Genomic DNA, 459,289 nt, shown 5'->3' with positions numbered 1-459,289 from the left:
CGGGCCTGGCGCCTGGCCAACGAAGGCTACCGGGCCTATGCACGCGGCCGCTACGAGCGCGCCCTGCAGCGCGCCGATGCGGCGCTGCAGTTGCGCCCGGACGTCGCGCGGCTGCAGTTGCTGCGCGTTTATGCACTGCAGAAGCTGGGCCGCAACGAGGATGCGCTGCGCGCCGCGGAGCAGGCGGTGGCCCGCGGGGCGTCCAGCCCCGAGCTGGAAGCGGCCGTGGCCAACCTGCGGCCCCAGCCCGCGGCGCAGGGGGTAGCCACAACGGAAGCGTACCGGCGCGGTTTTCCGGTCGCCACGCAGGCTTACGAACAATACAACCGGGGCGACTACGCCCAGGCTGCGCGCACCGCCGAGGCCGCCGTGCGGCTGGACCCGAGCCAGGGGCCCTGGGTGCTGCTCTGGCTGGATGCACTGCAGGACGGGCAGCGCTACGAGGACGCCATCCGCGCCGGGGCCGAAGCCATGGCGCTGGGCGCGCCGAACCGGGGCGACATCGAGGCCCGCGTGCGGCTCGCGCGTCAGGCCATCGCCAACCAGCACGCGCAGAAGGCCTACGACGCCATCGCCCGGAACAAGCCGCTCGAGGGCGTGGCAGATGCCCGGGAGGCCGTCCGGCTGGCCCCGGACGTGCCCAGCCACCAGATGCTGCTCATCGGCATCCTGCAGAGCACCCAGGACATCGCAGGGGCGGAGCAGGCCGCCACCGCGGCGCTGCAGGTGGACGAGGAGAACACCGCCGTGCAGCTGCTGCGGGCCTACCTGCGCCAGCAACTGGGGCGCTCCGATGCCGCCCAGGAAGACATCCAGGCGGTGCTCGGGCACGACTGGATCGACGATGCGCAGCGCCGCGATACGCGGCTGATCGGTGCGGACCTCGCCCTGGCTGCGGGGCGGCCCGCGCAGGCGCTCGCGCTACTGGATCCGCTGCCCGCGGACGATGCGCAGGCAGCCGCCCGGCGCTCACGTGCCGCGGAGGCCACGCGCTGGGGCCGGTCGGCCGTGCCGGGCGACGTCACGGCCTATGCGCCGCTGCAGATGTGCCGCGAAACGCCTTACGGCACCACCTGCGAACTGCAGCCCTGGGACGCGCCGGGCACCGACAATCCCGCCGCGCGCGCCTATGCGGCCTACGGGCAGAAACGCTATGCGGACGCCATCGTGCTCGCGCGCAAGGCCGTGGCGGAACAGCCGGCCAACGCGGCCAACCAGAACCTGCTGACCATCGCGCTGGCCGCGGGCGACCGCGCAGAGCGCCAGGAGGCGCTGCAGCGCCTGGATGCCGCCCTGCAGTCCACCCCTGCGGACGCCACGCTGCTGCGGCAGCGCGCGTACCTGTACCTCGCCGAAGACCGGCCGCAGCTGGCGCTGCAGGATTTCGTGGCCGCGCGCAGCACCGGCGAGGCCCCGGCCACCAACGTGCTGGACGAGGCCTACGCCACCGCTGCCACCGGCAACCGGCCCGCGGCCGCCGCCATGCTGCGGCAGGCCATCGACGACGCGGATGCCGGCAAGCTGCCGCTGGATGCCCAGCAGCGGTTCGACACCCGCAGCGCCGTAGGCAATTTCTCGCGCGAATGGGGCGTGAACGCTTCGGTGGGCTACCGCGGCGCCCGTTCGGCATCCAATGCCCTGGTCGGGCAGCCGGTGTCGGTGCCCGGCGATTCGGTCTTCTCCACCACCGAGGTGTACTGGAGGCCGCCGCAGTTCCTCAATTCGAGCAACACCACCTTCGACGTCTATGGCCGGGTGTCGAATACGCTGCGCAGCGGCACGGACGTGACCGGGGCCCAGGTGGTAAGCAATCCCTGCGGTGGCACGATCGATGTCGCCGAGACCCGCTCGCGCGGCGTGTCGGGCCTGCCGTCCACCACGGGGGCGATCGGCGCGCGGCTGACTCCTTCGGCCTCCACCAACCTCACCTTCGGTATCGAGCGGCAGTTCCTGCTGGGCCGTGCGTCACGCAGCGGAGCGCTCAACCCCGCGGCGGACGACGTGCGCTGCCAGCTGAACAACCAGGCCAGCGCCGTCAACTACGAGTCAGGCCGGGGCTCCGGCGGCTGGCAGGCCTACATGCTCTACGGCTTCTACGACGGCACGGGCCTGCGCCTGGATGCGAGCGACTGGTTCACGATGGAAGGCTACCTGCAGGCCGGCTACACCCTGCTGGACACGCCCGTGCGCTACGCCGTGCGCAACACCTCGGGCGATGTCCTGGCCGCCGGCGAAGGCCGCCTCAAGCGGGGGCAGGGCTTCGTCGCCGGGGAGGTGCGCGCCGGCCGCAGCTTCCTCACGCCCTACAGCGACCGCCTGGTCATCTTCCCGCACCTCAGCGTGGCCGCGGACTGGTATTCCAACCGCAACCGTGCCTCCGGTGTTCCGGTGGCGGGCTTCGGCTCCTTCGACCTGGCGGGCAACGGCCGCTCCTGGTCGGTGTCGGCCGGCCCCGGCGTGAATTTCCGCTACTGGCTCGCGGGCGACCGCTATACCGCCCAGCGCTCCCACATCGACTGGAGCCTGCAGTACCGCGCCAACCTCGGCGGCGGCGACGCGAGCCGCGCGCGCGGCGTGTTCATGAACCTGTCCTATTCCTACTGAGACCTTCTCCATGACGACGATCCCGTCCGCTTTCCCGGTGCGTGCCATGGGCCGATCCCTGCGCCGGCGCTCCCTGCTGGCCTGGCCGCTGGCGCTCGCGCTGCCCGTCGCAGCCCAGCAGCAGACGGCGACGCTGGCCGTGACGGGCAAGGACAACTACCTTTTCGCAGGCTGGGGCAATGCCGCCACGCCGGACTGGGCCGGCATCGATGCCACGGTCGCGCGGGTGGCCGACGTGCGGCGCAGGCTGGCGGCGAAAGGCATCCTGCTGGTTGCGCCCGTGCTTCCCGACAAGATGGTGATCTACGAGGACAAGCTGCCCGACGGCATGGCCCTCGTGCCCGAAATGCGCACCCGCTATGCGCGCATCGTCGAGAAAATGCGCGCCGCGGACATCCCCACTTTCGACGATGAAACACCCCTGCGCGCGCTGCGCGCGGCGGGCCAGCCCGTCTATTACCGTACCGACCAGCACTGGGCCCAGCCCGCGGCGGACGCCACGGCCCAGGCCACCGCCGACCTGATCCGCAGCCTGGTGCCGAAGCTGGCCGGCGATCCGGGCACGGGCTTGCCGCTGGGCAGCCTGTCCAACGAACGCCGCTACGGCGACCTGGCGGACCGCTTCCTCTCGCCGGAGCAGCGCAAGGCCGTCGGGCGGGAGACCTTCACCGTGCGCCGCGCGGTGGAAGCCGACAGCCTGCTGGCCGACATTCCGGCGCCGGTGCATGTGACGGGCAACAGCATGGTGCAGCCGTACTTCGGCTTCGCCCAGAAGCTCTCGAACCTGCTCGACCGGCGCGTCTCGGTGAACTGGAAGCCGGGCGACGTGGGGTTCTGGTCCGTCCTGATGGAATACCTGGAATCGGAAGGCTTCCGCAAGCAGCCGCCGCAGGTGCTCGTCTGGCAGCTGTTCGAGCCCAACTTCCACCTGGGGCCGGATGCCCGCGGGCTCTGGGACGGCCCGGCGCTCATCAGCGACGCGGACTGGAACCGCAGGCTCCAGGCCGCGCTGGGCGGCTGAGCCATGGATGGACCCAAGACGCCGCCGGGCGGCGACCGCTGGGCCGGCCACCGGTGGTTCGCCATCGCGGTGGCCCTGGTGCTGGCCGCGGGCTGCGCCTGGAGCGCGGCGCGCCTGGCCCGGATGCAGATCGATCCTTCCGAATGGCAGCCGGACCACTGGGTGGACGGCCGGGCCGGCAACCAGCTCAACCGGGCGCTGGGCACGCTGCCGGGGCAGGGCCGCATCGACCTGTGGAGCGCGGCACTGCGCTACCGGCTCCTGGGCGACCTGGGGCCGCAGGTGCGGGAAGGCTGCCCGGGCTGGCTGTTCTACCGCGACGGCCTGCAGCCGCAGCCCGGCCAGGGCGATGCCTTCTCGCAGCGCCTGAAGCTCATGCGCCACTGGACGGGGCGGCTCGGCCAGGCAGGCATCCGCACCGTGGTCGCTGTCGTGCCCGACAAGTCGCGCATCGAATCCGCGCACCTGTGCGGCCTGGAGGTGTCCCGGCCCCTGCAGGCCCGGCTGGACGCCTGGCAGCAGGCGCTGGCCGCCGGCGGCGTTCCCTACGCAGACCTGCGCCCGGCGCTGTCCAGCCTGCCCCAGGCCTTCTACCGCACCGATGTGCACATGGCGCCCCCGGGCGCGGAAGCCGCGGCGGCCCGCGCGGCCGAGGTGGCGCTGCCGCTCCTGGGAGGGCCGGGCGGCCAGGTGTTCGAGGCGCAGCGGGGCACGGCGCCGGAGCCGCGCATGGGCGACCTCATCGTGCTGGCCGGCCTGGAGCATGCGCCGGACGGCTGGCGCCCGCCTGTGGAGCGTGTCGTTCCCGAGCACGTGCGGCCCGTGCACGCGGGCGGCTTGCTGGACGAAGGCCCGCAGGCCGAGGTGCTGCTGCTGGGCGACTCCAACGGCCTGCGCAGCGACTTCGCGGAACGCCTGGGCCGCCGGCTGGGGCGGGAGGTGTGGAACCAGAGCCAGGACGGCGGCTATTTCGCGGGCGCGATGCTCTCGGCGCTGGCCCGGCAGGAGCGCTGGCCCGCCAGCGTCCGGCTGGTGGTCTGGCAGTTCTCCGAGCTCTCGCTCTCGCTGCCACTGAGCGCCGAGGAGCGTCGCGCGCTGGCGGCGCTGCCCTGACCGAGCCGCCATGCTGTTCAACTCCTACCTGTTCCTCTTCCTCTTCCTGCCCGTGGCGCTGGCGGGCTATTACGCGCTGGGCGCCGTCCGCCTGCGGTGGGCGGCCCTGTGGCTCTGCGTGGTGTCGTTCGTGTTCTACGGCTGGTGGAACCCGCGCTTCGTGGTGCTGCTGGCGGCCTCCATCGCCTTCAACTACCTGGTGAGCCTGCTCATCGTGCGCAGCGCACACCGGCCCCGCATGCAGTGGTGGACGGTGGCCTTCGGCATCGCCTGCAACCTGGCGCTGCTGTTCCACTACAAGTACTTCGCCGCGCTGCTCGGCCTGCTGCGGGAGTGGGGCGTGGGGCAGGGCCCGGTGGAGGACATCCTGCTGCCGCTCGGGATTTCCTTCTTCACGTTCACCCAGATCGGCTACCTGCTGGATTGCAAGGCGGGCATGGTCAAGTCGCCCAGCCTGCTCAACCACACGCTGTTCGTCACCTTCTTCCCGCACCTGATCGCGGGGCCGGTGCTGCACCACAAGGAAATGATGCCGCAGTTCGCCGATGCGCAGAACTACCGCTTCCGGGCGGAGAACCTGTCGATCGGCGGCACGCTGTTCGTGATCGGCCTGGCCAAGAAGGTGCTGCTGGCCGACACCATCGCGCCCTATGCCGATGCGGGGTTTGCCGCGCCCGCGCAGCTGGGGTTCTGGGGGGCGTGGGGTACCAGCCTGGCATATGCCATGCAGCTGTACTTCGACTTCTCGGGCTATTCGGACATGGCCCTGGGCCTGGCGAAGATGTTCGGCATCCGCTTTCCGCTGAACTTCAATTCGCCGTTCAAGGCCCCCTGCATCATCGAATACTGGTCGCGCTGGCACATGACGCTCACGCGCTATCTCACCGCCTACCTGTACTATCCCATGGCCATGCAGCTGTCGCGGTGGCGCAACCGGCGGGGCCTGGCCGTGGGCTCCGCGGGCAGCCGCACGCCGGGCGGCTTCGCCATGATGATCGCCGTGCCCACGCTCTACACCATGGGCCTGGCCGGCATCTGGCACGGTGCGGGCCTGCAGTTCTTCATCTACGGCCTGCTGCATGGTAGCTACCTGTGCGTGAACCACGCCTGGCGCATCGTGGTGGGCGGGCGCATCGCGCCCTCCAGGGCATGGAGCCGCTGGCTGTGGCGCGCCTTCTGCGTGCTGCTGACCTTAGTGACCGTGATGGTGGCGCATGCGTTCTTCCGCGCCGCCCATGTGCAGGATGCGCTGGACCTGCTGCGCGGCATGGCCGGCGTGCGGGGCGTGGAGCCGCTGGGCAGTGTCCTGGGGCTGGCATGGACCGGTGAACTGCCGTGGCGGGTGCTCGCCGGCCGGCACCTGCAGGCCGTGTACCTGGTGCTGCTGCTGGCGATCGTGTGGCTGGCCCCGAATTCGCACCAGATCCTCGGGCACTTCTCGCCCGCGCTCGCGCGCCCGCAGGAGGCCTGGCCGGCGTGGATGCGCTGGCGGCCGAATGCCGCATGGCTCGCCGCCACCCTGGCCCTGCTGTTCCTGTGCCTGGCCAACCTGCACCGGGAAACGCGCTTCCTCTACTTCCAGTTCTGACCCACGGACCCGCACATGCCTGCTTCTCCTTTCTTGCTTCGCCGACTGGCCACCGCCTTGTCCCTCGGCCTCGCCGCGGCGGGGGCAGGCGCCCAGGAAGGCGTGCTGTCGCAGCTCTATGCCGCCCGCCCGCCGGCCGGCGCTGCCTTCGTGCGGGTGGCCAATCCCTTGCCCGGCACGCTGCTGGTGCGCGTGGCCGAGGGAGAGGCCCAGCGCATCGGTGGAGAGACACCCGCCACCAGCTACGCCATCGTGGGAGGTGGCAAGGCATTCGCGGTGGTGGTGGACGGGCGGCCCGCGGCCAGCCTGGAGGTGCGGCCCGGCAGCTTCACCACGCTCGTGCTGCGCCGCGAGGGCGACAAATACGCCCTCGCTCCCATCGATGACACGACCGACACGCAGGATGCCCTGAAGGCGGAACTGCGCTTCTACAACCTCGCGCAAGGCTGCGGCACGGCGCAACTGGTGCTGTCGCCCGCGGGCACGCCGGTCTTCCGCGACGTGGCCCCGAACACCTCGGCTGCGCGGCAGGTGAACCCGGTGCAGGCCCAGCTGTCGGCCCGCTGCGGCGACGCGGCGGCCACGGCCGCCCGGGCGCTGCCGCCGCTGCAGGCCGGCGACCACCTCAGCCTCTTCCTGACCGGGCCGGCGGCCCGGCCCGTGCTCGCCATGCAGCCCAGCCGCACAGACAGCGTCAGGCGTTGAGCGCCTGGTACATCTCCGCCAGCTTCGCGCGATCGATCTTGTAGTTGACCGACACCGGCAGGCGCGCGCAGGGCAGCAGTTCGGTGGGCAGCATGTAGTGCGGCAGCCGCACGGCCAGCAGCTCCTTCCAGCCTTCCAGTTCCGCCGGCAGGCCGGGCGCGCCGTCGCCCGTTTCCACGAAGGCGACCAGGCGCGCCACCGTGCCGTTCGGCCGGCGCAGGGCCACGGCGGCCCCGGCGCGCGCGCCCGGCAGCGTGGCGAGCGCTGCATCCACCTCCAGCAACTCCAGCCGGTATCCGTTGAGCTTGATCTGGTCGTCGATGCGGCCCTGACAGAACAGCATGCCGCCGTCCGCCTCCGTGCCCAGGTCTCCGGTGCGGAAGCCACGCTGGCCATCGCGCATGAACATGCGCGTGGCATTGAGGTCCGGCCGGTTGATGTAGCCCCGCATCACGTGCGGGCCCACGATGCAGAGCTCGCCGCCATCGCTGTACACACGCGAATCGCGCTTGGCATGCCCGATCGGCATCACCGCATCGGTGGCCAGCAGCGCATCGTCCACGCGCAGCAGCGTGGTGGCCACGGTGGCCTCGGTCGGGCCGTAGGTGTTGAGGATCGGCACGCCGGGAAAGCGCTTGCGCAACTGGCGCGCCAGCGGCACCGGCAGCGGTTCCCCGCAGAAGAGGAAGGTGCGCAGCGAGGGCAGGGCGGCCTGGGAGAACGCGGGATTGATCAGCTGCTGCTGCGCGAACGATGGCGTGGAGACCCAGGTCGTCGCCCGGTGGCGCGCGATGAGCGCCGAGACCTCCTGCGACGAGGCCGCGCGCCCCCGGTCCAGCATCAGGATGCTGCCCCCCAGCGCCAGCGTGCCGAACACGTCGTAGAGCGACACGTCGAAGCTGAACACCGTGTGGTTGAGGAAGACCGGCGCCGGGCCGAGATCGAAATCCAGCCGCATCCAGTCGATCAGTCCCTGCACTCCCTCGCGCCCGATCTGCACGCCCTTGGGCTGCCCGGTCGTGCCCGAGGTGAACATGATGTAGCCCAGATCCTTCTCCGCCAGTTCAGGGGCGGGGCCGGGGCGCAGCACCTCGAAGCGGCCAGCGGCGGCGTCGAACATGAGGTGGGCGTCGAGCGTGGCGATGATGCTGTGCAGCCGCTCGGCCGGATAGACGGCATCGACCGGCACGAACGGGGCCTTCAGCATCAGCGCGCCGGCCAGGGCCACCATGAACGCGGCCTCCTTGTGGCCGCGGATGACGATGGGCGCACCGGCCCTCAGGCCCAGGGCCCGGGCTTCCTGGCACCAGGCCGTGGCTTCGGCCTGCAGCGCCCGCCAGCTCAGGCTGCGGTCGTGGGCGATCACGGCCAGCGCGTCGGGCCGCACGGAAGAGTCCCGGAATTCCCCGGCGTCGAAATCGAAATGCATGGCGGCCGGCGGCTGCGTTCAGCAGTGGGCCGCGACGTAGTTGGACAGCGTGCGCAGTGAGCGCAGGTGCTCCTCCACCTCGGTGATCGGCACCGTGCAGCCGAAGCGCCCCTCGATGGCCAGCATGAGATCGACGGCAGCGACCGAGTCGAGCAGGCCGGACTCCAGCAGCAGCGTATCGGGAGCGACTTTCTTGAGCACGGCTGCCTGGATCATGTCGGCCAGTTGGGCTTCGATTTCGGAGTGGGTCATGGTGGAAAAGGGCGGTATCGGTGGACGGAGCAGGGAGGAGTAAAGGCGGCGGGCTCAGATGTCGCGCCCGAGCGGCACGCCCAGCGCGACGGGGGCGATGTTGCCGAGAATGCGGTCGTCGTTGACCATCACCATCGCGGAATGGGCGTCGCGGATGTGCCGGCTGAGATAGAACTCGCCGGCATCGTCCATGTACCCCTGGATGCCGCAGATGCGCAGCGCGATGTCGGTGATGCGCACGACCAGTTCGGACGCGCCCACCTTCAACGCGTTGTAGCTCACCAGCCGTTCGTGTGCCGTGGCCTGGGTTGCCGCATCCTCGTACAGCGCGACATTGGTGGCCAGCAGGGCGCGGAACTGCTGGACGAGGCTCTCGCCCTCGGCCAGCCGCAGGTTGGCGACGGGGTTGGGCGGCTGGCCGCTGCGGTTGCGCATGCGCAGGAAGGCCCGGGCGCGCGACAGTGCGGACACCGCGATGCCCAGCCAGACGGCGCCCAGCAGGATGTGCGATGTCGGGAGCATCGCCTCCGACATCGCCTTGGCGAAAGGCCCGTCGAAGACCTGCTCCACGCCGCATTCCGCATGGAGATCGAACCGGTCGGTGCAGGCGCCGCGCATGCCCATCGGATTCCAGCGCCCCTGGGGCGTGAGCCGGAACTGCCCGCGCATGACCGCGACCAGCTGCTGGTCGGAAGGAGCGGCGTCTTCCTCGCGCCGCGCGGACACCAGGATCACGTCGGCGGCACGGGCGTAGGAAATGACCGAGCCCTGCTTGTCCAGGTGCAGGGCGTCGCCACGGCGGTCCAGGAAACAGGCGCTGGTGCGGATCGAGCCTCCCGTCGCGCCCTCGGTGGTGGCGGACGCGACCACGTATTGCTCCCGTGCCATGCGCTGCAGCAGTTCCTGGTGCCAGGCGCTTTCGCCCGCTTGCCGCACCGCCACGGCCGCCTGCGAATGGTGCATCGCGAAGATCAGGCCGGTGGACGCACACGACTCCGACAGTTCGCGGCAGAGGTTCGCCACCGCGCGCAGGGACCATTCCGGGCCGCCATACCGGCGCGGCACCAGCAGGCCCAGCCACTCCCGGGCGCGCAGGCTGTCCAGTGCCTCGGTGGGCAGGCGCCCCTCCCGGTCCACGGCATCCGCATGGCGGGCCGCGATGGCGCAAGGCGAATGGCTGTCCGGCGCGCCGGGCGCGGCATTGGCGGGGGTGTCTGCGAGGCCCATTGTTTATCAATTTCTGCGTTCTATCGATTTTCGATAGTTTTTATTGATAAGACAATAGCCTGATGGCCGACGGCCCCCTTGTTTGCGTCAGCTCAACGGCCCTGTTGCCATTCCTGCCACAGCTGGCGGGCTTCCGGGGTGTCCCCGAGCATCCAGGGATCGATCGCGAAGGCGATGACCCGCTCCGCGCCATACGTCCGCGCGACGTCCATCTGCGCCCGCACCCGCGCGGCCGTGGCAGCGCGCGCGCGGAAGGCATCGCCCGTGCCCGGCTCGGGGGGCAGCTGCTCGAACAGCTCGATGATCAGGTCGAAGGGCACGCCGCGCTGGCGCAGCAGTGCGCGCAGCGGTTCGAGCCCCGCATAGTTGCCCATGCCGGCCACGCCGACCCCGTCCTGCAGCATGGGCCGCAGCGCCACCTTTTCGAGGATGTCCGTCCACAGCGCGGTCAGGGTGCCCGGCGTCTGCAGCTTGCTGAAGAACGTGGACACCGCCAGCGGCGCGTGGCTGCCAGCCCCCGCGGCGATGGCCTGCAGCCAGGGCACGAGCAGCGCCCGGCGTTCGGCGGTGGCCCAGTTGTACTGGTCCAGCTCATAGGGCAGGTACCAGCCACGGAAACCCTGCTGGCGGGGCCAGGGCGCTGCCGCCAGGTACTGCAGGCAGCGCGCCTGCGTGGCCGCGAGGAAGGCCGGCAGCGCGCCAGGATCGCGTGACGCGAGCACGGTCCACCACCGCTCGTCGTAGGGCACGCCCACGCGGATGCCCATGCCCTCGCGCCCGGCCTCGTCGAACAGCATCGCGATGAGCGCCTCCGGCAGCGCCCAGGGGTGCGCGCCGCCTTCCGTGGCGCTCCACTGCAGCACGATTTCGTCGCAGCCCAGGGCCCGGGTGGCCCGCAGGCGGCGGCGCCATTCCTCGGGCGACAGGGATTCGTAGCTTTTCCAGGGCTGCAGGAACGTCCCCTGGAAACGATCCGGGGACGTGGTGCAGGCGGTGGCCAGGGCAGAGGCCGCGAGCAGCAGCCAGGTGCGCCGTCCGAGCGGCGGCAGGGGGGCGGAAGAGGGCATCCAGGACTCCGGAAGAAGGAGATCCGGCACAGCATATCCTCGCCGGGCCGCATGCATCCGGGCCGCCCCCCGGCAAACCTCAGTTCGCCGTGATGCCGTTCGTCTTCACCACCGTGTCCCAGCGCTTGCGCTCCGCATTCACGAAGTTCTGGAATTCCGCGGAGGAACTGCCCACCGGCGTCAGTCCCAGCGCGTCCAGGCTGCTGCGCACGTCCGGCAGTGCCAGGGCCTTCTGCGACAGCTCCTGCAGGCGCGCGATCACCGCCGGCGGCGTGCCCGCGGGCACGAACAGGCCGTTCCACTCCATCACCTGGTAGCCCTTGATGCCCGCCTCCTGCACGGTGGGCACCGAGGGCAGTTCCTTCATGCGGGTGGCCGAGGAGACGGCCAGGGCCTTGAGCTTGCCGCTTTTCACGTAGCTGAGGCTGGATGCCGCGTTTGCGAAGTACACATCGACCTGCCCTCCCATCACGTCCATGATGGCCGGCGCGCCGCCCTTGTAGGGTACGTGCACGGCTTCGAACTTCGCGTCGATCCGCAGCAGTTCCACGGCCATCTGCGCGAGGCTGCCCGGTCCGTAGGAAGCGTAGGTGAGCTTGCCGGGCTTCGCGCGTGCCGCGGCCAGGAAGTCCGGCAGCGTGTTGTAGGGCGAGGAGGGCGCCACCACGAGGATGTTGGGCACGCTGATGATCTGCGACACCGCCACCAGGTCCTTGGCGGGATCGAACGGCAGCTTGCGCAGCGCCGGGTTGATCGCGAACGACGACGCATCGAACAGCACCGTATAGCCGTCGGGCCGGGCCCGCGCCACGGCCGCGCCGCCGATGGAGCCGCTGGCGCCGGGCTTGTTGTCCACGATCACGCTCTGCCCCGACACCTCGCCCAGGCCCTTGGCCAGGATGCGCGCGGCATTGTCGGCGCCCCCGCCCGCGGAAAACGGCACCACCAGCGTGATGGGCTGTTCCGGATAGGGCGCGGCCCGCACTGCGCCATGGGCCAGGGCGGCGACAGCGGCCGCCAGCCAGATTGCTTTCTTCATCTTCTTCATCTCCTCGGTCCTTTCCTGATGGAAAAAAAATCTCAGTCGCCGAATCCGTACAGCGCGCAGGCATTGGCGACCAGCACCTGCCGGCGCATGGCAGGATCGGGCAGCCAGCATGCCAGCAACCGCAACAGCAGTTCCGGACCGGGGCGCCGCTCGCCTTCGGTGACATGGGGCCAGTCGCTGCCCCAGACCAATCGTTCGGGCGCCTCGCGCACCCATGCCTGCACCAGCGCCTCGCAATCCGCATAGCCCGATTCCAGGCCTTGCGCGCTGTTGAGGTACGGGCCCGACAGCTTGACCCAGGCCCGCCCGGCCTGCACCAGGTCCCGCACCAGGGAAAACGCTGCCTGCGCCTCGTCGCCCGGTCCGCCCGCGCGCGCCATGTGGTCGAACACCAGCGGGCAGGGCAGGCCGCACAGGAGGCCGCGCTGCGCCACGATCTGGTCGGCGCGCCAGTGCAACTGCAGGTGCCAGCCCAGGGCATGGATGCGCGCCGCCAGCGGGCGCAGCATGTCCAGCCCCACCGCGGCATCGCGGTCGGAATGCAGGGAAAAGCGCAGCCCGCGGATGCCGCCGGCATGCAGTGCCTGCAGTTGCCCGTCGGTGATCTCCGGCCGTACGACGGCCACGCCCCGGGTCCTGTCCGGGCCGAGCACGCGGATCGCGTCCAGGGTGGCCTGGTTGTCCACGCCGTGCGCCCGCGGCTGCACCACCACCGCGCGGCTCAACCCCAGGCGCGTGCGCAGGCGCAGGTAGTCCGCGGCGGTGGCCGCGGCCTGCATCGCATGGGGTGCCGCCACGGGGAAGCGCCCGTCGAACACGTGCAGGTGGGCATCGCAGGCCCCGGCCGGCAGTTCCGGCACCTCCGGCAGACCGGGCAGCGCCGTTCCACCGTTCATGGGGCCTTGCCAGGGCGCAGCCCCTGGCGGATCGCATCGGTGTGCTGGCCGAGCGTCGGCGCGGCGAAGGCCTGCGGGCCGGCCGTGCGGCCGAACTCCACCGCGCCGGCGAATCCCCGGTAGCTTCCCAGCACCGGATGGTCGAAGCGGGTGATCATGCCTTCGGCCTCCACCTGCGGATGCGCGAACATGTCCTCCACCGCCCGGGCGGCCGCGCACGGTACTTCCTCGCCGAACAGCTCTTCCCATTCGAGGGCGCTGCGCCGCGCCAGGGCCTGGCGCAGCAGGGGCACCAGTTCGTCCCTGTGCTGCGCGCGCTTGCGCACCGTGTCATAGCGCGCATCGGCCGCCAGGGCATCCAGGCCCGTCTTGCGGCACAGCGCCGCCCAGAAATGCTGCGTATTGGCCGAGAGGTAAAGGTAGCCTTCCTTCGTCGGGTGCAGGCCGGTGATGCCGCCCGAGCGCATGTCCCGCCCCACCTCGCGCGGTTCGCCATCCGCCCACACCAGCCGCGCCGACTGCATGGTGAGCGCGGCCCGCAACAGCGACACGCCCACGTGCTGGCCAATGCCGCTGCGCTCGCGCTCGTACAGCGCCGAGGCCACGCCGCCGGCCACCAGCGCCGACGCGTAGTAGTCCACGACCGATCCATAGAGGATCTCCGGCGGCCCGCCGGCCTTGCCCTGCATGGCGCACATGCCCGTCATGGTCTGCAGCACCTGGTCGTAGCCCGCCTTGGCCTTGAGCGGCCCGCGGCTGCCATAGCCGGTCACGCTGCAATACACCAGCCGCGGATTGAGCTGCGCCAGCCGCTCGAACCCGATGCCCAGGCGCTCGGGCACGCCCGGGCGGAAGTTGTGCACCAGCACGTCGGCCTCGCGGGCCATGCGCAAGAATACGGCGTGGTCGGCCTCCTGCTTCAGGTCCAGCACCATGCCCCACTTGCTGCGGTTCACGCCCAGGAAGGCCCGGCTCTCCGCCTCCAGCGTCGAAGGGTATTTGCGCAGGTTGTCGCCGTCCGGCGGCTCGATCTTGACGACCTCCGCGCCCTGGTCCGCCAGCAGCGAGCAGCCGTAGGGACCAGCGATATAGGCGCTCAGGTCGAGCACGCGCACGCCGCTCAGCGGGCCCGGGGGGCCCTGGCGGCCGCCTGGAACGAAACTCATGGAATCCATCCTCCTGGTTCAGCCGGTCAGTCGGCCACGATGTTGCGGGCCTTGGCCAATTGCTTCCAGCGCGCAAGGTCCTCCCGGATCACTGCCCCGAACTGCTGCGGGGACAGCGGGGTGGCGATGGCGCCCTCGCGCAGGAACTGGGCCTGGATGCCGGGCTTGGCCAGCACCTGGTTCACGGCCTGGTTCAGCAGCGCCACGGTGGCAGGCGGCACGCCGGCCGGCGCCAGCAGGCCCCACCACAACTCGAACTGGTAGCCGGGGATCGCGGTGGACATCGGCACCAGTTCCGGCGCGATCGGGCTGGGCGCCAGGCTGGTGATGCCCACGGCCTTGAGCTTGCCGCTGCGCACCATCGGCAGGATCGACGGACCGCTGGAGACCAGCATCTGCGCCTGGTTGCCGATCACGTCCGTCACGGCGGGCCCCTGGCCCTTGTAAGGCACGTGCACGATGTCCATCCCGGGCACCATCGAGCGCATCAGTTCGGCCGCAAAATGGTTCACGCTACCCGTGCCCGAGGTCGCGTAGTTGAACTTGCCCGGGTGCGCCGCGATGGTCTTCAGCAGTTCGGCGGGGTTGCTGGCAGGGAACTGGTTGTTCACGGCCACCACCAGCGGCCCCTTGGCCAGCATCGCCACCGGCTGCAGGTCCCTGGCGGGATCGAACGGCAGGCTGGCCTGCATCGCGGCGTTGGTGGTGAGGCTCGACGACACCGCCACCAGTGTGTAGCCGTCGGGAGCCGCCTTGGCCACGAAAGCGGTGCCCGTGGTGCCGCTGGCCCCGGCCCGGTTGTCCACGATCACCGGCTGCCGCAGCAGATCGCCCATCTCCTTGGCCACCTGCCGGGCGAACAGGTCGTTGGAGCCGCCGGGCGGGTAGGGCACGACCATGGTGATGGGGCGGCTGGGGTAGCTTCCTTGCGCCCATGTGGGCAGGGCGGTGGCAGCCAGTGCAGCGGCTGCCACCATCGTGCAGGTGCGCCGCAGCGCGCCGCGGCGGGAATTCGTCGGGGCCATGTCGTGTGTCTCCTGTGTCGTTATGTCGTATCGATGGCCTGCAGGCCGCCGTCCGGCCCGGCCTGGCGCGGCAGGTCAGCAGAGCCCTGCGGCGCGTGCGGCTTCCACCGTGCGCTGCGCCCGCAGCACGAAGGGCTTGTCCACCATCTTCCCGTTCACCACGTAGGCGCCGACACCCCTGGCATCGGCGGATTGCGCGGCCTCCAGCACCTGCCGGGCAGCGTCCAGCTCGGCGGCCGAGGGCACGTACACCGCATTCGCCATGGCGACCTGGCTGGGATGGATGCAGGTCTTGCCCGCGAACCCCAGGCTCCGGGAGAGTTCCGCCTCGGCCTGGAAGCCCGCGGTGTCCTGGATGTCGGCGAAGGCACCGTCGTAGGCATCGATGCCGGCTTCCGCCGCCGCCATGCGCACGGCGAACATCGCCTGGGTGATCGCCTCACGGCAGCGGCGGGCCACGCCGAAGGGCTCGAACAGATCGCCCAGTCCCAATTGCAGCGCCCGCACGCTCGGATGTGCGCCGGCCAGTTCCGCGGCAGTGCGCAGGGCGCGGGGTGTCTCGATGTTGAGCAGCAGGCCCGGTGCGTCCGCCATGCCGCGTTTGCGGGCAGCCTCGGCGATGGCCTGGGCGGCCTGCTGCACCGCGGCGGCGCTCGCCGGTTTCGGGAGGTTGATCAGGTGCACGCCGGGATGCACCGAAGCGGCGATGTCGACCTCGAAATGCGGGGTGTCCATCGCATTGACGCGCACGACCAGGGTCTTGCCGCCGCCATCCGGTGCCAGCGCCTGCAGGAAGTCGCCTAGCAGGGCGCGCGCCTCGTCCTTGCGTGCCTCGGCCACGGCATCCTCCAGGTCGAACGACACGCCGTCGGCCGCGCTGCGCAGGGCCTTCGGGAACAGCTCCGGCCGCGATGCCGGAACGAACAGCTTGCTTCTCATGCACCTATTGTTGGGCCGCGGAAAGCATGGATAAACACATGCAATATTTCTTCAGAAGATAGAAAATGTTGCTTTATGGAAACCAGCTACTTGCAGAGTTTCATGCTGGTGGTCGAGACCGGCTCCATGGCGGAGGCCGCGCGCCGGCTGAACCTCACTGCCGCCGCCGTTGCGCAGCAGATGCACAGCCTGGAGCGCGAATTCCAGGTGCCGCTGCTCGCGCGCGCGGGCCGCACCGTGGCACCGACCCCCGCGGGCCACCGCCTCGCACGCAGCGCACCGCTCCTGCTGCGCGAACTGGGTCAGGCCAGGGCGCATGTGAACGACGCCGGCGCCTCCGGCGAACTCGCGATCGGCACCATCAACACCGCCCTGCACAGCCTGCTGCCGGACATCCTGGCGGATTTCTCGCAGCGCCTGCCGCATGTGCGGGTCTTCCTGCAGTCGGGCACCACCCAGCAGCTCTACCAGTCCGTGCAGCAAGGCGGGCTGGACGCCGCCGTGTGCCTGCACCCCAGCTTCGCCCTGGCCAAGACCTTCGGCTGGGCCCTGCTGCGCGAAGAGCCTCTCGTCCTGCTGGCGCCGCGCCACCTGGCCCAGCAAAACGCGCACGAGTTGCTTCGCACCCAGCCGCTGATCCGCTACGACCGCAGCTTGGGGGGCGGCCAGATGGTGGAGCGCTACCTGCGCGAGGCCGGCATCGTGCCGCAGGAACGCTTCGAGCTCAGTTCGCTCGTGGCCATCGCCATGATGGTGGACCGCGGCCTCGGCGTGGCCGTCGTGCCGGACACGGTCCTGGACTGGCCGGACGGCCGCAGCGTCGTGCGCCTGCCATTGCCCGGCGCCAGCGAGTCCCGCCGCTTCGGCATGCTGTGGCTGCGCTCCTCGGCGCGGCTGGCGTTCGTGCAGGAACTGGTGGCCTGCGCACGCCGGGTGGTGGAGGGGCGAGGGGGAACCCAGGCTGCCGTGCGGGTGCCGCCCACGGATGGCGCGCCTGCCGAACGTGGCTCTCGACCACTCATCGAGCGGTGAGGGGTGACCAGAACATCACCTGGAGCCCGGGTCGGCGTTGCGAATGCCGGGATGACGCGGCGATGGTTTTTAGCGCGGCTGCGAAGAGGTTTCCCAGACGTCCGGCGTGGTGGCGACCAGCCCGCGCAGGTCGCTCCAGCTGGCGCCCGGCACTGGGAGCGTTTTCTGGTCATTGACCGCCGCGACCGCGAAGGCGACCATCCGATCGCGTATGCGATCGCTTTCCGTCTTCGGCCAGATCGATATCTGGTGCGGCCCCCGGACCACTTCGATTTCCTTCAGTCCGCGGATCCGGTCATAGGCTGCCACGGTGCCTTCCAGCGATTCCGCCCGGTCCCAGAGGCCCTTGGCGAAAAACGCCGCCGGCCATCGGTCCATGTGCGCCAGTACGGCCGAGTTCGGATAGAACTGCACATAGTTTTCCGCCGCCATCCCGCCCAGGAACAGGTTGCGGTCGGCCAGGTCTGGCGCATCGGGCAGATAAGCAGCGCCTGCGGTAAAGGGTGAATAGAGCAAGGCGCCTTTGATATTGTCGAAATGCCTGGCTGGACTGCAAACGACGGTCGGCATGTCATAGCTGCAGCCGCCGGCATAATTTTTGGTCATGGCCCATCCGGTGGTCATCGAGCCACGGGAATATCCAAGCAGCAGCAGCGGAATCTCGCGAGCCTTCATGCCTGCCATCAGCCGGCCACGCGCCGCGGCACCTTCCAGTTCTTCCCCGCTCGCTGTCAGCAGCCGCATGCCGGCCCCGTTTTCCATCTGCTCCAGCACCCGGAAGATATCCTCACTCTGCTCCAGCGTGTTGGTGTCGCTGAAGCCGCCCGATAGTCCTTCACCGCGCCGGTCGTAAGCCAGCACATCGAAACCGGCGCGGTTCAGCGCATCGAGATGCTCGCGCCAGGTCCTCATGCCAAAACCTTCGGTCGTGGCATTGGGAAAACGCTGAAACCGCGCACGCCCCGTCGCCGGATCGACGGTGACAGCCACATCCGACGGGTCCTGAATGGCGGTGATCTGGTCACCACCGCCGGCACTTGCAATGACCAACGCGCGTTTTCTCACGCCATTCGCATCCGGCACGCCCAGCCCCTCGATATACCAGCCACGCAGCTTGATATCACCTGTCATGCCGAGTCTGTTTATTTCCAGAGGATCGTGCGGCACGGTGAATTCGACGACGCTTGTTCGCGCATCGGCTTGCGCGATGCTCTCGAGATAAGGTGCGCGGGCGAAGAAAGCTGGCCGGCGGATATCACGCAGATCCACTGGGCCGTCCGGGTCGATCTTGCCGACCGGATTGACCCATCCGGTCACCCGCGTGGCGCGGGCCTTGTTGGGCGGCAGCCAGCGCTGCATGTCCTTTTCGATGCGGGCTCGGCAGGCGGCATCGGCCTTGCACGACAACCAGCGGGCCTTGAGCTTCTCGTCGGTGAACTCGTCCACCGCATAATCGCCGCGATAATCCGGCGGCGGCCTGTGGGCCGTCAGCAGCAGGGGAACGCAGGCGGCCCGGCCGTCCGCCTGGGTGATGCGATAGCCGGGCAGTTCTGCATTGCGGTCAACACCCACCCAGGCCTTGCAGTCGGTAGGAGGCGTGATGCGCGCCTGCCGTTCAGCGCGGGGTGCCAGAGCGCAGGCGCTCAGCAGCAGGGTCACGGCGGCCGTGATGACGGCCGGGGCGTCGAAAAACGGTTTCACGGGCATTCCTGATTTCTCATTCCTGGCAGTACGGACTGCGGAGGGCGTTCGGAACACCGATCCTGCGCGCAGGCCATGGCCGCAGCAACTATCAGAACTGATAGTTTTTTCCAGCGGCCGCCGTGGAAGAATCAGGGCAGGTGCCTGATTCACTTTCACTGCAATGCCCGGGCACCAGGGCTTCGTGACAAATATCCAAAATGGGCGGCCCGCGCAATCATCTGCGCACGGTTGCGTCCGCCGAGTTTGCGTGCCGCCGACTGCAAATGGAAAACAATCGTCGATTCTGCGCGATTCAGACGGGCCGCAATCTGCTTGCTGGGCATGCCCTCGGCGGCCAGCAATACACATTCATGCTCCCTGTCGGACAGTGCGACATCACGGGGAGTCAACTGGATTTTCGTGAAGACCTTCAGCAAGTGATCGTTCAGGATATGGGCCATGTACGCCAGCCGCATCACCGAATCCACCAGAGACATCTTCTTCTGCGCAAAATTATCGTCCTGCCACATGGCTGTCAGGGTGGCGAAACGATTGCCCGGCATATGCAGCGGCACTGTGACGCCACGCGTCATGCGCCATTCGGTCAGAACACTGGAAACGCTTCGCGCACCACCATCGAGCATGGGCTGGAGCACCGATTCCTCGTCCTGATGGTAAGACCAGAAAAATGCACCCGAACCCCGCAAGGCCAGCGCCTGCACCGGATCGACCTGGTACATGCCTTGTTCGACCCAGAGTTTGCGCATCGGCCCCGGCATATTCCGGTATTCGAGAACGCTGGGTGTCATCAAGACACCCTCCGGCGTCATCGAGACCGGCGAAAAATCATAGATGGCCGCATCGAATCCGATTTCGCGGGCTGCGGAAAACGTCTGGTCGATGCAGAGGCTGACGGCCGAATCGTCGTGGACCAGGGGTTTTTCGATGATTTTCATCTCAGCGTGCATCAAGTTGTCCGCCTTTTCACCACTTTGGTGCGCAGAATAAGAGCGGCTAACACGACCTGTTCATAGCCCAGCGCGAAGCAGCTATGCTTGGCGCCCTCATGGCAAGAAGACCCGTCAGCAAAGAACTGTGGCGACAGCTGCAGCCGCTCATCCCGGCCTTCGTGCCCTCGGCCAAAGGCGGGGCGCGCAAGCGCACCGTCAGCGATGAAGCCGCACTCAATGGCATCCTATTCGTGCTGCACACCGGCATCGCCTGGGAGGACCTGCCGCAGGAACTCGGTTTTGGCAGTGGCATGACGTGCTGGCGGCGGCTGCGCGACTGGAACGCTGCCGGGGTGTGGGAGAAGCTGCACCACGCCATGCTGGTGCGCCTGCGCGAGCACGACCAGATCGATTGGAGCCGGGCAAGCATCGATGGCTCGTCGGTACCAAGCCCCCGGGGGGCCAGGAAACAGGGCCCAACCCCACGGACAGAGGCAAACTCGGCTCCAAGCGGCACATCGTCGTAGACGCGCGGGGCATTCCGCTGGTGGTGCTGGTCAGTGGTGCGAATCGGCACGATTCGATGATGTTCGAGAAATGCATCGATGCTCTGCCAGCCGTCAGGGGACTGCAGGGCAAGCCGCGTCGCAGGCCATCGAAGCTGCACGCCGACAAGGGCTACGACTATGAGCGCTGCCGTGTCTTCCTGAGACAGCGGGGCATCGCCAGCCGGATTGCCAGACGAGGCATCGAAAGCAGCGAGCGGCTGGGTCGGCATCGGTGGGTGGTGGAGAGAACGCACGGATGGTTTGCAGGCTTCGGCAAGCTGCGCATCCGATTCGAGAGGCGGCTGGACATCCACGAAGCGCTATTGAAACTGGCGGCAGCGATCATCTGCGCGCGCTTCGTGGATCGGTGGTGTTAGCCGCTCTAAATCCCGCGAACCGGGGGGCACAAGCTGGCAATCCCTAGGAGGGGCTCCACGCTTTTTTCTTTCGCCATCCATCGAAGCAATCTGCATGCCACGGCTACGCGGCGCCCCCGTCTGCCGTATTTCCTTTCCCCCTTCCATCAGGACTATGTCTATGCCACCTCCGCTGAAATCCAACCGTGTCTTGCAGTCCCTTGCAGAGGGCCGCATCTGCACCGGCTGCTGGCTGTTCATGGGTTCGCCCGTGGTCACCGAAGTGCTGGCCGACATGCCGCTCGAAGCGCTCATCATCGATCTGGAGCATTCGCCTTCCGGCCTGGAGACGGCGATCGAGCAATTGCGTGCTGCAGCGCCCTTCGCGCCGACCATGCTGGCGCGGGTACCGGGCTTCGATTCGGATCGCATCAAGCCGCTGCTCGATGCCGGCGTCGAGGGGATTCTGGCGCCCAACGTCGAGTCCGCCGAGCAGGTCGAGCGCCTGGTCGATGCCTGCCGATACCCGCCGCTCGGTCGCCGGGGACTGCATTACACGGTTTCGCGGGCGGCAGCCTGGGGCGCCCACGCCGGCACCTATGCCGCGCACGCCGACCGCAACACCCTGGTGGCTGCCATGATCGAATCGGCCCGCGGCGTCGAGGCCATTCCCGCGATGGCCGCCGTGCAGGGCCTGGACCTGCTCTTCATCGGCCCGCTCGACCTGAGCGCCAGCATAGGCAGGCCCGGCGAGTACGACAGCCCCGAGTTCATCGAGCTGTGGACCGAGGCCGAGCGGCGCTGCCGCGAGTCGAAGATCGCCCTCGGTGGCACGTTGCTGCCGGGCCACGGCCTGGCGGCGCTGGCCGCACGTGGCTACGGTTTTGTCACCGTGGGTTCGGACGTCACCCTGCTGCGCCAGGGCGCGCTGCAGCAACTCGGGGGAGCCGGCGCATGAGCGACGTCCGCTTGTTCACCCGCTACCGCATCGCCCCCGCACCGCAGCCGCTGGGCGAGGCGCTGGCCCGCCGGCTGGCCACCATCGATACCTCGACCCTCGGGCACGCCGTGCCCTGGTACCTCATGTCGCACCGCTTGAAGGCGGTGCAGCGGGGGCACCGGGTGGTCGGCACCGCCGTCACCCTGTCCATTCCCGGCGCCGACTCGACCCTGCTGCACCATGCGCTGGGACAGCTGCGGCCGGGCGACCTGCTGGTCATCGACCGGCTCGGCGACACCCGCCATGCCTGCTGGGGCGGCATCGTGACTGCCGCGGCGCAGCGTGCCGGCGCAGCCGGCGCAGTGATCGACGGTCCCTGCACCGATCTCGACGAGATCACCGCCAGCGGCTTTCCGCCGTGGTGCACCGGCACTTCGCCGGTCACCACCCGATTGCTCGACTGGGGCGGCAGCCTCAACCGCCCTGTGGCCTGCGGAGGTTTGGTAGTGCAGGCCGGCGACGCGGTGGTGGCGGACGCCGACGGCGTCATGGTGCTGCCGCGTGCCGAGGCCGAAGCGCTGGCCGCGTGGGCCGAAGGCATGCAGGATTTCGCCGGCTCTCTGCGCCGGCAGGTGCTTGAAGGGCAGGCCCTGGGCGAGCTCAGCGGTGCGAGCGCACTGGTGCGCCGTTCTCTCGATGCGGACCGGGCCTGACCCTGGATCAGTCCCGGCGCTTCGGCAGCGCCGCCAGCAACTGGCGCGTGTAGGCATGGCGGGGCGACGAGAACAGCAGGTCCGGCGGCGCCGTCTCGACGATGCGCCCCTGGTGCATCACGGCGATTCGGTCGGCGATGCTGCTGGCCACCCGCAGGTCGTGGGTAATGAACAGCAGGCCGAAGGACAGGCGGGCCTGCAGTTCGGCGAGCAAGGCCAGCACCTGCTGCTGGATCGACACGTCCAGGGCGGCCACCGACTCGTCGGCGATCAGCAGTTCCGGCTCGACCGCCAGCGCCCGGGCGATGCAGACACGCTGCCGCTGGCCGCCTGAGAATTCGTGCGGATAACGCTGCGCCGCCCGGGCGCTCAGGCCGACCGCCTCCAGCCAGCCGGCGGCGCGCTGCCGTGCCTCGGCCGGCGGCATGCCATGGATGATCGCGCCCTCGGCGATGGCGTCACCGACGGTCTGACGCGGATCGAGCGCGCTGTACGGGTCCTGGAAGACGATCTGCACCCGCTTGCGCAGGCCGCGCAGCCTGCGTGCATCGACGCCGCTGAAGGCCTCGCCCGACACCCGCACCGTGCCCGTGTCCAGCGGCATCAGCCCGACGACGGCGCGGGCCAGGCTCGACTTGCCCGACCCCGACTCGCCAACCACCGCCACCGTCTCCCCGCGCCGCAGCAACAGTTCGACATCGTCCAGGGCGACGACGGTACGGGCACCGCTCGCATAACGTTTGCCCAGCCCGCGGGCCTCCAGCACCAATGTCCGGGTGTTGGGGCGCGCGGGGCGCGGCGTCAGCGTGGGCATGGCACCGATCAGCCGGCGCGTGTAGTCGTGGCGCGGGCGGTCGAGCAGTTCGGTGACCGGTCCGCTCTCGACCGCGAGGCCGTGCTGCATCACCACCACCTCGTCGGCGATCTGGCCGACCACGCCCAAGTCGTGGGTGATGAACAGCACGGCGGTGCCCAGCCGCCGTTGCAATCCGGCGATCAGCTCGAGCACCTGGCGCTGGTTGCCGACATCCAGCGCGGTGGTCGGTTCGTCCGCGATCAGCACTGCCGGTTCCAGCGCGATCGCCATGGCGATGGCGACCCTCTGGCACTGGCCGCCCGACAACTGGTGCGGATAGGCGCGCGCCAGCCGCTCGGGGTCGGGCAGGCCGACGTCGTCGAGCAGCCGCAGCACCCGCATCCGCACCTCGGCCCGCGGCAGATCGGTATGCAGCCGGAACACCTCGGCCATTTGCGTTTCGATCCGTTGCGCCGGATTGAGCGACGCCATCGGCTCCTGGAAGATCATGGCGATGCGCCGGCCCGACAGGCGGCGCCGTGCCCGCTCGGGCAGGGCCAGCAGATTTTGTTGTTCGAACAGCGCCTGGCCGGTCTCGATCCGCAGGGCCGGGTCCAGCAGACCCATCAGGGCCAGTGCCGTCATCGACTTGCCGGAGCCGGACTCGCCCACCAGGCACAGGGTCTGGCCGCGCCGCAACTCGAAGGACAAGTCGCGCACTGCATGCGAACGGTCGGCGGCGCCCGGCAGGGCGATGCCCAGGCCGCGCACTGACAGCACGGCTTCGGCGCAGGTCTGCACCGGGGTGGTTTCCAGGATCTGGGTTTTTGTCATGTGTGCAGGTATCCGCCGTACAAACGCATTTCGAACTCGGGCACCGGGGTCCACCGGAAACGCCCTGCATGGGCCCAACTGGCGACAGAGCGCCACAGATAGAGGCCCGGCATTTCCTGTTCCCAGCGCCGTGCCAGCGCCCGGGCTTCGCGCTGCCGGTCCGCAAGGGCCACGGCCGCTGCATAGGCCCGACCTCGCTCGACGAAGTCGCTCGGCGGTTCCCAGAGTCGCCAGGCGGCGGTCGCATGCAGGCCTTCGGGGCCCCAGTCGAGCCAGAGCGGCTGGTACGGATCGCCGGGAATGAAGCTGGTGCCGCCGGAAATCGACAGCAGATGGAAAGGGCGCTTGTAGCTCAGCTGGAAGTTGTCGAGGAACTGCACCTGCACATTCAGCCCGACGTCCTGCCACATGGCGGCCATGATCTCGGCCGCGGCGTCATAGTTGGGCCAGAAATTGCGCGTCACGTGCCAGATCAGCGGCTCGCCGCGATAGGCCGTCTGAGCAATCAGGCGGCGCGCGGCCTGCGGATCGTACGGGTGCATGCCCTGCGCCTTCGGGTCGTAGAAGTCGCCGTACTCGGGGAAGTTGAAAGGGGGATCGGGGAAAAACGTTTCGCCGTGGAACAATGACCGGGCGATGGCCGGCATGTCCACCGAACACGCCAGTGCGCGGCGCAGGCGCACGTCCACCAGCGGGTTGTCCGCCGGGTCGGGCCGGCAGTTGAAGGCCACCGCAGGATAGTTGTTGATCTGCCGCGCCAGCAGCGTGGTGCCGGCCAGTGCCCGCACCTGGTGCTCGGCATCGGTCGGGATCGAGGTGATGAAATCGAACTCACCGGTCGCCAGCCCCGCCAGCCGCCCGGCGTATTCGGGTACCAGGCGAAAGTGCAGGCTTTTCGCCGGTGGCGGCCCGCTCCAGTGCCGGTCGAAAGCCTCCAGCACCGCGCCCTCGCTGCTCTTGTATGCGCGGACGCGGTAACTGCCGGTGCCGATGGGGGCCTGGCCGAACGCGTCCACGCCGCGCCGCAGGTAGTCGGCCTTGGGCACCACATAACCGATATAACCGGCCAGCTTGCCGGGCAGGTGGATGTCGGGTTCACGCGTGGTGACCTGCACCGTGTACCTGCCCACCGCCCGCACATCGACGAAACCGGCGGCGTAGGTGCGGCCGCGCGGCTCGTGGGCATGAGGGCCCCAGAGCCGCTCGGCGGACAGGGTGAAGGCCACATCCTCGGCGGTCATGGGGCTGCCGTCGTGGAAAAGCACGTCTTCGCGCAGCGTCAGGGTCCAGGTGCGGTCCTGGCGTGTCCAGGTGGTCGCCAGCCGCGGAGCCAGGGTGCGGCCGCTCGGGTCGCGGAGGTAGTCGACCTCGATCAGCCGGTCGTACACATTCGGAAAGATGCGGATGCCCGGGTTCGAGATACCGCTGACCGGCGCGATGTTGCGCCACAGCGCCTCGACCGCGATGGTGATGTCGGGGCGGGCGCCGCGGGCCTTCGGGGCCGTGCCTCCTGTGGTGGCCGTGCCGGCCTTGCCGGGTCGGCAGCCCGCCGAGAGCCCGCCCAGGGTACCGGCGGCCGCGGCGATCAGTGTGCGTCGTGTCAGGTTCATGTCGGTTCAGCCGCCTTGCGCGGGTCGCAGTGTGGCGGTCGGGGAAGGACGCAGCGTCGGGTCGAGCCGGTCGCGCAGCCAGTCGCCGACGATGCTGATGGCCAGGGTCATCGCCAGAATCAGGATGCCCGGCACCACGCAGATCCACCAGGCGGTCGACAGGGAATCGCGGCCGTCACCCATGATCTGGCCGAGGCTCACCAGCGGCGGCTGTATGCCCAGCCCCAGGAAGCTCAGTGCAGATTCGAGCAGAATGATCTGCGGGAAGGTGAGCGTCAGCTGGACGATGAGCGCACTGGCGATATTCGGGAACACATGGCGGCGGTACAGCCACCAGGGCGAGGCGCCCAACGTGACCACCGCCTCGGCATAGGGCTGTGCCCGTGCCGACAGCACGATGCCGCGGGTGATCCGCGCATAGTGTTCCCAGCCATAGAGCGACATCAGGCCGACGGCGAGCAGCAGCGAATTGCCGAAAAAGGCCAGCAGCGTCAGCGCGATCAGGATGAAAGGCAGGGACGACTGGATATCGACCAGCATCATCAGCAGTTGGTCGACCCATCCGCGCAGGTGTGCCGCCGCCAGGCCGACCAGGATGCCGGCGATGGCGCCGACCAGCGTACCGGCCAGCGCGACCAGCAGGGACACCCTCACGCCCGATGCCAGGCGGGCGACCAGGTCGCGCCCCAGCACGTCGGTGCCGAGGAAATGCCCGGCTTCGCCGCCGAAACCGACCGGGGGCAGCAGGCGGGTCGCCAGGTTGAAATGCCCTCCGCCCGCGGGCGCCAGGGCGGCGCCGAACAGCGCGAACAGCAGCAGGGCGGCAAGCAGCGCCAGGGCCAGCGCCACTGGCAGGGGAAACGCGCGCGGCCGTTTCATCGCTGCACCCGCACGCGGGGGTCGAGCACCGCATACAGCAGGTCGACCAGCAGGTTGGCGCCGACCATGATGCAGGCCAGCATCAGCACCAGCAGTTGCACCAGCGACAGGTCGCGGGCCGACACGGCGGCCACCAGCAGCCGGCCGATGCCGGGCCAGCCGAAGACCGTCTCGACCACCACCGCACCGCCGACGATGGCGCCGACGTTCAGGCCGATGACGGTGACGATGGGAATCGCGGCGTTGGGCAGGGCATGCACGAAGATGCACCGCAGCGGGCTGGCGCCCTTGGCCCGCGCCGTGCGCACGTACGGCCTCCCCAGCACCTCGAGCATGGCGGATCGGGTGAAGCGCGCCAGCGTGCCGGCGATGTACAGGCCGAGGGTGGCGGCCGGCATCAGCAGGTGCTGCCATCCGCCGACGCCCGAACTGGGCAGCCAGCGCAGGGTGAAGGAAAACAGCAGGATCAGCAGCACGCCGAGGAAGAAGCTCGGCATGGCGAACCCGAAGACCGACAGCGACATCACGGCGCGGTCGATCCAGCCGTTACGGTTCACCGCGGCCACGATGCCGGCCGGGATGCCGACCAGGATGGCGATCAGGTAGGAGGCGCCCGCGAGCGTCACGCTGTTGGGCAGTTTTTCGCGGACGCTGGCCCAGGCGGGCCGACCATCCTGGTAGGACATGCCGAAATCACCCTGCGCCAGGTGAGACAGGTAACTCAGGTACTGTGTGCCGAGCGGATCATCGAGATGCCAGGTCTTGCGGAACTGTGCGATCTCGTCGGCCCGCGCATCCGGGCTGAGCATGGCCACCGCCGGGTCGCCTGACAGGCGCAGCACAACGAAGGTCAGCGTGACCACGCACCAGAAGGTCAGCAGCGCACGGGCAAGGCGCACCAGCCATTGCCGGCGGCTCACGGCAGTGCTCCCGGTGCGGCGGCCGGCACCTGGATATGGCGGACTTCGCCCAGGGTGCGGCCGCGCGTCAGGCTGGGCAGCCGCACGCGGGTCTGCCGCACCCGCTCGGGGTCGATGTCGGCGTAGATGATGGCCGGTGTGTCGCCGGCCGCGGCGATGACCTCGCCGAAGGGCGAGATGACGCGGCTGTGGCCGTATACCCTCACGCCGTCGCGTTCGCCGCATTGTGCCGCCGCCACGACGTAGCTGCCGGTCTCGATGGCGCGAGCCTTGAGCAGGGTTTCCCAGTGGAGCGGCCCGGTGACCACCGAGAAGGAGGAGGGCGCCAGCAGTACGTTGGCGCCCGCCTGCGCCAGGCAGCGGTAGAGATGGGGAAACCGCAGGTCGTAGCAGATGCTCATGCCAAGCGTCAGCCCGAGTGCGTCGATGCCCACCAGCGTCGGGCCGTTTTCGCCCGGACGTACCGCAGCGGACTCCTGGAAGGTACCGGCGCCGCCCAGTTCGACGTCGAAGGTGTGCAGCTTGTCATAACGCGCGACGACCTCTCCCTCCGGCGAGACGAGGTGGCTGCGGTTCCACACGCGCTGGCCGTCCTCGGTGCGCACCAGCAGAGACCCGGTGTGCACCCAGACCTTTGCGCGGCGCGCGGCCGAGCGGCACAGCGCCAGCGTGGTGTCATCCGCCTCGGGCACGCAAACCGCCGGATACCGCAGGTTATCGCGCAGCAGCAGGTTGGCGGCCTCCGGAAAGCACACGATCTGCGCGCCATGCGCAGCGCCTTCGGCGATCGCCTCGGCGATGGCGGCGTTGTTCGCGGAAACATCGGCGGTGCTGCAAAGCTGCACCACGGCGAAATGGGGGGAGGAAATCATCGCGGTTTTCCCGTTCAGGATTCGTGCTGCGCCAGAAAGCTCGCCACCGCATGCATGGTGGGACCGCGTTCTTCCAGGTGGCACATATGGGATGAGTCGGGCATGACGACGGCACGTGCGCCGGGAATCAGCGCCGCATAAGGCGCTATACATGCGGGAGTGGCCTCGTCGTAACGGCCCGAGATAATCAGGGTGGGTGCCACGACGCTATTCAGCCGGTCGTCGATCTGCCAGTCTTTCAGGCTGCCGATGACATGGAATTCCGTGGGACCATTCATGGTGTGATAGACAGTCGGGTCGGCTTCGATGGCGGCAAAAGTATGTTTTACCTCGTCGGGCCATTCGGGCAGGCGGCAGACATGGCGCCGATAAAAAGCCTCGGTGGCCTTCAGATAATCGGGGTGGTCGAATCTTCCGGATATTTCGTGTTCTTCCAGGGCCATGCGCTCCGGCGCCGGCAGGTGGGCGCGCAGCCGCAGCGCCTCGGCCACCCAGACCGGGAAGGAGGAGGGCGAGGACACGATGACCAGCGCCCGCAGGCCGGCAGGCTGCCGCACTGCGTGTTCCGCCGCGAGCATGCCGCCCCATGAGTGACCGAGCAGGTGGTAGGAATCGGATATGTCGAGGTGCGACAACAGGTTGTCGAGTTCTTCGAGAAACAGCTCGATCGTCCAGAAACCGGCGGGCGCCTCGGGAAGGTGGCTGGACCTACCGTTGCCCAGCTGGTCGTAATGGACGACGAGGCGCCCGTCGTCCGCCAGGTCCTGGAATGCCAGCAGGTAGTCGTGGGTGCAACCGGGGCCGCCGTGTGCGATCACCAACGGTGTTTTATCCGAGGCGGGATTTCCAGTGATTCGATACCAGGTGCGATGTTCCCTGTAAGGCGCATAACCTTCCCGACTGCTGTGGCTCGCCGACATTCATTTTCTCCTGATGCACGAGGCTTCCGATGATTGCGGAATTCTGTTCGGCGCGGCGGCGGGCCACAACTATAAGAACTGACAGTTTTCTATGGCACCCGTATGGTTTCAAATCCAATGACCCTTGGTTCGAGCCGTATCCGAATGGGAATGGGGTGACTGCGATGATTGGATTTCGTCACCGCCTCGGCCCGACTGCAACGAGTCCACTTCTGGAGAATCGATGTGAAAAAGTCTTTCATGGTCCTGGCGGTCATTTCGGCATCGGGCGGTGCCGCGGCGCAGTCCTCGGTATCGATCTACGGCACTATCGATGCCGGCGCAGGCTATATCAAGTCCACCGGCGCCGGCCATATGGCCGGCCTCGTGACCGGCGGCAATACTACCAGCCGCCTTGGTTTTCGAGGCACCGAGGACCTCGGGGACGGATGGGCGGCAAGCTTCCGGCTGGAAGGCGCGGTGCAGAACGATACCGGCGGCGGCGCCAGTGCGACCACCGGGTTCGATTTCCAGCGCCGCTCGACCATCAGCCTGAGCAGCCGGTTCGGTGAATTGCGCATGGGCCGTGACTTCGCCGCGCATTTCGTCAACCAATACACCTTCGACGTCACCGGCTCGCGTGGTGTCGGCCAGATGGAAACCCCGGGCGTCTCCACCGCCGGTGCCAACCAGAATGCTTTTCGCGTCAACAATGCGGTGGCGTATTTCCTGCCGGCCACCCTGGGCGGTTTCTACGGCCATGTGCAATATGCGTTCGGCGAACGCCCGTCGAACACCGTGCCGACAGCCAACGCCAGCGGCATCAGCAACAGCGCCGCCAATGCGGCGACCAGCAAGAGCGGCAATTACCTGGGCCTGCGCGGCGGGTATGCCGGCGGTCCCCTGAACGTCTCCGTCTCCTATGGCCAGCAGATGGACGCCATCCGTACCGTCGGCACTTCCTTCTACGCGGCCGATTACAGGACCGCCAACATCGGTGCAGCCTATGACTTCGGTTTCATCAGGCCTTTGGCATTCTTCCAGCGCGAGCAGATGGCCGGGCGCGGCGCGATTCCAGGTTTCCGTTTCGACACCTTCAATGTCGGGGCGACCGCGCCGTTCGGCCCACATACCGTTCGGGTCCAGGCTTCGTACTACGAGGTGAAGAACACCAGCCGCGAGGCCAGCAAGATTTCTGCGGGCTATATGTACAACCTGTCGAAACGTACGTTCCTCTATGGCGAGGTCGGCCGCATCAACAACAAGGGCGGCAACACCATGACCTTCGCGGGCATCGGCGGGCTGTCGTCGCCGGTGCCGACGCCGGGAGGAAGCTCGACCGCGTTCACCGTCGGCCTGACCCACTCCTTCTGAGGCGGCAGGCTGGCATGCTCTGGCCTCGGCGGAGCAGCGATTGAGCTACATCGTGGTGCTGCTCGCGCCGGGCACCAGCGCCCCTTGCGACACGAAGTCGCAGTATGAGCGGTATGTCAGCTGCGGAGAGACCGGGAGCCCTGGTGCGCCGGCAGCGGCATCGTCGTCCTGCAGGATCTGCTGGTTACCACAGGTCCTGCCGCCGCTGGCCGGATAGGGCCGGTCGCCAGCCGATTACATCCGCTGGCACGCAGCGGGCTGTCCCCCTTGCGCCGCCGCATGCCAGCTCTTGCCCTTGGACTTGTCCTTGCAGTTGTGGGCATCGCGATTGCTGAGCACTTTCCCCTGGCATTTGGCGGCAGAGCAGCACTGCTGGACGGTCGCATTGACGTCGCATTCCACATTGGCCGCCTGTTCCGTGTCTTTGTGCGAGGCCCCATCCTGCTTGCCCGCGACGGCTGCGGGAGCATCGCCGGATGACGGTGCCTGGGCGAACACATTCGCACCGGAAATGGAAACGAGTAACGAAGCGATGAGCAACAGCTTTTTCATGAAAAGCTCCTCCTTGAATGCCGGATTGGCATGGGCATGATAGGGAATGCCGATGGTTTTCCATGCGTCAGGTAATAACGTGTAATCCCGTTGCGATCCTTGAGCGGATGGCCTGAAGTGGAAGAGGGCGGACGCGCCGGATGGATATTTTTGATATTCATTCTTATAAATAAAAATTATGCAAATAAATGCCGTGCAAGACGACCCATTGGCGGCATTTATCGAATGCGCAGTCCGGTAGATAAATTGCAGGCCCCCACGGGTATTGAGTGCAGTGGCCAATGCCAGAATTCGCCCGCCCCGGTCGAATCGGGCCCGCGACTTCCACAATCATTCCAACAAGGGAATCCATGTTTCAAAAAAACCGCACCGCTGCCGCGTCCCTCGTGCTGTGCTCATTCCTGCTCGCGGGGTGTGGCGGAGGGCAGGGCGGCTCCGGTTCGGCCAGCGCCGAGGCACCCGTTGCCGGAGCTCCCGCCATCACGGAGGGCACGGCGAAGAACATCCAGGCCGTCCAGGCCAGCCAGGCCGTACAGGCCCGCGTCTTCGCCCACCCCGGTGCGCCGCTCACCCGCTCGGACCTCGAAACGCTCAAGTCATACGTCGATCAGGGCCGGCAACCCTGGAAATCCGCCTTCGATCTCCTGTCGAAAGACGGCAAGGCCCAGCTGACCTACCGCATGCAAGGCCCGTTCGCCAAGGTGAGCCGCGCCCCGGACGAGAATCTCTGGCCCTGGCGCAACGACATGGTTGCCATCTGGAACCTGTCGCGGATGTGGTATTTCACCCGCAACGAAGACTATGCGAGGAAGGCCCGCGAGATTCTGCTGGCCTGGGCCACCCAGCACACCGAGTTCTCGGGCCGCGAGTCGATGCTCGACCTGGGCGACTATGCCTACATGTTCGTGGGGGGCGCAGACATCCTGCGCGGCACCTGGTCGGGATGGAAGGAAGCCGACACCGCCACGGTGAAGAAGTACTTCAAGGATGTCCTGGTACCGGCCTCCAACCCCTATGGCGAGAACCAGTTCGGGGCGGCCAACAAGGGCGCGCTGGCCCTCGTTTCCCTCGGGCTGCTGTCCATCTTCAACGACGACGCGGAAACCCTGGACACGGTGGTCCAACAGGTCCGCACGCTCGCGCATATCGGCCTGCGCAATTCCAACGACATCGGGATGCTCGGCGACTCCCTCCGTGACCAGGGCCACGCCTACGGGCAGCTGCGGTCGCTGACCATGCTTGCCGAGGCGCTGTGGAAGCAGGGCATCGACATCTACTCCGACCTGGACGACCGCCTCCTGGCCGCGGGGGAGTATTTCGCACGGGTGAACGAGCTCGTCCCGACGGCGGCATTGCCCTTCGGCACCACGGACCGCTACTACGCCACCGACGTCACGGAGCATGGCTGGCGCGGCGCCAACGGGGGCAACATCGCGCTCGAGCAGATCCATGCCGCCTACGTGCTGCGCAAGGGACTGCAGGCGCCGTTCATCGCCCGCAGGCGCCTGTGGATGCCGGTGGATGGCAGCAGCTTCATGTTCCTCAAGGACACCGACACTTCCAGGGCGGCGCCTGCACCGGCGCTGGCCCTGCCTGCCACGGCCTCCATCACGTCAGGATTCAGCAACATCGACATCGGTGGCGCCACGCCCCCGGGCTCGGCCACCTACGCCAGCGGGACATGGACCATCCAGGGGGCGGGCTCCGACATCTGGGCAACGGGCGACAGCGCCCATTTCACCTACAAGGCCATGGCCGGCGACGGCGCCATCATCGCGAAGGTCGAGTCGGTCCAGAACAGCAGCGCTTCCGCCAAGGCGGGCGTGATGGTGCGCACCAGCCTCGAGCCCGGCGCGCCGCGTGCCTGGATGGCGCTCACCAGCCGCAGGCAGGTCGAACAGAACATGGCGAAGCTCGCCGTCTATGGCGGGCTGAACTATGCGAACAAGGCCCACGACCTTCCCGAAGGGGCGTCGTCGTACTGGGTGAAGCTCGAGCGCATCGGCAACATGATCACCGGCTATGTCTCGCCCGACGGCACCAACTGGGCTGCCACGGATGTCGGCCGCATGGATGCGCCGGTACCCGGCACGATCTATGTCGGCCTGGTGGTGTCCTCGAATGCCAACGGCACGCTGAACCGTTCCACCTTCAGCCACGTCCAGGTCACCGGCGGCGATGGCGGCGCACCCGCGACCGTCCCGGAGGCCCCCGCCATGCTGCTCGCCTCGCCGGGCGACGGCGCCGTGCCGCTGCGCTGGCAGGCATCCTTCGGTGCCACACGCTATGCGGTCCAGCGCGCCACCTCCAGCAGCGGCCCCTACCAGGTCATCGCGCCGAACGTCGCGGGTACCCGGTACACGGACACCTCCGTGAGCAATGGCGTGACCTACTACTACACCGTCACCGCGACCAACTCCGCCGGCACGAGCGCCAGCTCGCCCCAGGACAGTGCCACACCGGTGCAACTCCAGTCCCTGGTGAACATCGCCGTGGGCGGCACCGCATCGGACAGCGCGGGCAATGCGGCCAATGCCGGAAGCGCGTTCGACCAGAACTCCGCGACGCAGTGGTTCCACCCGGGCACCACCGGCTGGCTGCGGTACGACCTCGGCAGCGCTCGCACCGTGGAGCGCTACACAGTGACCAGTTCCTTCGACAAGGTGTCCCGCGATCCGAAGGACTGGCAGTTCCAGGGCTCGAACGACGGAGCGGCCTGGACGACGCTGGACGTGCAGGGCGCCCAGCAGTTCGCCGAACGCTACGAGGTCAAGACCTATGCGGTCGCGCAGCCGGCGGCCTATCGGTACTACCGGCTCAACATCACGGCCAACAATGGGGACGCCACCTTCACGGATCTGGCGGAGCTGGGATTGATGGCCTCCAGTAAGCAGTAGCGGCGCCGCATGCGACGGGTGCGCCGGTCGTACCGCCAGTGCCAGCCACACGCACTGACCACCGAAAGCCAGCAGGGCAAGCGCGATGAAGCCAAGAAGCTCGGCGCCACCGGCTGGGTGGTCAAGCCCGTCAGCGGCGCCGATCTGGTGAAGATCATCAAGCAGGTTTTGCCGGGGCCTGAGTTTTTGACTCGCCATCGGCAGATGGACCGCGGTCGAAGGAGAGGGGCTGTGCCCTGGTCGCCGTCGATGGTTCCATCAAAGCGCTGTTCTGATCTGAAGATGCAAGCCTTGTGTTCGCTACAGCGTGGGCCAGATCAGGCTGAATGCGATGAACGCACGGCGAGCAGCCTGCAGGAACTCCGCGCTCCCTGGCTGTCTCTCGAGCGGGATGAGGTCTCCTCGCTGGAAGCAGCTCGCGTAGTAGGCGAGCAATGCGGGGGCAGCCGGCCGCGGGTACGCCTTGACCAGGTTGCAGACGAGGCCATCGACTCGCGCGACATTTACCTGGAAGGGCTCGCGTCCGGCGATATTGACGTCAATGGTGCCAACACTTGTAGGGGGACGACGGTCTTCGAATGTTCCCGCTACGTGCGTCCAGTCATCACGAACATACATCTGCAGCAGTTCCTTGCCTTGCGACGCCGTGTACGAGGACGTCAGCGACGTGCCATTCGCTGCCGGGTGGTCCAGTTCCGCAAGAAGACATTCATGTACCCTGTACGCGTCCTCGTACTTGGCCTGGGCGACCACGCAGTCGATATGCGGGGCGGTTTCGCCGGCGATGCGCCGCCTCATGATCCTGCGCAGCAGTTCGATAGCCAACTGCGACCGGCATCGGAAGACGGTGGACAGCTTCCAACGGGACGGTGCGCTATCGGAAGGGTCGAATGAGTATGTGCATATGCGAGCGTCTTCAGACGTTTCAAATTCCGGCAGCATGATGTCCACGAGGTTCTCGCGACTCACGAACGCATCCAGGTCACCCATGCCCAGCGTCGAATTGGCGTGCACGGAGGAAACTCCTACGTGCGATCGGACGTGGGAAAGAGTGCGCCCCACCACCATGAATTCGCGCAGCGCCGCCGCGTGGCTGATCTCTGCGTCTGGCGAGTGGCGATGCTCATCGCTGACGCTGATCAACTGGATATGTGCTCGCTCGTAGAGCGGCAGGAAAAGAAATTCGCTTTGCACGGGATCGATCAACTCTCGCGTAGCGCTTCGCAGGTCTGAGTTATCCAGGAAGTACGCAAATGTGATTCTGCTGATCAGTTCCTCAAGAAATCCGGCTGTTGTGCGTGCGAGGCTTGTCCACCAGGCATCATCTTGCCAAGCGTCCTCGAGGCCTTCCAGATTCGACACTCCAATCTTGTCGCATAGGGTACTGTCGCCAAGCGCTGCCCGGGCCGCAGCAGAGAGGGCGGCTTGAACGCCGACCTTAGCCAGCCACGACGCACTGGAGCGGGCACGCCAGTTTGCACAGAATTCCTCGCGCGTGATCGCCTCTCCTCGATAGTCCGCCTGAGCGAACTCGACGAGCGCGTTGGAGGAAAACCAAAAAAAAGCGATCGACTGGCCGACTAGGAAACGTAGGAACGACGACTGGCAGTGCGGATCGACCAAGCCGCTCATGAAGTCGTAGTACTCGCCGTACTGGTCAGGCAGCCGTTGCCGTGAAGTTCTGCGCTCGTCCTCGGTGTCGAGCAACATGATTCCGAGGTACGTCGCCGCAGCCTCGTGTGCGAAGCGCGAGCCTTCAAACAGGTAAGTCACCGCCCGCGCTAGCTCGGCCGAATGTTGCGCATCGGGTAGCCTAGGTCCCGCATTCTGGATGAGTTTCAGGACGGCGCCGTCAATTGTGGCGTGGATGAGCGTGCCATGGATGCGCTCGTGATAGAACACCATGCCGTCGTTTTTGTCATGTTCGACAACATTCAGGCTCGTGCCGTCGTTCCACCCCAATACAGAGCCGAGTTCGACCTCAAGCGGACGGAAAGGACTGAGAACCGACGTCATTTGAGCGGCGCGAGGACCAAGCCCTGACCGATATGGCGTTCATCGACACTCGGAGGGAAGTTCACGAGCGAGGTTCCTTTAAGTAATCGCGCTTTGAACACAGGTCCCATCTGAAAGCGGCTCGCTTTGGAGATCGCGGCCCGGCCGGCCTGGATGTGAAGCGCGGCCACGCCGGCAACGTGCGGAGCCGCCATGCTGGTGCCGCTCTTGGTGACGAGCCCACGGAGCGTGCCGGCTTGGGCAGACAAAACGGCTACGCCGGGCCCACAGACCGTGCAGTTGATGTTTGAGAATGGCGCCACGAAGAAGTGTCCGCTGCTATCGCGCCCGACGGCTCCCACCGAAACGAACTCGTCGGCTTCGCTGGGGGGCATGACTGGCATCTCGTAGGTAGGGTTAACGTTGCGCCGCGAGGAATTGCCGGACGCGGCGATGAGTAGCACCTCGTGCTGCCCAGTGGCCGGACGCGCCGTAAGCATTGCCCCGAGACGATCGAACATGCGGGTATTTGCGCGATAGCGGTGCAGTGCCACTGCGGTCGCGAGATCGAGTGGCAGTCCTCCGTCCTCGTGCAACCGCTTTGTGACTGAGGTGTAGTCAAATCCCAAAGACATTGAGATGACGCTGCATCCGTGATCGACTGCGTCATTGATGGCATGCACCAGCATGCCGCTGTCGCCGCCGGCGTTGCCCAGCGTCTTACCGATGAATACGTCGGTGACGCCGCGCGCTACGCCGACACGAATGCCGTCGACGTCGCGTCCGAAGATCGTCGCCGCACAATGCGTGCCGTGGCCCTTCGTGTCGGCAATACCTTCGCCGGTGTAATCCTTCGTCATGAGTTTGACGCCCAGAAAACACTCGTGGTTGATGTCGATTCCGGTATCGAGAATGCCTACACGTACGCCATGGCCATCAAATGGCGAAACATCTGCCCCGATGGCCGAGAGTCCCCATGCAACGCCCGATGGCGCATCGTCGTAAGTGGCTTCGGGTGTGGCCACCGGATCGATCAGTTGCAGCGGCATCGCTGGCGCGATCAGCGTGTCCGACTGCATCGCCAATTGAGCCGCCTCGCCTTTGCTCAGCTCCGGTGTGCTGATCGAGATCGTCCGCTCTTCGCCTGCAGAACCTTGGATAGCGAGCGTCATGGCAGCGTCGCCATCTGCGGCCCCTGCGGCATGATGGTGGCGCAGCACGATGTATTTTTCCATTTTGGCTCCCTTTTCGTGTAGCACCATGCTAGCTGGTGTGCGGCGCTTGAGCCTGACCAATCAATATTAGTTCGTGAGCGGCTATTGACAGTTGAGGCCTCGGATGAACAAACGGCCCTCGGGTGTCCACAGCTTGCAGCCATGGAAGCACCAGCCGGCCCAGGACTCGCCGGGCAGCTCCATGCGGTTGAGCAGCCGGTAGGCGGCATACGGGATGTCGTGCTTGCCGGACTGCCAGTTATGCAAAGTCCGTTCGGTGACGTGAAGAATCTGCGCGCAGCCGGCCAGATCGAGCCCCAGGTTGCGGTACATGGCCCGGAAGCGCTGGGCAAGCTGGGCGCGGGTGTCCGGGTCGAAACGCCGATGCCGGCCACGCTTCATTACTAGATACGATGTATATTATGTCAAATAACATATGCTACACGAAGTGGAAGTTTGGCCGTTGCACACCCCGGCCACCTTTCAGGCCCTTCACTCCTTCGCCTTCCTGATCCTTGCCGGGATCGCTTTCCTTTTAGATGGGCTGACCGGCAACCTGTCCTTCAACTCACTCAGCATGGCCAGCATCTCGCTGCTGCGGTCGTCGAGCTCGCGCTGCAGTTGCCGGGCTTCATCCCGGACCGCCAGCAGGTCCTGCGCGAGCTTGGCGTTGTCGGCATGCAGCGTGCCGACCTGGGCTTCGAGTTCCCGCGCCCGGTCCTGGGCATCGGAGAGCGCCTTGGCGGATTTCTTCTGCTCGGCTTCCAGTTGGAGCGCCAGCCGCCGGGATTCCTGGCGGGCCCGGTCCACCTCGGCGTGGAGCCGGCGTTCCTGTGCCTGGGCCCGTTCTTCGAGGCGGGCACGTTCGGCCTGGTGGTCTGCGTCCCGGGCTTCCTGGCGCTTCCGGTCCGCGTCCGCAGCCTTGCGCAGCTGCGTGTTGTCGGAACGGGCCGAGTCCAGCAACTGCTGGCAGGCCAGGAGTTGCTGCTGCAGTTCCTGGGCTTGCCGCGCCGCTTCGGCGATCTGGGCATCGCGGGCCTGCAGGGCGACCACGTAGGCCTCTCCACGGTCGTCCAGGCGTTGCTTTTCCCGTGCCAGCTCGTCCTGGATCAGGCGCAGGGCTTCTGCCTGTGCATCCAGTCCGGCGCGGGACTGGGCGAGACGGGCCGTGGCCGATTCGTCCGCCTGCTGCAGCGCCCGGGCCCACAGCGCTTTCGCCGCCCTGGCAACGGGTGCGGGCAAGGCTTCCCCGGCACCTTCCCCAGGGTCTGAAGCGTCTGCCGGCGCCTGCAGCCGCCTGGCCAGCGTCGCGTACCAGCTGTCGAGCATGGGCCCCACCGTGTTCGGCGAACCCCTGCCCAATTGGTGCCGCACCCTTTCGACGGTGGGACGCTCGCCCAGCGCGAGCACCGCATCGGCAGCGGCCCAGACCTCTTCCATCTGCACGCCGCGCGGCCCTCTCAGCATCTTGGCTGGCATGGTCCTCTCCCCTTCTTGAAATTACCCACGATAAGAGGTTCTTATCGTTAATAACGTGACATGGTATGTATAAAACAATACATTGTATGTATGAAAAAACGCAAATCGCCGGGTCCTGGCGTGCCGATGCCCCTGCCCGATCCGGGAAACCTCCCGGCGCTGCAACCGGAAATGCTGTCCGACGCCACCGCGCAGGCCGTCGATGAGCTGATGCGCGAGGGCGAGTCGGCCAACACCCTGGCCAGTTACCGCTCTGCCCTGCGGTACTGGGCGGCCTGGTTCAACCTGCGCTACGGGCAGCCGATCACGCTCCCCGTGCCGCCGGCCGTGGTGCTGCAATTCATCGTGGACCATGCCCAGCGCAGTTCGGCCGACGGGCTGCTTCACGAACTGCCGCCCGCGATCGATGCGGTACTGGTGCAGGCCGGGTTCAAGGGCAAGCCGGGCCCCATGGCCCTCAACACGCTGGTGCACCGGATCGCGGTGCTCTCGAAAACCCACCAGCTCAAGGAGGTCGAGAACCCCTGCCAGGACGCGAAGGTCCGCGACCTGCTGGCCAAGACACGCCGGGCCTACGGCAAGCGCGGCGACCTGCCCAGGAAGAAGGACGCGCTGACGAAGGACCCGCTGATGGCCATGCTGGAAACCTGCGATCTATCGACACTCAAGGGCCTGCGGGACCGCGCCCTGCTCCTTTTCGCGTTCGCCAGCGGCGGGCGGCGCCGTTCGGAAGTCGCCGGTGCCGACATGAAGCACCTGCGGCGCCACGCGGTGTCGTCGTTCACGTTCGTGCTGGCCCATTCCAAGACCAACCAGCACGCGGCCGACCGGCCGGAAAACTACAAACCCATCGAAGGCATGGCAGGAGAAGCCCTGCAGGCCTGGCTGGAGGCCGCGCGTATCACGGAGGGGCCGGTGTTCCGGCGGGTGCTGAAGGGCGGCAAGCTGGCCGATGCGCTGTCGCCTGCCGCGGTGCGCGACATCGTCAAGGAACGCGCGCGGGCCGCCGGACTGTCCGAAGACTACTCCGCGCATTCGCTGCGGTCGGGGTTCGTCACCGAGGCGGCCTCCCAGAACGTGCCCCTGGCCGACACGATGGCCATGACGGGGCACCGCAGCGTGGCGACCGTCATGGGGTACTTCCGTTCGACCGGGTCGAGCCAGGCGGCCCATCTGCTCGACCCCAAGGCACCGCCGGAGCGTTCCTGAGTGCCCCGCACAATGCACGCATGAATTCCGGCTCCCTGCTTCCCCGCGCCTGGATGCGATTGCCCTCCGGCGCACACCTCGACCTGATCGATCCGGACCCTGGCGCATGGACCGACAGAGACTTGGCGGTGCGGCTGTCGCGCACGGCGCGCTGGGGCGGCGAGTCGGCCTGGCCGCTGCCGCTGTCGGTCGCGCAACACTCATTGCTGGTGCTGGAACTCCGGCGGGCGGCCGCCCCGGTGCCGCTGAGCGCCGCGGAAGAACTCCAGGAAATCCTGCACGACGCGGAAGAAGGTTTCCTGGGGTTCGATTGCATCTCGCCGTTGAAGGCGGTGCTGGGCGAACCCTTCCGCGCCGTGGCGGATCGGCTCATGCAGGCTGTTGCCCAGCGCTACGGATTGCCGGACTGGACGCCGGAGGGCCACCGGCTGCACAAGGCGGCGGATCTGGCCGCCGCAGCCAGCGAGGCCGTGCACTGCGTGGGCTGGACGCACGAAGAGGTGCGCGAGATCCTGCGCATCGATGCACCCGTGATGGGCATCGACCCGCTGGTGGCCCGGTACGGCGACACACCCTGGGAGCCCTGGCCACTCGCCGTGGCGGCCGAGCGCTTTCATACTGCACTGCAGAATGCGCTGGCCCGGCGCGACGGGCTCACGCCTTAGCGAACCGCTCCTTTGCCAACCGCGTGCCTTCCGCCAGCGCCTGCAGCTTGCGCCACGCCACATCGCGCCCCATCGGGGCCAGTCCGCAATTCGTGCAGGGGAACAGCCGCTCCTTCGGCACGAACTCGAGGGCACGGCCTATGGTGTCGGCCACTTCCTCGGGTGTCTCGACCACGTCGCTCGCCACGTCGATCACGCCGACCATCACGTCCTTGCCGGCCAGCAGCCGCATCAGGTCGGGCGGGACGTGGGAATGGATGCATTCCAGGCTCACCTGGTCGATGCGGCTTTTGGCCAGCGCAGGAAACACCGTCTCGTACTGGCGCCATTCATCGCCCAGGGTGCTCTTCCAGTCGGTGTTGGCTTTGATGCCGTAGCCGTAGCAGATGTGCACGGCCGTCGTGCAGGTCAGCCCCTGCGCCGCGCGTTCGAGCGCCTGCACGCCCCAGTCGGCGGCATCCTGCATGTAGACATTGAAGGCGGGCTCGTCGAACTGGATGATGTCCACGCCATCGGCCTGCAGGGCGAGCGCTTCCTGGTTGAGCAGTTCCGCGAACGCGAAAGCCATTTTCACCTTGTCGCCGTAGAAACGGTCCGCCACGGTATCGACGATGGTCATCGGGCCCGGCAGGGTGAATTTCAGCTTCTTTTTCGTGTGGGCGCGCGCCAGCTGCGCTTCGAAGGCATGAACGCGGCCCTTCAGGCGCAGGGCAGACACGACCTGCGGCACCATCGCGTCGTAGCGGTTGTCGCGGATGCCCATCTTCACCTTGTGCTTGAAGTCGATGCCCTCGACCTGCTCGAGGAAGCCGTGCACGAAATGCTGGCGCGATTGCTCGCCGTCGCACACGATGTCCAGGCCCGCGTCTTCCTGGGCCTTGATCCACAGCAGGGTCGCGTCGGCCTTGGCCTGGCGCAGCGCCTCGCCCTCGGCCCTCCACTGGGGCCAGAGCTTGTGGGTTTCGGCCAGCCAGGCGGGTTTGGGCAGGCTGCCGGCAATCGAGGTTTCGAACATCGGGGGATTCCTTTCAGATAAAGAGAATGGTGAGGGCAGCGTTCACAGCGGACAGGCGGCCGCCCATCGGTCCAGCACGTTCCGGTACGGCTTGATGAAATGCTCTTCCGCGAATTTGCCCTGCTGGACGGCCAGCTGGCTGCGCTCGACCCGGTCATACACGATCTGCGTCAGCGAATAGTCCTGGTTGTTCAGGCTGGGGCGATAGAGCGCGCCAGCGGCCGAGTTGGCGTTGTAGATCTCCGGCCGGTAGATCTTCTGGAAGGTCTCCATGGTGCTGATGGTGCCGATCAGTTCCAGGGGTGTGTAGTCGTTCGGCAGGTCGCCGTGGAAATAGAACGCCAGCGGTGCCACGCTGCCCGGCGGCATGAAGAAACGGACCTGCATTCCCATCTTGGCGAAGTACCGGTCGGTCGAAGACAGTTCATCCTGCTGGTACTCCACGCCCAGCACGGGATGCCGGTTGCCGGTCCGCCGGTAGGTTCTGCTGGTCGATACGCTGATGCAGATGACGGGCGGCTTGGTGAAGTGCCCGCGGTAGGTTTCCGATTGGGCGAACTGCTTGAACAGCTTTCCATGCAGGTCGCCGAAGTCGTCCGGGGTGGCGAACTCCGCACGGCCGGCGTTGTAGTCCGGCAGCAGGACGCTGAAGTCGTAGTCACGGACGTACGAGGAAAAATTGTTTCCCGCGATGCCGTCGATGCGTTGGTTCGCCTGCCTGTCGAGCATGCTGGTCTTCAGGATCTCGATCAACGGGAACGTGCCGTTGCCGCCGGCGGCACCGATGCGCATCTCGACGGAGATGATCTCCAGTGCGACCGAATAGCGATCGCCTGCCGGGTTGTCCCAGTGCGCGAGTTCATTGAAGCGGTTGTCAATCATCCTGAGCGTGTTGCGCAGGTTCTGCCGCCGGTTCGCTCCCCGGGCCAGGTTCGCGAAGTTGGTGGTGATGCGCGTGCTGTCCGATGGCTGGTAGTCCTCATCGAAACAGATGCTCTCGAGCGTGAATTGGGGTTCTTGGTGCATCGCGGTTCCAGTGAACAGGTTCTTGATGGATGGGTTGGTTCGTGCTTCAGGCCGCGGCCAGCTGTGAATGCTTCGAGGCTGGATGCTATGGATCTCAATCGATGAAGTAAAATGGTTTTATTTCAACAATCCATGAATCAGACTCATTGAAATGCTGGAGCGTATCCATCTCAGCATCGTCCAGCAGGTCGAAAAGCAGGGGTCCTTGACGGCCGCCGCGGGCGTGCTGAACCTCACCCAGTCGGCCCTGAGCCACAGCATGAAAAAACTGGAGCAGCAGCTGGGCACCGACATCTGGCTGCGCGAAGGCCGCAGCCTGCGCCTGACACAGGCGGGCCAGTACCTGCTGGCGGTGGCCAACCGGGTGTTGCCGCAACTCCATCTCGCCGAAGAGCGGCTGGGGCAGTTCGCGCAGGGCGAGCGCGGCGCATTGCGGATCGGCATGGAATGCCACCCCTGCTACCAGTGGCTGCTCAAGGCGGTTTCGCCGTACCTGGCCGCGTGGCCCGACGTCGATGTGGACGTCAAGCAGAAGTTCCAGTTCGGCGGGATCGGCGCCCTCTTCGGCTACGAGATCGACCTGCTGGTCACCCCTGATCCGCTGTACAAGCCCGGGCTGAAGTTCGAGCCCGTGTTCGACTACGAGCAGGTGCTGGTCGTGGCCAGGAACCACCCCCTGGCTTCGGCGGCCTGGGTGAAGCCGCAGCAACTGACCGGGGAAGTGCTCATCAGCTACCCGGTGGACATCGAGCGCCTGGACATCTACAACCAGTTCCTGCTGCCGGCGGGCGTCACGCCCCGGCGCCACAAGGCCATCGAGACCACCGACATCATGTTGCAGATGGTGGCCAGCGGCCGCGGCGTGGCCGCCCTGCCCCGCTGGCTGGTCGAGGAATACGCGGCACGGATGGAAGTGGTGCCCGTGCGGCTGGGCGCACGCGGCGTCGCCAAGCAGATCTTCCTGGGCGCGCGCGAGGCGGAAACCGCCATCGACTATGTCCGTGCCTTCATCGAACTGGCGCGCCAGCCTGCCGTTCAGGTGTAGCGCTTCTCCAGCGCATCCCATTCGGGCTTGCCCACCAGGCGCTGGCGCTCGGCGAACGGGGTAACGAGTCCGCCCGATTCCTGCACTTCCCGTTCGTCGCGCAGCACTGTGAGGGCCTTCTGCATGCCTGCCACGGCGCCCTGCAGGGCTGCGTTGGCGTAGAGGACGATGCCGAAGCCCATCTCGCCCAGTTGCCCGGCGTCGAAGATGGGCGTCCGGCCGCCGATCACCATGTTCATGAGCTGGGGTTTGGACAGGCGTCGCGGCAGCACGCGCACCTCTTCGGCCTGCGTCACGGCCTCGACGAACAGGATGTCCGCACCCGCCTCGGCGAATTTCTGCGCGCGCTCCACGGCGGCCTCGAACCCGTGCGTGGCAGCGGCATCGGTGCGCGCCATGATGAGCAGGTCGGGATCGCGGCGCGCATCGACGGCGGCCTTGATCTTGCTGACGGCCTCTTCGGTGCCGATCACCTCCTTGCCCGAGAAATGGCCGCAGCGCTTGGGCGCGACCTGGTCCTCGAGCTGGATGCAATCGGCGCCCGCGCGCTCCAGCGTGCGCACGGTGTGCACAACGTTCAGCGCGTTGCCGAAGCCCGTGTCGGCATCCACGAGCAGCGGTACGTCCACCGCGTCGCGGATGCGGGCCGTGTGGTCGGCGATCTCGGCCAGGCCCATGAAGCCCTGGTCGGGCATGCCGAACCACATGTTGGTCACGCCGGCGCCGGTGACATAGATCGCCTTGAAGCCCAGGTCGGCGATCACCCGGGCAGAGAGCGCGTTGAAGGCACCGGGCACGATCAGGCCGCTGCGTGCCTCGACGAGTTGCTTGAGTTGTTTGCGTGTGGACATAAGGTGTGTTTCCGGCAGGTTCAGAAGCTGTCGCCGGGCACGCGCACCCAGCCTTCCATCAGTACACGGGCGCTGCGGCTCATGAGGGCCTTGGTGACCGTCCATTGGCCGTTATCCTGCCGGGCCTCGGCCCCCACGCGCAGCGTGCCGGAAGGATGGCCGAAGCGGACCGCATTGCGCGTGCCGCCGCCGGCGGCCAGGTGGACCAGCGTGCCGGGCACGGCCGCCGCGGCGCCTATGGCCACGGCCGCCGTTCCCATCATGGCGTGGTGCAGCCGGCCCATGGACAGGGCCCGCACCAGCAGGTCCACCTCGCCCGCCCGCACGGGCTTGCCGCTGGACGCCACGTAGTCCGCGGGCGGCGCCACGAAAGCGATCTTCGGCGTGTGCTGGCGTGTCGCGGCCTCGTTCACGTCCTTGATGAGGCCCATCTTCACTGCGCCCCAGGCGCGGATGCGCTCGAAGCGCGCCAGCGCGGCCTGGTCCTCGTTGATCTCGCCCTGCAACTCCCTGCCGGTGTAGCCGATGTCCTGCGCGCTCAGGAAGATGGTGGGAATGCCCGCGTTGATGAGCGTGGCGCGGAAGGTGCCCACGCCCGGCACATCCAGGTCGTCCACCACATTGCCGGTCGGGAACATGGCGCCGCCCTCCCCGCCTTCTCCCCCATCGTCCGCCGGATCCAGGAATTCGATGGGTATTTCGGCCGCCGGGAAGGTCACGCCGTCCAGCTCGAAGCCGCCCGTCTCCTGTACCTGCCCATGGGCGATGGGCACATGCGCCACGATGGTCTTGCCGATGTTGGCCTGCCAGATCCGCACGGTGCATGCCCCGTTCTCCGGGATGCGCGCCTGGGCGATCAGCCCGCTCGCGATCGCGAAAGGGCCGACGGCGGCCGACAGGTTGCCGCAATTGCCGCTCCAGTCCACGAAGGCACTGTCGATGGAGACCTGACCGAACAGGTAGTCCACATCGTGGCCAGGCCGCGACGATGGCGCGAGGATCACTGCCTTGGAGGTGGACGAGGTGGCCCCGCCCAAGCCGTCGATCTGCTTGCCGTAGGGGTCGGGGCTGCCGATCACGCGCAGCAGCAGCGCGTCGCGCGCGGCGCCGGGCTGCCTCGCTGCCTCGGGCAGATCCTGCAGGCGGAAGAACACACCCTTGCTGGTGCCGCCGCGCATATAGGTGGCGGGGATCCTGATCTGCGGTGCGAAAGCCATCTACGCTCCTGTGGGTTGGTTCGCGAGAAAGTCCTGCGCGAAGCGCTGCAGGACACCGCCGGCTTCATACACCGAGGCTTCCTCGGCCGTATCCAGCCGGCAGGTCACGGGCACCTGCACAGTCTCGCCATTCCTGCGGTGGATGGCCAGCGTGAGCCCGGCGCGCGGTCTGCGCTCGCCGGTCACGTCGTAGGTCTCGGTGCCGTCCAGGCCCAGCGTGAGGCGGTTCACGCCCGGCTGGAATTCCAGCGGCAGCACGCCCATGCCGATCAGGTTGGTGCGGTGGATGCGCTCGAAGCCTTCGGCCACCACCGTCTCCACCCCCGCCAGTCGCACGCCCTTGGCGGCCCAGTCGCGGCTCGACCCCTGGCCGTAATCGGCGCCCGCAATGATGATCAGCGGCTGGCGGCGGTGCAGATAGGTCTCGATGGCCTCCCACATCCGCGTGACCCTGCCTTCGGGCTCGATGCGGGCCAGCGAACCCTGTCGGACCTGGCCGCCGACCACCGCCATTTCGTTGACGAGCTGCGGATTGGCGAAGGTGGCGCGCAGCGCCGTGAGGTGGTCACCCCGGTGTGTCGCATAGGAGTTGAAGTCTTCCTCGGGCAAGCCCATCTGGCGCAAGTATTCGCCGGCCGCGCTGTCCGGCAGGATGGCGTTCGATGGCGACAGGTGATCCGTCGTGACGTTGTCCGGCAGCAGCGCCAGCGGGCGCATGCCCTGGAGGGTGCGCGGGAAGGCCGCCAATGCGCCCACGCCTTCCGTGTCCCAGTACGGCGGGCGGCGGATGTAGGTGGACTGGGGGCGCCAGTCGTATTGCGGCGCGGCCTTTTCGCCATCGTCCACGCGGATCGCGAACATGGGTTCATAGACGGCACGGAACTGCGCGGGCTGGACGGCCCGGGCCACAATGGCGTCGATTTCCTCGTCGCCGGGCCAGAGGTCCTTCAGGCGGATTTCATTGCCGTCCACCACGGCGAGCACGTCGTTCTCGATGTCGAAGCGCACCGTGCCTGCGATCGCGTAGGCCACCACCAGCGGCGGCGAGGCGAGGAAAGCCTGCTTCGCATAAGGATGGATGCGGCCGTCGAAGTTGCGGTTGCCCGAGAGCACCGCCGTGGTGTACAGGTCGCGGTCGATGATCTCCTGCTGGATCCGGGGATCGAGGGCGCCGCTCATGCCGTTGCAGGTCGTGCAGGCGAAGGCGACGATGCCGAAGCCCAGCGCCTCCAGGTCGCCCAGCAGCCCGGCTTCCTTCAGGTACAGCTCCACGGCTTTCGATCCGGGCGCGAGCGAGGTCTTGACCCAGGGCTTGCGCACCAGGCCCAGGCGGTTGGCGTTGCGCGCTAGCAGCGCGGCGGCGATCACGTTGCGCGGGTTGCTGGTGTTGGTGCAGCTGGTGATGGCCGCGATGACGACGGCGCCGTCCGGCATCCGGCCTTCGGCCTCTTCGGCACGGGCCCTCTCGAGCTGGCTGGCGCCGGCGATGCCGCGGTCCACCAACGCCGAGGTGGGCAGGCGGCGGTGCGGGTTCGAGGGCCCGGCCATGTTGCGCACGACGGTCGAGAGATCGAAGTGCAGCACACGCTCGTACTGCGCGCCACGCAGGCTGCCGGCCCAGAACCCGGCCGTCCGGGCATAGGTCTCGACCAGTTGCACCTGGCGTTCGTCGCGGCCCGTGAGGCGCAGGTAATCCAGCGTCTGTCCGTCGATGGCGAACAGCGCGGCGGTGGCACCGTACTCGGGGCACATGTTGGAGATGGTCGCGCGGTCGCCCACCGACAGACTTGCGGCGCCTTCGCCGTGGAATTCGACGTAGGCCCCCACCACCTTTTCCTGGCGCAGGAACTCTGTCAGCGCCAGCACGACGTCGGTGGCGGTGATGCCCGGCTGGCGCCGGCCCGCGAGCTCCACGCCCACGATGTCGGGCAGGCGCATCCAGGAGGCGCGTCCCAGCATCACGTTCTCGGCCTCCAGGCCGCCCACGCCGACGGCGATCACGCCCAGCGCATCGACGTGCGGCGTGTGGCTGTCGGTGCCCACGCAGGTGTCGGGGAAGGCCACGCCCTCCTGAACGTACACAACCGGCGACATCTTCTCCAGATTGATCTGGTGCATGATGCCGTTGCCCGCCGGGATCACCTCGACGTTGGCGAAAGCCTTCTTCGTCCACTCGATGAAGTGGAAACGGTCCTCGTTGCGGCGGTCCTCGATCTCGCGGTTCTTGCGGAAGGCATCGGGGTCGAAGCCGCCGCACTCCACCGCCAGCGAATGGTCCACGATGAGCTGCACCGGCACGACGGGGTTCACTGCCGCCGGGTCACCCCCCTCGCTGGCGATGGCGTCGCGCAGGCCGGCCAGGTCCACCAGCGCGGTCTGGCCCAGGATGTCGTGGCACACCACGCGCACCGGGAACCAGGGGAAGTCGATCTCGCGCCGGCGCTCCACCAGCTGGCGCAGGTAGCCGCCGAGCCGGGCGGGATCGGCGCGGCGCACGAGGTTCTCGGCGTGCACGCGCGCGGTATATGGCAGCCCGTCCCAGGCGCCCGGCTGGATGGCCTCGACGGCCTCTCGTGCGTCGAAGTAATCGAGATCCGTGCCCGGCAGAGGTTTGCGATGTTGTCTGTTCATCATGGGGCGCTCAATTGCGCGAGTCGATGGGAACGAACTTCTGGTCCTCCGGGCCGGTGTAGTTGGCGCTGGGCCGGATGATCTTGTTGTCCACGCGCTGCTCGATCACGTGCGCGGCCCAGCCGCTGGTGCGCGCGATCACGAACAGCGGCGTGAACATCGCCGTGGGCACGCCCATCATGTGGTAGCTCACGGCACTGAACCAGTCCAGGTTGGGGAACATCTTCTTCACTTCCCACATTACCGACTCCAGCCGCTCGGCGATGTCGTACATCTTGGTCGAGCCTGCCTCCTGCGAGAGCCGCCGGGCCACGCCCTTGATGACCACGTTGCGCGGGTCGCTCACCGTGTACACCGGGTGGCCGAAGCCGATCACCACCTCTCTGGCCTCGACACGGCGGCGGATGTCGGCTTCCGCCTCGTCGGGGTTGTCGTAGCGCTTCTGGATCTCGAACGCCACCTCGTTGGCTCCGCCGTGCTTCGGGCCGCGCAGCGCACCGATGGCCCCCGCGATGGCCGAATGCATGTCGCTGCCCGTCCCCGCGATCACGCGGGACGTGAACGTGGACGCGTTGAACTCGTGCTCGGCATACAGGTTGAGCGACGTGTGCATGGCACGCACCCAGGCTTCGCCGGGCTTCTCGCCGTGCAGCAGGTGCAGGAAATGGCCGCCGATGGAGTCGTCGTCGGTCTCCACGTCGATGCGCCGGCCGTTGTGGGAGAAGTGGTACCAATAGAGCAGCATCGAGCCCAGCGAGGCCAAGAGCCGGTCCGCGATGTCGCGGGCCCCGGGCAGGTGGTGGTCGTCCTTCTCGGGCAGGACACAGCCCAGCACGGAAACGCCGGTACGCATCACGTCCATGGGATGGGCCGCGGCGGGCAGCGACTCCAGCGCCCCGACCACGGCATCGGGCAGGCCGCGCAGGGCCTTCAACTTCGCCTTGTAGGCCTTCAGTTCGGCACGCGTGGGCAGTGTGCCGTGCACCAGCAGGTGGGCGATTTCCTCGAACTCGCAGACCTCCGCGATGTCCAGGATGTCGTAGCCACGGTAATGCAGGTCGTTGCCGGTCTTGCCGACGGTGCAGAGCGCTGTATTGCCGGCGGTGACGCCGGAGAGGGCGACGGATTTCTTCGGCTTGAAGGTGGCGACAGTGCCGGCCTCTGCGGTGGTGGTGCTCATGCGGGTCTCCGGGGTCGAATGGGACGGTTGCAGTGATTCGCAATTTACGCAAAATGCCACCCCATTGACAGGGCTGAAAAAGCGAATTTTTGCGAATGCGATCGCCACGATTGCGAATACTGCGAACTGAAAGACGCGCGATGAAGAAGACATTCATGGGGGTGAAGCTCCGCAAGTTGCGGGCGGAACGCGGGCTGTCGCAAATTGCCCTGGCGCAGGCGCTCGGGCTTTCTCCCAGCTACCTGAACCAGATCGAGCAGAACCAGCGACCGCTGACGGTGTCGGTGCTGCTGAAGATCCACCGCGTGCTCGGCGTCGATGTGCAGGAGTTTTCCGAGGATGAGGAGGCGCGGCTGGTGGCCGGGCTCCGGCAGGCGCTCGCGGGCGCCGCGGAGCCGGTCGCGCTGCCCGAGCTGCAGGAGGTGGCGGCGCAGATGCCGGCGCTCGGCCGCGCCGTGCTGGCCCTGCACCACCGCCATCTCGAGGCCATGGAGCGCCTCGAGATGCTGTCGCTGCGCATCGGGGACGGGCGTTCGGACGCCGCGGAACCGGTGGCCATGCCCTTCGAGCGGGTCCGGGACTTTTTCTTCGCGCACCAGAACCATTTCGATGCGCTGGACCGGGCCGCCGAATCGCTGGCGGCCGAGGCGCACGCCGCTGGCGTGCGCCTCACCGACTGGCTGGTCCAGCGGCTCGGCCGGCACGGCGTGCGCGTGGAATGGGCGGACGACGCGCAACAGACCAAGCGCAGCTTTTCCCCGCAGCGCCGGATCCTGCAGCTCGCGGCAGGACTGGATGGTTCGCAGCGGGCCTTCCAGCTGGGCACGCAACTGGCGCTGCTGGAGCAGGCCGGCACCATCGATGAACTGGCCGGCGCGCCCGAGTTCGCCGGCGATGCCGCATCGCGCAAGCTGGCCCGCATCGGCCTGGCCAACTACTTCGCTGGCGCCCTGCTCCTGCCCTATGGGCCCTTCCTGGAAGCCGCAGAAGCGCTGCGCTACGACATCGAGTTGCTGCAGCAGCGCTTCCAGGTCGGCTTCGAGACCGTCTGCCACCGCCTCAGCACGCTCCAGCGACCGGGCGCGCCCGGCGTGCCGTTCTTCTTCATCCGGGTGGACCGGGCGGGCAACATCTCCAAGCGGCAATCGGCCACGCATTTCCATTTCAGCCGCACGGGCGGCACCTGCCCGCTGTGGAACGTGTACGAGGCCTTCGGCCAGCCCGGGCGCATCCTGGCCCAGCTCTCGGCCATGCCGGACGGCCGGCGCTACCTCTGGATCGCACGCACCGTCTCGCGCGGGCAGCACGGCTACGGCTCGCCGCGCCAGGCTTTTTCCATCGGGCTCGGCTGCGACGTACGGCATGCGCCGCGCCTCGTGTACGCCAAAGGCCTGGACCTGCAGGACGCTGAAGCGGCCACGCCCATCGGCATGGGATGCAAGGTATGCGAGCGCGAAGCCTGCCCCCAGCGCGCGTTCCCGTACGTGGGCCGCGCGCTGGAGGTGGACGAGCACCACAGCCGGTTCGCACCCTACGGGTTCGCGGGCTGAGCCCGCTACCATCGCGCCATGCAACCTTCTTCCATGTCCCCTTCCCTTCCCGGCGCGGTCTCCTTCGGCCACGCGGACCGCGTCTGCATCGTCACCGGAGGCGCCCAGGGCATCGGCGAAGCCTGCGCGCGGCGCTTCGCCCGCGAAGGCGCGCGGGTGGTCGTCGCCGATGTGGACGACGCGCGCGGCAGTGCCCTGGCCGCGGAGCTTCCGCAGGCGCTGTACGTGCGCTGCGACGTGGGCGACAAGGCCCAGGTGGATGCGCTGGTCGCCCGCGTGCTGGAGGCCCACGGCCGCATCGACGTGCTGGTGAACAACGCCGGTATTTTCCGGGCGGCGGATTTCCTGGACGTGAGCGAGGAAGACTTCGACGCGGTGCTGCGCGTGAACCTCAAGGGCTCCTTCCTGGTGGGCCAGGCGGTGGCCCGCGCGATGGCGGCGGCGGGCCGCGGTGCCATCGTGAACATGAGCTCGGTGAACGGCGTGCTGGCCATCCCCACGATCGCCAGCTACAACGTGAGCAAGGGCGGCATCAACCAGCTCACGCGCGTGATGGCCCTGGCGTTGGCTGCGCGCGGGGTGCGGGTGAACGCGGTGGCGCCGGGCACCATCGCGACGGAACTGGCCGCGCAGGCCGTGCTCACCAGCGACGATGCCCGCGCCCGCATCATGAGCCGCACACCCATGGGCCGGCTGGGTGAGCCCGGCGAAATCGCCGATGTGGTGGCCTGGCTGGCCAGCGACGCCGCCAGCTATGTGACGGGCGAGATCGTCACGGTGGACGGCGGGCGCATGACCCTCAACTACACCGTGCCCGTGGGCGGCTGAACGCCGGGTTGTCGATCTCGCGGCACAATCGGCGCATGCGATTCCTCCACACGATGCTGCGCGTTGGCAATCTCCAGCGCTCGATTGATTTCTACACCCAGGTGCTGGGCATGCAACTGCTGCGCACGTCCGAGAACCCAGAGTACAAGTACTCGCTGGCGTTCCTGGGTTTCGATGGCGGCAACCCGGGCCAGGCCGAGATCGAACTCACCTACAACTGGGGCACCGAGAGCTACGACATGGGCACGGCTTACGGCCACATCGCTCTGGGCGTGCCGGACGCCTACGCCGCCTGCGAGAAGATAAAGGCCGCGGGCGGCAACGTGACGCGAGAGGCCGGCCCGGTCAAGGGCGGCACGACCGTGATCGCCTTCGTGACGGACCCGGATGGGTACAAGATCGAGCTGATCGAGCGCAAGACCGATACAGTCGCCGGCACCGGCCTGCGCTGAAACGGTCTTTGAAGCCTCGGGGCGCTCTTCACAGGGCGTGCCCCGCGTCGAGCGCCGGAGGCCGCAGCAGGTCCGCATTGACCCCCATCGCCTCACTGGCGCGCTCGACCGCCTGCCAGAGCGGCGCAGGCATGCGCAGGATGTCCTCCGGCGAATCGGCCTGGGCGATCCAGGCGTCGATCTGGTGGTGCTGCTCGGGGGTGAGCAGTTCGAGGTTCAGCATCTCGTCGATGGTCTTCATGGCGACAGTATCGCCAACCGCGCGGGCTGGCGACATCTCCTTTCCTGCCGTCAGCGTGCCGGACGCAATGCCGCGGCGGCCCGAGCGAGGTCCGTGATGCGCGCCCAGTCTCCCGCGGCGAGCGCGTCGCCGGGCACCAGCCACGAGCCGCCCACGCAGGCCACGTTGCCCAGTGCCAGGAAGTCCGCTGCATTGCCCGGCTGGATGCCGCCCGTGGGGCAGAACACCACGTCGCCGAAGGGGCCCTGCCAGGCCTTGAGCATGGCCAGGCCGCCGGCCTGCACGGCCGGGAAGAACTTGAGGGCGTTGAAACCCTCCTCCTGCGCCATCATGATCTCGCTGCCGGTGGCCACGCCGGGCAGCAGCGGCAGGCACAGGTCGCGGCAGGCGCGGCCCACAGCGGGCGTGAAGCCCGGGCTCACGGCGAAGCGTGCGCCCGCGCGGGCAGCGGCCTGGGCGTCGGCCGCGCTGCGCACGGTGCCGGCGCCGACCACGGCTTCGGGCACGTCCCGGGCGATGGCTTCCATGCAGGCCAGGGCCTGGGGCGTGCGCAGCGTCACCTCCAGCATGTGGATGCCGCCGGCCACCAGCGCGCGCGCCATGGGCACGGCATGGGCCACGTCGGTCAGGACGATGACCGGGATCACCGGTGCGTCGCGCATCACCTCCTGCGCGGTCAAGGCATTGCGTTCGTTCACAGCCATGTGCAGGCTCCTTCTTCCGCGCTGAGCGCATTGCGCCGGAATCCGGCGAACAGTTCGCGGCCCCAGCCGTGTCCGTCGGCGCGGGCCAGTTCTTCGGGCTGGGTGGCCGGCACGCGGGCCGCCCATTCCGCCGGATCCACCAGCGCGTTCAGCGTGCCGGCCACGGCGTCCAGCCGCACGATGTCGCCGTCCTGCACGCGCGCCAGCGGCCCCCCTGCCAGCGCTTCGGGCGAGACATGGATGGCGGCCGGCACCTTGCCGGAGGCACCGCTCATGCGGCCGTCCGTGACCAAGGCCACGCGGTAGCCTTTGCCCTGCAGCACGGCCAGCGGCGGCGTGAGCTTGTGCAGCTCGGGCATGCCATTGGCGCGCGGGCCCTGCCAGCGCACCACGCAGACCAGCCCGTGCGACGGATGGGCTTCGCAGGTGCGGTCCAGCTCGCCGGCCTGGAAGGCCTGCTGCAGTTCGGCCTGCGAGGCGAAAACACGCGCGGGCGCCTCGATCACGTGGTGGTCTTCGGGCACGGCCGAGACCTTGATCACGCTGCGGCCCAGGTTGCCTTCGAGCAGCTTGAGGCCGCCGATCGGGCTGAACGGTGCATCCGCCGGGCGCAGCACGCCGTCGTCGCCGCTGGCACCGATGGGGGCCCAGGAGAGTTTTCCGGTGCCGGGGGCCGCGGCATCCTCCACCGGCAGCCGCGTGTACTCGCGCAGGCCGCCGGGCCGCACGGTGAGCACGTCCTCGTGCATCAGGCCGGCGTCCAGCAGTTCGCGGATCACGTAGCCCGGGCCGCCCGCGGCCTGGAACTGGTTCACGTCGGCGCTCCCGTTGGGGTAGACGCGGGCGAGCAGCGGCACCACCGCCGACAGCGCCGCGAAATCGTCCCAACCGATGGCGATGCCCGCCGCGCGCGCCACGGCCACCCAGTGGATCAGGTGGTTGGTGGAGCCGCCGGTGGCCAGCAGCGCCGCCATCGCGTTGACGATGCAGCGCTCGTCGACGATGCGGCCGATGGGCGCGCACGGCGCACCGGGCTGGCCGAGCACGGTGCGGGCGGCCTCGCGCGTGAGTTCAGTGCGCAGCGCCTCGCCGGGGTTGACGAAAGCGGTGCCGGGCACGTGCAGGCCCATGGCCTCCATCAGCATCTGGTTGCTGTTGGCCGTGCCGTAGAAGGTGCAGGTGCCCTCGCCGTGGTAGGCGGCGGATTCGGCGGCCAGCAGTTCGTCGCGGCCGACCAGGCCCTGGGCGGCCTGCTCGCGGACCTTGGCCTTGGCGCTGTTCGAGAGGCCCGAGGTCATCGGCCCGGCCGGCACGAACACCGTGGGCAGGTGGCCGAAGTGCAGCGCGCCGATCAGCAGGCCGGGCACGATCTTGTCGCACACGCCGAGCATGAGCGCGGCGTCATAGACGTCGTGGGAGAGCGATACGGCGGTGGCCATCGCGATCACGTCACGGCTGAAGAGCGAAAGCTCCATGCCCGGCGTGCCCTGCGTGACGCCGTCGCACATGGCGGGCACGCCGCCCGCCACCTGGGCCGTGGCGCCATGCTGGCGGGCCACCTCCTTGATCAGGTCGGGGTAGTGGCGCAGCGGCGCATGGGCCGAGAGCATGTCGTTGTAGGCATTGACGATGCCGATGTTGCGCGCGCGCTCGGCGACGACGCGGAACTTGTCGTTGCCCGGCATGCCCGCGAAGGCGTGGGCGACGTTGGCGCAGCCCAGGCGGTCGGCGCCGCGGTCGCGCTGCGCATGGAAATCGAGCTGGGCGAGGTAGGCCGCGCGCGTGGGCGCGCTGCGCTCGCGGATGCGTTCGGTGACGGTGTGGACGGTATCGTGGAGTGGCATGGCGGTGTGTGGGGCGGTGCCTTGCAGGATCGACGTGGGAGAGGAGCGGGAGCACGCGGGCGGGGCCGCGGCTCTCATGGCAGGAATCGTACGCCTTTCGTGTGACCCGCGAGTGTAGGCCGATGCGAGGGCCGCTGACGCATGCGGCCGGGTTCGGCCGCATGGCCGGTTCGTGCGCGCCCTGCCGCCTGCGCCGCTGCGCCTTACTGGCCGCCGCGGGCCTGCTTGACGGCGGCCTGCACCGCGTCCCAGGTCTCCTGCCCCACCGACTTCGCGATGCCGGCGTTCACCGAGGTGAGCTTCTCGCGCATGCGGTTGGCTTCGGCCGCGGGCAGTTCGTTGACCTGCATGCCCTTGGTCTTCAGGTCGGCCAGCGCCTTGGCGGCTTCCTCGCGCGTGTCCTTGCGCTCGAAGTCGCGGCTCTTCACGGCGGCGTCCTGCAGCACCTTCTTCTCGGCGGGGCTCAGCGTGTCCCACCACTTTTTGCTCACCGTGACGATCCACGGGCTGTAGACATGGTTGGTGACGGTGAGGTACTTCTGCACTTCGTAGAACTTGCTCGACACCACGGTGTTGAACGGGTTCTCCTGGCCATCGACGGCGCGCGTCTCCAGCGCGGTGAACAGCTCGGAGAACGGCAGCGGCACGGCGTTGGCGCCCAGGGCCTTGAAGCTGTCGAGGAACACGTTGTTCTGCATCACGCGCAGCTTGATGTCGCCCATGTCTTCCAGTTTGGTCACGGGGCGCTTGCTGTTGGTGAGGTTGCGGAAGCCGTTCTCCCAGTACACCAGGCCGACCATGCCCTTCGGTTCGAGTTTGGCCTTCACCTTCTCGCCCACGGGGCCGTCGAGCACCGCGTCGGCCTCCTTCACGTTGGCGAAGAGGAAGGGCGTATCCCACACGGCCATCTCGGGCACGATGCCGACCAGGGTGGCGGTGGAGCCGACCATCATCTCCTGCGCGCCGCCGATGAGCGCCTGCTGCATCTGCGTGTCGGAACCCAGCGAGGCGTTGCCGATGGCACGCACCTTCATCTTGCCGCCGGTGGCCTTCTCGACCTCCTGGGCGAAAAAGCGCACGGCGCGGCCCTGGTTGGAGTTATCCACGAGGCCGTAGCCGAAGCGCACGATGCGCGGCTTGAAATCCTGGGCCTGGGCGACGGACGCGCCGCTGGCGGCGATGGCAGCCACGAGGGTGGCGAGGGCGAAACGGATGCGCATGGTGTTTGTCTCCTGGAAAGAATGATGGGAAGGAATGCGGGAAATGCGGCTCAGTGGAGCCAGCGCAGTGGCCCGGTCACCATCTGCGGGAAGAGCACGAAGAGGATGAGCAGCAGCACGTACACCAGCAGGAACGGCGTGGTGCCGCGGATGACGGTTTCCATGCGCAGCCGGCCCACGCCGGCCACCACGTTCTGCACCGTGCCCACGGGTGGCGTGATGAGGCCGATGCAGCCCACGTAGATGAACATGAAGCCGAAGTACACCGGGTCGATGCCGGCCTTGACGGCGAGCGGCACGCACACGGGGCCGAAGATCAGGATGGTGGGCGTGAGGTCCATGGCCGTGCCCACCACCAGCAGGAACACCATCATGAGCGCCATGAACAGCACGGGGTTGCCCATGACGCCGGCGAAGCTGTCGGCCAGCAGGTTGGGCAGGTCGGCCAGGGTGATCATGTAGGCGGTGACGGTGGCCGCGCCGCAGAGGAACATCACCACCGCGGTGGTCTTGCACGCGGCCAGGAACACCTCGTAGAGCCGGCCCCACGTCATCTCGCGATAGACGAACATCGAGACGATGAGCGCGTACACGGCAGCCACCACGGCGGCTTCGGTGGGCGTGAAGATGCCGCCCTTGAGCCCGCCCAGGATGATGACCGGCATCATCATGGCCCAGAAGCTGTGCAGCAGCGCGCGCATCCGGGCGCCCCAGGCCACGCGCTCCATCGCCGCCAGCTGGTGCTTGCGCGCGATCCACCACCAGGCGAGGATGAGGAAGATGCCCATCATCAGCCCGGGGAACACGCCCGCCAGGAACAGCTTGCTGATCGAGGTGTTGGTGGTCACGCCATAGATCACGAACGGCATCGAGGGCGGAATGATCGGCGCGATGATGCCGCCCGATGCCAGCAGGCCGGCGCTGTAGCTGGACGGGTAGTTCTGCTGGCGCATCATCGGCAGCAGGATGGTGGCGAGCGCCGCCGTGTCGGCGATGGCCGAGCCGCTCATCGACGCGAGCAGCACCGCGGCGCCGATGGCCACGAAGCCCAGGCCGCCGCGGATGTGGCCGACGAAGGCGCGCGCCAGGTCGATGATGCGGCGCGAGAGGCCGCCCGCGTTCATCAGTTCGCCGGCCAGGATGAAGAAGGGCACGGCCAGCAGCGGGAAGTTGTCGAAGCCCGCCTGCAGGTTCTGCGCCAGCAGTTGGGAATCGAAGAAGTCCAGGTGCCACATGAGGGCAACGCCGGTCAGGATCAGCGACTGAGCGATCGGCATGCCGATGGCCATGCCGCCGATCAGTACGCCGAGGAAGATGAGGGTCACGACCATGGCGGCTCCTTCACTCGATGGTGGCGTCGCCGCCCGCATCGTCGCCGGCCGGCCGGCCGCGCACCAGGTCCAGCACCAGCGCCACCAGCAGGCCCACCGCCAGCACCAGCGTGGCCGCCGCGCCGAGGGCGAGCGGGTAGCCCAGCACGGTGCTGTAGCTCTCCATGCCGGCCACCACCTGCGCCCACGATCCCTTGAGCAGCAGCACCATGCAAAGTGCCACCAGCGCCTGGCTCACCCAGAAAAGCAGCTTGCGCGGCGCGCCCGAAAGGCGGGCCGTGAGCATGTCGAAGCCCAGGTGCTTGCCCTCGAAGGCGGCCACGATGGTGCCCACGGCCACGAGCCAGACGAACAGCAGCCGGGATATCTCTTCGTACGACACGATGCTGGTGCCGAACGCGTAGCGCAGCACCACGTTCACGAACACGGCCACGACCATGCCGGCCAGGGCCAGCACCATGAAATGTTCCGCGATGCGCTGGAGCGCGGGTTTGCGGCGCGCGGGTGCGCCCGCGCCGGGTGGGTGGTTCATGCGGTGTCTCCGGAAGGGGCCGGCGCGGAAGGCGCGCCTGGGGCGTGGGGGGATGGCGCGGCAGCGTCTGCGCCGCCGTCGCCGTGCATCCAGTGCGCGATGGCGGCACCCAGGTCATGGATGGGCAGCGTGGCGTCCAGCGCCAGGACACCGGCCTCGCCGCGCGGCGATTCCAGCGTGGCGAACTGGTTGGCGACCAGCGTGGGCGAGAAGAAGTGGCCCGGCCGGTGGCTGACGCGCGCGAGCGCCTCGTCGTAATCCAGCTCCAGGAAGGCGAAGCGCAGCCCGGGCGCGGCAGCACGCAGGTGGTCACGGTAGCGCCGTCGCAGCGCCGAGCAGGTCAGCACGATGCCGCCCTGCCCGGCGCCATCGCTGGGGCGGACGGCATGGGCCAGGAGCTGGGCGAGGCGGTCCAGCCAACCGGCCCGGTCCTCGTCGGTGAGCGGCTGGCCCGCGCGCATCTTGGCGACGCTCTCGGGTGAATGGTAGGCATCGCCTTCGTGCAGGGCCCAACCGAGCAGTGCGGCGACCTCGGCCGCGACACTGGATTTGCCGCAGCCGGAGACGCCCATCACCACCACGGCAGGCAGCGGCCTGCTTTGGATAGCGCTATCCTGTGAATTCATAAAAATCGCGGAAGCTTCCCGGGGAAGCCAGCCGCGCCGTCTCCGTCGAATGGATGAGTAAATCTTCTCGCCCTGTCGTTAACCCTGAGCAAGATAGCGCTATCCTAGAACACAATGGCGGCCAGACCGATCCGGATTAACCCTTGAACGATTCCGCCCTGCCCCGCCCCCGACGGGCCCGCCGCGCCAGCGGCCGGGTCACCCTGGACGACGTGGCCCGGCTCGCGGGCGTGAGCCCGATCACCGTCTCGCGCGCGCTGCGCCGCGAGCGCAGCGTGGACCCGGCCCTGGCCGAGCGCGTGCAGGCCGCCGCGCAGGAACTGGGCTACGTGCCCGATCCGGCCGCGCGTGCCCTCGCCTCGCAGCGCAGTACCCAGGTGCTCGTGCTGGTGCCCATGTTGTCGAACACGCTGTTCGTGGACCTGCTCGAGGCCGTGCACCGCACCCTGTTCCCGCAGGGCTTTTTGCCGCTGATCGGCGTGACCCATTACGACGCGGCCGAGGAAGAGGTGCTGCTGCGCACCTACCTGCCGCACCGGCCCGCCGGCCTGCTCGTGACCGGATTCGACCGCAGCGAGGCCGCCCGCCAGCTCATCGCGCGCAGTGGCGTGCCCTGCGTGCACCTGATGGAGACCAGCGAAGCACCGGGCGTGTACTGCGTGGGGTTTTCGCAGCTGGAGGCGGGCGCAGCCATCACGCGCCACCTGCTGGAGCGCGGCCGGCGGCGCATCGCCTTCTGCGCCGCCCAGCTCGACCCGCGCACGCTTCAACGGGCCGAGGGCTACCGCCGCACGCTGCGCGAGGCCGGGCTGTACGACCCGCAACTGGAAATGCTGAGCCCCGAGGGCTCTTCCATCGCGCTGGGCGCACGCCTGTTCGAGGAAACGTTGCGGCGCGCGCCGGACGTGGATGCGATCTTCTTCTGCAACGACGACATCGCGCAGGGCGGCCTGCTGGCCGCGAGCCGCTGCGGCGTGCCGGTGCCGGAACGGGTGGCCGTGGCCGGCTTCAACGACCTGGCCGGCAGCGACCAGATGGTGCCGCCCCTGACCACCGTGCGCACCCCGCGCGGGGAGGTGGGCCGCGCCGGCGCCGCGATGCTGCTGGGGCTGATGCACGGCACGCCCCCCGCACGGCACTGTGTGTCGCTCGACTATGAGCTCATTGTTCGCGGCAGCACCTGACGCTGGTCCGGTGCTGGAAAAAAAGCTGCTGGAGACGGGGATTTCGTTATCGCCAAGTCCTCTACGCTCACCACGCTTTTAGTGCCCAAGATGGGCGTCATCAGGCTCCTCCTGGAGCAAGCTCTCATAATCCTGCCCGCCGTAGAAAATTCCCAATATCGAGACGCGTGACGAGTCCACGGAGAACGCGATAACGGAGCGCTTCCGGTAGTGGGTAACTCTGAGGCCGGGACGCACATCATCGCGCTTCGTTCCCCGCAGTGGAAACTGCGCGAGGCCCTCGCAATAGTCGACGATGGCGTCGGTGTAGCGCGCGGCAACCTCGGGGGATGCAGCACGGGCGATGTAGCGGTACAGCTCCACCAGCTGGGTCTGCGACTCTGGAGAGAAAACAACTTGGTGCGTCATCCCTTGAGGCGTTCCGCAGCAAGGCGCGCGCGGATGCTGTCAGCGGAGAGTCCGCGCCCCGGATCTGCGGCTAGCGCATCGTAGGCCGTGCCGACTTGGACATGAAGCCAGCTCTCGACAGCGCGATCACGCGCCAGCAGCGCACGCAATCCTTCTCGAATCACCTCGCTCTCGCTGGCATATGCCCCGCTGGCAACTTTTTCCTTTACCACTGCCGCTATGCTGATAGGCAGTGTGATGCTCATCTGTTGCGTCGTCCGCATGGCGATTCCTTTCCGTCCGATAGGATTGAATCACATCATACGCCGCTCAATGCTGAACGGCGGTCATGGCGGCGGTACTGATCTGCTCGGACGGTTGCAAAAAATAGATACGCCCTGCCGAGTCCCACTGCCAGCTTGGCACATGCGTACCAGAAGCGCTTCCGCGTCGGCCGTTCATCTCGAGCACTTGATCAGATCGAGGCCGGAGCCTCCGCTTCGGGCGCGGAAAAGAAAAAGCCCGGCGGACCGGGCTGTGGTGTTCACGACTCTGCTCTGGCGGCCGCCCCGCTAGGTATTTTCGCCCTGCGCGACGTAGATGAGCACCACGCCGATGCACACGATGAAGCGGAAGGCGGATTCGACGCCGTTCCACTGCGGCGACTGCCACATCAGGAACCATTCGCCCGCGACGGTCATGAAGCCGAAGAACCAGACGACCAGGCCGAGTGTCAGGCCGCAGACCGCGAGCGCCTTGGCCCGGGCGAAGACCGGTGGCGTGCTGCGCAGTTGCCGCAAGAGCGCGATGGCACCTGCCAGGCACAACGCTCCGGTCACCAGTTCCCCGGAGATGATGAGCCAGTAGGCGGCATGGTGCAGGAGCGGCGAGGAAATCGCGCGGCCCATGAGCCGGTTGCCCGGAAACGTCGTGTCCATGAGCAGGACGTGCCGGGTGAACTCGAAGTTCGACCCGTAATCGACGATGTTGTTGTAGCCGACGAGCAGGCAGAACAGCGCCACCAGCAGCACCAGAAGGGCTTTCGAGGCCCTGACGGCGGTCATCGCGATCGCTTCCCGTGCCGGCCGGGGGCTGGTCAGGCCGCGTCCAGCGTCACTTCCACGCGGCGGGCTTCGGCGGCATTGCCGTCACCCTGGGCAAGTTCGGGCTTGCGCAGCTCGATGCGGTCCTCCGGAGCGCCGGCCGCCACCAGTGCATCGCGCACGGCTTGGGCGCGCTGCCTGGCCAGTTCGGCGTTGGCAACGGCGTCGCCCGTGGCGTCGTGGAAGCCCGAGATCACCACGCGGCGGTTGCCGTCCTTCACGGCGCGCACCACGTCGGCGATGGCCGGGGCGGCATCGGCCGTGAGATCGGCACGGCCGGACGCGAAGTAGAACTTCACCACGCTGCCGGCCACCACCACGCGTGCCACCTCGTTGCCGGTGATGTCGAGCGTGCCGGCGGGAGCCACCACTTCCGCGGCAGGCGTGGGTTCCGCTGCCGGACGGGCGATGCCGCGCTTGACCACCACGGTGCCCACCACGGCGGACACCACGATCGCGATGATCGCGAACAGGAAGCCGAGGGCGAAGCGTTGCTGGCTGTCGTCGTCGGAAGAACTGAAGGCCATGATGGGAAAACTCCGTAGATGAATAATGGTGGAATGGACGAAACCGCGAATTGTAGTGGCGCGGCCCCGGCCGCCCTCCCCTCGCCGGTGCGCGATCCGGCGCCCATGCTGGAGCGCGCCCTCGCCGAATGGGGCGGCACGCAGGACCTCTGGATCTTCGGGTACGGCTCGCTCATCTGGCGCCCCGATTTCGAGTTCGCCGAACAGCGCCTCGCGCGCGTGCATGGCTGGCACCGCGCGCTGAAGATGTGGAGCCGCGTGAACCGCGGCACGCCCGAATGCCCGGGCCTGGTGCTGGGCATGTTCCCCGGCGGCAGCTGCCGGGGCATGGTCTTCCGCGTGGAGCGCGCGCATGCGCGGCAGGTGATGATCAACCTCTGGCAGCGTGAGATGCCCACGGGCGTGTACGACCCGCGCTGGCTGCCCTGCTCCACGCCCCTGGGCACGGTGCGGGCGCTGGCGTTCACGCTCTCGCGCAGCAGCCCCAACCATACGGGGGAGCTGTCGGAGGCCGAGTACCGCCGCATCTTCTTGGAAGCGAGCGGCCGGTACGGCACGACGCTGCACTATGCCCAGGCCACCTACGACGGCCTGCGCCGCCTCGGCATCGAGGACCGCGCGCTGGCGCGGCTGCTGCGGTTTTCCCCGCAGGATTCCAGCGCCGGCTGACCGGCCTGCGCCACCGGCGCCATTCGCTCCGGCGGCCATCGCTTCGCCGGGCGTCGGGGCCATTTCACCTATCGGAATAGATTGCAGCAAACGGCCATCCAGAAGGCTGTGGCGGCCCGTCCGGCCGTTCCCGGCGCCTCGCATGAGGCCGGCCCCGCAGCCTGATCCTTCCGATAAGAAAACCATGACCTTCCTGCAATTTCCCTCTCTCCGTCGTAGCAGCACCGCCGGAGAAGCCTCATCTTCCGGCGCAGCCTCGTCTCCGCCCCCTTCGCCGTCATCCAGCGGCACCGGCAGCCGCCGGCACGCTTCCGGCGGCCTGACGGAGCCGCTGCTGCGCCAGCGCCCGGCCGCGGAGCCGGAGGGCGGCGAGCCGCCGACTCCCGCTCCGGCAGCCAGCGCGCCGCACCGCAACGCGCGGCTGCGTGGCGCGGTGCTGCGGCAGATGCAGGTCGCGGAACGCACCCGCGCGGGCCACCGCCTCGCGCAGGCGGATGCACTGCACGGCACGCAAGCCCGCCGCGACGCCCGCACGCAGGCGAACCTGACCACGCTGGCGCGCCAGGCCGTGCTGCAGGTGCGGCTGAACCGCGTGCAACGGGACGCCTACGTCGCACGGCTCAAGGAAGTGATTTCCACCGACCAGTTCCAGCACCCCATGGCGCTCAAGGGCGCCGTCGGCCGCGGGCCGGACCAGCGCCTGGCCTCCCCGGACAGGGCCATCCAGGCCGTGCTGGACTATGTGCAGGCGAAGCATCCGCAAGAGGCCGCCCGACTCGATCTGCAGGGCACCACCGAACTGCGGCTGCCGCTGGAGGCCGACATCCTCCTGAACGCCTGGGAGTTCTCCACGGGCTGCAAGGTCCGGGAAATCCACCTGGCCGACGGCGGCACCGAGGAAGCCGACATCGATCTCTCTACCTATGCGGCGCGCGAAGCGATCAAGAAAGGGGCTGCGGCTTTCGGCGAAGAGGCCCGGCTGCGTCCGGTCAGCCTCAAGGACGTGGAACCCTCCAGCGAAGCCGAGGACGCGCACCTCACGCCGGCTCCCGGGCTGAAAGGCAACCCGGAAAAGCACCCGTTCGCCTTCCTGCAGGGCGTGCGCTACCGGGCCGAGTCGGACCACGAGGACCTGCAGGCGCTGGTCAACCGGTGCCTGGGGGCCAGCGATCCCGTCACCCTCGAACTCCGCGGGCGCATGGGCGCGCAGGCCGTCAATGCCGTACTGACCCACAAGCAATTCACGCCGGCCCTGGGCTGGAGCATGCTGGCCAGCCTGGTGGGCAGCGGCGGCCTGGCCTATGCGCTGGATGTCGTGGCCTGGGGTGCGGTGATGGGGCAGGTATCTGCGGCCCTTGGCGAGGACCACCCCGCCACCCGCATGACGGAAGTGCTGCTGGCATCGCTCACGCCCCTGTTCGCGGAAACCGTGGACTCGCTCGTCATCAAGCGCCTGCTCGGCACGTTCCATAACGAGCCCCTGCTGCCGGAATCCTTCGCGGAATTCATGAGCGACCTGAAGGACTCCGCGATTTCCGGCGGCATTGCGGCCATCGGCTCCATTCCGAACAATGTGGCCGGACTGACCCAGCGCTGGGCCATGGAGCCCGTCAGCATGGTCACCAACCAGATCGCCGTCTCCACCTCGGGGGCCATGGTGCCGCGCGAAGTCGCGGCGGCCCATGGCGAAATGGCGACGGGGGTCCTGGAGCGCATGAACGAGGGCTTCTTCCCGGCCCCCGGCGTGGCGCCGGCCGCCGGGGCCAGCGAGGTCCAGGCCCGGCGCGCGCTGGCCGACCACGCCCTGGCTGACACACAGGGCGCGCTGGAGGCGGCCCCCGGCCACGGCCTGGCCATCAACTCGATGGGCATCGGCTCGGTCATCAGCCTGCTCACGGGCTTCCTGCCGTTCGACACCATGGCCCGCGCCCACGTGCTGCCGGCCGTGGTGCAGAAGATCGTCACCATCATGGTCAATACACCCACCGAGGTGCTCAGCCTGGGCGCCGGCATCCTGACCGGCAACCACCTCGGCGGCATCGGCGGCAAGCTCACCACGGACGCCGAGAAGAACCGCCGCATCATCGAGCTCATCGCCCACAAGGCGGTCGAGCGGCTCGGGCAGGCGCAGTCGGGCGGGGCACAGGGCATCGAGATCACCGAGGCGGAACTGCAGGCCATCGAGCACCCCTCCCTGGCGCTCACTTTCCCGGCCGGGCGGACCATCGTCAACACGATGAACGGCGTGGCCGACATGGTGTCGCGCTGCTGGGGGGCCCTGCGCGGCGTGCCCGACGAGCGCCCCGGTGAGCAGGTGGACACGAGCGCACTGCTGCAGCGCATGGCAGACCAGGGCCGCCATTCCGCACCGGTGTGACGCAGGCAGGCCCTGCGCGGCACGGCGGCGGGCGGAAGGCATGCACAATCGCGGCATGTCTTTCCCCTCCTCCCCGTTGTCGTCCTCCATCGCCGACCTGCGCAAGAGCTACGAGCGCGCCGAACTCGGCGAAGAGGCTTCCCATGCCGATCCGCTGCGGCAGTTCGACCAGTGGCTGCAGGAAGCGATGGCTGCGCAGGTGCCCGAGCCCAATGCCATGACGCTGGCCACGGTGGGCGCCGACCTGCGGCCCAGCACGCGGATCGTGCTCATCAAGGGCTACGACGAGCGCGGCATCGTCTGGTACACCAACTACGAGAGCCGCAAGGGCCGGCAACTGGCCGGCAATCCGTTCGCGGCCCTGCAGTTCCACTGGGTCGAGCTCGAGCGCGTGGTGCGCATAGAGGGCCGGGTGGAAAAAGTGAGCGATGCCGAAAGCGACGCGTACTTCGCGAGCCGGCCGCTGGACTCGCGCATCGGCGCCTGGGCGAGCCCGCAGAGCGAGGTGATCTCCGGCCGGGGCGTGCTGGTGGCCAATGCCGCGAAGTACGGTGCACAGTTCCTGCTGCAGCCGCCCCGCCCGCCGCACTGGGGCGGCTACCGGCTGAAGCCCGACCGCTGGGAGTTCTGGCAGGGCCGCAAGAGCCGCCTGCACGACCGGCTCTGCTACCGGGAGGAAACTCCCGGCGCCTGGGTGCGCGAGCGCCTCGCGCCCTGAAGGCGTTTTCCGGAGTATCGTCGGCCGGTATGAAGCAACTGCTTTCCCTGGCCGCCGCAGCTGCCCTCGCCGCCTGTGCCGGCGCCCATGCCGCCGAACTGTCCGCCACCTCTGCCGAGCGTTTCGCGCAAGCCAGCTACCGCGAATATTTCGATCTGCTGAAACTGCCCAATGACGCCATCGTCCCGGCAGACGTGCGCAGGAACGTGGAGTTTCTCGAGGCGTCCTTCCGCAAGCGCGGTTTCGTGACCCGCCAGCTGGAGAACGACGACAAGCCGATGCTGTTCGCCGAACTGCCGGGCGCCGATCCGCAGCGCAAGACCGTGCTGTTCTACATGCACCTCGACGGGCAGCCCGTCATCCCCGAGCAGTGGGCGCAGAAGAGTCCGTGGGTTCCCGTTCTCAAGCGCCGCTCGACCACGGGTGAATGGGAAGAGATCGATTCCGCGCAACTCTTCAGCGGCCGGGTCGATCCGGAATGGCGCGTGTTCGGCCGGTCGTCGGCGGACGACAAGGCGCCGATCATGATGTTCCTCTCGGCCATCGATGCCATCCGTGCCGATTCCGCCACGCTGGGGGTGAACGTGAAGGTGGTGCTCGACAGCGAGGAAGAGAAGGGCTCGCCGTCCATCGGCAAGGTGATGACCGCCCACCGCGAGTTGCTGCGCTCCGATGCCATCGTCATCCACGACGGCCCGATGCACGCCACCAACCGCCCGACGCTGATCTTCGGCAACCGCGGCGCGGCGCAGGCGACCCTGACCGTGTATGGCGCCAAGGTGGCGCTGCACAGCGGGCATTACGGCAACTACTCGCCCAACCCCGCGCAGCGCCTGGCGACGCTGCTGGCCTCCATGAAGGACGACCAGGGCCGTGTGACCGTGCCGGGCTACTACGACCATGTCAGGCTCGGCGATGCAGAGCGCAGGATCATGGCCGCGGTGCCCGACGACGAGGGCGCGATGCGCAAGCGCCTGGGCATCGCGAAGCCCGACGGCGTCGGTGCGAACTACCAGGAAGCGATGCAGTATCCGTCGCTCAACGTGCGGGGAATGGCCTCGGCTGCGGTGGGCGACAAGGTCGCCAACATCGTGCCGCATACCGCCGTCGCCGAACTCGACCTGCGGACCACACCCGATTCGGACGCCCGCTACCTCGGCCAGCGCATCGAGGCGCACATCCGCCAGCAGGGCTACCACCTGGTGAAGGGGCAGCCGAGCGACGAGGACCGGGCCCGCTACGACAAGCTGGCCAGTTTCTCCTACCAGAGCGAGGGCGGGGACGCTGCCGGCACGCCCATCGACTCGGCCGTCGGCCAGTGGGCGTACCAGGCGATGGCCGGGACCTTCGGCGCGCAGCCCGGGCCGGTGCGCATCCGGATGATGGGCGGCACCGTGCCCACGGCGGAAATCGTCAAGGTGCTGGACGTGCCCTTCGTCATCGTGCCCCTGGTGAATGCCGACAACAACCAGCATGCCAGCAACGAGAACATGCGCATGGGCAACTACATCGACGGCATCCGCACCGTCCATGGCCTGTTGACACGGCCTTTCTGAACCCGCCGGCCACCGGGCACGGGCTCAGTGCCAGAGCCGCTGCGCCAGCAGCAGCATGATCGGCACGGTGACGAGCGCCAGCGTGGTCGAGAGCGCGATGCTGGCCGAAACCTCGTCCTGCATGGTGCCGTAGCGCTGGGTGAAGAGGAACACGTTCGCGCCCACCGGCAGGGCCGCGGCCGTGAACATCACCGCTATCGAGAGGCCGGACAGGCCCATGCCCCAGGCCAGCGCGAACAGCAGCAGCGGGTGGGCGATGTTCTTGACCACGGCGATGCCCAGCGCCTCCCGCGCATGGTGGCCGACCTTGGTGTAGGCCAGGGTCACGCCCACCAGCAGCAGCGACATGGGGCCGAGCGCGGTGCCCAGCACCTGCAGCGGCTTGTCGATCACCTCCGGCAGCACGAGGCCGGTCTGGCCGAACAGCAGGCCCGCCAGGATGGGCAGCGGCACCGGGTGCACGATGCCGTTGCGCACCGCCTGCAGCACGGTGTGCAGCACCGGGCGCGGCGCACTGCGGCCCGAGCGCTGGCTCTCCCGCGCCTCGGCCAGTTCGAACACGACCGTGGCGGCCGTGAGCAGAACCAGCGCATGCAGCGAGATCAGCGTGAAGAGCGTCACCAGCCCCTCCTTGCCGTACACCAGCCCGACCAGCGGCACGCCGATCATGATGTTGTTGCTGAACATGTTGGCCAGGCCCCGGGCCGCCGCGCGGGTGGAGAAGCCCGCGAAGGCCATGGTGACGATGAACACCAGGCTCGCCGCCAGGAAATACAGTGCCACCGGCCCGAAGTTGAGGTCCTGCACCCGCACCGCGCCCATGGTGCGGAACAGCAGTGCCGGCGTGAGCACCAGGAAGACGATGTTGGAGAGATCCTTGATGGCCGTGGCACGCACCCAGCCGATGCGGGCCGCGAGGAATCCGATGGCGATGCAGAGGATGACGGGAACGAGGGAGGCGAAGACGGGAGAGTTCACGGGCGGATGCGAGTCACTTTTGCAGGGACGCCATCGCCGCCTGCAGCGTGCTCTGCGCAGAGGGATCGGCCACGATCTGGTCCGGCGCCACGCCGTTTCCCTGGATGCTCCGGCCGCCTGGGGACATCCAGTAGGCCGTCGTGAACTTGATCGCACCCTTTTGCATCGGGCGGATGGTCTGGATGCTGCCGCGCCCCGCCGTGGGCCGGCCGAAGACCCGTGCCCGCCGGTGGTCCTGCAGGGCGGCCGCGACGATTTCCGCGCCCGACGCCGTGTCGGCATCCACCAATACCGCCAGCGCCATCGTGCGGATCTGCGGCGGCAGGTTCTCCAGCGGATCCTGCCGGCTTGCGCCCCGGTAGGCATCGGGGGTGGCCAGGTAGGTGGCGCCGGCCTGCGCCCCCGCGCCAGAGGTCTTCATGACCACCGTATCCCTGGGCAGGAACATGGAGGCGATGCCCACCGTCGATTCGACGAGGCCTCCCGGGCAACCGCGCAGATCCAGGATCATGGCATTGAACGGTTCCGCCTGCCACGCCACGGCGATCGCTTCCGCGGCCTCCTGCAGCGCCGAGGCGTTGAAGTGCGGCACGCGCAATTGCGCCATGCCTGGTGCCGGCCGCGACAGCGACACCCTGGGGGCCGCATAGGCCCGTCGCTCGACCGCTATGGTGAGGACGGACAGCGAGGACTCGCGGAATACGGTCAGCGCCACCGTGCTGCCGGCGGGACCGTACAGGAGCTGACGGACCCTGGCGGCCTCCAGCCCCTTCACCCTCGCGCCATCGACTGCATACAGCCGGTCGCCGGAGGCGATGCCCGCCTGCGCGGCCGGACTGCCCTCCAGCGGGACGAGTTGGTATTGGTGGTCGCGGTAACGGAGCTGGACCCCGATGGCCTCCGCGTCGGGGGCTGCAGGTTGGCGCTGCACCTCGAGCTCCGCGGCCGTGAAGTACTCGCCGCTGTCCGGATCCGCCTCACGCACCATGCCCTTGGTCGCCGCGACGAGCAGTGCGCGGTCGTCCGGCTTCTCCACCAGGGAAGTCTGTAGCTCGCGGTACACGCTGGCGAGGATCTGCAGTTCCTCCTTCGGTATCGGTCCGGCGGGCTGGGCGGCGGCGTGCGCCGACGCGAACAGGGCCAGAACGAAGGCACAGGCGGAATGGAGCGGTGGGGAAGTCATGTGGAAAGGTAGGGGGGGCGTCGCGCGACGGAGGATTATCCCGCGTGCAGGCAGCGTGCCGGCCCGCCGCATGGCATGCCGCCGAGCCCCCCAAAAACCGCAGCTTCATCGCTCTGCGCCCCGTTTTTCCCAACCGGCCGTGCGGCGCCGCATGGTGCAATTGCCTGCAATGAAGCCGACCGTTCCCATGACTGCGCCCCTCATCGAACGCCTGGCCCGCGACGGCCGCCTGGACCGCATCTTCGTCGGCGGCGGCTGGCGGCAGCCGGAGGGAACGTCCCGCGCGACCGTCATCGACCCTTCTACCGAGCAGCCGCTGGCGGACATCGTGCTGGGCGATGCGCGGGACGCCGCGGCTGCGATCGGCGCGGCCCGGCGCGCCTTCCCGGCCTGGTCCGCGACCCCGCCGCTGCAGCGTGCCGACCTGCTGGGCCGGCTGCATGCCCTGGTCCTGGAACGAGCGGAATCGTTCGCCCATGCGATCTCGCTGGAAATGGGATGCGCCATCGCCGTGGCGCGCGCCGCGCAGGTGCCGATTGCCGCGGAGCACCTGCGCGTGGCCCGCGACCTGGCGGCCAGCCATCCCTTCGTCATGCACCGCGGCGGCATGGCCATCGTGCGCGAGGCCATCGGCGTCTGCGGCCTGATCACGCCCTGGAACTGGCCGCTCTACCAGATCACTGCCAAGGTGGGGCCGGCGCTGGCCGCGGGATGCACCGTGGTGCTAAAGCCCAGCGAGCTGTCTCCGTTCAGCGCGATGCTCTTCGCCGAGGCGGTGCAGGACGCCGGGATCCCCGCCGGCGTGTTCAACCTCGTGGCGGGCGAAGGCCCGGAGGTGGGAGCCGCGCTGGCGTCCCATCCCGATGTGGACATGGTCTCGATCACCGGCTCCACGCGGGCCGGCATCCTCGTGGCACAGGCGGCCGCGCCCACGGTCAAGCGCGTGGCGCAGGAACTGGGCGGAAAGTCCCCCAATGTCATCCTGCCGGACGCCGATCTTTCCGTAGCCGTGCCGGCCGGCGTGGCGGCGGGCATGCGCAACGTGGGCCAGTCCTGCAGCGCTCCGACGCGCATGATCGTGCCGCGCGCCCGGCTGGCCGAAGCCGAGCGCCTCGCGGCCGAGGCCGTGTCGCGCATGGTCGTCGGCGATCCCCGCTCGGAGCGGACCACGCACGGCCCGGTGGCCAACCAGTCCCAGTTCCGCCGCGTGCAGGAGATGATCGCCGCCGGGATCGATGAAGGCGCGCGCCTGGTCTGCGGCGGCCCCGGCAGGCCGGAAGGACTGGAGCGCGGCTTCTACGCGCGCCCGACCATCTTCTCCGGCGTGCACCGGCGGATGCGGATCGCCCAGGAGGAAATATTCGGGCCGGTGCTCGCCATCATTCCCTACGACACGGTGGATGAGGCCGTGGACATCGCCAACGACACGATCTACGGCCTGGGCGCCCACGTGCAGGGCGCGGACCTGGCGGCGGCCCGGGCGGTCGCGATGCGGATCCGTGCCGGGCAGGTGCACATCAACAACCCCGCCTGGAGCCCGCATGCTCCCTTCGGCGGCTACAAGCAATCGGGCAACGGGCGCGAATACGGCGTCGAGGGCCTCCACGAATACCTGGAAACCAAGGCCATCCTGGGCTGGGCCGGGGAGCCAGGCGCATGACCACCGCATCGCTGCCCCGGCGCCCAGCACCATCCCTGCGTTCCGTTCCGACCGAAAAGCGAGATCCCTCCATGCACCAGCCGCTGCGCCTCATCGAGACGTCGTCCCCCCTGCCCGCCAGTGCCGATGCCGTCGTGATCGGTGGCGGGATCATCGGCGTCTTCACCGCGTACTACCTGGCACGCAGGGGCATGTCGGTCGCCCTGGTCGAAAAGGGCTGGATCGGCGCCGAACAGTCCAGCCGCAACTGGGGCTGGTGCCGGCAGCAGAACCGCGACGCCCGGGAGCTGCCCATGGCCACCAGGAGCCTGGAGCTCTGGGAGAGGTTCGCCGCCGAGTCCGGGGAGGACACCGGCTTCCGGCGCTGTGGCCTGTTCTATCTGAGCAATGACGAGGCCGAACTCGACCGCTGGGCCCGCTGGGGCGTCTTCGCGAAGTCCGCCGGCGTGGTCACGCACATGCTGGGCGCCGAGGAAGCCACGCGGCGCGGCAGCGCGACGGGCCGGCCCTGGAAAGGCGGCGTGCTCTCCCCCAGCGACGGCACCGCCGATCCCGCCAAGGCCGCTCCAGCCGCAGCCACCGCATTCATGAAGCTCGGCGGCACCGTGCACCAGAACTGCGCCGCCCGGGGCATCGAGCTGCAGGGCGGGCGCGTCAGCGGCGTGGTGACCGAAGCCGGCACCATCCGCACGCGTATCGCCATCTACGCCGGGGGCGCGTGGGCCTCCTCGTTCTGCCGGCAGCTGGGAGTCCGCTTTCCCCAGGCGACGGTCCGCCAGTCCATCGTGCGCGTCTCGGCGATCGCGCAGGCGCTGCCCGACACGCTGCACACGGCGGGCGTCTCCGTCACCCGCCGCAGCGACGGCAGCTATACGCTGGCCATCAGCGGGCGTGGCCGGGTGGACCCGACGCCGCAACTGCTGCGCTTCGCACCGCAGTTCATCCCGATGTTCGCAAAGCGCTGGCGCAACGTGTTCCCCGGCGGCCTGGAGGGCATCCGGGGCGGTCACGAAACCCTGGGCCGCTGGCGCCTCGATGCGCCGACGCCCATGGAACGCATGCGTGTGCTCGATCCCAAGGCAGACCCTGCGGCCGTGCGCGAGACTCACCGCCGGGCCGTCGCCCTGCTGCCCGCGCTGCGGGAGGCGGGCATTGCCAATGCCTGGGCCGGTTTCGTGGACAGCACGCCGGACGGCGTGCCGGGCATCGGCGAGGTGCAGGGCATCCCCGGGTTCATCCTGGCCGCCGGGTTCTCCGGCCACGGCTTCGGCATCGGCCCGGGTGCGGGCCACCTGATCGCCGACCTCGCCAGCGGCGACACGCCCATCTTCGACCCCCGCCCCTACGACCCCGAGCGGTTCCGGCACTCGGCGTGGGGCAAGGTCGCGGATTTCTAGGCGGCCATGCAGCCGGAACTCACACCGTTCTCGCACACGCACCTGGAGGGCGCCTGGAAGCTCTCCCGGGAAATGTCGTGGCCCTACCGGCTGGAGGACTGGCGCTTCGCGCTCGACCAGGGCCAGGGCTTCGTGCTGCAGTGTGGCCAGGAGGTGATGGGCACCGCGGCCTGGTGGGCCTATGGCGAGACGCATGCCTCCGCAGGCATGGTCATCGTCGCCAGAGCCGCCCAGGGGCATGGCTACGGGGCCCGGTTGATGGACGCGTTGCTCGCGGCGGCCCGGCCCCGGACCATCACGCTCAACTCGACGGCCGAGGGCCTGGCACTGTACGAACGGCGCGGCTTCGTGCGGACCGGCGAGATCGGCCAGTACCAGGGCATTCCCCTCTCCCCTCCGGAAATTCCTCCTGGCACGCCGGTCCGGCCGATGCAGCCGGCAGATTTCGCCGCGGTCGCCCGCCTGGACCACGCGGCCACGGGATGGCACAGGCCGGACATGCTGCGCGCGCTCATGCAGGTAGCGGATGGCCACGTGCTCGAGCACGGCGGGCAGGCCTGCGGATACGCCCTGTCGCGCCCCTTCGGGCGAGGACACGTCATCGGCCCGGTGGTGGCGGCCGGCGCAGCGGATGCGCGGGCACTGGTGGAGGCTGCGCTCGCCCGCCTGGGGCACGTCTTCGTCCGCATCGACACCCCCCTGGCGCTGCAGCTCGGAAGCTGGCTCGATGCGATCGGGCTGCCGCGGGTCGGCGGCGCCACCACCATGGTCCTCGGGCCCCGGGAGCCGGCGGCGGGGCCGGAGCAGCTGTTCGCGCTCGCCAACCAATCCTTCCACTGAGACCTCCATTTTTCCGGAGCCGCCATGCAATTCGCATCCTATTGGCTGGACACCTCGGAACCCTTCCGGAGCGCTGCCCCCGGACCGGTCGAGGGCCGCTGCGACGTCGCCATCATCGGCGGCGGGCTGACGGGCTCCTCGGCCGCGCTGGCGCTCGCGAAGAAGGGAGCGAAGGTGGTGCTGCTCGAAGCCTCCACCATCGGCAACGCCGCGTCGGGCCGCAACGGCGGCATGTGCAACAACGGTTTCGCCCAGGACTACGGAGTAATGGCCGCGCGGCTCGGACCGGAAGTCGCCGGCCGGCTGTACCGGGCCTTCGATGCAGGCGTCGATCTGGTGGAGCGGCTGGTCGAGGAGGAACGCATCGACTGCAGCTTCGCGCGCGCCGGCAAGATCAAGCTCGCGGCGAAGCCCGGGCATTACGACAAGCTCGTGCGCGCACAGGCCCTGCTGGCCGCCAGCGTCGATCCGGACACCGCGATCGTGAGTCGTGCGGACCTGGCGGCCGAGGTGGGCTCGGACAGCTTCCACGGAGGGCTGCTCTACCGCAAGGGCGCGGGCATGCACGTGGGGCGCTTCGTGCGGGGCCTCGCGGAGGCCGCGGCCCGGCGCGGCGCCGAGATGCACGAACACTCGCCGATGACCGGCTTGCGCCCCGCATCTGGCGGCGGCCACGTGATCGACACGCCCCGGGGCCGCCTGCAGGCCGCGCAGGTCCTGCTGGCGAGCGGCACCTCCCATACGGGACCGCTGGGATGGATACGCCGCAGGATCGTTCCGGTGGGGGCCTTCCTGATCGTCACGGAGCCGCTGCCCGCCGCGGTGCTCGACCGGATCATGCCCCGCCGCCGGATGGCCGTGGACACCAACCACATGGTGACCTACTTCCGCACCACGCCGGACAACCGCCTGCTGCTGGGCGGACGGGCGCGGTTCGCCGTGTCCAACGAGACGTCCGACCGCAAGAGCGGGGCCATCCTGCAGGCCTCGCTGCGCCGCATCTTCCCCGACCTGGCCCAGGCGCGCATCGACTACTGCTGGGGCGGCATGGTGGACATGACGCGGGACCGGCTGCCGCGCGCCGGAGAGCGCAACGGCATCTACTATTCCATGGGCTACAGCGGCCACGGAACCCAGATGTCCACCCTGATGGGCTGCCTCATGGCAGAGGTCATGGACGGCCGCACCGACCTCAACCCCTGGAAGGACTTCGACTGGCCGGCCATTCCCGGCCACTTCGGCAAGCCCTGGTTCCTGCCGCTCGTCGGCGCCTGGTACCGGCTCAGGGACCGGCTGTCCTGAGCAGGGGCAGGCGCCCCTGCCCGCCGGGTAACGTCAGAAGTCCACCTTCACGCCCACCTTCAGGCTGCGTCCGGGCAGCGGCGCCTTCGGGAACGCCGTGGTCGTCAGGATAGACGTCGGGCTGTAGGCCAGCTTGTCGGTGATGTTGTCCAGCCGCGCGTACCACAGCGCGGTGCTGCGGGTGGCGCCGAACTGCCACTGCGTGCGGTAGCCGAGCGAGGCGTTCCACAGCGTGTAGGCGCCGGTCGCGCGGGTGCCGTCGTCGGGCACGCGGTCCTGGGCCGCCAGGTAGTCGAAACCCAGCCCCGCGCGCCAGGGGCCGCTCGCCCACAGCAGCGTGCTGCCCAGTCGCAGGGGCGCGATGCGCGGCAGCGGCTGGCCGGTATCGCGGTTGGTGGCGCGCACGATGTCGCCGCGCAGCTGCAGGTCCAGCGTGGAGCCGTCGCCGAGCAGGCGGGATGCCGGGGCCACCAGGCCGCTCTCGCCCACCAGGCGCACGCTGCCGCTGGCCTCCAGGCCGTAGAAGCGTGCGCGCACGCCCTGGTAACGGTACTCTGGCAGCGCGCCATCCGTGCCGGACGGCACCACATCGCCCTCCTCCGAGCGCAGCAGCCCGGTGGGCGTCAGGCCGATGTAGTTGGAGAACTGGCTCAGGAAGGCCGTGGCGGCGAAGCGGTTCGGACCGCTCTTCCAGGCCGCGCCCACATCCACGCTCGTCGCTTTTTCCAGTCCGAGGCCCGGGTCTCCCGTCTCCCAGGCACCCGTGGCGACGTGGGGGCCGTTGGCGAACAGTTCGTAGTCCTTGGGCGCGCGCTGGGTGTACGACAGGTTGGACGTGAGCTGCGAGGCGGGCGTGAGGTTGAACAGCGCGCCCACGGCGGCGCTGTGCGGATGGAAATCGTGCTTGCCCACGGCGAAGCGGTCCACGTCCGGGCTGCCGAAGGACTCGACCGTGTCCCGCTCCGCGCGGGCGCCGAAGGTCAGCTTGCCCCAGTCCATGCCCAGCTCCTCGTGCAGGAACAGCGCGGTGCTGTGGCTGCGGCTGCGGGGCGCGAAGGCCTCTTCGCCCTCGGCCGAGAAGCGCGAGGCCTCGGCCTGCAGGCCGATGACGCCCTGCAGCCGGCCGATGGGCGCGTGCTTCGCCTCCACCCGCAGGTCGTTGCCGCCATTGCGGAACGTGGTGCCGGGAGCGCCGCCTTCGTACTCGGTGTGGCGGTAGTCCGTGTGGCTGGCCTGCACGCGCACGCTCTGCAGCGGGCCCGCGCCGAAGCGCCACAGGCCGTCCAGCGCGTAACGGTTGGAACGCATGCCGATCGTCACGTCGTCTTCGGCCACCGTGCCGTAGTCGCTGCGGTAGGTACTGGCCGACAGGCCCAGGTAGCCCTGGTCGAAGAACGCGGTGCCGCCCACGGCGCCCCCGCGGGTATGGCTGGCGGAGTTGCAGATGCGCCGTGCCAGGCCGGGAGCGCCGGGCTTGGTGCAGGCCAGGTCGATGGGCACGCGCACATCGTCCGTATTGCGGTCGAACACGTCGGCATGCAGGGCGAAGCGGTCGTTGCCGCCCTCCACCATCGCCGCGCCCGCGCGTTCGCCGTTGCCGGTGGCGGCCGAGGCTTCGGCCTTGCCGTCCACGCCGTCCAATGGCTCGCGCGGAATGCGGTTGTCGATCACGTTCACCACGCCACCCACCGCGCTGCCGCCATAGAGCAGCGCCGCCGGGCCGCGCAGCACTTCGATGCGCTCGGTGGTCAGTGCCTCGGTGGGCACGGCATGGTCGAAGCTCAGCGCCGATGCGTCCAGCGTGGCTCCGCTGTTCTGCAGCACGCGGATGCGGTCGCCGTCCAGCCCGCGAATGATGGGCCGGCTGGCGTTGGGGCCGAAGTAGGTGCTGCTGACGCCCGGCAGGCCGTCCAGCGTCTGGCCGAGGGTCGATTCGGTGCGCAGGGTGAGGTCGTCGCCGGACAGCTGGGCCGCGGGCACGACCACCGTGTCGGTGCCCAGCGGATTGCCGGTGACGGTCACCTCGGGCAGGCGCGCCCGGGGCGCGGCGGAGGCGTTGTCGGTGTCGGCGGCCGTTTGCGCACGGGCACCGGAGGCCGCCAGCAGCAGCACGGCACAGGCGAGCGGATGCAGTGCTGCGCGGCCGGAGCGGCCCGGGAAGGAAAGAGCGTTGGAATTCATGACGGACGACGAAAAAGAAAGAGGACACGGCGCCGCGCGCGTGCTGCCCGCATGCCCGGTGCAGGCATGCAGGCGCCACGGCGGGCGCGCGGCGAATGCAAAAAAAGGAGGAAGGCCGCAGCGCCCTGGCGGGTCGAGCGGCGGAGGCCAGGTCAGGCCGCGCGGGAATGCGGTGGCGCGCGGGCCAGGAAAGCGCGCTGCGGCCGCGCGCCCACGCCCGTTGCGGGCAGCTCGTCAGGTGCCGGAGCCGCCGCCGGCATCGCTGCCGGCAACAGCGCCGGCAGCAGGGCCGCCCCGAAGAGCGACTGGTCGAGCAGATGGCAGTCGCTGTCCGCATGGTGCGAGAACAGCGCCTCCAGCAGGCCGGCATCGCGGCCATGCGACGGCGGGATGAGACCGGCGCCGGCGCCCTGCTGCGCCATGGCCGCCACCGGCCCATGCACCACCTGGTGCACGCGGCCCAGCGCCGGAGCGAGCACCAGGGCCGCCGCCAGCCACATCCATAGCGCGAACGCGCGGCCGCGCATCCGCAGGGCGCCTGCCGGTGGCAGCGCGCCCAGGGAGCAGCGGCGGATGGTGGCGGCGGGCCGGGTCACTTCACGGGCTCGGCGTTGACCATGCGATAGAACAGGCCGTACTCGTCATTGCCCAGCGTCTTGAACTCGCCCTGCACCACGATGGGCTCCAGCGAATACGGCACGCCGACGGAGGCCTTCACCTCCACCATGCTCTCCGGTCCGCCGGGAATGCAGAACGCGCAGGTCAGCGGCACGGAGGTCAGCAGGAAATGGCGCTGCAGCGGGCGCGTGTCCATGGGCACCATGAAACCCTGCAGGCGCTGCACCTTGCCGTCCAGCGCTTTCTGCTCGGCATTGAACACGGGCGCGATGCGCGTCTTCAGGGTCTTCTTGGTGAGGTTGGTGAGCGTGGACCAGGGCACGACATCCTCGCGCCGCGGCAAGGGCTTGATCGGGCTCTGCGGGCTGTGGTAACCAGGCCCGGAACCGGCCGGGAGTCCTCCAGGGCCGGGAGGGCCGCCGGGCAGGCCGCCAGTGGGGGGTGCCCCGAGCGGCGACGACAGTGCAGGACCGGCCGCACCCACGCCGCCGGGGACGGGTGCAGCCCCCTGCGCGGCCAGGGTGCCCGTGCATGCCAGGGCACAGGCGAGGATCGAAAGCGGGAATTTCATCGGATGCACGGTGTTCGCGGACGCGATCATCGCATGCGGCACCGGCCCGGGGCCGGCACGCTCAATGCTGGTGCTTCATTCCGCAGAACTTGCCGATGGCCAGGCCCTTGCACGCGGCCTGGAGTTCCTTTACGCACTGGTCGTGCCCCTTGCCGGACTCCAGGCACTTGGCGGCGGCCTCGTGCGCCGCGGCCATGGCCCGGTGGCGCTGGATGTCGGCCTGGATCTCCTTGTCGCCGTGCGCATGTTCCCTGGCATCCTGGGCGTGGGCGGACAGTGCGGCCAGGGCCAGCAGCGGCGCGCAGGCCAGGGCGATGGCGGCGGATCGGAAAGTGCGGTGCATGGAGGTTCCTTTCGAGCAGAGAAAAACAAACAAGGGAGTCAACGGGCTGCAATGTTCAGGGCCGCCCGAGCAGTTCGCCCGCATCGACGCGGTAAGCCTGCAGGGCTGGCAGCAAGGCGGCCAGCACGGCCAGCGCCGCGGCGAGCGCGGGAACGGCCCATTCCCCGGGCAGCCAGACCCAGCCGGTCACGGGCATGGCATGGCGCGCGGCCAGCAGGCGCCCCACCCCTTCGGCCAGCAGGTGCCCGCAGGCCAGGCCGAGCAGCGACGCGATCAGGGCGAGCCACAACGCCTCGCAGAGCAGCAGGCCGCCCACGCGGGCCGGCGGTGCGCCCAGCATGCGCAGCATGGCGAGGTCGGCACGGCGCTCGCGCACCGCGTTCCACAGCGCGATGAACACGCTCAGCGCGGCCACGCCCAGCAGCACGCCGCCGAAGGCGCGCAGCACGTCCGCCCCCACGCCCAGCAAGCCCACGAGCCGGGTGATCTCGACCGCGGGCGATGCGGCCTGCATGGGCGTGCCGCTGTTGATGGCACGCGGCAGCGTCACCGCCGCCAATGGGCTGCGGTAGCGCACCAGGGCCAGCGTGACCTCGCGCTCCTGGCGCAGCACATCCAGGTCGTCCGGGTCGTCGGCCTGCGCGGATTCATGCACCTTCCACACCGATTCCGTGGCGGTGAGCACCAGCCGGTCGAGCACGCAGCCGCACGGCTGCAGCACGCCCACCACGGTGTAGGGGTTGTCGCCATGCGCCTCCCCTCCCGGAGCCAGGCCGTGCGTGCCGACGAAGGACTGCCCCAGCAGCCCGCCCGCCCCGCTGCCGAGGCTGCGTCCGGCATCACCGGCAGCGCGCCGCATCGCCCCAGCCACGGTGGCGCCCAGCACGGCCTCCATGGGGCGGCTCCAGACGCGCCCTGCCGCCCATGCGGCACCGTAGTGGGCGGGATACTCCGGCGTGGTCCCGACGATGCGGTAGCCGGCGAAGCTGTCGCCCAGGCTGAGCGGAACCGCCTGCGCCACGAGCGGATTGCGCTGCAGGGCCTCGAAATCCTGCAGCGCGATGTTGCCGGGCGGCACGTCGATGTGGAACACGCCTGCCAGGATCAGCTGCAGCGGGCTGCCCTTGGCGCCGACCACCAGGTCGATTCCCTGTACATCGCGCTCGAAGCCCCGGTCCACCTGCTCGGACACCAGCAGCACCAGCACCACGGCGGCCAGCCCCAGCGTCAGCAGCAGCAGGTTGAGCGCCGATGCCAGCGGGCGCGACCAGAGGTAGCGCCATGACAGCCGCAGGAATTCGCCGGCACGGGCTGCCGCGCTCATGGCAAGGCCTCCTCGGCCGGGGGCGGTGCCACCCGTTCCAGCGCCACCGCGACGGCCCGGGACGCGAGCGCGTCGATCGCGCGGCGGTCGTGCGTGGCGACCACCAGCGTGGCCCCGCAGCCGGCGGCGCTGCCGGCCAGCAGCGCCAGCGCAGCGGCGGCGGCCTCGTCATCGAGGCTGGCGGTGGGCTCGTCGGCCAGCAGCACGCGCGGCGACAGCAGCACGGCGCGCGCCAGCGCCACCCGCTGGGCCTGGCCACCGGAGAGCTGGTGCGGACGGCGCCGGGCCAGCCCGCCCAGCTCCAGGCGGTCCAGCACCGCGGCGATCGCCCGGTCGTCCCGGGGCAGTCCGGCCGCGAAGAAGGCCAGCGCGAGGTTCTCGGAGACGGTGAGCGCAGGCGACAGGTGCAGCGCCTGAGGCAGGAAGCCGACGGTGCGCGCGCGCCATGCGTCGCGCCCCGCCTGGCCGGGCCGGAGCTCTCCGGCCAGATCCCGGTCCGCCACCACCAGCGTGCCGGCCGATGCCGAGCGCAGGCCGGCAGCCAGGGCCAGCCAGGTGGACTTTCCCGAGCCCGAAGGCCCGCGCAGCAGCAGGCAGCCGCCCTGGGGCAGGTCCACGTCGGGAAAACGCAGGGACGGGCCGCCGGAATGGACGAATTCCAGCCCTCGCGACCGGATCATCCGCGGGTCTCCCCGGCCCCAGCCCCAGCGCATTCCGCGCACCGGCCGCGCACGGAGACATCCGCGGCCAGCTCCGCGTGCCCGGCCTCCGCCAGGGCCTGCAGCACGCGGCGCATGGCGGCGCGCAGCGGAGCCGCCCCGTCGGCGATGCGGAACTGGCGGTGGCATTCGGCGCACTCGAAGCGCGCACCCCAGCGCTCCTGGGAGCTGCCCGCCAGGGTATAGCGCGTCACGCGCTGCGCATCCACATGGCGATCGAGCAGCCCGGCCACGGCGAGGCGGTCCAGCAGGCGATAGACCGTGACGCGGTTGGCCGGCACGCCGCGCCGCTCCAGCGCCGCGACGACCTCCGTGCCCGAGCGCGCGGCCGAAGGGTCGGCCTCCATCAGCGCCAGCACGGCCCGCACGGCCCGCGTGGAGCGCAGGCCCTGCGGCAGCGCACGCTGCGCGGCGGAAGGCGATGGCGCGGACGGGTCCGTGGATGCGGCAGGAATCGGCATGGCGTGCGGCCTGGTGATGCAAGCCTGTTAATGCAATCGTGTTGCATTATGCATCCAGGCCGCACGCCAACGGCCGGCGATGGCTATTCGGGCTTGAGGTAGCGCGCGAACGTCTTGCGGAATTTCTCCACCTTGGGTCCCACCACGAAGGCGCAGTAGCCCTGCTCCGGATGGTTCAGGTAGTAGTCCTGGTGGTAGTCCTCCGCCGGCCAGTAGGACTCCAGCGGCTGCACTTCGGTGACGATCGGCGCACCGAACAGCCGGTCCTGCGACATCTGCCGCACCATGTCCTCGGCCAGTTCCTGCTGCGCGGGCGTGGCGGTGTAGATGCCGCTGCGGTACTGGGTGCCCACGTCGTTGCCCTGCCGGTTGAGGGTGGTCGGGTCGTGCGTGGCAAAGAAGATTTCCAGGATCTCGCGCAGCCCGATGACCTTCGGATCGAAGGTCAGCCGCACCACCTCCGCATGGCCCGTCCTGCCCGAGCAGACCTGCTCGTAGGTCGGGTGCGGCACCTGGCCGTTGGCATAGCCGTTCTCGACGTCGGTGACGCCGCGCACGCGGTCGAAGACGGCTTCGGTGCACCAGAAGCAGCCACCGCCCAGGGTGATGGTTTCGGATGGGGTGTTGTCGGGGCTTTCCATGGTTTTCCTGTGCTGTGTGGAGGGTGGCGTGCCGCCATGCTAGCCATCCGCCCGCCATGCTGCAGTAGGACGCCGTCGCCCTGCCCGTTCCGGCGGTGGATGCCCGGAGAACCGTTGACGCAGCCGAAGCGGGTCGCTACATTACTAACCAGTCAGTCATTAATATGGCCTCCCGCGCTCCCTCCCCTCCTCCGTCTTCAGCGCCATCGCCTCGCCGCGCCCGCCGCAAGGAAGCGCGTCCGGGCGAGTTGCTCGAGGCCGCGCTCGACCTCTTCGTGGAGCGCGGCTATGCCGCCACCAAGGTGGACGAGGTGGCGGCGCGGGCCGGAGTGTCCAAGGGCACCCTGTTCCTGTATTTCCCGAGCAAGGAAGACCTCTTCAAGGAAGTCGTGCGACAGAACCTGGCGCGGCATTTCGCCGAATGGGACGTGGAGATCGAGCACTATCCCCACAGCACCTCCGAACTGCTGCGCCATGCCTATGAACTCTGGTGGACGCACATCGGTGCCACCAAGGCCTCCGGCATCTCCAAACTCGTGCTGAGCGAGGCGCACAACTTTCCGGACATCGCGGCCTTCTACCGCGACGAGGTCGTGCTTCCCAGCCACCGCCTCATCCGCCGCCTGCTCGAGCGCGGCGTGCAGCGGGGCGAGTTCCGCGAACTCGACCTCGACTGCGCCGTGCAGGTCGTGGCCGCGCCGCTCGTGTTCATGATGATGTGGCGCCATTCGGGCGTCTGCATGCCGGAGTCGGACGAGGTGACGCCTCAGCGCTTCATCGACGCGCAGGTGGACAACCTGCTGGCGGGCTTCTGCGTGCGGCAGGACGGGGTTGCCGCAGTGCCGCAGGCACGGCAGCCGGACTGCGCGCCTAAAATCGACGATTTGTCCTGATCCCGTGCACCGGAGAAATCCCCCATGACCCTTCCCTACAACACGACCGCCGACGCCAGCGATCCCGTGACGCTGTCCCGCTACAACATGATCGAGCAGCAGATCCGCCCGTGGAACGTGCTCGACACCGATGTGCTGGATCTGCTGAACGTCGTGCGCCGCGAGGATTTCGTGCCCCCCGCGTACCGCGGCATGGCGTTCATGGACATGGAGATCCCGCTCAACCCCTCCGCCGAGGAAGCCCAGCGCCTGGGCCAGTGCATGCTGGCCCCGCGCGTGGAAGCCCGCATGCTGCAGGACCTGCAGGTCAAGCCGACCGACCGGGTGCTGGAGATCGGCGCCGGCTCCGGCTACATGGCGGCGCTGCTCGCGCACCGCGCGGAGCATGTGGTCACGCTGGAGATCGTGCCCGACCTGGTGGAATTCGCCCGCGAGAACCTGCTGAGCGCCGGCATCGACAACGTGACGGTGCGCCAGGGCGACGGCGCGCGCGACGCCATCCCGGACGGTCCGTTCGACGTCATCGTGCTGAGCGGCTCGGTGCATGAAGTGCCCCAGCACCTGCTGGCGCTGCTGCGCGAAGGCGGCCGCCTGGCGGCGATCACCGGCGACGAGCCCGTGATGCGCGCCACCTTCGTGCGCCGCACGGGCGACCGTTTCGCGGCCACCCAACCGTGGGATACCAACGCATCGCGCCTGCTGCATTTCCCGGAGCGCCCCCGCTTCACCTTCTGACACAGGATCTCTCTTCCATGATCGACCAAGTACGTCCCGCCCAGCTCGACGCATGGTTCTCCGCCCAGGCCGGCGGTGGACGCCCCCTGGTGCTGGACGTGCGCGAGCCCTGGGAACTGCAGACCGCGAGCGTGCGCGCTCCGGAAGGCGGCGGATTCGACATCGCCGCCATTCCCATGGGCGAGATCCCCGCCCGGCTCGGCGACCTGGATGCGGAGCGACCCGTCGCGTGCCTGTGCCACCACGGCATGCGCAGCCTGCGGGTGGCGTCTTTCCTCGAACAGCACGGATTCCAGCGGCTGGCCAACATCTCGGGCGGCATCGACGCCTGGTCGCACGAGCGCGACCCCGGGGTGCCCCGCTACTGACATCGCGGTGACGGCTCCGCGTCCGCCTTCCAGGAGGCCGGGCGGGATCCCTGCCGCCCGAACGGTCCGCTTCACAGTTCATCAGCCAGGAAGAGACGCTTGTCCGCCATGACCTCCCGACGCACGCAACTGCATTCCCGCCGCGCCGCCTGCGCACTGGCCTTCGTCCTCGCGGCGGCGGCCGGAACCGTCTCCGCGCAGAGCCTGCCGGAGCTCTACGAACTGGCACAGGGCTACGACGCCCCGCTGCAATCGGCGCTGGCCGATGCACAGGCCGCGGGCAGCCGCGCGGAGCAGGCGCGCGCCGGCCTGCTTCCGAGCGCGGGACTCTCGGCGGGCACCTCCTATACCCGCACCGACGTGAATCGCCCGCCACTGGATATCGGCACGCCGCAGCAGGCGGCGGGCATCACGGCCTCGCAGCCGCTGTACCGCCCCGCCAACCGCATCGCCTTCGAGCAGGGGCAGCGCGGCGCCGACATCGCCCAGGCCCGGGTCGAGGCCGCGCGCCAGGACCTGGTCGTGCGGCTGGCGCAAGCCTATTTCGACGTGCTGGCGGCCCGGGACACCCTCACCTTCCTGCGGGCCCAGAAAGCCGCGGTGTCGGAACAGCGGGCTTCGGCGCAGCGCAATTTCGAGGTGGGCAACGCCACCATCACCGATTCGCGCGAGGCCCAGGCGCGCTTCGACCTCGTCGAGGCACAGGAGATCGCGGCGGACAACGACCTGCGCGTCAAGCAGCTCGCGCTGGATCAATTGGTGGGCCGGCCGGGCGTCTCTCCCCTGCCCCTGGCGCAGCCCGTGCAGTTGCCCACGGTGGCGCCGGCCGATGCGGAGGCGTGGGTGCGGACGGCGGACGAGCTGCAGCCGCAGTTGCGCCAGGCCACCATCGCGCTGGATGTGGCGCGGCTGGAAACGCGCAAGGCCGAAACCGGCCACCTGCCCACGGTGGACCTGCAGGCGGGCTACAACGTGGTCCGCAACCCCAACGGCACCACCACGCTCCCGCACATTCACTCCACTGCCCGCGCCGCCACGGTCGGCGTGCAGATGACGCTGCCGCTGTTCGCGGGCTTCGCGGTGCAGAACCGCATCCGCGAAACCCTGTCGCTCGAAGACAAGGCCCGCGCGGACCTGGAAAACGCCCGCCGCACGGTGGCGCAGGCCGTGCGCAGCGCCTTCTTCGGCGTGCAGTCCGGCCAGGGCCAGGTCCGTGCGCTGGAAGCCGCGGAGGCATCGAGCCAGAGCGCGCTGGACGCCAACCGCCTGGGCTACCAGGTGGGCGTGCGGGTGAACATCGATGTGCTCAATGCACAGAGCCAGCTCTACCAGACCAAGCGCGACCTGGCCCAGGCGCGCTACAACGTGCTGCTGGGCACGCTCAAGCTGCGCCAGGCCGCAGGCACGCTGGCGCCCGAAGACCTGCGGGCCGTGGACGCGATCACCGCGCATTGACACCCCCAGTGGCGGACGCCGTGGGGCGGCCTGCCCTCATCCCGGCGGCGTTTCGGGGTTCAGTACCTTCTCCACCGTGGCACGCGTCAATGCGCGGGGCTCCAGCTCCTGCAGGAACGGGTCGCCCAGCAGCTCCTCGGCCGTGCTGCGGGCGTCCGGTTGCCGGCCGATCATGCGGTTGATGAACCGCACCGCCGCGTCCAGCCGGCCGGGCACGAGCGCCCTCAATGCCGGCGCGAACGGAAAGTCCTCCACGGTCCGCGATCCGGACATGCCCGCCATGCCAAGACGGTACGCTGGCGTCTTGAGCAGGCGCACCAGCAACTGGGCCGCCGCATACACGTCGCTGCGGTGGTCCGCCCGAGCGGCGTGCATGTCCATGTAGCCTGCAGTGCCCTGCGCCCTCGGGCCGCCCGGCTCTGCGCCCTGCCCCATGTCCAGCAACCGGAACATGCCGCGCTGCCGGTCGTACATCACGTTGTTGTGGGAGATGTCCTGGTGGACCACGCCTTCGTCGTGGAACCGCGCGAGGGCGATGAGCACGTCCGCGATCATGGTGCGCGCCATCTCCATATGCGCCGGCGCTGCGACGTCGCCGTCTTCCAGGGCATACGAGGCCTCGCCGATCAGTTCGCCGGCCGGCACGCCGTCGATCCGCTCCGACAGGATGCCCAGCCGGCTCCCGATCTGGACGAGCCCGCGCACCTGCATGACCTGGGACGTTCCCCGCAGCGAGATGGCCACCTGGAACTCCTGGTGGATGCGGTCCGTGTGCGCCGCTATGGCTTGCCGGAGGCCCTCGCCATCCTGCGGCGCCTGCGCATGCAGCCGCGGTGGCAGACGGTCTTCGGGATCGAGCGAGAGCATGGCCTTGAACACGAAGTCTCGTCCATGGTCCTCTCCGCCCTGCATGAAATTTCTTGCCAGCCGGACGGCATATACCTCGCCGGACGCGCCGCCCCCGATGCGCTGCCATGCGGGTCCGGCAGCGTCCGGCCCGTCCCAGGCCGTGTCGAGATCGACCCGCTCGAACCCCTGCTGCACCTCGGCCGCGCCCGGCTTCAGCGCCGCCAGCCGCGCTTCCCAGCCGGGCGGGCTGCCCATGGAATGCACCACGTGCGGACTCAGGACGCCCGCACCGGAGGATGCACGCAGTTCCGCCTGCATCCGGCGCTCCCGCCGCAATGCGCGGACGGGGCTCCAGCAGTCACCGTCGCGTTCGCGGGCGATCGGCGTGGACGGGTCCAGCAGGGATGCCAGCGAGGGCGGCTGGCTGCTGCCCGCACCGTGCGAGGGGCTGGCGCGCCCCGCCCCGGGCCGTCTCCCATGATCGAAAGACGATGGCGAGCGCGGGAGAACGAAGGTGCTGGCGCGGCGCAGGGCATCGAGCGGTGCCAGCCGCGGTGCGCGCTCCGCCGATGGCCCCTCGCCGGACTGCCCGCGCCGGCGTGCCAGCAGCGGCACATGGGCGACGGCGTGCGGCCCGGGCGGGCGCGGCGGGCCGGTGGGAGCCGCCTCCGGGTTCGCAGTCCCCTCGCCGTCACGGGCAGGGCGTACCGAGGGAATGGAGAGCGGAGGCAGGCCGGCCATGGTCGTGGTGGAGGGGATCCTGGTGGAGGCCCCGATTGCAGCGATGGCAGCGGCGCCGCGCCATTTCCCTCCCGAAGCGCCGCACCCGGCGCCGAAGCGGCACCGGGCCGGGTGCATCACAACTGGTGCGCCACCAGCTTGAAATCCGGATCGTCCGGATAGGCACGCACCTCGAAGCCCAACCGGCGCATGAGCTTGAGCATGCTCGGGTTGCCGGCCAGCACCAGGCCCTGGATCTCGGTAAGGCCCTTGTCGCGCGCGGCCTCCATGATGCTCAGCATGAGCCGCGATCCCAGTCCGCGGCCGTTGAAATCGTCGGCCACCACCAGCGCGAATTCGCAACTGGTCTGGTCCGGATTCGTCACGTAGCGCGATACGCCGACGATGCGCTCGGTATTGCGGATCTCTCCGTCCTCGCCCGCGCTGCGCTCGCGGTGCACGGCAACCAGGGCCATCTCGCGGTCGTAGTCGATCAGCGTGAAGCGCGCCAGCATGGATGCGGGCAGTTCCGCGATCTGCGATATGTAGCGGAAATACCGGCTCTCCGGCGACAGCTCCTTCACCAGCCGCTGCAGCATCTGCGCGTCGTCGGGCCGCACGGGCCGCACCAGGAACTCGCCCCCGCCGCGCATCGGCCAGAGCTGCTCGTAGCGCGCCGGGTACGGCAGGATCGCCAGGTGCCCGTAGCCCTCGCTGCGGCCGGTGGCGCCCTGGGCGGTGTCGCGCACCACGATGCGCGCATCCACCGCGACCACGCCGCCGGCATCCACGATCAGGGGGTTGATGTCCATCTCGCGCAGCTGCGGCAGCGCGCACACCATTTCCGACACGCGCAGCAGGGTCTGTTCCAGCGCGTCACGGTCCACGGCGCTGGCGCCGCGCCATTCGCCCAGCGTCTCTGCCACGCGCGAACGCTCGATGAGCCGGCGTGCAAGGAACTGGTTGAGCGGCGGCAACTCCATCGCGCGGTCGTCGATCAGCTCGATCATGGTGCCACCCGCGCCGAAGGTGATCACCGGCCCGAACGGGTCATCCGTCACCAGGCCGATGCAGATTTCGCGCCCGCGCCGCGCCCGGGCCATCTTCTGCACCGTCACCCCGTTGATGCGCGCGCCGGGCTGCAGGCGGGCCACCCGCTGCACCATGTCGGTATAGGCATCGCGCGCGGCCGTGCCCGTGTGGATGTCCAGGGCCACCCCGCCCACGTCCGACTTGTGCGCGATGTCCGGTGAATCAATCTTCAGCGCCACCGGGAAGCCCAGCTGCGTGGCGATCATCATCGCCTCGTGCGCGCTGCGCGCGAGCAGCGTCTTGGTGACCGGCACCTGGAAGGCCGCGAGCAGCGTCTTGGACTCCATCTCGGTCAGCACATGGCGGCGCTCGGCCAGCACGCTTTCGATCATCAGGCGCGCGCCTTCGATGTCGGGCTTGGAGAGGGCCGACAGCGGCGGCGGCGTCTGCTGCAGCAACTGCTGGTTCTGGTAGAACGAGGCGATGTTGCCGAAGGCCCCCACGGCGGCTTCGGGCGTGCGGAAGTTCGGAATGGCGGCGGCGCGCAGCACCTCGCGCGCCGGCCCCACGGTGGCGTCGCCCATCCAGCAGGCGAGCAACGGCTTGCCCATGAGGCGCTTGGCATCGGCCAGCGCCTGCGCGACCTCCGTGGAGTCGGTGCCGGGCTTGGGCGAATGGATGGCCAGCACGCCGTCGATCTGCCGGTCCTTCTCGGCCGCCTCGATGGCGGCGCGGTAGTGCGCGGGCCCGGCCTCTTCCGACAGGTCGATCAGGTCGGCGAGCGAGGCCAGGGGCGGCAGTTGCGGCGCCAGCGCGCGCGCGGCATCGGGCGACAGGCGTCCCATCTCCAGCAGGATCTCGTTCACCCAGTCGGCGGCGAGCACGCCCGGACCGCCGCCATTGGTGATCAGGGCCAGCCGCCGGCCCACCGGCCGGTAGCGCGACGCCAGGCACTTGGCCGCGGAGAACAGCTCCACGAACGAGCGCACGCGCACCGCGCCGGCGCGGCGCAGTGCGGCATCGAACACGTCGTCGCTGCCCACGATGGTGCCGCTGTGGGTCTGGGCGGCCTCGTTGCCGGCGGGCTTGCGGCCGGCCTTGAGCACCACCACGGGCTTGGCGTTGGCGGCCGAGCGCAGCGCGCTCATGAAGCGCCGCGCGCTGCCGATGCCCTCCATATACACCACGATGCTCTGCGTGCGCCCGTCGTTGGCCAGGAAATCCAGCACCTGGGCGATGTCCACGTCGGTGTTCGGCCCCAGCGACACCACGGTGGAAAAGCCCACGGCATTCTTGTGCGCCCAGTCGAGGATGGACGCCGTGAGCGCGCCGGACTGGCACACGAGCGCCAGCGAGCCCTCGCGCGCCAGCGGCCCGGCCGCGCTCGCGTTGAGCTGCAGGTGCGGCCGCTGCAGGCCCAGCGAGTTGGGTCCGAGCAGGTGCACCCCCTCGCGGCGCGCGATCTTCTTGAGCTTGAGCGCACCGTCGGCATCCATGCCGTGCGACAGCACCAGCGCGGCACGGCAGCCGATGCGGCCTGCGACTTCGAGCGCGGCGGCCGTGTCCTGCGGCGGCAGCGCGATCACGGCCAGGTCGGCGCGCGTCTGCGCCAGGTCGGCCAGCGTGCCGCTGGTATGGATGTCGAGGAACTGCAGCGTGCCCGTGAAACGCTGCGCGCGCAGCGCCTCGTGCAGGGCGCGCGCGGCGGGGGTGAGGGTCTCGGGTGCGTCCGCGCGCCCCGCCAGCACGGCGATGGAACTGGGCGCGAACAACGGGGTGAGGTAGTGCTTGTCGAGCATGTCGGGCGGCGGTCCCGCGGGGAAGGCGCGGGACAAGGAACGGTCTGCCGTCGATTGTGCGCCACGGCAACCGCCATGCGCTGAGCGGTGTCAGAACGCATGCACGGGGCCGGAGTCACGTTCCCGGGGTAACTCCGGATGGATGGCAAGGCACGGATTCTGCTTAATGGCACGCTACTGCAGAGCGCGCGGGCCATTCTGGTGCAGGGGCCGGTGCGAGATGTCGATCAGCTACTCCTTTTTGAGGCAGCCCATGGGTGTGCTTGACTATTCCACATCGGATGTCGAAGCCAAACGTCGCTTCGACTACTGGAATGACGTTGTCTGCCGGCATTGCGTCCCCGCCGCGAGCAAGATGCTGGGCCATGGCGCCTTCGATGCCCGGCTGCAGGTGCGCTCGCTGGGGGCGGTGGACGTGAGTTCCATGGCGGCACCATCCCACCACTGGACCCGTGCCGCCGACCACCTGCGCAGCGGCCCGGACGACGACCTGTGGCTCGCCCTCATGGCCGACGGCGAAGCGGGGATCCGGCAGCACGACCGGTGCGCGGTCATGGGTCAGGGCGACATGGTGCTGTACGACGCGGCACGGCCCTTCGGCTTCACGCTCTCCGCCCGTTCCCTCCACCTGCTGCGCCTGCCGCGCCGCGCCCTGCTGCAGCGCTGCCCGGGCGCCGAGCGCTTCACGGCGCAGGTCATCGACGCCGGCCAGCCCGCGGCCAGCCCGCTGCGCACCATGATCGAGCAGGCGGCATCCATCGACTTCGACCGCACCCGGGCGCATGCTGCCGCCCAGGTCGGCAGCACCCTGCTGGATCTGGTCGCCGTGGCACTGGAGCTGCAGATGGGCGGCGACGTGGGGCGCCCTGGCGAGCACGATCTCCATGGCCGCATCGTCACCTACATACAGCGCCATTTCGACGATCCGGAACTGTGCCTGGACAGCCTGGCGGCTGCGCATGGCGTGTCGTCCCGCACCGTCACCCGGGCATTCGCGCGCCATGCGCAGACGCCCATGGGCCTCGTCTGGCAACTGCGCCTGGAGGCCAGCCAGCGCGCCCTTGCCGAAGGACGCTCCCGCAGCGTCACGCAAGCCGCGTTCGACCATGGCTTTTCCGACGTGTCCCACTTCAGCCGTGCGTTCCGCAAGGCCTTCGGCTGTGCGCCGCACACGCTGATACGCGGCTGACCGGCAGCCACCGTGGCCGGCCGCGCCGCGGGCCGCTGCCTCCCTTTGCCCATACGCCCGGCCGGCCTGCATGGCCGGCGGGGCGCCGCTGCCGCATGGCGGCATGCCGGACCCGGTGTCCTTTCCGGACAAACGGTGCGTCCTCGCCAGTCCAGTGCGCCGGCCGCAGCGGACATACCTTAGACACATCGGCGCGCAGTGCGGAACCCCGGCCTGTCCTTCCGCCGATATCCACGGTAACGCTGCGAGGAGCACACAATTGGCGCACACGGAACTTCACTATCTCGAACTGCTGGAAGTCGGCAGGCAGATCCAGTCGCGAGAGCGTTCGTCGCTGGAGGTCACGCAGGCCATGCTGGAGCGCATCGGCCGCATCGATGCGAAGCTGCACAGCTACGCCACCCTGATGGCGGACCACGCGCTGCGGGATGCGCGGCAGGCCGATGCGGACATCGCAGCGAACCGGGCACGCGGCCCGCTGCACGGCGTGCCGATCGCCGTGAAGGACCTTCTCTGGACGCAGGGTGTTCCTTCGGCCCATGGCATGACGATCCACAGGGACTACCGGCCGCAGGAAGATGCCACCGCCGTGCGCCGCCTGCGCGAGGCCGGCGCGGTGCTGCTGGGCAAGCTGCAGCAGACCGAGGGCGCGTTCGCCGACCACCATCCGCAGGTCGTCGCACCGCTGAATCCCTGGGGCGACACGCTGTGGCCGGGTGCATCGTCCAGCGGCTCCGGCGTTGCCACGGCGGCAGGACTGTGCTTCGCCTCGCTGGGCACGGACACGGGCGGCTCGATCCGCTTTCCGTCGGCCGCGAACGGGGTGACCGGGCTGAAGCCGACCTGGAGCCGGGTGAGCCGCCATGGGGCCTTCGAACTGGCAGCCTCCCTCGACCACATCGGACCCATCGCACGCAGCGCGGCCGATGCCGCGGCGGTGCTGCAGGTGATCGCCGGCGCCGACCCGAAAGACCCGACGGCCAGCCAGGAGCCCGTGCCCGACTACCTCGCGCAGATGACCCGGGGCCTGAACGGCCTGCGCGTGGGCATCGACCGGGCCTGGACGCTGGACCGCGCCGACGCCCCGACGCGGGCGGTACTGCAGTCGGTGCTGGAGCTGGTCGAACCGCTGGGAGGCAGCCTGCGCGAAGTGGACTTCCCCGACGCAGAGCAGGCCCTGCAGGACTGGACGCCGCTGTGCGCCGTGGAAACCGCCGTGGCGCACGAGGCCACCCATCCCTCCCGCGCGGCCGAGTATGGCCCGGGCCTGTCGGCGGTGATCGAGATGGGCCGCCAGATCAGCGCGACCGAGTACCAGAAGCTCTGGCTGCGCCGCGCCGAATTCCGCGGCCGCGTCAATGCCGTCTTCAAGGATGTGGACCTGCTGCTCATCCCGGCCACGGCGGTGGTCGGCGCCAGCATGGAGCTGATGACACGCTTCGGCACGGATGCCCAGCTCTTCTCCGACATGCTGCGCTACACCTGCCCTTTCGACTCCACGGGCCACCCCACCATCACCCTGCCCGGCGGGCGCACGCCCCATGGCGCACCGGTGGCCTTCCAGTTCGTCGCGCCGCACTTCGCCGAAGCGCTGCTGGTGCGCGCCGGCTGGGCCTGGCAGCGCGCCACCGACTGGCACCGGCTGCATCCGGCGCTCTGACACCCGACGGCGCTCTTTCCTCCCCATGTGTTTCCCGAACCCACAGGAGATATCCCATGCCCCACGATGCCTATCCCACCGTTGACACCACCACGCCGGCGCAGCGCGCCTTCGCGCTGGAGGCGGCACTGAAGAAGAAGAACCTGATCCCCGAAGGCTACATCGAAGGATTCAAGGACCTGCTGGGCCGCCAGTTCAGCCCCGCCAACGGCGCGCAGGTGGTGGCGCGCGCCTGGACCGACCCGGCCTACCGCGAACTGCTGCTGCGCGACGGCACCGCCGCCTGCGCCGAGTATGGCTTCACCGGCCCGCAGGGCGAGTACATCGTGGCCATCGAAGACACGCCCACGGTGAAGAACGTCATCGTCTGCAGCCTGTGCTCATGCACCAACTGGCCGGTACTGGGCCTGCCGCCCGAGTGGTACAAGGGCTTCGAGTACCGCGCCCGCCTGGTCCGGGAGGGACGCACGGTGCTGCGCGAACTGGGCACCGAACTGCCAGACAACGTCACCGTGCGGGTCTGGGACACCAGCGCCGAAACACGCTACCTCGTCCTGCCCATGCGCCCGGCAGGTACCGAGCACATGGACGAAGCGCAACTGCGCCAGCTCGTCACCAAGGACGTGCTCATCGGCGTCGCCCTGCCCCGCGTGGCCTGACGCCGCGCCCGCTCCCCCAGCACAGTCCCCTCACATCCACGCTCCCACGGAGGTTCGACATGGACGGCTTTCACGATCTCGGCGGATTCCAAGGCTTCGGCAAGGTGCCGCACACCATCAACAGCCTGGACTACCAGAAGGTTTTCAAGGAAGACTGGGAACACCTGGGCTACTGCCTGCTGTTCCTCGGCGCGGCGCACCTGCAGAAATTCAGCATCGACGAGGTGCGCCATGCCGTCGAACGCATCGACGTGCGCCAGCACGTCGGCACGCGCTATTACGAGCGCTACGTCATCGCGGTGGCCACGCTGCTCGTGGAAACGGGCGTGCTCACGCAGCAGGAGCTGGACGAGGCCCTGGGCTCGCCCTTCAAGCTCGCCAATCCGGCGCATTCCCCAGGCCGCGCGGCGGTGACCGGGCGGGCCCCCTTCGAGGTGGGCGACCGGGTGGTGGTGCGCGACGAATACTTCAGCGGCCACATCCGCTGCCCGGCCTACGTGCGGGGCAAGCAAGGCGTGGTCCTGCACCGCACGACTGAAAAATGGCCGTTCCCCGACGCCATCGGCCACGGTGACGCCAGTGCCGAGCACCAGCCCACCTACCACGTGCAATTCAGCGTCCGCGACCTTTGGGGCAGCGCTGCCGACGACGGGCTGGTGGTGGTGGACCTGTTCGAGAGCTATCTCGACAAGGTGCCGGCCGCCAGCCCGGCTGCTGCCCCTGCGGAGCGCCGGCCGGCAGCGCACACCGTCGCGGCATGACGGCAGCGCTCCATGCTGCCAGGCCCGGCGAGGTGGGAGGCAGCCCGGCCACGCCGCTGCCGCCCCGGCTGCCCGTCACGGTGCTCTCGGGCTTCCTGGGCGCCGGCAAGACCATGCTCTTGCAGCACATCCTGCACAACCGCAGCGGGCTGCGCGTGGCCGTCATCGTGAATGACATGAGCGACGTGAACATCGACGCTGGCGACCTGCGGCGCGATGTGGCACTGCACCGCGGCAGCGACGAGCTGGTGGAAATGACCAACGGCTGCATCTGCTGCACGCTGCGCGCCGACCTGCTGGCATCGGTCAGTGCCCTGGCCCGGGAAGGCCGCTTCGACTACCTGCTGATCGAATCCACCGGCATTTCCGAGCCACTGCCCGTCGCGGAGACCTTCGCGTTCCTGGATACCGACGGTTTCTGCCTCAGCGAACTGGCGCGGCTCGACACCCTCGCTACCGTGGTGGACGGCAGCCGGTTCCAGGCATGGCTGGCTGCGCCCGACACCGTACCCACCGCCGACGGCGCGGCCGAACGCCCGCTCGCCGCCCTGCTGACCGAGCAGGTGGAGTGCGCCAACGTGATCCTGGTCAGCCGCTGCGACCTGATCGGCGAGGCCGGATTCGCCGAACTCCGCGCCCTCCTTTCGGCCCTCAACCCCGCGGCCCGCATCCTGCCCATGGCGAACGGCCAGGTGGATCCGCGCGAACTCCTGGACACGGGGCTTTTCGATCTGCCCAGCCTCGCCCGCGCACCGGGGTGGATGCGCCGCATGGAGGTGGCCGACCAGGGCGAATCCGAGTCGGACAGCTTCGGCATCGCGTCCTGGGTGTATCGCGAGCGCGCGCCCTTCCACCCCCAACGCCTGCTGGACTGGCTCGACCGGCCCTGGGCCCGGGGACGGCTGCTGCGCTGCAAGGGCTACTTCTGGATGGCCAGCCGCCCTGCGGAGATCGGCATGCTGGTGCAGACCGGCGGCGCGTTCCGCTGGGACTACGTCGGCCGCTGGTGGCGATTCGTGCCCCGCGAAGCATGGCCGGCGGACGAGCCCCGCCTGGCCGCCGTCCTGCAGCACTGGCAGGAGCCCGCGGGCGACTGCCGCCAGGAAATCGTGTTCATCGGCCAGCACCTCGACCACGACGCGCTGCGCCGGGAGCTCGACGCCTGCCTGCTCACGCCCGCCGAAATCGCCGAAGGGCCGGATACCTGGCCCCTGCTGCCCGGCGCTGCGCCCTTCGATGCCCGCGCCGGCCTCGGCGACCGCCCCGGGCCGTGAAAAACCCGCCCCCCACAAGGAGCCCTCTCATGGAATCAGCGATCCCTCCCCGCCTGCAATGCCCCCGCTCGCTCTCGCGCCGGGTGGCGGACGACTACCAGCCGCCCTTTCCGATGTGGGTGGCGCGCCCGCAGGCCGACCTGCAGCAGGTCGTGATGGCCTATTTCGGCATCCAGTACCAGGGCGAAGCGCAGAAGCCGCGTGCCCTCGCCGTGCTGCGCGAATGGGTCGCCGCCTTCGGTGCGCCAGACGGCCCCCTCCGGCACGACCTGACGCACCACATCGATGCCCAGGGGTACGACAACCTCATCGCCGTCGGCTACTGGCGCGACCCGGAGGCCCACCGGCGCTGGATGCAGGCGCCCGCACAGGCCGGCTGGTGGAACGCGCCGGAGCGACTGCAGGAAGGCCTCGGGTACTTCCGCGAAGTGAGCGCGCCGCGTGCCGAACAGTTCGAGACCCTCTACGCCTTCCAGGATGCGCTGCCCGGCGTGGGCGGGGTGATGGAGTCCACCAGCGGAGACATCCAGGAGCACGGCTACTGGGGATCGATGCGCGACCGCTTTCCCGCGTCCCAGGTGGACCGCATGCAGGCACGCGGCACCCTGCTCATTGCAGAGGGCGACCCCGCGCACGGCGGCCGCGTGGTGGTAAGGGGCCACGACAACATCGCGCTGATACGGTCCGGCCAGGACTGGATGGAAGCGGAGGCCGAGGAACGCCGGCTCTACCTCGAGGACATAGAGCCCACCCTGCACGCCGGCATGGACTTCCTGCGCGACCAGGGCGCGGCCGTGGGCTGCTACAGCAACCGCTACGTGCACAACATCGACCTGGACGGCCGCCGGCTCGACCAGAGCTACAACATCGGCCACTGGCGTTCGGTGGACCTGCTGGAGCGGTGGGCAGAGTCCCACCCGACCCACCTGCGCATCTTCGGCACCTTCTTCAAGGTGGCGGCCGGTCTCTCCAAGCTCAGGCTATACCATGAGGTGTCGGTCAGCGATGCGGCCAGCCAGCATTTCGAGTACATCCAGTGCCACCCGGCCACCGGCATGATGCGCGATGCCCGGCTCCAGGCACCGGCCTGAACGGCGCAGCCGCTGCCAGCGACCCTGCCGCGCCGCGCGAGGCCTGCGACGCGCCCCAAACAACAACCCAGGAGACTTTCTTTCATGCAGGACTATGCCACCCGGATCCGTGATTTCGATGCCGCCCGCATGGCGCGCGACGTGCTCTCGGGCCGCCCCGAGGCGATGAATGCATGCGTCGAATGCTGCGACCGCCACGCCGGCGCCGGCGCGGTCGCGCTGCACTGGATCGGCCGCGACGGCCAGCGGGCCGAATGGACTTTCGAGCAGTTGCAGCAAGCCTCGGCCCGCCTCGCCGGCCATTTCCACGCGCAGGGCATCCGTGCCGGCGACCGCATTTCGGGCCTGCTGCCGCGCACGCCCGAACTGCTCGTCACCATCCTGGCCACCTGGCGGATCGGCGCGGTCTATCAACCGCTCTTCACCGCCTTCGGCCCCAAGGCCATCGAGCACCGCGTGCAGAGGGCGGCGTCGAAGCTGGTGGTGACCGATGCCGCGCAGCGCCCCAAGATGGACGACGTGGCCGGCGCCCCCCCGGTGCTCACCGTGGACGGCGATTTCTGGCCGCTGCTGGATGCCTATCCGCCCCACTTCGATCCCGTGCTGCGCAGCGAGGACGACCCGTTCCTGCTGATGTTCACCTCCGGCACCACCGGCCCGGCCAAGCCCCTGGCCGTGCCGCTCCGCGCCATCGTCGCCTTCGTCGGCTACATGCGCGACGCGGTGGACCTGCAACCCGAAGACCGTTTCTGGAACCTGGCTGATCCGGGCTGGGCTTACGGCCTCTACTACGCGGTGACCGGACCGCTGGCCCTGGGGCATGCCACCACGTTTTACGAAGGCCCTTTCACGGTGGAAAGCACCTGCCGCGTCATCCGCGAACTGGGCATCACCAACCTGGCCGGCTCCCCCACCGCCTACCGCCTGCTCATGGCATCGCGCGAAGTGGTGGAACCCGCGCTGCGCGGGCAGTTGCGCGCCGTGAGCAGCGCGGGCGAGCCGCTCACGCCGGAGGTCATCCGCTGGTTCGCCGAAAGCCTGGACTGCACCATCCACGACCACTACGGCCAGACCGAACTGGGCATGGTGCTGTGCAACCACCACGCGCTCGCGCACCCGGTGCGGCGTGGTGCGGCCGGCTTCGCCTCGCCGGGCCACCGCGTGGTGGTGCTGGACGACGAGGGCCGGGAACTGCCCGTGGGCCAGCCGGGCACACTGGCGGTGGACGTGTCGCAGTCGCCGCTCTTCTGGTTCGGCGGCTACGAAGGCACGGCGCGCCAGCCATTCCAGGGCCCCTATTACCTGAGCGGAGACACCGTGGAGCTCAACGACGACGGCAGCATCAGCTTCGTCGGCCGCGCGGACGACGTGATCACCACCTCGGGCTACCGGGTCGGCCCGTTCGACGTGGAAAGCGCGCTCATCGAGCATCCTGCCGTCATCGAGGCTGCGGTGATCGGCAAGCCCGATCCGGAGCGCACCGAACTGATCAAGGCCTTCGTCGTGCTGCATGCCGGCTTCCAGGGCGACGACACCCTGGCCGAAGCCCTGCGCCAGCACGTGCGCAAGCGCCTGTCGGCCCACGCTTACCCACGGGAGATCGCCTTCGTGCAGGAACTGCCCAAGACACCCAGCGGGAAGATCCAGCGCTTCCTGCTGCGGCGGCAGGAGGCGGAGCAGGCACAACCCGGCTGAGCGGTCAGGCGATGGACCTGGATGAGGTCCATCGCCCTTTCTCCCCATTCCTTTCAGAAAACGTGCAGCAGCCGCAGGTTGATGCGCGCGTTTTCCTTGAAGCCATTGCTCACCTTCAGATCGCGGCCCAGGGTCACCATCAGTTGCGTGGTGGGCCGGATGAAGTGGCTGGCCCCGATGCTCACCTTGCGCTGGCGGGCCTCGTCGCCGTTGGCCACGCCGTCCACCCGCGTGGCACCGCCCCAGGTCTGCGAGATGCCCACGAAAGCGTTGGTCCCCGGCGTGAACTGGTAGCGCAGGTAGGCCTGGCCCTGGTCGAGCCGGTCCTGCTTCAGCGTGCGGCCGGTCGGACCGAAGTCGTCGTTCCGGCCATGGAGCATCGAGTCGAAGGTCAGGTCGATGTGCCAGTTCGGGGTCAGCCCTTTCACGAAGCCGACCTGCAGGTCGAACTTCCAGCGGTTCTCGCCCAGGTTCAGCGCGCGGTCGCGATCGTAGCTGCCGGTGGGCAGATACAGGTAGGGTGAGATGCCCAGATAGGTGCTGGACTCCGGATCGTTCACGAGCCAGACCGGCGCCGCCAGAATCACGTCGCCCACGCCGCTGGTGCGCCCCAGCGTGGCGGTATCCCGCCCCGCATCCAGCCGGCCAAAGGGCAGCAGCACCTGAGGCGCCACGGTCAGTCCGCCCACGGTCATGTAGCGCACCAGCCGCAGGATGCCCACGTCCGAATTCAGCCGTGCATCGATCGGCACCTGCCGGCCCTGCGCGTAGAGCCGGTCCCGCTGGGCATGCTGGTAATAGAGAAGTCCCGCGGTCGTGCCCGCCGGTGCCGGCACGTAGTCGCCGGGATCGACGTCGATGGCCCACGCGGAAAGCGGCAGCAGCGCCACGGCCAGCGAGCCACCGGCCTGGCGCAGAAGTGAACGGGTTGCAGTCATGGAAGAACGGTTCCTATCGAGGAAGGTTGGCGGGCCCGCGGTGGGGCGGAAGGCGGTGGACGCACGGGGCGTCTGCCGCTTCAAGCCACGATAGAAACTCGGGCGCCGCCGGGCTGTGCTGGCATGGACGCACCGGTGTGTCCGGTGGGACAAGGCCCGCAAATGCCTTCAGCGCCCCTGCAGTTGCCGCACTACGGCCGTTGCCGTGGCCCGCGCGGCGCCCCGGTGCGCCTGGGTGAACGCCAGGGCGCGGTCCCGGGTGGCGGCGAGCGCGGCCGCGTCGTGCACCAGGGCCCTGGCGGCCGCGACGCCTTCGGCCATGTCCGCCACGCGCAGCGCGGCGCCCGCCTCGCAGGCGAGCCGCGCCGCCTCGGCGAAGTTGAAGGTGTGCGGACCGGTCACCACGGGGCAGCCGCAGGCCGCGGCCTCGATCAGGTTCTGCCCGCCCAGCGGCGCGAAGCTGCCACCCAGCAGAGCCGCGTGCGCCATGCCGTAGTAGAGCGCCATCTCGCCCAGCGAATCGCCCAGCCACACGTCGGCCGCGCCGGGCGCACCGGCCCAGCCGCTGCGGCTGGAGACCGTGAGGCCGGCCACCTCGATGCGCTGGCGCACCTCGGCCACGCGCTGCGGGTGGCGCGGCACGAGCAGCCACTGCACGCCGGCATGGGCCATGCTTCCCGTGGTGGACTGCAAGGCATGCAAAGCCTCCAGCCACAGCGCTTCCTCGCCCTCGCGGCTGCTGGCCAGCAGAACCACCGGGTGCGGGCTGGCGTCGCGCCATGCCCTGCCCTGCGCCAGCTGCGCCGCATCGGGCACCACGTCGAATTTCAGGTTGCCGAAGACGCCTTCCACCCGGGCACCGGCCGCGCGCAGGCGTTCGGCATCGGCCTCGGTCTGCGCCCAGGCCGCCGACAGTCCTGCGTAGGCGGGCCGCGCCAGCCAGGCCCAGCGCCGCGCGCCCGCCAGCGACTTCTCGTTGAGCCGCGCATTGGCCAGCACCAGTGGAATGCCGCGCTGCCGGCAGCCCGCCACCAGATTGGGCCAGATCTCGGTTTCCATCAGCACGCCGATCGCGGGCCGGAAATGCTCGAGGAAGCGGCCCACGGCTCCAGGGGTATCCCATGGCTGCCAGACCTGCACGTCACCGGGCCGCAGCAGCCTGGCCCCTTCGGCGCGGCCCGTGGCGGTGCCGTGGGTCAGCAGCAGGCGCATGCCGGGCAACTGGCTGCGCAGTTCGTTCAGCAGGATGGCAGCGGCGCGGGTTTCGCCCAGCGAGACGGCATGGATCCAGACCAGCGGTCCGTCAGGGGAGTCCCTCCCAGGTGCCGCAGCCTGTCCATACTGCCCGAAACGCTCCTCCACCGCATGGCCGTAGCCCGGCTCGGCCACCGCGCGGCGGCGCAGCTTGCGCAGCAACAGGGGCCGGGCGCCCCACATGAGCGCGGAGTAAACAGAGCGAGAGACGCTCACGGCGCCACGCGGCACGTGGAAGCGGTCCAGCCCGCCATGGTGCGTTCCGCGATGACGAGCCAGTCCCCCGTGCCGGGAGCTTCGGCCATGCGCTCACCTCCGGGTGCCCAGAATGCGCTGCGGCCCACGCAGTCATAGCCTCCGGTCGGCGTGCCGTGGTTGGCCAGCAGCACCGCCATCCTGCAGCGCTTCGCGTGGCCCTGCGCGCATGCCGTGTCGTGCGCATGGCCGCCGCTGGAGATCACCATCCCAGCGGCATACAGCGCCGCTCCCGAGCGCGCAGCCGTATCGGCATGCGATGCATGGGAGACGTCGGCGCATACCGCCATGGCCACCGGCAGGCCCTCGAAGTCTTGTACATGCGCCTCCTCCGTTCCCGGCTCGGCGTAGAGTTCTTCTCCCGGGTGCAGATGGCGTTTGCGGTACACGCTGACGCCGCCGTCCGGCCGGAAGGTGATGGCACCGATTCCGGGCTTGCCGCCGGGCTGCGAGGAGACAACCGGCGCACCGGCCACCAGTGCCATGCCATGGCGACGCGCGGCACTGCGCAGCGGCGCGAGCGCTTCGTCCAGCGGCTGGACAGCCGACTGGGCCAGGCCCGCGAGGTCGTAGCCCGACAGCGAGAGCTCGGGAAAGACCAGCAGCCGCACGCCCGCCGCCGCCGCGGCCTCGGCGAAGCGCAAGTGGTTGCCGACGTTCGCTGCCGGCCCGCCGGGCAGCGAACTGGCCTGGGCCGCCGCGACGCGCATGGCCACGGTCCTCAATGCGCGGCCGCGCCCGGAGCGGCGCCGGGCTTCACGCGCTGCAGCAGCTCCAGCATGGCGCCTTCGATGCGGTGCAGCGCCTCGGGCGTATGCCCTTCGAAACGCAGCACCAGTACCGGCGTGGTGTTGCTCGCGCGGATCAGGCCGAAGCCGTCCGGCCAGTCCACGCGCAGGCCGTCGATGGTGCTGATGCGCGCCGGCTCCGGGAATGCGCTCTGCGCCAGCGCCTGCAGTTCGGCTGTCAGGCGGTGGGGTTCTCCTTCCTCGCAGGCCACGTTCAGCTCGGGCGTGGAATGGCTGGTGGGCAGGTCGTTGAGCACTGCGCTCGGGTCGTCATGGCGGCTCAGGATCTCGAGCAGGCGGCAGCCGGCGTAGGTGCCGTCATCGAAGCCGAACCAGCGTTCCTTGAAGAAGATGTGGCCGCTCATCTCGCCGCCCAGGGGCGAATCGAGCTCCTTCATGCGCGCCTTGATGAGCGAATGACCCGTCTTGTACATCACGGCCTGCCCGCCCACGGCCTCGATGGCCGGCGCCAGGCGCTGGGTGCACTTCACGTCGAACAGGATGGGAGCACCCGGCACGCGCGAGAGCACGTCGCGCGCGAACAGCATCATCTGGCGGTCGGGGAAGATGTTCTGCCCATCCTTGGTGACGATGCCCAGCCGGTCGCCGTCGCCGTCGAAGGCCAGGCCCAGCTCGGCGTCGCTCTCCTGCAGCGCGCGGATCAGGTCGCGCAGGTTCTCGGGCTTGCTGGGATCGGGATGGTGGTTGGGGAAGTTGCCGTCTACCTGTGAGAACAGCTCGATCACTTCGCAGCCCAGCGCACGGAAGATGCCCGGTGCCGAGGCGCCCGCGATGCCGTTGCCGCTGTCCACCACGATCTTGATGGGGCGCTCGAGCTTCACGTCGGACGTGATGCGCTGCACGTAAGCGGCCAGCACGTCGGCCTGCCGCACCGAGCCGCCGGGCTGCAGGTCCCAGCTTTCCTCTTCCATCGTGCGGCGCAGGCCCTGGATTTCCTCACCGTAGATGGCGCGGCCGGCCAGCACCATCTTGAAGCCGTTGTAGTCCTTGGGATTGTGGCTGCCCGTCACCTGGATGCCGCTCTGGCACAGGGTGTGGGCCGCGAAGTACAGCATCGGCGTGGTCACGGCGCCGACGTCGATCACTTCGATGCCGGCATCCACCAGCCCTTCGATCAGCGCGCGGGACAGCGCAGGGCCGGACAGCCGCCCGTCGCGTCCCACCGCCACGGTGGCCTGGCCTTCGCGGCGGGCCGCCGTGCCGAATGCACGGCCCAGGGCGCGCGCGACATCTTCGGTCAGGGTGGTCGGCACGACGCCGCGGATATCGTAGGCCTTGAAAATGGCGGAATGAAGCTGCACGGGATGGTTCCTTTGCTGGCAGGCCCGCACTGCGGCCACGGCGCCCGGATGGGGCCGGCGCGGCAGTGCATGGGCCGGTGGAGCGGATGCGGCGCGCTCCCGGGTAACGGAGGCGCGCCATCTGCGGATTCGCGGGGATTGTAGGCGTCGCGCACATGCCCGGCAGGCGGGCCACGCGTAGGCGGAGGCCGCTTCTTGGCGCCCGCCACCCAGGCCCCCCCGGGGCAGCAGGCACAGGTCCGGAAACGGCCAGCGCCCCGCCGGCCGGCGCCTATGATGGCCTGCATGCAATCGCCCGACGCCCCTGCCGCCCCGCCCAGCGCCGATGCGCTGGACGACGGACGCTACCTGGCCCTTGCGGCACGCGATGCGCGGTTCGACGGGCGGTTCTTCACCGGCGTCACGTCCACGGGCATTTACTGCCGGCCCGTCTGTGCGGTCCGCACGCCGCGCCGCGAGAACTGCCGCTTTTTTGCACTGGCCGCCCAGGCGGAAAATGCCGGTTTCCGGCCCTGCCTGCGCTGCCGGCCGGAACTGGCTCCGCGCGTGCCGGCCTGGTCCGTGCAGGACGCACGCAACATCCTGGTGCGCGAGGCCCTGCGGTTCCTGGATGCGGAAGGTGCCTGGGACGCCCCTGCGGCAGGAAGCGGCAGCGCTCCCATCCAGCGCCTGGCAGCCCGCCTGGGCGTGAGCGACCGGCACCTGCGCCGCGTGTTCGAGGCAGCCCTGGGCATCTCGCCGCTCCAGTACCTGCAGACGCGCCGGCTGCTGACGGCCAAGCAATTGCTCACCGATACCGACCTGCCCGTCACCCAGGTCGCGCTGGCCAGCGGCTTCGGGAGCGTCCGGCGCTTCAATGCCGCTTTTTCCGAACACTACCGCCTCCAGCCCACCGCGCTGCGCCGCGCGGGCAGCCCTGCCGCTGCGGGCCCGGGCACCGGCGCGGTGCGCCTGGCCTACCGGCCGCCGCTGGACATCGCGGCCCTGCTGGGCTTTTTCGCGCAGCGACGCATCCAGGGCATGGAAGCCGTGGATGCGGCCGCGGGCCTCGAACTGCGCCGCACGGCCAGGCTGGCGGACGCGGAAGGACGCGAGTGCACCGGCTGGCTGGCGGCGCGCTTCGACGGCGGCACGGCAGCCGCTCGGGGCGGTGCGCCGAAGCCGCATGTGGTCCTGACCGTCTCCAGCAGCCTCCTGCCAGCCCTGCCGGGTGTCATCGCCCGGGTGCGCGGCATGCTGGACCTGGACGCGGACCCCGAGGCGATCAATGCCGTGCTGCACGGCGATTTCCCGCACGGCGACGGCTTGCGCGTCCCGGGCGCGTGGGATGGCTTCGAGCTGGCCGTGCGCGCGGTGCTCGGCCAGCAGGTCACGGTCGCCGCGGCACGCACGTTGGCGCAGCGCGTGGTGGAGCGCTGGGGCGAGCCCATCGCCACCCCCTGGCCGGATCTCTGCCGGCTGTTCCCAGCACCTTCGGTGCTGGCCGGCTGCGACGGCGACGCGCTGGGCCGGCTCGGCATCGTGCGACAGCGCCAGGCGGCCATCCTGGCGCTGTCCCGCGCGGTGGCGGAAGGCCGTCTCGCACTGCACGCCGCGGCCGATGTGGAAGCCACCGTCGCTGCCCTGCGTACCCTGCCCGGCATCGGCGACTGGACGGCGCAGTACATTGCCATGCGCGCGCTGCGGTGGCCCGACGCCTTTCCCGCAGGCGACGTCGCGCTGCACAAGGCACTGGCGGTGCAGTCCGCCCCCCGGCCGGCCCGGGCGGCGGAGGAAGCATCCCGGGCATGGCGGCCGTGGCGCAGCTACGCCGTCGTGCGTGCCTGGGCCGGCACGGGCAGCCCGGAGCCGGCCGGAACCCGGCCGCCGCCGCCTTGACCGCACGGTCCCTGACCGCACGCCACGCTCCCGGCTCCTCCGATCCCTCCCTTTCCACCGACAGACTCCCGCCATGCCGCTCCCTACTGCTTCTCCCGCTGCCCTCGTCCAGATGCGCATCCCCAGCCCGCTCGGCGACATCCGCCTCGCTGCCTCGGCCGCGGGCCTGGCCGGGATCTGGTTCGACGGCCAGCGCCACCAGCCCACCGGCCGCCTCGACGGCCCCGGAGCCTGGCCCCAAGACCCTTCGCACCCGGTCCTGGCCGCCACGGCCTTGCAATTGCGCGAATACCTGGAAGGCCGGCGCAGCCGGTTCGACATTCCGCTCGATCTCACGGCCGGTACCGCCTTCCAGCGCGATGTCTGGCAGGCTCTCGTGGAGATACCGCACGGCGCCGTCACCAGTTATGCGGCCCTGGCCCGCGCCCTGGGCCGTCCGCTCGCAGTGCGGGCCGTGGGCGCGGCGGTCGGGCGCAATCCGGTCAGCGTGATCGTGCCGTGCCACCGCGTGCTCGGGTCGGACGGCACCCTCACCGGGTACGCCGGCGGCCTGCCGCGCAAAACCGCCCTGCTGCGGCTGGAAGGAGCGCTTCCGGACCACCTGCGCACCCTGCCCCTCTGGCCGGAGGGCGACGCCACCGCCTGCGGCACCGCCGGCCCGCGCACCGGGGTGGCTGCGTGAACGCGGCGGCCGGCGTGCTGCCCGCCCGCCACTGGCTCGGCGAATTCCTGCTGCTTTCCGCCCTCTGGGGCGCCTCCTTCCTCTTCATGCGCCTGGGCGCGTCCGAATTCGGCCCGCTGCCCACGGCGGGGCTGCGCGTGTCGCTGGCCACCCTGTTCCTCTGGCCCATCCTGCTGCGCCAGGGCCAGTGGCCCGCGCTGCGCCGCCACTGGAAGCCGATCCTGCTGGGCGGCGTCATCAACTCCGCCATCCCGTTCGCACTCTATGCCTGGGCCGTGCTGCACATCACCACGGGGCTGTCGTCCATTCTGAATGCCACCGTGCCGCTGTTCGGCGCGCTCGTGGCCTGGGCATGGCTCGGCGACCGCATCGGCCGGCTGCGATGGGCCGGACTGGCGATCGGCTTCGCTGGCGTGGCACTGCTGGCCTGGCGCGCGCCCGCCGCGATCGGTTTCAAATCGGACCATGCCATCTGGGCGGTCGGCGCCTGCCTCCTTGCCACCACCTGCTATGCCGTGGGCGCCAGCTATGCCCGGCAGCACCTGGTGGGGCTGCCGCCACTGGCCACCGCCACGGGCAGCCAGTTGGGCGCCACCCTCGCGCTCGCCCTGCCCGCGCTGTGGTCCTGGCCGGCGCGCGCCCCGGGCCCCGGGGCCTGGGCCGCGGTCATCGCCATCGCCGTGCTGTGCACGGGCATCGCCTACATCCTGTACTTCCGCCTGATCGCGCATGCCGGGCCGAGCCGGGCGCTCGCCGTGACTTTCCTGGCCCCCGTGTTCGCGGTGGCCTACGGCGCCCTGTTCCTGGGCGAATCGATCACGCCATGGATGCTCGGCTGCGGCGCGGTCATCGTGTGCGGCACCATGCTCTCCACCGGGCTGGTACGCCCGCGCGGACGCTGATCCGCAAGCCGCGGCGCTTCGCGCTGCGGCAGCCCGATAATTTGTGGAATCGTGGCAGCAATTGCCGCCAGGATCGCTCCGCGAGCGCCTAAACTCGGCCATATGCCCGACATTGCCCGCCAAGCCCGAGCACTCCCGGCCGTCCGGTCCGGAGCGCCAGGCATTGCACGGGGGGCGCTCCATGGCGGGTGAAGCGGGCCTCTCCTTCTGGCTCCACCTGGCACTGGTGGGCTTGCTGGCCGCCGTGCCTCCGCGCCTCCTGGCCGGTGCGTCCTCCCGGCGCATCCTCCCCGTGCTCGCAGGCCTGGCCGCAGGCGCGGCCTCATGGGGTTCCCTGGCCACCGCCGCCTGGATGGACGCCGTCCCCACGGCCGTCGCGGCGCTCTGCTTCGGCCTGCAGGCCGGCGCGGTGAGTGCCCTGGTGGCGGCCCTGGGCAGCGCCGTGCTGCTGCCCGCGGCCACGCCGCAGGCGGCCGGCCTGCTCGCAGTGGCTTGCGCGCTGGGCCTCGCATGGCGCCTGGCACAGCGCCGCCTCCCGCCCCGGATGTCCTGGCTGGACCTCGCCGGCCTGGGGCTCATGCTGGCACTCGTCGCACGCGCATGGGGCGGCCACGCGCCCTGGGCCGGGTTTGCTGGGGTGCTGCTCCTGGGAGGGGGCGCGAAACTGGTGCTCGGCCGTGCGCAGGCGGCCAATACGCTCGGGCGCCAGCAGTCCGACCTGAACGCGATGCTGGACGCCAGCGGCGGGGGGCGCTGGGAATGGTTCGTCCAGGAGCGGCGCCTCGTCTGCCACGGCCCTGTCTATGAAGCACTCGGCATCGAGCCCGGCGGCGAAGGCTGCCACGTGGACCGATGGACCACCCTGCGCCATCCGGATGACACCGAACGGCTCGCCGCGCAGCTGCAGCACATGGTGGCCGGGCTCGAATCCACCTTCAGCGTGGAATACCGCATGCGGGACACCGAGGGCCGCTGGCGCTGGATCATCTCCCGCGGGCAGGTGTGCGAGCGCGACGCCCAGGGCAAGGTGCTCCGCATGGCCGGCATCCACCTGGACGCGACGGCCCTGCGACAGGTGCAGGACGACGTCAGGCTCTCCGAAGAGCAGCACTCCGTCGTTTATCAAATACTGCCGGATCCGGCCTGCATCACCCGCCTGGAAGACGGCCGCTGCATCGACGTCAACCCGGCCTTCTCCGCGCTGTTCGGCATCCCCCGCGCCGCCGCCGTCGGCCGCACGTCGCTCGAACTCGGGCTCTGGCCGTCGCAGCAGGCGCGGGAGGACATGCTGGCCACCCTGCGCCGCGAAGGCCGCGTGCAGAGGATGCCCATCCAGGTGCAGGTCGCGGGCATGCGGGTCGTGCCGGGCCTGTTTTCGGCCAGCCGTGCCAGCATCGGCGGCGAAGAATGCATCGTTTCGGTCTTCCAGGACCTGTCCGCCACGCAGCGCGCGCACGACCAGCTGGCTGCCGCCCACGGCCTGCTGGTGCAGGCCGGCCGCATGGCGGGCCTGGGCGTCTGGGAGCACCGGCACGGCCAGGGGCTGGTGTACTGGTCGGACGTGTGCTTCGACATCCACGGCCTGCCCCGCGGCGGCCTGCTGCCCGGGCCCGTCGAATACCTGCGCGACTTCGTCGCCGCGCCGTTCAGGAACACCCTGGCGGACCTGTTCCGGCGCGGCCACCAGAACGCCGTGGGATGGTCCTGCGAGGCGCAGATCCTGAGGGCGGACGACGGCCGTGCGGTCTGGGTACGCGTCCATGCCGAACCGGTGCTCGAAGCCGGCGCCGTCACCGGCGTGCGGGGCGTCATGCAGGACATCGACGAGTGGAAGCGCGCGGCCGAGCGGCTGAGCCAGTCCGAAGACCGCTTCATGCGCATCTTCGAGCTGATGCCGTACCCCGTGCTCATGTCGCGCCGCGCGGATGGCGCCTACCTGATGGTCAACGAGGCCTGGGAGCGGTTGACCGGCATTCCGCGCGACCAGGCGCTGGGCCGCACGGCCGTGGAGCTCGGCCTGTTCTCCGCGGAAGGCCGCCGGCAGCTGCTCGACACCATGAGCGGCCGTACCGTCCACAACGCGCTCGAAATCACGATCCATCCGCGCACCGGCGGCGACCGCACCCTGCTGCAGTCCCTACATGCCGCCGAGCTCGACGGAACCCCCGTCTGGCTGGTCTCCGCGCACGACATCACCGAACGCAAGCGCAACGAAGACCTCATCCGCGACCGCGAGGCGCTGCTGTCGCTCACCCTGTCGGCGGCCTCACTCGGCCTGTGGGACTGGAACATTTCCACGGGCACGGTCACGGGCGATGCGCGCTGGCGCGAACTGCACGGCATGGCAGCCACCGCCGAGCCTCCGGGGGGCACAGGGGTGCACTGGACCAGCGGCATGGCGCCCGCCGACATCGAGAACGTCACCGATGCCCTGGAGCGGCACGTCGCCCACCCCGACTCCCACTTCGATGCGACCTGGCAGGTGGCGCCCAGCCCGTCCGCGCCCCCGGGCGCTCCCGCGGGCCGCTGGGTGCGCAACCTCGGCAAGATCGTGGGCTACGACGAACGGGGCCGCCCCGGGCGCATGCTCGGCGTCTCCATCGACGTGACCAGCCAGCGCGTGCAGGAGGACATGCTCCAGCAACTGGCCCATTTCGATGCGCTCACCGGCCTGCCCAACCGGGTGCAGCTCGCACGCCGCCTGGAGCAGGCCATGGCGCAGGCACGCGCCGGCGGATGGCAACTGGGCGTGGCCTACCTGGACCTCGATGGATTCAAGCCCGTGAACGACCGGCTGGGCCACAGCGCGGGCGACCGGCTCCTGGTGATCGTGGCCGGCCGGCTCACCCGGGCCCTGCGGCCCGTGGACTGTGTGGCACGGCTCGGCGGGGACGAATTCGTGCTGCTGATGCCCGAGCTGCAATCGCGCGCCGATGCCGAACAGCTGCTGCGCCGCCTCATGGAGAATCTCGCCGCCCCCTACACGCTGGGCACGGAGCGTGTCACCGTCACGGCCAGCGTGGGCTACACGCTCTATCCGGAAGACGCCTCCGATGCCGACACGCTGCTGCGCCATGCAGACCATGCGATGTATGGCGCCAAGCAGGGCGGGCGCAACCGGGTGCAACCCTTCGACGCCGCGCAGGAACGCGCCCGGCAGACGCTGCGCGAGCAGGCCGAGCGCATGCGCGAAGCCCTGGCCCGGGGACAGTTCATGCTCTACCTGCAGCCCAAGGTGGACATGCGCTCCGGCACCGTCGTCGGCGCGGAAGCGCTGGCCCGGTGGAAGCACCCCGGCCAGGGCATCCTGGCGCCGGGTGCCTTCCTCCATCTGATCGAAGGCGCGGAACTCGAAGCCGCCTTCGGTGAATGGGTGGTCGATTCGGCGCTGGACCTGATCGAGCAACTGCGTGCCGGCGGCCTGGAACTGCCGGTGAGCGTGAACATCTCGGCGCGCCACCTGCAGCAGCCAGGGTTCGCGCAGTGGCTGGCAGGCCGCATGGCCCAGCGGCCCGGCATACCGCACCGCCTGCTCGACCTGGAAATCACCGAAAGCGCGGCACTCTACGACATGGACCACGTGGCGCCGCAGTTGACGCAGTTGCGTGAACTCGGCATCACCGTGTCCCTCGACGACTTCGGGACGGGCTATTCGTCGCTGTCCTACCTGCGCCGGCTGCCCATGGACACGCTCAAGCTCGACCGCAGCTTCGTGCACGGCATGATGAGCGACCGGGGCGACTACGCCATCGTGCAGGGCGTCATCGGGCTCGCGCGCTCCTTCGGCTATTCCATCGTGGCCGAGGGCGTGGAAACGGAGGCCCAGGGCCTGACCCTGATGCGCCTGGGCTGCACCCTGGCCCAGGGATACTGCATCTCCCGGCCCATGCCTCCCGAGGAATTTCCCGGCTGGGTGGTGCAGTGGCGCGCCCCGGAAACCTGGCGCCCGCCCGTGGTCGTCTGACGCCGGCCTGTAGCCGCCTGCAAGCCGCGGAGCGCAGTCAGCCCGCTTCGGAGCCGCCTTGCGCTCCCATCTGGAAGAGATGCCCCAGGCCCTGCAGCGTGCCGTCGAGGAAACGCTCCTCCGTCATGCCTGCCGGGATATGCAGCACGCCATGGATCACGAGCGACGTGAGCCCGTGCGTATAGGACCAGGCTGCGCGGGCAGCCCTGCGTACCTCGGGGGTCTGCACATCCCTTCCGAGCACCTCGGCGATCGTGCTCCTCAGCTCGCCGAAGGCCAGTTCCCGTGCGGAGCGCAGTTCGGGAATCATCTCGCCGGTGGCGAACTCCGCGCCGAACATGAGCTGGTACAGGGCCGGATTGCTGCGCGCGAAGCGGAAGTAGATCAGGCTGGCGTCGCGCAGCTTGCGCACGCCGGAGACCTCCTTCTCGCGCCCGGCGATGGCCTCGGCCAGTTCGCGAAAGCCTGCGCCCGCCAGATGCCCGATGAGCTCCGCCCGGTGGGCATAGTGGTGGTAGGCCGCGGCCGAACTGACGCCGACCCGCTCGGCCACGGCCCGCAACGAGAGCTTCGTGGGCCCCACTTCCTCCAGCATCTCCCGCGCGGCCCCCAGCAGGCGCGGGGCGAGGTTGCCCACGTGGTAGGTGTCTCGAGAGCGCGGGGCGGAAGTCTTCATGGGTGGCGGAACTTAGCACAGGCAAGTATCTTTACAGCAATAAGATTAAGGCCTACCATGGGCTTGCGTGCCGATGCGCCACCGTTTGGCGCATTTTTATTGCCCAAATCTTATCGGTGATAACTTTCAAATCAGACAGCCATGGACCCACGATCCCCCTACCCTCACCTGCATGCTCCGCTCGACCTGGGCTTCACCGTCCTGCGCAACCGCGTGCTCATGGGCTCCATGCACGTGGGGCTGGAAGAAGCGCCCGATGGCTTCGATCGCATGGCGGCCTTCTATGCCGAGCGCGCACGCGGCGAGGTCGGCCTGATCGTCACCGGCGGCATTGCCCCCAACGAACGTGCCCGGCCCATGCAGGGTGGCGCCATGCTGGTGGATGAAGGGGAAGCGGAGCACCACCGCACCGTCACGCAGGCCGTGCATGCCGAAGGCGGCAAGATCGCCATGCAGATTCTGCATTTCGGGCGCTACGCCTACCACCCGCAACTCGTGGCGCCCAGCGCGCTGCAGGCCCCCATCAACCCCTTCATGCCGCACGCGCTCACGGCGGACGAGGTCGAGCAGACCATCGACGACTTCGTGCGGTGCGCCGCGCTGGCGCAATACGCCGGCTACGACGGCGTCGAGATCATGGGTTCCGAGGGCTATCTCATCAACGAGTTCATCGCCGCACGCACCAACCACCGCGACGACGAATGGGGCGGCAGCTACGCCCGCCGCATGCGCTTTCCGGTCGAGATCGTGCGCCGCACCCGCGAGCGGGTGGGCCGGAACTTCATCATCATCTACCGGCTTTCCATGCTGGACCTGGTCGAGGGCGGGTCCACGCAGGAAGAAGTCATCGAACTGGCGAAAGCCGTCGAGGCAGCAGGCGCGACGATCCTCAACACCGGCATCGGCTGGCACGAAGCCCGCATTCCCACCATCGCCACCAAGGTGCCGCGCGCGGCCTACGCCTGGGTCACGCAGCGCGTCATGGGCCACGTGGGCATCCCGCTCGTCACCTCGAACCGCATCAACACGCCCGAAGTGGCCGAGCGGCTGCTGGCCGGGGGTTACGCGGACATGGTCTCCATGGCCCGCCCGCTGCTGGCCGATGCCGATTTCGTGCGCAAGGCCCGCCAGGGTCGTGCCGACGAGATCAACACCTGCATCGCCTGCAACCAGGCCTGCCTGGACCACACCTTCGGCGGCAAGATCACCTCCTGCCTGGTCAACCCCCGCGCCTGCCACGAAACGGAACTGGTGATCGAACCCGCCTCGGCACGCAAGCGCATCGCCGTGGTCGGAGCGGGCCCGGCCGGCCTCGCCTGCTCGGTCACGGCCGCGCAGCGCGGCCATGACGTCACCCTGTTCGATGCAGGCACGGAGATCGGCGGCCAGCTCAATATCGCGAAGAAGGTGCCCGGCAAGGAAGAGTTTTATGAAACGCTGCGCTACTTCCGGCGCCAGCTCGAACTGCACCGCGTGACCGTGAAGCTGGGCCAGCGCATTGGCGCGGACGAACTGGCCGGCGCCGGCTTCGACGAGGTGGTCCTCGCCACGGGCATCGCACCGCGCATTCCCGCGATCGATGGCGTGGAACACCCCAAGGTCCTGAATTACCTGGACGTGCTCCGCGACGGCAAGCCCGTGGGACAGCGCGTGGCGGTCATCGGCGCGGGCGGCATCGGCTTCGACGTGGGCGAATTCCTCACGCATGCCGGAGAGAGCGGCGCGGTCGCCCCCGCCAGGTTCTACGAGGAATGGGGCATCGACACCACCTACGCGCAGCCGGGTGGCCTGGGCCGACCCCAGGTCGAGCCGCCCGCACGCCGGGTGCACCTGCTGCAGCGCAAGACCACCAAGGTCGGCGACCAGCTCGGCAAGACCACCGGCTGGATCCACCGGACCTCCCTCAAGGCCCGCCGCGTCGCCATGACGTCCGGGGCATCCTACGACCGCATCGACGACGCCGGCCTGCACGTGACCGTGGATGGCCAGCCGCAGGTGCTCGAGGTGGACAACGTCGTGGTCTGCGCCGGCCAGGAGCCGCTGCGAGAACTCCACGACGCCCTGCGCGACGCCGGCTGCTCCGTGCACCTGATCGGCGGCGCCGACGTGGCCGCCGAGCTGGACGCCAAGCGCGCCATTCTCCAGGGCACCACCCTCGCCGCGCGCATCTGATCCACAGGGCCCCTTCCATCCCGTCGTTCCATCCACAGAGGAGACATTTCCATGACACAGGCCCCACCCCACACCCATCCCGCCGTCGCCCCATCGCTCGACTTCTGGCACGCAATGATCGCCAGGAAGGATCTCGCCGACCTGCACACCATCGTCCATCCCGATGCGGTATTCCGCTCGCCGATGGCGCACACGGCCTATGCGCCGGCCCCGGCGCTCATCCTGGCGCTGACCACCGTGATCCAGGTGTTCGAGAACTTCACCTACCACCGCCAGCTGGTCAGCGGCGACGGCCTGAATGTGGTACTGGAGTTCAGCGCGAGCGTCGCCGGCAAGGACCTCAAGGGCATCGATCTCATCCGCTTCGATGAAGAGGGCCGGATCGTGGAATTCGAGGTCATGGTGCGTCCGATGAGCGGCCTTCAGGCCCTGGGCGCGGAAATGGGCAAGCGCCTTGCCGACACCATGCCCGCATTCAAGACCCGGGCCTGACGTCGGGAGCCCAAGAAAAAGAATGGAGACACAGGAGACATGACCGCCCTGCACCGAGGACTCTGGGAAGCCTCCTTTCCCCCCAGCCTGCGCGGCTACGACGTGGACCTCGCGTCCCTGCCCGCGAATGCCGCCACGCTGGCCACCGAAGCCGCAGGCCGTTACCAGGGAAACCCTGCATTCGGCCTCGTGCTCCCGACGGGTGCCAGCACCTTCCACAGTTTCGAAGACGTGGATGCGCTGTCCGACGCCTTCGCGGCTTTCCTGGTCCACGACATGGAGCTCGAAGCCGGCGAGGTCATCGCCGTGCAGTTGCCCACCTGCCTGCACTATCCCATCGCGGTCTTCGGCGCGTGGAAGGCCGGGCTGATCGTGACGAACGTCAACCCCCTGTACACCGAGCGGGAGCTGAGGCTGCAGTTGCAGGACTCCGGCGCCAGGCTGCTCCTGGCCTCCGAACTGTTCCTGCAGGTGGCACAGCCCGTCGCCGCGGAACTGGGACTCCGGCTCATGACCGCCAGCCCGTGGGATTTCTTTGCGGAGCCCGTCGCCTCGGCCATCCGCGATGCGCTCCCGGCATCCGGCCGCCCGGTATCGGACGCGGCGCCCATCCGCATGGCGCACGCCCTGCGGGCAGGACAGGCGCGAAGCAGGCCCACCTGGCGAAACCACCCGGTCGCGCTGTACCAATACACGGGCGGCACCACGGGCCGCAGCAAGGGTGCGGTGATCACCCACCGGAACATCCTCGCGACGCTCCAGATGACGCGGGATTTCCTGCAGGCCTATGACGGCCCCCGCCGCGGCGAGACCATCCTGACCGTGCTGCCCCTATACCACATCTTCGCCTTCATGGTGAACTTCCTGGTGTTCTTCACCTTCGGCGCGAGAAACCTGCTCGTGCCCAATCCCAGGCCGGTCGCCAACCTGCGCCGCGCCTTCGAGGATTTCGAGGTGGACTGGATGTCCGGCGTGGACACGCTCTACGCCGGGCTGCTCGGGGAACCCTGGTTTCAGGAGCGCCCCCCGAAGCTCCGCTTCGCCTTCTCGGGCGGAACGGCATTGCGCCCCTCCACCGCCCAGGCGTGGACGGCCCTGGTCTGCCCCATCCTGGAAGGCTATGGCATGACGGAAACCACCTGCATCGTGTCGTGCAATCCACCCACCGGGGCACCCCGCACGGGCTCCGTGGGCCTGCCCATGCCCGGCTGCCAGGTGCGGATCGTCGATGCAGACGGCAACGACCTGGGCGTCGGCGAACGCGGCGAGCTGCTCGTGCAAGGGCCCCAGGTGGCCGCCGGTTACCTGAATTCGCCGCAGGACAGCGCGAGCACCATTGCCGATGGCTGGCTCCGCACGGGTGACATCGCGCAAATGGATGCCGATGGGCATGTGCGCATCGTGGACCGCAAGAAGGACATGATTCTCGTGTCGGGCTTCAACGTCTATCCGAATGAAGTGGAAGACGTGCTGGCGGCGCATCCCAGCATACTCGAGGCGGCGGTGGTCGGTGTGCCGGATGCCGCCACCGGGGAGGCCGTACGGGCCTACGTGGTGCCCCGCGGCACCGGGCTGGACACGGAGGCCATCGAGCGCTATTGCCGCACGCAGCTCACGGCCTACAAGGTGCCCCGGCAGATCGTCTTCAGCACGCAGTTGCCGAAGTCACCCGTGGGCAAGATCCTGCGCGCGCAGCTGCGCACCGCCGGGTGAGCCGGGGGCGGTGCATGCACCGCCCCGCCCCACTGCACTACGCTGCTCCAGCCAGCAGGTCCCGCACCTGCTGCAGCGCCGAGGGATCTTCCATGGTGGTGAGGTCCCCCGGGTCGCGCTGCTCGGCCACGGCCTGCAGGGCGCGGCGCAGCAGCTTGCCGCTGCGCGTCTTGGGCAGCAGCGTCACGAAATGCACGCGCGAAGGCCGGGCCACTGCGCCAAGGCGCTGGTCCACGATCTGCATCACATCCCCTTCCAGCCGCTGGCGGTCTGATGCGTCGGCCACGGCCGCCGGATCGCGCGCCACCGCGAAGGCCATCGCCACCTGGCCCTTGAGCGCATCGGCCACGCCCACCACGGCCACCTCCGCCACCTGCGGATGGGCGGCGATCGCCTCCTCGATCTCCCGGGTCCCCAGCCGGTGCCCGGCCACGTTGATCACGTCGTCGGTGCGTCCCAGGATGAAGTAGTAGCCGTCCCGGTCCCGGATGCCCCAGTCGAACGTGCTGTACACCAGGCGCCCGGGAATGCTCTTCCAGTACGTCTGGACGAAGCGCTCGTCGTCGCGCCACACGGTCTGCATGCAGCCCGGAGGCAGCGGCCCCTCGATGGCGAGCACGCCCTTGCGCTCCGGCTCCGTGAGTTCCTCGGCCGTGGCCTGGTCGATCAGCTTCACGTCGTAGCCGTACATGGCCTTGCCCGGGCTGCCCGCGCGGGACGGCTGCGGCTCCACCCCGTTGGCCAGCGTGAGGATCGGCCAGCCGGTCTCCGTCTGCCAGTAGTTGTCCACGATGGGAACGCCCAGGGCCTCGCCGATCCACTGCGCCGTGGGGGCGTCCAGCGGCTCGCCCGCCAGCCACAGCGCCTTCAGGCTCGACAGGTTGTAGCGCCGCAGCCATTCCGGATCCTGCTTCTTCAGCACGCGCACGGCCGTGGGCGCCGAGAACATGTGCGTCACGCGGTGCCGCTCGACGATGCGCCACCAGACGCCCGCGTCCGGACGGATCGGCAGGCCCTCGTACATCACCGTCGCCATGCCGGCGATGAGCGGGCCATAGACGATGTAGCTGTGCCCCACCACCCAGCCGATGTCGCTGGTGGCGAAGAACACGCCCGGGGCCTGGGCGCCACCGGAACCCTGCGCCCCGGTATCGAAGATGTGCCGCATGCTGGCCGCCAGCGCCACCGCGTACCCGCCCGTATCCCGCTGCACACCCTTCGGCCGGCCGGTGGTGCCGCTGGTGTAGAGCGTGTAGCTCGGATGGGTCGCGTCCAGCCACTCGCAGTCCACCCGCGCGTCCAGATGCCGCGTCCGCAGATCCTCCCAGCGGTGGTCCCGTCCAGGCAGTAGTTCCATCGGGGCCAGCCCCCGGTCCACGAGCAGCACCGCGCCCGGCTGATGCCGCGACAGCCGCAGCGCCTCGTCCAGCAACGGCTTGTACGGCACCACCTTGCCCCCGCGCGAGCCCGCGTCCGCGCTGACGATGGCCACCGGCTCGGCATCGTCGATCCGCGAAGCCAGCGCGCCCGACGCGAAACCGCCGAACACCACCGAGTGCAGCGCCCCGATGCGGGCGCAGGCCAGCATGGCGAACGCGGCCTCGGCCACCATCGGCATGTAGATCAGCACCCGGTCCCCCGCCTGCACCCCGAGCGACCGCAGGGTGGCCGCCATGCGCTGCACCTCCGCATGCAACTCGGCAAAGCTGTAGATGCGCTCGGAATCCGTTTCGGACGAGATCGCGATCAGCGCCGCCTCGCTGCCGCGCTGTGCGAGATGCCTGTCCACCGCGTTGTGGCAGAGGTTGGTGGTGCCGCCCTCGAACCACCGCGCGAACGGCGGCCGGTCGTAGTTGCAGATGCGCCGGGGCGGCACCTGCCAGTCGATCAGGCGGGCCTGCTCGGCCCAGAAAGCGTCGCGCTCCTGCAGGGAGCTGCGGTGGAAATCGGCATAGCGGCCCATGGGTGTCTCCTGCTTGTCGTTATGGCCCGCGCATGTTCGCACGCAGGCGTGGCAGACCACATCATTCACCCCCCGCTTGCGGCAGGCTGACAGCCGCGCCGCCACCCGCTATTTCACCAATGCAAGCACTTCCTTGAATGCCGGGTGTTCGCAGCCCCGCAGCCATTCGAACGCCACCATTTCTGTGGTGACCAGCTCCGCCCCCGCCCCCGCCAGCCGGTCGAACGCGGCATCACGGTTGCGCTCGGTGCGCGAGCCGCACGCGTCGGTCACCACCCAGACCTCGAACTCGTCCTCGAGCAGGTCCAGCGCCGTCTGCAGCAGGCACACATGCGCCTCGCAGCCGGCGATCACGATGCTGCCGCGCGCATCGGCCGCGGCCTGCGGCTGGGCGGGCTTTTGCAGGTGGCGCGGCAGGCTGCGGGCGTTGCCGCCCTGCTGCGGCCTGGCCGGCGGACGCAGCCATTCGCCCAGGCCTTCTTCCGCAGCGCTGAACTGCATCTTGGCCAGCGTCCTGCGGCAGAGCGCCCGCAGCGCGGCTTCGTTCGGGCCCAGCCGGGAAGGATTCTGCTCGGTGCCCCACACGGGCACGTCGAGCGCACCGGCCACCTGCGCCAGCAGCCGCGCATTGGCCAGCACGGACGGGCCGTCGGAGATGGCGGGCATCAGGCGTTCCTGGTAGTCCACCAGCACGAGTTGGGATTCGAGGGCATCAAGCAGCATTGTTTGAAAAGGCAAGCCATGAACAAGGAAAGGTGCATTGTCGCAACATGGCCGGCCTGTCCGGCAAGGCGCGCCCTCAGGAACCGGGCGGACGCAGCCGCATCAGCCGGCCCTGCGGACTGTCCGTCAGCACATAGAGCCAGCCATCGGGTCCCTGGCGCACATCGCGGATCCGCTGGCCCAGGCCCGAGAGCAGGAACTCGTCCCGCACCACCCTTCCGTCCTTCAGTTCCAGGCGGTGCAGCCGCGCGAACTTCAACGAACCGACGAACAGGCTGCCCTTCCATGCAGACCCATAGCGATCGCTCGTCAGGAACGCCATGCCCGATGGGGCGATCGACGGTACCCAGTAATGCAGCGGCGGCTCCTTGCCGGCCTTCTGAGTCAGCCCTTCGCCGATCTTTCCGCCGCCATAGTTCTCGCCGAAGGTGACCACGGGCCATCCATAGTTGCGGCCGGCCTGCGGCACATTGATTTCGTCACCGCCCTGCGGACCGTGCTCGTGCATCCACAACCTGCCATCCGGCCCGATCACCGCACCCTGGGAATTGCGGTGCCCCCAGCTCCAGATCTCGGGCAGCCCTCCCGAGCGCCCGACGAAGGGATTGCCGGGTGCGGGCGAGCCGTCAGGCATCACATGCACGACCTTGCCCAGGTGGTTGTCCAGCTTCTGCGCATCCTCCTTGCGTTCGAAGCGCTCACCCAGCGTGAGGAAGATCGACCCGTCTCCCGCCTGGGCGATGCGGCATCCGAAATGCAGGCGACTCGCCACCTTGGGCTGCTGGCGAAAGATGATGCGCACATCCTGCAGCGCTTTTTCGCCCGGCGGCAGCATCGCGCTGGCCAACGCCGTGCTGTTCACATCGCCATTGCGCCCGTCCGGCTCGGAGAAGCAGAAGAAGATGCGGCGGTTGCGCTCGAACTGCGCATCCGTCGCGATGTCGAGCAGCCCGCCCTGACCGCCCGCGGCAACGGGAGGCAGCCCTTGCAATGGATCCCCCTTCCTCCCGTCGACCTCCACCACCCGCAGCCGCCCGATCCGTTCCGTCACGAGGAAACGGCCATCAGGGAGAAATGCCAGCCCCCAGGGGTTGGATAACCCATCCGTAATGTCATCAACTGTGACAGACACCGGAGATTCCACTGGACGGACCGGCGGAAGGCCTGTTTCCGCTGCCACCGCACTCCCTGGGCCTGCCGCCATGACCATGCAAAAGGCGGACAATTTCAGCGAAATCCTCGCAATTGCACCGATGTCGCGTGTTTTCAAAGCGCTTCCTTGTGTCGGACAGAGGGCCATCCCGCCTCCGGGGTGTTACCGGATAACGTGCCGCAGGGACACGCCCGGCGATAGCCCCAGGCCATGAAAAAAGACCTGCAGCTACATTTTTTGCAATTAAAACAAGGCCAACGCGTGATACCCTCGCGCCCCATGTCACGTTGGATTTGCCTTTTGTTACTGGTTTGCGCCACCGCCCATGCCGCTCCCCACAACAACGCAGCCACTCCGGCGCCTGATGACCTGGATCGATTCCTCATCGACAGGCACCAGGTGCTCAATCAGCTGCGTGAAGTGCGGGCCAGCGTTCAGGACCGTACCGGCGAACTGATCTCCACTGCGATGGGCTTTCTCGGTGTCCCGTACCGCCGTGGAGGCAACACGGCCGACAGCGGGTTCGATTGCAGCGGCTTCATCCGTGCGATCTACGGCCAGACCATCGGTCTTGCCCTTCCCCGCCGGGCCAATGAACAGGCCGCAGCCACCGAGACCATCGACAAGAAGGATCTCCAGCCCGGAGACCTCGTCTTCTTCAATACCATGCGCCGTGCCTACAGCCATGTGGGCCTCTATCTGGGCGACGGCAAGTTCATCCACTCGCCCCGCAGCGGTGCGGAAGTCCGGGTGGAAGACATGAGCGCTTCATACTGGCAACGCCGCTTCAACGGTGCCCGCCGCGTGCTCAGCGAAGACCAGGCGGTCGCCACCCCGTCCGCGTCGGCACAGAACCCGCTGAACTGATCGCCTTTCACGCCCGGCCCTGCCGGGTGGTCTGGTTCTGCTGGGCAGCAGTCCATCCGGTCATCTCCTCGCCCTGTCCAGGGCAGCGGTTTTCCAAGATCCGCGGTTCGATTTCCGCGCTCGAACCCGACTGCGGCGCGCTCCGTTTCTCTGTCCTTGCACCCTTCGCTGGCTTGCACAGGTTCAAACAATAGACGTGCCGCCCACCCCCTGCCACCGGAAGCCCTCCCGTCCGGATGTGGGAAGGCTCCGACACCGGTTCTACATTGGAAAGACACGGAGAGCCCTCAGCGGCCGCTATGCGCCTTGTCCGACATGGCGGTACTGCCGGGCCGGGTAGATTGAAGCACGGGCATGCGGCGACGCGTGCCGTTCCCCCCTCCCGTTTCCCTTATTCCATCGAAAGCGATCGCACGCCATGTTTTCCCTGATCGGTACCCTGCTCGTCGGCCTCGTCGTCGGTCTGCTCGCCCGTGCCCTGAAGCCCGGGGATGACAAGCTCGGCTGGATCATGACCTCGCTGCTCGGGGTGGCAGGCTCCTTCCTGGCAACTTATGTAGGCGTCGCCATGGGCTGGTACCAGCAGGGCGAGGCAGCGGGATGGATTGCCTCCATCGTCGGCGCCATCGTGCTGCTGGTCCTCTACGGCATGATCCGCAGCAAGTCCTGACCAAGCCGCTGCACCACAAGGCGATGGCCGGTCCGTTTTCCTCCCCTTCCCGCGACTCCAAGGAGGCCGCCGGCTCCGTACCATCACCGGATGCCGGCGCCATGGCCAGCGGCCACCCGGCGCTGGAATCGGCGGTGCGGCGCAGCCGGAAGCTTCTCCATCGCCGCGCCCTCATGGCGGCCGCTGCCGGCGTCGTTCCCGTGCCCGGGCTCGACTGGGCGGTGGATGCGGCCCTGCTCACCCGCCTCATCCCGGAAATCAACGCCGAGTTCGGCCTGACGCCCGAACAGATCGACCGGCTCACGCCGCACAAGCGCGAGCAGGTGCAGAAGGCCGTGGGCATGGTGGGCTCTGCACTGATCGGCCGCATCGTCACGCGGGAACTGGTGATGCGCGCCCTGCGCCTCATCGGTGTGCGCCTCACTGCCCAGCAGGCAGCCAAGTTCGTCCCCCTGGCAGGCCAGGCCGTATCCGCAGCCCTGGGCTACGCCACGCTGCGCTACCTGGGCGAACTCCACCTGCGCGACTGCGTGCAGGTGGCCAAGGCGGCAGGGCTGCTGCTGCCCGCCCCTGGCGAGGGTGCTCCCCCGGCGCACTGAGGCCGCCACCCCGGGTGCGCCAGACGCCCGGGCCTGGCTGCACAATGCCGCCATGCCCCGTCCTCCCGGCGCGCCGCTGCCTTCTCCCCCACCCCCCGGCGTGCCGGATGACTCTGCCGTGCAGGCCTGGGTGGACGCGCTGGGCGCAGCGCTCGGTGCGGAGGCCTTGGCCAGCCTTCCACCCCTGACGGATGTCCAGGCGCGCCAGGCCATGGAACGGCTGCAGGAGGCAGGCGCTGCAAGGCAGGCATCGCTTGTGCCGGAGGCCTCCCCGACACAACACGGCACCTCAGCGGGCGGTGCCGCCACCGTCCCAACGTCCTCCAGCGCGTCCGCCTTCCAACCCCGGCTCACCCTGCGCACGCTGGGCCGCGGCGACGGCCTTCTGGGCATGCGGGCGCACGGCGGCATGGGTCCCCGGGGTGGCCAGGTGACGCTGGCGTGGGTGGACTGGACCTACCGGCTGCAAGATGGGACCCTCTGGACGGTGCCCGCCCCCGCCAGCATCCTCAATACGCGGCCACCTGCGCGCATGGCCGTGCCCGGCGCCGCGGGAGGGTGGCTGCACCGCGATGTGCATGCCGAGGCCGACGCCATGGACGCCCTGCGCGACACGGGGCTCGTGCCGGTACCCGCGGATCGGCTGCAGTGGCGCGGGCCGGGCGACGCACTGGGCCTCGTGGGCAGTGCGCTGCCGGAACAGGCACCTGTGCAGGACGGTGCCGCCGTTGCTGCCATTCCTCCGGGACCGGCGTGGACGCTGCCGCAGGAAGCGGCTTTCGGCGACTTCTGGGCCGACGCGGTGCCGCGCCTGCGGGCCACCGGGTGGTCGGTGGTCTTGGCCCCCGGCTTTGCGCACGAAAGCACTCCGGTATCGCGGTGGCGGCTCATCCTGGACCACGCCACGGGCGAAGTGCTCGGACGGGAGGTCGACACCGCGGAGCCCCGCACGCGGCCCGTGCAGAAGCTGCGGCTGCCGGAGCGCGAGGGGGCGTGGCTGCTGAGCCTGGGCGTGGACATCGATGGAGAAACCCTGGATCTCTCACCCATGGTGGCCGATCTGTTGCGCCGCGACCCGCGATGGCTGGATGCCCGCGCGCTGGCAGCCATCGATGACCACTCCACGGTCCAGTTGCGCGCGCCAGGCGGGCGCCGCATCGACGCACCCGCCGCGCCGCTCAAGGCCATCGTGGGGGCCATGGTCGACCTGCTCACCGACCCGGCGCTGCACCAGCGGCGTCCAGGCGATCCGTTCCGGCTGGGTGCCTGGGAGGCGCGGCGCATCGAGGCCCTGCGCGCGGCACTGGACCAGTCCGTCCGCGTGGCAGGCAGGCAGGCGCACACCGGACACGATCTCGGCTGGCAACTGCTGGGCGACGCGGGACTCGCACAGCTCGCGCAGCGGCTGCGGGACGAAGGCACGCCACAGCCGGTGCCGGTGCCGAACGGCCTGGCCATCACCCTGCGCCCCTACCAGCGCGAGGGACTGGACTGGCTGCAGTACCTTCGCGCCCATGGGCTGGGCGGCATCCTGGCGGACGACATGGGCCTGGGCAAGACCGCGCAGGCCCTGGCGCACGTGGTGGCAGAAAAGGAGGCGGGCCGCCTGCAGCGGCCGGCGCTGGTCGTCGTGCCGACCTCCCTGCTCTTCAACTGGCAGGCCGAGGCCGCGCGCATGGCACCGGGCCTGCGCGTGCTGGCGCTGCACGGCCCCGACAGGGCCCGCGACTTTCCGCGCGCGGCCGCCAGCGACCTCGTCCTTACCACCTATCCCCTGCTCTGGCGGGATGCCGATGCACTGGCGGCGCAGGCCTGGCACCTGCTCATCCTCGATGAGGCGCAAATGGCCAAGAACGCGGGCGGCCGGGGGGCGCGCGTGCTGCGCCGGCTGCGCGCGGAACACCTGCTGTGCCTCACCGGAACGCCTCTGGAAAACCACCTCGGCGAGCTCTGGACGCATTTCGACTTCCTCATGCCCGGCTTTCTCGGCAACGCGCGCAGCTTCGCGCAGCGCTGGCGCAAACCCATCGAGGAGAACGGTGAAACCCTGCGCGCCGAGTTGCTGGCCCGGCGCGTGCGCCCCTTCATCCTGCGGCGCCGAAAGGACGATGTCGCACCGGAACTGCCGCCGCGCACGACCATCACCGAGCGCGTCGCGCTCCAGGGCCGGCAGCGCGAGCTCTACGAGGCGGTACGCACCGGCGCGGACAAGCAGGTGCGGCGTGTACTCGAGCGCCGGGGCTTCGAAGGCGGGCTCATCACCATCCTGGACGCGTTGCTCAAGCTGCGGCAGGTCTGCTGCGATCCCCGGCTGGTCAAGGGGCTGCCCGACGCGCATGGCATGGAAAGTGCCAAGCTGGACCGGCTGGCCGAGCTGTTGCCAGCGCTGGTCGCCGAAGGACGGCGGGTGCTGGTGTTCTCGCAGTTCACGGGCATGCTCGAACTCGCAGGACAGAGGCTGGACGCGCTTGGCCTGACCTGGCTGGCGCTGACGGGCGCCACCGCGCCACGCCAGCGCGCATCCGTCGTGCGCTGTTTCCAGGATCCATCGGCAGAAGGCTCTGCCCCCATCCTGCTGGCCAGCCTGAAGGCCGGAGGGACGGGGCTGAACCTCACGGCCGCCGACACGGTGGTCCATCTCGACCCCTGGTGGAATCCAGCGGTGATGGAGCAAGCATCGGCCCGGGCCCACCGCATCGGCCAGGACAAGCCCGTCTTCGTCCACCACCTGGTGGCCGAAGGCAGCATAGAGGAACGCATGCTGGAGCTGCAGGCGCGCAAGCAGGCGCTGGCGGACGGCGTGCTGGGCCACGACACCACCGGCGTTCCGAAATTCAGCGAAGACGACCTGCACGCCCTGCTGGCCCCTTTGTCGGAGCCGTTGCGCAATCCCCTGGCCATTCCGGAAGATGGTGATCCGCGCTGGGGAGGTACGGGCAGGCGGCGCACAATCGGGCCATGACAGCGCCCGCCCCCACCTCCGACGACAGTGCCGAACCAGGCGCGCCCCGTTACTGGCTCATGAAGTCCGAACCGGATGAATGCTCCATCGACGATGCGCTGGCGGCGCCCGGTGCCACGGTGCCCTGGACCGGCGTGCGCAATTACCAGGCGCGCAATTTCATGCGCGATGCGATGCAGGTGGGCGACGGGGTGTTGTTCTACCACTCCAGCTGCCCCGAGCCGGGCATCGCCGGCATCGCGCGCGTCGCCTCGGGCACGCGGCCCGATCCGACGCAATTCGATCCGGCGTCGCCCTACTACGACCCCAAGTCCACGCCCGCCCGACCCCGGTGGCTGCTGCTGGATGTGCAGGCGCTGCGCAAAACCCGCCTGGTCGGCCTGGCCGAACTGCGGGAACACCCGGCACTGGCGGGCATGCGCGTGCTCCAACGCGGCAATCGCCTGTCCATCACCCCCGTCGAGCCCGGGGAATGGGAGAAGATCGTCCAGCACCTGCTGACAGTGCGGTGACAGGCGTCAGAACCGGAAGTCCAGCGTTTTCGGCTCCTTGTCCACCATCACCGTCTGGCGCTTCTGCTTGCCGGCGGACGTGGCCTCCACCTCATAGCTGCCCGCCGGCAGGTCCAGCAGGCAGACCGGGCCCGTGGCGGTGAAGGAAAGCGCCCCGGCATCGCCCCAGCCCTGGGGAACCAGTTTCACCTGCACGTCCGCCAGGTAGTCGCCACCACCCGCCGCGAACAGCAGCGACAGGGGATGGTACTTCATCGCGGCACGCATGGCAGTGGACTCGTCCAGGCCGATACCGCCGCAGGTGTAGCGCAAGGCATCCTGGGTCTTTTTTTCCGGCAGGGGCGCCGAGGCAGTCGCGGGCTGCTTCGCAGTCTGCTGGGCCAGGGCGGGCCCGGATGCCGAACAGGCCAGCATCACGGCCGCCAGGGCAAGACGGGCGCGGAAAGGGGAAGGGACGGGATGACGGAGCGACAGGAATCGCACGGCGGTTCTCCTTGGAGGCAAAACACCGATGCTGCCGCGTCACGGCTCCACCTGCCTGTCGGTACGGACAGCAGCCCGATGTCGGCCAGCTGCCTGTCGGAGTGGAAATACAGGCGTCAGCGGATCAGGTGGCCGCTGCCGCAGGAGCGACCGACGCGCCCTGGACACCATGCCGCTTCAGCGCTTCTGCCACGAGTCCCCGGGCTTTCATGTCCTCCACGAAATCCCGCAGGCACCGCACAGCCGCGTCCGGCCGGCCGCCGGGCAGGCCCATGGCCTGCTGGATCACCATGAACCGCCCTGGCAGCAGGCGCAGCCCTGCGTGTTGGCGCGCATTGGCCTCCAGCTGCTGCCGCACGCCCGCAGCCACATCCAGCGATTGCGCCAGGAAGGTTTCCACCACTGCCTGGGAATTGGCTGCGCGCACGATCTGCGCAGCCTTCAGTTCACGCGTAAGGAAAAGGTCGTAGGCACTGCCCTGCCCCACAGTGACCGTCGTTCCGGCCTGGTCCACCTGCGCGTTGTCGTGGATGGGCGAGTCGTGCCGCACCAGGTACGCGCCTTCGATCAGCACATAGGGCGCCGTGAAGACGATGCCCTCCCCGCGCAAAGGATCCACCGCGAAGAAACCGATATCTGCATGGCCCTGCCTGACGGCCTGGACCGACTCGGCCGCCTTGTCGAAGACCAGCCATTCGGGCTCCACGCCCAGCTGACCGGCGAATGCACGGGCCAAGTCCACGGACACCCCGTCCGGCTCGCCATCGGTCTTGCGGTGGGCCAGCAGGGGGTTGCCCAGGTTGATGGAGGCGCGGAGCCGGCCGGTGGGGGCCAGGGCGGCAATGAGGTCCGGTGAAATGGATGACGACATGGACAGGAACTCCTGGGCTGTGGGGGGTGACAGGCGATACGGGACTTCATCAGCGGGTTTCGCCATCGGTCGGCAGTATCTCCTGCCGCTGCCATTTTGAGCGTGCGCAGCTTGCCGGTGCGCCGTGCATGAGGTGGCTCGCGCCAGACATCATGGCGCTGACGGTGGCAATGTTGCGGAACAAACATTGGGCACCCGAAGAAGGAAACCTTCACGCACGCAACGGTGCGCAGAAGGTGGCTGCCATTCGATCCGGAACTGGATTTTCGTATTGGACAACATGCCCGGCGTTGGGCGATGCCGTTGCCAATCGACGGAGGCTGTCTGCAGAATCCTGTCAGACCTCGGCACATCAGGGAGCCTCTCACAACCGCCACCAGCCAGTTTTTCCGGCGTGTCGTCAGATTCCAGCGCCCCGAATGCGCTCGGACACCTGCTCGGTGGGTGGGACGCAGCCCATGTACAGGGGCCTTTGCCCCCCGCAAGGCTCACGCTTTTGACGGTTGCAGGCGCACCCGTGCCTTGGCAGCCGATGGCTTGAAGAACGCATCCACTTGCCGATGCAGGAACGACGCCAGGCGCTTGAGGTTGTAGCAGGCAGCCATCATCGTCATCGCCACCGTGGCGCGGGTCTGCCCGATCGTGCGAACGAACTTGCCGCCCAGGTGACGGAGACCGGCAAACACATGCTCCACCTTGGCACGCTTCTTTGCGATGCGCTGGTTGCGCCTTTGCTGGCACTCGCTCAGTGGCTTGCCCGGCCGAGCCCTGCGTTGCATCGCGTCCACCAAGCCCAGCACCTTGAGTAGCTGCTGGCGCTGCCGGCTCGCGTAGGCCTTGTCCGTATGCACTGCACGCCCGGTGTTGTGCAGGTCCAGCACCTCGTCGAAGTGGTGTCCGTCATGCTCGCTGGCCGTGCCCGTGGCGATCCTGCGGATGAAGCCGTGCTTGAGGTCCACGCTCACGCTGAGCTTGTAGCCGAAGTAGCCCTTGCCGTGCTTCTTCGTGTGCGTGGCGTCCACATCCTTTTGCCGGCGCTCGGCCTCGCTCCAATCGGGCGTTCTGCCTTCGGCCAGGGCCTCGCGCTCCTGCCTGTCCAGGCGCTGGCGGGGCGCGGGCACCAGCGTGGCATCGATGGCCTGTCCGCCACGGGCGATGTAGCCATGGCGGTGCAGTTGCGCATCCACACCCTGGAACAACGCCGTCGCCCCGTCAACGCCCAGCCGCTCGCCGAAGCGCCAGATCGTGTTGCGGTCCGGCACGTTCATCGCGTCTTGCAGCAGACAAAAGCGCTGATAGCTCGCCCGGTCCAGCAACTGGTATTCCATCTGCTCGTCCGACAGGTTGTACAGGCGCTTCAAGACCAGGATGCGCACCATCACCTCGATGGGATAGGCCGGCCGACCACCCTTGCGGCCATCGCCGCGCTCGATGAGTGCATCCACCAGCCGCGCCAGCTCGGCGAAGTCGATGTGCCGCGCGATCACCTGCAACGGATCGCCCACTTCATCTCTCTTATGCTGGCGCGACGCCTCGGCAAACAGATCGAACTTCAAGGCGCTGCGAGGAGAGATCATGGCAAGGAGGACGGCTCAGGTCTTGTCGGTGAACAAGGGAGTGGCCGGGTTTTGAGAGGTTCCCATCAGGCAGCGTAAGGGCGTTCGATAATAAAAATATTGCCCGCAGGATCCTTCAGTGTCATGTTCTGGCCCAGAGGCCACTCGAAGAGGGATTGCTTCGTCAACAATTCTGCCCCTGTCGAGAAATTGAAATTCGCCAGCCTGTGGAAAAGAGCCTCGATTTCCGTAACGACCATGGTAAACAGAGGACGGGAAGAGACAGGGGCCGGATCCCCCTCGGAAATGACCAATCCAACGTTCGGGTTTTCCTTCGCGACGATCAGGCGTGAATTCATTCCATAATCAGCTGAAATCTCAAAAAGCGACAGCTCCACGACGTAGAATTGAAGCAGCAACCCGGGGTCTTGAAAAAAAATATTGGGAAAGATGAAAGAAATCATCGAAAATCAAACTGTGCCTCGCATCAGAAATACGGCTTGCAGATATTTTCACAGCCTACCATCAGAGCCTTCTGAAGAAATCCCAATTGCTCATATCGACATCTGAATTTCCGGAATTGCTTTCACCCCTGAACTCCAGACGGTTCATTGCAGGATCAACGACAACAGCGGTAAACCCTACCGGATCGAGGAGAAGCAGTTCAATTTTCGCCCCAGCACGCACCCAGCGATCGCAAAGACCGATGAAGTCGCCTGGCATGAAGATGCTCGCCAGGGATGGTGGGCGAAGCTTGTTGATTTCATCGATATTTTCCACATCCTTGAACTGAAGCCTCAGTGAACCGTCTTCCCGCACCCAGAACTCACTGTACTCACCCGAAAACCCCAGGACACGGCGATAATAATCATTCATCATGGGCTCCCGATCCGGATGGATGGGGAGATGAATGTAGGTCGCAAAACAATCTTCAGAAAAATCCAGCATTTCAGCATCCTGTTTTGGAAGGCGGTCTTCCACTGGGTTTTGCAGCTGCCCGGGCTGCTGCAATGTGGGTGGAGTTACCCTTCATGGGCTTCACACCCAACGCAGAGAGAGTTTCCTTCTCTGCCTTGTAGAAAGAACTTCTGTTTGGAGAGCTGTCTTCTCCGATGTCGATGAATTTATACCCCTCGGCATGTCTGTCCTTGATCCAGTCAATATTCACCTGGATCGCCTTGCGCTCCCATTCCGCACTGCCGAACTCCAAACGACTCGCTCCGGACTTTTTCATCATCGGGTTCCAGTCACCTTGAATCGTCCTGAATTCATGACCTTTCAGTTTTGGATTTTCAGACATTATTCTTGCATATTCATTTACACCGCTTTGGCCTTCTCCAATAATTACATACTTTTCGTGACCAAGCGGATCGATCCAGGATAGCGGATTGACCGCATAGTGCTGCAGGTTGAGCCCACCCGCCAGCCCGATCGGATCCGGGCTGATGAACCGCCCCACATCCGGGTCGTAGTACCGGAAGGTGTTGTAGTGCAGCCCCGTCTCGCGGTCCAGGTACTGGCCCTGCAGGCGCAGGTTCTGCTCCAGCGTGTCCTCGTCCCGGTGCCGCTGCTGCACCGCGGGAATGGCGCTGCCGTCGATGCGCACGGCCTCCCAGCGCTCCTCCAATGCGCTGCCCCAGGTGCGCCAGCTCGCGCGCCAGCGCACCTCGCCGGCTTCGTCCGTCACCTCTTCCGGCAGGCCCGAGGGGTCGTTGTGGAAGTAGCTCACCTGGGCACTGGCGCGCAGGCGGGGTTCGGACGGGGTCTGGGCATGGGCGTGTGCCGGTCCTTGGGCTGAAGCGGAAGCGGCATGCGCTGCCGCGCTGCTGCCGGGCGCGGCCATCGGGTTCAGCGCGGCGTGGCGGCTGCTTTGGCTGCCTGGAGGGCCTCGGGTGCCTGCCGGGCCTGCAGCATCCGCTCCTGCGCTGCCCACCAGCCCGCCGTGCCCGCTGCCCTCCAGCCGCTGCCCATCCGCATCGATGCGCGCCAGCGGCACGTAACTGCCCGGCTCGTACACGTAGCTCACCACCTTCGAGCCGCGCCGCTCCTCGATCAGCCGCATGCCCTCCCAGATGAACTCCGTGCGCCCGAACGCATCCTGCTTGGCGATGCGCCGGCCCAGCGCGTCGTAGCGGAACTCCACCCGCTGGCGCGTGGCCTGGGCCGTGCCCGGGTGGCGCGTGGTCTCCACCGCTACCAACTGGTCTTCATCGTCCCACTCGAAGCGCTGCACCGTGTGCCGCCCGATGCGCTTCTCGCGCAGCCGCGCGAAGCCGTCGTAGGCGAAGCGCTTGTCCTCATACACCCGCACCAGGTTGTCGCGCAGGTAGCCCGTGGAGCCCGTGCCGGAGCCTCCAGGGCCTCCATCGTTGGCCGCCATGCGCGACGCGAGGCTCGCATCCAGCAGGTTGCCCGCCGGGTCGTAGCGGAACACCTCTTCCGAGCGGCCCTGCACGCCCGCGCCCGGCTGCGCCCCGGGGCCCGCGCGCAGCGCCTGCTCCACCCGCCCCGTGGCGTCATAGCGCCAGCTCGTGCGCCCCTTGTGGCTGTGCACGCTCTCGCGCAGCTCGCCCACCGCGTCGTAGCGGTACTGCTTGAGCAGCCCCACCGCCGCCGAGGGGCCGCGCTGGGCGAGCGCCTCCACCTGCTGCTGCCACGCCCCGCGCCAGTCCTCGCCCGCCGCGTCCTGCAGCCCCAGCCCCGAGCGCGTCCAGCTGCCCGTGCGCCGGCCCAGCGCATCCAGTGCGTAACGCGTGGACAGCGTGCCCTGCGTGCGCAGCACCTCCCGGTGCAGCGCGTCGCGCTCGATGTCGGCGATGAGCCGGTGCACCTCGCGCACCGGTTCGGGCAGCACGCCCGCCAGGGCATCGCCTTGGCCGGCTTCGCCCGTCAATCCCTGCTGCGGTGCTTCCGGCGATGCCTCCTGCGCCCTTTCCTCGGCCAGCCCCAGGTTGATCTGGTGCAGGTGCCCCGAGCCGTAGTGCAGGTAGTTCAGGCTGCGCCGCAGCACCGCTTGGCCTGCACGGCTGACCACGGCCGGCAGCTGCGTGCGCGTGCGGTTGCCCAGCGCGTCGTGTTCGTGCCGCAGCGTGTGCACCTGCCCGCTCGCCGCATCCTGCGCGTGCTCGGCCACGATGCGGCCCAGCGCGTCGTATTCGAAACGCGTCGTGTGCTGCAGCTCCAGGGGGGCGTTGTCCGTTTCGGCTTCAGCGCCGGCTGGGGTTTCGGCCTGCTCCCCGGCCTGGCGCCGCCAGCGCGATGCCTCCACCAGCCGACCGCCCGCGTCGTAGCGGTAGCGCAGCACGCTGGCGCCCACCCGCTTTTGCACCAGCCGCCCCAGCGCGTCGCGTTGCAGCTCCGTGCGCCGCGGCACCTGCGCGTTTCGGGCTGCCGGGCCTTCCCGCAGCGTGCCGTCCTGCGCCTGGGTCTCCAGTTCATGGAACACGTCGTCGCCCCGCGCCGGGTGGTGCACCACCGCCACCACGTGCCCGTCCGCGTCGTATTCCAGCCCCACCCGCGTGCCGTCCAGGCGCTCTTCCTCCACCAGCCGGTCCGCATCGTCGTAGCGGAACCGGTACACGCCACCGTTTTCCGTGGCGAGTGCCGAGAGCCGGTGTGCGCCATCGTGCGCCGCGCCGATCTCCCGGCCCTGCGCGTCGCGCCGCCACAGCAACTGCCCGCGCGCGTTGTATCCGTAGCGCGTGCCCCGCGAGAGCGCGTCCGTGTGCTCCACCAGCCGCCCGCCCGCGTCGTACTCGAACCCCTGGCTGCTGCCATCGGGCAGCCTGAGCGAGCGCAGCAGCCCGCGCGCATCCACCACGCCCTGCGTCTGCTGGCCCAGCGCATCGGTCACCGATTGCAGCTGGCCCCAGCCGTCCCAGCCGTAGCGCGTCGTGCGCCCCGAGCAGTCCGTATAGCGCACCAGCAGGCCCCGCTCGTTCCATTGCAAGGTCCTGGCCCCACCCAGGGCGTCCTCGATCTGCACCACCTGGCCCTGCGCGTCGTAGGCGTAGCGCGTCACCCCCCCATCGGGCGCCGTCTCCTGCACCAGCAGGCCCTGGCGGTCGTATTCGTAGCGCCACGTGGCGCCATCCGGGCCCGTGGTGCGCAGCGGCTCGAACCACCGGCTGTCCCAGAGCGTGCGCGTGAGCCGCCCCAGCGGGTCCACCACGCCCGTCTGCATGCCGTTGTCGTCGTACTGGAAGGTGGTGCTCGCCCCCGAGGGCCGGGTGCACGACAGCAACTCGCGCCGCTCGTTCCACACGAGCCGCCACGTGGCGCCCAGCGCGTTGGTGTAGGCCGTGAGGTTGTGCCAGCGGTCCCACTGCCAGCGCTCCTCGCGCCCGAGCTGGTCGGTTGCGCTTGTCCAGCCACCGGCCTCGCTGGCGGGCCCGCTATCGAAGCCGCCATCGAAGCCATAGGCGATGGCGTAGTTCTCGCCGTCCTCCGTCCAGTGCCGCACCACCCGGCGGTCGCGCAGGGGCCGGCCATCGGGCCCGCGCGCACCGTCCTGCCGCTCGGGGCCGCTGGCCTGCGCCGCATCCTCCCAGGCGTAGTGGCACGCGAAGCCGGCCGCGTCCTCCTGGCGCACCATCAGGCCTTCGGCGTAGGCGAAGCGCCGCACGGTCGCGCGCGTGCGGTCCTGCACTTGCGTGAGCTGGCCGCCCGCGTCGTAACGGTAGGTCGCCAGCAGGCCCAGCTGTTCGCCCGGCGCGGCCTGCACGAGGTGGATCGCCACCACCCGCCGGCTGCCCGGCTCATAGTCCAGCCGCAATAACCGGCCCAGGTGGTCCGCGATGCCCGCCAGGCGCCGCTCGCCGTCGTAGCGCAGCCCCACCCAGTGCCCGAACCGGTCCCGGATGCGCAGCAGTTTCAGCACATGCGTGCCCGCTTCCTGCGGCGCCGGGCCGAACTGGTAGGCCACGTGGTCGAGCTCGCCCACTTCGTAGTGGCCGCCCGCCGTGCAGCCCAGGGTGAAGCCCTCGCCGACGTTGAAGAGTGCCGTGCCCGGCTCGACATCCGGCAGCCCGATGTGCCGCCCTTGCGGGTTGACGTAGGTGATGCGCGAAGGCGGCGCACCGGCGCCCGGCCGCTCGACGTGCAACTCGATCTCGTAGGGCACGCTCCAGCCCGCGCCATGCAGGCTGCCCTCCCGGTGGTCGTGGCTGCTGTAGAAGCGCCGCCAGGCAATGCCCAGCGGCCCGGGCAGCACGAAGTCCGTGTCCTGGCTGCCGTCCAGCACCTTGCCGCCCGTGGCCGGGTGCACCGGGTAGCCGATCAGCGCACGGAAGCCCCGCCCCAGCGCGTCGCCCGCCATGCCCACCACCGCCCCCAGCGCCAGGCACCCCACCTTGCCCAGGAAGTTGCCCCGGCCCATCGCCAGGCCCACCCCGATCTCCAGCGCCGTCTCCCACCACGCCCGGTCGTCGGCGATCTCCAGGTACGCCGTCTTGTTGCCCCCCACCAGCACGTCGTCCGAGCCGCTGGCGATCTGCGCCGCGCACATCATCTTGTCGCCCTTGCGCGCGGCCGGGTACGTTTCGATGAAGACCGAGTCCGAACCCTCGGCGATGAAGTTCGGGTTCGGCTGGCCATGGTCGCGGCACACGGCCGCATCCGCCACCGCACGCATCGCCGCGCGGCCGTTGATGCGCACCGTCGCCGCCCCGCGGATGCCCAGCGTGCCCGTGATGTCCAGATCCCCGATGTCCTCGGTCATCTCCTGGATCTTTTTTTCCTTGTAGTCGCTCCAGCCCGTCGCTCCCCCGATGAACCCCGCCAGCAGACCGCACGCCAGGATCGCACCGCACCCCATCGTCGCCACCGACACCCCCGCCGCCAGCGCCACCACCCCCGCCACCAGCAGCGTCTCCACCATCCCCGACGCCAGCCTCAACCCCACACGCGCCAGCCTCGCCCACACCGACACGTGTCCTATCTCGTCCGCCTGCCTCGCCGCCGCCATGCCTCCCATGCTGGTGTCTCCTATCTGGTGTTTTCATCGGCGGCGCGCATGCGGCAGATTCCGGGCACGCGCACCGTGCGCCCGTCACTGGCGCAGCACGAAGCTGGCCAGCACGCCGTCCACCTGCCGCAGGTGTTCTTCCGTGAAAGGCACGGGCAGGGAAAAGGTCAGGTTGAGCACCGTGTGCCCATCAGGCAACAGGAACAGCGACTGCACGTGATGGACCATGCGTCCTTGCTGCTTGTAGCTCACCGTGAATTTCGAGCCGCCGATCTTCTGCTCGGGCGCGCCGAGCATGGCCGGCTGCACCTCGCCCCTGCTGAACTTGGCGACCTGCCGCGACAGGTCGCCGAGCTGCCGCTGAAGGAATTCCGGCGGGGTTTCGCCGGATTCGAGCAGATCCTTGGAAATGGCGACGGTCATCTCGCCCGTGCCGGGGGTGGGCGCGAGCAGGTGCACGGTGCGGTCGGTGACGTGGTCCGGGGCTTCGATGTGGCCTTCTTGGAAGTGGTAGCGCATGCGCGTTCTGCTTTCTCTGGTCGATGGGGCTGTTTTCAGCAATTCAGGTTGATCTTCTTGCCGAACTGGTCGAGGTCGTCCTCGAAATTGAAGACGCCCTTCACGCCATTGAGCACGATGGTGCCGTCGGATTTGAGCGTGATGGAAGCCTTGCCGCACACCAGCGTGATGCTCTCGCCCGCCACCTCGGTGATGTGCTTGCCCGCACTGACGAAGACCGTGTCGGTTTCCGCGCTGACCACGGTGTTCTCCTTGGCCAGCAGGTGGGCATTGAGCGCCGTGGACGACACGGTGATGTTCTGTTCCGCCACGAGGTTCATGTGGCCGGTCTTGGCGACGGAAGCCACGTCGCCGGCCGAGACGATATTGGTCTGCCCGCCCTCGGTGACATGGGTGAACATGCCGCTTTTGGCCAGTTGGGTCAGCTGGGCACCGCTCGATACGGTGACGTGCTGCTGCGCGCGCACCGAGGTGCTCTGGCCGGAGCTGACCACGATCGGCTTGGGGCTGATGAGGCTCTGGCCTTCCGGGCTCACGATCGAGACCACCGGCTTGGTAATGTCCCGCGACAGGTCCATCAGGCTGCGCGCGTCGGCCATGGCGGGGTCGGTGTCGGTAGGCATGGCGGTTTCCGCGCCACCGCCGCCTCCGCCCGAAAGCGCCGAGGCCATCTTGGCGAGGGAGGCCGCTCCACCCGCACCGCCACCCGTGATCGCGGCGATGGCCGATCCCAGGCTGGAGATCTGCGAGGACTTCGCCGCATTGAGCGTACCGATGGTGGATTGCGCCGAGGAGACCGCCTGCCCGGCTTCCTGCATGAGCGAGGCAGTGTTGGCCAGCGTCGCCCCCATGTGCTCGAAGCCGTCGGGATTGTTCACCGAGACGCGCGATGTGAAATCCTGGTTGTACGTGGTGATGAGCAGGCCCTTGTCCGCCCGGATCGAGCCCCACAGGTCCGTGCGCAGCTCGAAGCCATAGCCCCGCTGCGACCCCGTGCCCTGGTGCATCAGGTACCCCATGTTCAGGTACGTGTTGCCGTACGTGTTCGACAGCTCCAGGTGCTCTATCCCCTTCTGGTCCTCGAAGCGCAGCATGCTCGCCCCGCCTCCTCCCTTGCTCCAGCGCGTGAGCGTGCCCGACTGCGTCTTGTGTTCCGGCAGCTTCCACGGCGGCATCTGGTCCGCGTTGTACACCCGCCCCGTGATGATCGGCTGGTCCGGGTCCCCGGAGAGGAAGTCCACGATGACCTCCTGGCCTATGCGCGGCAGGTAGATGCTCCCGTAGTTCTGCCCCGCCCAGCCCTGCGATACCCGGATCCAGCAGCTGGACTGCTCGTCGAACTTGCCCTGCCGGTCCCAGTGGAACTGCACCTTCACCCGCCCGTACTGGTCCGGCCAGATCTCCTCGCCCGGCGGGCCCACCACCACCGCCGTCTGCGGCCCCGTCGTCTTCGGCTTCGGCGTCACGCGCGCCGGCGTGTACGGCAGGCTCGTGGGCTGCGCCTGCAGCGTGAACCGCTGGAACGAGCCCTCTTCCTGCACCGTGCCCTTGCCCCCCGGGTTCGCCGCGCTCACCCGCGGGTTCTCCTTGAAGTGGTACTGCAGGCCGGTGATCAGGTACTGCTGGTTCTGGTCCCCGCGCGGGTAGTTCTCCAGCGTGAAGAGGTAGCCCGTCGCCAGCGACCGGTGGCGCGATTCGCCGCGCACCGTGCTGCGCCCGCTCAGGTTCTCCTGCAGCCGCACCCGCGCATAGGCTTCTCCGTCGCCGAACTCCGTGTAGCCCCCGGGCCACTCGTAGGTTTCGTAGGCGTCGTGGCTGTGCCCGGGCGGCATCTGCCGCATGTTCGCCAGGTCCGCCTTGGGCTTCTTGAAGTCGTAGTCGTCGTTGTAGAAGCGGCCCGAGTGGATCTCCTCGTGCAGCTCCCAGGCGTGGATGTTTTCGCGGTCCGCCGTGGCCGACTTCTCGGGCGGATAGAACGGAATCGTGGCCGCCCCGGGCAGCGGCTGGTGTGAGGCCACGATGTCGTCGGCCAGCGTCAACGTGTGCTGGCCCTGCGCATGCTGGTGGTAGTAATAGATGCCCTCGTGCTCCATCAGCCGCGAGACGAACTGCAGGTCGCTCTCGTCATATTGCACGCAGTATTCCCATGTGCGGTAGCTGCGGCTGAGTTTCTTTTCCATCGGATATCCGTACGCGCCCAGCACCTCTTCGATGATGTCGGGCACGCTCTTGTTCTGGAATATCCGGAAATCGCTCTTGCGCGAGGCCAGCCAGAGCCAGGGCTGCAGCCGCAGGCGGTAGGCGTAGAAGCGGTGGTCCTGCCCCTGCGTACCGAAGCGCGTCACGATCCCGTCGAGGTAGCGCCGGCCTCCGCCTTCGGTCTCCACCACCACCGTGGCGCTCTTGCCCAGCAGGGCCTTGGGGTCGATGCTCTTGTCTTCGCTCAGCAGGTCGATGTCGAGGCTGAAGACCTGGCTCAGTTCCTCCCTGCCCCTAAGCTCCCGGAAATTCAGCGCATCGCCCAGCGGGGTTTGAATAGTGACTCGACGTGTCATGGTGCAACCAAACGTATTAAAAGTATTATTTGTTTTCCTATTTCAGGAAATGGTGCCAGCGCCAAATCATAGCCGTGATTGCTTCGCCGGCAATCATGGAATATTGGGGGCTTACACCCATTCGATTACTAAATACTCGACCGCCAATTGATAAAAACGGCGTATTAGTCGCGCAGAGCGGATTAATTCGAGCAAACCTGACCCACAGGCTGCCCGGTTTCACACGCTGGATAGTTACGGGCAAGACAGGTACTGGACCGTGCCAGGCCCGTGCCCCGCCGCGGCACCACTGCTGCAACCTGGCTCAATCGCCCTGTAGCAGGGCAAGCATGCCCGCCTCGTCCAGGACAGGCACACCCAGCTCCTGCGCCTTGGTGAGCTTGCTGCCGGCCTCTTCCCCGGCCACGACATAGTGCGTCTTCTTGCTGACCGAACCTGCGACCTTGGCGCCCGCGGCTTCGAGCCGCTCCTTGGCATCTTCACGGCTCAGGGTCGGCAACGTGCCGGTGAGGACAAAGGTCTTTCCAGCCAGCGGCAAGGTGGCGCGTTCGGCTGGCGGGCCTTCCTTCCAGGTGACGCCGCAGGCGCGCAGCTGCTCCACCACCTCGCGGTTGTGAGGCTGCGCGAAGAAGGTATGGATGGCCTCCGCGACGATGGGGCCGACGTCGTTCACCTCGAGCAGTTGTTCCACGCTGGCGCCGATGATGGCGTCCAGGCCGCCGAAATGGCGCGCCAGGTCCTTGGCCGTGGCTTCGCCCACATGGCGGATGCCCAGGCCGAACAGGAAGCGCGGCAGTGTGGTGTGCTTGGACTTCTCCAGGGCCGCCAGCACGTTCTGCGCGGATTTCTCCGCCATGCGGTCCAGGCTGCTGAGCGCCGTCAGGCCCAGCCGGTACAGGTCCGGCAGGGTACGGATGACCTGGCCTTCCACCAGCTGGTCCACCAGCTTCTCGCCCAGGCCTTCGATGTCCATGGCCCGGCGCTGGGCGAAGTGGAGCAGCGCCTCCTTGCGCTGGGCCGGGCAGAAAAGCCCCCCGGTGCAGCGGTGGTTGGCTTCGCCTTTCTCCCGGACCACCGCGCTGCCGCAGATGGGGCACTGGCGCGGCATGCGGAAGTTGGGCACGTAGGGCGACCGCGGCGCGGCACGCGCAGCATCGGCCCCGGGGGCCGTGCCATCCGCCCCGGAAGCGGCGTCCACCAGGGCATCGGAGCCCTGCAGCGCGCCCGCCACGGGCAGCAGGGCCGCCGGCACCGTGCCCACCACTTCGGGAATCACGTCGCCCGCGCGGCGCACGATGACCTGGTCACCGACCCGCACGCCTTTCTTGCGGATCTCGAACAGGTTGTGCAGCGTGGCGTTGGTGACGGTGACGCCGCCCACGAAGACGGGAGCCAGCCGCGCCACGGGGGTGAGCTTGCCGGTACGGCCGACCTGCACGTCGATCCCCTCCACGCGGGTAACCATCTCCTGCGCCGGATACTTGTGCGCCACGGCCCAACGCGGCTCGCGGGTCACGAAACCGAGTTGCCTCTGCAGAGCCAGGCTGTTGACCTTGTACACCACGCCATCGATGTCGTAGGGCAACTGGTCGCGGCTCTCGCCCACCTCCCGGTGGAAAGCGACCAGCTCGGCCGCACCCAGCGCGGTCCGCACCTGCGCAGCGACCGGGAACCCCCAGGCCTTGAGTTGCTGGAGCATGTCGAAGTGGGTGGCGAAGTCGGGTCCGCCCTCTGCCGCCGGAGTGATGTCGCCCAGGCCATAGGCGAAGAAGCTCAGGGGCCGCTGCGCGGCAATGCCCGAGTCGAGCTGGCGCACCGCGCCGGCCGCCGCGTTGCGCGGATTGACGAAGGTCTTGCCGCCGGCCTCGCGCTGGCGCTCGTTGAGCCTGTCGAAATCCGCACGGCGCATATAGACTTCGCCCCGCACCTCCAGCACCGGCGGCACGCCCTTGTCGCCGCCCGTGGGCAGCGTGAGCGGGATCTGGCGGATGGTGCGGATGTTATGGGTCACGTCCTCGCCCACTTCGCCATCGCCGCGTGTGGCGGCCTGTACCAGGCGACCGTTCTCATAGCGCAGGCTCATGGCCAGGCCGTCGAATTTGGGTTCTGCAACGTATTCGACCGGCGACGCATCGGGCGCGAGCTTGAGCTCCCGGCGCACGCGGGCATCGAACGTCTCGGCGCCGCTGGCCTCGGTGTCGGTCTCGGTGCGGATGCTGAGCATCGGTACCGTATGGCGAACGGGCGTCAGGCCCTCCATCACCGCTCCGATCACGCGCTGCGTGGGCGAATCGGGCGTGACGAGTTCGGGATGAGCCGCCTCCAGTGCCTGCAGGGCCTGGAAGACACGGTCGTATTCGGCATCCGGCACGGTGGGTGCATCCAGCACATAGTACTGGTGCGCCCATTGGTGCAACTGCGCCCGCAGCGCGGCGACGCGGCGGCCCAGCTCCTCGGGGTCGTCCTGGGCAGGAGCGGAAAACAGGTCGGGATGTTCGGCCATGGCGATCGTCTTTCGGAAAAGGGGCACGGCGGGCCGCCGCCGGGCCGCCGTGCGATGTTCAGCTGAACAGCCGCCGTGCCAGCACCGACCCGGCCGACAGTTCGCGGCTGTCGAGCTTGTCGTAGAGCAGCTCCAGGTCCGCGGCGATGGGGTCCATGGTCATGGCAGGCAGCGGCGTACCGTTCTGGTCGCACAGCACGCCGTCCATGGCCTGGCCCAGGGACGCAGCCACCTCCCGCAGCCGGGCGAAAGGCTGCTCGCTGCGGTGGACCTGCGCCACGTCCAGGCTGAGCGTGATGTCGCGGATGGCCGACTGCTCGGGATCTTCCGACAGGGCGGCCTGGGTGTCGTAGGACAGCGTGAGCACCGGCGGGAGACCCTGCCCCCCGGCCGGCAGCACCAGGCGGCCGGGCATGGCGCCGGCCGTGAAGCCCTGGCGCAGCGCATTCTGCTGCACGTAGCCCGGGCTCCATGCCGCGTGGCGGGCGCGCAGGCAGAACGCCAGCTGCGCGTCGTGGTCGCTGGCGAACTGGTCGAGCTCGCGGGCACGAGCGACCTCGTGCAGCATGTCGGGAAAATCAGGCGTGGCGTTGATCGCATCCGCGAAGCCCTGGGCCTTGAGCACGAACTCGGAAAACTCGATCTCGTTGAGGGCACCCACGCGGTTGGCAAGCTGCACGCCGGCCTGGAACTGGGTGTATCGCTGGCCGGGAACCGGGGTTTCCCATTGCTGCGCTGCTTCGTTGAAGCCCTCGATGGCGAACGGTTTGCTACCGGCCCGGCGGGTGGTCGGCAACGCCGCCAGCGCCGCGTCGCCGGAGACGACCTGTTCGGGAATGATGGGTGCGATGGCGTCGATCAGCGGGTCGAGCCCTCCCCTGCGTTCTGCCGGAGGCACGGGCATCTGCAACGAATCCTGCCAGTCCACCGCATGGCCACCCTGGCGGGCCTCGCATGCGGATGCCGGCAGCGGCGCGCCCGGGGACAGGCCGCCGGCCGGTCCTGCCGGCAGGTCGAAGCCGGGCTCCTGGCGCACCAGCGTATCGGCGGCGCCTGCCTCGGCCCCTTCCTGGGGGCTGGCGCGCTTGGGCGCATTGCGGTGGGTGGTCCAGGCGTTGTAGGCGACGACGATGGCCAATACCACGCCACCCGCGATGATGAGGCCGAGTTGGAAATTGCTCATGGTGTGAGTGAAACGATGTAACGCGGTGGCCGGGTGCCCTGCTTCATGCGGATTTGCTGTAGGACATCAGGCCTCAGCCATCGACAGCGCAGACTCCATGTCCACGGCGACGATGCGCGAAACCCCCTGCTCCTGCATCGTCACGCCGATGAGTTGCTCGGCCATTTCCATGGCGATCTTGTTGTGGCTGATGAAAAGGAACTGCGTGCCGCGGCTCATGCTCGCGACGAGTTTGGCATAGCGTTCGGTGTTCGCGTCATCCAGCGGCGCGTCCACTTCGTCCAACAGGCAGAACGGCGCAGGGTTGAGCTGGAAGATGGCGAAGACCAGCGCGATGGCCGTCAGCGCCTTCTCTCCGCCGGAGAGCAGGTGGATGGTCTGGTTCTTCTTGCCCGGGGGCTGCGCCATCACCTGCACGCCGGAGTCCAGGATTTCGTCACCGGTCATGATGAGGCGCGCCTGTCCGCCGCCGAACAGTTCGGGGAACATGCGGCCGAAATGGCCGTTCACTGTCTCGAAGGTGCCGGACAGCAGCGTGCGCGTCTCGGCATCGATCTTGCGGATCGCATCCTCGAGCGTGTTCATGGCGAGGGTCAGGTCCTCGGTCTGCGCATCGAGGAAGGTCTTGCGTTCGCGGGCCAGTTGCAACTCGTCCAGCGCGGCGAGGTTGACCGCGCCCAGGGCCGTGATCTCGCGGTGGAGCCGGTCGATCTCGGATTGCAGCCCGGCGGCCCGCACGCCGCCCTCTTCGATGGAGCGCGCCACGGCGTCCAGGTCGGCCTGCGCATCGGAGAGCAGGCTGGTGTATTGCTCCAGGCCCAGCCGGGCGGCCTGTTCCTTGAGCTGGAAATCGGTGATGCGCTGGCGCAGCGGATCGAGAGCGCGCTCCAGCTGCAGCCGCCGTTCGTCGCTCGCGCGCAGGCGGGCCGTGAGATCGTCATACTCGCTGCGCTGCGCTGCCAGTGCCTTCTCGCGCTCCATCTTCAGATCCAGCGCCTGCTGCAGGCCCCCTTGCGCCGCCGCAGAAGACAGGCGGCCCATTTCGTCCTGCGCGCGCTGGCGCTCGTCCTCCAGGGAGGAGACCTGCGCGCGCGCGGTGTCGATGGTGCGCGCCAGTTCGGCCCGCCGCGCTTCCAGGCTGCGGCGTGAGAACGTCGCTTCCTGCGCCTGCCTCTCCAGGGCGCGCTGCTGCTCGCGGCACTCGTTCAGGCGCCGCTCGGCCTCGATCACCCGGTCGCCCAACTGGGCATGGCGCTCCTGGCTGTCGGCAAGCTGCATGTCGAGTTCTTCGAAACGCGCCTCGGAAGCCACCGAACGCTCCTGAAGGTCCGCCAATTGCGCCTCCACCTCAGCCAGATCGGCGCCGATCTGCTCGCTGCGCGCCCGGGCCTGCTCCGCCAACTGGTTCAGGCGCAGGCTCTCGACCTGCAACTCGTGGCGCCGGCCCTGGGCTTCCGTAGCTTCGCGCCGGGCCGTCACCAGCCGCTGCGAGGCATCCGCATACGCAGCCTCGGCGCGGACGAGCGCGGTGCGGGATTCCTCGTGGATGAGCGCCTGGGCCCGCAGTTCTTTCTCGAGATGCTCGATTTCCTGTGCGCGGGCGAGCAGGCCCGACTGCTCCGAATCCTGCGCATAGAAACTCACGCCGTGCGCGCTGACCGCATGCCCGCCGGGAACGTAGATCGCCTCGCCGGGCCTCAGCTGCGTGCGGCGGTCCAGCGCTTCGTCCAGCGTGGCGGCCGTCTGGCAGCCCTGCAGCCAGTCCTCCAGAACGGCACGCAGGCCTGCTTCCGGCACCCGCAGCAGGTCGGCCAGCCGTGGTGCGGCCGGCGCCGTGCCGGACGTCCCTGCCGCGGAGGGCGCGCTGTAGAAGGCCAGGCGGGCGGGGGGTGCATCCTGCCCACCGGCCCCGAGGAATCCGCGGACAGTATCCAGGCGCCCGACCTCCAGCGCGCCCAGGCGCTCGCGCAGCGCGGCCTCCAGCGCGTTCTCCCAGCCGGGCTCGATGTGCAGCCGGCTCCACAGGCCCTGCAGCCCGTCCAGCCCGTGCCGGGCCAGCCACGGCTTGAGCTTGCCGTCCGTTCGAACCTTCTCCTGCAGGGCCTTGAGCGCTTCCAGCCGCGCCGAAAGGTCGGCCTGGCGGGCGCCTTCGGCATTGGCGGCCTGCTGCCGCTGGCGGCGCTCCTCGTCCAGCTGGGGCACGCTGTCCTGCAGTTCAGCCTGCCGCGCCTCCGCCATTTCGGCGGCTTCCTCGGCCTCCTGCAACTGCCCGTTCAGATTGGCAAGGCGTGCTTCGTCGGGGGCTGCCAGCGCATTGCGGTCGGCACGCAGGCGCTCGTGCCGCGACTCCGCCTGGCGCCGCTGCTCCTGCAGGCTGCGCTGCTCGGCGGCGAGCACCTGGATCTGCTGCTGTACCTGTACCACCGACGCACGCTGCGCCTCGGAGCGCTGCTGCGCCTGGCGCAGGGCCTCCTCCAGGTCGGGCATCTGCATCGCCTGCTCCTCGACCTGGGCGGCGAGCATTTCTGCGCGCTCTTCCGCATCCACGCCGGCACCGGCGAGGTTTTCCATCTCGTCCTCGGCCTCTTCCTTGCGGGCCGACCACTGCACGATCTGCTCGGCCAGCTGGGCCAGCCGCTGCTCCACGCGCTGGCGCCCTTCCACCACGTAGCGGATCTCCGCCTCCAGCTTGCCGACCTCCGCGGTCGCCTCGTAAAGCCGGCCCTGCGCCTGGTTGACCTGGTCGCCAGCGGCATAGTGGGCCTGGCGGATGGTTTCCAGATCCGCCTCCACATGGCGCAGGTCCGCCATGCGGGATTCGAGATCGTTCACCGCCTGCAGCCCTTCCGTGCGAACGCGGCTCTGTTCGGCTTCCGCGTCGGCGCGCTTGAGGAACCAGAGCTGGTGCTGCCGCAGCGTCACGTCCGACTGCAGCGCGTTGTAGCGTGCCGCCACCTCCGCCTGCTTCTCCAGGCGCTCCAGGTTCGCGTTCAGCTCGCGCAGGATGTCCTCCACGCGCGTGAGGTTCTCGCGCGTGTCGGCCAGGCGGTTCTCGGTCTCGCGGCGGCGCTCCTTGTACTTGGAGACACCTGCCGCCTCCTCCAGGAAAAGCCGCAGCTCTTCCGGACGCGATTCGATGATGCGGCTGATCGTTCCCTGCCCGATGATGGCGTACGCGCGGGGACCCAGGCCGGTGCCCAGGAACACGTCCTGCACGTCGCGGCGGCGCACGGGCTGGTTGTTGATGAAGTAGCTGCTGTTGCCCTCCCGCGTGAGCACGCGCTTGACGGCAATCTCGGCGTACTGGTTCCACTGCCCGCCGGCGCGGTGGTCCGCGTTATCGAAAACCAGTTCCACGCTCGAGCGGCTGGCGGGCTTGCGGTGCGTGGTTCCGTTGAAGATCACATCCTGCATCGATTCGCCGCGCAGTTCGCTCGCCTTGGACTCTCCGAGCACCCAGCGCACCGCATCCATGATGTTGGACTTGCCGCAGCCGTTGGGCCCCACCACGCCCACGAGCTGCCCCGGCAGCACGAAGTGCGTAGGTTCGGCGAACGACTTGAAGCCGGCGAGTTTGATGGAATTGAGGCGCACGGATGGGGCGGCAGGCGTGGGTGCAGCGTGGCAAAGGGCGGCAAGGCAATGCCCGGAACGGACGGACGGCAAAGCCTCCCATGTCTGCCGGGCAGCGCCGGATGATACCGTGGCCCACCGGCCCGCCAGCTGTTTCCGGGCTTCGCGCGTGCCACCGGTGCTTCGCCCGCGGGGGCCGGTGCCTGGCATGCCGATGCTGCAATACGGGCTGCCGTCAAATTCCGGCATGCAGAACAACGGAGGCATTCACCCGCCCACCGCCTTCCCGCAGCGTCCCTTCCGATGACCCGTCCGACATGGCCACACGTCCCCTCTCCTCGCGAGGCAACATACTCCCCTCCACGATGCCACGGTCCCTATCGCCTGCACTTCAGGCTGCGTCCCCCGGTGGGGGACGGCCGCACAGGCTTACCGAGAACGGCATGCACCTTCCGACCCGAGCCGCACCGCGCCTGGCGGTCCATGGCCCGCTCGCCGCTCGCCCGGGTCCAGCCCATCCGGCCCCGCCACGCAACGTCGCTCACCCTCCGGGTGGCATCGACCTGACCCAGGTGGACCTGGGCCGGGCACTGGCCTGCGTGGACCTGCCGACGGCCCCGGTCGAGGGCGGCGGCCACGTTTCCATTTCTCCGGCGGCCCTGGAGCGGATGCGGCGTGAAGTGCTCGAATGCATGCGCGCCCTTTCAGGGCATGCCTACACCGAGGATGCCAGCCGGATTCCGTCCGTGGGAGAGCTGGGCTTCGAATCCGCATGGTCCACGCCCGCGCTACGGTGCTGGAAAGGCGCCACGCAGGATGCCGAAGTGCTGGTGCTGGCCTTTTCCGGCACGCGCATGGATGATCGCGGGGATTTGCTCTGCGACTTCAGCAGCCAATGGACACGGCCGCACCGCAATCCGTTCGGCGACCATCTGCCGACCCTCGGGGCCGTGGGCATGGGCTGGCAGGACCGCTGGCATGAAGAGGCCCGGGCATCCCGGGCGGAGGGGCGCACCCTGCGGTCGCTGCTGGCCGCGAGCGCAGCCGATGCCCGGAATGCGGGCCGGCTGCTGTCGGTTTCGGTGACGGGCCACAGCCTGGGAGCGGCGGTCGGCATCCTCGCAGGGGTGGACATCGCCAACTTCCTGCGGCACAAGGAAATCGACGGCCAGGTGAGTACCTACGCGTTCAATCCTCCCAGGATCGCCCCGGACGGGATCGAAGGGAGATTCCAGGAGGCGCTGGAACTGCGCCTGGGGAGCAACCCCGGAATGCGGTTCGCGCTGCGCCAGTTCGTGCGGGAACAGGACCCCATCCAGTCCATGCCGCTGGGCATGCGCCATCCGGCGTGGTCGCACCCGCAAGGCAGCCGCGTGGCCCGTATGGACCTTGCCCACGCCGCGATCGCCACCTGCACCGACCGGCCCGCCAGCCGCTGGAATCCCGCGGTGAATCACGACCTGTCCCCCTGGAAGGAGGCCATCGGCCGGGGCATGTCCGGCAGCGAGTTGCGGTCGCTCTTCCGTTAAGAGCGGCGAACACGACCCTTCTGGCGTCGTTGCCGCATCTTGTCGTATTACTCGTACTGCCTGCGATACGGCGCCTGGCCAGAACCGCTTCCCTGGGCCGTGTTAGTCGCTCCAAGGCGCAGCCGCCGCGACGGCCGGAGCCCGGCGGCCGGGGGCCGAGGGCCGGCTTCACGCCGCGCCGCGGGGCGCGAAGGCGATGATGGCCATGCCCGCCAGCGTCACCGCCGCGCCGGCGAGATCCCAGCGGTCGGGCCGGATGCCGTCCACCGCCCAGAGCCATCCCAGCGCCACGGCCACGTACACCCCGCCATAGGCGGCATAGACACGTCCGGCTGCAGCAGGATGCAGGGTGAGAAGCCAGGCGAACAGGGCCAGGCACGCAGCCCCCGGCACCAGGAGCCAGGCACTGCGGTCCTGGCGCAGCCACAGCCACGGCAGGTAGCATCCCGCGATTTCCGCCAGCGCCGTCACGGCGTACAGCACGAGGATCTTGAGCTCCGCCACGCCTGCCACCTCATTCCGTTCGCGGAGACGCGACAGCTGCATCCTTTGGCGGGAACGAAAGGACCAGATGCTCGAAGTCGTCCGCACTCACCGGGCGACTCAACAGATACCCTTGCCAGGCGTGGCAATGGTTGCGCTCCAGGAAAACGCGCTGGGCCTCCGTCTCCACGCCTTCGGCGATCACCCGCAGGCCCAGGCTGGTTCCCAGGGCGACGATGGTCCGGGCAATGGAGGCATCGTTCGGATCGGTGAGCACGTCGCGCACGAAGCTCTGGTCGATCTTGAGCTCATCGAGCGGAAGGCGCTTGAGGTAGGCCAGCGACGAATACCCGGTACCGAAATCGTCCAGGGAAAATCCCACGCCATAGGCGCGCAACTGCTGCATCTTCTGGATGGTGTCTTCCAGGTCCTGCTGCAGGAGACTTTCGGTCATCTCGAGCTTGAGGCGGCGCCCTTCCGCGCCCGTGCCCGCCAGCGCCGCGAGCACCTGCCCGACGAATCCACCCTGGTGGAACTGCCGTGCGCTCACGTTCACCGACAGGCTGATCTGGGACAGCACCGGATGGCGCGACCATTGGGCCAGCCGCTCGCATGCTGCGCGCAGCACCCATTCCCCCAGGGGAAGGATGAGCCCGGTTTCCTCCGCGAGCGGAATGAACTCGCCAGGCGAGACGAAACCGCGGGCCGGATGGCGCCACCGCAGCAGGGCCTCGGCTCCCACGATGTGGCCGTGGTGCACCTGGGGTTGGTAGAACAGCTCGAACTCGCCACGGCCCAGGCCGTCCCGCAGGTCGGTTTCCAGGGCCGCACGCGCAGCCACCGATGCCTGCATCTGCGGATCGTAGAACCTCAGTGCATTGCGGCCACTGGCCTTGGCCTGGTACATGGCGAGGTCCGTGCGCTGCAGCAACTCGTCCACCGTCTCCCGCGCTCCCTGGAACACGGTCACGCCCATGCTCAACGTCGTATGGTGGGCCTCGCCCTCCAGCATGAACGGATGGCGCATCGCCGCCAGGATCTTCTGCCCCATCTCTTCCGCCCGGGCAGCCGCGCCCTGCGGGCTCTGGCCCAGGTCTTCCAGCACCACGACGAACTCGTCGCCCCCGTGCCGCGCCACCGTGTCCTCGTTCTGCACGCAGCCACGCAGGCGCTGGGCCACCTGGCGCAGGAGCATGTCGCCGCGCTCGTGCCCCTGCGTCTCGTTGAGGGTCTTGAAATTGTCCAGATCCAGCATGAGCACCGCGCCGCACCGTCCGCGGCGCACGCTGGCAGCCAGTGCCTGCTGCAGCCGGTCCACCAGCAGCCGCCGATTGGGAAGCTGCGTCAGGGGATCGTAGTAGGCCAGGTAGTGGATCTCCTCCTCAGCGGCCTTGTGCTGGCTCAGGTCCACCATCGTGATGAGGCAGGCACCGTCCAGCAACACCCCGGCCATGTCCACCGTGCGCACGGAGCCATCGCCGCAGGTGATGGCGTATTCGCGGGACGGCAGCGTGCCGTCGCCGGCCCGTGCGGCAGTGCACGCGGCGTCCCAGTCCGCCATGGCCTGCTCCCGGCGCAGCGCGTCCGGCTGCACCGCCTCCCACCACTCCCGCACCGTGGAAGGCACTGCGTCGGCATGGCGGCAGATCTGCTCGAAGCGCTCGTTGCGGAAGCTCAGTGTTCCGTCCCGCGCGACGAGGCAGACCCCCACCGGCAGGCGGTAGAGAATCTGCCGCAGCCGCGCTTCGCTGTCGCGCTGCGCCGCTTCCATTTGCTTGCGGTCGCTGATGTCCTGTACCACGGCGATGTGCTGGGCCGGCTGCCTGCGGTCGTTGCGCATCGGCGCCAGACGCAGTTCCGCCCAGACCATCTGGCCGTCCTTGCGGCGGTAGCGCTTCTCGTACCGGTATTCCTGCTGCCCACCCGCCGCGAGGCGGTCGATCACGGCCTCGGTCTCGGCCTGGTCGTCCTGGTGGGTCACGTCGCGCACGGTGAGTGCCAGCAGTTCCTGCGGTTCATAGCCCAGGATCTGGCAGAAGCGCGCATTCGCGCGCACGAAGCGCCGCGTTGCTGTATCCACCTGCGCCACCCCCACCGCGGCCTGGTCGAACAGCGTCTGGAAAGGATCTTTCAGCGCGGCGTGCCGCCAGCGCCAGGAGGCCGCCAGAAGCACCAGCAGCAACGTGGCCAGCGCTCCTCCTGTTGCGGCCAGCCAGGGCACCGCCTGCTCGGCAGGCGACAGGAAGCTGTTTTGCGAAACGAACGTCAGCTTCCACCGCCGGTCGTAGATCTGCAGCTCGCGCTCGTAGCGATGCGCGCCGGACGCCGTGGCAGGCAGTTCCAGCATCGACCGGGTGCCAGCGGGCGGTGCGCCCCGTACCGAACCGACATCCTGCACACCCAGGTCCAGCCCTGTGAGGCGCCCCTCCTCGCGCAGCGCGCTGACCAGGTCATGGAAACGTATCGCGGCCGCCACGGAACCCACATAACGCTGGCCGCCTCCCGCGCCGTCGGTGAACACCGGCAGGCGCAGGCTGAATGCAGACCGGTGCTCGGAGGCCTGCAGCATGTCATAGGGGGCGGAAGCGATGGCGCTGCCGCTGTCGCGGCTGTAGCGCACGGACTCCATGGTGGCAGGCACGGCCCCGATGTCCAGCCCCACGACTCCCATGTTGCCCGACCGCGGCCACACGTAGTCCGCGATGTAGTAGTCCGGGCGATCGCCTTCCGGGCGGATGGCGAACGGTGGCATGCCGTCCGCGGCCAGGGAGGCATCGGCCCGCACCGACGCTTCGAATGCGGCCCTGTCGGCGCTCAGTACGTAGCGCGTGAACGCCAGATTGACGATACCTGCGTACTGGGGCCAGAGCCGCAGTTCGCGCAAGGCATTGTCGAACTCGGCACGGGTCAGGTGGGGATTGGCGATGAAGAGCCCGCGCACCCCGGTGAGCAGCCCGAGGTAGCGTCCGACATGGGTCTCGAGCGCGACGGTGGCCGCAGACGCCTTGCGCTCGAAACGCGCCTGCGCAATGGCGTCCACCGACGTCCGCTGCCATTGCCAGAGCCCGGCACCCACGCCCAGGGCCAGCAGCACCGCGGAAATGCCCAGCCACGGAAACCGTGCAGGCAGGCGCAAAGCGATGGGCGAAGGCATGGGCGGCGGAAAACGGAACACGCGCGGAGCACGTGGATGCGGCACAGCGGGATGGGATGAAACGTCTGAGGATAGCTTCAACGGACCGCCGTTTTTGCGAGCCGGGGCCGTTTGGGCTTTTTTGTGACAATCATCTACCCCTCCTCCATAGCTTTCATGGGTATTCACTGTGCTGCCGGGAGGCCCGGGCGGGCGCCAGCGGCCTACAGCCCGGCGGCCGTCATGCCCATGAGCACCAGGAGAGCTGCCGCGAGCGCCGGGGGCATCACCCAGGCGCCGAACTTCAGGAACTGCAGCGCGCTCACCTCGATGCCTTCGCGCCGCAGAGCCGCCAGCCACAGGAGGGTCGCGAGCGAGCCGGTGATGGAAAGGTTGGGGCCGAGATCGACACCGATGAGTGCTGCGGCCCGCAGCGGCTCTGCGGCATGGGCGGTTTCCAGGGCGGCACCGGCCAGCAGGCCGGCCGGCAGGTTGTTCACCAAATTGGCGCCGAAGCCGAGCAGCGCGCCGAGCACCGGGCCTGCGGCCAGCGGCGCGGCCGCCGCTGCCTCGGCCAGCATGCGGGCCAGGTGTCCCACCACCCCGGTGACTTCCAGTGCCTGCACGAAAACGAAGAGCCCGGCCACCAGGGGCAGCACGCCCCAGGACACCGACTTCAACACCGGCCCCACCTGGTGGCCGCAGCCCGCCCGCAGCAACACCAATGTCAGCAGAGCCGCCCCCAGCGTCGGGGCGCCCAGCGGAATCCGCCACCAGGCGCACCCCACGAGTACTACCGCCGACACCGCCAGCCCTGCAGCGGCCAGGCGGCCGCCGGCACCCAGCGGACGGGCTGGCACCTCGGCGGCCACGGGCCGGTCGATGTCCCGCCGGACGCGCCATTTCAGGACCCAGTAGGTGGAACCGATCGCCGCGACGGACGGCAGGCCGAACAATGCCAGCCAATGGGGCAGCGACGGCATCTGCCCTCCACCCCAAAGGACCAGGTTGGCCGGATTGGAGATGGGCAGGAGAAAACTGGCCGCGTTGGCCACGAAGGCGCAGATCAACAGATACGGCAGGGGCGCCGCGCCGACGGCCCGTGCCACGGCAATCACCGCCGGCGTGAGCACGACGGCCGTGGCGTCGTTGGACAGCGTCGCGGTCACGAGCGTGCCGACACCGAAAACCCATGCGAAGAGGCGCTCGCCGGAGCCCCGCGCCCGGCGTGCCGCCTCGACGGCCAGCCAGTCGAACACTCCTTCGCGGCGTGCCATTTCCGACAGCAGCATCATGCCGGCCAGGAACAGATACACGTCGTGTCCACGCAGCACGCCTTTCCATGCCTCCGCCCAGGGCAGCAGGCCGGACACGGCGAGCACGAGGGCGCCCCCCACGGCCCACACGGCCTCGGGAACGCGCGCGGGCCGCAGGATGACGGCGGCGGTGGCGACGGCGATCACGCCCCACGTCCACCCGGGATGGGCCATTGTCAGCATGGAAAGCGATTCCTTTCTGTGCGCGGCCGCCAGGACAGCCCCCGGCGCGCGCTGTTGTATGGTTCTCTCGCAGGGGCGCTGCCGCCTGCCGGACGCGGATTCTAGGGAACCCGGCCGTGGCCATGGGCAGGAATGGCCCTTGCCGCCCAGAACGCGACCTTGGCCTACATGGCGCCGATTGACCCCTCCCGCATGTGCGGCGCGCAGCACACCTACCATTGCGGCCTGATCAGGAGTGAGCCTGCCCGTGTTCCAGTACTTCGAAAACCGCGTCCCCCCCTACCCCTCCACCGAACCCACCCTGCCACCCAAGGGTTTCATGGCTTTCGTGTGGGCCTGCACGCAAGGCCTGCGCGGCCATGTGATGGCGATGGCGGGTCTGTCCGCGGCCATCGCCGTCTATGAGGCGCTCCTGTTCTCGGTGCTGGGGCACCTGGTGGACTGGCTGTCCGGAACGGCTCCCGACAGTCTCTGGACCGGGCACCGGGGCGCGCTCTGGCTGATCGTCGGCCTGATGGCGGCCAGCATCGGCCTGGTGGTCCTGCAGACGAGCGTGAAGCACCAGGTGCTCGCCATCAACTTCCCGCTGCGGTTGCGCTGGAACTTCCACCGCCTGATGCTCGGCCAGAGCATGTCCTTCTATGCGGACGAGTTCGCCGGCCGCATCACCACCAAGATCATGCAGACGGCGCTGGCCGTGCGCGACATGATCTTCACGACCACCGATGTGGTGATCGGAATGGGCGTCTACCTGGTCACCATCCTTGCACTGGCCGCCGGCTTCGATGCCAGGCTGCTCGTGCCCTTCGCGCTGTGGGTGCTGTGCTACGCCGCAGCCTGCTGGTACTTCGTGCCCCGGCTGGGCAAGGTGGGCAAGGCGCAGGCCGATGCCCGTTCCGTGATGACGGGCCGCATCACCGACGCCTACACCAACATCGCCACCGTCAAGCTGTTCTCCCACACGCGGCGCGAGGCGGAATTCGCCCGCGCGGCCATGGATGCCTTCAAGCATACGGGCTATGCGCAGATGCGTCTCGTCAGCACCTTCGAGATCGTCAACCATGTGCTGGTCGTGGCCATGATCCTGGGAGCCTGCGGCACGGCGCTGTGGCTCTGGTCGATGGGCCAGGTGGGCGCTGGCGCGGTGGCGGCGGTCACGGCCATGGCGCTGCGGGTGTCGGGCCATGCGCACTGGGTCATGTGGGAAGTGACCACGCTGTTCGAGAGCGTCGGCACCATCCAGGACGGCATCAACACCCTCACCCGCCCCCGCACCGTGGTGGACGCACCGGACGCCCGCCCCCTGGCGGTGACGCGCGGCGAGGTGAAGTTCGAGGGCGTGACCTTCGGCTACCAGCCGGGCCGCCCGGTGATCGACGACCTGCACCTGACCATACGGCCTGGCGAGCGCATCGGCCTCATCGGACGCTCCGGTGCGGGCAAGTCCACGCTCGTGAACCTGCTGCTGCGCTTCCACGACGTGCAGGCTGGCCGCGTGCTCATCGATGGCCAGGACATCGCCCACGTGACCCAGGACAGCCTTCGCCAGTCCATCGGCATGGTCACGCAGGACACCTCCCTGCTGCATCGATCGATGCGCGACAACATCCTCTACGGCCGCCCCGATGCCACGGACGCGCAGATGCACGAGGCTGCGGAACGCGCGGAAGCCGCCGCTTTCATCGACCAGCTCACCGACCTGCAGGGCCGCAGCGGCTACGACGCGCAGGTGGGCGAGCGCGGAGTGAAGCTGTCGGGTGGCCAGCGCCAGCGCGTGGCCATCGCCCGGGTCATGCTCAAGGATGCGCCCATCCTATTGCTGGACGAGGCCACGAGCGCGCTCGATTCGGAAGTGGAAGCCGCCATCCAGCAGAGCCTGGATACCCTGATGCAGGGCAAGACCGTCATCGCCATCGCCCACCGCCTCTCCACCATCGCGGCGCTGGACCGGCTCATCGTGCTCGACGCCGGCCGCATCGCCGAGCAGGGCACGCATGCCGAACTGCTGGCCCAGGGCGGCGTATATGCCCGGCTGTGGGCGCACCAGAGCGGCGGCTTCCTGGGAGAGCCGGACGGCACCTGAACGCCGCTGCGAGGAAATCCGCGGTACGGCGGTCTCGCGGCGTACCTCTCAGCGGTGGCTCAGCGGGGGCGCAGCGGCCGCGCGGGATTGCCGCCCACGGTGGCGCCGGCCGCCACATCGCGCGTGACGACGCTGCCCGCGCCGATCACCGCTCCATCCCCCACCGTGATGCCCGGCAGCAGGATCGCCCCGCCGCCGATCCAGACGTCGCGGCCGATGCGCACCGGCCGGCCCGACTCCAGCCCGGTGGCACGGGTGGCTGCGTCGCGGGGATGGTCCGCCGCATAGATCTGCACGCCGGGCCCGATCTGCGTTCCGTCGCCGATGTGCACTTCCACCACATCGAGGATCACGCAGTTGAAATTCAGGAACACACCCGATCCCAGGTGGATGTTGAAACCGTAGTCGCAATGGAATGGCGGCCGCACCGCCGTGCCTTCTCCGACGGACCCGAGGCCCTCCAGCAGCAGCATGTGCCGCCCGCGCGCATCCAGGCTGGCGTGGGCCGCCATGTCGTTGTACCGCGCCATCCAGCGGCGCGCGGCGGCCATGTCGGCCTGCAGTTCCGGATCGCCGGCATGGTAGAGCTCGCCGGCCAGCATTTTCTGTTTTTCGGTCGCCATGGCGCATTGTGGCCAGTCCTGGAGGTCCCCGCCTGTCGGAAATAGGCCTGACCGCGGACAGCGACACCAGCGCCTCGCGTGCCCGGATCAATTCGGCGGCATGCCGCGCTCACACGCTCCCTGTGCCAATCAACGGTCCGATCGGCGGGTATCACGCATTCCACGAACCGCCACACGCCCGCTTGCAGCAGTGCCGCACTGGGCAGGTCAGCTGACCAGATCGGCCACAGCCTTGGCCATCGACTTGATCGCTTTGGCCAGGGCTTCCATGCTCTTCATCGTGAATTCGTTGAGCGCAGCCTGCATCTGTGCACGCACGGAGGCTTCAGTGAGCGCATTCTGGTTCGCCATCTGCTGCTCCTGCGCCGTGATGGCCTTGCGCGTGGAGCCGTCAGCACGGTGAGGTCCATCTTCGCCGTCTTCCGGGTCATTGTCCCCCTGGCCGAAATGCGGTTGGGACGGCTTCGGCGCGAAGTGCGGCATGGTGAACTCCGGCCCGCCGGCATGCGGCGGTCCATTGTCCACCTCGGGTGGCATGTCCGTGCCTGTATGCCCATGGAATTCGCTGCCGGACGGCTTGAGGATTTGCAGCGTCTCGCCAGCCGAACCATGCAGCGTTGGCGCCGTTGCGGGGCGACCTTGTCCCGACGATAGGGCCGCTCCGCTGCCGGGAGCTTTCTCCCCATCAGGGTGCATGGCCACTGCCGGCGTGTCTGCCGGGTTGTCTGATGTGCGCTGTCGCTTGAGCGGCGAACTGCCACCCACGCCTGAAGGACTTGCGCGCAACTGGCTGCGCGGTGGCAATGCATCGAGTCCGGCGCTGGATGCCGTGCGCTTGCGAGCCGTCAAACCCACCGGAGTTTCCGGCCCCTTGCGCGATTCCGGCCGCGACTGCGGCGATGCGGCATCCGCCGCCTGGGACAACGGGGGGCGCAGGGCTGACAACGGTGACGAAAGAGCGCCGGTGCGTGCGTTCATGGAATCGAGGGTAATGAGTCTGGGTTGGGCACCAGTGTGTGCGGGGACCGGCATATCCGCGCGCGGCCACCGCGAAGCTGCTCCCAGGCACGCGAAACAGCAAGCACCTGCGCCAGTTGCGTCGATTCCCTCCTACGCCCGCGAGCGCTTCCGGCCTGCCGCCCGCTCCCGTGCCCCCTTCAACAATGCCTCACACCATCTCTCCACAACACACGGAAGGGCAACACCATGTCGATCTCCCTCATCCTGCTCATCATCCTGATCCTCATCCTGATCGGTGTGCTCCCGACCTGGGGGCACAGCCGCTCCTGGGGCTATGGGCCCAGCGGCGGCGTGGGCCTGGTCGTGGTGATTCTGCTCATCCTGCTGCTGATGGGACGCATCTGACAGTAGCCCGGGGCCTATGCATGAGGCCGAAAGCGACAAGGCCCGGTGCGTTGCACCGGGCCTTTTTTTGATTGCGGACGGACGCAGCGCCGGACAGCGCCAGCCGCCCTGAAGCGAAGTCTGGAGCACGGGCCCCGGAAAAGAAAAAAGGCCCAGCTTCTTTCAAAGCTGGGCCTCTCACATCAATGGTCGGCGTGGCGGGATTCGAACTCGCGACCCCTTGCACCCCATGCAAGTGCGCTACCAGGCTGCGCTACACGCCGACAAGACTTAGATTATATAGGCAAAAAATCAGTGGCCGGACAAAAGTGCACGAATTTCCAATAATTCTTTCCGCATCCCTTCCAGGGACAGGCCGCCGCGCTCAGCGTCAGCGCCTGCACCGCCCGTCGCCACGGACGCTTCACCATCGTCACCCTCTCCATGGCTGTCCACCTCCTGCAGGCGGTTGCGCGCGCCACTGATCGTGAAACCCTGGTCATACAGCAACTCCCGGATGCGCCGGATCATCAGCACCTCGTGATGCTGGTAGTACCTGCGGTTTCCCCTGCGCTTCATGGGGCGCAGCTGCGTGAACTCCTGCTCCCAGTACCGCAGCACATGGGGCTTGACTCCGCACAGCTCGGCGACTTCGCCAATGGTGAAGTACCTTTTCGCGGGAATGGAAGGAAGCGGCGTGCCCATGGAAGTGCGCAAAGGGTGAAGGCGGACGGCGGGAAGGGTACTGCAGGGCCGGGGAACGCGCCAGCGGCTCAGTCAAGTGACAGCCGGTGTACGCGCCCCACCCTCGTCAGGCGGCGGACGACCCGCCGCCCTGGATCTGCTCCTTCAGCTTGGTGCTGGCATGGAAGGTGACTACCCGGCGCGCCTGGATCGGAATGGCTTCCCCCGTACGCGGGTTACGCCCCGGGCGCGGTGCCTTGGTGCGTATCTGGAAATTCCCGAACCCGGAAATCTTCACGTCCTGGCCGTCCACCAGGCGCTGCGCGATCAGGTCGAAGAACGCATCGATCATGTCCTTGGACTCGCGCTTGTTCAGGCCGATCTGGTCGAACAGCAGTTCAGCGAGCTGCGCCTTGGTCAGCGCAGGCGTCTCCAGGCTCTCCACGGCCAGTTCCATCATGTCCGAGCCCTTGGAAGTGTTGGTCAAAGTCATCACCGCAGTCGCGCCCCCAGTTGCTGCTCCAGCTTCTGCAACACCGCCTGCAGCGATTCGTCGATCTCCGCGTCGGTGAGCGCCGTCACGCCGTCGCCCAGGGCCAGTCGCACCGCGAAGCTTTTCTCTCCGGGGGCAAAGCCGGCCACGGGCTCGCCATCCTTGCCGCGCTTGGGCCGGAACACGTCGAAGAGCACCGCCGAGCGCAGGCGCGTCGCGGGCAGCGCGCTGCCGACTACGCGCATCACGTCCGCATGGGTCGTCTGCTCGGACACGACGATGGCGATGTCACGTTCCACGGCCTGCTGCTTGCCCACCGCGGCGAACCGCGGGACATCTCGCGCCAGCACCGCATCCAGCTCGAGTTCGAACAGCACCGGAGCCTGCGCGAAATCCCATTGCTGGCGCCACTTGGGGTGCAGCTCGCCAATGAAGCCGATGCTGCGCCCTTCCAGCAGCACGCGCGCGCAACGTCCGGGGTGCAACGCCGGATGCTCGGCGGGCTCGAACACGGCCTTGCGTGGAGCGAGCAGCGCTTCCACGTCACCCTTCACGTCGAAGAAGTCCACGGCATCGTCCTTGCGGCTCCACTGCAGCACATCCCCTGCTCCGTAGGCCGCGCCCGCGACACGCATGGGCTGGTGGAAACCTTCGACCGTGGTGTCGGAGCTGGCCACGCCCGCATCGCGCAGGAACACGCGGCCCAGTTCGAACACGCGCACCCGGGGTGCCTTGCGGTCGAGGTTGAACTTCAGTACCTGCAGCAGCGATCCCAGCAGCGACGAGCGCATGACGCTCATCTGGCTGGCGATGGGATTGAGCAGGCGAATGGGTTCTGCATTGCCCGCGAGGTCACGCTCCCACTGCTCTTCCACGAAGCTGAAATTGATGGTTTCCTGGTAGCCGAGGGCAGCCAGCTCCCGCCGCACCGCGAATGCGCTGCGCCGGTCTTCACGCCGCAGCTTGGGAGTGATCGGGGCGAGCGGAGGCGTCTCGGGCAGTTGGCCATAGCCTACGATGCGCACCACTTCCTCGATCAGGTCCTCCTCGATCGCGATGTCGAAACGATAGGACGGCGGCGTGACCGTGAGGCGCCCTTCACCCTCTTGCGGATGCAACCCGAGCTTGCGCAGGGCATCGGCGCACTGCGCCAGCGTGAGCGGCATGCCGATCACCTTGGCCGCACGCTCGACCCGCAGCGTCACCGGCCGGGCTTGCGGCAGGTTCGGTGCCTGGTCATCGATCGGGCCGCAGACCGTCTCGGGCGTGCCGCAGATCTCAAGCACCAGTTGCGTGATGCGCTCGATGTGCTCCACCGTCAACCGCGGGTCCACGCCGCGTTCGAAGCGATGGCCCGCATCAGTGGAGAAGTTGAAGCGGCGCGACCGGCCTGCCACCGCCTTGGGCCACCAGAAGGCCGCCTCGATGTAGATGTGGCGCGTATCGTCGGACACCGCGGTGGCGTCCCCGCCCATGATGCCAGCCAGCGACTCCACCTGCCGTTCGTCGGAGATCACGCCGACCTGGCCATCGACATCGACCGTGGCGCCATTGAGCAGCTTCAGTGACTCGCCTTCGCGGCCCCAGCGCACGTCCAGCCCGCCATGGATCTTCTCCAGGTCGAAGATGTGCGAAGGCCGGCCCAGCTCGAACATCACATAGTTGGAGATGTCCACCAGCGGCGATACGCTGCGCTGGCCGCAGCGCGCGAGTCGGTCCAGCATCCAGCGGGGCGTGGACGCTTTCGCGTTGATGTGGCGCACCACGCGGCCGGAGAAACGTCCGCACAGGTCCGGTGCACTGATCTTGACGGGCAGCACGTCGGCGCTGCCCACCGGAGCCGCGGCGAACACGGGCTCGCGCAGCGGTGCGCCCGTCAACGCTGAAACTTCGCGCGCGATGCCGTACACGCTCAGGGCGTGGGCCAGGTTGGGCGTGAGCTTGAGCGTGAACAGCGTGTCGTCGAGGGTGAGGTACTGGCGGATGTCCTGCCCCACCGGCGCATCCGCCGGCAGCTCGAGCAGGCCCTCATGGTCTTCCGAGAGCTTGAGTTCGCGCGCGGAGCAGAGCATGCCCTGGCTCTCCACGCCGCGGAGCTTGCCCACCTTGATGGCGAAAGGCTTGCCGTCCTCGCCCGGAGGCAGTTCAGCCCCTACCGTGGCGCAGGGCACCTTGATGCCCACGCGGGCGTTGGACGCACCGCAGACGATGTTCAGCAGAGTGGGCTGGCCGACATCGACCTGGCACACCCGCAGCCGGTCGGCATTGGGATGCTGCACCGCTTCCTTGATCTCGCCCACCACCACCCCGTGAAACGGGGGCGCGACGGGGGACAGGTCCTCCACCTCCAGGCCCGCCATGGTGAGGGTTTCGGCCAGCTCTGCCGTGGACAGGGGCGGGTTGCAGAATTCGCGCAGCCAGGATTCAGGAAATTGCATAGTCGGTTCAAAAGGAGCGGCCGGCGCCGCAGGGGCCGGGCCCGCGCGGCGAAGTCGAAAAGGGGTTCAGCGCTTACTGGAACTGCGAGAGGAAGCGGATGTCGCCGTCGAAGAACAGGCGCAGGTCGTTGACGCCGTAGCGCAGCATGGTCAGGCGGTCTGGGCCCATGCCGAATGCGAAACCGATGTACTTCTCGGGATCGAGCCCCATGTTGCGCACCACGTTGGGATGCACCTGCCCGGAGCCCGCCACTTCCAGCCAGCGGCCTGCCAGCGGACCATCCTGGAACTGGATGTCGATTTCGGCGCTCGGTTCGGTGAACGGGAAGAAGCTCGGGCGGAACCGCAGCACCAGGTCGTCACTTTCGAAGAAGGTGCGGCAGAAGGCGGTGAACACGACCTTCAGGTCCTTGAAGCTGACGTTCTCGCCGATCCAGAGCCCTTCGCACTGGTGGAACATCGGCGAATGCGTGGCATCGCTGTCCACCCGGTAGGTGCGGCCCGGGGCGATCACGCGGATCTCGGGCATGGGCTGGCCGGCGTCCAGCAGCGCGCGGTGCTTCTTCACATGCTGGACGGCATGGCGGATCTGCATCGGGCTGGTGTGCGTGCGCAGCAGCAGCGGGGCGGACGCCGTGCCGCCCTCCACATAGAAGGTGTCGTGCATCGACCGCGCGGGATGGTCCTCCGGCGTGTTCAATGCCGTGAAGTTGAACCAGTCGGATTCGATTTCCGGGCCGTCCGCCACGTCGAAACCCATGGATCCGAAGATGCCCTCGATGCGCTCCAGGGTGAGCGAGACGGGATGCAGGCCGCCCTGCCCCCGCTGGCGTCCGGGCAGCGTCACGTCGAGCGCCTCGGCCTGCAGCTGCGCCTGCAGCTCGGCGTCGGCCAGGGCCTGGCGGCGCTCGTTCAGGGCCTGCTCGATGGCCTGCTTGGCCACGTTCACCGCGGCTCCCCGGGACTTCTTCTCCTCGACAGGCAGCTGGGCCAGGCCCTTGAGGAGTTCGGTCACACGCCCGGCCTTGCCCAGGAACTGGGCCTTGGCATTTTCCAGGTCGGTGGGCGTGGCCGCGTCCGCGAACATCCTGCGGGCGGCATCTACCAGGGAATCCAGCTCGTTCATACCAACTCTTTGTCGTCTTGGAGAAATAAACAAGGGCTAGCGCCTTTTCAAGCCCTAGCCCTTGCTGTTGTTGCGCAGGCAGCTACCCGGAGAGGATAGCTGCCGATCGTGAGATCAAGCGGCGGCCAGCTTGACCTTGACTTGTTCCACGATGCTGCCGAAGGCAGCCTTGTCGTGCACCGCGAGGTCGGCCAGCATCTTGCGGTCGATCTCGATGGCAGCCTTCTTCAGGCCGTTCGTGAACTGGCTGTAGGTCAGGCCCAGTTCGCGGGAAGCGGCATTGATACGGGCGATCCACAGTTGGCGGAACACGCGCTTCTTGGTACGGCGGTCACGGTAGGCGTATTGGCCTGCCTTCATCACCGCCTGCTTGGCGATGCGGAAGACGTTGCCGCGGCGGCCGCGGAAACCCTTGGAGAGGGCCAGGACTTTCTTGTGACGGGCGCGTGCCGTTACACCACGTTTGACGCGAGGCATGTGTGTACTCCTTGTTCGTCAGTAAATTAAACGCCCATGCCGGGCAGCATCTGTGAAATCGAGCCCATGTTGGTCTCGTGCACAGTAACCGCACCACGCAGATGGCGTTTGTTCTTGGTGGTCTTCTTGGTCAGGATGTGACGCTTGAAGGCTTGACCGCGCTTGACGGTGCCACCGGGACGAACGCGGAAACGCTTTTTCGCGCTGCTCTTGGTCTTCATTTTGGGCATTTCAATGCTCCTTTTTGTCGTGCTCGCGAGGCGTTTGCAGACCCATCCGCAAACTTGCAGGCCCCGAGCCACTTCTTTTGCGGCCGCCATGGACGGCCGCGGCAGGGTACGAAACCCATGCCATGCCCGGATGCACTTGCATGCATCCGGAGACACTCCTGGCCCGCCACTCAGGTGGCCTGGGCCCCTTCCGCCACCGGCTTCGCGGCGGGCTTGCGCTTGCCGGGCGCGATCATCATGATCATCTGGCGCCCTTCGAGCTTCGGGAACTGCTCGACCAGGATCGTGTCCCCGAGGTCGTCGCGGATCCGATTGAGCAGCGCGAGGCCGATTTCCTGGTGGGTGATTTCACGGCCGCGGAAGCGGAGCGTGATCTTGCACTTGTCACCTTCGGCGAGGAAACGGCGGATGTTGCGCAGCTTGATGTTGTAGTCGCCGTCGTCCGTACCGGGACGGAACTTCACTTCCTTGATTTCGATGACCGTCTGCTTGGCCTTGGCCTCGGCCGCGCGCTTCTGCTCTTGGTACTTGAACTTTCCATAGTCCACAAGGCGGCACACGGGAGGGTTGGCCGTAGCGGCAATCTCCACCAGGTCCACATCCAACTCGCCCGCCATGCGGAGGGCTTCCATGAGGCTGACCACCCCGAGCGGCTCGTTGTCCGGCCCGGAGAGGCGAACCTCGGGAGCCATGATTTCACGGTTCAGGCGGTGCTTGCGCTCCTCGCGCTGGCGACGGTCACGAAATTCAGTAGCGATGGCTGTATTCCTTCAATCAACAAGCCACGAAAAATGTGGCGATACGCCGCAGCGCGGCGGGACCTCTGCGGCGTACCCGGCAATGCATCAGACCTTGTCGGCGATGTCCTGCCCGATCAGGGAAATGAACGCCTCCAGCGGCATCACACCCAGATCACGGTTACCCCGTGCCCGCACGGCAACGGCACCAGCCGCCTTCTCCTTGTCACCCACGACGAGGATATAGGGCAGCTTTTGCAACGAATGCTCTCGTATTTTATACGTAATCTTCTCGTTGCGCAGATCCAGCTCCACCCTAAGGCCTTGATTCGGCAGCGCTTTTTGGAGCTTTGCGGCAATTTCGCGACAGTAATCGTCCTGCGCGCCGGTAATGTTGAGCACCGCCACCTGCACCGGGGCCAGCCAGACGGGCAGCGCGCCCGCGTGCTGCTCGATCAGGATGCCGATGAAACGCTCCAGGCTGCCGACGATGGCACGGTGCAGCACGATGGGACGGTGGCGCTGGCCATCCTCACCCACGTACTCCGCTCCCAGGCGCTCCGGCATGGACGGATCCACCTGGATGGTGCCGCATTGCCAGTGGCGGCCGATCGCGTCGCGCAGCGTGTACTCGAGCTTCGGGCCATAGAACGCACCGTCGCCCACCGCGATCTGGTAGTCGCAGCCCGAAGCCTTCAGGCTTTCGATGAGGGCATTCTCGGCCTTGTCCCAGCTTTCTTCCGAGCCGATGCGCTTTTCCGGGCGCGTCGCCACCTTGTAGATGATGTCGGTGAAGCCGAAATCCTTGTAGACCTTCTGCAGCAGGCTCGTGAAGTTGATGCACTCCTGCTGGATCTGGTCTTCGGTACAGAAGATGTGGCCATCGTCCTGCGTGAAGGCGCGCACGCGCATGATGCCGTGCAGGCCGCCCGTGGGCTCGTTGCGGTGGCACTGGCCGAACTCGCCGTAGCGCAGCGGCAGGTCGCGGTAGCTCTTCACGCCCTGGTTGAAGATCAGGATGTGGCCGGGGCAGTTCATCGGCTTGAGGGCGTAGTCGTGCTTCTCGCTCTCGGTCGTGAACATGTTCTCGCGGTACTTGTCCCAGTGACCCGTCTTCTCCCAGAGGTGCTTGTCGAGGATCTGCGGGCCCTTGACTTCCTGGTAGCCGTTGTCGCGGTACACCTGGCGCATGTACTGCTCCACGCCCTGCCAGATCGTCCAGCCCTTCGGGTGCCAGAAGACCGTGCCGGGGGAGTGCTCGTCGATGTGGAACAGGTCGAGCTCGCGGCCGAGGCGGCGGTGGTCGCGCTTTTCGGCCTCCTCGATGCGCTTGATGTACGCCTCCAGGTCTTTCTTGTCGGCCCAGGCGGTGCCGTAGATGCGCTGCAGTTGCTCGTTCTTGGCATCGCCGCGCCAATAGGCGCCGGAAACGCGCGTCAGCTTGAACACCTTCAGGAATCGCGTGTTCGGCACATGGGGGCCGCGGCACATGTCCACGTATTCCTGGTGGTAGTACAGGCCCATGGCCTTCTCGTCGGGCATGTCCTCCACGAGGCGCAGCTTGTATTCCTCGCCGCGCTCGCGGAAGACCTGGATCACCTCGTCGCGGGGCGTCATCTTCTTGACGACGTCGTAGTCCTGCGCGATGAGCTCCTTCATGCGCTGCTCGATCGCCGCGAGATCTTCGGGCGTGAAGGGGCGCTCGTAGGCGATGTCGTAGTAGAAGCCTTCCTCGATCACCGGGCCGATCACCATCTTCGCCGTGGGGTAGAGCTGCTTGACGGCATGGCCCACCAGGTGGGCGCAGGAGTGGCGGATGATCTCCACGCCTTCCTGGTCCCGCGGGGTGATGATCTGCAGGCGCGCGTCGTGGTCGATCACGTCGCTGGCGTCCACCAGGCGGCCATCGACCTTGCCTGCCACGGTCATCTTGGCGAGTCCCGGCCCGATGGACTGGGCCACGTCGGCCACCGAGACGGGGCCGTCGTATTCACGTTGGGAGTTGTCGGGAAGCGTGATCCGGATCATGTGCTGAAGCCTTGGGTTCGACGGGGGAGGATGCGCGAGAAAAGCGAAGGCGAAAAAAAACGCGGAACGATGTCCGCGCTTTTTCGGGGTTGCAGGCAACAGTGAGTGACGTGCAGGCGCGAACATGCAGCCTAGCGGCTGCTGGAGGGGGTCTCCGTAGTTCGCGGTGTCATAACCGTCATGCCTTTCTCGCCCTTGCAAGTGGTTGATGCAGGCATTCTAACCCGTGCCCGCGGGCGGGCCGCAAGGGCCCGCCGCTGCGGCAGGTCAACGGGCAGGTCAGTGGAACTGCTCTTCCTCGGTGGAGCCGGTCAGCGCGGTCACGCTGGACTTTCCGCCCTGGATCACGGTGGTCACCTCGTCGAAGTAGCCCGTGCCCACCTCCTGCTGGTGCGACACGAAGGTGTAGCCGCGCTCGCGGGCCGCGAATTCGGGCTCCTGCACCTTTTCCACGTAGGCGGACATGCCGCGCTTCACGTAGTCCTGCGCCAGGTCGAACATGTTGAACCACATGCTGTGGATGCCGGCCAGCGTGATGAACTGGTACTTGTAGCCCATGGCGCCCAGTTCGCGCTGGAACTTGGCGATGGTCGCGTCGTCGAGGTTCTTCTTCCAGTTGAACGACGGAGAGCAGTTGTACGCGAGGAGCTTGCCCGGGTGCTTGGCGTGCACGGCCTCGGCGAACTTGCGGGCGAATTCCAGGTCCGGCGTGCCGGTCTCGCACCAGACCAGGTCCGCATACTCGGCGTATGCCACGGCACGGCTGATGGCTTGGTCGATGCCCTTGCGGGTCTTGTAGAAGCCTTCGGCCGTGCGCTCGCCCGTCAGGAAGGGCTTGTCGTTCTCGTCGTAGTCGCTGGTGATCAGGTCTGCGGCCTCGGCGTCGGTGCGGGCGATGACCAGGGTGGGCACGCCGTACACGTCGGCGGCCATGCGTGCCGCGATGAGCTTCTGCACGGCCTCCTGCGTGGGCACCAGCACCTTGCCGCCCATGTGGCCGCACTTCTTGACCGAAGCGAGCTGGTCTTCGAAGTGCACGCCGGCGGCACCGGCGCGGATCATGGCCTTCATCAGCTCATAGGCGTTCAGCACGCCGCCGAAGCCGGCCTCGGCATCGGCCACGATGGGGGCGTGGTAGTCGATGAAGCCGGCGTCGCCGGGGTTCACGCCCTTGGCCCACTGGATTTCGTCGGCGCGGGTGAAGCTGTTGTTGATGCGCTCCACGACCTTCGGCACCGAGTCCACGGGGTACAGCGACTGGTCGGGGTACATCGCGGCGTACTCGTTGTTGTCGGCAGCCACCTGCCAGCCGGACAGGTAGATCGCCTTGATGCCGGCCTTGACCTGCTGCATGGCCTGGCCGCCGGTCAGCGCGCCGAGGCAGTTCACATAAGGTTCGTTGTGGACGAGGTTCCAGAGCTTTTCAGCACCGCGGCGCGCCAGCGTGTGTTCGACCTGGAAGGAGCCGCGGAGCCGCACGACATCGGCGGCGCTGTAACCGCGCTTGATCCCCTTCCAGCGGGGGTTCTGCGCCCAGTCTTTTTCCAGGGCGGCGATTTGCTGTTCACGGCTCAGTTGCTCATTGAAGGTTTGGGGCATGGTCATCTCCAGGAAGTGGGTGGAAACACGAGGGCGGTGTGTGCCGTCCTTGGAGACAACTGTAGGTCTTGTAGAAGACCCGCGCAAGCTCTTATGTCTTATATAAGACATAAAATTTTTACCTTCAAAATCAATGACTTAACGCATTTTTTTTGAATCATGAAATGCATTTTCTCGTATCGAGAAATTATGCGGCACCGCAGCATTTCTATTTTTCACAATGTGGCACGGGAGTTTCACGGGCGAAATTTCAGCGCGCGGCCATCCAGTCGCCGTGCAGCAGCCTGGGCGCGCCCTGCAGGAAATGGGGAGAGATTTCGTATATGAGGCACGAAAGCTCCGCCCCGCCCTCCTTGAGGCGAACCACCACTTCGCGCTTGACGTATTCGCCGGAAGGTTCGGGCCAGATCTCCTCGATCCGGTCCAGGCAGCGCTCCAGCGCGGGGGTGATGGCATAGACCTCTCCCAGCACGGGCGCGCGCCCTTCCCCTTCGGACGCGGGGCCGGTCAGCGCGATGCCCGGGTAGGCACCGAGGTCGTAGAGCACGCCGGGAACCGCCGCCGTGCCGACGGGGACCGGTGGCGGATCGAGCCGGGTGATGTCGTTGCTCCCTCCGCGGCGCAGGGTGCCGTAGACGAACACGTGGCGAGCGGAATCGGAGTGCGGCGGCTGAGGCATGATGCGTGTCCTAGAAATCAGCGTCGGCCCTGCAGTCTATCGATCCGGGCCGCGATCGCCGCATGCCCAGCCGCCCCGTCGCCTATCTCTGCCTTGCCCTCAGCATGATCCTGGTGGGCAGCTACGTCGCACTTTCCAAGCCCCTGTCGCAGGCGCTGCCGGTCTTCCTGCTGGCATGGATGCGGTTCGGGATCGGTGGTCTGGGCATGCTGTCGTGGCTGCGCAAGCCGGCGGACGAGCCTCCCATGTCACCGCAGGTGCGACGCCTGCTGTTCCTGGAATCGTTCCTGGGCAATTTCCTTTTCACGCTGTGCATGATCTCGGGTGTCGGCCTGACCAGCGCGGTCACCGCCGGCGTCACCATGGCAGGCATTCCGGCGGCGGTTGCGGTGATGAGCTGGTTCTTCCTGAAGGAGCGGGTGCCCCGCCGGACCTGGGCCGCCGTGGGCCTCGCGGTACTGGGCATCGCGCTGTTTTCCGTGGCGCAGCCGGGAACCGGCGCGCATGCCGGTACCGGCACGCAGGACGCTGCCCAATCCCGCCACCTCGTCTGGCTCGGGCAATTGCTGTTGATCGGCGCGGTGATCTGCGAAGCGGCCTACTCGGTGATCGGCAAGAAGCTCACGGGCACGCTGGGTCCGCGCCGCATCACGGCGCTGATCAATCTGTGGGGATTCCTGCTGGCCACGCCGATGGGACTGTATGCGGCGCTGCAGTTCGATTTCTCGTCGCTCAAGCCCGGCATGTGGCTGCTGCTGGTGTTCTACGCGCTGGCCGCGAGCATGTGGACCGTCTGGCTGTGGATGACCGGACTGAAAGTCGTGCCCGCCGCGCAGGGCGGCGTCTTCACCGTGATGCTGCCGGTGAGCGCGGCGCTGGTCGGCGTGGTGGTGCTGGGAGAGCGGTTCACGCCGTTGCAACTGGTGGCTTTCGGGATCGCGGTGGCGAGCGTGGTGCTGGCCACGCTGCCCGGGCGCCGGAAACCGCCGGCATCCGGAGGGCAGCCTCCGCAGGCCTGAGCGAACGGCCTGCCTTACGGCGGCCTCAGCGGCCGGTGACCTTGCGGATGGGCGGCCTGATGCTGTCGCGGCGGGCCGGCAGCACCGGGGCGTTTTCCCGCGGGGCATTGAGCACGATGCAGGTGGAGGTTTCGGCCAGCAGGCAGAACGCGGTCACGACCGCGTCGAGGTGGCTGACGTCGATGACCGCGATCTCCAGGATCCAGCTGTCGTCGCCGGTCACGTTGTAGGCATTGACCACCTCGGGCGTCTGCTCGATGAGCCGCACGACGCGCGCATATTCCGCGCGCCCCACCCGGATGATGGCGCGGATGCCATAGCCCAGGGCGGCATGGTCCACCCGGGCGCCGTAGCCCCGGATGATGCCGGCCGCTTCGAGCTTGCGCACCCGTTCGGTGACCGCAGGCTGGCTGAGGTGCACCTGCCGGCCCAGTTCGGCCATGGTGATGCGGCCGTCCTGCTGCAGGGCCGCAAGGATGCGGGCATCGTAGCCGTCGATTTCGGTCTTTTCGGTCATCATGCCATTTGGCCATGAAAACACTGGCAAGGCAGCCCATCAACCTTTGAATTGCCCTGTTGTCTGCTCGGCAGCTTTCATAGGATAGGGCCATGCCGACCACTACCGCTCCGACGCTTTCCCCCAGGGCCCGCCTCCCGGCGGGCACCGTGCTGGCCCTGCTGTGCTGCTACCTGGTTTGGGGCTCCACCTACCTGGCGATCCGGCGGGCGCTGGAGAGCTTTCCGCCATTCTTCCAGATGGGCTCCCGGTTCCTGGTGGCGGGCGCGCTGCTGGCGCTGTTCATGGCCTGGCGGGGCCGCAGGGCAGGAGTCGCCGCCCTGCTCCCCTCGGCACGGCAGTGGCGCAATGCGTTCATCGTGGGCAGCCTCATGCTCGGGGCCGGAATGGGCCTCATCGCCACGGCCAGCCTGCACGTGGGCTCGGGGCTGATCGCCACCTGCGTCGCCTCCGTGCCGCTGATGGTCACCGGCTGGGGCCTGTTCTGGGGGCGCCGCCCGGGTGCCTGGGAGCTGGCCGGGATGTGCCTCGGCGCGCTGGGCGTGGCGCTGCTGATGCGGGGCGAGAGTTTTTCCGCGGCCCCGGCCAGCGTGGTGTGCGCATTGGCGTCCACCGCCTGCTGGTCGCTCGGCTCGGTTCTCTCCACCACGCGCCTGCCACTGGCACCCGGACCGATGGGGTTCGCCAGCGAGATGCTGTGCGGCGGGGCCGTGCTCATGGCGATTTCCTTCATCCTGGGAGAGCGCCCCGCCTGGCCGCCCGGCACCGCCGCGCTCGCCGCCTGGGTTTACCTGGTGGTGTTCGGCTCCCTGGTCGCCTTCAGCGCATACCTGTACCTGCTCGCCCATGCCAGCCCGGCGCTGGCGTCCAGCTATGCCTTCGTGAACCCGGCGGTGGCGCTCGCCCTGGGCAGTGCGGTGGCCGGAGAAACGATTTCCGCCCGCGAGGGATGGGCCAGCGCGGTGATCCTGCTCGCCGTGGGAATGATCCTGCTGGGCCAGCGCCGTGCACGGAACCGTTAGAAGCCGCCGGGCACCGCCGGCGGGCTCGGAGGACGTATCGCAGGGCTTGATTTTCCGCACCTCGAAACGTACGCGGCTTCCGACGGTCGGGTCGCAACAACTGGAGGCAAAAAAACGCGCTCTTCCCTTGGAAAGGCGTTTTTTTGCCATTAGCATTCGCCGAACCAGTGAACAGCAGGTTTTCGCTGGGTCACCGCTATTTCACTCCCAACAAGGAAAAACCAACATGGCAACTGCAAAGAAAGCTCCGGCTGCCGACAAGGCCGCGGCGCCCGCCAAGAAGCGCACGCCCAACGCCGCCTTCATGAAGGCCCTGACGCCCAGCCCGGCGCTGGCCGCCGTGGTCGGCTCCGACCCGCTGCCCCGCACGGAGATCATCAGCAAGCTGTGGGCCTACATCAAGGCCAACAACCTGCAGGACGCCGCCAACAAGCGCATGATCAACGCCGACGCGAAGCTGAAGGAAGTGTTCGGCAAGCCGCAGGTCTCCATGTTCGAGATGGCCGGCCTGATCGGCAAGCACGTGAAGTGACGTGCCTCGGCCCCACGCGGGGCCCAAGGCAGCCGGTTTCCGGCCGCCACTCCGAGATAAAGCCGGCCCTGCCGGCTTTTTCTTTGCCCGCGCGATGGCCGTGGATGCCAGGGCCGCCGCGCAATGCCATGGGCTGGCGCCGGTCTTTATCGCGAATGATTCGCGTCTGCCATATCATCCCCGCTCTTTCGGAACCATCCTCCACCGACTACCTAGAAAGAGAGAACCACCGCATGCGCAACCGCATCCTGAGCCTCATCGCATCCGCCAGCCTGCTGGCCGTCGCCGGCACCGCGCTCGCCCAGGAACAGGTCGTGAACCTGTACTCGGCCCGCCATTACGCAACGGACGAGGCGCTCTACAGCGGATTCACGCAGGCCACGGGCATCAAGATCAACCGGGTGGATGCCGATGACGCGGGGATCATGGCGCGCCTGAAGGCCGAAGGCTCGGCATCCCCGGCCGACGTCATCCTGCTGGTGGACGCGGCCCGCCTCTATCGCGGCGAGGCCGACGGCCTCTTCCTGCCGATCAAGTCCAAGGCCCTGGAAGACGCCATTCCCGCGAACCTGCGCGCCCGCCCTGCTGCCGATGGCGGCATCGCCTGGTTCGGCCTGTCCACCCGCGCCCGCGTCATCGTCTACAACAAGGCGAAGGTGAACAAGGACGACGTGGACACCTACGAAGAGCTGGGCGACCCGAAGAACAAGGGCAGGATCTGCATCCGCTCGGGCTCGCACCCCTACAACCTGAGCCTGTTCGGTGCAGTGACGGAGCATCTGGGCGAGCAGAAGGCCGAAGCCTGGCTCAAGGGCGTGGTCGCCAACCTGGCGCGTCCCCCGAAGGGTGGTGACACCGACCAGATCCGCGCCGTGGCAGCGGGCGAATGCGACATCGCCGTCACCAACAGCTATTACCTGGCCCGCATCATGCGGTCGGACAAGCCCGAGGACAAGGACGTGGCCAGCAAGGTGGCGGTAGTGTTCCCCAACCAGCAATCGTGGGGCACGCACATGAACATCGCGGGTGGCGCCGTGGCGCGGTATTCGAAGAACCAGGCCAACGCGGTCAAGTTCCTCGAGTACCTGGCCAGCCCCACGGCCCAGAACTACTTCGCGAACGGCAACAACGAATGGCCCGCAGCCAAGGGCGTGGTGTCCGAGAATCCCGCGCTGCGCGCGATGACCGGCGGCCAGCCGTTCAAGAGCGAGACGATCCCGATCAGCGCCGTGGGCGAGCACATGCCCAAGGTGCAGCAGATGCTGGACCGGGTGGGCTTCAAGTAAGCCCCGGCCCGCGCCGCTCCTCTTCCCGCGAAAGCCCGGCCTGCCGGGCTTTCGTGCGTGTGGCGTAACGTTTTCCTGGTTCATAATTGACGTTTACGTCAACGTCAAACCATCAAGGAGACAGTTTCATGGAGATCCAGGGCAAGGTATTCATCGTCACGGGCGGCGCGTCGGGCCTGGGCGAAGGCACGGCACGCATGCTCGCCGCCGCGGGCGGTCGCGTGGTCATCGCGGACATGCAGGCGGACAAGGGCGAAGCCGTGGCGCGCGATATCGGCGGCACTTTCGTGCGCTGCGATGTGACGAGCGAGGCCGACGGCCAGGCGGTGGTGGCGCAGGCCGTGGCGCAAGGCAAGCTGATGGGACTGGTCAACTGCGCCGGCATCGCCCCCGCCGAAAAGACCGTGGGCAAGAACGGCGCGCATGGCCTGGCGCTGTTCACCAAAACGGTGACGGTAAACCTGATCGGCAGCTTCAACATGATCCGCCTCGCCGCCGAGGCCATGTCCCGCAACGAGCCCGAGTCCACCGGCGAGCGCGGGGTGCTGATTTCCACGGCCAGCGTGGCGGCCTATGACGGCCAGATCGGCCAGGCGGCCTATTCCGCCTCCAAGGGCGGCATCGTGGGGATGACGCTGCCCATCGCGCGCGACCTCGCGCGCAACGGCATCCGCAACATGACGATCGCGCCCGGCATCTTCGGCACGCCGATGCTGTTCGGCATGCCGCAGGACGTGCAGGACGCGCTGGCGGCGGGTGTCCCCTTCCCGAGCCGCCTCGGCACGCCGGATGACTATGCCCGGCTGGCCCGCCACATCTTCGAGAACGACATGCTCAATGGCGAGGTGATCCGGCTGGACGGCGCCATCCGCCTCGCGCCGCGCTGAAGCGGCTGCATGGCCGGCATGCGGCAAGGGTGCGCCCTGCCGCAGCGCATACGTCGCCCGCCCGGCGGCGGCCAGGCACATTCGATCGCGGCGTCAGGCGGTGGCGCCGGGCTCCGCACGCAGCTGCTCGCGCAGGCGCTGGCCGATGTCGGGCCGCTCCAGGAACGGATCGGGCGGGTTGCGCACGGCCACGATGCTTTCCATGCGGCTTTGCACGTTGCCCAGCGCCTGGGGATGGCTGAAGAGATAGAAGCGGTTGGCGGCGATGCCGTCGAACACTATCTGCGCCACTTCGGCAGCAGTGACCTTGCCGCTGCCCACCGCCTTGTCGTTCATCGCCTGGCCGATGAGCTGGCTGCGCGTGGGTGGCGCGGCCGGCGCATCCGGCCGGTTGCGCTCGCTGCGGCCGATGCCGGTGGGCACGAAATACGGGCAGAGCACGCTGGCGCCGATCTGGTCCGTGACCAGCGCCAGATCCTGGTACAGGGTTTCGGTGAGGCTCACCACGGCGTGCTTGCTCACGTTGTAGATGCCCATGTTCGGGGGCGTGAGCAGGCCGGCCATGCTGGCCGTGTTGACGATGTGGCCACGCCAGGCCGGATCCTGCCGCGCGGCATCGAGCATCATGGGCGTGAAGAGGCGCACGCCATGCACCACGCCCATGAGGTTCACGCCGAGCACCCAGTTCCAGTCGGCGACGGTGTTCTCCCAGACCAGGCCCCCGGCGCCCACGCCGGCATTGTTGAAGACGAAATGCGGTGCGCCGAAACGTTCCCGGACGTCGGACGCGAGGCGCTCCATCTGCCCGGCGTCGGAGACATCCACCCGCCTGGCCAGCACGTCGGCACCGGCAGCCCGGACCTCGGCCTCGGCCTGGTCCAGCGCGTCCTGCTGCACATCGACCAGCACGAGGCGCATGCCGCGCCGCGCGCCGATGCGGGCGCATTCGAGTCCGAATCCCGATCCCGCGCCCGTGAGCACGGCGGTCTTGCCCTGGAAGTCTTCGATCATGGTGTGGTTGTCTCCGTGGAAGTGAGCGTGTAGCCGATGCGCGGGAAGTGCACGTGGAGCGTGCCCGCGCGCGGGTCGGTGCGTGCCAGCGTGTAGCGCGTGCGGGTGGCGGCGACAAGGCGGCCTTCGGTCGGTTCGGTACCGAAGGTCTCCGCGGCGATCGACACGCGCGCGCCCAGCGGTATGCCGTGCTCGTCCTGGAAGACGTCGTCCACGAGCGGCAGCGGCTCGGTCCCGGCGGCCACCGTGATGGCATCCTGGGCGCTGAATTTCTCCATGCGCCCATGGCCGATGGCGGCGATGCGGTCCATCCACTCCAGCACGGCGGGGGTGGTCTTGAAGATGTCGGACATCACCGGGACGCACTGCCGGGTGAACCACAAGGGGTGGTAGGCAGCGAAGTCCGCCACGCAGGGCTCTGCACCGAAGAGGTAGTCGTGCTCCTCGACCATGTGGGCGATGCGCCGCAGGTAGGAGCGGTAGGCGGCCGTGGCGTCCTGCGGGCGCAGGCGGTTCATGCCGGCGCTCATGGCCTTGCGGTCGGCACCGAAGGCCTGGGCGGCCGCGGGCGGCAGGTTGGCGAACAGCTCCGCGGCCCCCCGCGGCTGGAGGTTGTAGGCCATGGCCGCCCAGAACAGCGTGGTGTCCGACCATTGCGCGAACACGCGGGACACGCCCTTGAGGGCGAGCGGATACAGCACGGGCTCGGGCTGCAGGTGTTCCAGCACGTCGCAGATGAGGGCCGTGTCGCAATAGATGTCGGCACCGATCTGCAGGAACGGCGTGCGGCGGTATCCGCCCGTGAGCGCCACCACGTCGGGCTTGGGCGCGATGCTCGGAACGATCACCGACTTCCAGGCCAGTTGCTTGAAGCCGAGGGCGAGGCGGATCTTTTCCGAGAACGGCGACGAGGGATAGTGGTGGAGGATGGGTTCAGGCAGGGACGGGACCATGGCTTCTCCTGGTGGGTTTCCGGGCAGGCGCAGGTTACGCCGGAGCGGAGGTCGGCGTCCACAGCATCTCGACGTGGGGGATGCCGTCCTCCAGGTACTCGGGCGAAACCGCGGTGAACCCGGCCTCGCCATAGAAACGCTGCAGGTGGGCCTGCGCGCTGATGCGTACCGCCCTGCCCGGCCATGCGGCCGCGCAGCGCGAGAGGCCTTCGTGCACGATCAGGCGGCCGGCCCCCGTGCCTCGGGCCTCGGGCGCCGTGACCACGCGGCCGATGGCCGGCTCGGTGTATTTCACCCCGGGATCGACCACGCGCAGGTAGGCCTGCAGGCGCCCTGCTGCGTCACGCCCGAGCAGGTGCCAGGCGCTTTTGTCGGCTTCATCGGGGTCCTGGTAGGGGCCCTGCTCCAGGATGAACACGCGGCAGCGCAGGGCGAGCGCGTCGTGCAGCGCATGCACGCCGAGATCGTCGAAGCGGGACCAGTGCCAGATCAGGGACGCGGCCATCAGACCAGCTTGACCAGCTGCTTGCCGAAGTTCTTGCCCTTGAGCAGGCCCAGGAAGGCTTCCGGCGCGGCGGCGATGCCCTCCGCGATGGTCTCGCGCGGACGCAGCTTGCCGGAGCCGACGAGCCCGCCCAACTCCTTCAGGGCCTCGGGCCAGATCTCCATGTGCTCGCTGACGATGAAGCCTTGCACCTTCATGCGGTTGATGAGAATGAGGGCCGGGTTCTGCAGCGGCAGGGGCTGGCCGTCATAACCGGCGATCAGGCCGCACACGGCCACGCGCGCGAAAGCGTTGGCGCGCAGCAGCACGGCATCGAGGATGTAGCCGCCGACGTTCTCGAAGTAGCCGTCGATGCCCTGGGGACAGGCCTGCTTCAGGGCCTGGGACATGCTCTTGAGGTCGCCGTGCTCGCGGTGGTCGATGCAGGCATCGAAGCCCAGTTCCTCCGTCACGTAGCGGCACTTTTCAGGACCGCCGGCAATGCCCACCACGCGGCAGCCGCGTGCCTTGGCAAGGGCTCCGAAGGCGCTGCCCACGGCCCCCGAGGCGGCGCTGACCACCATGGTCTCGCCGGCCTTGGGCTCGATGATCTTCACGAGGCCGTACCAGGCGGTCACGCCGGGCATGCCCACCGCACCGAGGTAGTGCGACAGCGGCACGTGGGTGGTGTCCACCTTGCGCAGCATGCCGGGCGCGTTGCCGTCCACCACGCTCCACTCCTGCCAGCCCCCCATGCCGACGACCTTGTCGCCCACGGCGAACTTGGGATGGCGGCTTTCCGCCACTTCGCCGACGGTGCCGCCGATCATGACCTCGCCCAGGGGCTGGGATGCGGCGTAGCTCTTGCTGTCGTTCATGCGGCCGCGCATGTACGGGTCCAGGCTCAGGTAATGGTGCCGTACAAGCACCTGGCCGTCCTGCAATGCGGGCGTTTCAGTGGTGACGAGCTTGAAGTTGCCGGTGGTGGCTTCGCCCTGCGGGCGGTTGTCCAGGAGGATCTGCTGGTTGCGTGGCATGGGGTATCTCCTTTTTTCGGGAACGGATGAACGTGGAAAACGTGTCAGTCGGTGGGAACCGATGCCTCGGGCTGTGCGGGCCGCTTCATGTACTTGAAGGTACCGGTGGCGTGGCTGCAGAGGCGGCCTTCGGCATCGAAGATGCTGGCTTCCGTGAACGCGAGCGCGGTCGTGCGGTGCAGGAGCTTGCCCCGCGCCACCAGCGGCCCGCGGGCCGCCTGCATGAAGCTGGTCTTCATCTCGATCGTGACCACGCCGATGTCGGCCGGCACGTCGCTGCGGGCCGCGATGGCCATGGCGACATCCATCAGGGTCATGGTGGCGCCGCCGTGGGTGACGCCGAAGGAATTCAGGTGGTCCGGCTGCGCGGTGTAGTGCAGTTCGGATTCTCCGCCCTGCATGTGGTGCAGGGTGAAGCCGAGGTGGCTGACAAAGGGAATTTCGGCGCCGAAGCTCAACAAGGGGAACACTCCATCAGGATCAGGGGAAGCCGCCAGCATAGCGAGCGCGGCCGCCGCAGCGCAGCACGCACGCAGCGGTGCCCTGCGCTATAAGCGGTGCGGTTTCAACCGCCAGTCACCACGCTGACGCCGCCATCGACGGCCATCCACTGGCCGGTGATGTGCTTGCCGGCATCCGAGGCGTAGAGCAGGCACAGGCCCTTGAGGTCTTCCTCGTCGCCCAGGCGGCGCAGCGGTGCGTGCTCGGCCATCTTCTGCTCGCCCAGGGTCTCGATGAGCACCGAGGCCATCTTGGTCTTGAAGAAGCCCGGGCAGATGGCGTTCACGTTGATGCCATGCACGCCCCACTCCGCCGCCAGCGCGCGCGTGAAGTTGATCACGGCCCCCTTGGAGGTGTTGTAGGCGATGGTCTTCATCTGGATGGGGTTGCCGCCCAGCCCGGCGATGGAGGCCACGTTGATGATGCGGCCGCTCTTGCGCGGGATCATGCTGTGCTTGGCGATGGCCTGCGACAGCAGGAAGTAGCCGCGCACGTTGAGGTTCATGACCTTGTCCCACGCCGCGGTGGGATGGTCCTCGGCGGGAGCGCCCCAGCTGGCGCCCGCGTTGTTCACGAGGATGTCGATGTCGCCCATGCGTTGCAGCGTTTCCTGCGCGAGACGCTGGATGTCGGCCTCCTGTCCGCAGTCCGCGGCGATCCAGCGCGCGTCGATGCCGGCCGCCTGCAGCGTTGCAGCGGATTCCTCCAGGTCGGCCGCCTTGCGGGACGTCAGCATGATCTTCGCGCCCGCCTCGCCCAGCGCCTGGGCCAGCTGCAGCCCGAGGCCGCGCGAGCCGCCGGTGACGAGGGCAGTCTTGCCGGAAAGATCGAAAAGTTGCTGGACCGTGCGGGTCATGGGTTGGTCTCCTTATGGGTATTCGGGATGGGGGTTTACGGGCATTGTGGGGGGCAGTGACGCGGCGGCTTGTCGCCTGCGCGATCAGGTCAGAACGCGTCCTCGGGCATCTCGGCGCACGTCATGTCGCGGGTGCGGACGACGTTCAGCCAAGCGCCGATCTTGGGCAATTCATAGCGGAAGAAGTACCGCATTGCGCCCAGCCGGCCCGCGTCGTCTGGCGCCAGGGATGGCGCAGATGCCGCAGCGCGGGCGAGCACGGCGACCGCGATGTCCAGCCATACCCACGCCAGCACCATGTGCCCGGCCGCCTGCATGTAGGGCACTGCGTTGGCCAGCGCCTCGGCGGGCTCGCCCGTGGCCCAGGCCGCCTTGGTGGCGGCGCCGACTTCGGACAGCGCGCGGGCCAGCTCATTGGCATGCGCCGCGAGTTCGGGCCGCTCCATGGCGCGCTGGATGGTGGCGTTCACGCGGCCCGCCAGCAGTTGCAGGCCGCGGCCGCCCTCCATGACCACCTTGCGGCCCAGCAGGTCCATCGCCTGGATGCCGTGGGTGCCTTCGTGGATCATGTTGAGGCGGTTGTCGCGCCAGTACTGCTCCACCGGGAAGTCGCGCGTGTAGCCGTAGCCGCCGTGGATCTGGATGGCCAGGGAGTTGGCCTCCAGGCACCATTCGCTGGGCCAGCTCTTGGCGATGGGCGTGAGCACTTCCAGCAACAGGCGCGCCTCGTCGGCGGCTTCTGGACTGCCGGTGTGCTGCTCGTCCACGAGCCGCGCGCAATAGAGGTTGAGGGCCAGGGCGCCTTCGCCATAGCTCTTCTGCGCCAGGAGCATGCGCCGGATGTCGGCGTGCTCGATGAGGCGCACGGGGGGTGCCGAGGCATCCTTTCCGGCCTTGCCGTCGCCCCCCGCCGAGCGCGGCACGATCGGCCGGCCCTGGGTGCGGTCCTTGGCGTACTGCAAGCTGGCGCGGTAGCCGGCCAGGCCGAGCATGGTGGCGGCCATGCCGATGCCGATGCGGGCCTCGTTCATCATGTGGAACATGCACTTCAGGCCGTCGCCCGGCCCGCCCACCCGGTAGCCGATGGCGCCCGCGCCGCGGCCGTCCAGTCCGCCGGGCCCCTGCCCTGCCCGCACGGGGTACGTGCCCTCGCCGAAGTTGAGCAGCGTGTTGGTGGTGCCGCGCCAGCCGAGCTTGTGGTTGAGGCCGGCCAAGGCCACATCGTTGCGCTCGCCCGTGAGCTGCCCGGAGGTGTCGACCAGGTGCTTGGGCACGATGAAGAGCGAGATGCCTTTCACGCCGGGCACCGGGCGGCCGTCCGGCCCGGGGATCTTGGCCAGCACGAGGTGGACGATGTTTTCGGTCATCTCGTGGTCGCCGGAGGAGATCCACATCTTGTTGCCGGCCAGGCGGTAGCGCGGGCCGAGCGGGTCGGACTCGAAATCGTCCCCGTCGGGCACGGCGCGCGTGGCGATGTCGGAGAGCGAGGAGCCTGCCTGTGGCTCGGAGAGGCACATGGTGCCGGACCAGCGCCCGTTGAATTCGTTGAGCGCGAAGACTTCGCGCTGCGCCTCGGTGCCGTGCACCATGAGCAGGTTGGCGTTGCCGACGGTGAGCAGGTTGGAGCCGATGCTGATCGACGCTTCCGCGAAGAAGCTGTTGGCCGCGGATTCCAGGGTATAGGGCAGCTGCATGCCGCCGATGGCGTAATCCTGGGCCGCGCTCAGCATGCCGGATTCGGCATAGGCCCGGCGGGCTTCGTGCGTGGCGCGGGGCAACACGACGCGCCCGTCTTCCATGCGCGGCTCTTCAGTGTCCACGAGGCGGTTGAACGGGGCGTATTTCTCCCGGGCGATGCGCTCGCAGGTGTCGAGCACGGCATCGAAGGTTTCACGCGAATGGTCGGCGAATCGCTCCCGCTGCGTGAGCGCGACGGCATCGAGCCAGTCGTGGAGCAGGAAGTCGAGGGTGGAACGCAATGGCATGGACGCATTTCCGCAGGGAAGGGCCGGGCCCGCACGCGGGCCGGGCGGCCGGGGAACGAAGGTGGGACGCCGTACCGGATCCTCCGGCACGGCGCGGGAGGCGAAGGATCAGCCGCCGGGCCGGGAGGGCAGCGCCGCAATGGTGCCCTGCGCCGCGGCACAGAGCTTCTCCACCCCATCCGCGACCGCATAGACCTCGCACCGGCACACGGCCTGGGTCCGCCCGCAGTGCAGCGTTTCCGCCCTTGCGACCAGCCAGTCGCCCCGGGCCGGCCGCAGGTAGTTGACCTTGAGCTCGGAGGTGACCACGGGTACCTGCAGCGCTGCGCCACCCGCATAGGTGAGCGCGTTGTCGGCCAGGTAGCTCACCACGCCGCCGTGCACGAAGCCGTGCTGCTGCAGCAGCTGCGGCGTGACGGGCAGGCGCAGTTCACAGCGCGACGGAGAGAAGGCGGCCAGCTCGGCCCCCAGCAGCTGGCTGAAGGGCTGCCGGGCCAGCACGTCGCGGCCATGGGCGAGCCATTCGGCATCGCTGCGCGGCATGGCAGCCGCCTCCTCCGGGCTCCTGGACATGGCGCGCTCAGAACACTTCGAACACGCCGGCGGCACCCATGCCGCCACCGATGCACATCGTCACGCAGACGCGCTTGGCACCGCGGCGGCGGCCTTCGATGAGCGCATGTCCCGTGAGGCGCTGGCCGCTCACGCCGTAGGGATGACCCAGGGCGATCGCGCCGCCGTTCACGTTCAGGCGGTCGGCCGGAATGCCGAGCTTGTCGCGGCAGTACAGCACCTGCACGGCGAAGGCTTCGTTCAGCTCCCACAGGTCGATGTCCTGCACCGTCAGGCCCAGCTTCTTGAGCACCTTGGGCACGGCGAAGACGGGGCCGATGCCCATCTCGTCGGGCTCGCAGCCCGCCACGGCGAAGCCGAGGAAGCGGCCCAGGGGCTTGAGGCCCTTGCGGCTTGCATAGTCTTCGCTCGTGATGACGCAGGCACCAGCGCCGTCGGAGAACTGGCTCGCGTTGCCGGCCGAGATCACGCCGCCCGGCAGCGCGGGCTTGATGCCGGCGATGCCTTCCTTGGTCGTGCCTTCGCGCGTGCCTTCGTCCTTGCTCACCGTGACCTGCCTGGTGATCAGGCCCAGGGTCTTGTCGGCCACGCCGGCCGTGACGGTGATAGGTGCGATCTCGTCGTCGAACTTGCCGGCGGCCTGCGCGGCGCAGGCCTTCTGCTGGCTGGCGGCGCCGTATTCGTCCATCGCGTCGCGGCCGATGTGGTAGCGCTTGGCGACCTGTTCGGCGGTCTCCAGCATGCTCCAGTAGATCTCGGGCTTGGCCTTGGCGAGTTCGAGGTCGCGCAGCATGTGCGTGTTCATTTCCTGCTGCACGCAGGAGATGCTCTCGACGCCGCCGGCGACGAAGACCTCGGCCTCGCCCGCGATGATGCGCTGCGCGGCCATGGCGATGGTCTGCAGGCCCGAGGAGCAGAAACGGTTGACCGTCATGCCCGAGGTGGTGACGGGGAGGCCGGCGCGCAGCGCGATCTGGCGCGCGATGTTGGCGCCGGTCGCACCCTCGGGATTGGCGCAGCCCATGATGACGTCGTCGACTTCCGAGCCGTCGATGCCGGCGCGCTGGACGGCGTGCTGCACGGCGTGGCCGCCGAGCGTGGCGCCGTGGGTCATGTTGAAGGAGCCCTTCCAGCTCTTGGCGAGCGGCGTGCGGGCGGTGGAAACGATCACTGCGGAGGTCATGTGCGGATTCCCTGGTTCTTTGCAAACATGCGGACGGCGCGGGTCAGGCGAAGGCCTTGCCCTCGGCGGCGAGGAGGGAGAGCAGGGGCGCCGGCTCCCATGCGGCGGCATCGTCCAGCGGGTTCTGCGCGAAGCGCTGCATCGACTGCTCGACGTTGAAGAGGCCCACTTCGCTCGCGTAGTGCATCGGGCCGCCGCGGTGGATGGGGAAGCCGTAGCCCGTCAGGTACACCATGTCGATGTCGCCGGACTTGCTCGCGATGCCCTCTTCCAGGATCTTCGCGCCCTCGTTGACCAGGGCATAGACCAGGCGCTGCACGATCTCCTCGTCGCTGATCTTGCGCGGGGTGATGCCGAGCTCCTTGCGGTGGTCCTCGATCATCTTGTTCACCAGGTCGCTCGGGATGGCGTCGCGCTTGCCCGGCTTGTAGTCGTACCAGCCGGCGCCCGTCTTCTGGCCGTAGCGGCCCAGTTCGCAGAGCTTGTCGGCCGTGCGGCTGTACTTCATGTCCGGGCGCTCGACGGCGCGGCGCTTGCGGATCGCCCAGCCGATGTCGTTGCCGGCGAGGTCGCCCATGCGGAACGGGCCCATGGCGAAGCCGAACTTCTCGATGGCCTTGTCCACCTGCTGGGGCGTGGCGCCTTCATCCAGCAGGAAGCCGGCCTGCTGGCTGTAGCGCTCGATCATGCGGTTGCCGATGAAGCCGTCGCACACGCCGGAGACCACGGCCGTCTTCTTGATCTTCTTGGCGAGCGCCATCACGGTGGCGAGCACATCCTTGGCGGTCTGCTTGCCGCGCACCACTTCCAGCAGCTTCATCACGTTGGCAGGGCTGAAGAAGTGCATGCCGACCACGTCCTGCGGGCGCTTCGTGAAGGCGGCGATCTGATCCACGTCGAGCGTGGAGGTGTTGGAAGCCAGGATGGCGCCGGGCCTGGCGACCTCGTCGAGCTTCTTGAACACGGTTTCCTTGACGCCCATCTCTTCGAACACGGCCTCGATGACGAGGTCCACGTCCTTCAGATCGTCATAGCTGAGCGTGGGCGTGAGCAGGGCCATGCGCTGCTCGTACTTGTCCTGCTTGAGCTTGCCCTTGGCGACCTGGGCTTCGTAGTTCTTGCGGATGGTGGCCAGGCCCCGGTCCAGCGCTTCCTGCTTGGTCTCGAGGATGGTGACGGGAATGCCGGCGTTCAGGAAGTTCATGCTGATGCCGCCGCCCATGGTGCCGGCGCCGATGACGCCCACCTTGCGGATCTCGCGCTTCGGGGTATCCGACGGCACGTCGGGGATCTTGCTCGCGGCACGCTCTGCCAGGAACAGGTGGCGCAGCGCGCGGGATTCGGGCGTCCACATCAGGTTGACGAACAGCTCGCGCTCGTAGGCCAGGCCGTCCTCGAACTTGCGCTTGGTGGCGGCTTCCACGGCGTCCACGCACTTGAGCGGCGCGGGAAAGTTCTTCGCCATGCCCTTGACCATGTTGCGCGCGAACTGGAAGTAGGCATCGCCCTGCGGGTGCCTGGCCGGCAGGTTGCGCACCAGCGGCAGCGGACGGGTGTCTGCCACGCTGCGCGCGAAGGCCAGGGCCTCTTCGGCGAGCGATTCGGCCGAGGCGGCCATCTTGTCGAACAGCTTCTGGCCGGGCATGCCGCCGATCAGCTCGCTCTTCACGGGCTCGCCGCTCACGATCATGTTGAGCGCGGCCTCCACGCCGACGACGCGCGGCAGGCGCTGGGTGCCGCCCGCGCCGGGCAGCAGGCCCAGCTTCACTTCGGGCAGCGCCATGCTGCAGCCGGGCGCGGCGATGCGGTAGTGGCAGCCCAGGGCCAGCTCCAGCCCACCGCCCATGCACACGGTGTGAATGGCGGCCACGACGGGCTTGGCCGAGCCTTCCACCGCGCGGATCACCGAATGCAGGTTGGGCTCCTGCATGGCCTTGTCCGTGCCGAATTCCTTGATGTCCGCGCCGCCGGAGAACGCGCCGCCGGCCCCCGTGACGACGATGGCCTTCACGGCCGCATCGGCATTCGCGCGGGCCAGCCCGTCGGTGATGCCCTTGCGCGTGGCATGGCCCAGCCCGTTCACGGGCGGGTTGGCCAGGGTGATCACGGCTACATCGCCGTGGACTTGGTATTCAGCGGTCATTGCTTGTCCCTTGGTTTGGTATGGAAAAGAACGGTCGTGCTTTTTGATTCTAGAGAGTCCGGACGAGGATGCCAGCCAGGGTTGTCCCGGCTGGGACAGAAAGCATGGCCGGGAGGGGCGGCGTGCCGCGCGCACGGGTGGCGCGAAGGCCACGGCCAACAGGCGGTTACAGCCGTGTCGCGGGTCCCCCGCTAAGGTGGCGTTCGCGCGGATGGCGCCTCCACCAGGGGCCGTTCCGCGCCCTTCCCCACGGGACGCGCCGGGCGCGCCCTGCCAATGCCCTGCAGCCGCTCCGGCGCGCCGCCCCGTCTCCCATCCACCCTCCATTGAAAGGTTTTTCCATGGCCATTCCACCACGCCGGGCTTTCCGGCAGGCTCCAACCGCATCGTCCGCGGCGGACATGCCCCGCCGCTCCGTACTCCAGGGCGGGCTGGGTGCCGCCGCCTGGGCCGCCACGGCCGGCTGGTCGGCAGGACACGCCGCCACCGCATCGCTGCCGCTGGCGGGCATGAATCTGTCGGGCCTCGGCTCGAACAGTTTCGTGGAGAACGCGCAGATCGGCACGCACTACCGGGACATCTCCGACAAGCACATCGCCGCGGCCGGCGACTGCCCGCTGTTCCGGCTGCCGACCACGGCGCAGCGCTTCAGTACCGGCCAGGGCCTGCCGCTGAATGCCACCTACGTGAAGGAAGTGAGCGACGTACTGGACCGGCTGGCCGCCCAGGGCAAGCGCGCGATCCTGGAACTGCACGACTACATGCGCCTGCCGACGCGGGTGGCGGCGCTGCAGGGCTACCGCATCCAGGGAGGACAGCTCGTGGGCCCGGACGGCCGGGCCGTGCCCGATGCGGCAGCGCCGTCGGTCTGGAACGGCACCTACGCCAAGGGCAACTTCGAGTACGTCGCCTACTTCGACGGCCGCGACCAGTTGCTCAAGCTCTACGAATACCGCGTGATCGGCACGCAGGGCTGCAAGCTCTACACCGAGGACGGCCTGCCGGACCTGTGGCTGCGCCTCGTGCAGCGCTTCCGCGACCATCCGGCGATTTTCGGCTGGGGCCTGATGAACGAGCCCTACACCGGCAAGGAGACGAACGCGAATGGCAGCGCGCTGGACATGCGGGCGCTCTGGCAGCGCACCGCGACGCGCACGGCCGCGCGCATCTTCGACTACGACCGCAAGCACTTCGTCTTCATCTGCGGCAACGAATTCGCCACGGCCCGCGAATGGGTGAAATACTCGAACGACCTCGCGACCATCCCCGACCCGTACGGGCTCATCGTGTACGAGGCCCACAACTACCTGGACAGCAACGGGCAAGGCGGCGGTGCCTGGAAGAACCCGCAGGAGACCGTGGCCCCGGACACCGGCGAGAAGATGGTGGCGAATTTCCTGCAATGGCTGCAGGACAACGGCAAGCGCGGTTTCCTGGGCGAGCACGGCTATCCGGAAAACAACGCGAGCGCCGAAGTGGCGACACGGCGCATGCTGCAGCTCCTGCAACGGAGCAACGTGCCCAGCACGCAATGGTGCTTCGGCCCCGGCTGGCCGGACGGAGACCCGCTGGGGATGAGCCGCGACACCGGCGCGGACACCATCGCCGTCAAGGGCAACATCGCGGCGGTGCAGCCCTTCTTCAAGGAACGCCTGGCAACCTACTTGCCGCCGCTGCGCTCGAACTGACCTCTCGCTGCGGGCCGTGCCGCGAGCCAGGCCCGCAGCTGCTGCAGGTCCATGGGTACGGCGATGTGGTAGCCCTGCCCCTCGTCGCACCCCATGCGCAGCAGCGACTCCCAGGTGGCCGCGTCCTCGATGCCCTCGGCCATCACGCGCAGCCCGAGCTGGTGCCCGAGCCGCACGATCATTTCGGCGATGCGCCCGCCCTGCGCGCCGGTGGGCCTGCGCACGAAACTACGGTCGATCTTGATGCGGTCCAGCGGCAGCCGCTCCAGGTAGCTCAGGGACGAGTAGCCGGTGCCGAAATCATCGATGGCGATGCTGACACCATGGGCGCGCAGCGAAGCCAGCGTGGACTGCAGCAGCTGGGTGGGCACCACCGCGACGGACTCCGTGATTTCCAGCTCCAGCTGGCTGCCGTGCAGGCCACTGGCGGCCAGCGCCGCCCGCACGGCGTCGGGGAATGCCGGGTCCTGCAGCTGGACCACCGACACGTTCACCGAAATATGCGGAGGCGCCAGGCCTTCGCGCGCCAGGTCGCTCAGGCTCTGGCAGGCGGTGGACAGCACCCATTGCCCGAGTGGTGCGATGAGGCCCGAGTGTTCAGCGATCGGAATGAAATCGTCCGGAGACACGAACCGTCCGTCAGGCAGGCGCCAGCGCAGCAGGGCTTCCATCCCCACGAGGGCGCCAGTGCCCAGGTGCAGTTGCGGCTGGTAGACCAGGAACAGCTGCGCCTCGTCGATGGCCGCACGCAGGTCCGACAGCAGCATGGCCCGGTCCCGCGCCTCGCGGCCCATGTGCTCGAGGTACTGCAGGTGCTGGCCGCGGTGGTCGCGCTTGGCCCGCTTCAGGGCGATGGTGGCGTCCTTGACGAGGTCTGCGCCGGCCTGGGCGCCCGAGGGCAGGTGCACGTATCCGCAGGTGAGCGACACTTTCTGCGGCACGCCGTCCACGACCGGTGGTGGCTGCATGCACTGCAGCAATTGCGGCAGCGCCACCAGGCGGGCCTCGCCCAGGACGCCGAAGGTGTCCGAGCCCACGCGCGCCAGCAGCACGCCCGGAGGCAGCGCATCGGCCAGGCGCCGGGCCGCCGCCTCCAGCAGCCGGTCGCCGAAGGTGTGGCCCATCACATCGTTCGCCGCGCTGAAATCGTCGATATCGATCAGCGCAAGGATGTGGTCCTGGGCCCCGCCACGCCGCACGCAGTCATCCACCTTCTCGACGAAGTGGGCGCGGTTGGGCAGGCGGACCAGCGGATCGTAGTAGGCGAATCGGCGCAGGCGGTCCAGCAGGTCGCGGTTGAGCAGCAGGGTCCGCATGTTGATGGAAAAGACATCCAGCAACTGGCGGTCGAGCGCGCTGTGCGGGTAGGGCGTGTCCACGAAGACGGCCATGCCGCGCTCGCTGCGATCGCCGAAGTACAGGGCGATGCCGCCCTCCTCCCCATGGATGTTCTGGCAGAACTTGAGCGCCCGGGCCAGCAGTTGCCGGCATCGGGTGTCGGGCAGCGTTTCCAGCGCACGGCCCGAGAAAGCTGCGAAAGCATCCGTCGCGGCCACCACCCGGCAGCTGTCGGCCGAGGCACCGTGCAGCATGCACACCATGCCCCGCGCCGCGCCGTCCAGCAGGGCATCGAGCTGGGTGATGACGCCCGCAGCGAATGCCTGGAGGTCGGGCTGCTCCAGCAGCGCCGCGCTGGACCGCACGATGAGCTCCAGGCTGCGGCGGCTGGCCTCGATGGAACAGCGCTGATCGTAGGAGCGGATGGCAGCGAGGACCACGGGCAGCAGCCGCCCCTGCGCGAGCTCGGACTTCGCACGGAAGTCGTTGATGTCGTAGCGCAGCAGCGTGTCCTGGTCCGGCGCCTGGCCCGATTGCGCCGTGCACAGCACGATGCGGGTGTCGCCGAGTCCGGCCGTATGGCGGATGAAGTCCAGCATTTCGCCATCGCCGGCATCACCGTCCGCGAGGGCGCCGAGCAGCACCACCGCGATGCCGGAGCCTGCGAGCAGCATCGCGCGCGCCTGCGCACGGGTGGACGCATGCAGGGAGGCGAGCGGACGGCCCAGCAGCTCCAGGCCTTCGAACGCCCCGCGAACCATGCCATGCATGCCGGGGTCGCAGTCCACGACCAGCACCTGCCACGCCGGGCCGGCGCACGGCGCTGGAGATGGCGGGCCGTCGGGCTCTGCGACGAGACCGTCCATCCCGATCTGGATGCTCATGGACTCGGCGCGTGCGTCGCCGGATCCGCGCACACGACGCGGTTGCGGCCGGCGCGCTTGGCGTCGTAGAGCGCCTCGTCGGCGAGCCCGTAGGCATCGTCGAACACGCAGCCGCCGGGCAGCCAGCTCACGCCGAAGCTGGCGGTGACGCGGCTGCCGTCCGGCAGGCCGAAGTCGAAGCCCTCGATGGCTTCGCGCGCCGCTTCGGCCACGCGCTCGCATGCCTGCCCGTGCGCGTCGGGCAGCAGCACCGTGAACTCCTCACCGCCGACGCGGCCGATCTGCGCCGATCCAGGCACCACGCTCTTGAGGCAGTCCACCACCCCGCGGATGACCCGGTCCCCGACGGGATGGCCGAAGCTGTCGTTCACCTTCTTGAAGTGGTCGATGTCCAGCACGATGAGCGCGACGCTGCCGGCCTCGAACTGGCCGTTGACCTGCTCGATGATGGCCGCGCGGTTGAGCACGCCGGTGAGCGGATCGTGGGTGGCCCGGTAGTGCAGTTGCTCGGCCAGTTCCGTCAGCTGCTGGTTGAGCTGATTCATCTCCAGCTCGGCACGGTCGCTGCGGCGCACGAGGCGGCGTGTTTCACGCAGGAGCCGTTCATAGGCAGCGAGCAGCCCGCCCAGCGCCTGCCGGCAATCCTCCGCGTGCGCGGGCGCGTGGCATGCCTCGTAGGCAGCGCGGGCGGCGAGCAGCGCGCGGTTTTCGGACTCGAAGAGATCGGGGGGCGTGGCCATGGTGTCCATGGTTCAGGACGGCATCACCGGGTGGCTGGTGAATTCGAGGTCGGGAAAGTCGTCGCTCAGTTCCTGGCCGAATTCGAGGATGGTGTCGTCCTCTTCGTCGTAGTACCAGTGCAGGGCAACGGGATTGCCCTCTTCCGCCGCGTCGTTCAGCGCGTCGATGAGGTTGAACAGCATCTTCGTGCTGGAGCTGTTGAAGTAGGCCAGCGCGATGTGCACTTCGATGCGCTGCTCCCGCTGCTGCGCCAGGTACTCGCGCAGGCGCGCGATGACGTCGCCGTAGAACGCCGCGGCGTTCTCGGGATAGGACTCGCCGCGCAGGTGGAGGGTGTGCCTGTCGAACTGGAAGTCCACCTCGGGGGAGCTGGGGGTCGGTGCGATGTAAAGATTGTCCATGGTGTTCTCTGCTTGGGGGCTGCCGCCGCGACTTCAGATCGCGGCCTTCAGGTAGAAGACCGGCGTGCCTGCCGCGCCCTGCGCGGCCTCGAAGTCGAATTCCAGCGGCGCGCTCGCGTCGCGGGCAACGGTCAGGAATCCCATCCCCGCCCCCTTGCTGCCCGAGGGTGTTTCCTCGCGCAGGGTCTGGCGATAGGCCTGCTTGATCTCGTCGAGCGTCATGCTGCACAGCTGTTCGAGCTTGGCGCGCAGCTCGTCGGCCGCGGCCGCCTCGATGGGGTTCGCGCACAGCAGCAGGAACCGGCCATCGGCCTCGCGGCGGATGCAGACCGAGCCATGGCGCAGCTCCCCTTCCGTCTGGCTGGGCGGCGTCAGGGAGTCGGAGGAATAGTGGATGATGTTCTGCGCCATCTCGATGAAGGACGAGAACAGCTTGCGCCGCGTCGGCCCGGCGATGCCGGCCACCTCCAGCTGCAGCTTCACGGCGTCCGCCATGGCAGCCACGATGTGCTGGGAAAAGTAGCCCACGTAGTAGAAGATGACCTGGTGCTCGCGGGCCACGCTGAAGAAGGGGCCGTATTTGCTGGAAATCATGGGGAAGGCCTTGGTGCGGGAGTCGTGGATGGCGGGCGGCTTCAGGTGCGGAAGCTCAGGAACGTCACGTCGTCGCGGCGGCCGTGTTCGCCCTGCCATTGGTGCAGGGCCTCGCGCACGGCGCGGTTGATGTCTTCCGGACGTCCGTCCCGGTGGCCCAGCAGCAGTTCGCGGATCCGGCGCTTGCCCAGCGCGATGGCGCGCGGGCCGCCCACCTGGTCGGTCAGCCCGTCCGTGGCGATGAACACGAGGCTGCCTGCCGGCAGGTGCAGGACCTGGTTCTGCCATGCGTAATCCATCCCGCTGTCCACGTAGCCCACGCCCTTGCGCTGGCCTTCGGTGGTTTCCACGGCATCGGCGCCGGGCCTGAGCACATGGAGCGAGAGCCGGGCACCGGCGAACACCAGCCGCTCGGCGGCGGGCTCGTACCAGAAGAAGGCGGCGTCCATGCCGTCGTCGGAACCCGGTGTTTCGTCCTTGCCGTCCACCTGGCCCAGCACCTGCTTGATGCTCTGGTTCACGCTGCCCAGCAGGCAGGCCGGATCGCGCGGCCCGTGCCGCTCGATCGCCTGCCCCAGGCTGGTGGACGCGATGAGCGTCATGAAGGCACCGGGCACGCCGTGCCCGGTGCAGTCCGCCACGGCGCCGAACCAGCCGCCGTCCGCCAGGCAGAACTGGTAGAAATCGCCGCCGACCACGTCGCGCGGCTCCCAGACCAGGTCGGCCTGCGGACAGGCGCGTGTCAGCGTCTCCCGGGAGGTGCGCAGCGTGGATTGCTGTATCACGCTGGCGTACTCGATGCTGTGCATGATCTGCCGGTTGCGCGACGCCTGCAGGTCCGCGACCACGCGCATCAGTTGCAGGCCGTTGCCCACGCCGGCGAACGCGCCCTCGCGCGTGATGATGAAACCGTCGGACAGCGCCTTCTCGCCGTATTCCACCGTGCGGCGGGTGAGCGTGTCGATGTCCATCGCCGCATCCACGACGAGGGGCTCCTTGTCCATGAAGGCGATGCAGCTCTTGCGGCCGTACAGTTCCATGCGGAACTGCTTGCTCATCTGCGAAAGGAAGATGTTGCGGTTGATGAGGCCGATGGGCCGCTCGCCCTCCACCACGGGCAGCGCGGCGAGGTCCCGGTGCCGGCTGAACACCTCCATGACCTCCTCGTTAGTCTGCCCGGCGGTCATGCTGGGCACCGGGGTGCAGAGATCCGCAGCGCTCGGGGGACGGAAACGGGGGCGGAATTCGGTCAGATACGCACGGGATTCGGACATGCCTGAGGCGCCGGAAATGATGTCAAAAAATGTTAATAAAGAAACATTTCCATTTGATGACAACTATCCGACAAGCCCCATTGGGCATGGCAGTCCTGAATGACACGACCGTTTCCCGCCGGTGGCGATGCCGGCGGGGCCGGGCTCACACCTCCAGCCACTCCTTGCGCACGGCCGTGTCAGCGCGCAGGCCCTCGGGCGTGCCGTCGAAGACGATGCTGCCGTGGCCCATGACGAGTGCCCGGTCGGAGATGCGCATGGCGATCGTGAGTTTCTGCTCGATGAGCAGCACCGACACGCCGCGCTCGCGGATCTTCGTGAGGTATTCGCCCACCAGTTCGACGATCTTCGGGGCCAGGCCCTCGGTGGGCTCGTCGATGATGATGAGGTCCGGATCGCCCATGAGCGTGCGGCACAGGGTGAGCATCTGCTGCTCGCCACCGGACATCACCCCTGCCTCGGTGTGCTGGCGCTCCTTGAGGCGCGGGAACATCTCGTACATGTCGTCGAAGCCCCAGCGGCTGCCCTTGCCGCGGCCCTTCTGGCCCAACAGCAGGTTCTGGTGCACGGTCAGGTTGGGAAACACGTCACGGCTCTCGGGCACGTAGCCCAGGCCCAGGTGCGCGATCTCGTAGGGCTTGCGGCCGGTGAGCCCCTGGCCTTTCCATTCCAGCGTGCCCTCCCAGTGCACCAGGCCCATGATGGCCTTGGCCGTGGTGGAGCGGCCCGAGCCGTTGCGACCCAGCAGGGCCACGATCTCGCCGGGCGCCACGTCGAAGCCCACGCCGTGCAGCACGTGGCTCTTGCCGTAGTAGGCGTGCAGATTGTCGATGTGCAGCATGTCAGTGGCCCTCCGCCTGCTCTGCAGCGATCACCGATCCCAGGTAGGCCTCCTGCACGCGGGGGTTGGCGCGCACGGCTTCCGGCGTGTCGAAGGCGATCACCTCCCCGTACACCACCACGGCGATGCGGTCGGCCAGGCCGAAGACCACGCCCATGTCGTGCTCCACCGTGAGCAGCGTGCGCCCTTGCGTGACTTCGCGGATCAGCTGGATGAAGCGCGCGGTCTCGCTCTTGCTCATGCCCGCGGTGGGTTCGTCCAGCAGGATGACGTTCGCGCCGCCGGCGATAGTGATGCCGATCTCCAGCGCGCGCTGCTCCGCATAGGTCAGGTTCATGGCCAGGGTGTCGCGCTTGGATTCCAGGTGGATCTGCCCCAGCAGTTCCTCCGCCCGGGCGTTCGCGTCGTGGAGCCGCGAGAGGAAGCGCCAGAAGCTGTAGCGGTAGCCCAGACTCCAGAGCACGCCGCAGCGCAGATTCTCGAACACGCTCAGTTTCGGGAAGATGTTGGTGATCTGGAAGCTGCGCGACAGGCCCATGCGGTTGATCTCGTACGGCGCCCTGCCGTCGATGCGCTGCCCGTTGAGCAGCACCTCGCCGCTCGTGGGCCCGAAGCGCCCGCTGATCAGGTTGAACAGCGTGGACTTGCCCGCGCCGTTCGGGCCGATGATGGCCACGCGCTCGCCGGCGCGCACCGACAGGTTGGCGCCGCGGATGATTTCCGTCTTGCCGAAGCGTTTGCGCAGGTCGCGCAACTCCAGCGCCGGTGCTCCGGAAGTGCTGTGGATGGCCGTCATGCGCGGCCTCCCCGGCCGGAGAGGCCCGACTGCAGGTCGCGTTCGATGCTCTCCTGGGTGGCGCCCCAGGCCCGGGCGAAGCGCCTGCGGCACAGCTCGAACAGGCCCAGCCCCACGGCGAACACGAGGCCGGCGCCGGTCCAGGTCGCGGCACTGCGCGCGTCGAGCGTCATGCCCAGGAATCCGATCTGCGGCCCGAGCGCCGCGTTGAGCTGCAGGTGGTAGGTCATCTCGATCATCGCGGCGGCACCCGCGACCGCAACGAGTGCGGAGCAGGCCAGCGCGAGGTAGCCGGGCAATAGCGGCTTCAGCCGCCCATGGCGCGCGACGCGCAGGTTCATCATGATCAGGCTCGCGATGCCGCCAGGGGCATACATCACCATGAAGAGGAACACCAGGCCCAGGTACAGCAGCCAGGCCTTGGAGAGCTCCGACAGCAGCACGGAGGCGAAGACCAGCAGCACCGCGCCGATGATGGGGCCGAAGAAGAAGGTAGCGCCGCCGAGGAAGGTGAACAGCAGGTAGGAGCCCGAGCGCATCACGCTCACGCTGTCGGCCGCGGTGACGATCTCGAAATTGATCGCAGCCAGCGCGCCGCCGATGCCGGCGAAGAAGCCCGAGATGATGAAGGCGTAGTAGCGCACGCGCTGGGTGTTGTAGCCGATGAACTCCACGCGCTCCGGGTTGTCGCGTACCGCGTTCAGCATCCGGCCCAGCGGCGTGCCGGTGAAGGCGAACATGAGCGCGGTGCAGACGAAGCAGTAGGCGGCGATCAGGTAGTACACCTGGATGGCCGGGCCGAACGTGATGCCGAAGAAGCCCTTGCCATACACGCGGTCGGTCGTGATGCCGCCCTCGCCGCCGAACACCTCGGGAAACATCAGCGCCATGGAGGCCACCAGCTCGCCGATGCCCAGTGTGATCATCGCGAAGGTGGTGCCGGATTTCTTCGTGGTGACGAAGCCCAGCAGCACCGCGAAGAACATGCCGGCCAGGCCGCCCACCAGCGGGATGAGCACCAGCGGCACGGGCAGCGCGCCCTTGCCCGCCCAGTTCATCGCGTGCACGGCCATGAAGGAGCCCAGGCCGGTATAGACGGCGTGCCCGAAGCTCAGCATGCCGCCCTGCCCCAGCAGGATGTTGTAGGACAGGCAGATGATGATGAGGTAGCCGATCTGCGAGAGCATGGTGAGCGCCAGGCTGCTGGTGAACAGCATGGGCGCCACGATCAGCGCCAGCGCGAACAGGCCCCAGACCACGGCACGGCCGATGTCGAGCGGCCGGAAACGATAGACCCCGGAAGTTGGATGCATGGCCATGGTGTCAGTCCTCCCGCGTTCCGAGCAGCCCCTTGGGGCGGAAGATCAGGATCAGCACGAGGAAAAGGTACGGCAGGATCGGAGCGACCTGCGAGATCGTGAGCTTGAGCACGGGGTAGCCGAAGGTCTGGTCGGTGACGGCCATGCCCGCGGTGCGCAGCGCATCCGCCAGCGAGTAGTCCAGGGCGACGGCGAAGGTCTGCACCAGGCCGATGATCAGCGAGGCCAGGAAGGCCCCCGCGAGCGACCCCATGCCCCCCACCACGACGACCACGAAGATGATGGACCCCACCGAGGCGGCCATCGCGGGCTCGGTGACGTAGGTGTTGCCGCCGATGACGCCCGCGAGCCCGGCCAGCGCGCAGCCGCCGCCGAACACCAGCATGAAGACCCGGGGGACGTTGTGGCCGAGTGCCTCCACCATCTCGGGCTGCTTGAGCGCCGCCTGGATGACGAGGCCGATGCGGGTGCGGGTCAGGACCAGCCAGACGGACAGCAGCATCAGCAGCGCCACCAGCATCACGAAGGAGCGGGATTTGGGGAACTGCGTGCCGTAGAGCGTGAAGAGCGGCCCCTGCAATTGGGATGGCAGCGCGTAGGGCACGGTGGAGCGGCCCCAGACGAGCTGCACGACCTCGAGGATGAGGTACGACAGGCCGAAGGTGACGAGCAATTCCGGCACATGGCCGAACTTGTGCACGCGCCGCAGCGCATAGCGCTCGAAGGCCGCGCCCAGCGCCCCCACGGCCAGCGGCGCGATGACGAGCGCGGGCCAGAAACCCACCACGCCCGAAATGGAATACGCGAAATAGGCGCCGAGCATGTAGAAGCTGGTGTGGGCGAAATTGAGCACGCCCATCATGCTGAAGATCAGCGTCAGCCCGGAGCTCAGCATGAACAGCAGGAGCCCGTAGCTCAATCCATTGAGCAGGGAGATGACGAAAAACTCGAGGTTCATCGGTATCAGGCCGCGAGGCGCTGCGGGAAGGCGGGAGGAGAAGGAAAGGCCGGAGACCGGGCCCGGAATGGCGTTCTTCCGGGCCCGTCCGATGCGAAGGCCCCGCGGCGGGGCCGTGCGGTCAGGAGGGCCGCTTCATCTGGCACGAGGTGGGCGTGCTCGCCACATAGGGCTCGTAGTACTTCACGGGCACGAAGGTGTAGCCCGTATTCTCCGCGTCGTAGGGGTACTTGCCGCCCGCCTTCTCCCACTTCGAGACGAAGAGGCCCTGCTGCAGCTGGTGGTCGGACTTGCGCATCTCCACCTCGCCGTTGAAGCTGTTGAACTTCATGCCTTCGAGCACCTGCGCCACCTTCACGGGATCGGTGCTCCTGGCCTTCACGAAGCCCGCGTCCAGCATCGCGAAGGCATGGTAGACCGCGCCCGTGTACATGTCGTCGTTGAATTTCTTCTTGTAGTCGGCCACCACGCGGCCGATGTCACCGGGCAGGTTCAGGTGGTTGTACGAGACCATGTACACGCGCCCGGCCGCTGCCGCTCCCATGGCGGTGGGCGAACCGGTCACGCCGCCGTAATAGGTGTAGAAGTTGACGTTGTTCAGGCCCGCGTCGTTCGCGGCCTTGATCAGCAGCGCGAGGTCGGAACCCCAGTTGCCGGTGATCACCGTGTCGGCGCCAGACTGCTTGATCTTCGCGATGTAGGGCGCGAAGTCGCGCACCTGTGCCAGGGGATGCAGGTCGTCGCCCACGATCTGCACGTCGGGCCGCTTGCGGGCCAGGTTTTCCTTGGCGTACTTGGACACCTGCTGTCCGTGCGCGTAGTTCTGGTTGATGAGATAGACCTTCTTGATGTCGGGCTGGTCCTTCATGAAGGTGGTCATGGCCTCCATCTTCATCGAGGTGTCGGCATCGAGGCGGAAGTGCCAGTAGCTGCACTTGCTGTTCGTGAGGTCCGGATCGACCGCGGCGTAGTTGAGGTAGACCACCTCCTTGCCGGGGTTGCGCGCGTTGTGCTTTTCCAGCGCGTCGATGATGGCGAGCGCGGGGCCCGAGCCGTTGCCCTGCACCACGTAGCGCGCGCCCTGGTCCATCGCGGAGCGCAGCGCGCTCGTGGTTTCCTGCGGGCTGAGCTTGTTATCGATGCCGATGACCTCGAACTTCACGCCCGAGGCGTTCTTCTTGCTGAACTCCTCGGCCAGGAACTGGAAGCTCTTGAGTTGGTTGGTGCCCACCGCGGCCATCAGCCCCGAGAGCGGATCGAGCCAGGCGATCTTCACGGTTTCACCCTTTTGAGCGAATGCACCGCCTGCGGTTGCCAAGATTGCAGATGCGGCTACTAACTTGATAGCAAATCTCATCGCCTGTCTCCTTGCGTTGTAGGGGTCACCGAACACGCCGCAGCGTACAGGCGAGGTACGCTGCGGCGGTCAGGGATTCACCCTAGCGTCTATCCCGCAGGCGACTCGCGGCGGCCGGCCCCATGGCCTGCGCCGCGCCGCTCACAGCCCGGGAAGGCGATAGCCCTGCAGTTGGTCGCGCAGCCTGGCCTTGAGCATCTTCCCGGTCGCGCCGATGGGAATCGCGTCCAGGAACACGACATCGTCCGGGATCTGCCATTTCGCGGTCTTGCCCTCGTAGAAGGCCAGCAGTTCCTCGCGCGTGAGTTCCGCGCCCTGGCGCCGCACCACGGCCACGATGGGCCGTTCGTCCCACTTCGGATGCGGCATGCCCACGCAGGCCGCCATCGCCACGGCGGGATGCGCCATGGCGATGTTCTCGATGTCGATCGAGCTGATCCATTCGCCACCGGACTTGATCACGTCCTTGCTGCGGTCCGTGATCTGCATGTAGCCGTCAGGGTCGATGGTGGCCACGTCGCCCGTGGGGAACCAGCCGCGCCCCTGCGCGTCGGGCACCAGCGGGCTCTCGTCCGAGCGGTAGTAGCGGTCCACGATCCAGGGGCCCTTCACCAGCAGGTCGCCGTAGGTCCTGCCGTCCCAGGGCAGTTCGCGCCCGTCGCCATCGACGATCTTCATATCGACGCCGTAGATGGCGCGGCCCTGCTTGAGCAGGATCTTCATGCGCTCCGGCTCCGGCAGGTCCATGTGCTTGTTCTTGAGCGAGCAGAGCGTGCCCAGGGGGCTCATCTCGGTCATGCCCCAGGCATGCAGCACGCGCACGCCGTAGTCGTTCTGGAAGGCCTCGATCATCGCGGGCGGGCAGGCAGAACCGCCGATCACCGTGCGCCGGAGCTTGCCGAACCGGCCGCCGATCGATTTCACGTGCTGCAGCAGCATCTGCCACACGGTCGGCACGCCGGCCGCGAAGGTCACGCCCTCGGCGTCCATGAGGTCATAGACGGACTTGCCGTCCAGCGCCGGGCCGGGGAAGACCAGCTTGCATCCGGTGAGCGGCGCCGAGTACGGAATACCCCAGGCATTGACATGGAACATCGGCACCACAGGCAGCACCGAATCGCTGGCCGACAGGCCCATGACATCGGGCAGGGCCGCGGCGTACGCGTGCAGGACCGAGGAGCGGTGGCTGTAGAGCACGCCCTTGGGATGGCCCGTGGTGCCGCTGGTGTAGCAGAGGCTGGAGGCGGAGTTCTCGTCGAACACCGGCCAGGCGTACTCGCTGGAGGCCGCGCCGATCCAGCTCTCGTAGCTCGTGAGCTGCGGAATGCCCGTGTCCTGCGGCAGCCGGTCGGCATCGCAGAGCGCCACCCAGCGCCGGACCGTGGGGCACTTCGCATGCACCGCCTGCACGATGGGCAGGAACGTGAGATCGAAGCACAGCACTTCGTCCTCCGCGTGGTTCACGATCCAGGCGACCTGGTCGGGATGCAGCCGCGGATTGATGGTGTGCAGCACGCGGCCCGAACCGCTCACCCCGTAATACATCTCCAGGTGGCGGTAGCCGTTCCATGCCAGGCTGGCGACGCGGGCGCTGGGGGAGAGCCCCTCCCCGTCCAGCGTGTTCGCGAGCTGGCGCGCACGGGCGGCCATGTCCCGGTAGGTGTAGCGGTGGATGTCGCCTTCCACGCGCCGCGAGACGATCTGCGCATCGCCGTGGTGGCGTTCCGCGAACTCGACGAGCGTCGAAATCAGCAGGGGTTGGCTCTGCATCAGGCCCAGCATGGTGTCTCCTTCTATTCCTGTGGATATGGTGATCGTCGAATCCTAACCCTGCGCTACGGTGCCGAGCCCCCAGGGCAACCCCGCGTCCGGCGCCCCCTGTCGCCAGGTTGACAGGCGGTGCGCGGGCCTGCGCCCCCCGGTGCAAGCCCCTGTGGGCCTCCCTGGCAAAGGCGGTGGGAGACAATGGCGGCAATGACGACCACCGCCCCCTCCGCCCCGACGGCCGAGGCCCGCTCGGGCCTGGCCTGGCGGGACGGTTTCGCCGCCCTGGGGCCCGGCTTCTTCACCGAACTGGTCCCCACGCCGCTGCCCGATCCCCGGTGGGTCGCGGGCAGCGAGGTCACCGCCCGGCTCATCGGCCTGGATACGGACTGGCTGGGCAGCGATGCGGCGGTGCAGGTGCTGTCGGGCAACGCGCTGCTGCGCGGCATGCGGCCCCTGGCCAGCGTCTACAGCGGCCACCAGTTCGGTGTCTGGGCCGGGCAATTGGGCGACGGCCGCGCCATCCTGCTCGGCGAGACGGAAACCGGCTACGAAGTACAACTCAAGGGCAGCGGCCGCACCCCCTATTCGCGCATGGGCGACGGCCGGGCTGTGCTGCGTTCGTCCATCCGCGAGTTCCTCTGCAGCGAGGCCATGCATGCGCTGGGCATCCCGACCACCCGCGCGCTGGCGCTGACGGCTTCGCCCGCGCCCGTGGCGCGCGAGGAAATCGAGACAGCCGCCGTCGTGACGCGCGTGGCACCCAGCTTCGTGCGGTTCGGCCATTTCGAGCACTTCGCGGCGCGCGACCAGGTGCGCGAACTGCGCGCACTGGCGGACTACGTGATCGACCGCTACTACCCCGGCTGCCGCGGTAGCGGCGATGCGCCCGGCGGCAACCCCTACGCTGCGCTGCTGCAGGCGGTGGGCGCCCGCACCGCCGCGCTGATCGCGCAGTGGCAGGCCGTGGGTTTCTGCCACGGGGTGATGAACACCGACAACATGAGCATCCTGGGGCTCACCATCGACTACGGGCCCTTCCAGTTCCTCGATGCCTTCGTGCCGGGGCACATCTGCAACCACAGCGACAGCCAGGGCCGCTACGCCTTCAACCGCCAGCCGCAGGTCGCCTACTGGAACCTCTTCTGCCTCGGCCAGGCGCTGATGCCGCTGATCGAAGACACCGGGCTCGCCCAGGCTGCGCTGGAGCCCTACCGCACGGCCTTTCCCGCAGAGTACATGGCCCGCATGCGCGCCAAGCTCGGCCTGGCGTCGGCCGCCGAAGGAGACGCCGCGCTGGTGGACGACCTGCTCGGGCTGCTGGCGACAGACGCCGTGGACTACACCGTCTTCTGGCACCGGCTCTCGCAGGCCGTGGCCAGCGGCGATTTCGTGCCGGTGCGCGACCTGTTCGTCGACCGGGCCGGATGGGACGCCTGGGCAGCGCGCTACCGGCAACGGCTCGGCAACGAGGCCGCGCAGGACCCAGCCAGCCTCATGCAGCGCACCAATCCCCGCTTCGTGCTGCGCAACCACCTGGGCGAGCAGGCCATCCGGGCGGCGAAGACGGGGGATTTCGCGCCCCTGCATGCGCTGCAGGCCGTGCTGGCCCGGCCTTTCGACGAACACCCCGCACATGCCGACTGGGCGGGGTTCCCGCCCGACTGGGCCTCTTCCATCGAAATCAGCTGTTCATCATGACCTACCCCATCCAGAAGACCGACGCCGAATGGCAGGCGCTGCTGAAGGACAAGGGGGCCGAACCCGTGGCCTGGCAGGTCACGCGGCATGCGGCCACCGAGCGCCCCTTCACCGGCAAGTACGAAGCCCACTGGGATGACGGCAGCTACCACTGCGTCTGCTGCGGCGCCAAGCTGTTCGATTCCGTCACCAAGTTCGACGCCGGCTGCGGCTGGCCCAGCTTCTCCCAGGCGGTGCCCGGAGCCATCCGCGAAATTGTGGACCGCAGCCACGGCATGGTCCGCACCGAGACGGTGTGTGCACAATGCGGGGCCCACCTCGGCCATGTGTTCGAGGACGGCCCCGCGCCCACCGGGCTGCGCTACTGCATGAATTCCGCGTCGCTGGACTTCGAGCCGGACGGCGCCTGATCCAGCGACGGCGCGCGACACGCGCATGACGAGCCCGGCAACCGCCCTGCCCCATCTATGAAACTGCTGATCGACTTCTTCCCCATCATCCTGTTCTTCGTGGCCTTCAAGGTCTGGGGCATCTACACGGCCACGGCCGTGGCGATCGCCGCCACCGTGGCCCAGATCGCCTACCTGCGCATACGGCACGGCCGGGTCGAACCGATGCAGTGGGTCAGCCTCGGCGTGATCGTGGTGTTCGGCGGCGCCACGCTGCTCTCCCACAGCGACACCTTCATCAAGTGGAAACCCACCGTCCTCTACTGGCTGATGGGGAGCGCGCTGCTGGTCGGCCAGCTGTTCTTCCGCAAGAACCTCATCCGCACGCTCATGGGCGGGCAGATGGAACTGCCCGAGGCCGCATGGCGCGCCATGAACTGGAGCTGGACGGCATTCTTCGCCGCGATGGGCGCCATCAACCTGTGGGTGGCGCATGCCTTCAGCACCGACACCTGGGTGACCTTCAAGCTCTTCGGCGGCATCGGGCTGATGGCCGTTTTCGTGATCGGCCAGGCGCTCTACCTGAGCCGCTACATGAAGGAGCCGCAGGACAGCGCCCGCACGGCGCCGGAGGACGCGAAGCCATGAGCGGCGGCATCACGGCGCAGGCCATGGAGCGCAAGCTGCGCGAAACCCTGGCGCCCAGCCTGCTCGAGGTGCTCGACGAAAGCGCGGCCCACGCGGGCCACGCCGGGGCTAACGGAACCGGTGCGGGCACGCATTTCCGGGTACGCATCTCGTCACCTTTGTTTACGGAGCACAGCCGCGTAGCACGGCACCGCCTTGTGTATGATGCGCTGCAGGAGTTCATTGACCAGGGTGCGCACGCCATCGCGATTGAAGTTCTCTGATCGTCTTGATTCCCACGTCCAGGGCCCCCATGGCGCACACCGTGCAGCCTGCCCTTTCCTTTTTGTGGATTTCCCAATGAAGAAAAAGCTCTTGTCCGGCCTTGTGGCCGCTGCCGTGCTGGGCACGTCCGCCCTGCCCGCCATCGCGCAGAACGTTGCCGTCGTGAATGGCAAGGCCGTGCCCAAGGAACGCGTCGAAGTCCTGAAGCAGCAGGTCGAACGCTCCGGCCGGCCCATCACCCCCGAGATCGAAGGTCAGATCAAGGAAGAAGTGATCGCCCGCGAGATCTTCCTGCAGGAAGCGCAGAAGCGGGGCCTGGAAGGCTCGCAGAACGTGAAGGACCAGATGGAACTGGCACGCCAGACCATCCTGATCCGCGAGCTGTTCGCCGACTACCAGAAGGCCAACCCCGTCACCGACGCCGAGATCCAGGCCGAGTACGACAAGTACGTCGCCGCCAACACCGGCAAGGAATACAAGGCCAGCCACATCCTGGTGGAGACTGAAGACCAGGCCAAGGCCATCATCGCCTCCATCAAGAAGGGTGCGAAGTTCGAGGACATCGCCAAGAAGCAGTCCAAGGATCCCGGATCCGGAGCCCGTGGCGGCGACCTCGACTGGGCCACCCCGAGCAGCTACGTGGCTGAATTCACCCAGGCCCTCGTGAAGCTCGACAAGGGCAAGATGACGCAGACCCCGGTCAAGACGCAGTTCGGCTGGCACGTCATCCGCCTGGACGACGTTCGTGAAGCCAAGCTGCCCAAGCTGGACGAAGTCAAGCCGCAGATCGCACAGCAACTGCAGCAGCAGAAGCTGGCCAAGTTCCAGGAAGACCTGCGCGCCAAGGCCAAGGTCGAGTGATCGGCCTGGCGACCTTGCAGAGAAAAACGCGGCCATGGCCGCGTTTTTTCATGGGCGGCCCAGCAGCCACCCCGTGGCCAGCAACGCGCCGATGAGCACCGGCTGGTGCAGCATGTAGTAGCTCAGGCTCCAGCTCCCCAGCACCGCCAGGGGGCGCACATTCCGGTGCACCGGCATCGCCAGCCAGCCCGGACGGCGGCGCAGCGCCCACTGCCCTGCGGCCAGCCCCCACCACATCACGCCCAGCCACGGCAGCACGGGCACGTAGTCTTCGGTGAACGGCTTGCGGGACACCACGCCCAGCCAGTTCAGCGCATTGCTGTTGAACCAGGGCGCCCAGTCGGCCGTCGGCCCGGTCAGCAACCACCCACCCGCCCACGGTGCCGCCAGGGCCAGGGCGCCGGCCGGCCACAGCCAGCCGCCCCACCCCGCCGTACAGCGGGCCACCACCAGCATCACGGCCATGCCGTGCAGCACGCCGAAATGGATGTAGCTGCGCGGGAACATGAGGTAGGACCCGGCGCTCACCAGCAATGCGCAGCCGGCGATCCGCACCCAGCGCTGGCCGAACCGGCGCCAGCCCACGCCCTGCTGCCAGGCGAGCGCCTGGCCCAGTCCTGCGCAGAAGAGGAACAGGCTGACGATGGCCGTCCGCTGCATCGTCCAGGCCGGGTCGCCCCGGAAATCCTGCGGCCAGTAGCCGAAGTGGCTGAGGTCGAAGCAGAAGTGGAAGACGGTCATCCAGACCATGGCGACGCCGCGCAGCGCATCGACGGCGTCGGCGCGCGCGTTGCCGCCAGGGGTCTGCGACAGGGGTGGGGTATGGATTCGGGAAGGACGTGCCATGCCTGGACTGCGGGTGGGTCAACACGCCGCCGTCCCGGGACGGCAGCCCCGCGATGTTAAGGCGGCCACGGCAGCCACCTGCCCATCCGTGGCGGTGGCCGAGCCCGGACTCAGAAAGTGCGCTCGATGGCCTCGACCAGCAGCGCTGCCAGCCGGTCGCTGGCAGCCTGCGTGCGATGGATGTTGTCGATCACGTCGCCCACGCCGCGGTAGTCCTCTCCCCAGCGCGCGTGCGAGACCCCCATCTGCTCGGCCACCCGGAGGGTCACCTGGTTCAGCTCGTGGCGGCGCTGTACGCGCTCTGGCGTGAAGAGGTCGGCCACCGGCACGTCCACGATGCCGGTCAGGATGGGCGTGCGCCACTCGGAATGGACGATCCGCAGGGCATCGCGCAGGTCGGCCTCGTATTGTTCGACGCTGCGCATTTCCAGGGCATCGTTGAGCCCGAGGCCGATCACGATGATCTGTCCCCTGCGACGGATGGCGTTGAAGGGCGGCTGCGGCCCGAGCGGATAGGCATCTGCCGGCGCATCCGGGTACGGCTCCTTGTAGCCGAGGATCAGATCCTGCATCAGCAGGCCGATGGCGGAGCGGTCTTCGACCACCCAGCCGGGCCGCAGGGACATCATGGTTCGGGGAATGGCCATGCTGATACCAGGGCCGCGCATGAGGCTGTCGCCAAAAATTTCAATGGACATGGTGAATGATGAGGCCCGCCAGACTGCCTTGCGAAGGGCTCGGCAGCATCGCTCCTGCAGGGAACGGGCGAAGAAACGCGTGAACCCGACATCATGGCCCGGACGTGTCACGCGCCTGTATCACGACGTAGCTCGCCCATGCCAGAGGCTCCAGGGAGCGAACCCGTCGAGGCCAGGCGCCGGACGGATGAAATGGCACAAAGACAAAAGGGGCCAGGCCTTGTGGACCTGACCCCTTGACATCAATGGTCGGAGCGGCGGGATTCGAACTCGCGACCCTCTGCTCCCAAAGCAGATGCGCTACCAGGCTGCGCTACGCTCCGACAACTGGCATTCTAACCCGCCGCGAAGCCCGTTCCGGGCCAGCGGGCCGATTCCAGCACATTATTTGCAAGGCCCGACAAATACCGCGGCCCGCAGGTGCGCTCAGCGGGAGCCGGACGACGGGCCGGGACCGCGGCCAGGCAGGTGACGGAAGGTGATGCGACCCTTGGTGAGGTCGTAGGGCGACATTTCGAGGGACACCTTGTCACCCGCCAGGATGCGGATGTGGTGCTTGCGCATCTTGCCGCCGGTGTAGGCGATCAATTGATGCCCGTTGTCCAGCGTGACACGAAATCGCGAATCCGGCAGCACTTCCGTCACGGAGCCCTGCATTTCGATGAGTTCTTCTTTAGCCATGGTTCAACTAGAAATTAAAAATCCGGACCGGTACGACAGCAGGCTCCGGGCATGCATAACAGACGGGAAATCAGGCGCGGGCTGCCGGGGCCGGCGATGCAAAAGCAAGCGCTTCGTTACGTCCAGGCCTGGCATGCGATGCCAGAATGAACGCTGCGCTGCCGAGCATGGAAAGCGGCCAGTGCCGCCGGTTCTCTTTTCTCTTTTTGCTCTTTTACTGCCAATCCTGGGCGCGCAGGGCCTGGGCGGGCCGGTGCAAAACCTGTCAATTGTACCGTGCAGCACGGGGCCTCTCGCGCGGCGTTGCCAAAACGCGCCGGCGGGGAAACGACAGGCCTGCGGCCGGCCCGGAAACCCGCCATTTCCAGCCCTGCTGCATAAATGGGGGCCCCGGCAGGAAATAAAAGACCCAGCCCCCGCCCCACCCGTCCCCGCCGCACGGCCGGGCTGTGCTGCCGCAGGGTGCAAGGCGCACACAGCGTCCGGAACGCTCTCCAGGGGGCCCTCGCATTCACGGCCGTTGGACAGGCCCTAGAATGGCCGGCCCTTTCGCCGCAGGAGCCTCCGTGCCAGATCGCCTCGCCGTTCTTCCGCAATACCTGCTGCCCAAGCGGGCCCTGACCTCGCTGGCCGGCCGCTTCGCCTCCGCGCGCGCAGGCACCCGCACCACGGCCGCCATCCGCCGTTTCGTGGCCCGCTACAAGGTGGACATGTCCGAGGCCGAGAACCCGGACATCGCCAGCTACGCCACCTTCAACGATTTCTTCACGCGCGCACTGCGCGCAGGCGCGCGACCCATCGCGGACGCTCCCGCCGTCTGCCCGGTGGACGGCGCTGTAAGCCAGTTCGGCCGCATCGACAGGGACCAGATCTTCCAGGCCAAGGGCCACCGTTACTCCACCACGGCGCTGCTGGGCGGCAATGCGCAGGAGGCTGCCCGTTTCGCGGACGGCAGCTTCGCCACCATCTACCTGAGCCCGCGCGACTACCACCGCATCCACATGCCCTGCGATGGCCGGCTGCGCCGCATGATCTACGTGCCGGGTACCCTGTTCTCGGTGAATCCGCTCACGGCCCGCGGCGTTCCGGGATTGTTCGCGCGCAACGAGCGGGTGGTCTGCCTGTTCGACACGCCGCTGGGCTCGATGGCCCTGGTGCTGGTGGGAGCCACCATCGTGGGCAGCATGGCCACGGTCTGGCATGGCACGGTCAACCCGCCGCGTACCGCGGGCCTGCGCCAGTGGACCTATGAGGACGGCCCGGAAGTGCTGCTGCGCAAGGGAGAGGAAATGGGCCGGTTCATGCTCGGCTCGACGGTGGTCCTGCTCTTCGAACCCGGGGCCCTGCGTTTTGCCGACACCTGGGAGCCCGCCCGTGCCGTTCGGCTGGGCGAACCCATGGGCCTTCCGCCCGAGGCCTGACGGCGGCATTCCGTCGCCACACGCCCGTCAGGGCATGCGGCAGGTGACGAACACGCTGGGCTGCAGCACCAGCTTCTCGGGGGCCACGGGCGAATCGTGCCCCACGAGATGGACGCACAGGTCGTGGCGACGGATGGTGATGTGGCTGACGGTTTCCAGGCGTTCTCCGAACCGGACCCGGGTTCCCGGATGAAAAACCGGCATGTGGAAGAACTCGCCCCATCCCTGCGGTCGTTCCGCAGGAAGGGCGGGGGGAGCCAGGGGAGCAGTCGGAGCGACATCCATGGCCCGGATGCTAGCGTGCCACGGAGGCCTCGGCACACAAGTTGCAACAAATTTCGCAGCATTGTCGGGCTTTTACAGCGGAGGGAGCCGCCGTCAGGGGGGCGGGCCGACGTCACGGAACCGTCATGCGCGCGCTCTACAGTGCGCCGCTGCGGGCTCCCGGGGAGCCCGTTCTCTCTGGAGCCCGCCGAGGGCTCCGTTGGCCTGCTTTCCTCCCACACCATGACGATCTCCCTCTCCCGCCGTCCCCTGATCCTGGCGCTTGCCGCTGCCTTCGCGCTCTCCGCCTGCGGTGGCGGCGGTTCCGGCATCAGCGCCGTTCCCGCGCCCCCGCCAGGACTCGGCAAGGCGGACACCGCCCCCGTTCCCAACGAAACGACGGTTCCGCCCTTCGTGGACAACGCCGCGACGAACCAGCGCGGCGATGCGCGCTATGCCACGCTCGAGACCAATGCCGGCGTGCGGGTGCTGTCGGGCTTCCTCTCGATCTGGAAGCCGTCCACGCTGCTGGTGGATGCAGGCGTGAGCGCCACCGCGAACGGAGCCTTCCCGGCCATAACGCCCTCCACCTGGAGCGGCATTCCCGGCGACGCGACCGACGGGACGGTGCTCAATGCCCAGGTGCATGCGCGCAATATCCAGTACGTGGTCGATGCCACGGGCCGCCGCACTCCCGCGCAGGAACTCCTGGCCTACCTGGACGACCGCCGCGGCAAGGCCTACAGCGTGAGCGACGGCATGGGGCCGCTGACGACCGCATGGCGTGCTGCCGCGCAGCAGACGACCACCATCACCGCGATCCCGGCCGATGCGACGACCGTGGTGTACAACGATGGCGGCAACAACACGGGCGTGGGCGGCAGCGCCAACGCCGCTTTCGGCACGGCGGTGGATTTCGTCGGCGGGATCGGCGAGAACGGCTCAACGGAGCCCGCCAAGCGCTTCTACAAGTACGCGCGGCCCTGGCGCTGGAGCAGCGCCGTGCAGGTGGTGCCCGCCCTGCTCCCGGCGCGCAGCACCACGCCGACCACCGACGGCGGCTTCACCAGCGGCCACACGGCCGAGGCGGTGCGCAGTTCCATCGCCATGGCCTACCTGGTGCCGGAGCGCTTCCAGGAAATGGTCGCGCGCGGGCTGGAACTGGGCGAGAGCCGCATCCTGGCCGGCATGCATTCCCCCCTGGATGTGATCAGCGGCCGCATCCACGGCCAGGCCGTGGCCACCGCGAGCATCGCGACCGGCGCGAACGCGGCCCGCAAGGCGGCGGCCTTCCAGCAGGCACGCAGCGCGATGATGACCGCCGCCGGCGCCAAAACGCCCGCCGACCTGTGGCAGTTCGCCCATTCGCAGCCTGCCAGCACCGACCGTTTCGCGGACCATGCGACGAACCGCTCCGAGTACCTGCGGCGCATGACTTTCGGCTTCCCGCAGACCGGCGACGCTTCGCGCCCGGCCGTGGTGCCCAAGGGCGCGGAAGTGCTGCTGGAGACCCGCCTGCCCTACCTGGACGCCCTGCAGCGCCGGGTGGTGCTCAAGACCACGGCCGTGCCGTCGGGCTACCCCGTCATGGACGACGCGGAAGGCTGGGGCCGCCTGAACCTGTTCGCCGCCGCCGACGGCTACGGCCGCTTCGACGGTGACGTGGCGGTGACCATGGACGCTGCCCAGGGCGGCTTCAGCGCGCTCGATACGTGGCGCAATGACATCGCCGGGGCCGGCAAGCTGACGAAGCTCGGCAGCGGCACGCTGGTGCTCGCGGGCAACAACAGCTTCACGGGCGGCATCGAGCTGGCGGCAGGCACCCTGCAGGCGGGCAGCGGCTCGGCGCTGGGCAATGGTGCGGTGTACGTGGGCGGCGGCACGCTGCGCACCGCGGCCTCCGGTGACGTGGCGGTGAACGGCTCCTACACCCAGCGTCCGGGCGGCACGCTGTCGCTGCAGATGGCCAACGCCAGCGGCACGGCAGGTACGCTGACCGTGAACGGCCCGGCGGCACTGGCCGGCACGCTCGAGGTGAAATTCGCCCAGGGCGTGCGCCCCGCCGTGGGCTCGAAGATCACCGTGCTGCGCCATGGCGGCCTCAGCGGGGCCTTCGATGCGGTGTCCGTGCCGGGCTACCGCGTGACGCCGGTGTACCTGAACAACGCCGTGCAACTGCGCATCGACGCGGCCGCCTGAGGGCCCGGACGGTGCATGCGAAGGGCGGCCGGTGGGCCGCCCTTTTTCGTGGTGAGCGCTCTCCGGAAGGGAGCGGATTGGTCAGCCGCGCGGGGCAGCGCCCGCATCCGCAGGTAGCACGGGCTGCGGTCGCGGGGACCTTCGCGGAGCGGAGAAAGCGCATCCCATGGAGGCGGCGACGATCATGCCGATGGCCAGCCACTGGGCCGGGCTCAGGTACTCGCCGAGCAGTATCAGTGCCAGCAGCGCGGCGACGGCGGGCTCCATGCTGATCATGATGCCGAAGGCCTGCTGGGGCAGCCGCTTGAGCGCCACCATTTCCAGCATGATCGGCACGGCGCTGGACAGTGCGGCCACGCCGATGCCGGTGAGCAGCACACCCGGCGTCAGCAGGCCGGCCCCGGCATGCCCGATGCCCACGGGCACCACGACCAGCGATGCCGCGGCCAGGCCGAGGGATACGGAATGCCCGGTGTGCAGGTGCCCCAGGCGCTTGCCGAACAGGATGTAGCCCGCCCAGAACACGGCGGCCGCCAGCGCGAAAAGCACACCGCGGAGATCCAGCGTTCCGGCACTCGGCTCCCAGGGCAGCAGCAGGCCCAGCCCCGCGACCGCCAGGACCACCCAGAGGAAATCCAGCGGACGGCGGGACGACAGCAGCGCCACCGACAGCGGGCCGGAGAACTCGATCGCCACGGCCACGCCGAAGGGAATGGTCTGCAACGACAGGTAGAAGCAGAGGTTCATCGCGCCCAGGGCGGCACCGTAGGCGGCGATGCGTACCGCATCCGCCCGTGCGAGCGGCCGCCGCCAGGGACGCCACAAAAGCAGCAGCAACAGTGCCGAGAAGCCCACCCGCAGGGCCGTGGTGCCCTGGGCCCCGACCAGAGGGAACAGGGAGTGCTTGGCCCAGGACGTGCCGATCCCGAGGAAGGTCACGGATCCGAGGATGGCGAGGGCCGGTATCAGCGGTGAATCATGCGACGTGGACATCGCTCAGGCCGCCGCGCGCTCCGCGGCGAAGTCCAGGCAGGCCTGCAGCATGCGGCGCAGGTGGGGCTGCACGCCCATGGCGGTGTCTGGCAGGTAGTCGAACGGCAGCGCCTCCTGCATGTAGCTGGCCTGCGTCATCTCGAGCTGCACGGCATGCACGTTGCGGCCCGGGTCGCCGTAATGCCGGGTGATGTAGCCGCCCTTGAAGCGGCCGTTGAGCACGGCGCTGTAGCCGGGCGCGGCCATGCCGATGGCGAGTAGTTCGCGCGCGAGCGCCGGATCGCAGCTGGCGCCATCGGCCGTGCCGAGGTTGAGGTCGGGCAGGCGGCCATCGAAGAAGCGCGGCAGCACGGAGCGGATGGAGTGCGCGTCCCAGAGCACCGCCACGCCGTGCTGCGCGCGGATGCGGTCGATCTCGGCGCGCAGCTGCGCGTGGTAGGGATCCCAATAGCGGCGGCGGCGCTCCTCGATCTCCGCGGCGGCAGGCACCTGGGCCGGGTCGGCATAGAGCGGCGTGTCGTCGAAGGTGTCCACGGGGCACAGCCCGGTCACGCTCTGGCCGGGATACAGGCTGCTGCCGTCGGGCGGGCGGTTCAGGTCCACCACGTAGCGCGAATGCGTGGCCACGAGCACGGAGGCGCCCAGGCCGCGCGCGAAAGCATAGAGACGCTCCAGGTGCCAGTCGGTGTCCGGCACCTGCCGGGCCTCATCCGTGAGCCGGCCGGCAATCTCCGGCGGCACGTGGGTGCCGGCATGCGGCATGGACAGCAGCAGCGGCGCGGTGCCGGCGTGGAAATGGAAGAGCGGCGTGGCCGGTGCGTCGTTCATGGGCGTTCTCGTGAAAAGGCGGATTCAGTTTTGCAGCAGGCCGGAGCGTACCGCGGCGAAGGCGGCGGCGCTCTCTCCGTGCAGGGCGTGGCGGCCAGAGGCGACACGCTGCACGCCGGCCGTCCAGACGGCATCGAGGGCCGAAGTGCGGTGGCTGGCGAAGACATGGGCGGCGAGCTGGCTTTCGGGCGGCAGGCCGCGCAGCGCGATGTGCTCCGGGTCCAGCACGACGAAGTCGGCCCAGGCGCCCCGTACCAGGCCCGCCTGCGCGCCGGGCGACGGCAGGTGACCGGCGGCCTGCGCGCCGCCCTGCACGGCCTGCAGCAGCATGGCGGTGGCGACCTGCGGTTGCGCATCGGTGCCCAGCACGTTGCGGCGGCGCAGGGCCAGCCGCTGGCCGTATTCGAGCAACATCAGCTCTTCGGCCGCGTTCACGCAGGCATGGCTGTCGGAGCCCAGGCCCCAGGTCCCGCCAGCCGCCCGCCAGCGCGGCAGGTCGAAGAGCCCGTCGCCCAGGTTGGCCTCGGTCGTCGGGCACAGGCCTGCCACCGCGCCGGAGCGGGCCGCGCGCGCGGCCTCCGTGTCGCTCAGGTGCGTGGCGTGCACGAGGCACCAGCGCGCATCCACGGGCAGGTGGTCGAGCAGCCACTCCACGGGCCGCTGGCCGCTCCAGGCGATGCAGTCATCAACCTCCTGCGTCTGCTCGGCGATGTGGATGTGCACCGGTGCGCCGGGGGCGATGGCGTCCAGGCCCTGCAGTGCCGCGTTCAGGCTATCGGGCGGCACTGCGCGCAGGGAGTGCGGCGCGAGGCCCAGCACGCCGCCCTGCGCGCGCACCGCGGGCGCGAGGCGTTCGAGCAGCGCGAGCATGGCGTCGGTGCGGTGCAGGAAGCGCCGCTGGCCCTCGCGCGGCGGCTGGCCACCGAAGCCGCTGGCCTGGTAGAGTACCGGCAGCAGCGTGATGCCGATGCCGGCGCGTTCCGCCGCACGCAGCAGCGCGAGCGACATCTCGGCATCGTCGGCGTAGGGGCGACCGCCCTCGGCGTGGTGCAGGTAGTGGAACTCGCACACCGCCGTGTAGCCCGCCTCCAGCATCTCCACATAGAGCCAGGTGGCGATCGCCTCCAGCGCCGCGGGCGACATGCGCGCGGCGAACCGGTACATCAGGTCGCGCCAGCTCCAGAACGAGTCGTCGCTGGCCGCGCGGAACTCGGTCAGGCCGGCGAAGGCGCGCTGGAAGGCATGGGAATGCAGGTTGGGCAGGCCCGGCAGCAGCGGTCCGCGTGCGCGGGCCACGGCAGGCGGCGGTGCACTGTCCGGCTGCACGTGGGTGATGCGCCCGTCTTCGTTCCAGCGCATCAGCACGTCTTTTGCCCAGCCGCCGGGCAGCAGGGCCTGTGCGGCGAATATCGCGCCACCGGAGGAGGAGGAAGTCTGGCCGGTCATCGCTGCACCACCCTGCCCTGCCGCACGATCGCCCGCGGCGGCTGGTGTCCGAACCAGTAGGCCAGCTCGGCGGCCTCCATGAACGGCCAGAGCACGAAATTGGCGGGCCGGCCGGTGGCGATGAGCCCGTGCGAGTCCTGCAGGCCCAGTGCGCGCGCGGCGTGGGTGGTGATGCCGGCCAGGGCCTCGGGCACCGTGAGCCGGAACAGCGTGCAGGCCATGTTGGCCATCAGCCGCAAGCTCAGCGCGGGCGAGGTGCCGGGGTTGTGGTCGGTCGAGACGGCCATGGGCACGCCCGCGTCGCGCAGCGCCTGGATGGGCGGAAGATGCGTGTCGCGCAACGTGTAATAGGCGCCGGGCAGCAGCACGGCCACCGTGCCGGCCGCCTTCATCGCGGCAATGCCTTCGGCGGACAGGTGCTCGATGTGGTCGCACGACAGGGCGCCATAGCGCGCTGCGAGCCGGGCGCCGCCCATGTCGGAGAGCTGCTCGGCATGCAGCTTGACGGGCAGGCCCAGCGCCTGCGCGGCCTGGAAGACCTGCTCGGTCTCGGCCAGGCTGAAGGCGATGCGCTCGCAGAACACGTCCACCGCGTCCACCAGGCCTTCTTCGGCCAGCGCGGGAAGCATTTCCCGGCAGACGAGATCGATGTAGTCCTGGCTGCGGCCGGCGTATTCCGGCGGCAGTGCATGCGCACCGAGAAAGGTGGAGCGCACGGTGACGCCGCAGGCCTCACCCAGCCGCCGCGCGGCGCGCAACTGCTTGCGCTCGTGCTCCAGCGCCAGGCCGTAGCCGGACTTGATCTCGATGGCGCACACACCCTCGTCCAGCAGGGCCTGCAGCCGCGGCAAGGCCTGGGCGAACAGCTCGTCTTCCGTGGCCGCACGCGTGGCCTTCACCGACGAGACGATCCCGCCACCGGCCCGGGCGACCTCTTCGTAGCTGGCCCCCGCCAGCCGCATGGCGAATTCGTTGGCGCGGTGGCCGCCATAAACAAGGTGGGTGTGGCAATCCACGAGGCCGGGCGTGGCCAGGGCGCCGCCACCCGCATGGCGGGGCAGCCCGGCGAAGGCCGGCGGCACGGCGGCCGTCGGCCCGACCCAGCGCACGGTGCCGCCCTGCACCACCACGCAGGCAAGGGCACCGCCGGGCACGGCCACGTCGGGGATGAAAAGCCCTTCCGAAAGCCGCAGGTCGGTCCAGCAGCCATCGGCGCCGGGCAATGAAGAAAAAGGTGTCGGCTGCATGAAATTCCCTCCGGAGCGCGCAGCGCTCCCGTTCCATCAAGTGTCCTGCAAGGCCGGCGCGGAGGCCGCTCTGGCGTCTGGTGCCAGGCCGATCCAGGCCAGCACGGCCCCGTCGGCATCCTCGGGAGCGAGCGACAGGGGCGCCCGCACACGTTCACCCCACCACAGGCCATGGCCGGGCCGATAGCCTTCGCCTACCTCGTCGCGCCATGTACCGGCGAGCACGAGGCAGACGCCCGCGGGCGTGGAGCCCGGCCGCACGTCGCCCGACACCACCTCGATGGCGCCTTGCCAGGCTCCGCGGCGCAGCATGAGGTTGAAGTCCGTGGAGCGGCCGCCGAGGGGCGTGCAGTCGAGGGGCGCGCCTCCGTCGAACGACCAGGGCTGCCAGGGCTCGTCGAGCCGGTGGTCGATGCCCTGCGCCCTCAGGTGCACACCCTCGCCGTCGAGCAACATGATCTGCCGCTGTATGCCCGGATAGGCCGAGAACGGGCCGGCACGGTCGATGGTGGCCGCACTCACGCGCCAGCCGAAAGCTTCCATGCCCGCGCCCGGCGGCCAGCAGACGATCTCGCGCGTGGCACCGCCGCCATTCTTCCAGGGGGTGGGCGCGATGGCGGCCAGGTCGAAACGCTGCAGCGCCATGGCGTCAGGCGCCCTCGCCCGCCAGCAGCGGGAACAGCGGATGCGCCATGGGCGCGCCCGCGGGCAGCGCTTCCGCCAAGCCCGGAAACTCGGGCGAGGTGGTCCAGGCGCGCGGCGCATGGCGCACGTCGTCGCCCAGGAAACGCACCGAGAACACGCGCCGCCGGCCCGGCCCCTCGAAGCCGCCGGCCGCGTGCAGCGTAAGCATGTGGAAGCACACCACGTCGCCGGGCTCGATGTCCCAGCCCAGGATGTCGAAAGCCGCGCGATCGGCCTCCACGTCGGGCAGGTCCTGCAGGCTGCCCTCGGGAAACCACTTCGCCTGGTGGTCCATGAAGCTGCGCGGCATGAGCCAGGGGCCACGGTGCGAGCCGGCCACGAACTCCAGCGTGCTGGCGCGCGGCACCGGGTCCACCGGGATCCAGCAGCTGATGTTCTGTGCGCCGTCGATGTTGTAGTAGGGCTGGTCCTGGTGCCAGGGCGTGCGCTGGCGCGTGCCCGGCTCCTTGACCAGCACGTGGTCGTGGTAGAGGCGCACGCCGCGCGACTGCATGAGCCGCTGTGCGGCCAGGGCCGCGGGCGATTCGGCGATGAAGCGGCCGAACGCGGGAATGCCCTGCCAGTTGCAGAAGTCCTCGAAGAAGCGGCCGGGGTCGTCAGGGCGGCTGGCGACCTTGGCGCGCGGGCTGGGCGCGGCCAGGTTGGCATCGATGCCTTCGCGCAGCAGCGCCACCTCGCCCGGCGTGAGCAACTGGCGGATGCATACTGCTCCATCGCGCGCGAAGTCGGCCACGAGTGCGTCGGTCACGCGTTCGGAGACGCGCCGGGCGATCGCGGGAGTGGCAGCGGCGCGCAGCATCACTTCACCATCGGCAGGTGCAGCTGGTGCTTCTTCGCCGTAGCGATGGCGATGTCATAGCCCGCGTCCGCATGGCGCATCACGCCGCTGGCCGGATCGTTCCACAGCACGCGGCCCAGGCGCGCGGCGGCTTCCTCCGTGCCGTCGGCCACGATCACCACGCCCGCATGCTGCGAGTAGCCCATGCCCACGCCGCCGCCGTGGTGCAGGCTCACCCAGGTGGCGCCGCCTGCGGTGTTGAGCAGCGCATTGAGCAGCGGCCAGTCGCTCACTGCGTCGGTACCGTCCTTCATGGCCTCGGTCTCGCGGTTGGGGCTGGCGACGGAGCCGGTGTCCAGGTGGTCGCGGCCGATGACGATGGGCGCCTTCAGCTCGCCGCTCTTGACCATCTCGTTGAAGGCCAGCGCCGCCTTGTGGCGCTCGCCCAGGCCCAGCCAGCAGATGCGCGCGGGCAGGCCCTGGAAGGCGATGCGCTCGCGGGCCATGTCCAGCCAGCGGTGGGTGTGCCGGTTCTCGGGGAACAGCTCCTTGATCTTGGCGTCGGTCTTGTAGATGTCCTCCGGATCGCCCGAAAGCGCCACCCAGCGGAACGGACCCTTGCCCTCGCAGAACAGCGGGCGGATGTACGCAGGCACGAAGCCGGGGAAATCGAAGGCGTTCTTCACGCCCTGGTCGAAGGCCACCTGGCGGATGTTGTTGCCGTAGTCCACCGTGGGAATGCCCATGGCCTGGAAATCGAGCATGGCCTGCACGTGGACGGCGCAGCCCCGGGCCGCGGCGTCCCTCAGGCGGGCATGCTGCGCCGGATCGGCGGCGGCGGCACGCCACTCGGCGACCGTCCAGCCCACGGGCAGGTAGCCGTTGACGAGGTCGTGCGCAGAGGTCTGGTCCGTCACGATGTCGGGCTTGGGGCCGCCGGCCCGGGCACGCCGGACCAGCTCGGGCAGCACTTCGGCGGCATTGCCCAGCAGGGCGATGGAAACCGCTTCCTTGCGCGCCGTGTGGTGCGCGATCAGTGCGAGCGCATCGTCGATGTCCTTCGCCTGCTTGTCCACATAGCGCGTGCGCAGGCGGAAGTCGATGCTGCTCTGCTGGCACTCGACGGCCAGCACGCAGGCCCCCGCCAATACGCCCGCCAGGGGCTGCGCGCCACCCATGCCGCCCAGGCCCGCCGTCAGGATCCACCTGCCCGAGAGGTCGTTGCCGTAGTGCTGGCGGCCTGCCTCGACGAAGGTCTCGAACGTGCCCTGCACGATGCCCTGGGCACCGATGTAGATCCAGCTGCCGGCCGTCATCTGGCCGTACATGAAAAGGCCCTTGCGGTCCAGTTCGTTGAAGTGTTCCCAGTTGCCCCACTTCGGCACCAGGTTGGAGTTGGCCAGCAGCACGCGCGGCGCGTTCTCGTGCGTCTTGAACACGCCCACGGGCTTGCCGGACTGGATCAGCAGCGATTCATCCGCTTCCAGGGTCTTGAGCGATGCCAGGATCTGGTCGAAGCATTCCCAGTTGCGGGCCGCGCGGCCGATGCCGCCATAGACCACCAGCGACTGCGGGTTCTCGGCCACATCCGGGTCCAGGTTGTTCTGGAGCATGCGCCAGGCGGCCTCGGCCAGCCAGTTTTTGCAGTGCAGCTGGCTGCCGCGCGGGGCGCGGATGACGCGCGTGGGGTCGTGGCGGGGGTCGGCTGCGGTGGCGGCGGACAGGATGGCGTCGTTGGCGTTCATGGCATCGCTCCTTGGGCGTTCGTCAGTTCGTGTGCGGGCGGATGGGAATTACTGGAAGCTGGGCAGGCAGGCCGCGAGCGGCGCGGGCCAGGCCGATCCACTGGCCCAGCAGCGCATGGCCTCGATGTCGGGCGCGAGGTAGCGGTCCTGCTCCAGGAAGGCCACGCGCCCGCGGATGGCGGCGAACTGCGCCTCCATCAGCGGGGATGATTTCAGGCTGCGGTCGAACTCCATGCCCTGCGCGGCGGCCATGGCCTCGATGCCGACGATCACCGCCGTGTTGCGCGCCATGTCCAGCAGTCGGCGTGCGGCGTAGGTGGCCATGGAGACGTGGTCTTCCTGGTTGGCCGAGGTGGGCAGGCTGGTCACGCTGCTGGGGTGGGCCAGGCACTGATTCTCGGTGGCCAGGGCGGCGGCCGTCACCTGGGCGATCATGAAGCCGGAGTTGACGCCGCTGTCCCGGATCAGGAACGCTGGCAGGCCCGACAGGCCCGTGTCCAGCAGCAGCGCGAGCCGGCGCTCGGAGATGGCGCCGATCTCCGACAGCGCCAGCGCGATGATGTCGGCCGCGAAGGCGACCGGCTCGGCGTGGAAGTTGCCGCCGGAGATGACCTCCCCCGTATCGGTAAAGACGAGCGGGTTGTCCGACGCCGCATTGGCCTCGATCTGCAGCACGCGGGCGGCATGGGAGAGGTTGTCCAGGCAGGCGCCCATGACCTGGGGCACGCAGCGGATGGAATACGGGTCCTGCACGCGGCCGCAGTTCGGGTGCGAAGGGTCGATGGCGCTACCCTCCAGCAGCGCGCGCACGGCCGCAGCCACGGCGATCTGCCCGGCCTGACCGCGTGCTTCGTGGATGCGCGCATCGAAGGGCTTGACCGAGCCCTTGATGGCCTCGAGCGTCAGGCAGCCCGATACCAGGCCGGCGGCGAACACGCTCTCGGCCGCGAACAGCCCCGCCAGCGCCAGCGCGGTGGAAACCTGAGTGCCGTTGAGCAATGCGAGGCCTTCCTTGGGGCCGAGCACGAACGGCTCCAGCCCGATGGCGGCCATGGCCTCGCGGCCGGAAATCACCTTGCCGCCGACTTTGGCAGCGCCCTCCCCGATCAGCACGCAGGCCAGGTGCGCCAGCGGCGCCAGGTCGCCCGACGCGCCCACCGAGCCCTTGGCGGGGATGACGGGCAGCACGTCGGCATTGGCCAGCGCCAACAGGGCATCGACCAGCGCCGGACGCACGCCCGAATGGCCGCGCGCCAGGCTCACGGCCTTGGTGGCAAGCACCATGCGCACGACATCGTCCGGCAGCGGATCGCCGGTACCGACACTGTGCGAGAGCACCAGATTGCGCTGCAGTTCGGCCAGCCGGTCGTGCGCGATCTTCGTGCTGGCGAGCTTGCCGAACCCGGTGTTGATGCCATAGACCACCTGGTCTTCGTCGACGATGCGGTCCACCGTCGCCTGGGCGGCCTGCATGCCGGCCAGCGCAGAGGCATCCAGTGCGAGCCGCTGGCCGCCGGCGGCTATGGCGCGCAATCCGGCCAGGGTGACCCGGCCAGGGTGCAGTACGAGGGTGGGCATGGTGCTCATGGCTCTTCCTGTATATACAAGTCAGTCTGCAAAATAGGCCGCTGGTTCTTTCCACGGCAACGGGTGCATTGAACCATGGAATCACCAGCTTGTATATACAGGATGATCTCCATGGAGTCACCCGACGAGCGGATGGCCGTCGGCCCGGATGCGGCTGCCGAGCCGGTAGCGCGAGCCCGGGTGCAGGCAGCGCACCAGGGTGACCGGCATGCCCCGCGTCCAGGTCCGGCGCGTGAGCAGCAGGCACGGGTCGCCTCCGGCCATGTCCAGCAGTCGCGCCTGCTCGGGCGTGGGCAGCACGGCATCCACGACGTGCTCCATCTGGTCGAACGGCACATTGCGCACGAGGTATTCGGACGGCTGCAGCCGCGTGAAGTCCTGCGCACCGAACTGCGGCACCGCGCGCGGGTTCACGTAGCGGTCTTCCAGCTGCACCGGCACGCCGTCCTCGCGGTGCACGCAGACCGCATGGAAGACCGACTCGCCGGTGCGCAGGTCCAGCGCCGCGGCGATATCCAGCGGCGCGGAGACGCGCTCCACCGCCAGCACGTCGCAGCGGTAATCGTGGCCGCGCTGGCGGATCTCGCTGGCGAGGTTGGCGATCTGCAGCAGCGTGGACTGCGGCTTGTCCTCCGCCACGAAGCTGCCCACGCCGGCCACGCGCACGATGCGGCCCTGCTCTGCCAGTTCGCGCAGCGCGCGGTTCACGGTCATGCGCGACATGCCGAACTGCTGCACCAGCTCGCTCTCCGACGGCAGCCGGTCGCCCGCGCGCCACGATCCGTCCTGGATCCTGCGCACGATGTGGTCCTTGATCTGCTGGTAGAGGGCGAGCGCCGGTTCGGCAGCAGCCGGCGGACCGGCGGGCCGGGAGGAGCGCTTGGGGGCGGACGTCGTCATGCGCGGGACTCTATCAGCGCACTGCGCGGTGGCAGGCCACGCATCAATGCGCCTCGGCCGCCATGGATTCGGCCCGGATTTCCTCGGTCAGCCGCGCCTTGAGTTCCATGAATTCCGGCGAGGTCTTGAGCGTGTAATGGCGCGGATGCGGCAGATCGACCGCGATCTCCGTCTTGATGCGCCCCGGCCGCGCGCTGAACACGGCCACGCGGCTGGCCATGAAGATGGCCTCGTCGATGTCGTGGGTGACGAACATCACGGTCTTGCGCTCGGCCTCCCAGATGCCCAGCAGCAGTTCCTGCATCAGCACGCGGGTCTGGTTGTCGAGCGCTCCGAAGGGTTCGTCCATGAGCAGGATCTTGGGGTCGTTGGCCAGCGCCCTGGCGATGGCGGTGCGCTGCTGCATGCCGCCGGAGAGCTGCTTGGGATAGTGCTGCTCGAAGCCGCGCAGACCCACCTTGGCGATGAAATACGCCGCCCGTTCCTTCTGCTGCACTTCCGGCACGCCCCGCTCGCGCAGGCCGAAACGGATGTTCTGCTCGATGGTGAGCCACGGGAACAGCGTGTAGCTCTGGAACACCATGCCCCGGTCGGCGCCCGGCCCCTCGACCGGCCGACCGTCCAGCAGCACCCTGCCGCTGGTGGGCTGGTCCAGCCCCGCCACGATGCGCAGCATGGTCGACTTGCCGCAGCCCGATGGCCCCAGGATGGTGACGAAGTCGTTGTCGGCCACGTGGAAGTCCACCGGCAGCAGCGCCTGCGTGGCCGGGCCCTTGGCCGAGGTGAAGGTGCGCGAGACACCCTGGATGGACAGTTCGCTCATCAGAGGGTGCTCCAGGCGAAGAGGCGGCGGTTGAGCGCCTTGAAGAGGAAGTCCGACACCAGGCCGATGACACCGATCACGATGATGCCGAAAATGATCTGCCCGGTGTTGAGCAGCGCCTGGCTGTCGGTGATCATGTGGCCGATGCCGGACGACGAGCCGATCAGCTCGGCCACGATCACGTAGGTCCAGGCCCAGCCCAGCACCAGCCGCAGCGTCTCGGCGATGTGGGGCGCGGCGCCGGGGATCAGCACGCGGCGCACGATGCCGGTGGGCGTGGCCCCCAGCGTGTAGGCGGCCTCGACCAGGTCCTTGCGGGCGCTGCCCACGGTGACGGCGACCATCAGGATGATCTGGAACACCGAGCCGATGAAGATCACCAGCAGCTTCTGCAACTCGCCCAGGCCCGCCCAGAGGATGAGCAGCGGAATGAACGCCGATGCGGGCAGGTAGCGGCAGAAAGACACGAAAGGCTCCAGGAACGCCTCCACGCCCTTGTGCGCACCCATGGCAATGCCCAGCGGCACGGCCACCAGCGCGGCCAGCGCAAAGCCGCCCAGCACGCGCCATACGGTCATGCCGATGTCGTGCAGGAAACCGAACTGCGTGAACAGCAGCCAGCCCTCCTGCACCATGGTGACCGGGCTCGCCAGGAAGGTGGGCGACACGTAGCCGCCCAGCGTGGCCACCGACCACGCGGCCACGAAGAGCACGAAGAAGGCAGCGCCCAGCAGCCAGCGCGTGCGCGGGGCCACCGGCTCCAGCGGGCGCAGGCGGCGGCGCGGCACGGCAGGCACGGCCGCGGGTGCCGGTGCGCCCGGCGCGCCGGGTTGGGAATCAGCGGGCATGGCGCCCATCACTCGGCTCATCGCAAGGCTCTCCTGACGGAAACGTGGGCAGTGGCGGCGGACGCATCACTTGATGAAGCTGTCGTCGAACATGGCGTTGAAGTTCTCCGGCTGCTTGCGCACCACGCCCGCCTCCAGCAGGATCGCGCCGGCATCCTTCATGAACTGCTGCAGCTCGCCCGCGAAGAACTTCTGGTTGGCGGCCTTGTCCTGCCAGCGCAGGTAGGCCGACGACTTGGCGAACGCCTCGCCCGTCTGCTTGACGGCGGCGCCCATGATCTCGTTGGCCTTGGCCGGGTCGGCCTTGATCATCTCCAGCGCGTCGAAGTACGACTGCGTAAGCGCCTGCGCGGCCTTCGGGTTCGCCTTGAGCCACTCGGGCGCGCAGCCGACGGTGTCCATCACCATCGGGTAGTCGATGGTGGTGGCGAGGATCCTGCCCGCCTGCGGGTTGGCGCGGATGGTGGAGAGGTACGGCTCGTACGTCATCGCGGCATCGTTCTGGCCCGACACGAAGGCCTGTGCGGCCGGCTGCGGCTCGAGCGACACGGTCTTCACGTCCTTGAGCGTCATGCCGTTCTTCGACAGCATCCAGGCCAGGCCGAAGTACGGCGCGGTGCCCGGTGCGCTCACGGCGACGGTCTTGCCCTTCAGGTCGGCGAAGCCCTTCACGTCGTTGCGCACCGCTATCCCGTCGGCACCGTAGGACTTGTCCATCTGGAAGATCTGCACGATGGGCACGCCGTTGGTGTTCCAGGCGACATGCGTCTCCACCGTGGTGGCGGCGCACTGGATGGCCTTGGATGCCAGGGCGAGGTGGCGGTCCTTCTGCGGGATCATCTTCAACTCCACGTCCAGGCCGTTCTTCTTGAAGATGCCGGCCTTGTCGGCCAGGGTCAGCGGCGCGAAGCCGGTCCAGCCGGACATGCCCAGCGCGATCTTCGTCTCCTGGGCCTGGGCGGCCATTGCCAGCCCGACCATGCCTGCCGCCGCGGCGATCCGCGACACACCACCCCATACCGTTCTGCCCATCGTCCTGCTCCTCGTGAATGAATGCACCTGGGAAATCGACTGCCCGCCATTCTTGCCCCCTGCCCATGCTGTCTATACAGGGTTAACGCGCAAGCATCCGGCTGCATGCACCTCCATGCAAGAAAGAGACCAGGGCTTCGCCCCGGGTAAACCCTGGCTGGAACGGCTTCCACGGGCACGGATGCTGCCCGGGAATCCCCGGCCCGGTGCGCCGGCTGTCCGCTGCACACCACAAGCGTGCAGCGCGATGGACCGGCCATGTCGGAGAGTTCCGTAAAAGCAGCCCCTGCCCCCCGGACGGACATGCCCCCGCCTTTAGAATTTGGCGCATCTACAACATCGAGCGAAAGCGGCCCCGGCCATGACTCTGCAGTACGAGGCCCTCGCGGCCATCCTGGATCGCAAGGAAGAGGCCATCATCCAGGAATGGCTGGCCGAAGCGGCCCAGGGCGATGCCCTGCATTCCGCTGGCGCCGTCTCCGATGCGCGCGACATCCTGCAGGCGCTGCGCACCGCATTGCAGAGCGCACCGCCGCCTGCCGGCCACCCGCAGGCGGGCAGCGCATGGCACACGCTCAACGGCGTGCTGGAAGCCCTGTCGCGCTCCCGCGCCGCCCGCGGCGAGACCGCCGGCGACACCAGCCTGTTCGTGCTCGCGCTCAAGAAGGCCCTGTTCACGCAGCTGCAGGCGACATCGCAGGACACCACCACCCTGCAGGCCGCGCTCTGGACCACCACCGCGCTGGTGGACCGCATGGCGCAGCACACGGTCAATACCTTCCAGTTGGCGCGCGAGGACATCATCCGCCGCCAGCAGGAAGAACTGCTGGAGCTGTCCACCCCGGTGGTCAAGCTGTGGGACGGCGTGCTCGCCGTGCCGATGATCGGAACGCTCGACAGCAACCGCACCCAGGTGGTGATGGAAACGCTGCTGCAGCGCATCGTGGATACGGGATCCGACATCGCCATCATCGACATCACCGGCGTGCCCACGGTGGACACGCTGGTCGCGCAGCACCTGCTCAAGACGGTGGCCGCCATCCGGCTCATGGGCGCCGACTGCATCGTGAGCGGCATCCGGCCGCAGATCGCGCAGACCATCGTGCACCTGGGCATCGACCTGCAGGGCATCCACACGCGTGCCACGCTCGCGGACGCCCTCGCCCTCGCGCTGCAGAAGAACGGCTGGCGCATCGACCGCGTGCGCGACTAACCAAGGAACGGCATGGAACGCATACCGATCCTCCGCATGGGCGACACCCTGCTGGTCACCATTCAGCTGGACATGCAGGACCGCACCGCCCTCGCCCTGCAGGAAGACCTCGCCACGCGCATCGCGGACACCGGCGCCACGGGCGTGATGATCGACATCTCCGGACTGGAGATCGTGGATTCGTTCGTCGGCCGGATGCTCAGCAGCATCTCCGGCATCGCGCGCATTCTCTCGGCACATACGGTCGTGGTCGGCATGCAGCCGGCCGTGGCCATCACTCTCGTGGAACTCGGCCTGTCGCTGGACGGCGTGCGCACCGCGCTCAACGTGGAGCGCGGCATGGAACTGCTGCGCCGCATCCGCGAGGAGGCCCCTCTTGGCCGATGAGACCTCGGGCACCCTGCCCCTCGAATCCGAGCAGCACATCGTGCTGTGCCGCCAGGCCGTCCGCACGCTGTGCGGCAGGCTGCGGTTCTCGCTGGTGGACCAGACCAAGGTCATCACCGCCGCCAGCGAGCTGTCGCGCAACACCCTGGTCCACGGGGGCGGAGGCCGCATGCGCTGGGAACTGCTCGACCAGGCCGGGCGCGCGGGCCTGCGCATGCATTTCGAGGACGAAGGCCCGGGCATTGCCGACCTGCAGCTCGCCCTGTCGGACGGCTGGACTTCCGGCGGCGGCATGGGCCTGGGCCTGCCGGGCAGCCGCCGGCTGGTGAACGACTTCGACATCCGTACCGCACCCGGCCAGGGCACCTGCGTGACCATCACGAAATGGAAGTGATGGACGTGACGCCCCATGCCCCCGCCGAGGTCCTGCACGGCTGGACCCATGTCGCCTTCCCGATCGATGACGCCAGCCGCGTCGGCGAGGCACGGCGCTTCGGCGCGCACGCCAGCGCGGAAATGGGCTGGAACGCCACCGACGCCGGCCGGCTCTCGCTGGTCGTCACCGAACTGGCCACCAACCTGCACCGGCACGCCCGCAGCGGCCGGTTGCTGATCGCGGCCATCCCCGGGCGCCGTACGGTGGAGGTCATCGCCATCGACAACGGCCCTGGCATTGCCGACCTGCGGCTGGTGATGCGCGACGGCTATTCCACCGGCGGATCGCCCGGCACGGGGCTGGGTGCCGTGCGGCGCCTTTCGGACAGCTTCGATCTCCATTCCACGCCCCAGGGCACCGTCTGCGTCGCACGGGTGCAGGAACGCCCGCAGGAGGAAGAGGATGGCTTCGCGGCCGCGGATGCCGTTGCGCACCGCACTGCCCCTCTCCCTGCGGTCCGCATCGGCGCGATCTGCCTGCCTCTGCGGGGAGAGACCGTCTGCGGCGACGCATGGGCGGCGGCCCTCGACGGAGAGCGCGTGGCGCTGTGCGTGGCCGACGGGCTCGGGCACGGCCCCGAGGCGGCCCGGCCTTCGCAGGCCGCGCTGTCGGTCTTCCTGCAGTCGCCGTTCAGCGAGCTCGGCGGCGTGGCCGACCGCGCCCACCTGGCGCTGCAGGGCACGCGCGGCGCGGCCGTGTGCAGCCTGCGCTGGGAGGGCCCGCAAGCCCCCGTGCACAGCGCCAGCATCGGCAACGTATCGGCGCGGCTGGTTTCCGGCGTGGCCGACCGGTCGGTGCCCGCGGCGCACGGCACCGTGGGGCTGCACATCCGCAGGGCCAGCGAAACGGCCACACAGGCCCCCGCGCATGCACTCGCCATCGTGCACACCGACGGCATCGAATCGCGCTGGCTTCCTGCCGTCCTCCATCCCCTGCTCGGCCGCGACCCTGCGCTCGCGGCCGCCGTGCTGCTGCGCGACCACCACCGGGCCCGCGACGATGCCACCGTCGTCGTGGTCCAGCGCACGGGCTGAGCCCGCGTACCCGAGGAACCGCACGATGACATCCGAGCACGAAGACCAGGCCACGGCCACCTCTGCCGAGGCGCTGCGCGCCGCGCTGGCGGCCAGCCAGCAGGAAATCGAACTGCTGCGCGCGGAACTGGAGGAAACCAACCGCGGCGTGGTGGCGCTGTATTCGGAACTGGACACGCAGGCCGAACAACTGCGCAAGGCCACCGAAATGAAGAGCCGCTTCCTGGCGTACATGAGCCATGAGTTCCGCACGCCGATCAGTTCCATCCGCAGCATTGCCCGGCTGCTGGCCGACCACGTGGACGGCCCGCTGAATGCCGAGCAGTCGCGGCAGGTGGCCTTCATCCAGGCCACGGCCATGGAGTTCTCCGACATGGTGGACGACCTGCTCGACCTCGCGAAGATCGAGGCCGGCCGCGTGGATATCTCGCCCGCCTGGTTCGAGATGGTGGACCTGTTCCAGGCCCTGCGCGGCATGTTCAAGCCGGTCGCCACCAACCCCGAGCTCAACCTGGTGTTCGAGGAGCCCCGCAACCTTCCAGCGCTCTTCACGGACGACCGCAAGCTGTCGCAGATCCTGCGCAACTTCATCTCCAACGCGCTCAAGTTCACGCCGCGCGGCGAGGTCCGCGTATCCGCGCAGGCCTGCGACGGCGAGCGCGTGCGGTTCTCCGTGGCCGATACCGGCATCGGCATCGCTCCCGAGTTCCACGCCCGCGTGTTCGAGGATTTCTCGCAGGTGGGCTCACCCCTGCAGAAGCGGCTGCGCGGCACGGGCCTGGGGCTGGCGCTGTGCCGCCAGCTCGCCGAACTGCTCGGCGGCGCCGTGGAACTGCAGAGCGTGCCCGGCGAAGGGTCGGTGTTTTCCGTGACGCTGCCCGTGCGCCTGCCGGAGCCCACGCCCGCCACCGGGCCTGCGGAGTGACGCATATGCTGGACGTCGGAGCCATCCATGCGACCATCGAACGCTCGGCCCACACCGTGCTGGTGGTGGACGACAACCCGGTCACCCGCTACTCCACCGCACGCATCGTGCGCGCGGCGGGCTTCCAGACCGAGGAAGCCGAGAGCGGCGCCCAGGCCCTGCAGATGGCGGGCCAAGGCATCTCGGCCGTGGTGCTGGACGTGCACCTGCCGGACATCGACGGTTTCGCCGTCTGCCGCGCGCTGCGCGCCCGGGAAGACACGGCCCAGTTGCCCGTGATGCATCTTTCGGCAGCCCACGTGCATGCCGAAGACCGCGTCACCGGCCTCAACGCCGGGGCCGACGCCTACCTCACCCATCCCGTGGAGCCCGCGGTGCTGGTGGGCACCCTGCAGGCACTCATCCGCGCGCGCACCGCGGAGGACAGCCTGCGGCGCAGCGACCGGCGTTTCCGCGCCATCTACAGCCAGGCCCTGAGCGGCATCGGGCTGCTGGAGCGCGACGGGTGCTTCACCGACGTCAACCCGGCGATGGCACGCCTGCTGGGGCGCACCCGCCAGGAAGTCCTCGGCCGCTCGATCAGCGAGTTCGCCCCGCCCGGCTGGGTGGACTTCGTCAGGGACAAGACCGTGGACAGCGGCCAGTCGGCCACGTGGCAGGGGGAGTTCCCGCTCATGCGGCCCTCGGGCCAGTGGGTGTACCTGGAATGGAGCATTTCCGCGCACGTGGAGCCCGGCCTGCGCATGGCCCTGGCCGCCGACATCTCCGAGCGGGTGGAACTCGACAGCCGCCGCCAGGAGGTGCTGGAGCGCGAGCAGGCGGCCCGCGCCACGGCCGAGCGCCTGAGCCGCACCAAGGACGACTTCATCGCCGTGCTGTCGCACGAGCTGCGCACGCCGCTGAACGCGATTGCCGGCTGGGTGCACATCCTCAAGCGGCGCGGCGGCACGCCGGAACTCATCAAGGGGCTGGACTCCATCCACCGCAACGTCAAGGCGCAGGCGCGCATCATCTCCGACATCCTCGACGTCTCCCGCATCAACAGCGGCAAGCTCCACCTGGAGCGCGAATGGACGCAGCCCGCCGAAGTGGTGCGCTCCGCGATCGATGCACTGCAGGCCTCCATCGCCGAGAAGCACCTCGAGATCGTGCTGACTGCGGGCGAAGACATCGGGCCGGCGTGGCTCGACCCGACGCGCTTCCAGCAGATCTTCTGGAACCTGCTGACCAACGCCATCAAGTTCTCGAACGACAGCGGACGCATCGACGTGTCGATGTCCCGCGCCGGCGATGCGCTCACGCTGACCGTGCAGGACTTCGGACGCGGCATCTCGCCCGAATTCATCGAGCATCTCTTCGACCGGTTCACCCAGAGCGACTCACCGGACAACCGCCGCCACGGCGGCCTGGGCCTCGGCCTGTCCATCGTCAAGCACCTGGCGGAACTGCATGGCGGCGGTGTCGAAGCCTACAGCGCCGGCACGGGAGAAGGCACCACGATCACGGTCACCCTCACCGCGGCCTACGAAGGCGGCGCCAGCGCCAGCATGCCTGCCGTCCTGGCGTCCGACGAGCCGGTGCCGGAGCCGGCCGAGGCCGATCGTCCGCTCAGGGGGCTGGACATCCTCACCGTCGAAGACCACCCGGACGCGAGCGAGATGCTGACCGTCGTCCTCTCGGACGGGGGCGCCCGCCCCCGCCAGGCGGTAGATTTCGACTCCGCGGTGCAGGCGCTGCGCGAGCGCTGGCCCGATGTGGTCGTGAGCGACATCGGCCTGCCCGGGCGCGATGGCTACGAACTCGCGCGCGCGCTGCGCGACATGCCCGTGCCGGAGGGGCTCAAGCCTCCCATCGCGATCGCGCTCACCGCGTTTTCGCGCCCGCAGGACGCGAACAAGGCCCTGGAAGCGGGTTTCGACGCGCACCTGGGCAAGCCTCTCCAGCCCCATGCCCTGATGGCCACCATCGCGCGCCTGATGGCCGCCCGCCCGGCTTGAGGCCCCGACGTCCCCCGACGCCATGACGCCCCCACCGCATCCACCCGCCGAACGCCATGCCGACATCTTCATCGGCCAGAGCGAGATGGCACGCCGCATGCGCCAGCACGACTGGGAAGCGACGCCGCTCGGGCCGCCCGAACGCTGGCCCCTGGGGCTGAAGGCCGCCCTGCGCATCCTGCTGACTTCACGCTTCGAGATGTGGGTGGGCTGGGGCCCGGACATCGCCTTCTTCTACAACGATGCCTACCGCCCCACCCTGGGCACCAAGCACCCCCACGCCCTCGGACGCCCCACGGCGGAGGTCTGGGCCGAGATCTGGGACGACGTGAAGGACCGGATGCACGCGGTGTACCAGCGTGGCGAGTCCACCTGGGATTCGTCCCTCATGCTGCTCATCGACCGCGCCGGCACCGGCACGCTGGAGGAGACCTACCACACCTTCTCGTACAGCCCGCTGCTGGACGACGACGGACGCGTCAACGGCCTCTTCTGCGCGGTGTCCGAAGAGACGCGCCGGGTCATCAGCGAGCGGCGCCTGGCGATACTGCACGAGCTGGGCGCGGCGATGTCGATGGGCGGCACCCGCCAGCAGGTCGTGGACGGCGCCTGCCTCACCCTGGCGAGCGCGCAGAAAGACCTGCCCTTCTCGCTGATCTACCTCTACGATGCCCACGGCACGGCGCGGCTGGCCTGCAATGCCGGCGTGCCTTCGGGCCACCGGCTGGCGCCGCGCGAGATCGCCCCCGGCACGCCGTGGCCCTGGCGCCTGGACCGGCTCGCCGCCGGCGAGGCCGCGTTCGCGGTCCCCCTGGAACCGGCGGCCGACACCCCCACCGGCGCATGGCAGGTGCCGCCGCATGCCGCCTTCGTGGTGGCGCTGCCCCCTCAGGGGGACGCCCGGTCCGCGGGCTTTCTCGTGTGCGGAGCCAATCCGCTGCGCCCCGGCGACGACGCGGAGACCCGGTCATTCGTGCAACTGCTCGCCGGGCAGGTGGCGCCCGCCATCGCGCAGGCCGAGGCGCTGGAATCCCGCACGGCCGAGCGGGACCGCCTGCGCGAACTGTTCAGCAAGGCGCCGGGCTTCATGTGCGTGCTGCGCGGGCCCGACCACGTCTTCGAGTTCGTCAATGACTCGTACCAGCAGCTCATCGGCCGCAGGGACCTCGAAGGCAAGTCCATCCGCGAAGCCCTGCCGGAACTGCAGGGCCAGGGCATCCACGAACTGCTCGACGAGGTATACCGCAGCGGCAGGCCCTATATCGGCAAGAACCTCAAGGTCATGTTGCAGCGCGAGCCGGGCGGTCCGCTGACGGAGCACTACCTGAACTTCATCTACCAGCCCACGCTGGACGGCATGGGGGCGGTGAACGGCATCTTCGCCGAAGGCTACGACGTGACCGACCAGCGCATGGCCGAACAGGAATTGCGCACCCTCAACAGCCACCTGGAAAGCCGGGTGGCCGAACGCACCCGCGACCTGGAGGATGCCCTGGCGCGCCTCACCGCCGAATCCCGCGAGCGCGAGGCCATCCAGGAGGCGCTGCGGCAGTCGCAGAAGATGGAAGCCGTGGGACAGCTCACCGGCGGCCTCGCGCACGATTTCAACAACCTGCTGGCCACCATCAGCGGCAGCCTCGAACTGCTCAACCGGCGCGTGGCACAGGGGCGCTTCGATGACCTGGCCCGCTATGTGACGGTCGGCCAGGGCGCCGCGCGCCGCGCCGCCTCGCTCACCCACCGCATGCTGGCGTTCTCGCGCCGGCAGACGCTCGACCCCAAGCCCACCGACGTGAACCGCCTGGTGCGTGGCATGGAGGAGCTCATCCGCCGCACCATCGGGCCCGAGACGGAGCTGGAGGTTGTGAACGCCGTGGGCCTGTGGACCACCCACGTGGACCCGCACCAGCTCGAGAGCGCGCTCCTGAACCTGTGCATCAATTCGCGCGACGCCATGCCCGGCGGCGGGCGGCTCACCATCGAGACCGCCAACGCCTGGATGGACGAGCGGGCAGGCCGCGAACGCGACCTGCCGCCGGGCCAGTACGTCTCGCTGTGCGTGACCGATACCGGTACCGGCATGGCGCCCGAAGTGATGCGCCGGATTTTCGAACCCTTCTTCACCACCAAGCCGATCGGCATGGGCACGGGCCTGGGCCTGTCGATGGTGTATGGATTCGCGCGGCAATCGGGCGGGCAGGTGCGAGCGTATTCCGAACCGGGCATGGGCACGACGATGTGCATCTACCTGCCGCGCCACGAAGCCCAGCCCGAAGACTCCGACATCCCCACCCTGCAGTTGCCCGAGGCCGGTGAAGGATCGGGGGTCGTGCTGGTGGTGGACGACGAGCCGAGCGTGCGCGCCCTGGTGGTGGAAGTGCTGCACGAGATGGGCTACCAGACCATCGAGGCGCACGACGGAGCCTCCGCCCTGCAGGTGCTGCAGTCGCGCACCCATCTGGACCTGCTGATCACCGACGTCGGCCTGCCCGGCGGCATGAACGGACGCCAGCTGGCCGACGGCGGGCGCCTCACGCGGCCCGACCTGCAGATCCTCTTCATCACCGGCTATGCAGAGAACGCGGCCGTGGGCAACGGCCATCTGGAGCGCGGCATGCACGTGCTGACCAAGCCCTTCACGCTCGACGCGCTGGCCCACCGCGTGCGAACCCTCATCCGGCAACCGTCATGAGGCCTGCCGTACCAGACTGCCTGGGCGCCCTGCGGGACGCCACGCGCACGCGGCATGAACACCTGGACGCGAACCTGCCCATCGCGCGCCCGGGCGCCGGGCTGGACGACTACGTCCACCACGCGCGCGCCCTGGCGGCCTGGCTCCAGGCGCTGTCCCCGCAGCTTCGCCTGATCGACGACGGCGCATCCGCCTGGCGGCTGGACGATCCGGCGCGGCGGGACGCCCTGCGCGACGACCTGGCGGACGCCGCAGCCGCCCCGCCACCGTGCGTGGCTGCGGACGCACGCGCGGCCATCGACACGGCGCTCGCGGCATGCCCCGGACGCCAGGCGGCCGTGGCCTGGGGAATGGCCTACGTGGTGGAAGGGTCTCAGCTCGGAGGACAATGGCTCTACCGGCGACTGGCCCAGCCCCTGGCGCCCCACCCGCTGCGGTATCTGCAGGGCAGCGGCAGCCGCACGGCGGAGCGCTGGAAGGATTTCACGGCCCGCCTGGCCCGCAACGTGCAGACGCCAGCCGACATCGAAGCCGCCTGCGCCGGGGCGCGCGGAGCCTTCGATGTCTTGCAACGGCTGTACGATCCCCAGGAAACACCCGCATGACCGCTCCATTCCCTTCCCTTCGCGCCGGCCGGTCGGTGGCCGCCCGGGCGCGATGCGGCCCGATGGAGCCCTTTCCATGACCCTCCCGCTCCACACCGCGGCCCCCGCGGCAGCGACCCTCGACAATTGCGACCGCGAGCCGATCCACATTCCTGGAAGCATCCAGGACCACGGCGCGCTCGTCGCTTTCGATGGCGACGGCGTCGTTCGCTATGCGAGCGCCAACGCGGAGGCTCTCCTGGGCTGCCCCCTGGAGCCGGGCAGCGTGCTCGACGGGCTGCAGCCCCAGGCCCCCTGCTCGGCCGTGGCCGACAAGGTGCGCGAAGGCCTGCTGGCCCTGCATGGCGAAGCCGAGGTGCCCATGCCCGCGGAACTGCAGGTGGGCAGCCGGCAATTCGACGTGGTGCTGCACATCAGCGACAAGCTGCTCGTGGCCGAATTCGAGTCGCGCCGGCACAGCAGCGCCGAACTGGCCGTGTTCGCGGTGCAGGCGCACCGGGCCATGGAAAAGCTGCGCCGACCCCGCGCCATCGACGACCTGCTGCAGCTCGCCACCGAAGAGCTGCGCGCGCTCACGGGCTTCGACCGCGTGATGGCCTACCGCTTCCGGCCCGACGGCAGCGGCGAGGTGGCCGCAGAGTCCTGCATTCCCACGCTGGACCCCTACCGGGGGCGGCGCTATCCGGCCAGCGATATCCCCGCCCAGGCCCGGCGCCTGTATGTCGTCAACACCCTGCGCCTCATCGCCGACGTGGGCGCGCCCGTCGTGCCGCTGCAGCAGCGGGAGCCCGCACCGCTCGACCTGAGCGCCAGCATCCTGCGCAGCGTCTCGCCCATCCACATCGAATACCTCGCCAACATGGGCGTGGCCGCCTCGATGAGCGTGTCCATCGTCATCAATGGCCAGCTCTGGGGCCTGCTGGCATGCCACCACATGCAGCCGCGCCAGGTGCCCTACAGCGTGCGCATGGCCTGCGATGTCATCGCGCAGGTGCTGTCGTCCAACATCCAGAACTCCCTGCTGCGTGCCCAGACGGAACGCACCGAGGCCGCCGCTGCCGTGCGCTCGCGCCTCATCGCGGACATCCTGCACTCGGACGACGAGTACGCCGCGCTGGCCCGCCACGCGACCGAGCTCTGCGCCACCCTGCACGCCGAAACGGCCGTCGTGGCCACGGGCGCCAAGCTGCAGCTTTTCGGCGGCATCCACGAAGAAGCGGCACAGGCCATCCTGGAATGGCTCGGCACCGGCCCCGAGGACGTCTCCCCGGACCGCTTGTTCCACACCCATTCCCTGCCCCGCCGCATGGGGCCCCTGGCCGACCGGGCGGCACCGTGGTGTGGCCTGCTGGCTTTGCCTTTCGACCGGGAACGCGGAGGCTGGGCGCTTTTCCTGCGCCGCGAGCAGATCGAAACCATCCACTGGGGCGGCCGGCCGGAGAAGGAAGTCCGCCCCGGCCCGCTGGGCCCGCGGCTCACGCCCCGTGGCTCGTTCGAGCTGTGGAAGGAGACCGTCCGGGCGACGGCCGAGCCATGGGAGGGCGTGGAACTCGACATCGCCGGGCAGGTGCTGGACGAACTGCAGCGCGCGCAGCATGCCCGGCATGCCGAACTCAACCGCGCCCGCACCCAGCTCATGGCGGTGCTCGGCCATGACCTGCGCGATCCCCTGCACTCCATCAGCATGGCCGCGCGCGTGCTGGAAAAGGACGGCGACGCCAGCGGGCGGACCGGCCGGCTGGGCCAGCGCATCCAGTCGTCCAGCAGCCGCATGCAGCGCCTCGTCAGCCAGGTCATGGACATGTCCCGGCTGCAGAGCGGCCTGGGGCTGGACCTGCAGATCGCCCGCACCGACCTCTCCGCCCTGCTCGCCGACCTCATCGACGAAGCCCGCACCGCCCACCCCGACATCGAACTGCGCATCCAGCTGCCCCCGCTGCTGGAAGCCAGCGTGGATGCCGACCGGATCGCCCAGGTGGTCGTGAACCTCATGAGCAATGCGCGCCACCATGGCCGCCCCGGGCATCCGATCCATGTCGGTGCCGATCCGCTGCCGGAAGGCGGTGTCGCCATTTCCGTGCGGAACGTGGCCGCGCCCATCGACGATGCCGTTGCCGGCAACCTTTTCAGCCCGTTCAAGGCCTCCTCGACCGGCAATGCCCGCAACCGCTCCGGCATGGGCCTGGGGCTCTACATCGCCTACGAGATCGTCAAGGGCCACGGCGGCACCATCGCCTATACCTACGATGACGGCCATGTGGTTTTCTCGGTACGGATTCCCCCCGCGGGCTCGGGCACAATCGCCGGTTCCTGAAAACGGCCGTTCCGGCCGAGGAACCGCGCCACTTCATGCACGCAGACATTCTCATCGTTGACGACAACCACGAAGCGGCCGAGCTGCTGCGTGACCTGCTGGAACTCAACGGACACAGCGTGCGGGTGGCGCTCGACGGTGCACAGGCGATCGCGCAGATGCAGGCGCAGCCCGCGCCCCTGCTGCTGGTGGACCAGCACCTACCGGACATGCTCGGCGCGGAACTGGTGCCACGGCTCAAGGACATCGCCGCCGGCGCGGGCCTGCCCGCATGCATCGCCATCGGCATCACCGGCCTGAGCGCCGCCGAGCGCGAAGCCCTGGGCGGCTTCGATCACGTGCTCGGCAAGCCGCTGAATTTCGATACCTTCGACGCGCTCATCGCGCGCTCAATCGCCAGCCTGGGCCAGCCCGGCGGGGCCTGACCACCCGCTCATCCAGGATTTCCCGGCCCGGCGCCCGGGCCTGCTCATCCGCACGTAGGTGGCCACTGACAGCGCCTCGTAGGAACTTCCTGCAACCTTTTGTTGCGGCGCAACAGAACATGGCGGGGTAGCCCTCCTGCCATGCCCCAGCCCGCACTCCCAGCCCTGCCCGCACGACGCCCCGACCGGCGTACTTGGCCGTGCGCGGACGGCGGCGGTCCGGCAGCGGCATCCCCCGTTTCCGCGCCCTTCCACGTTTGATCCTCCGGGAGTCCCACCATGTCCAGCACCAAGAACGTTCTCGCCATCGTCATGGCCGGCGGCGAAGGCTCTCGCCTGCACCCGCTCACGGCCGAGCGCTGCAAGCCGGCCGTGCCCTTCAACGGCAAGCACCGGATCGTCGATTTCGTGCTCTCGAACCTCGTCAACTCCGAGATCTACTCGATCTACCTGCTGGTGCAGTACAAATCGCAGTCGCTCATCGAGCACATCCGCCAGTCCTGGACGATGACCCGCTTCATCCCCCAGCACTTCGTCACCGTGGTGCCGCCGCAGATGAACAACGGCCCGGAGTGGTTCCAGGGCACGGCCGATTCGGTGTACCAGAACATCCACCTGATCGAGACGTTCAAGCCCGACATCGTGGCCGTGTTCGGTGCCGACCACATCTACCGCATGGACGTGCGCCAGATGATCGACTTCCACACGAAGAACGACGCGCACGTCAGCGTGGCGACGCTGCCGGTGAAGCTCGCCGACTGCAACCAGTTCGGCATCGTGGAGACCGACGACAACCACCGCATCGTCGATTTCGTCGAGAAGCCGCAGACGCCGCCGCGCCCCATGCCCGGCAGCTCGACGCACGCCCTCGCCTCCATGGGCAACTACCTGTTCAACGCCGACATCCTGCTGGACGCCCTGCGCGAGGCCCACGAAACCGGCCACAGCGATTTCGGCAAGCACATCCTGCCGGCCATGCTCAAGTCGCATCGCCTGATGGCCTACGACTTCGACACCAACACCATCCCCGGCACCGAGCCCTACGAAGAGCACGGCTACTGGCGCGACGTGGGCACCATCGACGCCTACTACCAGGCGCACTTCGATACGCTGGGCGCCACGCCACGCTTCCGCATGACCAACCGCCACTGGCCCATCTACGCCAGCCCCGACCAGGCCGAGTCGGCCCAGATCGAGAACGGCGTCATCCACCGCTCCGTGGTGGGCTCGGGCAGCATCGTGGACGGTGCCTCGCTGGACAACGCCATGCTGCGCCGCTCGGTCGTGGTCGAGCGCGACGCCCGGCTCGAACACTGCATCGTCATGGAGCGCTCGCGCATCGGCCGCGGCGCGCAGGTTCGCCGCGCCATCATCGACCAGGACAACGACATCCCGGCGCACGAGCGCATCGGCTTCGACTTGGAGGCGGACCGCAAGCGCTTCCACGTGACCGAGAGCGGCATCGTCGTCGTGCCCCGCCAGTTCTTCAAGCCGCAGGGCCTGCAGTCCACCACCCCCAGCATCGGACGGGCACGCCCCTCCGTGGCGTCGGCATCCGAGGGCTCCGGCCTGAAGGTGGCCGCATGAAGGCAGGAGACGCGGCTCCACACATGACCTCCCGCCGCCCCCGCGCCACCCGGCATGTCGCCGAGGCCGGCCGGCCGCTGCCCCTGGGCGCCACGGCCGACCGCAACGGCGTGAATTTCGCCGTGCATGCGCCGGGCGCCGAACGTGTCGAGGTCTGCCTCTTCGCGGATGGCGAGAACGAGACGCAGCGCATCGTCCTGCCGGCCTTCACCGCCGGCACGTGGCATGGGCACGTCAAGGGACTCAAGCCGGGCCAGCGCTACGGCCTGCGCGTCCATGGCCCCTATGTGCCTGCGCAGGGGCAGCGCTTCAATCCCGCCAAGCTGCTCATCGATCCGTACGCCCGCGCGCTCGACCGGCCCGTGCTCGGTGCCGACGACCAGTTCGGCTACGAACTCGGCCACGAGGACGAGGACCATGCCATCAGCGGCGTGGACAACGGCGCCACCGCCCCCAAGGCCATCGTGGTGCGCTCGCGCTTCGACTGGGGGGACGACGCCCCGCCCCGCATCCCGCCCTCCAAGACCGTCTTCTACGAAATGCACGTCAAGGGCTTCACGCAGACGTTGTCCGGCGTTCCTGAAGGCCAGCGCGGCACGTACGCCGGGCTGGGATCGGAAGCCGCCGTCGCCTACCTGAAGGGCCTGGGCGTGACCAGCGTGGAACTGCTGCCCGTGCAGGCGTTCGTGGACGACAAGCGGCTCGTGGACGCGGGCCTGGCCAATTACTGGGGCTACAACACCATCGCCTTCTTCGCTCCCGAACCCCGCTATGCCGCGAGCCGCGGCGACGGTGGCACGGACGAGTTCAAGGCCATGGTCAAGACCCTGCACGCCGCCGGCATCGAGGTGATCCTGGACGTGGTGTACAACCACACGGCCGAGGGCAACCACCTGGGCCCCACGCTCAGCCTCAAGGGCATCGACAACGCCGCCTACTACCGCCTCTCGCCGGAGGATCCGCGCTTCTACGTGGACTACACCGGCACGGGCAACACCGTGGACACGAGCAGCCCCGCTGCCCTGCGCCTGGTCATGGACAGCCTGCGCTACTGGGTCACGGAGATGCACGTGGACGGCTTCCGCTTCGACCTGGCCTGCTCGCTGGGACGCGACGTTGCGGGCGCCTTCACCCACCGTGCGGCCTTCTTCGCCGCGGTGGCGCAGGACCCTGTGCTCTCGCGCGTCAAGCTCATCGCCGAGCCCTGGGACCTGGGCCCCGACGGCTACCAGGTGGGCGGCTTCCCCGACGGCTGGATGGAATGGAACGGCCGCTACCGCGACGTGGTGCGCGACTACTGGCGCGGCACCGACGGCAGTCTGCCCGCATTCGCCGCCTGCCTCTGCGGCAGCGCCGACATCCTGGAGGCCCGCCGCCGCCCCGCGACCGACAGCGTCAACATCGTCACCGTGCACGATGGCTTCACCCTGGCCGACCTCGTCAGCTACAACGAAAAGCACAACGAAGCCAACCAGGAAGACAGCCGCGACGGCGAAAACCACAACCGCAGCTGGAACTGCGGTGCCGAAGGCCCGACCGAGGACCCAGACATCCTGGCCCTGCGCGAGCGCCAGATGCGCAACTTCCTCGCCACGCTCTTCGTATCGCACGGCACGCCGCTGCTCCTGGGCGGCGACGAGCATGCCCGCACCCAGCAGGGCAACAACAACGGCTACTGCCAGGACAGCCCCCTGTCCTGGTACGACTGGGAGCACGCCGGCCGCAACGACGCCCAGCGCCGCTTCACCGCGGCCCTGATCGCCCTGCGCACCGAGTTGCCGGCCCTGCGCACCGCGGTCGCCGACGGCGGCCGGGCCGATTGCGTGGGAGTGCACTGGCACAGCGTCTGGGGCCTGCCCATGACGGCGGAGGAATGGGACGACCCGCAATCGCGCTGCGTCGCCGCCCTGATGGAGGCGGATGCCGGCGGCTGCGCGGCCCTCGTCCTCTTCAACGCGACCGGCGAAGACGCGACCTTCACCCTGCCCCAGGAGGAAGGTGGCCGCTCCTGGACCGTGCGTGTGGACACCCGCACCGCCGACGTGCCACCCGCCGATACCGCGCCGGTGGCTTCCGGAAGCCAATACGTGCTGCCGGGGCATGCCATGGCCATCCTTACCGCACTGGGCGCTTCCGGCGATCCCACTCCATGAAGCACCAGCACGACATGCCGATCGGCGCCCGTCTCCTGCCTGAGGGTGGCGTCCACTTCACCCTCTGGGCCCCCGCCGCCTCGCGGCTCACCCTCCACCACCGCAGCGCACCCGGCGCGGAACCCGCCCAGGTTCCGGCCCGCCGGGATGCGGACGGGTTCTGGCAGGCCACCGTGCCCGGGGCCGGCCCGGACACGCGCTACCAATGGCAGGCGGACGACGGCCCCCTGGTGCCCGACCCGGCATCACGCAGCAATCCCGATGGCCCGCACGGCCCGAGCCGCGTGACCGATCCGGCCGCCTTCGACTGGACGACCGAGGGCTGGACGGGCCGGCCGTGGAGCGACACCGTCCTCTACGAACTGCACGTGGGCACCTTCACGCCCGAGGGCACGTTCGCCGCGGCCATGGAACGGCTGCCCTGGCTGGCGGAGCAAGGCTTCACGGCCGTCGAACTCATGCCGGTGGCCACCTTCGGCGGGCGCCACGGCTGGGGCTACGACGGCGTGCTGCCGTTCGCGCCGCACCCGGCCTATGGCACGCCGGACGACATGAAGCGCTTTATCGACCGGGCCCACGCGCTCGGCCTGATGGTCTTCCTGGACGTCGTGTACAACCACTTCGGCCCGGACGGCAACTACCTGGGCAGCTACGCCCCGGCCTTCTTCTCCGAGACCCACCACAGCCCCTGGGGCGCGGCCATCAATTTCGACGGCAAGGACAGCGGTCCGGTGCGCGAGTTCTTCATCCAGAATGCGCTCTACTGGGTGCGGGAATTCCGCATCGATGGCCTGCGCCTGGATGCCGTCCATGCCATCGTGGACGATGGCTCCCCCCACGTGCTCGAAGACCTCGCGCAGCGCGTGCGGCAGGCCACCGCGGGCCGGCATGTCCACCTCGTCCTCGAGAACGAGAAGAACGAAAGCCAGCGCCTGGCCTCCCGGCCCGAACCCACGCGCTACGACGCGCAGTGGAACGACGACTTCCACCATGCCCTGCATGTCGCCCTCACCGGGGAGCGCCAGGGCTACTACGCCGATTACGCCCATGCGCCGCTCGAAGGCCTGGCGCACAGCTTTGCGGGCGGATACGTTTTCGCGCCCTCGCACCGCGACGGCGATGGCAGGCGCCTGGCACGGGCACCTGCCGCGCCGCAGCCCCTGGCGACCATGGTGAATTTCTGCGGCAACCACGACCAGATCGGCAACCGCGCCTTCGGCGAACGGCTCTCGCACCTCGTGCCGCAGCCCGCGGCCGAACTGGCGCTGCTGTCCGCGCTGCTCACGCCCGCCACGCCACTGGTGTTCATGGGCGACGAATTCGGCGCCGAAACCCCCTTCCTGTACTTCGCCGACTGGACGGGCGAACTCCGCGAGGCGGTGCGCCAGGGGCGCCAGCGCGAATTCCGGCTCGAAGCCGGCTCCGGCAGGGAACTGCCCGACCCCTGCGACGCCGCCACCCTCGAGCGCAGCCGCCTCGACTGGCGCCAGGCGAAAGCCCCTGCCGGCCAGGAGCGACTCGCGCTGGTCCGCAATGCCCTCGCCGCGCGCCGGCAGTGGATCGCGCCGCGCCTGTCCCGGCTGCGTTCCGGAACGCACACGGCGCGCCGCGTGGGAGCAGCCGGGCTGCAGGTGGAATGGGACTACGATGATGGAGCACGCCTCGTGATGCAAATGAACCTGGGCACGGAATCCGTGGTCGAGGGCCCCGGGCAGCCGGCCAGCGCGCCCGGCACGCCGGTCTTTCAGCACCGCTGGGACGGCGGTGGCACCTGGTCGCCATGGTCCGCGCGGTGGATGCTGCAGGAGGTTCCGGCATGAACGGCCACCACCACGGGGGCCATGACGGCCTGCACGAACGTGCCCGCCGGGCAGGCATCGCGCTCCAGTACGCCAGCTTCTGGGGTGAACACCGCGACGTGCCGCCGGAAGTGCTCGAGCGCGCCCTGTCGGCCATGGGATCGCATGCCGACGCCGGTGCGCTGCAGGAGCCCATCGTGGTGGAGGAAGGCCAGCCGGCCGAGATCGCATGGCATGCCGCCGCCTCCTGGCGCCTGGTAACCAGCGAAGTCGAGGCCGAGGAAACCGCCTGCGAGGGCCAGGGCCCGGTCGCGCGGCTGCCGGCCACGCTGCGCGCGGGCTACTACCGCCTCGTCGGGCCCGGAACGCAGGAAGAGCGCTTCGTCATAGTCGCGCCCGCGCGCTGCTGGTCGCCCGAGCCGCTGCGCCACGGTGAACGATGGTGGGGCCTGAGCGTCCAGCTGTACTCGCTGCGCTCGGACCGCAACTGGGGCATCGGAGACTTCTCCGATCTCTGCGACCTGGTGGCCACCGCCGCCGCCCAGGGCGCCGCCTTCGTCGGCCTGAGCCCGCTCCACGCCCTGCGCATGGACCGCCCGGACCTGGCCAGCCCCTACAGTCCGTCCAGCCGCCTCGCGCTCAACCCGCTGTTCATCGACGTGACCGCGATGCCGGAGTTCCTGCGCAGCAGCGCCGCGCAGGCGCTCCACGCCGACGGCGTGTTCCAGCAGCGGCTGCAGGCCCTGCGCACCGCGGAAACGGTGCAGTATGCCGAGGTCGCCGCCGCCAAGGAAGAGATGCTCGCCCTGCTGTGGGACGAGTTCCGCCAGGGCGACTGGGAATCGCTGAGCCCGCGCGGCCTCGCCTTCCAGGCCTTCATGAAGGAGCATGCCGCCACGCTGGCGCCGCATGCACTGTTCGAAGCCATCCAGCGCCACCTCGTACGCACATCGCCCGGCACCTGGGGCTGGCCCGCTTGGCCCGAGGAACTGCAGGATCCTCAGGGCCCCGCCACCCAGGCCTTCGCCAAGGACCATGCGGAAGCAGTGGCCTACCACATGTGGCTGCAGTGGACCGCCCACCTGCAGCTCGGGCAGGCAGGCGATCGCGCCCGCGCACTCATGCCGCTCGGCCTGTACTGCGACCTGGCCGTGGGCGCCAGCGACGGCGGCTCGGAAACCTGGACCCTGCAGAAGCTGTATGCGCGCGGCATGAACGTGGGAGCGCCGCCCGATCCGCTGAACACCCAGGGCCAGGACTGGGGCCTGCCGCCGCTCAACCCCGTCGCGCTGGCCGCAGCCCGCTTCATGCCCGTGCGCCGCCTGCTGCATGCCGTCATGCACCCCGCCGGAGCGCTGCGCATGGACCATGTGATGGCGCTCATGCGCCTTTTCTGGACCCACGGCGGCGCAGGTACCTACGTCGCCTATCCGCTGCAGGCACTGCTCGCGGTCCTCGCCGTCGAAAGCCATCGCCACCAGTGCCTGGTGATCGGCGAAGACCTGGGCAACGTGGCACCGCAGATGCGCGAGGCCATGGCGCAGCGCACCGTCCTCTCCTACCGCCCGCTGATCTTCGAGCGCATGGATGGCGGCGCCTTCCGGCCGCCCGCGCAATGGCCGGCGCAGGCCCTGGCCGTGGTGAGCACGCACGACCTGCCCACGCTGCGCGGATACTGGTCCGGCGAAGACATCGAGGTGCAGAAGCGCTTGGGCTGGCTGCCGGATTCGGAAGCCCACGCGCGCAGCCTGATCGAGCGTGCACAGGACCGTGTCCGGCTGCTGATGGCGCTGCAGGAAGAAGGCCTGCTGCCTCCCGGCGCCACGGTGGACGCCCAGTCCGTGCCCGAAGCCACGGCGGAGTTCACGGCCGCGGTGCATGCCTACCTCGCACGCACGCCCTGCTGGCTAGCGGCGGTGCAGATCGAGGATGCGATCTCACAGCTCGAACAGGTCAACGTGCCCGGCTCCACCGAGGACATGCAGCCCAACTGGCGCCGGCGCCTGGCCGTGCCGCTGGACCGGCTGGCCACGCACCCCTGCTTCGCCGCCGTGGCCTCGGCCATGCGCGCGCACCGGGGACGCCCCGCCATGCAGGCCCCCGTGGAAGACCTTCCCGCGCTCGACACCGCGGATGTGCCGCTTTCGACCTACCGCGTGCAGTTCCACAAGGACAACACCTTCGCGGACATGACCGCCGCCGTGCCCTACCTGCACGCGCTGGGCATCAGCCATCTCTACAGCTCGCCCTACCTCAAGGCCGCCCCCGGCAGCACGCACGGCTACAACGTGGTCGATCCCACGCAGCTGAACCCGGAAATCGGCGACGAGGCCAGCCATGCCGCGCTGTGCGATGCCCTGCAGGCGCACGGCCTCGGCCAGTTGCTGGACATCGTGCCCAACCACATGGGCGTGATCGATGCCCCCAATCCCTGGTGGGACGACGTCATGGAACACGGGCGGTCCGCCGCCCATGCCGGTTTCTTCGACATCGAGTGGGAGCCCGCCACCGCGAGCCTGCAGGGCCGCGTGCTGCTGCCCATGCTCGGCGGCCAGTACGGCCATGTGCTGGAGGCCGGCGAACTGCGCCTGGATTTCGATGCACAGGCCGGCCGATTCCTCGTGTGCTACTGGGACCACCGGCTGCCCGTCGATCCCCGGCACTACGCCCGCATCTTCGCGGCCGTGCCAGCACCGGCCCCCGGGGAAGCCGATGGCGACAGCGCGCTGCAGGCGCACTCCCTCATCGATGCCTTCGGCCGCCTGCCCGACCGCGACACCCCCGATGAAGGCGAGCGCGCCATGCGGCTTCGCGATGCGCCCCTCCACCAGCGGCGCCTCGCGGAGCTGGCCGGCGCGCATGCGTGGCTGCGCCAGTGGATTGCCGCCTGCCTGGCCCACTGGAACGGCCGCAAGGGAGAGGCCGGCAGCTTCGATGCGCTGGACGGCCTGCTGCGCGACCAACCCTACCGCCTGGCGGACTGGCGCGTGGCCGGCGACGACATCAACTACCGCCGGTTTTTCGACGTGAACTCCCTGGCCGCGCTGCGCATGGAGGAAACCTCCGTGTTCGAGGCCGCGCACGCCTGCATCTTCCGCTGGCTCGCGGAGGGCCGCATCACCGGCCTGCGCATCGACCACCCCGACGGCCTGGCCGATCCCGCGCAGTACTTCGACCGCCTGCAGCGGCGCTATGCGGCACTCGCCCGCGCCGCCGGCCGCGAACCCACGGCCCTCTACCTCGTGGTGGAAAAGATCCTGGCGGACCACGAGCCCCTGCCGGCCGACTGGCCCGTGCACGGCGCCACGGGCTACCGTTTCAGCAGCCTGGTCAACGGCCTCTTCGTGGACACCGCATCGCAGGCCGCCTTCGACGACGCCTACACCAGCTTCACCGGCGACACCAAGGACTTCGAGGAAGCGGTGTACGAGTGCAAGAAGCACATCATCGAGACCTCGCTCTACAGCGACCTGGGGTGGCTGGCCGATACGCTCTACCGCATCGCGCAGGCGGACCGGCGCACCTTCGATTTCACGCGCAACCAGCTGCGCATCGCCCTGACGGAAGTGGCGGCGGTCTTCCCCGTGTACCGCACCTACCTCGTGCCCGACGGCACGCCGCCCAGCGATACCGACCGGCGCCACGTCGCCTGGGCCGTCGCGGCCGCGCGCCGCCGCATGGGTACCAGCGAGGGCGGCGTGCTGGCCTATCTCGAAAGCGTCCTGCTCGGCGACGAGGGCGCGGCCCCGCCCCTGCGCGCGCGATTCATCCGCCGCTGGCAGCAATTCACGGCCCCGGTCATGGCCAAGTCCGTGGAAGACACCGTCTTCTACCGCTACGTGCGCCTGGTCTCCCTGAACGACGTCGGCTCGGAGCCACGCCGCTTCGGCCTGACCTGCGCGGCCTTCCACCAGGCCAACCTGCAGCGGGCCCGCCACCGCCCGCACAACCTGCTGGCCACCTCGACGCACGACAGCAAGCGGTCCGAAGACCTCCGGGCCCGCCTGAACGTGCTCTCGGAAATCCCCGCGCTGTGGGAAGACACCGCCCTGCAGCTGCGCGAGCTGGGCGAGCGCTTCACCACCGAGGTGGAGGGTGTGCAAGCCCCGCGGCCGCACGACCTCTGGGCCCTCTACCAGGCGCTGGTCGGCATCTGGCCCACCCACCCCACCGAGCCGCAGGAGCGCCAGAAACTGCGCGAACGCATCCAGCAGTACATGGTCAAGGCCATGCGCGAGGCCAAGCAGCAGACCAACTGGCTGTTCCCGGACGAGGCCTATGAAGGTGCGGTGGCGCGCTACATCGATGGCGCGCTCTCGACCGAACGTTTCGTGCGCGAACTGGAAAGATTCGTGCAGTCCATCGCGCCCTATGGCTTCCGCAACAGCCTCTGCCAGCTCGCGCTCAAGCTGACGGTGCCCGGCGTGCCGGACATCTACCAGGGCTGCGAGCAGTGGAACTTCAGCCTCGTGGACCCGGACAACCGCCGCCCCGTGGACTTCGGCGCCATGGCACAGGCACTGCAGCAGGTGCAGGCGCTCTATGGCCAGGGTGCCTATCCGTCGCCGGCGGACTGGGAGCGCCTCATGGCCCCGGTGCCCGGCCCCGATGCCAAGCAGCTGGTCACCTGGCGCCTGCTGCAGCTGCGGCAGGCCCTGCCCGACCTGTTCCGCCAGTCCACCTACCTGCCTCTTACGCTGGAAGGCCACGGTGCAGAGCACGCGTTCGCCTTCGCGCGCATCCGGGATGGCCGGGCCATCGTGGTGGTCTGCGCGCGCCTGCTCTATGGCCTGGCGGCGGCTGGGTGGCGCGGCACCCGGATCTCGGTGGCATCTGCCCACCCCGTGCTGGCCAAGGCCGACGGCTGGCAGGAATGGATGACGGGCCGGCGCATCGGCCCGGACACCGGTGAAGGATGGAGCGTGGAGGAAATCCTCGGGGAAGTGCTTCCGGACCGTCCCGGCCTGCCGTTCGCGGTGCTCGTGGGCGGAGAATCCGGCGCATGAAGATTCTCTTCGCCACATCGGAATGCGCCCCGCTGGTCAAGACCGGCGGCCTGGGCGACGTCAGCGCCGCGCTGCCGCCCGCCATCGCGGCCCTTGGCCACGAGGTGATGCTGCTCATGCCCGCCTATGCGGACATGCCGCTGCAGGGGCGGATCACGGGCTGGCATTCACTGCCTGCCGAAGGCCCGTGGCCCGCCGCGCAACTGCTGCGCGTGGACCGCGGCGGAAACGAGGTCCCCCTGCTGCTGCTCTCCTGCCCGCAGCTCTACGCACGCCCGGGATCTCCCTACGCCGGCGCACAGGGGGAACATCCGGACAATGCCCTGCGCTTCGGCCTGCTCGCCCACGTCGCCGCGCGCATCGGCACCCCGCAATCGCCCTGCGGCTGGACAGCGGACATCGTCCACGCCAACGACTGGCCCACCGCACTGGCCCCGCTCTACCTGCGACAGTTCCGCGACGCGGCCGGCCCCCGAAGTGACACGGTCGCCCGCAGCATGGTCACCGTCCACAACCTGGCTTTCCAGGGTGTGTTCTCCATGGACTGGGCGCAGCGCCTTGGCATAGAGGAGCGGCACCTGGGCATCGAGGGCGCAGAATTCTGGGGCCAGCTCTCCATGCTCAAGGCCGGCCTGCAGTACGCGGATGCCATCACGACGGTCAGCCCCACCTACGCACGCGAGATCCAGACACCCGAACTCGGCTTCGGCCTGGACGGCGTGCTGCGCGCCCGTGCCGACCGGCTGCAGGGCATCCTCAACGGCATCGACACGGCGCTCTGGAATCCCTTGCACGACCCGCTGATCGCGCAGCCATTCTCTGCCGGCAGCCTCGAGGGCAAGGCCGCCTGCAAGGCCGCCCTGCGCCACAGGCTGGGACTGGCACAGGACGGCGACCGCATGCTGTTCGGCCTTGTCGGCCGGATGACCGAGCAAAAAGGCATCGACTGGGTGATCGGCGGCGCCGAACGCCTGTTGCGCCAGGGCGGGCAGCTCGCCATCCTGGGCAGCGGCGACCCGGCACTGGAAAGCGCCCTGCGCGCACTGGCGAAGCGCCATCCCCGCCACATGCACGTCACCGTGGGCTTCGACGAAAGCCTCGCCCACGGCATCGAGGCCGGCAGCGACAGCTTCCTCATGCCGTCCCGCTTCGAGCCCTGCGGCCTGAACCAGATGTATAGCCAGGCCTACGGCACGCCCCCCGTGGTCACGCCCACCGGCGGTCTCGCCGATTCGGTCGTGGATGCCGACGACCCTGCGGGCAACGGCACGGGCTTCGTCCTGCGCGGGTCCAGCCAGGCCGCGTTCGACCAGGCCGTCGGCCGCGCCCTGCACCTCTGGAAAACCGCTCCCGACGCCTGGCGCCGCCTGCAGCGCAACGGCATGCAGCGCGATTTCGGCTGGGCGGCCTCGGCCCGGACGTACGTCCAGGCTTATGGCGCCGCACGTAACCGTTCGGAAACCCGCCCGCAAACGGCCTCAGCCTTGTCCTACAGGGAGCCGGGACCCGCGGCGGAATACTGACGCTACGCCGGCAGACCACCGGCGCTCCCCGCGTTTTCTAGGAGCCCGACATGATCCGCAAAACCTGGCCTTTCCTGTCGTCGTATCAGGAGCGTGACGACATCGGCGACACCGTGGCACCCGCTTCGGCCGAGCCTGCCGACACGTCGTCCGTCCTTCCGGCGGCTTACGCCGACGCAAAGCCCCGCATCCGGCCCGCACATGCTGCCTTGATGGGCAGCCCTGTGCCCCAGGGATCCCCGTCGCAAACCTCGGCCTGCGCGGGCTGAACGCCCCACACCGCTTCCGCAGGGGGAGCGGCATCATCCCCTGCCGACGAACGGCATCTTGGTGGCCATCACCGTGTGGAACAACACATTGGCCTCCAGCGGCAGCTCCGCCATGTAGAGCACCGACTTCGCGACGATGTCCACGTCCATCAGCGGCTCGGCCGCGATCTGGCCATTGGCCTGGGGCACGCCCTGCGTCATGCGTTGCGCCAGTTCCGTGCCCGCATTGCCCACATCGATCTGCCCCACCGCGATGTCGTACTTGCGCCCGTCCAGAGAGGCGGTCTTGGTCAGCCCCATCACCGCGTGCTTGGTAGCGGTGTAGGCAATGGAGTTCGGCCTCGGGGCATGCGCCGAAATCGAGCCATTGTTGATGATCCGCCCGCCCCGCGGGTTCTGCGACTTCATCACCCGGAATGCCTCGCGCAGGCAATAGAACATCCCGTTCAGGTTGATGTCCACCACGCGCTTCCATTCATCGATCGGCAGCTCCTCCAGCGGCACGGCAGGCGCGCCCACCCCGGCGTTGTTGAACAGCAGGTCCACGCGGCCGAACCGCTCCACGGCCTGCGCGAACAACCGCTCCACGGCCTGCGGATCCGCCACGTCCGTCGGCACCGCCAACGCGCGATCGGGCGCACCGCCCTCTTCCACCACGGCCTGCAGCAACGCTTCGCGGCGCCCGGCCAGCACCACCGACCAGCCGGCGCCCAGCAGGGCCAGCGCCGCCGCCTTGCCGATGCCCGAGCCGGCACCCGTCACCACCGCGATACGCGGCGTTCCGTTCGAAACCTTCATCGTCCTCGTCCTCTTGCTGGATGCACATCGCCCCAAGGTGGGGCCGGGAGACTCCAGGCATCCCGGCGCCCTGCCCGGGCTCAGCGGCGCGACTTGCCCCGCTTGGCCGCTCCGGAGCGGCGCCCGGAGCCCTTGGCTGCCGCCTTGCGCGGTGCCGGCTGGGCGTCCTGCGAGCGGGCGGGCCTGGAATCGCCCTTGCGGGCCTTGCTGCGGCTGCGCTCCGCCCCCGCGCCATCCGCGGACGGCGGGAGCATGGGCTCCGCCGGCTCGCGACCTCCGCGGCCACGGGAATTGCGCGCGGGCGCCGGCGATTCCTCGCCCTCGCGCACCAGCCGGAAGTCGATGCGGCGCCCATCCAGGTCCACGCGGCTCACCTGTACGCGCACCCGCGTGCCGATGGCATAGCGGATGCCCGTGCGCTCGCCGCGCAGCTCCTGGCGCGCCTCGTCGAACTTGAAGTACTCGCCGCCCAGCTCCGTGATGTGCACCAGTCCCTCGACGTACATCGCGTCCAGCGTCACGAAGATGCCGAAGCTGGTGGCGGCCGTGACCAGGCCGCTGAACTCCTCGCCCAGGTGCTCGCGCATGTACTTGCACTTCAGCCACGCCTCGACATCGCGGCTGGCCTCGTCGGCGCGGCGCTCGTTGGCACTGCAGTGCAGGCCGGCGGCCTCCCAGGCCTGCACCTCGCGGACCGCGGCGGCGGACAGCGGCTTGCGTGGCTGCTGCGTCGGCGCCGGCACGCGCGCGGCGAGGCGCTTGGCCAGCTTGGCGTGGGCTTCCCCCGGCACCGGCAGCGCCGGCAGCCGGTACTTGGTCTGGCCCAGGATGGCCTTGATCACCCGGTGCACCAGCAGGTCCGGATAGCGCCGGATCGGGCTGGTGAAATGCGTGTAGGCCTCGTACGCCAGCCCGAAATGGCCGCTGTTCACGGGCGTGTAGATGGCCTGCTGCATGGACCGCAGCAGCATCGTGTGGATCTGCTGCGCATCCGGGCGGTCCTTCGTGGCCTCCGCGATGGCCTGGAAGTCTCCGGGCTTCGGATCGTCTCCGATCGTCATGCCCACGCCCATCGCCTTCAGGTAGCCGCGCAGGATCTCCTGCTTCTCCGGCGTGGGCCCCTCGTGCACGCGGTAGAGCCCCGGCTGCCCGCCCTGCGCGATGAAGTCCGCGCTGCACACGTTGGCCGCGAGCATGGCCTCCTCGATCAGGCGGTGGGCATCGTTGCGCGTGCGCGGCACGATCTTCTCGATGCGGCCGTTGTCGTCGCAGACGATCTGCGTCTCGGTGGTCTCGAAATCCACGGCCCCGCGCGCGTGCCGCGACGACAGCAGCGCGCGGTACACGTCGTGCAGGTTCAGCAGGTCCTGAACGCGCGCCCGGCGCTTCGTCGCCTCCGGCCCCCGCGTGTTCGCGAGGATCGCGGCCACTTCCGTATAGGTGAAGCGCGCATGGCTGAACATGACGGCCGGATAGAACTGGTAGGCATGCACCTCGCCCTTGGCGGTGACCAGCATGTCGCACACCATGCACAGGCGCTCCACCTCCGGATTGAGCGAGCACAGCCCGTTGGACAGCTTCTCGGGCAGCATCGGGATGACGCGGCGCGGGAAATAGACGCTGGTGGCCCGGTCGTAGGCATCCACGTCGATGGGACTGCCCGTCTCCACGTAGTGGCTCACGTCGGCGATCGCGACCAGCAGCCGCCAGCCCTTGGCGCGGCCGACGCGCGCCGGCTCGCAATACACGGCATCGTCGAAGTCGCGGGCATCCTCGCCGTCGATGGTCACCAGCGGCACGTCGGTCAGGTCGATGCGGTGGCGCTTGTCCTGCGCGCGCACCTTGTCAGGCAGGCCCCTGGCCTGCGCCAGCGCCTCCTGCGAGAACTCGTGCGGAACCCCGTACTTGCGCACGGCGATCTCGATCTCCATGCCGGGATCGTCCACCTCCCCCAGCACTTCCGTGACCCGGCCCACGGGCTGCCCGAACAGCGCGGGAGGTTCCGTCAGCTCCACCACCACGACCTGCCCGGTCTTGGCCGAGCCGGTCGCGCCCTTGGGGATCAGCACATCCTGGCCGTAGCGCTTGTCTTCCGGCGCCACCAGCCACACGCCGCTTTCCTGCAGCAGGCGACCGATGATCGGGTGATGGGGGCGCTCGATGATCTCGACGATGCGCCCCTCGGGCCGGCCGCGCCGGTCATGGCGCGCGATGCGCACGCGCACGCGGTCCTTGTGGAGCACCGCCCGCATCTCGTTGGCGGGGATGTAGATGTCGGCTTCGCCGTCGTCGCGCTGCACGAATCCGTGGCCGTCGCGATGGCCCTGCACGCTGCCTTCGATTTCGTCATCGGAGTGAGCGATGTTTGCGACGGCTTTCGTTTTTTTGATATACAATCTGAGTCTTTCCTGAAATGCCCAGGTGGCGGAATTGGTAGACGCACTAGTTTCAGGTACTAGCGAGTAACATCGTGGAGGTTCGAGTCCTCTCCTGGGCACCAAGTTTAACGAGAACCAGACCGGTTTTCCGGCAATCGAGCCGCTTCCTTGTGAAGCGGCTTTTTTGTTGGTGGAGGCGCCGCCGGGCCGCCGCTTCGAATCGCGGTGGTCATCGAGACAGGCTCTTCAAAGTTTTTTCAAAAAAATCGTCAACTTGCCCGGAGCGGCAAAAAAAGACGCTAGAATTCAAGGATTCCTGAGATGCCCAGGTGGCGGAATTGGTAGACGCACTAGTTTCAGGTACTAGCGAGTAACATCGTGGAGGTTCGAGTCCTCTCCTGGGCACCAAAATTCAAAAGCCGCTGCTAACCCAGCGGCTTTTTCTTTTTCCGCCTGCGGCAGGCACCGGCCTGACGGCATGTCCGCAAAGCGCACGACCAGTCCGGCACCAGCCTTCCCTGTCGTCGCCATATCCAGGGCCAGCCATGCTGCAGCGTGACCAGGGTTGCCCCTCGGCACTGCCCATACATCCCTTCCCCATTCCAGTGACATATGCGGCACGCCGGCTGCTGGCAGGCGCGTGCAGCCGTGCCTCCCATGGCAAGGAACTGGATGCATGCATCGTGCGATGCATGCCATGCGGGGCATGAGGACCGACAGAATGCGCCCGGAGCACCGGGCGCAGGGCACGCCGGAGGCACGGACGGATCCGCCCCCGGCAGCCAGAGGGGCGATCAGCCCTTGAGCAGTGCCTTCAGCGCCTGCTGGAAACGCCGCGCATTGCCGGGCTCGCTCGAGCTGGCGAGCACGCGCGCGGCGTCCTGGGCCCAGGTCTGCGCCGGCGGCGGATCGTTGCGGCGCGTCAGCAATTGCAGTTGCAGGGCACGGCGCGCGGGCAACTGCTCCGCGGGCGTGGGCACCTCGGCCGCCATCTCCAGCCGCAGCAATGCCTCGGACGCATCGCCTGCAGGCCCCGACGACACTGCCTGCGCCCAGGTGCTGCGCACGCCGGCGGGCACCTGCGATCCCAGTTCCTGCGCGGACGGCAGCTGCGACGCGTCGCGCTTCTCCCATGCTGCGAGCAGCTGGGTCAGCGCTTCGCCGTGCGCCTGGGCGGCCAGCCTGCGCAGCGCTGCCTGGGCATGCTCCTGCGCCTCGCGCTGGGCGCGGAACGCGGCGTCGCCCAGGCGAGGCCCGCGGGCCTGCGCCGTACGGTCACGGTCGCCGAAGCGGCCACCGCGGTCACCACCCTCCCGGCCGTCGCGACCGTCACGTCCAGGGCGGCCGTCCCTGCGGTCCCGCTCGCCGGGGCGGCCCGGGCGGCCTGCCGGAGCGGGAACGTCGCGCTTGGCGCCCGGGCGGTCATCGCCACGCACCGCCACCACGGGACGTGCGGGCTTCGGCGCCGCGGCGGGCGCAGCGCCGGCGTCGCCAGTCGCCTCCGTGCCTTCGGCCTGGGCCGCTTCGGGGGTGGCAGCCTGTGCAGCGGCGGCGGAATCGGCCGCTGCCTGCTGCTGGCCCCGGACGGCCGCTTCCAGCGCGGCCAGCGCCGTGCGGATCAGCTGGGCATCGCCGGAGGCATTGGCCTCCTCCACCGCCTTGGACGCATCCAGAACCGCCCGGTCGTGGGCGCTCATCTCGCCCGCGGCCTTCTGGCGATCGGCCGTCTTGCGGTTGAAGGCCTCGTCGATGGGCTTGCGGAACGCATCCCAGAGCTTCTGCTCCTGCTTGCGGTCCAGTGGCACGGACTGGGCCTCGGCCTGCCAGCGCTGCTGCAGCGCCTTCACGGCATCGATGCGCAGCGCCGGTGCGGCGCCCAGCGCCACGGCCTCGTCGATCATGGCATGGCGGCGCGCCAGGCTTTGCTTCTGGGCCGCCTCCAGCGGCGCGGCCGCTTCGGACAGCACCTGCTTCCACTGCGGCTGCAGTTCGGCATAGACCTTTTCGTTCACGTGGCCGCCTTCGCGCCAGCGATCGGAAAACTGGTGCAGCGCACGGCTCACCTGCTTCCAGTCGGGCTGCGCGCCGTCCGCTGCCTGCGCGGCCGTCCAGGCCTGCAGTTCCTGGATCAGCGCCAGGCGCTGCGCCTTGTGCTCGGCCGCGTCGGCACGCACCTTCTCCAGCCAGGCCTCCACCACCTTGTGGGCGGCATTGCAGGCCTCGTCGAATTTCTTCCAGAGGGCGTGATTCGCCGGGCCGCCCTGGTCGGTCTGCTTCCACTGCTCGCGCAGCTGGCGCAGGCTTTCCTGGATCTTGCGGCCACCCAGCGCCTGGCCTTCGGGGCGCTTGAGCAGTCCTTCCGCCTTGGCCACGAGGTCCTCGCGCACCTGGTCGGCGCTCCAGCGCTGCCAGCCCTGCAGCTCGCCCGCGGCAACGAGCGCAGTGTGCACGTCATGCTCCAGGGCCGTGTCGATATGGCGGCCGTGCTGCTTCAGCACGGTGCGCAGGGCCGTGGCGGCACCGGCAGATGCCTTGCCATGGCCCTGGGCGGTTTCTTCCTGCAGCTTGGCCAGCGCGGCGCGCACGGCCTGCTCGGCTTTCTCGCGCACCGCCGGATCGGTCTTGGCCGCCGCACGGGCGGGAGCCGCCGGCGCAGCGCCGGAAGCCGCCGCATCGGCCAGCGGCTCGCCGCCGCGCGCGATGCGCAACTCCTCCGCCCAGACCGGCACGGGGGGCAGCGGCGCCTCGGGGTTCTCGGCAGCGGCCGCCGCCTGCGCGATGGCCGGCTGGAACGCGTTCCACACCACGAGCAGTTGCGTGCGGGAGGCGTCCAGCTGGGGCGGGAAGCGGGCCTCGACGCTGGGCCATGCGGGATCGCCCGACAGCTCGTCGGCCTGCTGCTGCCAGCGCTCGACATCGGTGCGCAGCGCCTCCAGGGCCGCCTGCGCGTCGCGCCAGGGCTTGGTGGAGAGCACGTCGATGCGCTGGGCCAGCAGGACGGCCGCCTCGCGCTGCACCTGCACGCGGTGCTGCAGATCCTCGATGACCTTCATGCGCTCGGCCAGGCGGGCCTTGAGCGATGCCAGGGGCTCGCGGGACAGGGGTGCACCGGCCTTGGCCGCATCGCGCTGCCAGGCGAGCGCGTCGGCGATGTGGAAGCGGGAGGCGTCAAGCAGCGCGGTGGCCTTTTCGGCCCATTCGGCAGCGATGGCTTCCTGGCCCTTGGCGCGGCGGATCTCGTCGAGTCGCTCGCGCACGGCACGGGCCGCGCCCTTGTCGCGTCCGCTCAGTTCCTTGAACACTTCCTGCAACTGCTCGGGCGTGGGCTGGGTCGCCAGCCAGTCGCGGATGCGCGAGGCACGCTCGCCCGACGTGGCGGCGGAAAAGGCCCCGCCCGTCAACGCGTCCAGCGGATGCGGCTCGGAGGCTTTGGCCGGGGCCGGGTTCACTTCAGGGGCGTCAGACATTTTGTTGCGAGAAGAAAAAGGAAACATGGTTCTGGTCAGGAGGGGCCAGGTGCCGGAGGCACCAGCGCCCGTACGCCGGGATCACGGCCCGGCGAGCGTCGAAGGCGCTATTTTGGCCCGGTTTTGTCCGCCGGTCCGGAGATACGCCTGGAGCGCCTGGGAAACGGAGGCCCGGAATACGGCCCGAGCATGCCATATGGGGCCGCACCTCCCGGGTACAACCACCCTCCGCAGGCCGCTTCAGCGCGCGGAAAGCGCCAGCTCCGCCTGGGGCGCGGCGCCCTCCCGGCGCGCATCCACGCGCGGAGCCGCCACGAACAGCCGCTCCAGCGGCACGCCGCGCCGCGCCAGTTCGTCGCGCACCGCCACCGCGCGCGCCTGGGCCAGTTCGCGCAGGGCGCCCTCGGGCACCTTCATCTGGGCCAGCAGCAGCGCCTCCATCTCCGGGACGGGAATGTCCCGCGCCATGCCCAGAAGATTGCGGGGCTTGGGAATGTCCGCGCGGCGGTAGAGCTCCCGCAGGGCATCGGCATAGGCCTGCGCCTGGGCGACGTCCGTGCCCCCCGGGGCCGCCGGTGCGCCCTGCACGTCCGCATCCGCGCGCGCCGCCGGCTGGCGCCGCTGCTGCCATGCCTGCACCTGCGAGCGCAGGCGCTCGCGCTTCCAGCCGTCTTCCTCGGCCTGCGCCACGGCATGGCCGGTCACGGTCAGTTGCAGGGCCGGCCGGTCGCGCAGCGATTGCGCCACCTTGTCCAGCCCCTGGAGAGCCGCGGCGTCCAGTACCGCACTGCCGGGCGCGAAAGCCACGGCCCCCTGCTCTGCCGTCCCGCCGGCGAAGGCCTTGGCCAGCAGCGAAAACGGCGAGGTCACGGCCTTCAGGACCAGGCTGCCCACGGCCCGCAGGATCACCGGCCCCAGGCTGAACTGGGGATCGTTGAGCGATCCGCTGATGGGAAGGTCCAGATCGATCACCCCGTTGCTGTCCGCCAGCAGCGCCGCGGCCAGCCGCACCGGCAGGCTGGCGGAAGCGCCCTCCACGGGATCGCTGAAGGTGAGCTGGTGCAGCACAAGGCGGTTGCCGGCGGTGAGCTGCCCGTCGGGCTGGACCTTGTAGCGAACCTCCATGCTCAGCTTGCCGCGTTCGATGCCATGGCCCGCGTACTTGATGGCATAGGGCGACAGCGGCGGCAGCTCCAGGTCCCGCACCCGGCCCTGGATGTCCAGCGCCAGTGGCTTCGCCAGGGGGTTGATGCGTCCCGAGATCTCCAGCGGCGCCGAGCCCTGGGCCTTCCCGCTGAGCTCCAGCTCCGCCATCGCGGGCTCGCCACCTCGAGGTGGAGGCTCGGAAGAGAACGCGCCGATGCGCCCCGCCAGATCGCCGAGATCGGCGGAGTAGTTGGGCTCGATGAAGTAGTCGGTGAAACGCACGGCCCCCGCGGACAGCACCACCGGCCCGAAGCGCAGCACCGGGCCGGCACGGGAAGCCGCAGCGGCCTGGGTCGCCGGGGTCGCCGGGGTCGCCGGGGTTGCCGGGTCGGCAGCCGTACCATCGGCTGCCGCGGGGCGGGCAGCTGCGGCGCCGCTGGCGTCGGCCTGCCCAGGGACCGGTTCCGGCCGGGAGGATGCTTCCGGGCTGCGAACCAGGTCCTGCAGGTTGAGCCGGCCGTTCTTCTGCAGCACGATGCGCGCGAAGAAATCCCGCAATGCCGTTTCCCGCACATCCACGCGCGCGGGCGCGCCGGGTGACATCTCCCATTGCACGCCCTGGAGGGCCAGATTGCGCCAGCGCAGCAATTCCTCGCCACGCGGCTGTGCGGGCGGAGTTCCCGCACCCGCTTCCGGCGCCGGGGTGGGGGCCGGCGCACGCACGCGCACCTCGTCCAGCGCAGCATTGCCGCGCACCGAGGCCTTCGCTCCCGCGGCCGTGGCGGCATAGTCCACATCGCCTTCGAAACCGGCCTCTGCCCGAACGATGCGCACGTTCAGCCATGGGGCAGCGTACGGCTCCAGCAGGTGCAGGGGCAACTGCTGGGCCTGCAGGCGGCCCTGCACGGCCAGGGGGGCCATCGTCAGCCGCCCCTCATACGCCAGGCGGCCGGGTTCGCGCCGACCAGCCTCCCACTGTCCCGACAGGGACAACTGCACCGGCACAGCCGGGCCGCCGGCCGCCTGTGGCCAGCGCACCCCCCGGGCCTGCAGGGCGATGGCAGACCAGCGCAGATCCACCGGCGATGCAGGCACCGCGTCGCGCAAGGCCACCGCCCCGCTCTCCACCGCCACCTCGCCCAACCGGACGGACCAGGGGGCATCGCCACCTGCGGACCGAGCCTCCCGGGGAGGGGCCCGGTCGGCCTCGCCCTGCCGTAGCCAGGCATCGAACATCCAGCGCCCTTGCACGTCGCGCTCCGCGCGCAGCCGCGGTGCCCGGGCAACGGCCCTCTCCACGGACACGGCGCGGGCGGGCACGTCGATCCACGCATTCTCGATTTCCAGCCGTTCTGCCTGCACCCAGGCGCCCGGCGGCGTTCCCGGGCCCGCCGGCGTACGGCCCGCCTCGGCGGATGGCGCCGCGCACGACCCGCCGGCCGGACAGGCCAGGGTGACCCCATCCGCCACGAACCGCGCCACTTTCGCCACCAGCGCACCGTTGTCGTGGTTCCAGGCGACACCGGCGTCGGCGTCGATGACCGCTCCGGCGCGCGGCGCGAATGCACCCGCCGCATAACCATCGACAGCCGACAACGGCAGGCCGCGCAGCGACGCGGCCACCTGCCCTCGCCCAGGCCATGCGGTCCCCGCCACCCGCAGCGTCGCGGGCACCTCCCCAGCTTCGCTGGCACCGGACCTGCTGGTCGCTCCATGGGCTGCGGGCTGCATGCGGGCCTGCAACCGGAACGGAATCCCGTCCTTCCATGGCCAGGACAGCGACTGCGCCTGTGCTTGGACACCGTCCCATGCCATGGCGACCGGGCGCGCCGCGCGCTCGTCGCGCCATGCCAGGCGCCCTTCCCGGACCGCGACGCGGTCTATCGCCACCTGCCAGGCCCCGGAAGACGGGCCGGCACCGCTGGCCGCCGGCGTCGCGCGTGGGGCACCCTGCGCGCCACCGGCGCCAGCCGCCGCAGCCCAGTCCCACTGCCCCTGGGCGTCGCGCCGCACCGCGATCTCCGGCCCGGACCATTCGACCGAAGCCAGGTGCGCCGACCTGCGCAGCGGCTCCACCGATGCCGCATGGACATCCAGCGACTGGAACGCGACGGGCGCGCTACCCGGCGGCCCGTCCAGGCGCACGCCGGACAGGCGCGCATGCCCGCCCACGGTCAGGCGCGGCTCCGGCCCCTGGAGGAATCCGATGTCCAGCTCTGCCTCAAGAGTCCCGGCCTGCGGCCGCAGGGGCACTCCCGCGGGCCAATAGGCACGCAGCGGAGACAGGTCCAGCCCCCGGATACGCAGCCGGGCCTGCGTGTTGCGGTCTTCCGAGAACGGCGTGCTGCGCGCTCCGGTATCGAAGGTGCTGCCATCCAGGCTGAAAGCGAGCCGCGGCGTCACCGTGACCTGCCGGTCGGCGGGCAGGTTGCTCAGAAAGGGAATGCCGAGTTCGAGCCCCGTCAGCCGGTGCGTCTGGTCCGTCGTCCGGTCGGTGAACTCGACCGCGCCATCGCGCAGGGCCAGGTTGTAGAGCGCGAACCGGCCGCCACCGCCCTCCCCGCCCCCCGGGCGGGCGGCGCCCAACTGCAGCAGGTCGTCGATGTCGTAGCGGCCATCCTGTCCGCGCACCACGCGCAGCCGCGGCGCGTCGATTTCCAGCGCGTCCAGCACCGGCGCCCAGCGCACCAGGGACTGCATTTCCATGTCTATATAGAGGCGCCGGATTTCCGCCTGGGCAGGGGCGCCGGGAGCCGCTGCCGCTAGGGCGATGTCATGCACGGTGAGCTCCAGCGTCCAGGGGCGGAAATCCACCTTTCCCACGGTGACGGCGCGTCCCGCGAAACTGCTGCCCCAGCGCTCCAGCCCCCAGCGCACCAGGGGCGGCACGGCCAGCCAGGCCAGTGCCCATACCAGCAGCAGCAAGGCGACGCCGCCGGCGACCCTGCGCGCGGCGACGGCCGCAGCGGCCCGGCGTGCATGCAGCCGTCCACCCGCGGGATCCTGCGCCCGCTCCCCGTTTGATTCGATTGCACCCATGGCCGGGATTGCAGCAGATGCGCGGCCCGGCAAACCGTAACAAGGTGAAAAACAGAAAGCCCGGCAGGGCTTGATGGCCACTGCCGGGCTTGACGGCTGACACAACGGTCTTTTGCCATCGTTTGCACCATGGAGGGTGAAGGTCCATGGAGCAGGAGGCAAGGTATTGCCTCCGAGGGTTTGCCGTGGAAGATTCCACCTGCCCAACCAGGGCACTGCATGCCGCTTGGATGGTGGTTTCCGCTTCGTCGGGCGATGCCTGGTCACTGCCAGACGCCTCCAATTTATCCAATCCGCACGAGACGTCCAACCGATATTCGCTATCGATCGCAGCATCTCGATTGTTCAAAACCTCCCGCCCCGTCCGGAGTGTCACAAGGGTTTCATGGCCGAGTGCACGAAAGCACTGCCGGGCATCCGAAAACTGTGTTTGCATCCATGCTTTTTAGAATAAATTGATCTAATGAATAGCAACCTTAGTATTGACCTGGCATTTGGACCCCTCCTAGAATCCGCCAGCTTCGAAAACCGAGGCTGACCACTATCTCCATCGCTGCCGAATCCGGCGAAGTCGTTCCCCCTGCACCGCTGCGCAGGCTGTTTCCACGGGAACTGGATGGCGTACCAATCCAGGCGAGATGCCTGGCACGGGAGACCCCCACCACGGGTGTCACCCGCAACAGGCCTCGACTCAGAAAGGAAGAGCTATGACAGCGTCAGGACGGGTGATCGGCGGAGTGCAGACCTTCGCATCCGATGTGATCGACGGTTTCCTCGAAATCACCCACAGCAGTTTCGCCCTGGTCGGGCTGACGGTCGCGTTCGGCGCGATCACCCTCACCGCCCGCCCGGACCTGCGGCAGGCCGGAGAGGAACAGCTCATGGGCTGGCTGCAGGCGCGCCAGGTGGCGGTGGTCGGCGTGCCCACGGAGCCAGAAGCCAGCGAGCGTGCCACGGCCACCAATCCCAAGGACCTGCCCAAGGAGCAGGCCGCCGTCGCGTTCTGGCTCAGCAAGAAATACCGCGTGGCGCCCGAACCCCTCGCCGCGCTGGTGTCGGAGGCCTACGAGATCGGCGGCCGCACCAAGCTCGATCCCACGCTCATCCTGGCCATCATGGCCGTGGAGTCGAGCTTCAATCCCTTCGCGCAGAGCGCCGTGGGCGCCCAGGGCCTGATGCAGGTCATGACGCGGGTGCACACCGACAAGTACGAGAACTTCGGCGGCCATTTCGCCGCCTTCGACCCGGTGAGCAACCTGCGCGTCGGCGTCCGTGTGCTGCAGGAATGCATCGCCCGCGCCGGCTCCCTCGAAGGCGGGCTGCGCTACTACGTGGGTGCCGCCAACCTGGCCGACGACGGCGGCTACGCGATCAAGGTCATGGCCGAACACATGCGCCTGCGGCAGGTGGCCAACGGCCGCAACGTGCCCATCTTCACGCCGCCCGCGCCGGCCGCTCCCGCAACGACGCCTCCGATGCTGTCCACCCAGGCTCCCGCGCAGACCACGCTGCCGGCCAAGGCGGCGGGCACCGCCGATGCATCGCCCGCCGCCTCCTCGGGCGAGGACAAGCTCGCACTGCTCACCCCGGGGCTTTGAAGCCCGCGGCGGCGCCATCCCGCCCTGCCGTCCGCTACACTCGAGGGGTACGCGACTGGCGATAGGCGCGGTGCATCCGCGAAGGCGGGCACCGCCGCTGACGTGGAAACCGGCAGGCACTTCATCCTGCGAACCACTGGGAAGCGTGCCGCACGGGCTGCAAGGCCCGTTGTGTTCCGCCGTTCGCCTGGGCAGCCCTTGTTTTTCCAAGGGACACCATTCACAGGACTGCCACGCCATGTACCAACGCAATATTCTTGTCGAACAAGCCGATCCCGAAGTGTGGGCCGCCATCCAGGCCGAGAACCTGCGCCAGGAGCAGCACATCGAACTGATCGCCAGCGAGAACTACGCCTCGCCCGCCGTCATGGCGGCGCAGGGCTCGCAGCTCACCAACAAGTACGCAGAAGGCTATCCCGGCAAGCGCTACTACGGCGGTTGCGAGAACGTGGACGTGGTCGAGCAGCTGGCCATCGACCGCGTGAAGAAGCTCTTCGGCGCCGAAGCCGCCAACGTGCAGCCCAATTCGGGCTCGCAGGCCAACCAGGCCGTGCTGCTCGCCTTCCTGAAGCCCGGCGACACCATCCTGGGCATGAGCCTCGCCGAAGGCGGCCACCTGACGCACGGCATGCCGCTCAACATGAGCGGCAAGTGGTTCAACATCGTGTCGTACGGCCTGAACGAGAAGGAAGAGATCGACTACGACGCGCTGGAAGCCAAGGCGCGCGAGCACAAGCCCAAGCTGATCATCGCCGGTGCATCCGCTTATTCCCTGCGCATCGATTTCGAACGCTTCGCGAAGATCGCCAAGGAAATCGGCGCGATCTTCTGGGTGGACATCGCCCACTATGCCGGCCTGGTGGTCGCGGGCGAATACCCGAACCCCGTGCCCTTCGCCGACGTGGTCACCTCCACGACGCACAAGAGCCTGCGCGGCCCGCGCGGCGGCATCATCCTGATGAAGGCCGAACACGAGAAGGCGATCAACTCCGCCATCTTCCCGGGCCTGCAGGGCGGCCCGCTGGAGCACGTCATCGCCGCCAAGGCGGTGGCCTTCAAGGAAGCGCTGGCGCCCGAGTTCAAGGCCTACCAGCAGCAGGTCGCGAAGAACGCCAAGGTGTTCGCCGAGACGCTGATCGAGCGTGGCCTGCGCATCATCAGCGGCCGCACCGAAAGCCACGTCATGCTGGTGGACCTGCGCGCCAAGGGCATCACCGGCAAGGCGGCCGAAGCGGCCCTGGGCCAGGCCCACATCACCATCAACAAGAACTCCATCCCGAACGATCCGGAAAAGCCGATGGTGACCAGCGGCATCCGGGTGGGCACGCCCGCGATCACGACGCGCGGCTTCAAGGAAGAGGAAACGCGCATCACCGCGAACCTGGTGGCCGACGTGCTGGACAACCCGCACGACGAAGCCAACCTGGCCGCCGTGCGCGAGAAGGTGCACGCGCTCACGAGCCGCTTCCCGGTCTATCGCTGACCGCAGCGCAGCCCCGAGACCGCCGCCCCGCAATGAAGTGCCCGTTCTGCAGCCACCCCGAGACGCAGGTCGTCGAAACGCGCGTGGCCGAGGACGGGGACTTCGTGCGGCGGCGCCGGCAGTGCGGGGCCTGCGACAAGCGCTTCACGACCTATGAGCGCCCGGAAGTCAGCTTCCCCAACGTGGTGAAGAAGGACGGCCGGCGCATCGAATACGACCGCAGCAAGCTCATCGGCTCGTTCAGCATCGCGCTGCGCAAGCGGCCGGTGAGCACCACGCAGATCGACAGCGCCATCGAGCGTATCGAGGAAAAGCTGCTCAACCTCGGCCAGCGCGAAGTGCTGTCCAGCCGCATCGGCGAACTGGTGATGCGCGAGCTCAAGAAGCTCGACAAGGTCGCCTACATCCGCTTCGCGAGCGTGTACCGGAGCTTCGAGGACATCGACGAGTTCCGGGCGCTCGTGGACGAAGTGCGCAAGTAGGCGGCCTGCCCGGCGATGCCGGCCAGGCACGGCGCGTCGGCCGTGGTCCTACGCACGGGGCGCCGCACGCACTGCACAATCGGTTGGAACTGCCGCGCATTCCGCAACGACCCGGCACCCTTCCCGATCCCCCGCACCGATCCATGCAGACTGACGCACCGACCTCCCCGTCTTCCGCACATCCATGGCAATTCTTCCGCGCCGGCGGCGTGGACCAGGTCATCATCCGCACGGGCGCGGACATCGCGCACCTGGCCGAACTGGACCAGAAACTCTGGGTGGCGCTGGCCTGCCCCACGCGGGGCGTGGAATTCGACCCGCGCACGCTCGACCTCATCGATACCGATGGCGACGGGCGCATCCGCCCACCCGAACTGCTGGCGGCCTGCGCGTGGGCCTGCGAGCGGCTGCGCGATCCGGATGAACTGGCCCGGCCCGGACCCGTGCTGGACCTCTCTGCCCTGGACGGCTCCACCGAGGACGGGGCGGCCCTTGCGGAGCAGGCCCGGCGCATCCTTGCCCTGGCGGGGCGCGAGGATGCGGAATCCATCACCCTGGAAGAGGTGCTGGCGCGCAGCGAGAAGCTGAACGCCCAGCGCTTCAATGGCGACGGCGTGGTGTCTCCCGCCACGGCCGAGGACGATGCAGAGGCTCGCGACGCGCTGGAGCGCATCATGGCCACCCACGGCAGCGTGCCCGCGGTGGCGGACCAGCCGGCCGGCGTGGACCGCAAGACGGCCGAGGCGTTCTTTGCCGAGGTGGATGCGCTGCAGCAATGGGCGGACGGGGTGCAGGCACATCCGGAGGGAATGCCGCTGGGGGACCGCACGCTGCAGGCAGCCCAGGCGGTACAGGCCGTGCGCCACAAGGTGGACGACTTCTTCACGCGGGCGCGGCTGGCCGCATACGATCCACGCGTGCGCACGGCAATGCACCCGTCGGACGACGACTATGCCGCGCTGGCCCGGATGGAGCTCTCGCCAGGCTCGGACGCCGTGGCGGCCCTGCCGCTGGCACCCTTCACACCCGACGGCACCCTGCCACTGGAACGCGGCATCAACCCCGCCTGGGCGGGTGCCGTGCAGGCGCTGCGCGACAAGGCCCTGGTGCCGCTGCTGGGCGAGCCGGCGCGCGCGTCGCTGTCGGAGGCGGACTGGAAGCGCACGCTGGATGCGCTGTCCCCCTGCCTGAAGCAACTGTCGGCCCGCCCCGCGACCCACCTGGACGCGCTCGACGCGGACACCGTACGCCAGCTGCATGGCAGCGGCGTGCGCGAACGGGTGATGGCGCTGATCGCCCAGGACGAGGCCGAGAAGGCGCACAACGGCCACACGCTGGCCCTGGAAAAGCTGCTGCGCTTCAAGCGGGACCTGCTGCGGCTGCTGAACAACTTCGTCTCGTTCTCGGCCTTCTACCAGCGCGAGGGCGCGATCTTCCAGGCGGGCACGCTCTACCTGGACGCGCGCAGCTGCGACCTGACGGTGCAGGTGGCCGACGCGGGCCGCCACGCCAAGCTGGCGGGGCTGGCCAAGACCTACCTCGCCTACTGCGACTGCACGCGCAAAGGCCGGAAGATGGGCATCGTCGCGGCCTTCACGGCCGGGGATGTCGATTTCCTGTTCGTGGGCCGCAATGGCGTGTTCTACGACCGCGACGGCCTCGACTGGGATGCGACCATCACGAAGATCATCGAGAACCCCACGAGCATCGCCCAGGCTTTCTTCTCGCCCTACAAGAAGTTCCTGCGCATGATCGAGGAACAGGTGGCCAAGCGGGCGGCGGCGAGCGATTCCCGGGTGGAGAAATCGCTGGGTGCCACGGCCGGCAACCTGGCCACCGCGCCCGGCAAGACCCTGGCGACGGCAGCGGCGCCGGCAGGAGCCGCCGGGGTGCCCGACGGGCAGCGGCGCATGGACGTGGGCACTGTGGCCGCGATCGGCGTGGCCCTGGGCAGCCTGAGCGCCGTCGCCGTGGGCATCTTCGCGAAGTTCGTGGACCTGGGCGCCTGGATACCGATCGCGCTGCTCGGCATCGTCGTGGCCATTTCGGGGCCGAGCATGCTGATCGCCTGGCTCAAGCTGCGCCAGCGCAGCCTGGGCCCGATCCTGGATGCGAGCGGCTGGGCCATCAACGGCCGTATGCGCATCAACACCCGCCTGGGCGGATCGCTGTCGCAGACGGCCCACGTGCCGCCGGGGGCGCGCCGGATGCTGAACGATCCGTTCCCCGAGTCGCGCAAGCCGGCCTGGACGGCGGCCTGCGTGGCGGTGGTGCTGGTGGTGGCGGGCGTGCTGGCATGGCGCATGGGCTGGTTCCACCGGCCGGTGCAGGCGCCCACGCCAGCGCCAGCGCCGGCGGCGGCCTCTCAGCCAGCCCTGCCTGCACAGGGCACCGGCGCCGCAGCGCCGGCCTCGGCCGCACCCTAGGGGACAGGCCGGGGGAAAGGCCGGAGCGGCGAATCCGGATTACAGGAAGGACGCCCGGATCGGCGCCACCGCCTGCACCACGTCGCCGCACTGGGCGCGATGCCGCAGGGCATGGTCCATCAGCACCAGGGCCAGCAGCGCTTCTGCGATGGGCGCGGCGCGGATGCCCACGCAGGGGTCGTGGCGGCCCTTGGTGATGACTTCGGTGCTCTGGCCGTGGATGTCGATGGACTGGCGCGGGCTGATGATGGAACTGGTGGGCTTGATGGCGATCAGGGCCTCGATGTCCTGGCCGCTGCTGATGCCGCCCAGGATGCCGCCGGCGTTGTTGCTGGCGAAGCCCTCGGGCGTGAGCGAATCGCCATGCGTGGTGCCGCGCTGGACCACGCTGGCGAAGCCCGCGCCGATCTCCACCCCCTTCACCGCATTGAGGCCCATGAGCGCATGGGCGATGTCGGCATCGAGCTTGTCGTAGAGCGGCTCGCCCAGGCCCACGGGCACGCCCGTGGCCTGCACGCGGATGCGGGCGCCGCACGAATCACCGGCCTTGCGCAACGCGTCCATGTAGGCCTCCAGGGCCGATACATCGGCCACCGGAGCGAAGAAAGGGTTGGCGTGCACGTGGTCCCAGCTTTCGAACGGGATCTCCACCTCGCCGACCTGGGTCATGCAGGCGCGAAAGCGCGTGCCGTATTTTTCCGCCAGCCACTTCTTGGCGACGGCGCCGGCCGCCACGGTGGGCGCCGTCAGCCGGGCCGAGGACCGGCTCCCGCCGCGCGGATCGCGGATGCCGTACTTGTGCCAGTAGGTGTAGTCGGCATGGCCCGGACGGAAGCTCTGGGCGATGTTCGAGTAATCCTTGCTGCGCTGGTCGGTGTTGCGGATCAGCAGGGCGATGGGCGTGCCCGTGGTGCGGCCTTCATAGATGCCGGAGAGGATCTCCACCGCATCGGGCTCGGCGCGCTGCGTGACATGGCGGCTCGTGCCAGGCCGGCGGCGGTCCAGGTCGGCCTGGATGTCGGCCTCCGACAGTTCCATGCCGGGTGGGCAGCCGTCGATCACGCAGCCAATGGCCGGGCCGTGGGATTCACCGAAATTGGTGACTGCGAATAAGGTGCCGAGTGTGTTGCCGCTCATGGCGCCGGATTATCCCAGAGCCATCCGCCGAGCCGGGCCATTCCGACCCAGGTCATTGCAACCGGCAGCCAGCTCAACCACCAGCCAGCAGGCACGGCCCGCGAACGAACACGCCCTCACCCATCAGACGGCCGCGGAGCAGGCCACGCCAGCAGACGCCGTGGAACCGGCTTTGCCGGGCCACTGGCGTCGTCCCCCTTCCCGGCGCGCGCAGCGCGGCGAGAGAAGGGGGAAGGCGCGCAGCGCCTCAGGGGGTAGCTTCCTTCTCCTCAGGCCAGTCACGGATATAGGCCTTCAGCATCTGGTTCTCGAAGTTCTGGCTGTCCACCACGGCCTTGGCCACGTCGTAGAAGCTGACCACGCCCATGAGCATCTTCTTGTCCATCACCGGCATGTAGCGCGCGTGGCGGTTGAGCATCATGCGGCGCACCTCGTCCATCTCGGTCTCGAGCGTGCAGGTGAGGGGCGCGTCGTCCATGGCCGTGCGCACGAGCATGGTGCCCACGGTGCCGCCGTTCTTCACGACGGCCTGGATGACCTCGCGGAAGGTGAGCATGCCGACCAGGTCGCCGTGGTCCATCACCACCAGCGAGCCGATGTCCTTGTCCGCCATGACCTCCACGGCTTTCGCCAGGGGTTCGTCGGCGGTGACGGTGAAGAGCGTGTTGCCTTTGACGCGGAGGATGTCGCTGACTTTCATGGGAGGTCTCCAGGGGGGCGCCGCGCCGCGGGGGCGGGCCGATCGGTGTTTCCTGCGCAATATAGCCCACAATGTTGCGCTGCGATCACACACAGGAGACAACGAATGCCCGGTTATTCCGACCCTGGCTTCGACACGCTGGCGCTGCATGCGGGCGCCGTGCCCGATCCGGCCACCGGCGCGCGCGCCGTGCCCATCCACCTGACGACCTCGTTCGTCTTCGAGTCGAGCGACCATGCGGCGTCGCTGTTCAACCTCGAACGGCCCGGGCATGTGTACAGCCGGATCAGCAATCCCACCAACGCGGTGCTGGAGCAGCGCGTGGCGGCGCTGGAAGGCGGCGCGGGGGCCATCGCGGTGGCGAGCGGCCAGGCCGCGCTGCACCTGGCCGTCAGCACGCTGATGGGCGCGGGCGGGCACATCGTCGCGAGCACGGCGCTCTACGGCGGCTCGCAGAACCTGCTGCACTACACGCTGCGACGCTTCGGCATCGAGACCACCTTCGTGCAGCCGGACGACCTGGAAGGCTGGCGCGCCGCCATCCGGCCCGAGACACGCCTGCTCTTCGGAGAAACGGTGGGCAATCCGGGCCTGCAGGTGCTGGACATCCCGGCCGTGGCAGAGATCGCCCACGCGGCCGGTGTTCCGCTGCTGGTGGACTCCACCCTCACCTCCCCCTGGCTCATGCGCCCGCTGGAACACGGGGCCGATCTGGTCTATCACTCCGCCACCAAGTTCCTCTCCGGCCACGGCACGGTGATCGGCGGCGTGCTGGTCGATGGGGGCACGTTCGACTGGGAGGCCTCGGGGCGCTTCCCGGAGCTCTGCGCGCCGTATGCGGGCTTCCACGGCATGGTGTTTGCCGAAGAGTCCACCGTGGGCGCCTTCCTGCTGCGCGCGCGGCGCGAGGGGCTGCGCGATTTCGGCGCGTGCATGAGCCCGCACACGGCCTGGCTGATCCTGCAGGGCATCGAGACCCTGCCGCTGCGCATGGAACGGCATATGCGCAACACGGAGCGGGTGGTGGAGTTCCTGGCGAGCCACCCCTTCGTGTCGCGCGTCGGCCATCCGATGCTGGAGTCGCACCCCAGCCATGCGCTCGCGCAGCGCCTGCTGCCGCGCGGCGCGGGCTCGGTGTTCAGCTTCGACCTGCGGGGCGACCGGGCGCAGGGCCGGGCCTTCATCGAGTCGCTGAAGGTCTTCAGCCACCTCGCCAACGTGGGCGACTGCCGCAGCCTGGTGATCCACCCCGCCAGCACGACGCACTTCCGGATGGACGACGCGGCGCTGGCGCAGGCCGGCATCGCGCAGGGCACGATCCGCCTGTCGATCGGACTGGAGGATGCAGACGACCTGATCGACGACCTGAAGCGCGCGCTCAAGGCCGCGGAAAAAGCCGGCGGAAAGGCGGGTGCGTGATGCAGGTGATCGTCAACGGCCACGCGGCCTATTGCTATACGGGCGGCAAGCCCTTCGACCCGGCACGGCCCACGGTGGCGATGGTGCACGGCGTGCTCAACGACCACAGCGTCTGGGGCTTCCAGAGCCGGCATCTGGCGCACCACGGCTGGAACGTGCTGGCGGTGGACCTGCGCGGCCACGGCCGCAGCGGTGGCGAGGCGCCGCAGAGCGTGGAAGAGGCCGCGGATTTCATCGTGGCGCTGCTGCGCACCCTGGGCGTGGAGCGGGCGGCGCTCGCGGGCCACAGCTGGGGGTCGCTGATCGCGCTGGAGGCCGCATCACGGCTGGGTGCCGCCGCGACGCACCTGGCGCTGGTGGGCACGGCCTACCCGATGAAGGTGTCGCCCGCGCTCATCGATGCCGCACTGAACGAGCCCGAGAAGGCGCTGCGGATGGTGAATGTGTTCTCCCGCAGCAGCCTCGCGTCGCCCTCGGGCGCGGGCTTCTGGACCTTCGGTGCGGGCATGGCGCTCGGCAGGCGCGTACTGCGCAGCAATCCGCACGTGAACGTCTTCCACCGGGGATTCGTGGCCTGCGACCGCTATGCGGGGGCAGAAGCCGCCGTGACCGCCCTCGCCTGCCCGGTGCTGTTCGCGCTGGGTGCGCAGGACCAGATGACACCGCCACGGGCGGCCCAGGGCCTGATCGCGGCGGCGCGCGCGGCGGGGCTGGACGTGCGCGTGGAGATGCTGCCCGTGGGGCACTCCCAGATGACGGAAGCGCCGGAGGAGACGCTGCGCGCGCTGCGGGCCTTCCTGGGCGCCTGAGGGCTCACGGCCCCGTTTCAGGGAACAGGAACCGTCGCATGCAGCGCACGCCCGCGCGCTACGAACGACGTTCGGAGGCCCCGGGCAGCGCACCGCCCTGCGGGTGAGCCGCCACCAGCTGCGGCGCGAGCAGCCGGCACAGGCCGGTGAGGTCTTCCACCACGGCGGGCTCCGGCCCCTCGTGCGGCCAGGCGATGCCGGCGCGGTTGATCCAGACGGCTTGCATGCCGGCCTGCAGGGCGCCGTGGGCGTCGAGCGTGGCGTCGTCGCCCACGTGGAGCACGGCCTCCGGCGGCACGCCGAGCTGCTGCGCGGCCTCGTGGAAGATGCGCGGATCGGGCTTGGCGACGCCGAAGGTGCGCGCCGTCACGCTCCCCTGGAAGTAATTCCCCAGCCCGATGCGATGCAGATCGGCATTGCCATTGGTGAGCGCCATGAGCGGATAGCGCGGCGCAAGGAATTCGAGGGCGGCGATGGCGTCGTCGTACAGGTCCACCCGCTGGCGCTCCGCGAAGAACAGGTCGTAGGCCGCGTCGGTGAGGGATTCGTCCTCTCCGGCCCGCCGCAGCGCCGCGCGGATGCTTTCGCGCCGCAGGGCGCTCAGGTCGTGGGAGAGATGGGCATGCGCCTGCACGACCTCGGCGCGGATCACTGCGGCCGTTTCGGCATCGGCCAGCAGCGCGGCCGTGGCCGGGGCACGCGTTCCCAGCCAGTCCCGCAGCACCTGCTCGGCCCTCCGGATGGCTGGCCAGATCGGCCAGAGGGTATCGTCGAGATCAAGGGTCATCGCGCGGATGCGGGCGGTATCGAGCATGGTGGCCGAGAATAGCGCAACCATTGCATCCCCTTCCCTTCCGCCGCCCATGAACGCATCCGCTGCCGACCGCTCCCAGACCGCCCCGATGCCCCGCACCGCCGTGTTGCTGTGCAACCTGGGCACGCCCGAGGCGCCCACCGCGCCCGCGCTGCGCCGCTATCTCGCGCAGTTCCTGTCCGACCCGCGCATCGTGGAGATTCCGCGCGCCGCGTGGCTGCCCATCCTGCACGGCATCATCCTGCGCATCCGGCCGGCCAAGTCCGCGGCCAAGTACGCCAGCATCTGGATGCCCGAGGGCTCGCCCCTGGCCGTGTGGACGGAGCGGCAGGCGACGCTGCTGCGCGGGTGGCTGGGCGAGGCGGGGCTGCGGGTGCAGGTGCGGCATGCGATGCGCTATGGGCAGCCTTCCATCGCCGGCCAGTTGAAGGCTCTGCAGGCCGAGGGCGTGGACCGCGTGCTGGTGCTGCCGCTGTATCCGCAGTATTCGGGCACGACCACCGCAAGCGTGTCGGACGACGTGTGCGCCTATGCGCTGCGCACGCGCCGCCTGCCGGAGCTGCGTTTCGTGAACAGCTACCACGACCATCCCGCCTACATCGACGCGCTGGCCCGCAGCGTGCGCGCGCATTGGCAGCGCGAGGGCGGGCCGGCCGAGCAACTGGTGATGAGCTTCCACGGCATTCCGGAGCGCGCCGTGCGCCTGGGGGACCCCTACCAGCAGGAATGCCTGGCGACCGCCGCGCTGCTTGCGCAGGCGCTGGGCTTGGCGCCGGAGCGCTACCGGGTGACCTTCCAGTCCCGCTTCGGCAAGGCCAAGTGGCTGGAGCCCTATACCGAACCGACGCTCATCGAGATGGCCCGGGGCGGCACGCGCAGCGTGGACGTGATGTGCCCGGGGTTCACGAGCGACTGCCTGGAAACGCTGGAGGAAATCAACCAGGAAGCGCGCGAGGCCTTCCTGCATGCGGGTGGCCAGGAATTCCGCTACATCCCCTGCCTGAATGCGGACAGCGCCTGGATCAGCGCGCTGAGCCGGATCGCGCAGGAGCACCTGTCGGGCTGGGATACCGGCGCACCGGCAATGGCCTCGGTGCCCGGCCTGGCCCGCTGAGCGGCCGCACCACGAGGCCCGCGCCATGTTCCGATTGCGCCTGTCCCTGGCTTTCGCCACCCTGGTCGCGCTGGTGTGCGCGCAGGCGGCCTTCGTCTATTGGGGCGCGAACCGCGTCTACAACTTCGCCCAGCACAGCCGCCTTGCGAGCGACATCCTGACCGAGCTGAACGAACTGGCCGCCAACAAGCAGCGGCTGCGGGTCTGGGCCTCGCAGCGGCTCATGAACGTGGACGCCTCGGTGGAGGTGCGCGACACCCTGCTCTCCAGCATGCGCAGGAACGCCGCACAGTTGCGGCAGCTGACAGAGCGCGACGGCGCCCTGTGGGCCGAGATGGCCGAGAACGAGGGGATCGCGATACCGCCCGAGGTGCGCGAGCTGGGAGCGGCCGCGCGGCTTTTCGACGACAACATCGCGGCCGTGCAGGCCCGGCTGGTGCGCCTGCAACCGCTGCAGCCGGGGTCGGAATTCTCGTCCGTCTGGCAGGAGCTGAACCAGGTGTTCGACATGGCCGACGGCCGCGACCTGCGCGAGCTGCTGAGCGGCGCCATAGCGCGCCAGCGCCGCGCCGTGCCCATCGCCCGCGCCGATACGGAGCGCGGCCTGCGGGAGCTGCGCACGCAGGCCGTGGGCATGGCCCTCCTGACGCTGGCCACCGCCATCGTGCTGGCGCAGCAGCTGACGCGCCGCCTGCAGCGCCCCCTGGACCGCCTGCTGGCAGGCACGCGCGCGCTGCAGGCCGGTGCGCTGGACCACCGCGTGGAAACCGGTTCGCGGGACGAATTCGACCGGGTCGCCGAGCATTTCAACGCCATGGCCGCCGAACTCCAGGAGCACCGCCGCGCGGCGGATGCGGCGCGCCGGCGCCTGGAGGATGCCGTGGAGGCACGCACTGCCGAACTGCGCACCGCCCACGAGGCGCTCCAGCGCAATGACGAGCGGCGCAGGCAACTGTTCGCCGACCTGAGCCATGAGTTGCGCACGCCCGCCACGGCCATCCGCGGCGAGGCGGAAATCGCGCTGCGCGGCGGCGTGCGACCGGCGGAGGAATACCGGCAGACCCTGGAGCGCATCGTCGGCGCCGTGGAGCAGCTCACGGGGACCGTGGACGACCTGATGCTCGTGGCACGCACGGAAGCCGATCCGCTCGCCATGCGGCCCGGGCCGGTCGCGCTGCACGGGTTGCTGCGCGATGCGGCCGAACAGGCCGAGGCGCTGTGCGCCCTGTACGGGGTGCATCTGCGGCTGGAGGCGCCGGCCGCGTGGCCCGGCGGGCAGGCGGGCCCTACGCTGCACGCGGATGCCGACCGCCTGCGCCAGGCCCTGATGATCGTCCTGGACAACGCCGCGCGCTATTCCCATGCCGGTGGCACCGTCCACCTTGGATGGCGCGCGGAGGACGAAGGCGGCATCGGCATCGAGGTGCGCGACGAAGGCATCGGCATCGACGCGGAAGAACTCCCGCGGGTGTTCGACCGGTTCATGCGCGGCAGCCGGGCCCGGGCGCACCGCGCCGACGGCACGGGCATCGGCCTGTCCATCGCCCGCGCCATCGTGGAAGCACACGGCGGATCGATGTCCATCGGGCCCGTGCAGCCCCGCGGCACCCTCGTCGGCATCCACCTGCCGGCCGCATGCGTGGCCGGCTTGCACACGCCTGCGGCGCCTGCATGCGCCGCACCGGCGGAGGACAGCCGATGAGCATCGCGCAGATCCTGGTCGTCGAGGACGATCCCCGCGTCGCCGATTTCCTGCAGCGCGGCCTGCGCGCGGAGGGCTACGGCGTGCAGATGGCGCGCACCGGACCCGAAGGGCTGGAGCTCGCCCGCGCAGGGGAAGCGACACTGTTGATCCTCGACGTGATGCTGCCCGGCATGACCGGGCTGGACCTGTGCCAGTCGCTGCGGGCCGAAGGCGGCCAGGTGCCGGTGCTGATGCTCACGGCCCTGAGCAGCATCGAAGACAAGGTCGCAGGACTGAAGCTCGGCGCGGACGACTACCTCACCAAGCCGTTCGCCTTCGAGGAACTGCTGGCGCGCATCGAGGCGCTGCTGCGGCGCGGGCGCGAGCAGCGCCCCCGGGCGACCAGGCTGCAGGTGGCGGACCTGGTGCTTGACCTGGAACGCATGCAGGCCAGCCGCGCGGGCCGTCCGATCGCGCTCACAGCCAAGGAACTGGCCTTCCTGGAACTGCTCATGAGCGCCCCGGGCCGTCTCTGCAGCCGCGAGCGCATCCTCTCCAACGTGTGGGGCATGCACGAGGACCCGCTGACGAACGTGGTGGATGTCTATGTGCGCCGCCTGCGCAGCAAGATCGACGAAGGACACCCTCTGGCACTGCTCAAGACCGTGCGCGGGCTGGGCTACCGCCTGGACGACGGCGAGGCCTAGGCGCAAGGCACGCCGCCTCCACCAGGGCGGCACGTTCAGGCGGTGCGTTCATGCAGCGTTCATGTGCGCGTCAGCCGGGCTTCATCGCACGGCAAGGGTTGCGTTCATGGGCGCGCCGAACAATGAAGTCCTGCCCCGCCCTGGCGGGCGACGCCGCCCACCAACGGCGACCTGTTCGACTTCCCGAGGACAACTCCATGACCCTGATCCGCGCAACTTCCATCGCAGCCGCCGTGCTCGCCCTCACGGCCCCCGTATTCGCCCAGGCGCAGGCCGCGGCACCCGGCTGCCAGCCTGTCACCGAGCAGCAGGTGGCGGCGCTGTTCGACCGCTGGAACGCATCGCTGCGCACGCTTGATGCCGACAAGGTGGTGGCCAACTATGCGCCCGATGGCGTGCTGCTGGCGACGGTGTCCAACCAGCCGCGCACGACCACCGCGCAGATCCACGACTACTTCGTGAAATTCCTGAAAGGCCACCCGCAGGGCCGGATCGACAGCCGGACGGTGCGCATCGGCTGCAACGTGGCCCAGGACGTGGGCACCTACACGTTCACCTTCCAGAACGGCAAGGAGGTGCACGCGCGCTACACCTACGTGTACGAGTTCGTCGGCGGCGACTGGAAGATCGCCCACCACCACTCCTCGGCCATGCCGGAGGCGGTCGCCGCCAGGTGACGGACACGGCCCCTTCGGGTTCGCCGCCGCGCGGCGGGCTTCACACCAGGGGCGTGCGCGCCAGGCGACGGGCGTTCGCCACCGCGGCACGGTGGACCGGAACGAGCCCCTTGCCGAGCACGCCGGCCGCGGCATCCTGCCACTGGCGTGCCAGCTGCGGGCCGGTGGCCATGGTCCAGGGCGTCCACCACAGCCGCATCATGCCGGCCGCCATGGCCTGCTGGGCCAGCAGGGTCTGCATGCCCATGGCGGCCCAGGACTGCACGAAGGCCCACTGTTTCTCGGCGACCATGCGGCCGAATTCGCGCCGGTCGCGCTGCGAGGGGTTGGGCCCGGCGAGGGCCATGCGCGCCACGCGGTGCGCGACGACGGGCGGCACGGCCATGGCAAGTTCGGCCCCCTGGCGTGCCAGGGACCGGGTGCGGCGGGATGAAGGACCGGACATGGGGCATTCCTCGAAGTGGCGGCCCCCCACTCTACCGGCCGGCCGCGGCGCCGGCTCCGAGCAACCGCGCGCGCCACGGGGGTTTACCCGCAGGAGAAGGAAGCTGCCGCAGGTCAGTCCGGCACGGCGATGGCACCGCTGGTGATGGCGATGGCATCGGCCGCCGCCGGCGTGGCCGCGATGGGCGGCACGTTCGCTGCGGTGATCGCGGGGGCGCTGCCCGGCGTGCCGCCGCGCGGCACGGTGCGCACCACCTGGCTGGCCGGCAGCGGCTGGCCGTTCACGAGGTGCGCGTACATGGCATCCAGCGCCCGGTTGAGGTACAGGTGCAGGGGGATGTAGCGGCTGTCGTATCCCGGCAGCGTGGCGGGCAGGCCGATGAAGGCGTCGAAATGCTGGGCGTTCGTGACTTCGATGTAGCTCAGGCGGCTGCCCGGGCCTTCCACGCGCCGGTTCAGGGCGGCGTAGGGGCGCGAGGTGTGGTTGACCGGGATGAGCGCGTCGTCGCGGCCGTGCACGATGATGGCGGGCTTGCCCTGCAGGTTGCCGGTGCGGCGGGTTTCCTCGAGGCCGGCCTGCAGGCGCCGGGCGGCCGTGTCGGTGCCCGTCACGAGGCTGCGCAGGCAGAGCGCGCCTTCCAGGTTCCAGGTGGGTACGCCCGCGGTATTGAACGAGAAGAGGTCGCGCACCGGCACGCCGCGGCTGCGGTCGTTGACGAGCTGCACGCCGGCGGTGGGCGGGATGCCGTTGCCGGTGGCGAACAGGGTGTTCGTCACCGCGGCGGGCGTGGGCTGCACCGCGCCGATGGCGGACGTGGTCGCGAAGCTGTAGCCGCACAGCCGGTCCTGGACGCTGGCGCGCGAGAGCGCGTTGGCGTAGGTGACGGCGATGGACGGCGCCACTTCGAACGCCGCGAGCGAAGCGTGCAGCGCGCCCGACTCAGGCTCCCAGCCATAGGCGGTCAGGCGCGCCAGCGCCTCTTCGGCCTGGGCGGCCGTGGTGGTGGCCGATAGCAGGCCCTGGGCCTTCAAGCCGGCACAGCGGTTGGCGGCCACCGGGAAGGCCGGGTCCGCGAAGCGGACGGCGAAGGCTGCCGCGAAAGGCGTGGAGGCCAGCGAGGGCGCGAGGGCGGCGCAGGACTGGTAGAGGTGGGCCTGGGTGGTGTAGTCGATCAGCGGAAGGCCGTTCACGGCGATGGTGCGCCCGCCGCGCTGCACGGTGACGCCCGCGTTCGCAGGCATCTGCACCGAGGGCTCCGAGACGGCCACGCCGTCGATGAGGCCCTGGGTGTCCTGCTCGGCAGCCGCGATCGCCGCGCCGCCGCCGTTCGAGAGGCTGGAGGCGATCACCGTGGTGTTGGCCGGTGTGAAGGTGCGCAGCGACTGCCCGCCCGGGGAACGGTCGCCGAAGCGCTCGTTGAGGATGTAGAACGCGAACTCGACCGCCTGCAGGGTGAAGCGGCCCCAGTCCTTTTCCGGGTTCTGCCCGGAATGCGCGTGCTTGAACGCCAGGCGCTGCGGCGTGGCCGCATTGAAGGCCGCCAGGTCGGCCGCCGACAGGCCCGCGTTGAAGGCGGCGCGCGTGCCCGCGAGCGTCGCGCTGGTGCGCGTGCCGTCGATCAGCGCGACGGTATCGGCCTGCAGGTCGTGGGGCGCGGTACCCGTGCCCTTGTCCGTGTAGGCCACGGCACAGCCGCGCTTGAGGCCCCATTCGCCCGTGGGAATGCCGCCGTAGATGCCGCGCGAGCCCGACGAGGTGGCGGTGATGATGCACGGGCGCGAGCGGTCGAAGGTATCAGGCACCTGGACCATCAGGGTGACATTGCGGCGTCCCGAGCCGTCATCCGAATAGGCGATGGCTTCCGTTCCGGCCACCATGCCCTCGCCCGCTGTCGCGCGGCCCTGGATGTCCACGTTCGGGCCGTAGAGCCGGCCGTAGCCCCCGTCGGAGGTGGTGTCCACCAGCGCCCGGTAGTTCACGTAGATGGCATTGCGCCGCAGCTCCTCCGCCGTGGGCTGGCTGCCCGCGTAGCCCGGCGGCGAATCGTCCTGCAGGCCGGAGCGGCCCAGGCCGCCGGTCAGCAGGTCGTCGCCCACGCCGTCGTAGCTGGCCTGGCGCAGGTCGTTCAGGTAGGACGGGCGGGCATTGAAGTCGTAATCGACCGATGCGCCGCTGCCCCCGCCCCCGCACGAGGAAGCGGCCAGGGCGGCGATGAGCAGGGGGGCGGTTCTGAAGACTGTCATGGGCGGAAATCTCCTCTCTGGGGTGGCCGGAGTATGAGGCTATCCGCGTCCGCCGGGAAACATCCGGCCACAGGTTCGACGCGGCACTGCCCGGCAGGCAGGGGGTTCTGCCCTTTCATACATTCCATAAATTTCAATGCGAACCATTCGCAATATCTTTTAGAATGGTGGTTTGCGAACAGTGCCCTGGTGGGGTGCCCCGGCGGACGGTCCAGTCCCCGGGGCCTGCTGTGCCGACCCCGCCAGCGCTTCCTGGCTCCCTCCCGCCGGCCCGCCTTCCAGCCCCCAGCAAGCCCCATGTCCTCGACGCCCGCCCCCCTTACCGGGCCGCAATCCCCCGCGGCCATCCCAGGCCCCTCCGATTCCCAGGCGCTTGCCGCGCCGCATGCAGAAGCGGCCCGTCCGGGCCGTGTCTGGGGATGGCCCATCGCACTGGGCATCCTCACGGCCAGCGGACTGATCAGCGCCCTGGTATCGGACGGCTGGGGCGACACCTGGTCGTGGGTCGCGCTGGGCGTGCCCGTGGCCGTGATGGGGTGGTTCGGCTGGCTGCGGCGGCGCGGTTGACCCGGTAGCCCGCACGCCGCCATCAGTCCCTGCTCCGCTTCGCCGCAGTACATCTCACCGGTCGCGGCCCTCTCACGCTTTCCTCTGCGCGCTTCGCGCTTGCCCACTCCATCCATCCCAGGCCCTCCGCCATGTTCCGCCCCCATCCCCTCGCCCTCGCCGCTTCTCTTGCCCTGCTCGGCACCCAGGCCGGCGCGCAATCCGCCGCGCCCGCCGCCACCGACACGCCAGCGCTCTCGACGGTGACCGTCAACGCCAGCGCCGATGCCTCTTCCCAGGGACTCTCGCCGGCCTACCCCGGCGGGCAGGTGGCGCGCGGCGGACGCGCCGGCATCCTGGGCACGAAGGATGCGATGGACACCCCCTTCAGCATCACCAGCTACACCAACGAGCTGATACAGGACAAGCAGGCCAAAAGCGTGGGCGAGGTGCTGCAGAACGACTCCGGCGTGCGCCTGGCCCGCGGCTTCGGCAACTTCCAGGAGGCATACTTCATCCGCGGCTTCGTCCTCGGCTCGGACGACACGGCCTACAACGGCCTCTACAGCCTGCTGCCCCGGCAATACATCGCCACCGAACTGTTCGAGCGCGTCGAAGTGCTGCGTGGCGCCTCCACCTTCCTGTCGGGCGCCACGCCGTCGGGCGGCGGCATCGGCGGCGCAGTCAACCTGCTGCCCAAGCGGGCGCCCAACGAGCCGCTGTCGCGCGTGACGGTGGGCACGGGATCGGGCGGCCGCGTCGAGACGGCGGTGGACATCGGCCGCCGCTTCGGGCCGGACGGCAGCACCGGCATCCGCTTCAACGCCGCCTACCAGGACGGCGACACTGCCGTGGACCATGAAAAGAGCCGGCTCGGCCTCGTGGCCCTGGGCCTGGACTGGCGCAGCCGCGACGTGCGCCTGTCGGGCGACATCGGCTGGCAGGACCACCGCCTGAAGGGCACGCGGCCGAACGTCTCGCTGTCCGGCGCCACCGCCGTGCCCGCCGCGCCGGATGCCTCATCCAACTTCTCCCAGCCCTGGGCGTATTCCAACGAGCGCGACGTGTTCGGCACGTTCCGCGGCGAGGTGGACCTGTCGCCCGGCGTGACGGCCTGGGGGGCCTGGGGCATGCGCCGCGGCAAGGAGGCCAATTCGCTCGCCAACCTGACGGTGACCGACGCCGCCACGGGCGCGGGCACTGCCTACCGCTTCGACAACACCCGCAAGGACCGCGTGGACACCGGCGAAGTCGGCCTGCGCGGCAAGCTGCGCACGGGCGCGGTGGGACATGAATGGGTGGCTGCCGTGTCGTACTTCGAGGCCGAGAAAGACAACGCGTACGCGATGGACTGGCGCAACACGATCGCATCCAACCTGTACCAGTACCGCCCCACGGCACAGCCCGCCTTCAGCGCCGCCACGCTCTACGGCGGCACGTTGTCCAGCCCCAACCTCACGGGCCGCACGCGGCTGCTGAGCTACGCCCTGGGCGACACGCTTTCCTTCATGGACGATACGGTGCTGCTCACCCTGGGCCTGCGCCACCAGCGGCTGGACACCTCCGATTTCGCCTATGGCACCTCCGCGCTGCTCGCCCATTACGAGCAGAGCCGCAACAGCCCCATGGCGGGCCTCGTGTTCAAGATGGCGCCGCAGTGGTCGCTCTACGGCAACTACATCGAGAGCCTGAGCCAGGGCCAGACCGCGCCGGCGACGGCCAACGGCGCGCCCGTGGCCAACAGCGGGCAGCAACTTTCTCCCTATGTCGCCAAGCAGAAGGAAGTGGGCGTGAAATACGACGGCGGCCGCCTGCGCGGTTCGCTGGCGCTGTTCAGCACCACCAAGCCCCGCGCGTACGTGGATGCCTCGAACGTGTTCGGCGCCTCCGGCAGGGACCGCCACCAGGGCGTGGAACTGGACGTGCAGGGCGAGGCCGTGCGCGGCCTGCGCCTGCTGGGCGGCGTGACGTGGCTGGACGCGAAGCAGCAGAGGACGGGCAGCGCGGCCACCGACGGCAAGCGCGTGATCGGCGTGCCGCGCCTGCAGGCCAATGCCGGCGTGGAATGGGACGTTCCCGGCGTGCCCGGCCTGGCACTGGACACCCGCGCCATCTATACCGGTGCAAGCTATGCCGACGGCGCCAACGCCCTGCGCGTGCCCGGCTGGACCCGCCTGGACCTGGGTGTGCGCTACGCCACGGAATGGAGCGGCCGCCTCGTGACGCTGCGCGCCCGCGTGGACAACGTGGCCGACCGCAACTACTGGGCCTCGTCCGGTGGCTACCCCGGCTCGGGCTACCTCGTGGTGGGCGCCCCGCGCACCTTCACGCTGAGCGCGAGCGTGGATTTCTGAGCGCGCACTTTCGCTGGAGCAGGACGACGACATGACCCCCAAAGCCCTCAGGACCTGGTCCTGGCTGCACAAGTGGAGCAGCCTGGTGTGCACCATTTTCATGCTCCTGCTCTGCCTGACGGGGCTGCCGCTGATCTTCCACCACGAGATCGGCCACCTGCTGGGCACGGAGGTCGAGGCGCCGCCGATGCCGGGGGAAACGCGCCGGGTCAGCCTGGACCGGGTGCTGGAGGTGGCGCGCGCGCAGCATCCGGACCGCATCGTGCAGTTCGCGTCGCAGGACGCGGACGACCCCAACGTGTGGTTCGTCACGCTCACGCACACGCCCGCTCCGACCACCGACTTCCGTTCGGTGGCCGTGGACGGCCGCACCGGCGCCATCCTGGCGCAGCCGCGGTTCGACCAGGGCTTCATGTATGTCATGTACAAGTTGCACGTGGACCTGTTCGCGGGGCTGCCGGGCAAGCTCTTCCTGGGCTTCATGGGGCTGCTGCTGCTGGTGGCCATCGTCTCGGGCGTGGTGCTCTACGCGCCCTTCATGCGCAAGCTGGATTTCGGCACGGTGCGCGGGCAGCGCTCCACCCGCGTGAAATGGCTGGACCTGCACAACCTGCTGGGCATCGTCACCCTGGTGTGGGCCTTCGTGGTGGGCGGCACCGGCATGATCAATACGTGGGCCGATCTGGTCATCAAGTACTGGCAGCACGACCAGCTCTCGTCGCTGCTGGCGCCCTATGCGGGCCAGCCCGTCACCCCGCAGGCCGAACGCGGCTCGCTGCAGCAATCGCTGGACGCGGCGCTGGAGCGCGCCCCGGGCATGCGCCTGTCGTTCATCGCCTTCCCGGGCACGGCGTTTTCCAGCCCGCACCACAACACCTTCTTCCTGCACGGCAGCGAACCGCTCACGTCGCGCCTCTACCAGCCCGTGCTGGTGGACGCACGCACGGCGCAGGTCACGGCCGCGCCGGAACTGCCGTGGTACCTCACGGCCCTGCTCATCTCCCAGCCGCTGCACTTCGGCGACTACGCCGGCATGCCGATGCAGATCCTCTGGGCCCTGCTGGACATCGCCACCATCATCGTGCTGGGCAGCGGGCTCTACCTGTGGCTGAAGAAGGGTTCGGGCGCCACGCAGAAGGACAAGGAAGCGGCATCGCGCCGCCAACGCGACGGGGCGCCCGAAGGCGCCCCGCTGGAACCGTCCGCGGCGCGTACCGCGGGGAACTGACCATCCAAGACGACAGCTGACAGGCCCTGGGGCGAAAGCCACCTCGGGCGCTACCAGTCAGATGGCCTCGGAGCAGGCCAGGCCAGCGGCCGCCGCGCAAGGGCCGCCCCGCCGCGCTGGCGGCGTCCCCCTTCCCACGCGCAGCGTGAAAAAAGGGGGAAGGCGCGAAGCGCCTCAGGGGGTTGCTCGCTATTTCAGGGGGTTGCCACCTGCAACCGCCGGGCCGCCCAGCCGCGCAGCAGGCGGGGCAGCACCAGCACCGCGACGACGATCACGATGAGCGCGAGCGACATCGGACGCGTCACGAATACCGACCAGCTGCCCTCGCCGATGGAGATCGCGTTGCGCATCTGCGCCTCGGCCAGCGGCCCGAGGATCATGCCGACCACCACGGGCGCGGTGGGGAAGTCGAAGCGGCGCATCATCACGCCCAGCAGGCCGATGCCGTAGAGCAGGAACAGGTCGAACGCGCTCTGGCGCATGCCGTAGGCCCCCACCGTGGCGAAGATCAGGATGCCCGCGTAGAGCTGCGGCTTCGGGATCTTGAGCAGTTTCACCCACAGGCCCACCATGGGCAGGTTGAGCACCAGCAGCATCACGTTGCCGATGTAGAGGGAGGCGATCAGCGCCCAGACCAGCGCGGCCGAACTGGTGAACAGCTGCGGGCCGGGGTTGATGCCGTAGTTCTGGAAGGCGCCGAGCAGCACGGCGGTGGTGTTGGAGGTCGGGATGCCCAGCGTGAGCAGCGGAATCAGCGCGGCCGTGACGGTGGCGTTGTTCGCGGCCTCGGGCCCGGCCACGCCTTCGATGGCGCCTTTCGTGCCGAACTCCTCGCGGTCCGCGCCCTTGGCGAGCTTCTTCTCGGTCGCGTAGCTGAGGAAGGTCGGGATCTCGGTGCCACCGGCGGGAATGCAGCCGAACGGCGTGCCCAGCAGCGTGCCACGCAGCCATGCCGGCACCGAGCGCTTCCAGTCGCGCGCCGTCATGTGGACCCGGCCCATGGGGTTGCGGGTGTCCACCTGCCGGCCTTCGTACATGGCGGCATACAGCACCTCGGCCACCGCGAACAGGCCCACGGCCACCAGCACGATGTCGATGCCGTCCAGCAGTTCGGGCTGGCCCAGCGTGTAGCGCGCGGCGCCGGAGATCTGGTCCATGCCCACGCAGCCCAGCGCGAGGCCCAGGAACAGCGCCGTGAGGCCGCGCACCGTGCTCTGGCCCAGCACCGCGCTCACCGTGGTGAAGGCCAGCACCATCAGCATGAAGTATTCGGGCGGCCCGAGCTTGACGGCGAATTCGGCCACGGAGGGCGCGAACAGCGTGACCACCACGGTGGCGATGGTGCCGGCGACGAACGAGCCGATGGCCGCCGTGGCCAGGGCCGCACCCGCGCGCCCGCTCTTGGCCATCTTGTTGCCCTCCATCGCCGTGACCATGCTGGCCGTTTCACCGGGCGTGTTCAGCAGGATGGAAGTGGTCGATCCACCGTACATGGCGCCGTAGTAGATGCCGGCGAAGAAGATCATGGAGGCCGTCACCTCCACCTTGGCGGTGATGGGCAGCAGCATGGCCACCGCCACGGCGGGGCCGATGCCGGGCAGAACGCCCACGGCCGTGCCGAGCGCACAGCCCACCAGGGCCCACAGCAGGTTGGCGGGCGTGGCCGCCGTCGCGAAGCCCTGCAGCAGGGCGTTGAAAATGTCCATCATCACAGCCACCCCGTTTGCGTGAGCCCCGGCAGGTTGATCGCCAGGAATTGCGTGAAGGCCCAGAACACGGGCGCGGAAATCGCCAGGCCGGTGAACACATCCACCGCCCAGGTGCGCGCGGCACCCGCGGCCGGCTGGCGGCCCGCGCGGCGCAGGCCCTGCACGGCCAGCACGTAGCAGATCGTGCAGCTCACGATGAAGCCCACCGTGCCGATGAGCGCGGCATTAAGCAACAGCCCGGCGGACACCCAGACGAAGGCCAGCTTGTCCGCCCGGGCCGCGCCGCCGGGTGCGCCGAGGGAGCGGAAGCCGCCGGAGGCTGCCTCCCACAGCAGAAACCCGCCGCAGACGGCGAGCACGACCGCGACCAGCCAGGGCAGGAAGTTCGGGCCCACGCCGCCGTAGCCGGCGTCGCCGGGGATCTGCAGGGCGCCCGCGGCGAGCGCCGCCGCCACGAGCAGCACGCAGCCGCCCACGATGGTCTGGGCGCGCCGGGACGGGACGGCGCCCTCGTCGCTGTCGGCTTCCGCCGCGGTAGGTGCAAGAGGCTCTGACATGATGGGTGTCCTCGGGAAAACGGCCAGGGCACGCGGGCACGCGCCACCGTGCCGTGCCAGGCGGTACGGAAAAGAAAGGGGAAACTCGGGAAGCGCGGCGGGCACGGCGCCCGCCGCGGCGGTCAGACCATGCCGGCCTTGACCATGGTGGCGCGCATGCTGGCGAACTCGGCATCCACGAAGGCGCCGAATTCATCGCCCGCGAGCCAGGCAGCGGTCCAGTCGTTCTTCTCCATGGATTCGGCCCAGCTCTTGCTCTTCGTCGCCTGGGCCACCATGTCGATGAGCGCCTTGCGCTGCGGCGCGGAGATGCCAGGAGGCGCATAGACGCCGCGCCAGTTGCCGATCTCGACGTTGATGCCCTGCTCCTTGAGCGTGGGCACGTCCGAGCCCTTCAGGCGCTGGGCCGACGTGACGGCCACCGGCACCATCTTCTTCGTGTTGATGTACTCGGCCATCTCGCTGTAGCCGCCGCCGCCGATGGTGACGTTGCCGCCCAGGATCGCCGCGACGGATTCGCCGCCCCCACGGAACGCGACATAGTTGATCTTTGCCGGGTCCACGCCCACTTCGCGCGCGATCATGGCCGCCGCGATGTGCTCGGTGGAGCCGCGCGATCCGCCGCCCCACTTCACGCTGCCCGGGTCCTTCTTGAGCTGGGCGATCACCTCGGCCATCGACTTGAACGGCGAGTTGGCAGGCAGCACGAACACGTTGTATTCGCTCGTCAGGCGTGCGATCGGCGTGGCCTGAGACAGGTTGACCGGCGGCTTGCCGGTGATGATGCCGCCCACCATGACCGAGCCCATCACCATCAGGGAGTTCGGGTCGCCCTTGGCGGAATTGACGAACTGCGCCAGGCCGATGGCGCCGGCCGCGCCGCCCTTGTTGTCGTAGGTGACGGACGAGGCCACGCCCGCGTCCTGCATCGCCTTGCCGAGCGCCCGGCCGGTGGTGTCCCAGCCGCCACCGGGGTTGGCGGGCAGCAGCATCCGGATCGCGGCCGCGGCGCGTGCCGACAGCGGCAGCGCGCCCGCGGCCGCGAGGGCCGCCAGGGATTTGAGGAAGGTATCGCGACGCATGGTTCTTGTCTCCTTGTGGTTTGGCGAACGGGGCCGATGATGCGCCCGCTTCCTGTCAAACGGCTGTCCGCCGACTCAGGGAAAACACCCATGGGTGCCATGGCCGCGCCCGGTGCTATGGTCCCGCGCATGCAATTGCTTCTCGTGGAAGACGACCCGGCCATGCAGGCCACGCTGCAGCGTTCGCTCGCGCGCCGCGGCATGGAGGTGACCGCGCTCGGCGACGGCCGGGCCGCGCTGGCACAGTGGGCGTCGCGTCCGCCCGATGCCGTGGTGCTGGACCTGTCACTGCCAGGGCTGGACGGCCTGCAGGTGCTGCAGCAGGCGCGCGCCAGCGGCCTGCGCACGCCGGTGCTGCTGCTCACCGCCCGCGGGACCGTGGGCGACCGGGTGCTGGGGCTCAATGCCGGCGCGGACGACTACCTGCCCAAGCCGTTCGACCTGGACGAGCTGGAGGCGCGCCTGCGCGCGCTGGTGCGCCGGCTGGGGGACCTGTCGGAAGCGCGGCCGGCCGCCGCGCCCTCCACGGTATCCATCGGCGCGATCCGCTACGAGAAGGACAGCGGTGCCATCTACCGCGACGGCGAGGTGATGGAGCTGACACCGCGCGAACTGGCCCTCATGCACGCCCTGCTCGCCCAGCCGGGCCACGCCGTGGCCAAGGAGCGGCTGTACGAACTGGTGTTCCCCGGGCAGCTGGACGTGCAGTACGAGGCCATCGAGGTGGTGGTGTACCGGCTGCGCAAGAAGCTGGCCGGAACCGGGCTCACGCTCATGACCCTGCGCGGGCTGGGCTACCTGCTCAGGGCGGATGCATGAGCGCCGTTCGGAGGTTGCCGCCGTGAGCCGTGGGGCGGGCCGCGCGCAGTCGCTGCGGCGGCGCCTGCTGCTGGGCATCCTGGTGCCGGTGGCGCTGTTCATCGCCTACAACACGGCCAGCCTGTATCGCCAGACGCTGTCGGCCCTGCACACGGCGTACGACCGCACGCTGCTGGCGTCCGCCAAGACGATCGGCGAGCAGATCGACGTGTCGGGATACGACGGGCAGGCGCGGTTGCGGGCCACGGTGCCCTACTCCGCGCTGGAGGCCTTCGAGGCGGACAACCAGAGCCGCATGTTCTACCGCGTGTCGGACCTGCAGGGCGGGCTGGTGTCGGGCTTCGCAGAGCTGCCGTTCTGGCACGGGCACATTCCCGCGCGGCCGCCCTATGCCGCGCTGGTGGACTTCTACGACGACGAATTCCGCGGCCAGCCGGTGCGCGTCGCCGTGCTGCTGCAGCCGGTCGCCAGCCCGACAGGCCGTGGCATGGCGGTGATCCAGGTGGCCGAAACACTGGAACTGCGCCGCACCCTCGCACTGCAGATCCTGCAGGCGACCCTCGCCCGCCAGGCGCTGCTGGCGCTGGTCGTCGCGCTCATCGTGGCGCTGGTGGTGCAGTGGGCCGTGCGCCCGGTGCGGCAGCTCAGCGAGCAGTTGCAGACCCGGCCCGAGGACGACCTGCGCCCCATCGAAGCGCCCGGCGCGCCGCGCGAGCTGCAGCCCCTGGTCGAGGCCACGAACCACGTGATGGGCCGGCTGGCGCACCTGCTGGCGCACCAGCAGCGCTTCGTGCGCGATGCCTCGCACCAGCTGCGCACCCCTTTGGCCGTGCTCAAGGTGCAGGTGCAGTCGGCACTGCGCGACGACGTCGCGCCCCGGCAGGCGCTGCTGGAAATCAGCGACACCGTGGACCGCGCCACGCAGCTCGCCAACCAGATGCTGGCGCTGGCCAAGGTGGAGCAGCTGCGCCAGCAGAGCGCGCCACCCATCACCCGCCTGGATGGTGAGCTGCGCGCGATCGCTCTGGAACTGTCGCCCCTGATCGCGCAGCGCGACCTGGATTTCGGCATCCACACGGAGGCCGCCCCCGTGCTGGCCCACGAATGGATGCTGCGCGAACTCACCCGCAACCTGCTGCACAACGCGATCCGGCACACGCCCGAATCGGGCGTGCTGTCGGTCGAACTGGTCACGGACGGGCGCCATGCGGCCCTGACGGTGGCGGACAGCGGACCGGGCATCGACGCCGAGTTGGCGCAGCGCCTGTTCCAGCCGTTCTCCGCGGGCGACGTAAGGGCTGGCTCCGGGCTGGGGCTGGCCATCTGCCTGGAGATCGTGCGGGCGCTGGGCGGGCAGATCGAGCTGTCGAACCGCATGGACGGAAGCCGCGTGGCCGGCCTCGACGCCGTGGTTCGGCTGCCGCTGGCCCCGGACGGCCACGGACCGGGTACGGAGAGGAAGAAGCCCGTGCCCTGAAGGCGGCGCAAAGAAATGCCCGCCACGGAGGGCGGGCCCAAGTCGGGCAGGCGCTACGGCCTGGTCACAGCCCGAATTCCCGGCAGGCGCCATGCGCCCGCCCGGTGCCACCGATTGTGGGCACGCCCCTTACGCACGGCTGACAGGAAGCGGCAGCCGGGGCAGCCACGTGCAGCAGCCCCGGGTCAGGACAGCCCGGCCAGGCCCGCAGCGCGCCCGGTGCTGGCCACCGCGGCCGCGATCCGGTCGAGCATGGCGTCGTCGGTGTGCGCGATGTTGAGGCGCACGTGCGAGTCGATCCTGTGGCTCGCGAAAATGGTTTCGTTGGCCACCATGACGCCATCCGCCGCCAGCGCCTGCCATACGGCCCCGGCATCGACCGCTTCTCCGGGCGACATCCACAGGTACATGCCCGCGCCCGTTGCGTTCGCCTTCCAGCCGCGTGCGCGAATCTTCGCCAGCAACGCCTTGCCGCGGGCAGCCAGCTTTTTCTGCAGCTTTTCGCAATGCTGCTCGTAGCCGCCTTCGGTGAGCAGGTAGTGCACGATCTGGTCCGTGACCAGGGAGGAATGGATCGCACTGACCGAGCGCATCAGCAGCAGGCGTTCCATGCGTTGGCTGTTCGCCACCAGGAAGCCCGACCGCAGCGCCGGCGCCGCGGTCTTCGAGAAGCTACCGATGTGGATCACCCGCTCGAAATGGTCCAGCGCCGCCAGGCGCGCCGTCTCGCCCAGGCGGCTGCGCGGCAGCAGGTCGCCATAGGTGTCGTCATCCACGATCCACATGTCGTGCTGCTCAGCGAGCTTGAGCAGCTGGTGGGCCTTGCGCGGCGACAGGCTGGTGGATGTCGGGTTCTGGAGCACCGAGCTGCAGAAGAACGCCTTCGGCTTGTATTTCTCGCACAGCTCCGCGAGTTGCTCCAGGTCCGGACCGTCCTCCAGGCGCCGCACGCGCAGTATCCAGATGCCGCTGGCCATCAGGCGCTGGGTATGGATGAACGATGCCGGCTCTTCCAGCACCACGTACTGGCCCTGGTAGAGAAACGACCAGACGACGAGATCCAGCGCGTCGGAGGCACCCGCCGTGGTCATGATCTGGTCGGGCGCGGCATCGATGCCGGCCATGCGCAGCCTGGTCACCAGGGCTTCGCGCAGCGGCAGCCACCCGCGGCGGTCCGCATACTCGGCCAGGCCCAGGTGCGCTCGTGCAGCCAGCGACCGCAGGGCACCGGACAGTGCTTCGGTGCCGATCCACTCGGCGGGCAATGTGCCGAGTGCGGAGTCTCCTTCCGGCCCGGCGGATTGCAGCAGGTGGTCCCAGGAATTCAGTGCCGGCGGCCCGTTCCATCGCGGGGGCGAAGCGGGCTTGCCCACTTGCAGGGCCTGGGGCGAGACGTAGAAGCCCGAGCCACGGCGTGCCTCCAGGTAACCCGCCGCCGCCAGCTTGTCGTAGGCCCGCAGAACGGTTTCATTGCTGATATCCATGCTGGCTGCCATCGCGCGCACGGATGGCAGCCGCTCCCCGACAGCCAGCGCCCGGCTTTCGATCCGGCCCCTGTATTCGTTGAAGATCCGGTCGATGAGTGCTCCGCTGGCGCGGGCAGCCTGCGGTGCAGCCTGTTTTTTCTGCGACTTGGGGCCCGGCTTCGGATTGGGGGAGGCTGGCATGGATGGAGCGCTGTCGGAAGGATGGAGATGTGGAGGGGTCCGCGGATGATAGACCGCCGCAGCGCCGGCAGGGCCGCAGCCTGAAACTGATACGTACAGTCAGCCCCTCGATGACGCACCAGTACAGGGCGAACATCTTCCTTGCAGCACCGCTGCCACCACATGGTGCGCCATTCCGCACCTCTTCGGCGCGCGCACCTGCCCTTGGCCAGCCCATCCGTACATACCCCGATCCCGTGCACCGGGCGAAGTGTCACAATAAACTGTACCAAACACTTTTCCGGCACGGAATCCACCCAGGAGCAGCCACCGGAATGGACGACCGCCTGGCCGTTCACGCCACATGGAAAGCGTATGGAACACTAATTGCATCTGTTGAGAGCGATTTCGCCAACCATGTCCCTCCAGAGGATTCCCGCCATGTTGTCCACCACGTCCCCGATGCTCCGCCCGGCTCCTTTCCGCTCCACCGCCGTCTGCGCCGCCCTCGCCCTCGCACTGCCGGCGGCCGTGCATGCCCAGCAGCAGGCACAACCTGCCGCGGTCGCGCAGGCCGGTGCGCAGCGGGACTTCTCCATTCCCGCGGGCCCCCTCTCGGCCACGCTGCAGGCGATCTCCAGGATCAGCGGCAAGCGCGTCCAGTTCGAGGAAGCGGACGTGAAGGGCCTGCAGGCACCCGCGATCTCCGGACAGACCAGCGAACAAGGCGCCGTCCAGGCCGCCATCTCGGGCAGCGGCCTGACCATGAACACCGGCCCGGACGGCTCGATCCGCGTCTTCGTGCAGCAACTGGCGGCCGTGGCCGTCACCGCCAAGCGCGACGAGGCGGAGACGGGTTTTCGCGCGTCCAGCTCCTCCACCGCGACGCGCGGCGGCGCCGACCTGCTCGACGTGCCGCAGTCGGTCACGGTGCTGACGGCCAAGGTGCTGGAAACCCAGCAGTCGGCCACGGTCGAAGAAGCGCTGCGGAACGTCGCCGGCGTGGTGGTGCAACCCGCCACGCAGGGGGCCAGCGGTTTCAGCATCCGCGGCTTCGGCACGAGCGCCTCCACGCTGTCCAACGGGTTGAGCGATCCGAACTCCTACAAGACCAACATCGCCGGCGTGGAACGCATCGAAGTCCTCAAGGGCCCGCAGGCCCTGCTTTCCGGCGCCAATGGACTGGGCGGCACCCTGAACATCGTCACCAAGAAACCGACGGCCGAGCGCATCCGCGACGTGTCGGTCAGCTACGGCAGCCATGCCGAACGCACCGGCACCATCGACCTGGCCGGCGCGATCAACGACAGCAAGGAATTCAGCTACCGCCTGATCGGATCGGCGACGCGTGCCGGCGGCAGCTCCGCGGGCTACGACGGACGCTCGCAGACCTATGGATTGGGAGAGGTGCGCTGGAAGACCGCGGACACGGATTTCATCGCCGGCGTGTCGGCCGACAAGTCGCGCTCGGTACTGGACAGATACACGGTGGCGGTCCGGGGCTACATCGAGCCCTCCCCGCCGACCCTTCCCGGGAACCGGAGCGATGGCATCGACGCCGAAACGCACTCGGTGTTCTATACGCTGCAGCACTCCTTTTCGGACGCACTGCAGTTCAACAGCCGACTGCAACGTGTGAGCACCGACCTGGATGTGGCCGTGTGGACGCCCCAGTTCCCCATCAGCGCTCCCAACCTGCTGCTGAACTACAGCGGCACCATGAACCGGTCGAACCAGACCACCACCAGCGGTGACCACTACCTGAGCTACAAGTTCAAGACCGGCCCTGTGGAGCAACGCCTGGTGGCCGGCATCAACCACAGCGACTACAGCTTCGACCAGACCCAGTACACGGGCCCGAATCTGGCCGTGCGCTTCGACCAGCCCACGCAATACCCCTTCCCGGCACTCGTGCGCAACGACGGCACCCGTGCCTACCGCAGCTACTCGCCGCAGGAGCAGCGGGGCCTGTACCTGCAGGACACCCTGAAATGGGAGCAATGGACGCTGGTGGCGGGCCTGCGCCACACGAGCCTGGACACCGGCCCCGGCATCGTCACCCAATATACGAATCCCCCCACGCCCGACATGACGTCGGCCAAAAGATCGTTCAGCAAGAACACCGTCAATGCCGGGCTGATCTACAACCTGGACTGGAACACGTCGATCTACGCCAGCTACGCCGAAGGCTTCTCGCCGCTGTTCTCGGACCTGAATATCTGCGGCACCAATTCGGCGTCCACCCCCCCTACCCTGTCGAAGAGCAAGGAACTGGGCATCAAGAGCAATGTGGAAGACCGCTTCTCCTGGTCGGCCGCCGTGTTCCAGATCGACCAGGTCAACCTGCTGCGGCGCAACCGCCCGCTGAACTGCAACGACCTGATCGAGGGGCAGCGGTCACAGGGCGTGGAACTGGAGGCGGCAGGCAGACCCATGCGCGGGCTCAACCTCATCTTCAACTATTCCTACAACAAACGCAGGAGCATGGTCGATCCGGCGGCGCGTCCGGGCGTGGGGCCAGACAGCCAAGCCAGCCTGTGGAGCACCTACGACTTTCAGTCGGAGCGGCTGCGCCACTGGAGCCTCGCCTTCGGCATCAGCGCCTGGAGCGATGCCCCGCTGGGACTCACCGACACGGCTACGCGCTCGCCCGGTGGCGCCCGGATCGATGCCGGCGTCGCCTACACGCAGCCGGAATGGTCGCTGCGACTGGGCGTGAAGAACCTGGCGAACCGCACACTGTATGGCTTTTCCACGTCGGCCACGTACGTGCCGGTCTATGACAAGCGCACGTTCATGCTGACCTACCAGCGCAAGCTCTGACCATGAACGTCCACCACCACCGACCGCGCCTTCGCGACCTGATCCTGCCCTACTGGACTTCCCGCGAAAGCTGGCGGGGCTGGATCCTTCTCGCGGCCCGGCTGGTGCTCATGTTCACCAGCGTGTACGTAGCCATCTGGGCCAACCAGCTGTCGGGCCAGGTGGTGGATGCGCTGGTGAAGCGGGATTGGGACGATATCTGGCGCAGCCTGGGCCTGTCCTGGATCGCCGGCATGCTGGCCATGCTCGTGTCGATGGTGCTTCTGTTCGCGATCACGGAACTGCAGCAGTACGAATGGCGCACCTCCATGACGCGCTGGCTTGTGGACGCCTGGACCCGCCGGCGGACGTACTACGCCATCGAGCGGGACGGATGCCTGGACAACGCGGACCAGCGCATCTCGCAGGATGTCCCCCGGTTCATCGAACTGACGCTATTCATGTTCCTCAACCCCATCCACGTGGTGGTATCGGCAGTGTCCTTCACCGTCGTCCTCTGGAACCTGTCCGGCACGCTGCACTTCACGCTGTGGGGCATCGACTTCGCCATTGCCGGTTACATGGTCTATCTGGTCTATGCGTATTCGGCACTCTCGCTGCTGATCTCGCACTTCACCGGCCGTCCGCTCATCGACCTGTTCAACCGCCGCCAGACCGTCGAAGCCAATTTCCGCTACCGCGGCATGCAACTGCGGGAGAACGCCGAGCAGATCGCCTTCTACGACGGCGGTGCGCAGGAGAAGCTGCGGCTGGACGATTCCTTCGAAGAAGTACGGTCCAACTGGCGGGACATCATCGTGCGCAACGTCAAGATGATCCTGGCGCGCGAAACCTATACGACGACTTTTTCATCCCACCTCCTGCCGACGGCAGCGGCGCTGCCCCGCTATCTCTCGGGCGCCATCACGATGGGCGACGTAACGCGCGTGGGCGGCGCGTTCAGCGCCGTCAGCAGCAGCCTGGCCTTCTTCAGCCATGCGTACGTCACCTTCACCGAATGGTGGGCCCTGGGCAACCGGCTGCGCGATCTGCTGGGTGTCATCCAGGAGGTCAACGAGCGACCAGCTGGCATTCATGTCGCGCGCGTTCCGGGCGACGCCATCGCAGCGCAGGACATCGCACTGCGCAGGCCGAACGGCGAACCGCTCGCCTCCATCCCCGCGCTGTGCATGCGCCGCGGCGAGCGCTGGCTGGTGCGCGGCACCTCGGGCGCCGGCAAGAGCACGCTGCTGCGCGCGGTGGCGGGCATCTGGCCTTACGGCGAGGGCGGCATCCAGCAGCCGGACGGTGCGCGGCTGATGTTCCTGCCCCAGCGCAGCTACATCCCGCAGGGCACGCTCAAGGCGGCCCTGTGCTATCCAGGCCAACCCGAGGACTTCGACGACGAACGTGTGCGCCAAGTGCTGCATGAAGTGCGGCTGCCGGCGCTGGCCGACCGGCTGTACGACAGCGACCGCTGGCAGCAGAAGCTCTCGGGCGGCGAGCAGCAGCGGCTGGCGATCTGCCGTGCGCTGCTGCACCGGCCCGACTACCTGTTCCTGGACGAGGCGACCAGCGCCCTCGATCCGGACACCGAGCGGGCGCTCTACCAGGCGCTGCTGCACGCGCTGCCGGGCAGCACCCTGATCAGCGTGGCGCACCGCGAATCGCTCATTTCCTACCACGACCACGTGCTGGACCTCACGCCGCGCAGCCGTGAAAGCGGCAGCCATGACGGCGATCGGCTCGATGGCAGCGACGACGACGCGAAGCCCGCGCCGAAGCCCGCCTGAATCCGCCTGCGGCCTCTCTTCCTCACCGTTCTTTCTCCTCTTCGCCACTCACAGAACCGAACCATGTCTTCGCAAGTCATCCCCCTCACCAACGCGACCTTCTCAGAACACGTCCTCCAATCCTCCGGCCCCGTCCTCGTGGATTTCTGGGCCGAATGGTGCGCTCCCTGCAAGCAACTGCTGCCCATCGTGGACGACATCTCCGAGGAATACGCGGGCGAAGCCCGCATCTGCAAGATCAATGCGGACGAAAACAAGGACACCGCGCAGCAGTTCCAGGTGCGCGGCCTGCCCACCATGATCCTCTTCGTGGACGGGAAGGAGAAGGCCCGCCTCGTGGGCCTGGTCTCCAAGACGCGCATCGCCCAGATCATCGACGAAGCCCTGGAAGCCTGAGATGACCCTGCACGCGTACCACGGCGACCCGCAACTGCGCCAGCAGGTGATTGACCAACTGCAATCCCTGGAAAAAGCCGGCCGCTGGGAGCACCGGCCCCTGTACTGGAACGGCGAGGTCGGCAGCTTCGTCGGCAGCCTGCTGCAGGGCGACGACCTGGACCGCTGGGAAGTCGATTACGGCCTGCCCAAGTGGCTGGCCCTCACGATCGATTCGATGGTCGCCGCCCATTCGAACATGGGCGTGTCCTGGGGCATCCACCTGCTGCAGGGCATTCCTCCTGGCATGCCGATGGACACGATGGGTAGCCGCATCCTGCTGGAACTGCTCAAGGGCAAGACCCACGGGCTGAACGGCCTGGAGGCTGCCGCCGGCCTGGCCGAGGCGCTGGAAGGCGTGGTCGCGCTGCACGCGGCGCGCCTGGCGGGCCAGGACATCGACAACGCCAGCTGGCGCAAGGCCCGCCGCGAGGCGGTCGCGCAGACCAATGCCCAGGCGCCCGGTTCCGTGGCCGCATCCGTGGGTACGTGCATCGAATCCGCCGCCTGGGACCCGATGCAGTCCCGCAGCGCCGTGTCGGACACGCTGCGTGGCTGGATGAACGCACGAATCGCCGCAGGCATGGCCGTCTATCCCTGGGGCAAGGCGGAAGACGAAGACATGAAGCGGACGCTGGAAGCGCTCCAGGCGGAAGACAAGGCCGGCCGCGAGCCTGGGGACACCGGATCCACCAATGTCTTCCTTCTGCTGGAGCAAAAGCACCCCGAGAAAGCCAGGCGGCTCAGGGCCTTCTACCGATACCAGAGGAGCCAGTACGGCAAGCAATGGCGCCGGGCAGCACTGGCGATGCAGAACATCCTGCATGCGGCCGACGGTGACGCTTGCGCAGCGCTCATCCCCCGCAAGCACCTGTTCGCCAACCCGGCACGCGCCGCCATGACGATCAGCCCCGACGGCCAGTGGCTGGCGTGGCTGGCGGACGGCGATGGCGTGATGAACATCTGGGCCGCGCCCAGCAGCAGCCCGAACGAGGCACGGCAGGTCACCCATGACAAGCGGCGCGGCATCCAGAACTTCCACTGGACCTACGTTCCCGGCATGCTGCTGTTCTCGCAGGACCGCGACGGCGACGAGAACTTTCAACTGTTCGGCGCCGATCTGGCGGACGGCAGCCTGCGCGCCCTGACACCTGCGGCGGCCGGCGTGCGCACGGGCGTGCAGAGCATCAGCCGGGAACGGCAGGGCGAAATCGCGGTCGTCTCGAACGCCCGCGACGCACGCTTCTTCGACGTACATGTGCTGAACCTGCGCACGGGCGCAATGCATTGCGTGGAAGAAAACACCGGCTTTGCCGGCTTCGTGGTGGATGCGCAGTACGAGGCGAAGCTGGCCGTGCGCAATACACGGGACGGCGGCAGCGAGTGGCTGCGGCGCGATGCGGCGGGAACCTGGCAGCCCTGGCAGGTGTTCTCTGCGGAAGACGGGCGCAGTTCCGGTCCTTCCCATTTCGACGCCGGGGGCCGCACGCTGTACGCCTACGACAGCCGCGGGCGCGACACCGCCGCGCTGGTCGCGATCGACTGGAACACCGGCGCCACCACCGTGCTGGCCGAGGACCCGCGCGCCGACATCGGCGGCATGATCACCGATGCCGCGAGCTACCGCCCCCTGGCCTACGGCGTGACCTACGAGCGCTTCAAGCTGCACGTGCTGGACGACGCCATCGAGCGTGACATCGAAAGCCTCGACGGCCACGCCGGTGACGGCGAATGGCACCTGACCTCGCGCACCGAAGACGACCAGCAATGGGTCATCGCCCTGTCGTCCGACACGCGGCCGTCTTCCACGTGGCTGTACGACCGCAAGGCGCGAGAGATGCGGCACCTGCTGGACCTGCGGCCCGAACTCGCATGGGCTCCGCTCGCGCGGATGCAGCCGGTGGTCATCCCGGCGCGCGACGGCCTCTCGCTGGTGTCCTATCTCACCGTGCCCATGGGCTCCGAGGCAGGCGACCTACGCACGACCGCGCCGCTGCCGCTGGTGATGCTGGTGCATGGCGGCCCGTGGTCGCGCGACGGTTTCGGCTTCAACCCCATGCACCAGTGGCTGGCCAACCGCGGCTATGCCGTGCTCAGCGTGAACTTCCGGGGATCGACCGGCTTCGGCAAGCGCTTCGTCAACGCGGCGGACGGCGAATGGGGCCGCAGGATGGACGAGGACCTGGAGGACGCCGTGGCCTGGGCCGTCGAGCGTGGCATCGCCGATCCGCAGCGCCTGGCCATCTTCGGCGGCAGCTACGGCGGCTATGCCGTGCTGTCGGCGCTCACGCGATACCCGTCGCGCTACGCCTGCGGTATCGACGTGGTGGGCCCCTCCAACCTGGAAACGCTGCTGGCCTCCATTCCCGCCTACTGGGAAGCGGACCGCGTGCGCCAGCACCGCGCGATGGGCGACCCGGCCACGGAAGAGGGACTGGCCCAGCTGCGCGACCGCTCCCCCCTGCACCGCGCCGCTCAGATCCGTGCGCCGCTGCTCATCGCCCAGGGCGCCAACGACCCGCGCGTGAAGCAGGCCGAGTCGGAACAGATGGTCGCCGCCCTGCGGGAGCGCGGCATCCCGGTGACCTATGCGCTCTACACGGACGAGGGCCATGGCTTCGTGCGGGAAGCCAACCGCATGTCGTTCAATGCCCTGTGCGAGGACTTCCTGGGCCGCCACCTGGGCGGGCGCACCGAGGCCTGGTCTCCGATGGACTACCTCGGCCATTCGCTGCAGCTGGCGGAATACCCCGTCCAAGAGGCCGCATGATGGCGCCCTTTTCCGATGCGCCCGGCTCCCTTCTCCGCCCCGCGCCAGCCAGCGGGCGCAGCACCCGGCAGCGCACCTGGGAAGCCGGGTGCATCGCCAGGATCGAGGCCGACTTCAGCCGGTCGGCCGACACGCACCTGATTCCCATGGCGCTGCCCGGCTATCCCGGCATCGACGTGTACTTCAAGGACGAGTCGAGCCACCCGACCGGCAGCCTGAAGCACCGCCTCGCGCGCTCGCTGTTCCTCTATGCGCTCTCCAACGGCTGGCTGCGCGAGGGCGCTCCGGTCATCGAGGCTTCCAGCGGATCGACGGCGGTCTCGGAGGCGTACTTCGCGCGCCTGCTGGGCCTGCCGTTCATCGCAGTCGTGCCGGCTTCCACGTCCCCCGAGAAGATCGCAGCGATCGAGTTCCACGGCGGGCGATGCCACTTCGTGGAGCGGGCCTGCGACCTGCATGCCGCCTCGATGGTGCTGGCGAAAGACAGCGGCGGCCACTTCATGGACCAGTTCGTCTATGCGGAGCGGGCCACCGACTGGCGCGCCAACAACAACATCGCCGAATCCATATTCCGGCAGATGCAGATGGAGCGGCATCCCGTGCCGGAGTGGATCGTCTGCAGCCCCGGCACCGGCGGAACCTCCGCCACGCTGGGCCGCTACGTGCGCTACCGCCAGCACCCCACGCGCGTGCTGTGCGCCGATCCGGAAATTTCGGTGTTCTTCGATTACTACGAAGGGCTGCACCAGGGGCGCCCCGACCCCGCCCTCACGGTCGCGAACGGTTCGCGCATCGAAGGCATCGGCCGCCCGCATGTCGAGCGCAGCTTCATCGCCAGTTGCGTGGACGCGATGGTCAAGGTGCCCGACGCGCTGTCGCTGGCCGGCATGCGCCATGTCTCCACGGTACTCGGCCGGAAGGTCGGCGGCTCCACCGGCACCAATTTCATCGGCCTGCTCTGGGCCGCGCAGGAGATGGCCGCCGCAGGCCGCGAGGGCTCCATCGTCTCGATCCTCTGCGACAGCGGCGACCGCTACGCCCGCAGCTACTACGACCCGGCATGGTACGAGCGCAGCGGCATCGACATCGCGCAGGCGGACCGGCAGTTGCGCGGCTTCCTGGAAGGCGCACCGCTGGCCCCCGCGCTGCGTTGCGCCGCCAGCGGCGCGTGACCCGGCCCCGGGCGACAGAGCGTCTGCAGATACCGAACAGGAAGGCCTGGAAACCATGAACAGAAAGCCCCCGAAGAAAGACCTGCGGGAACGCGCGCCGGGCATCGCGATGGTCGCCGCCCTGCACGTCGGCCTGGCCTACGTGCTGGTGACCAGCACGGCCCTCAAGCCCCCGAAGGAGATCGACAAGGATTCGCTGCTGGTCACCCTGATGGCCGAGAAGAAGCCGGAGCCGGCCATCCAGGCACCGCCACCACCGCCTGCGCCGCCGCCTCCTCCGAAGCCGCCAGCTCCCACACCACCCGCGCCGAAACCGCCGGCCCCCAAGCCGCCGCCACCGCCCCGGCCCGCTCCCGAACGCGTGGCCGTGGAGCCGGTGCCGCCCGCGCCCCCCGAACCACCGGCACCGGCGCCCGTGCCGCCTGCTCCGCCAACGCCACCGGCCCCGGCCCCCTCGCCCGCGCCACCGGCCCCGCCCGCACCGGCTCCGGCGCCTGCGGCACCGGCCATGGCATCGGTCGAACTGGTGTGTTCCAACTACGCCGACGTGCGGCAGGCCGTGGGCTATCCCTCCCGGGCGCGACGCCAGGGTCTGGAAGGCACCGTGGTGGCCGAATTCAACGTATCGCCCAGCGGCTCGGTGGAGAACCTGCGCATCGCCAGCGCCAGTTCCGACCTGTTCGCGGGTCCCGTGCTGGAGGCCATGCGCGAATTGCGCTGCAAAGGCCAGGGCATGCCGGTCCGGGTGCGCGTTCCCTTCAGCTTCAGCTTGAAGTGAAACACCCCCCTGAGCGGCTGCGCCGCTTCCCCCCGCTCTCGCCGTGCATAGCACGGCGGGCAGGGGGACGACGCCAGCGGCCCGGCGCAGCCGGTTCCGCGGCGTCTGCTGGCTTGGCCTGCTCCGCGGCCATCGGACAGGAGGCGCCGCGCTGGTTCATGCGGCGCTGCTGATGCCCAACGCCGTGAATCACCGATGTGACGCCCCGATAGCCCATCGCCCATCCATTTCATCGATCCATCCCCTTTTCCTGGAGAGCCCACCATGTCCCAACGTCCGTTCCACTTCCCTTCCCTGCGCAGCCTGGTCGCGGCGCCGCTGTGCGCCCTGGCGCTGCTGGCCGTGCCGGCGGCTGCGTTCGCGCAGGCCGCCACCACGAATGAAGCGGCGGCCACTGCCGCCGCCCCTGCGACCCAGGCGGCGCCCGATGCCGGCGGCACCGCTGCAGTGCGTTCCGCCGCGCCCGCAGCCCGTCCGGCGGGCCAGGAGAACCCGTACGGCTTCAAGGCCATGTGGGAGCATGGCGACATGGTGTCCAAGGGCACGCTGTTCATCCTGCTGATCATGTCGGCCACCAGCTGGTACGTCATCATCACCAAGCTGCTGGAGCAGCGCCGCGTCCATGGCCAGGCGCGCCTGGTGCAGGCCGATTTCTGGAACCGGGGCGACCTGCGCACCTCCACCCAGGCGCTGCCGGACAGCAGCGTGTTCCGCTACGTGGCCGAGGCCGGGCTCATCGCGCAGAAGCAGTACGAGGGCCCGCTGACGCAGCAGGTCGATCGCAACAGCTGGCTGAGCCAGTCGGTCATGCAGGCCATCGACGCCGTCGGCGACCGGCTGCAGGGCGGCCTCGCCGTACTCGCCACCGTCGGCTCGACGGCACCCTTCGTGGGCCTGTTCGGCACCGTCTGGGGCATCTACCACGCGCTCACCGCCATCGGACTGGCGGGCCAGGCGAGCATCGACAAGGTGGCCGGCCCCGTGGGCGAAGCGCTGATCATGACGGCCATCGGCCTGGCAGCCGCCGTGCCCGCGGTGCTGGGCTACAACTGGCTGGTGCGCCGCAACAAGGCCGCGCTGGACGAGGTGCGCGACTTCGGCACCGAACTGCACACGTCCCTGCTGGGCGGCAAGCCCGCCGTCACCCTGGGGAGCTGAACATGGCGATGAACGTCGGCCAGGACGGCGGCGATCCGCTGGTCTCGTCCATCAACACCACGCCGCTGGTGGACGTGATGCTGGTGCTGCTGATCATCTTCCTGATCACCATCCCCGTCGCCACGCAGACCGTGCCCGTCGCCCTGCCCAAGGAGACCAACGACCCGCGCCAGGCGAAGATCGAGGACATCAACCTGTCGGTGACGCGCGACGGCGCGATCTACTGGAACGCCGCGCCCATTTCCCTGCCCGTGCTGCGGCAGCGGTTCGCCGAACTGGCCAGCGCCACGCCGCAGCCCATGGTGCAGGTGTACGGCGACGCCTCGGCCACCTACCTGCCCGTGGGCCGCATCGTGCGCGCCGCGCAGGACGCCGGCATCCAGAAACTCGGGTTCGTGACCGAACCGATGTCCAACCCCTGACGGAGACACGCCATGGCACTGCCAAGAAGGGGCAAGAAGCAGGACAACGCGCTGATGATGGAGATCAACACCACGCCGCTCATCGACGTGATGCTGGTGCTGCTCATCATGCTGATCATCACCATCCCGATGCAGTTGCATACCGTGGAGCTCGACCTGCCCGTGCCCACGGACAGCCCGCCCCCGCCGCCCAGGGAGGTGCGCACCGTCCGCATCGGCATCGGGCCGGCAAGCCTCATCCGCTGGAACGACGAGACCGTCGATCTCGCCACGCTCAACGAGCGCCTGCTGTCCGCCTCCATGCAGCCCGACCACCCGGAACTGCAGGTGCGCCCGGACGCGAACGCCAACTATTCGACCGTGGTGCACGTGATGGCTTCCATCAAGCGCCACGGCCTCACCAAGGTCGGCCTGGCCGGCCAGGAACAGTTCAACTGACATGAATTTCCAGCTCAACTCCTTTCCCACGCCCGCGCGCCTGCTGCAGACGCCCTGCGATTGCCTTGTCGCCGGCATCGCGGAAGGCAAATTCAAGGGCCTCGCCAAGGCCATCGACCAGGCCAGCCAGGGCCTGCTGACCCGGTTGCGCGCCGAAGGCGAACTGGCCGGCAAGGCCGGCCAGACCGTGCTGCTGCATGCCGTCGCCGGCCTGCAGGCGCACCGGCTCCTGCTCGTGGGAACCGGCGCGACGCAAACGCCATCGGCCGCTTCGGCGCGCGCCGCAGCCCGCGCGCTCGCCGCGACCCGCGCCGCCAAGATCGTCTGGGCCCTGGGCGACGATGCGGAGCAGTGGGTGCAGGCGATCCTCGAACTGCAGCAGGCCGACTACCGCTTCGATGCCTACCGCACCGACAAGGCGCCCGTGCCGCCGGAACGCACGCTGCGATTCGCCACGCCATCGGACGAACACCACGCAGCCATCCACGCCCGCCTGTACCAGGCGCAGGCCATCTCCCATGGCGTGGCGATGGTGCGCGACCTCGGCAACACCCCGCCCAACGTCTGCACCCCCGCCCACCTGGCGGAACAGGCCCGGGCGCTGGGCCAGGCCTGGGGCATGGAGGTCGAGGTGTTCGACCGCGCGGGCATCGAGGCGCTGGGCATGCATTCCTTCCTCGCCGTGGCGCAGGGCTCCTTGCAGGAGCCGCGCCTGATCGTGCTGCGCTACCAGGGCGACAAGGCCAGGCGCCCGCCCGTGGCGCTGGTCGGCAAGGGCGTGACCTTCGATTCGGGCGGCATCTCGCTCAAGCCCGGCGAGGCCATGGACGAGATGAAGTACGACATGTGCGGTGCCGCCAGCGTGCTGGGCACCCTGCGTGCCTGTGCCGAGATGAAGCTCAAGGTCAACCTGGTGGCGGTGATCGCGGCCTGCGAGAACATGCCGGCGGGCAATGCGCTGAAGCCCGGCGACGTGGTCCGCAGCCTGAGCGGCACCACCATCGAAGTGCTGAACACCGATGCCGAGGGCCGCCTCATCCTCTGCGACGCGCTCACCTACGCCCAGCAGCGCTTCGAACCGGAGGTGACCATCGACGTCGCCACGCTGACCGGCGCCTGCGTGATCGCCCTGGGCCATGTACGCAGCGGCCTCTATGCCAACGACGATGCGCTGGGCAACGCGCTGGTCGCCGCGGGCGACAAGGTGGACGACCCCGCCTGGCGCATGCCGCTGGACGCCGCCTACCAGGAGCAGCTGAAGTCGCCCATCGCGGACCTGGCCAACATCGGAGGACGCGCCGGAGGCAGCGTGACGGCGGCCTGCTTCCTCTCGCGCTTCGTCCAGGGGCGCTGGGCGCACCTGGACATCGCGGGAACGGCCTGGAAGAGCGGCAAGGACAAGGGCGGCACCGGCCGGCCCGTGCCCCTGCTGGCGCAGTACCTGATCGACCGGACCGCGCCGTGAACGCCCCCGTCCGGTCGCCCATGGACGTCCTCGCCCTGGACACGCCGCTGCTGCGCCTGCGCCGGCACCTGGCGGCCAGCGGCATCGCCGCCTGCCTGGTCCCCTCGTCCGATCCGCACCTCTCCGAGTACCTGCCCGCGCGCTGGCAGGGCCGCCGCTGGCTGAGCGGTTTCGATGGCTCCGCGGGCTCGCTGGTCGTCGGCGCGCAGGCGGCCGAACTCTGGGTGGACAGCCGCTACTGGGAGCAGGCCGGACGCCAGTTGCAGGGCAGCGGCATCGCCCTGCGCAAGGCGGTGCCGGGCGTGCTCCGCGAAGACCTTGCATCCCTGTGCAGCCTCGCTGGCCCCGGCGGAACGGTGGCGGTCGATGCCGACGTGCTGTCCCTGCCGGTCCTGGAGCAGCTCGAAGCCCTCTGCCGCTCCCGGGGCAACCCCTTGCGCACCGACATCGACCCTCTGGCGGGCGCCTGGCCCGGCCGGCCGGGCCTGCCCGCGGGGCCCATCGCCGCCCTGCCCCCGGGGGCCCAGGGCCACGAACGCGCCGACCGGATGCGCTGGCTGCGCGAGCGCATGCAGGCCCACGGCGCCGACTGGCACTTCGTGTCCGCCCTGGACGAAATCGCCTGGCTGCTGGGCCTGCGCGGCAGCGACGTGCCCTACAACCCCGTGTTCCTTGCCCACCTGCTGGTCGGCCCGCAGGGCGCCACCCTGTTCATCGATCCCACCCGCATGCCGGTCGACGTGCGGCAGGCACTCGCGTCGGAAGGCATCGCGCTGGCGCCCTATGCCGGCGCGCGCGAGGCGCTGCGCTCCCTCGCGCCCGGCGCCTCCGTGCTGATCGACCCCCGCCGCACCACGGCCGGCCATGTCCAGGCCCTGCCGCAGGATGCATCGCTGCGCCAGGGCACCAACCCCTGCGCGCTGATGAAGGCCTGCAAGAGCGACGCGGAAGCCGCCGCCATCCGGCGCACCATGGTGCAGGACGGCGTGGCCCTCGCGGAGTTCTTCGCGGAGCTGCAGGAACAACTCCAGGGCGGTGCCGCGCCCACCGAGCTGGACATCGACGCCGGCATCACCGCTGCACGCATGCGCCGGCCGGGCTTCGTGGGGCCCAGTTTCGCCACCATCGCCGCCTTCAACGCCAACGGCGCCATGCCGCACTACGTGGCCACGGCCCGTGCCCATGCCCGCATCGCAGGCAATGGCCTGCTGCTCATCGACTCCGGGGGCCAGTACACCGGCGGCACCACAGACATCACCCGCATGGTGGCCGTGGGCACGCCCGGCGACGCGCAGCGCCGCGATTGCACCCTGGTGCTCCAGGCCCTGATCGCGCTATCGACGCTGCATTTCCCCCACGGCACCCGCGCCCCCATGATCGATGCCGTGGCCCGGGCACCGCTCTGGCGCGAGCACATCGACTACGGCCACGGCACGGGACACGGCGTGGGCTGGTACCTCAACGTGCATGAAGGCCCCCAGTCCATCTCGGTGCGTGCCGAGGCGAACGCCGACTCGGCCCTGCTCCCCGGCATGGTCACCTCGGTCGAACCGGGCATCTACCGTCCCGGACAGTGGGGCGTGCGCATCGAGAACCTGCTGTTGGCGATAGACAAGGGGGAAAACGCCTTCGGCCGCTTCATGGCTTTCGAGACGCTGACGCTGTGCCCCATCGACCTCGACTGCCTCTGCCTCGACCGGCTGACGGACGCGGAAGTGCGCTGGATCGACCAATACCACGCCACGGTGCGCGAGGCGCTGCTCCCGGAATTCGCATCCCCGCAGGACGAACGCGCGCGCCGGGCCCGCCAGTGGCTCGTGGAGCGCACCCGGCCCGTCCTGCGCTGAAGGAGGGGCCGCTTTCCGCCCCGCGGCAAGGCTGCGCGACACCAGCGCAAAGCCGTGCTCCGGCGTACGATGCGGGCCGTCCCGGCCCATGCCGGCCCGCACTCTGCTCCACCCATGCCACCCCACGCCGACCCCGATCCCGGTTCCGATCCCGCCGACCACCGACCCGCGCGCCCCGCCCCGCGCGACTGCAGGGAACTGTTCTGGTCCTTCACCTGGCTGGCCCTGCAGGGATTCGGGGGCGTGCTCGCTGTGGTGCAGCGCGAGCTGGTGGACCGCAAGGGCTGGCTGACGAACGAGGAGTTCATCGAGGACTGGGCCGTGGCGCAGATCCTCCCGGGGCCCAACGTGGTGAACCTCGCCGTGATGGTGGGCGACCGCTACTTCGGCTGGCGCGGCGCGTTGTCGGCCCTCGCGGGCATGCTGCTGCTGCCCCTGCTGGTGCTGCTGTGCCTGGCGGTGGCGTATGCGCGGTTCTCCACCCATCCGGCCGTGGCGGGCGCCCTGCGCGGCATGGGCGCCGTGGCCGCGGGCCTGGTGGCTGGCGTGGCCCTGCGCATGGCGGTGGCGCTGCGCACGCACCCGCTCGGCGCCGCAGGGGGCGCGGCGCTGGCCGCGCTGACGTTCGTGGCCATGGCGGTGCTGCAGTGGCCGCTGGCCGTGGTGCTGCTGGCGATCGGCGGCGCGGCCTGCGCGCTGACCTGGCGGAAGCTGCCCGCATGACGCCCGCCGCCACCCTGGCGCTGCAGCCGGCCGACTGGCTGCACCTGTTCTCGTACTACCTCTCGCTGTCCCTGCTGACCGTGGGCGGGGCCATCGCCACCGCCCCGGACATGCACCGCTTCCTCGTGGACCGGCACGCCTGGCTGACCGATCCGCAGTTCAACGCCTCCATCGCCATCGCTCAGGCCGCGCCCGGACCGAACGTGCTGTTCATCGGGCTGCTGGGCTGGAACGTGGGACTCAACGCGGGCGGCTGGGCCCTGGGTCTGCTCGGCATGGTGCTCTGCCTCGTGGGCGTCATGCTGCCCAGCAGCCTGCTCACCTGGGCCGCCGCGCGCTGGGCGCACCGCCACCGCGGCATGCGGGCCGTGCGCGCCTTCAAGCAGGGCATGACACCGGTCGTGCTGGGCCTGCTGCTGGCCACCGCCTTCGTGCTCTGCAGCGCGCACGGCGGCATCGCGCAGAGCTGGCGGCTGTGGATCGTCTCGGCCGCGTGCATGCTGCTCGTCTGGCGCACGCGCATCCACCTGCTGTGGCTGCTCGGCGCGGGGGCCGTGCTCGGTGCCCTGGGCTGGATCTGACAGGTTCTTACAACTGCGCGTCCCGGGAGCCGTGCGGCGCCGCAACAATGGTCCGGACCAGCCACTCCAGGAGACTCGACCCATGCAATCACGCCCCCTCGGCCGCTCCGGCCTGCAGGTTTCCCCGCTGTGCTTCGGCGGCAATGTGTTCGGCTGGACTGTGGACGAGCCGACCACGTTCTCGCTGATCGACGCCTGGCTGGATGCGGGCTTCAATTTCATCGACACGGCCGATGTCTACTCGCGCTGGAACCCGGGCCACATGGGGGGTGAATCCGAGGCCCTGATCGGCCAGTGGCTCAAGCGCACCGGCAAGCGGGACCGTATCGTGCTTGCCACCAAGGTGGGCAAGGACATGGGCGACGGCAAGGTCGGCCTCAAGCCGGACTACATCCGCCGCGCGGTCGAGGATTCGCTGCGCCGCCTGCACACCGACTACATCGACCTCTACCAGTCGCACGACGACGATCCCTCCACGCCGCTCGAGGACACGCTGGGCACCTATGCCGACCTGATCCGCGAAGGCAAGGTGCGCGCCATCGGTGCGTCCAACCACACGGCGGCCCGCCTGTCGGAGGCGCTCGCCACCAGCGCGCGGCTGGGCCTGCCGCGCTATGAATCGCTGCAGCCGCTCTACAACCTGTACGACCGCGCCGTGTTCGAGGAGGAATTGCAGCCGCTGTGCCTGGAACAACAGGTGGGCGTCATCAATTTCTATGCCCTGGCCGCCGGCTTCCTCACCGGCAAGTACCGCAGCGAAGCCGACGCCTCCAAGAGCGCGCGCGGCGCCAGGACGGTGGAGAAATACCTCAATCCGCGCGGCCTGCGCATCCTGGCCGAGCTCGACGAGGTGGCAGAGCGCTACGAAGCCACGCCCGGCCAGGTCGCCATTGCCTGGCAGATGGCCCAGCCCGCCATCACCGCGCCGATCGCCAGCGCGACCTCGCTGGAGCAGCTGCAGGACCTCGTGCGCGCCGCGCACCTGCAGCTCGACGCCGACGCGCTGGAAGCGCTGAGCCAGGCCAGCGAGGAATCCCCCGCCGAGGCCTGAAGATGCTGCCCAGGCCGTGCGCCCGGGCCCTGCGTTCAACGTGCGTCACCGATGGCGAGGCGGTACGCCGCCAGCGACTGCACCGTGGTGCACAGCAGCCCGTGCGCATGCGCGAACCGCGCCACGTCCGCGCCGCGCGCCATCGTCCCGTCGGGATTCATCAGCTCGCACAGCACACCGGCTGGACGCAGCCCGGCCAGGCGCGCGAGGTCCACGGCCGATTCCGTATGGCCGCCGCGCTCCAGTACCCCGCCCGGGCGGGCCACCAGCGGGAACACGTGCCCGGGGCTGACCACCTCCGGCGCAGCGCCGGCCGGGGGCACGCGCAGGGCACACCGGACGGTCTGCAGGCGGTCCGCCGCCGAGACGCCGGTGGACACGCCCCACGCGGCCTCGATGGACTGGGTGAACGCGGTGGCGAACGACGACCGGTTCACTTCCACCATGGGCCGCAGGCCGAGCGCCCGGGCGTGGTCCGGGGGCAGGCAGAGGCACACGATGCCGCTGCCCTCGCGGATCATGAGCGCCATGGTGGATTCGGCCATGTTCTCGGCGGCGCAGACCAGGTCGGCCTCGTTCTCGCGGTCGGCATCGTCGAGCACGAGGACAGGCCGCCCGGCGGCGATCTGCGCGAGCACGTCCGCCATGGAGGCCAGCGGCACGCCGCCTCCGGCGGGCCCTGGTGCGCTGGCCGCAGCGTTGCACGGCGCGGCAGGGGAAGTGACGGGGAAATTCATGGAAACGCTCCTTGGTTGGAAAAGAACGCTCCAAGGCATCGCATGCCGCCGGCCATGCGCCGCCGCATGCTCCGCCGCAGCACGGCGCGCATGGCACGGCGCGGCCCCTGGCAGCGCACCCTCGCGGACGCGCGGCCAGCCGGCCGGCAGCATCTTCTTTCATCCGGACTGTGACCGTCGGCCCCAGACTGGAGGCGGCCGCGGCGGCCACCTCGCACTGGGTCTGCTGACCTCCCGCCAGGCGGCGGGAGCGCTCGCGGGCTCGCGACGCGCACCGTGGTGCGCACCGCCTACCGCCGGTGGGGAATTCCACCCCGCCCTGAAGACCCGGGGATTATGCAGCGCGCATCCCCGAGGGACCGCGCCCGCCCCGCCTCGCGTCAGGCGGACAGCACGAAGGGCAGCACCCGCGCCGCGGTGCCGGGCACCAGCAGGTCCGCCACCCCGTCGAGCGCGCTGGGCTCCGGATTGACGATGGCCACGCGTGCGCCGGCCCGGTGCGCGGCATGGGCCAGGCCGGCAGCGGGATAGACGACGCCGGCAGTCCCCACGGCCAGCATCAGGTCGCATTCGTGGGCCGCGTCCTGCGCCTGCTCCAGCAACCGTGCCGGCAGTTCCTCGCCGAACCAGACCACCGCCGGCCGCAGGAGATTGCCGCAGGTGGCGCAGCTGGGCGGGCAGCCCGGCACGGCAGCATCGGCATCGCAGCAGGGCAGCGGTGCATCCAGCCAGCGGTTGGCGCGCAGGTCGCCGTGCAGGCAGAGCACCCCCTCGCTGCCGGCCATCTGGTGCAGGCCGTCCACGTTCTGCGTCGCGATCATCAGCCGCCCAGGATGTCGGCGCGCGAAATCCGCCAGCGCCAGGTGGCCAGCGTTGGGCAGCACCGCGGCCAGCTGGGCCCGGCGGTGTTCATACCATGTCCATACCGTACCGGGATGGGCACGGAAACCTTCCTCGCTGGCCATCTCCTCCGGGCGGAACTTCGCCCAGTGGCCCGTATGGGCATCGCGGAAGGTGGGCACCCCGGATTCCGCGCTCATGCCGGCGCCGGTCAGCACCAGGATGCGCTGCGCCCCGGCCACCCAGGCCTGCAAGCGCTCGAGGGCATCCTGCTGGGGCATGGCTCAGCCCCCGCGCTGGCGCAGCGCCTCGTAGAGGCATACGCCGCTGGCCACCGACACGTTCAGGCTCTCGACCGCCCCCCGCATCGGGATGGAAACCAGCTCGTCGCAGGTCTTGCGGGTGAGCTGCCGCATGCCGGCCCCCTCGGCGCCCAGCACCAGCGCCACCGGGCCCTTCAGGTCCACTTCATACAGCGTGCGCGGAGCGTCGTCGCTGGTGCCGATGCACCAGATGTTGCGTTCCTTGAGTTCGCCCAGCGTGCGCGCGAGGTTGGTGACCATGAAGTACGGCATGGTCTCGGCCGCGCCGCTGGCCACCTTGGCCACGGTGGCGTTGATGCCCACGGCATGGTCCTTGGGCGCGATCACCGCATGGGCGCCGGCGCCGTCGGCCACGCGCAGGCAGGCGCCCAGGTTGTGCGGATCGGTCACGCCGTCGAGCACCAGCAGCAGCGGCTTCTCGACGCCGTCGGCCTCCAGCTGCTCGAGCAGCTCGTCCAGCGAATGGACCTGCGCGACGGCTTCCACCCGGGCGGCCACGCCCTGGTGCCCGTGGCTGCCGGCGAGCTTGGCGATGCGCAGCGCATCGGCCTCGATGAGGCGCGCTCCCGCCTCCTTCGCGCGCTCGAGGAACTGGCGCATGCGCGCATCGCGCCGCGTGGCCTCGTAGTAGATCTCGATGATGGATTGCGGCGCGGTCTTCAGGCGCACGCCCACGGCGTGGAAGCCGAATAGCACTTTGGGGCTGGAGGACATGGGCGCGATTATCCGCCCGCCAGGGGCCCGCCCCTCCGCCAGCCCGGAGGAAGGCCGAGCCGCCTCAGGCGCCGGCCACCATCCGGCCGGCGTCGATGGTGATGCGCCGGTCGCACTGCGCTGCGATCCCGCGGTCGTGCGTGACGAGCACCAGCGTGGTCCCCTGCTCGCGGTTCAGGTCGAACATCAGGCGCATGATCGTCTCGCCCGTGGCGAAATCCAGGCTGCCCGTGGGCTCGTCGGCCAGCAGCACGTCCGGCTGCACCACGAAGGCCCGCGCCAGCGCCACGCGCTGCTGCTCACCGCCCGACAGCACCTTCGGATAGTGGCCCAGGCGCTGGCCCAGGCCGACGCGGCCCAGCATCTCGGTAGCCAGCGGCCGGGCGTCGCGGCGCTGCGCCAGCTCCAGCGGCAGCATCACGTTCTCCAGCGCCGTCAGGTTGCCCAGCAGCTGGAAGCTCTGGAACACAAACCCCATGCGCCGCGCGCGCAGCGCGGCGCGGTCATCCTCATCGAGCGCGAACAGGTCTTCGCCGGCCAGCCGCACGGTGCCGCGCGTGGGCGTGTCGAGCCCCGCGATGATCGACAGCAGCGTGCTCTTGCCCGAGCCCGAGGCGCCCACGATGGCCACGGTGTCCCTGGGAGCGAGCCGGAAATCGATATCCCGCAGAATGTCGAGCGTGCCGGTCGAATCCGTCACCGACTTGTGGACGTGCTCCACGGCGATGACCGGGGCGGCGGTGGTGGTGGCTGGGGTGTCCGGCGGTGTTTCCGACATGAAAGGTGCTTTGTGGCAGTGATGCGATGCGATGCGTTCCGGCGTGACTTTATCGTGGCGGCCGCGGGGGCCGCGTTCCTGGGGTTTTGCGCCCCGGCGGCGCTGGCCGCGCCTGCGGCTTCCGGAGCTGCGCCCGTCGTGCTGGTGGTGGGGGATTCGCTGAGCGCCGAATACGGCATCGCCCGCGGCTCGGGCTGGGTCGCGCTGATGGAAAAGAAGCTGGCCGCGGAGAAGATCCCCGCCACCGTCGTGAATGCCAGCGTGAGCGGCGACACCACGGCCGGAGGCCGCTCCCGCCTGCCCGGCCTGCTCGCCCAGCACAAGCCTGCCGTCGTGGTGATCGAGCTCGGGGGCAACGACGCGCTGCGCGGGCTGCCGCTGCAGGGCACCGAGGCGAACCTCAAGGCCATGGCGGAGGCCTCCCGCAAGGCCGGCGCGAAGGTGCTGATCGTGGGCATGCAGGTGCCGCCCAACTACGGCTCGGACTACACCCGGCGGTTCGAGGGCGTGTTCCCGGCCGTGGCCAGGGCCACGGATTCCGCGCTGGTGCCTTTCCTGCTCAAGGGCGTGGCCGACCGGCCCGATGCCGCGGCGCTGTTCCAGGCCGACCGGATCCATCCGCGGGCCGAGGCGCATCCGGCCATGCTCGCGAACGTCTGGCCCGAGTTGCGCAAGCTCTTGCGCTGAAACCTGTTGCGTTGAGGCCGGGCAGGCGCCTTGCGGCGCCAAGGCCGGGCCCGTCAGGCGGCCGGGCCGCTGCCTTCCGGAGCGGTGGTCCCGCCCTCCTCGCCACCGGAGACGGCCTCGCCATCCTCTCCGGATTCCGGGGCATGCTCCCCGGTCTTGCGCTGGTTTTTGGCCAGTGCCTTTTCTTCCTTCTTCTTCTTCTTGGCGAGCTCTCGCTGCCGCTTTTCGTAGCCGTAGTTGGGTGTTGCCAAGGTGGAGCCCCCTTTTGTGGATGCAGTTCGGAGGTCCAATGTAGCAGCACGACCGGCAAGACCCCTTGCATCGCCCTGGCATGGCATGCGGCATGGCGAGTCGGGCGGCCCGCAGGCCGGCAGCGCCGCCCCGCCCGTCAGGCAGGAAACGCGGCGGCGAGCGACTGAGCGATGTCGTTGCGCAGGTCTTCCACGTTTTCCAGCCCCACGGAAAAACGCACCACGGTGCCGGGCCGCAGGTGCTGCGTGGGGCGCGCGCGCATCGTCGGCAAATCGTAGGGCACCACCAGGCTCATGGGTCCGCCCCAGCTGTAGCCGAGCTTGAAGAGCCGCAGGCCGTCGCAGAACGCATCGACACGGTCCTGGCCATGGCGCTCGTCGATGACCACGCTGAATAGGCCGGCAGCGGCGCCCTGCCCCGTGCCGCGGGCGCACAGCGCGGCCCAGTGCGCATGCCCCGGAGCCCCGGGCAACGCGGGGTGCAGCACCTGGGCGACGGCGGACTGCCCGGCCATCCAGGCGGCCAGCTCGCGCGCCGCCGCGTCATGCGCGCGGTACCGCAATCCAACGCTGGGCAGCGAACGCAGCACCGCCTCGGCATCGTTGGCACCCACGCCCAGGCCCAGCCGCATGTGGGTGAGCTTGATGCGCAGGTGCAGGGCCGGGTCGCGGGTGATCGCGCTGCCCATGAGCACGTCCCCGCCGCCGCTGGGGTACTTGGTCAGGGCATGGACCGAAATGTCCACGCCCAGTTGCCCGTCACCCAGCAGGTCGAAGGGCTGGAAGGCGATGCCCGCACCCCAGGTATTGTCGAGCGCGGTGGTCACGCCGCGGTCGCGGCAGATGCGCACCTGTTCGGCCAGATCCGGGAACTCCAGCGTGACGGAGCCAGGCGCTTCCAGCCACACCAGCCGGGTGCTGGCCGTGATGCGTGCCGCCAGGTCGGCGGGATCCAGCGGATCGTAGTACGCATGGCGGATGCCGTAATGCGCCAGCTCCACCTCGGCCAGCGCCTTGTTGGGCCCGTAGGCGTTGTCCGGGATCAGCACCTCGTCGCCGCTGCGCAGCAGCGCCAGCGCCACGTTGGCGATGGCCGCGAGGCCGCTGGGCATCAGCACGCACTGCAGGCCGCCCTCCAGCTCGCAGAGGCGTTCCTCGAGCATGTAGGTGGTGGGCGTGCCGTGCAGGCCATAGGTGTAGCCGGTCTTGTCCTTCCATTCGCGCGAGCGCATCGCCGCGACGTCCGGGAAGATGACGGTGGAGGCCTTGTGCACGGCCGGCTGCGGCGCGCTGAAGCCGGCCGGCGGCGTGTACGCGTGGTGGATCAGGCGGGTGTCGGGCCCGGAGCCCGGCGTGGCGTCGGATGCGGAGGAAGTCATGCGGCGATGGTATCGCCGCCCGCCTCCCTGCGCGGTCAGCCCGGGATCAGCCCGTGGTGCCCTGGGTGACCGTCAGCTGGTTCACCACGGAGTTCACGCCCTTCACGCCCTGGGCGATGCGGGTCGCGCGCTCGCGCGCCACGTCGTTCCTGACCGGGCCGTTCAGGGTGACGATGCCGTTGCGGGTATCCACGTCGATGCGGATGGCGCTCAGCTCCGGATCTTCGGCCAGACCGGCCTTGACCTTGGCGCTGATGCCGGCATCGTCCATGACCTCCGCCGCGCGCGCTGCCGCCTGGCGGGACGCCTGGCTGGCCTCGGTGGCGGCGGCCTCCATGCGGCGCTGCGCATCCGAGGCGGCTTCGCCGGTGCGCTCGATGGTGGCGTCGATCTTCTGGCCGACGGTCTGCCCGTCGTTGCGGTCGCAGGCCGCCAGCCCGAAAGCGAGGGCGGTGGCGGACAGGATGGCGATGACACGCGGGCTGCGGGCGGGGCTGGAGGACGGGGTGGGGGCGTGCGTCATGGCGATCTCCTTGGAGCGTCGGGAATATGGCGAAACTCTAGGCTCGACCGTAGCGCGCCGCGGTCGGACAAAGCCGAAGCTGGCGTAGGACGCTTGGGGTGAGAATCCTCACCATGTCCCCCGCGCCCTCCCCCGCACCTTCTCCCACGCCGCCGCCGGCCGCCGGCGCCGCCGGCCGCCGGCACATGCTCCTGCGCTGGTTCCCTTTTCTCGGGTGGCCGCGGCCGGACGCCCAGCTGCTGCGCGGAGAGTTCTGGGCCGGCATGACGGTGGGGCTGATGCTGGTGCCCCAGGGCGTGGCCTACGCGGCCCTGGCCGGCATGCCGCTGGTGACGGGCATCTATGCGTCCCTCGTGCCTGCGCTGATCGCGGTGCTGTGGAGTTCGTCCACCCGCCTCGGAGTCGGGCCCACGGCGCTCACCGCCCTGCTGATCGGGGCGTCCCTCACCGGCATGGCGGAGCCGGGCAGCGCCGAATGGGTGGCGCTGGCGGCCTGGATGGCCATCCTGTCGGGGCTGGTTCAGCTGTTGCTGGGCGCCGTGCGCTTCGGCTGGCTGCTCAACCTCGTCACGTCGCCCGTGCTCAACGGGTTCACCCAGGCCGCCGCGCTGCTCATTCTCGCGTCCCAACTGCCGGCGCTGCTGGGGCTGCGCACCACCTGGCATGCGCTGGCCACCGCCCCGTCCATCCACCACTTCGATGGCACGGCGGCGGCCTTCGGGCTCGGCAGCCTGGTCCTGCTGACCCTGGCGCGCCGCTGGCGGCCCACCTTTCCCTCGGCCATCGTCATCGTCGGCGTGGCGGCCCTGGCCAGCCGGGCCCTGGGCTATGCGGACCAGGATGGTGCGGTGGTAGGCCACCTGCCTTCCGGCCTGCCGCATTTCTACTGGCCCGGCTGGCTGGACTGGGACCAGTTCGGCCAGTTGCTGATGCCCGTGCTGGTGGTCACCCTCGTCAGCTTCCTGGAGACCGCCTCTTCGGCCAAGGTCGAGCACCAGCAGGGCGGCACGCGCTGGAACGAGAACCAGGACCTGATCGCGCACGGCCTGGCGAAGATGGGGTCGGGTTTCTGTGGCAGTTTCGCGACAAGTGCGTCGTTCTCGCGCTCCGCGATCAACCTGTACGCCGGTGCGAAGAGCGGCTGGGCCACGCTGTTCGCCCTGGCCCTGGTCCTGGCGGTGCTGCTGTGGCTCACGCCGGCGCTCTACCACGTGCCGCAGTCGGTGCTCGCCGCAGTGGTGGTGGCAGCGGTCACCAGCCTCATCAAGCCGGCGGTGCTGCTGCGGCTGTGGCGCATTTCCCGGGTGGAGGCCCTCATCGGCGGGCTGACGTTCTTCCTCACGCTGGCGACTGCGCCGCGCATGTACTGGGGCGTGCTGGCGGGGCTGGTGCTGAACCTGAGCCACTTCCTCTACCAGCGGCTGCACCCGCGCATCATCGAGGTCGGGCTGCACCCGGACGGCAGCCTGCGCGACCGCCACCTGTGGCAATTGCCGCCGCTCGCGCCCGGACTGCTGGGCGTCCGGATGGATGCGGAGCTCGATTTCGCGTCCGCTGCTGCGCTGGAGCAACGCATCTCGGAACATCTTGCGGCATATTCCGAGGTACGGCACATCTGCCTGTTCGCCCTTCCGATCAACCGCATCGACGTGACCGGCGTTGAGTGCTTCGGCCGGCTGCGGGCCCTGGCCCGTGCCCACGGCGGGGCACTGCACGTGAGCGGCATGAAGCTTCCCGTCGAACAGGTGCTGCGCCGCGCCGGGTTGCTGGAGGGCCCGGGCCTCGTGCTCTACCGTACCGACGCCGAAGCCCTGCTGGCGTTGCAACGTTTACCTTTGTAGTTACCTATGGCGGGGCAGCCGCTGATACACTTCCTGAACACTGTTTGTTGCATTTTGTGTCTGAATCCGCGACCCCCCCACTTGTGGACCTGCGCGACCTGCGCCTGACGACGGCTCACGCCCTGGTCGCTCAGGCATTGGGCTCCGAAGCCGCCATCCCCAGGGAATCGCCCCGGCATTACCTGCAGGGCCTGATCGACGGTCTCTGCGAACTGTCGCTGAAGGACCCGCTCACGGGCCTGGCGAACCGGCGGCATTTCCGCACCGTGCTGGAGCGCGAGATCGACCGCGTCACGCGCGCGGGCGAGGCGGCGCTGCTGCTGATGCTCGACATCGACAACTTCAAGCGGGTCAACGACACCCACGGCCACATGGCCGGCGACATCGTCCTGCAGTCGATCGCGCGCACGCTGAGCCGCTGCGTCCGGCCCATGGACACGCTGTCGCGCTACGGCGGCGAGGAATTCGCCGTGGTCCTGCCCGCCTGCCAGGCCGGCTTCGGCAAGGTGGTGGCCGAGCGCATCCGCCGCGCGGTCGAGCGCACGCCCGTCCGCATCTCGCCGACGGTCGAACTCAATGTCACCGTCAGCATCGGCGGCGCCTTCGCGCTCCAGTGGATCCGCAGCACCACCCTGCTGTGGACGGAGCGCGCCGACAGCCAGCTCTACAAGGCCAAGCTGGCGGGACGCAACCGGGTCAGCATCGAAGAACAGCCGGACAGCACGGTGAGCGCCGAAGAGAAGAGCCTGCTTTTCGGCCCGCTGTACACTCCCTCGGGTTGGGGCGACCTTCCCCCGCCCTTGGATTCCACAGGCAGCGCCTACTGAAAGCAAAGAGATGACCGACGCGCTGTCACCCCGCACCACGCCCGCTGCGCCCCAGACGCCAGCCGGTGCCCGCATCATTGCCATCACCAGCGGCAAGGGAGGCGTGGGCAAGACCTTCGTTTCCGCCAACCTCGCCGCAGCCCTCACCCGGCGCGGCTACCGCGTGCTCGTGCTCGACGCGGATCTCGGCCTCGCGAACCTGGACGTGGTCCTGAACCTGCATCCCAAGGTCACGCTGCACGACGTCTTCGTCGGCAAGGCCGAACTGGACGACGCCGTGATCGAGGCGCCCGGCGGGTTTTCCGTCGTGCTCGCCGGGTCGGGCATGGTCGAGTATTCGCGGCTCACCCCCGAGGTGCGCAGCGAGTTCCTCAACGTGATCCAGACGCTCGCGCCGCGCTACGACGTGCTCCTGCTCGACACCGGCGCCGGCATCTCGGACGTCGTGCTGTTCTCCGTCTCGCTCGCCTCGGAAGTGCTCATCGTGGCCACGCCCGAGCCCACCTCCCTGACGGACGCTTATGCGGCGATCAAGGTGCTGGCGACGCAGCAAAAGCGCCAGTACGTGCGCCTGATCGTGAACCAGGCCGCGCGACCGGGCGACGGCCGCGCGATCACGGGCCAGCTCCAGCAGGTCCTGGACCGCTTCGTCAGCACCGATTCGGGCCGCCCGATGCGCCTGCTGCACCTGGGCGACATCCCGGCCGACACCGCCGTGCGCGATGCCGTCATGCGGCGCCAGCTGCTGCTGATGCAGATGCCCGGCTGTCCCGCCGCCCTGGCCATCGCGCAGCTGGCCAACAAGATCGATTCCACGCTGCTCACGCCGGCAGCCTGAAGGGGCCGGCAGGCGGCATGCCTGCCCGGCGCCCTCCACCGCGATGCACCACGACGACGTCCTCAACATCTCCTGCTACCTGTTCGTCCCGCTGCCCGACGCCGGGCCGCTGCGCGACCGCCTGCATGCGCGGTGCCTGGAAGACGGCCTCAAGGGCACGATCCTGCTGGCGGAAGAAGGCATCAACATGTTCCTGGCCGGGCCGGCGCCCGCCGTGCGGGGCTTCGTGCAGTGGCTGCGGGACACGGATGCGCGCTTCGCCGCGCTGGAACCGAAGGAGAGCTGGTCGGCATCCCAGCCCTTCCGCAAGATGCTGGTGAAGGTCAAGCGCGAGATCATCCGCATGGACCACCCCGCCATCCGGCCCGCCGACGGGCGCGCGCCCTCCGTGGATGCGCCCACGCTGCGGCGCTGGCTCGCACAGGGCCACGACGACACGGGCCGCCCCGTGGTGACGCTGGACACCCGCAATGCCTTCGAGGTGGACCACGGCACCTTCGAGGGCGCCATCGACTGGCGTATCGCCAAGTTCACCGAATTCCCGCCCGCGCTGCGCGCACACAAGTCGGAACTCGAAGGCAAGACGGTGGTGAGCTTCTGCACCGGCGGCATCCGCTGCGAGAAGGCCGCCATCCTCATGCGCGAGGAAGGCATCGGGCATGTGTACCAGCTCGAGGGCGGCATCCTGAAATACTTCGAGCAGACGGACGGGGCCCACTACCGGGGCGGGTGCTTTGTCTTCGACGAGCGCGAAGTGCTGGCGCCCGACCTGTCGGAATCCGGATCGGGCCCTGTGGAAGGGCCTGCCTCTGCCTAGGCCGCGGCAGGCCCGCGGCGCGGACCGCCCTGCCCGCAGCAGGACCAGCGCGTGCAAGTCACCGCTTGAAATGCCGCTCCGGCAGCGGAATGCGTTCGGGATCGCCCGGCACCGCGCCCATGCGCATGGCGTCCCAGTCGTCGGCCGCCTGGACGATGCGCTCCTTGCGCGAGGACACGAAATTCCACCAGATGTGCCGCGGGCCATCGAGCGGCGCGCCGCCGATGACCACGCAGCGCGCAGGCCCGCTGCCCGTGGCCTCCTGCAGCCGCACGGGGCCGGCGGCCTGCGCAATGGCGAGCATGCCGGCCGGCAGGTCGGCCGGGCGCCCGGCGCCATCCTCCAGCCTGCAGGCGCCCTCCACGGCATACACGGCCATTTCCTCGGCCAGCGGCGGCAGCAGCAGTTCGGCGCCCGCGGGCAGCAGGATGTCGAGGTAGAGGGTGGGCGCGAGCGTGGCCACGGGCGACGTGGCCCCGAAGGCGCTGCCGACCAGCACGCGCACGCGAACGCCCTGGCCGTCATGGATCTCGGGGATGGCCTCCGCGGGCGTGTGGACGAACGAGGGTTCCACCTCGGCATGCGCCTCCGGCAGCGCCGCCCACAGCTGCAGTCCGTGGTTCACGTAGGCCGCGCTGCGCAGCCGCTCGGGGCGCCGTTCGGAATGCACGATGCCGCGGCCCGCCGTCATCCAGTTGATGGCGCCGGGAGCGATCTCGCAGACGGAACCCAGGCTGTCGCGGTGCGTGATCGCCCCCTCGAACAGGTACGTGACCGTGGCCAGCCCGATGTGCGGATGCGGCCGCACGTCGTACTCGGACGCGGGCTCGACCGTGACCGGCCCGAAATGGTCGAAGAACACGAAGGGGCCGATGGAGCGGCGCTGCAGCGCGGGCAGCAGCCTGCGCACCACGAAGCCGCCGCCCAGGTCCTTGGCATGGCCGCCGAGCAGCAGGAACGGCGGCGCGGCATCGCCGGCAGACGGAGGCAGGGGCACAGGCGTATCCACGGGCGGTCCTTTCGGTGACAGGGGTGGCGCCGCCAGCGTAACCCGCCGGCGGGGAAAAAGCCATGCGCCGGCACGCCTGCAGCGCACCGGCACGCGCCGCGTCAGCCGCGCAGCTGCTGCGCGATGCGGGCGACGCGCGCGCCGTAGGCCCGGCCGGTTTCCAGGTCGCCGGGCAGCATTTCCTGCACGCTCGCGTCCGAGGGCGACTGCGCCAGCATGCCGACGGAGCCGCCCAGGTTGTTGGGATCGTTGCGCGTGGCGGCCTTGCTGTTGGCAGGCAGCATGCCCAGGCTCACCCAGATGCCGCCGTGCTGCGAGGCCAGCGTCTGCAGGGCGATCAGGGTCACCTGCTTGTCGCCGTTCAGGCTGGCGCTGTTGGTGAAACCGCCGAACACCTTGTCCTGCCATGCGCGGCCGAACCAGGCCTTGGAGGACGCATCCGCGAACTTCTTGAACTGCCAGCTCGGGCTGCCCATGTACGTCGGGGTGCCGAAGATGATGCCGTCGGCTTCGGCCAGGGCTTCCCAGCCGCCCTCGGGCAGGTTGCCGTCCGCGTCGATGGCGATGAGCTGGGCGTTGGCGCCCTCCGCGACGGCCTGTGCCAGGCGCTGGGTGTGGCCATAGCCGGAATGGAAGACGACTGCGATTTTTGCCATGAAATGACTCCTGGTGGGTTGGGGGATGGGAATATGCCGCGTCCGGAGCGCTTCAGCGTTCCCTGGCAGCGAGATCGAACACCAGCACCTCGGCGCCGCAACCCTGCTCCAGGGCCAGCCGGCGCTCGCGCTCGACGAAGGCGGCGTCGCCCGCGGCCAGCAGGCTGCCGTTGGCCTGCAGCGTGCCGCGCAGCAGGTGCACATAGCATTTGCGGGCGGGGTCCAGCGGCAGCTCGTCGCCGCCCCCGCCGTCGAACAGGCCCGCATAGACACAGGCATCGGCCTGCAGGTACAGCACGCCGGGCCTGGCCTGCGGGGCCGCCAGCAGATGCAGCCGGCCGCTCCCGCGGTCCGCGGGGCCCGGAACCTGCGCGTATTCCCGCGCCCTGCCCGGCGCCTGCGGCGCGATCCAGATCTGCAGGTAGTGCGCGGGCTGGTCGGGCAGCGGGTTGAATTCGGCATGGGTGGCGCCCTCGCCCCCTGCCATGCGCTGCACGCGGCCCGCGGCGACCGATTGCACCCGGCCGCTGCAGTCCCGGCTGCCCAACTGGCCGGAGAGCACATAGCTGAGGATCTCCATGTCGCGGTGGCCGTGCAGGCCCAGCCCGGCGCCAGGGGCGATCCATTCCTCGTTCAGCGCGTGCAGGTTGCCGAAGCCCATATAGCGGGGGTCGTGGTAGCCGGCGAAGGAGAAGCTGTGGAGCGATCGCAGCCAGCCGTGGTCGGCGTGGCCCCGGTCGCACGATTTGCGGACGGTCAACATGGGCGGGTTTCAGACAGTGCTGGCACTTTAGGAGCAGGACGCGGCTTGCGGGCGCAGTGCGATTGAAGGCATCATTCAAAACCTTTGAAGCCCTCCCCGATGACCGTTCCGCCTCCCGCCCGCGACGCCCTCACGCCCGACAGCCTGGCCATGCTGCAGGTGATCGCGGAAACCGGCAGCTTCGCCGCGGCGGCGCGGCAGCTCGGCGTAGTGCCCAGTGCGCTCACCTACCGGGTGCGGCAGATCGAGGAGGCGCTGGACGTGCTGCTGTTCGACCGCAGCGCCCGCCAGGCGCGGCCCACCGAGGCGGGCAGTGAACTGCTGCGCGAAGGGGCCCGGCTGCTCGAGGAGGTCGAGGCCGTCGCGCACCGCGTGCGCCGGGTGGCGACCGGGTGGGAGCCCCAGCTCACCATCGCGGTGGACGGCGTGATTTCCCCCACCACCCTGCTGGAACTCGTGGAGGCCTTCTATGCGCAGTCTCCACCGACCCGGCTCAAGCTGCGCGACGACATCCTCACGGGCACGCTCGAGGCGTTGACCTCCGGCCGCGCGGACCTGGCGCTGGGCGTGGCCGTGAACGCCACCAACGCCTCCGGCGTGCAGGGCAAAGTGATCGGCGACCTGCTGTTCCTCTTCACCGTGGCGCCGCACCATCCGCTCGCCACCGCGCCCGGCCCGCTCACGGACACGGTGCTGCGCCAGCACCGGGCCATCGCCGTGGCCGATTCGGCGCAGCATGGCGGCGTGACCATGGGCCTGCTGGGCGGCCAGGACGTATTCACGGTGGACAGCATGCAGACCAAGCTGCAGGCCCAGTTGCGCGGGCTGGGCGCGGGGTTTCTTCCGGAGCCCATGGTGCGGCCCTATGTCGAGGCCGGGCGGCTGGTGGTCCGCGAGGTCGCGCGGCCCGCGCGCCGCGTGCGCCTGCACTATGCCTGGGGCGGCCCCGGGCATGCCCCGCCGGGCCGCGCCCTGACCTGGTGGCTGCAGCAGCTTGAAAGCCCCGCCACCCGCGAAGCCCTGCTGGAAAACCACCATCCATTCTGAGCCGCGCCACCGCAAGCGCCGTGTAGAGTGGCTCCATCCGCGCCCACCGCGGCGTCTCGCACCCATGCATCCATGAAAGGCCGGACCATGACGTCTTCCCGCTCCCGTTCCCGCACTCCTGCCCGCGGCGCTCCCGCCGGCCCCGGCGGGCAGCCCCCGTCCGCCCGGCGCATCGCCGTGGTCGGCGCGGGAATGGCCGGCATCGCCTGCGCGCGCACGCTGGCGCAGGCCGGCCATGCGCCGGTCGTCTTCGAGCAGGCCCGCCAGCCGGGCGGCCGGATGGCGACGGTGGAGTCGCCGTTCGGGGGATTCGATGCCGGCGCCCAGTACTTCACGGTGCGTGATGCGCGCTTCGCACGCGCACTGGAAACCGTGCCCGGGCTGTGCCGCCCGTGGAGCGCAACCACCGTCAAGGTGCTGGACGCCGCGGGCCGCACGGCCGCCGCAGCGCCACCGCCGCGCGAACCGCACTGGGTGGCCACGCCGGGCATGCAGTCCCTGCTGGCCGCGTGGGCCCAGCCGCTGGCGCAGGCCGGCCGCCTGCTGGCCGATGCGCAGGTCGCCGGCATCGGCCCCGACCCTCTTCAGCCAGGCCGCTGGCAACTGCAGACCCGCTCGCAGGACGGGGCGCAGCAAGTGCATGCCGGCTTCGATGCCGTGCTGCTGCTCATCCCGGCGGCCCAGGGCCGCGCCCTGCTGGAGTCTTCCGGCATCGCCCCGGCCTTCGCGCAACGGCTGCAGGCGGTCGAAGTGGCCCCCTGCTGGACGCTGATGGTGGCCTATCCCCACGCGGTGCAGCCCGGCCTCACCACGCTGGGCCCGCAATGGAACGCCGCGCGCAGCACGCACCACCGCATCGCGTGGGTGGCGCGCGAATCGTCGAAACCGGGTCGCGCCTCGGTGGAGCGCTGGACTGTGCAGGCCAGCCCCGCATGGTCGTCCGAGCACCAGGGCGATGCACCCGCCCGCGTGCAGGCCAAGCTGATCAAGGCTTTCGCGGAAGTGACCGGCCTGCGCGCCACGCCTACGCATGCGGAAGTGCTGTTCTGGCCCGACGCGCAGACGACGCGGCCGCTGGGGCAGAGCCACCTGTGGGACGCCGCGGCCGGCATCGGGCTGGCCGGCGACTGGTGCCTGGGCCACCGCGTCGAGGATGCCTTCGTTGCGGGGCTGGAACTCGCGTTCTCGGTGGCATGAGCGCCTTCCCGGCCGCGTCCACGCAAACTCCCGCCGCAGGCCGGCGCTATGTCGGCCGTTTCGCGCCCTCGCCCACCGGCCCCCTGCATGCCGGCTCGCTGGTGGCGGCGCTGGCCAGCTGGCTAGACGCGCGCTGCGCGCACGGGGGCCGCGGCGGGACCTGGCTGGTGCGCATCGAGGATGTGGACACGCCCCGCTGCCAGCCCGGCGCGGCGGAGACGATCCTGCGGCAACTGGCGGACTGCGGCCTCGTGCCGGACGGGGCGGTATGGTGGCAGTCGGCGCGCCACGCGCGGTATGCCGGACAGCTGGAGCGGCTGACGCACGCGGGGCTCGCCTACCCGTGTGCCTGCACCCGGGCGGACATCGAGCGCGCCCACCGGCTGAGCCATGGGACCCGCGATCGCCATTCGGAACTGCCCTACCCGGGCACCTGCCGCGCCGGACTGGGTGGGCGGCCACCGCGGTCCTGGCGATTCCGGACAACGGAATACCAGAAACAATTTGCACCGCGGGCGGGCGCAGACGGCGCACCGGGATGCCCTGCGATCGATGCCGGTGGCGTGACCTGGACCGACCGGCGCCTGGGGGCGCGCCGGCAGGACGTGGCGGAAGTGGTGGGCGATTTCGTGCTGCGCCGGGCAGACGGACTCTGGGCCTACCAGCTCGCAGTGGTGGTGGACGATGCCGACCAGGGGGTGACGCACGTGGTGCGCGGGGAAGACCTCCTCGACAACACGCCCCGCCAGCTTCTGCTGCAGCATGCGCTGGGCGCCGCGGCGCCTCTCTACCTGCATACGCCGCTCGTGCGCGCGCCGGATGGCGAGAAGCTGTCCAAGCAGCACGGAGCACCTGCCGTGGACACCGACGATCCCGTGGCGGCGCTCGGGGCGGCGGCCTGCACGCTGGGGTTGCCAGCTCTGCAGCATCCGCACGACACCACCGTCGGCGAGGCGCTGGCGTGGTGGGCGCAGGCATGGTCGCGAATCTACAATCGGCCATCGTGACAGTTACGCATCCCACCCCGGCCGATACCGGCCTCGCCCCCCAGCCCGCGCCTGCCGGCAACGGCTCCCCGCCCGCGGACGTTGCCTTTCCCAAGGCGATCAAGAGCTATGTCCGCCGCGCCGGTCGCACCACCACCGGACAGGCCAAGGCCCTCGAAACCTTCGGCTTGCAGTTCGTCCTCGACTACGCCCCCGCGCCCCTCGACGCACCAGCCGCTTTCGGCCGCGCCGCGCCACTCATCCTCGAGATCGGCTTCGGCATGGGCGAGGCGACGGCCCATATCGCGGGCGTGCGGCCGCAGGACAATTTCCTCTGCTGCGAGGTGCACGAGCCCGGCGTCGGCGCCCTGCTCAAGCGCATCGGCGAACAGGGCCTCACCAACATCCGCATCCTGCAGCACGACGCCGTGGAGGTGATCGACCACATGCTGCCGGAAGGCAGCCTCGACGGCGTGCACATCTTCTTCCCGGACCCGTGGCACAAGAAGCGCCACAACAAGCGGCGGCTGGTCCAGCCACCGCTCGTGGCCAAGCTCGCACGCCGGCTGAAACCCGGGGGCTACCTGCACTGCGCGACCGACTGGCAGCCCTATGCGGAGCAGATGCTGGAGGTGCTCTCGGCCGAGCCGCTGCTGGCCAACACTGCCGACGGCTATGCGCCGCAACCCGACTACCGCCCGCTCACCAAGTTCGAGAACCGCGGGCTGCGCCTGGGCCACGGCGTATGGGATATCCTCTTCCGGCGGGTGGCCTGACAGTCAGCGCCCCCGCACCCTCGCAACGCCCAGCACCGCACCCATGAAGCCCATCCTCGACAACCTGGTCGAAATGACCGGCCATCGCGATCACCTGCGGCTGGAAGTGTCGGTGCTGTCCACCCTGCACAAGCTCCCTTCCATCAAGGCGGTGCGCGCGCTGGAGATCTTCCAGTCGGGCAGCGAGGCTTACGTGCGGCCGCGCACCTGGCACAAGGACGGGCAGATGGTCACCAGCGACTGGGAAGCCCCGGTCGATCCGCGCCGCGAGCCACTGTCGGCGTTCCCGGCGCTGCACGAATGCATCGCCCAGCGCCGGCCGCACGTGCTGCAGTCCGCGCGGCGCGGCGAGCACATGCTGTGGCTGCCGGTGTGGCTGCATGACAAGGTGCATGCCTGCATCGAGGTCACGCAGTCGCGGCCGTTCTCGGCCCACAAGCTCGACGTGATCCAGAGCGTCTTTTTCGTGTACCAGAACTACCAGAGCCTGCTGGACTACAGCGAGCGCGACGCGCTGACCGGCCTGTTCAACCGCAAGACCTTCGACGAGCAATTCGCGCGGCGCGCCGGCATGTCCAGCAACGCGGCGACCGAGGTATCCGCCGAGCCGGACGATGCGTCCCAGCCGCGCGGCGAGCCGCTTCAGCACTGGCTGGCCGTGGTGGATATCGACCACTTCAAGCAGGTCAACGACCGTTTCGGGCACCTGTATGGCGACGAGGTGCTGATCCTGATCGCCAACATCCTGCGCAACTCCTTCCGCGGGCACGACCGCATCTTCCGCTTCGGCGGGGAGGAATTCGTGGTCCTGCTGCGCTCGACGACGCTCGCCACCGCCCACAAGGCCTTCAACCGGTTCCGCACCGCCGTGCAGGAATACGACTTCCCGCAGGTGGGCCGCGTCACGGTGAGCCTGGGTTTCGCCAGCACGGAGCGCGGTGCCCCGGTGGAGATCCTGGGCCAGGCGGACCAGGCGCTCTACTACGCCAAGGAACATGGCCGCAACCGCGTGTGCTACTACGACGACCTGGTGCGCGATGGCCACCTGCATGCCAAGGTCGCGAACGACAACGTCGAACTGTTCTGACCGGGCCGGCCGGCCGCGTTCCGGCCAGCATTTCGCCGCACAGCAGGCACCCACGAAAGCAAAAGGCCCGCACGAGCGGGCCTTTTGCGTTGGGCACGGCGGCCCGGTCAGGCGCGTTCGCCCACCCAGCCGGCCACGGAGGCCAGCGCCGCCGGCAGCGCCGCGGCATCCGTGCCACCGGCCATCGCCATGTCGGGCTTGCCGCCGCCCTTGCCGCCCACCTGGCTGGCAACGAAGTTCACCAGCTCGCCGGCCTTCACCTTTGCCATCACGTCGGGCGTGACACCGGCCGCGATCTGCACCTTGGCACCATCGACGGCTGCGAGCACGATGGCCGCGCTCTTGAGCTTGTCCTTGAGCTTGTCCATGGTGTCGCGCAGGGTCTTGGCGTCCGCGCCGGGCAGCGTGGCCGCCAGCACCTTCAGGCCCTTGACGTCCACCGCCTGCCCGACCAGTTCGTCGCCCTGGCTGGAAGCCAGCTTGCCCTTGAGGGCCGCCACTTCGCGCTCCAGCGCCTTGACCTGGTCGAGCGCCTGGCCGATGCGGCCGGCGAGTTCCGAGGCCGGAGCGCGCAGCGCGCCCGCCGCCTTGGCCACCGTGTCTTCGAGTTGTTGCAGGTACGCCAGAGCGCCCGCGCCGGTCACCGCCTCGATGCGGCGCACGCCCGCGGCCACGCCGCTCTCGCCCACCACCTTGAAGAGGCCGATATCGCCCGTGCGGGCGACGTGCGTGCCGCCGCACAGCTCGCGGCTGGTGCCGATGTCCAGCACGCGCACGGTCTCGCCGTACTTCTCGCCGAACAGCATCATCGCGCCGGTCTTCTGGGCGGATTCGATGTCCATCACGCGGGCACCGGTCGGCGTGTTGGCGAGGATCTCCTCGTTCACGCGGCGCTCGATCTCGCGGATCTGCGCGTCGGTGACCGGAGCGTTGTGCGCGAAGTCGAAGCGGGTACGCTCGGCGTTCACCAGCGAGCCCTTCTGCTGCACGTGGCTGCCCAGCACTTCGCGCAGGGCCTTGTGCATGATGTGCGTGACCGAATGGTTGCGCATGGTCGCGGCGCGCAACGCGGCATCGACCTCCGCCTGCACGGCATCGCCCACGCGCAGCGTGCCGGACTCCAGGCGGCCGTGGTGGCCATAGACGTCGGCGCGGATCTTGAGCGTGTCGTCCACGGCGAAGCGCGCCCCACCGGCGTGGATCACGCCCTGGTCACCCACCTGGCCGCCGCTTTCGGCATAGAACGGGGTGTTGTCGAGCACCACCACGCCGTTCTGGCCCGCCTCCAGCGCCTGGGCGCTCGTGCCGTCCACGTAGATCGCCACGATCTTCGCGCTTTCGGCCAGGCCGTCGTAGCCGCTGAAGCGGTTGGCCTCGCCCGCGTACTCGAGCGCCTTGTCCATCTTGAACTTGCCGGCGGCCCGCGCCTGGGCCTTCTGCCGGTCCATGGCGGCATTGAAGCCGTCCTCGTCCACCGTCACGCCGCGCTCGCGGCAGACGTCGTTGGTCAGGTCGAGCGGGAAGCCGTAAGTGTCGTGCAGCTTGAAGGCCACGTCGCCGGGCAGCACCTTCGCGCCGCCGCCCAGGGCCGCATCGAGGATGTCCATGCCGTTGGCGAGCGTCTCGAAGAAGCGCTCTTCCTCGGCCTTGAGCACCTCGGTGATGCGCTGCTCCTGCTCGCGCAGCTTCGGATAGGCGTCGCCCATCTGCTGGACGAGGTCCTTCACGAGCTTGTGGAAGAACGGCGTCTTGCGGCCGAGCTTGTAGCCGTGGCGGATGGCGCGGCGCACGATGCGGCGCTGCACGTAGCCGCGGCCTTCGTTGCTCGGGATCACGCCGTCGCTCACGAGGAACGCGGTGGCGCGGATGTGGTCGGCGATCACCTTGAGCGACGGGTTGGCGAGGTCGGCCGTGCCAGTCTCGCGCCCGGCGGCCTGGATGAGCGCGGCGAACAGGTCGATCTCGTAGTTGCTGTGCACGTGCTGCAGGATGGCCGCGAGGCGCTCCAGGCCCATGCCGGTATCGACGCAGGGCGCGGGCAGCGGCGTGACGGAGCCGTCCTCCGCCATGTCGAACTGCATGAACACGTTGTTCCAGATCTCGATGAAGCGGTCGCCGTCCTCATCGGGGCTGCCCGGGGGGCCGCCGGGGATGTGCGGGCCGTGGTCGTAGAAAATCTCCGAGCACGGGCCGCAGGGGCCGGTGTCGGCCATCATCCAGAAGTTGTCGGACTTGTAGCGGCCGCCCTTGTTGTCGCCGATGCGGATCACGCGCTCGGGCGGCAGGCCGATCTCCTTCGTCCAGATGTCGTAGGCTTCGTCGTCCTCGGCATACACGGTGGCGAGCAGGCGCTCCTTCGGCAGGCCATAGACCTCGGTGAGCAGCTCCCAGGCCCACTTCAGCGATTCGCGCTTGAAGTAGTCGCCGAAGGACCAGTTGCCCAGCATCTCGAAGAAAGTGTGGTGGCGCGCGGTGTAGCCCACGTTCTCCAGGTCGTTGTGCTTGCCGCCCGCGCGCAGGCAGGCCTGCACGGACGTGGCCCGCACGTAGGGGCGCTTGTCGGTGCCCAGGAACACGTCCTTGAACTGCACCATGCCGGAGTTGGTGAACATCAGCGTGGGGTCGTTGCCCGGCACCAGCGGGCTGGACGGCACCACGGTGTGGCCCTTGGAGGCGAAGAAGTCCAGAAAACTCTTGCGGATGTCGGCTACGGACGACGGCGGGGTCGGTTTCGTCATGGGCGAAGGGGGCTGCGAGCCTGTAGGAGCGCTGCGCCGGGCGCAGCCGCGGTATTGTGAAGACGTAACCCGTGATTCTATCGAGCCGCATGCCCCCTTCCGCCGGCCGCGCGGCCGCCCCCGCACGCGGCAGGGCCGATGGAGGCCGGTCAGCGTCGCGGGCGCTTCTGCGGCGTGCGGTTGGTGTAGCTCGCGTTGCCCAGGCCCGTGCCCACGGTGAGCACGGCCCAGCGTTCCACGTCCTGGGTGAAAGGCAGTTCCGACAGGCCCTGCACCACGGCGTCGTTGTGCAGGCAGACCTGGATGCGGCCTCCATTGATGGTCGGCAGGCGCTCGCACAGGTCGCGCGGCAGGTGGAAACGAATGCTCTCCCAGTTGCCCGGCAGGTTCTGCGTGCCGCCGGCGAGCGAGCCGTCTTCGCAGACCAGGCCCGGGCAGGCGACGCCCACGAAGGGAGCCAGGCTCAGTTCCTTCTTCCGGGCATGCTCGACCAGGTCCTCCAGGATGCCGGCGATGCCGTCCACGAGTTCGTCGCGGCGCGGGGAGTCGTCCGCATGACCCCATTTCTCGCGGCGCAGCACCTCGGCCCTGGACATGTCGGGCGCGGAGTGCAGGTGCGTCTGCACGATGCCGCAGCGCACGTTGGTGCCGCCGATGTCCACCGCCAGGATCGCGTCGTAGCTCTGCAGCAGCGCGGGCGGCGCCAGATGCACCCAGCCGATCAGGCCGCCCTCATCGGCATGGTGGTGCAACAGGCGCAGTTCCACCGGATCCTTCTTCTTGCGCTTGAGCTCCTCCGCGACCAGGCCGGCCGCACGGGCGATCGCACGCTCGCCCACCTCGCTCTGGTGGAAGCCGCCGCCCACGATCACGCGCTCCACGCCCTTCCACGTCTTGTGCTGCAGGAAGCGCAGGACCACGTGGGCGAACTGCTGCGCATAGTCTTCCGAAGCGGCCTCGATCGCCCGGGCCGCCACGCCGTCCTTGGCGAGCATTTCGTCCAGGCGCTGCTTGCTGATATCGCGCGTGGGCTTGTCGCCCAGCGGGTCCTTGCCGGCCATGTCGGCATAGAGGGTGCGCCAGGCATCGAGCATGTGCCGGAACGCGGTGCGGCTGGCGTTGTCGCCCGCGAAGCCGTCGCCGTCGCGCAATTCGAGGCTGTAGTCGTCGATGGTGACGGACGCCAGCTCCATGTCGCCGTGCGGGCCCGCCGCGCACAGGGCGAGCCGGGCTTTTTCCTCGCGCTCGGCCGCGGCAGCGGACACCGGCGCTTCTTCCTTCTCTTTGGATGCCATGGTCGTGTTCGTAGGGAGGGAATGGGCCCGCGTCGCAGGCCCTGGCCCCGATGGTGCCCCGCCCCGCGGCGCGGCCGCGTCAGCCAACGCCGCCAAACCACGCCCCGGGGGGTAGGCAGGCGGCGGCAGGCAGCCGTCAGCGGCCCAGCAGCACCGCGCGAGCCGCCTCCGACGGGAATACGCACGCCACGTCGTGGGCGCAGCCGGGCACCACGACCACCTCGCTCCGCCGGCCGGGCGCCAGCAGCATCCGGACGTATTCCGCGTACGCGAGGCCGCGCTGCAGGCGGTACGGCCCCTGTGCCATGGCCGCGCACGACTTGTCGAGGATGCCGTAGTACGTGCCCCTGGCGTCGCTGCCGTCCAGCGCGCCTTCCAGGTAATGCACGTCGGCGGCGGCATACCGCTCGCGCGCCTGGGCGGCATTGCGCCCCAGGCTGGCGGGCAGGTCGTCGGTGCCGTACTTCCAGCGGTTCACGCCCGGGCAGGTGCCGTCTGCGGGCGGATGGGGGCGCCAGGCGTCGAAATACAGCCAGGTGCCGGGATCGGCCACCACGTAGCGCAAGGCGACGGTGGCGGCGGAGGAAGACGCGCCGGCCGGGGCCGCGTTCGCGAAGCCGATGTAGTGCTGCACCATCTGCCCGCCCGCGGAGAAGCCCGCGACGGTCACGGTACGCAAGCCGGGCCAGCGCCGCACGAGCTCGGCCACCAGCGCGTCCATCGCCGCGAACGAGGTGACACGCGCGCCGTTGGCCGCCGGCCCGCCTTCGATCCAGGAGCTGCAGGTCCACAGGAGGTCTCCAGCCTGCGCGGCGGGAACGCCCGGGGAACTGCACCGGACGGCTTGCTCCGCCGCGACCTGGAACACGGGGGCCACCACCAGGGTGTCACGCAGCGCACCGGCATCGCGCACGGCCTGCAGCACCGCACCGAAGGTCTTGCCGGCATCGCGCGGATGGCCGTGCAGGGCCACCAGCGCGCGTGTCGGCTCCGCGCCCTCTCCGGGCGCCAGCGATGCGTAGTAGTTCAGCGTGCCTCCGGCGCCGGGCGGCTCGAAGCGCCGGTAGCAGGCGGGGCTGGCCGCCACGGTGCAATCGGAAGTCTGCGCGGCAGCGTTTGCCGCCAGTACGGCCAGGCACGCCGCCACGAGACAGGGCCATGTTCCAGTTCTCATCGATGGGACTCCGTTGGACTCGGGGACGGCGTGGTCCCTGGCGGAAAGTGTAAGCGGCGCATGTGGCGCTGCCCGCCCCGCGGTCGCCCAGGTGCGCGGGCCGGCGCGCGCCGTCATCACACCCTGTGGGGCGTGGGCCAAAAAAAAGCCCGCGCGATGCGGGCTGTGAAAGGAGACCCCCTACTGACAAACCGGAGGCCGGCGGCCGGGAGGCGCCGCGCGGCACTGCGATGCATCCAATGTAGGGCTGCGAACCGGCGAGGCCAAGCGACCAGATCGCGCTTGCTTATGCGCGGACCGAGAATGCCGGGACGGGCAGGCATGCCATGCGCCGCCGCCACAGGCCCATGATGGCGGCATACTCGGTGCGTCGCACTTCCAGCCCCCGCCCCGCCCGGGGCGTCCATCGATCCGATGCCACCGCCATCCGACGCCTTCCCCACCGCCGTACGGGCCACAGGGGCCGCACGGTCCCTGGCCGCAGCCGCACTCTGCCTGGCGACGGCCCTGCCAGCGTTGGCAGGGGCGGATGCCGGCGACCTCGTGCGCGATCACGGCTGCATGCGCTGCCATGCCATGGTCCGCACCTATGTGGGCCCCGGGTTCGCGGAGATCTCCGAACGCTACCGCTCCGACAGGAATGCCGAAACCTACCTTGCCGGCAAGATCCGCAACGGCGGAGCGGGCGAATGGGGCCGCGCGCTCATGCCGCGGCACCCGCGCATCGGCGAAGACGAGGCACGGTCCCTGGCCCGCTGGATCCTCGCCCAGCGCAAGGGCTAGCAGCCGCAACCGCAGCTGCCGCCACTGCCTCCCTCAGCGCTCGGCGCACAGCGCCTCGTCCACAGCCTCGCGCGTGAGCGTGGGCACGAAGGCCTCGATGAACCGGTAGGCATAGCCGCGCAGCCAGCTGCCGCGCCGCAGCCCCAGGCGGGTGAGGTTGACTTCGAAGAGATGGCGCGCATCGATCATGCGCAGGTGCCGGTCGCGCTCCGGGTCCAGTGCGATGGAGGCGACGATGCCCACGCCCATGTCCAGTTCCACATAGGTCTTGATCACGTCCGCATCCATGGCGGTAAGCACCACGTCGGGCTGCAGGCCCTCGCGGGCGAAGGCCTCGTCGATGTGGGCGCGACCCGTGTAGCCCAATTCATAGGTGATGATGGGAAAGCGCGCCAGCTGCCGCAGGGTGGGCGGCTCGGGCAGGTCGAGCAAGGGATGCCCCGGCGGCACCACGATGCTGTGGGACCAGCGGTAGCACGGCAGCGTGACCAGCTCACCATAGCCCGCGAGCGCCTCCGTGGCGACACCGATGTCGGCCTCGCCCGAGAGCAGCATTTCGGCCACCTGCCGTGGAGAGCCCTGGTGCAGGTGCAGGGTGACCTGCGGAAACAGTGCCCGGAAATCGCGCACCACCTGCGGCAGGGCATAGCGTGCCTGCGAGTGCGTGGCTGCGATGGACAGGCGCCCTTCCCCGCTGGCGCGAAAGTCGTGGCCGGCGCGCTGCAGGTTTTCCGCCTCCAGCAGCAGCCGCTCGACAATGGGCAGCAAGGTGGATCCCGGCGGGGTCAGCCCCGTGAGGCGCTTGCCCGCGCGCACGAAGATCTCCAGGCCCAGCTCCTCCTCCAGCTCGCGGATCTGCCGGCTCACGCCGGGCTGGGAGGTGTGGAGGATGCGGGCCACGTCGGTGAGGTTGAAACCCGTGCGAACGGCCTCGCGCACGGAACGCAGTTGCTGGAAATTCATGGATTCGCCGGACTTTCCTGTTGTTATGCGGCCATTCAACGCGCTGGGGGTCAACGCGCGGGGATCAGTGTGCGGGCGCCAGGGGCCGGCGGCGGTGCACCGCCCCCGCCCCCGCACTTCAGAGCTTGGCGATGGACACTTCGGTCGATTTCACCAGCGCCACCACGTCGGAGCCGACCTGCAGCCCGAGGTCGTCCACCGAGCGGGTGGTGATGACGGAGGTGACGATGCCCCAGGGCGTCTCGACGTCGACTTCCGAGACGACGTCGCCGCGAATGATCTCGCGGACCTTGCCCTTGAACTGGTTGCGCACATTGATGGCCTGGATGGACATGGGATGGACTCCTGTGGTGGTTGGAAGGTGAAAGAAAAAGGGATGGAAACCGGGCCGCTCAGATCGCCCAGCGCAGGCCATGCGCCGGAACGCCCGGCCATGCACCGTCGCCGTCGGAAGGCTCGGCCGCGGGCTTTTGCAGCACGCGGTCGAGGATGCGTTTCTCGAGGGCCGCGAACGCCGCGTCGCCGTGCGACCGGGGCCGCGCGAGCGGGATGCGCTCGTCCAGGGCGATGCGGCCGTCCTCGATGAGCACCACGCGGTCGGCCAGGGCCACGGCCTCCTGCACGTCGTGCGTGACCAGCAGCGCGGTGAAGCGGTGCCGCAGCCACAGCCCTTCGATGAGGCGCTGCATCTCGATGCGGGTGAGCGCGTCCAGCGCGCCCAGGGGCTCGTCCAGCAGCAGCAGGCGCGGCTGGTGGACCAGGGCCCGGGCCAGGGCCACGCGCTGGCGCTGGCCGCCGGACAGGCGCGCGGGCCACTCCCCGGCGCGGTCCGCCAGGCCCACCTGGCCGAGCACCTCGCGGCCGCGCTCCTGCGAGCCTTCGGGCAGGCCCAGGGTGACGTTGTCCAGCACGCGCCGCCACGGCAGCAGGCGCGCTTCCTGGAACATGATGCGGGTGTCGCCGTGCAGTCCATCGACGGGCCTGCCGTCGATCTCCAGCGTTCCGGCGCTGGCGGCCTCCAGGCCGGCGACCAGCCGCAGCAGCGTGCTCTTGCCGCAGCCGCTGCGGCCGACGATGGCGACGAACTCGCCGGGCTCGATCGTGAGCTGCGCCTCGCGCAGCACGTCGCGCGCGCCGTAGCGCTTGGTCAGCCGGCGCGCCTGCAGGCGCAGGCCGGGCGCGGGAGAGGAAGCCGTGTGTGGGGCGGACATGGTGCGGTCTCCTTCGTTCATGCCTTGGCCTGGTAGCCGGGATGCCACCGCAGCCACCAGTGCTCCAGGCCGCGCGCGAACACGTCCGCCAGCTTGCCCAGCAGCGCGTAGAGCAGGATGCCCACGAGCACTACGTCGGTCTGCAGGAACTCGCGCGCGTTCATCGTCAGGTAGCCGATGCCGGCCTGCGCGGAGATGGTTTCCGCCACGATCAGGATCACCCACATGAGCCCCAGCGAAAAGCGCAGGCCCACGAGGATGGAGGACATCGCGCCGGGCAGGATCACCTCGCGGTAGAGCTGCCAGCGCGACAGCCCGTAGGTGCGGCCCATCTCGATCAGGCCCGGATCGACATTGCGGATGCCATGGAAGGTGTTGAGGTAGATCGGGAAGAACACCGAGACCGCGATCAGGAAGACCTTGGCCGATTCGTCGATGCCGAACCACAGGATCACCAGCGGAATGAGTGCCAGCGCAGGGATGTTGCGCACCATCTGCACGGTGGAATCCAGCAGCGTTTCCGCCCAGCGCAGCGAGCCGGTGAGCAGCCCCAGCAGCAGGCCCAGGCCGCCGCCGATCGCCAGCCCCGCCAGCGCGCGGCCCGCGCTCACCTTCACGTGGGTCCACAGCTCGCCCGATTCACCGAGCTGCCAGGCGGCCTTGAGCACGTCGGATGGCGCCGGCAGCACCCGGCTGGACAGCCATCCCTGGGCAGCCGCCACCTGCCAGGCCGCGATCAGTGCCACGGGCACCAACCAGGGCAGCAGGCGCTGCCCCACGGCGGCGGCCCATTGCCGCACGGGCGCGGGCACGCCCGTGCCGGGCTCCTCGGGGGTGTCGGTGGCGGCAGACACCTGCAGCTCGCGCACCGCGGGGGAGACAGCGGGGCCCGTCATGCGAGCGCTCCCGCTTCCGCGTCGGGCTCCAGGAACTCGAGCTGGTTGCCCGCAGGGTCCTTCACGTAGAAGCGCAGGTAGCCCGGAAGCGCCCGGTTTTCCACGAGGGGAAGCTCGGCCTGCAGCAGGCGCCCGCGGAGTTCGGGCAGGTTGTCCACTTCGAACGCCAGGTGCGCCGCCGCGGGCGCCGGTTGCCAGCGCGTGGTCGGCACCAGGGCGATGCGCTGGGGCCCGGCCGCGAAATGCAGGGCGTTTTCGGCCGGATACCGCACCTCGGCCAAGCCGAGCAGGCCGGCATAGAAGGCGCGCATGGCGCCCTCCTCGCCCGCGGGAAACGGCAGTTGCACGTGGTTGATGGAATGGATGGCCATGGGAATCTCCTGTTGCCGCAGGCCGCTCAGCTTTGCGCCGCGCGCGGCACGTACTGGTTGCCCACGATTTCGCCGAAGGGGCCGGTCAGGGGGCCCGCCGCGCGGCCGCCGCCGCCGATGCGCTCGCGCACCTCGGCCGGCAGCAGCGGGAACACGAGTTCCGCGAAGCGATAGGCCTCTTCCAGGTGCGGGTAGCCGGACAACACGAAGGTGTCGATGCCCAGGTCCGCGTATTCCTGCATGCGCGCGGCCACGGTCTGCGGATCGCCCACCAGCGCCGTGCCCGCGCCCCCGCGCACCAGGCCCACGCCGGCCCAGAGGTTGGGGCTGATCTCCAGGTCCGCGCGGGAGCGGCGGGTGCCTCCGGCGTGCAGCGCGGCCATGCGGCGCTGCCCTTCGGAATCCATGCGCGAGAACACTGCCTGCGCCTGGGCCACCGTCTCGTCCTGCACGCGGCTGATGAGCTCCTCCGCCGCGGCCCACGCGGCCGCATCGGTCTCGCGCACGATCACGTGCAGCCGGATGCCGAAGCGCACCGTGCGCCCCCGCTTCGCTGCGCGGGCGCGCACGTCGGCCACCTTCTGCGCCACCGCGGCCGGCGGCTCGCCCCAGGTGAGATAGGTATCGACCTGCTCCGCAGCAAGGTCGTGCGCGGCCTCCGACGAGCCACCGAAGTACACCGGCGGATAGGGCTTCTGCACCGGCGGGTAGAGCAGCTTGGCGCCCTTCACCGACAGGTGCTCTCCCTCGTAGTCGAATGTCCCGCCCTCGTGGCTGCGCGACAGGATCTCGCGCCAGATGCGGATGAACTCCTCCGACTGCGCATAGCGCTGGGCGTGGTCCAGGAAGACGCCGTCGCCTTCCAGCTCGGTGCGGTCGCCCCCCGTCACGAGGTTGATGAGCAGGCGCCCGCCCGACAGGCGGTCGAAGGTCGCGGCCATGCGCGCGGCCAGGGCCGGCTGGTGCAGGCCCGGGCGCACCGCCACGAGGAACTTCAGGCGCTGTGTCACCGGCGCGAGTGCCGAGGCGACCACCCAGGGGTCTTCGCAAGAGCGGCCCGTGGGGATCAGCACCCCTTCGTAGCCCAGGGTGTCTGCCGCCGTGGCCACCTGGCGCAGGTAGTCGTAGTTGACGGCGCGGGCCCCTTCGGACGTCCCGAGGTAGCGGCTGTCGCCGTGGGTGGGAATGAACCAGAACACGTGCATGGGAGGCTTTCTCGATCAGTAGGGAACGGAGGTCAGTAGGAAATGGCGAAGCGCGGCCCGGGGGCGGACACGGGCACGGTCACCGGCTTGGGCCCGCTGTGCGGCGCATGCCATGTGTTGCGCTGCGTGGGGTGTGGATGCGGCACCGTGGCGCCCTGGGCGCGCACCGAAGGCCGGAGCCCCCAGGCGCGCGCGGTCACCGCCAGCAGGCGCCGTGCGGCCGGCCCGGGAGCCGTGGACGATGGCAGGTTGGACATGGGTGATGCTCCTTCGGGCGGACGGGGCGGACGCCGGCTACAGCAGTTCCACCGGCGCGGCCTGCAGCACGTCGAGCTTCTTCGGTATCAGCTTGAGGGCGAAGAAGGTGTCCGCGATGGCCTGCTGCTCGGCCAGGATCTCGCGGGTCACGGCCCGCGTGCCGTAGCCCACGCGGCTGACGAAGAGTTCCGTCACTGCGCGGTCGAGGCCCAGCACCTGGGACAGTTCCGTGGCGGCCTCGGCCTTGTGGCCCGCGACCCATTGGTCGATACCGTCCACTTCCTCGATCGCGATGCGCAGCACGTCCGCATTGCGGCTGGCGAAGTCGCGCGAGGTGAAATAGAAGGCCCGGTTGTTCACCACGCCCGTGGCGTCGGCCAGGATGCGGGCGTCCAGCGCCTTCTGGGCCGCCGCGAGGAACGGGTCCCAGATCACCCAGGCATCCACCGCGCCGCGCTCGAACGCGGCGCGCGCGTCCGGCGGCGCCAGGAAGACGGACTGCACGTCGCGGTACTGCAGGCCGTTCTTCTCCAGCAGTTTTGCGAGGAAGTAATGCACGTTGGAGCCCTTGTTGTAGGCCACGCGCTTGCCCTTGAGGTCGGCCACGCTGCGGATGGCCGAGCCTTTGGGCACCACCACCGCCTCCAGCGCCGGGCGCGGCACCGTCGCCCCCGCATACACGAGCGGCGCGCCCGCGGCCTGGGCGAAGATCGGCGGGGCCTCGCCCACATCGCCGAAATCGATGGAGCCGACGTTCAGTGCCTCCAGTTGCACCGGGCCGGCGTTGAACTCCGTCCAGGTCACCTTCACGCCCAGGGGAGCGAGGCGCTTTTCCAGGGTGCCGCGCGCCTTCAGCAGCGAGAGCCATCCCTTCTGGTGGCCCACGCGCAGCGTGCGTGGGGCGCCGGCAGGCTGCGCCCAGCCCGGCAGCGCGGCCAGGGCGGCAGCGCCCGCGCCGGCGGCCAGCCAGCGGCGGCGGGAGGTGAACGGCGCGGTGCGCGCGGGGGATTCGAACAGCGGGACCATGGGGAACTCCAATCTCTGCGGTATGTCGGGGGCAGCGGGCAGGCAGCGCTCCGCCGGGGGCGGGGCACGGCGGCCTCGCCCTGCGGACCGGCAATGCCGGCGGAAGGCAAACGGGGTGTGGAGCAGGTCGGCACGCGGGCCGCGCGGCGTCAGCGGCGGCGCCCGGACCGGTCAGACGCTACATCGCACCTGCTCGAACGGGATCGGCGGGAAGCGCGCCGCCTGCACCGGCGGGCGCAGCGCCTCGGTCACCAGCAGGTCCAGCGCTTCGTCCAGCCGGCGGGAAATGTCGGGCGCCAGGGTGTGGGCGCCCTCCGGCGTCAGGCTGACCTGGGCATCCGTGGCATAGACGCCGGGCAGGATGTGCCGGGCACCGAGCGACTGCAGCACGGGCCGCAGGGCGTAGTCGAGCGCCAGCATGTGGTGCGGGCTGCCGCCGGTGGCCAGTGGCAGCACCGCCTTGCCCTTGAGCGCCTCCTGCGGCAGCAGGTCGAGGAACACCTTCAACACGCCGCTGTAGGCCGCCTTGTACACCGGCGTCGCCACGACCAGGGCCCGGGCGTCGGCCACCTGTTCCACCGCATGCGCGATGGACCGGTGGCCCGTGTCGGCCAGCAGCAGCGCCTGGGGGGACAGGTCGCGGATGTGCAGCCGGTGGATCGCCGTGCCGCGCACCGACAGCCGCAGGGAGGTGGCATCGAGCAGCGCGGCGGAGCGCGAACGCTCCGAGGGGCTTCCGGCGATCAGGAGGACGGACATGGGCAGGCCTTGCGGGGTGGTGGTCGGTGGGCGGGGCGCGGCGGCGCTACGGTCACTTCTTCGTGTAGATCTGGTCGAAGCTCGCGCCGTCGGCGAAGTGGTCCTTGTCGGCCTTGCCCCAGCCGCCGAACGCCTCGTCGATGGTGACCAGCGTGAGCTTGGGGAACTGCGCGTCGTATTTGGCCTTGGCCTTCTCGCCGGTCGGCCGGTAGAAGTGCTTGCCGGCGATGTCCTGGGCTTCGTCCGAATACAGGTACTTCAGGTATTCCTCGGCCACGGCGCGCGTGCCCTTCTTGTCCACGACCTTGTCCACCACGGCGACGCTCGGCTCGGCCAGGATGGAGAGCGAGGGGGCGACGATCTGGAACTTCTCCGCACCGAATTCCTTCAGCGCCAGGAAGGCTTCGTTCTCCCAGGCCAGGAGCACGTCGCCCACGCCGCGCTGCACGAAGGTGATGGTGGAGCCGCGCGCGCCGGTATCGAGCACCGGCACGTTCCTGTAGAGCTTGCCGACGAATTCCTTCGCCTGCGCGTCGCCGCCGTACTTGCGCTTGGCGTATTCCCAGGCGGCCAGGTAGTTCCAGCGCGCGCCGCCGGAGGTCTTGGGGTTGGGCGTGATCACCTGCACACCGGGCTTGACGAGATCGTCCCAGTCCTTGATGCCCTTGGGGTTGCCCTTCTTCACGAGGAACACGATCGTGGAGGTGTACGGGGCGGAGTTGTGCGGCAGGCGCTTCTGCCAGTCCGGCTTGACCAGGCCGCCGTTCTTCACCAGCGCATCGATGTCGCCGCCCAGGGCCAGCGTGGCCACGTCGGCATCGATGCCGTCGATGATCGAGCGGGCCTGCTTGCCCGAGCCGCCATGGGACTGCTTGACCTGCACATCCTGCCCGGTCTTGCCCTTCCAGTACTTCGCGAACGCCTGGTTGTAGTCCACATACAGTTCCCGCGTGGGGTCGTACGACACGTTGAGCAACTGCACCGGCTGCTGGGCGATGGCCGGCACGGACAGCACGGCGAGCGAGGCCAGGGCGGCTGCGGCGGGAAACTTGATAAAGTGGCGGCGAAGGTTCATGAGGGGCTTTCCTGGGAGATCCGTGGACGGTGCGGTAGAGCACGGCACCGATGCAGCGCATTCTGGAAGCCCCTTCACAAAACTGAAACTACTGAAATTTCAGTTCTAAATTCCAGAAATATCTGTAGAACCTTCGCAGGCAGGAGCGCACCGCGCCCTTTTCCTGCCTTTGTCCCTTCTCCATTCCGCCAGAACAAGGAAATCCACATGCCCCGTACCGTCCAGTGCATCAAGCTCGGCAAGGAAGCCGAAGGACTCGACTTCCCTCCCTACCCGGGCGACCTGGGCAAGCGCATCTTCGAGAACGTGAGCAAGGAAGCCTGGGCCGGCTGGCTCAAGCACCAGACCATGCTCGTGAACGAGAACCGCCTGAACCTCGCCGATGCGCGCGCGCGCCAGTACCTCGCGCGCCAGATGGAGCAGCACTTCTTCGGCGGCGGCGCGGATGCCGCTGCGGGCTACGTGCCGCCCAGCGCCTGACGGCCGCCCCTCTCACGCTGTTTTCGCAAGCCCGGCTTCGCCGGGCTTTCTTTTTCCCACCCCCGTTTCCCGTCGTGCGGCTGACGCGGCGCAAGCTTCCGCGCCCCGCGGCACCCCGACAATCGCCGCATGTCCGAACCCATCGACTGGCTCCCCGACGGCACCCCGTTCAACCCGCGCTTCGGCGACCGCTACCACAGCCACACCGGGCTCGCGCAGGCGCGCGAGGTCTTCCTGCGCGGCTGCGGACTGCCCGATGCATGGGCCGGCCAGCCGATGTGGCGGGTGCTGGAGACCGGCTTCGGCTGCGGGCTGAACTTCCTCGCCACCTGGGCCGCCTGGCGTGCCGACCCTGCGCGGCCCCGGCTGCTGCATTTCGTGTCCTGCGAAGCGTTTCCCGTTTCCGCGGACGACCTGCTGCGCTCCATGCTGGGGCATGCCGAACTGGAACCGCTGGCCCGCGCGCTGCATGCGCAGTACTGGGGCCTGCTGCCCGGCGTGCACCGGCTCGCCTTCGAGGGCGGGCAGGTGCTGCTCACGCTCTACATCGGCGATGCGCAGGCGATGCTGCGCCAGCAGCAGCCGGTGGCCGACGCGGTGTACCTCGACGGCTTCAGCCCGCAGGTGAACCCGGAGCTGTGGGACCTGCATACCCTCAAGGCCGTGGCGCGCTGTTGCCGCCGCGGCACGCGGCTGGCCACCTGGAGCGTGGCCGGCGCGGTGCGCGACGGACTGGCGCAGTGCGGTTTCCGGGTGCAGAAGGTGCCCGGCCTGCCCCCGAAGCGCAGCAACCTGCAGGCGGTGTTCGATCCGGCCTGGGAGCCGCGCCCCGTGCAGCCGGATCTGCCCGACGTTCGCGTGGCGGGCGGGTCATCGAGCGCGCTGGTCATCGGCGGCGGGCTGTCGGGCGCCGCGGTGGCAGCGAGCCTCGCGCGGCGCGGCTGGCAGGTGCGAGTGCTGGACCAGGGTGCGGAGCCGGCGGCCGGCGCCTCGGGCCTGCCGGCCGGCGTGTTCGCACCGCATGTGTCGCCCGACGACAGCCTGCTCTCGCGCCTGTCGCGCTGCGGCGTGCGGGCCACGCTGCAGGCCCTGCAGGCATCGGGCCTGGCGGAGGGCGAGGACTGGAGCGCCTGCGGCGTGCTGGAGCACGAGGTGGATGGCAAGAACCGCCTGCCGCCCGCCTGGGCCGGCGATGCCGCGGTGGGCGCCGAATGGAGCCGCGCTGCCGATGGCGCGGCGCTGGAAGCCGCGGGCCTGCCCGGAGCCACCGTCGCCTATTGGCATGCACGTGGCGGGTGGCTGCGGCCGGCCCGGCTGGTGCGCGCGCTGCTGGCGCACCCTGCCATCCACTGGCAGGGCCGCAGTGCCGTGTCGCGGCTGGAGCCCGTGGCCGCTCCCGATGGCGCCACGCACTGGCGCGCTTATGGCAGCGACGGCACGCTGGTCGCCGAAGCGCCCCACGTGGTGGTGGCCGCCGGCTACGGCAGCCGCCCGTGGCTGCCCGGCCGCTACCCGATCCATCCGCTGCGCGGCCAGGTGAGCTGGGGCACGCGGGCGGACAGCCCGGCAGCCGCATGGCCGCCCTTCCCCGTCAACGGCCATGGCAACCTCGTGCCGCATGCGGGCATGGCGGAGGGCGCCATCTGGGTGATGGGCTCGACCTTCGAGCGCGGCCAGACGGAACTGCCCCCTTCGCCCCAGGAACAGGCGCAAGCCCATGCGGCCAACGCCGCGAAACTGGAGCAGCTGCTGCCGGCGCTGGCGCAGGGGCTCGCGCCCGCCATCGCCGGCCCGGGCGCCGCCCCCGGCCACTGGGCGGCGGTGCGCTGCACCGCGCCCGACCGGCTGCCGTTCGTGGGGCCGGTGGATGCCTCACGGCAGCCCGGGCTCTGGGTCTGCGCCGCGATGGGTGCGCGCGGGCTCACGCTGTCGCAGCTGTGCGGGGAACTGCTGGCCACCCGCATGATGGGCGAGCCGCTGCCCGTGGAGGCGCGCCTGGCACGGGCGCTGTCCACGGAGCGGCTGCCCGGAGACTGAACGCCCGCAAGCCCGTCAGGGCCCTGTATGCACAATGTTCAGCGTATCCGTCCCTATCTCCCCGGAGACTTGCGAAAGTGCAATGGAGCCAGTGTGAAATCCCCTCGCCACGGCTGCTGCTGAAGCCGTTCTCGCCCGCGGATGCCGATGAGGCGTTCGCGTGCATCACCCCGACGCTGACGCGCTACATGTCGTTCGACCCGCCCCCTTCGGCGTCGGCGTTCGAAACCATCTGGCGCAGATGGCTGGATGACATCGCGGCAGGACGGGATTTCGTTTTCGCGATACGGAGCCGCTCCACGCAGGCCTTCATCGGGCTGTGCGGCCTGCACCGTACCTTCGAGCCGGAACCTGAACTGGGCATCTGGGTGCGGGAGAGCGAGCACGGCCATGCCTACGGCCGCGAGGCCGTGGCAGCGGTCTTCGCCTGGGGTGCGAAGCACTTCGCCCCCGCCGCTTTCACCTACCCTGTCGCGCAGGCCAATACGCCCAGCCGCCGCATCGCCGAATCGCTCGGCGGTGTCCCCGTTGCCCACCGGCCGGGAACGAAGTACGACACCGTGGTCTACCGGATTCCGGCCGGCCGCTGACCCGGCCGGCGCCAGGCCGGCGGTACCTTCCGGCGGCTCAAGGAGTGTGCGGACCGGCCTTCGCCTTGCGCGCCGGAATCCACACGCCGAGCATCGCCGCCGCCGCGAGCGACAGCAACCCGGTGACCGCGATGCCGCCCGCCAACGAGGCGGTGGCCACCAGCGCCGACAGCAGCGCCGGCCCGCAGGAGCCGCCCAGGTCCGACAGGAAGCGCCACACGGCCAGGAAGTACTGGCGGCCATGGCGCGGCGCGAAGTCCGCCCCCAGCGTCATGATCAGGCCCGAGCCGATGCCGTTGCCGAAACCGATCGCCGTCGCGGCGATCAGCAGCGTCGCGAAACCGCCGGTGAAGGGCATCGCCAGCAATGCGAGCCCGATGATCGCCATCGACGGCACGGCCACCCAGCGGCGGCCCTTGAGGTCCATGACCCGCCCGGCCGGGTAGAACAGCAGCATCTCGATGCCCCCGGCGATGCCGTAGATCACCGAAGTGACTGCCGGTGCCAGCAGCAGGTGGTCCGCCCACAGCGGGATCACCGCCTGGCGCGAGGCGCGCACCGCACTCACCAGCGCCACCCCGAGCCCCAGGGTCAGGAACACCCGGCGGTGGTCCGCCAGGATGGAACCCAGGCCCACGGGTGCCGGGGCCGGCGCGCCCGCGGGATGGGGCGGGGCCACGAGGTCCGGCAGGCGGGCCCCGACGGCCGCCGCCGCGAGCACGCCCGCGATACCGACGGCGAAGGCGGCCTTCAGCCCGAAGGCATGCACCGCCGCCGCGGAAAGAAACGGCCCGATGAACATGCCGATGCGCATCACCCCGCCCAGGGTGGACAGGGCCCGGGCGCGGTAGGCGGCCGGCACGGCCTCGGTCAGGTAGCTCTGGCGGGCCAGGTTGTAGATGGCCTGCGACATGCCCACCATGCAGCAGCCGATCGCCAGCGGCACGACACCCGGCAGCAGCACGGCCAGCGCCATGCCGATCGCGCTCCACAGGCCTGCGGCGACGATCGCCCAGCGCTCGCCCCAGCGTATCGTGATGTACGACGCGGGGATATTGTTCAGCAGCGAGCCCAGCCCGATCAGCGTGACCACGAACGCCGCCATCGAGACCGATGCGCCCAGTTCCCGGGCCAGCAGGGGCACGATCGGCAGGATGGCCCCCTCGCCCACCCCGAACAGCAGCGACGGCCCGAAGGCCGGCAGCGCGATCCGGCGCCAGGAAAAGGAATCGGTGCCGGCACTGGCGGCAGGAGGCAAAGCGGGGGGCGTGGTGTCATTCATGGGCGAGGCGCTGCGGCAGGCGGCAAGGGCGGCGAACGCCCGGCGCCAACGATACGCCAAGCACGCCCGTAGCGCCGGCCAGGATCGTGGAATGGCGGCCTGCGCCAGGAGGCAGGAGCCGCACGCCCGGCAGCAATATACATATATCGATATACCTGCAGGAGCAAACAATAGTTTGAAACCATAAGGCGAACCCCTACAGTCACGCCCATGCATGACCTTGCGTTCGTTTTCGCGGGATTCGCGGTGGGCCTGATCGTCGGCCTCACCGGGGTCGGCGGCGGCTCCCTGATGACGCCCGTGCTGATCTTCTTCTTCGGCGTCAAGCCCCACCTGGCCATCGGCACGGACCTGCTGTTCGCCGCCTTCACCAAGATGGGCGGGACGGTGAGCCTGGCCCGCCAGCGCCTCGTGCCCTGGCGCGTGGTGGCCCTGCTGTGCGCGGGCAGCATCCCCTCGGCCCTCCTGGCCCTCTGGGCGCTGCGCACCATCGGCCCGGCCAGCGCCACCGCGCAGCACCTGATGACCACCACCCTGGGCGGCGCCCTGCTGCTCACGGCCGCGGCCACGCTGTACAAGGCCTTCGTCTTCTCCCCGGCGCGCCAGGCCGCCGAACGCGCCGCCCGCCAGAGCGAAGGCGCCCAGGCCGACCGCCCCCGCCACTGGAGCCTGCCCGTGCTGCTGGGCGCGCTGATCGGCACGCTGGTCACCTTCACGTCCGTGGGCGCCGGCGCGATCGGGGTCACCGTGCTGCTGATGGTGTTCCCCCTGCTGCCGCTGCCGCGCGTGATCGCCGCGGACATCGCCTATGCCGTGCCGCTGACGCTGGTGGCGGGGCTGGGCCATGCCAGCCTCGGCTCCGTGGACTGGCCGCTTCTCGCACAATTGCTGGCCGGCTCGCTGCCGGGCATCTGGCTGGGCTCGCGGCTCGTCTCCCGCGCGCCGGAGCGGTTCATCCGCTCGGCCCTTTCCGTGCTGCTCGCCTGGGCGGGCGCCAAACTGGTTCTGATCTGAGCGCGCCTGCGAGGCGCACCACCCCACCATGTACCAATACACAGAATTCGACCAACAGTTCATCCGCCTGCGTGCGGACCAGTACCGCGATCAGCTGGACCGCTTCCAGGCCGGCAAGCTCTCCGGCGACGAGTTCAAGCCGCTGCGCCTGCAGAACGGCTGGTACGTGCAGCGCTACGCTCCCATGCTGCGCGTGGCCGTGCCCTACGGCGAACTCTCCAGCGGCCAGCTGCGCGTGCTGGCCCGCATCGCCCGCGAATACGACATCCCAGAGCCGGCGCTGCTGGCCGAGGCCCAGGCCACGCAGGAAAAGCTCGGCGACATCCCGCTCGCCGATGGCCGCCGCATCGGCACGCGCCTGAAGTACGGCTACGGCCACTTCACCACGCGCACGAACGTGCAGTACAACTGGATCCCGCTGGACAAGAGCGCCGACGTCATGGACCTGCTGGCCTCCGTGCACATGCACGGCATCCAGACCAGCGGCAACTGCATCCGCAACATCACCAGCGACGCGCTGGCCGGCATCGCCGCCGACGAGATCGCCGATCCGCGCCCCTTCGCCGAGATCCTGCGCCAGTGGAGCACGCTGCACCCCGAGTTCGCCTTCCTGCCGCGCAAGTTCAAGGTGTCGCTCAACGGCGCCCGCGAAGACCGCGCCGCGCTCGGCTGGTACGACGTGGGCCTGCAGCTCGTGAAGAACGAGGCCGGCGAGCTGGGCTTCCAGGTGCGCGTGGGCGGCGGCATGGGCCGCACGCCGGTCATCAGCCCGGTGGTGCGCGAGTTCCTGCCCTGGAACCAGCTCATGAACTACCTCGAAGCCGTGATCCGCGTCTACAACCGCTACGGCCGCCGCGACAACCTCTGGAAGGCGCGCATCAAGATCCTCGTGAAGTCCGAGGGCCAGACCTACGTGGACCAGGTGGAAGAGGAATTCCGCCAGATCGTCGAGGTGGAGGGCGGCCCCCACACCATCACGCAGGCCGAATACGACCGCGTGGCCGCCTGCTTCCACGACCCCGTGCCCGACCTGGGCGGCGCGGACGCCGAAAGCCAGACGCTGTCGCTGCTGCGCGCAGCCGCCGAAGGCGACAAGGGTTTCGGCCGCTGGCTCACGCGCAACGTGCTGCCGCACCGCCACCCGCTGCTGCGCGCCGTGGTGCTGTCGTTCAAGCGCATCGGCTATGCGCCGGGCGACGCCACGGCCGACCAGATGGACGCGGCCGCCGACCTGGCCGACCGCTACTCCTGCGGCGAGGCCCGCGTGACGCACGAGCAGAACCTGCTGCTGCCCTGGGTGCGCGCCGACCAGCTGCCCGCACTCTACGAGGAAGCGCGCGCGCTGGGCCTGGCCCAGCCCAACATCGGGCTGCTGACCGACATGATCGCCTGCCCCGGCGGCGACTTCTGCTCGCTCGCCAACGCGCGCTCGCTGCCCATCGCCGAAGCCATCACCGAGCGCTACCAGGACCTGGACGAGCTCTGGGACCTGGGCGAGATCGACCTGCACATCAGCGGCTGCATCAATTCCTGCGGCCACCACCACAGCGGCCACATCGGCATCCTGGGCGTGGACAAGGACGGCAAGGAGTGGTACCAGATCACGCTCGGCGGCGCCGACGGCACCGACCTGTCGGGCCCGGCCGTGCCCGGCAAGATCATCGGGCCGTCCTTCAGCGCGGCCGAAGTGCCCGGCGTGATCGAGGCGCTGCTGGCCACCTACCGCGACCAGCGCCAGCCGCTGTCGCCCGAAGCCGCCGGCAGCGCCCGCGGCCAGAAGCACGAGCACTTCATCGACACCGTGCGCCGCGTCGGCATCGAGCCCTTCAAGGCCGCCGCCAACGCTGCCCGCCATCCCGCCGAGAGCGTGGCCGCCTGAGCCCCGAGCACCGCATTCCCACGAGAGATACCATGAAAATCATCGCCGCCCACGATCCCGCCGCCACCGCGCCGGGGCACCACGTGCTGGCCATGCCCAACGACGCCGATCCGCTCGTGCAGGACCTGGCGGGCATCGAACGCATCGACCTGCATTTCCCCAAGTTCACCGATGGCCGCGCCTTCAGCCAGGCCCGCCTGCTGCGCCAGCGGCGCGGCTTCCGCGGCGAGATACGGGCCACCGGCGACGTGCTGATCGACCAGCTCGTGCAGATGGCGCGCTGCGGCTTCGACGTGGCCGTGCTGCGCGAAGGCGTGGACCTGACCGATGCGCAGCGCCAGTTCGACCGCTTCCACGCCTTCTACCAGGGCGACGCAGCGCATCCCCTGCCGCATTTCCGGGACGCTGCCTGAGGCGCCCGCCGCACACGAGAAAAGAACGAGAGAACGACTGCATGAACGCCCGCACCGAACCCCACGTGCTCAGCCAGCTCAGCAACCGCCACCTCGACGCGCTGGAGGAAGAGACCATCTTCATCCTGCGCGAAGTGGCCGCCGCCTTCGAGCGCCCCGCCCTGCTGTTTTCGGGCGGCAAGGATTCGCTGGTGATGCTCAAGTGCGCCGAGAAGGCTTTCGGTGCGGGTCGCATCCCGTATCCGCTGCTGATGATCGACACCGGCCACAACTTCCCCGAGGTCACGGATTTCCGCGACTTCCGCGCGAAGGAACTGGGCGCCGAGCTGATCGTGCGCAGCGTGGAGGATTCGATGGCGCGCGGCACCGTGCGTCTGGCCCACCCCGGAGAAAGCCGCAACGTGCACCAGTCGGTGACGCTGCTGGAAGCGATCGAGGAATTCCGCTTCGACGCGCTGATCGGCGGCGCCCGGCGCGACGAGGAAAAGGCCCGCGCCAAGGAGCGCATCTTCTCGCACCGCGACAGCTTCGGCCAGTGGCAGCCCAAGGCCCAGCGGCCCGAGCTGTGGACGCTGTTCAACACGCGCCTGGCCCCGGGCGAGCACTTCCGCGTGTTCCCCATCAGCAACTGGACCGAACTGGACGTATGGCAGTACATCGACCGCGAGCAGATCGCCCTGCCTTCGCTCTACTACGCGCACCAGCGCGCCGTGGTCGAGCGCAAGGGCCTGCTCGTGCCGGTGACCGAGCTCACGCCGCCGCGCGAGGGCGAGGAAGTGGTGACGCGCGAAGTGCGCTTCCGCACCGTGGGCGACATCACCTGCACCTGCCCCGTGGCCAGCGGCGCCGCGACGGCGGCGGACATCGTGATCGAGACGCTGGCGGCCGACGTGAGCGAGCGAGGCGCCACCCGCATGGACGACAAGACGTCCGACGCCTCCATGGAAAAGCGCAAGAAGGACGGATACTTTTGAAGGCATCCCCCTGAGGCGCTGCGCGCCTTCCCCCTTCTCTCGCCGGGCTGCGCCCGGTGGGAAGGGGGACACCGCCAGTGCGGCGGGGCGGCCCTTGCACGGCGGTTCTCGCCCGGGCCGCGTCCATTTTTAACGCCCCGCGTGGGCGACTGAAAGAGTTGGATGACAAACACGACTGATTCGATGGCTGCCAAAGCAGCCACGGCCACTTCGGCAGGCCAGAACGATCACCAATCCGCACTCCGCTTCATCACCTGCGGCTCGGTCGATGACGGCAAGAGCACGCTGATCGGGCGCCTGCTGGTGGACAGCCGCGCCGTGCTGCAGGACCACCTGGCCGGCGTGACGCGCGGCGGCGAGACCGATCTGGCGCTGCTCACCGACGGCCTCTCGGCCGAGCGCGAGCAGGGCATCACCATCGACGTGGCCTACCGCTACTTCGCCACCGAGACGCGCAAGTTCATCATCGGCGATGCACCGGGCCACGAGCAGTACACCCGCAACATGGTCACGGCCGCCTCCAGCGCCGATGCGGCCGTGGTGCTGGTCGATGCCACCAAGCTCGACTGGCGCGACCCGCAGCTGGCGCTGCTGCCGCAGACGCGCCGCCACTCCCTGCTGGTGCACCTGCTGCGCGTGCATTCGCTGGTGTTCGCCGTGAACAAGCTCGACGCAGTGGACGACCCCGCCCTCGCATGGCGCCACATCCGGGCCGCGCTGGAAACCTTCGCCCGGACGGCCGGCATCGCCGTGCGCGCCACCGTGCCCGTGTCCGCGCTCAAGGGATGGAACGTGGTCGATGCGCAGCCCGGCTGGTGCGGCTACGAAGGCCCGAGCCTGCTGCAGATCCTGGAGCAGCTGCCCCATACGCCCGCCGACACCGGACTGGCCCTGGCCTTCCCGGTGCAGTGGGTGGAGAAATTCTCGTCCTCGGCAGACACCACGCAGGGCCGCCGCGTGTTCTGGGGCCGCGTCGCCGCGGGCCAGGTCGCGCCCGGCACGGAAGTGCAGGTGTTCCCGAGCGGCCAGCTCGCCCGCGTGGCACAGGTGCTCGACCACGCCCGCCAACCGCACACCGTGCAGGCCGGCACCAGCGCGGGCATCATCCTCGACCGCGAAGTGGACGTCTCGCGCGGCGACTGGATACTGGCTGCGCCCACCCCCGCGGCAACGGCCGGCGCGGACGATTTCGACACCCCGGCGCCGGTGCCCGCCTGGCCGGCGCGCCGCGAGATCCGCGCCACCGTGGCCTGGATGGACGACGAGCCCCTGGTGGCCGGCCGCGTGTATTGGGCACTGCACGGCCACCGCTGGGTCAAGGCCAAGGCGCAGCGCGTGGTGCACCGCCTGAACATCCACACGCTGGCCGAGGAAGAGGCGGCGCAGCTGGAGCCCAACGCCATCGGCCACGTGGACCTGCTGCTGCAGGAAGCCCTGCCCGCCGCGCCGTTCGGCCAGGCCCGCGTGCTGGGTTCCCTGATCCTCGTGGACACCGCGAGCCACCGCACCGCCGCAGCCGTGCTGGTTAACTGAAACCGCCCCGGACCCGAACCGCCCTAAAATTGCGGGTTACCCCGACCCAAAGACTGCCTCTCATGACTCACGTCGTCTCCGAAAACTGCATCAAGTGCAAGTACACCGATTGCGTGGACGTGTGCCCCGTGGACTGCTTCCGCGAAGGCCCGAACTTCCTCGTGATCGATCCCGACGAGTGCATCGACTGCGCCGTGTGCATTCCCGAGTGCCCGGCCAACGCGATCTACGCCGAGGAAGACCTGCCCGCCGACCAGCAAGCCTTCATCAAGCTCAATGCCGAGCTCGCTCCGCAGTGGAAGAGCATCACCAAGCGCAAGGCCTCGCTGCCCGACGCCGACGAGTGGAACGGCAAGCCCGGCAAGATCGCCGAACTCGTCCGCTGAAAGATGAACACATCCCCCCGGGCGGCTGCGCCGCTCCCCCCTTCTCTGGCGGTGCTCCGCTGGCCGGAAGGGGGGCGGCGCCGGCGCGGCGGGGCGGCCCTTGCGCGGCGTCCGTGATGGAAAACGCTCGCGCCATCGAAGCCGATGCCGTGGTCATCGGCGCGGGGCCCGTGGGGCTCTTCCAGGTCTTCCAGCTCGGCCTGCAGGGCATCGCCGCGCATGTGATTGACGCCCTGCCCAACGTCGGCGGCCAGTGCGCCGAGCTGTACGCCGACAAACCCATCTACGACATCCCGGGCGTGCCCGTGTGCACCGGCCGCGAGCTGGTGGCATTGCTGAACCGGCAGATCGCGCCGTTTTCCCCGCAACTGCATCTCTCCCAGCGCGTCGATACGCTGCAGCCCGCCCCCGATGGCGGCTTCCTGCTCGCCACCGACACCGGCACCACGCTGCATGCGCGCACCGTGTTCATCGCGGCCGGCGTGGGGGCCTTCGTGCCGCGCACGCTCAAGATCGACGGCATCGAACGCTTTTACGGCACCCAGGTCTTCCACCACGAAGAGCCCGCGCCCACCCGCGGCCGGCAGGTGGTGGTCCTGGGGGGCGAAGACACGGCCGTGGCACGCGCCATCGCCTGCGCCGAGGCCGGACCCGAGGCCGCCGCGAGCGTCACCCTGGTGCACCGCCGCGACGCCTTCCAGGCGCCGCCGCAGGACCTCGCCCGGCTGCAGGCACTGCGCGACGGTGGCCGCATCCGCGTCCTGGCCGCCCAGGCCACGGGCATCGAGACCACGGACCGGCTCGCCGCCGTGCGCCTCCTCGCTTCCGACGGCTCGGAGCACGCCCTGCCCCTGGACACGCTGCTGCTGTGCCTGGGCGTTTCGCCGCGCCTAGGCCCCATCGCCGACTGGGGACTGGCGCTGGAGCGCAAGCAGGTGAAAGTGGACACGGCCACCTTCTCGGCCGGGGTGGCGGGGCTCTACGCCGTCGGCGACATCAACACCTATCCCGGCAAGCGCAAGCTCATCCTCTGCGGCTTCCACGAGGCCACGCTGGCCGCGTTCGCGGCGGCCGAGCACCTGGCCGGCGCGCCGGTCGCCCTGCAGTACACGACCACCAGCACCCGGCTCAAGGAACGCCTGGGCGTCGCAGGCTGACGCGCCTGCAGGAAGGACGAAGGCCCCTGGCAGCGGTGCCAGGGGCCTTCGCCCCGCGCCATCTCCCTCCCAGAAGTGGCGCGTTTCTCTCTTTTGTTGTTATCGCGACGGACTCGCTTCTCCTCCCTGGCCGTGTCGGCCATGTTCTCCTGGTTTCAATCCGCAATCACCTGCACGGCCGCGCCCACGCGGTGGGCATGCGTGCAGAGCGCCTTGAGCTCCCGGAGGAAATCGCTCAGCGGCGTATAGGGCAGCCGGCACAGTACGCCATCGCACTCGCTGCTCCAGCGCAGCAGATCCTGCCCGTGCACGTGCATTTCGGCGCAGCTGCCGTGGTAGTGGCGCCAGAAGGCGGACAGGTAGCCTTGTTCGGGCGCCGAGCCCATCACGTGCTGGTAATAGGACTCCCACAGGGTCTGCGGCTGCCACAAGGCACCCGCCGCTGCGCGCCGGGAAGAGGCCTGCACGCCGGAAGAGAGGGTGATGCATCGCATGTGCCGACTCCCTGGCGCTGTTCAGGCGCCCACCCGGCCGGTGTGCCACCCTGACGGTGAAGCCCTGAAATGGCGGGGCAGGCCCGCGCCAGGGGCGGAAGCCCCTTGCGGAACTCCATCGATCTGCCGGTGGCTCTGCGGTTGCTGCATGACGATTCTCTCGAAGGATTGATGACCCCGGCCGGCGGCCGGCCAGGTCTTCCCCCTCTGATGACGGTATGGTTCTTGTAGCGACTGCTATTGCAGCGCGGTGACCGTAATCTAGAGAAAAGTCGCGCAACAACCCATTACATGCGATTACAGACCCGCTGCATCATGGCCGGGCTCCGGGCCGTTCGCCTTCGAGGCGGCCACCCTTGCGGATGCGGAAGGCATAGTCGCCGAACCGCACTTCCCCGCGGCGCCGCTCCACCACGGAGACCGTGTCGCCCGCGGCACCCAGGGTGTTCTGGACCTGCCGCCGCGCCCGGAACAGCTGGATGTTCAGGTACGGCACGTCGACCCCCAGCATGCGCGCCAGGGCGTCGATGGCCAGCCAGCCCTGGCTGGCCATGGGAACGTCCCGCCCGGCATCCTGCAGTCGCTGGCGCGCGAGCGTGAGCAGGGTGTAGTGGTGGATGCGCTCGCCCAGGGACAGCGACTGGCCGCCCAGCTGGATGTCGAGGCAGACATGCTCCTCGTCCTGGCTCACGTCGAAATCGAACAGCGGGGCCGGCAGCGCCGCAGCGGACGGCATGCGCGGCACGTCCTGCGTGGCACCCAGGTCCTCGCAGAGCACGAACTCCCAGCGCTGGCCGCCCGCCTGGACGATGTGGCCGTCCAGCAGGGGCTGCACCTGGTCCATGCGGTCCCACCACCAGCGCCCTTCGGACTGGAACACGTTGGATTCGGCCGCGGAGGCATGGGGCAGCAGGTTTTCCTGGATGTCCAGCACCCGCAGCACGGGTTCGCCCCCGAGCGGCCAGAGGCCGGTCCTGGGCGGCGAGGCATCCACCAGGGTCCACACGGCCGCGGCGGAAGCGCCGAAGCGGATTTCGGAGCCCTCCGCCAGGCCGTGCCAGTGCGCGGGCTGCAGCCGCGCATTGTCCAGCAGGGTGCCGTTGCGGCTCTGGTCGGCAACCTCCCAGCGCATGCCGGACCAGCGCACGATGGCATGGAGCTTGGATACATCGGCCTCCTGCAGTACCGTGCGGCACGAATCCGGATGCCGGCCGAAGGTATGCAGGGGACGGAGCACGATGCTCCGGCCGCTCGAAAGGTTGCGCAAAATCGCCATCGTGCTCCGCAGGAACGCTTTCAGTTCAGACGTAGAGGGGCCAGGGGTTGAGGTCGCCCTCGTCCCACGCGGCATCGCGCCATCCCATCGCCACGGGTACGCGCGACAGGCGGGGATTCGCGAGTTCCGGCCAGATATGGCAGGCGCCGGGAAGCGTGGTCTTGACCGTGCGCAGCGGAAGGTCCGGGCGCGAGTAATCGTGCACCACCACTTCCAGGCCGCACCTCCGGGCCGCCTCCACGCAGGCCGCGATGTCCTCACGGATGCCGCCGCGCCGGCCCGTTGCCGCGCAGGCGCGGACGGAAGACGCGATGCCGTGATTATCCCCTCCTTCCGGCAGGAGGAACTGCGGGGATGCACTGCGCAGGCCGTTCCAGTGCCCGGGCAGGGTCTTGCCCACCGCCACCAGCTGCACCAGTTCCGTCAAGGCCCGCTCGCAGGCCATGTCGGCGCCCAGGCTGCACCCGAAGCCCAGCGCCCAGTCGCCATCGGCGTGGCGGCCCACGGCAGCCACCACCGGGATGCCGACATCGTGGGTCAGGTCCAGCGCCCAGAAGCTCCAGCCACTGCCGAGTGTGGAGCGCACGCGGCCGACGTGCTCCGGGTCTGCACGGCCGAGATCGAACGCGGGCATGGCCAGTTCGTTGTACCACCAGATCGCCGTGGCATCGCGCTCGACCACCTCCAGCAGGCCCTGCAGGACGGCCTCCTCCACGCAGTTGCCGGCGGCGCAGCCGTTCGAGTTCCACTCGCCGTAGCGGGACCAGCGCTCGGGTACGCCCGCATAACAGTGGGCGAGCGGCAGAAAGCACGGCGCCCCGCGCGTGAGGGACCAGGCGGGGGTCCAGGCCAGCGGCGCCCCGGCAGGATGGGCCAGGGTGCGCCGGACGCGGTCGTCCCCCGGGCCGCATCGCGCACGCTGCCGGTCGCTCACGAACACCAGGGAGCGCGGCCCGAAGGCGGGAGCGGGCAGCGCGTCTTCACACGCCTCGGTCCAGGCTTCGTCGCCCTGGAAACCCGCGGCGTAGCGCTCCACCGCCTCGCACAGCGCACTCGCCTGCGCCTGGGCGGCGGTCATGCCCTTGCCGAGGCACCAGCGCGCCGCCACCGGGCCGCCTTCCTGCGGGCCGGCCGGATGGAAGGCACTGCGATAGACCGTGATGGCACCGGCTTCCGCCAGGGGCAGCGGCGAGCACTCCGTCACCACGCCGGCCCACGCGCCGACGGAGGACTGCACGGCCTGGACCGTGGCTTCAGGCGGTACCGTGCGGGAGCCGCCCCGCGCGCCCGGCAAGGTCTGCACATCACGCAACTGCACGGGCTGCCGGGCCTGTCGCTCCATCCACCCGACATCCCCGCACTGCGGGCATTGGGGCCGCCGCGGCGCCGCCTCCCATGCTTCCGGATCACCCTCACCTCCGGCCGGCGCCTGGGGGTTGCCGAGCACGGCGAACCGCCCGGGCACGGCATCGGCCAGCAGGCGGCACGCGGCTTCCTGCGCCTGGCGCCAGCGCAGCGCCCGGCCCGCCGGGTCGCTGAACAGGGGCACCAGCCCGTGCGAGCCCGGAACCTCCCGCTCCAGCCAGGCGCGCCCTGGACTGTTGCGCCGCAGGCGGTGCAGGAAGCAGTGCCAGCACGGCCCGGACCCGCCCGGGCGCAGCAGGGGGCCGGCGATGGACTGCGCGCCGCCCAGGCGCACGGGTAGCCACCAGCGCGACCGGTCCGCCTGGAGAGCGCGCTCCCACTCCCCCGCCAGCCGGGGATCGAAATAGTCTTCGCACAACACGAGGTCCACTTCCGCCATGGCGCCTCCACCAGCGGCATCCACCGCAGCACGCCAGGCAGGCAGCGCGCCGGGCTCCACCAGCCAGGTCACGCTGCCGGCGTCGCCCTCTTCATGCACCGGCGCGGCATCCACGCGGGGAACGGCCCAGCCACCGGGAGCTGCACCGCGCGCGAACAGATCACCGCGGCGCGCCAGCGCCTCCATCGCCGACAGCAGGCCGGGCAGGTGCCGCGGATCGCCACCGGCCGCGCACCAGGCCGCGGGGGCCAGTGCACCGTCCACCAGATGCGCGAGGATGGCCGACTCCGCGAAGGGCAGAAAAAACGCGCCTACCTCCTCGACCAGGATCGGGGCGGAGGGGATGGACGTGGCGGACAGGGCCGCAGGGCGCTGCACCGCGCGGAAGCGGGGGTGCCAGCAAGGCACGGTATGAAACCAATCCATGGGCATACAGGGAGTATCGAGGCAACAAGATCCGGCCAGGAGGCCTTGCTCGAAAAGACGAAGAACGCAGGCCCGGAATTCGCAGCCCAGTCACTGCGTTCGGAACGCAACCGGGGCGAGGACTGCACAGCGCATAAATTGCCGCGTGACTTTAGCTGTGACTCCGCAGAGCTTCGACAGGCGAGCGATCCGTCGAGTCCGGCTGGCTTGCGGTTCACCTGACAACGTCGCGAGCTGAACAATCGGTATAGCGCCCACCAATGACAGACAGACTCAGCCGGCGAAATTCAGCGGATTCAACGCCCCGGCCCGTGACCAGCAACGCCGCTTCGATCAGCCGGCATGAAACGCCACCGCGCCCGACCTCCCGTCCGGTACATGCGCTGCCAGCCGGCTTCCCGGCACCATCGCAGAGATCGCGCAGTTCATCGCCTTCACGGGTCAGGGCCTCACTGCCGGCAAAAGTGCCGGAGACATCGGGCAACAGGCCTGCGATCCGTTTGCCGGCCGCACCCAGGGGGTCGGACGAGATCTTCGGCCTGGGGGAACTCCCTCCTCCTGGCCAGTCCCGATGGGACTATTTGGCCCATCCTCAAAACTGGCGCCCCGAGCGGCGTCAATTGCATGACCGGCTGATCGGCGATGCGAAAACTGCAGCCCAGGATTTCGCCGAGGTGATCGAGCGCGGTGGCCACCCACCGACATTGTTCGCGTTGCGAGGCAATACGGCTGCGGGAAAGACACGCATGGCGACACAAACCATCCCCGTACTCGCCAATGCCCTCAAGGAGAGTGGCGGCGCCGGCTGTATTAATCCCGACATCTTCAAACGTTCGCTCGCAGAAACTCCAGAGGGAGCAAAACTTACCTCGGCGCAGGTACACGCCGAGTCGTGCATCCTCGCTGACCGGCTTGAAGACGAACTCCGATTGCAGAAGACCGCGAGCGGCGCGGCGATCAGCATGCTGGTCGATAAGCGACTGGCTGGAGCGCACGAAATCGACGCGTACATCAAGCTGGCTCAGCAGACCGGTCGCAAAATCGAGTTGTGCGATATTGATGCTCCACTCGAGCAGTCACTCATGGGCGTGCTGCAGCGCAAGCACGAAGGTGACGCCCCCCGGCCACCCTACGTTGCGGTTGCCAACGGATTCTCGGCGGTTCGCGGGCACCGGCTCGATGTCATCGACAAGTTTCTCTCGAACCCGACCTTGGGGAGCTATCATCTATTCGGCACTACCGGGAATGGCAGCAAGGCGATGGTTGCCAGCGTCGTCAACGGTGAACTGAGCATTCATGACCCTCAGTTATACGAGGCCATTACAGATCCCCAAGGTGCCCGGGCAGGCGATAGCGGCGATCAGATCATTGACGCTGCGCTGATCGACCGGCTGACCAAAGGTATAGACGACCCAGCGCGAGCCATGGATGCCCGCACCGCATTGGAGCGGTACGCGGGCATGACGTGGTCGGACGCTCTGGCCGCCCATAGTTCACTGACTTGACCCCGAAAAATACCATGACAGGCCTGAAAGGCGCAGATGCGCTCGACTTCCATAAGAAACTCAAGGAACGCAATGCTGCTTTACGCAATGCGGAGTTGAACGCGGCGAAGGAACTGGCCGACAAAAATGGCAAGGAGCCTTTTGATCTAGTGAAACTGGAGAGGCTTTGCGATACCAGTCAAGCAGGCCGCCTTGCTGAATGGAACGAACGGCAAGCCATGTACGAATACATGTATTACGTCGAGCACAAAAATGTTGGCACGTTGCAGGACTTCGCCCGGGTGGTGACAACGCTCGCGTCCTGGTCTTAAAGCGACCAACACGACCCTTCTGGCGTCGTTGCCGCATCTTGTCGTACTACCCGTACTGCCTGCGATGCGGCGCCTGGCCAGAACCGCTTCGCTGGGTCGTGTCAGCCGCTCTCAGGCCAGACACTCCCGACGTTGTCTCCTGGCTCTGTCAACGGCTCAAGAGGCAGATTCCAGGCAGGCCACGGCATAGGGCACATGGCCATGGCGCCCGCGGAATTCGTCCTCGAACCGGCGGTGCGCTTCGGAAAACAGGCCGAAAGTCTGGCATTCCTGCAGCACACGGAAGCCGGTGCTCCCCTCCACCAGTGCAGCAGCATCGCGAAAACCGCTGACCACCGGCAGCATGGCGGGGCCCGCCTGCCAGGCGGCGATCGGGACGAAATCCGGATGCAGGTAGTCGAGCACCACGCGGCAGCCGCAGCCTTCGCGCCGCGCACGCGCCGCGAGCCGCTCCAGCAGGTGCCGGATGTCCGCCGGGGGCACATAGGGCGCCACGCCTTCGAGCAGCACGAGGAAGTGCCGGCCGTCCTGCCAGGGCATGGCGTCCAGCCACGCACTGTCCTGCAGGGCACCGGGCACCAGCTGGCCCGGGCATGCCGCCGCGACGGCAGGCAGGAGCAGGCGCCGCAGGGCGATGACTTCCGGCAGGTCGGCATCGATCCACTCGACACCGGGCAGGGACGGCGCAAGCCGGCCCTGCCGCGTGCAGAGCCCCACGCCCAGGCTGGCCACGGCGTGGACAGGCCGCTCGGAGCAGGCCTGGAGCACCATGCGGTCGAAGGCCAGGCTGCGCACCACCACGGCCCGCACCAGCGCGGAGTCATCCGCCGCGCGGCGCAGGTCCCAGGGGCACAGCGCCAGCAGCGGCGCGGCCCAGGGATCCACCCATGCGGCATCGGCCTCGCGTGCCAGCGGGGACGCCCGCGCGCTCAGGGTGAGCGCCAGGGTGGCGGAACTGCCGCGCAGGGCCTCCCAGGCCCCGGCGAGGCCGGCCGCCCCTTCAGCTGGCACGGCAGGCACTCAGCAGGTGAACGGGTAGGCGCTGCCGGTGTTGTTGTACGACGTGAGCGAGATCGGCCAGAAATCGCGGGCTTCCGGTGCGTTCGGATAGTTCAGCACGATGCGGTTCTTGATCTTGCTGCCGTCCGGGTTGAGCTGGTTCCAGTGCCCCTTGCCGGCATCCCAGGTCAGCGCCTTGTTGGGCGTGAACCGGATGGAGAAGTTGAAGGGGTTGTTGTAGCCCAGCCATTGGCTCAGCAGGCCGGCCGCATCGCTGCACTGGGGATTCAGCAGCTCGTCGCGGAACTCCTTGGACTGCCAGGCGAGCGCGATGGCGCGCAGCACCACACCGCCGAAGGCCAGCAGGGAACCGGGGTCTCCGCCCGGGATGCCCAGGCCGGTGGGCAGTGCGCCGCCCACGATGCCGGGCGGCACGTGCTCCTCGTTGGTGATGTCGGCGGTCGCGCCCATGAGCGTGGGGAACAGCTGGTAGTAGCTGGCCAGCGCCTCGGCGGCCCGGTCGGAGGGCGCCTCGGGGAACACGATCTCGAAGGCGTCGTCCAGGCCGATCCAGCCCGCGGTCAGCTCGGGCTTCCACAGGGTCTGGTCGAGCGGGTTGTCGCTGCGCTCCAGGGACACGTCGAGCCAGGGCCAGATGGTCTTCAGGCCGAAGTCCTTGGCGAGCTGCGGCTGGATGTCCTTCTGCGCGAGCAGGCGGTCGCGGTAGTCGGTCTCGTACCAGGATTTGGCGATGGCGCGCAGATAGGCCAGCCGGAACTCCAGCAAGGGATCGCCGGGCTGTTGCTGAATGGAACTCATTGGAATCCTCCCCTCATCATCGGATCAACACACGAAAGCCCCGAGCTCGGGGCGCATACCCAGCAAGGACTGCAACCGCTCTTCATCGCTGGCAGTGCAGGATGCGGGATCCACATGGCGCAGGCGTGACAGCGCCTGTGCCTCTACCCGGTGTTTGCCGCCCTCCCGGGCGACCTGAACGGCCTGGCGCAGGCAGGCGGCGGCCTCTTCGGCGCGCGCACCGTCCTGCAGCAGGCAGTGGGCCTTCTGCAGCCACAATTCCGCAGTGTATATGCCCTCGTCCAGTTCGCGGGTGAGTTCGATGCAGTGTTCCAGCCGGCCGGCGGCGTCGGCCCAGCGGCCCTGCCGCGCCAGGATCTCCGCGCAGAAGGCCCGGTAGTAGGTCTGGCAGTACTTGCAACCGATACCCCAGAGGGCCTCGATCATTCCGTCGGCGCCGGCCAGGTCGCCCGCCACCCAGCAGCGGATGACCTCGGCATACCCGCGGAAGGCCGGCAGACCATAGCGCCCGGACAGCTCGATCAACTCATCGACCACCTGGCGGGCGCACTCGACGTCCTGCCGGCCCAGGTAGCCCAGCGCCTGGTAGAGCATGGTGATCCCCATCGAGGGAATGTGCGCGAGGGCCCGGGCGCGCTCCACCGCACGCACGCCATCCTCGTTCGCCAGTGCGTCGTGGCCGGCGCCCCAGCGGACCAGGGACCGCGCGGCCAGCGCCCACGATACGGTGTCGAAGCCGAGCTGCGCGGCGTGGTGCCTAGACGCATCTGCATGGCGCTCGTCGATGGCTTCGGAAAGGTAGCGCTCCGCCTCCTCGAAGCGGCCTTCGGAATAGAACGCCAGCCCGATCCAGGTGCAGGCCGCCACCAGGATGCCCGCATCCCCCTGCCGGCGCGCCAGCTCTTCCAGCTGCAGGCTCAGGCGCATGACCTCGGCGCGGTGGCTCGCCACGTGGTGGTAGGTGAGCATGAGCCAGATATGCTGCACGCGCAGGTCCACCGAGATGTCGCGTTCCACCAGCCCCCGGGACTGCTCGATGCGCTGCTCGACCTGGGGGTGCGCCCAACCGTACTTGTTCATCAGCGCCTGCAGCACGTAGCCATCCAGCGCGAGCCGGGGTTCCCAGCGGTCGGGCTCGTCCAGGCGGTCGATCCACTCTTCCACCGTGCGCGAGTAGGTGATGGTCTCGTCGTTCAGCGAGCGGTGCTGCGTCATGCGCAGCTGGGCGAGCCCCGCCGGAACCGCGTTCGCGAAATCCCGGGCCAGCGCATAGTGGTGCGCCAGCAGGCCGGGCTCTTCGTCGCGCACGCGCGGGCGCCGCTTCAATATCACCGTGGCGACCACGCCGTGCATGTGCGAGCGCTGCGTGGCCAGCATGCTGTCGTAGGCGGCGTCGCGGATCAGTGCATGCCGGAACAGGTAGTGGCCCGCGGCATCCGCCGGCATGAGCAGCCCCACGTCCACCAGGGACCGCAGGCTGTCCTCCACGTCCTGCATGCCGCAGTCCGGCAGCCATTCGGCATCGAACCGCCTCCCCCAGATGGAAGCCCAGCGCAGCACCTCGCGTGCCGGGCCCAGTTGCATGAAGCGGCTTTCCAGCGAGTCGCGCAGGGTGATCGGGATGCCCTTCAGGTCGGCCTGCTCCTGGAAGTCCCACAGGCCGTCCCGCTCGACCAGGCAGGTTTCCAGCAGCGTGCGCGCCAGCTCCTGGATGAACAGCGCGACGCCATCGGTACGGGCGACCACGTGGTCGATGACCGCCTGCGACACCCGGCGCGGCGCCAGCACGTGCCGCACCATGGACGCGGCCTCGGCCGGCCCCAGGCGTCCCACTTCCAGCCGCTGCAGCGCGCCGGACATGGGCAGGGCCGGCTCCCATTCGGGCCGGGCCGTGAGCAGCAGCATCCACCGCTGGTCCGCCATGGCGCCCGCGAGCGCCGCCAGCCATTCCAGCGTGGCGGAATCCGCCCAGTGCAGGTCCTCGACGAACAGCAGCACCGGCGCGGAGCGCGCCTGCGCCTGCAGCCAGCGCTGCGCGGCCTCCATCAGCAGCGCCTTCTGCAGCGCGGGGGCGATGTCCACGACCTGGTGCCGGCCGACCTGCAGGGACAGCCAGACGCAGAAGATCGGCAGCACGCGCTCCACGTCGCAGCCGGCCGCGGACAGCAGGGCCGACAGGCGATCGACGACGGCGTCGTCGGGAGCCTCCGGATCGCCGCACTGCGCGCGCACCAGGGCGAGCATGGGTGCCAGGGCGCTGTTCTCCTGCTCGGGCCAGCAGGCCGTGCGCAGGACCAGCCCCTCGCGCCCCTCCACCTGCGACAGGAAGGTTTCGCTCAGGCAGGATTTGCCGATGCCGGCCTCGCCGCGCACCAGCACCGCCCGCCCCCGCCCGGCGGCCGCGTCCCGCCAGCGGCGGCGCAGCGCCAGCAGCTCGCGCCACCGGCCCACGGCTTCGCGCAGCGGCTGGCGCGCGGCTTCTTCGGGCAGCATGCCGAAGGAAGGTATTTCCGAGGCGGCGCCCGGCAGGCGCACGCCGCCCTGCGGCACGAAGCGCGCATGGTGGCGCAGGCGCTGGCGCGCCGCCTCGCTCACGACCACCTGGCCATCGGCTGCCGCGGCCTCCATCCGCATGGCGATGTCCAGCGCGCGGCACGGCACGACCGAACCGCTTTCGATCAGGACGGAACCCGTGTGCAGGCCGATGCGCACCTGCCAGCGCACCTCCGGGCCCGCATCCTCTGCCGAGCGCACCAGCTCGCGGGAGATCTGTGCGGCCAGGCGGGCATCGGCCTCGGCGTGGGAGGAGTAGCCGAGCGTGACCAGGAAATGCGTCCCCAGGGTGCCGCCCAGCGTGCCGCCGCGCTGCACGGCGACATCGATGAGGCGGCGCAGCACGCTGCGCTGGGCCATCTCCTGCCGTTCCGCGGCCTCCTCGTCGGCCGTCTCGGGCAAATCCGAGAAATAGACGCCGCAGTACAGCAGGGTCAGTTGCCGCTTTTCCTCGTGCGGCGTGCCGAAGGCCACGGTGGGCGCGATGGCGCTCGGGCCGGCGCCGGGGCGCGTGCGCAGGATGCCCACCAGGTCGTCCAGGCGCACGGCGGCCGAGCGCTCCCAGAGCTGGCGCGCCGAGGCGGCCCGGTCCTGGCAGCGCTTGCGCAGGGCGCTGCGCAGCACCTCGGCCAGCGGATGGCCCTGGATCGCCTGGGGCAGGCTGAACTCCTGGGGCGACAGCTGCCGCTGGTAGATCTCGGCGGTGGATTCGCCAGTGACCACCTTGCCGGTGAGGCACTCCAGGAAGATCAGTCCCCAGGCATAGAGGTCGGCCTGGGGGGTCACGGCTTCGCCGCGCAATTGCTCCGGCGAGCTGTAGGCGGGCGTGCCGACGTATTCACCCTCGCGCGTGAGCTGCGTGGCCAGGGCGTCGCCGAAGCCGGGCAGCAGCGTGCTGATGCCGAAATCCAGCACCTTGGCATGCGAGGTCAGCCCCGAAGCGCTGATCATGATGTTCTCGGGCTTGAGGTCGCGGTGCGTGATCCCCGCATCGTGCGCGCAGGCCATGGCGTCCAGCACCTGGAGCATGAGGCGGCCGGCCTCGGCCGCGGGCAGCGCACCCTGGTTCTGCAGCAACTGCCGCAACGTCAGGCCCGGGACGAACTCGAACACCGCGAAAACGAACGGTCCGCACACGCCCTCGTCGAGCAGCTGCACGATGTGCGGATGGTGGAGCCGGGCGCAGGCCGCGATCTCGCGCCGGAACCGCTTGAAAAGGCGCTCGTCCTCGTCGATGCGGACGAACTTCAGCACCACCTTCTGGGCGGTCTGGCGATGGGCCGCGGAAAACACGATGCCGTAGGAGCCCGTGCCGATCACGTCCTGCAGCACGTAGCGCTGCACGAGCGCGTCCTGCGCGGAGAAAGCTTCCCGGATGTGCCCCGGGTCCGGAGCGCGGAGACTCATGCGCCCTCCTGCCTGTGCCGCAGGCGGCCGTTCACAGGGCACCCCCGGTCGCGGCCGGATCGCGCTGGATGCGCTGCGCCACGGGCGCGTGCCCATGGTCGAGCGGGCCGGCGCCGCGGCCCGTGCGCACCGGCGCACCGGCCGTGATCGCCGCCTGCACGTAGGCATGCGCGGCAGCCACCGCTTCGCGCAGGCCGCTGCCGAGGGCCAGGTGGGCGGCGATCGCGGACGACAGCGTGCAGCCCGTGCCATGGCCGTTGCGCGTCGGGATACGCGCGGACCGCAGGCGCAGGTGCTGGGCCAGCCCCTGCACGGCCAGCACGTCCACCAGGGCGTCGCCCGGCAGGTGGCCGCCCTTGAGCAGCACGGCCGGGGCGCCGAGGCCCAGCAGTTCCTGCGCCGCGGCCTCCATGGCGCCCTCGTCCTGGATCGCACGGCCCAGCAGCATGCCCGCCTCGTCGAGGTTCGGCGTCACCACCGTGGCCAGCGGAAACAGCGCCTCCACCAGCACGCGCACGGTGTCCGGCGCGATGAGGCGGTCGCCGCTGGTGGCCACCATGACGGGATCGAGCACCACGTGGGGCAGCGCGTGCCGGCGGATCGCATCGGCCACCACCTCGGCGACCTCGGGGGCATGCAGCATGCCGATCTTGACGGCGTCCACGCCGATGTCTTCCACCACCGCGTCGATCTGGTCGCGCAGGATGGCGGCGGGCACGCCATGGATGGAGCGTACGCCCTGCGTGTTCTGGGCGGTGATGGCCGTGATGGCGGTCATGCCGTAGCAGCCCAGGGCGGCGAAGGTCTTCAGGTCGGCCTGGATGCCCGCCCCGCCCCCGCTGTCAGACCCTGCAATGGACAGGACGCGCACGTAGCGGGATCCTTCCACGGCGGACGCCGCCGGCCGTGGTTCGAGAGGCTTGGAATTCATGGCAAAAATTATGGCGCATGCGCGATATCAAATACGCCTTCCGCAGCGCTGTGCTGTAATTCAGCCAACGGACGAAACAGGGGTGCCGCGCCCGCCGGGCGCGGCTGAGAGAGACCCTCGGCACCCGATCCAGGTCATGCTGGCGTGGGGAGTTTCGACGGTGGACCGCCGCCTGTTCTCCGTGCCGCGCCTTCGCGCGCAAGCGCCCGACCGACGAGAACCGCATCCACCGCCCGCCCATGACTGCCCTGCTGTCCCCGCATTCCTCCATCGCCATCCTGGGCGCCGGCCTCATGGGCCGGCTGCTGGCCGCCGAGCTGGCGCGGCAGGGGCACGCCGTGGAGGTGTACGAGGCCCAGGGCCCGGACGCCCAGGGTGCCGCAGCCCGCATCGCCGCCGCCATGCTCGCGCCGCTGGCGGAATCCGCCATCACCGAACCCGGCGTGGTCCGCATGGGTCACCATGCCCTGTCGCGCTGGCCCCAGTTGCTGGCCGGCCTCGAGTGGCCCGTGTTCTTCCAGCAGGAGGGCACCCTCATCCTCTGGCACCGCCAGGATGCCGCCGAGGCCGCGCGGCTGCGCGGCGTGCTGGAGCGCACGGCCCGCACCGTGCCCGAACTGCCCGCCCTGCAGGTGCTCGACAGCAGGCAATTGCAGGAGGCGGAGCCCGCCCTCCAGGGGCAGCGCTTCCACCAGGGCCTGTACCTGCCCGGCGAGGGCCAGCTCGACAACCGGCAACTGCTCGCGGCCCTGGAACACTCCATGCGCGACCGCGGCGTGCGGGTGCACTGGCACAGCCCGCGCGCGCCGGAAGATTTCACGCCGGGCGCGGCCGTCCAGCCCGACTGGGTGCTGGACTGCCGGGGCCTGGGCGCCCGGGCGCAGTGGTCCGAACTCCGCGGCGTGCGCGGCGAGGTGGTCCGGCTGCACGCGCCCGGCGTGGCGTTGCGCCGCCCCACCCGGCTGGTGCACCCGCGCTATCCCATCTATATCGCCCCCAAAGAGGACCACATCTTCGTGATCGGCGCCACCGAGATCGAATCGGACGACCTCTCGCCCGCGAGCGTGCGCTCCACCCTGGAACTGCTGAGCGCGGCCTATGCCGTGCACCCCGGCTTCGCCGAGGCCCGGATCCTCGAGATCGCCACGCAGTGCCGCCCCACCCTGCCCGACAACCTGCCCGCGGTGCGGCGCACCGCGCCGCGCGTGCTGCAGGTGAACGGCCTGTACCGGCACGGCTTCATGATTTCCCCGGCCATCCTGGACGTGGTGATGGAATGCCTGAACGAAGGACAATCCCCCCTCGCCTCCCGCTTCGACCTGGCGCTGGACCTCGAACCCGCCGCCGCACTGCCATGAACGTCGTCATCAACCAGAAAGCCACCGAGCTGCCCGAGGGCGCCACCGTGGCCCATGCCATCGCGGCGATCGCCGCCCGCCCGCCTTTCGCGGTGGCCGTCAACACCGTGTTCGTCCCCCAGGCCCGCCATGCCGGCCACGCGCTGCGACCCGGCGACCGGGTGGAGATCATCGCGCCCGTGACGGGCGGCTGACCCCCGGCCACCGCGCCCGAACGCCCGACAGCCTTCGCCGGCCACGCCGTCTCCCCGCCTTCTTCTCCCTCGACATCCGCCATGCCCGACACCGCATCCGATGACGCCCTGGTCCTCTACGGCCAGCGCTTCGCCAGCCGGCTCCTGCTGGGAACCGCCCGCTATCCCTCGCCCAGCGTGCTGGAGGCCGCCGTGCGGCGTGCCCGCCCGGCCATGGTGACCGCCTCGCTGCGGCGCCAGGGCAGCAATCCCGCGGAAGCCGGCAGAGGCTTCTGGGAACTGCTGCGCCGGCTGGACGTGCCGGTGCTGCCGAACACCGCCGGCTGCCACAGCATCCAGGAGGCCGTCACCACCGCCCAGATGGCCCGCGAAGTCTTCGGCACGCCCTGGATCAAGCTGGAGCTGATCGGCGACGACTACACGCTGCAGCCAGACACGCTGAACCTCGTGGAGGCCGCCTCCCAGCTGGTGCGCGACGGCTTCCACGTGCTGCCCTACTGCACCGAAGACCTCGTGCTTTGCCAGCGCCTGGTGGACGTGGGCTGCCAGGCCGTCATGCCCTGGGCCGCGCCCATCGGCACCGGCCGCGGCCCCGTCAACCCCTATGCGCTGCGCACGCTGCGCGAGCGGCTGGACGTGCCCCTGCTCGTGGATGCGGGCCTGGGCCTGCCTTCCCATGCCTGCCAGGTGATGGAGTGGGGCTACGACGGCGTGCTGCTCAACACGGCCGTGGCCCTGGCGCAGGACCCGGTGGCCATGGCCGGCGCCTTCGCCGACGCGGTGCAGGCCGGACGCACTGCCCGGCAGGCCGGCGCCATGTCCGCGCAGGACGCGGCCCAGCCGAGCACGCCCGTGCTCGGCACCCCTTTCTGGCACCACGACCATGGCTGAAGATTCCACCCTCCAGGCGATGGCCGATGCCATCGTGCAGGCCCATGCGGCGGCCTTCGCCGGCTTTCCCGCCCAGCCCATGCCGGCCCCCGCGCACGGCGGAGCGGCCTATGCCGCCGCCCTGCGCGCCTGCAGCCAGCTCGGCTTCATCGCCGTGGACGCCGACTGCCTCGCTCGCGCCTGGCAGGCCCGGACGGACCGCACGGGCCACTTCGACGCAGCGCAATGGCCCGGCGAGCCCGTGGACTTCGGCCTGCAGCCCCGGCCCCATGCCCGCCCCTTCGCCCACTGCCCGGACAGGCTCGGCCTGTACGCCGTGCTGCCCGACGCCCACTGGGTCGGCCGCATGGCGCGGGCCGGCGTGCCGACGGTGCAGTTGCGCTTCAAGTCGGAAGACGGCGCGGCCGTCGAACGCGAAGTGCGGGCCGCGGTGGAGGCGGTGCGGGGCACCCCTGCCCTGCTCTTCATCAACGACCACTGGCAGGCCGCCATCGAGGCCGGCGCCTATGGCGTCCACCTGGGGCAGGAAGACCTCGATGCCCTGGCCCCCGGCTCGCTGGAGACGCTGCGCACCTCCGGATTGCGGCTCGGGGTGAGCACGCACGGGTATGCCGAGATGGTGCGCGCCGACGCGGCCGCCCCCAGCTACGTGGCCATGGGCGCGGTCTTCCCCACCACGCTCAAGAAAATGGCGACCGTACCCCAGGGGCTGGCCCGCCTCGCGGGCTACGCGCGGCTCATGCGCGGCTATCCGCAGGTGGCCATCGGCGGGATCGGCGCGGAGCAGTTCGCAGAGGTGCTCGCGACCGGCGTCGGGTCGATCGCCGTGGTACGCGCTCTGGTGAACGCCCCCGATCCGGAAGCCGCGGCGCGCGATCTCATGCGGCGCATGGGGCGCTAGCCCGCCTCCGCAGGCACCGCGTCAGCCCTTGGGCGTGCGGTTCTTGCGCTCGAACTCGTCCAGTTCCAGGCGCAGTTCCATCTTCTCGTCCATACCGAAGCCCACCGACTGGCCGGGCGCGGGCGGCGGCGTCACCGGCACCGGAGGCAGGTCGCTGAGCGTGAGGTGGGGCGGCTCGGACAGGTCGATGTCGAGCATCGCGTCCGGGTCTTCGTGCAGGGGAGACGGCGCGGTGGACGGGGCCCGGGGCAGCGGCGCGGGCAGTGATTCCCAGGTCAGGCCCGCCGAGAGCGTGTCGAACGAACGCAGTTCCTCCTCGGGCTCGGCGCTGGCGGCACGGACCGGCGCAGCAGCGGCCTGCACTTCGTCGGCGGGGATCTCGTTCGGCGTGGTGCGCAGGCGCGGCGGCGCCGGGCCACGGGCGCTGGCGGGCGTGGTCTGTGCGATGGCCAGCAGCAGCAGCAGGTCGTCGAAGGCCGCCAGGTCGAACTGCATGGCCCTGGGCGCGTCGGCCTGGCGAAACAGGAATCCCTCGATCACCCCGAGCACGGCCGGCGAGGACCATTCGGCCTCGATCGCCGCCAGGGCGTCGGGGTAGCCCTGCAGAGTCTTGCCGCTGCGATGGAAGTTGCCGAACTCGGGAACCGAGACGTTGAACTGCGCACAGAACTGCTCGCGCAGCTGGTGGAAGCCCTCCACGCGGCCGAGCGTGTGGTAGAGCCGCAGCAGTTCCAGGTAGGCGAACGCCGAGGTATCCCCGTGGGCGGCGATGTGCTGCCTGAGCACGGCGATGGCCTGGTCGTGCTCGCCCACCGACACGAAGAATTCCGCCTGCTGCTGGATGTCGAACAGGTCTTCGGGCTGCGGGCCTGCCATGCGGGGCATCGCGGCGGGCACGGGCGCCGCCACCGGGGCAGGCGCAGGCGCCACGACGGGTGCAGGAACTGGCGCAGCCGGTGCGGCCGCGGGCTCGGGAGCCAGCGGCGCATTGCGCGTCATCACCGGTCCCTCGACCAGCACCGCGCCGGACAGGGAGTCCGCGAACGCGGGAAGCTGGAAGGCGGGCCGCTCGACCGGGGCGGCAACCGCCACGGGAGCCGTCGGCTCGGCCGCCACCGGAGGCACCCTGGCCGCGGAGGCCGACGCCCGGCTGGGCATCACGGGCTGACGCTTCGGGCGGACCGCGGGTGCATCCGCCTGCGGCCGGGTCGCCAGCGCGGAGCCGTCCGGCGCCATCGGCTCGCCGCCGGGCTCCCGGGGCTGGCTGCTGGCCGCGACGGCCTCGGTCCAGGCGGAGGCCGATGCCCTGCGGGCGCGGCCCCACAGCCAGGCGGCCAGCAAGGCCAGCAGCACCAGCAGGCCCGCCAGCGCATAGACCAGGACGGCCGGGAAGCGCTCGGACTCGGCGCTGTCCAGCCGTTGCCGCAGGTCGGCCGCCGCGGCGCGCTCGGATGCGGCGCGGGCGCGCTCGGTCGCCACGCTCCCTTCGAGCTGCGCGACCTGGCCGGCCGCGCGCTGCACATCTTCCACGGGGGTGTTGAGCGCCTTCCACAGCGCCGCGGCCTGCGCGCGCTGCTCGGGGGAGGTGGTGTCCGCGGCGTGGGCCAGTTCGGCCGACTGGCGCAGCGGCAGCGGGCCGTCCAGCCAGACATCCAGGGGTTCCATCACCAGCCGGGCACGCTCGGCCGCGGGCGATGCGGCGGCCACGGGTGCCGGTTTCAGCGCGCGGCTCGGCGGCCGGGGTGCAGAGGAAGGCGCCGCCGCAGCAGCCGGGCGGCTGGCGCGCGGCGCGGAGGAAGGCGCGGCACCGGAGGCGGCGGCCCGAGGGCCCCGCCCGCCCATGCCCTGGGTAGCAGCACCAGCCGCCGAACCTGTGGCGGAAGCCCTCGCTCCGGCCAGCCTGCCGATATCCACCGGGCCGGACGGTGACGCCGCAGCCACCGCTTCGGGCAGCTGCGCGAGGAAGGTGTAGCGGCGGGTCACGCCGCCGCTGCAGCCGGCGGAAACCGCGGCGGTGACGACCGGCTCGTCCGCCGTGATGAATGCACGCACGCGCACGGCCGGGTTCCGGCCGCCGGTGGCAGGAACCGGGGTGACCTGCACCTTGGAGTCCGGCACGACCGTATCGCCGGACAGGAGGCGCACCCGCACGCAGGAAGACTCGACATCGCTGCCCGGATCGGGCTGCACGTCGAACACGAGGTCCACCGGCGCACCCAGCACCACCGTGCCATGGCTGGCGCCCAGCGACAACGCCGACGCCCCCGTGGCCAGGGCGGAAAGACTTGCTCCGAGTATCGCGTTACTTATCTTCACAATAGTTGCATTCTTATTCGGTTCATTCTTGCACATAAAGCCGCCTGCTCCCTCACCGCCATAATCGCGCTCCATGACCAACCCCTTCCCTATCGTAGGCATCATAGGCACGGGCGCCATGGGCCAGGGCATCGCCCAGATGGCGGCGCAGGCCGGCAGCCAGGTGCTGCTGCTCGACAACCGGCCGGGCGCGGCCGACACCGCGCAACGCAACATCCAGCAGCAGTGGGAACGCCTCGCCGCCAAGGGCCGCATCTCCGGCGACGAGGCCGCGGCGCTGGCCGGCCGGCTGGCTCCGGCCGCTGCGCTGCAGGATCTCGCCGGGTGCCACCTCATCATAGAAGCGATCGTGGAGCGCCTGGACGCCAAACAGGCGCTTTTTAGCGAACTCGAACGCATCGTCCCGCAGGCGGCGGTGCTTGCCACCAACACTTCCTCGCTGTCCGTGACGGCCATCGGCGCGGCGCTGAAGCATCCGGAACGCCTGGCGGGCTTCCATTTCTTCAACCCCGTCCCGCTCATGAAGGTGGTGGAGGTCATCGCCGGCCTGAAGACCGACCCGGCGGTGTGCGACCGGCTCTCCGGACTCGCCCGCGCCATGGGCCACACCCCGGTACGCGCGCAGGACACGCCCGGATTCATCGTCAACCACGCCGGGCGCGGCTTCGGCACGGAAGCGCTGCGCATCGTCAGCGAGGGCGTGGCCGACTTCGCCACGGTGGACCGCATCCTGCGCGACCAGGTCGGGTTCCGCCTGGGCCCGTTCGAGTTGATGGACCTGACCGCGCTCGACGTCTCGCAGCCGGTCATGGAATCCGTTTATCGGCAGTATTACGAAGAGCCGCGGTACCGCCCCAGCGCCCTGGCTGCGCAGCGGCTGGCCGCCGGGCTGCTCGGCCGCAAGACCGGCGAAGGCTTCTACCGCTACGTGGACGGCCAGGCGCAGGTACCGGCCGAGCCGCCCGTGCCCACGGTCGCGGAGATCCCGCCCGTGTGGGTGTCGTCGCGCGCCGCGCGGCGGGCCGAGGTGTTCCAGCTGCTCAAGGACCTGGGCGCCCGGATCGAGACCGGCACGTCCCCGTCGCCGCAGGCGATCTCCCTCGTGGCGCCGCTGGGCTTCGACATTACCACCGTGGCCGTGGTCGAACGCCTGGACCCGGCGCGCACCATCGGCATCGACATGCTGGTGGAGGACGCCGCCACCCGCCGACGCGTGCTGGCCACCAACCCCGCCACGCGCGTCGACATCCGCGATGCCGCGCACGCCCTCTTCGCGCGCGACGGCAAGGCCGTGAGCGTGATCCGCGACAGCGGCGGTTTCGTGACGCAGCGCGTGGTGGCGACGATCGTGAACATCGCCAGCGACATCTGCCAGCAGGGCATCTGCAGTCCCGCCGACCTGGAATCGGCCGTCACGCTGGGCCTGGGCTATCCCCTGGGGCCGCTCGCCATGGGCAACCGCTGGGGGCCGGCGAACATGCTGGAGGTGCTGTTCAACCTGCAGACGGTGTATGGCGACCCGCGCTACCGCCCCAGCCCCTGGTTGCGCCGCCGCGGCGCGATCGGGCTGAGCCTGCTCCACGAAGAGGCCTGACCGCCCCCCGGCCGCCCCGCCCTCCCCTCCACCGCCCGCAGCCCGGAACCCGCCCCCATGCCCGCAAGACTCGAGAGCACCAGCCACGGCCAGACCCTCGTGCTGACCATCCACAACCCGGAGATGCGCAACGCGCTCGATTTCGCCATCTACGCGGCCGGCGTGGAAGCGCTCAACGGCGCCGAGCGCACGGCCGAAGTGCGCTCCGTCGTCATCACCGGCGCCGGAGGGCACTTCTGCGCAGGCGGCGACCTGAAAGGCCTGCAGGCGCTCCGGCAGCAGGGTGCCGAGGCGCAGGGGCGCGCCGTGGAAGGGCTGCACCACTGGATCGAGGCCATCCGCACGTACCCCAAGCCGGTCATCGCCGCCGTGGAGGGCGCCGCCGCGGGCGCCGGATTCTCGCTGGCGCTGGCCTGCGACATGGTGGTGGCCGCGCGCGATGCCGTCTTCGTGATGGCCTACGCGGGCATCGGCCTGTCGCCGGATGGCGGCGCGAGCTGGAGCCTCGCGCAGGCGCTGCCGCGCCAGCTTGCCGCCGAACTGCTGCTGTGCGGCGAGCGCATCGGCGCGGAACGCCTGCATGCGCTGGGCGTGGTCAACCGGCTGGCGCGCCCGCAGGAAGCGCTGGCCTGCGCGCTCGCCCTGGCCGAGACGCTCAATGCCCGCGCGCCCAACGCCATCGCCGGCACCAAAGAGTTGCTCTCGGAGGCGCCCCTGCACACGCTGGCCCGGCAGCTCGAGAAAGAGCGCGACCAGTTCGTGCGCAACCTGCAGCACCCGAACGCCGGCGAAGGCATCGCCGCCTTCCTGGACAAGCGCGCGCCGCGCTACCGCTGAGCGCGGCCCGGCCAGGTCCTCGCCGTCTCCCGCGCCGCACGGCGCGGGCGCGCACAGACACGCGCGCGACATCCCCGGGCCCGCGGCCGCCGGGCGGCCCGGTCCCGCGGGCGACAATGCTCCCGCTTCCAGTCACGCAAAAGACAGACCATGGACGACCCCATTCTTACCATCGAAGAACGAGAGGCGATCAATACCGGTCGCTGGTTTTCCTCCCTTTCCCCTTCGCTGCGGCACGACATACTCCGATGCGCCTACGTCAAACGCTTCAAGGATGGCGGCCTGATCGCCGCCCGCGGCGATCCGCCCGAGGAGTGGATCGCCTGCGCGAAGGGCGCCGTGCGCGTGAGCTCCACGTCGATCTCCGGCAAGCAGATCACGCTGACGTATGTCGAGCCGGGCATCTGGTTCGGCGACGTGTCGATCTTCGACGGGGACCGGCGCACGCACGATGCCTACGCGCACGGGGACACCACCATCCTCTGCGTGGCCAAGGCGGATTTCCGCAAGATCCTGGCCACGCACGTGGAGTTCTACGAAGCGATGCTGCGCCTGCATGCGCGGCGCATCCGCCAGCTCTACGGCCTGGTGGAAGACCTCAACACCCTGCCGCTGCGCGCGCGGCTGGCCAAGCAGCTGCTGCACCTCGTGCGCAGCTACGGCATCCCCAGCCTGTCGCAGGGCGACGAGATCCGCATCGGCCTGCAACTGGCGCAGGAAGAACTGGCGCAGCTGCTGGGCGCATCGCGCCAGCGCGTGAACCAGGAGCTGAAGGCCATGGAGCGCGAGGACGCCATCCGCATCGAGCCGGGCGGCCTCGTCGTGCGCGATCGTGACGTCCTGATGCGCATCGCCGAAGCCGACCACTGACGCCGACCTTCCCATCGCCAACGCACCACCTGCCACGGAACCACCGCCCATGCCCTCTTACGAACACTTCACCGGCACCCGCCCCGTTTCCGAGCAGCATGCATTCGACACGGATGCCCTCTCGGCCTGGATGGCGGAGCATGTGGAAGGCTTCGAGGGCCCGCTGGCGGTGGAGATGTTCAAGGGCGGGCAGTCCAACCCCACCTTCAAGCTGAACACGCCCGCGCGCAGCTACGTGATGCGCGCCAAGCCCGGCCCGGTGGCGAAACTGCTGCCCTCGGCCCATGCCGTGGAGCGCGAGTTCCAGGTGATGGGCGGGCTGGCCGGCACCGGCGTGCCGGTGCCGCGCATGTTCGCGCTGTGCGAGGACGAATCCGTGATCGGGCGCGCCTTCTACATCATGGAGTTCCTGCAGGGCCGCGTGATGTGGGACCAGGCCCTGCCGGACATGGACCCTGCCGGGCGCGGGGCCATCTACGACGAGATGAACCGCGTGATCGCGGCCCTGCACACCGTGCCCTTCGCCGAGCGCGGCCTCGCGGGCTACGGCAAGCCGGGCAACTACTTCGAGCGGCAGATCGGCCGCTGGAGCAAACAGTACGTGGCCTCCATCACGCAGCCCATCGAGGCCATGGACCGGCTCATGGAGTGGCTGCCGGCCCACATGCCCGCCAGCGCGCGCGACGAAAGCCGCGTCTCCATCGTGCACGGCGACTTCCGGCTCGACAACCTGATGTTCCACCCCACCGAGCCGCACGTGATCGCCGTGCTCGACTGGGAGCTCTCCACCCTCGGGCACCCGCTCGCGGATTTCAGCTACCACTGCATGGCCTGGCACATCCCGCCCGGCATGTTCCGCGGCATCGGCGGCCTGGACCACGCCGCGCTGGGCATCCCCACCGAAGACGAATACATCCGCCGCTACTGCGAGCGCACCGGCTTCGGCACGCCCGAAGCGCTGCGCGCGGACTGGAACTTCTACCTCGCCTACAACCTGTTCCGCCTCGCCTCCATCCTGCAGGGCATCGCCAAGCGCGTGGAGGACGGCACCGCGTCCAGCGCCCAGGCGCGCGCCTCGGGCGAAGGCGCCCGGCCCCTGGCCGAGATGGCCTGGGGATTCGCGCAGCGCATGTAGGCGCCGGCAGGCACGCCCGCTGCCCTCTTTCCGCGCACCCGCGCGGCCCGATTTCAACCGGAGACACCGCGATGGATTTCGACTACTCCCCTAAGACCCGTGACCTGCAGGCGCGCCTGCTGAAGTTCATGGACGAGCATATCTACCCGTCCGAAGCCGCCTACACCGCGGAACTGGCCGCCAACACGGCCGCGGACCGGCGCTGGACGGCGCTCGACACCATCGAGCAACTCAAGCCCAAAGCCCGCGCGGCCGGCCTCTGGAACCTGTTCCTGCCGGTCGATTCCGCCGCGGCCTCCGGCTACGAAGGCGCCGGGCTCACCAACCAGGAATACGCGCCGCTTGCCGAGATCATGGGCCGCGTGCCCTGGGCCAGCGAGGTGTTCAACTGCTCCGCGCCCGACACCGGCAACATGGAGACGATCGCCCGCTACGGCAGCGAGGAGAACAAGGCCCGCTGGCTGCGCCCCCTGCTGGAAGGCGAGATCCGCTCGGCCTTCGCCATGACCGAGCCCGACGTGGCCTCCAGCGACGCGACCAACATATCGACCCGCATCGAGCGCCAGGGCGACGAGTACGTCATCAACGGCCGCAAGTGGTGGATCTCCGGCGCGGCCGACCCGCGCTGCAAGGTCTTCATCACCATGGGCAAGAGCGACCCCGAGGCGCCCAAGCACTCGCAGCAGAGCATGGTCCTGGTGCCCGCGGACACGCCCGGCATCCGCATCCTGCGCCCGCTCAACGTGCTGGGCTACGACGATGCGCCCCACGGCCACGTCGAGATGGTGTTCGAGAACGTGCGCGTGCCGGCCAGCAACATCCTGCTGGGCGAAGGCCGCGGCTTCGAGATCGCCCAGGGCCGCCTGGGCCCCGGCCGCATCCACCACTGCATGCGCCTGATCGGCCTGGCCGAGCGCGCGCTGGAGCTGATGTGCCGCCGCGCCTCCGCGCGCGTCGCCTTCGGCAAGACCGTGGCCCAGCAGACCGTGACGCAGGAGCGCATCGCCGAGGCCCGCTGCAAGATCGACATGGCCCGCCTGCTCACGCTCAAGGCCGCCTGGCTGATGGACGTGGCCGGCAACAAGGTCGCCAAGACCGAGATCGCGATGATCAAGGTCGTCGCCCCCAGCATGGCCTGCCAGGTAATCGACTGGGCCATGCAGGTGCACGGCGGCGGCGGCATGTGCGACGACTTCCCGCTGGCCTATGCCTATGCCGGCGCGCGCACCCTGCGCTTCGCGGATGGCCCGGACGAAGTGCACCGCAACGCCATCGCGAAGTGGGAGCTGGGCAAGTACTCGGCCTATGGCCGGGGGGCCGAGGTGCCGGTGACGCGCGGCTGCTGAGTTGCTGCGCCGGTGGATGGCAGCGCTCCCCCTTGCAGGGGGGAGCGCCCGAGTGTCAAGGCAGCAGCTTCAGCATGTGCGGCCAGCGGGACGGCCGCAACTGCAACGCCCGATACCCCCCCTCCACCCATTCCCACCGCATATCCCGATACCGCGGCGAAAACACCAGCCCGCTCTGCCCCGTCTGGTAAATGAAGCGCGAGGCCTCCAGGTCCGACAGGTCATAGACTGCCCGCAGCGACGCGGCATGCCGGTTCACGAAGGGCCCGTCCTTCTTGCCGAGGTCGTACTGCCCGACATTGACCGTATAGGCATCGCCGGGTGACGGCACCTGCACGTCGAAGAACCGCGCCAGCGCCGGCACGCTGCCGAAAGGCCGGTGCACGCTCAGGGCCGGGTGGGCGCGGCCCCACTGCCAGCGGGCGGGGTCGGGCCCCTGCAGCGCGGCCAGCCGGTCCAGCGCGCGGCCCAGGGCGTCGGCGGACTGCCTTTCGCAGCCGGCAGGCTGGCACCACCACGCGTCGTTGCGCTCGAGGATGCCTTCCAGGCCCGCTCGGTAGTCGCGCCTGCCATAGGTGGCGGCGAAGCGCTCGGCGCCGAGGCGCGCGCCGATGGTGCCGCGGGCCAGTTCGTCCACCCAGGCGGCGAAGACCAGCGGGGCGGCCCGGTCGGCGCGCATGGCGCCGTCGAATCCCTGCAGTTGCGCGGCCGCAGCGCCGGCCAGAGGATGCGGATGCCCCGCCAGCGCGCGCTGCAGGTAGGGCAGCAGGCGGCGGGTGGCGAGGGAGACGACATCGCCCTGCAGGCGCTGCATGCCGGCCATGTCGATCTTGCCGGCGGCTTCGAGTTGCTGCGCGATGCGGTCGTGCCGGTAGGGCAGCGCCCAGTCCTGGGTCAGGAAATGCGGATAGCCCTCGGGCGTGATGCGCTGATTGGCGGTGGCGATCCAGCCCCGGGCCGCGCCGTCGTCCTGCGGCGTCTCGGCATAGGGCAGCCAGCCCTGCCAGTCGTAGCGCGCGTCCCAGCCAGGGGCCGGCGCCACGCCGTTCAGGTCGTTGCCTGGGGCGCGCACGGGCACGCGCCCGACGGCCTTGAAGGCGATGCGGCCCGCGGTGTCGGCGGCCACGACGTTCTGCATGGGCGAGTGGTAGTCCGACAGGGCATCGAAAAGCTCTTCCACGTTGCGCGCATGGTTCAGGCGCAAGCCGGCCAGCACGGTGCGGTTGTCGGCATCCAGGGCGCTCCAGCGCAGTGCGAGCACGGCGCGATGCAGGTCCAGCACGCGGCCATGGGATTCGACCACGTCGCTCAGCACCGGGCCGTGCCGGGTGGCGCGCAGCGTGACCGCCACGTCGGGCTGGCCCTTGACGCGGATGGTCTCCTGGCGCTCCGTGAATGCCGCCCAGCCGTCGGGCGTGCGGTAGCGGTGCGGGTTTTCCGGATCGATCCGTTCGATGTAGAGGTCCTGCACGTCGGGGCTGGTGTTGGTGAAGCCCCAGGCCACGCCCGCGGTGCGGCCCAGCACCACGAAGGGCAGGCCCGGCAGGGTTGCGCCCACCACTTCCAGGGGAGGGATGCGCGCGCCGTCGGCGGCGCGGCCTTCCGGCGCATGCAGGGCAGCGTAGTACCAGATGGCGGGTGCCGAGAGGCCCAGGTGGGGATCGTTGGCCAGCAGCGGCTTGCCGCTGGCGGTGCGCGAGCCGGCCACCACCCAGTTGTTGCTGCCCTTGCCTTCGTTGGTGCCCGCATCGCTCACCAGCGCGCGCGACCATTCCAGCCATTGCCGCGTACCGTCGCCCGCCAGGGCCGCCACCATGCCGGGCATGGCGGTGGAGGCCGCCGCGGATGTGCCCGGGGGCGTGGCCGCGGCGGCAGCGCCCTGCCCTGCGCCGCGGTAGATGCCCATGCCCCGGTAGAGCGCCGCCAGGTCCACGCGGGTGGCCGGCGGCTCGCCGGGATACGGGGGCAGCAGCTGCCACAGGCGGTCGGTGTCCAGCGACTGGGCGAGCGAGAGGCGCGTGAACTCCTGGCCCCAGTTGCCGCCCATGTCCAGCGCCATCATCAGTGCCCAGCCCACGCTGTCCTCGGGGGTCCAGGCGTCGCGGCCATCCTTTCCGTCCAGGGGCGGTACGCCCAGCAGCAGGAATTCCGGCGGCAGCGCCCGCCCGCTGCGGTGGAAGCTGCCGATGCCACGGGCATAGGCCTGCAGCGCCTCCTTCGCCGGGGCCGGCAGGCCGGCGTACTGGCGGCGTGCGGTGCCCATGATGTCCAGCGCGCGCATCAGCCTGTCGGTGTCCAGCGCGGCGGGGCCGAACAGTTCGGACAGCTGCCCGTGCATGAGGCGGCGGTTGAACTCCAGCTGCCAGGCGCGCTCCTGCGCATGCACGTAGCCCATGGCGAACCAGGCGTCCTGCGCGGAGGCGGCATGGATGTGGGTGACGTCGGAGGGGTCGCGCCGGACCTCTACAGGCTCCACGAGCCCGGGCGCGGAGAGCCGGCCATCGAGCGCCGGGAAGCGGCTCTGCACATAACACGCCACCACTGCGCCGCCCAGCAACGTGAGCGCTACCGCCGCCACGGCGCCCCAACGCATCCAGGATCCTGCTTTCCGCTGTCGCAACCGCATGGCTTCGCCCCCTCTCGAGATGGAGCACGATTGTCGTGCAGCAACGCGGCCGTGGGCGGCCCGTGCACGGGAAATCGATCAGTACGGAGGAAGCGTGTCCCAGGTTTCCGGCAGTTCGGTGTCGGTGACGCCGAACCCGAGGGTGGGCGTGTCCGTGCGGCCGAAGGGCACGCCCAGCGCGATCTGCCCGCTGCCATGCAGCAGGCAGGCGGAGCGGCGCAGCGCCACGACGGTTTCGCTGCCGTCGAACCGCACCCAGCTGCCGTAGCTGCTGAGGTCGGTGAACACCACGGTGCCGCCGCGCCATTCGATGCGTGCATGCACGCGCGACACGCGCGGATCGGCGACCCGGACCGGCGCCTGCGAGCCCCGGCCCACGTGCAGCGGGCTGTCCGCCGCGCCGAAAGTGCGGATGGAACCGGACCAGGCCAGCTCGATCCAGGTGTTGGGCTGCTGGATCGGCGCCAGTTCGCTCGCCAGGCCGGCGCGCAAGGTCAGCGGACCGTGCTCCTCGCCCACGCGCCAGTCCACCTGGTACACCAGCAGCGGCTCGGCCCGGCCGCGCAGTTCCAGCGCGCCCATGCGCACATAGCCCGCGCCGTCCACGCTGCCCGCCAGCTCCACAGTGGCGGCATCGGCGAGGATCTCGCGGGCACCGGCGCGCTCGCACAGCCGGGAGGCGATGTTCACCGCATCGCCATAGGTGTCCCCGTCCACTTCCACCAGTTCGCCATAGGCCATGCCGACGCGCAGGTCCATCGCGCCGTCCGGCTTGCCGGGCCGCTCGTGGTGGCGCCGGGCCATGTCCGCCACCGCGGTGACGGCGGAGGCCGGTTCACCGAAAACGGCCAGCACGCCGTCGCCCAGCGTTTTCACGACCCGGCCGCCATGGCGGCCGAGCGCGGCCGCCATCCATTCGGTGAGCCCCGTGACCGCCGTGGTGGCCAGGGTGTTGCCCTGCGCCTCGAACAGCGCCGTGGTGCCGACGATGTCGGAAAACACGACGGTGTGCCGGACGGTTCTCATGGGCGGTGCTCAGTGGCTGGCCGCGTGGCCCCAGTAGATCAGGGCGTCGCGCCCCTCCACGGAGAGGGATACCGGCGTGCCCACCGGCAGCAGCACCTTGGTGGGCACGTGGCCGAACGGCAGGTTGGTGAGCACGGGCGCCTTGATGCGGGTGCGCAGCCAGTCCACCACGGTCTGCAGCTTGAAGCCCTTGTCGTGCGGCGCGAGCTGGTAGCCGGTGAACTGGCCGAGCACGACGGCCTTCTGCTGCGCGAGGATGCCGGCATGCAGCAGTTGCGTGAGCATGCGCTCGACACGGTACGGATGCTCGCTCACGTCTTCCACGAACAGGATCCCGCCCTTGACCTGGGGCAGGTAGGGCGTGCCCACCAGCGAGCAGAGCATGGCGAGGTTGCCGCCCCAGAGCGTGGCGTTGCGGATGTAGCAGTCCTTCACCGCGGGCGTTCCGTCGGCGGCGGGTTTCTCGTTGTGCATGCGCCATCCCGCGCCCTCGCCATGGCCGGTGAGCAGGTCGTCCAGGCAGGCCAGCATGATGTCGTCGGGCTCGCCTTCGCAGCCCAGGTCGCCGACCAGTGCCGGACCGGCCCAGGTCATGGCGCCCGTCTTCGCGAGCAGCGCGGCCTGGAAGGCGGTGAAGTCGCTCAGGCCGACGAACTGCGTGCCCCGCTCCACCGCCTTGGCCACGGCCTTGTAGCGGATGCCGTCCAGGATGCGGGTGAGCCCGTAGCCCCCGCGCGAAATGAGCGCCACGTCGGCGCCGCTCGCGGCGGCGCGGTGGATGGCAGCGAGGCGGGTGGCGTCGTCACCCGCGAACCGGGTATGGACGGCCAGCGCATCCGCATCCACCTCCACCTCGTGCCCCATGGCCTGCAGGCGGGCGACGCCGCGCTTGAATGCGGCCTTGTCGCGCACGGCACCGGCCGGCGAGTAGATGTAGATGTGGCGCGGGCCATGGTCGTGGCCGCAATGCGAATGGTCGTGATCGTGTTCAGGCAAGGCTCGTCGGGCCGTCGGGCCCGCTCCGGCAAAGGCGGGAAGAAAGGGGGCGGGAAAGGGGCGTAAAGGGTCGTGCCGGCGGCGTCTGCGGTGCGCCGCTCATGTGTGGAAGTATTCCACAGCACGGCGCGCCAGTTCCGGGCCGTGGCGCTCCGGCAGCAGGTGGCCGGCATCGGGCCAGATCCATGGCTCCCCTCCTCCCGTTGGCCAGGGCACGGCCGCGCGCGCTTCCGCCAGGGCCGCGGCGCCCCAGGCCGCATCGCGCGCGCCCACCGCGACCGCGCTGCGGCGCCCCGGCCCGGACCAGAAGGCGCGGCCGACACGCACGATGGCGGCCGCCCCGGCATCCGGCGCGGCGGGCAGCCAGTGGAGGCCCGCGCGCAGGGCGGCACGGTAGCCCGCATCGGGAAAAGGCGCCTCGCAGGCCGCTGCGGCCGCGGCATCCAGGCCCGGCGCGGCGCCGGGGCGCAGCACCGCCGCCTGCCGTGCGACCAGGGCCTTGCGCCAGGCGGCCAGGCCCGGCGGCAGCGGCACACCGTCGCCAGGGGGAAGCCAGGCATTGACCGCCAGCAACCCGGCGAACCGGTCGCCGGCATCCGGGAGCGCGTCGGGCGATGCTGCCGGCAAAGCCATGCCGGGCAGGCCGCCCTCCCCGTGCGCGACCAGCACGGTGCGGCGCAGGTCGAGCCGCGCCACCAGTTCGGCCAGCGTGCGGTGGTGCCAGGGCAGCGTGTGCGCGGCTTCCTTCTTGGGCTTGTCGCTGCGGCCGAATCCGATCAGGTCGGGCACGACCACGCGGTCGCCGGCAGCCAGCCAGACCGGCAGCATGTGCCGGAACAGGTAGCTCCAGCTGCCGGCGCCGTGCAGGCACAGCCAGGTGCGGGGCGCATCGATCGGCCCCTCGTCCAGGTAGTGCATGCGCAGGCCCGCCAGGGCCGGCAGGTCGCTGATGTAGCGCGGGGTCCAGGGCCAGTCCGGCAGGCCGGCAAAGCGCGCGTCCGGCGTGCGCAGCGCGTCGTCCCGCAGGGGATGGGCGGCGCGCGCCTGGGCCCGCCGGGCCTCGCGCCGCGACTGGAAGAAGCCGCTCAGCAGCGCGCCGCACTCCTGCGCCAGAACGCCGCCCTCGATGCGCGTATGGTGGTTCAATGCCGGCTGCGCGAACAGGTCCACCACCGAACCCGCCGCGCCGGTCTTGGCGTCGGGGGCGCCGTACACCACCCGGTCCAGCCGGGCGTGCAGCATGGCGCCGCTGCACATGGCACAGGGTTCCAGCGTCACGTACAGCGTGCAGCCGTCGAGCCGGTAGTTGCCCAGGCGCCCGGCCGCGGCCCGCAGCGCCACGATCTCCGCATGTGCCGTGGGATCGTGGCCGGCGATGGGCGCATTGCTGCCCCGCGCTACCAGTTCGCCGCCGCGGACCACCACCGCGCCCACGGGAATCTCGCCGCGCGCGGCGGCCTCTGCCGCTTCCTGCAGCGCGACCCGCATCCAGTCCTCGTCGGCGTGCCGGTCCACCCCGCCGGGGGCGGGGCCCGGGCCTGCTAACGGGCCCATGGGAATCCGGCGCAGGCCGGCGATGGACCGCGCCGGGTGCGCGGGAATGTCTTCACTTCGCCTCGTCGTCCGGCATGGGCCGCGGCTGCTGCATGAGCGACTCCACCTGCTGGCGCACCTGCTCCTGCACCTGCCGGCCCTGCATCTGCACGGTGGGAACCGACGCGCCGGAGGCCGGTGCCTGGGCGCCCGGCACCACCGGCACCGCCACGCGCGTGCCGCCCACCTGCTGCTTCACCAGCAGGGCCACCACGGCCAGGGCCACCAGCAGGCCCACCAGTCCCAATGCCATGCGCATACCGTCGCTCCTCGTTCATCACCGCTGCACGGGCGGCATGGCCGCCCTCGCCAGAAACAGGCGTGCCGCGCCCGGAGACCCGGGCGCGGCACGCCACTGTATCGGAACCGGCGCCGCCCGCGGCGATGCCGCGGCGTGCCGGAGGTAGGCAGCCTCAGTTCAGCGCGACGCGCGCGTTGGCCGGATAGTGGTAGAGCGTCACGGCAGGCGCCGTCAGCTCACCCTTGGGCGTGAAGGACACGTTGGCGGTCACGCCCTTGTACTGTGTCTTGGCGATGAAGGGGGTATAGACCTTCGGATCCACCGAGTCGGCGCGCTTCATGGCGTCCACCAGCACCATGGCGGCGTCGTAGGCGTAGGGGCTGTAGATCTGGAACTGGCCGGGGAACTTGGCGTCGTAGCGCTTCTTCCACTCCGCGCCGCCCTGCATCTTCGCGACGGATGCGCCGCCCGTGGCACAGGTCACGTTCTTGAGTGCCGCCGACTTGGCGGACAGGTCGGGCAGCTTCTCGGTGCAGAGCGCGTCGCCGCCGAAGAACTTCACGTCGCCCATGCCCAACTGCTCCATCTGGCGCAGCATCGGGCCGGCCTGGGCGTCGAGGCCGCCATAGAAGATCGCATCGGGCTTCTTCGGCTTGATGGAGGTCAGGATGGCCATGAAGTCGGTGGCCTTGTCGTTGGTGAACTCCTCGGCCACCACCTTCAGGCCCTTCTGCAGCGCCGTGGCCTTGAACACCTGGGCCACTCCCTGGCCGTAGGCCGTGCGGTCGTCGATGACGGCGACGGTCTTGAGCTTGAGGTGGTCGGCCGCGTAGATGGCCAGGGCGGCGCCCAGGGCGCTGTCGTTGGCGATCAGGCGGAACGTGGTCTTGTAGCCCGGCTTGGTCAGGTCGGGATTGGTGGCGGCGGCCGTGATGTTCGGCAGGCCGCACTTGTCGTAGAGCGAGGACGCCGGGATGGAGGTACCCGACTGCAGGTGGCCGACCACGCCCGCCACCTTCAGGTCACAGAACTTCTGTGCGATGGCCGTGGCCTGGCGCGGGTCGCCGGCATCGTCTTCCGCCGCGATCTCGAAGCGGATCTTCTTGCCGCCGATGACGAGGTTCTGCGCGTTGAGGTCGTCCACCGCCATGCGCACGCCGTTTTCGGTGTCCTTGCCGATGTGCGCGATGCCGCCGGAGACGGGGCCGGCATGGCCGATCTTGACGGTCTGCACGTCCTGCGCGCCCGCGGGCGCGGCGGCGAAAGCGGACAGCACGGCGGCGGCGGCCGCGGCACGGGGCAGCGAGGGGAGGAAGCGGAAAACGGAAGGCACTTCGGAGGTCTCCTGACAATCTCGGGAATGGCGGAAAAAGGCACCGCACGGGGCGGCGCCGGGGCTATCGTACCGGCAGTCGCACCATTTCGGAGCAAAGCGGCGCCAAATCGGTGCAACCGGTGACGCAGCCGCCAGCCGTTCACCCCTGGGCGCGCGGCACCGGACGGGCCAGGGGGATGGGTGCCTTCGGCTTCCAATCCACGGCCACGGGCAGGCCGAGCCGCGCGAACATGTCCGCCACCGATTGCAGGTGCGCGGGCACGCGGTCTTCGTATTCGCTGAAGCGGCCGGAATCGTTGTCGATGCACAGCGTGCCGTCCGGGCGGGCATACAGCATCCCGCTGATATGCGCCTGCGGCAGGCCGCGCGTGGCCTGCCATGGCGCCGCGACGAGCGCGCCTCCCACCAGCGTCACGTGGCCCAGCATGAACTGGCGCGGATCGGGCTCCGGATTCCCGGCGGCGTCCTTCTCCTTCTTTTCCTTCTTCTGTTTTTTCTCCTGCATGGCCGCCGGCGCCCGCGAGGCATCCTCGGCCTTCTTGCGGAGACCGGCTGCGACACGCTCGCGCACCTCCTCGGGGGCGCCGACCAGCACCTCGCCGATGACGAGCGAGCCGTTGGCCGAGATGTCCCACTTGTACTGCACCCGGTGGGCACGCAGGTCATCCAGGCGCAGCAGATCCTGCAGGGGGCCCGCGCCCATGCCTGCTGCATCCGCCGGCCTGTCGACGCGCCGCACCGCCTCCAGGTCGGCCTGGTGGCGGATGAAGAATGTGCTGGTTTCAAGGCCCTGGTGCTCGGCGATGAGCACCCGCGTCGGATTGATCCGCACCCGGCGATAGCCGTGCTGCGCCGGTTCGAGTTCCTGCTTCTGTATCGGGCTGCGGTAGGTCACCTGGCCATCCGCACCGGTTTTTGCCTTCCCCCGCGCGGGCTGGCAGCTGCCGAACCGGGCCGCCAGAGCGGCCTCGCGGCGTATCCCGGCCTCTCGATCACGCGCCGACAGCGGAGACAGGTGCGGCGACGACAGCGAGCGCCGCAAGGGCGTGGCGGCGGGCTCGGAGCCTGGCGCCGCGAGCCCGCCGTCCGCAGGGGCGCCGTGCAGCGATGCAGTGGGTGGAAGAGAACCGGACCGGAGAGGTGAAAGGCGCATGGACTGGATCGTGCAAAGGTTCTGGAGCGCACCGAGGCTATGGCTTGCCGGGAAATCCGGGCAGGCTCCAGGCGAAGCCGGGCTGCCGCCGGCCGAAGTGCTGCGACGGCCCGGAGCCCATGGGCGCCAGCCTCCTGGGATAATCGCGCCCCATGTCCCTCCTGCCCCACCAGCTCGAACTGCTCTCCCCCGCCCGCGACGCCGACATCGGCATCGAGGCGGTCAACCATGGCGCGGATGCCGTCTATATCGGCGGACCGGCCTTCGGCGCGCGGGCCAGCGCGGGCAACGAACTGCGCGACCTGGAGCGGCTCATCCGCCATGCGCACCGCTTCCACAGCCGCATCTTCGTCACGCTCAACACCATCCTGCGCGACGACGAGCTCGAAGGCGCCCGCCGCATGGCCTGGCAGGTGTACGAGGCCGGCGCCGATGCGCTCATCATCCAGGACATGGGCCTGCTGGAAATCGACCTGCCCCCCATCCAGCTACACGCGAGCACCCAGACGGACATCCGCACGCCCGAGAAGGCGCGCTTCCTGCAGGACGCCGGGCTGTCGCAGATCGTGCTGGCGCGGGAGCTCACGGTGCAGGAGATCGCGGCCATCCGCGCGGCGACCGACCCGGAGCGCTGCACGATCGAGTTCTTCATCCACGGCGCGCTCTGCGTGGCCTACAGCGGCCAGTGCTACATCAGCCACGCGCACACCGGCCGCAGCGCCAACCGCGGCGACTGCAGCCAGGCCTGCCGCCTGCCCTACCAGGTGACGGACGACGCCGGCCGCTTCATCGCGCACGACAAGCACGTTCTCTCGATGAAGGACAACAACCAGTCGGCCAACCTGCGCCCCCTCATCGACGCAGGGGTGCGCAGCTTCAAGATCGAAGGGCGCTACAAGGACATGGCCTACGTGAAGAACGTCACGGCCCACTACCGCCGGCTGCTGGACGAGATCATCGAGGAGCGCGAGACCTCCGCCGCCCCCCTGGCGCGCTCCTCCAGCGGCCAGACGCGCTTCACCTTCACGCCCGACCCGAACCAGAACTTCAACCGCGAGTTCACCGACTATTTCGTGAACGGCCGCAAGGAAGACATCGGCGCCTTCGACACGCCCAAGAACCCCGGCCAGGCGATCGGCTGGGTCACGCAGGTGGGCCCGAACTGGGTCGAACTGGAAACCCACGCGCCCGACACGGTGCTGCACAACGGCGACGGCCTGTGCTACTGGGACCTGCAGAAGGAGCTCGTGGGCGTGGCGATCAACCGCGCCGAGGCGGCACCCGGCAAGTCACGCAACCACTGGCGCGTGTTCCCGAAGGACCCGATGGAGGGTTTCAGGGACCTGCGCCGCGGCACCGAGATCAACCGCAACCGCGACATGGACTGGGTGCGCACGCTCGAGAAGAAATCCAGCGAGCGGCGCATCGGCCTGTGGGCGCATTTCACCGATACCGATTCCGGCTTCGCCCTCACGCTGACCGACGAGGACGGCTTCACCGGCACCGCCGAGGTGGCGCATGCGCACGAGCCGGCCACCGACGCGGCGCGCGCGGAGGGCGCCCTGCGCGAGCAGATCGGCCGCTTCGGCGCCACGATCTTCCACGCGCACGACATCGCCATCGCGATGCGGCAGCCGTGGTTCGTGCCCGCCTCCGTGCTGAATCCGCTGCGCCGCGATGCCGTGGCCGCCCTGGAGGCGGCGCGTTCCGGGGGCCTGCAGCGCCTGCCCCGCGCGCGCCCCGTGGAGCCGCCGGCGCCCTTCCCCGAGGACACCCTCACCTACCTGGCCAACGTTTTCAACCAGAAGGCGCACGACTTCTACATGAAGCACGGCGTGAAGGTGATCGACGCGGCCTACGAGAGCCAGGAAGAGGACGGCGAGGTGAGCCTGATGATCACCAAGCACTGCGTGCGCTTTTCCATGAGCCTGTGTCCCAAGCAGGCCAAGGGCGTGATCGGGGTCAAGGGCACCATCAAGGCCGAGCCCCTGCACCTGATCAACGGCAAGGAAAAACTCACCCTGCGCTTCGACTGCAAGCCCTGCGAGATGCACGTGGTGGGCCGGATCAAGAAATCGGTGCAGAACCAGCAGGCGCGCGAGGCGCAGGCGGTGCCGATGCAGTTCTACCGCACGCGGCCGGTGCCCGGCGCGCCGCACTGAAGCGAAGCGCGGGCCACGCCGCGCATCATGTCGCTGCCGGGTTCCCGGCAGCAGTGCTCTTTGCCGGGTTTCGCACCGTTTCCCCGCTAGCGGAAGCCGCGGTGCCACGGGCGGCATCTGCGGGCAGCGCCCCCTGGGCCGCCTCGAGTTCGTGCGCGCCCGGCGCCACGTTCGGACCATCGGGAAACGCCGCGGGCGCGCGGGCGAGATCGTTCTTGCCGGGACTGCCGGCGGCCGGCTCGGATTCGGGAAAAAGAATGGCCATGTCATGCTCCTTGAGAAAGCGGGGGGCGGAGTGCGCCCTCCCTGCCATTCACGGGGCAAACGCCATGCCCGTTCCGGCCGGGCCGGGGCACGCGGGTTGCCGCACACCCCGGGGCGGCGGCATCCCGCTGCCGAGCCACCTCCAGGAGACCACCAATGGCACAGCAGCAGTCTGAACAGCAGAACGACTCCCCACACGGCACTGCGCGGCAGAACGGGCCAAGCCAGGCCGAGCAGCAGCGCAACCGGCAGCAACAGGAGCGCGAGCAGAACACCGGCGGCACCCTCGATCCGCAGCGCGAGAACCCGCAGCACCGCCGCTGAGCCTGCCGGCGCGCATAAGCACATAGCGATCGGTTCGTTCCGCGTGGCGGTGCGACCCGACACAATGGCCCGCACGCGCCGGGCAATGCTGGCGCGCCCACTGCTTCCGAGGAGACAGCACAGCATGAAGATCGAGACCCTCGCCGTCCACGCCGGACAGGCACCCGACCCCACGACCCGCGCCGTGGCGGTGCCCATCTACCAGACGGCGGCCTACGCCTTCGACAGCGCCCAGCACGGCGCGGACCTGTTCGACCTGAAGGTGCCGGGCAACATCTACACCCGCATCATGAATCCGACCAACGACGTGCTCGAGAAGCGCGTCGCGGCACTCGAAGGCGGCATCGCCGCGCTGGCCCTGGCCTCGGGCATGGCGGCCATCACCTACGCGATCCAGACCATCGCCGAGGCCGGCGACAACATCGTCTCGGCCAGCACGCTCTATGGCGGCACCTACAACCTGTTCGCGCACACGCTGCCGCGCCAGGGCATCGCCACCCGCTTCGCGGACCCGCGCGACCCCGCCAGCTTCGCGCGGCACATCGATGGCCGCACCAAGGCCGTTTTCGTCGAATCCATCGGCAACCCGCTGGGCAACGTGACCGACATCGCCGCGCTGGCGCGTGTGGCGCACGACCATGGCGTGCCGCTGATCGTGGACAACACCGTGCCCAGCCCCTACCTGCTGCGCCCCATCGAGCACGGCGCGGACATCGTCGTCCACTCGCTCACCAAGTACCTGGGCGGCCACGGCAACAGCATCGGCGGCGCCATCGTGGACAGCGGCAAGTTCCCCTGGGCGCAGCACAGGGAGCGCTTCGCCTGCCTCAACACCCCTGACCCGAGCTACCACGGCGTGGTCTATACCGAAGCCCTGGGCGAGGCGGCCTTCATCGGCCGCGCGCGCGTCGTGCCGCTGCGCAACACCGGGGCGACCCTCTCGCCGCACAATGCCTTCCTGATCCTGCAGGGCATCGAAACCCTGGCCCTGCGCATGGACCGCATCTGCGACAACACGCTGGCCGTCGCGCACTACCTGCAGCAGCATCCCAAGGTGGCGCAGGTGCGGTACGCAGCCCTGCCCGGCCACCCCGACCATGCGATCACGCAGCGCCTGCTCGGCGGCAGGGCCTCCGGCATTCTCTCGTTCGAGTTGCGGTCCGCGCCGGGCGAGGATCCACGGGCGGCCGGCGCGCGCTTCCTCGATGCCTTGCAGCTCTTCACGCGGCTCGTGAACATCGGCGATGCGCGCTCGCTGGCGACGCACCCGGCCTCCACCACGCACCGCCAGCTCGGGCCGGAAGAACTGCAGCAGGCCGGCGTGGCCGAGGGCATGGTGCGCCTGTCGGTCGGCATCGAGCACATCGACGATCTCACGGCCGACCTGGCCCAGGCGCTGGACGCCGTGTGACGCGATGCCGCGCGGGTCAGGCGCTCTCCAGGTCGCGCGCGAGGCGCAGGCCGGAGAATTGCCACCGCGCGGTGGCCGGAAAGAAATTCCGGTAGGTGGCGCGGACATGGCCCGGGGGCGTCGCGCAGGATCCACCCCGCAGCACGTACTGGTTCACCATGAACTTGCCGTTGTATTCGCCCACGGCGCCATCGGCCACGCGAAAGCCCGGGTAGGCCGCGTAGCTGGACTGCGTCCACTCCCAGACGTCGCCGAACAACTGCTCCAGCGGCGGCTGCCCGTCCGGGTCCGGCCGGGCCGCGCCCGATGCCGCGCGTGGGTGCAGAACGCCGCTGTCGGCGAAATGTCCCTGCACGGCCTGCGCGCCCGGCGATGCTGCCGCGGCGGCCTCCCACTCCGCCTCGGTGGGCAGGCGGGCTCCGGCCCAGCGCGCGTACGCGTCCGCTTCGTAATAGGACAGGTGCACCATAGGCGCCGACGGGCGGAGCGGCCGCGGTCCGGCGAGCGTGAACTCGTGCCAGCCCGCGCCGTCGCCGCTTTCCGTCGCCCCGCGGCGCCAGTAGAGGGGGTGCTGGAGCTTCATGGCCTGGATCCAGTCCCAGCCCTCGGCCAGCCAGAGCGAGGCATCGCGGTAGCCGCCGGCCTCGACGAAGGCCAGGTACTCGCCCGTGCTGACCGGCCTGCAGGCCAGCGCATAGGGCTGCAGGTACACACGGTGCCGGGGCGATTCGTTGTCGAAGGCGAAACCGGCGCCCTCGGCCCGCGCGTCGTGGCCGATCTCCGTGACGCCGCCTGGAAACCTCCGCCAGCGCACGGATGGAGCCACTGCGGGTTCCAGCTGCCGCTCCTGCGGCCCCGCCGGCGCCCCGCCCGGGCTCTGCAACCGGTAGGCCGGCCAGAGCGGGCTGCTCGACAGCAGGTGCTTCACGTCGGTGAGGATCAGTTCCTGGTGCTGCTGCTCGTGCTGCAGGCCGAGCTCCACCAGGGCCTGCAGGCCCGGATCCGGCTCCTCCTGCAGCCCGGCCAGGATCCGTCCCATGCGGACATCGACGTCCTGCCGGTATTCCAGCACCTGCGCCATCGCCGGGCGCGTGAGCAATCCGCGCTGCGGCCGGGGATGCTTGTCCCCGACGCCGTTGTAGTAGGAATTGAACAGCACGCGGAACGCCGGATGGAACGGGGCGAAGCCGGGCTCCCGCGGCTCGAGCACGAAGGTCTCGAAAAACCACGTGGTGTGCGCCAGGTGCCATTTGACGGGGCTCGCATCGGGCATGGACTGCGCGCAGCAGTCTTCGTCGGACAGCGGCAGGGCCAGCGCAAGCGAGGCTCGGCGCACTTCGGCATAGCGCTCCTGCAGTGCTGCCGCTACGGCGGGTGTACCGCCCGGCGCCGTCCGGCGCACCAGGCTCAGGGGAGGGGTCATGGCGGGGGTCTCCAGGGGTCAGGGCCGCGCGTAGGCCACGGCGAACCATCCGCGCTCGTCGGTCCAGACCCGCGCGCGGGAGAAGCCCGCCCGCGCCAGCAGGGCCTGGAAGGCCGGCAGGGTGTACTTGTAGCTGTTCTCGGTATGGATGCGCTCGCCGGGCGCGAAGACGCGCCCGCCGCCAGGCCAGCGCACGTGGGCGCCGCGGGGCGTCTCCAGGTGCATCTCGATGCGCGACAGGCGCCGGTCGAAGAAGGCGCGGTGCTCCCAGTCCTGCGCCACGAAGTCGCTGCCGATGAGCCGGTTCACGTGCTCCAGCGCATTGCGGTTGAACGCGGCCGTCACGCCGGCCGCGTCGTCGTAGGCAGCCTCGAGCACGGCCACGTCCTTGGGCAGGTCGAATCCGATGAGCACGCCGCCGTCGCGGTCCACCAGGCCGCGCATGCGCGACAGCAGCGCCAGTGCCTGGGGCGGATCGAAGTTGCCGATCGAGGAGCCCGGGTAGAACACCAGCCGCCGGGCACGGGGAACATCCTGGGGCAGCACCACGGGCCGCGTGAGGTCGCCCGCCACGGCCTCGGCCCGCAGCCAGGGAAGGGCCTCCTGCAGACGTGCCACCGCGCCGCGCAGGAAATCCGCGGAAATATCCACCCCCACGAAACGCTGCGGCCGCAGCAGGCGGCACAGCGGCTGCACCTTCTCGCAGCTGCCGGCCCCCAGCTCGATCACCGTCTCGACCGCGCCCACCGCCTGCGCGATGTCTTCGCCATGCCGCGCCATCACGGCCTGTTCGGTGCGCGTGGGGTAGTACTCCGGCAGCCGGGTGATCTCCTCGAAGAGCTCCGATCCCCGCTCGTCGTAGAAATACTTCGGCGAAATACAGGCGGGGTGCCGCAGCAGCCCGGGAATGATGTCGGAATGGGCGGGTTCGGACCGCTGGAGGGCATGGGCGTTCATCGGGATCTCTTTTCCTGAAGGGGAAAGGGCCGCCGGGGCGGCAGGGGCCGGCTAAGCTCGCAGGCCATGCCGGACGGCGGCTGCTGCGCCGGGGCGCGATGGCCGGTGCCCAGCATTGCAGAGAGCTTCCGCCGGGCATGTAGGACGCCCGCGCATCGTTCGCCCTAGAATGCGGCCGCTGCGGCGCCCTGCCCGGCCACCCCCGCCGCCCGCTCGGCACCTTTTTTCGCCGACGCCCGTCGCCCCAGCATGGATTCCCTGACCCAGATCGCCCTCGGCTCCGCCGTCTCCCTGGCTGCCATGGGCCGGCGCACCGCCGCCTGGAAAGCCGCGCTGTGGGGCGCCGTGGCGGGCACGCTGCCCGACCTGGACGCCCTCATCGACCATGGCGACCCGATTGCCAACATGGTCCTGCACCGTGCCGATACCCACGCCCTGCTCTACCTTTCGCTGCTCGCGCCGCTGCTGGGCGCGCTGGCGGCGCGCCTCCACGGCGAGGGCTTCCAGTGGAAGCGCTGGTGGCTGGCGCTCTGGCTCGCGCTCGCCACCCACCCGCTGCTCGACTGGATGACGGTGTACGGCACCCAACTGCTACGCCCGTTCACCGACCAGCCTTACGGAGTCGGCAGCATCTTCATCATCGATCCGCTCTACACCGTGCCGCTGATCGTCGGGGTGGTCGCGGCGCTGGCGCTTGCAGGCCCGCGCGGCCTGCGCTGGAACACGGCCGGGCTGTGGCTGAGCACCGCCTACCTGGCCTGGGGCTTCGGGGTACAGCAGCACGTCGCGCAAATTGCACGGGAGTCGCTCGCCGGCATCGGATGGCCGGCGGGACAGGTGCTCGTGACGCCCACGCCGTTCAACACCCTCGCCTGGCGGGTGGTGGCGATGGCACCCGGGCAGTATGCGGAAGGCTTCTACGCGCTCGCCGACCGCGGGCGGCCCATCCACTTCACCGTGCACGACCGGGGTGAGGCACTGATCGCGCAGTTCGCAGCCCAGCCGTCCGTGCAGCGCGTGGCGGCCTTCAGCCACGGCTTCTACCGCATGCGCGAGCATGGCGGGCACGTCCAGGTCACGGACCTGCGCATGGGCCAGGAGCCCGATTACAGCTTCCACTTCGATCTGGGCACGCCGGCGGATCTCGCGGCCGGCCATTCCACCGTGACCCAGGCATGGCAGCGCCCCGATGCGTCCACGGCCCTGCCGGCCCTGGGGCGCCGGATCCTCGGGCAGAGTGGCGGGGACGGCATTTTCGGCACCGGCACCCGGCCCTGACGCACCCCGCGCCGCACCAGAACGTGGCAAGCTAGCCCTCCATGTCCGAACCCTCCTCCCACCGGGTCCTAGAGCACCTGCCGGCAGTGCCTGCGCACACGGCCCAGGGCGGGCGGCGGCTGCGCGCCCTGGTGATCGGCACCCTGCTCCTGGCGCTCACGGCCACCTGGGCGCTTGTCGCCATCTCGCTGCAGACCAAATGGCAGGATGCAGTGCAATCCCAGCGACGCCAGAATGCCAACCTGGCCCGCGTGCTGGAAGAGCAGACGCTGCGGGTCCTGGCGGCGGCCGACCAGGCCACGCTGCGCGTGGCGGCGGAAGTGCGCAGCGGAGAGTTCACGAAGGAGGACTACGCCCTGTTCGCCAACGAGACAGGCCTGGCGCCGGACATCCTCACCCAGCTGTCCATCGTGGGCCCCGACGGCCGGTTCGTGGGCAGCAACCTCGACCCCACCGGGGCCCGCAACCAGGATACCGACCTGAGCGAGCGCGAACACATCCGGGTGCACCTGGAGCCCTCCAAGGTACCCCACGCGCGGACGCAGATGTCCGCATCCGGCCTCTTCATCGGCAAGCCCGTCACGGGCCGGATCTCGGGCCGCCGGACCATGCAGCTGAGCCGGCCCATCATCGGCCGCAACGGCTACCTGCACGGCGTGGTGGTCGCCTCGCTCAATCCGAGCTATTTCGAGAAGGTGTACGGTGGCGTGGACATCGGCGCCCAGGGCGCGGTCGTGCTGATGGGGGCAGACTTCGGCATGCTGACCCGGGTGATCGGAACCCAGGCAGGCAACATCGACCAGGTCATCGAATTCCCGCCCGACCATCCCCTCGCGGACACCACCCGCAGGCATGGCACCTACCAGCGCGTCAGCCACGTTGACGGGCTGGGCCGCATCACCGCCTTCCACCGCCTGCCCGGCTATCCGCTGACCGTCCTCGTGTCCACGGCCGACGACGAAGCCCTGGCGGAATGGAAGACCATGCGGAACTTCACCATGGTGTTCGCCGGGCTCTTTTCCGCAGCACTGGTCGCCCTGTGCGCGGGCTTCCTGCGGGGACTGCGCCAGCTCGAGCAGAAGAACGTGGCACTCGCGGCGAGCGAAGCCCAGGCCCGCTCCGCCAACCGCGCCAAGAGCGAATTCCTGACGGCCATTTCGCACGAACTGCGCACCCCTCTCACCAGCATCCACGGTTTTGCGGAGCTCATGGAACAGCGGCTGGAGCAGCCGTCCTACCGCGAAGCCGCCGGCCTGATCCGCAGTGCGGCGGAGCACCTCAACACCCTGCTGTCCGAGATCCTGGACCTTGCGAAGGTGCAGGCCGGCGCCATGCCCATCGTGCCCGGAGACCATGCCGTGCGCGAACTCGTCGGCACTACCGTGGACCTCTTCGCCATCTCTGCCGCGCAGAAAGGGCTCACGCTCGAAAAGCGCATCGCCCCGGACGTACCCCACATGCTGCGGTGCGACGGACTGCGGCTCAAGCAGATCCTCAACAACCTGCTGAGCAACGCACTCAAGTTCACCCGGGAGGGCGGCGTGCGGCTGGAGGTGGACACCGCCGAGGCGCGCAACCTGCGCTTCAGGGTCATCGATACGGGCCCCGGCATCCCCGCCGACCTGCACGAGGTCATCTTCGAGAAATTCAGCCAGGGCGGTGCGGAGGTGAGCACCCAGCACGGTGGCACGGGCCTGGGCCTGGCGCTTTCGCGCGGGCTCGCCGAGCTCATGGGCGGCCGGCTCACCGTGGCCTCCGAAACCGGCCATGGCGCCTGCTTCACGCTGGAACTCCCCATGCCTGCGCAGGAGCCTCCACCCGCGGCCTGACGCGCCGACCGCCGCCTGCGCAGCGGCGTCCAGGCCGCAGGCCGCATTCAGACCCCGGAAAGAAAAAGGGCCGGCGCATGCGCGCCGGCCCCATCCTGGCCTGCTCGTTCAGAAGCGCCAGCCCAGACCCACGCCGGCCAGCACCGGATCGATCTTCAGGGTGCCCAGGGTGGCACCGTTGGCAGCCACGTCGGTGCGGATGTACACCTTCTTGATGTCGAAGTTCAGCGACAGGTTCTTGGTGAGCGGAATGTCCACGCCGACCTGCAGGGCGCCACCCCAGCTGCTCTTGTCGATGCTCACGCCGGCAGGCAGGCGCACGCTGGAGAAGCGGGTGTAGTTGATGCCCGCGCCGACGTACGGCCTGAAGCCGGGGGCGTCGAAGTGGTATTGCAGCATCAGCGACGGAGGCAGGTGCTTCAGCGTGCCGATCTGTGCGCCCAGCGCGCTGGAATACACCTTCTGCTTCTGCGGCACCGTCAGCACCAGTTCCGCGGCGATGTTCTTGTCGAAGAAGTACGAGATATCTACTTCCGGAATGGTCTTGTTGTTGATCGACAGGCCCAGTCCGGTGCTGTCCTTGTTGTCGCTGTCCAGATGCACCGCGCGGACGCGGACCATCCAGGGGCCCTGGCCGTCGGTAGCCTGCGCATAGGCAGCGCCGGAGGTCAGGACGCACAGGGCAGCCAGGGCGAGCAGATTCTTTTTCATAGGAGGACTCGATGCGGTTGAACGGGGACGGCCCCCGTGAACGCATTGGGCTTGCAAAACGCACCGCCCGCCTTGCCACAGATCAAAGGGCCATGCACGCCTCAATGCGCGCCGGCCTTGCGCCCGCGCCAGCGTTGCACCAGGGTCACGCCGGCCAGCACCAGCGCGCCCGCCACGATGCCGCTCGCGGCATTGAGCAGGTTGAGCACCACCACCTGCAGGAACCCGCCGCCCCCCTGCGCAGCAGCGGATGCCCACCCTTCCACCGCGTGGTGCAGCGGCGGCAGGCCGTGCACGAGAATGCCTCCACCCACCAGGAACATGGCGGCCGTCCCCGCGACGGAAAGCACCTTCATCAGCCAGGGCGCAGCCGCCACGATGCCGCGGCCCAGCACGCGCAGCGCGCCGAGCGAGCGGCGGCTGAGCCAGAGGCCGCCATCGTCGAGCTTCACGATGCCTGCAACCAGCCCGTACACCCCGGCGGTCATGACCAGAGCGATCCCCGAAAGCACCGCCACCTGCTGGCCGAAAGGCGCGCCAGCCACCGTGCCCAGCGTGATCGCGATGATCTCCGCGGACAGGATGAAATCCGTACGGATCGCTCCTCGCACCTTGTCCTTCTCGAAGGCGGCCATGTCCACGGCGGCGTTCGCCGCAGCCTGGGCATGGGCCTCCCGGTCCGCGTCCTTGCCTGCGGCATCCTGGTGCAGGAACCGGTGCGCCAGTTTCTCCGCGCCCTCGAAGCACAGGAACGCCCCTCCCAGCATCAACAGGGGCGTGACGGCCCAGGGAATGAATGCGCTGATCAACAGCGCCGCCGGCACCAGGATGGCCTTGTTCACCAGCGACCCCTTGGCCACCGCCCAGACCACCGGCAGTTCGCGCTCGGCGCGCACCCCGGTCACCTGCTGGGCGTTCAGCGCGAGGTCGTCGCCGAGCACCCCTGCGGTCTTCTGCGCGGCCGTCTTCGTCATCACCGACACATCGTCGGCCATCGCTGCGCTCTTTTTCGCAGCCACCTTGGTCATGAGGGCAACGTCGTCGAGCACCGCGGCGATATCGTCAAGCAGGGTCAAAAGGCTGGCGCCGGCCATGCGAAGCTCCGTGGTTGGGAAGCGCCGATTATGGAGTCCCACGCCCGGGCGGCGGTGCGCAGAAGCGGGCGGAACTGCGTCGGCATGGACGCGGGGAAACATCCTTGCAGGAACCAGGGCTGAGATAATTCCCTATCCTCCGCAGCACCACGCATTTTCGACCGCCTCCATGACCCCTCCGATCAGCGCAGAACAGCAACGGCTGACGGCCCTGCGGGCCACCGGTCTGCTGGACACTCCGCCGACCGAGGAGTTCGACCGCATCACGCGGCTGGCCAGCCGCCTTTTCGGCGTTCCCATCGCGCTCGTCAGCCTGGTGGACGCGGACCGGCAATGGTTCAAGTCGCAGATCGGCCTGGCCGTTCGCGAAACCTGCCGCGAGGATGCCTTCTGCGACCACACCATCCGGTCCTCGGAGGTCATGGTGGTGGAAGACGCGCTGCAAGACCCGCGCTTCGCCGCCAACCCGCTCGTCCAGGGAGCGCCGTATATCCGCTTCTATGCCGGAGCCCCACTGATCCTGCGGGGCCACCACCACCTGGGCAGCCTGTGCCTCATCGACACCGTCCCCCGCACGTTCGACGGCGCACAGCAGCGGCAGCTGGAAGACCTGGCCGCTCTGGTGATGGCCCAGATCGACCTGCAGTGCGCCGCCGCGCGCGTGGACGAGTCCACCCTGCTGCCCAACCGGACGCAACTGCTGCAGGACCTCCATGGACTGTGCCTGGCCGCGCCCGGCGAGCACCGCGTGCTGGTCCTGCTCGAGCTCCTGCCGCACGACGGCATCATGGACGCTGCCCGGGCCATCGGCATGCAGCCCATCGAACAGCTGACCTACGAGGCAGGCAGGCGGCTGGCCTTCTTCGTCGGCAACCAGTCCCGCGTGTACCACACCGGCGTCGCCCGGCTGGCGCTCGTGCTGCGGGACTCCGACCAGCAGACCGTGGCGCAATTCACGCAGCAGTTGCTGGACACACTGGTCGCGCCGCTGCCGACGGGCTCGGGCATCGTCATCAACCAGCGGCGCCGCATCGGCCTGGCCCCCTTCACCCTCGAGCCGGCCGACGCCGTCGATTCCCTGCGGCGCGCCAACGCCGCGCTCTACCACCAGCCGATGTCCGGCACGGCTGTCTGCAGCTACGACGCCGCGGTGGACCTCAGCTACCGCCGTTCCTACGAGCTCATGGCCAGCATTCCCCGCGCGCTCATGGCGGGAGAATTCCGGCTGGTGTACCAGCCGCAGTTCGAGCGCGCTTCCACGCGTTACACCTGCCTCGAGGCCCTGATCCGCTGGGACCATCCCCAGCTGGGCCCGGTGTCGCCCGGCGACTTCATTCCCCTGCTGGAGAAGACCACCTACATCCAGGCCGTCACCGAATGGGTGCTGAACACGGCACTGGCGCAGATACGCGCGTGGGAAGACGACGGCCTGCAGGTGGACGTGGCGATCAACGTCTCGCCGCGCAACCTCGAGCAGCCCGGATTCGCCGCCATGCTCCAGGACGCCTTCGCCCGGCACCGGCTCGCCCCCTCGCGGCTCGAGATCGAATGCACCGAGAACGCGGTGCTGACGGAAGGCCCCACCCTGGAAGGCATCAAGGCGGCCCGCGCCATGGGCGTGCGCGTGGCGCTCGACGATTTCGGCACCGGCTACTGCAATTTCGGATGCCTGTACGACCTCTCGGCCGAGGTGCTCAAGCTCGACCAGGCCCTGATCCGTCCCATTGGCACCGATGCCCGCGCCCTCGATGTCGTGCGCGGCATGGTCCAGCTCGGCCACACCCTGGGCTACCGCCTCCTGGCCGAGGGCGTGGAAACCGCCGAAGTGTTCGACCAGCTCATGGAACTGGGCTGCGACCAGGTACAGGGCTATTACCTGAGCCGCCCGCTGCCACCCGCCGAGGCCTTCGCCTTCGTGCATCGCTGGAACCTGCTCGTCACTCCCGGGCAGGACTGAGCGGGCAGGAACAACGCCCCCGTCTCAGGCCGCGCCGTGGCGGCAGCTAACGCTCCGCGTCAGAGGGCCTGCGCTCCGGATCGAAGGGAAAGTCCGGCTGCAGGATATCCACGCACGCCTCGCAGGCCAGGAACCGGGACCGCTGCCCACGGCTCACCGCACCCCATCCCGTTCCGCTGTCGATGGAGACCGTCACGGTCCGGCCATCCGAAAAGACCACCGTGGCATCCGCCGAGCAGTCGTCCAGGATGGCATTGCGCCGGTATGAGCCGCTGTCCGTGAGGGCGGCATGCTGCAGGAAGAATTTCACCCGCCTGGCATCCAGCGCCAGGCCGCGGCAGTCCACTTCCGGAGCGAACCGCGCCTGGGCAGCAGGGCGTTCGATGGTGATTTTCTGGATTTTCGCGTGGGCGAAGGGAAGTTTTTCTGTTCCCGCATTGGCGCCAACAGCCGAGAGGGCCGACAACACAAGCCAAAGAGAACATATGTATGGCGACCTCATCTCAAAACAGCAGTAGCAGCCTCGGTTCTCTGTTTATAGCTGACGTCAGGATGTCGATGTATCTCTTCTAATGGCACATGAAGAGTACTGACCAATCCCCCCAACAAATACTGCAAAGCTACTTGTTGTGCAGTAGTGAGCGGATCATAGACACCAAATTTATCGACAAAGGAATTCTTTTCGATATCCGTAAGTCCTACCGGCATGCGAACATGGGCTGGCAGGCGGCATTTTCCGACAACTTCTATTCCCACGCTATCCAAGTTGGAAGGATAGCGCTGCGGCACAGTCTTCACCATCTCCAGGCGGTTGGTCGCATCTGGTGAGAACTTCTGGTACCTAATGACTTCCGAGGGTGTGCATCGATGTTCAGCCATGCAGCGGGCCTTTATTTTACCTACGTGCCTCGTTGTTCGAAAAAGAGAGGCCGTCTGATAAATACATCCATTTTTTGCAACAAGAAAATGGGCGCCATTCGCATTTGCCCGAGCATAGCTCGCAAACACTGAAAACTCATCCTCCGAATCCGTCTGATGAATTATCAATCCACGCACAAGTGCCATTGAAGATCGCTCAATGGCTGGGAAACGCCTTTCCTTGACACGCGAATCTCCTACGATCATTCCCATATCGTTTACATTGAACATCAAAAATAAACCTCCAGGTAGCACCGATTCCTAATTTTCATCAGGAATAGTGCTCTAGGACATCAACTTAAGAAATGCTCAACATAAACAACGAAAATTTTCGCGAGCAGAACCGCCGCCTCACCCCACCCACTTGCGCGCATTGCGCCAGATGCGCATCCACGGGCTCAGCGCGTTGCGGTCTCCGCTGGTCCAGCTCATCTGGATGTTGCGGAACACGCGCTCGGGGTGCGGCATCATGGCCGTGAAGCGGCCGTCCGCCGTGGTCACCGCCGTGAGCCCGCCCGCGCTGCCGTTGGGGTTGAACGGATACTGCTCGGTGGCGGCACCATGGTGGTCCGCGAAGCGCATCGCCGCGATCGCCTGGGCGGCATTGCCGCGGCGCGCGAAGTTCGCATAGCCTTCGCCATGCGCCACGGCGATCGGCAGCCGGCTGCCGGCCATGCCTGCGAAGAACAGGCTGGGGGACTCCAGCACCTCCACCAGCGACAGGCGGGCCTCGAAGCGCTCGCTCTGGTTGGTCGTGAACCGCGGCCAGGCGGCAGCGCCCGGAATGATGTCGGCCAGTTCGGCGAACATCTGGCAGCCGTTGCACACGCCCAGGCCGAAGGTGTCGGCGCGGCCGAAGAAGCCCCGGAACTGTTCCGACAGCACCGGGTTGAACGTGATCGAGCGCGCCCAGCCGATGCCGGCGCCCAGGGTGTCGCCATAGCTGAAGCCACCGCAGGCCACCACGCCCTTGAAGTCCGCCAGCTTCGCGCGACCCGACTGCAGGTCGGTCATGTGCACATCGTAGGCATCGAAGCCCGCCTCGTTGAACGCATAGGCCATCTCGATGTGCGAGTTCACCCCCTGCTCGCGCAGGATCGCGACCTTCGGCCGCGCGAGGTTCAGGAACGGCGCCGCCACGTCCTCGGCGGGGTCGAACGTCAGTGCCACGTGCAGGCCCGGGTCATGCGGAGCGCCCGCCGCCGCATGCTCGGCATCGGCGCAGGCCGGGTTGTCGCGCTGCTGGCAGATCTTCCAGCTCACGGCGTCCCACACTTGGTGCAGGTCGGACAGCGACGCGCTGAACACCGCCTTCACGTCGCGCCAGACCTGCAGCTCGCCCTTGCCCACGTCCATGGCGGACGCCGCGGGACGTGTCTTGCCGACGAAGTGGCTGAACTTCGAGAGGCCGTGCTCGCGCAGCGTCTGCATCACCTCATTGCGCTCGGCGGTGCGCACCTGCAGCACCACGCCCAGCTCTTCGTTGAAAAGCGCCTTGAGCGTCAGCTCCTCGCGCCGCGCGCTCACCTGCTGCGCCCAGTTCTTGGCGTCACCCGTCTCCATGCGGCTGTCGGCGATGCCGTCGCCTTCCGTCACCAGCAGGTCAACGTTCAGCGCCACGCCCACGTGGCCCGCGAAGGCCATCTCGGCCACCGCGGCCAGCAGGCCGCCGTCGCTGCGATCGTGGTAGGCCAGGATGCGGCCCTGCGCGCGCAGCGCGTTCACCGCATCCACCAGCCTCACGAGATCCTGCGCGTCGTCCAGGTCGGGCACCTCGCCGCCCTCCTGGCCCAGCACCTGCGCCAGGATGCTGCCGCCCATGCGGCAACGGCCACGGCCCAGGTCCACCAGCACCAGCGTGGTGTCCTCCTCCATGGCGTCAAGCTGCGGCGTCAGCGTGCCCCGCACGTCGGACAGCGTGGCGAACGCGCTCACGATCAGGCTCACCGGCGAAGTGACCTTCTGCGCGGCGCCGCCCTCATCCTTCCACTGCGTACGCATGGAGAGCGAATCCTTGCCCACCGGAATGCTGATGCCCAGCTGCGGGCACAGCTCCATGCCCACGGCCTTCACGGTGGCGTACAGGTCGGCATCCTCCCCCGGCTCGCCGCAGGCCGCCATCCAGTTGGCCGACAGCTTCACGCGCGGCAGCTCGATCGGTGCGGCCAGCAGGTTGGTGATCGCCTCGGCCACGGCCATGCGGCCCGAGGCCGGTGCGTCGATCGCGGCCAGCGGCGTGCGCTCGCCCATCGACATCGCCTCGCCCGCAAAACCCTTGTAATCGGCCAGCGTCACGGCGCAGTCGGCCACGGGCACCTGCCACGGGCCCACCATCTGGTCACGGTGCGAGAGCCCGCCCACCGTGCGGTCGCCGATGGTGATCAGGAAGCGCTTGGAGGCCACCGTGGGATGCGCCAGCACGTCGATCACAGCCTTCTGCAGCGGCACGCCGGTGAGCTCGATCGGCGCGGCCGCGCGGCGCACCGTTTTCACGTCGCGGTGCATCTTGGGCGGCTTGCCCAGCAGCACATCCATCGGCATGTCCACGGGGAATTTCTGGTCGCCCGCTTCCACGGCAGTGTCTTCCAGCACCAGCTGGCGCTCGCCCGTGGCCGTGCCGATCACGGCGAACGGGCAGCGCTCGCGCTCGCAGAACGCGCGGAAGGTATCCAGCGATTCGGGCGCGATCGCCAGCACGTAGCGCTCCTGGCTCTCGTTGGACCAGATCTCCTTGGGCGCCAGGCCGGATTCCTCCAGTTGCACCGCCCGCAGGTCGAAGCGCGCGCCGCGGCCCGCATCGTTGGTCAGCTCGGGGAACGCGTTGGACAGCCCGCCCGCGCCCACGTCGTGGATCGCCAGGATCGGGTTCTGCGCGCCCTGCGCCCAGCAGTGGTTGATGACCTCCTGCGCGCGCCGCTCGATCTCGGGGTTGCCGCGCTGCACCGAATCGAAATCCAGTTCGGCAGCGTTGGTGCCGGTGGCCATGGAACTGGCCGCGCCGCCGCCCATGCCGATGCGCATGCCCGGGCCACCCAGCTGGATCAGCAGGGTGCCGGCCGGAAACTCGATCTTCGTCGTCAGGCCCGCGTCGATCACGCCCAGGCCGCCCGCGATCATGATGGGCTTGTGGTAGCCGCGGCGCACGCCGGCCACGTCCTGCTCGTACTCGCGGAAGTAGCCCAGCAGGTTCGGCCGGCCGAACTCGTTGTTGAAAGCCGCGCCGCCCAGCGGGCCTTCCACCATGATCTGCAGCGGGCTCGCGATGTGCTCCGGCTTGCCGCCCGCCTCGTCGCTCCAGCCGCCCCAGAGCTTGGACACCGTGAAGCCCGTGAGGCCGGCCTTCGGCTTGGAGCCGCGGCCCGTGGCGCCCTCGTCGCGGATCTCGCCGCCCGCGCCCGTGGAGGCGCCGGGGAACGGAGAGATCGCCGTCGGGTGGTTGTGCGTCTCCACCTTCATGAGCACGTGGTGCGTCGCGTCGCTCTTGCGGTAGGCGGGCACTTCCTGCGCCGCGCGCCCGGTGGAGGCCGGCGCGATGAAGCGCTCCACGGCGCTGCCTTCCATGATGGAAGCGTTGTCGGAGTAGGCGACGATCGTGTGCTGCGGCGCCAGTTGGTGGGTGTTGCGGATCATCGCGAACAGGCTCTTGTCCTGTTCCTCCCCGTCGATGGTGAAGCGCGCGTTGAAGATCTTGTGGCGGCAGTGCTCGCTGTTGGCCTGCGCGAACATCATCAGCTCGACATCGGTGGGATTGCGGCGCAGCGAAGTAAAGGCATTGACGAGATAGTCGATCTCGTCGTCCGCCAGCGCCAGGCCCCAGCGGGTGTTCGCCCCTTCCAGCGCGGCGCGCCCGCCGCCCAGCACGTCCACGAATTCCATGGGCACCGCGGGCAGCTCGGTGAACAGGTCGGCCGCCCCGGCCCGGTCCCACAGCACCGATTCCGTCATGCGGTCGTGCAGCAGCGCGGCCACGGCCTGCTTCTGTGCATCGGTCAGCGTGGGCACGCCGCCCAACAGGCCCGGGCGCAGCGACAGCCGGTATTCGGTCACCCGTTCCACGCGGCGCACGTGCAGCCCGCAATTGCGCACGATGTCGGTGGCCTTCGATGCCCAGGGCGAGACGGTGCCGATGCGCGGCGCGACCACGATGGCAGGGCCGGAGTCCGGGCCTGCGTAGGGGTCGCCGTAGGTGAGCAGGGCTGCCAGGCGCTCGCGGTCGGCCGGCGTCGGTTCGGCATCGGTGGCCACCAGGTGCACGAACCGGGCTGCGACTCCCTCGATGCGGTCGTGGATGGCCTGCAGGCGAGGCAGGAGCTGCTGGACGCGGAAGGGGCTGAGGGCGTTGCTGCCTTCGAACGAGGTAAGGTGCAGGGTCACTTTGGCGGCCTGTTGCGGGAAAGGATGGGGCTCGGAGCAGGAGGCCGCGGCCGGCGGGCGGGCCGCTGAATGGGGCCAGCCTCCGGGGCGTCGCGGCGCGTTCGGCGGAGCCCGCCATTTTACCGGGCCCGCGCCTTCGGCCGCCCGCCACTGCCGTCGCGTCCGCGGAGGCACCGTACGGCCCCCGATGGGATAATCCCCCCATGAGCATCACCATCAAGTCCGCCGAGGAAATCGCCGGCATGCGCGAAGCCTGCCGCCTGGCTTCGGAAGTGCTGGACCACATCACGCCCCATATCCGTCCCGGCATCACCACGAACGACGTGGATCGGCTCGCCGCCGAGTGCATGGCCGCACAGGGCACCATCTCGGCCACCATCGGCTACCAGCCGCCGGGCTACCCGCCCTACCCCAAGTCGCTCTGCACCTCGCTCAACCACGTGGTCTGCCACGGGATTCCGAACGACAAGCCCCTCAAGAAGGGCGACATCATGAATGTGGACGTCACCGTCATCACCAAGGACGGCTGGTACGGCGACAACAGCCGCATGTACCTGATCGGCGATGTCTCCATCGCCGCGAAGCGCCTGTGCCAGCTCACCTTCGAGGCGATGTGGCTGGGCATCCTGCAGGTGAAACCGGGGGCGCACCTGGGCGACATCGGCCATGCCATCCAGAAGTTCGCAGAAGGCCACGGCCTGTCGGTGGTGCGCGAGTTCTGCGGCCACGGCATCGGCAAGAAATTCCACGAAGAACCCCAGGTGCTGCACTACGGCCGCCCCGGCACGCTCGAGGAACTGGTGCCGGGCATGACCTTCACCATCGAGCCCATGCTCAACGCCGGCCGCCGCGAGGTCAAGGAGCACGGCAACGACGGCTGGACCATCGTCACCAAGGACCACAGCCTGTCAGCCCAGTGGGAGCACACGGTGCTCGTGACCGAGACGGGCTATGAGGTCCTCACCCTGTCGGCCGGCTCGCCGCCGCTGCCGCCGTTCGTCACGGCCGTGAAGACCTGACGGCTGCGCTGGCGCGCACAGGCGCAGCATGGTTCTTGCTTGCGGTACGGCCATGCCAGCCGACCGCGCTCCGACGCCCCCACCGCCCTCTTCCCCGCACGCCATGCCGCCCACGCTTTCGGAACTCCAGCCCCTGCGCGACGCCTACCGGCAGGACAAGGCCACCCTGCTGGCCAGCCTGCAGTCCCGGGGGGCGTCCACCCGCAGCGTGCGCCCCCTGCTCGGCAAGCTCTCCGCCCTCGCCGACCGGCTGCTGCGCACCCTGTGGCAGCGGGCCGGCCTGCCGGACAGCCTGGCGCTGCTGGCCGTGGGCGGCTACGGCCGCGCCCAGCTGTTCCCCTATTCCGACGTGGACGTGCTCGTGCTGCTGCCCGACGGCAGCGAAGCCGACTGCGAAGGCCCGCTGCGCCCCGCCATCGAGGCCTTCATCGGCAGCTGCTGGGACGCCGGGCTGGAAATCGGATCCAGCGTGCGCACCGTGGCCGAGTGCCTGACCGAGGCCGCAGCCGACGTGACCGTGCAGACCTCGCTGCTGGAGGCCCGCCGCATCATCGGCAGCGCTACCCTGGTGGCGGATTTCCAGGAGCGCTACGACGCTCAGATGGACCCGGAGGCCTTCCTGGTCGCCAAGACCCTGGAAATGCGCCAGAGGCACAACAAATACGAGAACACGCCCTACGCGCTGGAGCCCAACTGCAAGGAGTCGCCCGGGGGCCTGCGCGACCTGCAGACCGTGCTCTGGGTGGCCCGCGCCAGCGGCCTGGGCCGCAACTGGAAGGAACTGGCCGCCCACGGCCTCGCCACCGACTTCGAGGTACGGCAGATCGAGCGCAACGAAGCCCTGCTGTTCCTCATCCGCGCGCACCTGCATGCCATCGCCGGCCGGCACGAAGACCGGCTCGTCTTCGACCTGCAGACCGCCGTGGCCGAGTCCTTCGGCTACCGCAACCAGGCCGCCGCCGAAGGGCAGCGCCAGCGCCTGCGGGCGAGCGAAAGCCTCATGCGCCGCTATTACTGGGCGGCCAAGGCGGTCTCGCAGCTCAGCCAGATCCTGCTGCTCAACATCGAGGAACGCCTCTCGCCGCCTTCCCACGAACTGCGGCCCATCAACGAGCGCTTCTACGACAAGTCAGGCCTCATCGAAGTCGCCAGCGACGACCTCTACCACCGCGCCCCGCACGCCATCCTGGAAACCTTCCTGCTCTATGAGACCGAGGAAGGGCTGAAGGACCTGTCGGTACGCACCCTGCGCGCGCTCTACAACGCCCGCGGCGTCATGGACGCCGCCTTCCGCCGCGACCCCGTCAACCGGCAGCAGTTCCTGCGCATCCTCCAGCAGCCCGTGGGCATCACCCATGCCATGCGGCTGATGAACCAGACCTCGGTGCTGGGCCGCTACCTCTGGCCCTTCCGGCGCATCGTCGGGCAGATGCAGCACGACCTGTTCCACGTCTATACAGTGGACCAGCACATCCTCATGGTGCTGCGCAACGTGCGCCGCTTCTTCATGCCCGAGCATGCGCACGAATACCCCTTCTGCTCCCAGCTCGCCGGCGGATGGGACAAGCCCTGGCTGCTGTACCTCGCAGCCCTCTTCCACGATATCGGCAAGGGCCGCGGCGGCGACCACTCACGCATCGGCGCCGAGGAAGTGCGCCACTTCTGCCGCCAGCACGGCGTGAGCGCGGAAGACGCCGCGCTCGTCGAATTCCTGGTGGCCGAGCACCTCGCCATGAGCCAGGTGGCGCAGAAGCAGGACCTCACCGACCCCGATGTCATCGCCGCATTCGCCCGGCGCGTGGGCAGCGAGCGGCGCCTCACCGCGCTGTACCTGCTCACCGTCGCGGACATCCGCGGCACCAGCCCCAAGGTCTGGAACGCCTGGAAAGGCAAGCTGCTGGAAGACCTCTACCGCGCCACGCTGCGCACGCTGGGCGGGCGCGCTCCGGACGCCGCCGCCGAGGTCGAGGCCCGCAAGCGCGAAGCGCTGGTCCTGCTCGCGCTCAACGCCCAGCCCTTCGAGGGCCACAAGAAGCTCTGGGACACGCTGGACGTCGGCTACTTCATGCGGCACGAGGCGGCAGACATCGCCTGGCACGCGCGCCACATGGCCCGCCACGTGGGCGCGGGACGCTCGGTCGTTCGTGCCCGCCAGTCGCTGGCCGGCGAAGGCCTGCAGGTGGCCGTGTACGCCCCCGACCAGCCGGATCTCTTCGCGCGCATCTGCGGCTATTTCGACCGCGCGGGATTCAGCATCCTGGACGCGCGCGTGCACACCGCCAGCAACGGCCACGCGCTCGACACCTTCCAGATCGTCGCACCGGAGCAGGCCGGCCACTACCGCGAACTCACCCACATGGTCGAGAGCGAACTCGCGCGCACCATCGAGGAAGGCGGAGCGCTGCCCGAACCCGGCCGCAAGCGCGTCTCGCGCCGGGTCAAGAGCTTTCCCATCACGCCGCGCGTGGCCCTGCGGCCGGACGAGAAGGCCCAGCGCTGGATCCTGCACATATCCGCCAGCGACCGCGCCGGCCTGCTCTACCTGGTTGCGCGCGTGCTCTCGCGCCACCACCTCAACGTGCAACTCGCCAAGGTGAGCACGCTGGGCGAGCGCGTAGAAGACACCTTCCTCATCCAGGGCCCGGAACTGCAGCACAACGCGCGGCAGATCCAGATCGAGACCGAACTGTTGGAAGCGCTGTCGGGCTGAGCCACCGCCCGGCAGCAGGAGAGGCGACACAACGCGTCAGTCGTCCTCGTGCTCCGCGATGTCCGGGAACAGCACGTCCGCATAGCCGAAGCGCGAGAAGTCGCGGATGCGCATCGGGTACAGCTTGCCCACCAGGTGGTCGCACTCGTGCTGCACCACCCGGGCATGGAAGCCTTCCACCGTGCGGTCGATCGGAGTGCCATGCTCGTCGAAGCCCGCGTAGTGGATGCGCGACCAGCGCGGCACCACGCCCCGCAGCCCCGGCACGGACAGGCACCCTTCCCAGTCCTCTTCCTCTTCGTCGCCCAGCGGCGTGATCCGCGGATTCACCAGTACCGTGGGCGGTACCAGCGGCCGGTCGGGGTAGCGCGGATTGCGCTCGTTCGAGCCGAAGATCACCACCTGCAGGTCCACCCCGATCTGCGGCGCGGCGAGGCCCGCGCCATTCACCGCGCGCATGGTGTCCCGCATGTCCTGCACCAGCTGCAGCAGCGAAGGCGTGCCGAATTCGGCGACGGGCCGGGCGATGCGCAGAAGACGCTCGTCGCCCATCTTGAGGATGTCGTGGATGGCCATGTAAAAAGAAAAAGCTCGCGAGACGGCCGGCGGCGTGGATCGCCGCAGGTCCAGGGGAACGCAGCATATCGCCCCTGCATATCGGCAGGCACAATCGCCCCATGCCCGCACCGCCCACGGATCCCCTGCCTCCGCCTCCCGCCCACGGATCCCCTGCCTCCGCCTCCCGCCCATGCGCCGCTGCCGGCGCCGGTGCGCTGGCTGCTGCTGGCGTTCGCCGCGCTCAGCCTGGGCCTGGGCATCGTCGGCATCTTCGTGCCCGGGCTGCCGACCACCGTGTTCGTCCTAATGGCCGGCTGGGCGGCCGCACGCAGTTCGCCGCGGCTGCATGCCTGGCTGTGGCGGCATCCGCTGTTCGGCTCCATGCTGCGCAACTGGGCCGACGGCGGCCGCGTCAGCCGCCGCGCGAAATGGAGCGCCACGGCCATGATGGCTCTGTGCGGCGTCGTGCTCGTGGTCAGCTCCGCGCCGCGATGGGTGGCCATCGGCGCGTCGGCCTGCATGGCGTGCGTGCTGGCGTGGCTCTGGTGCCGCCCCGAGTGAACTCTTTTGCCATGGGCACATGAGTTTTTCGATCAGGCTGTTTTTTGTGTATATAATCTAAGTCTTGTTCCTCGATAGCTCAGTCGGTAGAGCGCCGGACTGTTAATCCGTAGGTCCCTGGTTCGAGCCCAGGTCGAGGAGCCAAGAAGTTTTTGCAGCGGGCACTGCAACCGGACAAGGCCCGCTTACATTCGAAAAGTCATTCCTCGATAGCTCAGTCGGTAGAGCGCCGGACTGTTAATCCGTAGGTCCCTGGTTCGAGCCCAGGTCGAGGAGCCACATCAAAGGCCACCCCCAGGGGTGGCCTTTTTATTTTCCGATTCTGGTTTGCGCGCCGGTTGCCGCCTCGGCCCCGGCAGCATGTAGCGCACATGGCCTCCTGGGGGGCGCACAATGGCACCCAGCCACCCTGCCCGCCCATCTGCACGCATGCCATCGCCCCCTCCGCTCGCCTGGCTCGAACCCGACGACCCCTTCCCGCCCGTGGCGCACGCCTGGGGCCCAGGGGACCCGGCCCCCGGCCTGCTCGCGGCCGGCGGGGCCCTCGATACGGCACACCTCCGCCAGGCCTATGCCCAGGGCATCTTCCCGTGGTTCAGCGCGGGGCAGCCCATCCTCTGGTGGAGCCCGGACCCGCGCATGGTCCTGCACGTGGAGTCGTTCCGCCTGCACCGGTCGCTGCGGCGCACCCTGCAGCGCTTTCGCACGACACCCGGCTGCGAGATCCGCGTGGACCACAGCTTCCCCGACGTGATCCGCGCCTGCGCGCAGACGCCGCGCGGCGGACAGCACGGCACCTGGATCGTGCCGGACATGATCGCCGCCTACGAGGAGTTCCACCGCGCAGGCCACGCCCACAGCATCGAGACCTGGCAGGACGGCCGGCTGGCCGGCGGCCTCTACTGCATCGGCATCGGCAGGGCAGTCTTCGGCGAGTCCATGTTCGCCCATGCCACCGATGCCTCGAAGATCGCCCTGGCGGCGCTCGTCTGCCTGTGCCGCCGCCACGGGGCGGAATGGATCGACTGCCAGCAGAACACCGCCCACCTCGCATCGCTCGGCGCCCGGGAAATCCCGCGCGAGCGTTTCCTGCGCAACGTGCAGGCCGCCACCGCCCTGGCACCGATGACCTGGCGGTTCGATTCCTTATACTGGGACGCATTGCTGCCCCCCTCGCCCGGCCCGCAATGACGCAACTCAACGACCTTCCGCTGCAGACCCTGCAGTTCTACGCGACGGCCCCTTACCCGTGCAGCTACCTGCCGGACCGGCAGGCCCGGTCCCAGGTCGCCACGCCCAGCCACCTGATCCAGAGCGACGTGTATTCCGACCTGGTGGCGCGCGGGTTCCGCCGCAGCGGCATGTTCACCTACCGCCCCTATTGCGACGGCTGCCAGGCCTGCACGCCTCTGCGCGTGCTGGCGGGTGAATTCCGGCCCGACCGCAGCCAGCGCCGCGCCTGGAAGCAGCACAGCGGCCTCCAGACCCGCGTGCTGCGGTTGTGCTACGAGCCGGAGCACTATCAGCTGTATCTCCACTACCAGCGCGCCCGCCATTCCGGCGGCGGCATGGACCACGACAGCATCGACCAGTACACGCAGTTCCTGCTGCAAAGCCGCGTGAACTCGCGACTGGTCGAATTCCGCGATCCGGCGCCCGACGGCGAGACAGGCACGCTGCGCATGGTGTCCATCCTCGACGTGCTGGACGACGGCCTGTCGGCCGTCTATACCTTCTACGATCCCGATCCGGACTGCAGCTACGGCACCTTCAACGTGCTCTGGCAGATCGAGCAGGCGCGCACGCTCGGCCTGCCGCACGTCTACCTGGGGTACTGGATCGCCGAGAGCGCCAAGATGAACTACAAGTCGCGCTTCCATCCACACGAATTGCGGGTGCACGGCGAGTGGCAGCGCGGCGGCTGAGCTCCCACGCCACGGCCGGGTTTTTCATAAGATAAAATTCCCGGACATTGCCTTGGCCGAGAACCATGAAAAAAGACGACGCAGGCGCCTCCTCCAAACCCAGCGTGCAGGTGCTGGAGCGCATGTTCACCCTCATCGACGTGCTCGCCTCCCGGGAAGAAGCCATTCCCCTGAAGGAAATCAGCGAGAAGACGGGGCTGCATCCCTCCACCGCGCACCGCATCCTCAACGACCTGACCCTCGGCCGCTTCGTGGACCGGCCCGAGTCGGGCAGTTACCGGCTCGGCATGCGGCTGCTGGAGCTGGGCAACCTCGTCAAGGCCCGGCTGAGCGTGCGTGACGCCGCCCTCCTGCCCATGCGCAGCCTGCACAAGCTGACCCAGCAGCCCGTCAACCTCAGCATGCGCCAGGGCGACGAAATCGTCTATGTCGAGCGAGCCTACAGCGAGCGCTCCGGCATGCAGGTGGTCCGCGCCATCGGTGGCCGTGCCCCCCTGCACCTGACCTCCACCGGCAAGCTGTTCCTGGCAGTGGACGACCCGCAGCGCGTGCGCGCCTATGCCGTGCGCACCGGGCTGGCAGGCCACACGCGCAACAGCATCACCCAGCTGCCGGCGCTGGAACGTGAACTGGGCCAGGCCCGGCAGTACGGCATCGCCCGCGACAACGAGGAACTGGAACTGGGTGTGCGCTGCATGGCGGCAGGCGTGTTCGACGACCAGGGCCAGCTCGTCGCCGGCCTGTCGATTTCAGCCCCGGCCGACCGCCTGGACGAAAACTGGCTGCCCAAGCTGCAGGCCACCGCGGACGAGATCTCTGCCGCCCTGGGCTATGACCGCAGCCGGGCCCAAAAGGACGCGGGCTCGTCCCAGCGGTAGAGCCCATGGAAAAAGGCCATGCGCCGTTCAGCGCATGGCCTGGGATGCGAGGATTGCCGCCGCGCGAGGTGCAATCCCGTGGGCTCAGTCCAGTTTCGCGCTCGTCGTACCGCCCGAGGCATGCAGCGTGCTGGCGGAGCCGAGCGCCGGCAGCTTCTCCACCCAGTGGCGCACGCGCTCGGCATCGCCCAGCCGGCTGAACTTGCCGGCGGAATCCAGGAATACCATGATGAGCTTGCGGCCCGCGATATGGGCCTGCATCACGAGGCAGCGGCCCGCCTCGGAGATGTAGCCCGTCTTCTGCAGGCCGATGTCCCACGCGGGGTTCTTCACCAGGCGGTTGGTGTTGTTGAAGTGCAGCGTGCGGCGGCCCACCGCCACCTCGTAGCCCGGCGACGTGGTGAGTTCGCGCAGCAGCGGGTCGGAATGGGCGACATTCACCAGCGTGGCGAGATCACGCGCGCTCGACTGGTTGTGGCTGGACAGCCCCGTGGGCTCCACGTAGCGGGTCTCGGTCATGCCGATCAGGCGGGCCTTGGCATTCATGCGGGCCACGAAGGCCTCCAGGCCGCCAGGGAACGTGCGGCCCAGGGCATGGGCGGCGCGGTTCTCGCTGGACATCAGGGCCAGGTGCAGCATTTCCCCGCGCGTGAGCGTGGTGCCCACTGCCAGGCGGGAGCTGCTGAACTTCTCGGTATCGACGTCGTCCTGGGTGATCGTGATCGGCTCATCCATGGGCAGCTTGGCCTCGGAGATCAGCAGGCCGGTCATGAGCTTGGTGAGCGACGCGATGGGCAGCACCGCGTGGTCATTCTTGCTGAGCAGCACCTCCTGGGTGTCCTGGTCGATCACCAGCGCCACGCTGGACTTCAGGTCGAGGGGGTCGGCCACCGAATGCAGGCCGGCGACTTGGCCGAAGGACTGGCGTTCGGGCACCACGGCCGCCACGCGGGGGGCGAGCCGGGCACTGCTGGCAACGGAGCGCGTGGCCTTGACACGCGTCACGGCCTTGCGGGGTACGGCCTTGGTGGACCGCGATGCCGTGCGCTGCTGCTTGGCGGTGGCCGTGGCGGCCGGCTTTTTCGCTCCCGCTTTCTTGCGCTCGGCCGCGTGCGCTCCAGGAACGGCCAGTGCAAGGCTCAATGCGCAGAAGGCCAGCGCATGGATGAGCCGGGGGACGATGCGGCAGCGTTCTTGCATCAGATGCTCCAAGCGGCAAAAAATTGTATGACAGTGTATGTGAGCAAAAAAAGTCGCGCAAGATCAATATCTTGCGCGACCTTCTCAATGAAGTAGCTGAATTATAAATTCCAGTTTCAGCCTTGCGCAGCCACGCGTTCGGCTTTGCTTTGCAATTTGTTCAACGCGCTCAGGTATGCCTTGGCTGACGCGACGACGATATCCGGGTCCGCGCCCACCCCGTTGACGACCCGTCCGCTGTCCTGCAGGCGCACCGTCACCTCGCCCTGGCTCTCCGTGGAGCCGCTGATCGCATTCACCGAGTACAGCACCATCTCGGCGCCGCTGTTCACGTGCGACTCGATGGCCTTGAGCGATGCATCGACCGGGCCGTTGCCCTCCGATGCACCGTGCACTTCCTTGCCATCGACGGTGAAGACCACGGTGGCATGGGGCCTTTCTCCGGTCTCGCTGCGCTGCGACAGGGACACGAAGCCGTAGCGCTCGCCGGCGCCTGCCGTGGCGTCGCCGCTGACCAGCGCCAGGATGTCCTCGTCGAAGATCTCGCTCTTGCGGTCCGCGAGTTCCTTGAAGCGCAGGAAGGCGGCGTTCACGTCCGCCTCGCTCTCCAGCTGCACGCCCAGGTCCTGCAGCCGCTGCTTGAACGCGTTGCGCCCGCTCAGCTTGCCCAGCACGATCTTGTTGGCGGTCCAGCCCACGTCCTCGGCCCGCATGATCTCGTAGGTATCGCGGGCCTTGAGCACGCCGTCCTGGTGGATGCCGCTGGCATGGGCGAAGGCGTTGGCGCCCACCACGGCCTTGTTCGGCTGCACGACGAAGCCCGTGGTCTGGCTCACCATGCGGCTGGCGGCCACGATGTGCTGCGTATCGATGCCCAGCTCCAGGCCGAAGTAGTCGCGCCGCGTCTTCACGGCCATGACGATCTCCTCCAGCGAGCAGTTGCCCGCCCGCTCGCCCAGGCCGTTGATGGTGCACTCGACCTGGCGCGCACCGCCGATCTTCACGCCGGCCAGGGAATTGGCCACCGCCATGCCGAGGTCGTTGTGGCAATGCACCGACCACACGGCCTTGTCGCTGTTGGGGATGCGTTCGCGCAGGTTCTTGATGAAGTTGCCGTAGAGCTCGGGAATGGCATAGCCCACCGTGTCCGGGACGTTGATCGTCGTGGCACCCTCGGCGATCACGGCCTCCAGCACGCGGCAGAGGAAGTCGGGCTCGCTGCGGTAGCCGTCTTCCGGGCTGAATTCGATGTCGGCCACGAGATTGCGCGCGAAGCGCACGGACTGCTTCGCCTGCTCCAGCACCTGCTCCGGCGTCATGCGGAGCTTCTTTTCCATGTGCAGCGGGCTGGTGGCGATGAAGGTGTGGATGCGCGCGCGCTGCGCATCCTTGAGCGCCTCTGCCGCGCGGGCGATGTCGCGGTCGTTCGCGCGGGACAGCGAGCACACCGTCGAATCCTTGATGGCCTGCGCGATGGCCTGCACCGCCTCGAAATCCCCGTTCGAGCTGGCGGCGAAGCCGGCCTCGATCACGTCCACCTTGAGGCGCTCGAGCTGGCGGGCGATGCGCAGCTTCTCGTCGCGGGTCATCGAGGCGCCGGGCGACTGCTCGCCGTCGCGCAGGGTGGTGTCGAAGATGATGAGTTTGTCGGACATCGTGTGCTCCTTGTCGTTAGTGGGCCGGCACTCCACCCCGCCGGGTATGGGGCCCCGCAAGAAAAAGGCCCGCTGCCATGTGCATGCGGGCCTTCGTCGGTTATGCCTTGCGGTGCCTGGACGCAGGAAGGGGGCACTCCCCTGGCAATGTAGCACAAGCCCGGCAGGCGCCGGGCCCGCATCACTTGTGCAGGCCGCGCTCGTCGGGCTCGTCCGTGGAGATGCTGATGACGCTGCTGTGCTGTCCCTTGGCCTTGCGCCAGGCATAGACGCCGTAGCCGCTCAGTCCGTAGAGCACGAAGACGCCGAAGAGCACCGTGGGCGGATGGATGTTCACCACCGCGATGCCCAGCGCGATCAGCACGATGGTGGCGAACGGCACGCTGCGCTTCATCTGGATGTCCTTGAAGCTGTAGAACGGCACGTTGGTCACCATGGTGAGGCCGGCGTACAGGGTGACGCCGAACATCAGCCAGCAGATGTGGCCCCAGGCCACCCAGGCATCCGCCCCGCGCTGCACGCCCAGCTCCGTCATCAGCCAGATGAAACCCGCCACCAGGGCCGCGGCCGCCGGGGACGGCAGCCCCTGGAAGTACCGCTTGTCCACCACGCCGGTGTTGACGTTGAAGCGGGCGAGCCGCAGCGCCGCGCATGCGCAATAGACGAAGGCAGCGATCCAGCCCCAGCGGCCGAGGCCCTTGAGCGCCCATTCGTAGGCGATGAGCGCGGGAGCCGCGCCGAACGACACCATGTCGGACAGCGAATCCATCTGCTCGCCGAAGGCGCTCTGGGTGTTGGTCATGCGGGCCACGCGGCCGTCGAGGCTGTCGAGCACCATCGCGCAGAACACGCCGACCGCAGCGAGGTCGAAACGGCCGTTCATGGCCATCACGACGGCATAGAAGCCGCCGAACAGCGCTGCCAGCGTGAAGAGATTGGGCAGGATGTAGATGCCCTTGCGGCGCTTGCGCGTCATCACGCCCGGGGTGGCCGCGGCGTCCTTGCCATCATGCATCGGGCGCACCTCCGGCCGCTGCGGATGCGGCGGTGCATTCAACCATTGGATTCATGGACATGGGATATACGGCGTAGGCGAATGAAACCGTGGAGTGTAGAGCGCCCGGGACGTGGGAGCCGGGACCCGGGCCCGCAAAGAAAGAAAGGCCACCCGGGCGGGTGGCCTTCCTCGGACCGCGTGGCGCTCGCCACGGCGGACAGGGATCAGTTGCGGGTCTGGTCCACGAGCTTGTTCTTGGCGATCCAGGGCATCATCGCACGCAGCTGCGCACCCACGACCTCGATCTTGTGGTCGGCCGTGTTGCGGCGGCGGGCCGTCATGCTCGGGTAGTTCAGGCGGCCTTCCTGGATGAACATCTTCGCGTAGTCGCCGTTCTGGATGCGCTTGAGCGCATTGCGCATGGCCAGGCGCGACTGCTCGTTGATGACCTCGGGGCCCGTCACGTACTCGCCGAACTCGGCGTTGTTCGAGATCGAGTAGTTCATGTTGGCGATGCCGCCTTCGTAGATCAGGTCCACGATGAGCTTGAGCTCGTGCAGGCATTCGAAGTAGGCCATCTCGGGAGCGTAGCCGGCTTCCACCAGCGTCTCGAAGCCCATCTTGATCAGCTCGACCGCGCCGCCGCACAGCACGGCCTGCTCGCCGAACAGGTCGGTCTCGGTCTCTTCCTTGAAGTTGGTCTCGATGATGCCGGCCTTGCCGCCGCCGTTGGCCATGGCATAGGACAGGGCCAGGTCACGGGCCTTGCCGGACTGGTCCTGGTGCACGGCCACCAGGTGGGGCACGCCGCCGCCCTGGCTGTAGGTGGAGCGCACCGTGTGGCCGGGAGCCTTCGGGGCCACCATCCACACGTCCAGGTCGGCGCGGGGCACCACCTGGTTGTAATGCACGTTGAAGCCGTGGGCGAAAGCCAGGGAAGCGCCCTGCTTGATGTTCGGCTCCACGTTGTTCTTGTACACCTCGGCGATCTGCTCGTCGGGCAGCAGGATCATCACGACGTCGGCGGACTTCACGGCCTCGTTCACTTCGAGCACCGTCAGGCCGGCCTTGCCGACCTTGTCCCAGGACGCGCCACCCTTGCGCAGGCCGACCACGACCTTCACGCCGCTGTCGTTCAGGTTCTGGGCGTGTGCGTGGCCCTGCGAGCCGTAGCCGATGATGGCCACGGTCTTGCCCTTGATCAGGCTCAGGTCACAGTCCTTGTCGTAGAAAACTTTCATGTTGTTGGCTCCAGGTTGAATCGGTGAATAAAAGATGTAGGGGAAGGGCCGCGTGGCTAGACGCGGAGAATGCGTTCGCCGCGGCCGATGCCGCACGCGCCGGTGCGCACGGTCTCCAGGATGGCGGTGCGGTCGATGGCCTGCAGGAAGGCATCGTTCTTGGACTGGTCGCCGGTCAGCTCCACGGTGTAGCTCTTCTCGGTGACGTCGATGATGCGGCCGCGGAAGATGTCGGCCATGCGCTTCATCTCCTCGCGCTCCTTACCCACGGCCCGGACCTTGACCATCATGAGTTCGCGCTCCGTGTAGGAACCCTCGGTCAGGTCCACCACCTTCACGACTTCGATCAGGCGGTTGAGGTGCTTGGTGATCTGTTCGATCACGTCATCGGAGCCCGTGGTCTGGATGGTCATCCGCGAGAGGGACGCATCCTCGGTGGGCGCCACCGTGAGGGATTCGATGTTGTAGCCCCGGGCCGAGAACAATCCCACCACGCGCGACAGGGCGCCCGGCTCGTTCTCGAGCAGAACGGCAATGATGTGTTTCATGAATGAAGATTCCTCTTTTCGCTGCCCTCCCCTGGGACCGGTAAGCTCCAGGCTCGGCAGGCAATAGATTCGTCGAAAGGCGCCACCCGCAGGGATGGCGCGACAGGGCGGGAGCCGGCCCCTGCGGCGCTTCAACGGCTCAGAGATCCTCCGAGCCCAGCAGCATTTCCGTGATGCCCTTGCCGGCCTGCACCATAGGGAACACGTTCTCGGTGGGATCGGTGCGGAAGTCCAGGAAGACGGTCCGGTCCTTGAGCCTGCGGGCCTCGCGCAGCGCGGGCTCCACGTCCTGCGGGCGCTCGATGAGCAGGCCGACGTGCCCATAGGCTTCGGCGAGCTTCACGAAGTTCGGCAGCGCATCCATGTAGCTGTGGCTGTAGCGGCCGGAGTACTCGATCTCCTGCCACTGCCGCACCATGCCCAGGTAGCGGTTGTTGAGCGAGCAGATCTTGATCGGCGTGTTGTACTGCAGGCAGGTCGAGAGTTCCTGGATGTTCATCTGCACCGAACCTTCGCCCGTGATGCAGAACACCTCGCTCTGCGGCTTCGCCAGCTTGATGCCCATGGCGTAGGGAATGCCCACGCCCATGGTGCCCAGCCCGCCGGAATTGATCCAGCGGCGCGGCTCGTCGAAGCGGTAGTACTGCGCCGCCCACATCTGGTGCTGGCCCACGTCGGACGTGATGTACGTGTCCGCGTCCCTGGTCATGTTCCACAGCGTCTCGACGACGAACTGCGGCTTGATGACCTCCTGGTTGCCCCGGTCGTACTTGAGGCAGTCGCGGCGGCGCCAGCCTTCGATCGTGTCCCACCAGGAGGCCAGCGCGCCCGCGTCGGGCCGCACCGTGGATTCGCGGATCATCGAGATCAGTTCCGTGAGCACGTCCTTGACGTCGCCCACGATGGGCACATCCACCTTCACGCGCTTGGAAATGCTCGACGGGTCGATATCCACGTGGATGATCTTGCGGTCGTTCTGCGCGAAGTGCTTGGGGTTGCCGATCACGCGGTCGTCGAAGCGCGCACCCACGGCCAGCAGCACGTCGCAGTTCTGCATGGCGTTGTTGGCCTCGATCGTGCCGTGCATGCCCAGCATGCCCAGGAACTTGGGCGAGCTCGCGGGATAGGCGCCCAGGCCCATCAGCGTGTTGGTGACCGGATAGCCCAGCATGTCCACCAGCGTGCGCAGTTCCTGCGTGGCGTTGCCCAGCAGCACGCCGCCGCCGGTGTAGATATAGGGGCGCTTGGCGGTGAGCAGCAGCTGCAGCGCCTTGCGGATCTGTCCGCCATGCCCTCGGCGGACCGGGTTGTAGGAGCGCATCTCCACGCTCTGCGGATAGCCGTGGTAGGGCACCTTCCGGAAGGACACATCCTTCGGGATGTCCACCACCACGGGGCCGGGCCGGCCGGTGCGGGCGATGTGGAAGGCCTTCTTCAGGGTCTCCGCGAGGTCGCGCGTGTCCTTGACCAGGAAGTTGTGCTTGACGATGGGGCGCGTGATGCCCACGGTGTCGCATTCCTGGAAGGCATCCAGGCCGATCGCCGGAGTGGGCACCTGACCGGAGATGATGACCATGGGAATCGAATCCATGTAGGCCGTCGCGATGCCGGTCACCGCGTTGGTGAGGCCGGGGCCGGAGGTCACCAGCGCCACGCCCACGTCGCCGGTGGCGCGCGCATAGCCGTCCGCCGCGTGCACGGCAGCCTGCTCGTGCCGCACCAGCACGTGCTGGATGGTGTCCTGCTTGTAGAGGGCGTCGTAGATGTAGAGCACGGCCCCGCCCGGGTAGCCCCACATGTATTGCACGCCTTCTGCCTGCAATGCCTTGATGAGGATCTCGGCCCCCATGAGGTCCTGGGGAGCGGCGGAGGTGTGGGTTCCGCCCGCCTGCGCGGCGGTGGATGCCGAAGAGATTTCGGCCCTGGAGATTTCCATGATCAACCTTTGTGAATTTCTCTGACGAAAAACCTAGGGTGCTCCTTGCAAGGTTCTTGTGGAACCAGCGTGGAACTTGAGGCCTCGGACATGGGCGAAATGATGGATGCGCCGGACCGGGACCCGTTTGCCTTTTTGAATTGCAGGGCGGATTATGGCACTGCCGACCTGCGCGGCGACGCGCCCGGTCCAAAAAACATCACGCCGATGCGATAATGCATGCTGAACACCCGCCGTCGCGTTGCGCGCCGGGCGGCCCTCATCCCCTGCCCTTCCCGGGCCCCGACCTCTCTTGGCGACCGAACAGGAACTGTCCGACTTTCTCAAAAGCGTGGAAAAGCGAGCCTTCAAGCGCTCGCTCTACCATGTGCGCAACGAGGAAGCGGCATTGGACATCGTCCAGGACAGCATGCTCAAGCTGGCCGAGCACTATGGGGACAAGCCGCCCGCGGAGCTCCCCATGCTGTTCCAGCGCATCCTGTCCAACTGCACCCTGGACTGGTTCCGGCGCCAGAAGACCCGCAATGCGCTCTTCTCGAACATGAGCGATTTCGAGGGGCCGGGCGAGGACGGCGACGATTTCGACCTGCTGGAAGCCTATTCGGGTCCCGAGGACCGGCAGACGTCGCAGAGCGCGGAAGATCTCGTGCGCCGCGCCCAGGTCTTCCGGGACATCGAATCCGAGATACAGGAGTTGCCCGCCCGTCAACGGGAGGCGTTTTTGATGCGTTACTGGGAAGAGATGGATGTTGCGGAAACAGCGGCGGCCATGGGCTGCTCGGAAGGCAGCGTCAAAACCCATTGTTTCCGCGCCATCCAGACCCTCAGCAAGGCACTGAAGGCACGAGGAATCGAACTATGAACTCCACTTCCCAATCCCTTTCCGTCCAGGAAGCCGGCGCGGAGCGATTCGCCCGCCGCGTCACCGCGCGCCTGTCCGAGGGCACGGCGGACATGCCCTACGACATTTCGGAACGCCTGCGGGCCGCCCGCGTCCAGGCCGTTTCCCGCCGCAAGCGGGTGGCGTCGGTCCCCGTGCTGCAGACGACGGGCGCGACCGCCGTGTTCGGAAGCAAGGGAAGTGCCACCCTGGGCGGGGGCGGAGAAGGCCGGACCTGGTGGCGTGCGCTGGTATCCGCCATTCCCCTGACGGCCCTGGCCGTCGGCCTCGTGGTCATCAACGTGTCACAGGAAGAGAAGGGCATGAACGAGGTGGCGGAAGTGGACGCGGCCCTGCTCACCGACGACCTCCCGCCATCCGCCTATGCCGATCCGGGCTTCCTGCAGTATCTCAAGACCACCGCACAGACCCCGAAACGTTGATTTTCTTTCCTGCATGCCCATAGCCTCGCTCGCCGCTCCACGACTGATGCCAGCCACCGTGCTGGCTTTCGCATTGCTGGGCGCGCTGTCCGTGCTGGGCTGGCAGGCGTGGAAACAGGCGGGCATGGCGCCCAGCACGCCCCTGCCGGCCGAGGCCCTGGCCAGCAAGCACACGGCCCGCGGCCCCGAAGTCCGCTTCGCCGTCCCCGACCCGGACGGAGCAGGCACGGGACCGGCGTGGAACGAACTCTCCGCAGCGCAAAAGCACGCCCTGGCCCCCCTGGGTGTTCGCTGGGCCACCATGAGCGAGGCGCAGAAGCGCCACTGGCTGACGCTGGCGGCATCGTTCCCGCACCTGTCCGCGCACGAGCAGCAGAAGCTGCAGGCCCGCATCACCGACTGGGCCAGCCTCAGCGGCCAGCAGCGCAGCCAGGCACGGTTGAACTACGCCCTGACGAACAAGCTCTCCGTCGATGACAAGCGCGCCCAGTGGGAGGCCTACCTGGCGCTGAGCGAGGAAGAGCGCAGGCAGCTGGCGGCCCATGCCGCGCCCCGGCCGGCGGGCGCCGCGACCGCGATACGCCCGATATCCCCGCGCAAGCTGGCCCGGGTGCCGGCCGCGACCGCCGCGGCGAACCGTGCCAACGCCCCCAAGATCCCTGCGCCGCCGGCTTCCCATCCCATGCAGGCGCTGCCCGTGATCGTGGCCCCCGCCGCGGTGCTTCCGGCTTCCGCTGCGGTGGTCGAGACGCAGCCCGTGGCAGTGCCCAGTGCAGTGGCCGGGCCATTGCCACCCCTGTCCTCGGCATCCGAGTCTGCTGCGCCCTCCGCACCGGCGGCGGCACCGTCCTCCCAGGAATCCAGGGACAGCGAGTCGCAGTATGCGCCGCAATAATCCGGGGATGCCCTCCACGACATCCTCCGGCCTCGAAACACCTCACTCCGAGGCGCCGCCCCCCCACGCCAGCCCTGCTTCGTCCGCCTCCCTGCGCGCCCCATCGCTGCGCAGGCGCATGGCCTGCTGGGTGTATGAAGGCATCCTGATGTTCGGGGTGGTCTTCATTTCCGGCTATCTCTTCGATTCGCTGAGCCAGTCACGCCACGCGCTGGACCTCCGCGCGCTGCGCATGGGATTCCTGTTCGTGGTCTTCGGCATCTATTTCACCTGGTTCTGGGCCAAGGGCCAGACGCTGGCCATGAAGACCTGGCACATCCGGCTGCGGGACCGCCACGGCGCCCAGGTGACGCAGGCACGGGCGCTCTGGCGCTACGTGCTGAGCTGGCTGTGGTTCCTGCCACCGCTCGCCATCGTCGGCCCGCTGGGGCTGGGTGCGGGCGAGATCACCGTCATCGCCCTGGGCTGGGTGGCCGTCTGGGCCCTCCTCAGCCGCTTCCATCCGCAGCGCCAGTTCTGGCACGATGCCTGGGCAGGCACCCGGCTGGTGCAGGCCTGACGGCGGAAACCCGGCCGGCACCGCCTGCCGGCCCCTGGTCCAGTGCCGCGGCGCCGTCATGGCCCGCCGCGATACTGCCGGGTCACCTCTTCTTTTCGCATGAACGCACCGATTTTCGACAATCCCCACAAGGCCCGGCGTGGGCTCGGCCGGATCTGGCACGCGGCCATCCATTCCTGCCACGGCCTGCAGGCCGGCTGGTCCGAGAAGGCTTTCCGGCTCGAGGCCATCCTGGCGTGCATCCTGCTTCCGCTGGCGTTCTGGATCGCGCGCAGCTGGGTGGAGGCAGCGCTGCTGTGCGGCAGCGTGGTGCTCGTGCTGATCACGGAGCTGCTGAATTCCGCCGTCGAGGCCGCGATCGACCGCATCGGGCCGGAATGGCATGCGCTGTCCAAGCGCGCCAAGGACATGGGCAGCGCCGCCGTGCTGCTGGGCCTGGTCTTCTGTGCCGCGGTATGGGCCGCGGCGTTGTTCCAGAGGTTCTACGGATGAAAGATCCCGCTTTTTCCCTGTGTGTGTATCTCGGTTCGCGCCCCGGCGGGAACCCGGCTTTTGCCGATGCGGCCGTGGCCGTGGGCGAATGGATCGGCCGCCACGGCGGGCAGCTGGTGTACGGCGGTGGCCGCAGCGGGCTGATGGGCACGGTGGCCGAGGCCACGCGCCAAGCCGGCGGGCGGGTCGTGGGCATCATCCCGCAGGCCCTGGTGGACAAGGAGCTGGCCAACCAGGCCTGCGACGAATTGCATATCGTGCAGACCATGCACGAGCGCAAGGCGATGATGGCCGAACGCTGCGATGCCTTCGTCGCCCTGCCCGGAGGCATCGGCACGTTCGAGGAGCTTTTCGAGGTCTGGACCTGGCGCCAGCTCGGCTACCACGACAAGCCGCTGGGCCTGCTCGACGTGGACGGATACTACGGCGGGTTGCTCGACTTCCTGCAGCATAGCGTGCGCAGCGGCCTGATGAGCGACTGGCAGATGGGGCTGCTGTCGGTAGGCTCCGACCCCGACGCGCTGCTGCGCACGCTGGTGGAAACCGCCGGCACCCGCCAGGATACCGTGCCGCTGCGCACGGTGATCTGACGGCAGGAGGCGTCAGGCGCGCCCCGGCACCGGAAAATGCCTCTGCCTCAGACGGCCGCGTCGTCGAGGTCGCCCGTGCGGATGCGCACCACCCGCTCGACTTCCGTTACGAAGATCTTGCCGTCGCCGATCTTCCCGGTGCGCGCCGCAGTGACGATCGCATCCACGCAGCGGTCCACGTCCTCGCTCCTGACCACGACCTCCACCTTCACCTTGGGCAGGAAGTCCACCACGTATTCGGCGCCGCGGTAGAGCTCGGTGTGGCCCTTCTGCCGGCCGAAACCCTTGACCTCCGTCACCGTGAGGCCGGTGACGCCGCATTCGGCCAGCGCCTCGCGGACCTCTTCGAGCTTGAAGGGCTTGATGACGGCGGTAATCATTTTCATGGCGGGAACTCCTCGAAACGTGATGCCGGCGGACGCTGCCGGGCCCTGGGGGCCGCCGCTGCGCCGCGGACGGATGCTCACGGGCCGTCAGGCCCGGAAACGGTTGGTGATCGGATAGCGCCAGTCCTTGCCGAAGCTGCGGCGGGTGACGCGGATGCCGACGGGGGCTTGCCGGCGCTTGTACTCGTTGACCTGGATGAGCCGGGTGACGCGCTCGACGTCCGCGCGCGCATAGCCTGCGGCGATGATGGACTCGATGGGCTCGTCGTTTTCCATGTAGCGCCCGACGATGGCGTCCAGCACGTCGTAGGGCGGCAGGCTGTCCTGGTCCTTCTGGTCCGGCCGCAGTTCGGCACTCGGCGGGCGGGTGATGATGCGTTCGGGAATGGGCGAGGCGCCGGTGCCGAAGGGGTCGTGCGCATTGCGCCAGCGGGCCAGGCCATAGACGGCCGTCTTGGCCACGTCCTTGATGACCGCGAAGCCGCCGGCCATGTCGCCGTAGAGCGTGCAGTAGCCCGTGGCCATTTCGCTCTTGTTGCCGGTGGTGAGCACGACCGAGCCGAACTTGTTGGACAGCGCCATGAGCAGCGTGCCGCGGATGCGCGCCTGCAGGTTTTCCTCGGTGGCGTCTTCCGCGCGCCCGGCGAACTCGGATGCGAGCGCGGCCTTGAAGGCCTCGAACTGCGGGGCGATGGCGATCTCGTCGTAGCGCACGCCGAGCCGCTCGGCCATGTCGCGCGCGTCGATCCAGCTGATGTCGGCCGTATAGGGCGAGGGCATCATCACCGCGCGCACCTTGTCGGCGCCGAGTGCATCCACCGCGATGGCGAGCACCAGCGCGGAATCGATGCCGCCGGACAGGCCCAGCAGCACGCCCGGGAACCCGTTCTTGCCCACGTAGTCGCGCACGCCCAGCACCAGTGCGCTCCAGAGGTCGGCCTCCGGCGCAGGAATGGGCGCCACGTCGGGTTCGAAACGGAGCACGCCGTCCCCGGCATGCGCCACCACCCGCACCAGCGCCTCGGTGAAGCCCGGAGCGCGGACGCCGACGAAGCCGTTGGCATCCAGCGCGAACGAACGGCCTTCGAAGACCACCTCGTCCTGTCCGCCCACCAGGTGGGCATAGACCAGGGGCAGCCCCGTTTCCGCAACCCGCTCGCGCATGATCTGTTCGCGCTCCGCGCTCTTGCCCAGGTGGAAGGGCGAGGCGTTCAGCGTCGCGAGCAACTGGGCACCCGCCTGCGCCGCGCGGGCCGCCGGCCCGGGGAACCATGCGTCCTCGCAGATCAGCAGCCCGACGCGCACGCCCTGCACGTCGAACACGCAGGGTTGCGTGCCCGGGTCGAAATACCGCTGCTCGTCGAACACGGCGTAGTTGGGCAGTTCCTGCTTGGCGTAGGTCTGCTCGATGCGCCCGCCACGCAGCACGCTGGCGGCGTTGTGGCACCGCTCGGCACCACCGGCCACGCTGCGCCACGGGTGGCCGACCACCACCGCCAGGTCACCGCATGCCGACGTGGCCTGCGCGATGTCCTGCAGCGCCCGGTCGCAGGCATCGAGGAATGCGGGACGCAGGAAGAGATCCTCGGCGGCGTAGCCGCACAGGGCCAGTTCGGGGGTGAGCAGCAACGCGGCGCCCTGGGCGTGGGCTTCGTGGGCGGCAGAGATGATCTTGCGGGCATTGCCTTCGACATCGCCGACGATGAAGTTGAATTGCGCGATGCTGATGACGAATGGCATGGAAAGGCTGCGGGAAAGGACTCGGGAGATTATGTCATCCGTACCCGCCACGTACGGCGCGCCACGTTATCCCCGCGTACGCTGGACAACTCTGTGGATAAGCCGTGGCTTGCGCTGTAGGACGCGGGTAAACCCTTGTGACGATTACAGATTTATTGCAGTGCCGTCTTTTTAGGCAGTGGATCGGGCATCTCCACGGCGGGCGGGGGAGATCGCTTTTGCGCCATCATGGACAGGCGGCCTTCCCGCAGTGAAGGCCATCGCCCTTCCCTGCCTCCACCTTCGGACCACCCCGTGAGTGCCTCTGACGATCTTCCGCCATCCCCCGGCGACTACACCCTGCAATGCCATGGCTCGCCCGATGGCGTGGATGCCAGGGAATGGGACGCCCTGCTGCAGGCCCAGGATGCACCGACGCCGTTCATGCGGCACGCCTACCTGGCGGCGTTGCATGACAGCGGCAGCGCGGTGCCGGAATCCGGCTGGTCCCCGGTGTTCTGCACGCTGCACCGGTCCGGCGTGCTGGTGGGCGCGTGCGTGTTGTACGCGAAGCCCCATTCCTATGGAGAGTACGTTTTCGACCACGCCTGGGCCCACGCGTACGCCCGGCATGGCGTGGAGTACTACCCCAAGGCGGTGGTCGCGGTACCGTTCACTCCGGTGCCCGGTGCACGGCTGCTGGCGGTGGACGACGCCGCGCGCGAGGTGCTCGTCCGGGCGCTGGTGCAGTGGTGCGGGGAAGCGGGCATGTCGTCGCTGCACCTGCTGTTCGCCGCGCCGCAGGACGTGGAGGCCGCCCGCGCGGCAGGGCTGATGCTGCGGCAGACGGTGCAGTTCCACTGGCGCAATGCCGATCCGGCCACGGGCTCGGCCTTCGCCACCTTCGACGCATTCCTCGCGACGCTCTCGCAGGACAAGCGCAAGAAGATCCGACAGGAGCGCCGCCGCGTAGCGGACGCCGGCGTGACATTCCGCTGGGCACGCGGCAGCGGCATCAGCCCGCAGGACTGGGATTTCTTCTACCGGTGCTACGAGCGCACCTATTGGGAACACGGCAATCCGCCGTATCTCACGCGCGATTTCTTCCACCGGATGGAGCGCGACATGCCCGAGGCCTGGCTGCTCTTCGTGGCGGAGCGCGATGGCGAGCCGATCGCCTGCAGCCTGGTCGCACTGGGGGAGGATGCGGGCCCGCACGGCCGCACGGTGGCGTACGGGCGCTACTGGGGGGCGCTGGAGCGTGTGGACTGCCTGCATTTCGAGGCTTGCTATTACCAGCCGCTGGCCTGGTGCATCGCGCATGGCGCCGGCCGCTTCGAGGGCGGCGCGCAGGGCGAGCACAAGATGGCCCGGGCACTGATGCCGGTGGCGACATCCAGCGCACACTGGCTGGCGCATCCCGGGTTCGCGGCGGCGGTGGAGGATTTCCTGCACCGCGAAGGCCGGGGCGTGCAGGGCTACCTGCAGGAACTGGAGGCGCACAGTCCCTTCCGGTCTGCGGACAGCTTGCAGCACCGGGACTGAGGGATGCCCGGCGGACCGCCGGGCGGATGGTGTCAGTTGGCCGCGACGGAGCGCACGAGGCCCATCTCGGAGCTGCTCAGCAGCGATTCGATGTCCATGACGATCAGCATGCGCTCGCCCAGCGTGGCGATGCCGGTGACGAAGGCGGAATCCACCTGGCCCTGGAACTGCGGAGCGGGACGGATCGCCTCGGCGGAGAGTTCCACCACGTCCGCCACTGCATCCACCACCGCGCCCAGGACCGTCCCGCCGACGTTCAGGATGATGACGACGGTGAAGTCGGTGTACTCGGCCTGCGCGCAGTTGAGCTTCAGGCGCAGGTCCACGATGGGAACGATCACGCCGCGCAGGTCGATCACGCCCTTGATGAATTCCGGCGCATGCGCCATGCGCGTCGGCTGCTCGTAGGAGCGGATTTCCTGCACGCGCAGGATGTCGATGCCGTATTCCTCCTGGCCCAGGCGGAAGGTCAGGTACTCCGCGGGAGGAGTGGCGGCTTGGGCTCCCGAGCGGTGCTGGGCGGCAGAAGGGGTGGACAGCATGGCGGATCCTTTGGTGAAGCGGTCAGGTGCGGGGCCGGGCTACGCGATCCGGCACGTTTATCACATTGTCGGCGCAAAATGGTAGCCCGTCGTTACTTGTGGTCACATTTAAGCATTTTCCCACCCTGCGGACTGTCGGAACACATCCCGACCGCTTGCCGTTGCGAAGGCCCCACGGCAGCGTAAGAGTCAGGCCGACAGCAGCTTCACGCCGGTCTTGGCCTGCAGCGCCTCGAAGTCCACGCCCGGCGCCAGTTCCACGACCTGCAGGCCCTCGGGCGTCACGTCCATGACGGCCAGGTCGGTGATGATGCGATCGACCACGCCGACGCCCGTCAGGGGCAGCGTGCAGGCCGGCAGGATCTTCAGGTCTTCAGTACCGTCCTTCTTGCGGGCCACGTGCTCCATGAGCACGATCACGCGCTTGACGCCGGCCACGAGATCCATGGCGCCGCCCATGCCCTTGACCATCTTGCCCGGGATCATCCAGTTGGCCAGGTCGCCCTTCTCGCTGACCTGCATGGCCCCCAGGATCGAGAGGTTGATCTTGCCGCCGCGGATCATGGCGAACGACTGGTCGCTGCCGAAGATGGACGAACCGGGAATGGTGGTCACGGTCTGCTTGCCGGCGTTGATGAGGTCGGCGTCCACCGCGTCCTCGGTCGGGAACGGGCCGATGCCCAGCATGCCGTTCTCGGACTGCAGCCACACTTCCTTGTCGCCGGTGTGGTTGGCCACCAGCGTGGGAATGCCGATGCCGAGGTTCACGTAGAAGCCGTCTTCCAGTTCCTGCGCCGCGCGCGCGGCCATCTGGTCTTGGGTCCAGGGCATCTCAGGCTCCTTCTTTCTTGTTGGCGGGCACGGTGGGCACCACGGGAATGTCGGCCGCGACGGCGGCCTGGGCGATCACGGCCTGGGCCTCGACCTTGGCGGCGACGGCATCGACGGGCGCGGCGGCGCTCACGGTGCGCTTTTCGATGCGTTTCTCAGGGTTCGGGTTGTGCACGATGCGGTGCACGTAGATGCCGGGCAGGTGCACGTCGTCCGGGGCGATCTCGCCGGTCTCGACGACCTCCTCCACCTCGACGATGCAGAGCTTGCCTGCCGTGGCCGCTGCCGGATTGAAGTTGCGCGCCGTGAGGCGGAACTGCAGGTTGCCCGACTTGTCGGCCCGGTGCGCCTTGACCAGCGACACGTCAGGCACGAGGGAGCGCTCCATCACGTAGGTTTCGCCATCGAACTCGCGCAGTTCCTTGCCCTCGGCCACCATGGTGCCCACGCCGGTCTTGGTGAAGAAGGCCGGGATGCCCGCGCCGCCGGCGCGCAGCTTCTCGGCCAGCGTGCCCTGGGGCGTGAATTCCAGCTCCAGTTCCCCCGCGAGGTACTGGCGCTCGAACTCCTTGTTCTCGCCCACGTAGGAGGAGATCATCTTTTTGATCTGCCGCGTCTCCAGCAGCTTGCCCAGGCCGAAGCCGTCCACGCCGGCGTTGTTGGAGATCACGGTGAGGCCCTTCACGCCGCTGTCGCGCAGGGCGTCGATCAGCGCTTCGGGGATGCCGCAGAGCCCGAAACCGCCGACGGCCAGCATCTGGCCGTCGGCCACGACGCCCTTGAGCGCCTCGGCCGCGGAGGGGAAAAGCTTGTTCACTTGGAGACTCCTCAACAACAAGGTGGATGGCCGCTACGATACTACGTATATCGTTACGTAGTTTTCCCTAAATACTTCCATGGATGTCGCCGATTACCGCCTCGCGTTCGACATGGCCCCGGTGGGCCTGGTCATCTCGCGCAACCGCACCATGGTGGACTGCAACCGCCAGGTGTGCGAGATGTTCGGCGCCTCTCGCGAGGTGCTGATCGGCCAGTCCTTCCGCATTCTCTACCCCAGTGCCGACGAGTACGAGCGCCTGGGCCGGCGCATGGAGCCCATCCTGAATGCGAAGGGCCACTACGCGGACAACCGCATCATGCGCCGGACCAGCGGCGAGGTGTTCTGGTGCCACGTATCGGGCCGGGCGCTCAACCGGGAAGACCCGCACGAATCGGGGATCTGGAGCTTCGAGGACCTGAGTTCGCAGCGCCCGGTGAAGGCCGAACTCACGGGCCGCGAACGCGAGGTGGCCGCGCGGCTGCTGGACGGAATGACCTCCAAGGAGATCGGCCGGGCGCTGGACATCAGCCACCGCACGGTGGAGATCTACCGGGCGCGCCTGATGCGCAAGTACGGCGCCTCGACCGCGGCCGATCTGGTGCAGAAATTGATGGTTGGCTGAGGGCGGGGAGCGGGCCGGACAACACTTGGTTGCATTTGCTCCCCTGTGGTGGGGTTCGTAACTACCGGGCTGGCAGATACCTTTCGCGCCTTCCCCACCCACGGCCCTCCTATCGCCATGACCCATTCTGTTGCATCCCTCCGGAAGGCCGCGGCCTTCGCCGCGTTCGCCGCATTCGCCGCGGCATCCCTCACTGCCTGCGGCGGTGGTGGTGGCGGTGGCGAGCTGACCCCGGCGCCTGGAAGCTCGCCCTCGCCCTCGCCCTCGCCTTCCCCATCTCCCTCTCCGTCCCCTTCCCCTTCGCCATCTCCATCGCCGTCCCCTTCTCCGTCGCCGGCACCGGCACCCGCGCCGTCCGCTGGCAGTTCCGCCGCCTGCTACAACGTGGCGGACTACAACGAAGGCACCGTGCTCGTGGAGGAAGGCATCGGCAGGATGCAGGGCCAGGCCGATATCGCGTTCACGCGCACGACCACCACCGGTGCCCGGCAGGACTTCGCCGGTGCGCGTCCGGTGATGTTCATACCGCGCTCCAATGTCGAACAAGGAGACAACCGGGAGTTCCGCGATCTCGTGAACGGCAACGAGCTGGTCTATGGTGTGGTTTCGGACCTGTCCACGCAGGTCACGACCCTGGTGAACGACCCACCCATCTCCACGCCCATCGACATGCGTCCCGGGCAGACCGTAGAACGCAATTACACGTCCCGGACCACGATCGTCGCGAAAGCGGATAACAGCACGACGACGTTCACTTCCACTGTGCAGGAACGCTTCACTTACGTCGGCCTGCAGACGCTGCAGACCGCGATGGGCACGTTCAACGTCTGCAAGTTCAACACGGACCAGGTCATAGTCTCCGCGACCGATGGCACGGTGCAGGCCAACTACCAGCTGTGGGTAGCGGCGGACGGCCCGTATCGCGGTCGCACCCTCAAAACCGCCGACTCGGCGTCGAACGGCGTTCCCTCGACGGTCGAGATGACCAAGATCACCTACACCTCGAAGTGATGGCAGGCCGCGGGCCCGGCTCGGGCCCGGGCCGCGTCAATGCAGCTTGAGCCGGCCGGACACGCGCTGCTGCAGCAGCCGTGCCAGGGCCAGCACCACCGTCTTGCCGGTGCCCAGGATGGCGCGGTGGTGGTTCAGGTGCAGGGAGATGTACATCCACTTGGCGATCAGGCCTTCGACGAAGAAGTTGCGCCCGCCGAGCCCGCCCATGAGGTTGCCCACGCCCTTGTTGTCGCCCAGCGAGACCAGGGAGCCGAAATCCTTGTACACGAAGGGCGCGGCCACTTCCTGCTCGCGCAGCAGCGCGCCCAGCACCTTGGCCAGGTAGTCGGCCTGCTGGTGCGCGGCCTGCGCGCGGGCGGGCACGGTCTTGCCATCGACCCACGGGCAGGCGGCGCAGTCGCCGAAGGCCAGCACGTCGGGCGCCGAGGTACGCAGGCGGTCGTCCACGATGAACTGGTTGAGCCGGTTCACCTCCAGGCCCAGGCGGGCATTGCCCTCCGCCGCCTTGATGCCGGCGGCCCAGACCACCATGTCCGCAGGAATCTCTCCGTTGGGGGTGACCAGGGCGCCACGGCGGATCTCGGTCACGCGCGTGCCGGTGAGCACCTGCACCTGCTTGCGCCGCAGCGCCACTTCGGCCTGCGCGGAAATCTTCTCGGGCAGGCCGCCCAGGATGCGGCTGCCACCTTCGACCAGGGTGATGTCCAGGCGAAAGCGCTGGCTGCTGCCCAGGCTTTCGAGCAGTTCGGCATAGGCTTCCAGCAATTCCGCGGACAGCTCCACGCCCGTCGCGCCCGCGCCCACGATGGCGATCGACAGTGCCCGGCTTTCGGAAAACGAGGCCCGCGCGCAGGCGCCCAGCCAGTCGGTATGGAAGCGCTGCGCATCGCGCACGTTCTCGAGCAGGTAGGCATGCTCGATGCCGGGCGTGCCGAAAGCGTTGGAGCCACTGCCGATGGCCAGCACCAGGCGGGTGTAGCTCACCGTGCGGCGCGGCACCAGCAGCTCGCCCTCGGCGTTGCGGATCTCGCCCAGCTCGATGGTCTTGCGCGCCGTGTCCAGCCCCACCAGGTCGCCGATGGCGAAGCCGAAATGGTTGCGCCGTGCCAGCACGGGGTAGGACAGTCCTTCCTGGTGGGCGTCCAGCGTGCCGGCGGCCACCTCGTGCAGGGTGGGCTTCCAGATGTGGAAAGGCGAACGGTCCACCAGCAGCACGCGTTCGCGGCCCTGCTTCGCACCGAGGCTGCGCCCGAGGCGCGCTGCCAGTTCCAGCCCGCCGGCCCCGCCGCCCACGATCACGATGTCGGAATGCATGAAATGGCTCTCCAGTGATGCAATGTCCGAGTCTATTGCGGCAAACCCTGATTTGCCATCCACGCCGGCCATGCCGGACGGAATGCCAGGGTTTGGTCAGCGCGCCGCGCCGGACGGCAGCGGCAGGGTCTTGCCGTTGAGCGTCAACTGGCCCGGCTGCAGCTGGATCGCGCTGGTCAGGAACTCGCCCTCCTGGAGCAGGTAGCCCGACGACTGGGCCATCGCCACCATGGCATCCACGTCCTGCGCCTGGGCACCGGGCCGGCCCGTGGACTGCATCAGCGGCAGCGCCCAGGCCTTGGGCACCCGCGCCGTGGCCTGCAGCACCGAGGTTTTCATCAAGGCCGACATCCAGCCCGCCTGCGCCACCTCAGCGTCGGAAGGCGCGCGCTTCACTTCGCCGCCGTATTCAAGCTGGCCCGTCTGGCCCTGGTAGGTCGCCTTCATCTTCATCGAGTAGGCGGGAAGGGCCTGGACCAGGCGCGGCGCGTTCTCCATCAGCACGGCCGTTCCCCGCTGCTCCATGGTGGCCTTCGCCTCGGCGAGACCGCCCGCGCGGTAGCCATCCAGCACCATGCGCTGGAAGTTGCGGAGCGCTTCGATGCTGATGCGCTGGATCTTTTCCTCCAGGCCGATCGACTCGAAGTCGATCGCGCCGATGCGCCCAGCCGTGCTCAGCGTCGTCGTCATGCCCAGCGTGTCGTCGGTGGCATCGATGGCATACGTCCCTGCGACGTTCCTGAGGTCCAGCGTGTGCCGGGCGTCGCCACCTGCCGCCGGATGGACGCTGGTGGCGACCCGCCCTACGCGGAAGTCGGCCTTGCCCACGCCCACGCCCCAAAGCCCGCTGATGGCGACGTTGTCGAAGCTGCCCTCCATGCCCTGCAGGGTGATCGACGTGCGGTCCACGGGCTCGGGGGACGCCGTCTCGTCGGCGTCATTCTCTTCCTCCTCCTCTTCGGCCTCCGCCTGCACGGAAGCGTCGGGGATGCCTGTCAGGCCGACTTCCGGCCAGCGAAAGTGGCCCTGGAAGTGCCTGCCGTCGCGGCCGATGGCCATGTCGTACACCATCTCCTGCCACCGCAGGGCCACGCCGTCGCCGCCCTCCGCCTCGCCGGCAGGCAGCCGCAGGTGGACATCGTGGCTGCCCGTGAGATGGTGCACGCTCGTCAGCACGGGGGCGGATGCCTTGTCCAGGTGGGCCAGGGCTTCGTCGTCCAGCCCTTCCAGCGCGAACCGGTAGTCCGCCACCGCAGCTGCGACCCGCGCGCCGGCCAGCGGGCCGTGCCGTACCACGGTGTCCACCACCAGGCGCAGCGGCGGGGAAGCAGGACGGCCCTCTTGCGCGGGCGCCCCGGCCCATTGCATCACCAGGCGTGCCTTCGATGAGAAGAATCCCTGGTCGTAATCGTTGGAGACCACCGCATCGTCGCCGAGCGCCTTGCGCAACTCGGCCACGGCATCCTGGTAGCCCGCCTGGGCGCGCTGGCCCAGGTACCAGGTCGCGCCACCGTACGCCGCTGCGACCGCCACCACCACGGCGACTGCCACTCCCACTTTCTTGTTGTCCATTCTCGATTCCGTCGCATTTAAAAAAACAGGTGCACGTGCACCGGCCGGGAGTATGCCGCCAGAACCCGGGGACTCAGGGGGAGTGGCGAGAGAAGCGGCATCGCCGGCGCGGATCCCGGACGGAAAAAAGCCCGCGGCCTTTGCAGGCAGCGGGCTTTGCGGCAGGCGGCATGGCCGCGCCGGGCGGTCAGCGCAGGTCGAAACGGTCCAGGTCCATCACCTTGGCCCAGGCGGCCACGAAGTCGCGCACGAACTTCTCCTTGGCGTCGGCGCTGGCGTACACCTCGGCCAGGGAGCGCAGAACGGAGTTGGATCCGAAGACCAGGTCGACGCGCGTGCCGGTCCACTTCTTCTCGCCGCTCTTGCGGTCGCGGCCCTCGAACAGGTCGCCCGTGGCCTTCCACTCGGTGGACATGTCCAGCAGGTTGGCGAAGAAGTCGTTCGTCAGCGCGCCGGGCGTGGCGGTGAAGACGCCGTGCGCGCTGCCGCCCACGTTGATGTTGATGGCGCGCAGGCCGCCGACGAGCACCGTCATTTCGGGCGCCGTGAGCGTCAGCAACTGGGCCTTGTCCAGCAGCAGCACCTCGGCCGGCACGCTGTAGCGGGCCTTGGTGTAGTTGCGGAAGCCATCGGCCACCGGCTCCAGCACAGCGAACGAGTCCACGTCGGTCTGGTCCTGGCGGGCATCTGCACGGCCGGGATTGAACGGCACGCTCACGGCCACGCCAGCGGCCTTGGCGGCCTGCTCCACGCCGGTTGCGCCGGCCAGCACGATCAGGTCGGCCAGCGAGACGCGCTTGTCGCCGTCGGCGCCCTTGTTGAAGTCGCGCTGGATGCCTTCGAGCACCTGCAGCACGCGGGCCAGCTGATCAGGCTGGTTGACGGCCCAGTCCTTCTGGGGGCTGAGGCGGATGCGCGCACCGTTGGCGCCGCCGCGCTTGTCGGAGCCGCGGAAGGTGGAGGCCGAGGCCCAGGCGGTACCGACCAGCTCCTGCACGGTGAGGCCCGAGGCCAGCACGCGTTCTTTGAGCGCAGCCACGTCGGCGGCATCGACCAGGTCGTGGGTGACGGCCGGGATCGGGTCCTGCCAGACCAGTTCTTCCTTCGGCACTTCGGGGCCCAGGTAACGGGCGCGCGGGCCCATGTCGCGATGCGTCAGCTTGAACCAGGCACGGGCGAAGGCTTCGGCGAAGGCCTGCGGATTTTCCAGGAAGCGGCGCGAGATCTTTTCGTAGGCCGGGTCGAACCGCAGCGACAGGTCGGTCGTGAGCATGGTCGGCACGCGCTTTTTCGACGGGTCGTGCGCATCGGGGATGGTGGCGGGCGCATTCTTGGCCTGCCACTGGTGGGCACCGGCCGGGCTCTTGGTGAGTTCCCATTCGAACTTGAACAGGTTCTCGAAGAATTCGTTGCCCCACTGGGCGGGCGTGCTGGTCCAGGTGACTTCCAAGCCGCTGGTGATGGCGTCGCCCGCCTTGCCGGAGCCGAAGCTGCTGGCCCAGCCCAGGCCCTGGTGCTCCAGGCCCGCGGCTTCGGGTTCGGGGCCCACGTGGTCGGCCGGGCCGGCGCCGTGGGTCTTGCCGAAGGTGTGACCGCCGGCGATCAGCGCGACGGTTTCCTCGTCGTCCATGGCCATGCGGGCGAAGGTTTCGCGGATGTCGTGCGCGGCGGCCACCGGGTCGGGGTTGCCTTCGGGGCCTTCGGGGTTCACGTAGATCAGGCCCATCTGCACGGCGGCCAGCGGGTTCTCGAGCACGCGCTCCTTCTCGTGGCCGTGCATTGCGGGCTCGGCCACCAGGGTGCCGTCGCCCGGCGTGCCCTTGCCATAGCGCGCATCGCCGCCCAGCCAGGTCTTCTCGCTGCCCCAGTACACGTCCTGATCGGGTTCCCAGGTGTCCTCGCGGCCGCCGGCGAAGCCGAAGGTGCGGAAGCCCATGGTTTCCAGCGCCACGTTGCCGGTCAGCACCAGCAGGTCGGCCCAGGAGATTTTCTGGCCGTACTTCTGCTTGATGGGCCAGAGCAGGCGGCGGGACTTGTCGATGTTGACGTTGTCGGGCCAGCTGTTGAGGGGGGCGAAGCGCTGCTGGCCCCGGCCCGCGCCGCCGCGGCCGTCGCCCGTGCGGTAGGTGCCGGCGGCATGCCAGGCCATGCGGACGAACTGCGGGCCGTAGTGGCCGAAGTCGGCGGGCCACCAGTCCTGTGAATCCGTCATGAGGGCGCGCAGGTCGCGCTTGAGGCCTTCGTAGTCCAGCTTCTTGAACTCCTCGGCATAATTGAAGGAGCCGCCCAAGGGATCGGTTTTGCCCGAGTGCTGGCTGAGGAGGTCGAGGCGCAGCTGGTTGGGCCACCAGTCCTTGTTGATCGTGCCACCGTTGGCAGCGGCTGCGTGGAACGGGCACTTGGTTGCGTCTTGCGTCATGGGGCACTCCTCTGTGAATGGATGAGCAATCCTATGGGGAAAGCATCAAAAGCAAAAATCAATTGATTTCATGGTTTTGATAGCTTTTTAAAACCACCCCAGTCCCATTCCAGTTCTTGGCCGTCGCTGCGGCCCTCTTTCCATGGGCGCGCCGATAGCGGCTCCTCAGCTGCAATCGCCGCGTCGTCCGCGCCGGCCCACCGTTCAGCGCGGTCCGGCGATCGCCCGGTGCAGCGGCAAGCCGGGCGACTCCATGGTGGTGCGCAGGATGCGGCCGTGCGTGGAATCCGTCACGTAGAGCGTGCGCCGGTCCTCGCCGCCGAAGGCAAGGTTGGTGGTGGAGCTGCCGGGAATGCCGCGCAGCACCCATTCGGGTTCGGCACGCCCGTTGAGTATCCACACCACGCCCAGGCCCGGGTTCGCGACGAGCACCCGACCCTGCCTGTCCACGGCGAGGCCATCCGGGCCGCTGGGGCCGTAGGACGTGAAGAACTGGCTCACCTTGGCCACGCTGCCGTCGGGCAGCAGCGGAACGCGCCAGACGCAGTTGCCGCGCGTGACCGCCAGGTACAGCACGCGGCCGTCGGGCGAGAGCGCAACGCCGTTGGGACTGGGCACGTTGTGCAGCAGCAGATCGAGCTGGCCGTTGGTGCGCAGGCGGTAGAGGCGCCCGGAAGGATCATGCAGCCCGCTCTGCCCCTGGTCGGTGAAGTAGAGATTGCCTTCCGCATCGAAGACCAGGTCGTTCACGCCCTTGAAGCGCTCGCTGTTGCGGCGCTGCAGGTACGGCGACACACGGCCGGTGGCGACGTCGAGGCGCATCAGTCCGTTCTTGTAGTCGGTGATGAGCAGCGTGCCGGCATCGAGGAACTTCATGCCGTTGGGCTCGCCGTCGTATTCGGCCACGAGGCTCCAGGCGCCCTGCGGGTCGATGCGGAAGATGCGGCCCCAGGGGATGTCGCTCACATACAGGTGGCCCGCGTCGTCGAACACCGGACCTTCGAGGAACGAGTCGGTGACGGTGCCGCCGCGATTGGCGTCGGCCCAGTCGCTGCGCTCGGGGCGGCGCAGGGATGCGGGCATGGCCGTGAAGGTTTCCAGGTCACGGATCTGGGGGGCTTGCAGCAGGAACATGGAACGGTTCGCTTTTCCTGGAAATTGTCGTTGTCGGGGTTGATCGGCCTGAAGGCGCGCAGCGCTCAGGCCTGAACGCCGAAGCCGTAGAGCCGCGCGGGGTTGTCCACCAGGATGGCATCCATGGCGGCGTCCGAGCCGGTCCAGGCCCGCAGCAGGTCCACCAGCGCCGCATCGTCCACGCTACCGGGCGCTTCGGTGGTGTGCGGCCAGTCGCTGCCCCACACCAGCCGCTGCGGTGCGGCCTGCACGAATGCGCGGCCCAGGGGGAGCGTATCGCCGTACCCCGGGCCGTGCACCGCGGAGCGCATGTAGGCGCCCGACAGTTTGACCCAGGTATTGCCGGCGTCCAGCAGCCGGCGCAGTACGGTGTATGCCGGGGCCGCGGTGCCTTCTGCCGGATCGATGCGCCCCAGGTGATCGATGACCAGCGGCACGGGCAAGGACTGCAGGAGGGGCTCCATCGCGACGATCTGCTCCGGCTGCGCGAACACCTGGATGTGCCAGCCCACGCAGTGGGGATGGCAGGCCACCTGCCGCGCCAGGCCGGCCAGCATGCCGGGCGTGGTCTCGCCCCAGGACTGCGGGGAGACGAAATTGACGCGCAGCCCCCGCACCCGGCGCGCAGCCAGGCGGGCCAGGTCGGCATCGGAAACTCCCTGCCCGACCACGGCCACGCCCCGCGCGCCATCGCCCAGCTGGTCCAGTGCGTCGAGCGTGCAGGCGTTGTCGGTGCCGTAGGTGGACGGCGTGACCACCACCGCGCGCGACGTGCCCAGTCGCTGCTGCAGTTGACGGTAGGCAGCCACCGGCGCATCGGGCGGCGTGCGCGGCCAGTGCGGCGACGGCGCGAAGCGCCGGTCGAAGATGTGCATGTGGCTGTCGCAGGCCAGCGCGGGCAGCACGTGCGATGGCCGTTTCACCCCCGCCGAATGGGGCACGGGTTCAGAAAGTTCGGGCAGGTTCATCGTGTTTCAGCGTCGGTCCGCCGCGGGCGAGCCCTGGGCGCGGCCCCTGCACAGGCGCAGCCCAGGCCAGCAGACGCCGCGCAAGGGCCGCCCCGCCGCGCTGGCGTCGTCCCCCTTCCCGCATCGCGCAGCGAGGCGAGAGAAGGGGGAAGGCGCAACGCGCCTCAGGGGGTTGCTCCAGATCTAGTCGAGTTTGATGTTGCCCTTGCGCACCACCTCGCCCCACTTCGCATCTTCCTTCTTCAGGAAGGTGGCGAACTCGGCCGGCGTGGAGCCGATGGGCTGGGCGCCCAGGTCGGTCAGTCGCTGGCGTACCTCGTCTTCCTTGAGCACCTCGGCCAGCGCCTGCTGCAGTTGCGCAGCGATCGGCGCGGGCGTGCCGGCGGGCAGGAACACACCGTTCCATTCGTAGGCTTCGTAGCCGGGGATGGCGGCTTCGGCCACGGTGGGCACGTCGGGCAGGCGCCTGGAGCGTTCGGGCGCGGACACGGCCAGCGCGCGCAGCTTGCCTCCCGTTATCAGCGGATAGGTGGCTGCGACGGTACCGAACATGAAATCCACCTGCCCTCCCATCACGTCCGCGATCGCCGGGCCGCCGCTCTTGTAGGGCACATGCACCATGTCCAGGCCCAATTGCTGGCGGAACAGTTCCGCCGCCAGGCGCTGCACCGTGCCGCTGCCGCCCGAGGCGAAGTTGAGCTTGCCCGGCTGCGCCTTCGCCCGGGCGATCAGGTCGTTCACGGTCTTGAGGGGCGAATCGGCCTTCACGATGAGCACGTTGGGTGCCAGCAGTACCAGCGACAGCGGCTGCAGCGCAGTGCTGGCATACGGCATCCTGGGGAACAGGTGCGGGTTGATGGAGTACGGCGTGGCGTCGTACAGCATGGTGTAGCCGTCGGCCGGCGCCTTGGCGACGAAGCTCGCGCCGATGGTGCCGCTCGCGCCGGCCTTGTTGTCCACGATCACGCTGGTGCCCAATTTGGCGCCCATGCGCGTGGCGATCACGCGTGCCACGGCATCGGCTGCGCCGCCCGGGGCATAGGGCACGACGATGGTGACAGGCCGTTCCGGGAATGCGGCATGGGCCAGGCCCGCAGCGAGGGCGACGGCGGCGGCGAAGGGCTTGATGAAACGGTGCATGGCGTCTCCTAGCGATGGTGTTGTCTGTGGGCTGCGCTCATTCGGCTTTCAGGTCCAGATCCCTGGCGATCTGCGTGTAGGTGGCAACTTCGCGTTCGACCTGCGCGGCGAAAGCCGTGCCGCAGGTGGAGTCGGCGTCGAGCCCCAGGCCGCGCAGCTTCTCGGCCGCGGCGGCGCTGCCCGCGAACTCGCGCGCCACCTTCTCCAGCTGGTGCGCGATGGGTTCGGGCAGGCCGGCGGGCGCCAGCACGCCGTACCACGCATCGGCGGAGTAGTTGCCGCCGCCGGCTTCGGCGAACGTGGGCACATTGGGCAGCAGCGATGACCGCCGGGGCGACGCCACGGCCAGGGCCGCCAGCTTGCCGCTCCGGATCTGCGGCAGCACCGAGCCCAGCGTGGCGAAGGAGCTGTCGAGCTGGCCGCCCATCATGTCGGTGACCACGGGCGCAGCGCCCTTGTAGGGCACGTGGTTCAACTTCAGCCCGTTGGCGCGCGCGAACATTTCGGTGGCGAAATGCCCGGAGCTGCCCACGCCTGCAGTGCCCGCCGTGAGGCGGCCCGGCTCCTGGCGGGCGCGGGCCATGTAGTCGGCCAGCGTCTTCACGGGCAGGCCCTGCCCCACCACCAGTACCGTGGGGCTGGTCGCCACGGTGCACAGCGGCTTGAAGGACTTCACCGCGTCGAACTTCACCCGTCCGCTGTAGAGCCCCGGGATCATCGTGTGGTTGGTGGCGCCGAACAGCAGCGTGTAGCCGTCCGCCGGTGCGCTGGCCACGGCCTGCGCGGCCAGGATGGTGTTGGCGCCGGGCTTGTTGTCGATGATGAACGGCTGGCCCAGCGCGCGGCTGGCATGGTCGGCGAAGGCGCGCGCCACCACGTCGGTGGGGCCGCCTGCCGCGAAGCCCACGACCAGCTTGACGGGCTTGGCGGGATAGGCACCAGCCTGCGCGAGGCAGGCGGCCGAGGTGGCGAAAAGCGTGGCGGCCAGGGCCTTCGGAACGAAAGCGGTGAAGCGAACAAGCGTGGTTCGCCCGGTGCCTGCAGAAATGGAATGCATGCGCATGTCTCCTGTCATGGGCCGCGTCGCGCGCAGCCTCGTGTGGTGAATGGTCGCTGGCGCAGGGCACGGCCACGCAGCCGTGCCCTGCCTTCCGGTCAGGCCGCCGCGGCAGCGCGCTCCAGCACGGCCAGCAGGTTGCGGGCCGCACCCACGCCCATGTTCACGTAGGCGTCGCTTGTCACGCCGCCGATGTGCGGGCTCAGGATGAAGCGCGGTTCGCCCTGGAATGGATGGCCGGGCGCCATGGGCTCGACGGCGAAGCTGTCCAGCCCCGCTGCCATCACCTGGCGGGACCGCACGGCCTCCAGCAGCGCCACCTCGTCGATCAGGCCGCCACGCGCGGTGTTCACCACGATCACGCCGCGCTTGCACTGCGCCAGCGTGCTGGCGTTCAGCATGCCGCGGTTCTCTTCCGTCAGCGGGCAATGCAGCGACACCGCATCCGACTCGCGCCAGAGGGTTTCGAGCGGCACGCTCTGCACGTAGTCCGGCAGATTCTTCGCGAACGGGTCGAAGCCGATCACGCGCATGCCGAGCGCATCGGCCATCTTCGCGAAGCGCAGGCCGATGGCGCCCAGGCCCACCAGGCCCACCGTGCGGCCGCCCAGCTCCAGGCTCTTGTGCGTGGCCTTGTCCCAGTGGCCGGCATGCATGCGGGCATCCAGTTCCACCACGGACTTGGCGCAGGCCAGCAGCAGCGCCAGTGCCTGCTCGGCCACCGCGGCGGCGTTGGCACCCACGGCGGCCACCACCTCGATGCCGCGCGCTTTCGCCGCCACCTTGTCGATGGTATCGGTGCCGCTGCCATGCTTGGAGATCACCTTGAGCGAAGGTGCCGCGTCCATCACGGCCGGGCCCACCTTGCCGTAGCGCACGATGATGGCCACGGGGTCATGTTGCCCGGCCAGGGCGACCATGTCGTCTTCCGTCGGCGTCTTGCCGGCGTACACGACCTCGAAATTCTTCAGCAGATCGAGCGCCTGCTGCGCCAGGTCGGCCCCCGTGACGATGATGGTGCCGGCGCTCACAGCGACTCCCCTTCCTTCAGCACGCCAGCGGCGCGCAACGCGGCAGGCAGCCACTTCGATGCCGTGTCGCCACGGGCGATCGCCTCGATGCGGGCGGCCTCGTCGGCCACTTTCTTGTCGGCCAGGGCCATCATGGCGGGAGCCTTGGCGCGTTCGATCACGACCACGCCGTCGGCATCGCCCACCACCAGGTCACCCGGGTTCACCACGGCGCCGCCGGCGGAGATGGGATGGTTGATGCGGCCGGGCACGTACTTGGTGGGCCCGGCGGGGTTGAAGCCCGCGCTGAACACGGGGAAGTCCAGTTCCAGGATCTCCAGCTTGTCGCGGATCGCGCCGTCCACGATCACGCCGGCGAGGCCGCGCTTCTTGCAGGCGCTGAGCATCAGCGTGCCCATCAGCGCGGCGGTCTGGTCGCCCTTGCCGTCGATCACGAGCACGTCGCCGGGCTGGGCCAGCGCGATGGCCGCGTGGATCATGAGGTTGTCGCCGGGGCGCACCTCGACGGTGAAGGCCGGGCCCGCCACCTTCATGTGCTGGTGCACGGGCGAGACGCGGGCGTGCATGGTGCCGCGGCGGCCGGCCACGTCGGCCAGGATGGCGGCCTGGAAGGTCGCGGCCCTGGCGACGACGTCGGCGTTCACGCGCTCGATGTCGCGGATGACTTCAGGAAGTTGGCTCATGGTGATGTTCGTTGGGTTGAGAAAAAGGAGGTGGACCGCACCCGTTATTCCGCTTTGATGTTTCCGTCCTGGATGACCTTCGCCCACTTGGCGGAGTCGGCCTTCTGAAGGTCGCCCAGCTGCTTCGGCGTGCCGCCGACCAGCGTCACGCCCAGCTTGTCGGCCAGGGCCACGACGGCCGGGTCCTTGAGGGCCTTGTTGATTTCCTGGTTCAGGCGCTGCACCAAGGCGGCGGGCGTCTTGGCAGGCGCGAAAACGGCCTGCCACTGTTCGACCACGAAATCCTTCATGCCGACCTCGCCCATGGTGGGCACGGCGGGTAGCGCCTTGAGCCGCTGCGCCGAGGTGACGGCCAGTGCACGCAGCTTGCCGGCCTGCACGTGCGGCAGCGCAGCGGCCACGGGCGCGAACATGAACTGCACCTGGCCCGCCAGCGTGTCCTGCAGGGCGGGCGTGTCGCCCTTGTACGGCACGTGAATGAAGCGCGCGCCCGTCTGCTGCTGCAGCAGTTCACCCTGCATCTGCAGGATGGTGCCGTTGCCGCCGGAGGCGTAGGCCAACTGGCCGGGCTGGGCCCTGGCTGCGGCCACGAGATCGGCCACGGTCTTGAAGGGCTGGTCCGCGCCCACCACCAGGATGTGCGGGATGGTGCCGATGATCACCACGGGCTCGAACGCTGCGATGGGGTCGTATGGCAGCTTGCCCAGGAGGTGCGGCGCGATGGCCTGCGGGCCGATCGAGGTGCCGAGCAGCGTATATCCATCGGGGGCGGCCTTGGCCACGAAGGCGGCGCCGATGGTGCCTGTGGCGCCCGCGCGGTTGTCCACGATCACGTTGGTGCCCAGAGCCGTGCCCAGGCGCTGGGCCACGGTGCGGCCCAGCACGTCGGTGCTGCCGCCCGGGGGGTACGGCACGACCCAGGTGATGATCTTGTCGGCGGGCCAGTCGGATTGCGCGTACGCGGGCACCGGGCCCAGAGAGCCCAGCAGCAGCGTCCCCGCGGAGGCGATCAGGCCGCGGCGGCCGATGCCGGCGTCGCCGAGGGGAGATGTCGGTGGACGGAGGGTATCGGTCATGGCTTGTCTCTTTGTGCTTGTTTTGAAGGGAATTCAGCGCGCGGTCTGAACGGCCGGAAAGCCGTAGAGCGCCGCCGGGTTGTCCACCAGCACGCGCCGCAGCGTGCCGGCATCTCCGGTCAGCTCCGCCCATTCGGCCAGGCGGTCGACCTGCCCCGCGTCGTCCGGCAGCGGCTGCACGCCGGCCGTGGCGGTGGCATGGGGCCAGTCGCTGCCCCAGACCACGCGTTCCGGCGCCGCGCGCAGGTAGCCGGCGGCCAGCGCATCCAGCGCCGGGTCGTCCACCGCGTGACGCTCGCTCACGATGTAGCCGCCGGAGAGCTTCATCCAGGCGCGCCCTTCCTGCAGCAATTCCAGCAGCAGCGGATGGGCGGGGTGGCGGCCGGCGAGCGCGGGTGGAATGCGCCCGAAGTGGTCGAACACCAGCGGCGCTGGCAACTGGCGCAGCACGCCGGCCTGCTGCGCCAGCAAATCCGGCGCCATCAGCAGTTGCAGATGCCAGCCGAGCGGCGCGATGCGCCGTGCCAGCGGAAGCAGTGCATCCACCGTGCCCGACACGCCCAGCGACAGGTTGAGCCGCACGCCGCGCACACCGGCCTCGTGCAGGCGCAGCAGTTCGGCATCACTCTCGTGGCCGCCGATCACCGCCACGCCCCGGGCATCGGCGCCCAGCGCGGCCAATCCTTCCAGCATGCAGCGGTTGTCGGTGCCATAGGTGGAGGGCGTGACCAGCACGGCGCGCGTGCTGCCGATGCGCCGCTGCAGCGCGCGCAGGTCATCCACGCCCGCGTCCGGGGGCCTCAGACGGGCGGCGGGCTCGGCCGGGAAGCGGCTGTCATAGAGGTGGACGTGGCAATCGCACGCACCGGCCGGAAGCGCCGTGCGCGGCGCGGTGGTACCAGCAGAGAAGCGCACGGGCGTGGCGGTGCGGTCGTCGCGGGCCATGGCGAGCGTCATGCGTCGGCGTCGGATTGCGGCGGACGCAATCAGTCCAGGCTCGCGCCGGAATCCTTGACGATCTTCGCCCAGCGGGGCACTTCGGCCTTGAGCAGCGCGCTGAACTTCTCCGGCGTGCCGCCCAGCACGTCGCCGCCTTCGGATTTGAGCTTTTCGGCCACGTCCGGCTGGGCCAGCGCCTGGTTGATGGCCTTGTTGAGCGTCTGCACGATCGGCACGGGGGTGCCCGCGGGTGCCAGCACGCCATACCACGACGCCGCCTCGAAGTCCTTGTAGCCGGACTCGGCCAGGGTGGGCGTGTCCGGCAACTGGGCCGAGCGCTTGAGCGAGGTGATGGCGATGGCCCGCAGCTTGCCGTTGCGCACCTGGCCGAGCAGCGTGGGCACGGCCGACATGTACAGGTCGATCTGCCCGCCCACGAGGTCCGTCATGGCCTGCGAGGCGCCCTTGTAGGGCACGTGGCGGAGCTTGATGCCGGCGGCGTTCTCGGCCAGTTCGCCGGCCAGGTGGGCCACGGTGCCGTTGCCGGAGTAACCCAGCGTGATGCCGTCGGGTTTGGCCTTGGCGGCGGCCACCACGTCGGCGAAGGTCTTGTAGGGCGAACCGGCAGGTGCGGCCATCACGATCGGCGCGGAAGACACCAGCGCCACGGGCACCAGGTCCTTGAGCGGGTCGTAGGGCAGCTTGGCGTAGAGCGAGGGGTTGATGGCCAGGTTGCTGGTCTGGCCCATGACGAGCGTGTAGCCGTCGGGCGCCGCCTTGGCCGCAGCGTCCACACCCAGGTTGCCCCCGGCGCCTGGCCGGTTGTCCACCACCACGTTCCACTTGTGCTGGTCGGTGAGCTTCTGCGCCACGGTGCGCGCGATCATGTCCGTGCCGCCGCCCGGAGGGAACGGCACGATGAGGCGGATGGGCTTGTTCGGATAGGCGGCCTGGGCATGCACGACGCCAGCGCTCAGGGCGGCGGTGGCGGCCAGGGCCAGCAGCAGAACGCCGCGGCGCGGCACGGCAAGGCGGGAAGCCGGAAGGAAAGGCATGTCGGTTGTCTCCGTTGTGTTTGTCGGCCCGGCGCCGTGGCGTTGGAAACCCGGCGTGATGCGACTTTAGAAAAACGTTTCGCTGCATACAATGCCGTTTCGCACAACGCAACGCGTACTGCCATGAGCAACCCCTCCCGCACACCATCCCGGCCCATCTCCGCAGAGGTTCCTCCTGGTCCCGCGCCCGCCACCGCCAGCGATGGCGGCGTCATTGCCGTCACGCGCGCATTGCAGGTGCTCGCGGCATTCGCCCTGGGCGAATCGCAGCTGTCGCTGGCCGAGCTGAGCCGGCGGTGCGCGCTTCACAAGACCACGGTGCTGCGGCTCGCCCGCACCCTGGCGCACTCCGGCTACCTGGTGCAGCGCGAGGACGGCGACTGGCGGCTCGGGCCCGCCGCGGGCTGGCTGGGGGCGCGCTACCAGGCCGGGTTCGACGTGCAGAACGTGCTCGAGCCGGCGCTGCGCGCGCTCACCCAGTCCACCGGAGAGAGCGCGGCTTTCTATGTGCGCGAGGGAGAGGTCCGCACCTGCCTCGTGCGCGTGGAGGGCCCCCAGGCCCTGCGGCACCATGCCCGCATGGGCGAGGGCCTGCCGCTGGACAGGGGCTCGCCGGGCCGCGTGATCCTGGCCTTCTCGGGCGCGCCGGGCACGGAGTACGAACGCATCCGCCAGCGCGGATACCACTGGTCCATCGGCGAGCGCGAACAGGGCGTGGCCACGGTCTCCGCGCCGGTGTTCAGCATGCACTGGCGGCTGCTGGGCTCGGTGTGCATCTCGGGGCCCGCATCGCGCCTGCAGCCGGAAAAGCTCGAGGCGCTCGCGCAGACCGTGGTCGCGGCGGCCAACCAGCTGTCGTACGCGCTGGCCGGCAGCGCGGCGGCGCCCGGCGCCACCGGCGTGCGCGCCAGCCACTGGCATCCGTGATACCGTTTTCGCTCACTACCCGATTCGAACGACGACAGCAACCATCTTGAATGACTAGCTCAAAGACGCTCAGCAAAGTCATCGCGCCAGGGCGACCTGGTGCGAGCGATCGCGTTCAGGATGACCAACAGCTTGTGCATGCAGGCCACGAGGGCGACCTTCTTGGCTTTGCCCGCGGCCAGCAGCTTGGCGTAGAACGCCTTGAGGACGGGGTTGAAGCGCGTGCCGACCAAGGCTGCGACGTAGAGCACGCGCCGCACGTCGGCGCGGCCACCGAAGATGTGGCGCTGGCCCCTGAGCGTGCCCGAGTCTCGGTTCATGGGCGCCAGACCGACCAGGGCCGTGATCTGCTTGCGATTGAGCTGGCCGAGTTCGGGAAGTTGCGCCAGCAACGTGCAGGCGGTCGTCGGCCCCACGCCCTTGACCGAGGTCAGCAGTTTGGCCAGGTCGGCGTGGTGAGTCTGGACATGCGCCTTGAGCTCGTCATCGACATCGTGCAATTGCGCCGCGATGGCATCCATGATCGCCAGGATGCTGGGCTTGGCCTTGCGGTGGGCCACGCCCAGGCGCTGGCGCTCGGACACCAGCATGGTCACCAGTTGCCTGCGGCGCACCACCAGGGCCGTGAGCTCGCGGCGCTCGTCGTCGGCCAGGGCACGAGGCTGGTGGCCTTGCGCATCGAGCATCGAGGCAAAGCTGCGCAGAGCTTGCGCGTCGATGCGGTCGGTCTTGGCCAGCTTGCCCACGCAGCGCGCGAAGTCGCGTGCCTGGCGAGGGTTGACCACCGACACGCGCAAGCCCGCGCCCGCCAAGGCCAGCGCGAGGTCTTGCTCATAGCCGCCGGTGGCCTCCATCAGGATGAGCCTGGGCGCCAGCGGTGCGAGCCATTGGCACAGCTGGGCATGGCCGGCTTCGTCGTTGGCCAGATTGAGCGTCTGCAGTTCGCCCGTGACAGCCACTTCGAAGCTGTTCTTGGCGATATCGATGCCCACGTAGACGAGTTCACTCATAGCGGTTCTCCAACTCCCAGCCTTACGAATACGAAATGTGTTCGGTCAACCATTCGGGATGCGGCAGAACAAAGGGACCACCACCGTGCGCCCTGGGCTGTCATTCGAGCTCGCGCTCGCAGGAGACACAGGCTGCGCGGCGGTGAGTCAACCCGTTCAGTGGCCAAGGCCGGCCGGCCTGCCTTGACGACTGAAGTTTGAACCAACTGAGACATATAAGGAGACGACCACCGTGAGCCGCTACCCCCTTCCCGAACTGAACACGCTGCCCGAGGACATCCAGGCCCGCATCCTCGACGTGCAGGACAAGGCCGGCTTCATCCCGAACGTGTTCCTGGCGTTCGCGCGCCGGCCCGCCGAGTGGCGCGCCTTCTTCGCCTACCACGACGCGCTGATGCTCAAGGAGGAAGGCTCGCTCACCAAGGGCGACCGCGAGATGATCGTCACCGCGACCAGCGCCGCCAACCAGTGCCTGTACTGCGTGGTGGCGCACGGCGCGCTGCTGCGCATCTACGAGAAGAAGCCCTTCGTGGCCGACCAGGTGGCCGTGAACCACCGCAAGGCCGACATCACCCCGCGCCAGCGCGCGATGCTCGACTTCGCGATGAAGGTCTGCCAGGAGTCGCAGGCGATCGGCGATGAGGATTTCACCGCGCTGCACGCGCATGGCTTCGACGACGAGGACATCTGGGACATCGCCGCCATCACGGCGTTCTTCGGGCTCTCCAACCGCATGGCCAGCTTCGCGGGCATGCAGCCGAATCCGGAGTTCTACCTGATGGGGCGGGTGCCGCGGCAGCGCTGACCGGACGGTTGACCGCAGGGGCTCGGCCCATCCATACTGGATGCGGCGCGACAGGGACTCCCAGAAGGCCCGCGCGCAGCATCGACATTACCGAGGGAGGAAACCATGGAACCCGTGCTTCGCAGCACCTGGGCGGCATTGCCGCTCGCCATCGCCGCCATCACGGCCGGCACAGCCCCCAGGCCGGCCCACGCCCAGGCGGACGCCGACCGGGAAGTCCGCAACCCGCCGCTGCTCGAGCTCCGGCGCGGGGTCCCGCAGCCCGTCCTGGTGCAGGAGCGGGCTGCAGGGCAGGCCGGAGGGCGCACCCGGGCCCTGCGGCTCGAGCAGTTCTCCAACGTCCTGAATGACGCCACCCTGTCGCCATCGCACGAGGTGTCGCTGGACCTGAATGTCGTCTACACCGACGGCACCCTCTGGAACCCGGCAACCCGGCGCAATGACAAGGTGAGGCTGCGCAGCTACCAGGGCGCGCATGTCCGCCCTGGCGCCCCCTTCGTGTCGCCCATGCTGGAAGTGCGGCCCGGGGACACCATCCGCATGCGGCTCAACAACCGGCTTCCGCCCGACCCCGGCTGCATCCAGGCGCCCCAGGGCGCCAATACCCCGCATTGCTTCAACGGCACCAACCTGCACACCCACGGGTTGTGGGTGAACCCGGCCGGCAATGGCGACAACGTGCTCATCTCGGTCAATCCCGGCGTGAGCTTCGAGTACGAATACAACATACCGTCCGACCACCCCGCGGGCACCTACTGGTACCACACCCACCGCCATGGATCGACGGCGCTGCAGGTGGCCAGCGGCATGGCCGGCGCGCTCGTGATCCGCGGCAACCGCCCTCCCACGCCGGAGAAAAACGGGGATCTGGACACGCTGCTGCGCCCGACGCCGCGGCAGGCGTTCCAGGAACGCGTACTGGTCTTCCAGCAGATCCAGTACGCCTGCCGCGACAAGGACAACCACATCAAGCTCAACCCGGACGGCAGCTACCGGTGCGACCCGGGCGATACGGGAGGCATCGAGCACTATGCGCCCGCCGGCCCCGGCGACGTGGGCCAGTTCGGCCCGGGCACCTGGGCGAAGTCCGGTCGGTACACGAGCATCAACGGAGAGGTGTTGCCCACGTTCAGGAACGTCCGCGCCGGGCAGATCGAGCGGTGGCGGGCGATCCACGGCGGCGTGCGCGACACCATCAACCTGCAGTTCCGCAAGATGCGCAGCGGCGCGCCCGCCGCCGAGGGCCTGGATCCCGCGCAGCAGGACGCATACATCGCCCGCAACTGCACGGGTGCGCCCCTGCCCCAGCACCTGGTCGCGGCGGACGGCCTGACCACCGCCGCGGCGATGCGGTCGAACCAGACGATCTACCAGCCGGGCTACCGGTGGGACACGCTCATGGTGTTTCCCGAGCCGGGCGACTATTGCGTGATCAATGCCGCCGCGCCCGCTTCCGCCAACGTGGGCCAGCGCGCGCCGTCGCGCCAGCTGCTCGCCACCGTGAGGGGCGTGGCGCCCGGAGGCCCAGCCCCCGCCGATATCTCCAGCTACCTGGCCGAGGAACTGGCAGCGGCCGCCGCCGCCAACATGCCCGCGGATGTCGGACCGCAGGTGGCGGCAGACCTGCGCGATGGGCTGAAGCTGACCCGGTTCGTGCCGCACCCCACCATCGAGGAGGGAGAGGTCACCGGCACGCAGGTGCTCGCCTTCAACATCGACCTGGGCCAGAAGCCGATCCAGTTCCAGGTGAACGGCAGGCCCTTCGAACCCGGCCGCGTCGACCGCGTCCTGACCCTGGGAGGCGTTGACGAATGGACCCTGCAGTCGGACCTGGCGAGCCACCCGTTCCACATCCACGTGAACCCGTTCCAGGTGGTGCGTATCCTGGATCCGGACGGCAGGGACGTCTCGCTGCCCGGAGCCACGGACATCGACCCGTCCGACCAGACGGCCGACCCGCAGTACCCAGGACTCAAGGGGGTGTGGAAAGACACGCTCTGGGTCAAGAACAGCAAGAACGACCAGAACCTGGACGGCAAGTACACGTTGATCGTGCGCACGCGCTACCAGCGCTACATCGGCGACTACGTGCTCCACTGCCACATCCTGGACCATGAAGACCAGGGAATGATGCAGCTCGTGCGCGTGGCCCTGCCCGACGGCGCGGGAGGCACAGTCTCCGGCCACCATCACTGAAGCAGCTCCGGGACGCGCCCGCCGGCCCCAGGGGCCTGGGCGCTTCCCCTGGCGCCGCCCGCCACCCCGCACAACGAGGACACGCACCATGGCCCATACCCCCTCATTCCCCCGCACGCAACGCATCGGCATCCTCGTCTTCCCGGACTTCGAACCCCTCGATGTCTGGGGCTTCGTCGAAGCCTTCTCCATCGCCCGGTTCATCGGGACGTCCTACACCCAGCCCCCGGGTCCCTGCCCGTTCCAGATCGCCCTGATCTCGAATGAATGCAGTCCCGCAGCGGGAGACGCCGCGCCGGCCCCCGTGCGCAGCTTCAACGGCCCCCGCGTGGTCCCGGACCTGTTCCGCGATCAGGCGCTGCAGGAGCCGCTGGACCTCCTGATGGTGCCGGGCGGACGGGGAGTGAACAGCCTGCTGGAAGGACCGGACGCGGCAGGCCTGGCCGCGCTGCTCGACTGGCTGCGATCCGCGGACGGGCGTGTGCCGGTGATCGCGTCGGTCTGCACCGGCGCGGCCCTGCTGGCGAAGGCCGGGCTGCTCGACGGGATGCCAGCGGCCACCAACCACCAGGCCTTCGGCTGGGTGGCGGGGTTCGGCCCGAACGTGCTCTGGGACAACACCTCTCGCTGGGTGGATGCGGGCAAGCGCGTCACTTCGGCAGGGGTTTCCGCCGGCACCGACATGGCATGGCATCTCGTGTCCCGGCTGGCAGGCCGCGCCGTGGCCGAAGCTGCGGCACTGGCGGCCGAATATGACTGGCACCGCGACCCGGGGCAGCCGATCCACTACCCGCAGCAGGCGGCCGTGCCCACCTCGGCCTGAGGCTGACAAGCGCGCCGGCGCTCCCCGCTCGGAGTGCCCGCCCGCGGGCCCGGTCACACGCCATCCGCGCGCAGCAGCCCCCAGAGCATGCGCACCAGTTCGTCCTCGAAGGCCGGCTGGCCGAGCAGCGGCGAATTCTCCAGCGATGCGCTGCGGATCGCGCCCATCACCGCGCGGGTGGCCACGAACATCATGGCCGGCGTGGGCGGCCGCACCGATGCATCACCCGCCTCCACCAGCCGCGCCAGCGCCATGGCGTTGCGCTCCGCGCCCTCGCGCAGCGCGGCGGTGAAGCGGTCGTGCTGGTCCACGCGCCAGCCCAGGCGCACCATGGCGCGCCGCACGCGCGACTGCCCGCCCGTGCCGAAGGCCGACACCAGCAGTCGCACCATGTCCTGCAGCACCTCGCGCACGGGCCGCTGCCGGGCCAGCGCGTCGTCCAGCATCTGCTGCAGCTCGCGCTGCACCCGTTCGCGCTCGCGCTCCACCATCGCCAGCAGCACGGCCTCCCGGGACGGGAAGTACTGGTAGAGCGTGCCGATGGACACCCCTGCCACCTGGGCAATGCGATTGGTGGTCAGGGCGGTGTCGCCATCGTTTTCCACAATCTGAGCAGTGGCTCCGAAAATGGCCTCGATGGTCTGCCGCGCGCGCTCCTGGGTGGGCTGGCGCCGCATGCCCACGGGGCTTGTGGAGGGGGACGTTCGTTTCGTGGCCATGGGGAGAAATGTGAGCGCTAGGCGAGTAGCACGCGCGGTTGAAAACTGAATAATGCTCAGAAATGCGCGATGCCGCAACCGCGGCCGTGGCCCCGGCCGCGATCACGGGCCGCGCGTTTTTTTCCGAAAGGATCGACCATGCATACCTCCGCATCTGCCCGCCCCGGACTCCAGACCACCGCCGTGCTGCCGGTGCGCAAGCTCGCCGTGGACCTGGCGCAGGGCTTTCCGCGCCGCTGGCACGGCGGGGACGCCTTCCGCTCCCAGTTCTTCAATGCGCTGTCGATGAGCTTCCCGGTGGGCGAACAGTTCTTCATCGACTCGGTGCGCGCCGCCGCCGAGCGGCTCGAAGCCGGCCGGCCCGACCACGACGCCCTGCGGGTATTGGTGCGCGGCTTCGTCGGCCAGGAGGCCACGCACCGCCACATCCACGGTCTCTACAACGCCGAACTGGAGCGCCAGGGGCTGGACAACCAGTGGCAGCACCGTGCGCGGGCGCGCATCGCCCGCCTGCACGAGCGCACCAGTAATCCGATGCACGCGCTGGCCATCACCTGCGCCTATGAACATTTCACCGCCCTGCTGGCGGATGGTACGCTGCGCTATCCGCGCTGGCTGGAAGGTGCCGATCCGCAGATGCAGACCATCTGGCGCTGGCACGCGGCGGAGGAAACCGAGCACCGTGCCGTGGCTTTCGCGCTCTACGAGGCCCTCGGCGGCCGCCACGACTGGCGGGTGCGCTGGTACCTCTATGTCGGCATGGTGTTCATGGTGGACTCGGTGCGCCAGACCGCCATCAACCTGCGCAGCGACGGCAGCCTGTGGCGCCCGGGTACGTGGGCGAGCGCGGTGGGGATGTTCTGGGGCCGCGACGGCGTCGCCTGGCGGAGCCTGCCGGCGCTGCTGCGCTACCTGCGCCGGGACTTCCACCCCGACCGGGAGCATGCCGCGCCCGGGGCCGCCGAACTGGCGCAAAGCTGGCTCGCGGCGAATGCCGACCGGCTGCGCACCGTGGGCCCCGCCGCCCGGGCCGCCTGAGAGGCTCAGCGCGTGGCGGCGAACTCGCCGCGCTGCAACTCGGCGACGCCATTCCCCCGGGCATCCCGCGCGCCGAGGTCCGCACCCTTCGCGGCGAGGTCCCGCAGCAGTTCGGTGCGCTGGAAGAGCGCCGCGTACATCGCAGCTGTCTGGCCCGCGTTGTTGCGCTGGTCCGGCGCGCAGGCCGTCTCCACGAGGCGGCGGGCGATCGCGAGTTCGCCCTTGAAGATGGCGCCCATCAGGGCGGTGTTGCCGCGCTTGTCCTGCACGCAGGGATCGGCACCGGCCTTCAGCAATTGCTCGACCACCTCGCGGTGGCCGTGGTAGGCGGCGAGGATGAGCGGCGTGTACCCCTTCTCGTCGCGCACGTTCAGGTCGTAGCCCGCAGCCACGAACTCGCCCACCATGTCCGTGCGCCCCTGGCGTGCGGCGTCGAAAAGATACTGCCGCAACTGCGCCTGCAGCCGGGCGGGATCCTGGCTTGCATCGCCAGCGGCAGGGGCCGCTGCCCGGGGCGGCGGAGCTTCGGGGGCGGCCGGGGCCGCCAGGGCCGGGGCACAGGCCGCAAGGCCCGCGGCCAGGCACCAGGCCGGAAGGCAAAGGCTGCGCATGGAATCCTCCTTCGCAAGGTGCCGGCCGCCACCAGCGTGGGGCGCGGCCGGCTTCGTGCAACGCCGCGGTATCAGTCCTGCAGCGCGGCGGCGAGCTGCTTCACGCGGGCCAGGTCGCCCCTGGCCACGCGGGCCACGCCCGTGCCGTATTCGGGATCGGCCTTGTAGAGGAACGACAGGATGATGTGCTTGCTCTCCGCATCAGCGCCCGCGAGGGATTCGCCGAAGCTCTGGATCAGGTCCTGCTGCTCCTTCTTGCCGTAGCTGCGGTACAGGTCACCGGCCTGCTTGAAGTTCTGCTCCTTCGCGATCTTCGCCTGCTGGGTCGTGCCCGTGAGCGGCAGCTGGCTGTAGCGCGCGGTGGGGTCCTGCGGGCGCGGCTCCAGGCGGCTGGGCTCGTAGTTCACGCCGCTGGTGGTATGGCCGGTGTTCAGGGTGCCGTCCTGGTTGCCGTTGTTGACCGCGACGCGGGGCCGGTTCACGGGCAGGGACAGGCCGTTGGTGCCGACGCGGTAGAGCTGCGTATCCGCATAAGAGAACACGCGGCCCTGCAGCAGGCGGTCTTCAGACGGTTCGATGCCGGGCACGATGTTGGCCGGCGCCATCGCCACCTGCTCGGTCTCCTGGAAGAAGTTGTCCACGTTCTTGTTCAGGACCATCTGGCCGATCTTGCGCTCGGGAATGCCGGGCCAGATCTTGGTGGCGTCCAGCGGATCGAAATCGAACTTGCCCAGGTCTTCGGGCTTGAGCACCTGGATGTACAGGTCCCACTTGGGAAAGTCGCCCTGGCGGATGGCATTCACCAGATCGTTCGTCATGTGGCTGTAGTCCTTGCCCTGGACCTGCTCGACCTGTTTCGGATCGAGGTTCTTCAGGCCCTGCAGGCTTTTCCAGTGGAACTTGACGTAGTGCACCTGGCCCTGGGCGTTCACGAACTTGTAGGCATGCACGCTGTTGCCGTCCATGAAGCGGTAGCCCGCGGGCGTGCCCTCGTTCGAGTAGAGCAGCGTGAGCGTGCGCGTGGCCTCGGGCACGTGCGAGAAGAAGTCGAAGCGGCGGGAATCGTCGTCCAGGTTGCTGCGCGGATCGGGCTTGAACGCATGGACCATGTCGGGGAACTTGATCGCGTCGCGGATGAAGAAGGTGGGGAAGTTGTTGCCCACCAGGTCCCAGTTGCCTTCGGACGTATAGAACTTGGTGGCGAAGCCGCGCGGGTCGCGCAGCGTCTCGGGCGAATGGTTGCCATGCACCACGGACGAGAAGCGCACGAACACGGGGGTGCGCTCGCCGGGGCGGAAGAGCCTGGCCTTCGTCAGCGCGGAGATGTCTTCGGATGCGGTGAATTCACCCTTCACGCCCGTGCCCCGCGCGTGCACCACGCGCTCGGGGATGCGCTCGCGGTCGAAGCGCTGCAGCTTCTGGATGAGCTGCACGTCCTGCAGCAGGCTGGGGCCGTTCGGGCCCGCCGTCTGCGAGTTCTGGTTGTCGCCGACCGGCGCTCCGTTGTCGCGCGTGAGCACCGATTGCGCGAACGCGGCCGGCGCCAAGGCCGCATGCAGCACGACGGCTGCGGTCACAAGTCTCTGGAATTTCATGGGACGACTCCACTCCGTGGTTGGTAGAAAACGGAGCGAATCATCGGGGGGCGGATAGCTCGGCAGCAAGAGGGCCGGGACTATGGCGCCCATCAAATTTTCCGATGGGTGGAATTTGCAACCTTTGACTCCATCGGCGGATAACTCTTTATTTCATAGCTTTTTTAGCTATATTTTTAATAGCACAAAAATGGAATCTGCAATTCCCGCTTGCACCGCCAAGCAACTGGTTACGCTCTGCACCCGCTCACCGATGGGCGTTGATGGATGCCAGGATGCCCAGCGTGAAAAGCGCGCAGGCGGCCCATTGCAGGGGCGCGGGCCAGTGGCCTTCGAGCGCGAAGGAGTACACGAGGGCGAACAGCGTCTCGCTCACGATCAGCTGGCCGCACAGGCTGGCGGGCAGCCGCTGGCTCGCCACGTTCCAGAGGATGGTGGCCAGCCAGCTCGATCCGAAGCCGATGGCCGCGCACACGACCGCGAAGGTGCCGATGCCGGGCTGCGCCGCGATGGCGGAAAGCGGGCTGCCCGCCACGAGCCAGAGCAGCACGCCGCCCAGGCCGGTGGCCAGGCCCAGCCAGTTCGCCCAGTCCGTCGCGCCGACCTCCGGATGCCGCTGCAGCCAGCGCGCATTGAGGATCGCGAAGGCGGTCCAGAACACCAGCGCCACCAGGGCGATGCCGATGCCGCGCCAGAAGGTGGGCGAGGCGGCAGCGCCCTGCGTGGTGCCGGTGCCATGCGGGGTCCAGGCCATTAGCACGATGCCCGCGATGGTGAGCAGCAGCCCCGGGGCCAGCGCGCCCCAGCGCAGGCCGTGCGGCTTGCCGAGCACCATGACCCAGACGGGGATCGTGCCGATGATGAGGGCCGGCAGTGGCGCGCCGGCATCGCGGATCGCCAGCACCAGCAGCAGGTAGTAGCCCGTGAATCCGAGAACGCTCAGCCACAGCGCGGCGCCGGCCTGCCGCAGGGTGGGCAGGCGCCGCGGCTGGCCGGCCCGCCGGCGCACCATGCCCCAGAGCACCATGCCCGCCGCCACCGCGCCGTAGGCGACGAACCGGCCGGCCGTGAGGTCCACGGACGCGAAGCCCGACGCAAGGCGTGGCGCGATGAAGACCAGCCCCCAGAGCGCGCCTGCGGCGAGCCCCGCGAGGATGCCGGCCAGCATCAGGCGCCGAAACCGTCGTCGGCCGCGATCACCGCCCCGTTCACGAAATGGCTCTGGTCGCTGGCCAGCATGACGATGAGCGCGTCCAGGTCGCGCGGTTCGCCCACGCGCTTGCGCGGCAGCATGTCCACGAGCTTGCGGCCCTGCTCGGTCTGCCAGTGGTGGTGGTTGATCTCCGTATCGATGTAGCCCGGGCAGATCGCGTTCACGTTGATGCCGAAGCGTCCCCATTCCAGCGCCATGGCGCGGGTCATGTGCACCACGGCCGCCTTGCTCATGCTGTAGGCGCCGATCTGCGGCAGCACCTTGAGGCCGGCCATGGAGGCGATGTTGATGATGCGCCCGCCCGTGAAGCTGCCCGGCGCGGCGCCGCGCGAGCGCGCCAGCATGCGCTTGCCGACTTCCTGCGCAACGAAGAAGGCGCCGCGCACGTTGGTGTCGAAGACGAAATCGAAGTCGTCCGGCGTGACGTCCTGGATGCGCTGGGTGGTGGAGACGCCCGAGTTGTTCACGAGGATGTCGATCGAGCCCATCTCGGTCTCCGCATGGGCCACCGCGGCCTTGATGGAATCGTGGTCGGTCACGTCCAGTTCCACCACGTGGGCATCGCCGCCCTCCCCTTCGATGCGCGCGCGCAGGGCCTTGAGCTTTTCCATGCGCCGGCTGGCCAGCACAACGCCGGCCCCCGCGCGCGCCAGGGTGCGGGCGAACTGTTCGCCCAGGCCGCTCGAAGCGCCCGTCACCAGGGCCACGCGGCCCGACAAATCGATGGTGTATGCCATGGAAACAGCCTCCGGAAGAAAGAAAAAAGAACGATCGTTCGATTGTTGCGCCCCGGGTGCATACAATGGGCCGCACAGCGCCCGCGCGGGGCCCCACGCCCTGGACGCGACATCGTTCGATTATCAAATGCCGAGACGAGACAACCCATGACGAAAGACGAAATCCTTGCCCAATACGGTCCGCGAGAGGCCATGGAATACGACGTGGTCGTGGTCGGCGGCGGCCCCGCCGGGCTTTCCGCGGCCATCCGGCTCAAGCAGATGGCCGCCACGAACGGGCAGGACGTGTCGGTGGTGGTGCTCGAAAAGGGCTCCGAGCCCGGCGCGCACATCCTCTCGGGCGCCATCATGGACCCGCGCGCGCTCACCGAGCTGATCCCCGACTGGAAGGAGCGCGGCGCGCCCCTGAAGCAGCCGGTGACGGAAGACGCCATGATCTTCCTGGGCGAGAAGTCGTCCTGGCGCACCCCCAACTTCCTGCTGCCGGGCTGCTTCCAGAACCATGGCAACTACATCGTCAGCCTCGGCAACGTGGTGCGCTGGCTCGCCGCGCAGGCGGAGGAGCTGGGCGTGGAGATCTTCCCGGGCTTCCCGGCCGCCGAAGTGCTCTACAACGAGGACGGCTCCGTCAAGGGCGTGGCCACCGGCAACATGGGCGTGGGCAAGGACGGCGAGCCCACGGGCGACTTCCAGCTGGGCATGGAACTGCACGCCAAGTACACCCTGTTCGCCGAAGGCGCGCGCGGGCACCTGGGCAAGCAGATCATCGCCCGCTACAAGCTGGGCGAAGGCCGCGATCCGCAGACCTACGGCATCGGCGTGAAGGAACTGTGGGAAGTCGATCCCAAGGTGCACCAGCCCGGCTTCGTGATGCACACCGCCGGCTGGCCCATGGATGCCGACACCTACGGCGGCGCCTTCCTCTACCATGCCGAGGACAACAAGGTCACGCTGGGCTTCATCACCGGGCTGGACTATTCCAACCCCTACCTGAGCCCGTTCGAGGAATTCCAGCGCTGGAAGACCCATCCCAACATCCGCTACTACCTGGAAGGCGACGAGGCCAAGGGCATCAAGCCCGCCAAGCGCATCGGCTACGGCGCGCGCGCCATCACGGCGGGCGGGCTGCTGTCGCTGCCCAAGTTCGTGTTCCCCGGCGGGGCGCTGGTGGGCTGCGACGCGGGCTTCCTGAACGTGAGCCGCATCAAGGGCAGCCATGCCGCCATCAAGACCGGCATGCTGGCCGCCGAGGCCGCCTACGACGCGATCCGCGCCGGCCGCCAGCACGATGAACTCACGGCCTACCCGCAGGCCTTCGAGAACAGCTGGCTGCACGAAGAGCTCAACAAGGCGCGCAACTTCAAGGCGTGGTTCAAGAAGGGCCTGGTCACGGCCACGCTGATGAACGGCATCGAGCAGTTCGTGCTCAAGGGCAACATCCCCTGGACGCTGCACCGCGACAAGCCCGACCACGCCTACCTGAAGCCCGCGGCCGAGTGCAAGCCCATCGCCTATCCCAAGCCCGACGGCAAGCTCACCTTCGACCGGCTCTCCAGCGTGTTCATCAGCAACACCAACCATGCGGAGAACCAGCCCGCGCACCTGACGCTCAAGGACGCGAGCGTGCCGGTGAACGTCAACCTGGCGAAATACGCCGGGCCCGAAGCCCGCTACTGCCCGGCGGGCGTGTATGAATTCGTTCCCGACGAAGCCCGGGGCGCCAACGCGCAGCGGCTGCAGATCAACGCGCAGAACTGCGTGCACTGCAAGACCTGCGACATCAAGGACCCGACCCAGAACATCGTGTGGGTAACGCCCGAAGGCGGGGGCGGGCCGAACTATTCGGGGATGTGAGGGGCGCTCGCGCACTGCGCGAGCGCCGCATCAGACCGAAATCACCAACGCATCATTGAACGCCTCGTTCTCGCTCTCGCCCGAGCCGCGCACATAGCCTCGTGGATTCGAGATCACCCGGCATGGCCCGACACGGTAGTCGAAGGAGCGGTGCGTGTGCCCGTGGACCCAGAGCGCGGCCCCTTGGAAACAGGCGTCCGGAAGTTCGTTGACGAACGCCGGGGACACCCAATCCGAGGCGAAGTCTTCGCTCAACGAGCCCCGATGGGGCGCATGGTGGGTGACGACCACCGTGGGCCCCCGAAACGGCATGCGCAGCCTCGACAGCAACCACTGCCGGTCGCGGCGATGGCGGTCGGCTGTGTCTGCGGGCCTCAGCGCCCGGATGAGCGGTGCTTCATCAAGGCCAGGCGCCTCACAACGGATGCTTCGGTACTCATTGAGGGTGCGCGCCGCCGCGCCCATGGCGCGTGCGGGGTCTGCCGCCTGCAAGCTAGGCGGTGCATCCGGTTCATCGGATCGGAGGCGGAGACGAAAATCCGTCCAGAGCGTGCATCCCAGAAAACGCACGCCCGCCATTTGCAGCTCGTCGCCGTCGAGCAGATGGACAGGGCCATGCGCTGCCCGCGCACGCATGGCCTCGAGTTCATGTTCGAGAACGGTGCCGTAGTACTCGTGGTTTCCCGGCACGAACACCACGGGGCGGCCGCTGGCCGCCGCGCACTGGAGCAGCCAATCGACCGACTCCCTCCCCGGCGAAAGGATGTCACCCGCCACGATGGCCACGTCGAAATCGACGTTGTCTGGCCACCGGAACGCGCTCCGATCGGCGTGCAGATCAGAGAGCACCAGCAGCTTCATCGAACTCGCTTCGCGCCAGTGTCCTGTCCCGTCAATCGTTTCATGGAATGAAGCCGGCGCATTCGTGCACAGCGGCGGGACCGTGCATCAGCCCCGCCTTCCGACACCGTACTGGAAGAGCGACGGTGTCTCGTGGACTTCGACGGTCAGGCCCGCTTTAGCGCACGCGGCGGCGATTTCTTCGCTCGTGTAGTAGTTCTTCACGATCGTGCTGGTCTGGCCATTCACCAGCTTGCGCGTCATGAGTTCACCGCTGAGCCCCAGCACATGGGGCGCCACGGCCTCGGGACGCTGACAGTTGTCCACGAAGAAGAACTTGCCGCCCTGGCGAAGGTGGACAGCCACCGATGACAGGAACTCGTCGAACAGATTTCGCGGCACGTGCGATATCCAGAAGCCGAACGCGACGGCGTCGAAAACCCTGTCCGCCCGCCACTGGAAAATATCCGCCTGAACCAGTGCCACCCGGGGATCGCCGGCAGCGGCATTGAGGGCGAGCATCTGCGGCGAGCCATCCACAATGGTCAGGGTCTTGGCCGTCCGCAAGAGCTTGCGGCTCCATATCCCGGTACCGCCAGCGAATTCGAGCACGTCTCCGCCCAGATCCGCCGCCTGCAGCGCCTCATCGACGATGGCCGCCTCGGAGTGCCAGCGCGCATTGGCCTCCACGCCTTCGTCGAAGGCATTCCGGCGATACCACCAGTCGTCGTACTCCGGTGCGCGATCGTCGTAGTACTTCTGCTGCTCCTCCAGAATGGCACTCAATTGCGTCATGAAGCTCTCCAAAGAATGAACAAATCCATTGCGCCATGCTAGGGCCGCCGTCCCGTCCCTTGCAGTTGGCGAAACCTCTGCTGCCCGCGACGCACCGCCTCGACCACCTGCGCCACCGAGCACATGTCGAGAACCTTCGGGTACTCCAGCACCGCGGGCTCCATCCCGAGATCCCACAGGAACTTGTTCAGGCACAGGTACCCGATGGTCCGGATATTGGCGTCCACGAACAGATGGTTGCGATCCAGGCTCTGGCAGCAACGCACCGTTGCGGCGACTCGCATCTCCTCGGCGTCCGGTGCGCCCGCATCGATTCTGTCGAGTTGGCGATAGTAATGGGCCAGGATGTCCGCCGCTTTACACCCACAGTCGAGCGAATGCTTGGCGTTCGCCGTCAGCTGCAGCCCACCACCCTCCTCGCGCTCCCCGATGGTGATCCAGCCCGTGCCGGCATCCGGCGATGCCAGAAACTCTTCCAGGCCCGCCGCAGTGTGGTTGCGGCCCTCGATCAGGGGAAATGACACGGCCCTGGAACGGTATCCTTTCTGGAAGCGCTCCTGCATGGGAGTCGGAACCCTCCTGAATGCGTTGCCGATCGCGACATCGTGAATCTCGAGGAGAGTGTCCGCCGTCAGCGGAGCCCGGCCCAGCGACATGAGACGCCGCAGTGCCTGAAAGCATCCGGCCATGTACCCCAGCTCGTTCTCGAAGTGATACCGCCCCAGTTCGGATGACCAGTCGCTCGCATCCATGAACAGGTAGCAGGCGAGTTCGTCGTGATTCACGAGGCGGCAAGGCTCCGGCAAGCAGTCCCGCGTGCGGACAGTTTCCAGGAGGATCGCCAGGGTGTTCCGAATCACCAGCCCGGCGGGCGTGCGTGGAAGCACGACATCCACGTCATCCCGCAGACGCGCCAGCACCGCCTCTTCCGGATGACACGGCATTCGCAAAGCCAGAACCTCGAAGAGCAGACAGCACACGCCATTGAGCAGGCGTGTGGCTTGCGATCCGGCCTCGGTTCCCCGCACGCTCAGCTGCGCAGGCGCGCAATGTGCGAACAGATCGTGCAACGCAACCAGACCATGCACGGGGTCCTGGTGGCGATCGCTTTCCATGGCGCTCAGACCGCAAAGGCGATGCACCGACGCCAATTGCCCGCGGAAATGCGCGACGGCCGGCCCGATCCCGGTCGTCTCCCGCGAATGCAGGTCCTCACGGTACACCAGGACATCGGTGAGTGGGTCAACCGCCAGCCGCCCCAGCAGGCCTTCGCGCGCCGCGACGTCGCAGCAGCGCAGAGCAGAGGAGCGCCAACCGACCACCCCGGCGATGGCCGCGACCAGTTCGGTCGTTCCGTCCGGCCTCTCGACCAGAAGGATGCCCTCGCTCGCCTCGCCGACCCACTGCGCGCGGCGCTCCATCGTGCGCGCAAGGGCGGATGGTGCGGAGGGTGCCGCCGCCATCAACCGAAGACCTTCCACACGGTGATCACCGCGCCCAGGAGCATCACGAGTCCGAACGCCCGCTTCAAACGCTGGGTGGGCAAGCGATGCGAGACGGAAACACCCCAGGGCGCGAGGAACGCTGCCGGTACGGCAACCGCAATGGCGGCGGTCCAGCACACCAGGCCAAGCAGCCCCGGCATCGCTGCGATCTCCGGGGTGGGGCCCAATGCAAAAGCAAATGCACCCACGAGCGCGATGGAGAGACCCACGGCACTCCCCGCCGCGACGGCATTGCGCATCTCTATGCTGTCACGCTGCGCCAGCAGATAGGGGATCGTCAAGCTTGCCCCGCCCACGCCCGCTGTCGCACTGAACATGCCGATCATCCCGCCGATGGCACGCGGCGAAATGCGCTGTATCAGCTGCGGAGACGCGGACGCATCCACGGCCGCACGAGAGGCGCCAGCGCCCCGCAGCATGCGCAGACCGAAGTACGCGGCGTAGAGGCTGAATACCAGGGCCACCCACACACCGTGTACCAGGCCGGCGGCAACGGCCCCCACGGCGGCACCCATCGCCGCGGACGGCGCAAGGCGCTTCACCCAGGCGATGGGCAATGCGCCGCGCTTGTATTGGGCATAGACGGCGCTGGCCGTCGCCGGCACGGTGGCGGCCAGCGCCGTGGCAACCGCCACTTGCGGAAGCGTTGCCATCTCCAGGGGAAACTGCAAGGGAAGCAGGACGATGAACACGGGCACCATCAGAAACCCCCCGCCAACGCCGAGCAGGCCGGACAGAAAGCCAGTCACCATCCCGGTGATGATCAACAAGGTATAGACCACTCAAAATCTCCTCTCATGCACCCGGCATCACCCTTCCCAGGGGAGCGAGTATGTTTTGACGTTCGAGAAAGAATGCATCGCCTCGATCACGCCTTCCTTGAATCCCAGGCCGGAGTCCTTGATGCCGCCGAATGGCGTGGACTCCAGGCGGTAACCCGGCACTTCCCGGATGTTGACGGACCCGACCTGCAATTCGGCGATGAACCGTTGGATGTAATCCCAGCGATTCGTGCATACCGAGGATGACAGGCCGAACTCCGTTGCGTTGCATATCCGGATGGCTTCTTCAATGCTGCCGAACTTGATCACCGGGGCCACGGGACCAAACGTCTCCATGCGAACCAGCTCCATCTCCGGTCGCACCCCATCAAGGACCGTAGGTAGATACAGCGCCCCTTCGCGCCGATGGCCATGGCGCAATCGGGCACCATCCAGTATCGCGGACTGGACACGTCGCTCAATGCACTGCGCCGCTGCCACATCGATCACGGTGCCCAGATCAGAGGCCTCGTCGAAGGGGTCGCCCGCACGGAGCGCGGATGTGGCGCTGACCAGCGCCTCCACGAACGCATCGGACACCTTCTCATGAACGAGGATCCGCTTGATTGCCGTGCACCGCTGTCCACTGTTGCGGTAGGCCCCGGCGACCGTCAACTCCACGGCCTCCTCCAGATCGGCGTCCTCCATCACGATGATGGGATCGTTGCCGCCCAGCTCCAGGATCTGCCGCTTGTACACCGCCGACTTCGCCACGATCTTGCCCGCGGCCACGCCACCCGTGAAGCTGACCACGTCCACCTCCGGCGCCCTCAGCAAATCCGGACCGATGACATCGGGCTTGCCGGTGATGACGGTCAGCATCGGGCCCGGCAGGCCTGCTTCGTACAGAAGATCGGCGAACATCAACGCGGTGAGGGGGGTCTTCTCGCTCGGCTTCAACACCATCCTGTTGTTAGTCGCCACGGAGGGGGCCACCTTATGGACAATTTGGTTGAGCGGATGGTTGAACGGGGTGATGGCGACGATGACCCCCAGCAAGGGGTCGCGTTGCGTATAGACCCGGCGCTTGCGCCCATGGGGCCCCACATCGCAAGAGAAGACCTTGCCGTCATCGACGAGCGCCTGGGCCGCCGCACTGGAAAGCACGTCGGCTGCCCGCATGACTTCGTGCCTCGCATCGCGGATACATAAGCCGCTCTCGGCAACGATCGAGTGAGCGAACAGTGCCGACCGCTCGACCAGCAGCTCACGAGTCCTGCTCAGAATCAGATGCCGCTCGTAACGGGACAGCTCCGAGCGAAAGGCATGCGCACGCTCCAGTGCCCGCCTCACGTGATGCGGCTCTGCCAAGGGAACCGATCCGACGAGTTCGCCGGTGTACGGGAAGCGAACCTCCAGGCGTGCCTCCCCGCCCAGGCGCTCGCCGCATATCCTCCAGTCCTCGTGCCGAACCTTCGCTGGAGATGCCGCCGCAGATGCCTCGCCCGATGATTTGTGCTCGTTCAGCATGGTCTACGCCACCATCGCCGGGGCTTCCAGCCGGGAAGCCGTGACACTGGGCTCCTGCACCTGGCTGTCCACCACCCGCCGGAACCACAACTCCAGGTTCATGAGCATCCACACCTTCTTTCCGTAGAAGTCGTAATCCAGCGACTGCGGGTTGCCCAGGAAATGCTCCAGCCGCTTCGGGTCGAAGATACCGCGTTCGCGCGAACGCTGATCCAGCAGCAGGGCCCGCGCGTCGTCCAGCATCCCCGACTTCATCCAGTCATCAAGGGGCGTCGGAAACCCCATCTTCTTGCGGTGCGCGAGGTGCCCCGGGAGCAGCGACTGACCGTGCTTGCGCAGCAGGTACTTGTTCTGATCCAGCACTTCGGACGCCTTGAATGCCGACGTGCCGAGCGCGCGAAGCAGTGACATGGGAGAGCGCCACTTCATCTTCAACGCATGCGGCATGTGTATGAAGGTCTCGACCAGTTCGTGGTCGACGAACGGTACGCGCCCCTCCAGCGATGCGAGCATGCCGATGGTATCCACCTTGTCGAGCACGCAGCCGAGGTGGATCTTCTGAAAGGCGTGCAGCACCCTGTCGTGGGGATCGCACTCCTCGGTGTCCGAAAACGCCTCGTCGAAAGCCGCCAGCGTCGCGCGGTCCCCCTTCAGTTGCGCCCGTGCATCGCCAGTGAGCAAGTCCATCTTTTCCGGGATCGGCATCCAGTGATAGACATTGAGAAAGTGCTCAAGGTGGTTCTTGCACCCCAGATTGGCCACAGGGCCGTAAGGATCGCGGCCGAAGCGCTGCAAAGAACCGGCGGCAGGCCCCAGCAGCCGGCGCATGACGTGGATCTTTTTCCAGTCGAACGGCGACCGCATCACCCGCCCATAGCCGCCGAACAGCTCATCTGCGCCATCGCCGCACAAAGCGACCTTCACATGGCGCCGGATTTCCTTCGACAGCTTGAGAACCGCGACCATCTGCGGAATCATCAGTGGCGCATCGCATTGTTCGATCAAGGGCGCCATGCCTTGGACATACTCCCGCTGGTCGATCGTCAGATGGGTGTGCTCGGCGCCAACGGCCTCTGCCACCTCCGCCGCGAACTCGCCTTCGTCGTAGCCATGAACCCCGTAGCCGATCGAGAACGTCTGCGGCTTGGTCGTCATGTTCCTGGCCATCAAGGCGACGAGGATGCTCGAGTCCAGGCCACCACTGAGGTAGGCGCCCAGCGGCACATCCGCCACGAGGCAGCGCCGAACGGCGGCGTTGAGCTTGTCATGAAGCTCTTCCATCCAGGCGGCTTCGCTTTTCCGATGGTCAGGACGGGGCACCGGCAACGCCCAGTAGCGGCGGCGCTGCATCTGCCGCGGCGTCACCACCATCATCTCCCCGGGGAGCAGCTTGTGGACGCCTTCGAAGTAGGTCTGCTCCCAGACCGGCTGCCGAAACGACAGATAGCTCGAAATGCCGTCCAGGCTGGCACGCTTGTGGAATCTGGGATGCTGGAAGAACGCCTTGACCTCCGATGCGAACAGGAAATCCTTACCGATCTCCGTCCAGTAGAAGGGCTTGACGCCGAGCCGGTCCCGCGCCACCGTCAGGGACCCGGAGCGCGGGTCCCACGCCGCGAACGCGAACATGCCGGAGAGATGATCCACGCATTGCGCGCCCCAGCGAATGAAACTGCGCAGCAGCACCTCCGTGTCCGAGCGGGTGCGGAACACCGCCCCAGCCCCTTCGAGCTCCCGCCGTAGTTCCTTGTAGTTGTAGATTTCTCCGTTGAAAACCAGTGCCACGCCGGTGGCCGGATCAATCATGGGTTGATGCCCACCCGGTACGTCGATGACGCTCAGGCGGCGAAAGGCCAGACCGACAGGCCCGGAGACATGCATCCCGGCATCGTCGGGCCCCCGGTGGACGATGGTCTGGTTCATTCGGTTCAGCACCTCACGTTCTTCGAACGACTGACCGTCTCGATGAAAAATACCCACAAAGCCGCACATCTCTGCCTCCTAGCGAAATAGCTGTCACGCTGATGCGATCACGCATCGAATGAAATTGCCTGGGCCCGTTCCAGATCGGAAACGTCATCGACCTCAGCCCACGACTTGCCGCCAAGCCAGACGACATGCGCCCGATGCTCGGAGCACAATTCGGGCAGCACCGCGGTGTAGTAGTCCTGGCGCCGCTGGCCGAGTTGGACGCATCGGTTGATCAGCGCTCCCAGCCTGGGTGAAGCGGCTGCCCCGAAGCGTGCCAGGCCGATGAAGTTCCCGTGCCCCTCGGACACCGGAATGTGGCTGCCGACCTCCAGCAGCTGCTCGCCACGCGCCCGAATTCGCATCGTGCCCTCGAGACACTGGCGTCCGTCGCCAAGAAGCGCCACATCGGACGAGCAGCACAGCAGATCCCGCAGTGCGTCTCTCGAGACCCTTACGTCCGCGAACTGCACCAGGCAGTCCCCCTGCAGCAGCTCGCTGAAGGCAGCGAGGGTCCAGAGGTTGTTCGTCTCCGCATACTGCGAATAAACGTGATGCTGTACATGCCCGGGGAGCGCACCGATGATTTCCTTGCTGCGGTAGCCGACGATGACATGGACATCGGAAACCCCCAGTTCCTGCAACGCATCGAGCTGGTGTTGCAGCAAGGTCTTTCCATCGATCCTGAGCAAGCACTTCGGACTGGCCGTGTGCCCACGGATGCGGCTGCCGACGCCTGCCGCCAAGATGATCGCCCTCATGCCGCAACCCCCTCGGGAATATCCATGGAAAGGCCGTACCGGTGCATCTCATCGCGCAGGTACGCGCTGTCGGCCACGCCCGCCTTGCGCAGCGCACTGATGGAGGACCTCGCACCGTTGCGACGGGACTCCGCGAGGCTCGCTTCGGAGTAGCAGTCGAAGATGACCTGATCGGCATCGTCTTCGCCGAGACCGATTTCCCGCAGCTGGCTGCGGATGAACACGATGTCCGGATCGATGAAGATGGATATGAACTTCGGCAGCAGCGGGCCGATCTTGGCTTTCAGGGTTTCGGGCAACTGCGGCCAGGCCTGCGCAATGAAGCTCGCGAAGAAGCGGTGATGCTTGCTCTCGTCCTCCGCGTGATCTTTCATCACCTGCCGGATCGGCGCAATGACCCGTGGGTCCCGGGGGACCTCGACCAGGTTCTTCGTGATGAGCGTCTCGGAGATCGAGCAGAAGAAGATCGGCAGCAGCGGCCGCAGCGCGGGATCGGCCCGCGCGACTTCACGCTGAAGCCGAAGAAAGAACGCCGGCACCCTTGGCGCATGGTTTCGAATACCCGTGCGCGCTTCCGCCAGACGCGACAAGTCGGCGGTGATCTTGCCGTGGTAGGACTCGTCCACCAGGATGTTCCATGCGTCGGCAACCATGGCGCCCGGCAGATCGAAGCCCGATCTGCCACGCGCAATGCTGTAGACGGCATGGTTCACCACCTCATGTTCGAGAACCTGGGTGAACTCCAGATTCGAAAACAATGCCTGGGCGAGCAGCCACCTGGCAGCCTCCGGTCCGCGCCTGGCCACCAAGGGATGGGACACGCTCGGCACGAGCTCCGGGGTGAATAGAAGCCCCCGGGTCCAGTCCATCTCGGTCGCCTGGTGCGACGGAATCTCTCCGCGCACCTTCGCAGTGGAGGCCCACCTCTCGAACGGCAGGTCGTATGCAATTGTCATGACTGGTTTCCCGATCGATCAGGCACCCACCTGGTCAGCGCGCTCGGGAACCGCCTGGGCCTCGGCATCGGCGTCCGACAACAGGTGGCGAGAGAAACGGCGCCCCACCTCCTCCGGCGAAACCGTTGGCCTGGGAAGGTTGTGCATGGAGCCCGGCCGGACCCGTACATGGATGAAATGCGGCCCGACCGAGTCCAGGGCGCTGCGCAGCGCCTCCGCCACCGCGTCGATGCCGTTGCATGAGTAGATGACCTGGTAGCCGCACGCGGAGGCGATCTGCGAGAAATCGATGTTGCCCGAGTTCGTCGGCTGCCCCCCGGTGCTGTCGTGAACCCCGTTGTCGATCACGAGGTGCACCATCGACGAGGGACGGTAGCGACCGATGGTCGAAAGATTGCCCAGCTTCATGAGGGCCGCGCCGTCGCCGTCGAGCACGATGATCGGCCGATCCGTGGCCAGTGCGGCCCCCAGACCGACAGCGCTCGCGCAGCCCATGGAGCCGACCAGGTAGAGGTGGCGATGGCTGTCTTCAATGCAGAACAATTCCCGGCCCGTCTTGCCCGTTGTCGCGATGAGCCCCGCCTGTGGCGGTGCCGTAGCGACGACGGTTCGCAGAACGTCTTCCCGGCTGGGAAGGGCCATCGCGGGGTCTCCCAGCGTGCGCAGCGTGGCCGACGGGGGACGCACCAGACCGACGGCCTTGAGCTCCTCGGTTTCCAGGACATTGGGGTCCACCACGAGCGCATACGGCAGTTGGGTACGGTCAATGACCTCGCGCGCCGTCTGCAGGGCCGGGCCGATGAGTTCCGGCTTCCAGGGGAAGGGGCCGTGCGGTATCTGGAGCGTGTCCAGCAGCCGGTGCGTGATCTCCCCCATGAGCCGGTGCTGCGGCTCATCCGGTACGCCCGGTGATCCGCGCCAGCTGCAGATCAGCAATGACGGAATCTTGAAGATGTGGTTCAGCGATGTGAGAGGGTTCACGGCATTGCCGAGCCCCGAGTTCTGCATCATCACGACCGGCAGGCGCCCGCCCAGGTAGGCGCCGGCGGCGATCCCCACGGCCTCGCCCTCGCTGGAGGCCATGACATGGTCCACCTTCGCATCGCTCAGCACGCCGTTGAGCAAGGGCGTGAGGTACGAGCAGGGGACGCTCACGTAGAAGTTGAAACCCAGCCGTGTCGCCGAATCGACGAAGTCCATGCCGCTGATCATTGAAGTGCTCCTGTGGAGACCGGGTCCAGGGCATTCCCGCGGGGC

Annotated in this window: 393 protein-coding genes, 6 tRNA genes, 1 pseudogene and 3 riboswitches (2 of these 403 cut by a window edge); of the genes and pseudogenes, 174 read left to right on the top strand and 226 right to left on the bottom strand. The window is 68.9% G+C overall.

The window, feature by feature from the left end; translation table 11 throughout:
- The 5 genes in view from ACAV_RS12440 to ACAV_RS12420 are tightly spaced (at most 15 nt apart) and all read left to right on the top strand, a layout consistent with a single transcriptional unit that may run on beyond the window.
- A protein-coding gene (locus ACAV_RS12440; protein ID WP_013594928.1) for an NfrA family protein crosses the window boundary here: on the top strand, positions 1-2,604 show its 3' portion. Its footprint begins 582 nt before the window's first position; 2,604 of the gene's 3,186 nt are visible here — the last part of the coding sequence; its start codon lies off the left edge, out of view; its stop codon occupies positions 2,602-2,604.
- 10 nt (positions 2,605-2,614) lie between these two features.
- Entirely contained in the window at positions 2,615-3,625 is a 1,011-nt protein-coding gene (locus ACAV_RS12435; RefSeq protein ID WP_013594927.1) for an alginate O-acetyltransferase AlgX-related protein, read from the top strand.
- A gap of 3 nt (positions 3,626-3,628) precedes the next feature.
- Positions 3,629-4,738, top strand: coding sequence for an alginate O-acetyltransferase AlgX-related protein (locus tag ACAV_RS12430; protein WP_013594926.1), 1,110 nt, complete (start codon positions 3,629-3,631; stop codon positions 4,736-4,738).
- Positions 4,739-4,748: 10 nt separating this feature from the next.
- The gene (locus tag ACAV_RS12425; protein WP_013594925.1) at positions 4,749-6,326 is read left to right on the top strand and encodes an MBOAT family O-acyltransferase; all 1,578 of its coding nucleotides are present in this window, start codon (positions 4,749-4,751) and stop codon (positions 6,324-6,326) included.
- A gap of 15 nt (positions 6,327-6,341) precedes the next feature.
- Positions 6,342-7,031, top strand: a complete 690-nt coding sequence (locus ACAV_RS12420; RefSeq protein WP_013594924.1) for an alginate O-acetyltransferase AlgF — start codon at positions 6,342-6,344, stop codon at positions 7,029-7,031.
- Here the strand turns inward: ACAV_RS12420 and ACAV_RS12415 are convergent.
- From ACAV_RS12415 to ACAV_RS12375, 9 genes are all read right to left on the bottom strand, one after another.
- Positions 7,021-8,460 (bottom strand): AMP-binding protein, encoded by a 1,440-nt coding sequence (locus ACAV_RS12415; RefSeq protein ID WP_013594923.1) that lies wholly within the window; start codon positions 8,458-8,460, stop codon positions 7,021-7,023. The two genes, ACAV_RS12420 and ACAV_RS12415, sit on opposite strands and share 11 nt — an antisense overlap.
- An 18-nt stretch (positions 8,461-8,478) precedes the next feature.
- Positions 8,479-8,712 carry an acyl carrier protein gene (locus ACAV_RS12410; protein ID WP_013594922.1) on the bottom strand — a complete coding sequence of 78 codons (234 nt, stop codon included), beginning with the start codon at positions 8,710-8,712 and terminating at the stop codon, positions 8,479-8,481.
- 54 nt (positions 8,713-8,766) lie between these two features.
- Positions 8,767-9,939 (bottom strand): acyl-CoA dehydrogenase family protein, encoded by a 1,173-nt coding sequence (locus ACAV_RS12405; RefSeq protein ID WP_013594921.1) that lies wholly within the window; start codon positions 9,937-9,939, stop codon positions 8,767-8,769.
- A gap of 92 nt (positions 9,940-10,031) precedes the next feature.
- Entirely contained in the window at positions 10,032-11,006 is a 975-nt protein-coding gene (locus ACAV_RS12400; protein ID WP_013594920.1) for a DUF4434 domain-containing protein, read from the bottom strand.
- Positions 11,007-11,085: 79 nt separating this feature from the next.
- Positions 11,086-12,045 (bottom strand): tripartite tricarboxylate transporter substrate binding protein, encoded by a 960-nt coding sequence (locus ACAV_RS12395; RefSeq protein WP_013594919.1) that lies wholly within the window; start codon positions 12,043-12,045, stop codon positions 11,086-11,088.
- A 41-nt stretch (positions 12,046-12,086) separates the two neighbouring features.
- A complete protein-coding gene (locus tag ACAV_RS12390; RefSeq protein ID WP_013594918.1) occupies positions 12,087-12,950 on the bottom strand; it encodes an amidohydrolase family protein in 864 nt (287 codons plus the stop codon).
- Positions 12,947-14,116 (bottom strand): CoA transferase, encoded by a 1,170-nt coding sequence (locus ACAV_RS12385; RefSeq protein ID WP_013594917.1) that lies wholly within the window; start codon positions 14,114-14,116, stop codon positions 12,947-12,949. Before ACAV_RS12385 ends, ACAV_RS12390 begins: the two co-directional genes overlap by 4 nt.
- Before the next feature lie 26 nt (positions 14,117-14,142).
- The gene (locus tag ACAV_RS12380; protein WP_085944776.1) at positions 14,143-15,093 is read right to left on the bottom strand and encodes a tripartite tricarboxylate transporter substrate binding protein; all 951 of its coding nucleotides are present in this window, start codon (positions 15,091-15,093) and stop codon (positions 14,143-14,145) included.
- Positions 15,094-15,216: 123 nt separating this feature from the next.
- Positions 15,217-16,080 (bottom strand): HpcH/HpaI aldolase/citrate lyase family protein, encoded by an 864-nt coding sequence (locus ACAV_RS12375; protein WP_013594915.1) that lies wholly within the window; start codon positions 16,078-16,080, stop codon positions 15,217-15,219.
- A gap of 75 nt (positions 16,081-16,155) precedes the next feature.
- Between ACAV_RS12375 and ACAV_RS12370 the strand changes: the two genes are divergently transcribed.
- Positions 16,156-17,112, top strand: a complete 957-nt coding sequence (locus tag ACAV_RS12370; protein ID WP_013594914.1) for a LysR substrate-binding domain-containing protein — start codon at positions 16,156-16,158, stop codon at positions 17,110-17,112.
- A 69-nt stretch (positions 17,113-17,181) separates the two neighbouring features.
- Here the strand turns inward: ACAV_RS12370 and ACAV_RS12365 are convergent, their stop codons facing one another.
- Together ACAV_RS12365 and ACAV_RS12360 are read right to left on the bottom strand one after the other, a co-directional pair.
- Positions 17,182-18,819, bottom strand: coding sequence for an alpha/beta fold hydrolase (locus tag ACAV_RS12365; RefSeq protein ID WP_013594913.1), 1,638 nt, complete (start codon positions 18,817-18,819; stop codon positions 17,182-17,184).
- 149 nt (positions 18,820-18,968) lie between these two features.
- A complete protein-coding gene (locus tag ACAV_RS12360; protein ID WP_225975836.1) occupies positions 18,969-19,751 on the bottom strand; it encodes a LuxR family transcriptional regulator in 783 nt (260 codons plus the stop codon).
- Positions 19,752-19,861: 110 nt separating this feature from the next.
- Between ACAV_RS12360 and ACAV_RS24120 the strand changes: the two genes are divergently transcribed.
- The 3 genes from ACAV_RS24120 (at position 19,862) to ACAV_RS12340 (ending at position 22,302) form a co-directional block, all read left to right on the top strand.
- Positions 19,862-20,670, top strand: a protein-coding gene (locus ACAV_RS24120; RefSeq protein ID WP_167539399.1) for an IS5 family transposase whose coding sequence is annotated in 2 segments (ribosomal slippage) — positions 19,862-20,192 and positions 20,192-20,670 — 810 coding nt in all. Because the reading frame shifts where the segments join, the coding sequence is not laid out codon by codon here.
- Between the two features lie 160 nt (positions 20,671-20,830).
- Positions 20,831-21,607 carry an HpcH/HpaI aldolase family protein gene (locus ACAV_RS12345; RefSeq protein WP_013594911.1) on the top strand — a complete coding sequence of 259 codons (777 nt, stop codon included), beginning with the start codon at positions 20,831-20,833 and terminating at the stop codon, positions 21,605-21,607.
- On the top strand, positions 21,604-22,302 hold the full coding sequence (locus ACAV_RS12340; RefSeq protein ID WP_013594910.1) for an RraA family protein: 699 nt from the start codon (positions 21,604-21,606) through the stop codon (positions 22,300-22,302). Before ACAV_RS12345 ends, ACAV_RS12340 begins: the two co-directional genes overlap by 4 nt.
- 7 nt (positions 22,303-22,309) lie before the next feature.
- Here the strand turns inward: ACAV_RS12340 and ACAV_RS12335 are convergent, their stop codons facing one another.
- From ACAV_RS12335 to ACAV_RS12310, 6 genes are read right to left on the bottom strand one after another with little or no spacing between them, the layout of a single operon-like run.
- A complete protein-coding gene (locus tag ACAV_RS12335) occupies positions 22,310-23,932 on the bottom strand; it encodes a dipeptide ABC transporter ATP-binding protein (protein WP_013594909.1) in 1,623 nt (540 codons plus the stop codon).
- Complete coding sequence (locus ACAV_RS12330; protein WP_013594908.1) at positions 23,929-25,542, bottom strand: ABC transporter substrate-binding protein; 1,614 nt, start codon at positions 25,540-25,542, stop codon at positions 23,929-23,931. The genes ACAV_RS12335 and ACAV_RS12330 overlap by 4 nt, the downstream gene beginning before the upstream one ends.
- Before the next feature lie 6 nt (positions 25,543-25,548).
- Positions 25,549-26,421, bottom strand: coding sequence for an ABC transporter permease (locus ACAV_RS12325; RefSeq protein WP_013594907.1), 873 nt, complete (start codon positions 26,419-26,421; stop codon positions 25,549-25,551).
- Positions 26,418-27,341, bottom strand: a complete 924-nt coding sequence (locus ACAV_RS12320; protein ID WP_013594906.1) for an ABC transporter permease — start codon at positions 27,339-27,341, stop codon at positions 26,418-26,420. The genes ACAV_RS12325 and ACAV_RS12320 overlap by 4 nt, the downstream gene beginning before the upstream one ends.
- Positions 27,338-28,213, bottom strand: coding sequence for a nitrilase-related carbon-nitrogen hydrolase (locus tag ACAV_RS12315; protein ID WP_013594905.1), 876 nt, complete (start codon positions 28,211-28,213; stop codon positions 27,338-27,340). The genes ACAV_RS12320 and ACAV_RS12315 overlap by 4 nt, the downstream gene beginning before the upstream one ends.
- A 14-nt stretch (positions 28,214-28,227) precedes the next feature.
- Positions 28,228-29,133 (bottom strand): proline iminopeptidase-family hydrolase, encoded by a 906-nt coding sequence (locus tag ACAV_RS12310; RefSeq protein WP_013594904.1) that lies wholly within the window; start codon positions 29,131-29,133, stop codon positions 28,228-28,230.
- Positions 29,134-29,358: 225 nt separating this feature from the next.
- Here ACAV_RS12310 and ACAV_RS12305 point away from each other — a divergent pair, with 225 nt between their 5' ends.
- The gene (locus ACAV_RS12305; protein ID WP_244875465.1) at positions 29,359-30,486 is read left to right on the top strand and encodes a porin; all 1,128 of its coding nucleotides are present in this window, start codon (positions 29,359-29,361) and stop codon (positions 30,484-30,486) included.
- Positions 30,487-30,720: 234 nt separating this feature from the next.
- Here the strand turns inward: ACAV_RS12305 and ACAV_RS24625 are convergent, their stop codons facing one another.
- Positions 30,721-31,320: a hypothetical protein gene (locus ACAV_RS24625; protein WP_157768764.1), complete on the bottom strand. Its 600-nt coding sequence runs from the start codon at positions 31,318-31,320 to the stop codon at positions 30,721-30,723.
- Positions 31,321-31,388: 68 nt separating this feature from the next.
- Between ACAV_RS24625 and ACAV_RS12295 the strand changes: the two genes are divergently transcribed.
- Complete coding sequence (locus ACAV_RS12295; protein ID WP_013594901.1) at positions 31,389-33,935, top strand: discoidin domain-containing protein; 2,547 nt, start codon at positions 31,389-31,391, stop codon at positions 33,933-33,935.
- 300 nt (positions 33,936-34,235) lie between these two features.
- Here the strand turns inward: ACAV_RS12295 and ACAV_RS24910 are convergent, their stop codons facing one another.
- From ACAV_RS24910 to ACAV_RS25180, 4 genes are all read right to left on the bottom strand, one after another.
- A complete protein-coding gene (locus ACAV_RS24910; protein ID WP_013594900.1) occupies positions 34,236-35,951 on the bottom strand; it encodes a hypothetical protein in 1,716 nt (571 codons plus the stop codon).
- Positions 35,948-37,165: a S8 family serine peptidase gene (locus tag ACAV_RS12285; protein ID WP_013594899.1), complete on the bottom strand. Its 1,218-nt coding sequence runs from the start codon at positions 37,163-37,165 to the stop codon at positions 35,948-35,950. Before ACAV_RS12285 ends, ACAV_RS24910 begins: the two co-directional genes overlap by 4 nt.
- 81 nt (positions 37,166-37,246) lie before the next feature.
- Positions 37,247-37,477, bottom strand: a complete 231-nt coding sequence (locus tag ACAV_RS12280; RefSeq protein ID WP_157768763.1) for a DUF3653 domain-containing protein — start codon at positions 37,475-37,477, stop codon at positions 37,247-37,249.
- Between the two features lie 159 nt (positions 37,478-37,636).
- On the bottom strand, positions 37,637-38,623 hold the full coding sequence (locus ACAV_RS25180) for a DNA-binding protein (RefSeq protein ID WP_013594897.1): 987 nt from the start codon (positions 38,621-38,623) through the stop codon (positions 37,637-37,639).
- A 126-nt stretch (positions 38,624-38,749) separates the two neighbouring features.
- Here ACAV_RS25180 and ACAV_RS12270 point away from each other — a divergent pair, with 126 nt between their 5' ends.
- Entirely contained in the window at positions 38,750-39,832 is a 1,083-nt protein-coding gene (locus tag ACAV_RS12270; protein ID WP_013594896.1) for a site-specific integrase, read from the top strand.
- A gap of 20 nt (positions 39,833-39,852) precedes the next feature.
- Positions 39,853-40,497 carry a phosphohydrolase gene (locus ACAV_RS12265; RefSeq protein WP_013594895.1) on the top strand — a complete coding sequence of 215 codons (645 nt, stop codon included), beginning with the start codon at positions 39,853-39,855 and terminating at the stop codon, positions 40,495-40,497.
- On the opposite strand, the gene ACAV_RS12260 is transcribed toward ACAV_RS12265, so the two are convergent.
- Both ACAV_RS12260 and ACAV_RS12255 read right to left on the bottom strand, forming a co-directional pair.
- Positions 40,487-41,512: a methionine synthase gene (locus ACAV_RS12260; RefSeq protein ID WP_013594894.1), complete on the bottom strand. Its 1,026-nt coding sequence runs from the start codon at positions 41,510-41,512 to the stop codon at positions 40,487-40,489. The genes ACAV_RS12265 and ACAV_RS12260 overlap by 11 nt on opposite strands.
- A gap of 42 nt (positions 41,513-41,554) precedes the next feature.
- Entirely contained in the window at positions 41,555-42,538 is a 984-nt protein-coding gene (locus ACAV_RS12255) for a DUF1852 domain-containing protein (protein ID WP_013594893.1), read from the bottom strand.
- 151 nt (positions 42,539-42,689) lie between these two features.
- Here ACAV_RS12255 and ACAV_RS12250 point away from each other — a divergent pair, with 151 nt between their 5' ends.
- Positions 42,690-43,583 (top strand): LysR family transcriptional regulator, encoded by an 894-nt coding sequence (locus ACAV_RS12250; RefSeq protein WP_013594892.1) that lies wholly within the window; start codon positions 42,690-42,692, stop codon positions 43,581-43,583.
- On the opposite strand, the gene ACAV_RS12245 is transcribed toward ACAV_RS12250, so the two are convergent.
- Genes ACAV_RS12245 through prpC form a run of 4 tightly spaced genes read right to left on the bottom strand, consistent with a single transcriptional unit; the run spans position 43,574 to position 49,462 of the window.
- A complete protein-coding gene (locus ACAV_RS12245) occupies positions 43,574-44,434 on the bottom strand; it encodes an isocitrate lyase/PEP mutase family protein (RefSeq protein ID WP_013594891.1) in 861 nt (286 codons plus the stop codon). The two genes, ACAV_RS12250 and ACAV_RS12245, sit on opposite strands and share 10 nt — an antisense overlap.
- Before the next feature lie 20 nt (positions 44,435-44,454).
- A complete protein-coding gene (prpF, locus tag ACAV_RS12240) occupies positions 44,455-45,651 on the bottom strand; it encodes a 2-methylaconitate cis-trans isomerase PrpF (protein WP_013594890.1) in 1,197 nt (398 codons plus the stop codon).
- Positions 45,652-48,282, bottom strand: a complete 2,631-nt coding sequence (gene acnD, locus ACAV_RS12235) for a Fe/S-dependent 2-methylisocitrate dehydratase AcnD (RefSeq protein ID WP_041829191.1) — start codon at positions 48,280-48,282, stop codon at positions 45,652-45,654. It abuts the gene before it with no gap.
- A gap of 10 nt (positions 48,283-48,292) precedes the next feature.
- Positions 48,293-49,462 carry a bifunctional 2-methylcitrate synthase/citrate synthase gene (gene prpC / locus ACAV_RS12230; RefSeq protein ID WP_013594888.1) on the bottom strand — a complete coding sequence of 390 codons (1,170 nt, stop codon included), beginning with the start codon at positions 49,460-49,462 and terminating at the stop codon, positions 48,293-48,295.
- A gap of 140 nt (positions 49,463-49,602) precedes the next feature.
- Between prpC and ACAV_RS12225 the strand changes: the two genes are divergently transcribed.
- From ACAV_RS12225 to gloA, 3 genes are read left to right on the top strand one after another with little or no spacing between them, the layout of a single operon-like run.
- Positions 49,603-51,012: a short-chain fatty acyl-CoA regulator family protein gene (locus tag ACAV_RS12225; protein WP_013594887.1), complete on the top strand. Its 1,410-nt coding sequence runs from the start codon at positions 49,603-49,605 to the stop codon at positions 51,010-51,012.
- Between the two features lie 33 nt (positions 51,013-51,045).
- A complete protein-coding gene (locus ACAV_RS12220; protein WP_013594886.1) occupies positions 51,046-51,840 on the top strand; it encodes an SDR family NAD(P)-dependent oxidoreductase in 795 nt (264 codons plus the stop codon).
- A gap of 35 nt (positions 51,841-51,875) precedes the next feature.
- Entirely contained in the window at positions 51,876-52,292 is a 417-nt protein-coding gene (gene gloA / locus ACAV_RS12215; protein ID WP_013594885.1) for a lactoylglutathione lyase, read from the top strand.
- Positions 52,293-52,320: 28 nt separating this feature from the next.
- Here the strand turns inward: gloA and ACAV_RS12210 are convergent, their stop codons facing one another.
- From ACAV_RS12210 to ACAV_RS12180, 7 genes are all read right to left on the bottom strand, one after another.
- Positions 52,321-52,533 carry a hypothetical protein gene (locus tag ACAV_RS12210; RefSeq protein ID WP_041828755.1) on the bottom strand — a complete coding sequence of 71 codons (213 nt, stop codon included), beginning with the start codon at positions 52,531-52,533 and terminating at the stop codon, positions 52,321-52,323.
- Between the two features lie 50 nt (positions 52,534-52,583).
- Positions 52,584-53,237, bottom strand: a complete 654-nt coding sequence (gene eda / locus ACAV_RS12205; RefSeq protein ID WP_013594883.1) for a bifunctional 4-hydroxy-2-oxoglutarate aldolase/2-dehydro-3-deoxy-phosphogluconate aldolase — start codon at positions 53,235-53,237, stop codon at positions 52,584-52,586.
- Positions 53,228-55,081: a phosphogluconate dehydratase gene (gene edd / locus ACAV_RS12200; RefSeq protein WP_013594882.1), complete on the bottom strand. Its 1,854-nt coding sequence runs from the start codon at positions 55,079-55,081 to the stop codon at positions 53,228-53,230. Before edd ends, eda begins: the two co-directional genes overlap by 10 nt.
- Positions 55,082-55,284: 203 nt before the next feature.
- Positions 55,285-56,301: a TRAP transporter substrate-binding protein gene (locus tag ACAV_RS12195; protein WP_013594881.1), complete on the bottom strand. Its 1,017-nt coding sequence runs from the start codon at positions 56,299-56,301 to the stop codon at positions 55,285-55,287.
- Between the two features lie 50 nt (positions 56,302-56,351).
- Entirely contained in the window at positions 56,352-57,632 is a 1,281-nt protein-coding gene (locus ACAV_RS12190; protein ID WP_013594880.1) for a TRAP transporter large permease, read from the bottom strand.
- A gap of 10 nt (positions 57,633-57,642) precedes the next feature.
- The gene (locus ACAV_RS12185; protein ID WP_013594879.1) at positions 57,643-58,164 is read right to left on the bottom strand and encodes a TRAP transporter small permease; all 522 of its coding nucleotides are present in this window, start codon (positions 58,162-58,164) and stop codon (positions 57,643-57,645) included.
- Positions 58,161-58,790 (bottom strand): gluconokinase, encoded by a 630-nt coding sequence (locus ACAV_RS12180; RefSeq protein WP_013594878.1) that lies wholly within the window; start codon positions 58,788-58,790, stop codon positions 58,161-58,163. Before ACAV_RS12180 ends, ACAV_RS12185 begins: the two co-directional genes overlap by 4 nt.
- Positions 58,791-58,933: 143 nt before the next feature.
- Between ACAV_RS12180 and gntR the strand changes: the two genes are divergently transcribed.
- Positions 58,934-59,974, top strand: coding sequence for an HTH-type transcriptional regulator GntR (gntR, locus tag ACAV_RS12175; protein WP_013594877.1), 1,041 nt, complete (start codon positions 58,934-58,936; stop codon positions 59,972-59,974).
- A gap of 78 nt (positions 59,975-60,052) precedes the next feature.
- On the opposite strand, the gene ACAV_RS12170 is transcribed toward gntR, so the two are convergent.
- From ACAV_RS12170 to ACAV_RS12160, 4 genes are all read right to left on the bottom strand, one after another.
- Positions 60,053-60,382, bottom strand: coding sequence for a type II toxin-antitoxin system RelE/ParE family toxin (locus ACAV_RS12170; RefSeq protein WP_013594876.1), 330 nt, complete (start codon positions 60,380-60,382; stop codon positions 60,053-60,055).
- On the bottom strand, positions 60,379-60,645 hold the full coding sequence (locus ACAV_RS24110; RefSeq protein ID WP_013594875.1) for a ribbon-helix-helix domain-containing protein: 267 nt from the start codon (positions 60,643-60,645) through the stop codon (positions 60,379-60,381). The genes ACAV_RS12170 and ACAV_RS24110 overlap by 4 nt, the downstream gene beginning before the upstream one ends.
- Positions 60,646-60,933: 288 nt before the next feature.
- The gene (locus ACAV_RS12165) at positions 60,934-61,425 is read right to left on the bottom strand and encodes a DUF2165 family protein (protein ID WP_013594874.1); all 492 of its coding nucleotides are present in this window, start codon (positions 61,423-61,425) and stop codon (positions 60,934-60,936) included.
- A gap of 32 nt (positions 61,426-61,457) precedes the next feature.
- Positions 61,458-61,991, bottom strand: a complete 534-nt coding sequence (locus ACAV_RS12160; RefSeq protein ID WP_013594873.1) for an OmpA family protein — start codon at positions 61,989-61,991, stop codon at positions 61,458-61,460.
- Between the two features lie 18 nt (positions 61,992-62,009).
- Here ACAV_RS12160 and ACAV_RS12155 point away from each other — a divergent pair, with 18 nt between their 5' ends.
- The 4 genes from ACAV_RS12155 to ACAV_RS12140 all read left to right on the top strand — a co-directional run bounded on the left by ACAV_RS12155 (position 62,010) and on the right by ACAV_RS12140 (position 67,311).
- Positions 62,010-62,660 carry a gamma-glutamylcyclotransferase gene (locus ACAV_RS12155; protein WP_013594872.1) on the top strand — a complete coding sequence of 217 codons (651 nt, stop codon included), beginning with the start codon at positions 62,010-62,012 and terminating at the stop codon, positions 62,658-62,660.
- 184 nt (positions 62,661-62,844) lie between these two features.
- On the top strand, positions 62,845-65,037 hold the full coding sequence (locus ACAV_RS12150; RefSeq protein ID WP_013594871.1) for a hypothetical protein: 2,193 nt from the start codon (positions 62,845-62,847) through the stop codon (positions 65,035-65,037).
- Between the two features lie 40 nt (positions 65,038-65,077).
- Positions 65,078-65,755 carry a pyridoxamine 5'-phosphate oxidase gene (gene pdxH, locus ACAV_RS12145; RefSeq protein WP_013594870.1) on the top strand — a complete coding sequence of 226 codons (678 nt, stop codon included), beginning with the start codon at positions 65,078-65,080 and terminating at the stop codon, positions 65,753-65,755.
- Positions 65,756-65,784: 29 nt separating this feature from the next.
- A complete protein-coding gene (locus ACAV_RS12140; protein ID WP_013594869.1) occupies positions 65,785-67,311 on the top strand; it encodes a M20/M25/M40 family metallo-hydrolase in 1,527 nt (508 codons plus the stop codon).
- A 24-nt stretch (positions 67,312-67,335) separates the two neighbouring features.
- Here ACAV_RS12140 and ACAV_RS12135 read toward each other — a convergent pair whose 3' ends face one another.
- Together ACAV_RS12135 and ACAV_RS12130 are read right to left on the bottom strand one after the other, a co-directional pair.
- Positions 67,336-68,289, bottom strand: coding sequence for an AEC family transporter (locus tag ACAV_RS12135; RefSeq protein ID WP_013594868.1), 954 nt, complete (start codon positions 68,287-68,289; stop codon positions 67,336-67,338).
- Positions 68,290-68,302: 13 nt separating this feature from the next.
- Entirely contained in the window at positions 68,303-69,472 is a 1,170-nt protein-coding gene (locus ACAV_RS12130; protein WP_013594867.1) for a S41 family peptidase, read from the bottom strand.
- A gap of 187 nt (positions 69,473-69,659) precedes the next feature.
- Here ACAV_RS12130 and ACAV_RS12125 point away from each other — a divergent pair, with 187 nt between their 5' ends.
- The 4 genes from ACAV_RS12125 (at position 69,660) to ACAV_RS12110 (ending at position 74,671) form a co-directional block, all read left to right on the top strand.
- Positions 69,660-71,132, top strand: coding sequence for an aldehyde dehydrogenase family protein (locus ACAV_RS12125; protein WP_041829189.1), 1,473 nt, complete (start codon positions 69,660-69,662; stop codon positions 71,130-71,132).
- Positions 71,133-71,203: 71 nt separating this feature from the next.
- The gene (locus ACAV_RS12120) at positions 71,204-72,529 is read left to right on the top strand and encodes an NAD(P)/FAD-dependent oxidoreductase (protein WP_013594865.1); all 1,326 of its coding nucleotides are present in this window, start codon (positions 71,204-71,206) and stop codon (positions 72,527-72,529) included.
- A gap of 6 nt (positions 72,530-72,535) precedes the next feature.
- On the top strand, positions 72,536-73,369 hold the full coding sequence (locus ACAV_RS12115) for a GNAT family N-acetyltransferase (protein ID WP_013594864.1): 834 nt from the start codon (positions 72,536-72,538) through the stop codon (positions 73,367-73,369).
- Positions 73,370-73,393: 24 nt separating this feature from the next.
- Positions 73,394-74,671, top strand: a complete 1,278-nt coding sequence (locus ACAV_RS12110) for an NAD(P)/FAD-dependent oxidoreductase (RefSeq protein ID WP_013594863.1) — start codon at positions 73,394-73,396, stop codon at positions 74,669-74,671.
- Positions 74,672-74,704: 33 nt separating this feature from the next.
- On the opposite strand, the gene ACAV_RS12105 is transcribed toward ACAV_RS12110, so the two are convergent.
- The 8 genes from ACAV_RS12105 to msrA all read right to left on the bottom strand — a co-directional run bounded on the left by ACAV_RS12105 (position 74,705) and on the right by msrA (position 81,529).
- Complete coding sequence (locus tag ACAV_RS12105) at positions 74,705-76,852, bottom strand: TonB-dependent receptor (RefSeq protein ID WP_013594862.1); 2,148 nt, start codon at positions 76,850-76,852, stop codon at positions 74,705-74,707.
- A gap of 152 nt (positions 76,853-77,004) precedes the next feature.
- Positions 77,005-77,448 (bottom strand): hypothetical protein, encoded by a 444-nt coding sequence (locus tag ACAV_RS12100; RefSeq protein ID WP_157768762.1) that lies wholly within the window; start codon positions 77,446-77,448, stop codon positions 77,005-77,007.
- Positions 77,445-78,041 (bottom strand): DUF3299 domain-containing protein, encoded by a 597-nt coding sequence (locus ACAV_RS12095; RefSeq protein WP_049791254.1) that lies wholly within the window; start codon positions 78,039-78,041, stop codon positions 77,445-77,447. The genes ACAV_RS12100 and ACAV_RS12095 overlap by 4 nt, the downstream gene beginning before the upstream one ends.
- Positions 78,042-78,102: 61 nt before the next feature.
- Entirely contained in the window at positions 78,103-78,384 is a 282-nt protein-coding gene (locus tag ACAV_RS12090; protein ID WP_013594859.1) for a hypothetical protein, read from the bottom strand.
- Positions 78,385-78,439: 55 nt separating this feature from the next.
- Positions 78,440-79,708: an ABC transporter permease gene (locus ACAV_RS12085; RefSeq protein WP_013594858.1), complete on the bottom strand. Its 1,269-nt coding sequence runs from the start codon at positions 79,706-79,708 to the stop codon at positions 78,440-78,442.
- Positions 79,705-80,388 (bottom strand): ABC transporter ATP-binding protein, encoded by a 684-nt coding sequence (locus ACAV_RS12080; RefSeq protein WP_013594857.1) that lies wholly within the window; start codon positions 80,386-80,388, stop codon positions 79,705-79,707. The genes ACAV_RS12085 and ACAV_RS12080 overlap by 4 nt, the downstream gene beginning before the upstream one ends.
- Positions 80,385-80,888: a transcriptional repressor gene (locus ACAV_RS12075; protein ID WP_013594856.1), complete on the bottom strand. Its 504-nt coding sequence runs from the start codon at positions 80,886-80,888 to the stop codon at positions 80,385-80,387. The genes ACAV_RS12080 and ACAV_RS12075 overlap by 4 nt, the downstream gene beginning before the upstream one ends.
- Positions 80,889-80,971: 83 nt before the next feature.
- Positions 80,972-81,529, bottom strand: a complete 558-nt coding sequence (gene msrA / locus ACAV_RS12070; protein ID WP_013594855.1) for a peptide-methionine (S)-S-oxide reductase MsrA — start codon at positions 81,527-81,529, stop codon at positions 80,972-80,974.
- Between the two features lie 164 nt (positions 81,530-81,693).
- On the opposite strand from msrA, the gene ACAV_RS12065 reads away from it, so the two are divergent.
- The 4 genes from ACAV_RS12065 (at position 81,694) to ACAV_RS12050 (ending at position 84,980) form a co-directional block, all read left to right on the top strand.
- A complete protein-coding gene (locus ACAV_RS12065) occupies positions 81,694-82,422 on the top strand; it encodes a TetR/AcrR family transcriptional regulator (protein ID WP_013594854.1) in 729 nt (242 codons plus the stop codon).
- 24 nt (positions 82,423-82,446) lie between these two features.
- Positions 82,447-83,157, top strand: coding sequence for a protein-L-isoaspartate O-methyltransferase family protein (locus ACAV_RS12060; protein ID WP_013594853.1), 711 nt, complete (start codon positions 82,447-82,449; stop codon positions 83,155-83,157).
- 17 nt (positions 83,158-83,174) lie between these two features.
- Positions 83,175-83,525: a rhodanese-like domain-containing protein gene (locus ACAV_RS12055; protein ID WP_013594852.1), complete on the top strand. Its 351-nt coding sequence runs from the start codon at positions 83,175-83,177 to the stop codon at positions 83,523-83,525.
- A gap of 108 nt (positions 83,526-83,633) precedes the next feature.
- On the top strand, positions 83,634-84,980 hold the full coding sequence (locus ACAV_RS12050) for a TolC family outer membrane protein (protein ID WP_013594851.1): 1,347 nt from the start codon (positions 83,634-83,636) through the stop codon (positions 84,978-84,980).
- Positions 84,981-85,016: 36 nt separating this feature from the next.
- Here ACAV_RS12050 and xopAU read toward each other — a convergent pair whose 3' ends face one another.
- Together xopAU and ACAV_RS12040 are read right to left on the bottom strand one after the other, a co-directional pair.
- Positions 85,017-86,570, bottom strand: coding sequence for a XopAU family type III secretion system effector serine/threonine kinase (gene xopAU / locus ACAV_RS12045; RefSeq protein WP_244875464.1), 1,554 nt, complete (start codon positions 86,568-86,570; stop codon positions 85,017-85,019).
- 116 nt (positions 86,571-86,686) lie between these two features.
- Positions 86,687-89,380: a bifunctional acetate--CoA ligase family protein/GNAT family N-acetyltransferase gene (locus tag ACAV_RS12040; RefSeq protein ID WP_013594849.1), complete on the bottom strand. Its 2,694-nt coding sequence runs from the start codon at positions 89,378-89,380 to the stop codon at positions 86,687-86,689.
- Positions 89,381-89,633: 253 nt separating this feature from the next.
- On the opposite strand from ACAV_RS12040, the gene ACAV_RS12035 reads away from it, so the two are divergent.
- The 7 genes from ACAV_RS12035 to ACAV_RS12005 all read left to right on the top strand — a co-directional run bounded on the left by ACAV_RS12035 (position 89,634) and on the right by ACAV_RS12005 (position 97,709).
- Positions 89,634-90,569: an AraC family transcriptional regulator gene (locus ACAV_RS12035; protein ID WP_013594848.1), complete on the top strand. Its 936-nt coding sequence runs from the start codon at positions 89,634-89,636 to the stop codon at positions 90,567-90,569.
- A 259-nt stretch (positions 90,570-90,828) separates the two neighbouring features.
- Positions 90,829-92,229, top strand: a complete 1,401-nt coding sequence (locus tag ACAV_RS12030) for an amidase (RefSeq protein ID WP_013594847.1) — start codon at positions 90,829-90,831, stop codon at positions 92,227-92,229.
- Between the two features lie 56 nt (positions 92,230-92,285).
- Positions 92,286-92,888, top strand: coding sequence for a nitrile hydratase subunit alpha (nthA, locus tag ACAV_RS12025; protein WP_013594846.1), 603 nt, complete (start codon positions 92,286-92,288; stop codon positions 92,886-92,888).
- 59 nt (positions 92,889-92,947) lie between these two features.
- The gene (nthB, locus tag ACAV_RS12020; protein WP_013594845.1) at positions 92,948-93,649 is read left to right on the top strand and encodes a nitrile hydratase subunit beta; all 702 of its coding nucleotides are present in this window, start codon (positions 92,948-92,950) and stop codon (positions 93,647-93,649) included.
- Entirely contained in the window at positions 93,646-94,923 is a 1,278-nt protein-coding gene (locus ACAV_RS12015) for a GTP-binding protein (RefSeq protein ID WP_013594844.1), read from the top strand. The genes nthB and ACAV_RS12015 overlap by 4 nt, the downstream gene beginning before the upstream one ends.
- 29 nt (positions 94,924-94,952) lie before the next feature.
- Positions 94,953-96,014, top strand: a complete 1,062-nt coding sequence (gene oxdA, locus ACAV_RS12010) for an aliphatic aldoxime dehydratase (protein WP_013594843.1) — start codon at positions 94,953-94,955, stop codon at positions 96,012-96,014.
- 84 nt (positions 96,015-96,098) lie between these two features.
- Positions 96,099-97,709: an AMP-binding protein gene (locus ACAV_RS12005; protein WP_013594842.1), complete on the top strand. Its 1,611-nt coding sequence runs from the start codon at positions 96,099-96,101 to the stop codon at positions 97,707-97,709.
- A 53-nt stretch (positions 97,710-97,762) separates the two neighbouring features.
- On the opposite strand, the gene ACAV_RS12000 is transcribed toward ACAV_RS12005, so the two are convergent.
- From ACAV_RS12000 to ACAV_RS11985, 4 genes are all read right to left on the bottom strand, one after another.
- A complete protein-coding gene (locus tag ACAV_RS12000; protein WP_013594841.1) occupies positions 97,763-98,647 on the bottom strand; it encodes a transporter in 885 nt (294 codons plus the stop codon).
- A 168-nt stretch (positions 98,648-98,815) separates the two neighbouring features.
- Positions 98,816-100,084 (bottom strand): 3-deoxy-D-manno-octulosonic acid transferase, encoded by a 1,269-nt coding sequence (locus ACAV_RS11995; RefSeq protein WP_013594840.1) that lies wholly within the window; start codon positions 100,082-100,084, stop codon positions 98,816-98,818.
- A 29-nt stretch (positions 100,085-100,113) separates the two neighbouring features.
- Entirely contained in the window at positions 100,114-100,866 is a 753-nt protein-coding gene (locus ACAV_RS11990; protein ID WP_013594839.1) for a carbon-nitrogen hydrolase family protein, read from the bottom strand.
- 11 nt (positions 100,867-100,877) lie between these two features.
- The gene (locus ACAV_RS11985) at positions 100,878-102,266 is read right to left on the bottom strand and encodes a phosphomannomutase/phosphoglucomutase (protein ID WP_013594838.1); all 1,389 of its coding nucleotides are present in this window, start codon (positions 102,264-102,266) and stop codon (positions 100,878-100,880) included.
- 273 nt (positions 102,267-102,539) lie between these two features.
- Here ACAV_RS11985 and ACAV_RS11980 point away from each other — a divergent pair, with 273 nt between their 5' ends.
- The 4 genes from ACAV_RS11980 to ACAV_RS11965 all read left to right on the top strand — a co-directional run bounded on the left by ACAV_RS11980 (position 102,540) and on the right by ACAV_RS11965 (position 109,692).
- Positions 102,540-104,144, top strand: a complete 1,605-nt coding sequence (locus ACAV_RS11980; protein WP_013594837.1) for a DNA-3-methyladenine glycosylase 2 family protein — start codon at positions 102,540-102,542, stop codon at positions 104,142-104,144.
- Positions 104,145-104,217: 73 nt separating this feature from the next.
- Positions 104,218-104,826 carry a methylated-DNA--[protein]-cysteine S-methyltransferase gene (locus ACAV_RS11975; protein WP_013594836.1) on the top strand — a complete coding sequence of 203 codons (609 nt, stop codon included), beginning with the start codon at positions 104,218-104,220 and terminating at the stop codon, positions 104,824-104,826.
- Entirely contained in the window at positions 104,823-105,728 is a 906-nt protein-coding gene (locus tag ACAV_RS11970; protein ID WP_013594835.1) for a DMT family transporter, read from the top strand. The genes ACAV_RS11975 and ACAV_RS11970 overlap by 4 nt, the downstream gene beginning before the upstream one ends.
- A 181-nt stretch (positions 105,729-105,909) precedes the next feature.
- Positions 105,910-109,692: a sensor domain-containing protein gene (locus tag ACAV_RS11965; protein ID WP_013594834.1), complete on the top strand. Its 3,783-nt coding sequence runs from the start codon at positions 105,910-105,912 to the stop codon at positions 109,690-109,692.
- A 37-nt stretch (positions 109,693-109,729) separates the two neighbouring features.
- On the opposite strand, the gene ACAV_RS11960 is transcribed toward ACAV_RS11965, so the two are convergent.
- Positions 109,730-110,368: a TetR/AcrR family transcriptional regulator gene (locus ACAV_RS11960; protein ID WP_013594833.1), complete on the bottom strand. Its 639-nt coding sequence runs from the start codon at positions 110,366-110,368 to the stop codon at positions 109,730-109,732.
- Positions 110,369-110,509: 141 nt separating this feature from the next.
- Between ACAV_RS11960 and ACAV_RS11955 the strand changes: the two genes are divergently transcribed.
- The 3 genes from ACAV_RS11955 to ACAV_RS11945 are packed head-to-tail and all read left to right on the top strand — an operon-like array spanning position 110,510 to position 114,745.
- On the top strand, positions 110,510-112,540 hold the full coding sequence (locus ACAV_RS11955) for an NADPH-dependent 2,4-dienoyl-CoA reductase (protein ID WP_013594832.1): 2,031 nt from the start codon (positions 110,510-110,512) through the stop codon (positions 112,538-112,540).
- 51 nt (positions 112,541-112,591) lie between these two features.
- Entirely contained in the window at positions 112,592-113,032 is a 441-nt protein-coding gene (locus ACAV_RS11950; RefSeq protein WP_013594831.1) for a nuclear transport factor 2 family protein, read from the top strand.
- 39 nt (positions 113,033-113,071) lie between these two features.
- Positions 113,072-114,745 carry an AMP-binding protein gene (locus ACAV_RS11945; RefSeq protein WP_013594830.1) on the top strand — a complete coding sequence of 558 codons (1,674 nt, stop codon included), beginning with the start codon at positions 113,072-113,074 and terminating at the stop codon, positions 114,743-114,745.
- 37 nt (positions 114,746-114,782) lie between these two features.
- Here ACAV_RS11945 and ACAV_RS11940 read toward each other — a convergent pair whose 3' ends face one another.
- The 3 genes from ACAV_RS11940 to ACAV_RS11930 form a co-directional block, all read right to left on the bottom strand.
- A complete protein-coding gene (locus ACAV_RS11940) occupies positions 114,783-116,750 on the bottom strand; it encodes a propionate--CoA ligase (RefSeq protein ID WP_225981742.1) in 1,968 nt (655 codons plus the stop codon).
- Between the two features lie 66 nt (positions 116,751-116,816).
- Entirely contained in the window at positions 116,817-117,431 is a 615-nt protein-coding gene (locus ACAV_RS11935) for an isochorismatase family protein (protein ID WP_013594828.1), read from the bottom strand.
- A gap of 76 nt (positions 117,432-117,507) precedes the next feature.
- The gene (locus ACAV_RS11930; protein WP_013594827.1) at positions 117,508-118,641 is read right to left on the bottom strand and encodes a PQQ-dependent sugar dehydrogenase; all 1,134 of its coding nucleotides are present in this window, start codon (positions 118,639-118,641) and stop codon (positions 117,508-117,510) included.
- 222 nt (positions 118,642-118,863) lie between these two features.
- On the opposite strand from ACAV_RS11930, the gene ACAV_RS11925 reads away from it, so the two are divergent.
- The 5 genes from ACAV_RS11925 (at position 118,864) to ACAV_RS11905 (ending at position 124,194) form a co-directional block, all read left to right on the top strand.
- Positions 118,864-119,451 (top strand): C40 family peptidase, encoded by a 588-nt coding sequence (locus ACAV_RS11925; RefSeq protein WP_013594826.1) that lies wholly within the window; start codon positions 118,864-118,866, stop codon positions 119,449-119,451.
- Between the two features lie 418 nt (positions 119,452-119,869).
- Positions 119,870-120,121: a GlsB/YeaQ/YmgE family stress response membrane protein gene (locus ACAV_RS11920; RefSeq protein WP_013594825.1), complete on the top strand. Its 252-nt coding sequence runs from the start codon at positions 119,870-119,872 to the stop codon at positions 120,119-120,121.
- A gap of 101 nt (positions 120,122-120,222) precedes the next feature.
- Positions 120,223-120,720 carry a hypothetical protein gene (locus tag ACAV_RS11915; protein WP_013594824.1) on the top strand — a complete coding sequence of 166 codons (498 nt, stop codon included), beginning with the start codon at positions 120,223-120,225 and terminating at the stop codon, positions 120,718-120,720.
- A gap of 52 nt (positions 120,721-120,772) precedes the next feature.
- A complete protein-coding gene (locus ACAV_RS11910) occupies positions 120,773-123,682 on the top strand; it encodes a DEAD/DEAH box helicase (RefSeq protein WP_244875541.1) in 2,910 nt (969 codons plus the stop codon).
- Positions 123,679-124,194, top strand: coding sequence for an EVE domain-containing protein (locus ACAV_RS11905; protein WP_013594822.1), 516 nt, complete (start codon positions 123,679-123,681; stop codon positions 124,192-124,194). The genes ACAV_RS11910 and ACAV_RS11905 overlap by 4 nt, the downstream gene beginning before the upstream one ends.
- A 6-nt stretch (positions 124,195-124,200) precedes the next feature.
- Here ACAV_RS11905 and ACAV_RS11900 read toward each other — a convergent pair whose 3' ends face one another.
- The 11 genes from ACAV_RS11900 to smc all read right to left on the bottom strand — a co-directional run bounded on the left by ACAV_RS11900 (position 124,201) and on the right by smc (position 143,423).
- Positions 124,201-124,677, bottom strand: a complete 477-nt coding sequence (locus ACAV_RS11900) for a hypothetical protein (protein WP_013594821.1) — start codon at positions 124,675-124,677, stop codon at positions 124,201-124,203.
- Positions 124,678-124,801: 124 nt separating this feature from the next.
- Positions 124,802-125,548 (bottom strand): ABC transporter substrate-binding protein, encoded by a 747-nt coding sequence (locus ACAV_RS11895; RefSeq protein ID WP_013594820.1) that lies wholly within the window; start codon positions 125,546-125,548, stop codon positions 124,802-124,804.
- A 488-nt stretch (positions 125,549-126,036) separates the two neighbouring features.
- Positions 126,037-127,122: an IS5 family transposase gene (locus tag ACAV_RS11890; protein WP_049791218.1), complete on the bottom strand. Its 1,086-nt coding sequence runs from the start codon at positions 127,120-127,122 to the stop codon at positions 126,037-126,039.
- A gap of 68 nt (positions 127,123-127,190) precedes the next feature.
- The gene (locus ACAV_RS11885) at positions 127,191-127,568 is read right to left on the bottom strand and encodes a VOC family protein (protein WP_013594819.1); all 378 of its coding nucleotides are present in this window, start codon (positions 127,566-127,568) and stop codon (positions 127,191-127,193) included.
- 61 nt (positions 127,569-127,629) lie between these two features.
- Positions 127,630-128,052 (bottom strand): hypothetical protein, encoded by a 423-nt coding sequence (locus ACAV_RS24105; RefSeq protein WP_013594818.1) that lies wholly within the window; start codon positions 128,050-128,052, stop codon positions 127,630-127,632.
- 1 nt (position 128,053) lies between these two features.
- A complete protein-coding gene (locus ACAV_RS11880; RefSeq protein WP_013594817.1) occupies positions 128,054-133,078 on the bottom strand; it encodes an RHS repeat-associated core domain-containing protein in 5,025 nt (1,674 codons plus the stop codon).
- A 75-nt stretch (positions 133,079-133,153) separates the two neighbouring features.
- Positions 133,154-133,588 carry a DUF1795 domain-containing protein gene (locus tag ACAV_RS11875; protein WP_013594816.1) on the bottom strand — a complete coding sequence of 145 codons (435 nt, stop codon included), beginning with the start codon at positions 133,586-133,588 and terminating at the stop codon, positions 133,154-133,156.
- A 35-nt stretch (positions 133,589-133,623) separates the two neighbouring features.
- Positions 133,624-136,143 (bottom strand): type VI secretion system Vgr family protein, encoded by a 2,520-nt coding sequence (locus ACAV_RS11870; protein ID WP_013594815.1) that lies wholly within the window; start codon positions 136,141-136,143, stop codon positions 133,624-133,626.
- Positions 136,144-136,447: 304 nt separating this feature from the next.
- A complete protein-coding gene (gene ligA, locus ACAV_RS11865; protein WP_013594814.1) occupies positions 136,448-138,646 on the bottom strand; it encodes an NAD-dependent DNA ligase LigA in 2,199 nt (732 codons plus the stop codon).
- Between the two features lie 58 nt (positions 138,647-138,704).
- Positions 138,705-139,829, bottom strand: a complete 1,125-nt coding sequence (locus ACAV_RS11860; RefSeq protein WP_013594813.1) for a cell division protein FtsZ — start codon at positions 139,827-139,829, stop codon at positions 138,705-138,707.
- Between the two features lie 66 nt (positions 139,830-139,895).
- Positions 139,896-143,423, bottom strand: a complete 3,528-nt coding sequence (gene smc / locus ACAV_RS11855; RefSeq protein WP_013594812.1) for a chromosome segregation protein SMC — start codon at positions 143,421-143,423, stop codon at positions 139,896-139,898.
- 422 nt (positions 143,424-143,845) lie between these two features.
- Between smc and xopAP the strand changes: the two genes are divergently transcribed.
- Positions 143,846-144,931 carry a XopAP family type III secretion system effector gene (xopAP, locus tag ACAV_RS11850; protein WP_013594811.1) on the top strand — a complete coding sequence of 362 codons (1,086 nt, stop codon included), beginning with the start codon at positions 143,846-143,848 and terminating at the stop codon, positions 144,929-144,931.
- A gap of 168 nt (positions 144,932-145,099) precedes the next feature.
- Here the strand turns inward: xopAP and ACAV_RS11845 are convergent, their stop codons facing one another.
- From ACAV_RS11845 to ACAV_RS11835, 3 genes are all read right to left on the bottom strand, one after another.
- The gene (locus ACAV_RS11845) at positions 145,100-145,477 is read right to left on the bottom strand and encodes a YnfA family protein (RefSeq protein WP_013594810.1); all 378 of its coding nucleotides are present in this window, start codon (positions 145,475-145,477) and stop codon (positions 145,100-145,102) included.
- Positions 145,446-148,568, bottom strand: coding sequence for a bifunctional diguanylate cyclase/phosphodiesterase (locus ACAV_RS11840; protein ID WP_013594809.1), 3,123 nt, complete (start codon positions 148,566-148,568; stop codon positions 145,446-145,448). Before ACAV_RS11840 ends, ACAV_RS11845 begins: the two co-directional genes overlap by 32 nt.
- Before the next feature lie 203 nt (positions 148,569-148,771).
- Positions 148,772-150,046, bottom strand: a complete 1,275-nt coding sequence (locus ACAV_RS11835; protein ID WP_013594808.1) for an arsenic transporter — start codon at positions 150,044-150,046, stop codon at positions 148,772-148,774.
- 247 nt (positions 150,047-150,293) lie between these two features.
- Here ACAV_RS11835 and ACAV_RS11830 point away from each other — a divergent pair, with 247 nt between their 5' ends.
- Positions 150,294-152,129 carry an ABC transporter ATP-binding protein gene (locus tag ACAV_RS11830; RefSeq protein WP_013594807.1) on the top strand — a complete coding sequence of 612 codons (1,836 nt, stop codon included), beginning with the start codon at positions 150,294-150,296 and terminating at the stop codon, positions 152,127-152,129.
- Positions 152,130-152,188: 59 nt separating this feature from the next.
- Here ACAV_RS11830 and ACAV_RS11825 read toward each other — a convergent pair whose 3' ends face one another.
- Both ACAV_RS11825 and ACAV_RS25085 read right to left on the bottom strand, forming a co-directional pair.
- Positions 152,189-152,752: a sugar O-acetyltransferase gene (locus ACAV_RS11825; RefSeq protein ID WP_013594806.1), complete on the bottom strand. Its 564-nt coding sequence runs from the start codon at positions 152,750-152,752 to the stop codon at positions 152,189-152,191.
- A gap of 207 nt (positions 152,753-152,959) precedes the next feature.
- Positions 152,960-153,730 carry a hypothetical protein gene (locus ACAV_RS25085; protein WP_244875540.1) on the bottom strand — a complete coding sequence of 257 codons (771 nt, stop codon included), beginning with the start codon at positions 153,728-153,730 and terminating at the stop codon, positions 152,960-152,962.
- Between the two features lie 228 nt (positions 153,731-153,958).
- Here ACAV_RS25085 and ACAV_RS24100 point away from each other — a divergent pair, with 228 nt between their 5' ends.
- The gene (locus ACAV_RS24100) at positions 153,959-154,117 is read left to right on the top strand and encodes a DUF3309 family protein (RefSeq protein WP_011795940.1); all 159 of its coding nucleotides are present in this window, start codon (positions 153,959-153,961) and stop codon (positions 154,115-154,117) included.
- 186 nt (positions 154,118-154,303) lie between these two features.
- Here the strand turns inward: ACAV_RS24100 and ACAV_RS11815 are convergent.
- The 11 genes from ACAV_RS11815 to ACAV_RS11765 form a co-directional block, all read right to left on the bottom strand.
- A tRNA-Pro gene (locus ACAV_RS11815) sits at positions 154,304-154,380 on the bottom strand.
- Between the two features lie 28 nt (positions 154,381-154,408).
- Positions 154,409-154,801 (bottom strand): MerR family transcriptional regulator, encoded by a 393-nt coding sequence (locus ACAV_RS11810; protein WP_013594804.1) that lies wholly within the window; start codon positions 154,799-154,801, stop codon positions 154,409-154,411.
- A gap of 106 nt (positions 154,802-154,907) precedes the next feature.
- On the bottom strand, positions 154,908-155,273 hold the full coding sequence (locus tag ACAV_RS11805) for an integration host factor subunit alpha (RefSeq protein WP_013594803.1): 366 nt from the start codon (positions 155,271-155,273) through the stop codon (positions 154,908-154,910).
- Complete coding sequence (gene pheT / locus ACAV_RS11800; RefSeq protein ID WP_013594802.1) at positions 155,273-157,711, bottom strand: phenylalanine--tRNA ligase subunit beta; 2,439 nt, start codon at positions 157,709-157,711, stop codon at positions 155,273-155,275. Before pheT ends, ACAV_RS11805 begins: the two co-directional genes overlap by 1 nt.
- Before the next feature lie 73 nt (positions 157,712-157,784).
- Positions 157,785-158,837: a phenylalanine--tRNA ligase subunit alpha gene (pheS, locus tag ACAV_RS11795; RefSeq protein WP_011795944.1), complete on the bottom strand. Its 1,053-nt coding sequence runs from the start codon at positions 158,835-158,837 to the stop codon at positions 157,785-157,787.
- A 114-nt stretch (positions 158,838-158,951) separates the two neighbouring features.
- Entirely contained in the window at positions 158,952-159,314 is a 363-nt protein-coding gene (gene rplT / locus ACAV_RS11790; RefSeq protein WP_013594801.1) for a 50S ribosomal protein L20, read from the bottom strand.
- Positions 159,315-159,340: 26 nt separating this feature from the next.
- Entirely contained in the window at positions 159,341-159,544 is a 204-nt protein-coding gene (gene rpmI, locus ACAV_RS11785) for a 50S ribosomal protein L35 (RefSeq protein ID WP_013594800.1), read from the bottom strand.
- 170 nt (positions 159,545-159,714) lie between these two features.
- The gene (infC, locus tag ACAV_RS11780) at positions 159,715-160,302 is read right to left on the bottom strand and encodes a translation initiation factor IF-3 (protein WP_081463125.1); all 588 of its coding nucleotides are present in this window, start codon (positions 160,300-160,302) and stop codon (positions 159,715-159,717) included.
- An 87-nt stretch (positions 160,303-160,389) separates the two neighbouring features.
- Positions 160,390-162,309 carry a threonine--tRNA ligase gene (thrS, locus tag ACAV_RS11775; protein ID WP_013594798.1) on the bottom strand — a complete coding sequence of 640 codons (1,920 nt, stop codon included), beginning with the start codon at positions 162,307-162,309 and terminating at the stop codon, positions 160,390-160,392.
- Between the two features lie 279 nt (positions 162,310-162,588).
- Positions 162,589-163,908 carry an isocitrate lyase gene (aceA, locus tag ACAV_RS11770; protein WP_013594797.1) on the bottom strand — a complete coding sequence of 440 codons (1,320 nt, stop codon included), beginning with the start codon at positions 163,906-163,908 and terminating at the stop codon, positions 162,589-162,591.
- Positions 163,909-164,158: 250 nt separating this feature from the next.
- Positions 164,159-164,587 carry a gamma-glutamylcyclotransferase family protein gene (locus ACAV_RS11765; RefSeq protein WP_013594796.1) on the bottom strand — a complete coding sequence of 143 codons (429 nt, stop codon included), beginning with the start codon at positions 164,585-164,587 and terminating at the stop codon, positions 164,159-164,161.
- 62 nt (positions 164,588-164,649) lie between these two features.
- On the opposite strand from ACAV_RS11765, the gene ACAV_RS11760 reads away from it, so the two are divergent.
- A complete protein-coding gene (locus tag ACAV_RS11760; RefSeq protein WP_013594795.1) occupies positions 164,650-165,606 on the top strand; it encodes a DMT family transporter in 957 nt (318 codons plus the stop codon).
- A 25-nt stretch (positions 165,607-165,631) separates the two neighbouring features.
- On the opposite strand, the gene ACAV_RS11755 is transcribed toward ACAV_RS11760, so the two are convergent.
- Positions 165,632-166,126 carry an Lrp/AsnC family transcriptional regulator gene (locus tag ACAV_RS11755; protein WP_013594794.1) on the bottom strand — a complete coding sequence of 165 codons (495 nt, stop codon included), beginning with the start codon at positions 166,124-166,126 and terminating at the stop codon, positions 165,632-165,634.
- A gap of 89 nt (positions 166,127-166,215) precedes the next feature.
- On the opposite strand from ACAV_RS11755, the gene yedA reads away from it, so the two are divergent.
- The 4 genes from yedA to ACAV_RS11735 all read left to right on the top strand — a co-directional run bounded on the left by yedA (position 166,216) and on the right by ACAV_RS11735 (position 169,850).
- Positions 166,216-167,145 carry a drug/metabolite exporter YedA gene (gene yedA / locus ACAV_RS11750; RefSeq protein ID WP_013594793.1) on the top strand — a complete coding sequence of 310 codons (930 nt, stop codon included), beginning with the start codon at positions 166,216-166,218 and terminating at the stop codon, positions 167,143-167,145.
- Positions 167,146-167,371: 226 nt separating this feature from the next.
- Entirely contained in the window at positions 167,372-167,677 is a 306-nt protein-coding gene (locus tag ACAV_RS11745) for an SWIB/MDM2 domain-containing protein (protein WP_011795954.1), read from the top strand.
- Between the two features lie 233 nt (positions 167,678-167,910).
- A complete protein-coding gene (locus ACAV_RS11740; protein WP_013594792.1) occupies positions 167,911-168,963 on the top strand; it encodes a Fe(3+) ABC transporter substrate-binding protein in 1,053 nt (350 codons plus the stop codon).
- Between the two features lie 128 nt (positions 168,964-169,091).
- Entirely contained in the window at positions 169,092-169,850 is a 759-nt protein-coding gene (locus ACAV_RS11735; RefSeq protein ID WP_013594791.1) for a 3-hydroxyacyl-CoA dehydrogenase, read from the top strand.
- Between the two features lie 93 nt (positions 169,851-169,943).
- Here the strand turns inward: ACAV_RS11735 and ACAV_RS11730 are convergent, their stop codons facing one another.
- The 10 genes from ACAV_RS11730 to ACAV_RS11685 form a co-directional block, all read right to left on the bottom strand.
- Entirely contained in the window at positions 169,944-170,861 is a 918-nt protein-coding gene (locus ACAV_RS11730; RefSeq protein ID WP_013594790.1) for an SDR family oxidoreductase, read from the bottom strand.
- Positions 170,858-171,814, bottom strand: coding sequence for a glutathione S-transferase family protein (locus tag ACAV_RS11725; RefSeq protein WP_013594789.1), 957 nt, complete (start codon positions 171,812-171,814; stop codon positions 170,858-170,860). Before ACAV_RS11725 ends, ACAV_RS11730 begins: the two co-directional genes overlap by 4 nt.
- A gap of 34 nt (positions 171,815-171,848) precedes the next feature.
- On the bottom strand, positions 171,849-172,319 hold the full coding sequence (locus ACAV_RS11720; protein WP_013594788.1) for a GNAT family N-acetyltransferase: 471 nt from the start codon (positions 172,317-172,319) through the stop codon (positions 171,849-171,851).
- Positions 172,319-173,335, bottom strand: a complete 1,017-nt coding sequence (locus ACAV_RS11715; RefSeq protein ID WP_013594787.1) for an NADP-dependent oxidoreductase — start codon at positions 173,333-173,335, stop codon at positions 172,319-172,321. Before ACAV_RS11715 ends, ACAV_RS11720 begins: the two co-directional genes overlap by 1 nt.
- A 44-nt stretch (positions 173,336-173,379) precedes the next feature.
- Entirely contained in the window at positions 173,380-173,796 is a 417-nt protein-coding gene (locus ACAV_RS11710; RefSeq protein WP_013594786.1) for a PaaI family thioesterase, read from the bottom strand.
- Positions 173,797-173,900: 104 nt separating this feature from the next.
- Positions 173,901-174,692, bottom strand: coding sequence for an SDR family oxidoreductase (locus tag ACAV_RS11705; RefSeq protein WP_011795962.1), 792 nt, complete (start codon positions 174,690-174,692; stop codon positions 173,901-173,903).
- An 89-nt stretch (positions 174,693-174,781) separates the two neighbouring features.
- Positions 174,782-176,677, bottom strand: a complete 1,896-nt coding sequence (locus ACAV_RS11700) for an acyl-CoA dehydrogenase (protein WP_013594785.1) — start codon at positions 176,675-176,677, stop codon at positions 174,782-174,784.
- Between the two features lie 108 nt (positions 176,678-176,785).
- Positions 176,786-177,250, bottom strand: a complete 465-nt coding sequence (locus ACAV_RS11695; RefSeq protein ID WP_225976146.1) for a PaaI family thioesterase — start codon at positions 177,248-177,250, stop codon at positions 176,786-176,788.
- Between the two features lie 7 nt (positions 177,251-177,257).
- Positions 177,258-178,433: an acetyl-CoA C-acyltransferase gene (locus ACAV_RS11690; RefSeq protein ID WP_013594783.1), complete on the bottom strand. Its 1,176-nt coding sequence runs from the start codon at positions 178,431-178,433 to the stop codon at positions 177,258-177,260.
- Between the two features lie 43 nt (positions 178,434-178,476).
- Entirely contained in the window at positions 178,477-180,576 is a 2,100-nt protein-coding gene (locus ACAV_RS11685) for a 3-hydroxyacyl-CoA dehydrogenase NAD-binding domain-containing protein (protein ID WP_013594782.1), read from the bottom strand.
- A 401-nt stretch (positions 180,577-180,977) separates the two neighbouring features.
- Between ACAV_RS11685 and ACAV_RS11680 the strand changes: the two genes are divergently transcribed.
- Entirely contained in the window at positions 180,978-182,264 is a 1,287-nt protein-coding gene (locus ACAV_RS11680; protein WP_013594781.1) for a glycoside hydrolase family 5 protein, read from the top strand.
- On the opposite strand, the gene ACAV_RS11675 is transcribed toward ACAV_RS11680, so the two are convergent.
- From ACAV_RS11675 to ACAV_RS11625, 11 genes are all read right to left on the bottom strand, one after another.
- Positions 182,237-184,486 carry a putative bifunctional diguanylate cyclase/phosphodiesterase gene (locus tag ACAV_RS11675; protein WP_013594780.1) on the bottom strand — a complete coding sequence of 750 codons (2,250 nt, stop codon included), beginning with the start codon at positions 184,484-184,486 and terminating at the stop codon, positions 182,237-182,239. The genes ACAV_RS11680 and ACAV_RS11675 overlap by 28 nt on opposite strands.
- Complete coding sequence (locus ACAV_RS11670; protein WP_013594779.1) at positions 184,483-185,235, bottom strand: GGDEF domain-containing protein; 753 nt, start codon at positions 185,233-185,235, stop codon at positions 184,483-184,485. Before ACAV_RS11670 ends, ACAV_RS11675 begins: the two co-directional genes overlap by 4 nt.
- A gap of 3 nt (positions 185,236-185,238) precedes the next feature.
- On the bottom strand, positions 185,239-185,628 hold the full coding sequence (locus tag ACAV_RS11665) for a DUF1987 domain-containing protein (protein WP_013594778.1): 390 nt from the start codon (positions 185,626-185,628) through the stop codon (positions 185,239-185,241).
- A gap of 33 nt (positions 185,629-185,661) precedes the next feature.
- On the bottom strand, positions 185,662-186,222 hold the full coding sequence (locus ACAV_RS11660) for a SiaB family protein kinase (RefSeq protein WP_013594777.1): 561 nt from the start codon (positions 186,220-186,222) through the stop codon (positions 185,662-185,664).
- A 41-nt stretch (positions 186,223-186,263) separates the two neighbouring features.
- Positions 186,264-187,496 carry a SpoIIE family protein phosphatase gene (locus ACAV_RS11655; RefSeq protein ID WP_013594776.1) on the bottom strand — a complete coding sequence of 411 codons (1,233 nt, stop codon included), beginning with the start codon at positions 187,494-187,496 and terminating at the stop codon, positions 186,264-186,266.
- 145 nt (positions 187,497-187,641) lie between these two features.
- Positions 187,642-188,337, bottom strand: a complete 696-nt coding sequence (locus ACAV_RS11650) for an ABC transporter ATP-binding protein (protein WP_013594775.1) — start codon at positions 188,335-188,337, stop codon at positions 187,642-187,644.
- A gap of 1 nt (position 188,338) precedes the next feature.
- Positions 188,339-189,133: an ABC transporter ATP-binding protein gene (locus ACAV_RS11645; RefSeq protein WP_013594774.1), complete on the bottom strand. Its 795-nt coding sequence runs from the start codon at positions 189,131-189,133 to the stop codon at positions 188,339-188,341.
- The gene (locus tag ACAV_RS11640) at positions 189,130-190,452 is read right to left on the bottom strand and encodes a branched-chain amino acid ABC transporter permease (protein WP_013594773.1); all 1,323 of its coding nucleotides are present in this window, start codon (positions 190,450-190,452) and stop codon (positions 189,130-189,132) included. The genes ACAV_RS11645 and ACAV_RS11640 overlap by 4 nt, the downstream gene beginning before the upstream one ends.
- Before the next feature lie 4 nt (positions 190,453-190,456).
- Positions 190,457-191,410, bottom strand: a complete 954-nt coding sequence (locus ACAV_RS11635) for a branched-chain amino acid ABC transporter permease (RefSeq protein WP_013594772.1) — start codon at positions 191,408-191,410, stop codon at positions 190,457-190,459.
- Between the two features lie 121 nt (positions 191,411-191,531).
- Positions 191,532-192,767 carry a branched-chain amino acid ABC transporter substrate-binding protein gene (locus ACAV_RS11630; protein WP_013594771.1) on the bottom strand — a complete coding sequence of 412 codons (1,236 nt, stop codon included), beginning with the start codon at positions 192,765-192,767 and terminating at the stop codon, positions 191,532-191,534.
- A 141-nt stretch (positions 192,768-192,908) separates the two neighbouring features.
- On the bottom strand, positions 192,909-194,549 hold the full coding sequence (locus tag ACAV_RS11625; protein WP_013594770.1) for a 3-(methylthio)propionyl-CoA ligase: 1,641 nt from the start codon (positions 194,547-194,549) through the stop codon (positions 192,909-192,911).
- Between the two features lie 192 nt (positions 194,550-194,741).
- Between ACAV_RS11625 and ACAV_RS11620 the strand changes: the two genes are divergently transcribed.
- The 5 genes from ACAV_RS11620 (at position 194,742) to ACAV_RS11600 (ending at position 198,394) form a co-directional block, all read left to right on the top strand.
- On the top strand, positions 194,742-196,232 hold the full coding sequence (locus tag ACAV_RS11620) for a protein adenylyltransferase SelO (protein WP_013594769.1): 1,491 nt from the start codon (positions 194,742-194,744) through the stop codon (positions 196,230-196,232).
- Positions 196,229-196,642 carry a peptide-methionine (R)-S-oxide reductase MsrB gene (gene msrB, locus ACAV_RS11615; protein ID WP_013594768.1) on the top strand — a complete coding sequence of 138 codons (414 nt, stop codon included), beginning with the start codon at positions 196,229-196,231 and terminating at the stop codon, positions 196,640-196,642. The genes ACAV_RS11620 and msrB overlap by 4 nt, the downstream gene beginning before the upstream one ends.
- 57 nt (positions 196,643-196,699) lie before the next feature.
- Positions 196,700-197,269 (top strand): septation protein A, encoded by a 570-nt coding sequence (locus tag ACAV_RS11610; protein ID WP_013594767.1) that lies wholly within the window; start codon positions 196,700-196,702, stop codon positions 197,267-197,269.
- Positions 197,266-197,532: a BolA family protein gene (locus tag ACAV_RS11605; protein WP_013594766.1), complete on the top strand. Its 267-nt coding sequence runs from the start codon at positions 197,266-197,268 to the stop codon at positions 197,530-197,532. The genes ACAV_RS11610 and ACAV_RS11605 overlap by 4 nt, the downstream gene beginning before the upstream one ends.
- 76 nt (positions 197,533-197,608) lie before the next feature.
- Entirely contained in the window at positions 197,609-198,394 is a 786-nt protein-coding gene (locus ACAV_RS11600; protein ID WP_013594765.1) for a foldase protein PrsA, read from the top strand.
- 48 nt (positions 198,395-198,442) lie between these two features.
- Here the strand turns inward: ACAV_RS11600 and ACAV_RS11595 are convergent, their stop codons facing one another.
- The 4 genes from ACAV_RS11595 to infA form a co-directional block, all read right to left on the bottom strand.
- A complete protein-coding gene (locus tag ACAV_RS11595) occupies positions 198,443-199,240 on the bottom strand; it encodes a heparan-alpha-glucosaminide N-acetyltransferase (RefSeq protein WP_013594764.1) in 798 nt (265 codons plus the stop codon).
- A gap of 110 nt (positions 199,241-199,350) precedes the next feature.
- On the bottom strand, positions 199,351-199,938 hold the full coding sequence (locus tag ACAV_RS11590) for a GDSL-type esterase/lipase family protein (RefSeq protein WP_013594763.1): 588 nt from the start codon (positions 199,936-199,938) through the stop codon (positions 199,351-199,353).
- Positions 199,939-200,184: 246 nt separating this feature from the next.
- Positions 200,185-200,261: transfer RNA gene (locus ACAV_RS11585), tRNA-Pro, on the bottom strand.
- A gap of 103 nt (positions 200,262-200,364) precedes the next feature.
- Positions 200,365-200,619: a translation initiation factor IF-1 gene (gene infA / locus ACAV_RS11580; RefSeq protein ID WP_013594762.1), complete on the bottom strand. Its 255-nt coding sequence runs from the start codon at positions 200,617-200,619 to the stop codon at positions 200,365-200,367.
- Positions 200,620-201,185: 566 nt separating this feature from the next.
- On the opposite strand from infA, the gene asd reads away from it, so the two are divergent.
- Entirely contained in the window at positions 201,186-202,040 is an 855-nt protein-coding gene (gene asd, locus ACAV_RS11575) for an archaetidylserine decarboxylase (protein ID WP_013594761.1), read from the top strand.
- Positions 202,041-202,067: 27 nt separating this feature from the next.
- On the opposite strand, the gene ACAV_RS11570 is transcribed toward asd, so the two are convergent.
- Positions 202,068-202,244 (bottom strand): hypothetical protein, encoded by a 177-nt coding sequence (locus ACAV_RS11570; protein WP_244875539.1) that lies wholly within the window; start codon positions 202,242-202,244, stop codon positions 202,068-202,070.
- Positions 202,245-202,547: 303 nt separating this feature from the next.
- Between ACAV_RS11570 and ACAV_RS11565 the strand changes: the two genes are divergently transcribed.
- Positions 202,548-204,503, top strand: coding sequence for a phosphatase PAP2 family protein (locus tag ACAV_RS11565; RefSeq protein ID WP_013594759.1), 1,956 nt, complete (start codon positions 202,548-202,550; stop codon positions 204,501-204,503).
- A gap of 81 nt (positions 204,504-204,584) precedes the next feature.
- Here ACAV_RS11565 and ACAV_RS11560 read toward each other — a convergent pair whose 3' ends face one another.
- From ACAV_RS11560 to ACAV_RS11505, 12 genes are all read right to left on the bottom strand, one after another.
- The gene (locus ACAV_RS11560) at positions 204,585-205,496 is read right to left on the bottom strand and encodes an EamA family transporter (RefSeq protein WP_013594758.1); all 912 of its coding nucleotides are present in this window, start codon (positions 205,494-205,496) and stop codon (positions 204,585-204,587) included.
- Positions 205,497-205,499: 3 nt separating this feature from the next.
- Positions 205,500-206,324 (bottom strand): N-formylglutamate deformylase, encoded by an 825-nt coding sequence (gene hutG / locus ACAV_RS11555; protein WP_013594757.1) that lies wholly within the window; start codon positions 206,322-206,324, stop codon positions 205,500-205,502.
- A gap of 24 nt (positions 206,325-206,348) precedes the next feature.
- Positions 206,349-207,770 carry a formimidoylglutamate deiminase gene (locus ACAV_RS11550; protein ID WP_013594756.1) on the bottom strand — a complete coding sequence of 474 codons (1,422 nt, stop codon included), beginning with the start codon at positions 207,768-207,770 and terminating at the stop codon, positions 206,349-206,351.
- Entirely contained in the window at positions 207,767-209,017 is a 1,251-nt protein-coding gene (gene hutI / locus ACAV_RS11545) for an imidazolonepropionase (protein ID WP_013594755.1), read from the bottom strand. The genes ACAV_RS11550 and hutI overlap by 4 nt, the downstream gene beginning before the upstream one ends.
- A gap of 36 nt (positions 209,018-209,053) precedes the next feature.
- The gene (locus tag ACAV_RS11540) at positions 209,054-209,662 is read right to left on the bottom strand and encodes a HutD/Ves family protein (protein ID WP_013594754.1); all 609 of its coding nucleotides are present in this window, start codon (positions 209,660-209,662) and stop codon (positions 209,054-209,056) included.
- A 4-nt stretch (positions 209,663-209,666) separates the two neighbouring features.
- Positions 209,667-210,521 (bottom strand): phytanoyl-CoA dioxygenase family protein, encoded by an 855-nt coding sequence (locus ACAV_RS11535; RefSeq protein WP_013594753.1) that lies wholly within the window; start codon positions 210,519-210,521, stop codon positions 209,667-209,669.
- Positions 210,521-212,245, bottom strand: a complete 1,725-nt coding sequence (gene hutU, locus ACAV_RS11530) for a urocanate hydratase (RefSeq protein WP_013594752.1) — start codon at positions 212,243-212,245, stop codon at positions 210,521-210,523. The genes ACAV_RS11535 and hutU overlap by 1 nt, the downstream gene beginning before the upstream one ends.
- A gap of 48 nt (positions 212,246-212,293) precedes the next feature.
- Positions 212,294-213,832: a histidine ammonia-lyase gene (gene hutH, locus ACAV_RS11525; protein ID WP_013594751.1), complete on the bottom strand. Its 1,539-nt coding sequence runs from the start codon at positions 213,830-213,832 to the stop codon at positions 212,294-212,296.
- A gap of 117 nt (positions 213,833-213,949) precedes the next feature.
- The gene (hutC, locus tag ACAV_RS11520; RefSeq protein ID WP_013594750.1) at positions 213,950-214,732 is read right to left on the bottom strand and encodes a histidine utilization transcriptional repressor HutC; all 783 of its coding nucleotides are present in this window, start codon (positions 214,730-214,732) and stop codon (positions 213,950-213,952) included.
- Between the two features lie 43 nt (positions 214,733-214,775).
- Positions 214,776-215,555: an ABC transporter ATP-binding protein gene (locus ACAV_RS11515; protein ID WP_013594749.1), complete on the bottom strand. Its 780-nt coding sequence runs from the start codon at positions 215,553-215,555 to the stop codon at positions 214,776-214,778.
- Positions 215,555-216,424, bottom strand: a complete 870-nt coding sequence (locus tag ACAV_RS11510; RefSeq protein WP_013594748.1) for an ABC transporter permease — start codon at positions 216,422-216,424, stop codon at positions 215,555-215,557. Before ACAV_RS11510 ends, ACAV_RS11515 begins: the two co-directional genes overlap by 1 nt.
- Positions 216,425-216,469: 45 nt before the next feature.
- Positions 216,470-217,435 carry an ABC transporter substrate-binding protein gene (locus ACAV_RS11505; RefSeq protein ID WP_013594747.1) on the bottom strand — a complete coding sequence of 322 codons (966 nt, stop codon included), beginning with the start codon at positions 217,433-217,435 and terminating at the stop codon, positions 216,470-216,472.
- Between the two features lie 361 nt (positions 217,436-217,796).
- On the opposite strand from ACAV_RS11505, the gene ACAV_RS11500 reads away from it, so the two are divergent.
- The 16 genes from ACAV_RS11500 (at position 217,797) to ACAV_RS11425 (ending at position 241,800) form a co-directional block, all read left to right on the top strand.
- Entirely contained in the window at positions 217,797-218,648 is an 852-nt protein-coding gene (locus ACAV_RS11500; protein ID WP_013594746.1) for an STAS domain-containing protein, read from the top strand.
- Between the two features lie 12 nt (positions 218,649-218,660).
- A complete protein-coding gene (locus ACAV_RS11495; RefSeq protein ID WP_013594745.1) occupies positions 218,661-219,035 on the top strand; it encodes an STAS domain-containing protein in 375 nt (124 codons plus the stop codon).
- Positions 219,025-219,429 carry an anti-sigma regulatory factor gene (locus ACAV_RS11490; protein ID WP_013594744.1) on the top strand — a complete coding sequence of 135 codons (405 nt, stop codon included), beginning with the start codon at positions 219,025-219,027 and terminating at the stop codon, positions 219,427-219,429. The genes ACAV_RS11495 and ACAV_RS11490 overlap by 11 nt, the downstream gene beginning before the upstream one ends.
- On the top strand, positions 219,429-220,505 hold the full coding sequence (locus ACAV_RS11485; protein WP_049791250.1) for an ATP-binding SpoIIE family protein phosphatase: 1,077 nt from the start codon (positions 219,429-219,431) through the stop codon (positions 220,503-220,505). Before ACAV_RS11490 ends, ACAV_RS11485 begins: the two co-directional genes overlap by 1 nt.
- A 25-nt stretch (positions 220,506-220,530) precedes the next feature.
- On the top strand, positions 220,531-221,430 hold the full coding sequence (locus ACAV_RS11480; protein ID WP_013594742.1) for a sensor histidine kinase: 900 nt from the start codon (positions 220,531-220,533) through the stop codon (positions 221,428-221,430).
- 5 nt (positions 221,431-221,435) lie between these two features.
- The gene (locus ACAV_RS11475; protein WP_013594741.1) at positions 221,436-223,427 is read left to right on the top strand and encodes a hybrid sensor histidine kinase/response regulator; all 1,992 of its coding nucleotides are present in this window, start codon (positions 221,436-221,438) and stop codon (positions 223,425-223,427) included.
- A 22-nt stretch (positions 223,428-223,449) separates the two neighbouring features.
- Complete coding sequence (locus ACAV_RS11470) at positions 223,450-226,119, top strand: hybrid sensor histidine kinase/response regulator (protein WP_013594740.1); 2,670 nt, start codon at positions 223,450-223,452, stop codon at positions 226,117-226,119.
- Positions 226,116-226,724, top strand: coding sequence for a biliverdin-producing heme oxygenase (locus ACAV_RS11465; protein ID WP_013594739.1), 609 nt, complete (start codon positions 226,116-226,118; stop codon positions 226,722-226,724). The genes ACAV_RS11470 and ACAV_RS11465 overlap by 4 nt, the downstream gene beginning before the upstream one ends.
- Before the next feature lie 76 nt (positions 226,725-226,800).
- A complete protein-coding gene (locus ACAV_RS11460; RefSeq protein WP_013594738.1) occupies positions 226,801-229,038 on the top strand; it encodes a GAF domain-containing protein in 2,238 nt (745 codons plus the stop codon).
- Positions 229,039-229,073: 35 nt separating this feature from the next.
- Positions 229,074-229,463 carry a response regulator gene (locus tag ACAV_RS11455; RefSeq protein WP_013594737.1) on the top strand — a complete coding sequence of 130 codons (390 nt, stop codon included), beginning with the start codon at positions 229,074-229,076 and terminating at the stop codon, positions 229,461-229,463.
- A 279-nt stretch (positions 229,464-229,742) separates the two neighbouring features.
- The gene (locus tag ACAV_RS11450) at positions 229,743-231,050 is read left to right on the top strand and encodes a glucose-1-phosphate adenylyltransferase (protein ID WP_013594736.1); all 1,308 of its coding nucleotides are present in this window, start codon (positions 229,743-229,745) and stop codon (positions 231,048-231,050) included.
- Positions 231,051-231,073: 23 nt separating this feature from the next.
- Positions 231,074-233,203, top strand: a complete 2,130-nt coding sequence (glgX, locus tag ACAV_RS11445; protein ID WP_244875538.1) for a glycogen debranching protein GlgX — start codon at positions 231,074-231,076, stop codon at positions 233,201-233,203.
- The gene (gene treZ, locus ACAV_RS11440; protein WP_013594734.1) at positions 233,200-235,023 is read left to right on the top strand and encodes a malto-oligosyltrehalose trehalohydrolase; all 1,824 of its coding nucleotides are present in this window, start codon (positions 233,200-233,202) and stop codon (positions 235,021-235,023) included. The genes glgX and treZ overlap by 4 nt, the downstream gene beginning before the upstream one ends.
- The gene (locus ACAV_RS11435) at positions 235,020-240,008 is read left to right on the top strand and encodes a malto-oligosyltrehalose synthase (protein ID WP_013594733.1); all 4,989 of its coding nucleotides are present in this window, start codon (positions 235,020-235,022) and stop codon (positions 240,006-240,008) included. Before treZ ends, ACAV_RS11435 begins: the two co-directional genes overlap by 4 nt.
- Complete coding sequence (glgA, locus tag ACAV_RS11430) at positions 240,005-241,531, top strand: glycogen synthase GlgA (protein WP_013594732.1); 1,527 nt, start codon at positions 240,005-240,007, stop codon at positions 241,529-241,531. The genes ACAV_RS11435 and glgA overlap by 4 nt, the downstream gene beginning before the upstream one ends.
- A gap of 50 nt (positions 241,532-241,581) precedes the next feature.
- On the top strand, positions 241,582-241,800 hold the full coding sequence (locus ACAV_RS11425; protein ID WP_013594731.1) for a hypothetical protein: 219 nt from the start codon (positions 241,582-241,584) through the stop codon (positions 241,798-241,800).
- 33 nt (positions 241,801-241,833) lie between these two features.
- Here ACAV_RS11425 and ACAV_RS11420 read toward each other — a convergent pair whose 3' ends face one another.
- On the bottom strand, positions 241,834-242,598 hold the full coding sequence (locus ACAV_RS11420; RefSeq protein WP_013594730.1) for an SDR family oxidoreductase: 765 nt from the start codon (positions 242,596-242,598) through the stop codon (positions 241,834-241,836).
- 80 nt (positions 242,599-242,678) lie between these two features.
- Positions 242,679-244,994 carry a ribonuclease R gene (gene rnr, locus ACAV_RS11415; RefSeq protein WP_013594729.1) on the bottom strand — a complete coding sequence of 772 codons (2,316 nt, stop codon included), beginning with the start codon at positions 244,992-244,994 and terminating at the stop codon, positions 242,679-242,681.
- Between the two features lie 19 nt (positions 244,995-245,013).
- Here rnr and ACAV_RS11410 point away from each other — a divergent pair.
- Together ACAV_RS11410 and ACAV_RS11405 are read left to right on the top strand one after the other, a co-directional pair.
- Positions 245,014-245,098 (top strand) — tRNA-Leu (locus ACAV_RS11410).
- Positions 245,099-245,299: 201 nt separating this feature from the next.
- Positions 245,300-245,384: transfer RNA gene (locus ACAV_RS11405), tRNA-Leu, on the top strand.
- Positions 245,385-245,770: 386 nt separating this feature from the next.
- Here ACAV_RS11405 and ACAV_RS11400 read toward each other — a convergent pair.
- Positions 245,771-248,470: a DUF349 domain-containing protein gene (locus ACAV_RS11400; protein ID WP_041828732.1), complete on the bottom strand. Its 2,700-nt coding sequence runs from the start codon at positions 248,468-248,470 to the stop codon at positions 245,771-245,773.
- A 213-nt stretch (positions 248,471-248,683) separates the two neighbouring features.
- Positions 248,684-252,628 carry a DUF748 domain-containing protein gene (locus tag ACAV_RS11395; protein WP_013594727.1) on the bottom strand — a complete coding sequence of 1,315 codons (3,945 nt, stop codon included), beginning with the start codon at positions 252,626-252,628 and terminating at the stop codon, positions 248,684-248,686.
- Positions 252,629-253,335: 707 nt separating this feature from the next.
- Here ACAV_RS11395 and ACAV_RS11390 point away from each other — a divergent pair.
- The 4 genes from ACAV_RS11390 to ACAV_RS11375 all read left to right on the top strand — a co-directional run bounded on the left by ACAV_RS11390 (position 253,336) and on the right by ACAV_RS11375 (position 258,617).
- On the top strand, positions 253,336-254,226 hold the full coding sequence (locus ACAV_RS11390; protein ID WP_013594726.1) for a lytic transglycosylase domain-containing protein: 891 nt from the start codon (positions 253,336-253,338) through the stop codon (positions 254,224-254,226).
- Positions 254,227-254,267: 41 nt separating this feature from the next.
- Positions 254,268-254,426, top strand: a riboswitch (ZMP/ZTP riboswitch).
- Between the two features lie 38 nt (positions 254,427-254,464).
- Complete coding sequence (glyA, locus tag ACAV_RS11385) at positions 254,465-255,709, top strand: serine hydroxymethyltransferase (RefSeq protein ID WP_013594725.1); 1,245 nt, start codon at positions 254,465-254,467, stop codon at positions 255,707-255,709.
- Between the two features lie 32 nt (positions 255,710-255,741).
- The gene (nrdR, locus tag ACAV_RS11380) at positions 255,742-256,191 is read left to right on the top strand and encodes a transcriptional regulator NrdR (RefSeq protein ID WP_013594724.1); all 450 of its coding nucleotides are present in this window, start codon (positions 255,742-255,744) and stop codon (positions 256,189-256,191) included.
- 143 nt (positions 256,192-256,334) lie between these two features.
- Positions 256,335-258,617 (top strand): hypothetical protein, encoded by a 2,283-nt coding sequence (locus ACAV_RS11375; RefSeq protein ID WP_013594723.1) that lies wholly within the window; start codon positions 256,335-256,337, stop codon positions 258,615-258,617.
- A 39-nt stretch (positions 258,618-258,656) separates the two neighbouring features.
- On the opposite strand, the gene aroC is transcribed toward ACAV_RS11375, so the two are convergent.
- Together aroC and ACAV_RS11365 are read right to left on the bottom strand one after the other, a co-directional pair.
- On the bottom strand, positions 258,657-259,754 hold the full coding sequence (gene aroC, locus ACAV_RS11370; RefSeq protein WP_013594722.1) for a chorismate synthase: 1,098 nt from the start codon (positions 259,752-259,754) through the stop codon (positions 258,657-258,659).
- Positions 259,755-260,001: 247 nt separating this feature from the next.
- Positions 260,002-260,454, bottom strand: a complete 453-nt coding sequence (locus ACAV_RS11365) for a CBS domain-containing protein (protein ID WP_011796073.1) — start codon at positions 260,452-260,454, stop codon at positions 260,002-260,004.
- A gap of 105 nt (positions 260,455-260,559) precedes the next feature.
- Between ACAV_RS11365 and ACAV_RS11360 the strand changes: the two genes are divergently transcribed.
- Both ACAV_RS11360 and ACAV_RS11355 read left to right on the top strand, forming a co-directional pair.
- On the top strand, positions 260,560-261,873 hold the full coding sequence (locus ACAV_RS11360) for an O-acetylhomoserine aminocarboxypropyltransferase (protein WP_013594721.1): 1,314 nt from the start codon (positions 260,560-260,562) through the stop codon (positions 261,871-261,873).
- A complete protein-coding gene (locus ACAV_RS11355) occupies positions 261,873-262,682 on the top strand; it encodes an alpha/beta fold hydrolase (protein WP_013594720.1) in 810 nt (269 codons plus the stop codon). Before ACAV_RS11360 ends, ACAV_RS11355 begins: the two co-directional genes overlap by 1 nt.
- Before the next feature lie 58 nt (positions 262,683-262,740).
- Here ACAV_RS11355 and ACAV_RS11350 read toward each other — a convergent pair whose 3' ends face one another.
- Complete coding sequence (locus ACAV_RS11350; RefSeq protein ID WP_013594719.1) at positions 262,741-263,496, bottom strand: HAD family hydrolase; 756 nt, start codon at positions 263,494-263,496, stop codon at positions 262,741-262,743.
- A gap of 49 nt (positions 263,497-263,545) precedes the next feature.
- Between ACAV_RS11350 and hemH the strand changes: the two genes are divergently transcribed.
- From hemH to ACAV_RS11330, 4 genes are all read left to right on the top strand, one after another.
- Positions 263,546-264,610 (top strand): ferrochelatase, encoded by a 1,065-nt coding sequence (hemH, locus tag ACAV_RS11345; protein WP_013594718.1) that lies wholly within the window; start codon positions 263,546-263,548, stop codon positions 264,608-264,610.
- Between the two features lie 25 nt (positions 264,611-264,635).
- Positions 264,636-266,312: a sensor histidine kinase gene (locus tag ACAV_RS11340; protein ID WP_013594717.1), complete on the top strand. Its 1,677-nt coding sequence runs from the start codon at positions 264,636-264,638 to the stop codon at positions 266,310-266,312.
- Entirely contained in the window at positions 266,309-267,001 is a 693-nt protein-coding gene (locus tag ACAV_RS11335) for a response regulator transcription factor (RefSeq protein WP_013594716.1), read from the top strand. Before ACAV_RS11340 ends, ACAV_RS11335 begins: the two co-directional genes overlap by 4 nt.
- Positions 267,002-267,198: 197 nt before the next feature.
- Entirely contained in the window at positions 267,199-267,678 is a 480-nt protein-coding gene (locus ACAV_RS11330; protein WP_013594715.1) for an SgcJ/EcaC family oxidoreductase, read from the top strand.
- 40 nt (positions 267,679-267,718) lie between these two features.
- Here ACAV_RS11330 and ACAV_RS11325 read toward each other — a convergent pair whose 3' ends face one another.
- Positions 267,719-268,123 carry a polyhydroxyalkanoate granule-associated phasin gene (locus tag ACAV_RS11325; RefSeq protein ID WP_041828730.1) on the bottom strand — a complete coding sequence of 135 codons (405 nt, stop codon included), beginning with the start codon at positions 268,121-268,123 and terminating at the stop codon, positions 267,719-267,721.
- A 113-nt stretch (positions 268,124-268,236) separates the two neighbouring features.
- Positions 268,237-270,366: a D-(-)-3-hydroxybutyrate oligomer hydrolase gene (locus ACAV_RS11320; RefSeq protein ID WP_013594713.1), complete on the bottom strand. Its 2,130-nt coding sequence runs from the start codon at positions 270,364-270,366 to the stop codon at positions 268,237-268,239.
- Positions 270,367-270,663: 297 nt separating this feature from the next.
- Between ACAV_RS11320 and ACAV_RS11315 the strand changes: the two genes are divergently transcribed.
- The 3 genes from ACAV_RS11315 to ACAV_RS11305 all read left to right on the top strand — a co-directional run bounded on the left by ACAV_RS11315 (position 270,664) and on the right by ACAV_RS11305 (position 274,494).
- A complete protein-coding gene (locus tag ACAV_RS11315) occupies positions 270,664-270,933 on the top strand; it encodes a hypothetical protein (RefSeq protein WP_013594712.1) in 270 nt (89 codons plus the stop codon).
- A gap of 131 nt (positions 270,934-271,064) precedes the next feature.
- Positions 271,065-273,266: a TonB-dependent receptor gene (locus ACAV_RS11310; protein WP_013594711.1), complete on the top strand. Its 2,202-nt coding sequence runs from the start codon at positions 271,065-271,067 to the stop codon at positions 273,264-273,266.
- Positions 273,267-273,297: 31 nt separating this feature from the next.
- A complete protein-coding gene (locus ACAV_RS11305; RefSeq protein WP_013594710.1) occupies positions 273,298-274,494 on the top strand; it encodes a PepSY-associated TM helix domain-containing protein in 1,197 nt (398 codons plus the stop codon).
- 194 nt (positions 274,495-274,688) lie between these two features.
- Here the strand turns inward: ACAV_RS11305 and ACAV_RS11300 are convergent, their stop codons facing one another.
- From ACAV_RS11300 to ACAV_RS11290, 3 genes are all read right to left on the bottom strand, one after another.
- Positions 274,689-276,200 carry a tripartite tricarboxylate transporter permease gene (locus ACAV_RS11300; protein WP_041829171.1) on the bottom strand — a complete coding sequence of 504 codons (1,512 nt, stop codon included), beginning with the start codon at positions 276,198-276,200 and terminating at the stop codon, positions 274,689-274,691.
- Between the two features lie 2 nt (positions 276,201-276,202).
- A complete protein-coding gene (locus ACAV_RS11295; protein WP_013594708.1) occupies positions 276,203-276,760 on the bottom strand; it encodes a tripartite tricarboxylate transporter TctB family protein in 558 nt (185 codons plus the stop codon).
- A gap of 122 nt (positions 276,761-276,882) precedes the next feature.
- Entirely contained in the window at positions 276,883-277,842 is a 960-nt protein-coding gene (locus ACAV_RS11290) for a Bug family tripartite tricarboxylate transporter substrate binding protein (protein ID WP_013594707.1), read from the bottom strand.
- A gap of 129 nt (positions 277,843-277,971) precedes the next feature.
- Between ACAV_RS11290 and ACAV_RS11285 the strand changes: the two genes are divergently transcribed.
- Both ACAV_RS11285 and ACAV_RS11280 read left to right on the top strand, forming a co-directional pair.
- On the top strand, positions 277,972-278,661 hold the full coding sequence (locus ACAV_RS11285; protein ID WP_041829170.1) for a response regulator transcription factor: 690 nt from the start codon (positions 277,972-277,974) through the stop codon (positions 278,659-278,661).
- Entirely contained in the window at positions 278,654-280,138 is a 1,485-nt protein-coding gene (locus ACAV_RS11280; RefSeq protein ID WP_013594705.1) for a sensor histidine kinase, read from the top strand. The genes ACAV_RS11285 and ACAV_RS11280 overlap by 8 nt, the downstream gene beginning before the upstream one ends.
- A gap of 185 nt (positions 280,139-280,323) precedes the next feature.
- On the opposite strand, the gene ACAV_RS11275 is transcribed toward ACAV_RS11280, so the two are convergent.
- The gene (locus ACAV_RS11275; RefSeq protein ID WP_013594704.1) at positions 280,324-281,805 is read right to left on the bottom strand and encodes an aminotransferase-like domain-containing protein; all 1,482 of its coding nucleotides are present in this window, start codon (positions 281,803-281,805) and stop codon (positions 280,324-280,326) included.
- Between the two features lie 420 nt (positions 281,806-282,225).
- Between ACAV_RS11275 and ACAV_RS11270 the strand changes: the two genes are divergently transcribed.
- From ACAV_RS11270 to ACAV_RS11205, 14 genes are all read left to right on the top strand, one after another.
- A complete protein-coding gene (locus ACAV_RS11270) occupies positions 282,226-284,607 on the top strand; it encodes a TonB-dependent siderophore receptor (protein WP_013594703.1) in 2,382 nt (793 codons plus the stop codon).
- A gap of 2 nt (positions 284,608-284,609) precedes the next feature.
- Positions 284,610-286,379 (top strand): ABC transporter ATP-binding protein/permease, encoded by a 1,770-nt coding sequence (locus ACAV_RS11265; protein ID WP_013594702.1) that lies wholly within the window; start codon positions 284,610-284,612, stop codon positions 286,377-286,379.
- A 63-nt stretch (positions 286,380-286,442) separates the two neighbouring features.
- Complete coding sequence (gene trxA / locus ACAV_RS11260; protein WP_013594701.1) at positions 286,443-286,775, top strand: thioredoxin; 333 nt, start codon at positions 286,443-286,445, stop codon at positions 286,773-286,775.
- A gap of 1 nt (position 286,776) precedes the next feature.
- Positions 286,777-289,584, top strand: coding sequence for a S9 family peptidase (locus ACAV_RS11255; RefSeq protein ID WP_013594700.1), 2,808 nt, complete (start codon positions 286,777-286,779; stop codon positions 289,582-289,584).
- Complete coding sequence (locus ACAV_RS11250; RefSeq protein ID WP_244875537.1) at positions 289,581-290,756, top strand: PLP-dependent cysteine synthase family protein; 1,176 nt, start codon at positions 289,581-289,583, stop codon at positions 290,754-290,756. Before ACAV_RS11255 ends, ACAV_RS11250 begins: the two co-directional genes overlap by 4 nt.
- A gap of 55 nt (positions 290,757-290,811) precedes the next feature.
- A complete protein-coding gene (locus ACAV_RS11245) occupies positions 290,812-291,534 on the top strand; it encodes an energy transducer TonB (RefSeq protein WP_013594698.1) in 723 nt (240 codons plus the stop codon).
- Between the two features lie 264 nt (positions 291,535-291,798).
- Positions 291,799-292,692, top strand: coding sequence for a MotA/TolQ/ExbB proton channel family protein (locus tag ACAV_RS11240; protein WP_013594697.1), 894 nt, complete (start codon positions 291,799-291,801; stop codon positions 292,690-292,692).
- Between the two features lie 2 nt (positions 292,693-292,694).
- A complete protein-coding gene (locus ACAV_RS11235; RefSeq protein WP_013594696.1) occupies positions 292,695-293,114 on the top strand; it encodes an ExbD/TolR family protein in 420 nt (139 codons plus the stop codon).
- Positions 293,115-293,126: 12 nt separating this feature from the next.
- A complete protein-coding gene (locus tag ACAV_RS11230; RefSeq protein WP_013594695.1) occupies positions 293,127-293,552 on the top strand; it encodes an ExbD/TolR family protein in 426 nt (141 codons plus the stop codon).
- Between the two features lies 1 nt (position 293,553).
- A complete protein-coding gene (locus ACAV_RS11225) occupies positions 293,554-295,017 on the top strand; it encodes a leucyl aminopeptidase (RefSeq protein WP_013594694.1) in 1,464 nt (487 codons plus the stop codon).
- Positions 295,014-296,864, top strand: a complete 1,851-nt coding sequence (locus tag ACAV_RS11220) for an aminopeptidase P family protein (protein ID WP_013594693.1) — start codon at positions 295,014-295,016, stop codon at positions 296,862-296,864. Before ACAV_RS11225 ends, ACAV_RS11220 begins: the two co-directional genes overlap by 4 nt.
- 114 nt (positions 296,865-296,978) lie before the next feature.
- The gene (locus ACAV_RS11215; RefSeq protein ID WP_013594692.1) at positions 296,979-297,587 is read left to right on the top strand and encodes a chromate transporter; all 609 of its coding nucleotides are present in this window, start codon (positions 296,979-296,981) and stop codon (positions 297,585-297,587) included.
- Positions 297,584-298,168, top strand: coding sequence for a chromate transporter (locus ACAV_RS11210; protein WP_013594691.1), 585 nt, complete (start codon positions 297,584-297,586; stop codon positions 298,166-298,168). The genes ACAV_RS11215 and ACAV_RS11210 overlap by 4 nt, the downstream gene beginning before the upstream one ends.
- Positions 298,169-298,250: 82 nt before the next feature.
- Complete coding sequence (locus tag ACAV_RS11205) at positions 298,251-299,219, top strand: aldo/keto reductase (RefSeq protein WP_013594690.1); 969 nt, start codon at positions 298,251-298,253, stop codon at positions 299,217-299,219.
- A 35-nt stretch (positions 299,220-299,254) separates the two neighbouring features.
- Here the strand turns inward: ACAV_RS11205 and ribB are convergent, their stop codons facing one another.
- From ribB to ACAV_RS11185, 4 genes are all read right to left on the bottom strand, one after another.
- Positions 299,255-299,956: a 3,4-dihydroxy-2-butanone-4-phosphate synthase gene (gene ribB / locus ACAV_RS11200; RefSeq protein ID WP_013594689.1), complete on the bottom strand. Its 702-nt coding sequence runs from the start codon at positions 299,954-299,956 to the stop codon at positions 299,255-299,257.
- A 147-nt stretch (positions 299,957-300,103) separates the two neighbouring features.
- Positions 300,104-300,287: riboswitch (FMN riboswitch) on the bottom strand.
- Positions 300,288-300,336: 49 nt separating this feature from the next.
- The gene (locus ACAV_RS11195; RefSeq protein ID WP_013594688.1) at positions 300,337-301,077 is read right to left on the bottom strand and encodes an SIR2 family NAD-dependent protein deacylase; all 741 of its coding nucleotides are present in this window, start codon (positions 301,075-301,077) and stop codon (positions 300,337-300,339) included.
- A gap of 3 nt (positions 301,078-301,080) precedes the next feature.
- Positions 301,081-301,833, bottom strand: a complete 753-nt coding sequence (rlmB, locus tag ACAV_RS11190; RefSeq protein WP_011796095.1) for a 23S rRNA (guanosine(2251)-2'-O)-methyltransferase RlmB — start codon at positions 301,831-301,833, stop codon at positions 301,081-301,083.
- A gap of 64 nt (positions 301,834-301,897) precedes the next feature.
- Complete coding sequence (locus tag ACAV_RS11185; protein ID WP_013594687.1) at positions 301,898-302,611, bottom strand: ABC transporter ATP-binding protein; 714 nt, start codon at positions 302,609-302,611, stop codon at positions 301,898-301,900.
- A gap of 21 nt (positions 302,612-302,632) precedes the next feature.
- On the opposite strand from ACAV_RS11185, the gene ACAV_RS11180 reads away from it, so the two are divergent.
- Positions 302,633-303,298, top strand: a complete 666-nt coding sequence (locus tag ACAV_RS11180; protein WP_013594686.1) for an arylesterase — start codon at positions 302,633-302,635, stop codon at positions 303,296-303,298.
- Positions 303,299-303,351: 53 nt separating this feature from the next.
- Here the strand turns inward: ACAV_RS11180 and ACAV_RS11175 are convergent, their stop codons facing one another.
- From ACAV_RS11175 to ACAV_RS11165, 3 genes are all read right to left on the bottom strand, one after another.
- Positions 303,352-303,549, bottom strand: coding sequence for a hypothetical protein (locus ACAV_RS11175; protein ID WP_013594685.1), 198 nt, complete (start codon positions 303,547-303,549; stop codon positions 303,352-303,354).
- Between the two features lie 137 nt (positions 303,550-303,686).
- Complete coding sequence (locus ACAV_RS11170; protein ID WP_013594684.1) at positions 303,687-304,928, bottom strand: PLP-dependent transferase; 1,242 nt, start codon at positions 304,926-304,928, stop codon at positions 303,687-303,689.
- Positions 304,929-304,974: 46 nt separating this feature from the next.
- On the bottom strand, positions 304,975-305,451 hold the full coding sequence (locus ACAV_RS11165; protein ID WP_013594683.1) for a BON domain-containing protein: 477 nt from the start codon (positions 305,449-305,451) through the stop codon (positions 304,975-304,977).
- Between the two features lie 113 nt (positions 305,452-305,564).
- On the opposite strand from ACAV_RS11165, the gene ACAV_RS11160 reads away from it, so the two are divergent.
- The 4 genes from ACAV_RS11160 to ACAV_RS11145 all read left to right on the top strand — a co-directional run bounded on the left by ACAV_RS11160 (position 305,565) and on the right by ACAV_RS11145 (position 309,774).
- Positions 305,565-307,292 carry a SulP family inorganic anion transporter gene (locus ACAV_RS11160; protein ID WP_013594682.1) on the top strand — a complete coding sequence of 576 codons (1,728 nt, stop codon included), beginning with the start codon at positions 305,565-305,567 and terminating at the stop codon, positions 307,290-307,292.
- An 83-nt stretch (positions 307,293-307,375) separates the two neighbouring features.
- Positions 307,376-308,119 carry a GGDEF domain-containing protein gene (locus tag ACAV_RS11155; RefSeq protein ID WP_013594681.1) on the top strand — a complete coding sequence of 248 codons (744 nt, stop codon included), beginning with the start codon at positions 307,376-307,378 and terminating at the stop codon, positions 308,117-308,119.
- A 10-nt stretch (positions 308,120-308,129) separates the two neighbouring features.
- A complete protein-coding gene (locus ACAV_RS11150) occupies positions 308,130-308,957 on the top strand; it encodes a MinD/ParA family protein (protein ID WP_013594680.1) in 828 nt (275 codons plus the stop codon).
- A 43-nt stretch (positions 308,958-309,000) separates the two neighbouring features.
- Positions 309,001-309,774, top strand: a complete 774-nt coding sequence (locus ACAV_RS11145; protein WP_013594679.1) for a sulfurtransferase — start codon at positions 309,001-309,003, stop codon at positions 309,772-309,774.
- Between the two features lie 58 nt (positions 309,775-309,832).
- Here the strand turns inward: ACAV_RS11145 and ACAV_RS11140 are convergent, their stop codons facing one another.
- The 3 genes from ACAV_RS11140 to ACAV_RS11130 form a co-directional block, all read right to left on the bottom strand.
- On the bottom strand, positions 309,833-310,783 hold the full coding sequence (locus tag ACAV_RS11140; RefSeq protein WP_013594678.1) for a pirin family protein: 951 nt from the start codon (positions 310,781-310,783) through the stop codon (positions 309,833-309,835).
- Positions 310,784-310,884: 101 nt separating this feature from the next.
- Complete coding sequence (locus ACAV_RS11135) at positions 310,885-311,439, bottom strand: flavodoxin family protein (protein WP_013594677.1); 555 nt, start codon at positions 311,437-311,439, stop codon at positions 310,885-310,887.
- A 52-nt stretch (positions 311,440-311,491) separates the two neighbouring features.
- Positions 311,492-312,202 (bottom strand): pirin family protein, encoded by a 711-nt coding sequence (locus ACAV_RS11130; protein ID WP_013594676.1) that lies wholly within the window; start codon positions 312,200-312,202, stop codon positions 311,492-311,494.
- A 99-nt stretch (positions 312,203-312,301) separates the two neighbouring features.
- Here ACAV_RS11130 and ACAV_RS11125 point away from each other — a divergent pair, with 99 nt between their 5' ends.
- From ACAV_RS11125 to ACAV_RS11105, 5 genes are all read left to right on the top strand, one after another.
- Positions 312,302-313,249 carry a LysR family transcriptional regulator gene (locus ACAV_RS11125; RefSeq protein WP_013594675.1) on the top strand — a complete coding sequence of 316 codons (948 nt, stop codon included), beginning with the start codon at positions 312,302-312,304 and terminating at the stop codon, positions 313,247-313,249.
- A gap of 87 nt (positions 313,250-313,336) precedes the next feature.
- Positions 313,337-314,446: an NAD(P)/FAD-dependent oxidoreductase gene (locus ACAV_RS11120; protein WP_013594674.1), complete on the top strand. Its 1,110-nt coding sequence runs from the start codon at positions 313,337-313,339 to the stop codon at positions 314,444-314,446.
- Positions 314,443-315,453 carry a tRNA glutamyl-Q(34) synthetase GluQRS gene (gluQRS, locus tag ACAV_RS11115; RefSeq protein WP_013594673.1) on the top strand — a complete coding sequence of 337 codons (1,011 nt, stop codon included), beginning with the start codon at positions 314,443-314,445 and terminating at the stop codon, positions 315,451-315,453. The genes ACAV_RS11120 and gluQRS overlap by 4 nt, the downstream gene beginning before the upstream one ends.
- Entirely contained in the window at positions 315,423-316,208 is a 786-nt protein-coding gene (gene trmB / locus ACAV_RS11110; protein WP_013594672.1) for a tRNA (guanosine(46)-N7)-methyltransferase TrmB, read from the top strand. The genes gluQRS and trmB overlap by 31 nt, the downstream gene beginning before the upstream one ends.
- Positions 316,209-316,251: 43 nt before the next feature.
- The gene (locus tag ACAV_RS11105; protein ID WP_013594671.1) at positions 316,252-317,295 is read left to right on the top strand and encodes a GGDEF domain-containing protein; all 1,044 of its coding nucleotides are present in this window, start codon (positions 316,252-316,254) and stop codon (positions 317,293-317,295) included.
- A gap of 107 nt (positions 317,296-317,402) precedes the next feature.
- Here the strand turns inward: ACAV_RS11105 and alaS are convergent, their stop codons facing one another.
- The 3 genes from alaS to ACAV_RS11090 all read right to left on the bottom strand — a co-directional run bounded on the left by alaS (position 317,403) and on the right by ACAV_RS11090 (position 322,502).
- The gene (gene alaS, locus ACAV_RS11100) at positions 317,403-320,033 is read right to left on the bottom strand and encodes an alanine--tRNA ligase (protein ID WP_013594670.1); all 2,631 of its coding nucleotides are present in this window, start codon (positions 320,031-320,033) and stop codon (positions 317,403-317,405) included.
- Between the two features lie 149 nt (positions 320,034-320,182).
- Positions 320,183-321,328: an ROK family protein gene (locus tag ACAV_RS11095; protein WP_013594669.1), complete on the bottom strand. Its 1,146-nt coding sequence runs from the start codon at positions 321,326-321,328 to the stop codon at positions 320,183-320,185.
- A 136-nt stretch (positions 321,329-321,464) separates the two neighbouring features.
- On the bottom strand, positions 321,465-322,502 hold the full coding sequence (locus ACAV_RS11090; RefSeq protein ID WP_013594668.1) for a hypothetical protein: 1,038 nt from the start codon (positions 322,500-322,502) through the stop codon (positions 321,465-321,467).
- Between the two features lie 414 nt (positions 322,503-322,916).
- Between ACAV_RS11090 and ACAV_RS11085 the strand changes: the two genes are divergently transcribed.
- The gene (locus ACAV_RS11085; protein WP_013594667.1) at positions 322,917-323,285 is read left to right on the top strand and encodes a c-type cytochrome; all 369 of its coding nucleotides are present in this window, start codon (positions 322,917-322,919) and stop codon (positions 323,283-323,285) included.
- Between the two features lie 33 nt (positions 323,286-323,318).
- Here ACAV_RS11085 and ACAV_RS11080 read toward each other — a convergent pair whose 3' ends face one another.
- From ACAV_RS11080 to ACAV_RS11035, 10 genes are all read right to left on the bottom strand, one after another.
- Positions 323,319-324,248 carry a CysB family HTH-type transcriptional regulator gene (locus ACAV_RS11080; protein WP_013594666.1) on the bottom strand — a complete coding sequence of 310 codons (930 nt, stop codon included), beginning with the start codon at positions 324,246-324,248 and terminating at the stop codon, positions 323,319-323,321.
- A gap of 118 nt (positions 324,249-324,366) precedes the next feature.
- Complete coding sequence (locus ACAV_RS11075; protein WP_011796117.1) at positions 324,367-324,582, bottom strand: TOBE domain-containing protein; 216 nt, start codon at positions 324,580-324,582, stop codon at positions 324,367-324,369.
- A 58-nt stretch (positions 324,583-324,640) separates the two neighbouring features.
- Positions 324,641-325,459, bottom strand: coding sequence for an ATP-binding cassette domain-containing protein (locus ACAV_RS11070; protein ID WP_013594665.1), 819 nt, complete (start codon positions 325,457-325,459; stop codon positions 324,641-324,643).
- 17 nt (positions 325,460-325,476) lie between these two features.
- Positions 325,477-326,355 carry an aliphatic sulfonate ABC transporter permease SsuC gene (gene ssuC, locus ACAV_RS11065; RefSeq protein WP_013594664.1) on the bottom strand — a complete coding sequence of 293 codons (879 nt, stop codon included), beginning with the start codon at positions 326,353-326,355 and terminating at the stop codon, positions 325,477-325,479.
- Entirely contained in the window at positions 326,352-326,726 is a 375-nt protein-coding gene (locus tag ACAV_RS11060; protein WP_013594663.1) for a VOC family protein, read from the bottom strand. Before ACAV_RS11060 ends, ssuC begins: the two co-directional genes overlap by 4 nt.
- A gap of 26 nt (positions 326,727-326,752) precedes the next feature.
- Positions 326,753-327,931: an FMNH2-dependent alkanesulfonate monooxygenase gene (gene ssuD / locus ACAV_RS11055; RefSeq protein WP_013594662.1), complete on the bottom strand. Its 1,179-nt coding sequence runs from the start codon at positions 327,929-327,931 to the stop codon at positions 326,753-326,755.
- Between the two features lie 32 nt (positions 327,932-327,963).
- On the bottom strand, positions 327,964-328,188 hold the full coding sequence (locus tag ACAV_RS11050; RefSeq protein ID WP_013594661.1) for a hypothetical protein: 225 nt from the start codon (positions 328,186-328,188) through the stop codon (positions 327,964-327,966).
- A 37-nt stretch (positions 328,189-328,225) separates the two neighbouring features.
- Positions 328,226-329,215: a sulfonate ABC transporter substrate-binding protein gene (locus tag ACAV_RS11045; RefSeq protein WP_013594660.1), complete on the bottom strand. Its 990-nt coding sequence runs from the start codon at positions 329,213-329,215 to the stop codon at positions 328,226-328,228.
- A 171-nt stretch (positions 329,216-329,386) separates the two neighbouring features.
- The gene (gene ssuE / locus ACAV_RS11040; RefSeq protein ID WP_013594659.1) at positions 329,387-329,974 is read right to left on the bottom strand and encodes an NADPH-dependent FMN reductase; all 588 of its coding nucleotides are present in this window, start codon (positions 329,972-329,974) and stop codon (positions 329,387-329,389) included.
- A gap of 52 nt (positions 329,975-330,026) precedes the next feature.
- Positions 330,027-331,049, bottom strand: coding sequence for a sulfate ABC transporter substrate-binding protein (locus ACAV_RS11035; protein ID WP_013594658.1), 1,023 nt, complete (start codon positions 331,047-331,049; stop codon positions 330,027-330,029).
- A 207-nt stretch (positions 331,050-331,256) separates the two neighbouring features.
- Between ACAV_RS11035 and ACAV_RS11030 the strand changes: the two genes are divergently transcribed.
- The 3 genes from ACAV_RS11030 to ACAV_RS11020 all read left to right on the top strand — a co-directional run bounded on the left by ACAV_RS11030 (position 331,257) and on the right by ACAV_RS11020 (position 334,156).
- Entirely contained in the window at positions 331,257-331,529 is a 273-nt protein-coding gene (locus tag ACAV_RS11030) for an oxidative damage protection protein (protein WP_013594657.1), read from the top strand.
- 129 nt (positions 331,530-331,658) lie between these two features.
- On the top strand, positions 331,659-333,566 hold the full coding sequence (gene mnmC, locus ACAV_RS11025) for a bifunctional tRNA (5-methylaminomethyl-2-thiouridine)(34)-methyltransferase MnmC2/FAD-dependent 5-carboxymethylaminomethyl-2-thiouridine(34) oxidoreductase MnmC1 (RefSeq protein ID WP_013594656.1): 1,908 nt from the start codon (positions 331,659-331,661) through the stop codon (positions 333,564-333,566).
- 77 nt (positions 333,567-333,643) lie between these two features.
- Positions 333,644-334,156, top strand: a complete 513-nt coding sequence (locus ACAV_RS11020) for a GNAT family N-acetyltransferase (RefSeq protein WP_013594655.1) — start codon at positions 333,644-333,646, stop codon at positions 334,154-334,156.
- Positions 334,157-334,193: 37 nt separating this feature from the next.
- Here ACAV_RS11020 and ACAV_RS11015 read toward each other — a convergent pair whose 3' ends face one another.
- Positions 334,194-335,438 carry an MFS transporter gene (locus ACAV_RS11015; RefSeq protein WP_013594654.1) on the bottom strand — a complete coding sequence of 415 codons (1,245 nt, stop codon included), beginning with the start codon at positions 335,436-335,438 and terminating at the stop codon, positions 334,194-334,196.
- 210 nt (positions 335,439-335,648) lie between these two features.
- Here ACAV_RS11015 and ACAV_RS11010 point away from each other — a divergent pair, with 210 nt between their 5' ends.
- From ACAV_RS11010 to ACAV_RS10980, 7 genes are all read left to right on the top strand, one after another.
- Positions 335,649-336,452: a sulfite exporter TauE/SafE family protein gene (locus ACAV_RS11010; protein WP_013594653.1), complete on the top strand. Its 804-nt coding sequence runs from the start codon at positions 335,649-335,651 to the stop codon at positions 336,450-336,452.
- A 28-nt stretch (positions 336,453-336,480) separates the two neighbouring features.
- Positions 336,481-338,331: a nitrite/sulfite reductase gene (locus tag ACAV_RS11005; protein ID WP_013594652.1), complete on the top strand. Its 1,851-nt coding sequence runs from the start codon at positions 336,481-336,483 to the stop codon at positions 338,329-338,331.
- Positions 338,332-338,363: 32 nt separating this feature from the next.
- Complete coding sequence (locus ACAV_RS11000) at positions 338,364-338,744, top strand: DUF934 domain-containing protein (protein ID WP_013594651.1); 381 nt, start codon at positions 338,364-338,366, stop codon at positions 338,742-338,744.
- Positions 338,745-338,785: 41 nt separating this feature from the next.
- Positions 338,786-339,718 (top strand): sulfate adenylyltransferase subunit CysD, encoded by a 933-nt coding sequence (gene cysD, locus ACAV_RS10995; RefSeq protein WP_013594650.1) that lies wholly within the window; start codon positions 338,786-338,788, stop codon positions 339,716-339,718.
- Between the two features lie 183 nt (positions 339,719-339,901).
- Positions 339,902-341,251: a sulfate adenylyltransferase subunit 1 gene (locus ACAV_RS10990; RefSeq protein ID WP_013594649.1), complete on the top strand. Its 1,350-nt coding sequence runs from the start codon at positions 339,902-339,904 to the stop codon at positions 341,249-341,251.
- 62 nt (positions 341,252-341,313) lie between these two features.
- Entirely contained in the window at positions 341,314-341,637 is a 324-nt protein-coding gene (gene fdxA, locus ACAV_RS10985) for a ferredoxin FdxA (protein ID WP_013594648.1), read from the top strand.
- A 116-nt stretch (positions 341,638-341,753) separates the two neighbouring features.
- A complete protein-coding gene (locus tag ACAV_RS10980) occupies positions 341,754-342,794 on the top strand; it encodes an NAD(P)/FAD-dependent oxidoreductase (RefSeq protein WP_013594647.1) in 1,041 nt (346 codons plus the stop codon).
- Positions 342,795-342,949: 155 nt separating this feature from the next.
- Here ACAV_RS10980 and ACAV_RS10975 read toward each other — a convergent pair whose 3' ends face one another.
- From ACAV_RS10975 to ACAV_RS25080, 4 genes are all read right to left on the bottom strand, one after another.
- Positions 342,950-343,288: a hypothetical protein gene (locus ACAV_RS10975; protein ID WP_013594646.1), complete on the bottom strand. Its 339-nt coding sequence runs from the start codon at positions 343,286-343,288 to the stop codon at positions 342,950-342,952.
- A gap of 313 nt (positions 343,289-343,601) precedes the next feature.
- Positions 343,602-344,525, bottom strand: a complete 924-nt coding sequence (locus ACAV_RS10970) for an FHA domain-containing protein (RefSeq protein WP_225981503.1) — start codon at positions 344,523-344,525, stop codon at positions 343,602-343,604.
- A gap of 64 nt (positions 344,526-344,589) precedes the next feature.
- Entirely contained in the window at positions 344,590-346,776 is a 2,187-nt protein-coding gene (locus ACAV_RS10965) for a TOMM precursor leader peptide-binding protein (RefSeq protein ID WP_244875536.1), read from the bottom strand.
- A 232-nt stretch (positions 346,777-347,008) separates the two neighbouring features.
- Entirely contained in the window at positions 347,009-347,278 is a 270-nt protein-coding gene (locus ACAV_RS25080; RefSeq protein ID WP_225981505.1) for a hypothetical protein, read from the bottom strand.
- On the opposite strand from ACAV_RS25080, the gene xopAJ reads away from it, so the two are divergent.
- Positions 347,259-348,299 carry a XopAJ/AvrRxo1 family type III secretion system effector zeta toxin gene (gene xopAJ / locus ACAV_RS10960; RefSeq protein WP_280512898.1) on the top strand — a complete coding sequence of 347 codons (1,041 nt, stop codon included), beginning with the start codon at positions 347,259-347,261 and terminating at the stop codon, positions 348,297-348,299. The genes ACAV_RS25080 and xopAJ overlap by 20 nt on opposite strands.
- 14 nt (positions 348,300-348,313) lie before the next feature.
- The gene (locus ACAV_RS10955) at positions 348,314-348,610 is read left to right on the top strand and encodes a hypothetical protein (protein ID WP_013594642.1); all 297 of its coding nucleotides are present in this window, start codon (positions 348,314-348,316) and stop codon (positions 348,608-348,610) included.
- A 156-nt stretch (positions 348,611-348,766) separates the two neighbouring features.
- Here the strand turns inward: ACAV_RS10955 and ACAV_RS10950 are convergent, their stop codons facing one another.
- The 4 genes from ACAV_RS10950 to thiD are packed head-to-tail and all read right to left on the bottom strand — an operon-like array spanning position 348,767 to position 355,319.
- On the bottom strand, positions 348,767-349,621 hold the full coding sequence (locus ACAV_RS10950; RefSeq protein WP_013594641.1) for a class I SAM-dependent methyltransferase: 855 nt from the start codon (positions 349,619-349,621) through the stop codon (positions 348,767-348,769).
- A gap of 9 nt (positions 349,622-349,630) precedes the next feature.
- A complete protein-coding gene (locus ACAV_RS10945; protein ID WP_013594640.1) occupies positions 349,631-350,428 on the bottom strand; it encodes a BMA_0021/BMA_0022 family TOMM bacteriocin in 798 nt (265 codons plus the stop codon).
- A gap of 24 nt (positions 350,429-350,452) precedes the next feature.
- Complete coding sequence (locus ACAV_RS10940; protein WP_013594639.1) at positions 350,453-354,388, bottom strand: TOMM system kinase/cyclase fusion protein; 3,936 nt, start codon at positions 354,386-354,388, stop codon at positions 350,453-350,455.
- A 31-nt stretch (positions 354,389-354,419) separates the two neighbouring features.
- On the bottom strand, positions 354,420-355,319 hold the full coding sequence (gene thiD, locus ACAV_RS10935; protein ID WP_013594638.1) for a bifunctional hydroxymethylpyrimidine kinase/phosphomethylpyrimidine kinase: 900 nt from the start codon (positions 355,317-355,319) through the stop codon (positions 354,420-354,422).
- A gap of 68 nt (positions 355,320-355,387) precedes the next feature.
- Positions 355,388-355,487: riboswitch (TPP riboswitch) on the top strand.
- A gap of 71 nt (positions 355,488-355,558) precedes the next feature.
- Between thiD and thiO the strand changes: the two genes are divergently transcribed.
- The 4 genes from thiO to ACAV_RS10915 all read left to right on the top strand — a co-directional run bounded on the left by thiO (position 355,559) and on the right by ACAV_RS10915 (position 358,663).
- Complete coding sequence (thiO, locus tag ACAV_RS10930; RefSeq protein WP_013594637.1) at positions 355,559-356,677, top strand: glycine oxidase ThiO; 1,119 nt, start codon at positions 355,559-355,561, stop codon at positions 356,675-356,677.
- A complete protein-coding gene (gene thiS, locus ACAV_RS10925) occupies positions 356,674-356,871 on the top strand; it encodes a sulfur carrier protein ThiS (RefSeq protein WP_013594636.1) in 198 nt (65 codons plus the stop codon). The genes thiO and thiS overlap by 4 nt, the downstream gene beginning before the upstream one ends.
- Before the next feature lie 81 nt (positions 356,872-356,952).
- Positions 356,953-357,762, top strand: coding sequence for a thiazole synthase (locus ACAV_RS10920; protein ID WP_013594635.1), 810 nt, complete (start codon positions 356,953-356,955; stop codon positions 357,760-357,762).
- Positions 357,755-358,663, top strand: a complete 909-nt coding sequence (locus ACAV_RS10915) for a thiamine phosphate synthase (protein ID WP_013594634.1) — start codon at positions 357,755-357,757, stop codon at positions 358,661-358,663. Before ACAV_RS10920 ends, ACAV_RS10915 begins: the two co-directional genes overlap by 8 nt.
- A gap of 21 nt (positions 358,664-358,684) precedes the next feature.
- Here ACAV_RS10915 and ACAV_RS10910 read toward each other — a convergent pair whose 3' ends face one another.
- A complete protein-coding gene (locus ACAV_RS10910; RefSeq protein ID WP_244875535.1) occupies positions 358,685-360,979 on the bottom strand; it encodes a hypothetical protein in 2,295 nt (764 codons plus the stop codon).
- A gap of 73 nt (positions 360,980-361,052) precedes the next feature.
- Here ACAV_RS10910 and ACAV_RS10905 point away from each other — a divergent pair, with 73 nt between their 5' ends.
- The 5 genes from ACAV_RS10905 to ACAV_RS10885 all read left to right on the top strand — a co-directional run bounded on the left by ACAV_RS10905 (position 361,053) and on the right by ACAV_RS10885 (position 366,761).
- Positions 361,053-362,573: a 3-hydroxyacyl-CoA dehydrogenase gene (locus ACAV_RS10905; protein WP_013594632.1), complete on the top strand. Its 1,521-nt coding sequence runs from the start codon at positions 361,053-361,055 to the stop codon at positions 362,571-362,573.
- A gap of 57 nt (positions 362,574-362,630) precedes the next feature.
- On the top strand, positions 362,631-363,410 hold the full coding sequence (locus tag ACAV_RS10900) for an oxepin-CoA hydrolase, alternative type (protein ID WP_013594631.1): 780 nt from the start codon (positions 362,631-362,633) through the stop codon (positions 363,408-363,410).
- 150 nt (positions 363,411-363,560) lie between these two features.
- The gene (locus ACAV_RS10895) at positions 363,561-364,280 is read left to right on the top strand and encodes a Crp/Fnr family transcriptional regulator (protein WP_013594630.1); all 720 of its coding nucleotides are present in this window, start codon (positions 363,561-363,563) and stop codon (positions 364,278-364,280) included.
- A gap of 49 nt (positions 364,281-364,329) precedes the next feature.
- The gene (locus ACAV_RS10890; protein WP_013594629.1) at positions 364,330-365,415 is read left to right on the top strand and encodes a phosphotransferase; all 1,086 of its coding nucleotides are present in this window, start codon (positions 364,330-364,332) and stop codon (positions 365,413-365,415) included.
- 71 nt (positions 365,416-365,486) lie between these two features.
- A complete protein-coding gene (locus tag ACAV_RS10885; protein WP_013594628.1) occupies positions 365,487-366,761 on the top strand; it encodes an acyl-CoA dehydrogenase family protein in 1,275 nt (424 codons plus the stop codon).
- Between the two features lie 55 nt (positions 366,762-366,816).
- On the opposite strand, the gene ACAV_RS10880 is transcribed toward ACAV_RS10885, so the two are convergent.
- From ACAV_RS10880 to xopV, 7 genes are all read right to left on the bottom strand, one after another.
- Complete coding sequence (locus ACAV_RS10880; RefSeq protein WP_157768760.1) at positions 366,817-369,354, bottom strand: penicillin acylase family protein; 2,538 nt, start codon at positions 369,352-369,354, stop codon at positions 366,817-366,819.
- A gap of 111 nt (positions 369,355-369,465) precedes the next feature.
- Positions 369,466-370,413 carry an adenylate/guanylate cyclase domain-containing protein gene (locus ACAV_RS10875; RefSeq protein WP_013594626.1) on the bottom strand — a complete coding sequence of 316 codons (948 nt, stop codon included), beginning with the start codon at positions 370,411-370,413 and terminating at the stop codon, positions 369,466-369,468.
- A gap of 9 nt (positions 370,414-370,422) precedes the next feature.
- A complete protein-coding gene (locus ACAV_RS10870) occupies positions 370,423-371,409 on the bottom strand; it encodes an LD-carboxypeptidase (protein ID WP_013594625.1) in 987 nt (328 codons plus the stop codon).
- Between the two features lie 99 nt (positions 371,410-371,508).
- Positions 371,509-372,963: a tRNA adenosine(34) deaminase TadA gene (gene tadA, locus ACAV_RS10865; RefSeq protein WP_013594624.1), complete on the bottom strand. Its 1,455-nt coding sequence runs from the start codon at positions 372,961-372,963 to the stop codon at positions 371,509-371,511.
- A 52-nt stretch (positions 372,964-373,015) separates the two neighbouring features.
- On the bottom strand, positions 373,016-373,261 hold the full coding sequence (locus tag ACAV_RS10860) for a hypothetical protein (protein WP_011796157.1): 246 nt from the start codon (positions 373,259-373,261) through the stop codon (positions 373,016-373,018).
- Positions 373,262-373,415: 154 nt separating this feature from the next.
- Positions 373,416-374,576 carry a branched-chain amino acid ABC transporter substrate-binding protein gene (locus ACAV_RS10855; protein WP_013594623.1) on the bottom strand — a complete coding sequence of 387 codons (1,161 nt, stop codon included), beginning with the start codon at positions 374,574-374,576 and terminating at the stop codon, positions 373,416-373,418.
- Between the two features lie 142 nt (positions 374,577-374,718).
- Positions 374,719-375,732, bottom strand: coding sequence for a XopV/AopV family type III secretion system effector (gene xopV, locus ACAV_RS10850; RefSeq protein ID WP_013594622.1), 1,014 nt, complete (start codon positions 375,730-375,732; stop codon positions 374,719-374,721).
- Between the two features lie 152 nt (positions 375,733-375,884).
- Here xopV and ACAV_RS10845 point away from each other — a divergent pair, with 152 nt between their 5' ends.
- Positions 375,885-377,894, top strand: coding sequence for a peptidase U32 family protein (locus ACAV_RS10845; RefSeq protein WP_013594621.1), 2,010 nt, complete (start codon positions 375,885-375,887; stop codon positions 377,892-377,894).
- A gap of 25 nt (positions 377,895-377,919) precedes the next feature.
- On the opposite strand, the gene ACAV_RS24620 is transcribed toward ACAV_RS10845, so the two are convergent.
- Positions 377,920-378,159, bottom strand: coding sequence for a hypothetical protein (locus ACAV_RS24620; protein WP_013594620.1), 240 nt, complete (start codon positions 378,157-378,159; stop codon positions 377,920-377,922).
- A gap of 155 nt (positions 378,160-378,314) precedes the next feature.
- On the opposite strand from ACAV_RS24620, the gene ACAV_RS24905 reads away from it, so the two are divergent.
- Both ACAV_RS24905 and ACAV_RS10840 read left to right on the top strand, forming a co-directional pair.
- A complete protein-coding gene (locus ACAV_RS24905) occupies positions 378,315-378,482 on the top strand; it encodes a hypothetical protein (protein WP_013594619.1) in 168 nt (55 codons plus the stop codon).
- Positions 378,483-378,606: 124 nt separating this feature from the next.
- Complete coding sequence (locus ACAV_RS10840; RefSeq protein WP_013594618.1) at positions 378,607-379,893, top strand: O-acetylhomoserine aminocarboxypropyltransferase/cysteine synthase family protein; 1,287 nt, start codon at positions 378,607-378,609, stop codon at positions 379,891-379,893.
- Between the two features lie 16 nt (positions 379,894-379,909).
- Here the strand turns inward: ACAV_RS10840 and egtB are convergent, their stop codons facing one another.
- Positions 379,910-381,316 carry an ergothioneine biosynthesis protein EgtB gene (gene egtB / locus ACAV_RS10835; RefSeq protein ID WP_013594617.1) on the bottom strand — a complete coding sequence of 469 codons (1,407 nt, stop codon included), beginning with the start codon at positions 381,314-381,316 and terminating at the stop codon, positions 379,910-379,912.
- Between the two features lie 18 nt (positions 381,317-381,334).
- Positions 381,335-382,273, bottom strand: a complete 939-nt coding sequence (gene egtD / locus ACAV_RS10830; RefSeq protein WP_013594616.1) for an L-histidine N(alpha)-methyltransferase — start codon at positions 382,271-382,273, stop codon at positions 381,335-381,337.
- 249 nt (positions 382,274-382,522) lie between these two features.
- On the opposite strand from egtD, the gene ACAV_RS10825 reads away from it, so the two are divergent.
- The gene (locus ACAV_RS10825) at positions 382,523-383,551 is read left to right on the top strand and encodes a metal-dependent hydrolase (RefSeq protein ID WP_013594615.1); all 1,029 of its coding nucleotides are present in this window, start codon (positions 382,523-382,525) and stop codon (positions 383,549-383,551) included.
- Positions 383,552-383,592: 41 nt separating this feature from the next.
- Positions 383,593-385,380, top strand: a complete 1,788-nt coding sequence (locus tag ACAV_RS10820) for a cache domain-containing sensor histidine kinase (RefSeq protein ID WP_013594614.1) — start codon at positions 383,593-383,595, stop codon at positions 385,378-385,380.
- A gap of 108 nt (positions 385,381-385,488) precedes the next feature.
- On the opposite strand, the gene ACAV_RS10815 is transcribed toward ACAV_RS10820, so the two are convergent.
- Both ACAV_RS10815 and ACAV_RS10810 read right to left on the bottom strand, forming a co-directional pair.
- Positions 385,489-386,091, bottom strand: coding sequence for an OmpW/AlkL family protein (locus tag ACAV_RS10815; protein WP_013594613.1), 603 nt, complete (start codon positions 386,089-386,091; stop codon positions 385,489-385,491).
- A gap of 101 nt (positions 386,092-386,192) precedes the next feature.
- Positions 386,193-387,185, bottom strand: a complete 993-nt coding sequence (locus ACAV_RS10810; protein ID WP_013594612.1) for a DUF808 domain-containing protein — start codon at positions 387,183-387,185, stop codon at positions 386,193-386,195.
- A gap of 169 nt (positions 387,186-387,354) precedes the next feature.
- Between ACAV_RS10810 and ACAV_RS10805 the strand changes: the two genes are divergently transcribed.
- The gene (locus tag ACAV_RS10805) at positions 387,355-389,142 is read left to right on the top strand and encodes a putative bifunctional diguanylate cyclase/phosphodiesterase (protein ID WP_013594611.1); all 1,788 of its coding nucleotides are present in this window, start codon (positions 387,355-387,357) and stop codon (positions 389,140-389,142) included.
- 46 nt (positions 389,143-389,188) lie between these two features.
- Here the strand turns inward: ACAV_RS10805 and ACAV_RS10800 are convergent, their stop codons facing one another.
- The 3 genes from ACAV_RS10800 to purL all read right to left on the bottom strand — a co-directional run bounded on the left by ACAV_RS10800 (position 389,189) and on the right by purL (position 394,434).
- Positions 389,189-389,611: a hypothetical protein gene (locus ACAV_RS10800; RefSeq protein WP_225981508.1), complete on the bottom strand. Its 423-nt coding sequence runs from the start codon at positions 389,609-389,611 to the stop codon at positions 389,189-389,191.
- 29 nt (positions 389,612-389,640) lie between these two features.
- Positions 389,641-390,291 (bottom strand): peptidoglycan recognition protein family protein, encoded by a 651-nt coding sequence (locus ACAV_RS24095; protein WP_013594609.1) that lies wholly within the window; start codon positions 390,289-390,291, stop codon positions 389,641-389,643.
- A gap of 120 nt (positions 390,292-390,411) precedes the next feature.
- Complete coding sequence (gene purL / locus ACAV_RS10795; RefSeq protein WP_013594608.1) at positions 390,412-394,434, bottom strand: phosphoribosylformylglycinamidine synthase; 4,023 nt, start codon at positions 394,432-394,434, stop codon at positions 390,412-390,414.
- A 203-nt stretch (positions 394,435-394,637) separates the two neighbouring features.
- On the opposite strand from purL, the gene map reads away from it, so the two are divergent.
- Positions 394,638-395,453 (top strand): type I methionyl aminopeptidase, encoded by an 816-nt coding sequence (gene map, locus ACAV_RS10790; RefSeq protein ID WP_013594607.1) that lies wholly within the window; start codon positions 394,638-394,640, stop codon positions 395,451-395,453.
- A 103-nt stretch (positions 395,454-395,556) separates the two neighbouring features.
- On the top strand, positions 395,557-398,163 hold the full coding sequence (locus ACAV_RS10785) for a [protein-PII] uridylyltransferase (protein WP_013594606.1): 2,607 nt from the start codon (positions 395,557-395,559) through the stop codon (positions 398,161-398,163).
- Positions 398,164-398,199: 36 nt separating this feature from the next.
- Here the strand turns inward: ACAV_RS10785 and def are convergent, their stop codons facing one another.
- A complete protein-coding gene (gene def / locus ACAV_RS10780) occupies positions 398,200-398,739 on the bottom strand; it encodes a peptide deformylase (RefSeq protein WP_013594605.1) in 540 nt (179 codons plus the stop codon).
- 192 nt (positions 398,740-398,931) lie between these two features.
- Between def and ACAV_RS10775 the strand changes: the two genes are divergently transcribed.
- From ACAV_RS10775 to ACAV_RS10750, 6 genes are all read left to right on the top strand, one after another.
- The gene (locus tag ACAV_RS10775; protein WP_013594604.1) at positions 398,932-399,282 is read left to right on the top strand and encodes a YbaN family protein; all 351 of its coding nucleotides are present in this window, start codon (positions 398,932-398,934) and stop codon (positions 399,280-399,282) included.
- A 68-nt stretch (positions 399,283-399,350) separates the two neighbouring features.
- Positions 399,351-399,426, top strand: a tRNA-Asn gene (locus ACAV_RS10770).
- Between the two features lie 59 nt (positions 399,427-399,485).
- A tRNA-Asn gene (locus ACAV_RS10765) sits at positions 399,486-399,561 on the top strand.
- A 150-nt stretch (positions 399,562-399,711) separates the two neighbouring features.
- A complete protein-coding gene (aat, locus tag ACAV_RS10760; RefSeq protein ID WP_013594603.1) occupies positions 399,712-400,473 on the top strand; it encodes a leucyl/phenylalanyl-tRNA--protein transferase in 762 nt (253 codons plus the stop codon).
- The gene (locus ACAV_RS10755; RefSeq protein ID WP_013594602.1) at positions 400,470-401,207 is read left to right on the top strand and encodes an arginyltransferase; all 738 of its coding nucleotides are present in this window, start codon (positions 400,470-400,472) and stop codon (positions 401,205-401,207) included. The genes aat and ACAV_RS10755 overlap by 4 nt, the downstream gene beginning before the upstream one ends.
- 65 nt (positions 401,208-401,272) lie before the next feature.
- On the top strand, positions 401,273-402,085 hold the full coding sequence (locus tag ACAV_RS10750; protein ID WP_013594601.1) for an IclR family transcriptional regulator: 813 nt from the start codon (positions 401,273-401,275) through the stop codon (positions 402,083-402,085).
- Between the two features lie 84 nt (positions 402,086-402,169).
- On the opposite strand, the gene ACAV_RS10745 is transcribed toward ACAV_RS10750, so the two are convergent.
- From ACAV_RS10745 to ACAV_RS10720, 6 genes are all read right to left on the bottom strand, one after another.
- Complete coding sequence (locus tag ACAV_RS10745; RefSeq protein ID WP_013594600.1) at positions 402,170-403,285, bottom strand: serine hydrolase; 1,116 nt, start codon at positions 403,283-403,285, stop codon at positions 402,170-402,172.
- Positions 403,286-403,401: 116 nt separating this feature from the next.
- Positions 403,402-404,940, bottom strand: a complete 1,539-nt coding sequence (locus ACAV_RS10740) for a 2-isopropylmalate synthase (RefSeq protein ID WP_013594599.1) — start codon at positions 404,938-404,940, stop codon at positions 403,402-403,404.
- Positions 404,941-405,121: 181 nt separating this feature from the next.
- Positions 405,122-405,955: a CDP-diacylglycerol--serine O-phosphatidyltransferase gene (pssA, locus tag ACAV_RS10735; RefSeq protein WP_013594598.1), complete on the bottom strand. Its 834-nt coding sequence runs from the start codon at positions 405,953-405,955 to the stop codon at positions 405,122-405,124.
- A 206-nt stretch (positions 405,956-406,161) separates the two neighbouring features.
- Positions 406,162-407,178 carry a ketol-acid reductoisomerase gene (gene ilvC, locus ACAV_RS10730; protein ID WP_013594597.1) on the bottom strand — a complete coding sequence of 339 codons (1,017 nt, stop codon included), beginning with the start codon at positions 407,176-407,178 and terminating at the stop codon, positions 406,162-406,164.
- Positions 407,179-407,234: 56 nt separating this feature from the next.
- Positions 407,235-407,726 carry an acetolactate synthase small subunit gene (gene ilvN / locus ACAV_RS10725; protein WP_011796185.1) on the bottom strand — a complete coding sequence of 164 codons (492 nt, stop codon included), beginning with the start codon at positions 407,724-407,726 and terminating at the stop codon, positions 407,235-407,237.
- Positions 407,727-407,865: 139 nt separating this feature from the next.
- Positions 407,866-409,662 carry an acetolactate synthase 3 catalytic subunit gene (locus tag ACAV_RS10720; RefSeq protein ID WP_013594596.1) on the bottom strand — a complete coding sequence of 599 codons (1,797 nt, stop codon included), beginning with the start codon at positions 409,660-409,662 and terminating at the stop codon, positions 407,866-407,868.
- Between the two features lie 69 nt (positions 409,663-409,731).
- On the opposite strand from ACAV_RS10720, the gene ACAV_RS24615 reads away from it, so the two are divergent.
- From ACAV_RS24615 to ACAV_RS10690, 7 genes are all read left to right on the top strand, one after another.
- Positions 409,732-409,878: a hypothetical protein gene (locus ACAV_RS24615; protein ID WP_157768759.1), complete on the top strand. Its 147-nt coding sequence runs from the start codon at positions 409,732-409,734 to the stop codon at positions 409,876-409,878.
- Between the two features lie 76 nt (positions 409,879-409,954).
- Entirely contained in the window at positions 409,955-410,524 is a 570-nt protein-coding gene (locus ACAV_RS10715) for an RNA polymerase sigma factor (protein WP_013594594.1), read from the top strand.
- On the top strand, positions 410,521-410,985 hold the full coding sequence (locus tag ACAV_RS10710) for a DUF3619 family protein (RefSeq protein WP_013594593.1): 465 nt from the start codon (positions 410,521-410,523) through the stop codon (positions 410,983-410,985). The genes ACAV_RS10715 and ACAV_RS10710 overlap by 4 nt, the downstream gene beginning before the upstream one ends.
- Before the next feature lie 13 nt (positions 410,986-410,998).
- The gene (locus ACAV_RS10705) at positions 410,999-411,880 is read left to right on the top strand and encodes a DUF3106 domain-containing protein (RefSeq protein ID WP_013594592.1); all 882 of its coding nucleotides are present in this window, start codon (positions 410,999-411,001) and stop codon (positions 411,878-411,880) included.
- 118 nt (positions 411,881-411,998) lie between these two features.
- Entirely contained in the window at positions 411,999-412,439 is a 441-nt protein-coding gene (locus ACAV_RS10700) for an RDD family protein (protein ID WP_013594591.1), read from the top strand.
- Positions 412,440-412,538: 99 nt separating this feature from the next.
- Positions 412,539-412,931 carry a diacylglycerol kinase gene (locus ACAV_RS10695; protein ID WP_013594590.1) on the top strand — a complete coding sequence of 131 codons (393 nt, stop codon included), beginning with the start codon at positions 412,539-412,541 and terminating at the stop codon, positions 412,929-412,931.
- On the top strand, positions 412,928-413,521 hold the full coding sequence (locus ACAV_RS10690) for an LOG family protein (protein ID WP_013594589.1): 594 nt from the start codon (positions 412,928-412,930) through the stop codon (positions 413,519-413,521). Before ACAV_RS10695 ends, ACAV_RS10690 begins: the two co-directional genes overlap by 4 nt.
- A 47-nt stretch (positions 413,522-413,568) precedes the next feature.
- On the opposite strand, the gene ACAV_RS10685 is transcribed toward ACAV_RS10690, so the two are convergent.
- Positions 413,569-413,907, bottom strand: coding sequence for a P-II family nitrogen regulator (locus ACAV_RS10685; protein WP_013594588.1), 339 nt, complete (start codon positions 413,905-413,907; stop codon positions 413,569-413,571).
- Between the two features lie 87 nt (positions 413,908-413,994).
- Positions 413,995-415,647: an NAD+ synthase gene (locus ACAV_RS10680; protein WP_013594587.1), complete on the bottom strand. Its 1,653-nt coding sequence runs from the start codon at positions 415,645-415,647 to the stop codon at positions 413,995-413,997.
- Positions 415,648-415,941: 294 nt separating this feature from the next.
- On the opposite strand from ACAV_RS10680, the gene ACAV_RS10675 reads away from it, so the two are divergent.
- Positions 415,942-417,171, top strand: coding sequence for a GNAT family N-acetyltransferase (locus tag ACAV_RS10675; protein ID WP_013594586.1), 1,230 nt, complete (start codon positions 415,942-415,944; stop codon positions 417,169-417,171).
- 32 nt (positions 417,172-417,203) lie between these two features.
- Here the strand turns inward: ACAV_RS10675 and ACAV_RS10670 are convergent, their stop codons facing one another.
- From ACAV_RS10670 to ACAV_RS10660, 3 genes are all read right to left on the bottom strand, one after another.
- On the bottom strand, positions 417,204-417,713 hold the full coding sequence (locus ACAV_RS10670) for a chemotaxis protein CheW (RefSeq protein ID WP_013594585.1): 510 nt from the start codon (positions 417,711-417,713) through the stop codon (positions 417,204-417,206).
- A 189-nt stretch (positions 417,714-417,902) separates the two neighbouring features.
- Positions 417,903-418,544: a 3-oxoacid CoA-transferase subunit B gene (locus tag ACAV_RS10665; RefSeq protein ID WP_013594584.1), complete on the bottom strand. Its 642-nt coding sequence runs from the start codon at positions 418,542-418,544 to the stop codon at positions 417,903-417,905.
- A gap of 1 nt (position 418,545) precedes the next feature.
- Positions 418,546-419,361, bottom strand: coding sequence for a CoA transferase subunit A (locus ACAV_RS10660; protein WP_013594583.1), 816 nt, complete (start codon positions 419,359-419,361; stop codon positions 418,546-418,548).
- 79 nt (positions 419,362-419,440) lie between these two features.
- Between ACAV_RS10660 and ACAV_RS10655 the strand changes: the two genes are divergently transcribed.
- Both ACAV_RS10655 and ACAV_RS10650 read left to right on the top strand, forming a co-directional pair.
- Positions 419,441-419,986, top strand: a complete 546-nt coding sequence (locus ACAV_RS10655) for a PAS and helix-turn-helix domain-containing protein (protein WP_013594582.1) — start codon at positions 419,441-419,443, stop codon at positions 419,984-419,986.
- A gap of 117 nt (positions 419,987-420,103) precedes the next feature.
- Positions 420,104-420,997, top strand: a complete 894-nt coding sequence (locus ACAV_RS10650) for a hypothetical protein (RefSeq protein WP_244875533.1) — start codon at positions 420,104-420,106, stop codon at positions 420,995-420,997.
- Between the two features lie 36 nt (positions 420,998-421,033).
- On the opposite strand, the gene ACAV_RS10645 is transcribed toward ACAV_RS10650, so the two are convergent.
- The 12 genes from ACAV_RS10645 to ACAV_RS10590 form a co-directional block, all read right to left on the bottom strand.
- The gene (locus ACAV_RS10645) at positions 421,034-422,314 is read right to left on the bottom strand and encodes an NAD(P)/FAD-dependent oxidoreductase (protein WP_013594580.1); all 1,281 of its coding nucleotides are present in this window, start codon (positions 422,312-422,314) and stop codon (positions 421,034-421,036) included.
- A gap of 96 nt (positions 422,315-422,410) precedes the next feature.
- Positions 422,411-423,886, bottom strand: coding sequence for a YdgA family protein (locus ACAV_RS10640; protein WP_013594579.1), 1,476 nt, complete (start codon positions 423,884-423,886; stop codon positions 422,411-422,413).
- 187 nt (positions 423,887-424,073) lie between these two features.
- Complete coding sequence (katG, locus tag ACAV_RS10635) at positions 424,074-426,305, bottom strand: catalase/peroxidase HPI (protein WP_013594578.1); 2,232 nt, start codon at positions 426,303-426,305, stop codon at positions 424,074-424,076.
- A gap of 204 nt (positions 426,306-426,509) precedes the next feature.
- Positions 426,510-427,439, bottom strand: a complete 930-nt coding sequence (locus ACAV_RS10630; RefSeq protein ID WP_013594577.1) for an SMP-30/gluconolactonase/LRE family protein — start codon at positions 427,437-427,439, stop codon at positions 426,510-426,512.
- A gap of 65 nt (positions 427,440-427,504) precedes the next feature.
- The gene (locus ACAV_RS10625) at positions 427,505-428,407 is read right to left on the bottom strand and encodes an amidohydrolase family protein (RefSeq protein WP_013594576.1); all 903 of its coding nucleotides are present in this window, start codon (positions 428,405-428,407) and stop codon (positions 427,505-427,507) included.
- A 183-nt stretch (positions 428,408-428,590) separates the two neighbouring features.
- On the bottom strand, positions 428,591-429,547 hold the full coding sequence (locus tag ACAV_RS10620; RefSeq protein ID WP_013594575.1) for a Bug family tripartite tricarboxylate transporter substrate binding protein: 957 nt from the start codon (positions 429,545-429,547) through the stop codon (positions 428,591-428,593).
- Between the two features lie 37 nt (positions 429,548-429,584).
- Positions 429,585-430,604 (bottom strand): Bug family tripartite tricarboxylate transporter substrate binding protein, encoded by a 1,020-nt coding sequence (locus ACAV_RS10615; protein ID WP_013594574.1) that lies wholly within the window; start codon positions 430,602-430,604, stop codon positions 429,585-429,587.
- A gap of 98 nt (positions 430,605-430,702) precedes the next feature.
- Positions 430,703-431,635, bottom strand: coding sequence for an NAD(P)-dependent oxidoreductase (locus ACAV_RS10610; protein ID WP_013594573.1), 933 nt, complete (start codon positions 431,633-431,635; stop codon positions 430,703-430,705).
- On the bottom strand, positions 431,632-432,318 hold the full coding sequence (locus tag ACAV_RS10605; protein ID WP_013594572.1) for an RraA family protein: 687 nt from the start codon (positions 432,316-432,318) through the stop codon (positions 431,632-431,634). The genes ACAV_RS10610 and ACAV_RS10605 overlap by 4 nt, the downstream gene beginning before the upstream one ends.
- Positions 432,319-432,362: 44 nt before the next feature.
- The gene (locus ACAV_RS10600; RefSeq protein ID WP_013594571.1) at positions 432,363-433,394 is read right to left on the bottom strand and encodes a Bug family tripartite tricarboxylate transporter substrate binding protein; all 1,032 of its coding nucleotides are present in this window, start codon (positions 433,392-433,394) and stop codon (positions 432,363-432,365) included.
- 33 nt (positions 433,395-433,427) lie between these two features.
- Positions 433,428-434,351 (bottom strand): amidohydrolase family protein, encoded by a 924-nt coding sequence (locus ACAV_RS10595; RefSeq protein ID WP_013594570.1) that lies wholly within the window; start codon positions 434,349-434,351, stop codon positions 433,428-433,430.
- A 29-nt stretch (positions 434,352-434,380) separates the two neighbouring features.
- Positions 434,381-435,388 carry a Bug family tripartite tricarboxylate transporter substrate binding protein gene (locus ACAV_RS10590; RefSeq protein WP_013594569.1) on the bottom strand — a complete coding sequence of 336 codons (1,008 nt, stop codon included), beginning with the start codon at positions 435,386-435,388 and terminating at the stop codon, positions 434,381-434,383.
- A 123-nt stretch (positions 435,389-435,511) separates the two neighbouring features.
- Between ACAV_RS10590 and ACAV_RS10585 the strand changes: the two genes are divergently transcribed.
- Positions 435,512-436,315, top strand: a complete 804-nt coding sequence (locus tag ACAV_RS10585) for an IclR family transcriptional regulator (protein ID WP_013594568.1) — start codon at positions 435,512-435,514, stop codon at positions 436,313-436,315.
- A gap of 59 nt (positions 436,316-436,374) precedes the next feature.
- On the opposite strand, the gene ACAV_RS10580 is transcribed toward ACAV_RS10585, so the two are convergent.
- The gene (locus ACAV_RS10580) at positions 436,375-437,325 is read right to left on the bottom strand and encodes an IS110 family transposase (protein WP_013594567.1); all 951 of its coding nucleotides are present in this window, start codon (positions 437,323-437,325) and stop codon (positions 436,375-436,377) included.
- Between the two features lie 232 nt (positions 437,326-437,557).
- Between ACAV_RS10580 and ACAV_RS10575 the strand changes: the two genes are divergently transcribed.
- From ACAV_RS10575 to ACAV_RS10565, 3 genes are all read left to right on the top strand, one after another.
- Complete coding sequence (locus ACAV_RS10575) at positions 437,558-438,130, top strand: peroxidase-related enzyme (RefSeq protein ID WP_013594566.1); 573 nt, start codon at positions 437,558-437,560, stop codon at positions 438,128-438,130.
- Positions 438,131-438,235: 105 nt separating this feature from the next.
- Complete coding sequence (locus ACAV_RS10570) at positions 438,236-440,326, top strand: multicopper oxidase family protein (protein ID WP_013594565.1); 2,091 nt, start codon at positions 438,236-438,238, stop codon at positions 440,324-440,326.
- 88 nt (positions 440,327-440,414) lie between these two features.
- Positions 440,415-441,149 carry a DJ-1/PfpI family protein gene (locus ACAV_RS10565; RefSeq protein WP_013594564.1) on the top strand — a complete coding sequence of 245 codons (735 nt, stop codon included), beginning with the start codon at positions 440,415-440,417 and terminating at the stop codon, positions 441,147-441,149.
- A gap of 53 nt (positions 441,150-441,202) precedes the next feature.
- Here ACAV_RS10565 and ACAV_RS10560 read toward each other — a convergent pair whose 3' ends face one another.
- Positions 441,203-441,868, bottom strand: a complete 666-nt coding sequence (locus ACAV_RS10560) for a TetR/AcrR family transcriptional regulator (protein WP_013594563.1) — start codon at positions 441,866-441,868, stop codon at positions 441,203-441,205.
- Between the two features lie 138 nt (positions 441,869-442,006).
- Here ACAV_RS10560 and ACAV_RS10555 point away from each other — a divergent pair, with 138 nt between their 5' ends.
- On the top strand, positions 442,007-442,906 hold the full coding sequence (locus ACAV_RS10555; RefSeq protein ID WP_013594562.1) for a metal-dependent hydrolase: 900 nt from the start codon (positions 442,007-442,009) through the stop codon (positions 442,904-442,906).
- Positions 442,907-442,911: 5 nt separating this feature from the next.
- Here ACAV_RS10555 and ACAV_RS10550 read toward each other — a convergent pair whose 3' ends face one another.
- The 4 genes from ACAV_RS10550 to ACAV_RS10535 form a co-directional block, all read right to left on the bottom strand.
- Positions 442,912-443,517, bottom strand: coding sequence for an ankyrin repeat domain-containing protein (locus ACAV_RS10550; protein WP_013594561.1), 606 nt, complete (start codon positions 443,515-443,517; stop codon positions 442,912-442,914).
- A 71-nt stretch (positions 443,518-443,588) separates the two neighbouring features.
- Positions 443,589-445,112, bottom strand: coding sequence for a catalase KatB (gene katB, locus ACAV_RS10545; protein WP_013594560.1), 1,524 nt, complete (start codon positions 445,110-445,112; stop codon positions 443,589-443,591).
- A 247-nt stretch (positions 445,113-445,359) separates the two neighbouring features.
- Entirely contained in the window at positions 445,360-446,280 is a 921-nt protein-coding gene (locus ACAV_RS10540; protein WP_013594559.1) for a DMT family transporter, read from the bottom strand.
- Positions 446,280-447,062, bottom strand: coding sequence for an SDR family oxidoreductase (locus tag ACAV_RS10535; protein WP_013594558.1), 783 nt, complete (start codon positions 447,060-447,062; stop codon positions 446,280-446,282). Before ACAV_RS10535 ends, ACAV_RS10540 begins: the two co-directional genes overlap by 1 nt.
- A 147-nt stretch (positions 447,063-447,209) precedes the next feature.
- Here ACAV_RS10535 and ACAV_RS10530 point away from each other — a divergent pair, with 147 nt between their 5' ends.
- Positions 447,210-448,916 carry an electron transfer flavoprotein-ubiquinone oxidoreductase gene (locus ACAV_RS10530; RefSeq protein ID WP_013594557.1) on the top strand — a complete coding sequence of 569 codons (1,707 nt, stop codon included), beginning with the start codon at positions 447,210-447,212 and terminating at the stop codon, positions 448,914-448,916.
- A gap of 30 nt (positions 448,917-448,946) precedes the next feature.
- On the opposite strand, the gene ACAV_RS10525 is transcribed toward ACAV_RS10530, so the two are convergent.
- The 10 genes and pseudogenes from ACAV_RS10525 to aepX all read right to left on the bottom strand — a co-directional run.
- The gene (locus ACAV_RS10525; RefSeq protein WP_013594556.1) at positions 448,947-449,777 is read right to left on the bottom strand and encodes a metallophosphoesterase; all 831 of its coding nucleotides are present in this window, start codon (positions 449,775-449,777) and stop codon (positions 448,947-448,949) included.
- 87 nt (positions 449,778-449,864) lie between these two features.
- A complete protein-coding gene (locus ACAV_RS10520; RefSeq protein WP_013594555.1) occupies positions 449,865-450,551 on the bottom strand; it encodes a class I SAM-dependent methyltransferase in 687 nt (228 codons plus the stop codon).
- A gap of 38 nt (positions 450,552-450,589) precedes the next feature.
- Positions 450,590-452,014 (bottom strand): hypothetical protein, encoded by a 1,425-nt coding sequence (locus ACAV_RS23820; protein ID WP_157768758.1) that lies wholly within the window; start codon positions 452,012-452,014, stop codon positions 450,590-450,592.
- The gene (locus ACAV_RS10510; protein ID WP_013594553.1) at positions 452,014-452,838 is read right to left on the bottom strand and encodes a sulfite exporter TauE/SafE family protein; all 825 of its coding nucleotides are present in this window, start codon (positions 452,836-452,838) and stop codon (positions 452,014-452,016) included. The genes ACAV_RS23820 and ACAV_RS10510 overlap by 1 nt, the downstream gene beginning before the upstream one ends.
- Before the next feature lie 27 nt (positions 452,839-452,865).
- Positions 452,866-454,347 carry a phosphonoacetaldehyde dehydrogenase gene (gene phnY / locus ACAV_RS10505; protein WP_013594552.1) on the bottom strand — a complete coding sequence of 494 codons (1,482 nt, stop codon included), beginning with the start codon at positions 454,345-454,347 and terminating at the stop codon, positions 452,866-452,868.
- A gap of 3 nt (positions 454,348-454,350) precedes the next feature.
- On the bottom strand, positions 454,351-456,339 hold the full coding sequence (gene asnB / locus ACAV_RS10500) for an asparagine synthase (glutamine-hydrolyzing) (protein ID WP_013594551.1): 1,989 nt from the start codon (positions 456,337-456,339) through the stop codon (positions 454,351-454,353).
- Positions 456,340-456,377: 38 nt separating this feature from the next.
- The gene (locus ACAV_RS10495) at positions 456,378-457,076 is read right to left on the bottom strand and encodes a phosphocholine cytidylyltransferase family protein (protein WP_013594550.1); all 699 of its coding nucleotides are present in this window, start codon (positions 457,074-457,076) and stop codon (positions 456,378-456,380) included.
- On the bottom strand, positions 457,073-458,032 hold the full coding sequence (locus ACAV_RS10490; RefSeq protein WP_013594549.1) for a diiron oxygenase: 960 nt from the start codon (positions 458,030-458,032) through the stop codon (positions 457,073-457,075). The genes ACAV_RS10495 and ACAV_RS10490 overlap by 4 nt, the downstream gene beginning before the upstream one ends.
- An 18-nt stretch (positions 458,033-458,050) precedes the next feature.
- Positions 458,051-459,244, bottom strand: a complete 1,194-nt coding sequence (gene aepY, locus ACAV_RS10485) for a phosphonopyruvate decarboxylase (RefSeq protein ID WP_013594548.1) — start codon at positions 459,242-459,244, stop codon at positions 458,051-458,053.
- A gap of 32 nt (positions 459,245-459,276) precedes the next feature.
- A pseudogene (gene aepX, locus ACAV_RS10480) lies at positions 459,277-459,289 on the bottom strand (phosphoenolpyruvate mutase) (its annotated part continues 902 nt past the right edge of the window); the annotation flags it as partial.

This window comes from Paracidovorax avenae ATCC 19860, assembly GCF_000176855.2.
GTDB classification, from domain to species: Bacteria; Pseudomonadota; Gammaproteobacteria; order Burkholderiales; family Burkholderiaceae_C; genus Paracidovorax; species Paracidovorax avenae.
This window is presented reverse-complemented; position numbering and strand designations above follow the sequence as displayed.

Bases quoted from the DNA above. Each gene is read 5' to 3' on its own strand.
- ACAV_RS12435 (WP_013594927.1), top strand. From the start codon at position 2,615: ATGACGACGATCCCGTCCGCTTTCCCGGTGCGTGCCATGGGCCGATCC.
- ACAV_RS12430 (WP_013594926.1), top strand. From the start codon at position 3,629: ATGGATGGACCCAAGACGCCGCCGGGCGGCGACCGCTGGGCCGGCCAC.
- ACAV_RS12425 (WP_013594925.1), top strand. From the start codon at position 4,749: ATGCTGTTCAACTCCTACCTGTTCCTCTTCCTCTTCCTGCCCGTGGCG.
- ACAV_RS12420 (WP_013594924.1), top strand. From the start codon at position 6,342: ATGCCTGCTTCTCCTTTCTTGCTTCGCCGACTGGCCACCGCCTTGTCC.
- ACAV_RS12415 (WP_013594923.1), bottom strand. From the start codon at position 8,460: ATGCATTTCGATTTCGACGCCGGGGAATTCCGGGACTCTTCCGTGCGG.
- ACAV_RS12410 (WP_013594922.1), bottom strand. From the start codon at position 8,712: ATGACCCACTCCGAAATCGAAGCCCAACTGGCCGACATGATCCAGGCA.
- ACAV_RS12405 (WP_013594921.1), bottom strand. From the start codon at position 9,939: ATGGGCCTCGCAGACACCCCCGCCAATGCCGCGCCCGGCGCGCCGGAC.
- ACAV_RS12400 (WP_013594920.1), bottom strand. From the start codon at position 11,006: ATGCCCTCTTCCGCCCCCCTGCCGCCGCTCGGACGGCGCACCTGGCTG.
- ACAV_RS12395 (WP_013594919.1), bottom strand. From the start codon at position 12,045: ATGAAGAAAGCAATCTGGCTGGCGGCCGCTGTCGCCGCCCTGGCCCAT.
- ACAV_RS12390 (WP_013594918.1), bottom strand. From the start codon at position 12,950: ATGAACGGTGGAACGGCGCTGCCCGGTCTGCCGGAGGTGCCGGAACTG.
- ACAV_RS12385 (WP_013594917.1), bottom strand. From the start codon at position 14,116: ATGAGTTTCGTTCCAGGCGGCCGCCAGGGCCCCCCGGGCCCGCTGAGC.
- ACAV_RS12380 (WP_085944776.1), bottom strand. From the start codon at position 15,093: ATGGTGGCAGCCGCTGCACTGGCTGCCACCGCCCTGCCCACATGGGCG.
- ACAV_RS12375 (WP_013594915.1), bottom strand. From the start codon at position 16,080: ATGAGAAGCAAGCTGTTCGTTCCGGCATCGCGGCCGGAGCTGTTCCCG.
- ACAV_RS12370 (WP_013594914.1), top strand. From the start codon at position 16,156: ATGGAAACCAGCTACTTGCAGAGTTTCATGCTGGTGGTCGAGACCGGC.
- ACAV_RS12365 (WP_013594913.1), bottom strand. From the start codon at position 18,819: ATGCCCGTGAAACCGTTTTTCGACGCCCCGGCCGTCATCACGGCCGCC.
- ACAV_RS12360 (WP_225975836.1), bottom strand. From the start codon at position 19,751: ATGAAAATCATCGAAAAACCCCTGGTCCACGACGATTCGGCCGTCAGC.
- ACAV_RS12345 (WP_013594911.1), top strand. From the start codon at position 20,831: ATGCCACCTCCGCTGAAATCCAACCGTGTCTTGCAGTCCCTTGCAGAG.
- ACAV_RS12340 (WP_013594910.1), top strand. From the start codon at position 21,604: ATGAGCGACGTCCGCTTGTTCACCCGCTACCGCATCGCCCCCGCACCG.
- ACAV_RS12335 (WP_013594909.1), bottom strand. From the start codon at position 23,932: ATGACAAAAACCCAGATCCTGGAAACCACCCCGGTGCAGACCTGCGCC.
- ACAV_RS12330 (WP_013594908.1), bottom strand. From the start codon at position 25,542: ATGAACCTGACACGACGCACACTGATCGCCGCGGCCGCCGGTACCCTG.
- ACAV_RS12325 (WP_013594907.1), bottom strand. From the start codon at position 26,421: ATGAAACGGCCGCGCGCGTTTCCCCTGCCAGTGGCGCTGGCCCTGGCG.
- ACAV_RS12315 (WP_013594905.1), bottom strand. From the start codon at position 28,213: ATGATTTCCTCCCCCCATTTCGCCGTGGTGCAGCTTTGCAGCACCGCC.
- ACAV_RS12310 (WP_013594904.1), bottom strand. From the start codon at position 29,133: ATGTCGGCGAGCCACAGCAGTCGGGAAGGTTATGCGCCTTACAGGGAA.
- ACAV_RS12295 (WP_013594901.1), top strand. From the start codon at position 31,389: ATGTTTCAAAAAAACCGCACCGCTGCCGCGTCCCTCGTGCTGTGCTCA.
- ACAV_RS24910 (WP_013594900.1), bottom strand. From the start codon at position 35,951: ATGACGTCGGTTCTCAGTCCTTTCCGTCCGCTTGAGGTCGAACTCGGC.
- ACAV_RS12285 (WP_013594899.1), bottom strand. From the start codon at position 37,165: ATGGAAAAATACATCGTGCTGCGCCACCATCATGCCGCAGGGGCCGCA.
- ACAV_RS12280 (WP_157768763.1), bottom strand. From the start codon at position 37,477: ATGTACCGCAACCTGGGGCTCGATCTGGCCGGCTGCGCGCAGATTCTT.
- ACAV_RS25180 (WP_013594897.1), bottom strand. From the start codon at position 38,623: ATGCCAGCCAAGATGCTGAGAGGGCCGCGCGGCGTGCAGATGGAAGAG.
- ACAV_RS12270 (WP_013594896.1), top strand. From the start codon at position 38,750: ATGCCCCTGCCCGATCCGGGAAACCTCCCGGCGCTGCAACCGGAAATG.
- ACAV_RS12265 (WP_013594895.1), top strand. From the start codon at position 39,853: ATGAATTCCGGCTCCCTGCTTCCCCGCGCCTGGATGCGATTGCCCTCC.
- ACAV_RS12260 (WP_013594894.1), bottom strand. From the start codon at position 41,512: ATGTTCGAAACCTCGATTGCCGGCAGCCTGCCCAAACCCGCCTGGCTG.
- ACAV_RS12255 (WP_013594893.1), bottom strand. From the start codon at position 42,538: ATGCACCAAGAACCCCAATTCACGCTCGAGAGCATCTGTTTCGATGAG.
- ACAV_RS12250 (WP_013594892.1), top strand. From the start codon at position 42,690: ATGCTGGAGCGTATCCATCTCAGCATCGTCCAGCAGGTCGAAAAGCAG.
- ACAV_RS12245 (WP_013594891.1), bottom strand. From the start codon at position 44,434: ATGTCCACACGCAAACAACTCAAGCAACTCGTCGAGGCACGCAGCGGC.
- prpF (WP_013594890.1), bottom strand. From the start codon at position 45,651: ATGGCTTTCGCACCGCAGATCAGGATCCCCGCCACCTATATGCGCGGC.
- acnD (WP_041829191.1), bottom strand. From the start codon at position 48,282: ATGAACAGACAACATCGCAAACCTCTGCCGGGCACGGATCTCGATTAC.
- prpC (WP_013594888.1), bottom strand. From the start codon at position 49,462: ATGAGCACCACCACCGCAGAGGCCGGCACTGTCGCCACCTTCAAGCCG.
- ACAV_RS12225 (WP_013594887.1), top strand. From the start codon at position 49,603: ATGAAGAAGACATTCATGGGGGTGAAGCTCCGCAAGTTGCGGGCGGAA.
- ACAV_RS12220 (WP_013594886.1), top strand. From the start codon at position 51,046: ATGTCCCCTTCCCTTCCCGGCGCGGTCTCCTTCGGCCACGCGGACCGC.
- gloA (WP_013594885.1), top strand. From the start codon at position 51,876: ATGCGATTCCTCCACACGATGCTGCGCGTTGGCAATCTCCAGCGCTCG.
- ACAV_RS12210 (WP_041828755.1), bottom strand. From the start codon at position 52,533: ATGAAGACCATCGACGAGATGCTGAACCTCGAACTGCTCACCCCCGAG.
- eda (WP_013594883.1), bottom strand. From the start codon at position 53,237: ATGGCTGTGAACGAACGCAATGCCTTGACCGCGCAGGAGGTGATGCGC.
- edd (WP_013594882.1), bottom strand. From the start codon at position 55,081: ATGCCACTCCACGATACCGTCCACACCGTCACCGAACGCATCCGCGAG.
- ACAV_RS12195 (WP_013594881.1), bottom strand. From the start codon at position 56,301: ATGCGCATCCGTTTCGCCCTCGCCACCCTCGTGGCTGCCATCGCCGCC.
- ACAV_RS12190 (WP_013594880.1), bottom strand. From the start codon at position 57,632: ATGGTCGTGACCCTCATCTTCCTCGGCGTACTGATCGGCGGCATGGCC.
- ACAV_RS12185 (WP_013594879.1), bottom strand. From the start codon at position 58,164: ATGAACCACCCACCCGGCGCGGGCGCACCCGCGCGCCGCAAACCCGCG.
- ACAV_RS12180 (WP_013594878.1), bottom strand. From the start codon at position 58,790: ATGAATTCACAGGATAGCGCTATCCAAAGCAGGCCGCTGCCTGCCGTG.
- ACAV_RS12170 (WP_013594876.1), bottom strand. From the start codon at position 60,382: ATGACGCACCAAGTTGTTTTCTCTCCAGAGTCGCAGACCCAGCTGGTG.
- ACAV_RS24110 (WP_013594875.1), bottom strand. From the start codon at position 60,645: ATGCGGACGACGCAACAGATGAGCATCACACTGCCTATCAGCATAGCG.
- ACAV_RS12165 (WP_013594874.1), bottom strand. From the start codon at position 61,425: ATGACCGCCGTCAGGGCCTCGAAAGCCCTTCTGGTGCTGCTGGTGGCG.
- ACAV_RS12160 (WP_013594873.1), bottom strand. From the start codon at position 61,991: ATGGCCTTCAGTTCTTCCGACGACGACAGCCAGCAACGCTTCGCCCTC.
- ACAV_RS12155 (WP_013594872.1), top strand. From the start codon at position 62,010: ATGAATAATGGTGGAATGGACGAAACCGCGAATTGTAGTGGCGCGGCC.
- ACAV_RS12150 (WP_013594871.1), top strand. From the start codon at position 62,845: ATGACCTTCCTGCAATTTCCCTCTCTCCGTCGTAGCAGCACCGCCGGA.
- pdxH (WP_013594870.1), top strand. From the start codon at position 65,078: ATGCACAATCGCGGCATGTCTTTCCCCTCCTCCCCGTTGTCGTCCTCC.
- ACAV_RS12140 (WP_013594869.1), top strand. From the start codon at position 65,785: ATGAAGCAACTGCTTTCCCTGGCCGCCGCAGCTGCCCTCGCCGCCTGT.
- ACAV_RS12130 (WP_013594867.1), bottom strand. From the start codon at position 69,472: ATGACTTCCCCACCGCTCCATTCCGCCTGTGCCTTCGTTCTGGCCCTG.
- ACAV_RS12125 (WP_041829189.1), top strand. From the start codon at position 69,660: ATGACTGCGCCCCTCATCGAACGCCTGGCCCGCGACGGCCGCCTGGAC.
- ACAV_RS12120 (WP_013594865.1), top strand. From the start codon at position 71,204: ATGCACCAGCCGCTGCGCCTCATCGAGACGTCGTCCCCCCTGCCCGCC.
- ACAV_RS12115 (WP_013594864.1), top strand. From the start codon at position 72,536: ATGCAGCCGGAACTCACACCGTTCTCGCACACGCACCTGGAGGGCGCC.
- ACAV_RS12110 (WP_013594863.1), top strand. From the start codon at position 73,394: ATGCAATTCGCATCCTATTGGCTGGACACCTCGGAACCCTTCCGGAGC.
- ACAV_RS12105 (WP_013594862.1), bottom strand. From the start codon at position 76,852: ATGAATTCCAACGCTCTTTCCTTCCCGGGCCGCTCCGGCCGCGCAGCA.
- ACAV_RS12095 (WP_049791254.1), bottom strand. From the start codon at position 78,041: ATGAAATTCCCGCTTTCGATCCTCGCCTGTGCCCTGGCATGCACGGGC.
- ACAV_RS12090 (WP_013594859.1), bottom strand. From the start codon at position 78,384: ATGCACCGCACTTTCCGATCCGCCGCCATCGCCCTGGCCTGCGCGCCG.
- ACAV_RS12085 (WP_013594858.1), bottom strand. From the start codon at position 79,708: ATGAGCGCGGCAGCCCGTGCCGGCGAATTCCTGCGGCTGTCATGGCGC.
- ACAV_RS12080 (WP_013594857.1), bottom strand. From the start codon at position 80,388: ATGATCCGGTCGCGAGGGCTGGAATTCGTCCATTCCGGCGGCCCGTCC.
- ACAV_RS12075 (WP_013594856.1), bottom strand. From the start codon at position 80,888: ATGCCGATTCCTGCCGCATCCACGGACCCGTCCGCGCCATCGCCTTCC.
- msrA (WP_013594855.1), bottom strand. From the start codon at position 81,529: ATGGAAAGCCCCGACAACACCCCATCCGAAACCATCACCCTGGGCGGT.
- ACAV_RS12065 (WP_013594854.1), top strand. From the start codon at position 81,694: ATGGCCTCCCGCGCTCCCTCCCCTCCTCCGTCTTCAGCGCCATCGCCT.
- ACAV_RS12060 (WP_013594853.1), top strand. From the start codon at position 82,447: ATGACCCTTCCCTACAACACGACCGCCGACGCCAGCGATCCCGTGACG.
- ACAV_RS12055 (WP_013594852.1), top strand. From the start codon at position 83,175: ATGATCGACCAAGTACGTCCCGCCCAGCTCGACGCATGGTTCTCCGCC.
- ACAV_RS12050 (WP_013594851.1), top strand. From the start codon at position 83,634: ATGACCTCCCGACGCACGCAACTGCATTCCCGCCGCGCCGCCTGCGCA.
- xopAU (WP_244875464.1), bottom strand. From the start codon at position 86,570: ATGGCCGGCCTGCCTCCGCTCTCCATTCCCTCGGTACGCCCTGCCCGT.
- ACAV_RS12040 (WP_013594849.1), bottom strand. From the start codon at position 89,380: ATGCTCGACAAGCACTACCTCACCCCGTTGTTCGCGCCCAGTTCCATC.
- ACAV_RS12035 (WP_013594848.1), top strand. From the start codon at position 89,634: ATGGGTGTGCTTGACTATTCCACATCGGATGTCGAAGCCAAACGTCGC.
- nthA (WP_013594846.1), top strand. From the start codon at position 92,286: ATGCCCCACGATGCCTATCCCACCGTTGACACCACCACGCCGGCGCAG.
- nthB (WP_013594845.1), top strand. From the start codon at position 92,948: ATGGACGGCTTTCACGATCTCGGCGGATTCCAAGGCTTCGGCAAGGTG.
- ACAV_RS12015 (WP_013594844.1), top strand. From the start codon at position 93,646: ATGACGGCAGCGCTCCATGCTGCCAGGCCCGGCGAGGTGGGAGGCAGC.
- oxdA (WP_013594843.1), top strand. From the start codon at position 94,953: ATGGAATCAGCGATCCCTCCCCGCCTGCAATGCCCCCGCTCGCTCTCG.
- ACAV_RS12005 (WP_013594842.1), top strand. From the start codon at position 96,099: ATGCAGGACTATGCCACCCGGATCCGTGATTTCGATGCCGCCCGCATG.
- ACAV_RS12000 (WP_013594841.1), bottom strand. From the start codon at position 98,647: ATGACTGCAACCCGTTCACTTCTGCGCCAGGCCGGTGGCTCGCTGGCC.
- ACAV_RS11995 (WP_013594840.1), bottom strand. From the start codon at position 100,084: ATGTGGGGCGCCCGGCCCCTGTTGCTGCGCAAGCTGCGCCGCCGCGCG.
- ACAV_RS11990 (WP_013594839.1), bottom strand. From the start codon at position 100,866: ATGCGCGTCGCGGCGGCCCAGGCCAGTTCGCTGCCCGGCGGGCCGGCA.
- ACAV_RS11980 (WP_013594837.1), top strand. From the start codon at position 102,540: ATGATGGCCTGCATGCAATCGCCCGACGCCCCTGCCGCCCCGCCCAGC.
- ACAV_RS11975 (WP_013594836.1), top strand. From the start codon at position 104,218: ATGCCGCTCCCTACTGCTTCTCCCGCTGCCCTCGTCCAGATGCGCATC.
- ACAV_RS11965 (WP_013594834.1), top strand. From the start codon at position 105,910: ATGGCGGGTGAAGCGGGCCTCTCCTTCTGGCTCCACCTGGCACTGGTG.
- ACAV_RS11960 (WP_013594833.1), bottom strand. From the start codon at position 110,368: ATGAAGACTTCCGCCCCGCGCTCTCGAGACACCTACCACGTGGGCAAC.
- ACAV_RS11955 (WP_013594832.1), top strand. From the start codon at position 110,510: ATGGACCCACGATCCCCCTACCCTCACCTGCATGCTCCGCTCGACCTG.
- ACAV_RS11950 (WP_013594831.1), top strand. From the start codon at position 112,592: ATGACACAGGCCCCACCCCACACCCATCCCGCCGTCGCCCCATCGCTC.
- ACAV_RS11945 (WP_013594830.1), top strand. From the start codon at position 113,072: ATGACCGCCCTGCACCGAGGACTCTGGGAAGCCTCCTTTCCCCCCAGC.
- ACAV_RS11935 (WP_013594828.1), bottom strand. From the start codon at position 117,431: ATGCTGCTTGATGCCCTCGAATCCCAACTCGTGCTGGTGGACTACCAG.
- ACAV_RS11930 (WP_013594827.1), bottom strand. From the start codon at position 118,641: ATGGTCATGGCGGCAGGCCCAGGGAGTGCGGTGGCAGCGGAAACAGGC.
- ACAV_RS11925 (WP_013594826.1), top strand. From the start codon at position 118,864: ATGTCACGTTGGATTTGCCTTTTGTTACTGGTTTGCGCCACCGCCCAT.
- ACAV_RS11920 (WP_013594825.1), top strand. From the start codon at position 119,870: ATGTTTTCCCTGATCGGTACCCTGCTCGTCGGCCTCGTCGTCGGTCTG.
- ACAV_RS11915 (WP_013594824.1), top strand. From the start codon at position 120,223: ATGGCCAGCGGCCACCCGGCGCTGGAATCGGCGGTGCGGCGCAGCCGG.
- ACAV_RS11910 (WP_244875541.1), top strand. From the start codon at position 120,773: ATGCCCCGTCCTCCCGGCGCGCCGCTGCCTTCTCCCCCACCCCCCGGC.
- ACAV_RS11905 (WP_013594822.1), top strand. From the start codon at position 123,679: ATGACAGCGCCCGCCCCCACCTCCGACGACAGTGCCGAACCAGGCGCG.
- ACAV_RS11895 (WP_013594820.1), bottom strand. From the start codon at position 125,548: ATGTCGTCATCCATTTCACCGGACCTCATTGCCGCCCTGGCCCCCACC.
- ACAV_RS11885 (WP_013594819.1), bottom strand. From the start codon at position 127,568: ATGATTTCTTTCATCTTTCCCAATATTTTTTTTCAAGACCCCGGGTTG.
- ACAV_RS24105 (WP_013594818.1), bottom strand. From the start codon at position 128,052: ATGCTGGATTTTTCTGAAGATTGTTTTGCGACCTACATTCATCTCCCC.
- ACAV_RS11880 (WP_013594817.1), bottom strand. From the start codon at position 133,078: ATGGGAGGCATGGCGGCGGCGAGGCAGGCGGACGAGATAGGACACGTG.
- ACAV_RS11875 (WP_013594816.1), bottom strand. From the start codon at position 133,588: ATGCGCTACCACTTCCAAGAAGGCCACATCGAAGCCCCGGACCACGTC.
- ACAV_RS11870 (WP_013594815.1), bottom strand. From the start codon at position 136,143: ATGACACGTCGAGTCACTATTCAAACCCCGCTGGGCGATGCGCTGAAT.
- ligA (WP_013594814.1), bottom strand. From the start codon at position 138,646: ATGGCCGAACATCCCGACCTGTTTTCCGCTCCTGCCCAGGACGACCCC.
- ACAV_RS11860 (WP_013594813.1), bottom strand. From the start codon at position 139,829: ATGAGCAATTTCCAACTCGGCCTCATCATCGCGGGTGGCGTGGTATTG.
- xopAP (WP_013594811.1), top strand. From the start codon at position 143,846: ATGCACCTTCCGACCCGAGCCGCACCGCGCCTGGCGGTCCATGGCCCG.
- ACAV_RS11845 (WP_013594810.1), bottom strand. From the start codon at position 145,477: ATGCAGCTGTCGCGTCTCCGCGAACGGAATGAGGTGGCAGGCGTGGCG.
- ACAV_RS11840 (WP_013594809.1), bottom strand. From the start codon at position 148,568: ATGCCTTCGCCCATCGCTTTGCGCCTGCCTGCACGGTTTCCGTGGCTG.
- ACAV_RS11835 (WP_013594808.1), bottom strand. From the start codon at position 150,046: ATGCTGACAATGGCCCATCCCGGGTGGACGTGGGGCGTGATCGCCGTC.
- ACAV_RS11825 (WP_013594806.1), bottom strand. From the start codon at position 152,752: ATGGCGACCGAAAAACAGAAAATGCTGGCCGGCGAGCTCTACCATGCC.
- ACAV_RS25085 (WP_244875540.1), bottom strand. From the start codon at position 153,730: ATGAACGCACGCACCGGCGCTCTTTCGTCACCGTTGTCAGCCCTGCGC.
- ACAV_RS24100 (WP_011795940.1), top strand. From the start codon at position 153,959: ATGTCGATCTCCCTCATCCTGCTCATCATCCTGATCCTCATCCTGATC.
- ACAV_RS11810 (WP_013594804.1), bottom strand. From the start codon at position 154,801: ATGGGCACGCCGCTTCCTTCCATTCCCGCGAAAAGGTACTTCACCATT.
- ACAV_RS11805 (WP_013594803.1), bottom strand. From the start codon at position 155,273: ATGACTTTGACCAACACTTCCAAGGGCTCGGACATGATGGAACTGGCC.
- pheT (WP_013594802.1), bottom strand. From the start codon at position 157,711: ATGCAATTTCCTGAATCCTGGCTGCGCGAATTCTGCAACCCGCCCCTG.
- pheS (WP_011795944.1), bottom strand. From the start codon at position 158,837: ATGAACGAGCTGGATTCCCTGGTAGATGCCGCCCGCAGGATGTTCGCG.
- rplT (WP_013594801.1), bottom strand. From the start codon at position 159,314: ATGCCTCGCGTCAAACGTGGTGTAACGGCACGCGCCCGTCACAAGAAA.
- rpmI (WP_013594800.1), bottom strand. From the start codon at position 159,544: ATGCCCAAAATGAAGACCAAGAGCAGCGCGAAAAAGCGTTTCCGCGTT.
- thrS (WP_013594798.1), bottom strand. From the start codon at position 162,309: ATGATCCGGATCACGCTTCCCGACAACTCCCAACGTGAATACGACGGC.
- aceA (WP_013594797.1), bottom strand. From the start codon at position 163,908: ATGCCCCAAACCTTCAATGAGCAACTGAGCCGTGAACAGCAAATCGCC.
- ACAV_RS11765 (WP_013594796.1), bottom strand. From the start codon at position 164,587: ATGCCTCAGCCGCCGCACTCCGATTCCGCTCGCCACGTGTTCGTCTAC.
- ACAV_RS11760 (WP_013594795.1), top strand. From the start codon at position 164,650: ATGCCCAGCCGCCCCGTCGCCTATCTCTGCCTTGCCCTCAGCATGATC.
- ACAV_RS11755 (WP_013594794.1), bottom strand. From the start codon at position 166,126: ATGATGACCGAAAAGACCGAAATCGACGGCTACGATGCCCGCATCCTT.
- yedA (WP_013594793.1), top strand. From the start codon at position 166,216: ATGCCGACCACTACCGCTCCGACGCTTTCCCCCAGGGCCCGCCTCCCG.
- ACAV_RS11745 (WP_011795954.1), top strand. From the start codon at position 167,372: ATGGCAACTGCAAAGAAAGCTCCGGCTGCCGACAAGGCCGCGGCGCCC.
- ACAV_RS11740 (WP_013594792.1), top strand. From the start codon at position 167,911: ATGCGCAACCGCATCCTGAGCCTCATCGCATCCGCCAGCCTGCTGGCC.
- ACAV_RS11735 (WP_013594791.1), top strand. From the start codon at position 169,092: ATGGAGATCCAGGGCAAGGTATTCATCGTCACGGGCGGCGCGTCGGGC.
- ACAV_RS11730 (WP_013594790.1), bottom strand. From the start codon at position 170,861: ATGATCGAAGACTTCCAGGGCAAGACCGCCGTGCTCACGGGCGCGGGA.
- ACAV_RS11725 (WP_013594789.1), bottom strand. From the start codon at position 171,814: ATGGTCCCGTCCCTGCCTGAACCCATCCTCCACCACTATCCCTCGTCG.
- ACAV_RS11720 (WP_013594788.1), bottom strand. From the start codon at position 172,319: ATGGCCGCGTCCCTGATCTGGCACTGGTCCCGCTTCGACGATCTCGGC.
- ACAV_RS11715 (WP_013594787.1), bottom strand. From the start codon at position 173,335: ATGCCACGCAACCAGCAGATCCTCCTGGACAACCGCCCGCAGGGCGAA.
- ACAV_RS11705 (WP_011795962.1), bottom strand. From the start codon at position 174,692: ATGACCCGCACGGTCCAGCAACTTTTCGATCTTTCCGGCAAGACTGCC.
- ACAV_RS11700 (WP_013594785.1), bottom strand. From the start codon at position 176,677: ATGCCATTGCGTTCCACCCTCGACTTCCTGCTCCACGACTGGCTCGAT.
- ACAV_RS11695 (WP_225976146.1), bottom strand. From the start codon at position 177,250: ATGTCCAGGAGCCCGGAGGAGGCGGCTGCCATGCCGCGCAGCGATGCC.
- ACAV_RS11690 (WP_013594783.1), bottom strand. From the start codon at position 178,433: ATGACCTCCGCAGTGATCGTTTCCACCGCCCGCACGCCGCTCGCCAAG.
- ACAV_RS11685 (WP_013594782.1), bottom strand. From the start codon at position 180,576: ATGACCGCTGAATACCAAGTCCACGGCGATGTAGCCGTGATCACCCTG.
- ACAV_RS11680 (WP_013594781.1), top strand. From the start codon at position 180,978: ATGCCCCGCCGCTCCGTACTCCAGGGCGGGCTGGGTGCCGCCGCCTGG.
- ACAV_RS11675 (WP_013594780.1), bottom strand. From the start codon at position 184,486: ATGAGCATCCAGATCGGGATGGACGGTCTCGTCGCAGAGCCCGACGGC.
- ACAV_RS11670 (WP_013594779.1), bottom strand. From the start codon at position 185,235: ATGGACACCATGGCCACGCCCCCCGATCTCTTCGAGTCCGAAAACCGC.
- ACAV_RS11665 (WP_013594778.1), bottom strand. From the start codon at position 185,628: ATGGACAATCTTTACATCGCACCGACCCCCAGCTCCCCCGAGGTGGAC.
- ACAV_RS11660 (WP_013594777.1), bottom strand. From the start codon at position 186,222: ATGATTTCCAGCAAATACGGCCCCTTCTTCAGCGTGGCCCGCGAGCAC.
- ACAV_RS11655 (WP_013594776.1), bottom strand. From the start codon at position 187,496: ATGTCCGAATCCCGTGCGTATCTGACCGAATTCCGCCCCCGTTTCCGT.
- ACAV_RS11650 (WP_013594775.1), bottom strand. From the start codon at position 188,337: ATGCTGCACATCGACAATCTGCACGCCTACTACGGCAAGAGCCACGTG.
- ACAV_RS11645 (WP_013594774.1), bottom strand. From the start codon at position 189,133: ATGACGGCCATCCACAGCACTTCCGGAGCACCGGCGCTGGAGTTGCGC.
- ACAV_RS11640 (WP_013594773.1), bottom strand. From the start codon at position 190,452: ATGGCCATGCATCCAACTTCCGGGGTCTATCGTTTCCGGCCGCTCGAC.
- ACAV_RS11635 (WP_013594772.1), bottom strand. From the start codon at position 191,410: ATGAACCTCGAGTTTTTCGTCATCTCCCTGCTCAATGGATTGAGCTAC.
- ACAV_RS11630 (WP_013594771.1), bottom strand. From the start codon at position 192,767: ATGAGATTTGCTATCAAGTTAGTAGCCGCATCTGCAATCTTGGCAACC.
- ACAV_RS11625 (WP_013594770.1), bottom strand. From the start codon at position 194,549: ATGCTGGGCCTGATGCAGAGCCAACCCCTGCTGATTTCGACGCTCGTC.
- ACAV_RS11620 (WP_013594769.1), top strand. From the start codon at position 194,742: ATGACGACCACCGCCCCCTCCGCCCCGACGGCCGAGGCCCGCTCGGGC.
- msrB (WP_013594768.1), top strand. From the start codon at position 196,229: ATGACCTACCCCATCCAGAAGACCGACGCCGAATGGCAGGCGCTGCTG.
- ACAV_RS11610 (WP_013594767.1), top strand. From the start codon at position 196,700: ATGAAACTGCTGATCGACTTCTTCCCCATCATCCTGTTCTTCGTGGCC.
- ACAV_RS11605 (WP_013594766.1), top strand. From the start codon at position 197,266: ATGAGCGGCGGCATCACGGCGCAGGCCATGGAGCGCAAGCTGCGCGAA.
- ACAV_RS11600 (WP_013594765.1), top strand. From the start codon at position 197,609: ATGAAGAAAAAGCTCTTGTCCGGCCTTGTGGCCGCTGCCGTGCTGGGC.
- ACAV_RS11595 (WP_013594764.1), bottom strand. From the start codon at position 199,240: ATGGCACGTCCTTCCCGAATCCATACCCCACCCCTGTCGCAGACCCCT.
- ACAV_RS11590 (WP_013594763.1), bottom strand. From the start codon at position 199,938: ATGTCCATTGAAATTTTTGGCGACAGCCTCATGCGCGGCCCTGGTATC.
- infA (WP_013594762.1), bottom strand. From the start codon at position 200,619: ATGGCTAAAGAAGAACTCATCGAAATGCAGGGCTCCGTGACGGAAGTG.
- ACAV_RS11570 (WP_244875539.1), bottom strand. From the start codon at position 202,244: ATGCCGGTTTTTCATCCGGGAACCCGGGTCCGGTTCGGAGAACGCCTG.
- ACAV_RS11565 (WP_013594759.1), top strand. From the start codon at position 202,548: ATGACGATCTCCCTCTCCCGCCGTCCCCTGATCCTGGCGCTTGCCGCT.
- ACAV_RS11560 (WP_013594758.1), bottom strand. From the start codon at position 205,496: ATGTCCACGTCGCATGATTCACCGCTGATACCGGCCCTCGCCATCCTC.
- hutG (WP_013594757.1), bottom strand. From the start codon at position 206,324: ATGAACGACGCACCGGCCACGCCGCTCTTCCATTTCCACGCCGGCACC.
- ACAV_RS11550 (WP_013594756.1), bottom strand. From the start codon at position 207,770: ATGACCGGCCAGACTTCCTCCTCCTCCGGTGGCGCGATATTCGCCGCA.
- hutI (WP_013594755.1), bottom strand. From the start codon at position 209,017: ATGCAGCCGACACCTTTTTCTTCATTGCCCGGCGCCGATGGCTGCTGG.
- ACAV_RS11540 (WP_013594754.1), bottom strand. From the start codon at position 209,662: ATGGCGCTGCAGCGTTTCGACCTGGCCGCCATCGCGCCCACCCCCTGG.
- ACAV_RS11535 (WP_013594753.1), bottom strand. From the start codon at position 210,521: ATGCTGCGCGCCGCTGCCACTCCCGCGATCGCCCGGCGCGTCTCCGAA.
- hutU (WP_013594752.1), bottom strand. From the start codon at position 212,245: ATGAACGCCAACGACGCCATCCTGTCCGCCGCCACCGCAGCCGACCCC.
- hutH (WP_013594751.1), bottom strand. From the start codon at position 213,832: ATGAGCACCATGCCCACCCTCGTACTGCACCCTGGCCGGGTCACCCTG.
- hutC (WP_013594750.1), bottom strand. From the start codon at position 214,732: ATGACGACGTCCGCCCCCAAGCGCTCCTCCCGGCCCGCCGGTCCGCCG.
- ACAV_RS11515 (WP_013594749.1), bottom strand. From the start codon at position 215,555: ATGAGCGAACTGTCCATCCAGGGTGTCTCGCGCACCTTCACCTCGGCC.
- ACAV_RS11510 (WP_013594748.1), bottom strand. From the start codon at position 216,424: ATGAGCCGAGTGATGGGCGCCATGCCCGCTGATTCCCAACCCGGCGCG.
- ACAV_RS11505 (WP_013594747.1), bottom strand. From the start codon at position 217,435: ATGGGCAGAACGGTATGGGGTGGTGTGTCGCGGATCGCCGCGGCGGCA.
- ACAV_RS11500 (WP_013594746.1), top strand. From the start codon at position 217,797: ATGACTCTGCAGTACGAGGCCCTCGCGGCCATCCTGGATCGCAAGGAA.
- ACAV_RS11495 (WP_013594745.1), top strand. From the start codon at position 218,661: ATGGAACGCATACCGATCCTCCGCATGGGCGACACCCTGCTGGTCACC.
- ACAV_RS11485 (WP_049791250.1), top strand. From the start codon at position 219,429: ATGGACGTGACGCCCCATGCCCCCGCCGAGGTCCTGCACGGCTGGACC.
- ACAV_RS11480 (WP_013594742.1), top strand. From the start codon at position 220,531: ATGACATCCGAGCACGAAGACCAGGCCACGGCCACCTCTGCCGAGGCG.
- ACAV_RS11475 (WP_013594741.1), top strand. From the start codon at position 221,436: ATGCTGGACGTCGGAGCCATCCATGCGACCATCGAACGCTCGGCCCAC.
- ACAV_RS11470 (WP_013594740.1), top strand. From the start codon at position 223,450: ATGACGCCCCCACCGCATCCACCCGCCGAACGCCATGCCGACATCTTC.
- ACAV_RS11465 (WP_013594739.1), top strand. From the start codon at position 226,116: ATGAGGCCTGCCGTACCAGACTGCCTGGGCGCCCTGCGGGACGCCACG.
- ACAV_RS11460 (WP_013594738.1), top strand. From the start codon at position 226,801: ATGACCCTCCCGCTCCACACCGCGGCCCCCGCGGCAGCGACCCTCGAC.
- ACAV_RS11455 (WP_013594737.1), top strand. From the start codon at position 229,074: ATGCACGCAGACATTCTCATCGTTGACGACAACCACGAAGCGGCCGAG.
- ACAV_RS11450 (WP_013594736.1), top strand. From the start codon at position 229,743: ATGTCCAGCACCAAGAACGTTCTCGCCATCGTCATGGCCGGCGGCGAA.
- glgX (WP_244875538.1), top strand. From the start codon at position 231,074: ATGACCTCCCGCCGCCCCCGCGCCACCCGGCATGTCGCCGAGGCCGGC.
- treZ (WP_013594734.1), top strand. From the start codon at position 233,200: ATGAAGCACCAGCACGACATGCCGATCGGCGCCCGTCTCCTGCCTGAG.
- ACAV_RS11435 (WP_013594733.1), top strand. From the start codon at position 235,020: ATGAACGGCCACCACCACGGGGGCCATGACGGCCTGCACGAACGTGCC.
- glgA (WP_013594732.1), top strand. From the start codon at position 240,005: ATGAAGATTCTCTTCGCCACATCGGAATGCGCCCCGCTGGTCAAGACC.
- ACAV_RS11425 (WP_013594731.1), top strand. From the start codon at position 241,582: ATGATCCGCAAAACCTGGCCTTTCCTGTCGTCGTATCAGGAGCGTGAC.
- ACAV_RS11420 (WP_013594730.1), bottom strand. From the start codon at position 242,598: ATGAAGGTTTCGAACGGAACGCCGCGTATCGCGGTGGTGACGGGTGCC.
- ACAV_RS11400 (WP_041828732.1), bottom strand. From the start codon at position 248,470: ATGTTTCCTTTTTCTTCTCGCAACAAAATGTCTGACGCCCCTGAAGTG.
- ACAV_RS11395 (WP_013594727.1), bottom strand. From the start codon at position 252,628: ATGGGTGCAATCGAATCAAACGGGGAGCGGGCGCAGGATCCCGCGGGT.
- ACAV_RS11390 (WP_013594726.1), top strand. From the start codon at position 253,336: ATGACAGCGTCAGGACGGGTGATCGGCGGAGTGCAGACCTTCGCATCC.
- glyA (WP_013594725.1), top strand. From the start codon at position 254,465: ATGTACCAACGCAATATTCTTGTCGAACAAGCCGATCCCGAAGTGTGG.
- nrdR (WP_013594724.1), top strand. From the start codon at position 255,742: ATGAAGTGCCCGTTCTGCAGCCACCCCGAGACGCAGGTCGTCGAAACG.
- ACAV_RS11375 (WP_013594723.1), top strand. From the start codon at position 256,335: ATGCAGACTGACGCACCGACCTCCCCGTCTTCCGCACATCCATGGCAA.
- aroC (WP_013594722.1), bottom strand. From the start codon at position 259,754: ATGAGCGGCAACACACTCGGCACCTTATTCGCAGTCACCAATTTCGGT.
- ACAV_RS11365 (WP_011796073.1), bottom strand. From the start codon at position 260,454: ATGAAAGTCAGCGACATCCTCCGCGTCAAAGGCAACACGCTCTTCACC.
- ACAV_RS11360 (WP_013594721.1), top strand. From the start codon at position 260,560: ATGCCCGGTTATTCCGACCCTGGCTTCGACACGCTGGCGCTGCATGCG.
- ACAV_RS11355 (WP_013594720.1), top strand. From the start codon at position 261,873: ATGCAGGTGATCGTCAACGGCCACGCGGCCTATTGCTATACGGGCGGC.
- ACAV_RS11350 (WP_013594719.1), bottom strand. From the start codon at position 263,496: ATGCTCGATACCGCCCGCATCCGCGCGATGACCCTTGATCTCGACGAT.
- hemH (WP_013594718.1), top strand. From the start codon at position 263,546: ATGAACGCATCCGCTGCCGACCGCTCCCAGACCGCCCCGATGCCCCGC.
- ACAV_RS11340 (WP_013594717.1), top strand. From the start codon at position 264,636: ATGTTCCGATTGCGCCTGTCCCTGGCTTTCGCCACCCTGGTCGCGCTG.
- ACAV_RS11335 (WP_013594716.1), top strand. From the start codon at position 266,309: ATGAGCATCGCGCAGATCCTGGTCGTCGAGGACGATCCCCGCGTCGCC.
- ACAV_RS11330 (WP_013594715.1), top strand. From the start codon at position 267,199: ATGACCCTGATCCGCGCAACTTCCATCGCAGCCGCCGTGCTCGCCCTC.
- ACAV_RS11325 (WP_041828730.1), bottom strand. From the start codon at position 268,123: ATGTCCGGTCCTTCATCCCGCCGCACCCGGTCCCTGGCACGCCAGGGG.
- ACAV_RS11320 (WP_013594713.1), bottom strand. From the start codon at position 270,366: ATGACAGTCTTCAGAACCGCCCCCCTGCTCATCGCCGCCCTGGCCGCT.
- ACAV_RS11315 (WP_013594712.1), top strand. From the start codon at position 270,664: ATGTCCTCGACGCCCGCCCCCCTTACCGGGCCGCAATCCCCCGCGGCC.
- ACAV_RS11310 (WP_013594711.1), top strand. From the start codon at position 271,065: ATGTTCCGCCCCCATCCCCTCGCCCTCGCCGCTTCTCTTGCCCTGCTC.
- ACAV_RS11305 (WP_013594710.1), top strand. From the start codon at position 273,298: ATGACCCCCAAAGCCCTCAGGACCTGGTCCTGGCTGCACAAGTGGAGC.
- ACAV_RS11300 (WP_041829171.1), bottom strand. From the start codon at position 276,200: ATGGACATTTTCAACGCCCTGCTGCAGGGCTTCGCGACGGCGGCCACG.
- ACAV_RS11295 (WP_013594708.1), bottom strand. From the start codon at position 276,760: ATGTCAGAGCCTCTTGCACCTACCGCGGCGGAAGCCGACAGCGACGAG.
- ACAV_RS11290 (WP_013594707.1), bottom strand. From the start codon at position 277,842: ATGCGTCGCGATACCTTCCTCAAATCCCTGGCGGCCCTCGCGGCCGCG.
- ACAV_RS11285 (WP_041829170.1), top strand. From the start codon at position 277,972: ATGCAATTGCTTCTCGTGGAAGACGACCCGGCCATGCAGGCCACGCTG.
- ACAV_RS11280 (WP_013594705.1), top strand. From the start codon at position 278,654: ATGCATGAGCGCCGTTCGGAGGTTGCCGCCGTGAGCCGTGGGGCGGGC.
- ACAV_RS11275 (WP_013594704.1), bottom strand. From the start codon at position 281,805: ATGCCAGCCTCCCCCAATCCGAAGCCGGGCCCCAAGTCGCAGAAAAAA.
- ACAV_RS11270 (WP_013594703.1), top strand. From the start codon at position 282,226: ATGTTGTCCACCACGTCCCCGATGCTCCGCCCGGCTCCTTTCCGCTCC.
- ACAV_RS11265 (WP_013594702.1), top strand. From the start codon at position 284,610: ATGAACGTCCACCACCACCGACCGCGCCTTCGCGACCTGATCCTGCCC.
- trxA (WP_013594701.1), top strand. From the start codon at position 286,443: ATGTCTTCGCAAGTCATCCCCCTCACCAACGCGACCTTCTCAGAACAC.
- ACAV_RS11255 (WP_013594700.1), top strand. From the start codon at position 286,777: ATGACCCTGCACGCGTACCACGGCGACCCGCAACTGCGCCAGCAGGTG.
- ACAV_RS11250 (WP_244875537.1), top strand. From the start codon at position 289,581: ATGATGGCGCCCTTTTCCGATGCGCCCGGCTCCCTTCTCCGCCCCGCG.
- ACAV_RS11245 (WP_013594698.1), top strand. From the start codon at position 290,812: ATGAACAGAAAGCCCCCGAAGAAAGACCTGCGGGAACGCGCGCCGGGC.
- ACAV_RS11240 (WP_013594697.1), top strand. From the start codon at position 291,799: ATGTCCCAACGTCCGTTCCACTTCCCTTCCCTGCGCAGCCTGGTCGCG.
- ACAV_RS11235 (WP_013594696.1), top strand. From the start codon at position 292,695: ATGGCGATGAACGTCGGCCAGGACGGCGGCGATCCGCTGGTCTCGTCC.
- ACAV_RS11230 (WP_013594695.1), top strand. From the start codon at position 293,127: ATGGCACTGCCAAGAAGGGGCAAGAAGCAGGACAACGCGCTGATGATG.
- ACAV_RS11225 (WP_013594694.1), top strand. From the start codon at position 293,554: ATGAATTTCCAGCTCAACTCCTTTCCCACGCCCGCGCGCCTGCTGCAG.
- ACAV_RS11215 (WP_013594692.1), top strand. From the start codon at position 296,979: ATGCCACCCCACGCCGACCCCGATCCCGGTTCCGATCCCGCCGACCAC.
- ACAV_RS11210 (WP_013594691.1), top strand. From the start codon at position 297,584: ATGACGCCCGCCGCCACCCTGGCGCTGCAGCCGGCCGACTGGCTGCAC.
- ACAV_RS11205 (WP_013594690.1), top strand. From the start codon at position 298,251: ATGCAATCACGCCCCCTCGGCCGCTCCGGCCTGCAGGTTTCCCCGCTG.
- ribB (WP_013594689.1), bottom strand. From the start codon at position 299,956: ATGAATTTCCCCGTCACTTCCCCTGCCGCGCCGTGCAACGCTGCGGCC.
- ACAV_RS11195 (WP_013594688.1), bottom strand. From the start codon at position 301,077: ATGCCCCAGCAGGATGCCCTCGAGCGCTTGCAGGCCTGGGTGGCCGGG.
- rlmB (WP_011796095.1), bottom strand. From the start codon at position 301,833: ATGTCCTCCAGCCCCAAAGTGCTATTCGGCTTCCACGCCGTGGGCGTG.
- ACAV_RS11185 (WP_013594687.1), bottom strand. From the start codon at position 302,611: ATGTCGGAAACACCGCCGGACACCCCAGCCACCACCACCGCCGCCCCG.
- ACAV_RS11180 (WP_013594686.1), top strand. From the start codon at position 302,633: ATGCGATGCGATGCGTTCCGGCGTGACTTTATCGTGGCGGCCGCGGGG.
- ACAV_RS11170 (WP_013594684.1), bottom strand. From the start codon at position 304,928: ATGACTTCCTCCGCATCCGACGCCACGCCGGGCTCCGGGCCCGACACC.
- ACAV_RS11165 (WP_013594683.1), bottom strand. From the start codon at position 305,451: ATGACGCACGCCCCCACCCCGTCCTCCAGCCCCGCCCGCAGCCCGCGT.
- ACAV_RS11160 (WP_013594682.1), top strand. From the start codon at position 305,565: ATGTCCCCCGCGCCCTCCCCCGCACCTTCTCCCACGCCGCCGCCGGCC.
- ACAV_RS11150 (WP_013594680.1), top strand. From the start codon at position 308,130: ATGACCGACGCGCTGTCACCCCGCACCACGCCCGCTGCGCCCCAGACG.
- ACAV_RS11145 (WP_013594679.1), top strand. From the start codon at position 309,001: ATGCACCACGACGACGTCCTCAACATCTCCTGCTACCTGTTCGTCCCG.
- ACAV_RS11135 (WP_013594677.1), bottom strand. From the start codon at position 311,439: ATGGCAAAAATCGCAGTCGTCTTCCATTCCGGCTATGGCCACACCCAG.
- ACAV_RS11130 (WP_013594676.1), bottom strand. From the start codon at position 312,202: ATGTTGACCGTCCGCAAATCGTGCGACCGGGGCCACGCCGACCACGGC.
- ACAV_RS11125 (WP_013594675.1), top strand. From the start codon at position 312,302: ATGACCGTTCCGCCTCCCGCCCGCGACGCCCTCACGCCCGACAGCCTG.
- ACAV_RS11120 (WP_013594674.1), top strand. From the start codon at position 313,337: ATGACGTCTTCCCGCTCCCGTTCCCGCACTCCTGCCCGCGGCGCTCCC.
- gluQRS (WP_013594673.1), top strand. From the start codon at position 314,443: ATGAGCGCCTTCCCGGCCGCGTCCACGCAAACTCCCGCCGCAGGCCGG.
- trmB (WP_013594672.1), top strand. From the start codon at position 315,423: ATGGTCGCGAATCTACAATCGGCCATCGTGACAGTTACGCATCCCACC.
- ACAV_RS11105 (WP_013594671.1), top strand. From the start codon at position 316,252: ATGAAGCCCATCCTCGACAACCTGGTCGAAATGACCGGCCATCGCGAT.
- alaS (WP_013594670.1), bottom strand. From the start codon at position 320,033: ATGACGAAACCGACCCCGCCGTCGTCCGTAGCCGACATCCGCAAGAGT.
- ACAV_RS11095 (WP_013594669.1), bottom strand. From the start codon at position 321,328: ATGGCATCCAAAGAGAAGGAAGAAGCGCCGGTGTCCGCTGCCGCGGCC.
- ACAV_RS11090 (WP_013594668.1), bottom strand. From the start codon at position 322,502: ATGAGAACTGGAACATGGCCCTGTCTCGTGGCGGCGTGCCTGGCCGTA.
- ACAV_RS11085 (WP_013594667.1), top strand. From the start codon at position 322,917: ATGCCACCGCCATCCGACGCCTTCCCCACCGCCGTACGGGCCACAGGG.
- ACAV_RS11080 (WP_013594666.1), bottom strand. From the start codon at position 324,248: ATGAATTTCCAGCAACTGCGTTCCGTGCGCGAGGCCGTTCGCACGGGT.
- ACAV_RS11075 (WP_011796117.1), bottom strand. From the start codon at position 324,582: ATGTCCATCCAGGCCATCAATGTGCGCAACCAGTTCAAGGGCAAGGTC.
- ACAV_RS11070 (WP_013594665.1), bottom strand. From the start codon at position 325,459: ATGTCCGCCCCACACACGGCTTCCTCTCCCGCGCCCGGCCTGCGCCTG.
- ssuC (WP_013594664.1), bottom strand. From the start codon at position 326,355: ATGACGGGCCCCGCTGTCTCCCCCGCGGTGCGCGAGCTGCAGGTGTCT.
- ACAV_RS11060 (WP_013594663.1), bottom strand. From the start codon at position 326,726: ATGGCCATCCATTCCATCAACCACGTGCAACTGCCGTTTCCCGCGGGC.
- ssuD (WP_013594662.1), bottom strand. From the start codon at position 327,931: ATGCACGTGTTCTGGTTCATTCCCACCCACGGCGACAGCCGCTACCTC.
- ACAV_RS11050 (WP_013594661.1), bottom strand. From the start codon at position 328,188: ATGTCCAACCTGCCATCGTCCACGGCTCCCGGGCCGGCCGCACGGCGC.
- ACAV_RS11045 (WP_013594660.1), bottom strand. From the start codon at position 329,215: ATGGTCCCGCTGTTCGAATCCCCCGCGCGCACCGCGCCGTTCACCTCC.
- ssuE (WP_013594659.1), bottom strand. From the start codon at position 329,974: ATGTCCGTCCTCCTGATCGCCGGAAGCCCCTCGGAGCGTTCGCGCTCC.
- ACAV_RS11035 (WP_013594658.1), bottom strand. From the start codon at position 331,049: ATGAACCTTCGCCGCCACTTTATCAAGTTTCCCGCCGCAGCCGCCCTG.
- ACAV_RS11030 (WP_013594657.1), top strand. From the start codon at position 331,257: ATGCCCCGTACCGTCCAGTGCATCAAGCTCGGCAAGGAAGCCGAAGGA.
- mnmC (WP_013594656.1), top strand. From the start codon at position 331,659: ATGTCCGAACCCATCGACTGGCTCCCCGACGGCACCCCGTTCAACCCG.
- ACAV_RS11015 (WP_013594654.1), bottom strand. From the start codon at position 335,438: ATGAATGACACCACGCCCCCCGCTTTGCCTCCTGCCGCCAGTGCCGGC.
- ACAV_RS11010 (WP_013594653.1), top strand. From the start codon at position 335,649: ATGCATGACCTTGCGTTCGTTTTCGCGGGATTCGCGGTGGGCCTGATC.
- ACAV_RS11005 (WP_013594652.1), top strand. From the start codon at position 336,481: ATGTACCAATACACAGAATTCGACCAACAGTTCATCCGCCTGCGTGCG.
- ACAV_RS11000 (WP_013594651.1), top strand. From the start codon at position 338,364: ATGAAAATCATCGCCGCCCACGATCCCGCCGCCACCGCGCCGGGGCAC.
- cysD (WP_013594650.1), top strand. From the start codon at position 338,786: ATGAACGCCCGCACCGAACCCCACGTGCTCAGCCAGCTCAGCAACCGC.
- ACAV_RS10990 (WP_013594649.1), top strand. From the start codon at position 339,902: ATGGCTGCCAAAGCAGCCACGGCCACTTCGGCAGGCCAGAACGATCAC.
- fdxA (WP_013594648.1), top strand. From the start codon at position 341,314: ATGACTCACGTCGTCTCCGAAAACTGCATCAAGTGCAAGTACACCGAT.
- ACAV_RS10980 (WP_013594647.1), top strand. From the start codon at position 341,754: ATGGAAAACGCTCGCGCCATCGAAGCCGATGCCGTGGTCATCGGCGCG.
- ACAV_RS10975 (WP_013594646.1), bottom strand. From the start codon at position 343,288: ATGCGATGCATCACCCTCTCTTCCGGCGTGCAGGCCTCTTCCCGGCGC.
- ACAV_RS10955 (WP_013594642.1), top strand. From the start codon at position 348,314: ATGACAGGCCTGAAAGGCGCAGATGCGCTCGACTTCCATAAGAAACTC.
- ACAV_RS10945 (WP_013594640.1), bottom strand. From the start codon at position 350,428: ATGAGTTCCATTCAGCAACAGCCCGGCGATCCCTTGCTGGAGTTCCGG.
- ACAV_RS10940 (WP_013594639.1), bottom strand. From the start codon at position 354,388: ATGAGTCTCCGCGCTCCGGACCCGGGGCACATCCGGGAAGCTTTCTCC.
- thiD (WP_013594638.1), bottom strand. From the start codon at position 355,319: ATGAATTCCAAGCCTCTCGAACCACGGCCGGCGGCGTCCGCCGTGGAA.
- thiO (WP_013594637.1), top strand. From the start codon at position 355,559: ATGACTGCCCTGCTGTCCCCGCATTCCTCCATCGCCATCCTGGGCGCC.
- thiS (WP_013594636.1), top strand. From the start codon at position 356,674: ATGAACGTCGTCATCAACCAGAAAGCCACCGAGCTGCCCGAGGGCGCC.
- ACAV_RS10920 (WP_013594635.1), top strand. From the start codon at position 356,953: ATGCCCGACACCGCATCCGATGACGCCCTGGTCCTCTACGGCCAGCGC.
- ACAV_RS10915 (WP_013594634.1), top strand. From the start codon at position 357,755: ATGGCTGAAGATTCCACCCTCCAGGCGATGGCCGATGCCATCGTGCAG.
- ACAV_RS10905 (WP_013594632.1), top strand. From the start codon at position 361,053: ATGACCAACCCCTTCCCTATCGTAGGCATCATAGGCACGGGCGCCATG.
- ACAV_RS10900 (WP_013594631.1), top strand. From the start codon at position 362,631: ATGCCCGCAAGACTCGAGAGCACCAGCCACGGCCAGACCCTCGTGCTG.
- ACAV_RS10895 (WP_013594630.1), top strand. From the start codon at position 363,561: ATGGACGACCCCATTCTTACCATCGAAGAACGAGAGGCGATCAATACC.
- ACAV_RS10890 (WP_013594629.1), top strand. From the start codon at position 364,330: ATGCCCTCTTACGAACACTTCACCGGCACCCGCCCCGTTTCCGAGCAG.
- ACAV_RS10885 (WP_013594628.1), top strand. From the start codon at position 365,487: ATGGATTTCGACTACTCCCCTAAGACCCGTGACCTGCAGGCGCGCCTG.
- ACAV_RS10880 (WP_157768760.1), bottom strand. From the start codon at position 369,354: ATGCGTTGGGGCGCCGTGGCGGCGGTAGCGCTCACGTTGCTGGGCGGC.
- ACAV_RS10875 (WP_013594626.1), bottom strand. From the start codon at position 370,413: ATGAGAACCGTCCGGCACACCGTCGTGTTTTCCGACATCGTCGGCACC.
- tadA (WP_013594624.1), bottom strand. From the start codon at position 372,963: ATGGGCCCGTTAGCAGGCCCGGGCCCCGCCCCCGGCGGGGTGGACCGG.
- ACAV_RS10860 (WP_011796157.1), bottom strand. From the start codon at position 373,261: ATGCGCATGGCATTGGGACTGGTGGGCCTGCTGGTGGCCCTGGCCGTG.
- xopV (WP_013594622.1), bottom strand. From the start codon at position 375,732: ATGCGCCTTTCACCTCTCCGGTCCGGTTCTCTTCCACCCACTGCATCG.
- ACAV_RS10845 (WP_013594621.1), top strand. From the start codon at position 375,885: ATGTCCCTCCTGCCCCACCAGCTCGAACTGCTCTCCCCCGCCCGCGAC.
- ACAV_RS24620 (WP_013594620.1), bottom strand. From the start codon at position 378,159: ATGGCCATTCTTTTTCCCGAATCCGAGCCGGCCGCCGGCAGTCCCGGC.
- ACAV_RS24905 (WP_013594619.1), top strand. From the start codon at position 378,315: ATGGCACAGCAGCAGTCTGAACAGCAGAACGACTCCCCACACGGCACT.
- ACAV_RS10840 (WP_013594618.1), top strand. From the start codon at position 378,607: ATGAAGATCGAGACCCTCGCCGTCCACGCCGGACAGGCACCCGACCCC.
- egtB (WP_013594617.1), bottom strand. From the start codon at position 381,316: ATGACCCCTCCCCTGAGCCTGGTGCGCCGGACGGCGCCGGGCGGTACA.
- egtD (WP_013594616.1), bottom strand. From the start codon at position 382,273: ATGAACGCCCATGCCCTCCAGCGGTCCGAACCCGCCCATTCCGACATC.
- ACAV_RS10825 (WP_013594615.1), top strand. From the start codon at position 382,523: ATGGATTCCCTGACCCAGATCGCCCTCGGCTCCGCCGTCTCCCTGGCT.
- ACAV_RS10820 (WP_013594614.1), top strand. From the start codon at position 383,593: ATGTCCGAACCCTCCTCCCACCGGGTCCTAGAGCACCTGCCGGCAGTG.
- ACAV_RS10815 (WP_013594613.1), bottom strand. From the start codon at position 386,091: ATGAAAAAGAATCTGCTCGCCCTGGCTGCCCTGTGCGTCCTGACCTCC.
- ACAV_RS10810 (WP_013594612.1), bottom strand. From the start codon at position 387,185: ATGGCCGGCGCCAGCCTTTTGACCCTGCTTGACGATATCGCCGCGGTG.
- ACAV_RS10805 (WP_013594611.1), top strand. From the start codon at position 387,355: ATGACCCCTCCGATCAGCGCAGAACAGCAACGGCTGACGGCCCTGCGG.
- ACAV_RS24095 (WP_013594609.1), bottom strand. From the start codon at position 390,291: ATGTTCAATGTAAACGATATGGGAATGATCGTAGGAGATTCGCGTGTC.
- map (WP_013594607.1), top strand. From the start codon at position 394,638: ATGAGCATCACCATCAAGTCCGCCGAGGAAATCGCCGGCATGCGCGAA.
- ACAV_RS10785 (WP_013594606.1), top strand. From the start codon at position 395,557: ATGCCGCCCACGCTTTCGGAACTCCAGCCCCTGCGCGACGCCTACCGG.
- def (WP_013594605.1), bottom strand. From the start codon at position 398,739: ATGGCCATCCACGACATCCTCAAGATGGGCGACGAGCGTCTTCTGCGC.
- aat (WP_013594603.1), top strand. From the start codon at position 399,712: ATGCCATCGCCCCCTCCGCTCGCCTGGCTCGAACCCGACGACCCCTTC.
- ACAV_RS10755 (WP_013594602.1), top strand. From the start codon at position 400,470: ATGACGCAACTCAACGACCTTCCGCTGCAGACCCTGCAGTTCTACGCG.
- ACAV_RS10750 (WP_013594601.1), top strand. From the start codon at position 401,273: ATGAAAAAAGACGACGCAGGCGCCTCCTCCAAACCCAGCGTGCAGGTG.
- ACAV_RS10745 (WP_013594600.1), bottom strand. From the start codon at position 403,285: ATGCAAGAACGCTGCCGCATCGTCCCCCGGCTCATCCATGCGCTGGCC.
- ACAV_RS10740 (WP_013594599.1), bottom strand. From the start codon at position 404,940: ATGTCCGACAAACTCATCATCTTCGACACCACCCTGCGCGACGGCGAG.
- pssA (WP_013594598.1), bottom strand. From the start codon at position 405,955: ATGCATGATGGCAAGGACGCCGCGGCCACCCCGGGCGTGATGACGCGC.
- ilvC (WP_013594597.1), bottom strand. From the start codon at position 407,178: ATGAAAGTTTTCTACGACAAGGACTGTGACCTGAGCCTGATCAAGGGC.
- ilvN (WP_011796185.1), bottom strand. From the start codon at position 407,726: ATGAAACACATCATTGCCGTTCTGCTCGAGAACGAGCCGGGCGCCCTG.
- ACAV_RS10720 (WP_013594596.1), bottom strand. From the start codon at position 409,662: ATGGAAATCTCCAGGGCCGAAATCTCTTCGGCATCCACCGCCGCGCAG.
- ACAV_RS10710 (WP_013594593.1), top strand. From the start codon at position 410,521: ATGAACTCCACTTCCCAATCCCTTTCCGTCCAGGAAGCCGGCGCGGAG.
- ACAV_RS10705 (WP_013594592.1), top strand. From the start codon at position 410,999: ATGCCCATAGCCTCGCTCGCCGCTCCACGACTGATGCCAGCCACCGTG.
- ACAV_RS10700 (WP_013594591.1), top strand. From the start codon at position 411,999: ATGGCCTGCTGGGTGTATGAAGGCATCCTGATGTTCGGGGTGGTCTTC.
- ACAV_RS10695 (WP_013594590.1), top strand. From the start codon at position 412,539: ATGAACGCACCGATTTTCGACAATCCCCACAAGGCCCGGCGTGGGCTC.
- ACAV_RS10690 (WP_013594589.1), top strand. From the start codon at position 412,928: ATGAAAGATCCCGCTTTTTCCCTGTGTGTGTATCTCGGTTCGCGCCCC.
- ACAV_RS10685 (WP_013594588.1), bottom strand. From the start codon at position 413,907: ATGAAAATGATTACCGCCGTCATCAAGCCCTTCAAGCTCGAAGAGGTC.
- ACAV_RS10680 (WP_013594587.1), bottom strand. From the start codon at position 415,647: ATGCCATTCGTCATCAGCATCGCGCAATTCAACTTCATCGTCGGCGAT.
- ACAV_RS10670 (WP_013594585.1), bottom strand. From the start codon at position 417,713: ATGCTGTCCACCCCTTCTGCCGCCCAGCACCGCTCGGGAGCCCAAGCC.
- ACAV_RS10665 (WP_013594584.1), bottom strand. From the start codon at position 418,544: ATGCCCTGGACCCAAGACCAGATGGCCGCGCGCGCGGCGCAGGAACTG.
- ACAV_RS10655 (WP_013594582.1), top strand. From the start codon at position 419,441: ATGGATGTCGCCGATTACCGCCTCGCGTTCGACATGGCCCCGGTGGGC.
- ACAV_RS10650 (WP_244875533.1), top strand. From the start codon at position 420,104: ATGACCCATTCTGTTGCATCCCTCCGGAAGGCCGCGGCCTTCGCCGCG.
- ACAV_RS10645 (WP_013594580.1), bottom strand. From the start codon at position 422,314: ATGCATTCCGACATCGTGATCGTGGGCGGCGGGGCCGGCGGGCTGGAA.
- ACAV_RS10640 (WP_013594579.1), bottom strand. From the start codon at position 423,886: ATGGACAACAAGAAAGTGGGAGTGGCAGTCGCCGTGGTGGTGGCGGTC.
- katG (WP_013594578.1), bottom strand. From the start codon at position 426,305: ATGACGCAAGACGCAACCAAGTGCCCGTTCCACGCAGCCGCTGCCAAC.
- ACAV_RS10630 (WP_013594577.1), bottom strand. From the start codon at position 427,439: ATGTTCCTGCTGCAAGCCCCCCAGATCCGTGACCTGGAAACCTTCACG.
- ACAV_RS10625 (WP_013594576.1), bottom strand. From the start codon at position 428,407: ATGAACCTGCCCGAACTTTCTGAACCCGTGCCCCATTCGGCGGGGGTG.
- ACAV_RS10620 (WP_013594575.1), bottom strand. From the start codon at position 429,547: ATGCACCGTTTCATCAAGCCCTTCGCCGCCGCCGTCGCCCTCGCTGCG.
- ACAV_RS10615 (WP_013594574.1), bottom strand. From the start codon at position 430,604: ATGCATTCCATTTCTGCAGGCACCGGGCGAACCACGCTTGTTCGCTTC.
- ACAV_RS10605 (WP_013594572.1), bottom strand. From the start codon at position 432,318: ATGAGCCAACTTCCTGAAGTCATCCGCGACATCGAGCGCGTGAACGCC.
- ACAV_RS10600 (WP_013594571.1), bottom strand. From the start codon at position 433,394: ATGACCGATACCCTCCGTCCACCGACATCTCCCCTCGGCGACGCCGGC.
- ACAV_RS10595 (WP_013594570.1), bottom strand. From the start codon at position 434,351: ATGACGCTCGCCATGGCCCGCGACGACCGCACCGCCACGCCCGTGCGC.
- ACAV_RS10590 (WP_013594569.1), bottom strand. From the start codon at position 435,388: ATGCCTTTCCTTCCGGCTTCCCGCCTTGCCGTGCCGCGCCGCGGCGTT.
- ACAV_RS10585 (WP_013594568.1), top strand. From the start codon at position 435,512: ATGAGCAACCCCTCCCGCACACCATCCCGGCCCATCTCCGCAGAGGTT.
- ACAV_RS10580 (WP_013594567.1), bottom strand. From the start codon at position 437,325: ATGAGTGAACTCGTCTACGTGGGCATCGATATCGCCAAGAACAGCTTC.
- ACAV_RS10570 (WP_013594565.1), top strand. From the start codon at position 438,236: ATGGAACCCGTGCTTCGCAGCACCTGGGCGGCATTGCCGCTCGCCATC.
- ACAV_RS10565 (WP_013594564.1), top strand. From the start codon at position 440,415: ATGGCCCATACCCCCTCATTCCCCCGCACGCAACGCATCGGCATCCTC.
- ACAV_RS10560 (WP_013594563.1), bottom strand. From the start codon at position 441,868: ATGGCCACGAAACGAACGTCCCCCTCCACAAGCCCCGTGGGCATGCGG.
- ACAV_RS10555 (WP_013594562.1), top strand. From the start codon at position 442,007: ATGCATACCTCCGCATCTGCCCGCCCCGGACTCCAGACCACCGCCGTG.
- ACAV_RS10550 (WP_013594561.1), bottom strand. From the start codon at position 443,517: ATGCGCAGCCTTTGCCTTCCGGCCTGGTGCCTGGCCGCGGGCCTTGCG.
- katB (WP_013594560.1), bottom strand. From the start codon at position 445,112: ATGAAATTCCAGAGACTTGTGACCGCAGCCGTCGTGCTGCATGCGGCC.
- ACAV_RS10540 (WP_013594559.1), bottom strand. From the start codon at position 446,280: ATGCTGGCCGGCATCCTCGCGGGGCTCGCCGCAGGCGCGCTCTGGGGG.
- ACAV_RS10535 (WP_013594558.1), bottom strand. From the start codon at position 447,062: ATGGCATACACCATCGATTTGTCGGGCCGCGTGGCCCTGGTGACGGGC.
- ACAV_RS10530 (WP_013594557.1), top strand. From the start codon at position 447,210: ATGACGAAAGACGAAATCCTTGCCCAATACGGTCCGCGAGAGGCCATG.
- ACAV_RS10525 (WP_013594556.1), bottom strand. From the start codon at position 449,777: ATGAAGCTGCTGGTGCTCTCTGATCTGCACGCCGATCGGAGCGCGTTC.
- ACAV_RS10520 (WP_013594555.1), bottom strand. From the start codon at position 450,551: ATGACGCAATTGAGTGCCATTCTGGAGGAGCAGCAGAAGTACTACGAC.
- ACAV_RS23820 (WP_157768758.1), bottom strand. From the start codon at position 452,014: ATGGCGGCGGCACCCTCCGCACCATCCGCCCTTGCGCGCACGATGGAG.
- phnY (WP_013594552.1), bottom strand. From the start codon at position 454,347: ATGCTGAACGAGCACAAATCATCGGGCGAGGCATCTGCGGCGGCATCT.
- asnB (WP_013594551.1), bottom strand. From the start codon at position 456,339: ATGTGCGGCTTTGTGGGTATTTTTCATCGAGACGGTCAGTCGTTCGAA.
- ACAV_RS10495 (WP_013594550.1), bottom strand. From the start codon at position 457,076: ATGAGGGCGATCATCTTGGCGGCAGGCGTCGGCAGCCGCATCCGTGGG.
- ACAV_RS10490 (WP_013594549.1), bottom strand. From the start codon at position 458,032: ATGACAATTGCATACGACCTGCCGTTCGAGAGGTGGGCCTCCACTGCG.
- aepY (WP_013594548.1), bottom strand. From the start codon at position 459,244: ATGATCAGCGGCATGGACTTCGTCGATTCGGCGACACGGCTGGGTTTC.